The organism is Bradyrhizobium sp. CB2312, assembly GCF_029714425.1.
Lineage (GTDB): Bacteria > Pseudomonadota > Alphaproteobacteria > Rhizobiales > Xanthobacteraceae > Bradyrhizobium.
Genome location: NZ_CP121668.1, coordinates 4,406,448 through 4,859,495 on the forward strand (window position 1 = coordinate 4,406,448; position 453,048 = coordinate 4,859,495).

General features: G+C 63.9%; 430 protein-coding genes, 5 tRNA genes and 16 pseudogenes (2 of these 451 running past the window's edge). 260 read left to right on the plus strand and 191 right to left on the minus strand.

Translation table 11 applies throughout. From position 1 onward, the window contains the following. The 3 genes from QA642_RS21595 to QA642_RS21605 all read right to left on the minus strand — a co-directional run. Window positions 1–1,185, minus strand: partial view of an ATPase domain-containing protein gene (locus QA642_RS21595; protein WP_283086407.1) — the 5' portion only. 291 nt of this gene lie to the left of the window's left edge; the window shows 1,185 of its 1,476 coding nt (coding positions 1–1,185); its start codon is at window positions 1,183–1,185; its stop codon lies off the left edge, out of view. Between the two features lie 386 nt (window positions 1,186–1,571). Then, window positions 1,572–2,963, minus strand: a complete 1,392-nt coding sequence (locus QA642_RS21600) for a site-specific integrase (protein WP_283086408.1) — start codon at window positions 2,961–2,963, stop codon at window positions 1,572–1,574. A 709-nt stretch (window positions 2,964–3,672) separates the two neighbouring features. After that, the gene (locus tag QA642_RS21605) at window positions 3,673–4,389 is read right to left on the minus strand and encodes a DUF599 domain-containing protein (RefSeq protein WP_283086409.1); all 717 of its coding nucleotides are present in this window, start codon (window positions 4,387–4,389) and stop codon (window positions 3,673–3,675) included. A gap of 124 nt (window positions 4,390–4,513) precedes the next feature. On the opposite strand from QA642_RS21605, the gene QA642_RS21610 reads away from it, so the two are divergent. The 5 genes from QA642_RS21610 (at window position 4,514) to QA642_RS21630 (ending at window position 7,711) form a co-directional block, all read left to right on the plus strand. Then, window positions 4,514–5,176 (plus strand): glutathione S-transferase family protein, encoded by a 663-nt coding sequence (locus tag QA642_RS21610; protein WP_283086410.1) that lies wholly within the window; start codon window positions 4,514–4,516, stop codon window positions 5,174–5,176. A 137-nt stretch (window positions 5,177–5,313) separates the two neighbouring features. Continuing rightward, entirely contained in the window at window positions 5,314–5,682 is a 369-nt protein-coding gene (locus tag QA642_RS21615; RefSeq protein WP_167381161.1) for a YidB family protein, read from the plus strand. A gap of 203 nt (window positions 5,683–5,885) precedes the next feature. Next, on the plus strand, window positions 5,886–6,077 hold the full coding sequence (locus QA642_RS21620; protein WP_027559703.1) for a hypothetical protein: 192 nt from the start codon (window positions 5,886–5,888) through the stop codon (window positions 6,075–6,077). A gap of 152 nt (window positions 6,078–6,229) precedes the next feature. Then, complete coding sequence (locus QA642_RS21625; protein WP_283086411.1) at window positions 6,230–7,228, plus strand: hypothetical protein; 999 nt, start codon at window positions 6,230–6,232, stop codon at window positions 7,226–7,228. Between the two features lie 42 nt (window positions 7,229–7,270). Continuing rightward, the gene (locus tag QA642_RS21630) at window positions 7,271–7,711 is read left to right on the plus strand and encodes a DUF1489 domain-containing protein (RefSeq protein WP_283086412.1); all 441 of its coding nucleotides are present in this window, start codon (window positions 7,271–7,273) and stop codon (window positions 7,709–7,711) included. Window positions 7,712–7,720: 9 nt separating this feature from the next. Here the strand turns inward: QA642_RS21630 and QA642_RS21635 are convergent, their stop codons facing one another. Together QA642_RS21635 and panC are read right to left on the minus strand one after the other, a co-directional pair. Beyond that, the gene (locus tag QA642_RS21635; RefSeq protein WP_349253860.1) at window positions 7,721–8,497 is read right to left on the minus strand and encodes a hypothetical protein; all 777 of its coding nucleotides are present in this window, start codon (window positions 8,495–8,497) and stop codon (window positions 7,721–7,723) included. 47 nt (window positions 8,498–8,544) lie between these two features. Beyond that, entirely contained in the window at window positions 8,545–9,396 is an 852-nt protein-coding gene (gene panC, locus QA642_RS21640; RefSeq protein ID WP_283086413.1) for a pantoate--beta-alanine ligase, read from the minus strand. A gap of 296 nt (window positions 9,397–9,692) precedes the next feature. Between panC and QA642_RS21645 the strand changes: the two genes are divergently transcribed. From QA642_RS21645 to QA642_RS21660, 4 genes are all read left to right on the plus strand, one after another. Beyond that, the gene (locus QA642_RS21645) at window positions 9,693–10,616 is read left to right on the plus strand and encodes a division plane positioning ATPase MipZ (protein ID WP_027559698.1); all 924 of its coding nucleotides are present in this window, start codon (window positions 9,693–9,695) and stop codon (window positions 10,614–10,616) included. A gap of 344 nt (window positions 10,617–10,960) precedes the next feature. After that, the gene (locus QA642_RS21650; protein WP_283086414.1) at window positions 10,961–11,821 is read left to right on the plus strand and encodes an alpha/beta fold hydrolase; all 861 of its coding nucleotides are present in this window, start codon (window positions 10,961–10,963) and stop codon (window positions 11,819–11,821) included. A 123-nt stretch (window positions 11,822–11,944) separates the two neighbouring features. Beyond that, window positions 11,945–12,694 (plus strand): VWA domain-containing protein, encoded by a 750-nt coding sequence (locus QA642_RS21655; protein WP_283086415.1) that lies wholly within the window; start codon window positions 11,945–11,947, stop codon window positions 12,692–12,694. A 152-nt stretch (window positions 12,695–12,846) separates the two neighbouring features. Further along, window positions 12,847–13,572 (plus strand): DnaJ domain-containing protein, encoded by a 726-nt coding sequence (locus QA642_RS21660; protein ID WP_283086416.1) that lies wholly within the window; start codon window positions 12,847–12,849, stop codon window positions 13,570–13,572. A 223-nt stretch (window positions 13,573–13,795) separates the two neighbouring features. Here QA642_RS21660 and QA642_RS21665 read toward each other — a convergent pair whose 3' ends face one another. Beyond that, entirely contained in the window at window positions 13,796–15,625 is a 1,830-nt protein-coding gene (locus QA642_RS21665) for a D-alanyl-D-alanine carboxypeptidase (protein WP_283086417.1), read from the minus strand. Between the two features lie 400 nt (window positions 15,626–16,025). Between QA642_RS21665 and QA642_RS21670 the strand changes: the two genes are divergently transcribed. Next, window positions 16,026–16,364, plus strand: a complete 339-nt coding sequence (locus tag QA642_RS21670; protein ID WP_024341049.1) for a phasin family protein — start codon at window positions 16,026–16,028, stop codon at window positions 16,362–16,364. Window positions 16,365–16,439: 75 nt separating this feature from the next. Here QA642_RS21670 and QA642_RS21675 read toward each other — a convergent pair whose 3' ends face one another. Continuing rightward, window positions 16,440–17,789 (minus strand): pilus assembly protein, encoded by a 1,350-nt coding sequence (locus QA642_RS21675; protein WP_283086418.1) that lies wholly within the window; start codon window positions 17,787–17,789, stop codon window positions 16,440–16,442. Window positions 17,790–18,273: 484 nt separating this feature from the next. Here QA642_RS21675 and clpS point away from each other — a divergent pair, with 484 nt between their 5' ends. Together clpS and clpA are read left to right on the plus strand one after the other, a co-directional pair. After that, window positions 18,274–18,606, plus strand: coding sequence for an ATP-dependent Clp protease adapter ClpS (gene clpS, locus QA642_RS21680; RefSeq protein WP_283086419.1), 333 nt, complete (start codon window positions 18,274–18,276; stop codon window positions 18,604–18,606). 282 nt (window positions 18,607–18,888) lie between these two features. Next, a complete protein-coding gene (clpA, locus tag QA642_RS21685; protein WP_283086420.1) occupies window positions 18,889–21,297 on the plus strand; it encodes an ATP-dependent Clp protease ATP-binding subunit ClpA in 2,409 nt (802 codons plus the stop codon). A 97-nt stretch (window positions 21,298–21,394) separates the two neighbouring features. On the opposite strand, the gene QA642_RS21690 is transcribed toward clpA, so the two are convergent. From QA642_RS21690 to QA642_RS21710, 5 genes are all read right to left on the minus strand, one after another. After that, complete coding sequence (locus tag QA642_RS21690; RefSeq protein ID WP_283086421.1) at window positions 21,395–22,816, minus strand: MFS transporter; 1,422 nt, start codon at window positions 22,814–22,816, stop codon at window positions 21,395–21,397. Between the two features lie 92 nt (window positions 22,817–22,908). Beyond that, complete coding sequence (locus QA642_RS21695; RefSeq protein ID WP_283086422.1) at window positions 22,909–23,070, minus strand: hypothetical protein; 162 nt, start codon at window positions 23,068–23,070, stop codon at window positions 22,909–22,911. A 194-nt stretch (window positions 23,071–23,264) separates the two neighbouring features. Then, entirely contained in the window at window positions 23,265–24,290 is a 1,026-nt protein-coding gene (locus QA642_RS21700) for an aldo/keto reductase (RefSeq protein ID WP_283086423.1), read from the minus strand. A 116-nt stretch (window positions 24,291–24,406) separates the two neighbouring features. Next, complete coding sequence (locus QA642_RS21705; RefSeq protein ID WP_283086424.1) at window positions 24,407–24,643, minus strand: hypothetical protein; 237 nt, start codon at window positions 24,641–24,643, stop codon at window positions 24,407–24,409. Window positions 24,644–24,735: 92 nt separating this feature from the next. After that, window positions 24,736–25,692: a helix-turn-helix domain-containing protein gene (locus QA642_RS21710; protein ID WP_283086425.1), complete on the minus strand. Its 957-nt coding sequence runs from the start codon at window positions 25,690–25,692 to the stop codon at window positions 24,736–24,738. Between the two features lie 197 nt (window positions 25,693–25,889). On the opposite strand from QA642_RS21710, the gene QA642_RS21715 reads away from it, so the two are divergent. After that, window positions 25,890–26,906: a carbon-nitrogen hydrolase family protein gene (locus tag QA642_RS21715; RefSeq protein WP_283086426.1), complete on the plus strand. Its 1,017-nt coding sequence runs from the start codon at window positions 25,890–25,892 to the stop codon at window positions 26,904–26,906. A 28-nt stretch (window positions 26,907–26,934) separates the two neighbouring features. Then, on the plus strand, window positions 26,935–27,975 hold the full coding sequence (locus QA642_RS21720) for a phenylacetaldoxime dehydratase family protein (RefSeq protein ID WP_283086427.1): 1,041 nt from the start codon (window positions 26,935–26,937) through the stop codon (window positions 27,973–27,975). On the opposite strand, the gene QA642_RS21725 is transcribed toward QA642_RS21720, so the two are convergent. Next, window positions 27,972–28,610 carry an HAD family hydrolase gene (locus tag QA642_RS21725; protein WP_283086428.1) on the minus strand — a complete coding sequence of 213 codons (639 nt, stop codon included), beginning with the start codon at window positions 28,608–28,610 and terminating at the stop codon, window positions 27,972–27,974. The genes QA642_RS21720 and QA642_RS21725 overlap by 4 nt on opposite strands. Before the next feature lie 89 nt (window positions 28,611–28,699). Between QA642_RS21725 and QA642_RS21730 the strand changes: the two genes are divergently transcribed. From QA642_RS21730 to tsaA, 4 genes are all read left to right on the plus strand, one after another. Further along, window positions 28,700–29,650 carry a lytic transglycosylase domain-containing protein gene (locus QA642_RS21730; RefSeq protein WP_283086429.1) on the plus strand — a complete coding sequence of 317 codons (951 nt, stop codon included), beginning with the start codon at window positions 28,700–28,702 and terminating at the stop codon, window positions 29,648–29,650. Window positions 29,651–29,757: 107 nt separating this feature from the next. After that, a complete protein-coding gene (locus QA642_RS21735; RefSeq protein WP_283086430.1) occupies window positions 29,758–30,498 on the plus strand; it encodes an AzlC family ABC transporter permease in 741 nt (246 codons plus the stop codon). Further along, window positions 30,495–30,845, plus strand: coding sequence for an AzlD domain-containing protein (locus tag QA642_RS21740; protein WP_283086431.1), 351 nt, complete (start codon window positions 30,495–30,497; stop codon window positions 30,843–30,845). Before QA642_RS21735 ends, QA642_RS21740 begins: the two co-directional genes overlap by 4 nt. 32 nt (window positions 30,846–30,877) lie before the next feature. Continuing rightward, the gene (gene tsaA, locus QA642_RS21745; protein WP_235545880.1) at window positions 30,878–31,369 is read left to right on the plus strand and encodes a tRNA (N6-threonylcarbamoyladenosine(37)-N6)-methyltransferase TrmO; all 492 of its coding nucleotides are present in this window, start codon (window positions 30,878–30,880) and stop codon (window positions 31,367–31,369) included. 117 nt (window positions 31,370–31,486) lie between these two features. Here the strand turns inward: tsaA and QA642_RS21750 are convergent, their stop codons facing one another. The 4 genes from QA642_RS21750 to QA642_RS21765 are packed head-to-tail and all read right to left on the minus strand — an operon-like array spanning window position 31,487 to window position 34,480. After that, a complete protein-coding gene (locus QA642_RS21750; RefSeq protein WP_283086432.1) occupies window positions 31,487–31,915 on the minus strand; it encodes an HIT family protein in 429 nt (142 codons plus the stop codon). Between the two features lie 50 nt (window positions 31,916–31,965). Further along, on the minus strand, window positions 31,966–33,207 hold the full coding sequence (locus QA642_RS21755) for a GNAT family N-acetyltransferase (RefSeq protein ID WP_283086433.1): 1,242 nt from the start codon (window positions 33,205–33,207) through the stop codon (window positions 31,966–31,968). Window positions 33,208–33,260: 53 nt separating this feature from the next. Next, window positions 33,261–34,007, minus strand: a complete 747-nt coding sequence (locus tag QA642_RS21760; protein ID WP_283086434.1) for a glycerophosphodiester phosphodiesterase — start codon at window positions 34,005–34,007, stop codon at window positions 33,261–33,263. 5 nt (window positions 34,008–34,012) lie between these two features. After that, window positions 34,013–34,480: a RidA family protein gene (locus QA642_RS21765; RefSeq protein ID WP_283086435.1), complete on the minus strand. Its 468-nt coding sequence runs from the start codon at window positions 34,478–34,480 to the stop codon at window positions 34,013–34,015. A 254-nt stretch (window positions 34,481–34,734) separates the two neighbouring features. Between QA642_RS21765 and QA642_RS21770 the strand changes: the two genes are divergently transcribed. Then, window positions 34,735–35,580: a cell envelope integrity EipB family protein gene (locus QA642_RS21770; RefSeq protein WP_283086436.1), complete on the plus strand. Its 846-nt coding sequence runs from the start codon at window positions 34,735–34,737 to the stop codon at window positions 35,578–35,580. 122 nt (window positions 35,581–35,702) lie between these two features. Here QA642_RS21770 and QA642_RS21775 read toward each other — a convergent pair whose 3' ends face one another. Both QA642_RS21775 and QA642_RS21780 read right to left on the minus strand, forming a co-directional pair. Continuing rightward, window positions 35,703–37,442 (minus strand): hypothetical protein, encoded by a 1,740-nt coding sequence (locus QA642_RS21775; protein WP_283086437.1) that lies wholly within the window; start codon window positions 37,440–37,442, stop codon window positions 35,703–35,705. A gap of 20 nt (window positions 37,443–37,462) precedes the next feature. Beyond that, window positions 37,463–38,776: an autotransporter strand-loop-strand O-heptosyltransferase gene (locus tag QA642_RS21780; protein ID WP_283086438.1), complete on the minus strand. Its 1,314-nt coding sequence runs from the start codon at window positions 38,774–38,776 to the stop codon at window positions 37,463–37,465. Window positions 38,777–39,302: 526 nt separating this feature from the next. Between QA642_RS21780 and QA642_RS21785 the strand changes: the two genes are divergently transcribed. The 5 genes from QA642_RS21785 (at window position 39,303) to QA642_RS21805 (ending at window position 44,466) form a co-directional block, all read left to right on the plus strand. Beyond that, complete coding sequence (locus tag QA642_RS21785) at window positions 39,303–41,441, plus strand: type I secretion system permease/ATPase (RefSeq protein WP_283086439.1); 2,139 nt, start codon at window positions 39,303–39,305, stop codon at window positions 41,439–41,441. Continuing rightward, on the plus strand, window positions 41,428–42,858 hold the full coding sequence (locus tag QA642_RS21790; protein WP_283086440.1) for an HlyD family type I secretion periplasmic adaptor subunit: 1,431 nt from the start codon (window positions 41,428–41,430) through the stop codon (window positions 42,856–42,858). Before QA642_RS21785 ends, QA642_RS21790 begins: the two co-directional genes overlap by 14 nt. Before the next feature lie 88 nt (window positions 42,859–42,946). Further along, window positions 42,947–43,348 carry a RidA family protein gene (locus tag QA642_RS21795; protein ID WP_283086441.1) on the plus strand — a complete coding sequence of 134 codons (402 nt, stop codon included), beginning with the start codon at window positions 42,947–42,949 and terminating at the stop codon, window positions 43,346–43,348. Between the two features lie 10 nt (window positions 43,349–43,358). Further along, window positions 43,359–43,769, plus strand: coding sequence for an NUDIX domain-containing protein (locus QA642_RS21800; RefSeq protein WP_283086442.1), 411 nt, complete (start codon window positions 43,359–43,361; stop codon window positions 43,767–43,769). Window positions 43,770–44,025: 256 nt separating this feature from the next. After that, window positions 44,026–44,466, plus strand: a complete 441-nt coding sequence (locus tag QA642_RS21805; protein ID WP_283086443.1) for a MerR family transcriptional regulator — start codon at window positions 44,026–44,028, stop codon at window positions 44,464–44,466. 522 nt (window positions 44,467–44,988) lie between these two features. Here the strand turns inward: QA642_RS21805 and QA642_RS21810 are convergent. Next, window positions 44,989–45,072, minus strand: a pseudogene (locus QA642_RS21810) (IS5/IS1182 family transposase); the annotation flags it as partial. Between the two features lie 329 nt (window positions 45,073–45,401). After that, the gene (locus tag QA642_RS21815; RefSeq protein WP_283086444.1) at window positions 45,402–45,803 is read right to left on the minus strand and encodes an ACT domain-containing protein; all 402 of its coding nucleotides are present in this window, start codon (window positions 45,801–45,803) and stop codon (window positions 45,402–45,404) included. 199 nt (window positions 45,804–46,002) lie between these two features. Between QA642_RS21815 and QA642_RS21820 the strand changes: the two genes are divergently transcribed. Next, window positions 46,003–46,158 (plus strand): hypothetical protein, encoded by a 156-nt coding sequence (locus QA642_RS21820; protein WP_283086445.1) that lies wholly within the window; start codon window positions 46,003–46,005, stop codon window positions 46,156–46,158. Between the two features lie 16 nt (window positions 46,159–46,174). Here the strand turns inward: QA642_RS21820 and QA642_RS21825 are convergent, their stop codons facing one another. Together QA642_RS21825 and QA642_RS21830 are read right to left on the minus strand one after the other, a co-directional pair. Continuing rightward, window positions 46,175–47,464, minus strand: a complete 1,290-nt coding sequence (locus QA642_RS21825; RefSeq protein WP_283086446.1) for a DNA polymerase IV — start codon at window positions 47,462–47,464, stop codon at window positions 46,175–46,177. Further along, window positions 47,461–47,772: a DUF3572 domain-containing protein gene (locus tag QA642_RS21830; protein WP_283086447.1), complete on the minus strand. Its 312-nt coding sequence runs from the start codon at window positions 47,770–47,772 to the stop codon at window positions 47,461–47,463. Before QA642_RS21830 ends, QA642_RS21825 begins: the two co-directional genes overlap by 4 nt. A gap of 252 nt (window positions 47,773–48,024) precedes the next feature. Between QA642_RS21830 and QA642_RS21835 the strand changes: the two genes are divergently transcribed. Both QA642_RS21835 and QA642_RS21840 read left to right on the plus strand, forming a co-directional pair. Further along, window positions 48,025–48,390, plus strand: coding sequence for a response regulator (locus QA642_RS21835; RefSeq protein WP_008566616.1), 366 nt, complete (start codon window positions 48,025–48,027; stop codon window positions 48,388–48,390). Between the two features lie 14 nt (window positions 48,391–48,404). After that, the gene (locus QA642_RS21840) at window positions 48,405–49,778 is read left to right on the plus strand and encodes a PleD family two-component system response regulator (protein WP_283086448.1); all 1,374 of its coding nucleotides are present in this window, start codon (window positions 48,405–48,407) and stop codon (window positions 49,776–49,778) included. A 326-nt stretch (window positions 49,779–50,104) separates the two neighbouring features. On the opposite strand, the gene QA642_RS21845 is transcribed toward QA642_RS21840, so the two are convergent. Continuing rightward, complete coding sequence (locus QA642_RS21845; protein WP_349253861.1) at window positions 50,105–50,710, minus strand: TetR/AcrR family transcriptional regulator; 606 nt, start codon at window positions 50,708–50,710, stop codon at window positions 50,105–50,107. A 130-nt stretch (window positions 50,711–50,840) separates the two neighbouring features. On the opposite strand from QA642_RS21845, the gene QA642_RS21850 reads away from it, so the two are divergent. The 6 genes from QA642_RS21850 to QA642_RS21875 all read left to right on the plus strand — a co-directional run bounded on the left by QA642_RS21850 (window position 50,841) and on the right by QA642_RS21875 (window position 57,161). Then, window positions 50,841–52,079, plus strand: coding sequence for an MFS transporter (locus QA642_RS21850; RefSeq protein ID WP_283086450.1), 1,239 nt, complete (start codon window positions 50,841–50,843; stop codon window positions 52,077–52,079). A gap of 452 nt (window positions 52,080–52,531) precedes the next feature. Then, window positions 52,532–53,890, plus strand: coding sequence for an ABC transporter substrate-binding protein (locus tag QA642_RS21855; protein WP_283086451.1), 1,359 nt, complete (start codon window positions 52,532–52,534; stop codon window positions 53,888–53,890). A gap of 16 nt (window positions 53,891–53,906) precedes the next feature. Next, complete coding sequence (locus tag QA642_RS21860; RefSeq protein WP_283086452.1) at window positions 53,907–54,767, plus strand: branched-chain amino acid ABC transporter permease; 861 nt, start codon at window positions 53,907–53,909, stop codon at window positions 54,765–54,767. After that, a complete protein-coding gene (locus tag QA642_RS21865; protein WP_283086453.1) occupies window positions 54,764–55,720 on the plus strand; it encodes a branched-chain amino acid ABC transporter permease in 957 nt (318 codons plus the stop codon). Before QA642_RS21860 ends, QA642_RS21865 begins: the two co-directional genes overlap by 4 nt. Continuing rightward, window positions 55,717–56,442, plus strand: a complete 726-nt coding sequence (locus tag QA642_RS21870; protein WP_283086454.1) for an ABC transporter ATP-binding protein — start codon at window positions 55,717–55,719, stop codon at window positions 56,440–56,442. The genes QA642_RS21865 and QA642_RS21870 overlap by 4 nt, the downstream gene beginning before the upstream one ends. Continuing rightward, window positions 56,439–57,161, plus strand: a complete 723-nt coding sequence (locus tag QA642_RS21875) for an ABC transporter ATP-binding protein (RefSeq protein WP_283086455.1) — start codon at window positions 56,439–56,441, stop codon at window positions 57,159–57,161. The genes QA642_RS21870 and QA642_RS21875 overlap by 4 nt, the downstream gene beginning before the upstream one ends. Window positions 57,162–57,195: 34 nt before the next feature. Here QA642_RS21875 and QA642_RS21880 read toward each other — a convergent pair whose 3' ends face one another. The 3 genes from QA642_RS21880 to QA642_RS21890 form a co-directional block, all read right to left on the minus strand. Beyond that, window positions 57,196–58,809, minus strand: coding sequence for a glycosyl hydrolase family 17 protein (locus QA642_RS21880; protein ID WP_283086456.1), 1,614 nt, complete (start codon window positions 58,807–58,809; stop codon window positions 57,196–57,198). A gap of 265 nt (window positions 58,810–59,074) precedes the next feature. Beyond that, window positions 59,075–59,905, minus strand: coding sequence for a phosphotransferase (locus QA642_RS21885; RefSeq protein ID WP_283086457.1), 831 nt, complete (start codon window positions 59,903–59,905; stop codon window positions 59,075–59,077). 2 nt (window positions 59,906–59,907) lie between these two features. Then, a complete protein-coding gene (locus QA642_RS21890) occupies window positions 59,908–60,147 on the minus strand; it encodes a DUF1127 domain-containing protein (RefSeq protein ID WP_283086458.1) in 240 nt (79 codons plus the stop codon). A gap of 204 nt (window positions 60,148–60,351) precedes the next feature. On the opposite strand from QA642_RS21890, the gene QA642_RS21895 reads away from it, so the two are divergent. Both QA642_RS21895 and QA642_RS21900 read left to right on the plus strand, forming a co-directional pair. Continuing rightward, window positions 60,352–61,905: a winged helix-turn-helix domain-containing tetratricopeptide repeat protein gene (locus QA642_RS21895; RefSeq protein ID WP_283086459.1), complete on the plus strand. Its 1,554-nt coding sequence runs from the start codon at window positions 60,352–60,354 to the stop codon at window positions 61,903–61,905. Window positions 61,906–62,198: 293 nt separating this feature from the next. Further along, entirely contained in the window at window positions 62,199–63,251 is a 1,053-nt protein-coding gene (locus tag QA642_RS21900; protein WP_283086460.1) for a glycosyltransferase family 2 protein, read from the plus strand. A 91-nt stretch (window positions 63,252–63,342) separates the two neighbouring features. On the opposite strand, the gene QA642_RS21905 is transcribed toward QA642_RS21900, so the two are convergent. The 3 genes from QA642_RS21905 to QA642_RS21915 all read right to left on the minus strand — a co-directional run bounded on the left by QA642_RS21905 (window position 63,343) and on the right by QA642_RS21915 (window position 66,147). After that, complete coding sequence (locus QA642_RS21905; protein ID WP_283086461.1) at window positions 63,343–63,909, minus strand: hypothetical protein; 567 nt, start codon at window positions 63,907–63,909, stop codon at window positions 63,343–63,345. Window positions 63,910–63,947: 38 nt separating this feature from the next. Then, window positions 63,948–65,549, minus strand: a complete 1,602-nt coding sequence (locus tag QA642_RS21910) for a hypothetical protein (protein WP_283086462.1) — start codon at window positions 65,547–65,549, stop codon at window positions 63,948–63,950. Between the two features lie 262 nt (window positions 65,550–65,811). Beyond that, window positions 65,812–66,147 (minus strand): nuclear transport factor 2 family protein, encoded by a 336-nt coding sequence (locus QA642_RS21915; RefSeq protein ID WP_283086463.1) that lies wholly within the window; start codon window positions 66,145–66,147, stop codon window positions 65,812–65,814. A 153-nt stretch (window positions 66,148–66,300) separates the two neighbouring features. On the opposite strand from QA642_RS21915, the gene QA642_RS21920 reads away from it, so the two are divergent. Continuing rightward, complete coding sequence (locus QA642_RS21920) at window positions 66,301–70,725, plus strand: LuxR C-terminal-related transcriptional regulator (RefSeq protein WP_283086464.1); 4,425 nt, start codon at window positions 66,301–66,303, stop codon at window positions 70,723–70,725. An 87-nt stretch (window positions 70,726–70,812) separates the two neighbouring features. On the opposite strand, the gene QA642_RS21925 is transcribed toward QA642_RS21920, so the two are convergent. The 3 genes from QA642_RS21925 to QA642_RS21935 all read right to left on the minus strand — a co-directional run bounded on the left by QA642_RS21925 (window position 70,813) and on the right by QA642_RS21935 (window position 74,881). Further along, the gene (locus tag QA642_RS21925) at window positions 70,813–71,820 is read right to left on the minus strand and encodes a class I SAM-dependent methyltransferase (protein ID WP_283086465.1); all 1,008 of its coding nucleotides are present in this window, start codon (window positions 71,818–71,820) and stop codon (window positions 70,813–70,815) included. A gap of 119 nt (window positions 71,821–71,939) precedes the next feature. Then, window positions 71,940–73,175 (minus strand): acyltransferase, encoded by a 1,236-nt coding sequence (locus QA642_RS21930; RefSeq protein ID WP_283086466.1) that lies wholly within the window; start codon window positions 73,173–73,175, stop codon window positions 71,940–71,942. Between the two features lie 1,424 nt (window positions 73,176–74,599). Continuing rightward, window positions 74,600–74,881, minus strand: a complete 282-nt coding sequence (locus QA642_RS21935) for a hypothetical protein (RefSeq protein ID WP_283086467.1) — start codon at window positions 74,879–74,881, stop codon at window positions 74,600–74,602. 157 nt (window positions 74,882–75,038) lie between these two features. Between QA642_RS21935 and QA642_RS21940 the strand changes: the two genes are divergently transcribed. The 3 genes from QA642_RS21940 to QA642_RS21950 all read left to right on the plus strand — a co-directional run bounded on the left by QA642_RS21940 (window position 75,039) and on the right by QA642_RS21950 (window position 78,064). Next, a complete protein-coding gene (locus QA642_RS21940) occupies window positions 75,039–76,430 on the plus strand; it encodes an ammonium transporter (RefSeq protein ID WP_283086468.1) in 1,392 nt (463 codons plus the stop codon). 190 nt (window positions 76,431–76,620) lie between these two features. Next, the gene (locus QA642_RS21945) at window positions 76,621–76,965 is read left to right on the plus strand and encodes a hypothetical protein (protein ID WP_283086469.1); all 345 of its coding nucleotides are present in this window, start codon (window positions 76,621–76,623) and stop codon (window positions 76,963–76,965) included. 109 nt (window positions 76,966–77,074) lie between these two features. Continuing rightward, a complete protein-coding gene (locus QA642_RS21950) occupies window positions 77,075–78,064 on the plus strand; it encodes a DUF6745 domain-containing protein (RefSeq protein ID WP_283086470.1) in 990 nt (329 codons plus the stop codon). 3 nt (window positions 78,065–78,067) lie between these two features. On the opposite strand, the gene QA642_RS21955 is transcribed toward QA642_RS21950, so the two are convergent. The 4 genes from QA642_RS21955 to QA642_RS21970 all read right to left on the minus strand — a co-directional run bounded on the left by QA642_RS21955 (window position 78,068) and on the right by QA642_RS21970 (window position 81,858). Next, entirely contained in the window at window positions 78,068–78,598 is a 531-nt protein-coding gene (locus QA642_RS21955) for a hypothetical protein (RefSeq protein ID WP_283086471.1), read from the minus strand. Window positions 78,599–78,698: 100 nt separating this feature from the next. Beyond that, complete coding sequence (rpmG, locus tag QA642_RS21960; RefSeq protein WP_007603295.1) at window positions 78,699–78,866, minus strand: 50S ribosomal protein L33; 168 nt, start codon at window positions 78,864–78,866, stop codon at window positions 78,699–78,701. Window positions 78,867–78,990: 124 nt separating this feature from the next. Further along, window positions 78,991–80,316 (minus strand): LLM class flavin-dependent oxidoreductase, encoded by a 1,326-nt coding sequence (locus QA642_RS21965; RefSeq protein WP_283086472.1) that lies wholly within the window; start codon window positions 80,314–80,316, stop codon window positions 78,991–78,993. A gap of 204 nt (window positions 80,317–80,520) precedes the next feature. After that, window positions 80,521–81,858, minus strand: a complete 1,338-nt coding sequence (locus QA642_RS21970; RefSeq protein ID WP_283086473.1) for an amidohydrolase — start codon at window positions 81,856–81,858, stop codon at window positions 80,521–80,523. A 193-nt stretch (window positions 81,859–82,051) separates the two neighbouring features. Between QA642_RS21970 and QA642_RS21975 the strand changes: the two genes are divergently transcribed. Further along, window positions 82,052–82,594, plus strand: coding sequence for a hypothetical protein (locus QA642_RS21975; protein ID WP_283086474.1), 543 nt, complete (start codon window positions 82,052–82,054; stop codon window positions 82,592–82,594). 50 nt (window positions 82,595–82,644) lie between these two features. Here the strand turns inward: QA642_RS21975 and QA642_RS21980 are convergent, their stop codons facing one another. Genes QA642_RS21980 through topA form a run of 4 tightly spaced genes read right to left on the minus strand, consistent with a single transcriptional unit; the run spans window position 82,645 to window position 88,973 of the window. Next, window positions 82,645–83,394 carry an NUDIX domain-containing protein gene (locus QA642_RS21980; protein ID WP_283086475.1) on the minus strand — a complete coding sequence of 250 codons (750 nt, stop codon included), beginning with the start codon at window positions 83,392–83,394 and terminating at the stop codon, window positions 82,645–82,647. A 32-nt stretch (window positions 83,395–83,426) separates the two neighbouring features. Beyond that, entirely contained in the window at window positions 83,427–83,867 is a 441-nt protein-coding gene (locus QA642_RS21985) for a DUF983 domain-containing protein (protein WP_283086476.1), read from the minus strand. After that, window positions 83,861–86,218, minus strand: a complete 2,358-nt coding sequence (rnr, locus tag QA642_RS21990; RefSeq protein WP_283086477.1) for a ribonuclease R — start codon at window positions 86,216–86,218, stop codon at window positions 83,861–83,863. The genes QA642_RS21985 and rnr overlap by 7 nt, the downstream gene beginning before the upstream one ends. A gap of 19 nt (window positions 86,219–86,237) precedes the next feature. Next, on the minus strand, window positions 86,238–88,973 hold the full coding sequence (gene topA, locus QA642_RS21995; RefSeq protein ID WP_283086478.1) for a type I DNA topoisomerase: 2,736 nt from the start codon (window positions 88,971–88,973) through the stop codon (window positions 86,238–86,240). 226 nt (window positions 88,974–89,199) lie between these two features. On the opposite strand from topA, the gene QA642_RS22000 reads away from it, so the two are divergent. Then, window positions 89,200–89,439, plus strand: coding sequence for a hypothetical protein (locus QA642_RS22000; RefSeq protein WP_027559641.1), 240 nt, complete (start codon window positions 89,200–89,202; stop codon window positions 89,437–89,439). 246 nt (window positions 89,440–89,685) lie between these two features. Here QA642_RS22000 and QA642_RS22005 read toward each other — a convergent pair whose 3' ends face one another. Together QA642_RS22005 and QA642_RS22010 are read right to left on the minus strand one after the other, a co-directional pair. After that, the gene (locus QA642_RS22005) at window positions 89,686–90,240 is read right to left on the minus strand and encodes a flavodoxin family protein (protein ID WP_283086479.1); all 555 of its coding nucleotides are present in this window, start codon (window positions 90,238–90,240) and stop codon (window positions 89,686–89,688) included. 171 nt (window positions 90,241–90,411) lie between these two features. Beyond that, the gene (locus QA642_RS22010; protein WP_283086480.1) at window positions 90,412–90,879 is read right to left on the minus strand and encodes a helix-turn-helix domain-containing protein; all 468 of its coding nucleotides are present in this window, start codon (window positions 90,877–90,879) and stop codon (window positions 90,412–90,414) included. Between the two features lie 122 nt (window positions 90,880–91,001). On the opposite strand from QA642_RS22010, the gene QA642_RS22015 reads away from it, so the two are divergent. Continuing rightward, window positions 91,002–91,775: an SDR family oxidoreductase gene (locus tag QA642_RS22015; protein WP_283086481.1), complete on the plus strand. Its 774-nt coding sequence runs from the start codon at window positions 91,002–91,004 to the stop codon at window positions 91,773–91,775. 173 nt (window positions 91,776–91,948) lie between these two features. After that, window positions 91,949–92,131, plus strand: a complete 183-nt coding sequence (locus QA642_RS22020; protein ID WP_283086482.1) for a hypothetical protein — start codon at window positions 91,949–91,951, stop codon at window positions 92,129–92,131. A 60-nt stretch (window positions 92,132–92,191) separates the two neighbouring features. Here QA642_RS22020 and QA642_RS22025 read toward each other — a convergent pair whose 3' ends face one another. Next, the gene (locus QA642_RS22025) at window positions 92,192–92,800 is read right to left on the minus strand and encodes an NAD(P)H-dependent oxidoreductase (RefSeq protein WP_283086483.1); all 609 of its coding nucleotides are present in this window, start codon (window positions 92,798–92,800) and stop codon (window positions 92,192–92,194) included. Between the two features lie 83 nt (window positions 92,801–92,883). On the opposite strand from QA642_RS22025, the gene QA642_RS22030 reads away from it, so the two are divergent. Further along, a complete protein-coding gene (locus QA642_RS22030) occupies window positions 92,884–93,297 on the plus strand; it encodes a helix-turn-helix domain-containing protein (protein WP_283086484.1) in 414 nt (137 codons plus the stop codon). Here QA642_RS22030 and dprA read toward each other — a convergent pair. Continuing rightward, a complete protein-coding gene (dprA, locus tag QA642_RS22035; RefSeq protein WP_283086485.1) occupies window positions 93,294–94,436 on the minus strand; it encodes a DNA-processing protein DprA in 1,143 nt (380 codons plus the stop codon). The genes QA642_RS22030 and dprA overlap by 4 nt on opposite strands. A 91-nt stretch (window positions 94,437–94,527) precedes the next feature. Here dprA and QA642_RS22040 point away from each other — a divergent pair, with 91 nt between their 5' ends. Beyond that, window positions 94,528–95,772 carry an amidase gene (locus QA642_RS22040; RefSeq protein WP_283086486.1) on the plus strand — a complete coding sequence of 415 codons (1,245 nt, stop codon included), beginning with the start codon at window positions 94,528–94,530 and terminating at the stop codon, window positions 95,770–95,772. Here the strand turns inward: QA642_RS22040 and QA642_RS22045 are convergent. The 4 genes from QA642_RS22045 to QA642_RS22060 all read right to left on the minus strand — a co-directional run bounded on the left by QA642_RS22045 (window position 95,764) and on the right by QA642_RS22060 (window position 100,179). Further along, window positions 95,764–96,954 (minus strand): patatin-like phospholipase family protein, encoded by a 1,191-nt coding sequence (locus tag QA642_RS22045; RefSeq protein WP_283086487.1) that lies wholly within the window; start codon window positions 96,952–96,954, stop codon window positions 95,764–95,766. The two genes, QA642_RS22040 and QA642_RS22045, sit on opposite strands and share 9 nt — an antisense overlap. Window positions 96,955–97,265: 311 nt before the next feature. Then, window positions 97,266–97,862: a glycerol-3-phosphate 1-O-acyltransferase PlsY gene (gene plsY, locus QA642_RS22050; RefSeq protein ID WP_027559631.1), complete on the minus strand. Its 597-nt coding sequence runs from the start codon at window positions 97,860–97,862 to the stop codon at window positions 97,266–97,268. Window positions 97,863–97,924: 62 nt separating this feature from the next. Continuing rightward, window positions 97,925–99,226 (minus strand): dihydroorotase, encoded by a 1,302-nt coding sequence (locus tag QA642_RS22055; RefSeq protein WP_283086947.1) that lies wholly within the window; start codon window positions 99,224–99,226, stop codon window positions 97,925–97,927. A 5-nt stretch (window positions 99,227–99,231) separates the two neighbouring features. Further along, window positions 99,232–100,179, minus strand: a complete 948-nt coding sequence (locus QA642_RS22060) for an aspartate carbamoyltransferase catalytic subunit (RefSeq protein ID WP_283086488.1) — start codon at window positions 100,177–100,179, stop codon at window positions 99,232–99,234. A gap of 237 nt (window positions 100,180–100,416) precedes the next feature. Between QA642_RS22060 and QA642_RS22065 the strand changes: the two genes are divergently transcribed. From QA642_RS22065 to QA642_RS22075, 3 genes are all read left to right on the plus strand, one after another. Further along, on the plus strand, window positions 100,417–101,127 hold the full coding sequence (locus tag QA642_RS22065) for a M15 family metallopeptidase (protein WP_283086489.1): 711 nt from the start codon (window positions 100,417–100,419) through the stop codon (window positions 101,125–101,127). Between the two features lie 20 nt (window positions 101,128–101,147). Continuing rightward, the gene (locus QA642_RS22070) at window positions 101,148–102,791 is read left to right on the plus strand and encodes an acyl-CoA dehydrogenase family protein (RefSeq protein ID WP_283086490.1); all 1,644 of its coding nucleotides are present in this window, start codon (window positions 101,148–101,150) and stop codon (window positions 102,789–102,791) included. A gap of 145 nt (window positions 102,792–102,936) precedes the next feature. Continuing rightward, window positions 102,937–103,701 carry a type II CAAX endopeptidase family protein gene (locus QA642_RS22075; protein ID WP_283086491.1) on the plus strand — a complete coding sequence of 255 codons (765 nt, stop codon included), beginning with the start codon at window positions 102,937–102,939 and terminating at the stop codon, window positions 103,699–103,701. 138 nt (window positions 103,702–103,839) lie between these two features. Here QA642_RS22075 and QA642_RS22080 read toward each other — a convergent pair whose 3' ends face one another. Together QA642_RS22080 and ruvX are read right to left on the minus strand one after the other, a co-directional pair. After that, window positions 103,840–104,763: an AEC family transporter gene (locus QA642_RS22080; protein WP_283086492.1), complete on the minus strand. Its 924-nt coding sequence runs from the start codon at window positions 104,761–104,763 to the stop codon at window positions 103,840–103,842. A 4-nt stretch (window positions 104,764–104,767) separates the two neighbouring features. Then, the gene (gene ruvX, locus QA642_RS22085; RefSeq protein WP_283086493.1) at window positions 104,768–105,253 is read right to left on the minus strand and encodes a Holliday junction resolvase RuvX; all 486 of its coding nucleotides are present in this window, start codon (window positions 105,251–105,253) and stop codon (window positions 104,768–104,770) included. Window positions 105,254–105,300: 47 nt separating this feature from the next. Here ruvX and QA642_RS22090 point away from each other — a divergent pair. Beyond that, window positions 105,301–105,514: pseudogene (locus tag QA642_RS22090) on the plus strand (hypothetical protein). An 80-nt stretch (window positions 105,515–105,594) separates the two neighbouring features. Here the strand turns inward: QA642_RS22090 and QA642_RS22095 are convergent. Both QA642_RS22095 and QA642_RS22100 read right to left on the minus strand, forming a co-directional pair. Next, window positions 105,595–106,530, minus strand: coding sequence for a cyclase family protein (locus QA642_RS22095; protein WP_283086494.1), 936 nt, complete (start codon window positions 106,528–106,530; stop codon window positions 105,595–105,597). 200 nt (window positions 106,531–106,730) lie between these two features. Continuing rightward, entirely contained in the window at window positions 106,731–107,621 is an 891-nt protein-coding gene (locus QA642_RS22100) for a LysR family transcriptional regulator (protein WP_283086495.1), read from the minus strand. A 53-nt stretch (window positions 107,622–107,674) separates the two neighbouring features. Between QA642_RS22100 and QA642_RS22105 the strand changes: the two genes are divergently transcribed. From QA642_RS22105 to QA642_RS22150, 10 genes are all read left to right on the plus strand, one after another. Next, on the plus strand, window positions 107,675–108,745 hold the full coding sequence (locus QA642_RS22105; protein ID WP_283086496.1) for a nitronate monooxygenase: 1,071 nt from the start codon (window positions 107,675–107,677) through the stop codon (window positions 108,743–108,745). 141 nt (window positions 108,746–108,886) lie between these two features. Continuing rightward, window positions 108,887–109,963 (plus strand): nitronate monooxygenase family protein, encoded by a 1,077-nt coding sequence (locus QA642_RS22110; RefSeq protein ID WP_283086497.1) that lies wholly within the window; start codon window positions 108,887–108,889, stop codon window positions 109,961–109,963. A gap of 79 nt (window positions 109,964–110,042) precedes the next feature. Then, window positions 110,043–110,330, plus strand: coding sequence for an Asp-tRNA(Asn)/Glu-tRNA(Gln) amidotransferase subunit GatC (gene gatC / locus QA642_RS22115; RefSeq protein ID WP_283086498.1), 288 nt, complete (start codon window positions 110,043–110,045; stop codon window positions 110,328–110,330). 21 nt (window positions 110,331–110,351) lie between these two features. Further along, window positions 110,352–110,576, plus strand: a complete 225-nt coding sequence (locus QA642_RS22120) for a hypothetical protein (protein WP_025036737.1) — start codon at window positions 110,352–110,354, stop codon at window positions 110,574–110,576. Continuing rightward, entirely contained in the window at window positions 110,573–112,048 is a 1,476-nt protein-coding gene (gatA, locus tag QA642_RS22125) for an Asp-tRNA(Asn)/Glu-tRNA(Gln) amidotransferase subunit GatA (RefSeq protein ID WP_283086499.1), read from the plus strand. Before QA642_RS22120 ends, gatA begins: the two co-directional genes overlap by 4 nt. Continuing rightward, window positions 112,039–112,341, plus strand: a complete 303-nt coding sequence (locus QA642_RS22130; RefSeq protein WP_283086500.1) for a hypothetical protein — start codon at window positions 112,039–112,041, stop codon at window positions 112,339–112,341. Before gatA ends, QA642_RS22130 begins: the two co-directional genes overlap by 10 nt. Beyond that, window positions 112,338–113,816, plus strand: a complete 1,479-nt coding sequence (gatB, locus tag QA642_RS22135) for an Asp-tRNA(Asn)/Glu-tRNA(Gln) amidotransferase subunit GatB (protein ID WP_283086501.1) — start codon at window positions 112,338–112,340, stop codon at window positions 113,814–113,816. The genes QA642_RS22130 and gatB overlap by 4 nt, the downstream gene beginning before the upstream one ends. Before the next feature lie 1,509 nt (window positions 113,817–115,325). Continuing rightward, complete coding sequence (locus tag QA642_RS22140) at window positions 115,326–115,592, plus strand: hypothetical protein (RefSeq protein WP_212483257.1); 267 nt, start codon at window positions 115,326–115,328, stop codon at window positions 115,590–115,592. A 96-nt stretch (window positions 115,593–115,688) separates the two neighbouring features. Then, window positions 115,689–115,910 (plus strand): hypothetical protein, encoded by a 222-nt coding sequence (locus tag QA642_RS22145; RefSeq protein ID WP_283086502.1) that lies wholly within the window; start codon window positions 115,689–115,691, stop codon window positions 115,908–115,910. 204 nt (window positions 115,911–116,114) lie between these two features. Then, on the plus strand, window positions 116,115–117,299 hold the full coding sequence (locus tag QA642_RS22150; RefSeq protein ID WP_283084418.1) for an IS481 family transposase: 1,185 nt from the start codon (window positions 116,115–116,117) through the stop codon (window positions 117,297–117,299). Between the two features lie 45 nt (window positions 117,300–117,344). On the opposite strand, the gene QA642_RS22155 is transcribed toward QA642_RS22150, so the two are convergent. Next, window positions 117,345–117,437: transfer RNA gene (locus tag QA642_RS22155), tRNA-Ser, on the minus strand. 808 nt (window positions 117,438–118,245) lie between these two features. Here QA642_RS22155 and QA642_RS22160 point away from each other — a divergent pair. From QA642_RS22160 to QA642_RS22170, 3 genes and pseudogenes are all read left to right on the plus strand, one after another. Then, window positions 118,246–119,859: a porin gene (locus QA642_RS22160; protein ID WP_283086503.1), complete on the plus strand. Its 1,614-nt coding sequence runs from the start codon at window positions 118,246–118,248 to the stop codon at window positions 119,857–119,859. Window positions 119,860–120,248: 389 nt separating this feature from the next. Next, a pseudogene (locus tag QA642_RS22165) lies at window positions 120,249–120,469 on the plus strand (SUMF1/EgtB/PvdO family nonheme iron enzyme); the annotation flags it as partial. 29 nt (window positions 120,470–120,498) lie between these two features. Next, window positions 120,499–122,175 (plus strand): arylsulfatase, encoded by a 1,677-nt coding sequence (locus QA642_RS22170; RefSeq protein ID WP_283086948.1) that lies wholly within the window; start codon window positions 120,499–120,501, stop codon window positions 122,173–122,175. Between the two features lie 92 nt (window positions 122,176–122,267). Here QA642_RS22170 and QA642_RS22175 read toward each other — a convergent pair whose 3' ends face one another. After that, window positions 122,268–124,742 carry a lytic transglycosylase domain-containing protein gene (locus tag QA642_RS22175; protein WP_283086504.1) on the minus strand — a complete coding sequence of 825 codons (2,475 nt, stop codon included), beginning with the start codon at window positions 124,740–124,742 and terminating at the stop codon, window positions 122,268–122,270. A gap of 228 nt (window positions 124,743–124,970) precedes the next feature. Here QA642_RS22175 and dapA point away from each other — a divergent pair, with 228 nt between their 5' ends. The 4 genes from dapA to QA642_RS22195 all read left to right on the plus strand — a co-directional run bounded on the left by dapA (window position 124,971) and on the right by QA642_RS22195 (window position 127,483). Further along, the gene (gene dapA, locus QA642_RS22180; protein ID WP_283086505.1) at window positions 124,971–125,861 is read left to right on the plus strand and encodes a 4-hydroxy-tetrahydrodipicolinate synthase; all 891 of its coding nucleotides are present in this window, start codon (window positions 124,971–124,973) and stop codon (window positions 125,859–125,861) included. A gap of 54 nt (window positions 125,862–125,915) precedes the next feature. Further along, window positions 125,916–126,329: a large conductance mechanosensitive channel protein MscL gene (gene mscL, locus QA642_RS22185; protein ID WP_283086949.1), complete on the plus strand. Its 414-nt coding sequence runs from the start codon at window positions 125,916–125,918 to the stop codon at window positions 126,327–126,329. A 70-nt stretch (window positions 126,330–126,399) separates the two neighbouring features. Further along, window positions 126,400–126,873 carry an SsrA-binding protein SmpB gene (gene smpB, locus QA642_RS22190; RefSeq protein ID WP_024341117.1) on the plus strand — a complete coding sequence of 158 codons (474 nt, stop codon included), beginning with the start codon at window positions 126,400–126,402 and terminating at the stop codon, window positions 126,871–126,873. A gap of 28 nt (window positions 126,874–126,901) precedes the next feature. Next, entirely contained in the window at window positions 126,902–127,483 is a 582-nt protein-coding gene (locus QA642_RS22195) for a peroxiredoxin (protein ID WP_283086506.1), read from the plus strand. 3 nt (window positions 127,484–127,486) lie between these two features. Here the strand turns inward: QA642_RS22195 and QA642_RS22200 are convergent, their stop codons facing one another. Both QA642_RS22200 and QA642_RS22205 read right to left on the minus strand, forming a co-directional pair. After that, window positions 127,487–128,161 carry a uracil-DNA glycosylase gene (locus tag QA642_RS22200; protein WP_283086507.1) on the minus strand — a complete coding sequence of 225 codons (675 nt, stop codon included), beginning with the start codon at window positions 128,159–128,161 and terminating at the stop codon, window positions 127,487–127,489. After that, window positions 128,142–128,789 (minus strand): NYN domain-containing protein, encoded by a 648-nt coding sequence (locus tag QA642_RS22205; RefSeq protein ID WP_018644573.1) that lies wholly within the window; start codon window positions 128,787–128,789, stop codon window positions 128,142–128,144. The genes QA642_RS22200 and QA642_RS22205 overlap by 20 nt, the downstream gene beginning before the upstream one ends. Before the next feature lie 327 nt (window positions 128,790–129,116). Between QA642_RS22205 and rpoZ the strand changes: the two genes are divergently transcribed. From rpoZ to QA642_RS22275, 14 genes and pseudogenes are all read left to right on the plus strand, one after another. Next, complete coding sequence (rpoZ, locus tag QA642_RS22210) at window positions 129,117–129,509, plus strand: DNA-directed RNA polymerase subunit omega (RefSeq protein ID WP_008133017.1); 393 nt, start codon at window positions 129,117–129,119, stop codon at window positions 129,507–129,509. A gap of 209 nt (window positions 129,510–129,718) precedes the next feature. Then, window positions 129,719–132,004 carry a bifunctional (p)ppGpp synthetase/guanosine-3',5'-bis(diphosphate) 3'-pyrophosphohydrolase gene (locus QA642_RS22215; protein ID WP_283086508.1) on the plus strand — a complete coding sequence of 762 codons (2,286 nt, stop codon included), beginning with the start codon at window positions 129,719–129,721 and terminating at the stop codon, window positions 132,002–132,004. Between the two features lie 111 nt (window positions 132,005–132,115). After that, window positions 132,116–132,868, plus strand: a complete 753-nt coding sequence (locus tag QA642_RS22220) for a pyridoxine 5'-phosphate synthase (RefSeq protein WP_283086509.1) — start codon at window positions 132,116–132,118, stop codon at window positions 132,866–132,868. Continuing rightward, window positions 132,865–133,284 carry a holo-ACP synthase gene (gene acpS, locus QA642_RS22225; RefSeq protein WP_283086510.1) on the plus strand — a complete coding sequence of 140 codons (420 nt, stop codon included), beginning with the start codon at window positions 132,865–132,867 and terminating at the stop codon, window positions 133,282–133,284. The genes QA642_RS22220 and acpS overlap by 4 nt, the downstream gene beginning before the upstream one ends. A 248-nt stretch (window positions 133,285–133,532) precedes the next feature. Next, on the plus strand, window positions 133,533–134,306 hold the full coding sequence (gene lepB, locus QA642_RS22230; protein ID WP_027559600.1) for a signal peptidase I: 774 nt from the start codon (window positions 133,533–133,535) through the stop codon (window positions 134,304–134,306). Next, entirely contained in the window at window positions 134,303–135,133 is an 831-nt protein-coding gene (rnc, locus tag QA642_RS22235; protein WP_283086511.1) for a ribonuclease III, read from the plus strand. The genes lepB and rnc overlap by 4 nt, the downstream gene beginning before the upstream one ends. Further along, entirely contained in the window at window positions 135,123–136,049 is a 927-nt protein-coding gene (gene era / locus QA642_RS22240; RefSeq protein ID WP_283086512.1) for a GTPase Era, read from the plus strand. The genes rnc and era overlap by 11 nt, the downstream gene beginning before the upstream one ends. A 21-nt stretch (window positions 136,050–136,070) precedes the next feature. Beyond that, a complete protein-coding gene (locus QA642_RS22245; protein ID WP_283086513.1) occupies window positions 136,071–136,451 on the plus strand; it encodes a hypothetical protein in 381 nt (126 codons plus the stop codon). A 140-nt stretch (window positions 136,452–136,591) separates the two neighbouring features. Then, entirely contained in the window at window positions 136,592–137,344 is a 753-nt protein-coding gene (gene recO, locus QA642_RS22250) for a DNA repair protein RecO (RefSeq protein ID WP_283086514.1), read from the plus strand. A 101-nt stretch (window positions 137,345–137,445) separates the two neighbouring features. After that, a complete protein-coding gene (locus QA642_RS22255) occupies window positions 137,446–137,721 on the plus strand; it encodes a hypothetical protein (RefSeq protein ID WP_283086515.1) in 276 nt (91 codons plus the stop codon). Window positions 137,722–137,782: 61 nt separating this feature from the next. Beyond that, window positions 137,783–140,041: a DNA topoisomerase IV subunit A gene (parC, locus tag QA642_RS22260; RefSeq protein ID WP_283086516.1), complete on the plus strand. Its 2,259-nt coding sequence runs from the start codon at window positions 137,783–137,785 to the stop codon at window positions 140,039–140,041. A gap of 267 nt (window positions 140,042–140,308) precedes the next feature. Beyond that, on the plus strand, window positions 140,309–141,667 hold the full coding sequence (locus QA642_RS22265; RefSeq protein WP_283086517.1) for an ABC transporter substrate-binding protein: 1,359 nt from the start codon (window positions 140,309–140,311) through the stop codon (window positions 141,665–141,667). After that, window positions 141,667–141,855 (plus strand): hypothetical protein, encoded by a 189-nt coding sequence (locus tag QA642_RS22270; protein ID WP_283086518.1) that lies wholly within the window; start codon window positions 141,667–141,669, stop codon window positions 141,853–141,855. The genes QA642_RS22265 and QA642_RS22270 overlap by 1 nt, the downstream gene beginning before the upstream one ends. Before the next feature lie 4 nt (window positions 141,856–141,859). After that, window positions 141,860–143,402, plus strand: a pseudogene (locus tag QA642_RS22275) (GMC family oxidoreductase N-terminal domain-containing protein). 119 nt (window positions 143,403–143,521) lie between these two features. Here QA642_RS22275 and QA642_RS22280 read toward each other — a convergent pair. From QA642_RS22280 to QA642_RS22300, 4 genes are all read right to left on the minus strand, one after another. After that, window positions 143,522–143,827, minus strand: a complete 306-nt coding sequence (locus QA642_RS22280) for a hypothetical protein (protein WP_283086519.1) — start codon at window positions 143,825–143,827, stop codon at window positions 143,522–143,524. Window positions 143,828–144,532: 705 nt separating this feature from the next. Next, a complete protein-coding gene (locus QA642_RS22290; protein WP_283086521.1) occupies window positions 144,533–145,873 on the minus strand; it encodes a TAXI family TRAP transporter solute-binding subunit in 1,341 nt (446 codons plus the stop codon). A gap of 271 nt (window positions 145,874–146,144) precedes the next feature. Beyond that, on the minus strand, window positions 146,145–147,530 hold the full coding sequence (gene chrA / locus QA642_RS22295; RefSeq protein WP_283086522.1) for a chromate efflux transporter: 1,386 nt from the start codon (window positions 147,528–147,530) through the stop codon (window positions 146,145–146,147). Next, on the minus strand, window positions 147,530–148,348 hold the full coding sequence (locus QA642_RS22300; RefSeq protein ID WP_283086523.1) for a chromate resistance protein ChrB domain-containing protein: 819 nt from the start codon (window positions 148,346–148,348) through the stop codon (window positions 147,530–147,532). The genes chrA and QA642_RS22300 overlap by 1 nt, the downstream gene beginning before the upstream one ends. A gap of 199 nt (window positions 148,349–148,547) precedes the next feature. Here QA642_RS22300 and dmeF point away from each other — a divergent pair, with 199 nt between their 5' ends. The 3 genes from dmeF to QA642_RS22315 all read left to right on the plus strand — a co-directional run bounded on the left by dmeF (window position 148,548) and on the right by QA642_RS22315 (window position 151,385). Then, window positions 148,548–149,510, plus strand: coding sequence for a CDF family Co(II)/Ni(II) efflux transporter DmeF (gene dmeF / locus QA642_RS22305; RefSeq protein WP_283086524.1), 963 nt, complete (start codon window positions 148,548–148,550; stop codon window positions 149,508–149,510). Window positions 149,511–149,600: 90 nt separating this feature from the next. Further along, the gene (locus QA642_RS22310; protein WP_283086525.1) at window positions 149,601–150,422 is read left to right on the plus strand and encodes an N-acyl homoserine lactonase family protein; all 822 of its coding nucleotides are present in this window, start codon (window positions 149,601–149,603) and stop codon (window positions 150,420–150,422) included. Between the two features lie 84 nt (window positions 150,423–150,506). Then, on the plus strand, window positions 150,507–151,385 hold the full coding sequence (locus QA642_RS22315; protein WP_283086526.1) for a DMT family transporter: 879 nt from the start codon (window positions 150,507–150,509) through the stop codon (window positions 151,383–151,385). On the opposite strand, the gene QA642_RS22320 is transcribed toward QA642_RS22315, so the two are convergent. Next, entirely contained in the window at window positions 151,382–151,573 is a 192-nt protein-coding gene (locus QA642_RS22320) for a hypothetical protein (protein WP_283086527.1), read from the minus strand. The genes QA642_RS22315 and QA642_RS22320 overlap by 4 nt on opposite strands. A 31-nt stretch (window positions 151,574–151,604) precedes the next feature. Beyond that, window positions 151,605–152,762, minus strand: a complete 1,158-nt coding sequence (locus QA642_RS22325; RefSeq protein WP_283086528.1) for an MFS transporter — start codon at window positions 152,760–152,762, stop codon at window positions 151,605–151,607. A 177-nt stretch (window positions 152,763–152,939) separates the two neighbouring features. Here QA642_RS22325 and QA642_RS22330 point away from each other — a divergent pair, with 177 nt between their 5' ends. After that, window positions 152,940–154,199 carry an adenylate/guanylate cyclase domain-containing protein gene (locus QA642_RS22330; protein ID WP_283086529.1) on the plus strand — a complete coding sequence of 420 codons (1,260 nt, stop codon included), beginning with the start codon at window positions 152,940–152,942 and terminating at the stop codon, window positions 154,197–154,199. On the opposite strand, the gene QA642_RS22335 is transcribed toward QA642_RS22330, so the two are convergent. Then, a complete protein-coding gene (locus QA642_RS22335) occupies window positions 154,196–154,759 on the minus strand; it encodes a pyridoxamine 5'-phosphate oxidase family protein (RefSeq protein ID WP_283086530.1) in 564 nt (187 codons plus the stop codon). The two genes, QA642_RS22330 and QA642_RS22335, sit on opposite strands and share 4 nt — an antisense overlap. Before the next feature lie 593 nt (window positions 154,760–155,352). Between QA642_RS22335 and QA642_RS22340 the strand changes: the two genes are divergently transcribed. Further along, on the plus strand, window positions 155,353–156,390 hold the full coding sequence (locus tag QA642_RS22340) for a PLP-dependent aminotransferase family protein (RefSeq protein WP_283086531.1): 1,038 nt from the start codon (window positions 155,353–155,355) through the stop codon (window positions 156,388–156,390). Between the two features lie 8 nt (window positions 156,391–156,398). Here the strand turns inward: QA642_RS22340 and QA642_RS22345 are convergent, their stop codons facing one another. Further along, window positions 156,399–157,643 carry an MFS transporter gene (locus tag QA642_RS22345; protein WP_283086532.1) on the minus strand — a complete coding sequence of 415 codons (1,245 nt, stop codon included), beginning with the start codon at window positions 157,641–157,643 and terminating at the stop codon, window positions 156,399–156,401. A 167-nt stretch (window positions 157,644–157,810) separates the two neighbouring features. On the opposite strand from QA642_RS22345, the gene QA642_RS22350 reads away from it, so the two are divergent. Then, a complete protein-coding gene (locus tag QA642_RS22350) occupies window positions 157,811–159,163 on the plus strand; it encodes an Nramp family divalent metal transporter (protein WP_283086533.1) in 1,353 nt (450 codons plus the stop codon). Between the two features lie 65 nt (window positions 159,164–159,228). Here the strand turns inward: QA642_RS22350 and QA642_RS22355 are convergent, their stop codons facing one another. The 3 genes from QA642_RS22355 to hemB all read right to left on the minus strand — a co-directional run bounded on the left by QA642_RS22355 (window position 159,229) and on the right by hemB (window position 162,053). Continuing rightward, the gene (locus QA642_RS22355; protein ID WP_283086534.1) at window positions 159,229–160,005 is read right to left on the minus strand and encodes an arginyltransferase; all 777 of its coding nucleotides are present in this window, start codon (window positions 160,003–160,005) and stop codon (window positions 159,229–159,231) included. 130 nt (window positions 160,006–160,135) lie between these two features. After that, window positions 160,136–160,678 carry an RDD family protein gene (locus QA642_RS22360; protein WP_027559580.1) on the minus strand — a complete coding sequence of 181 codons (543 nt, stop codon included), beginning with the start codon at window positions 160,676–160,678 and terminating at the stop codon, window positions 160,136–160,138. A gap of 313 nt (window positions 160,679–160,991) precedes the next feature. Then, on the minus strand, window positions 160,992–162,053 hold the full coding sequence (gene hemB, locus QA642_RS22365) for a porphobilinogen synthase (RefSeq protein ID WP_283086535.1): 1,062 nt from the start codon (window positions 162,051–162,053) through the stop codon (window positions 160,992–160,994). 122 nt (window positions 162,054–162,175) lie between these two features. On the opposite strand from hemB, the gene QA642_RS22370 reads away from it, so the two are divergent. From QA642_RS22370 to QA642_RS22425, 12 genes are all read left to right on the plus strand, one after another. Continuing rightward, window positions 162,176–162,667 carry a DUF6163 family protein gene (locus QA642_RS22370; RefSeq protein WP_283086536.1) on the plus strand — a complete coding sequence of 164 codons (492 nt, stop codon included), beginning with the start codon at window positions 162,176–162,178 and terminating at the stop codon, window positions 162,665–162,667. A 495-nt stretch (window positions 162,668–163,162) separates the two neighbouring features. Further along, window positions 163,163–163,681, plus strand: coding sequence for a MarR family winged helix-turn-helix transcriptional regulator (locus QA642_RS22375; RefSeq protein ID WP_128966623.1), 519 nt, complete (start codon window positions 163,163–163,165; stop codon window positions 163,679–163,681). A 202-nt stretch (window positions 163,682–163,883) separates the two neighbouring features. Beyond that, window positions 163,884–164,120, plus strand: coding sequence for a hypothetical protein (locus QA642_RS22380; protein WP_283086950.1), 237 nt, complete (start codon window positions 163,884–163,886; stop codon window positions 164,118–164,120). Window positions 164,121–164,157: 37 nt separating this feature from the next. After that, on the plus strand, window positions 164,158–164,379 hold the full coding sequence (locus tag QA642_RS22385) for a hypothetical protein (protein WP_027559576.1): 222 nt from the start codon (window positions 164,158–164,160) through the stop codon (window positions 164,377–164,379). A gap of 271 nt (window positions 164,380–164,650) precedes the next feature. Continuing rightward, on the plus strand, window positions 164,651–165,949 hold the full coding sequence (gene glyA, locus QA642_RS22390; protein WP_092213863.1) for a serine hydroxymethyltransferase: 1,299 nt from the start codon (window positions 164,651–164,653) through the stop codon (window positions 165,947–165,949). Window positions 165,950–165,964: 15 nt separating this feature from the next. Further along, a complete protein-coding gene (nrdR, locus tag QA642_RS22395) occupies window positions 165,965–166,447 on the plus strand; it encodes a transcriptional regulator NrdR (RefSeq protein WP_028135990.1) in 483 nt (160 codons plus the stop codon). Then, a complete protein-coding gene (ribD, locus tag QA642_RS22400; RefSeq protein WP_283086537.1) occupies window positions 166,444–167,592 on the plus strand; it encodes a bifunctional diaminohydroxyphosphoribosylaminopyrimidine deaminase/5-amino-6-(5-phosphoribosylamino)uracil reductase RibD in 1,149 nt (382 codons plus the stop codon). Before nrdR ends, ribD begins: the two co-directional genes overlap by 4 nt. A gap of 1 nt (window position 167,593) precedes the next feature. Beyond that, a complete protein-coding gene (locus tag QA642_RS22405) occupies window positions 167,594–168,205 on the plus strand; it encodes a riboflavin synthase (protein ID WP_283086538.1) in 612 nt (203 codons plus the stop codon). A gap of 62 nt (window positions 168,206–168,267) precedes the next feature. Then, complete coding sequence (gene ribH / locus QA642_RS22410) at window positions 168,268–168,756, plus strand: 6,7-dimethyl-8-ribityllumazine synthase (RefSeq protein ID WP_283086539.1); 489 nt, start codon at window positions 168,268–168,270, stop codon at window positions 168,754–168,756. A gap of 3 nt (window positions 168,757–168,759) precedes the next feature. Then, a complete protein-coding gene (gene nusB, locus QA642_RS22415; RefSeq protein WP_283086540.1) occupies window positions 168,760–169,257 on the plus strand; it encodes a transcription antitermination factor NusB in 498 nt (165 codons plus the stop codon). A 177-nt stretch (window positions 169,258–169,434) separates the two neighbouring features. Next, entirely contained in the window at window positions 169,435–170,424 is a 990-nt protein-coding gene (gene thiL / locus QA642_RS22420; RefSeq protein ID WP_283086541.1) for a thiamine-phosphate kinase, read from the plus strand. Window positions 170,425–170,830: 406 nt separating this feature from the next. Further along, on the plus strand, window positions 170,831–172,951 hold the full coding sequence (locus QA642_RS22425) for a sodium-translocating pyrophosphatase (RefSeq protein WP_283086542.1): 2,121 nt from the start codon (window positions 170,831–170,833) through the stop codon (window positions 172,949–172,951). A gap of 171 nt (window positions 172,952–173,122) precedes the next feature. Here QA642_RS22425 and QA642_RS22430 read toward each other — a convergent pair whose 3' ends face one another. Beyond that, window positions 173,123–174,124, minus strand: a complete 1,002-nt coding sequence (locus QA642_RS22430) for a tripartite tricarboxylate transporter substrate binding protein (protein WP_283086543.1) — start codon at window positions 174,122–174,124, stop codon at window positions 173,123–173,125. Window positions 174,125–174,241: 117 nt separating this feature from the next. After that, window positions 174,242–174,727 carry an outer membrane protein assembly factor BamE gene (gene bamE / locus QA642_RS22435; protein ID WP_283086544.1) on the minus strand — a complete coding sequence of 162 codons (486 nt, stop codon included), beginning with the start codon at window positions 174,725–174,727 and terminating at the stop codon, window positions 174,242–174,244. A gap of 98 nt (window positions 174,728–174,825) precedes the next feature. Here bamE and QA642_RS22440 point away from each other — a divergent pair, with 98 nt between their 5' ends. The 8 genes from QA642_RS22440 (at window position 174,826) to QA642_RS22475 (ending at window position 181,344) form a co-directional block, all read left to right on the plus strand. Continuing rightward, window positions 174,826–175,377, plus strand: a complete 552-nt coding sequence (locus tag QA642_RS22440) for a ubiquinol-cytochrome C chaperone family protein (RefSeq protein ID WP_283086545.1) — start codon at window positions 174,826–174,828, stop codon at window positions 175,375–175,377. Next, complete coding sequence (locus QA642_RS22445; protein ID WP_283086546.1) at window positions 175,374–175,943, plus strand: DUF177 domain-containing protein; 570 nt, start codon at window positions 175,374–175,376, stop codon at window positions 175,941–175,943. The genes QA642_RS22440 and QA642_RS22445 overlap by 4 nt, the downstream gene beginning before the upstream one ends. Before the next feature lie 298 nt (window positions 175,944–176,241). Next, on the plus strand, window positions 176,242–177,303 hold the full coding sequence (gene plsX, locus QA642_RS22450; protein ID WP_283086547.1) for a phosphate acyltransferase PlsX: 1,062 nt from the start codon (window positions 176,242–176,244) through the stop codon (window positions 177,301–177,303). Continuing rightward, a complete protein-coding gene (locus QA642_RS22455; RefSeq protein WP_283086548.1) occupies window positions 177,300–178,280 on the plus strand; it encodes a beta-ketoacyl-ACP synthase III in 981 nt (326 codons plus the stop codon). The genes plsX and QA642_RS22455 overlap by 4 nt, the downstream gene beginning before the upstream one ends. Before the next feature lie 132 nt (window positions 178,281–178,412). Then, window positions 178,413–178,754, plus strand: coding sequence for an integration host factor subunit alpha (locus QA642_RS22460; protein WP_283086549.1), 342 nt, complete (start codon window positions 178,413–178,415; stop codon window positions 178,752–178,754). Between the two features lie 24 nt (window positions 178,755–178,778). Further along, complete coding sequence (locus tag QA642_RS22465; protein WP_283086550.1) at window positions 178,779–179,354, plus strand: MerR family transcriptional regulator; 576 nt, start codon at window positions 178,779–178,781, stop codon at window positions 179,352–179,354. 126 nt (window positions 179,355–179,480) lie between these two features. Beyond that, window positions 179,481–179,558: transfer RNA gene (locus QA642_RS22470), tRNA-Pro, on the plus strand. Window positions 179,559–179,739: 181 nt separating this feature from the next. Then, window positions 179,740–181,344: a DUF262 domain-containing protein gene (locus QA642_RS22475; protein WP_283086551.1), complete on the plus strand. Its 1,605-nt coding sequence runs from the start codon at window positions 179,740–179,742 to the stop codon at window positions 181,342–181,344. A gap of 54 nt (window positions 181,345–181,398) precedes the next feature. On the opposite strand, the gene QA642_RS22480 is transcribed toward QA642_RS22475, so the two are convergent. Both QA642_RS22480 and QA642_RS22485 read right to left on the minus strand, forming a co-directional pair. Next, window positions 181,399–182,448 carry a tyrosine-type recombinase/integrase gene (locus QA642_RS22480; protein WP_283086552.1) on the minus strand — a complete coding sequence of 350 codons (1,050 nt, stop codon included), beginning with the start codon at window positions 182,446–182,448 and terminating at the stop codon, window positions 181,399–181,401. Continuing rightward, window positions 182,423–182,656, minus strand: coding sequence for a hypothetical protein (locus QA642_RS22485; RefSeq protein WP_283086553.1), 234 nt, complete (start codon window positions 182,654–182,656; stop codon window positions 182,423–182,425). Before QA642_RS22485 ends, QA642_RS22480 begins: the two co-directional genes overlap by 26 nt. A gap of 145 nt (window positions 182,657–182,801) precedes the next feature. On the opposite strand from QA642_RS22485, the gene QA642_RS22490 reads away from it, so the two are divergent. After that, a complete protein-coding gene (locus QA642_RS22490) occupies window positions 182,802–183,566 on the plus strand; it encodes an FRG domain-containing protein (RefSeq protein WP_283086554.1) in 765 nt (254 codons plus the stop codon). A 36-nt stretch (window positions 183,567–183,602) separates the two neighbouring features. Here QA642_RS22490 and QA642_RS22495 read toward each other — a convergent pair whose 3' ends face one another. Further along, on the minus strand, window positions 183,603–183,788 hold the full coding sequence (locus QA642_RS22495; protein ID WP_283086555.1) for a hypothetical protein: 186 nt from the start codon (window positions 183,786–183,788) through the stop codon (window positions 183,603–183,605). Further along, window positions 183,785–183,964 (minus strand): hypothetical protein, encoded by a 180-nt coding sequence (locus QA642_RS22500; protein WP_283086556.1) that lies wholly within the window; start codon window positions 183,962–183,964, stop codon window positions 183,785–183,787. Before QA642_RS22500 ends, QA642_RS22495 begins: the two co-directional genes overlap by 4 nt. A 188-nt stretch (window positions 183,965–184,152) precedes the next feature. Here QA642_RS22500 and QA642_RS22505 point away from each other — a divergent pair, with 188 nt between their 5' ends. Beyond that, window positions 184,153–184,437 (plus strand): hypothetical protein, encoded by a 285-nt coding sequence (locus QA642_RS22505; protein ID WP_283086557.1) that lies wholly within the window; start codon window positions 184,153–184,155, stop codon window positions 184,435–184,437. Window positions 184,438–184,465: 28 nt separating this feature from the next. Further along, window positions 184,466–184,735, plus strand: coding sequence for a hypothetical protein (locus QA642_RS22510; protein WP_283086558.1), 270 nt, complete (start codon window positions 184,466–184,468; stop codon window positions 184,733–184,735). A gap of 685 nt (window positions 184,736–185,420) precedes the next feature. Here QA642_RS22510 and QA642_RS22515 read toward each other — a convergent pair. The 4 genes from QA642_RS22515 to QA642_RS22530 form a co-directional block, all read right to left on the minus strand. Further along, window positions 185,421–187,592 carry a hypothetical protein gene (locus QA642_RS22515; RefSeq protein ID WP_283086559.1) on the minus strand — a complete coding sequence of 724 codons (2,172 nt, stop codon included), beginning with the start codon at window positions 187,590–187,592 and terminating at the stop codon, window positions 185,421–185,423. A gap of 109 nt (window positions 187,593–187,701) precedes the next feature. Next, the gene (locus QA642_RS22520) at window positions 187,702–188,046 is read right to left on the minus strand and encodes a gene transfer agent family protein (protein WP_283086560.1); all 345 of its coding nucleotides are present in this window, start codon (window positions 188,044–188,046) and stop codon (window positions 187,702–187,704) included. Then, window positions 188,039–188,446 (minus strand): hypothetical protein, encoded by a 408-nt coding sequence (locus QA642_RS22525; RefSeq protein ID WP_283086561.1) that lies wholly within the window; start codon window positions 188,444–188,446, stop codon window positions 188,039–188,041. The genes QA642_RS22520 and QA642_RS22525 overlap by 8 nt, the downstream gene beginning before the upstream one ends. 3 nt (window positions 188,447–188,449) lie before the next feature. Next, window positions 188,450–189,445: a terminase TerL endonuclease subunit gene (locus tag QA642_RS22530; RefSeq protein ID WP_349253862.1), complete on the minus strand. Its 996-nt coding sequence runs from the start codon at window positions 189,443–189,445 to the stop codon at window positions 188,450–188,452. Window positions 189,446–189,664: 219 nt separating this feature from the next. On the opposite strand from QA642_RS22530, the gene QA642_RS22535 reads away from it, so the two are divergent. Then, on the plus strand, window positions 189,665–190,774 hold the full coding sequence (locus QA642_RS22535; protein WP_080137402.1) for an IS630 family transposase: 1,110 nt from the start codon (window positions 189,665–189,667) through the stop codon (window positions 190,772–190,774). 23 nt (window positions 190,775–190,797) lie between these two features. On the opposite strand, the pseudogene QA642_RS22540 reads toward QA642_RS22535, so the two are convergent. Both QA642_RS22540 and QA642_RS22545 read right to left on the minus strand, forming a co-directional pair. Continuing rightward, window positions 190,798–191,247 (minus strand): annotated as a pseudogene (locus QA642_RS22540) (terminase large subunit); the annotation flags it as partial. Then, window positions 191,222–191,491: a P27 family phage terminase small subunit gene (locus QA642_RS22545; RefSeq protein WP_283086562.1), complete on the minus strand. Its 270-nt coding sequence runs from the start codon at window positions 191,489–191,491 to the stop codon at window positions 191,222–191,224. The gene QA642_RS22545 and the pseudogene QA642_RS22540, both read right to left, overlap by 26 nt. Window positions 191,492–191,648: 157 nt before the next feature. Between QA642_RS22545 and QA642_RS22550 the strand changes: the two genes are divergently transcribed. Beyond that, a complete protein-coding gene (locus QA642_RS22550; RefSeq protein ID WP_283086563.1) occupies window positions 191,649–192,365 on the plus strand; it encodes a hypothetical protein in 717 nt (238 codons plus the stop codon). A 2-nt stretch (window positions 192,366–192,367) separates the two neighbouring features. On the opposite strand, the gene QA642_RS22555 is transcribed toward QA642_RS22550, so the two are convergent. From QA642_RS22555 to QA642_RS22610, 11 genes are all read right to left on the minus strand, one after another. Continuing rightward, complete coding sequence (locus QA642_RS22555; protein WP_283086564.1) at window positions 192,368–192,688, minus strand: phage head closure protein; 321 nt, start codon at window positions 192,686–192,688, stop codon at window positions 192,368–192,370. A gap of 1 nt (window position 192,689) precedes the next feature. Further along, on the minus strand, window positions 192,690–193,034 hold the full coding sequence (locus QA642_RS22560; RefSeq protein ID WP_283086565.1) for a DUF3168 domain-containing protein: 345 nt from the start codon (window positions 193,032–193,034) through the stop codon (window positions 192,690–192,692). A gap of 73 nt (window positions 193,035–193,107) precedes the next feature. Then, on the minus strand, window positions 193,108–193,395 hold the full coding sequence (locus QA642_RS22565) for a head-tail connector protein (protein WP_283086566.1): 288 nt from the start codon (window positions 193,393–193,395) through the stop codon (window positions 193,108–193,110). 16 nt (window positions 193,396–193,411) lie between these two features. Further along, window positions 193,412–193,846, minus strand: a complete 435-nt coding sequence (locus tag QA642_RS22570) for a hypothetical protein (RefSeq protein ID WP_283086567.1) — start codon at window positions 193,844–193,846, stop codon at window positions 193,412–193,414. Between the two features lie 333 nt (window positions 193,847–194,179). Beyond that, the gene (locus QA642_RS22580; RefSeq protein ID WP_283086569.1) at window positions 194,180–194,722 is read right to left on the minus strand and encodes a hypothetical protein; all 543 of its coding nucleotides are present in this window, start codon (window positions 194,720–194,722) and stop codon (window positions 194,180–194,182) included. A gap of 6 nt (window positions 194,723–194,728) precedes the next feature. Continuing rightward, complete coding sequence (locus tag QA642_RS22585) at window positions 194,729–195,892, minus strand: phage major capsid protein (protein ID WP_283086570.1); 1,164 nt, start codon at window positions 195,890–195,892, stop codon at window positions 194,729–194,731. Window positions 195,893–195,908: 16 nt separating this feature from the next. Further along, the gene (locus tag QA642_RS22590) at window positions 195,909–196,406 is read right to left on the minus strand and encodes an HK97 family phage prohead protease (RefSeq protein ID WP_283086571.1); all 498 of its coding nucleotides are present in this window, start codon (window positions 196,404–196,406) and stop codon (window positions 195,909–195,911) included. A gap of 2 nt (window positions 196,407–196,408) precedes the next feature. Continuing rightward, entirely contained in the window at window positions 196,409–196,954 is a 546-nt protein-coding gene (locus QA642_RS22595; protein WP_283086572.1) for a hypothetical protein, read from the minus strand. Between the two features lie 5 nt (window positions 196,955–196,959). Then, a complete protein-coding gene (locus QA642_RS22600; RefSeq protein WP_283086573.1) occupies window positions 196,960–197,286 on the minus strand; it encodes a gene transfer agent family protein in 327 nt (108 codons plus the stop codon). Continuing rightward, window positions 197,283–197,948, minus strand: coding sequence for a hypothetical protein (locus QA642_RS22605; protein ID WP_283086574.1), 666 nt, complete (start codon window positions 197,946–197,948; stop codon window positions 197,283–197,285). Before QA642_RS22605 ends, QA642_RS22600 begins: the two co-directional genes overlap by 4 nt. Continuing rightward, window positions 197,948–199,189, minus strand: coding sequence for a phage portal protein (locus QA642_RS22610; protein WP_283086575.1), 1,242 nt, complete (start codon window positions 199,187–199,189; stop codon window positions 197,948–197,950). Before QA642_RS22610 ends, QA642_RS22605 begins: the two co-directional genes overlap by 1 nt. Window positions 199,190–199,718: 529 nt before the next feature. On the opposite strand from QA642_RS22610, the gene QA642_RS22615 reads away from it, so the two are divergent. The 5 genes from QA642_RS22615 (at window position 199,719) to QA642_RS22635 (ending at window position 202,931) form a co-directional block, all read left to right on the plus strand. After that, window positions 199,719–199,916, plus strand: coding sequence for a helix-turn-helix domain-containing protein (locus QA642_RS22615; protein ID WP_283086576.1), 198 nt, complete (start codon window positions 199,719–199,721; stop codon window positions 199,914–199,916). Window positions 199,917–200,215: 299 nt separating this feature from the next. Next, window positions 200,216–200,395 (plus strand): hypothetical protein, encoded by a 180-nt coding sequence (locus tag QA642_RS22620; protein WP_283086577.1) that lies wholly within the window; start codon window positions 200,216–200,218, stop codon window positions 200,393–200,395. After that, on the plus strand, window positions 200,392–201,750 hold the full coding sequence (locus tag QA642_RS22625; RefSeq protein ID WP_283086578.1) for an AAA family ATPase: 1,359 nt from the start codon (window positions 200,392–200,394) through the stop codon (window positions 201,748–201,750). Before QA642_RS22620 ends, QA642_RS22625 begins: the two co-directional genes overlap by 4 nt. Window positions 201,751–201,943: 193 nt before the next feature. Further along, the gene (locus QA642_RS22630) at window positions 201,944–202,303 is read left to right on the plus strand and encodes a hypothetical protein (protein ID WP_283086579.1); all 360 of its coding nucleotides are present in this window, start codon (window positions 201,944–201,946) and stop codon (window positions 202,301–202,303) included. Window positions 202,304–202,676: 373 nt separating this feature from the next. Further along, window positions 202,677–202,931 (plus strand): hypothetical protein, encoded by a 255-nt coding sequence (locus QA642_RS22635; protein ID WP_283086580.1) that lies wholly within the window; start codon window positions 202,677–202,679, stop codon window positions 202,929–202,931. Window positions 202,932–204,382: 1,451 nt separating this feature from the next. Here QA642_RS22635 and QA642_RS22640 read toward each other — a convergent pair. The 3 genes from QA642_RS22640 to QA642_RS22650 all read right to left on the minus strand — a co-directional run bounded on the left by QA642_RS22640 (window position 204,383) and on the right by QA642_RS22650 (window position 205,359). Next, complete coding sequence (locus QA642_RS22640; RefSeq protein WP_283086581.1) at window positions 204,383–204,676, minus strand: hypothetical protein; 294 nt, start codon at window positions 204,674–204,676, stop codon at window positions 204,383–204,385. Between the two features lie 176 nt (window positions 204,677–204,852). Further along, window positions 204,853–205,062 (minus strand): cold-shock protein, encoded by a 210-nt coding sequence (locus QA642_RS22645; protein ID WP_283086582.1) that lies wholly within the window; start codon window positions 205,060–205,062, stop codon window positions 204,853–204,855. 159 nt (window positions 205,063–205,221) lie between these two features. Continuing rightward, the gene (locus QA642_RS22650; RefSeq protein ID WP_283086583.1) at window positions 205,222–205,359 is read right to left on the minus strand and encodes a hypothetical protein; all 138 of its coding nucleotides are present in this window, start codon (window positions 205,357–205,359) and stop codon (window positions 205,222–205,224) included. 700 nt (window positions 205,360–206,059) lie between these two features. Here QA642_RS22650 and QA642_RS22655 point away from each other — a divergent pair. The 9 genes and pseudogenes from QA642_RS22655 (at window position 206,060) to QA642_RS22695 (ending at window position 210,882) form a co-directional block, all read left to right on the plus strand. Then, entirely contained in the window at window positions 206,060–206,260 is a 201-nt protein-coding gene (locus tag QA642_RS22655) for a hypothetical protein (RefSeq protein WP_283086584.1), read from the plus strand. A gap of 875 nt (window positions 206,261–207,135) precedes the next feature. Then, complete coding sequence (locus QA642_RS22660; RefSeq protein ID WP_283086585.1) at window positions 207,136–207,405, plus strand: hypothetical protein; 270 nt, start codon at window positions 207,136–207,138, stop codon at window positions 207,403–207,405. A gap of 72 nt (window positions 207,406–207,477) precedes the next feature. Beyond that, window positions 207,478–207,657, plus strand: coding sequence for a hypothetical protein (locus QA642_RS22665; RefSeq protein ID WP_283086586.1), 180 nt, complete (start codon window positions 207,478–207,480; stop codon window positions 207,655–207,657). A 165-nt stretch (window positions 207,658–207,822) separates the two neighbouring features. After that, entirely contained in the window at window positions 207,823–208,329 is a 507-nt protein-coding gene (locus QA642_RS22670) for a hypothetical protein (protein WP_283086587.1), read from the plus strand. Further along, window positions 208,286–208,969 carry a hypothetical protein gene (locus QA642_RS22675; RefSeq protein WP_283086588.1) on the plus strand — a complete coding sequence of 228 codons (684 nt, stop codon included), beginning with the start codon at window positions 208,286–208,288 and terminating at the stop codon, window positions 208,967–208,969. The genes QA642_RS22670 and QA642_RS22675 overlap by 44 nt, the downstream gene beginning before the upstream one ends. 2 nt (window positions 208,970–208,971) lie before the next feature. Continuing rightward, window positions 208,972–210,084: a hypothetical protein gene (locus tag QA642_RS22680; protein WP_283086589.1), complete on the plus strand. Its 1,113-nt coding sequence runs from the start codon at window positions 208,972–208,974 to the stop codon at window positions 210,082–210,084. Further along, window positions 210,072–210,247, plus strand: a pseudogene (locus QA642_RS22685) (DUF2934 domain-containing protein). The gene QA642_RS22680 and the pseudogene QA642_RS22685 overlap by 13 nt, the downstream one beginning before the upstream one ends. 177 nt (window positions 210,248–210,424) lie before the next feature. After that, window positions 210,425–210,658 carry a hypothetical protein gene (locus QA642_RS22690; protein ID WP_283086590.1) on the plus strand — a complete coding sequence of 78 codons (234 nt, stop codon included), beginning with the start codon at window positions 210,425–210,427 and terminating at the stop codon, window positions 210,656–210,658. Next, entirely contained in the window at window positions 210,652–210,882 is a 231-nt protein-coding gene (locus QA642_RS22695; RefSeq protein ID WP_092216305.1) for a hypothetical protein, read from the plus strand. The genes QA642_RS22690 and QA642_RS22695 overlap by 7 nt, the downstream gene beginning before the upstream one ends. A 114-nt stretch (window positions 210,883–210,996) precedes the next feature. Here the strand turns inward: QA642_RS22695 and QA642_RS22700 are convergent, their stop codons facing one another. Together QA642_RS22700 and QA642_RS22705 are read right to left on the minus strand one after the other, a co-directional pair. Next, window positions 210,997–212,625: an IS66 family transposase gene (locus QA642_RS22700; protein WP_283086591.1), complete on the minus strand. Its 1,629-nt coding sequence runs from the start codon at window positions 212,623–212,625 to the stop codon at window positions 210,997–210,999. Between the two features lie 70 nt (window positions 212,626–212,695). Continuing rightward, on the minus strand, window positions 212,696–212,845 hold the full coding sequence (locus QA642_RS22705) for a hypothetical protein (RefSeq protein ID WP_194483008.1): 150 nt from the start codon (window positions 212,843–212,845) through the stop codon (window positions 212,696–212,698). A 45-nt stretch (window positions 212,846–212,890) separates the two neighbouring features. Here QA642_RS22705 and QA642_RS22710 point away from each other — a divergent pair, with 45 nt between their 5' ends. Further along, entirely contained in the window at window positions 212,891–213,997 is a 1,107-nt protein-coding gene (locus tag QA642_RS22710; protein ID WP_283086592.1) for an IS110 family transposase, read from the plus strand. Window positions 213,998–214,251: 254 nt separating this feature from the next. On the opposite strand, the gene tnpB (QA642_RS22715) is transcribed toward QA642_RS22710, so the two are convergent. Both tnpB (QA642_RS22715) and QA642_RS22720 read right to left on the minus strand, forming a co-directional pair. Beyond that, window positions 214,252–214,509 (minus strand): IS66 family insertion sequence element accessory protein TnpB, encoded by a 258-nt coding sequence (gene tnpB, locus QA642_RS22715; protein ID WP_283086593.1) that lies wholly within the window; start codon window positions 214,507–214,509, stop codon window positions 214,252–214,254. Then, complete coding sequence (locus QA642_RS22720; RefSeq protein ID WP_283079846.1) at window positions 214,506–214,904, minus strand: transposase; 399 nt, start codon at window positions 214,902–214,904, stop codon at window positions 214,506–214,508. The genes tnpB (QA642_RS22715) and QA642_RS22720 overlap by 4 nt, the downstream gene beginning before the upstream one ends. 377 nt (window positions 214,905–215,281) lie before the next feature. Between QA642_RS22720 and QA642_RS22725 the strand changes: the two genes are divergently transcribed. From QA642_RS22725 to QA642_RS22735, 3 genes are read left to right on the plus strand one after another with little or no spacing between them, the layout of a single operon-like run. Beyond that, on the plus strand, window positions 215,282–215,437 hold the full coding sequence (locus QA642_RS22725) for a hypothetical protein (RefSeq protein WP_283086594.1): 156 nt from the start codon (window positions 215,282–215,284) through the stop codon (window positions 215,435–215,437). A gap of 45 nt (window positions 215,438–215,482) precedes the next feature. Next, complete coding sequence (locus tag QA642_RS22730; RefSeq protein ID WP_283086595.1) at window positions 215,483–215,719, plus strand: hypothetical protein; 237 nt, start codon at window positions 215,483–215,485, stop codon at window positions 215,717–215,719. A 14-nt stretch (window positions 215,720–215,733) separates the two neighbouring features. Beyond that, on the plus strand, window positions 215,734–216,003 hold the full coding sequence (locus QA642_RS22735) for a DUF1488 family protein (protein ID WP_283086596.1): 270 nt from the start codon (window positions 215,734–215,736) through the stop codon (window positions 216,001–216,003). Window positions 216,004–216,820: 817 nt separating this feature from the next. Here the strand turns inward: QA642_RS22735 and QA642_RS22740 are convergent. Continuing rightward, window positions 216,821–217,783: a LysR family transcriptional regulator gene (locus tag QA642_RS22740; RefSeq protein ID WP_283086597.1), complete on the minus strand. Its 963-nt coding sequence runs from the start codon at window positions 217,781–217,783 to the stop codon at window positions 216,821–216,823. A gap of 76 nt (window positions 217,784–217,859) precedes the next feature. Between QA642_RS22740 and QA642_RS22745 the strand changes: the two genes are divergently transcribed. Together QA642_RS22745 and QA642_RS22750 are read left to right on the plus strand one after the other, a co-directional pair. Continuing rightward, entirely contained in the window at window positions 217,860–218,420 is a 561-nt protein-coding gene (locus QA642_RS22745; protein ID WP_283086598.1) for a nuclear transport factor 2 family protein, read from the plus strand. A 431-nt stretch (window positions 218,421–218,851) separates the two neighbouring features. Further along, window positions 218,852–219,121 (plus strand): hypothetical protein, encoded by a 270-nt coding sequence (locus QA642_RS22750; protein ID WP_283086599.1) that lies wholly within the window; start codon window positions 218,852–218,854, stop codon window positions 219,119–219,121. Window positions 219,122–219,395: 274 nt separating this feature from the next. Here the strand turns inward: QA642_RS22750 and QA642_RS22755 are convergent, their stop codons facing one another. Further along, window positions 219,396–220,118 carry a helix-turn-helix domain-containing protein gene (locus QA642_RS22755; RefSeq protein WP_283086600.1) on the minus strand — a complete coding sequence of 241 codons (723 nt, stop codon included), beginning with the start codon at window positions 220,116–220,118 and terminating at the stop codon, window positions 219,396–219,398. Window positions 220,119–220,325: 207 nt separating this feature from the next. On the opposite strand from QA642_RS22755, the gene QA642_RS22760 reads away from it, so the two are divergent. Continuing rightward, on the plus strand, window positions 220,326–220,541 hold the full coding sequence (locus QA642_RS22760) for a hypothetical protein (RefSeq protein WP_283086601.1): 216 nt from the start codon (window positions 220,326–220,328) through the stop codon (window positions 220,539–220,541). A 582-nt stretch (window positions 220,542–221,123) separates the two neighbouring features. Here the strand turns inward: QA642_RS22760 and QA642_RS22765 are convergent. From QA642_RS22765 to QA642_RS22780, 4 genes are read right to left on the minus strand one after another with little or no spacing between them, the layout of a single operon-like run. Next, window positions 221,124–221,726, minus strand: coding sequence for a plasmid pRiA4b ORF-3 family protein (locus tag QA642_RS22765; protein ID WP_283084040.1), 603 nt, complete (start codon window positions 221,724–221,726; stop codon window positions 221,124–221,126). Further along, window positions 221,723–223,288, minus strand: a complete 1,566-nt coding sequence (locus tag QA642_RS22770) for an IS66 family transposase (protein ID WP_283084039.1) — start codon at window positions 223,286–223,288, stop codon at window positions 221,723–221,725. Before QA642_RS22770 ends, QA642_RS22765 begins: the two co-directional genes overlap by 4 nt. Before the next feature lie 50 nt (window positions 223,289–223,338). Continuing rightward, on the minus strand, window positions 223,339–223,683 hold the full coding sequence (gene tnpB / locus QA642_RS22775; protein WP_271597244.1) for an IS66 family insertion sequence element accessory protein TnpB: 345 nt from the start codon (window positions 223,681–223,683) through the stop codon (window positions 223,339–223,341). A gap of 2 nt (window positions 223,684–223,685) precedes the next feature. Then, window positions 223,686–224,108, minus strand: coding sequence for a transposase (locus QA642_RS22780; RefSeq protein WP_283079831.1), 423 nt, complete (start codon window positions 224,106–224,108; stop codon window positions 223,686–223,688). 20 nt (window positions 224,109–224,128) lie between these two features. Here QA642_RS22780 and QA642_RS22785 point away from each other — a divergent pair, with 20 nt between their 5' ends. Then, the gene (locus QA642_RS22785) at window positions 224,129–224,932 is read left to right on the plus strand and encodes an ABC transporter substrate-binding protein (protein ID WP_283086952.1); all 804 of its coding nucleotides are present in this window, start codon (window positions 224,129–224,131) and stop codon (window positions 224,930–224,932) included. A gap of 115 nt (window positions 224,933–225,047) precedes the next feature. On the opposite strand, the gene QA642_RS22790 is transcribed toward QA642_RS22785, so the two are convergent. Further along, entirely contained in the window at window positions 225,048–225,284 is a 237-nt protein-coding gene (locus QA642_RS22790) for a hypothetical protein (protein ID WP_349253863.1), read from the minus strand. 81 nt (window positions 225,285–225,365) lie between these two features. Between QA642_RS22790 and istA (QA642_RS22795) the strand changes: the two genes are divergently transcribed. Both istA (QA642_RS22795) and istB (QA642_RS22800) read left to right on the plus strand, forming a co-directional pair. Then, window positions 225,366–226,664: an IS21 family transposase gene (gene istA, locus QA642_RS22795; RefSeq protein ID WP_283085078.1), complete on the plus strand. Its 1,299-nt coding sequence runs from the start codon at window positions 225,366–225,368 to the stop codon at window positions 226,662–226,664. Then, window positions 226,664–227,462 (plus strand): annotated as a pseudogene (gene istB, locus QA642_RS22800) (IS21-like element helper ATPase IstB). The gene istA (QA642_RS22795) and the pseudogene istB (QA642_RS22800) overlap by 1 nt, the downstream one beginning before the upstream one ends. Window positions 227,463–227,590: 128 nt before the next feature. Here istB (QA642_RS22800) and QA642_RS22805 read toward each other — a convergent pair. Next, a pseudogene (locus QA642_RS22805) lies at window positions 227,591–227,956 on the minus strand (DNA ligase); the annotation flags it as partial. Window positions 227,957–228,945: 989 nt separating this feature from the next. Between QA642_RS22805 and QA642_RS22810 the strand changes: the two are divergent. After that, complete coding sequence (locus tag QA642_RS22810) at window positions 228,946–229,125, plus strand: hypothetical protein (protein WP_283086602.1); 180 nt, start codon at window positions 228,946–228,948, stop codon at window positions 229,123–229,125. A gap of 514 nt (window positions 229,126–229,639) precedes the next feature. Beyond that, entirely contained in the window at window positions 229,640–229,843 is a 204-nt protein-coding gene (locus QA642_RS22815; protein ID WP_349253864.1) for a hypothetical protein, read from the plus strand. A gap of 448 nt (window positions 229,844–230,291) precedes the next feature. Here QA642_RS22815 and QA642_RS22820 read toward each other — a convergent pair whose 3' ends face one another. Beyond that, window positions 230,292–230,504: a hypothetical protein gene (locus QA642_RS22820; protein ID WP_283086603.1), complete on the minus strand. Its 213-nt coding sequence runs from the start codon at window positions 230,502–230,504 to the stop codon at window positions 230,292–230,294. Between the two features lie 263 nt (window positions 230,505–230,767). Between QA642_RS22820 and QA642_RS22825 the strand changes: the two genes are divergently transcribed. The 3 genes from QA642_RS22825 to QA642_RS22835 all read left to right on the plus strand — a co-directional run bounded on the left by QA642_RS22825 (window position 230,768) and on the right by QA642_RS22835 (window position 233,013). Next, window positions 230,768–231,967, plus strand: coding sequence for an IS256 family transposase (locus tag QA642_RS22825; RefSeq protein WP_283086604.1), 1,200 nt, complete (start codon window positions 230,768–230,770; stop codon window positions 231,965–231,967). Between the two features lie 508 nt (window positions 231,968–232,475). Next, window positions 232,476–232,712, plus strand: coding sequence for a hypothetical protein (locus QA642_RS22830; RefSeq protein WP_283086954.1), 237 nt, complete (start codon window positions 232,476–232,478; stop codon window positions 232,710–232,712). Between the two features lie 46 nt (window positions 232,713–232,758). After that, the gene (locus QA642_RS22835; RefSeq protein ID WP_283086605.1) at window positions 232,759–233,013 is read left to right on the plus strand and encodes a hypothetical protein; all 255 of its coding nucleotides are present in this window, start codon (window positions 232,759–232,761) and stop codon (window positions 233,011–233,013) included. Window positions 233,014–233,298: 285 nt separating this feature from the next. Here QA642_RS22835 and QA642_RS22840 read toward each other — a convergent pair whose 3' ends face one another. From QA642_RS22840 to QA642_RS22870, 7 genes and pseudogenes are all read right to left on the minus strand, one after another. After that, complete coding sequence (locus tag QA642_RS22840) at window positions 233,299–233,511, minus strand: hypothetical protein (RefSeq protein WP_283086606.1); 213 nt, start codon at window positions 233,509–233,511, stop codon at window positions 233,299–233,301. A 309-nt stretch (window positions 233,512–233,820) separates the two neighbouring features. Continuing rightward, window positions 233,821–234,106, minus strand: a pseudogene (locus QA642_RS22845) (hypothetical protein). 433 nt (window positions 234,107–234,539) lie between these two features. Next, window positions 234,540–234,686 carry a hypothetical protein gene (locus QA642_RS22850; protein WP_283086607.1) on the minus strand — a complete coding sequence of 49 codons (147 nt, stop codon included), beginning with the start codon at window positions 234,684–234,686 and terminating at the stop codon, window positions 234,540–234,542. Window positions 234,687–235,048: 362 nt separating this feature from the next. Beyond that, the gene (ligD, locus tag QA642_RS22855; RefSeq protein WP_349253865.1) at window positions 235,049–235,957 is read right to left on the minus strand and encodes a non-homologous end-joining DNA ligase; all 909 of its coding nucleotides are present in this window, start codon (window positions 235,955–235,957) and stop codon (window positions 235,049–235,051) included. A gap of 1,205 nt (window positions 235,958–237,162) precedes the next feature. Next, window positions 237,163–237,312, minus strand: coding sequence for a hypothetical protein (locus QA642_RS46575; RefSeq protein WP_349253866.1), 150 nt, complete (start codon window positions 237,310–237,312; stop codon window positions 237,163–237,165). An 877-nt stretch (window positions 237,313–238,189) separates the two neighbouring features. Then, window positions 238,190–238,447: a hypothetical protein gene (locus QA642_RS22865; protein WP_283086608.1), complete on the minus strand. Its 258-nt coding sequence runs from the start codon at window positions 238,445–238,447 to the stop codon at window positions 238,190–238,192. Window positions 238,448–238,601: 154 nt separating this feature from the next. After that, complete coding sequence (locus QA642_RS22870; protein WP_283086609.1) at window positions 238,602–238,811, minus strand: hypothetical protein; 210 nt, start codon at window positions 238,809–238,811, stop codon at window positions 238,602–238,604. A 457-nt stretch (window positions 238,812–239,268) separates the two neighbouring features. Here QA642_RS22870 and QA642_RS22875 point away from each other — a divergent pair, with 457 nt between their 5' ends. Next, entirely contained in the window at window positions 239,269–240,033 is a 765-nt protein-coding gene (locus tag QA642_RS22875) for a carbonic anhydrase (RefSeq protein ID WP_283086610.1), read from the plus strand. A gap of 793 nt (window positions 240,034–240,826) precedes the next feature. Here the strand turns inward: QA642_RS22875 and QA642_RS22880 are convergent. Next, window positions 240,827–241,429 (minus strand): annotated as a pseudogene (locus QA642_RS22880) (transposase); the annotation flags it as partial. A 163-nt stretch (window positions 241,430–241,592) separates the two neighbouring features. Here QA642_RS22880 and istA (QA642_RS22885) point away from each other — a divergent pair. Both istA (QA642_RS22885) and istB (QA642_RS22890) read left to right on the plus strand, forming a co-directional pair. Next, window positions 241,593–243,143, plus strand: a complete 1,551-nt coding sequence (gene istA / locus QA642_RS22885; protein WP_283084030.1) for an IS21 family transposase — start codon at window positions 241,593–241,595, stop codon at window positions 243,141–243,143. Further along, window positions 243,140–243,950 (plus strand): annotated as a pseudogene (istB, locus tag QA642_RS22890) (IS21-like element helper ATPase IstB). Before istA (QA642_RS22885) ends, istB (QA642_RS22890) begins: the two are co-directional and overlap by 4 nt. 128 nt (window positions 243,951–244,078) lie before the next feature. Here istB (QA642_RS22890) and QA642_RS22895 read toward each other — a convergent pair. After that, window positions 244,079–244,809 (minus strand): annotated as a pseudogene (locus QA642_RS22895) (transposase); the annotation flags it as partial. A gap of 338 nt (window positions 244,810–245,147) precedes the next feature. Here QA642_RS22895 and QA642_RS22900 point away from each other — a divergent pair. Beyond that, entirely contained in the window at window positions 245,148–245,573 is a 426-nt protein-coding gene (locus tag QA642_RS22900; RefSeq protein WP_283086611.1) for a hypothetical protein, read from the plus strand. A 26-nt stretch (window positions 245,574–245,599) separates the two neighbouring features. Next, the gene (locus QA642_RS22905) at window positions 245,600–245,734 is read left to right on the plus strand and encodes a hypothetical protein (protein WP_283086612.1); all 135 of its coding nucleotides are present in this window, start codon (window positions 245,600–245,602) and stop codon (window positions 245,732–245,734) included. A gap of 381 nt (window positions 245,735–246,115) precedes the next feature. Here the strand turns inward: QA642_RS22905 and QA642_RS22910 are convergent, their stop codons facing one another. Further along, window positions 246,116–246,841: a Crp/Fnr family transcriptional regulator gene (locus QA642_RS22910; RefSeq protein WP_283086613.1), complete on the minus strand. Its 726-nt coding sequence runs from the start codon at window positions 246,839–246,841 to the stop codon at window positions 246,116–246,118. A 711-nt stretch (window positions 246,842–247,552) separates the two neighbouring features. Here QA642_RS22910 and QA642_RS22915 point away from each other — a divergent pair. Further along, window positions 247,553–249,310 (plus strand): radical SAM protein, encoded by a 1,758-nt coding sequence (locus tag QA642_RS22915; protein ID WP_283086614.1) that lies wholly within the window; start codon window positions 247,553–247,555, stop codon window positions 249,308–249,310. Window positions 249,311–249,324: 14 nt separating this feature from the next. Further along, a complete protein-coding gene (locus QA642_RS22920; protein ID WP_283086615.1) occupies window positions 249,325–249,678 on the plus strand; it encodes a hypothetical protein in 354 nt (117 codons plus the stop codon). A gap of 190 nt (window positions 249,679–249,868) precedes the next feature. Here QA642_RS22920 and QA642_RS22925 read toward each other — a convergent pair whose 3' ends face one another. From QA642_RS22925 to QA642_RS22950, 6 genes and pseudogenes are all read right to left on the minus strand, one after another. Then, the gene (locus QA642_RS22925; protein WP_283086616.1) at window positions 249,869–251,131 is read right to left on the minus strand and encodes a site-specific integrase; all 1,263 of its coding nucleotides are present in this window, start codon (window positions 251,129–251,131) and stop codon (window positions 249,869–249,871) included. Between the two features lie 56 nt (window positions 251,132–251,187). Further along, window positions 251,188–251,931, minus strand: coding sequence for an IS21-like element helper ATPase IstB (gene istB / locus QA642_RS22930; RefSeq protein WP_271597274.1), 744 nt, complete (start codon window positions 251,929–251,931; stop codon window positions 251,188–251,190). An 11-nt stretch (window positions 251,932–251,942) separates the two neighbouring features. Further along, window positions 251,943–253,474 (minus strand): annotated as a pseudogene (gene istA / locus QA642_RS22935) (IS21 family transposase). Between the two features lie 140 nt (window positions 253,475–253,614). Beyond that, window positions 253,615–253,836, minus strand: coding sequence for a hypothetical protein (locus QA642_RS22940; RefSeq protein ID WP_283086617.1), 222 nt, complete (start codon window positions 253,834–253,836; stop codon window positions 253,615–253,617). Between the two features lie 166 nt (window positions 253,837–254,002). Then, a complete protein-coding gene (locus tag QA642_RS22945) occupies window positions 254,003–254,332 on the minus strand; it encodes a hypothetical protein (protein ID WP_283086618.1) in 330 nt (109 codons plus the stop codon). Between the two features lie 126 nt (window positions 254,333–254,458). Next, window positions 254,459–255,091, minus strand: coding sequence for a TetR/AcrR family transcriptional regulator (locus tag QA642_RS22950; protein WP_283086619.1), 633 nt, complete (start codon window positions 255,089–255,091; stop codon window positions 254,459–254,461). 122 nt (window positions 255,092–255,213) lie between these two features. Between QA642_RS22950 and QA642_RS22955 the strand changes: the two genes are divergently transcribed. Further along, window positions 255,214–256,188: an alpha/beta hydrolase fold domain-containing protein gene (locus QA642_RS22955; RefSeq protein WP_283086620.1), complete on the plus strand. Its 975-nt coding sequence runs from the start codon at window positions 255,214–255,216 to the stop codon at window positions 256,186–256,188. Between the two features lie 120 nt (window positions 256,189–256,308). On the opposite strand, the gene QA642_RS22960 is transcribed toward QA642_RS22955, so the two are convergent. After that, entirely contained in the window at window positions 256,309–256,548 is a 240-nt protein-coding gene (locus QA642_RS22960; protein ID WP_027559556.1) for a hypothetical protein, read from the minus strand. A 447-nt stretch (window positions 256,549–256,995) separates the two neighbouring features. Between QA642_RS22960 and QA642_RS22965 the strand changes: the two genes are divergently transcribed. Further along, entirely contained in the window at window positions 256,996–257,967 is a 972-nt protein-coding gene (locus tag QA642_RS22965) for an SDR family NAD(P)-dependent oxidoreductase (protein WP_283086621.1), read from the plus strand. Between the two features lie 275 nt (window positions 257,968–258,242). Continuing rightward, window positions 258,243–259,352, plus strand: a complete 1,110-nt coding sequence (locus QA642_RS22970; protein ID WP_283086622.1) for an alpha/beta hydrolase — start codon at window positions 258,243–258,245, stop codon at window positions 259,350–259,352. Window positions 259,353–259,367: 15 nt separating this feature from the next. Here the strand turns inward: QA642_RS22970 and QA642_RS22975 are convergent, their stop codons facing one another. Then, complete coding sequence (locus tag QA642_RS22975; protein WP_283086623.1) at window positions 259,368–259,874, minus strand: MarR family transcriptional regulator; 507 nt, start codon at window positions 259,872–259,874, stop codon at window positions 259,368–259,370. A 405-nt stretch (window positions 259,875–260,279) separates the two neighbouring features. Between QA642_RS22975 and QA642_RS22980 the strand changes: the two genes are divergently transcribed. Further along, window positions 260,280–261,836 carry a porin gene (locus QA642_RS22980; RefSeq protein ID WP_283086624.1) on the plus strand — a complete coding sequence of 519 codons (1,557 nt, stop codon included), beginning with the start codon at window positions 260,280–260,282 and terminating at the stop codon, window positions 261,834–261,836. Window positions 261,837–262,178: 342 nt separating this feature from the next. Here QA642_RS22980 and QA642_RS22985 read toward each other — a convergent pair whose 3' ends face one another. The 3 genes from QA642_RS22985 to QA642_RS22995 all read right to left on the minus strand — a co-directional run bounded on the left by QA642_RS22985 (window position 262,179) and on the right by QA642_RS22995 (window position 264,070). After that, complete coding sequence (locus QA642_RS22985) at window positions 262,179–262,658, minus strand: GcrA family cell cycle regulator (protein WP_283086625.1); 480 nt, start codon at window positions 262,656–262,658, stop codon at window positions 262,179–262,181. Window positions 262,659–262,730: 72 nt separating this feature from the next. After that, complete coding sequence (locus QA642_RS22990) at window positions 262,731–262,928, minus strand: hypothetical protein (RefSeq protein WP_007603456.1); 198 nt, start codon at window positions 262,926–262,928, stop codon at window positions 262,731–262,733. Window positions 262,929–263,128: 200 nt separating this feature from the next. Continuing rightward, window positions 263,129–264,070, minus strand: a complete 942-nt coding sequence (locus tag QA642_RS22995; RefSeq protein WP_283086626.1) for an acetamidase/formamidase family protein — start codon at window positions 264,068–264,070, stop codon at window positions 263,129–263,131. A gap of 232 nt (window positions 264,071–264,302) precedes the next feature. Here QA642_RS22995 and QA642_RS23000 point away from each other — a divergent pair, with 232 nt between their 5' ends. Genes QA642_RS23000 through QA642_RS23010 form a run of 3 tightly spaced genes read left to right on the plus strand, consistent with a single transcriptional unit; the run spans window position 264,303 to window position 267,050 of the window. Then, window positions 264,303–265,019, plus strand: coding sequence for a YdcF family protein (locus QA642_RS23000; RefSeq protein ID WP_283086627.1), 717 nt, complete (start codon window positions 264,303–264,305; stop codon window positions 265,017–265,019). Window positions 265,020–265,079: 60 nt separating this feature from the next. After that, a complete protein-coding gene (locus QA642_RS23005) occupies window positions 265,080–265,862 on the plus strand; it encodes a DUF169 domain-containing protein (protein ID WP_283086628.1) in 783 nt (260 codons plus the stop codon). Between the two features lie 9 nt (window positions 265,863–265,871). Continuing rightward, window positions 265,872–267,050, plus strand: coding sequence for a saccharopine dehydrogenase NADP-binding domain-containing protein (locus tag QA642_RS23010; protein ID WP_283086629.1), 1,179 nt, complete (start codon window positions 265,872–265,874; stop codon window positions 267,048–267,050). A 151-nt stretch (window positions 267,051–267,201) separates the two neighbouring features. On the opposite strand, the gene QA642_RS23015 is transcribed toward QA642_RS23010, so the two are convergent. Further along, window positions 267,202–268,398: an FAD-dependent monooxygenase gene (locus QA642_RS23015; RefSeq protein ID WP_283086630.1), complete on the minus strand. Its 1,197-nt coding sequence runs from the start codon at window positions 268,396–268,398 to the stop codon at window positions 267,202–267,204. 147 nt (window positions 268,399–268,545) lie between these two features. Here QA642_RS23015 and QA642_RS23020 point away from each other — a divergent pair, with 147 nt between their 5' ends. Beyond that, a complete protein-coding gene (locus tag QA642_RS23020) occupies window positions 268,546–269,019 on the plus strand; it encodes a MarR family transcriptional regulator (protein ID WP_283086956.1) in 474 nt (157 codons plus the stop codon). Here the strand turns inward: QA642_RS23020 and QA642_RS23025 are convergent. The 3 genes from QA642_RS23025 to QA642_RS23035 all read right to left on the minus strand — a co-directional run bounded on the left by QA642_RS23025 (window position 268,991) and on the right by QA642_RS23035 (window position 273,212). Next, window positions 268,991–270,244 carry an O-antigen ligase family protein gene (locus tag QA642_RS23025; RefSeq protein WP_283086631.1) on the minus strand — a complete coding sequence of 418 codons (1,254 nt, stop codon included), beginning with the start codon at window positions 270,242–270,244 and terminating at the stop codon, window positions 268,991–268,993. The genes QA642_RS23020 and QA642_RS23025 overlap by 29 nt on opposite strands. A gap of 167 nt (window positions 270,245–270,411) precedes the next feature. Further along, window positions 270,412–271,959: an undecaprenyl-phosphate glucose phosphotransferase gene (locus tag QA642_RS23030; RefSeq protein WP_283086632.1), complete on the minus strand. Its 1,548-nt coding sequence runs from the start codon at window positions 271,957–271,959 to the stop codon at window positions 270,412–270,414. Between the two features lie 119 nt (window positions 271,960–272,078). Beyond that, entirely contained in the window at window positions 272,079–273,212 is a 1,134-nt protein-coding gene (locus tag QA642_RS23035; RefSeq protein ID WP_283086633.1) for a glycosyltransferase family 4 protein, read from the minus strand. Window positions 273,213–273,413: 201 nt separating this feature from the next. Here QA642_RS23035 and QA642_RS23040 point away from each other — a divergent pair, with 201 nt between their 5' ends. Beyond that, window positions 273,414–275,702 carry an exopolysaccharide transport family protein gene (locus tag QA642_RS23040; protein ID WP_283086634.1) on the plus strand — a complete coding sequence of 763 codons (2,289 nt, stop codon included), beginning with the start codon at window positions 273,414–273,416 and terminating at the stop codon, window positions 275,700–275,702. A gap of 206 nt (window positions 275,703–275,908) precedes the next feature. Here QA642_RS23040 and QA642_RS23045 read toward each other — a convergent pair whose 3' ends face one another. Next, complete coding sequence (locus tag QA642_RS23045; protein WP_283086635.1) at window positions 275,909–277,090, minus strand: GNAT family N-acetyltransferase; 1,182 nt, start codon at window positions 277,088–277,090, stop codon at window positions 275,909–275,911. Window positions 277,091–277,219: 129 nt separating this feature from the next. On the opposite strand from QA642_RS23045, the gene QA642_RS23050 reads away from it, so the two are divergent. Then, window positions 277,220–278,269, plus strand: coding sequence for a polysaccharide deacetylase family protein (locus QA642_RS23050; RefSeq protein WP_283086636.1), 1,050 nt, complete (start codon window positions 277,220–277,222; stop codon window positions 278,267–278,269). Here QA642_RS23050 and QA642_RS23055 read toward each other — a convergent pair. Continuing rightward, window positions 278,253–278,474, minus strand: a complete 222-nt coding sequence (locus tag QA642_RS23055) for a DUF2842 domain-containing protein (RefSeq protein ID WP_283086637.1) — start codon at window positions 278,472–278,474, stop codon at window positions 278,253–278,255. The two genes, QA642_RS23050 and QA642_RS23055, sit on opposite strands and share 17 nt — an antisense overlap. A gap of 109 nt (window positions 278,475–278,583) precedes the next feature. Between QA642_RS23055 and QA642_RS23060 the strand changes: the two genes are divergently transcribed. Then, window positions 278,584–279,666, plus strand: a complete 1,083-nt coding sequence (locus QA642_RS23060; RefSeq protein ID WP_283086638.1) for a COX15/CtaA family protein — start codon at window positions 278,584–278,586, stop codon at window positions 279,664–279,666. Here QA642_RS23060 and QA642_RS23065 read toward each other — a convergent pair whose 3' ends face one another. The 4 genes from QA642_RS23065 to QA642_RS23080 all read right to left on the minus strand — a co-directional run bounded on the left by QA642_RS23065 (window position 279,667) and on the right by QA642_RS23080 (window position 283,154). Continuing rightward, the gene (locus tag QA642_RS23065) at window positions 279,667–280,011 is read right to left on the minus strand and encodes a hypothetical protein (protein WP_283086639.1); all 345 of its coding nucleotides are present in this window, start codon (window positions 280,009–280,011) and stop codon (window positions 279,667–279,669) included. 196 nt (window positions 280,012–280,207) lie between these two features. Continuing rightward, window positions 280,208–281,488 (minus strand): O-acetylhomoserine aminocarboxypropyltransferase, encoded by a 1,281-nt coding sequence (locus tag QA642_RS23070; protein ID WP_283086640.1) that lies wholly within the window; start codon window positions 281,486–281,488, stop codon window positions 280,208–280,210. A 149-nt stretch (window positions 281,489–281,637) separates the two neighbouring features. Then, window positions 281,638–282,222 carry a CoA-binding protein gene (locus QA642_RS23075; RefSeq protein WP_027559533.1) on the minus strand — a complete coding sequence of 195 codons (585 nt, stop codon included), beginning with the start codon at window positions 282,220–282,222 and terminating at the stop codon, window positions 281,638–281,640. A 107-nt stretch (window positions 282,223–282,329) separates the two neighbouring features. Beyond that, window positions 282,330–283,154 (minus strand): enoyl-CoA hydratase, encoded by an 825-nt coding sequence (locus QA642_RS23080; RefSeq protein WP_283086641.1) that lies wholly within the window; start codon window positions 283,152–283,154, stop codon window positions 282,330–282,332. An 86-nt stretch (window positions 283,155–283,240) separates the two neighbouring features. On the opposite strand from QA642_RS23080, the gene QA642_RS23085 reads away from it, so the two are divergent. The 6 genes from QA642_RS23085 to QA642_RS23110 all read left to right on the plus strand — a co-directional run bounded on the left by QA642_RS23085 (window position 283,241) and on the right by QA642_RS23110 (window position 286,915). Further along, window positions 283,241–283,669, plus strand: coding sequence for a PaaI family thioesterase (locus QA642_RS23085; RefSeq protein ID WP_283086642.1), 429 nt, complete (start codon window positions 283,241–283,243; stop codon window positions 283,667–283,669). A 158-nt stretch (window positions 283,670–283,827) separates the two neighbouring features. After that, window positions 283,828–284,292, plus strand: coding sequence for a 50S ribosomal protein L13 (gene rplM, locus QA642_RS23090; RefSeq protein ID WP_011087726.1), 465 nt, complete (start codon window positions 283,828–283,830; stop codon window positions 284,290–284,292). A 1-nt stretch (window position 284,293) separates the two neighbouring features. Continuing rightward, complete coding sequence (gene rpsI / locus QA642_RS23095) at window positions 284,294–284,773, plus strand: 30S ribosomal protein S9 (protein ID WP_211411555.1); 480 nt, start codon at window positions 284,294–284,296, stop codon at window positions 284,771–284,773. Window positions 284,774–285,002: 229 nt separating this feature from the next. After that, window positions 285,003–286,223: a GGDEF domain-containing protein gene (locus QA642_RS23100; protein WP_283086643.1), complete on the plus strand. Its 1,221-nt coding sequence runs from the start codon at window positions 285,003–285,005 to the stop codon at window positions 286,221–286,223. Window positions 286,224–286,281: 58 nt separating this feature from the next. Next, window positions 286,282–286,518 carry a hypothetical protein gene (locus tag QA642_RS23105; protein WP_283086644.1) on the plus strand — a complete coding sequence of 79 codons (237 nt, stop codon included), beginning with the start codon at window positions 286,282–286,284 and terminating at the stop codon, window positions 286,516–286,518. A 100-nt stretch (window positions 286,519–286,618) separates the two neighbouring features. Continuing rightward, window positions 286,619–286,915 carry an antibiotic biosynthesis monooxygenase family protein gene (locus QA642_RS23110; protein ID WP_063683124.1) on the plus strand — a complete coding sequence of 99 codons (297 nt, stop codon included), beginning with the start codon at window positions 286,619–286,621 and terminating at the stop codon, window positions 286,913–286,915. An 18-nt stretch (window positions 286,916–286,933) separates the two neighbouring features. Here the strand turns inward: QA642_RS23110 and QA642_RS23115 are convergent, their stop codons facing one another. Further along, complete coding sequence (locus tag QA642_RS23115; RefSeq protein WP_283086645.1) at window positions 286,934–288,067, minus strand: AI-2E family transporter; 1,134 nt, start codon at window positions 288,065–288,067, stop codon at window positions 286,934–286,936. A gap of 258 nt (window positions 288,068–288,325) precedes the next feature. Here QA642_RS23115 and QA642_RS23120 point away from each other — a divergent pair, with 258 nt between their 5' ends. Both QA642_RS23120 and QA642_RS23125 read left to right on the plus strand, forming a co-directional pair. Beyond that, complete coding sequence (locus QA642_RS23120) at window positions 288,326–289,099, plus strand: gamma-glutamyl-gamma-aminobutyrate hydrolase family protein (protein ID WP_283086646.1); 774 nt, start codon at window positions 288,326–288,328, stop codon at window positions 289,097–289,099. 97 nt (window positions 289,100–289,196) lie between these two features. Then, window positions 289,197–289,802, plus strand: a complete 606-nt coding sequence (locus QA642_RS23125; protein WP_283086957.1) for a hypothetical protein — start codon at window positions 289,197–289,199, stop codon at window positions 289,800–289,802. A gap of 31 nt (window positions 289,803–289,833) precedes the next feature. Here the strand turns inward: QA642_RS23125 and QA642_RS23130 are convergent, their stop codons facing one another. Further along, window positions 289,834–290,811: a helix-turn-helix domain-containing protein gene (locus QA642_RS23130; RefSeq protein ID WP_283086647.1), complete on the minus strand. Its 978-nt coding sequence runs from the start codon at window positions 290,809–290,811 to the stop codon at window positions 289,834–289,836. Window positions 290,812–290,962: 151 nt separating this feature from the next. Between QA642_RS23130 and QA642_RS23135 the strand changes: the two genes are divergently transcribed. The 4 genes from QA642_RS23135 to QA642_RS23150 all read left to right on the plus strand — a co-directional run bounded on the left by QA642_RS23135 (window position 290,963) and on the right by QA642_RS23150 (window position 294,308). After that, complete coding sequence (locus QA642_RS23135; protein ID WP_283086648.1) at window positions 290,963–291,220, plus strand: tautomerase family protein; 258 nt, start codon at window positions 290,963–290,965, stop codon at window positions 291,218–291,220. 159 nt (window positions 291,221–291,379) lie between these two features. Continuing rightward, window positions 291,380–292,750 (plus strand): nodulation protein NfeD, encoded by a 1,371-nt coding sequence (locus QA642_RS23140; protein ID WP_283086649.1) that lies wholly within the window; start codon window positions 291,380–291,382, stop codon window positions 292,748–292,750. Continuing rightward, window positions 292,747–293,514 (plus strand): slipin family protein, encoded by a 768-nt coding sequence (locus QA642_RS23145; RefSeq protein ID WP_283086650.1) that lies wholly within the window; start codon window positions 292,747–292,749, stop codon window positions 293,512–293,514. The genes QA642_RS23140 and QA642_RS23145 overlap by 4 nt, the downstream gene beginning before the upstream one ends. 182 nt (window positions 293,515–293,696) lie before the next feature. Further along, the gene (locus tag QA642_RS23150; RefSeq protein ID WP_283086651.1) at window positions 293,697–294,308 is read left to right on the plus strand and encodes an alpha/beta hydrolase; all 612 of its coding nucleotides are present in this window, start codon (window positions 293,697–293,699) and stop codon (window positions 294,306–294,308) included. A gap of 277 nt (window positions 294,309–294,585) precedes the next feature. On the opposite strand, the gene glnA is transcribed toward QA642_RS23150, so the two are convergent. Beyond that, the gene (gene glnA / locus QA642_RS23155; protein ID WP_014494828.1) at window positions 294,586–295,995 is read right to left on the minus strand and encodes a type I glutamate--ammonia ligase; all 1,410 of its coding nucleotides are present in this window, start codon (window positions 295,993–295,995) and stop codon (window positions 294,586–294,588) included. Between the two features lie 150 nt (window positions 295,996–296,145). Continuing rightward, the gene (locus QA642_RS23160; protein WP_007603495.1) at window positions 296,146–296,484 is read right to left on the minus strand and encodes a P-II family nitrogen regulator; all 339 of its coding nucleotides are present in this window, start codon (window positions 296,482–296,484) and stop codon (window positions 296,146–296,148) included. 381 nt (window positions 296,485–296,865) lie between these two features. Between QA642_RS23160 and QA642_RS23165 the strand changes: the two genes are divergently transcribed. Both QA642_RS23165 and QA642_RS23170 read left to right on the plus strand, forming a co-directional pair. Next, on the plus strand, window positions 296,866–298,365 hold the full coding sequence (locus QA642_RS23165; RefSeq protein ID WP_283086652.1) for an NAD(P)H-hydrate dehydratase: 1,500 nt from the start codon (window positions 296,866–296,868) through the stop codon (window positions 298,363–298,365). After that, complete coding sequence (locus QA642_RS23170) at window positions 298,365–298,817, plus strand: GNAT family N-acetyltransferase (protein WP_283086653.1); 453 nt, start codon at window positions 298,365–298,367, stop codon at window positions 298,815–298,817. The genes QA642_RS23165 and QA642_RS23170 overlap by 1 nt, the downstream gene beginning before the upstream one ends. 86 nt (window positions 298,818–298,903) lie before the next feature. Here the strand turns inward: QA642_RS23170 and QA642_RS23175 are convergent, their stop codons facing one another. After that, window positions 298,904–300,232, minus strand: coding sequence for a multicopper oxidase domain-containing protein (locus QA642_RS23175; protein WP_283086654.1), 1,329 nt, complete (start codon window positions 300,230–300,232; stop codon window positions 298,904–298,906). Window positions 300,233–300,385: 153 nt separating this feature from the next. Here QA642_RS23175 and QA642_RS23180 point away from each other — a divergent pair. The 9 genes and pseudogenes from QA642_RS23180 (at window position 300,386) to QA642_RS23220 (ending at window position 309,488) form a co-directional block, all read left to right on the plus strand. Continuing rightward, window positions 300,386–300,470 (plus strand) — tRNA-Leu (locus QA642_RS23180). Between the two features lie 174 nt (window positions 300,471–300,644). Beyond that, window positions 300,645–302,006 carry a trigger factor gene (tig, locus tag QA642_RS23185; protein WP_283086655.1) on the plus strand — a complete coding sequence of 454 codons (1,362 nt, stop codon included), beginning with the start codon at window positions 300,645–300,647 and terminating at the stop codon, window positions 302,004–302,006. 263 nt (window positions 302,007–302,269) lie between these two features. Further along, window positions 302,270–302,905, plus strand: coding sequence for an ATP-dependent Clp protease proteolytic subunit (locus QA642_RS23190; protein WP_197959283.1), 636 nt, complete (start codon window positions 302,270–302,272; stop codon window positions 302,903–302,905). A gap of 461 nt (window positions 302,906–303,366) precedes the next feature. After that, window positions 303,367–304,638, plus strand: coding sequence for an ATP-dependent Clp protease ATP-binding subunit ClpX (gene clpX, locus QA642_RS23195; RefSeq protein ID WP_008547851.1), 1,272 nt, complete (start codon window positions 303,367–303,369; stop codon window positions 304,636–304,638). Between the two features lie 323 nt (window positions 304,639–304,961). Then, entirely contained in the window at window positions 304,962–307,385 is a 2,424-nt protein-coding gene (gene lon, locus QA642_RS23200) for an endopeptidase La (RefSeq protein ID WP_027559513.1), read from the plus strand. 65 nt (window positions 307,386–307,450) lie between these two features. Beyond that, window positions 307,451–307,854 (plus strand): annotated as a pseudogene (locus QA642_RS23205) (GFA family protein). A gap of 63 nt (window positions 307,855–307,917) precedes the next feature. Next, window positions 307,918–307,994 (plus strand) — tRNA-Val (locus QA642_RS23210). 252 nt (window positions 307,995–308,246) lie between these two features. Next, complete coding sequence (locus QA642_RS23215; RefSeq protein ID WP_283086656.1) at window positions 308,247–308,438, plus strand: hypothetical protein; 192 nt, start codon at window positions 308,247–308,249, stop codon at window positions 308,436–308,438. Window positions 308,439–308,627: 189 nt separating this feature from the next. Continuing rightward, window positions 308,628–309,488, plus strand: a complete 861-nt coding sequence (locus tag QA642_RS23220) for a methyltransferase domain-containing protein (protein ID WP_283086657.1) — start codon at window positions 308,628–308,630, stop codon at window positions 309,486–309,488. A gap of 121 nt (window positions 309,489–309,609) precedes the next feature. On the opposite strand, the gene QA642_RS23225 is transcribed toward QA642_RS23220, so the two are convergent. The 6 genes from QA642_RS23225 to QA642_RS23250 all read right to left on the minus strand — a co-directional run bounded on the left by QA642_RS23225 (window position 309,610) and on the right by QA642_RS23250 (window position 316,836). Beyond that, the gene (locus tag QA642_RS23225; RefSeq protein WP_283086658.1) at window positions 309,610–310,596 is read right to left on the minus strand and encodes a cation diffusion facilitator family transporter; all 987 of its coding nucleotides are present in this window, start codon (window positions 310,594–310,596) and stop codon (window positions 309,610–309,612) included. 2 nt (window positions 310,597–310,598) lie between these two features. Next, window positions 310,599–313,817 carry a CusA/CzcA family heavy metal efflux RND transporter gene (locus QA642_RS23230; RefSeq protein ID WP_283086659.1) on the minus strand — a complete coding sequence of 1,073 codons (3,219 nt, stop codon included), beginning with the start codon at window positions 313,815–313,817 and terminating at the stop codon, window positions 310,599–310,601. Then, entirely contained in the window at window positions 313,810–314,787 is a 978-nt protein-coding gene (ihpB, locus tag QA642_RS23235; protein WP_283086660.1) for a divalent metal ion exporter adaptor subunit IhpB, read from the minus strand. The genes QA642_RS23230 and ihpB overlap by 8 nt, the downstream gene beginning before the upstream one ends. Beyond that, window positions 314,784–316,058: a divalent metal ion exporter subunit IhpA gene (gene ihpA, locus QA642_RS23240; protein WP_283086661.1), complete on the minus strand. Its 1,275-nt coding sequence runs from the start codon at window positions 316,056–316,058 to the stop codon at window positions 314,784–314,786. The genes ihpB and ihpA overlap by 4 nt, the downstream gene beginning before the upstream one ends. Window positions 316,059–316,115: 57 nt before the next feature. Further along, the gene (locus QA642_RS23245) at window positions 316,116–316,475 is read right to left on the minus strand and encodes a hypothetical protein (RefSeq protein ID WP_283086662.1); all 360 of its coding nucleotides are present in this window, start codon (window positions 316,473–316,475) and stop codon (window positions 316,116–316,118) included. Window positions 316,476–316,593: 118 nt separating this feature from the next. Further along, complete coding sequence (locus QA642_RS23250) at window positions 316,594–316,836, minus strand: hypothetical protein (protein ID WP_283086663.1); 243 nt, start codon at window positions 316,834–316,836, stop codon at window positions 316,594–316,596. Between the two features lie 370 nt (window positions 316,837–317,206). Here QA642_RS23250 and QA642_RS23255 point away from each other — a divergent pair, with 370 nt between their 5' ends. Further along, the gene (locus tag QA642_RS23255) at window positions 317,207–318,100 is read left to right on the plus strand and encodes a hypothetical protein (protein WP_283086664.1); all 894 of its coding nucleotides are present in this window, start codon (window positions 317,207–317,209) and stop codon (window positions 318,098–318,100) included. A gap of 54 nt (window positions 318,101–318,154) precedes the next feature. Here QA642_RS23255 and pepT read toward each other — a convergent pair whose 3' ends face one another. Both pepT and QA642_RS23265 read right to left on the minus strand, forming a co-directional pair. Next, window positions 318,155–319,405, minus strand: a complete 1,251-nt coding sequence (pepT, locus tag QA642_RS23260; protein ID WP_283086665.1) for a peptidase T — start codon at window positions 319,403–319,405, stop codon at window positions 318,155–318,157. 106 nt (window positions 319,406–319,511) lie between these two features. After that, window positions 319,512–319,811, minus strand: a complete 300-nt coding sequence (locus QA642_RS23265) for an HU family DNA-binding protein (protein ID WP_027559498.1) — start codon at window positions 319,809–319,811, stop codon at window positions 319,512–319,514. A 236-nt stretch (window positions 319,812–320,047) separates the two neighbouring features. On the opposite strand from QA642_RS23265, the gene QA642_RS23270 reads away from it, so the two are divergent. Together QA642_RS23270 and QA642_RS23275 are read left to right on the plus strand one after the other, a co-directional pair. Next, a tRNA-Asp gene (locus tag QA642_RS23270) sits at window positions 320,048–320,124 on the plus strand. Between the two features lie 163 nt (window positions 320,125–320,287). Then, on the plus strand, window positions 320,288–320,623 hold the full coding sequence (locus QA642_RS23275; RefSeq protein WP_283086666.1) for a hypothetical protein: 336 nt from the start codon (window positions 320,288–320,290) through the stop codon (window positions 320,621–320,623). A 57-nt stretch (window positions 320,624–320,680) separates the two neighbouring features. On the opposite strand, the gene QA642_RS23280 is transcribed toward QA642_RS23275, so the two are convergent. Then, window positions 320,681–320,884, minus strand: coding sequence for a hypothetical protein (locus QA642_RS23280; RefSeq protein WP_283086667.1), 204 nt, complete (start codon window positions 320,882–320,884; stop codon window positions 320,681–320,683). 356 nt (window positions 320,885–321,240) lie between these two features. Between QA642_RS23280 and QA642_RS23285 the strand changes: the two genes are divergently transcribed. Continuing rightward, window positions 321,241–322,143, plus strand: a complete 903-nt coding sequence (locus QA642_RS23285) for an alpha/beta hydrolase (RefSeq protein WP_283086668.1) — start codon at window positions 321,241–321,243, stop codon at window positions 322,141–322,143. 104 nt (window positions 322,144–322,247) lie between these two features. Here the strand turns inward: QA642_RS23285 and QA642_RS23290 are convergent, their stop codons facing one another. Both QA642_RS23290 and QA642_RS23295 read right to left on the minus strand, forming a co-directional pair. After that, complete coding sequence (locus QA642_RS23290) at window positions 322,248–323,540, minus strand: MFS transporter (protein WP_283086669.1); 1,293 nt, start codon at window positions 323,538–323,540, stop codon at window positions 322,248–322,250. Window positions 323,541–323,600: 60 nt separating this feature from the next. Then, the gene (locus QA642_RS23295) at window positions 323,601–324,791 is read right to left on the minus strand and encodes an aromatic ring-hydroxylating dioxygenase subunit alpha (protein ID WP_283086670.1); all 1,191 of its coding nucleotides are present in this window, start codon (window positions 324,789–324,791) and stop codon (window positions 323,601–323,603) included. A 191-nt stretch (window positions 324,792–324,982) separates the two neighbouring features. Between QA642_RS23295 and QA642_RS23300 the strand changes: the two genes are divergently transcribed. From QA642_RS23300 to mtnK, 26 genes are all read left to right on the plus strand, one after another. Next, complete coding sequence (locus tag QA642_RS23300) at window positions 324,983–325,498, plus strand: MarR family transcriptional regulator (protein WP_283086671.1); 516 nt, start codon at window positions 324,983–324,985, stop codon at window positions 325,496–325,498. Between the two features lie 175 nt (window positions 325,499–325,673). After that, entirely contained in the window at window positions 325,674–327,938 is a 2,265-nt protein-coding gene (locus QA642_RS23305; RefSeq protein WP_283086672.1) for a TonB-dependent siderophore receptor, read from the plus strand. Between the two features lie 16 nt (window positions 327,939–327,954). Further along, window positions 327,955–329,091, plus strand: a complete 1,137-nt coding sequence (locus QA642_RS23310; protein ID WP_283086673.1) for a PepSY-associated TM helix domain-containing protein — start codon at window positions 327,955–327,957, stop codon at window positions 329,089–329,091. Then, window positions 329,091–329,333: a hypothetical protein gene (locus QA642_RS23315; protein ID WP_283086674.1), complete on the plus strand. Its 243-nt coding sequence runs from the start codon at window positions 329,091–329,093 to the stop codon at window positions 329,331–329,333. The genes QA642_RS23310 and QA642_RS23315 overlap by 1 nt, the downstream gene beginning before the upstream one ends. A gap of 202 nt (window positions 329,334–329,535) precedes the next feature. Next, a complete protein-coding gene (locus QA642_RS23320) occupies window positions 329,536–329,901 on the plus strand; it encodes an NADH-quinone oxidoreductase subunit A (protein WP_008136158.1) in 366 nt (121 codons plus the stop codon). Continuing rightward, on the plus strand, window positions 329,892–330,479 hold the full coding sequence (locus tag QA642_RS23325; RefSeq protein ID WP_283086675.1) for an NADH-quinone oxidoreductase subunit B: 588 nt from the start codon (window positions 329,892–329,894) through the stop codon (window positions 330,477–330,479). Before QA642_RS23320 ends, QA642_RS23325 begins: the two co-directional genes overlap by 10 nt. 11 nt (window positions 330,480–330,490) lie before the next feature. Further along, window positions 330,491–331,102, plus strand: a complete 612-nt coding sequence (locus tag QA642_RS23330) for an NADH-quinone oxidoreductase subunit C (RefSeq protein ID WP_283086676.1) — start codon at window positions 330,491–330,493, stop codon at window positions 331,100–331,102. Between the two features lie 2 nt (window positions 331,103–331,104). Next, window positions 331,105–332,301, plus strand: coding sequence for an NADH-quinone oxidoreductase subunit D (locus tag QA642_RS23335; RefSeq protein ID WP_283086677.1), 1,197 nt, complete (start codon window positions 331,105–331,107; stop codon window positions 332,299–332,301). Continuing rightward, entirely contained in the window at window positions 332,301–333,263 is a 963-nt protein-coding gene (locus tag QA642_RS23340; RefSeq protein WP_283086678.1) for an FkbM family methyltransferase, read from the plus strand. Before QA642_RS23335 ends, QA642_RS23340 begins: the two co-directional genes overlap by 1 nt. 10 nt (window positions 333,264–333,273) lie before the next feature. Continuing rightward, complete coding sequence (nuoE, locus tag QA642_RS23345; protein WP_283086679.1) at window positions 333,274–333,885, plus strand: NADH-quinone oxidoreductase subunit NuoE; 612 nt, start codon at window positions 333,274–333,276, stop codon at window positions 333,883–333,885. Next, entirely contained in the window at window positions 333,885–334,091 is a 207-nt protein-coding gene (locus QA642_RS23350) for a hypothetical protein (protein WP_283086680.1), read from the plus strand. The genes nuoE and QA642_RS23350 overlap by 1 nt, the downstream gene beginning before the upstream one ends. A gap of 15 nt (window positions 334,092–334,106) precedes the next feature. Beyond that, window positions 334,107–335,432 (plus strand): NADH-quinone oxidoreductase subunit NuoF, encoded by a 1,326-nt coding sequence (gene nuoF / locus QA642_RS23355; protein ID WP_283086681.1) that lies wholly within the window; start codon window positions 334,107–334,109, stop codon window positions 335,430–335,432. A gap of 5 nt (window positions 335,433–335,437) precedes the next feature. Beyond that, window positions 335,438–337,513 carry an NADH-quinone oxidoreductase subunit NuoG gene (gene nuoG / locus QA642_RS23360; RefSeq protein WP_283086682.1) on the plus strand — a complete coding sequence of 692 codons (2,076 nt, stop codon included), beginning with the start codon at window positions 335,438–335,440 and terminating at the stop codon, window positions 337,511–337,513. A 10-nt stretch (window positions 337,514–337,523) separates the two neighbouring features. Beyond that, window positions 337,524–338,591 (plus strand): NADH-quinone oxidoreductase subunit NuoH, encoded by a 1,068-nt coding sequence (gene nuoH, locus QA642_RS23365; protein WP_092213972.1) that lies wholly within the window; start codon window positions 337,524–337,526, stop codon window positions 338,589–338,591. Between the two features lie 16 nt (window positions 338,592–338,607). After that, window positions 338,608–339,096 (plus strand): NADH-quinone oxidoreductase subunit NuoI, encoded by a 489-nt coding sequence (nuoI, locus tag QA642_RS23370; protein ID WP_026232873.1) that lies wholly within the window; start codon window positions 338,608–338,610, stop codon window positions 339,094–339,096. A gap of 9 nt (window positions 339,097–339,105) precedes the next feature. Next, window positions 339,106–339,744 (plus strand): NADH-quinone oxidoreductase subunit J, encoded by a 639-nt coding sequence (locus QA642_RS23375; RefSeq protein WP_283086683.1) that lies wholly within the window; start codon window positions 339,106–339,108, stop codon window positions 339,742–339,744. Further along, on the plus strand, window positions 339,741–340,049 hold the full coding sequence (gene nuoK, locus QA642_RS23380; RefSeq protein WP_008547737.1) for an NADH-quinone oxidoreductase subunit NuoK: 309 nt from the start codon (window positions 339,741–339,743) through the stop codon (window positions 340,047–340,049). The genes QA642_RS23375 and nuoK overlap by 4 nt, the downstream gene beginning before the upstream one ends. Before the next feature lie 8 nt (window positions 340,050–340,057). Continuing rightward, window positions 340,058–342,169, plus strand: a complete 2,112-nt coding sequence (gene nuoL / locus QA642_RS23385; RefSeq protein WP_283086684.1) for an NADH-quinone oxidoreductase subunit L — start codon at window positions 340,058–340,060, stop codon at window positions 342,167–342,169. Further along, a complete protein-coding gene (locus QA642_RS23390) occupies window positions 342,170–343,678 on the plus strand; it encodes an NADH-quinone oxidoreductase subunit M (RefSeq protein WP_283086685.1) in 1,509 nt (502 codons plus the stop codon). It abuts the gene before it with no gap. Window positions 343,679–343,700: 22 nt separating this feature from the next. Further along, window positions 343,701–345,137: an NADH-quinone oxidoreductase subunit NuoN gene (gene nuoN, locus QA642_RS23395; RefSeq protein ID WP_283086686.1), complete on the plus strand. Its 1,437-nt coding sequence runs from the start codon at window positions 343,701–343,703 to the stop codon at window positions 345,135–345,137. Between the two features lies 1 nt (window position 345,138). Beyond that, window positions 345,139–345,945, plus strand: coding sequence for a biotin--[acetyl-CoA-carboxylase] ligase (locus QA642_RS23400; protein ID WP_283086687.1), 807 nt, complete (start codon window positions 345,139–345,141; stop codon window positions 345,943–345,945). Continuing rightward, window positions 345,945–347,615, plus strand: coding sequence for a ribonuclease J (locus QA642_RS23405; protein WP_283086688.1), 1,671 nt, complete (start codon window positions 345,945–345,947; stop codon window positions 347,613–347,615). The genes QA642_RS23400 and QA642_RS23405 overlap by 1 nt, the downstream gene beginning before the upstream one ends. Window positions 347,616–347,657: 42 nt before the next feature. Then, a complete protein-coding gene (mce, locus tag QA642_RS23410) occupies window positions 347,658–348,062 on the plus strand; it encodes a methylmalonyl-CoA epimerase (protein WP_027559475.1) in 405 nt (134 codons plus the stop codon). A gap of 9 nt (window positions 348,063–348,071) precedes the next feature. Next, window positions 348,072–348,347, plus strand: coding sequence for a DUF1467 family protein (locus QA642_RS23415; RefSeq protein ID WP_283086689.1), 276 nt, complete (start codon window positions 348,072–348,074; stop codon window positions 348,345–348,347). Window positions 348,348–348,567: 220 nt separating this feature from the next. Continuing rightward, window positions 348,568–348,915: a hypothetical protein gene (locus QA642_RS23420; protein WP_283086690.1), complete on the plus strand. Its 348-nt coding sequence runs from the start codon at window positions 348,568–348,570 to the stop codon at window positions 348,913–348,915. 106 nt (window positions 348,916–349,021) lie between these two features. Continuing rightward, window positions 349,022–350,311: an S-methyl-5-thioribose kinase gene (gene mtnK / locus QA642_RS23425; RefSeq protein ID WP_283086958.1), complete on the plus strand. Its 1,290-nt coding sequence runs from the start codon at window positions 349,022–349,024 to the stop codon at window positions 350,309–350,311. A gap of 137 nt (window positions 350,312–350,448) precedes the next feature. Here the strand turns inward: mtnK and QA642_RS23430 are convergent, their stop codons facing one another. Then, window positions 350,449–351,333 (minus strand): hypothetical protein, encoded by an 885-nt coding sequence (locus QA642_RS23430; RefSeq protein ID WP_283086691.1) that lies wholly within the window; start codon window positions 351,331–351,333, stop codon window positions 350,449–350,451. A 254-nt stretch (window positions 351,334–351,587) separates the two neighbouring features. Between QA642_RS23430 and QA642_RS23435 the strand changes: the two genes are divergently transcribed. The 5 genes from QA642_RS23435 to QA642_RS23455 are packed head-to-tail and all read left to right on the plus strand — an operon-like array spanning window position 351,588 to window position 356,992. Next, window positions 351,588–353,177: an ABC transporter substrate-binding protein gene (locus tag QA642_RS23435; RefSeq protein WP_283086692.1), complete on the plus strand. Its 1,590-nt coding sequence runs from the start codon at window positions 351,588–351,590 to the stop codon at window positions 353,175–353,177. A gap of 60 nt (window positions 353,178–353,237) precedes the next feature. Continuing rightward, on the plus strand, window positions 353,238–354,161 hold the full coding sequence (locus QA642_RS23440; RefSeq protein WP_283086693.1) for an ABC transporter permease: 924 nt from the start codon (window positions 353,238–353,240) through the stop codon (window positions 354,159–354,161). Beyond that, complete coding sequence (locus tag QA642_RS23445; protein WP_283086694.1) at window positions 354,158–354,979, plus strand: ABC transporter permease; 822 nt, start codon at window positions 354,158–354,160, stop codon at window positions 354,977–354,979. The genes QA642_RS23440 and QA642_RS23445 overlap by 4 nt, the downstream gene beginning before the upstream one ends. Next, window positions 354,976–355,956, plus strand: a complete 981-nt coding sequence (locus tag QA642_RS23450; protein ID WP_283086695.1) for an ABC transporter ATP-binding protein — start codon at window positions 354,976–354,978, stop codon at window positions 355,954–355,956. Before QA642_RS23445 ends, QA642_RS23450 begins: the two co-directional genes overlap by 4 nt. Next, window positions 355,949–356,992, plus strand: coding sequence for an oligopeptide/dipeptide ABC transporter ATP-binding protein (locus QA642_RS23455; RefSeq protein ID WP_283086696.1), 1,044 nt, complete (start codon window positions 355,949–355,951; stop codon window positions 356,990–356,992). Before QA642_RS23450 ends, QA642_RS23455 begins: the two co-directional genes overlap by 8 nt. 13 nt (window positions 356,993–357,005) lie before the next feature. Here QA642_RS23455 and QA642_RS23460 read toward each other — a convergent pair whose 3' ends face one another. Next, complete coding sequence (locus tag QA642_RS23460; RefSeq protein WP_283086697.1) at window positions 357,006–358,037, minus strand: serine hydrolase; 1,032 nt, start codon at window positions 358,035–358,037, stop codon at window positions 357,006–357,008. Window positions 358,038–358,539: 502 nt separating this feature from the next. Here QA642_RS23460 and QA642_RS23465 point away from each other — a divergent pair. After that, entirely contained in the window at window positions 358,540–359,241 is a 702-nt protein-coding gene (locus tag QA642_RS23465) for a response regulator transcription factor (RefSeq protein ID WP_283086698.1), read from the plus strand. Here the strand turns inward: QA642_RS23465 and QA642_RS23470 are convergent. Both QA642_RS23470 and QA642_RS23475 read right to left on the minus strand, forming a co-directional pair. Next, the gene (locus QA642_RS23470) at window positions 359,214–362,057 is read right to left on the minus strand and encodes a hybrid sensor histidine kinase/response regulator (protein WP_283086699.1); all 2,844 of its coding nucleotides are present in this window, start codon (window positions 362,055–362,057) and stop codon (window positions 359,214–359,216) included. The two genes, QA642_RS23465 and QA642_RS23470, sit on opposite strands and share 28 nt — an antisense overlap. A gap of 449 nt (window positions 362,058–362,506) precedes the next feature. Then, window positions 362,507–362,980, minus strand: coding sequence for a hypothetical protein (locus QA642_RS23475; RefSeq protein WP_283086700.1), 474 nt, complete (start codon window positions 362,978–362,980; stop codon window positions 362,507–362,509). A 112-nt stretch (window positions 362,981–363,092) separates the two neighbouring features. On the opposite strand from QA642_RS23475, the gene QA642_RS23480 reads away from it, so the two are divergent. Beyond that, window positions 363,093–366,422: an autotransporter domain-containing protein gene (locus QA642_RS23480; protein ID WP_283086701.1), complete on the plus strand. Its 3,330-nt coding sequence runs from the start codon at window positions 363,093–363,095 to the stop codon at window positions 366,420–366,422. Between the two features lie 104 nt (window positions 366,423–366,526). Here the strand turns inward: QA642_RS23480 and QA642_RS23485 are convergent, their stop codons facing one another. The 5 genes from QA642_RS23485 to QA642_RS23505 form a co-directional block, all read right to left on the minus strand. Beyond that, the gene (locus QA642_RS23485; RefSeq protein ID WP_283086702.1) at window positions 366,527–367,780 is read right to left on the minus strand and encodes a threonine/serine exporter family protein; all 1,254 of its coding nucleotides are present in this window, start codon (window positions 367,778–367,780) and stop codon (window positions 366,527–366,529) included. A gap of 441 nt (window positions 367,781–368,221) precedes the next feature. Beyond that, window positions 368,222–369,247: an ABC transporter permease gene (locus QA642_RS23490; protein ID WP_283086703.1), complete on the minus strand. Its 1,026-nt coding sequence runs from the start codon at window positions 369,245–369,247 to the stop codon at window positions 368,222–368,224. An 11-nt stretch (window positions 369,248–369,258) separates the two neighbouring features. Continuing rightward, on the minus strand, window positions 369,259–370,761 hold the full coding sequence (locus QA642_RS23495) for a sugar ABC transporter ATP-binding protein (protein WP_283086704.1): 1,503 nt from the start codon (window positions 370,759–370,761) through the stop codon (window positions 369,259–369,261). A gap of 6 nt (window positions 370,762–370,767) precedes the next feature. Then, window positions 370,768–371,790 carry a sugar ABC transporter substrate-binding protein gene (locus tag QA642_RS23500; protein WP_235546116.1) on the minus strand — a complete coding sequence of 341 codons (1,023 nt, stop codon included), beginning with the start codon at window positions 371,788–371,790 and terminating at the stop codon, window positions 370,768–370,770. Window positions 371,791–371,930: 140 nt separating this feature from the next. Continuing rightward, window positions 371,931–372,230 (minus strand): globin, encoded by a 300-nt coding sequence (locus tag QA642_RS23505; protein WP_283086705.1) that lies wholly within the window; start codon window positions 372,228–372,230, stop codon window positions 371,931–371,933. A gap of 481 nt (window positions 372,231–372,711) precedes the next feature. Here QA642_RS23505 and QA642_RS23510 point away from each other — a divergent pair, with 481 nt between their 5' ends. The 11 genes from QA642_RS23510 (at window position 372,712) to QA642_RS23560 (ending at window position 383,915) form a co-directional block, all read left to right on the plus strand. After that, window positions 372,712–373,089, plus strand: a complete 378-nt coding sequence (locus QA642_RS23510) for a DUF2946 domain-containing protein (protein WP_283086706.1) — start codon at window positions 372,712–372,714, stop codon at window positions 373,087–373,089. 84 nt (window positions 373,090–373,173) lie between these two features. Continuing rightward, entirely contained in the window at window positions 373,174–375,573 is a 2,400-nt protein-coding gene (locus QA642_RS23515; protein WP_283086707.1) for a TonB-dependent receptor, read from the plus strand. A gap of 26 nt (window positions 375,574–375,599) precedes the next feature. After that, the gene (locus tag QA642_RS23520) at window positions 375,600–376,811 is read left to right on the plus strand and encodes a sialidase family protein (RefSeq protein ID WP_283086708.1); all 1,212 of its coding nucleotides are present in this window, start codon (window positions 375,600–375,602) and stop codon (window positions 376,809–376,811) included. Continuing rightward, window positions 376,808–377,305: a TlpA disulfide reductase family protein gene (locus tag QA642_RS23525; RefSeq protein ID WP_283086709.1), complete on the plus strand. Its 498-nt coding sequence runs from the start codon at window positions 376,808–376,810 to the stop codon at window positions 377,303–377,305. The genes QA642_RS23520 and QA642_RS23525 overlap by 4 nt, the downstream gene beginning before the upstream one ends. 28 nt (window positions 377,306–377,333) lie before the next feature. After that, window positions 377,334–377,855 carry a copper chaperone PCu(A)C gene (locus tag QA642_RS23530; protein ID WP_283086710.1) on the plus strand — a complete coding sequence of 174 codons (522 nt, stop codon included), beginning with the start codon at window positions 377,334–377,336 and terminating at the stop codon, window positions 377,853–377,855. Next, window positions 377,855–378,286, plus strand: coding sequence for a hypothetical protein (locus tag QA642_RS23535; protein WP_283086711.1), 432 nt, complete (start codon window positions 377,855–377,857; stop codon window positions 378,284–378,286). The genes QA642_RS23530 and QA642_RS23535 overlap by 1 nt, the downstream gene beginning before the upstream one ends. 20 nt (window positions 378,287–378,306) lie before the next feature. Further along, window positions 378,307–378,825, plus strand: coding sequence for a YcnI family protein (locus QA642_RS23540; RefSeq protein WP_283086712.1), 519 nt, complete (start codon window positions 378,307–378,309; stop codon window positions 378,823–378,825). Continuing rightward, window positions 378,825–380,387: a CopD family protein gene (locus tag QA642_RS23545; RefSeq protein WP_283086713.1), complete on the plus strand. Its 1,563-nt coding sequence runs from the start codon at window positions 378,825–378,827 to the stop codon at window positions 380,385–380,387. The genes QA642_RS23540 and QA642_RS23545 overlap by 1 nt, the downstream gene beginning before the upstream one ends. A 145-nt stretch (window positions 380,388–380,532) precedes the next feature. Beyond that, a complete protein-coding gene (gene proS / locus QA642_RS23550) occupies window positions 380,533–381,852 on the plus strand; it encodes a proline--tRNA ligase (protein WP_283086714.1) in 1,320 nt (439 codons plus the stop codon). A gap of 73 nt (window positions 381,853–381,925) precedes the next feature. After that, entirely contained in the window at window positions 381,926–383,206 is a 1,281-nt protein-coding gene (locus QA642_RS23555; protein WP_283086715.1) for a lipoprotein-releasing ABC transporter permease subunit, read from the plus strand. A 7-nt stretch (window positions 383,207–383,213) separates the two neighbouring features. Further along, window positions 383,214–383,915, plus strand: a complete 702-nt coding sequence (locus QA642_RS23560) for an ABC transporter ATP-binding protein (RefSeq protein ID WP_235546127.1) — start codon at window positions 383,214–383,216, stop codon at window positions 383,913–383,915. 209 nt (window positions 383,916–384,124) lie between these two features. On the opposite strand, the gene QA642_RS23565 is transcribed toward QA642_RS23560, so the two are convergent. Next, complete coding sequence (locus tag QA642_RS23565) at window positions 384,125–385,204, minus strand: zinc-binding alcohol dehydrogenase family protein (RefSeq protein WP_283086716.1); 1,080 nt, start codon at window positions 385,202–385,204, stop codon at window positions 384,125–384,127. A 108-nt stretch (window positions 385,205–385,312) separates the two neighbouring features. On the opposite strand from QA642_RS23565, the gene QA642_RS23570 reads away from it, so the two are divergent. After that, the gene (locus tag QA642_RS23570) at window positions 385,313–386,086 is read left to right on the plus strand and encodes a helix-turn-helix transcriptional regulator (protein WP_283086717.1); all 774 of its coding nucleotides are present in this window, start codon (window positions 385,313–385,315) and stop codon (window positions 386,084–386,086) included. A 199-nt stretch (window positions 386,087–386,285) separates the two neighbouring features. Then, a pseudogene (locus QA642_RS23575) lies at window positions 386,286–389,434 on the plus strand (GAF domain-containing protein). A 32-nt stretch (window positions 389,435–389,466) separates the two neighbouring features. Here QA642_RS23575 and QA642_RS23580 read toward each other — a convergent pair. Next, entirely contained in the window at window positions 389,467–390,723 is a 1,257-nt protein-coding gene (locus QA642_RS23580; protein ID WP_283086718.1) for a hypothetical protein, read from the minus strand. A gap of 217 nt (window positions 390,724–390,940) precedes the next feature. On the opposite strand from QA642_RS23580, the pseudogene map reads away from it, so the two are divergent. After that, window positions 390,941–391,691: pseudogene (map, locus tag QA642_RS23585) on the plus strand (type I methionyl aminopeptidase). Window positions 391,692–391,746: 55 nt separating this feature from the next. Here map and QA642_RS23590 read toward each other — a convergent pair. The 3 genes from QA642_RS23590 to QA642_RS23600 all read right to left on the minus strand — a co-directional run bounded on the left by QA642_RS23590 (window position 391,747) and on the right by QA642_RS23600 (window position 393,763). Next, complete coding sequence (locus QA642_RS23590) at window positions 391,747–393,045, minus strand: MFS transporter (protein WP_283086719.1); 1,299 nt, start codon at window positions 393,043–393,045, stop codon at window positions 391,747–391,749. 159 nt (window positions 393,046–393,204) lie between these two features. Beyond that, complete coding sequence (locus tag QA642_RS23595; RefSeq protein WP_283086720.1) at window positions 393,205–393,459, minus strand: DUF3551 domain-containing protein; 255 nt, start codon at window positions 393,457–393,459, stop codon at window positions 393,205–393,207. A gap of 1 nt (window position 393,460) precedes the next feature. Then, window positions 393,461–393,763, minus strand: a complete 303-nt coding sequence (locus QA642_RS23600; RefSeq protein WP_283086721.1) for a DUF3551 domain-containing protein — start codon at window positions 393,761–393,763, stop codon at window positions 393,461–393,463. Window positions 393,764–394,014: 251 nt separating this feature from the next. Here QA642_RS23600 and QA642_RS23605 point away from each other — a divergent pair, with 251 nt between their 5' ends. From QA642_RS23605 to lpxB, 18 genes are all read left to right on the plus strand, one after another. Further along, window positions 394,015–394,734 (plus strand): outer membrane beta-barrel protein, encoded by a 720-nt coding sequence (locus QA642_RS23605; protein WP_283086722.1) that lies wholly within the window; start codon window positions 394,015–394,017, stop codon window positions 394,732–394,734. A 466-nt stretch (window positions 394,735–395,200) separates the two neighbouring features. Next, window positions 395,201–398,704, plus strand: coding sequence for a DNA polymerase III subunit alpha (gene dnaE / locus QA642_RS23610; RefSeq protein ID WP_283086723.1), 3,504 nt, complete (start codon window positions 395,201–395,203; stop codon window positions 398,702–398,704). Window positions 398,705–398,841: 137 nt separating this feature from the next. Further along, the gene (locus QA642_RS23615) at window positions 398,842–399,582 is read left to right on the plus strand and encodes a carbonic anhydrase (RefSeq protein ID WP_283086724.1); all 741 of its coding nucleotides are present in this window, start codon (window positions 398,842–398,844) and stop codon (window positions 399,580–399,582) included. 164 nt (window positions 399,583–399,746) lie between these two features. Further along, window positions 399,747–402,206, plus strand: coding sequence for a caspase family protein (locus tag QA642_RS23620; protein WP_283086725.1), 2,460 nt, complete (start codon window positions 399,747–399,749; stop codon window positions 402,204–402,206). Window positions 402,207–402,518: 312 nt separating this feature from the next. Next, window positions 402,519–403,514 carry a 30S ribosomal protein S2 gene (locus QA642_RS23625; protein WP_027559432.1) on the plus strand — a complete coding sequence of 332 codons (996 nt, stop codon included), beginning with the start codon at window positions 402,519–402,521 and terminating at the stop codon, window positions 403,512–403,514. Between the two features lie 133 nt (window positions 403,515–403,647). Then, window positions 403,648–404,571 (plus strand): translation elongation factor Ts, encoded by a 924-nt coding sequence (gene tsf, locus QA642_RS23630; RefSeq protein WP_283086726.1) that lies wholly within the window; start codon window positions 403,648–403,650, stop codon window positions 404,569–404,571. Window positions 404,572–404,631: 60 nt separating this feature from the next. Then, window positions 404,632–405,348, plus strand: a complete 717-nt coding sequence (gene pyrH, locus QA642_RS23635) for a UMP kinase (protein ID WP_283086727.1) — start codon at window positions 404,632–404,634, stop codon at window positions 405,346–405,348. A 68-nt stretch (window positions 405,349–405,416) separates the two neighbouring features. Continuing rightward, the gene (gene frr, locus QA642_RS23640; protein WP_283086728.1) at window positions 405,417–405,980 is read left to right on the plus strand and encodes a ribosome recycling factor; all 564 of its coding nucleotides are present in this window, start codon (window positions 405,417–405,419) and stop codon (window positions 405,978–405,980) included. Between the two features lie 10 nt (window positions 405,981–405,990). Continuing rightward, a complete protein-coding gene (locus QA642_RS23645; RefSeq protein ID WP_283086729.1) occupies window positions 405,991–406,749 on the plus strand; it encodes an isoprenyl transferase in 759 nt (252 codons plus the stop codon). Next, window positions 406,746–407,588 carry a phosphatidate cytidylyltransferase gene (locus tag QA642_RS23650; protein WP_283086730.1) on the plus strand — a complete coding sequence of 281 codons (843 nt, stop codon included), beginning with the start codon at window positions 406,746–406,748 and terminating at the stop codon, window positions 407,586–407,588. Before QA642_RS23645 ends, QA642_RS23650 begins: the two co-directional genes overlap by 4 nt. A gap of 4 nt (window positions 407,589–407,592) precedes the next feature. Then, a complete protein-coding gene (dxr, locus tag QA642_RS23655; RefSeq protein ID WP_283086731.1) occupies window positions 407,593–408,816 on the plus strand; it encodes a 1-deoxy-D-xylulose-5-phosphate reductoisomerase in 1,224 nt (407 codons plus the stop codon). A 44-nt stretch (window positions 408,817–408,860) separates the two neighbouring features. Beyond that, the gene (gene rseP, locus QA642_RS23660; protein WP_283086732.1) at window positions 408,861–410,012 is read left to right on the plus strand and encodes an RIP metalloprotease RseP; all 1,152 of its coding nucleotides are present in this window, start codon (window positions 408,861–408,863) and stop codon (window positions 410,010–410,012) included. 189 nt (window positions 410,013–410,201) lie between these two features. Continuing rightward, the gene (gene bamA / locus QA642_RS23665) at window positions 410,202–412,757 is read left to right on the plus strand and encodes an outer membrane protein assembly factor BamA (RefSeq protein ID WP_283086733.1); all 2,556 of its coding nucleotides are present in this window, start codon (window positions 410,202–410,204) and stop codon (window positions 412,755–412,757) included. Between the two features lie 137 nt (window positions 412,758–412,894). Beyond that, window positions 412,895–413,962: a UDP-3-O-(3-hydroxymyristoyl)glucosamine N-acyltransferase gene (lpxD, locus tag QA642_RS23670; RefSeq protein ID WP_283086734.1), complete on the plus strand. Its 1,068-nt coding sequence runs from the start codon at window positions 412,895–412,897 to the stop codon at window positions 413,960–413,962. Beyond that, the gene (gene fabZ / locus QA642_RS23675) at window positions 413,959–414,420 is read left to right on the plus strand and encodes a 3-hydroxyacyl-ACP dehydratase FabZ (RefSeq protein WP_283086735.1); all 462 of its coding nucleotides are present in this window, start codon (window positions 413,959–413,961) and stop codon (window positions 414,418–414,420) included. Before lpxD ends, fabZ begins: the two co-directional genes overlap by 4 nt. A gap of 189 nt (window positions 414,421–414,609) precedes the next feature. Next, entirely contained in the window at window positions 414,610–415,401 is a 792-nt protein-coding gene (lpxA, locus tag QA642_RS23680) for an acyl-ACP--UDP-N-acetylglucosamine O-acyltransferase (RefSeq protein WP_283086736.1), read from the plus strand. Window positions 415,402–415,420: 19 nt separating this feature from the next. Continuing rightward, window positions 415,421–416,278 (plus strand): UDP-2,3-diacylglucosamine diphosphatase LpxI, encoded by an 858-nt coding sequence (gene lpxI, locus QA642_RS23685; RefSeq protein ID WP_283086959.1) that lies wholly within the window; start codon window positions 415,421–415,423, stop codon window positions 416,276–416,278. Next, window positions 416,275–417,453: a lipid-A-disaccharide synthase gene (gene lpxB, locus QA642_RS23690; protein ID WP_283086737.1), complete on the plus strand. Its 1,179-nt coding sequence runs from the start codon at window positions 416,275–416,277 to the stop codon at window positions 417,451–417,453. The genes lpxI and lpxB overlap by 4 nt, the downstream gene beginning before the upstream one ends. 135 nt (window positions 417,454–417,588) lie before the next feature. Here the strand turns inward: lpxB and QA642_RS23695 are convergent, their stop codons facing one another. The 8 genes from QA642_RS23695 to gltX all read right to left on the minus strand — a co-directional run bounded on the left by QA642_RS23695 (window position 417,589) and on the right by gltX (window position 426,923). Then, entirely contained in the window at window positions 417,589–418,359 is a 771-nt protein-coding gene (locus QA642_RS23695; protein WP_283086738.1) for an SDR family oxidoreductase, read from the minus strand. Further along, entirely contained in the window at window positions 418,356–419,465 is a 1,110-nt protein-coding gene (gene ugpC, locus QA642_RS23700; protein ID WP_283086739.1) for a sn-glycerol-3-phosphate ABC transporter ATP-binding protein UgpC, read from the minus strand. The genes QA642_RS23695 and ugpC overlap by 4 nt, the downstream gene beginning before the upstream one ends. A gap of 10 nt (window positions 419,466–419,475) precedes the next feature. Then, a complete protein-coding gene (locus QA642_RS23705) occupies window positions 419,476–420,333 on the minus strand; it encodes a carbohydrate ABC transporter permease (RefSeq protein ID WP_283086740.1) in 858 nt (285 codons plus the stop codon). Continuing rightward, window positions 420,326–421,255, minus strand: a complete 930-nt coding sequence (locus QA642_RS23710) for a sugar ABC transporter permease (protein WP_283086741.1) — start codon at window positions 421,253–421,255, stop codon at window positions 420,326–420,328. Before QA642_RS23710 ends, QA642_RS23705 begins: the two co-directional genes overlap by 8 nt. Beyond that, window positions 421,252–422,538, minus strand: coding sequence for an ABC transporter substrate-binding protein (locus QA642_RS23715; RefSeq protein WP_283086742.1), 1,287 nt, complete (start codon window positions 422,536–422,538; stop codon window positions 421,252–421,254). Before QA642_RS23715 ends, QA642_RS23710 begins: the two co-directional genes overlap by 4 nt. Before the next feature lie 59 nt (window positions 422,539–422,597). After that, on the minus strand, window positions 422,598–423,776 hold the full coding sequence (locus QA642_RS23720) for an ROK family transcriptional regulator (RefSeq protein ID WP_283086743.1): 1,179 nt from the start codon (window positions 423,774–423,776) through the stop codon (window positions 422,598–422,600). A 254-nt stretch (window positions 423,777–424,030) separates the two neighbouring features. Further along, on the minus strand, window positions 424,031–425,335 hold the full coding sequence (gene gltA, locus QA642_RS23725; RefSeq protein WP_283086744.1) for a citrate synthase: 1,305 nt from the start codon (window positions 425,333–425,335) through the stop codon (window positions 424,031–424,033). 157 nt (window positions 425,336–425,492) lie between these two features. After that, window positions 425,493–426,923 (minus strand): glutamate--tRNA ligase, encoded by a 1,431-nt coding sequence (gene gltX, locus QA642_RS23730; protein ID WP_283086745.1) that lies wholly within the window; start codon window positions 426,921–426,923, stop codon window positions 425,493–425,495. Window positions 426,924–426,990: 67 nt separating this feature from the next. Here gltX and QA642_RS23735 point away from each other — a divergent pair, with 67 nt between their 5' ends. The 5 genes from QA642_RS23735 to QA642_RS23755 all read left to right on the plus strand — a co-directional run bounded on the left by QA642_RS23735 (window position 426,991) and on the right by QA642_RS23755 (window position 432,457). Beyond that, window positions 426,991–427,578 (plus strand): NAD(P)H-dependent oxidoreductase, encoded by a 588-nt coding sequence (locus QA642_RS23735; protein ID WP_283086746.1) that lies wholly within the window; start codon window positions 426,991–426,993, stop codon window positions 427,576–427,578. Between the two features lie 79 nt (window positions 427,579–427,657). Further along, window positions 427,658–429,334, plus strand: a complete 1,677-nt coding sequence (locus QA642_RS23740; protein ID WP_283086747.1) for a glutamine--tRNA ligase/YqeY domain fusion protein — start codon at window positions 427,658–427,660, stop codon at window positions 429,332–429,334. Window positions 429,335–429,343: 9 nt separating this feature from the next. Beyond that, on the plus strand, window positions 429,344–429,730 hold the full coding sequence (locus QA642_RS23745) for a nuclear transport factor 2 family protein (RefSeq protein WP_283086748.1): 387 nt from the start codon (window positions 429,344–429,346) through the stop codon (window positions 429,728–429,730). Window positions 429,731–429,844: 114 nt separating this feature from the next. After that, the gene (locus QA642_RS23750) at window positions 429,845–430,078 is read left to right on the plus strand and encodes a DUF2171 domain-containing protein (protein ID WP_027559407.1); all 234 of its coding nucleotides are present in this window, start codon (window positions 429,845–429,847) and stop codon (window positions 430,076–430,078) included. A 96-nt stretch (window positions 430,079–430,174) separates the two neighbouring features. Then, on the plus strand, window positions 430,175–432,457 hold the full coding sequence (locus tag QA642_RS23755) for a ComEC/Rec2 family competence protein (protein ID WP_283086749.1): 2,283 nt from the start codon (window positions 430,175–430,177) through the stop codon (window positions 432,455–432,457). 8 nt (window positions 432,458–432,465) lie between these two features. On the opposite strand, the gene QA642_RS23760 is transcribed toward QA642_RS23755, so the two are convergent. The 7 genes from QA642_RS23760 to QA642_RS23790 form a co-directional block, all read right to left on the minus strand. Then, a complete protein-coding gene (locus QA642_RS23760) occupies window positions 432,466–432,900 on the minus strand; it encodes a hypothetical protein (RefSeq protein ID WP_283086750.1) in 435 nt (144 codons plus the stop codon). A 194-nt stretch (window positions 432,901–433,094) separates the two neighbouring features. Continuing rightward, window positions 433,095–433,307, minus strand: a complete 213-nt coding sequence (locus QA642_RS23765; protein WP_283086751.1) for a hypothetical protein — start codon at window positions 433,305–433,307, stop codon at window positions 433,095–433,097. A 196-nt stretch (window positions 433,308–433,503) separates the two neighbouring features. Then, a complete protein-coding gene (gene lexA, locus QA642_RS23770) occupies window positions 433,504–434,205 on the minus strand; it encodes a transcriptional repressor LexA (protein WP_027559402.1) in 702 nt (233 codons plus the stop codon). A gap of 176 nt (window positions 434,206–434,381) precedes the next feature. Continuing rightward, window positions 434,382–435,593: a gephyrin-like molybdotransferase Glp gene (gene glp, locus QA642_RS23775; RefSeq protein WP_283086752.1), complete on the minus strand. Its 1,212-nt coding sequence runs from the start codon at window positions 435,591–435,593 to the stop codon at window positions 434,382–434,384. A gap of 221 nt (window positions 435,594–435,814) precedes the next feature. After that, on the minus strand, window positions 435,815–436,009 hold the full coding sequence (locus QA642_RS23780; protein WP_283086753.1) for a hypothetical protein: 195 nt from the start codon (window positions 436,007–436,009) through the stop codon (window positions 435,815–435,817). A gap of 145 nt (window positions 436,010–436,154) precedes the next feature. After that, window positions 436,155–436,784, minus strand: coding sequence for an HAD family phosphatase (locus QA642_RS23785; protein WP_283086754.1), 630 nt, complete (start codon window positions 436,782–436,784; stop codon window positions 436,155–436,157). 8 nt (window positions 436,785–436,792) lie between these two features. Continuing rightward, window positions 436,793–437,926, minus strand: coding sequence for an alpha-hydroxy acid oxidase (locus QA642_RS23790; protein WP_283086755.1), 1,134 nt, complete (start codon window positions 437,924–437,926; stop codon window positions 436,793–436,795). Window positions 437,927–438,227: 301 nt separating this feature from the next. On the opposite strand from QA642_RS23790, the gene QA642_RS23795 reads away from it, so the two are divergent. After that, window positions 438,228–439,565 carry a S41 family peptidase gene (locus QA642_RS23795; RefSeq protein ID WP_283086756.1) on the plus strand — a complete coding sequence of 446 codons (1,338 nt, stop codon included), beginning with the start codon at window positions 438,228–438,230 and terminating at the stop codon, window positions 439,563–439,565. Window positions 439,566–439,638: 73 nt separating this feature from the next. Here the strand turns inward: QA642_RS23795 and QA642_RS23800 are convergent, their stop codons facing one another. Together QA642_RS23800 and QA642_RS23805 are read right to left on the minus strand one after the other, a co-directional pair. Next, entirely contained in the window at window positions 439,639–440,394 is a 756-nt protein-coding gene (locus QA642_RS23800; protein ID WP_283086757.1) for an SDR family NAD(P)-dependent oxidoreductase, read from the minus strand. 315 nt (window positions 440,395–440,709) lie between these two features. After that, on the minus strand, window positions 440,710–443,442 hold the full coding sequence (locus QA642_RS23805) for an EAL domain-containing protein (protein WP_283086758.1): 2,733 nt from the start codon (window positions 443,440–443,442) through the stop codon (window positions 440,710–440,712). A gap of 310 nt (window positions 443,443–443,752) precedes the next feature. Here QA642_RS23805 and QA642_RS23810 point away from each other — a divergent pair, with 310 nt between their 5' ends. After that, window positions 443,753–443,917 (plus strand): Flp family type IVb pilin, encoded by a 165-nt coding sequence (locus QA642_RS23810; RefSeq protein WP_283086759.1) that lies wholly within the window; start codon window positions 443,753–443,755, stop codon window positions 443,915–443,917. Here QA642_RS23810 and QA642_RS23815 read toward each other — a convergent pair. Together QA642_RS23815 and QA642_RS23820 are read right to left on the minus strand one after the other, a co-directional pair. Further along, a complete protein-coding gene (locus QA642_RS23815; RefSeq protein WP_283086760.1) occupies window positions 443,898–445,154 on the minus strand; it encodes an MFS transporter in 1,257 nt (418 codons plus the stop codon). The genes QA642_RS23810 and QA642_RS23815 overlap by 20 nt on opposite strands. Then, complete coding sequence (locus QA642_RS23820; RefSeq protein WP_283086761.1) at window positions 445,151–446,566, minus strand: amidase; 1,416 nt, start codon at window positions 446,564–446,566, stop codon at window positions 445,151–445,153. Before QA642_RS23820 ends, QA642_RS23815 begins: the two co-directional genes overlap by 4 nt. Window positions 446,567–446,670: 104 nt before the next feature. Here QA642_RS23820 and QA642_RS23825 point away from each other — a divergent pair, with 104 nt between their 5' ends. Next, window positions 446,671–447,264, plus strand: coding sequence for a CGNR zinc finger domain-containing protein (locus QA642_RS23825; RefSeq protein WP_283086762.1), 594 nt, complete (start codon window positions 446,671–446,673; stop codon window positions 447,262–447,264). A 3-nt stretch (window positions 447,265–447,267) separates the two neighbouring features. Here the strand turns inward: QA642_RS23825 and moaC are convergent, their stop codons facing one another. The 4 genes from moaC to QA642_RS23845 are packed head-to-tail and all read right to left on the minus strand — an operon-like array spanning window position 447,268 to window position 451,543. Continuing rightward, a complete protein-coding gene (moaC, locus tag QA642_RS23830; protein ID WP_283086763.1) occupies window positions 447,268–447,786 on the minus strand; it encodes a cyclic pyranopterin monophosphate synthase MoaC in 519 nt (172 codons plus the stop codon). A 1-nt stretch (window position 447,787) separates the two neighbouring features. Next, entirely contained in the window at window positions 447,788–448,609 is an 822-nt protein-coding gene (gene trpC, locus QA642_RS23835; RefSeq protein ID WP_283086764.1) for an indole-3-glycerol phosphate synthase TrpC, read from the minus strand. Between the two features lie 7 nt (window positions 448,610–448,616). Then, on the minus strand, window positions 448,617–449,630 hold the full coding sequence (gene trpD, locus QA642_RS23840; protein WP_027559388.1) for an anthranilate phosphoribosyltransferase: 1,014 nt from the start codon (window positions 449,628–449,630) through the stop codon (window positions 448,617–448,619). Between the two features lie 14 nt (window positions 449,631–449,644). Further along, a complete protein-coding gene (locus QA642_RS23845; RefSeq protein ID WP_283086765.1) occupies window positions 449,645–451,543 on the minus strand; it encodes a SurA N-terminal domain-containing protein in 1,899 nt (632 codons plus the stop codon). A 224-nt stretch (window positions 451,544–451,767) separates the two neighbouring features. Here QA642_RS23845 and tpiA point away from each other — a divergent pair, with 224 nt between their 5' ends. Both tpiA and secG read left to right on the plus strand, forming a co-directional pair. Further along, entirely contained in the window at window positions 451,768–452,523 is a 756-nt protein-coding gene (tpiA, locus tag QA642_RS23850; RefSeq protein ID WP_283086766.1) for a triose-phosphate isomerase, read from the plus strand. A 139-nt stretch (window positions 452,524–452,662) separates the two neighbouring features. Further along, window positions 452,663–453,048, plus strand: partial view of a preprotein translocase subunit SecG gene (gene secG, locus QA642_RS23855; RefSeq protein WP_283086767.1) — the 5' portion only. 1 nt of this gene lie beyond the right edge of the window; 386 of the gene's 387 nt are visible here — the first part of the coding sequence; its start codon is at window positions 452,663–452,665; only part of the stop codon is in view: it crosses the right edge, with 2 bases visible at window positions 453,047–453,048.

Here is a 453,048-nt window from a genome sequence, read left to right on the forward strand (position 1 = left end):
CAGGAAAGTCGTGGCACCTTGCCGGTTCAAGTATTGAAGGATCTCATGCATGTGGAGCACGAGCGCGTGTTCACCCGGCATGGCCGCTTGGTAGCCGTTTAGGCTGTCGATCACCACGGTTTGTGCGCCGTGCTTCTCGACGCAATGCCGCACGCGTGAAGAAAACTCGCCGGGGGCCAACTCAGCGGCATCCACCTGTTCGATGACGAGTTGCCCGCCGTCAACCATTGCCTGTAGATCGATATTCAGGCCCTTCGCGCGTTCGAACAGTAGGCCCAGTTCCTCATCAAAAATGAACATTGCTGCACGTTCACCGCGCTGTATGGCGCCTCGAACGAAGGTGAGCGCAAGAATTGACTTGCCCGTTCCAGCAGGGCCCAGAATGAGGACGCTTGAGCCGCGTTCGACGCCACCCCCGAGCAACGAGTCGAGCTCGCCGGATTCGGTCTTGAGAACCTCTCGCGAGTAGTTCGCTTTGTGCTCGGCCGATACAAGTCGCGGGAAGACCTGAAGGCCTCCGGGTGCAATCGTAAAGTCATGGAAACCGCCTCGGTACCGCCTCCCCCGGTACTTGATGATCCGTAGTCTTCGCCGCTCGCCACCGTATTCGGGCGCGATCTCTTCTAAACGGATCACGCCATGTGCGACCGAGTGGACCGTCTTATCATTTAGCTCGGCGGTGAGGTCGTCGAGCAGGAGTACGGTCGCGCCTGCCGTCGCGAAATAATGTTTGAGACTGAGAATTTGCCGGCGGTACCGCAGCGAGCTCTGTGCAAGCAATCTGATCTCCGAGAGACTGTCGAGCACCACGCGGTGCGGCTTGATCCTCTCGAACGCCTCGAAGATGCGCTTCGTCGTTTCGCCGAGTTCCAGGTCGGAGGAATAGAGCAGGCTCTGCTGCTGATCCTCATCGAGCAGGTTTTCCGGTGGGATAAGTTCGAAAATCTCGATCCCTGCTAGATCCCATTGGTGGGACGCAGCGCTCGCACGCAATTCCTGTTCAGTTTCAGAGAGAGTGATATACAGGCACCGCTCGCCGGCTTCAGCTCCCGCGATCAGGAATTGCGTCGCGAGCGTCGTCTTGCCGGTGCCGGGAGCGCCTTCAAGAAGGAAGACGCGCCCTCGCTCGAACCCTCCCCCAAGTACGTGATTTAGCCCTTCAATACCGGTCCCTGCCTGACCCATCACTGCTCGACCTTCGGTGCCCAGCCGATAATTTTCCGAAGCAATATCATGCGCTTATCGCCAGTTATAATCTTGGCACTCGGATGTAAGATTGGCTCTTTCCCGCCCCCTGTTCCAGCCGATAACTCAACCTAAGTCCTTCTGGTTCCGCAACCTGAAGAGGGCGTCGGAGCCTGAGGCGCAGTTCGGTCTTTAAGGCCCTTAATTGGCACCTCCGACCGCTGTCACTCTCGAACGACTGCTTCGCTGACCTTGTTTCCTTTCCACAGAGGTCGGATGCGTCCGGTTAACCGTCCGAACTTCCGCTTGTGGCCCACAGCGCACGTGCAAGAGATCGGTGTGATGTCCGCCTCTGGCAGTGAAGCGGACATCGCTACCGTCATCGGTCAGGCGACGAGAGGGAGCCCAGCGTCAGCGGACTTACCGATAATCCGCCGCAGCTCCGCCGCAATGCCATCGAGCACCGCGCGCTTCTCCCTCATTCGCTTGCTGTGATTGTAGACCTTGCCGGTGACAGTCGGCACGATCTGCCCGGCCTTTTTGCTGGCCGCATGATCGAGGCACTTCGCGATCCATGCATCGTCGAAGCCCAGGTCGCCGGCCAAAGTCGCCGCCGTCCGGCGCAGGTCGTGTGGCGTGAACGATTTGAGGCCGAGCAGCTCGCAAAGCCCGGCGGTCTTGGTCTTGTTCTTGTTCTTCTCGTTCTTGGTGCCGCGCAGCGCGTCGGCCATCGCCTTGCGGTGGATCGGTTGGCCCTTATACATGGGGCTCTCGAATACGAACTGCTGATGATCCGTGGCCAGCGCCTCCTTGATGATCTCGACGGCCAGATCGGACAACGGTTGCTGGATGACCCGCCGCTTCTTGACCCGCTTGAGGGGGACGTCGAAGCGCGGATGCTCGCCGTCGAGGGCAAACAGCTCGTCGCGGCGCGCCCCGAGCAGTTCACGCGAACGCAGCATGGTGACGAGTTCGAACTTAAGGGCGAGGCGGGTGCGACGATCCCAGGGCAGATCCTTTCGGTCGAGGCCGTACCAAAACCTCCTGATCTCGTCCTCGGAGAGGACGCGGGTGCGGGGATGCTCGGGATCCAGCTTCGGCAAGTTGACGCAGGGGCTGGCCGTCACGTAGTCGCGCCCGGCCTCCGCTGCCCAGTTGAACAGGCCCGAGGCCGCCTTGCGCATATGGCGCGCGTTGCTGACCGAGGGCTTGCCGAACTTGCCCGCAACGATGTCGTTCGAGAGCGTGGCGATGTCATGCTTGGTGACATCCATGGCCAGCTTCTTGCCGAGGCGGGGACGGATAAAGCGGTCGAGGTGGCTCGCGGTGTTCTCCCAGCTCTCCAGCCGAGGCCTCATCTCGCCGTCGGGCTTTTTGACCGGCGTCTTCATCCACTTGATGCGCTCATCGACGATCTCGGAGACGGTCTTGCCGCGCTTTACCTTCGCGGTCCTCTGGTCACGGAAGGTCTCGGCGAGGGCCTCGCCTCCCATAGCCTTGAGGCCGTAGACCTTGCTGCGGGCGTCCTCGACCGTGAAGGTCTCCGGGTTGTAGGCGCCGAGCCAGCCGGTACGCTGCTTACCGGTCTGCCTGTCGGTGAACTTGAAGGAGAAGGTTGCCACCCCCGCCGAGGTGATGCTGACATAGAGACCAGGGCATTTGCGGTCGTAGAGTTTCAGTCGCTTGGCAACACGCTTCTCGCACAGGCGGTCGGTCAGAATGACGCCGCTATTACGGCCCCGCTTGCCGGCGGGGGAGGGGGCGATGGTAGTATCCATGTGGTTTCGGCTCCTAAGGCTTGGGACCAAAGGGCTCGGCTTTGGGACTTTCAGTTTGTCGTGCGGACGCTGAAAGGCTTAGGGCCGGGCCCTTGTTTTGGTGAAGCCCGCTGAAACAGCCCGCATCAGGGTAATCGAAAATCCCTTGTTTTGAAGGGTTTTGTTAGTTTCGGCGTGTTTCACCGAATGCCAAAATATAGACGTGTGGTCCTGGCCGTCGTTGCTACGGTCAAGCCCTTGCGGATGCGGCAGTCGCGTCAACCGGCGCGCTGCCGGCGACTTTCGCTGGGGCGAGGGAGGCCAGAACGAACTCGGCTCCCGGGAGAGCACGGCATAAGCCGTCCGACCATCGCGCAGGGAAGGCCGTGTGTTGGGCTTCACCTGTATGCTGCTGTGCGGTCTCCTTGCGCTACCTTTCGCGCAGCGGACCGCGGGTGCGAGCTGGCACCCGGCCTTCCCTGCGCCCTCTTGGCTTAGAGGGTGAAGTGACCAGGCAAAGCTCGGGCGAAATGAGCCGCGAGGACGAGAAGGTGTGTCTGCGATCTGAACTGCCTACCAAACACTCGGAGATCGTAGGGTGGGCAAAGCGAAGCATGCCCACGCATTTTGCGTTTCATTGCGGAAACGTGGGCACGGCGCTTTGCGCCTTTGCCCACCCTACGGCGCTGCGCCGCGTCGCTCGCACGTCCAGCGTGTCCAGGAGAGATCATCAACGACCGCGCTTCAACCCCTCGTCACCCGCCACCACCTCCGGCGCCATCGCAGCCCAAGCGCTGGACGCGAATTGCCGCCGCCAGGTCACGACCACCACCGCCGCGGTGCTGACGAACAGCACCCAGGGGCTGACGAACCAGCCGAGATAGCCGAGCGCAAAGAAGAAGGCGCGCTGGCCGCGGTTGAAATGGCGGCCGGCGGATTCGAATACGCGCGAGGTGCGGATGACATGGGCCTCGGCTTCGGGCGTGTCGCGCTGCGAGGCCGGCGGCATGCCCCCGAACAGGATGGCGACGTAGTTGAACAGACGGTAGGCCCAGGCGAACTTGAAAAAGGCGTAGACGCAGATCAGCACGAGGCCGACGCATTTCAATTCCCACATGGCGGGCGAGGTGCTGAGATCGACCGGCAGCTTGCCCAAAATGGTGATGGCGTCGTTGGTGGCGTGCAGCAGCGCCAGCGCGCCGCCGAGCGCGAACGGGCTGGTGGACGCGAAGAAGGCGGTGCCGTTCTGGAGCGAGGCCATGATCTGCATGTCGACCATGCGCGTCTCGCGGTCGAGCAGCCGGCGCACCCAGACCTCGCGATAGCGGTTCATCCGCGCCGACAGGCTGTCGCGGCCATAGGCCGAATGCTCCAGCGTCAGCGCATAGACCAGCCATTCGATGATGAAGAAGCCGACGGCGGTGATGTCGACCCAGTGCCTGCTCATGTCGTTCTCCTCGCGAGGATCGCAACGATTGCCATGCATGGCCGGGCGCACCAACGATTGATTGGCGGCAGGCGATGGCGTTAAAAGCAGCTCGCTTCAGACGGACTTACGGAAGGACCAGCACATGGCAGCACTCAAGCTCGCGATCGGTAACAAGAACTACTCGTCATGGTCGATGCGGCCCTGGATCGCACTGCGCGCCAACGACATTCCTTTCGTGGAGACCGTGATCCCGCTCTACACCGACAATCCCGCGGACAAGGAGCAGATTCTCTCCTTCAGCCGCGCCGGCAAGGTGCCGGTGCTGGTCGACGGAGACATCACGGTGTGGGATTCGCTCGCCATCATCGAATACATCGCCGAGCGCTATCCGGAGAAGAAGCTGTGGCCCGACGATACCGCGGCCCGCGCCCATGCCCGTTCGGTCTGCGCCGAGATGCATTCCGGCTTCATGGCCCTGCGGAGCGAATGCGGCATGAATCTGCACCGCCCGGTGCGCCCCGTGACGCTGTCGGCGGACGCCAAGGCCAACATCGCGCGGGTGCAGGAGATCTGGCGCGAGTGCCGAACCCGCTATGGCGCCAACGGACCGTATCTGTTTGGCCGCTTCGGCGCGGCGGATGCGATGTATGCCCCGGTCGTGCACCGCTTCCGCACCTACGCCATCGAGGTCACACCGGAGACCAAGGCCTATATGGACACGATGATCGCAATGCCGGCGTTTCAGGAATGGACCCGTGACGGCATCGCCGAAACGCTTGTCATCGAAAAGTTCGAGACTGCGTGAGCATGATCCGGAAAAGAGAGGACCGGTTTTCCGATAAGATCATGCTCGCTTAACTCATGAATGTGACTGAGCGCCGCTTGACGGCCTGCGCGAGGGCGGCGCTCAATCGTCAGGGAATGCAAGGAGAGGGCATCGTCATGGGAATCCTGGACTCGCTGGAAAACAACCCCGCCTTGCGTAGCGCGCTCGGCCAGCTCGGCGCCGCCGTGCTCCCGGCCGTGCTGAACGAGGTGCTCGGCAGCAACAATCAGGGCGGCCTCAGTGCGATCGTCGCAAAGCTCCAGCAGTCCGGCTTCGGCGAGCAGGTCAAATCCTGGCTCGGCAACGGCCAGAACCTGCCGATCTCGGCCGATCAGCTCCGGGCCGTGCTTGGCAACGACACCGTCCGCCAGCTGGCCGCGCGCTACAACATTCCCGTCGATCAGCTGGGCGAGATCCTGGCCCAGGAGCTGCCCAAGGCGGTGGATCACGCTAGCCCCGACGGCCATTTGCCCCATACCGCCTGAAGCGGGCCTTTCCGGCGGCATCATCGGCCGCCCGGTTCCCCGGCCATCTTCCTGAAAACGCTGACAGATCGGCGTGTTTGGCATGCCGGTATACCACTGGCCAAAGCCGCCGGCCGCGTGCTATACAGCGGCCCGGGTTTAGCCGGTCCGTCGCAGTGGGACCCTGGGCACGGCCGGCGCTGTTTGAGTGATGGAGATGGGCGTTGAAGCATAAATTCCCCGTGGGAGCGCGCGTACTTTTCACGGCCAGCAACGTCGCGCGCCCGGCTGCGAGCGGCTCGTACGAGATCATCCGCCTGCTGCCGACGGAAGGCGACGACTGCCAGTACCGCATCAAGAGCTCGACCGAAGCCTTCGAACGCGTCGCCAAGGAAAGCCAGCTCGCGCTGTCCTGAAGGCCACCGGCGCCTTGTCGCGCCTCAAGGAATTTGTATCCTGCCGCCGTCAAAAGGCCCGCTTCACCTTCGCAAGGTGGGCCGGGGCCAGTTGCCGACTCGCGGTGCTCGCTTGATCATTCGCTCTCAGCTCGCGTGAGGGGACGTCGCGCATGGACTTGGCAGGGGCCACTTCGCTCGACCAAATCTGGCGCTTGTCGGCCTTCCCGATGTGGATGACGCTGGCCGCTGCCGGTTTATTCGGATTGATTCTGCTGATCACGCTGCTGCGCGCCGAGAGAACGATCGCCAACGGTGCACTGACCGTCATGTCGCTGCTCGCCATCGCCATCGCGGTCGCCGCCACCGTGCGCCTCTATGGGCCGCTCGGACACGAAACGCCGATTGCTGAAGGTCGCACGCAAGCCACGGTCGTCGCGAGCCTGCCGGCGCTGTCCTGCCTCGACGAGCTCGCCGGCGAGACCGTGGCCGCCGGCTGCGAGAAGGCGCTGTTCGGCGCGCCCGACGCGGCCGCCGCCGCCGTCGTCTATACCGCAAGCCGGATCGACCGGCTGACCGCACTCGGCGATGCCGCAACTGCCGAGAAGAGCCTGACACCGGACATGAAGCTGCTGCGCAAGACGCTGGAGCACGATCGCTATGGCCTGGTCGCCCAGGTGCTGGCCGCGCGCGACGGCTGCACGCAGTTCGATTGCCCCGCGTTCCGCTCGCTGACCGATCAGCAGCAGGTCGCAGCCAACATGGATTCCCATCTCTACGATCAGCTGGTCGCACGCTACGCGCCGACCTGGAACGCACCCGCGGGGCCGGGGGCGCTGCCGGCCAATGCTGCGCTCGCCGGGCTGCCGCCGTCGCTGCCGACTGGCAAGCCCACCAATGCGGAGTTCCCGAGCGCCTCGTCGACGCCGCCGGTCAGCATCATGACTCCCGAGCCGGCGACGGCATCGACGCGCCAGGCCGCGCCTGCCGCAAACGCCGCGCCAGCCCCCCGCGCACCCGCGGCGGCCTCGGCGCAAGCCGCTGCGCCTGCGGCACCCGCCGCGGCCGCAAAGAAGCAGCCGGCCGCCAAGCGCGCGCCAGCCGCCGCTCCAGTTCCGCTTGCGCCGCCGCCGGCCGCGACGCCGGCGCCTCCGGCTGCGGATAACGAGTAGATCGGCATTCCCAATGCGTGGCCGCCCGGCTAATGCTGGGGCATGCCACTCCATCTGATCAAGCTCGCCGTCGGCTGCGACTCCGTCAAGGAATTGAAGGAGTGGGTCGCCGAACGGATGCAGACCGCCAAGAAGAAGGGTCTGCCGCAACATCACATCCACGTCACGCGCATGGTCCCCAAGCGCGACGCCGAGATCCTGGCAGGCGGATCGCTCTATTGGGTGATCAAGGGCGAGATCGCCGCGCGCGAAAAGATCATCGGCATCGAGCCGTTCCGCGACAAGGACGGCATCGGCCGCTGCCGGATCGTGATGCAGCCGAAGGTGATCCCGCTGTCGCCGCGGCCGATGCGACCGTTCCAGGGCTGGCGCTATCTCACCGACGATTCCGTGCCGCCCGATCTCGGCAAATCCGCCGCCGGCTCGATCGCGGCCATGCCGGAGCCGATGCGGCGCGAGCTGCGCGATCTCGGGCTGCTGTGAGGCCGCTGCTCACTGCGGCGTGACGATATGCAGCCGCGCCCAGTCCGCGGGCGGCACCACGATCGGACGTCCGCCTTCGCCGACGCCGTCGACGATGTCGACCAGTGCGGGCTCGACGCCCATCTCGAGCAGGTATTTGCGGTATTGCTCGCCAAAGATCACGGTCAGGCTCTCGCGCTGCTCGGGCGCGACATTGGGCGCGCGGCGGTTGCGGATCGAGCGGCCCGTCAGCACCACCTTGGCGCCTTCTGGCAGGCTGCGATGCACGCCGCCGGCGAGCATGAGGATGCAGGCGAGATCACAGGCCGGATCCGGTACCGACACCTTGGCGTCGAGCGGGCCGCCCGGACGCTTCAGCGCAAAGCAATCGCCCTCGGACTTGCCGACACAGGCCTCGACCTCGGTCGCGCCTGCGGTGGCGTCGAGGCCGTGGTCGCGCAGGATGCGGCCCATGCTGACGGCAACGTTGAGATTGGACCCGCCCCAGCTATGGATGATGATCGGCAGCTTGCCTCCCGCCTGGCGATCGAGGATCGCGATCAGCCGCTTGTAGCTGTCCCATTGCACCGTGCCCTCGGCGGCGATCCAGTCGGAGCAGCCTGGTCCGCAGGCGCCAGCAGGGCCATGAGCGACATAGAAGATCATGGCATCGGTCGGCGAACCATACAGGCCGATCGGCGGCCGCTGCTGCGCCGGTGCGGCGGTCGCGGCGACGAGCGTCAACATGCCGCTCACGATCATCATGCGGATGGACGACATGCCTTGCCGCTCGGCTCGTTCCCTCACGCCAATCATCCATCCGGGCGAGGGCGCGTGCAAGTCGATCCCGCCGGTTACACCGCGATATTGTCGATCAGCCGTGTCGTGCCGAGCTTGGCCGCCACCAGGATCCGCAACGGGCCGTCCGCGCGCGAGATGACCGGTGCCAGCGTCTCGGCGTGGCGGGCCTCGAAATAGTCGAGCGCGAAACCGGCCGCCTCGATCGTCTCGGCGCCCCGCGTCATCGCGCTTCCGAGGGCTTCGCCGGCGCGGATGCGGCCGGCGCTGTCCTTCATGGCGCGGTAGAGCGTGGTCGCGGTCTGCCGCTCCTCCGCCGAGAGGTAGACGTTGCGCGAGGACATCGCGAGCCCGTCGCGCTCGCGCACCGTGCGGGAGCCGATCACCTTGATGCCGAGGTCGAGATCCCGCGCCATCTGCGTCACCACCCGCAATTGCTGAAAGTCCTTCTCGCCGAAAATCGCAACGTCTGGCCGGCACTGCGTGAACAGCTTGCCGACGACGGTGGCTACGCCACCGAAGAAGTGCGGCCGGAAGCGGTCCTCGAGGCCGGCCATCGCCGGTCCCTCCGGTACGATGCGGGTTGCAAAGCCGTCCGGATACATGGCCTCGACGCCGGGATGCCAGACGATGTCGACGTCCTCGGCCGCGAGCTTGGCGATGTCGGCCTTCCAGGTGCGCGGATAGGCGCCGAAATCCTCAGTCGGCGCGAACTGGGTCGGGTTGACGAAGATCGATACGACGACGCGGCTGGCGCGCCGCTTGGCGAGGCGCACCAGCGACACATGCCCGTCATGGAGTGCCCCCATGGTCGGGACCAGCGCGATCGTGGCCTTTCGCTTGCGTAGGTTGTCGACGGCGCGTCGCAGGGTGGGGACCGTGCGGGCGATCAAGGGGCTTCGTGACATCGGGACTCGAATTGGGACTCGACAGGGATGGGAATCGGCGCGGGCGCGGCCCGACGGCCGGCGGGCTAACCTTAACAAGCGGCGGTCGTCGACGCCATGCATCCGGATGCGGCACAGCAATTCGCGTCGAGCTGCGCGCGATGTTGCGCGTGTGTGGGCTGGATCACAGGCGCGCCGCCGCACTGCTATACATGATGAAGCACGGCGCGTTGCAATTTGCATTAACTGTCACGCATTTCACTTGACCGCAGACGCGGTCAACTCGAAGATATTCGTTAGGGGTGTTGAGGATCGCAATGCTTGTGCAAGCTAGCCAAGGCCAATCCGGCTCGGCGCATGTGGTCGTGCTCGGAAACGAAAAGGGCGGCTCCGGCAAGTCGACCACCGCCTTGCACATCGCCGTTGCGCTCCTGAAGGCCGGCCAGCGCGTCGCCACCATCGACCTCGATTGCCGGCAGCAAAGCTTTACCCGCTACATCAGCAACCGCTCCGCCTGGGCCCGCCGCACCGGGCTCGGCCTCGAGCTGCCGGTGCATCGCTGCATCAAGCTCGGCGAGACCATGCAGATCGCCGACAACGAGAACTCGGAGTTCCAGCAGTTCATGGAAGCGGTCTCGGCGGTCGAGCGCAGCTTCGACTTCATCGTCATCGATACGCCCGGCACCGACAGCTATCTGATGCGGCTTGCGCACTCGATGGCCGACACCCTGGTGACGCCGATCAACGACAGCTTCCTCGACTTCGACGTGCTCGGCACCGTCGATCCTGCCAACTACGCGGTGACGGGCGAGAGCCATTACGCCGAGATGGTGCGCGATGTCAGGCGCAAGCGCCGCCAACTCGACGGCGCGACCACCGACTGGATCGTCGTCCGCAACCGCCTGTCGATGCTCGGCTCCCGCAACAAGCAGCTCGTCGCCGACGGCTTGAAGGATCTGTCGCTGCGACTCGGCTTCCGCTACGTCGACGGCTTCGCCGAACGCGTCGTCTATCGCGAATTCTTCCCGCGCGGCCTGACCGCGCTGGACGAGATCGACGAGGCCACGCTCGGCATGCGGCCCAATCTCGGCCATCTCACCGCGCGGGAGGAGGTGACCAGCCTGCTCCGTCAGCTCAAGCTGCCGCTCGACGAGCGCGGCCGCCGTCGCGCCGCCAACCGGGCCGAGTGGTTCAGCCAGGTCGACAAGCCGCTCGAGGTCCACGACATCCTCGGCGCCTGACAGGGGCGGTATAAGACTACTTCCCTAGCGGTTCGTGCGATCGGTTCCCGCTGGAACTGAGCGGGCATTCGATCGTTTCACCCACGTTAACTGCGAAATTGAACCCGATCGAGACCGGTTGCGTCCGATAGTGACCTGCACGCTGACGTAGCCGTAGCAGTATGGGTTGCCCAAGAATCGTGTGCGGCGCACAATGAAAGGGCTGTCAGCTCACAATATTTACGCTTCCTGTCACGTGGCTGTGACATATATTAGGGAATAGGCGACAAGGGGCCAGAGAGCCCCGGAAGAACACGATTTTCAACAGGGATTCAGGCCGTAAGAGCCTGAGGCTGAGGACGAAAATGAAGCGTGGAATTGCCGTTCTGGTTTCGGTCAGTGCCCTCTGCGGCATCGCCTATTTCACGGCGAGCAAGTGGGCGATCAAGCATGAGACCATCACTTTCTACGACGCTTCGCGCGACAACCGTCCGGTGCCCGTCGACATCGCGATCCGCCGCGACAAGGAAATGCAGGCCAATGCCGGCATGATCACGCTGCCGGTCGCAGTGATCAATCACGGCAACACCGTCAAGAACACCGAGTACGGCTTCCTCGCCAACATCTTCGCTGCGCGTGGCTACATGGTCGTGAGCCCGCAGCACGACCTGCCGACCGATCCTCCGATGGTGACCAAGCCCGGCGAGCTCTATGTCGGCCGTCTGCCGCAGATCCTGCGCGGCGTTGCCAACATCCACCTCGCCATGCAGGAACTGAAGAAGGTTCAGCCCAACGCCGACTACGACAAGGTGACGATGGTCGGCCACTCCATGGGCGGCGACATCACGATGTACTTCGCCAAGCAGTATCCGGATGAGGTCAAGAAGGTCGTCACGCTCGACAATCTGCGCGTGCCCTTCGTCACCGCCGGCAAGTTCAAGATCCTGTCGTTCCGTTCGCAGGACCCGCAGTTCAAGACCGACGCGGGTGTGATCCCGACGGATGAGGAATGCGAGAAGGCCGGCATCCAGGTCGTGAAGACCGAATTCCAGCATAACGACATGCGCGATACCGGTCCGGATGCCGCCAAGAACTCGATCCAGAGCATGCTCGATAAATTCCTGAGCTCGACTGACAGCGAGGTGGCGCCGGTCGACACGCAATCGTCCCCGCCCAAGATCCTCGAGCCCGGTCCGGTCGCTCTGATGGCGCCTGCGAAGGGCTGACCTCTCGTTTCAGTCGATCCGATCTTCGAAGCCCCCGTCGGCGTCAGCCCGCGGGGGCTTTGCACATTGACCGGGCCGTCGTTGCTGACCACATTAGCTGCTCACGCAAGGCGAAAAGCAGAGATGTCGGGCGAACCGATCAAACCGCGTGGTGGCGATGCCGTCTCGGCGCAAGCGGACGGTGCGCCGTCGAAGGCGAGGACATCGACCTCGGAGGACATCACCGCCTTCGTCGCCAAGGCGCGCGCGCTGTCACCACATGCGCCCGGTGCGAAGGGGCGACTGATCTTCGCGCTGGATGCGACGATGAGCCGGCAGCCGACCTGGGACATGGCCTGCGCGCTCCAGGCTGACATGTTCCGCGAAGCCGCAGCGCTCGGCAGTCTCGACATCCGGCTGGTCTATTATCGCGGTTTCAACGAATGCCGCGCCACGGGCTGGATCTCCGACAGCAGCAAGCTCGCGACGCTGATGAGCAAGATCGATTGCCGCGGCGGCGACACCCAGATCGGCAAGGTGCTGAGCGAGGCTCGGCGCGAAGCGGTTGCCTCCGGCGTGCGCGCCGTCGTCTTCGTCGGCGATGCCATGGAGGAAAAGGTCGACGAGCTCTGCGCCAAGGCCGGCGAGCTCGGCATGCTCAAGGTCCCGGTGTTCCTGTTTCAGGAAGGCCATGACACCGTGGCCGAGCGGGCGTTTCGCGAGATCGCGCGGCTGACCGGCGGCGCCTGGTGCCGGTTCGATCCCGGCGCGGCGGCGCAACTGCGCGAGCTGCTGCGCGCCGCCGCGGCCTACGCCGTCGGCGGCCGCGAGGCGCTGTTGAAACTGGCGAAGGGCGAGAGCGGCGCGGCCAGGCTGATCGGCCAGTTGAAGTAGGCTAGGCCGGCGCGGCCTTCGTTACCGCTGGGCGTGCCGAAATGTTCGGACAGGGCGCTTATCGGCAAACGAACGTCTCGTGTCACCAGCCGATCGTGGACGTGGACGAAGGACGCCATGCTTTTTGACAACAGGGCGACTATATTCCGGCCATGACTCTGATCGCCGGCGCTGTCGCCGTTATCACGCTCTATCTGCTGCTCCAGATGTTCCGCTCCGCCAATCCGGCGGTGCTGGCGCGCACCATCAAGTTCGGCGGCGGCGTCGTGGCGCTGGCGGTTGCGGCCTTCACGGGTCTGCGGGGCGAGTTGGCGGTGGCGATCCCGCTCGGGCTCATGGGCGCTGGGCTGCTCGGCTGGACGCCGCTGGCAAACGCCGGCTTCGGCAATATCGGCGGGCTGTTCGGTGGCGGGGCGACGCGCCCGACCGGTCAGGCCTCACGCGTGCGCTCGCAGTTCCTGGACATGCAGCTCGACCACGATTCCGGCCAGCTCGCGGGCCGGATCGTCGCCGGGCCCAATGCCGGGCGTGATCTCGACGAGTTCGATCTTGCTGGCCTGCTGGCGATGGTCCCGGCGTTCGACGCCGAGAGCGTGGCCTTACTTGAAAGCTATCTGGACCGCCGGTTTCCCGCTTGGCGTCAGAACGCGCAAGGCGATGCGGCAGGGCGGCAGCGCGGCGCGGCGCCGGGCGGCAAAATGACGGCGGAGGAAGCCTATCAGATCCTTGGCCTGCAGCCGGGGGCGGGGCGCGACGACATCAGCCGGGCGCACAAGTCCCTGATGAAGAAACTCCATCCCGACCAGGGGGGCTCGACGTATCTCGCCGCCCGTGTAAACGAGGCCAAGGATACTCTGCTTCGTACGCATAACGGCTAACTCCGGCACCACGCCACAAACGCCCGTACCGCGTGAACTCCGCTTACTCCATTTGCCGTCGCCCTGATGCCCGCCATTGTCGGCGTGGTCGGTCCCTTGTGTAAAGTTTTAACCGTAAATTCTTGACGAGAGGTTGTCGTGGATCAGCCTTTGGCGTCACCGCATCGCAAACGAAAAATGCCCGCGCAGGGCGCGGGCATTTGCTTTGGAAAGGTCCGGTGGATCAGTTGCGGACGGTGATGCAGGAGATCTCGGCGCGCTTGAGGGCGCGGCAGACGGCCTCGGCCTGGTCGCGCTCGAGCCCGGCGAAGCGGGCGCGGTAGAGTTTGCGATTGTCCTTGGCGACCACAGGCTCGGTGAACGGATCGGCCTTGCTGAGCAGGCCGCGGGCCGAGTTCCGCGCCGCGTCGATGCGATGCTGGGCTTCGGTCTCGCTCTCGAGCGCGCCGACCTGGACGATCCAGCCGCTGTGGGTGACGACCGGCTTGGTGGTGGCGCTCATCTGGATCGGCTGCGGCGCCGGATCGGCGGACGCAAGCTTTGGAGCCGCCGGGGCAGGAGCGGCGGTGGTTGCGGCCGGCAGCACGCCGAGGATGCCGTTGCCGGTGCCAAAGCCCGCCGGCTGACGCGGCAGCTCGGTGCGGGCGACCTCGGCCTTCGGCGCTTCCGGTTGGCTCTGGGGCTCGGGCTTGTTGACCAGGTCGGCCCGGGCGACGACGGCGCCGGAGGTTTCCGCAACGTCGGGGCGGGCGGCAATCGTGCTCGTGACCTGCGGAGCCACCGGAGCCGGGGCGGCGGAGGCGACCTTCACGGCGCCGGCCTTGACCTGGACGGTCTTGACCCGGACCGGCTTCATCGGCTCGGACGAGCCGGGAATGATCGAGAGCGGCTGGCTCGAGATCACGCCATTGGTGAGCGGCGCGGGCTCGATCTTGGATTCAGTCGGCCGGACTTCAGGCTTGGCCTGCGCCGGCGGCATCGCCGCGGTCGCAGCGGCAAGGGTCGACAGGCGCGAGGCGAGACGCGATGGGGCGGCTTCCGGAGAGGGGGCGGCCTGAGCCTGCGGAGCGGCGCGGGCCGGGGTGTCCGAGGCATCGGCAACATCGTTGCTCGCGTCTGCGCCGTTGCGCTCGGTGACCGCGGCGACGGTATGGGTGGTCGCGCCCTTCTCGAGATTCTCCGCGAGCAGGTTGCGCATGATCGCGTCGCGCGAGCCGCCGCTGCGGCCGCCGAGCACCACGCCGATCAGGTGGCGGTTACCGCGGCGCATCGAGCTCACGAGGTTGAAGCCGGAGGCGCGGGTATAGCCGGTCTTGATGCCGTCCACGCCCTCGACGCTGCCGAGCAGGTGATTGTGGTTGCGGATCGACTGGCCGCGCCAGTTGAACGTCGAGGTCGCGAAATAGCGATAGTAGCGCGGGAAGCGCTCCTGGATGGCACGGCCGAGCGTTGCCTGGTCGCGTGCGGTGGTGACCTGCTCGTCGTTGGGAAGGCCGTTGGCGTTGCGGTAGACCGTCCTGGACATGCCGAGCGAGCGCGCCTTGCGCGTCATCATCTGGGCGAAGTCGTCCTCGTCGCCGGCGATCGCTTCGGCGATGACTACGGCGGCGTCGTTGGCGGAGCGGGTGACGAGACTCTTGATCGCGTCCTCGACGCGAATGGTCTGGCCGGCGCGCAGGTTCAGCTTGGTCGGATCCTGATCGGCGGCGTGCTGCGACACCGGCATCTCGGTGTCGAGCTTCATCTTGCCGGACTCCAGACGCTCGAACAGCAGATAGAGCGTCATGATCTTGGTCAGCGAGGCGGGGTGGCGGATTCCGTCCGGATTGTTCGACTGAAGCACAGCGCCGGAATTGCCGTCGACGATGATCGACGCGAATTTCGGGCTGGAGCTCTCGGACACATCGCGCTGCACCCGGTGGTGCGCGTAATGGCGGCGGTGGCGCCGCGCCTCGGCCGCGTCGGTGGTGAAGATGACTGCGGTGGTGACTGTAAGAAGCCCGAAAACGCCGACCCGCGCCAAGCGCGAGGAAGACAAGCTTTTACGAAGCATGGAACCCCGTCCCCGTTTCTGACTTGATCACCGGCTCGTGAGGCGAAATTGTGCCCACTCGACCCGGGATCATTACCTGCTCAGGCTGTCCCTCCGCGGGTGTTCGCCACGGGAGACGTTGGGCCTGAGCCGCTATTCTGGCTAAGGTGATGTTCTCGAACGGCTTTTGACCGCCTGCGGAAGCTGAACACGTCCAGGGAATCAGGGTAGGGGGCTGCGGTTTCCAAAAGCTTAAGGAACCATTGCGGGAAAACCCGGTAATTTCCGCGACTTGTATCTATTCTTGCATCCGCTTTTGTGCGTCGCACAAGATTCTTGACATTTTTGTGCGTTGCACTATTTGTGGGCAGAGTCAGGGAGCCGGGGCTTCCCGACGAGAGCCAGGGAAAAGGATTGCGAAATGTTCAAGGTTGAAGACTTTCAGAACTACGGGAAAGAGCAGTTCGAGCAGTGCGTCGCCTCCGCGACCTCGGTGCAGCACGGTCTCCAGGCGATCGCCAGCGCCTATGGCGACTACACCAAGAAGTCGTTCGAAGACACCAAGTCCTTCGTCGAGAAGCTTTCCGGCGTGAAGTCGCTGGACAAGGCCATGGAAGCCCAGACCGACTTCGCCCGTTCCGCCTACGAGACCTTCGTCGCGGAATCGCAGAAGATCGCCGGCCTCTACAGCGACCTCGCCAAGCAGGCGTTCAAGCCGGTCGAGACCATCGTCTCGAAGTTCACCCCGGCCGCCAACTAAGCCTTTCCGGTCATCCTGGAATCAAAAAGCCCGGCTGATCCAGCCGGGCTTTTTTTGTTGTTCTGGCGGGTGGTCTCAGCGCGCCACGCGCAGCTTGGACAGCGAAGTGCCGATGTCCTTGAACACCGACACGGTCTGGTCCGCCGACGTCACCAGATAGAACTTGTCGGTGCTGCTGGCGCAATATTGCAGCACGCTCGAGGTCGCATCGTGGCCGGTGTTGACCTGCACCGTGTAGATCGTGATGTTCGCGGCCTTGGCGTTGTCGCACAGCTTCTTCTGCCGCGCGTCGATCTGCGAGGCATTGCTGTACCAGCGGTTCTGCGTGTTCAGACCGTCGGAGAGCAGCACGATCGCGTCCTTGTAGGTGTAGTTGGTATCCTTGGGCGGCGCGTTCATGGGATCGCCGGTCGACAGCGTCATCCAGCCCCAGGCGAGCCCGATGCCCTGGTTGGTGTTGCCGGTCGGCTTCATGTTGTTGATCACGGTCTTGAGCGAGGACCAGTCGTAGCTCAGCGGCACGATCGGCTGCAAATAGGCCGAGCTTCCGGATTGGCAATATGAATACTGGTCCGCCGGGAAGAGCGTCCCGCTATTGCCGCTGGTCGGCGTGGTGTTCTTGGTGTCGTAGTCCTGGTCGCGGTCGACCACGCAACCGGTCCAGGTGTTGTGATTGGCCGGCGTCCACGTCCAGTTGTTGCAGCCGCCCCAGTTGGTGGGCGAGGAGCAGGTCCAGCTTCCGTGGGCGGCGTCCCAATCGGTGAAGTCGATCCAGTACTTGTTGTAGTTGCTGGCGCCGACATTGACGTCCTTGGCGAACGGCACGATCGAGATGTAGACGTCGCCATTGGTCTTGGCGAGGGCGCTGAGCTGATCGATGAGGTTCTTGGCGGCGGTCTGCATCGCCGGCATCTTGCCGTCATCGGCCATCGATCCGGTGTTGTCGAGCACCATGGCGACGCGCATGCGCACCAAGCCCCAGGCGCTGGTGGATGTCGTGCCGATGTCGAGCGTCGGGAAGCCGGCAATCTTCATGAAGCTGGTCGTGTAGGTGCCGCTTCCGGAGACCTGGATCGTCGAGCCCATGCTGGTGTTCGTGGTGTAGGTGGCCGCGACGCTGACCGTCGGGATCGAGTTGGTGGCGGTGAACAGCGCGTTGAAATACTGCTGCGCCTTGGTGCTCAGCTGCGACGTGTTGATGGTGCCGGACGACAGGTCCTTGGAGAGCATCAGTGCGGTGGAGTCGAGGGCCGCCTGCATCGAGGTGCGGGCCTGGACTGCGCGGCTGTAGTCGACCGCTGCACCGATGAATGTCAGCACCGGGACCAGCGCGATGGCAAAGATCACGGCGATATTGCCGTGCTCGGCCGCTGCAAAGCGGGCGAGCTGTCGACCAAGACGGCGGATAACGGGCAGGCGAAACATGACGATCCCCGAAATCTGTAAATTTTGCCCGATTTCGCGCCAAGCCCTTGAATGGCAGGTAAACGTGGCCGTAGAAAACCGGAGACATCCCGCGCGAAACCGTCGCGGCCGTGTTGCGGCCGGGTTCCTGGTCAACAGGCTCTAAACGGGCGGGCGGAAATTTTTGTCAAATCGATCCGGATTGATTAACCTTGGCCAGGATCGCCCGGACCGGAGTCGGGACCGCCGCGGCCGCATCGGCCAGACCTTTGCACGCTTGCGGCGAGCCGGGGGCAGGCCCATATTGCTAGCGAACGATCCGGCTTGGACCGGATCCGTCGGGAGCGGCGATCCAACAAGGCGGCGCGTCAGCGCGAAGCTCCGGAGGGCGGGGTTACGCGGCGAGCCGTCATTCGCTTCCGTTGGGAATTTGAACACCTGAGCCATGCCGCACCTGTCTTCCAGACTCGACCCGTCCGCGCCAGCCGCTGCCCACGCTCCGCGTATGAGCAATGACGAGAACCGCGCGGGCGGCCCGACCGGGCCGAGCACGTCGGTCATCACCAAGGTCAAGCCCAAGACCAAGCGGCCGAACCTGTATCGCGTGCTGATCCTGAACGACGACTACACGCCGATGGAATTCGTCGTCCACGTGCTGGAGAAGTTCTTCCAGAAGGACGTCGAGGCGGCGACCAAGATCATGCTGCACGTCCATCATCACGGGATAGGCGAGTGCGGCGTGTTCACCTACGAGATCGCCGAGACCAAGGTGACGCAGGTGATGGACTTCGCCCGCAAGCACCAGCATCCGCTGCAATGCGTGATGGAAAAGAAATAATCGCGCGTTCGAGTTCTTTAGAGTGGTTCTGTTCGTGTGGTGGGTGACGGAGCACGCCCTGCTGCGTGATCCGGCGAACATCGGCGCCAGCGTCAATCCTGCCCAGATGGGTAGTTCTGCCCAAATCGGAACGGGTTTTGCATCGAAAATACCGCAGGCGTGTCGCCGCCGAGTCGCGGAACCGGTCTTTCGCCGCGATCTTGTATAACTATATGTGACAAAGGTTGTTGTTGCCTGACCGGGCGATGGCGATCATGATGGTGGGGGCCATAGAGGACGCGAATGCCGACTTTTTCCCAAAGCCTTGAACAATCCCTGCATCGTGCACTGGCGATCGCAAACGAGCGTCATCACCAATACGCGACGCTCGAGCATCTTTTGCTCTCTTTGATCGACGATTCCGATGCAGCTGCGGTCATGCGCGCCTGCAGCGTCGATCTCGACAAGCTCCGTACGAGCCTCGTCAATTATCTTGAGACCGAATTCGAGAACCTTGTGACGGATGGTGCCGACGACGCCAAGCCGACCGCCGGTTTCCAGCGCGTGATCCAGCGCGCGGTGATCCACGTGCAGTCGTCCGGCCGCGAAGAGGTGACCGGAGCCAACGTGCTGATCGCGATCTTCGCCGAACGTGAAAGTCATGCAGCGTATTTCCTGCAAGAGCAGGACATGACGCGCTATGACGCCGTCAACTACATCAGCCATGGCATTGCCAAGCGGCCTGGTGTCTCCGAGGCGCGCCCCGTTCGCGGCGTCGACGAGGAGACCGAGACCAAGGGCACCGAGGACGCCAAGAAGAAGGGCGAGGCGCTCGAAACCTATTGCGTCAACCTCAACAAGAAGGCGCGCGACGGCAAGATCGATCCGGTGATCGGACGCAATTCCGAGATCAACCGCGCGATCCAGGTGCTGTGCCGCCGGCAGAAGAACAACCCGCTGTTCGTCGGCGAAGCCGGCGTCGGCAAGACCGCGATCGCGGAGGGCCTCGCCAAGCGCATCGTCGACAGCGAGGTGCCGGAGGTTCTGGCGGCTGCGACCGTGTTCTCGCTCGACATGGGCACGCTGCTCGCCGGCACGCGCTATCGCGGCGACTTCGAGGAACGCCTCAAGCAGGTGCTGAAGGAGCTCGAAGCCCATCCCAACGCCATCCTGTTCATCGACGAGATCCACACCGTGATCGGTGCGGGCGCGACGTCGGGCGGGGCGATGGACGCCTCGAACCTGCTCAAGCCGGCGCTCGCCTCGGGCACCATCCGCTGCATGGGCTCGACCACCTACAAGGAATACCGGCAGCACTTCGAGAAGGACCGCGCGCTGGTGCGGCGCTTCCAGAAGATCGACATCAATGAGCCGACGGTCGAGGACGCGATCGCGATCCTCAAGGGCCTCAAGCCTTACTTCGAGGACTACCACCGGCTGAAATATACCAATGAGGCGATCGAGGCTGCGGTGCAGCTGTCCTCGCGCTACATCCACGACCGCAAGCTGCCGGACAAGGCGATCGACGTGATCGACGAGTCCGGTGCGGCGCAGATGCTGGTGGCCGAGAACAAGCGCAAGAAGACCATCGGCATCAAGGAGATCGAGACCACGATCGCCTCGATGGCGCGGATCCCGCCGAAGAGCGTGTCCAAGGACGATGCCGAGGTGCTCAAGCATCTCGAGCAGACGCTGAAGCGCACCGTGTTCGGCCAGGACAAGGCGATCGAGTCGCTCGCGGCCTCGATCAAGCTGGCGCGTGCCGGCCTGCGCGAGCCGGAGAAGCCGATCGGCTGCTACCTGTTCTCAGGCCCCACCGGCGTCGGCAAGACCGAGGTTGCAAAGCAACTGGCGGCGTCGCTCGGCGTCGAGCTGTTGCGCTTCGACATGTCCGAATACATGGAGCGGCACACCGTGTCGCGCCTGATCGGCGCGCCTCCCGGCTATGTCGGCTTCGACCAGGGCGGCCTCCTCACCGACGGCGTCGACCAGCATCCGCATTGCGTGGTGCTGCTCGATGAGATCGAGAAGGCGCATCCCGACCTCTACAACGTGCTGCTCCAGATCATGGACCACGGCCGGCTCACCGATCACAACGGCAAGCAGGTCAACTTCCGCAACGTGATCCTGATCATGACCACGAATGCGGGCGCTTCGGACCTCGCCAAGCAGGCGTTTGGCTTCACGCGCTCGAAGCGGGAAGGCGACGACCACGAGGCGATCAACCGGCAGTTCGCGCCGGAATTCCGTAACCGTCTCGATGCCATTGTCTCGTTCGGCCATCTCAGCGTCGAGGTGATCGGTACCGTCGTCGAGAAGTTCGTGCTTCAGCTCGAGGCGCAGCTCGGCGACCGCGATGTCACCATCGAGCTGTCGGACCCCGCCAAGTCCTGGCTGGTCCAGCATGGTTACGACGAGCAGATGGGCGCACGGCCCATGGCCCGAGTGATCCAGGAGCACATCAAGAAGCCGCTCGCCGACGAGGTGCTGTTCGGCAAGCTCAAGGGCGGCGGCCACGTCCGCGTCGTCCTGGTCAAGGACGAAGCCGACGAGACCAAGGACAAGATCGGCTTCGAATTCGTCGAGGGCCCGGTCACGCCGAAGCAGGAGAAGCTGCCCGGCACCCGCAAGCGCCCGCCGGGCAAGTCCAAGCCGGGCGGTCCTGGTGGCTCGAAGGGGCCGACCTCGAAGGGCCCGCTGGTCAAGGCTTGATCGCGAGCGACATCATCGAAAAGGCCGGCTGTTCAGCCGGCCTTTTTGTTTTTGGCGAGAACTGGCCGCGCCGTCGCGTGAACGAACCGTCGCGGCCTCAATCCCCCTTCATCCGCTGCCCGTCCTGCACCCGCACATGCTCAGCGCCGCGCGCGGCGGTGGGCGACAGGCGCAACATGCTGAGCAGCGCGCCGCACAGCGCAAAGCCGACGCCGGCCAGCAGCGCGATCCTGGTTCCCTCCTGCGGGTAGCGGCCGAGGAACAGCGCGACCAGCGCGGCGCCGGTGGTCTGGCCGAGCAGCCGGGCGGTGCCGAGCATGCCGCTGGCGCCGCCGGTGCGCTCGCGCGGGGCGGCCGCGATCATGGTGCGGTTGTTCGGTGTCTGGAACAGGCCGAATCCGAAGCCGGCCAGCGCCATGCGCCAGGCGATGTCGAAGGCGCCGGGCTCGGCCGGTAGCATGGCGAGGGAGGCCAGCCCGCCCGCGAACAGCAAAAGTCCGATGCCGCCGAGCAGGCCGGCGGGATAGTGCTCGACCAAGCGACCGGCGAGCGGGGCGGCGAACGCCACCGTGATCGGCCAGGGCGTGATCAGCAGCCCCATATGCACGGCCGAATAGCCGAAGCGGCTTTGCAGGTAGAACGGGATTGCGACGAAGGCCAGCATCTGGGCGCAGAACGAGGCGATCGAGGTCGCGATCGACAGCGCGAAGATCGGGATGCGCAGCAGATCGACCGGCAGCAGCGGCGCGGCCATATGGGTCTCGCGCCAGATCAGCGCGGCGCCTGCGACCGCGGCGACGGCGAATTCGATCAGGCAGGTGAGAAGCGGCTCGCCATGGCCGACGCTGTCGACGGCAAAAATGCCGACGCCGAAGGTGACGGCGCTTAAGCCCGCGCTTTGCCAGTCGAACGAATGCGCCGCGAGATGCGTGTGCGGCAGGCAGCGCGCGCCGAGGACAACGGCGACCGCACCGATCGGCACGTTGATCGCGAACAGCCAGGGCCAGCTGCCGACGGCGAGGATGCCCGATGCCAGCGTCGGCCCGATCGCGGCCGACACCGCCACGACGAGCGCGTTGCGCGCGATGCCGCGCCCGAGCAGTGCGTGCGGATAGGTGAAGCGGACCAGCGCGGTATTGACGCTCATGATGCCGGCCGCGCCGAAGCCCTGGACGATACGCGCGACCGTCAGCAGCGGCAGCGAGTGCGCCACGGCGCAGAACGCGGAGGCGAGGGTGAACAGCGCAAGTCCCGCCAGATAGACGCGCCGGTAGCCCACGATCTCGCCGAGTGAGGCGAGCGGCAGCAGCGAGATGGTGATGGCGAGCTGGTAGCCGTTGACGATCCAGATCGAGAAGGCCGGGCTCGCCTTGAGGTCGGCGGCGATGGTCGGTAGTGCCACATTGGCGATGGCGCCGTCGATCACGGACATGGTGATGCCGAGCGCGATGGTGAGAATGGCCCATCGGCGCTGCGGCAGCGGCAGGCCGTCGGCCTGCTCGATCGTGACCGTCGACATCGTGAGCAGCGTCTGGTTTGGCGAATCGAACGCGCCAGCTGGCGGAGTATTGCGCCAACCGGACGGGACCGCGATAGTTCCGGAACCGGCCGCTACCAGCGCGCGGTCGTCTTGCCCCAAATGTAGAGCGCAACGAGCCCGAGCGTCACAGTCGTCGACGCGACAATGGCGGTGCGATCCCAGTCGATCCGCGTCCGCTCGACGCGGTTCAAGTTGAGCACCGTGAACAGGGCCTTCATGGCAAAGCGGCGCATCGGGGGCCTCGCGAACGCCATACGATGCCACGGCCGGCCCCTCACGGCTTGATGCAGCTCAAGCCGCCGGGGACGAAGCAGATCGACCGGCTGCTAAAGCATGATCCGGAAAAGTGCGAAGCGGTTTTCCGGAAAGATCATGCGTAACCAACAACCTAAAGCGCGATGACGATTCACCCAAATCTCATCGCGCTTTAGACCGCCGGCGGATTACGGTCCGTGAAGGTCCCACGCTGGTGCCAATAGGGATAGGGCAGCGTCACCTTGCTCGCTTCATCGAGCTTGGCGATCTGGTCCTTGGTCAATGACCAGCCGACAGCGCCGAGATTCTCGCGCAGCTGCGCCTCGTTGCGCGCGCCGATGATCAGCGTCGACACCGTCGGACGCTGGAGCAGCCAGTTCAGCGCGATCTGCGACACGCTCTTGCCGGTTTCCTTCGCGACCTCGTCGATCGCATCGACCACCCGATAGACGTGCTCGTCCGGCACGGGCGGGCCGAACTCGGCGGTCTTGGGCAGGCGGCTCACCTCGGGCTTCGGCTGGCCGCGCCGGATTTTTCCGGTGAGGCGTCCCCATCCGAGCGGCGACCAGACAACGGCGCCGAGCCCCTGGTCGAGACCAAGCGGCATCAGCTCCCATTCGTAGTCGCGTCCGATCAGCGAATAGTAGGTCTGGTTGGCGACGTAGCGCGGAAAACCGTGCTTGTCGGCGACGGAGAGCGACTTCATCAGGTGCCAGCCTGAAAAATTCGAGACGCCGACATAGCGGATCTTGCCGGCGCGCACGAGCACATCGAGGGTGCTGAGCACCTCCTCGGGCGGCGTGAAGGCGTCGAAGCCATGGAGCTGGAACAGGTCGATGTAATCGGTGCCGAGCCGGCTCAGCGAGGCGTCGATGGCGGTTAGCAGATGCTGCCGCGACGAGCCGATGTCGTTGGGGCCATCGCCGAAGCGGAACGTCGCCTTGGTCGAGACCAACACCTTGTCGCGGCGGCCCTTGATGGCTTCGCCGAGAACGCGCTCGGACTCGCCGAGCGAATAGACGTTCGCGGTGTCGAACATCGACACGCCGGCTTCGAGGCAGATATCGAGAAGACGCCGCGCTTCGGTCGCGTCGGTCGTGCCCCAAGCGGCAAGGCGGCCGACGCCGCCGAAGGTGCCGGTCCCAAGGCTCAAAGCGGGCACCATGAGGCCTGACCGGCCCAAGCGTCGGTATTCCATTGATCTGCTCCTCGGCTGGCCGCTGATTGATCAGTGCGGCCTTGGAGCGCAATGGTAATGCAAGTACGCGCGCTGTCCTACGCTAGGCTCACATACCGGCCTTGCTTGGAAACGACCTAGTCGTGCAGACGCATGTCATCGAATGCCGCATCGGCAATGCGCGGACCGGCTGTCTTCGCCGAAGACTGAGCCTCGCCCCGTGTCGCAGGCGAGGGGAAACAGGCGACCTCGCCGTCACGCGCCTGCCGCGGCAGCAGAGTCAGGCTCCAGCCCACCAGGACGAGGACTGCGAGCCGGATCGCGATCACACCCAGCAGCAGCTCCGATCCGCTTATCGTAGACTGAGTCCTCATGCCTGGCAGCCTGATCCACGCAGCAACACAACACAATCTGGAATTGGCGAGCATTGCCTTCGCCTGGAGCGAAGGCTCGCGCAGATGGCTGCTCAGTGCCGCAACTGGCTCTGCCGGAAGTCGCGCGGCGACATTCCGAAATGCTCGCGGAAGACGCGGCCGAAATGCGAGAGATCGTTAAAGCCCCAAGCGAACGCGATCTCGCTGATGTGGCGGTGCGCAAGCACGGGCGAGGCGAGGTCGCGCCTGCATTGCGCGAGACGCTCGGCAAGGACATAGCGCTGGAACGACATGTCTTCATCGGCGAGCAGATCATTGACGTAGCGCGGCGAGATGCCGATTGCGGCGGCGGTTTCCGCCGGCGAGAGGTCGGGATCGGCAAGGTGCGCGCGGATGTGCGCCTTCAGCCGGTAGAGCAGGGCGGAACGGTGGGTCGAGGACGGCAGCGATGCCTTGCCGAGCCGTTCGCTCAGCGCCATCGCCAACAGATCGACGGCCTGCTCCGACAAGGCCGCGGCATGATCCGGCGCAAGCAGGTCCGCGCTCTGGCAAAGCCGGAAGATGAAATCGTAGGCGAGCCGTTCGAGCGGTGCGTCAGCCCCGAACGACATCGCGGTGAGCGTCTCGGTGGCGCCGAGCCGCCGCTGCAGCATTTCCCGCGGCACCTTGAAGATGGTCTGTGTGAAGGCCTCGTTGAACTTCAGCTCATAGGGCCGCGTGGTGTCGTAGAGCGCGAACTCGCCGGGATGGATCACGGTCTCGCGGCCGTCCTGCACCAAGCCGCCGTGACCGCGATTGCCGAGTGCGATGAGAACGAAATCCTGATCCGAACGTGCAATGCGAGAGGGTGTGCGGAACACGTGCTGGCGGTCGGAGCAGACCTCTGAGCACACCGCCTTGCCGAGCGGGGCCTGTGTGACCGAGCCGCGAAAGGCGCTGCCGAGATCGGACTTGCAGTCGAGCCCGACGAAGACGTCACACACGATGTCCTGCCAAAGCGCCAGCCGCCGGTAGCCGGGGCTGCCGTCTGTCGTGAACTGGATTGGCATCGGCAAGCCTCCCTGTCACATCCTGCAAAACCGCATGCTGGCGCGGATCGAGCCTTGGCCGAGGCAAATTCCGTACCGGGGCGGCGCTTCCGTCCAGTCGAGTTTTTGTTCCGCCGCGGTCGAGCGCGCGGCCGCCCGGCTTGGCCAAATAGACTGCATCGGACGTGGCTTCCGATCAACCGGCAAGGGAGGCGGGAATGGGCATCGAACATCCGAAATACAAGGTGGCGGTGGTGCAGGCGGCCCCGGCCTGGCTCGATCTCGACGGCTCGATCGACAAGTCGGTCGCGCTGATCAGGGAGGCCGCCGAGAAGGGCGCGAAGCTGATCGCCTTTCCCGAGGCCTTCATCCCCGGTTACCCCTGGCATATCTGGATGGACTCGCCGGCCTGGGCGATCGGCCGCGGCTTCGTGCAGCGTTATTTCGACAATTCGCTGGCCTATGACAGCCAGCAGGCCGAGCGGCTGCGCGAGGCCGTTCGAAGAGCGAAGCTGACGGCCGTGATCGGCCTGTCCGAGCGCGACGGCGGCAGCCTCTATCTCGCGCAATGGCTGATCGGGCCCGATGGCGAGACCATCGCAAAGCGCCGCAAGCTGCGGCCGACCCATGCCGAGCGCACCGTCTATGGCGAGGGCGACGGCAGCGATCTGGCCGTCCACGCGCGGCCCGACATCGGCCGCCTGGGGGCGCTGTGCTGCTGGGAGCATCTCCAGCCGCTGTCGAAATACGCGATGTATGCCCAGAACGAGCAGGTGCACGTCGCGGCCTGGCCGAGCTTCTCGCTCTACGACCCCTTCGCGCCGGCGCTCGGCGCCGAGGTCAACAACGCGGCTTCGCGCGTCTATGCGGTGGAAGGCTCCTGCTTCGTGCTGGCGCCTTGCGCGACCGTCTCGCAGGCGATGATCGACGAGCTCTGCGACCGGCCCGACAAGCACGCGCTGCTGCATACCGGCGGCGGCTTTGCTGCGATCTACGGCCCCGACGGCAGTCAGATCGGGGACAAGCTGGCGCCGGATCAGGAGGGCCTTTTGATCGCCGAGATCGACCTCGGCGCCATCGGCGTGGCCAAGAACGCGGCCGATCCCGCCGGGCACTATTCGCGGCCGGACGTGACGCGGCTGTTGCTCAACAACAAGCCGTACAAGTGCGTCGAGCAGTTTGCGCTGCCGGTCGACACCGTCGAGCCCACGGACATCGGCGCGGCGGCGAGCTGATCGCCGAGAGCAAGGGGAGGGCACGATCATGGAATCCGCAATTCCTCTGCATCTCGAAACGGCGCGCACGCGCCACAAGCGCGTGCCTGATGACTACCAGCCGCCATATCCGTCCTTCGTGGCGCGCTACAAGCCGGCCGTGAGCCGGGTCGTGATGGCCTATTTCGGCGTGCAGTATCATCGGTCAGCTCCGGTGGCCGCGACCGAGGCGCTCGCGGAGATTGCCGGGCGGTTCGCGGGCGAGGGCGGTCCCTCGCACTGGGACCGCGCGCATTATGTCGACCAGGCCGGCTATGAGACCGTCGTCTCGGTGGCCTATTGGGACGACGTTGCGCGCTTCGATGCCTGGTTTGCGTCGGCGCGCGAAGTTTGGACCGGCAGGGCCTGGGATGGCATCGGTACCTTCATCGAAGTGCTGCGTCCTGCGCTGGCGCGGCATGAGACGCTGTTCTCCTCGCCCGACCGGCCCGAGGGCGTCGCCGTCATCGCAGGCGGCATGAGCGGCGAGGTGCACGAGCACGCTTATTGGGGCGGGATGCGCGATCGCATTCCGCTGTCGCAGACCGATCCGATGTCGCCGGCGGGTACTCCCGAGCTGATCCGCGACGGCGCGCGCCTGCGCGTCAAGGCACACGATAATCTCTGCCTGATCCGCTCGGGGCAGGACTGGAGCGATACCGAGGCGTCCGAGCGGAAGCTCTATCTCGACGACGTCGAGCCGGTGCTGCGTGAGGGCATGGATTTCTTGCGCGACGACGGCCTTGCGATCGGCTGCTACGCCAACCGCTACATGCGTGTGCTCGCGAATGACGGCAGCGCGAACGAGAAATCCTACGGCCAGAGCTGGTGGAAGAGCCTCGCCGCGCTCGAGCGCTGGGCGGAGTCGCATCCGACCCATGTCAGGATCTTCGGCGCGGCGATGAAATACCTCTCGACGCTCGGGCCGTCAGCCAAGCTGCGGCTTTATCACGAGGTCACGGTGGCAGCCGCGGACGAGCAGTTCTTCGAATACCTGAACTGTCACGCGAAGACCGGCATGCTTGCGGCGGTGGAGACCGTCAGCGCCTAATCCAGGCAATGGCCGAGCAGTTCGGGATGCGCGGCGCAGATGCGATGTGCACCGGCATCCCGCAGCTCGGCCTCGCTGCCGTAGCCATAGAGAACGCCGATCGCGGTCATGCCGTTGGTGCGGGCGCCGACCACGTCGTGGCTGCGGTCGCCGATCATGATCGCATCGGCGGGATCGACCTTGGCTTGGTCGAGCGCGTAGCGCAGCAGGTCGCGCTTGTCGACGCGCGTGCCATCGAGCTCGGAGCCGAACACGCGCTCGAAATACGGCTTGAGGCCGAAATGATCGACGATGCGGGTGGCATAGACTGCCGGCTTGCTGGTCGCCACGAACATGCGCTGATGCGTCGCGGCAATCGAGGACAATGTGTCCTTGATCCCGCCATAGGCCTCGTTCTCGAACAGGCCGACATCGCTGAAGCGCTCGCGATAGAGCAGCAGCGCGCGGTCAGCGAGTTCCGAGCTGCCGGTAAGCTTCTCCAGGCTGGCATGCAGTGGCGGGCCGATGCACCAGGTCAGTTCGTCCTCGCTCGGCACCGCGACGTTCAGCCGCTCCAGCGCGTACTGGATCGAGCGGGTGATCCCGGGTTTCGGGTTGGTCAGCGTGCCGTCAAGATCAAAATAGATTGTAGCCATCTGGGCGGGACCAGCGTTGATATCGTCGCCCGTTGCTAGTTGGCTGGGCCCTCAAGTCAAGGTCCGATTTGTCCGCTATCATGGACGCCATGCGTATAACCCAGGTTATTGCTGTGTTCTGTCTTGCCGTCGCGGTGTCGCCCGCGCCTGGCCAGGAGACACCGAACCGGTTCGTGCATCCGAGCGTCGAGGAGCTTGCACATCCGCCGGAGAAGCCTGACGCGCGCGAAAGCAATACGCGGGAATCTATCTGCCTGATTGTGGAGGCGGCCGCGCGCGACAATAACCTGCCGCTGGAGTTCTTCGCCCGCGTGATTTGGCAGGAAAGCCGCTTCCAGGCCGATGCGGTGGGGCCGATGACGCGGAGCGGCGAGCACGCCCAGGGGATCGCGCAGTTCATGCCGGGCACCGCGAGCGAGCGCGGGCTCCTCAATCCGTTCAATCCGGTGCAGGCGCTGCCGAAGTCGGCCGAATTCTTGAACGAGCTGCGAAACCAGTTCGGCAATCTCGGCCTCGCGGCGGCGGCCTACAATGCGGGACCGCGCCGGGTCCAGGAATGGCTCGCCGGCACCGGCGGCATGCCGGAGCAGACCCGTAACTATGTCTATGCCATCACCGGCGCGAGCGTCGATGCCTGGGCCAAGGCCGGCAGCACCGGCAAGGGGCCGCCGAGCTCGCCGCCGACGAGCTGCCGCGATCTGATGGCGCTGCTCAAGCGCGCGCCAAATCCGTTCGTCGCCGAGCTCGAGCAGCATGTGGAGCTCGCCGCCGCAAAGATCTGGGGCGTGCAGCTCGCGGCCGGCTTCGACCGCAACAAGGCGCTGGCGATGTATTCCCGGGCCGTCACGAAGCTGAGCGCCGTGATCGGCGAGCGTGATCCGAGCCTGCTGAGCTCCGTGATGCGCAGCCGCGGCACGCGCGCGTTCTATCAGGTGCGCATCGGCGCGGACACGCGCAACGAGGCGGATGATCTTTGCAATAAGATCCGCAAGGCTGGCGGCGCCTGCTTCGTGCTGAAGAACCGGGGCGTGACCGGGTAGGGCTTCTGTCTTCTCACGCATGCCAGCCCCGCCGCGCGCTTCCTTGACGCGGGCCGTCGCATTGCCCGTTATGCAGGCACGATTCCGCAACCTCGGCCGGCCCTCCCTTGGCGCTTCCTCCGCTCGATTCACCTCAATGGCAAAGCCCGTGGCGCGCCTTTGGCTGGGGGCTGCGCTCGATCACGCAGACGATCCTCACGCTCGTCCTGTTCGCGACCTATCTCGGCATCGGTGCGCTGGCCCATGACAGCCATTTCAGCCTGCTCTGGGCGCTCTGCTCGACGCTGTTCGTCTGGGCAGGCCCGGCGCAGATCATTTTGATCACCACGCTCGGCTCGGGCGCCACCATCATCCAGTCGGCGATCGCGGTCACTGTCAGCGCCATCCGTCTGTTTCCGATGGTGGTCTCGGTGCTGCCGCTGATGCGCACGCCGACGACCAAGCGGCGGGAGCTGTTCTTCGCGGCGCATCTCACCGCCGTGACGCTGTGGGTCGAATGCCATCGCTTCCTGCCGCAGGTGCCGCGCGAGCGGCGGATCGCCTTCGTCAATGGACTGGGCTTTGGTCTGGTCTCGGTGTGTCTCACCGCCAACACGGTCGGCTATTTCCTCGCCGCCAACCTGACGCAGACGCTGGGCGCGGCGATCCTGATGCTGACGCCGCTGTCGTTCCTGTTCTCGACCGCGCGCAACAGCCGGGAGGCCGCCGACGTCGTCGCGCTGGCGCTTGGCGTTCTGCTCTATCCGCTGGCCGCGAAGATGGATTCCGGCCTCGACATCCTCGTCAGCGGCCTTGTGGCCGGCACCATCGCCTATGGCGTGCACTGGTGGCGGGAGGTACGCGCATGAGCTACGCACAGCTCATCGGCGACTGGCATGCGCTCGTTGTGCTGTTCGTCACCGGCGTCGTTCCCAACCAGATCTGGCGCATGCTGGGCCTGTGGTTCGGCGGCGGCATCGACGAGGGCTCCGAGTTGCTGGTCTGGGTGAGGGCGGTCGCGACCGCGATCCTGGCCGGCGTCATCGCCCAGATCGTGGTCCAGCCGCCTGGCGCGCTGGCTAGCGTGCCGGATGCCCTGCGCTACGGTGCGGTCGGCGCCGGCCTCGTCGTCTTCCTGCTGACCCGCCGCTCGATTTTCGCGGGCGTGGTGACCGGCGAACTCTTCATGCTGGCCGGCAAATGGTGGTTGGGCTAAAACCGCCGGCGAACAGCTAAGGAACTGGAAATATGGTTCGCGAAAACGAGCTCCGCGAGGGCGAGGTCGCCATCGAGCTGCCGCCTGTGGAGGATGCCGGCCTGGTCTTCATCGGCCGCATTCGCACGCCCTGGACCTCGCGGCTGGAGACGCCGCGGCAGGGCCGCCACGACGGCCCGATCTGCCGGCTCGAGATCTTTGAGCCGTTCGTGCCGGCCATCAAGGGGGTCGACTTCTACAGCAATCTCGAAGTGCTGTACTGGCTCGACAAGTCGCGCCGCGACATCATCCTGCAAAGCCCGAAGAACAACGAGAAAACCCGCGGCACCTTCTCGCTGCGCTCGCCGGTGCGGCCCAATCCGATCGGGACCTCGATCGTGAAGCTGGTCGGCATCGAGGGAAATACGATTCTGGTGCGCGGCCTCGACTGTCTCGACAACACGCCGCTGATCGACATCAAGCCTGATCGCTGCGAGTTCACCCCGCTGGCCGCGCCGCAGCCGGGGGACTTTCAGACGGAGTGAGGGGGCACCGCTCCAACCCCGTCATTGCGAGGAGCTCTTGCGACGAAGCAATCCAGACTGTTTCTGCGGAGGCAGTCTGGATTGCTTCGCTTCGCTCGCAATGACGAGCGGAGAGACCTAGCCCGCCTTCAGGGCCACGATCAGCTTGGTCGCGTTCTCTTCCAGCACCTTGACGTCTTCCTTGCGGCTCGCGGGCGGCAGCATCGCGACGCCATCGTGGCGCGGCATCACGTGCATGTGGAGATGAAACACCACCTGTCCGCCGGCAGGCTCGTTGAACTGCTGCACGGTGATGCCGTCGGCCTCGAACGCCTTCATCGCTGCGGCCGCGATCTTGTGCGCGCCGCGCGCGACATGGGCGTAGTCGTCCGGCTGGATGTCGAGGATGTTGCGAGCAGGGGCCTTGGGGATCACCAGGGTGTGGCCAGGCACGCGCGGCATGATGTCGAGGAAGGCGAAGACATGCTCGTCCTCGTAGACCTTGTAGCAGGGAAACTCGCCGCGCAGGATCTTTGCGAAGATGTTATTGGGGTCGTAGGCGGTCATGGCGGGGCTCCCAAGATTTTGCGCTTACTGTCACCAGCGGCGGCACATCGTCAAGGCGCCTCGCCGATGCCTTTGCGGAACGGGCCGAGCTCGGCGAGCTCCCGTCCGGCTTCCGCGACATAGGCACGCTCGCGCTTGAGGTAATCGTCGATGGCGCGGCGCAGGCCGGGATCGGCGATGAAATGGGCGGAATGGGTCGTGCGCGGCAGGTAGCCGCGCGCGATCTTGTGCTCGCCTTGAGCGCCGGCCTCGACATGGGTGAGGCCGCGCTTGATGGCGAAATCGATCGCCTGGTAGTAGCAGACCTCGAAATGCAGGAAGGGATGATGCTCGACCGCGCCCCAGTTGCGGCCGAACAGCGTGTCGGAGCCGATGAAGTTGATCGCGCCCGCGATCCAGCGCTCGTTGCGGCGGGCCATCACCAGCAGCACGTCATCGCTCATGGTCTCGCCGACGAGCGAAAAGAATTCGCGCGTCAGGTAAGGCCGGCCCCACTTGCGCGAGCCCGTCTCCATGTAGAACGCGAAGAACGCGTCCCAGGCGTCCTCGGTGATGTCCTTGCCGGTGAGCCAGTGGATGGTGATGCCGGCCGCCAGCGCATCGCGCCGCTCGCGCTTGATCGATTTGCGGTGGCGCGAATTCAGTGTCGCCAGAAAATCGTCAAAACTCGCAAAGCCCTCGTTGCGCCAATGGAACTGCTGGTCGGTGCGCTGGAGGAAGCCGTGCTGGGCAAGCAGCTTCCACTCCGCCTCGCGGGCGAAAGTGACGTGCACCGAGGAGGCCTTGCTGACGCCGCACAGCGCCACCAACCCGCTCGCCAGCGCCTCGGTGATGCGCCCGCGATCGACACCGTCGCGCACCAGCAGGCGCGGGCCCGTGGCCGGCGTGAAGGGAACCGAGACCTGGAGCTTCGGATAATAGCGTCCGCCGGCGCGCTCATAGGCGTCCGCCCAGCCGCGGTCGAAGACGTATTCGCCCTGGCTGTGTGATTTCAGATAGCAGGGCACCACTCCGGCGACGCGGCCGTCGAGCTTGGCGACGAGATGCCGTGGACCCCAGCCGGTGCGGATCGTTGCCGAGCCCGATTTCTCGACGGCAGATAAAAATGCGTGTGAGACGAACGGGTTATAGGCCGGTTTTGAGAGGCCGAGGGAGCCGCCTGGAAGAGCGGATGAGGTTCCCGCGCTAACCCCGTTGCACTTGCCGCCGGGATTGGCGCAGGCGTCCCAATCCTCGGCAGACACCTCGCCAATAGAAGGGACCGCCTCGAGCGTGATTTCAGATGATGCCATCGAGCCCAAGATCGTGCATTGCAGCAGCGACTTCAAGGGTGGGACCATCATGCCTACGGCACGAATCCCTCAAAGATCATCTGATCGGCATACTGCCCGACCCGCGTCCGCTGCTCGGGTGTGCGCACGGTCCAGCCCAGCAGGGCGCAGCCGAACAGATTGCGGGCGATCCAGGGGGCGGGGGCTGGGAGGTGGTCGACCTTGAAGGCGACGAAATGCGGCTGGGTCTGAAAGCCGTGGCGCAGGTACAGCATGCTGTCGCGCTGCTCTTGCGTCAGGTAGGCCCAGTACTCGTCCTCATAGGTCCGCTGCGCGACGATGCCGCGCGGGCGGCTCGGCAACAGCTCGCGCAGCGCCAGCACCTGGTCGGGATCGAAGGACATGCCGACGGCGGGGCCGTCATAGGACGCCAGCACCTCGGCCATCCGCTTCACCAGCTTGCGGTCGCCGCCAAAATGGCTCTTCACCTCGATCACCAGCGGCACGCGGCCGGCGACCATGGCGCAGAGGTCGGACAGCGACATCATCCGCTCGTCGGTGTCCTTGAACTTGATCGCCCTCAGCTCCGCTGCGGTCTTCGAGACCACCTCGCTCGTCGCCTCGGTGAGGCGGCCGAGCGCGTGGTCGTGATGGATCATCGCCTCGCCGTCGGCTGAGAGCTGGATGTCGACCTCGATCGCGAAATTGCCCGCGATCGCAGCCTGCACCGCGCCCGGCATGTTCTCGACGATGCCGCGCGAAATGTCGTGCAGGCCGCGATGAGCGACCGGTCGGGCTGTCAGCCAATCCGGAGCGCGCATGCGCCTCAAGCGACCTCGAACACGCCTTCGACCTCGACCGCCGCATCCGCGGGCAGCGAGGCGACACCGACGGTGGTGCGAGCATGGCGGCCCTTGTCACCGAAGGCGGCGACCATCAGGTCGGAGGCGCCGTTCAGCACCTTCGGCCCGTCCAAAAAGTCCGGCGCAGAGTTGATGAAGCCGCCGAGGCGCACCACGCGCACGACCTTGTCGAGCTCGCCGAGCGCTGCCTTGACCTGGGCCAGCAGGTTGACCGCGCAGCCGCGCGCGGCCGCGGCACCGTCCTCGATCGAGACGCCGGCGCCGAGCTTACCCTTGGCGATCAGCTTGCCGGCGGGGTCGAAGCAGACCTGGCCGGAGACGAACAGCAGATTGCCGGTGCGCACGAACGGCACGTAATTGGCCACCGGGGTGGGGGCCTCATGCAGCTTGATGCCCTGTTCCGCCAGTTTCTGCTCGACCGTGCCCGCCATGTTCGACCTCGTTGTCCAAAAATTCGTCCAGGATTCCTCAGCCCGGGCGCTATCTGTTGGCCCGGCGCGTCCTGTTTCGCCCATCGTACCGCCACATGCAAGCAACCGGAGGCACCGCATTTTGTTGAGGCAGGGCAGGCGGTTCAACGCAAAGGCCGCAACTTTACGTGAAACGGCCTCAGTTGCGACGCAATGGAACAGTCATTAAAATGTCGAATCTGCGCTCGCCAAGGACGCGTCCCCAAGGAACAGACATGGTGCACCTTTTCCGGACTTCGCTCGGTGTGATGGCGCTCGCTGCGGCCAGTTTCGGCCCTGGCTGCGGGGCGCAGGCCGCCAACGGTCCGTTCCTCGCGCACCAGGCGCTGTACGATTTGAGCCTGGTGAAATCGCGCTCCAATTCGATCAACAGCGCGCGCGGCCGCATTCTCTACAACTTCACCGGGAGTGCCTGCGAGGGCTACACCTCGGAATTCCGCCAGGTCTCCGAGCTCGACAGCGGCGAGGGCAAGGTCACGCTCAGTGACCTCCGCTCCAATTCCTGGGAGGATGCCGCGGGAAAAAGCTACCGCTTCAAGATCGAGACGCGGATGAACGAGGCCGATGCCGGCCGGGTCGACGGCTCGGCGGAGCGCGACGGCGACCACATCAACGTCAAGCTGAAGCTGCCGGCACCCAAGACCTTCACCCTCGACGGCAAGATCGTGTTCCCGACCGAGCAGATCCAGCGCATCATCGCGGCGGCAAAGGACGGCAAGTCGCTGCTCGAGCTCTCCGTCTATGACGGCTCGGACGACGGCCAGAAAGTCTACAACACGCTGACCGTGATCGGCCAGCCGATCCCCGCCGACCGCACGATCTCGTCCGATCCGTCGACCTCCGACGAGCACATGAAGTCGCTCAAGCGCTGGCCCGTCACCGTCAGCTATTTCGACCGCGAGTCCCAGCAGAAGGAAGGCGAGCAGACCCCGGTTTACGCGATGGCGTTCGAGCTCTACGAGAACGGCGTCTCCCGCCAGCTCGTGCTCGACTACAATGATTTCGTCATTTCCGGCGCCATGGGCAAGTTCGACGTCAAGGACAGCAATCCCTGTAACTGAGCGTCGACTCCCGACGCACGTAGGCGAGCCAACAGCCCGAAGTAAAAGGGCGCAGCCTCGGAAAGGCTGCGCCCTCGATGTTTCAGGGCAGGCGGAGCCGGGCTCCGCCGCCCGTGTCGCGATCAGGCCGCAAGGGCGTTGGGCGCGAGGTTCGCCTGCGGCACGACGACGTGCTCGGTGATCATGGTGCCGCCATGTCCATCCGAAGCCAACGCGAAGTTCGCGGCCGAGTACTGGCCCAGCAGGGCCAGCGAGGCCGAATTGACGCCGTTGCTGATTGTCAGCGTGCCGCCGCCATTGCCGGGATCGGCCGCGTAGCCCAGCGTCGTCCCCGCGCCGAAAGCGATGTCGCGGAGGTCGATGATGTCGGTATCGCCGAAGCCGGAGATCTGACCCGAAAACAGGTCGGAGCTGTCGAGCTGAAGCGTGCCGCCTTCGCCCTCGAACGTGACGTCGACCGCAGCGCCGCCCACGGCAACATGCGCGAGACCACCGGAGATGATGGTGCCGTTGGCCACGCCGCTGTTCACGAGCTCGACGCCGCCGCTGTGGACGATCGTTCCGTTGGTGATGCCGCCGGACACGGTCTGGAGGCCGCCGCTGTTCACCACCGTGTCGTTGGCGACGCCCATGACGTTCTCCTTGCCGTGATTTCCGATCACGGTATCGTCGACGACGCCATAGACGTATTCGATGCCACCGAGGTTGGTGGTGTTATCCGCAGTGCCGTAGACGAACTGGTATCCGCCGCTGATGACCATGTTCGTCGCAAGGCCGCCGACCTGGATCATGGCGTAGCCGCCGGTCAGCACCGTGGCATTCTTCGAGATGCCGCCGGTGTCGATCACCGCGTAGCCGCCGGAATTGACGGTCGTGTTTGTCGAGGTACCACCGGCGCTGACGATCTCGTAGCCGCCGCGGTTGACCGTAGTCGCGAACGAGCTTCCGCCTGCGCTGACGAACTCGTAGCCGCCGCTATTGGCGATCGTGCCGCTGGTCACGCCGCCCGAGGTGACGATTTCGTAGCCGCCGCGGTTGACCACGGTGGCGAGCGCCGTGCCGTAGATCTGCACCAGCTGTGTTGCGCTCGTCAGGGTCGTGCCGCTCACCACGCCGCCGCCGAGCACGGTCTGCGTGCCGCCGGTCATCACCGTGTTGTTGGCGACGCCATCCCAGACGATCTGGGAGCCGCCGCTCATATGCGTGCCGTTGGCGGTGCCGCCGGCCAGCACATATGCGAAGCCGCCGCTCATGGTGGTGTTGTTCGCGACACCGCCGCTTCCGATGAACTGCCACCCGCTGGTCATCGTCGTGTTGATCGCAAGGCCGATGATGTCCTGCTGGCCCCCGGCAATGGTGGTGCCGCTCGCGGTCGCACCGCCATAGACGGCCTGGTAGATGGCGTTGCCGAGCGTCGAGCCGCTGGCCACGCCACCGGAATAGACCCATTGCGCGCCGGCGCTCAGGTTGGTTCCGGTCGCGATGCCGCCGTCATAGATGGCCTGAACGCCGCCGCCGGTCGTGTCGCTCGCCGTGCCGCCGGAGTAGACGTTCTGCGTGGCGCCGTCCAAGGTGGTGTCGATCGCCTTGCCACCGTTGAAGATGTTCATGACGGCGCCGCCGGCGATCGTCGCATTGATGTCGGTGCCGAATACGTTCTCGACGGCAAGCCCGCCGAGGAAAGAGTCGACAGCCGTTCCGCCGGCGTCCACCACCAGCACGCCGCCGCCATTGACGACCGTCCCGTTGGCGGTGCCGCCGGCGTGGATCTCGAGCGTGCCGTTCCACAGGACCAAGGTCCCGTCGACGGTCGCCCCGGAGCCGACCTCCAGAGTGTCGCCCGGCTGTACTGTGTCAGTCATCGCATTTCTCCTGGTAAAATTCACTGTGTCCTATGTCCGTTTCGCGTCCCGAAGCCCGGGATGGTCTCGATTGTGCGTCTCACTTGGTCGAAGGTGATCAACCGCGTGCACTCGAATTGTCGCGGCGTATCCTTGTGGCGTGGACACCACAGGAAATCTTTGTGGTCGAACCTGTGAACAGGATCGTTCCAGCAGGAATTGCAGGCGTGATAGTTGACGACGCGGTAGGGCGTCGTGAACTCGTTGGTCGGATGGGTGAAGCCGCTGATGAGCACGACCGGCGTTCCGGTCGCCCAGGCGAGCCATGACAGCCCGCTCGACAGGCCGATGAAGAAGTCCGCGTGCTTGAGCCAGCGCGCGCGCTCCTGCAGCGGGCGGTCGCCGGTCTCGTCCTCGGCGCCGTGCGGAATCTGCGTCCACACCACGCCGGAGCCGTGAACGGGCTTCTGGTCGATGCAGATCACGCGATAGCCCGCCTGCTTCAGGAAGCGGACGGTCTCGCGCCAGCCGTGCGGATTATTCCAGTATTTGCACTGCGTCGTGCTCTGCACGGCGATGCAGACATAAGGCTCGGATATCGGAGGGGTGTCATCGGCCACCGCAATGCGTGGTGGCTGCTCGGCCGGATCCACGCCGAGGATGTAGCCGGCGGTGCGATGCAGACCGATATGGCGGAAGTCGCAGGGCTGAAACACATGGTCCTGATCGTCGAAGAACAGCCCGATATTGTACGTCGCGTAGTAGCGGCGTGGATCGACCTCGCCGTGACCGAGCAGCGTAATGTCCGGATAGGCCGTGCGGAACAGCGGGATGACCTTTTCGGACATCGTGCAGGTCAGGCGGCAGCCGTGGAGGGCGCGAAATCTGTCCGCGTAGGGAAACCACCCGATCGTATCGCCGAGTGTCATCTCGGGAAGCTGGATCAGGACGTCGCGACCTGTGGCTGAATAGTCGTGCTGGAGGACGACCTCGCCTTTGATCCATATTTCGAGACGGATGCGCACGAAGTAGCGCTTGGTCGAATTGATGCGGCCCGACTTGATCTCGGTTTCGAACAGCACATTGCCGCTGTCGATGTCGCTGAGCCTGACCCGGTAGGGGCCGTTGCCGTCGGGGAGCAACACCCGGCAGCCGTCGTTGAAGTCGAAGCGGATGCCGAGCGGGCCGGACTGGGTCGGGACGTCGGCTGGCGGACGGAATGGCAGCTTGTCCGGCCCCGCCGACGGCGCCCGCGCGCTCTGCGGCGATGGCGCGCCAGAGCCCGGTCCCGGCGCCGGGGGCCGAGGTGAGCCGTTCGCGCCCGGAGCGGGTGATGGGGCGTGCGCAATATTCATAGGTGAGCGGTCGGCTAAATGGACTTCATCTGACGGTTTTGGTGCGGAATGGCTGGCTGTCGCTATCGCAAAGACCGGGCCGTCGGTGTCGCGGCGACGGGTAGGCAATTACGATATACGCATCAATTTTGTTATCATAACACAGTGAGTGATGGTTTATTCCTATCCATTGTTATGTGATGTTGCGTCGCGTTGACGCGTCGGTTCGCGCCGAACGACGCCGCCAAAGATGACGAGCCGATCTTGACGAGCTGATCGGTGCATTTTCGATGACGAGGGCCAAACGGGGCCTATTTTTGTTGATGCAGAGAGCGATGCGGGCCTGAAGATAGGGTTCACCCAAATGTCGTCGGCGTTGAGTAAGACCCCTGATCGCAGGCGTCGGGATCGCCGTTCAATTGAATTTACGTTCGTATGTGAGTCGCGTTTGCATTATATAACATATATCGTCGGAATATCATATGAGTTTCCGCGCGGCCGCCGAGGTGTGCGCGCGTGACCGGGTTGAGACATGACGGGGCGGCACATGGCTGAAGACGTGGCCCGAGAGCCGTCCGGAGACCCGGGCCTTCACGCGATCGTCGCCTTGTTGCGTTTGAACGGCGTGGGGGCGAGCCCGGACCAGGTCCGGCATCAATTCGGCAACACGATCGGTGTCACCGAGATCCTGCGTTGCGCAAAGGGCTTCGGCCTGAAAGCCAAGTCCGTCTCCACGAGATGGGAGCGGCTTGGCGGATTGCCGATGCCGTGCATTGCAGTCTTGCGCGACGGCGGGTTTCTGCTGCTCGGCAAGGCCGGGGAGGACAAGATCATCGTCCAGGTGCCGGATGCCGCGAAGCCGGACCTGATGACCCGGGCCAAGTTCGAGGCCGTATGGGACGGCCGGGCGATCCTGGTCGCCAAGCGTTCGCTGCTGACCGATCTCTCGCGGCGCTTCGACATCACCTGGTTCCTGGGGGCGATCCACAAATACCGGCGGCTGCTCGGCGAGGTGCTGGTCGGCTCGCTCTTCCTCCAGCTGTTCGCGCTGGTCTCCCCGTTGCTGTTCCAGGTCGTGATCGACAAGGTGCTGGTCCATCGCAGCATGACCACCCTGGACGTCGTCGTGACCGGGCTGGTCGCGATCGCGATCTTCGAGACGATCCTCGGCGCGCTCCGCACCTATCTGTTTTCGCACACGACCAATCGCATCGACGTCGAATTGGGCGCGCGGCTGTTTCGGCATCTCTTGGCGCTGCCCATCGGCTATTTCCGGGCGCGCCGGGTGGGGGACTCGGTCGCGCGGGTGCGGGAGCTGGAGAACATCCGCAATTTCCTCACCAGCTCGGCGCTGACCATCGCGATCGATCTCTTCTTCGCCATCGTCTTCATCGCGGTGATGTGGTTCTATTCGCCGCTGCTCACGCTGATCACGTTGGCCTCGTTTCCGTTCTACATCGCGGTCTCGGCCGGCGTCAGTCCAGCCTTCCGCGGGCGCCTCGACGAGAAATTCCAGCGTGGTGCGGAGAACCAGGCCTTCCTGGTGGAATGCGTCACGGGCGTCGAGACGCTGAAGGCGATGGCGCTGGAGCCGCAGATGCAGCGGCGCTGGGAGGAGCAGCTCGCTGCTTACGTGGCGGCGAGCTTTCGCGTCATCAGCCTCGGCAATACCGCGAGCCAGGCCATCCAGTTCGTCAGCAAGGTCGCGACCGCCGCGATCCTGTATTTCGGCGCGAGGCTCGTCATCGGCGGCGATCTGACCGTCGGCGAGCTGGTCGCCTTCAATCTCCTGGCGGGGCGCGTCAGCACGCCGGTGCTTCGCCTGGCGCAGATCTGGCAGGATTTCCACCAGGCGCGGTTGTCGGTGCAGCGGCTGGGCGACATCCTGAACACGCCGGCAGAGCCCGTCTACACGCCGGGGCGCGCGGCGCTGCCTGCGATCCGCGGCGACATCAAGTTCGAGCACGTCACCTTTCGCTACCGCATCGACGGTCCCGAGATTCTCAGCGATGTGAGCCTGAGCGTGCCGGCGGGGCAATTCGTTGGGGTCGTCGGCACCTCGGGATCGGGCAAGAGCACGCTCGCCAAGCTGATCCAGAGGCTCTATGTGCCCGAGAGCGGGCGTGTGCTGGTGGACGGCACTGACCTCGCGATGGTCGATCCGGCCTGGCTGCGCCGGCAGATCGGCATCGTGCTCCAGGAGAACATCCTGTTCAATCGCACCGTCCGCGACAACATCGCGCTCGCCGATCCCTCCATGCCGATCGAGCGCGTCATCGAAGCCGCGAGGCTCGCCGGGGCGCACGACTTCATCCTCGAGCTTCCGGAAGGGTACGACACGGTCGTCGGCGAGCAGGGGAGCACGCTGTCCGGCGGCCAGCGGCAGCGGATCGCCATCGCGCGGGCGCTGATGACCAATCCGCGCATCCTGATCCTCGACGAGGCGACGAGCGCGCTCGACTACGAGAGCGAGCGGATCGTCCAGCAGAACATGGCGCAGATCGCCAAGGGACGCACCGTCTTCGTGATCGCCCATCGGCTGTCGACCCTGCGGATGGCCCACCGCATCATCACGATGGATCGCTGCCGCCTGATCGAGGACGGGACTCATGACGAGTTGATCAAGACGGGCGGCCGCTACGCCACGCTGTTCCGGCTTCAGGCGGGCTTGCATGAAATCAGCTAGCAAGGTCGTGCCGTTTCCGGCCAGCAGGGCTCCGGCGCGGAGCAAGGACGAGATCGCCTTTCTGCCGGCCGCACTGGAGATCGTCGAGGCGCCGCCCAATCCGGTCGGCCGCGCCGTCGGTGCCGTGATCGTTGCCGCCTTCGCGGTGGCGATCGTCTGGGCCTGCCTTGGCACCGTCGATATCGTCGCGGTGGCACCGGGCAAGGTGATCCCGAGCGGCCGGACCAAGGTGATCCAGCCGTTCGAGACCAGCGTGGTGCGCGCGATCCAGGTCGCCGATGGCCAGACGGTGCAGGCAGGGGATGTGCTGGTCGATCTCGACTCCACGATGAACGAGGCCGAGCTCGGGCACCTCAAGAGCGATCTCGTCAGCCCGCAGCTCGAGGCGGCGCGGCTGCGCGCGGCCCTCGCCGGCGGCGATCCAGCCGCCAGTTTCCATCCGCCGGAAGGCGCTCCCGCCGAGCTCGTGAAGGTTCAGCAGCGATTCCTGGCGAGCCAGGCCGCCGAGCAGGCGGCCAAGCTGGCCTCGATCGAGCATCAGGTCGCGCAGAAGGAGGCCGAGCGGGCCACGATCACGGCGATGATCGGCAAGCTCGAAGCGACCATCCCGCTGCTCCAGCAACGCGTCGACATGCGCAAGCAGCTGTTCGACAAGGAATTGGGATCGAAGATCTTCTATCTCCAGGAGCTGCAGGATCTGGTGGGCCAGCAGCAGGAGCTCGTGGTTCAAAGGAGCCGGTCCAGGGAGGTCGACGCGGCCCTCGCTGCACTGGTCGAGACCGGGACGAAGACGACGGCCGAATATCAGCGCTCGCTGTCGGACGATCTTGCCAAGGCCGAGCAGAAGGCCGCGGGCCTGATGCAGGACGTGGTCAAGGCCGAGCAGAGGAGGAGCTTCCAGCGCCTGACCGCGCCGGTCGACGGCGTCGTGCAGCAGCTTGCCATCCACACGGTCGGCGGCGTCGTCACGCCCGCGCAGTCGCTGATGGTGATCGTGCCGCTGGAGAGCCGGCTGGAGATCGAGGCGATGGCGTCGAACCGCGACATCGGCTTCATCGAGGTCGGCCAGGACGTCGCGATCAAGATCGATACCTTCAATTTCACCCGGTATGGGCTGGTGGACGGCAAGGTCACGAGCGTGTCACACGATGCCATCACCCGCGACAAGCCTGCGGACAAGAATGGCGACAAATCCTTGGGCACCGAACAGGACAGCAGCGAGCCCAAGGGGCAGGAGCTGGTTTATTCGGCCCGGATCGCTCCCGCGAAGGACCGGATGCTGATCGAGGACAAATCCGTCAATCTCTCACCTGGCATGGCCGTGACGGTCGAGATCAAGACCGGGACGCGCTCGATCATCAGCTATCTGTTGTCGCCGCTTGCGCGCTATCGGCATGAAAGCATGCGGGAGAGATAGCGGAGCATCGCGCGCCGCATCTTTCCCGCTGGCTCCGATCTCGCGATCCGGATAGGCTGTTCGACGAACAAAACGCCAGGGAGCCCCCATGCCCAAGCTCGATCATCTCCGCCCCAGCGGCCTTCATCACAATCCGGCCTATTCCCACGTCGTCACCGCCTCCGGCGCCCGCACCATCTACATCTCCGGGCAGGTGTCGGTGGATGAGGAGGGCCGCATTGTCGGCGAGGGCGATCTCGCCGCGCAGACCACGCAGGTGATGCAGAATCTGGGACATGCGCTGAAGGCGGCGGGCGCGAGCTATGCCAACATCGTGAAGATCACGACCTTCGTCGTCGGTTACAAGCCGGAGCTGCGCCCGATCATCGGCAAGGCCCGCTCGGCTTTCTTCGAGGGCATGGACCCGCCGGCCTCGACCCTCGTCGGCGTCTCCGCGCTCGCCGCGCCGGAATGGCTGATCGAGATCGAAGCGATCGCTGTTGCGGATTGAGTGTGCAGCAATGACCTCGAATGATTCCATCCGGATCGCGGCTGCGCTGATGAGCCGGAGCGATGGGCATGTCCTGCTGGTCAGGAAACGGGCCACCGAGGCTTTCATGCAACCGGGCGGCAAGATCGAAGCGGGCGAGCATCCACAGGCCGCGCTGAGGCGGGAATTGGCCGAAGAGCTCGGGATCGAGGTCGACCCGAGCGAGATGACGTATCTCGGCCGATACACCGCGCCGGCTGCACACGAGCCGGGGCGGCTGGTTGATGCCGAAATCTTCCGTATCGCCATCGCGCGGTCGGTCCATCCCGGTGCGGAGATCGAGGAGTTCCTATGGCTGGACCCGAATGCGCCTGGATCGGTGAAGCTTGCGCCGCTGACACGCGACAAAGTGCTGCCGCTGTGTTCGCGTCCGGTCCGATAGCCGTACCTCCGCTCCAGCAAAAACTGAAAAACAACCCCATGCACAGTAGAAGCGCAATCTCGGAACCGCCCATAATTTCGTATTTTGCGAAATTACTTTGACGCGTCGGGCAAAACAGTGGCACTATGGCATCGTGGCCGTCCGAATATAGCAACGGCCAATCGAGGTAGGTGACGCGCGCAATCCGTGCGCGATGTCCTGTCTCCGGGCAAACCGCGTTACAGTCGCCAGGCGGTTTCGAACGAAGGGAAAGGCCATGTCGCGAGGGCTTCGCATCGGAGAGGTCGCCGGCCGAACGGGCCGCAGTATTCACACTATCCGTTGGTATGAAGCTCAGGGCTTGATCCCCGGCGTTATCAGGGATCGCGGCGGACGACGGGTCTACAGCGATTTTCACGTTGGCTGGTTGGATCTGATGGAGCGCCTGCGCGGCACCGGCATGTCGGTCAAACAGATGCGCGAATATGCGGCGCTTGCGAAACGCGGCGAAGCAACGCTGACCGAGCGTCACGCGCTGCTCGCAGCCCATCAGCAGTGCGTGCAGGACAACATCCATCGTTGGACGCAGGCTTTGGCGCTCATCGAAGCCAAGGTCGAATTCTATGAGGAGTGGATCGTCAGCGGGGAAAGACCCGCCGTGTCGCCGCATGGACGCCTCAAGGCCGCACCGGCCTCCTTGGCTGCCGGGCGGCCTTAGCACCCTCTCGACCAATGCGGTGTCCATGTACTCGGTCAGCTCGCGCAGTTTTCCGTCCGCCATGCGAATGACGAAGCAGTACGTGTTGGCGTAGAGCTCGCCGGCCAGCGTCGTCGCATTGCCCCGGCATTCGGCGACGACGTAATCGCCTTCAGCAATGATGCGGGATACCGTGAGGCTGGTGGGAGCGGTGAATTGTCGGTGGAGAGGCTTCATCAGGCACTCTAGCACGTCGGCCTTGCCGACGTACTCGCCGGACCAGGCCGTCGAGCCGGTGATGCGCCAGACGAAATCATCTGCCATCGCGGCGATGAACGGGCCGGGGTCGCGACGTGCGCGCGCATCCATGATGCCCTGAATGAGTGCCTTGTTGTTGTCGGTCACTGTCATGGGCTGTCTCCTGAAATCGAGGCCAGCCGTCTCTCTACAGGCTAGAGCGTGCTCTAGATCAAGCCGAATTTAGGATGTGGACTCATTAGCGCCGAGCCGTAGCCTGATTGACGCGAAATGGACGAAGGCAAGCTAATTGGCGCCAAGATTGTCGTACCGCGTCGCTACCCGACGACATTGCTTGATCCTGTTGAAGAGCAGCTCAACTCGATTGCGAGCGTGATATGGGCACTGGTGTGGTAAGGTATGCGCCCACCTTGTCGATTTTGCACTTCCGGCGAGAGTTCGGTCTGCGCAGAACTCTTTTCGGGTTGAAGCAACTGCTCGGCGAGGCACAGCAGTGCAACCTTCAGGCGTCGTCGCGACACAATCATTGATTGCTTCCTATGTCCAGCTATCGCCAACATAGTTCGACCGTGCGGACTAGAGGTGAGTCCGCAAGTGGCCCTTCCGCGACCTCGGGAGACGTCCACTTTCCCGCCGTTGTCAGGGGTTGAGCAGACATCGGGCGGCCAGCCGCTTATGAGTACATAGCCTAGCTAGGCTCAGTTCGTCCCGCTCATGTTTTGCAACAGAGCCATCGCCTCGTCAGCCCGGTCCACGGCCACGAAGAGATGGTCGTGGTGGAAGGCCGAAACGGCATTCACGCTGATCCCGGCCGCGGCGAGACGCGCGGTGATTGCTGCCAAAAAGCCCACCGCATCGAGCGCGGAGTGAACCGCGAGGGTGATCAGGCGCGATGGGAATGCGCACCGTAGTCCCGCACGTTCGGCCTCCTCGTGCCGTATCACCAGCGTAGTTCCTTCGCGTTCGCGGAAGGTCAGCACCGGGTTGATGGTGGCTGGAATGCTCGCGCTTGGTGCAAGCGTGCAGAACACGAAGATGCCGTCCATGATCTCCGGCTTCATGTTGCTCAGCAGCGCGTCGAGATCGCGTTCGCCTGTCACGGTGCCAGCCTCCGAACCGGTAAGATCGTTTCAGCCCCTGCGAAGCCATTGGCGCCAGCGGCTGTTGAAGCCGGAAGCAACATACCTTTGTATATCCCCTCTAATCCTTCTCATACGCTGATCTTACGCTGGTACAATTGAGCGACGGCGGGAGATTCTTACAATTTGAGTCCACTCGGGTCACTGCGAGGAAGCTCAAATGAACGTCGTCATCCGGAAGCTCAACGGCTTATGGCACCTCATCGTCGGGTCTGGCCAGATCCGAACGCCGTTCCTGGAAACGCAGGATCGGCAGTTGGTCGTTCGATATGCCAGGCGCGCCTATCCGGGTGCACGGATCTTCGAATGCGACTGAGTTGAACAGGACGCGATCACTCCTGCGCCTTCTCCGGCCCGTCATAGGCGATGCCCCGGATCACGGCGGCGCTGCCGAACTTCTTGCGCAGACTGTCGACGGCGCGCTCGGCATGGGCGGCGCGACGGTCCAGCATGTCGGTGTCGTCGGCGGGCGAGCCTTCGCGCAGCGCGCTGACGCCGGCGCCCATCAGGCGGAAGGCTGTGCCGTCGATCTCTTTCGCCAGCATCTCGCGGCAGATCGAAAAAATCTTTGCGGCGAGCTGCGTCGGGGCTGCGATCGACTGCGAGCGGGTGCGCTGGCGGAAATCGGCGGTCTTCAGCTTCAGCGTCACCGTCGAGCCGGCGAGCTCGCTGCTCTTGAGGCGCGACGATGTCTTCTCGCAGAGTCGCCACAGGATTTTTTCCAGCGTCGCGAAATCGCGGATGTCGGTCTCGAAGGTGGTCTCGCTGGAGATCGTCTTGGCGCCGCGGTCAGGCTCGACGCGGCGGTCGTCGATGCCGCGCGCGAGCCGCCACAGCCTGCGGCCATCGCTCGGAAATTGCCGCATCATCTCGATCTCGTCGGCCTTCTGCAGATCGGCGATGATGCGGAAGCCGCGCTGCACGAGGCGCTCCTGGGTGGCGGGTCCGACGCCGAAGATGAAGCCGACCGGCTTTTCCGCCAGCATCACGCGCGCCTCTTCCAGGTCCAGTGCCGCAAAGCCGCGCGGCTTGTCGAGGTCGGAGGCGATCTTGGCCAAAAACTTGTTGCAGGACAGCCCGACCGAGACGGTGATGCCGACGTCGCGCTCGACGTTGCGGGCAAAGCGCGCCAGCACCTTGGCCGGGATCATGCCGTGCACCCGCTCGGTGCCGGAGAGATCGAGGAAGGCCTCGTCGATCGAGAGCGGCTCCACCAGCGGCGTCAGCGCCTGCATGGCCTGCCGCACCTCGCGCCCGACGCGGACGTATTTCGCCATGTCGGGCGGAATCACGGTCGCATGGGGACAGGCCTCGAGGGCCTTGAACATCGGCATCGCCGAGCGCACGCCGTAGGTGCGCGCGATGTAGCAGGCGGCCGACACCACGCCGCGCTTGCCCCCGCCGATGATGACGGGCTTGTCGGCGATGTCGGGATTGTCGCGCTTCTCGACCGTCGCATAGAAGGCGTCGCAGTCGATATGGGCGATGGTCAGGCTCGACAGTGCTCGGTGGCGGACGAGACGGGGGGAGCCGCAGGCGGAACAGCGCCGCACGCCCATATCCAGATCGGCCAGACAATCCCGGCAGAAGCAGCGGGGCCCGGCCGTATCAGGACCGGTCACGGCACGTCGCGCTCCCAATTGGGGTCGCCGAGCGCATCACCGAGGACCTGCCGCGCCGCGGCAACGTTGGTCGGGTGCAGTTCCGCGGCCTTGGCGAAGGCCTTCACGGTGTCGTCATCACGCAGCACGAAATCGAGCACGCTGAGGAGGAAATTGGGGTCCGAGGCGGCGTTGCGCAGGGTCTCCGGACCGACCCCTGTCTCGGCCAGGAACAGGCCCAGCCGCTCGGGCTCGCTCGCGACGAAGGACAGCGCCTGAATCGCAACGATTTCAGCAACTTCCCGGGGGTTGTGAACAGGCTTTTTCAATGGCGCAGTTTGCCTTTCCGTTAACTTTCGGTGTCTACTTTGGATCATGCCCGAGTCTTGGGATTGAGTCTCGGCCCTGAGTCTTGCCGGCCCGCGACAAGCAACTGGAAACCACATCGCAGAAAGTGGGCCCTCGGGTTTAACGAAACTAGAGCGAATCTGGGGCTAGTTTGAATCCAGTTTTCGAAGCGCCGGGAAGAGGCGCCTGAGGCGTTACATGTATCGGTCTTTCGGACCAAACAGGAGGGCGGGATGGCTAAGACCGTCCTGATCGTGGAAGACAACGAGCTCAACATGAAGCTCTTCCGCGACCTGTTGGAGGCGCACGGCTATCAGACCTCCGGCACCAGCAACGGCTACGAGGCGCTCGACCTCGTGCGCAAGATGCGGCCCGACCTCGTGCTGATGGATATCCAATTGCCGCAGGTCTCCGGCCTCGAGGTGACGCGCTGGATCAAGGACGATCCGGAGCTGCGTGCCATTCCCGTCGTCGCGGTCACGGCGTTCGCGATGAAGGGCGACGAAGAGCGCATCCGCGAGGGCGGCTGCGAGGCCTATTTGTCCAAGCCGATCTCGGTCGGCAAATTCATTGAGACGGTCCGGCGTTTTATCGGATAGGAAGTGAGTTCACAGTGTCCGCGCGTATCCTGGTTGTCGATGACGTTCCTGCCAACGTCAAGCTGCTGGAGGCCCGACTCTCGGCCGAATATTTCGACGTGATGACTGCCTCGAACGGCACGGAGGCCCTGGCGATCTGCCGGAGAGCCGAATGCGACATCATCCTGCTCGACGTCATGATGCCTGATATGGATGGCTTCGAAGTCTGCCGCCGCCTCAAGACCGATCCGGCCACGCACCACATCCCCGTCGTGATGGTCACCGCACTCGACAGCCCCGCCGACCGCAACCGCGGCTTGGAGGCCGGCGCCGACGATTTCCTCACAAAGCCCGTCTCCGACGTCGTGCTGATCGCGCGCGTGCGCTCGCTGACGCGGCTGAAGATGATGACCGATGAGCTGCGCATGCGCGCCATCACCTCGCTCGAGATCGGCATGCAGGCGCCCGAGCGCAGCGCCGTCGCCGACACCGGCAAGGGCGGCCGCATCCTTCTGGTCGACGACCGCCAGTCCTCCTATGAGCGGCTGGCGACGACCCTCGCTGCCGAGCACACCATCGACGTCGAGCCGAATCCGACGGAGGCGCTGTTCCACGCCGCCGAGGGCAATTACGACCTCCTGATCGTCTCGCTCGACCTCAACAATTTCGATGGCCTCAGGCTGTGCAGCCAGGCGCGCTCGCTGGAGCGCACGCGCCACGTGCCGATCCTCGCCATTGCCGACCCCGAGAACTCGACGCGGCTGCTCCGCGGCCTCGAGATCGGCGTCAACGATTATCTGCTGCGTCCGATCGACAAGACCGAGCTCCTGGCGCGCGCCCGCACCCAGATCCGCCGCCGGCGCTACACCGATCATCTGCGCGACAACGTGCAGAACTCGATCGAGATGGCGATCACCGACGCGCTCACCGGCCTGCACAATCGCCGCTACATGGAGAGCCATCTGGCGACGCTCGCCGAGCAGGCCTCGATGCGCGGCAAGCCGCTCGCGCTGATGATCCTCGACATCGATTACTTCAAATCCATCAACGACAATTACGGCCATGATGCCGGCGACGACGTCCTGCGCGAATTTGCCGTGCGCGTGCGCAAATCGATCCGCGGCATTGATCTCGCCTGCCGCTATGGCGGCGAGGAGTTCGTCATCGTGATGCCGGAGACCGATCTGCACGTCGCCGGCATGGTCGCCGAGCGCCTGCGCCGCTCGATTGCGGGGGAGCCGTTCGCCGTCCACAAGGGCACCAAGCGCATCGAGGTCACGATCTCGATTGGCCTCACCACGCTGGAGCAGAAGGGCGAGGCGGTCGCCGACGTCCTCAAGCGCGCCGACACCGCGCTCTATCGCGCCAAGCACGACGGCCGCAATCGCGTGGTGTCGCAGGCGGCGTGAGGCTGCCTGCGCATAAAAATGCGAAAACAACCCCATGCACAGTAGCCGGCGCTAGCCGGATCAAGGACTTGCGCGGATCGCGGAATGATCGGCGCCGGTTGCACCGCAATTTGACACGTCGGGCAAAACAGGGGCATGTTGGTAGGGTCGAGCGACGCGTGAATAGTTGCTGTCGCCACATCCTCAGCTGTCGTCCCCGCGCAGGCGGGGACCCATAACCCCAGGGAGGGGTTATAGCGCGAGCTGGTAACTCCGAGTCTTCGCCAAACGTCTTCCTGTGGTTATGGGTCCCGGATCTGCGCTTCGCTTGTCCGGGACGACAGCTGTTATTGTGGCGGGGGCTTGCCTCGCTTCACCGCCTTGGCATCCCCACCCACATCAACCCCCGCGTTCCGCAGCAACACCTTCGCCGCCTCCTTCGCGGCGCGTGCCATCGCGGGGTCGTCGCGGACGAGGTCCTGCGCGATGGAGCCATCGACCAGCAGCACGAGCTGCGTCGCCAGCGCATCCGCATCCGCAACACCGAGCTCGGTCAAGCGATCACGAAACCAGATCCGGCGGCTTTCCTTGAAGGCGATCGCGATCTTCTTCACCGCGCGATCCGCAGGCCCAAGCTCCGCCACCGCATTCACGAACGGGCAGCCGCGAAAATCCTTCGCCGCAAACCGCCGCTCCAGCGAATCGAAGGTGGCGAGGATCTGCTCGGCCGGCGGCTTGTCGGAGGGGCGCTGAGCCACAAAGCGGCGCTCGAGATAGGCCGCGATCAGCGCGTCCTTGGACGGGAAATGGTTGTAGAGCGTGCGCTTGCTGATGCCGACCTCGGCCGCGATGGTGTCGACGCCGATGGCGCGAATGCCTTGCAGATAGAACAGCTTGTCGGCGGTCTGAAGGATCCGCTCTTTCATCGTCTGTGGAGGGGGCAGGGGAGCCATGCGGCGTCGGGTGTCCTGTTCGCTTGACAGCAACGGCCTTCTATAGCCTAAGTACACAGGTCTGTGTAACCAAAATCAACTGATATTGCAGACGGCGGCGGTTGCGCTGCGCCCAGATGGGAGAACAAAAATGCCCCTGTTGCAGGTCCTGCGTCCGACATTGCCCATCCTGATCGGCGCCTCGATCATGCTGACGCTGAGCATGGGGCTGCGGCAGAGCCTGGGCATCTTCATGCAGCCGCTGACGCACGACATCCACATCTCGATCTCGGATTTCACGCTGGCGCTCGCCGTGCAGAATCTCGCCTGGGGCTTCCTCCAGCCGCTCGCCGGCGCGATGACGGTGCGCTACGGCTTCCGGCCCATCATGATCGTTGGCGCGCTGATGTACATCGTCGGCCTCGCGCTGATGGCAATCGCGAACGGCCCCGTCAGCATCATGATCGGCGCCGGTGTGCTGATCGGCACCTCGCTCGCCTGCACCGCCGCGGCGATCGCGATGTCGGTGGCGGCGCGCGCGGTGCCCGAAACGGTGCGCTCCACCGTGCTCGGCATCGTCTCCGGCGCGGGCTCGCTCGGCGCCTTGCTGTCGGCGCCGATCGGCCAGATGCTCAACGAGGGCTTTGGCTGGCGCATCGGGCTTGCCGGCTTCGTCGTCATGTCGGTGCTGATGATCCCCGCGGCATGGTATGCCGGCCGCGTCGACGCCATCCCGCTGCCGAAGCCGGCCGCCGACGACATCGGTGATGCCACGGCCGCGTCGGTGACGAAGGCGGCGTTCGGAAATGCTCCCTTCGTGGTGATGACCTGCGCCTATCTCGTGTGTGGCATGCAACTCGTCTTCCTCACCACGCATCTGCCGTCCTATCTCGCCATCTGCGGCCTCGATCCGATGCTCAGCGCGCAGACGCTCGGCATGATCGGCGGCTTCAACGTGCTGGGCTCGCTGTTCTTCGGCTGGGCCGGCCAGCGCTGGAACAAGCTGGCGCTGCTCGGCGGCATCTACATCCTGCGCTCGCTCGCGCTTGCCTGGTATTTCATGCTGCCGGCGACGTCGTTCTCGACGCTGCTGTTCGGCGCGATCATGGGCTTCCTCTGGATGGGCGTCGGCCCGCTGGTCGCGGGCGCCGTCGCCGAGATGTTCGGCCTGCGCTGGCAGGCGATGATCCAGGGCCTCGCCTTCATGAGCCACCAGATCGGCAGCTTCCTCGGCGCTTACGGGGGAGGGCTGCTCTACGACGCGCTCGGCTCCTACACCATGGCCTGGCGCATCGGCGTGGCGCTCGGTCTTGCAGGCGGCATCATCCAGGTCGCCTTCGCGCTGATCCGGCCGTCGCAGCCGCCGGCACCGGTGCTGCGGACGGCGTAGGCGCGGGTGGGCTCATGTAGGTCCGCTCACGCGAGTGGAGCCGAAAAGCAAGGCGCGGTCTGACCGGTCGCTCGCGATCCCGGAGCGATCGGCGATCGTGATTGCGATGACTTTCCCTGCAAGTTGCGCTCGGACGCGCTTCGCATGAAGCGCAGATCACATTGCATGACACGTAAGAGGCGTTGACACACAAAACACCCGACGCGACGTGAACCTGTGCTCCAACTTCTAGACGAAAATTGATGGAGGCTCACACCATACAATTTCAAATCACGTGTCATCAGCAAAGGAGTAGCCCATGTTTGTTCAGCGACACCTGCTTTCATGTTCCGTCAGTGTCTTCGCTGCGCCACAACAGACGTGGCATATGGACACGCCGGTCGATCATTGATGTTTGGCGGTGGGCTTCCACTCGCAAAGTGTTAGGGTCCGGGCATCGGATTATGCGTGCCTTGGCAGGCGCTGCGACGCCGGGCTCTGCTGCGTCGCAACAGAAGACTCCGGCAAAGTGTAGAGCCCGCTGCGGCACACATTCGCACAATCGTGTCCGGAATACCGAAGGGAGAAGAAAGAGGGAGGGAGGGATGTCGAAAAACGTCCAATCGCAGGTCAAGGGATTGAACCGGCGGACCCTTTTTGCAGGCACTGTATCGCTGTTGGCGATGCCGAGTGTTTTGCACTCGGCGCACGCGGCGACGCCAGTGATCAACGTCGGCGTCATTATGCCGCTATCGGGAGCGAACGCTCAGTTCGGAATCAACTCGCGCAATGGAATCGAACTTGTCGCTGACGAGATCAATGCGGCGGGCGGAATTAAGGAGCTCGGCGGCGCAAAGATCAATCTTATAGTCGCAGATTCCACGTCGACGCCCACGACGGCGGGCACCGTCGCACAAAGATTGATCACGCAAAACGATGTCGTTGCCATTCTCGGCGCGTTCGCCTCGTCGCTGACCATCGCGATCTCGGAAGTTACCGAGCGGCAGGACGTTCCGTTACTGACCATGTCGTTCGCCGATCAGATCACTGGCCGCGGCTACAAGAATATTTTCCAGGTGGTTGCGAAAGCATCCGTCATCGGCAAGGCACAGCTCGACTACACTGCGGCGATCGCGCAGGCCGCCGGCGCCAAGATCGACAAGATCGCCATCATGTACGAAGACACGGCTTACGGCACCGCGCAAGCCGGTGGTCTGCGCGCCGGCGCCAAGGCAGCGAACATCGAGATCGTAATGGACGATGCCTATCCGCTCGGCATCACCGACGCGACGCCGCTGATCAACAAGCTGCGCACGTCCGGCGCCCAGGCAGTCTTCCCGGTGTCGTATCTGAACGACAGCCTTCTGATCATCCGGACCATGCGGCAGCAGCGCATCACCATTCCCGCTGTCGGTGGCGCGGCCGGCTATGTGATTCCGGATTTTGAGAAGGGGCTCGGCGAGTTCGCGGAAAACGTGCTGTCAATCGCGCCGGCCAATTACGATCTCGCGCCGGGTCTGACTGAACGCTTCCGCAAGCGCTTCGGCTATTTCATGGTGCATGAGGCGCTTGAGCATGCGGTTTGCCTCGAGGTGTTGGTGCAGGCGATCGAAAAGGCGAAGTCGGCGAAAGCCCAGGATGTCGTGGCAACACTCCATGGCGCGAAATTCACACACGGCTGGACCAGAGCCATGCCCGGCGGCACTGTCGAGTTCGATCAGACCGGGCTGAATACGCTGTCGGTCCCCCTGATGGTGCAATGGCGCAACAAGGAACTCGTCACGGTCTGGCCAAAGGACATCGCGAAGAGCGAGGCGAAATGGCAATCCTAGACCGCTGACGTACGCTGTGTCCGTCCTCCAGGCCATTCTCGACGGACTGTTGGTCGGCGGCGTTTACGCGGTAATTTCGATTGGCCTCACGCTAGTGTACGGCGTGATGGGCATAGTTAACTTTGCACAGGGTGAATTCCTGACCATCGGAATGTTCGTCGCCTGGTTTGCTTGGGCTTTTCTGGGGCTCGACCCCGTTCTGGCGGCGCCGCTGTCGTTTGGGGTTGCTTTTGCCATCGGCTGGATTGTGCAAGGGCAGCTGATCGCGCGGGTCCTCAAGGCACCGTCCGTCGCGCAAATCTTTCTCACCGTCGGGATCTTGATTGTGATCGAAAACGGATCGCTACTGCTCTTCGGCTCGCAGTTCCGCTCGGTCACGACGGTCTATCAGACTATGTCGCTACGGTTGGGGCCGCTCTTCATCAGCGTTCCCTACCTGATCGCCTTCGCAATGTCGCTTGCTTGCGGCACTGCGCTGTGGTGGTTCATGCAATCGAGCTGGTTCGGGCGAGCGATGCGCGCGACCGCGCAGAACCCGGTGGCCGCGCAATTGGTAGGGATCGATACGGCGCGGATGTACAAGATTGCCTACGCGCTCGGGGTCGGACTCACCGCGTTCGGGGGGGCTATCATCCTTCCCTACGTGACGGTATTTCCAAGCGTTGGCGGCCAGTTCGTCGTACTGATGTTCACCGTAGTCGTGCTCGGGGGGTTGGGCAGCGTCGCGGGCGCGGTCGCGGGCGGATTGGCCGTAGGCGTGATCCAATCGCTGTCGTCGTTGGTCTTTCCGATCCAACTGCAGAACCTCGTCTTGTTTATTGTATTCATTCTCGTGCTCGCGATCCGTCCGCAAGGACTCGTGGGGGCAAGCCGGTGAAGCGCTGGATCGTCATTGCGATCGTCATCGCGATCTCATCACTGCTGCCACTGGCCCTTGATGCGCGCGGCTACTGGATTCGCGTTCTTGCCTTAACGCTGCTGTTCGCCGCCATGGCACAGGCGTGGAATATCGTCGGCGGCCTCGCCAACCAGCTGTCGCTGGGGCACGCTGCTTTCTTCGGAATCGGCGCGTACACCTCCACCATATTGCTAGTGAAGTTCGGCATCACGCCGTGGCTCGGCATGCTAGCCGGCGGTGCGCTCGGCGCGCTCGCGGCGCTCGCGATAGCGATTCCGACGATGCCGCTGCGGGGACACTATTTCGCCCTGGCGACGCTTGCGTTTAGCGAGGTGATGCGCGTGATCGCGAATGTGTGGACGTCACTGACAGGCGGGCCCGGTGGCCTCTCGGTGCCGTTCTTGCCGCCGAGCTTGAGCGCCTATTCGTTCAAGCTGCTGAGGCCTCACGCCTACATCGCACTGATCGCCTTGATCGTGGTCACCCTGATCTTCGAGATAATCCGTCGTAGCGCGATGGGATATCGACTGCGTGCGATCAAGGAGGATTCGGCCGCCGCCGAGGTCATCGGCATCAACACGACCAAGGTGAAGATGCAAGCCGCGGTGCTATCGGGCGCGCTGATGGCGATGCTCGGAACACTCTATGCGCAGATCGCGGTGTTTTTTGATCCTGATACGGTCTTCGGAGTGGCGTCGATTTCGATCCGAGTCGCCTTGATCACCATTATCGGCGGCGTCGGCACCGCGATTGGACCAATTCTTGGCGCCTTCTTCATCATTCCGCTAGAGGAGGTGATGAACGAACTGCTGTCATCGCGCGCGGCCGGCCTGTCGCAACTTGTCTTCGGCATTATCCTGATCGCCGTAATCCTGTGGCGGCCGCGCGGTTTCGTCACCGTTATCAAGCCAACTGGGAGGGCTTCGCTATGACGATCCTCGATGTGCGCGGTATCTCGCGGCGATTCGGCGGGCTACAGGCGCTGTCTGAAGTGACATTTTCCGTGCCAAAGGGGCAGATCGTCGGCCTGATCGGACCGAACGGTGCTGGCAAGACGACGTTGTTCAGCACGTTGGTGGGGCTGATCCGGCCCGACAGCGGCACTGTGATCCTCGATGGCGAAAGCCTTATCGGGCTGAAGCCGCATCGCATTGCCGCGCGCGGCATGACCAAAACGTTCCAGAACCTCGCATTGTTCGCCGAAAGCACAGTTCTAGACAACGTGCTAACCGCTGCCCTGCTACGCCACAACGTCCAGGCGGCGCGACGCGAAGCTCTGATATGCCTCGATCGGGTGGGCTTGAGGGCTGCTTCACACAAGCAGGCGGGCACTTTATCGTTCCCAGAGCGGGCCCGGGTCGAGCTGGCGCGCGCGCTGTGCACCGGTCCCAAAGTACTGCTGCTCGATGAAGTGATGGCAGCGCTCAATCCAGTGGAGATGAGGGAGATCATGCAGCTCATTCGGTCGCTGCGGGACGAGGGCATCACGCCGTTGTTGGTTGAACATCATATGCGCGCCATCATGGCTGTGTGCGACCGGATCCTGGTGTTTAATTTCGGCCGGCTTCTCGCCGACGGCACGCCGGAGCAGATTGCGGCGGACCCGCATGTTATCGACGCCTATCTCGGACGCTCGCTCGAGACCCGGCGATGACCTCCACAGCACCGCTGCTCGAGATCGAAGGGCTGCGGGCCAGTTACGGCGAGGCCGAGGTGCTGCATGGCATCGACCTGTCCATGCTGACGGGCGAGTTCGTTTGCATCATGGGCGCCAACACCGCCGGCAAGAGCACAATTCTGCGCTCGATCTCCGGGCAGGTTCCGCACGTCGGCGGAACGCTACGATTCGATGGCACCGACCTGGCGGCCCGCGCAGCGCACGATATCCCTTCACTCGGCATTGCGCACGTTCCAGAGGGCCGTCAGATATTCCCGGACATGACAGTCGAGGAGAATCTCCTGCTTGGGGCCTTTACGTTGCGCACGGTCGGTGACCTGCCGGAACGCATGGACGACGTGCTGGTGTTGTTCCCGCGCCTGCGCGAGCGGCGCCAACAACTGGCCGGAACATTGTCGGGCGGCGAACAGCAGATGGTAGCGGTCGGACGCGCCCTGATGCTGCGGCCGAAGCTTCTGCTGCTTGACGAGCCTAGCCACGGTCTCGCCCCGAAGGTGGTGGAGGAAATGCACCAAGCGTTTGTGGCCATTCACGGCCGTGGCACGAGTATTCTTCTCGTCGAGCAGAATGTCGCTCTGGCGCTCGACGTCGCGACCCGTGGCTATGTGCTGGAAAGCGGCCGGATCGTGCTGCAAGGATCGGCGGCCGAACTCAATGCCAATCCCGCGGTGCGTACCGCCTATCTCGGACTATAAGGGAAGGGCATCGCTCCGCGCTGACCAGGTTTTCTCAAGCGCGCGCGCGCCACAGCGTAACTGCAAGCAGGATATAGGCAGCACAAGTCCACAGCGACTGCCAATTATCCGGCCCTTCGCTAAGCGCTGCATAGATGGCCGCCACCAAGAATACGCCGGCAAATATCGCTTCCGCCATGGGGCGGCTTCCTTTCTTGGGGCGATTGAGCAGAGTCATAGCCGCAAAAGGGACCGCCGCCATAGTGAGGGCCGCAAAAGGAAAATCCTTCTCGCGCGGGTCAAATATAAAGCCCAGCGCGGTCTGCGTGCCGATCACGATGGTGACGATCAAGATCAATCCGTGCAAGATCGCTAGCCCGGATGGGGTCCGGAAGTCCTCCGGACCCAGCAATTCCAGAAATGTAGGCGGTGCGCGCCCGGAGATCAGGGCATTAGCGCCAAATAGCGGCGAGGCAGTTGCCGCCACCAGAAGTGCGCCCCACAGAAGCCAGCTGCCCGCGTCGTAGCTTTCATAGAACATCTTTTGAGCGGCCACCCCAAACAGGGCTCCGGCGGTGGTTGCCGATATTCCGACCGCAAACCATGAGACGAGCCGAGGCTGCGAGGGCTTCCGGCGCGAGGTCAACCACGCAGTGCCGAACACCAGGATCGCCAGCGCCATTCCGCTGCTCATTTGCAGTTTCCAGAGCGGATAATTGCTGACGGGGATGCCGGGCGGATATTTCAACGTGCGCTGCGCGGAATCGAATAAGCCCCACGATCCGCCGACGGTGCCCTCGAACTCATGCTTCCACAATTCATCATACGCCTCGAACAGGTTGACGCGGAAATTCTCGCGCCGGGCAAGATCGAGGATCTCCGAGATCACCCGCGCCTGATTGGTGCGCGACGGTAGCGCCGAGTCGCGCATCCGCCCTTCGCTCGGCCAACCTGTTTCTCCGATCAGGATTTCCTTGCCCGGAAACGCCAACGCCACCTGCTTTCGGACGGCGTCGACGTGAGCAGCGGCAGATTTCGCAGGGACCGGGACATTTTCCCAATATGGCAGGATATGAATGGTGACGAAATCGACGGCGTCATCGAGTTCCCGATAGCGCAGCCAGTATTCCCAGACGTCGGAATAGGTGACGGGGACCGGCACCTGTGCCTTGACCGAGCGGATCAAGGCAGCAAGGTCGGAAGGCGTCATCTTCCGATGCAACAAAACCTCGTTGCCAACCACGAGTGCGGTGATGGTTTCGGGATATTGCTGGGCGAGGCGTATGCCCGTGGATATCTGCTTCGCGTTCTTCTGTCGGTCCCTATCGAGCCAAATTCCCTGAATGACTTTCAGGCCTACCTTGGACGCGAGTTCGGGGATCTGATCGAGGCCAAGATCAGTCGCATAGGTACGGATACAGTCGGTTATTTTGGCAAGCTGCGCGAGATCTTCCGCGATCTGGTCTCGCGGCACTGGCGTCGGCGACTCTGACGTTTGGTTGTTGCGGAAGGGCGCGTAGGATATGCATTGCAGTTTGGCATTCGGATCGATCGGTGCGCGCGCCAAGTTGATCGGTATGGCCAGCCACCACCACACCGCGGCGATCGCACCCAGGGATATGATGAGAAGCGCCAGAGGCGTGCGAAGCGAGATAGTTCGACCCTCCAACGTAGAGATCGTCGGTCAACCGGCATGCTGTTGTGACCCGACGACAAACAGAAATCATCGTCCGCCGCTACCTACTTGACCTGTGAAAGCTGCCGCCAGATCGTCCGTGCCGCAAGTCAATATCCAGCGATGGCCACGAGATTGTCTCACTCCGAGTTCTTCGCATTATGCCCAAAAGAGACATCGGAGCGAAACCAACCGACGGCACCTTGGACGGCTACCAATTACCGCCGGACCCCAGCATCATCGACTGCGGTTGCAGATATCAACCAGTACCGTCGTGCGGGCGCAGGGCCGCTTCGGCGCGCTGCATCATCCGCCGCCATCGCTCGCTTGTCGGCCCGCCCATAAGCAGGAAGTAGCGGACGATCGCGACCGGCAGCCAGGTCTCCATCGCTTGCCTCAGCGCCGCTACCGGCTTGCCGGACAGCCGCGCGTATTCGGACAGCGCGGCCGCATTGACCGCAAGCGGTCGCTGCGGATTGTCGGTGACGTCGAGGGCAAACTCGGTCAGGCTGATGTGAGTGAACCCATGATCGAGGGCCGCGGGTGCGCGGATCGAATAGGTCCAGTCGATCAGCCGCGGACCGTCCGCGGTCATGATCACATTGTCGGGATGGATGTCGCCATGGCACAGCCCGTCGCCCGGTTGCTGCAGGCGGTCGATCAGCGCGAGAATGCCGGAGGCGATGTGCTTGGGCACGATGTCGCCCGAGAGCCTGAAGGCGTTGTCCATCCATGTGCGCAAATTGAAGGCCTCCAACGGCGGCGACATTCTGTGCACGGACAGGCCGAGCGACGCCAGGATCGCACCCGCCTCAGCGAACGTCACGGCGCCACTGCGCGTGGCCTGCAGCAATGTCGGTCCGTCGAGGCGGCCGAGCACGATGCCGAAGCGTCCGTCGAGCGTCACATCGCCCAACACCTCCGGCGCGGGCACGCCGGCGGTGAAGACTGCCTGTATCATCCGCGCCTCTTGCTGGCCGACCCGCGGCGGGAAGCCTTGCCTGAACAGTTTTACGACCTGACCTGGCGCCCAGGCGTGGATGTCCGCCGTGCCGCCCTGGTTGATCTTCTCCCCGAGGGATCCCCGCATCTTCATTCGCCGGATAGGGCGCCCCGCGCATCGCAACCTCGATGCGAGGCGAGGTAGTCGATTTCGCCGCGCGCAATACCGATATCCATCAGCTCCCTGTCACCCAGGTCGGACAAATCGGCCAGTAGTCTCCGGCGTTTGCGCCACTCCTGAAATGCATCCCAATATGGTTCGAGAGGGCTGTAGACCTGCCGCCTTGCGGTTACCACTCCCAGCTCAGTGGTCTCGCGTATCGTGCTCATGGGGGGTGTGTCCCGTCTGGACTGTCAGGTTATTGTTTGAGCATGATCGTTTCGGAAAACCGCTGCGCACTTTTCCGGACCATGCTCTAGGCAGAAGTTGCCGCAAGATGCGCGGGCGCGCTTAACTGGCGGGTTACATTTCTCTTACCGGCGGCATATTCTTCATGCGCTGGTACAGAGGCGACCCCGAGAAGGAACGGCAGCTTGCGCTATCTTTTCGAGGAATACGCATTCGACACCGACCGGCGCGAGCTGCATCGGGGGACCGATACGGTGTCGATCACACCGCAGGTTTTTGACCTGCTCGATTACCTGATCCGCAACAGGGAGCGGGTTGTCAGCAAGGACGAGCTCATCAAAGCCATTTGGAATGGGCGCAGCGTATCTGACGCGGCGCTGACAACCCGCCTGAATGCCGTCCGGGGCGCAATCGGCGATTCCGGCGAGGAACAACGCTTCGTCAAGACACTGCCGCGCAAGGGCTTCCGCTTCGTCGGACAGGTGCGGGAGGCGCGAGAAGTCGCGACCCCAAATCCGGGCGATGCGCCCGAGAGTGCTCCTGCGCTTCCCGACCGCCCCTCAATCGCCGTGCTGCCATTCACGAACATGTCTGGCGATCCCGAGCAGGAATACTTCGCGGACGGGATGGTTGAGGAAATCACGACCGCGCTGTCGCGGTTCCGATGGTTGTTCGTGATCGCTCGCAATTCGAGTTTCACCTTCAAGGGCAAAGCCGTCGATCTCAAGGAGGTCGGGCGCAGGCTTGGTGTGCGCTATGTCCTTCAGGGAGCGGTGCGCAAGGCGTCTGGGAAAGTTCGCATCACGTCCCAGTTGATTGAAGCGGCCACGGGCGCGCACATTTGGGCGGATAGGTTCGAGCGTGACATGACAGATATTTTCGCGTTGCAGGACGAAGTCACGCTCGCCGTTGTCTCAGCTATTCAGCCGAAGTTGTTTCAAGCAGAAATTGCACTGGCGACGCGGCGGCGACCGGAAGACCTCACCGCGTATGATCTTTATCTCCAGGCTGTACAGCAAGCCGACCGATCGTCCCGCGAAAGTTTGGTCGAGGCACTCCGACTGGTCCAGCGCGCCCTGGAGCTTGACCCGGGGTTTGCGGCTGCGGCAGCTTTGGCAGGTGCCTGTCATATGGAAAACGTTCTTAGGAGCTACGCGACTGACCCACAATTCGAACGCAAGGAAGCCGTTCGGCTTATGCGCCTGGCACTGAGCCTCGACGATCATGACCCAAACACGTTAGCAACGGCTGCATTAATCACCGCTTTGTTGGTCGGCGATTTTGAAACTGAAATTGAGCTGGCCGATCGAGCGGTCGCGCTCAACTCAAATTCATCTCACACATGGAACTGCAGAAGCTGGGTCTACAAGATTGCGGGGCAGCCGGAGGAAGCGATCCGGAGCTTTGAACGCGCCATGCGAATGAGCCCGGTGGACCCGCAACAATTCACAGCGTTAACCGGGATGGGGTATGCCTTTATTGAGCTTCGTCGCTTTGACGAGGCCATTGTTGCAGGAAAGAAAGCCCTGCGTCAGAATCCGTCCTATCCAGGACCATATCGCTGTCTCGCCTCCGCTTTCGCCCATCTCGGGCGTGACGCTGAGGCCCGTGAGGCGGCGGCCGGTATGCTTGAGGTCGATCCCGCTTTTACAATATCGGCGTGGATCGCTCGGAGCCGGCTACCAATAAATGCGAAGCTGATGATTGAGGGTTTTCGCAAAGCGGGGTTGCCCGAGTAGGGGCGGACAGCGCCGGGAAGCCCCGCTTGTAAACCTGCTGCGACATCGGCCACATCCGCTCGTTCGCCGTCACTAAGGCGCGAGCGGACATCAACAATTCGTGTGCCATGACGACACGCCTCGCGCCGGCTTTCCGCCGGACGTTCCTTCGAAAAATCGCGGGCTGCGGTCTAAGGTCACATGCGAATGGACGATGACTGTCGTCGTCCCCTCAGTCCATCTTTCGGGCGGCTCGGCGGGGTCAGTGCGAGAACGTCCATCATGCCTGCGGACAGGCAAAGCGGGAGGCGAGGATGAGTGTTTCAGCAGCCGCTTCGATGAATGAGGTACCGTTCAATGGATCACTGCAGGCCGATCGATACGGAAGCCGCCCGGGTTCGGAACTCCGCCCCTTCATTTCGATCGCGCTACCAACGTTCCGCCGCCCAGACACGCTGCGCCGTGCGGTCGAAAGTGTGCTGCAGCAGGATTTCGCCAATTGGGAGTTGGTGATCAGCGATGACGAAGGGCTGGGCGGCGAAAGTTCGCACGTCTTGTCGAAATATGCGCGCAGGGAACCCCGCATCAGACCGATCGAGAACCGCCGAGGCCGTGGTCAGGTCGAGAACACGAACAACGCGATGCTTGCGTGCCGCGGTCAGTGGATCAAACCGCTGCATGACGACGACTGGCTCGCGCCAGGGGCGCTCCGGACTTTCGTGAGACTTGCGACAGCTTACCCGGCGGTGGCATTCATGACCTCCACAAGCCATCTGGTTCAGGACGAGGGCATCAGGTACCGGCGAGGAACCCAGATTTTCCACTATTCGGGTCAGGAGTGCCTGGCGGACCTCTATTTGGCGGGCAAGACGCGGATACTTGGGATCGTCCCGTCGACACTGTTGGTCAACAGCAAGGTCGTCAAAGCCGGCTGCCTGATGCGAAACTATCGGTCGATAAGTTGGGGGGTGGACCAACTGTTCTTCATCGATCTGGCCTGTCACGGCGATATGGTGGCGATCGACGATGGTCTTATCTTCTACGACATGACCGACCATGCCAGCATCACGGCGACCGGATCGTTCGCCCAGATCGACCAGGAGACGATCGATCTCAAGCACCTCATCTGGAGCCTTTTGCAAGATAAGAGGGGACTGCCGGATCCCGAAACGATGGTGCGCGCGCTGCGGGTTGCTCGACTGCGCGGACGGATCGGTCGTCAGCCGATCAGCGCAACGATCCGCGATGCATTTCAAATCCTGCGCCCGTCGGTTCTGCGGGCTGCCAACAAGGCCAGACGAGCATGGGCGCGCGCGCCCGCTGCGACCACCTTCGTCCTTTCCTGCGGCAACGCCATGATGATCTGAGGCGTGCGGACTTCGGCGCGGGTAAAACGCGATCGAACGCGGCTGGCTCGTCGGGCGGCGCGTGACCGGCACCATTCCGAATGGCTCCGGGTTATAACCCCAGCGCGACCTCGGCCCATTTCAACATGCGCTCGCTATTGAGGAACGCCAGCACCGCCGGCTCCAGTGACGCCGGCGCGCCCGGCCCAACCAGGGCCGTCGCGGACACCATGTCGCAGCGCTGATTGAAGGCGAGCGAGAGCGCGGTGTTACGATTTCCGTCGATGCGATAGGCTCGGCTGCGGCCGCGCATCGGGCCGACGATGATCTCTCGGCCGGCCCCGGTCGGCGTTGCCTTGCCGATCAGCACCAGGTCGCCCATCTGCTCGAGGTCGCCATCGTCGGCGACGCCGGTGGTGCAGTTGCAAAAGCCGAGCTTGGCGCGAACGTAGAGCTGGACCTCTCCGCCGCAATTATCGGCCTTGCAGCGGAACGCCTTGCCTTTGCCCCAGGGATCTGCGGCGAAAGGCCAGTCGGTTTCCGTCCACACCGGGCGGATCTCACCCGATGCTGCCGTTGCGCGTGCCGGTTCGCCGGATCGCGAGATCCAGACCGCCGCGGCTGCGCAGAGCAGTAGGGTGGCTGCGCTGATCGCGACGAATTTGCTTGTCAGGCGCATGGAAGCTGCCGAGGCACTCTTGCTAATTGCGACCCGTGCTAATTCTGGGCCATGAACTTTCGAGCGGCCGCGAGGTCCTCCCGCGAGGAGTCGCCATTTTGCGCCATGTCGACGACTTTCGCGTAGTACTGGCGTGCCTTCACGGAATCACCCGCTTTCTCGGCGGCGTGAGCGGCGCCGATCGTCGCGCCAAAGCGGTTCGGCTCCTTGCGCATGGTGCTTTCGAACGCGGCCAATGCCTCCATCGCCATGCCGCGCTCGAGCAGCATGGTTCCGTAGAGCTCGCGTGCCGGGGCGAGCGGTCCCGGGGTCACGATGGATTTTTCGGTCTTGTCTTCGGCATCGGCGGCAAGCCGCATCGCCTCCAACGCGTCCGCCTGTTTTCCCTGGGCGTTGAGCTGCCAGGCCGTGGCGACCTGCCGCTGAATGTCGACGATCTCGGCCCAATAGGCGTCCTTGTCCTGCTGCAGCTTGTCCCGCAGCTCAGTCAGCTTGGCGATGTCCGCCGTCGCTGCGTCAGCATTGCCGGAGCGCGCCGCGCCAAGGGCGCGGGCGAAATAGGTGATCGCATCGACATAGGCAAACCGGCTCGGCTCGACCTTCAGCGCGGCAGCGCCCTGCCAATCGCCGCGCTCGACCATGTAGCGCGCCTGGCTCGCCGCTATCGCGTAGGGACCGGCGCGGACCGCCGGCGCATAGCCCGTGGTCGCAACCATGTCTGCGATGACGTCGCGGGCTCGGCTGTCCTGCGCAAGCTGGAGCAGGGCGTAGACCATGTAGTCGTCGGCATGCAGCTGCTCGCTGGGATCCTTGCCCTCCTTGGCGGCCTTGGCTGAACGGCTATTGGCGTCGATGGACTCGTTCCAGTAGCCGACGCGCGTGAAGATGTGCGAGGGCATATGCAAAGCGTGCGGCGCCGCCGGCGCAATCTCGGAATAGCGCTTGGCAGCGTCGAGACCTTGCGCTGCTATCGCCGGATAGTCGTAGAGGTGGATCAGGTAATGCGCGACGCCGGGGTGCCGCGGCTGCCGCTTGAAGATCGGCTCCAGGATGGCGGCGCCCTTGAGCTGGTTGGCATAGGTCTTGTCGTTTGGTGAGGCCGTGACATTCAGCGTGATGGCGTAGGCGATCTGCGCCTCGTCATCATCGGGATAGCGCGCGGCGACGGCTTCGGTGGCCTTGAGATAGGCCTGCGCGCGCTGGCCAAACGTCGTCTTGTCGTCGCCCGAATAGAAGGCCAGCAGCGCATCGATATAGTCCCGCTCGCGGTCGCTCTTGGCGCCGATCGCCTTAGCCTTCTGCAGCGCGGCGAGGCCCTCGGTGAGGTTTTCCTTCGGCGCGGGAAAATGCGGATTGTACAGCAGGCTGAGGGCAATGCCCCAATAGGCGATCGCGCAGTCCGGATCGGCCTGCAACGTCTCCTCGAAGATCTCTTTCGCGGGCCGGTACCAGAACGAGTGCTGATAGCGCATCCCGCGGTCAAAGCGGCGCTGCGCCACCTCGTTGCATGACGTCTGGAAATGAACCTTGCCAAACTGCTCGTCGGTCCCGTCCTCCGCGCGTGCGGCAGGCGAGGCGGCGATCGAGGAGAGGGTAGCGAGAGCGAGAAGAGAGACGGTATTCAAGGCGAGCGCGCGCATCGGCCCCTCCGTTTCAGTTCCGAAAAAATTTGGTCAGATGGCGCCGATAAAGGTCGGGGCGCCGAATTAGGTAACTCTGAGATTGGCAATGGCAAATTGCGTGGTTGGAAGGATTTGCCCATTCGCGATGCGTGTCAATAGGAGGCGGGCGGATTGCGTTAGGGAAGCACGCCTGTCGGGCTCTCCGCCAGCGCGCGAAATCGCAGCCGTCGATCCGTTACGTAAGGCGGATAGCGAAGCGGGCCTGGATCACGCTGCAAGTCTAGTGCGAGGGATTGCAGCTCAGTTCCTTGATCCGACCGGCGGCGTCAAAGGCAAAAAGCGCGCTCATGACACCAGCGTTGGTGAGGTACGAGATAATGGTGCCGTCGTTGTGCGAGGGATTGAGATCGTCCAACTTGCCTGCCGGATGCTCCCGGAGGCGATCGACCCAATAGGCACGAAGTACCTCGCGGCTCGTAATGGTTCTGATGCCGCCGCAGCCGCAGCGACAATGAACCACGGCATCGTCGGCATACATGTCCAGGATCGCCTCGATATCGCCTGCGCGGTAGGCATCGAGCCAGTCAATGGCAGCCGCCATCGGGTCAAATGACATATTTTCTCGCCCAAACGCCCCCAAAGCTCGCGGTTCCAATTTAACCTTAACGCCGCTAAGCCTCTTTCTTCATTCGATTAATTGTATTTTAATATCTTGCCCGGTCTCGGCCATATGCCGAAGTACATAGATGGCCGGGCCGAGGCAGTGTCCATGTTAGACGTGTCTGCGAACCAAGGCATATTTCAGCGCAACCGTATTGTGATCGTCGATCGACAACCGATCGTTCTACAGGGGCTGAAGTCGATACTCGGAGCACAGCAGGACTTCGACGTTGTCGCATCATGCCGCGATGCGACAAGCGGTCTCGAAGCCATCAGGAATTTGACACCCGACGTCGCGCTGATTTCCGACACCCTGCCGGACCGGACGGTCACCGAGATACTGGCGATTGCGAAAGCCGAGAATGTTCCCACGCGCCTGGTGTTCTTCACCGAGGCCGAAGCCAACCACGAACTAACCGCTGCGATTGCCGCTGGTGCCTGCAGCGCAATTTCGAAATACGTCTCCCCCGACACCATGCTGCGACTGCTGCGGCTGCTGACGAGGCAAAGTGTATCGCCCGAGCATTTCGATCTCTCGCCGATCGGCAGGGAGGCTGACGGCGCCGGCAAAATTGAAACGAAGCTGGAGCTATTGACGCACCGCGAACGTCAAATCGTTCGACTGGTGTCAGAGGGAATGTCGAACAAGGAGATCGCGCGCCGGCTAAAGGTTTCACCAGGGACAGTCAAAGTACACCTGTACAATATATTTCAGAAGCTCGAGGTCACCAACAGGACGGTGCTCGCAACCCTCGCGTTGTTGAAGCATCCCTCCGGTTTCGGCACGCTCGCGCTGGCCTTTCTGGCGATCGCCATTGCGGACGAACTCAAGGCGTCGGAAGCGAACGACACGCGTCCGGATGACGACAGCATCGGCCACGCCGGGCATGAGCCCTGGAAATATGAGGCTTGGAAATATGAGCCTTGGAAAAAAGCCATTCTCCGGCACCTCGTCGTCTGGGAAGCCGGCGAGACGCACCTGCTCAGCCAGAGCGACTTTTTGGCCAAGCTGGGCCAGGTCGCGAACGCGCCGGCGGCAATGGAAGCGCTGCGCGCAGCTGAGCAATCTGCAGACTCGAAGCCGTTGAAAATCTACGGTCCTGTTGGATCGGCCACGCCTAATCTTCCTGCGCCGCTGCTGCGAGCAACCAGCGACACACAGATGGGAGGTGACCTAGGCGCGGACCATCAATTCCCCCGGCTTGCTTCCAATCCGATGTCGGTTCAGGGAGGGTATGGCACCTTCGCCACTGTCGCCGGCGCGTTGATCTACGCACTGCACGATCCACATCTCGCCGTGCAGGCGCATGAGCTGGGTCAGGCGTCGATCGACAGCGTCGTGACCGTCGCCGGAGAGAATGCGGCCACGAAACTCGCCGCGATCCCTCATGCCAACGCCAATCACGACAACGCGGCTGCGGGCCTGCCGTCGCACGATTCCCGCCTGTCTTCCGCGCATGTGACCACTGGAAACGAAAGCGTCGCTGGAGAAGGCGCTCGGATCCAAGTGAGTCACGGCGTGAGCCACGGCGCCGAGGGTGACACACTCCAGAAACCTGTTGGCCTGGCCGACGCCGGTCACGATGCCAGTGTTGGCGGATATAGCCGCGATCAACTGATGGGCGGCGGCAACGGTGACGGAAACGTTGTTCATCGCTCCCCAACCGATTCCAATTCTACATCGTCCCAATCCGCCTTCGATTTCGCTTCTGGGCCGGGCAGGATCAATCTTGCCGCTTTCGGAGCGCTTGCGTGGCTGCATATGACCGCAGCAAGCAAGTCCATACCGCCACATACCCTCGCCTGGATTTACGACGCCGCAAGCAATGAAACGATCGTCTATGTGAATCCGACCGATCGTGTCCTTGATATCGGGGATCGCAGCCTGCTGGAAATCCATCTGCAGGGGATTGTGTCCGTCGCGGAATCGGATGTCGTCGACCAGCGAGAAGGTGCACCTGTCGCCATCACCTTGGAGAAGCTCGAAGAAGCGCTGACATCGGCGAGCGCCATCGATGGGGCTGTTCTGAGCAAGGACGGTGCTGGGGCCAGCATCGAGGCGAGCGGGAGCACGCTCGGGACGGCCGGGGTTTGGGCCGTTCTTGCCGACCACGGCTTGGGGTTCCAGTTCGGGCAGACTCGGACCGGGGTGGGAGGGATGGCAAGGTCCAGAACCACCACCGGCGAGTCGGCGGACGCAAGAGAAGAGAGCCATGGTGCGTCCGGCGAACCGGTTCGCGTATCATCGATCGTGTCGGCCCATAGCGCGGCGGCTCCGGCCGTTGGAAATGTCACATCGAACAGTGGTCCGATCAATGCCGACACTGGCGTTTCGTCGGGGCCGAACGTGACCGTCCAACCGAGCGTCGCAATGGCCGACAGCGCGGACCGCGGCAACTCGCAGCACACTTCGGAGCCGGAGCCTGCAAAGGCGGCGGCCACGGAACCGACTGAAGCTGACTCCAAACCGGGCAATGGCGTCGACAATGATGCCGAACGGCATGCTGCGGATTCGGATGTTCCGACAAAGTTAGCGAAGAAGGTCAAACACGGCGACTCGGGGCACTCAAACTCTGAAAACGCGCCGGGCGCGGCCGAGAACGATCCGGGCGTCGCGAAGACCGAGAGCGCGGGCCATGGCAATTCGCTGCACGCTTCGGAGAAGGGATCTGCAAAGGCGGCGGCCACGGAATCGACTGAGGCTGGCGTCAAGCCGGGTAAGGGCGCCGAGCATCACGCTGCGGCTTCGAACGTTCCGCGAGGGTTAGCGAAGAAGGCAGACTCAAGCGGAGCCGAACACGACAAGTCGGAGCACTCAAACTCTGAAAACGCGCCGGGCGCGGCCGAGAACGATCCGGGCGTCGCGAAGACCGAGAGCGCGGGCCATGGCAATTCGCCGCACGCTTCGGAGAAGGGATCTGCAAAGGCGGCAGCCACGGAATCGACGGAGGCTGGCGTCGAGCCGGGCAAGGGCGCCGAGCATCACGCTGCGGCTTCGGACGTTCCGCGAGGGGCGGCGAAAAAGGCAGACTCAAGCGGAGCCGAACACGGCAAGTCGGGGCACTCAAATTCTGAAAACGCGCCGGGCGCGGCCGAGAACGATCCGGGCGTCGCGAAGACCGAGAGCGCGGGCCATGGCAATTCGCTGCACGCTTCGGAGAAGGGATCTGCAAAGGCGGCCGCCACGGAATCGACTGAAGCTGAATCCAAGCCGCACAACGGCGTTGGCAATGGGGCCGAGCATCACGCTGCGGCTTCGGACGTTCCGCGAGGGTTAGCGAAGAAGGCAGACTCGAGCGCTGTCGAACACGGCAACTCGGGGCACTCAAACTCCGCAAGCGCGCCGGACGCAGGCGAGAACGTCGAATTGAGCGTCGTAGCGGCCGCCAGCGCGGGCCAGGGCAACTCTGAGCACACGTCGGAGCCAGGGTCTGCAAAGGCGGCAGCGACGGAATTGCCTGAAGCTGACTTCAAGCCGGGCAACGGTGTCGGCAATGGGGCGGAGCATCCCGCTGCGGCTTCGGACGCTGCGCGAGGGGCCGCGAAGACGACAGAGCCAAGCGGAGCGGAACACGGCAACTCGGGGCACTCAAACTCCGCAAACGCGCCTGACGCAGGCGAGGTCGATCCGACCGTCGTGACGGCCGCCAGTGAGGGCCACGGCAACTCGCAGCACACGTCGGAGCCAGGGTCTGCAAACGCGCCAGCGACGGAGTCGACTGAAGCTGATTCCAAGCCGGGCAACGGCATCGGCAATGGCGCGGAGCATCACGCTGCGGCCTTGGACGCCGCGGCGACGTCAGCGGCAGTGAAGACGGCAGAACCGGTCGCCGTGGAGCACGGCAACGCGGAGCACGATCTGCACCCAACCTCCGCAAACGCACCGGAAGTAGCCGAAATCGTCGATCCGAGCGTCGCAACCGGCGGCAACGCCGGATGCGGTAACTCGCAGCACGCTTCGGAGCCTGGGCCTGCAAAGGCGGTAGCAACGGAGCCGACCGAATCCGACTTCACACCGGGGGCCGGCGTCGGCGATGAGGCCGAGCAACACGCCCCGGCTTCCGACCCTGCGAGTGCGGCAGCGGCAGTGAAGACGGAAGAACCGGTCGCCGTGGACCACGGCAATTCGGGGCACTCAACCGCCGCGAACACGCCGGAAGCAGCCGAAGTCGCCGATCCGAGCGTTGCAACCAACGGTAACGCCGAACGCGGCAACTCGCAGCACGCTGCGCAATCTGCTGCAATCGCATCTGACGACGCGCAGCCGGCCAAAGTTGCGTCCGCGACAGGCGGTGCAGATCAAGAACAGGTGTTCCGCTTCGATAGCGAGGCCGCTCCTTCCGCTCTCGTCGCGATCGTCGCGCCCAGCAAGCTTGATGACCCGCTCGATCGACACGTTCCGCCCGGTCAGCAAGCGGACCTCGAGGTGATCGCCAAAATGGTCCCTATCGCAACGGACGAACATGCGAACAACCACGGCAATAGTGGTTCGCATCACGCCATCGTACCTGCGCATCATGACCTTCTGGTTTGAATCCGGAAGATCTCTTTGAAATCAGGATCCAGTATTTCATGCGCTCAGCGCAGGTCGGTCAACGGGATGTGAAGGGGGCGGCTCACATTACGAGCCTTTATCAATCTTCACCCAGAGTGCGCTCCCCAGCTTCGATGAATTCCTGGCGGCGTATGCCCATGCCGGTAAGCGTGTTGGTGACTGCGCAAGTGCAACCAAAGCCTGCGTAATCCGCTGCGCTTTGCTCCGCGGCAGGCCACGGACGAATTCGCCCACGCTACCCGGCTTCTCCGCCTTGCATAGAAAGCTGTCTACGATGTCTTGCTGCAGGAATGTCGCGAGATTGAATGGTTCGTGCTCGCACTTGCTCAATTGCAGGCCGTGTCGTCGACAGAGGGCTTCGAACGCCGCCGTCGTCCACCGGCCGATGTGGTTTGGTGGCACGTCCAGGAGCGAGCCGTGGCGCTCCATATAGCAGGTCCGGATGTCATTGGGGACGGCGATGAAGACCGAGCCTTGCGGCTTTAGAAGATATTTCAATCGAGCGAAAACGTCATCCACTCGGTCCATGTGCTCGAAGACTTGAAACATGAAGATCATGTCGAAGGCTCCCTTCAGGGAGTCGAAAGCAGCGTCTCGCAGATCGACCGAAAAGGTCTTGTAGCCTTTCGACTGCAATGCGAGGAGTGCTGTCTGGTTGTAGTCCAGGGCATGGATGTCGGGCGTGTGGAACAACCTGTCCCTGACGAGATCGAGAAAATACCCAAACCCGGCACCGACATCGATGATGGTTTTTCCGGCAGTCGTCATGCCGTTGAGCTCTTCGATCGTCCTTGCATACTCCCATTTCGTGGTTGGATAGGAGGGATGCGGCGCGGCCAGATTATAGAAGTCAGCGCCACCCGCGACGAACGGATCTGCAAAGCCGAATCCACAATCGCTGCATCTACGGACATCGCATGTGCTACGACCCCAGAGACTTGACAGGTAATGCGTCAATTCCCGGGAGCGAGCTGGATACTGGCGCGGATTGACGAAGGATCGAGAGGCCTGATCTGCAGTCACTTCGAACAATTTCGCAGTTGATGCATGACCACATGCGGGGCAGGTGCTCATCTGCTGGTCTCTCTTAGGTGTTTGGCCTAGATTGGTCCGGTCCCACTTGTTCCGTCATCATTCAAATGAAGGCCGCCAAGGGGGTGATCAATCCCGCACGGGCGGTGTGGGGCGGACGCTTATCGCGGCCACGACGCCATCACGTTCGCCTTCACGGGGACGGGCAGGGGAAGGCGCAGCCCGCGGGCCAACGTCGGGCGGCTGGAGGCGGGTTGCCTTTGGGGCAGCCTGCCGAAATGCGCGAGCGTTTGCATCAGCGCGCCTCTGACGGCCGGCTCGATCTTCGCGCAGATGAACCAGCAAACCAGGACCAGCATGCCCAGCGCGATCCATACGGCCGTAGTGGCATCCAGGCCGGCCGCGACCAAGGCGCGAATGATCGCCGAGCCTATGACGTTATGGGTGAGATAGAGCGGATAGGTGATCAGTCCGAGCGTTCTCAGATAAGCCGGTGCTTCCGGGGAAGTGGTGCCCGCAAAGCGCCTGCTCCGGTTCGCGGCTCGGGCAATCAGGAGCACCGCGGCCGCCCAGACCATGATCGGCACAAGGGCTGATTGATCCGCGATGGCGGGGATGGACGTCAGGAAGAAGGAGGCGAAGAAGTAGATTTCCACGGCGCCCGACAGACAGGTGACTGCAACGGCGATCTGTTCGTGCGCCGTCAATTGCCTGTTCGCGGACATGAACAGCCAGATCCCCAGCGCAAAGAAGCAGCCGTGGGTCAACAGGAATGCTGCGCACGGCACCCGAAACATCAGAATGACCAGATAGGGCAGCTCGGACGGTGTCGTGCATGACAGCACGAGCAGCGCGACGGCGTTGAACACTGCGCTGTAGATGGTGAGACCGAAGGCGAGGTGCCGCAGGGTGATCCTCTTCGTGAGCATCGCGCAAAACACGAGGCCATAAAACGCCGTCTCGGCGGCCAGCGTCCAATAGACCTCGTCAAGCCATTGACCCGTGACGCCCTTCGGTACCATCAGCATGGCATGGATGTAACGCAGGATGAATTCGGACGCCGGTCCGCTCCCGAACAGAAGCAGGACGAGGAAGGTCGCGGTGGCGCAGACCCAGACCGCCGGATAAAGCCGGAGCGCGCGACCAAGCAGAAACGCGCCCGGCGTAGACTGGCTCGCGGAATTCGCGATGACGAAGCCGGAGATGACGAAGAAGATCTCGACACCGACCCAGCCGAACCATGTGAAGGGCGCGGCAGACGGGTACAACACATCGGCGGCGACGGTACGCTCGAAACCGGGGACGCCGATCGAAGCCCAGGCCCAGGACCAGAACATCTGGTGAAAAATAGCAACTCCGAGCGCGGCTGCGAAGCGCAGCGGATCCAGCAGGGGCAAATGGCTTTTCACGGGAATGGACCAGGTTCATGCAACAATCCCGCTGGAGATATTGAATCCCCTCACGACGCTCTTTGAGGTGGGTCACACTTGGTCGGCCGGCGCTGCTGTTGCTGAACCGACCGTCGCAGTCACTCGCTCCAGTATCAGAGCCGGCACGGGGGCGCACGGCCGCAAGCGTCCGCTGAGGATGTTCGGCGGACGCCGGGCTGCCTTGTCGTGATCAAGCCTGCGAGAGGCTTGGACTAGCGACGTCCCGGACGCTTGAGGTCGGCGACCTTGAACCTGTTGCCGGCCTGCAGGCTGCTGCAAAACCAGTGGGCTCTGTTGCGAAACTCGCCCAGGAACACCTTCGTCTCGACGCAATTCTCGTAGGATGTATGAGTGATGGTGTCTCGGCACGTTGGCGAGAAAGGCCCATAGTTCAGACCGCCGCCCGACTCGCTGCATCCAATCCAGGGCTCTTTGCCGTGTGGGAAGCTTGATGCACAGCCACCGTTGCAGCTGCTGGCGCGTGCCTCGAGGCCGGCAATCCTCCCCATCACCGAACCCGGCGCATAGGAAGGCGTCCGTGTGCCTGAAGACGACGTTTGAGCGGTCGACGCAGTCCGGCGCGATGATGCCCCGGTCGTTGCCGCTCGCTCCTGTCTATGCGGCCTTGCCGTCTGCTTCGGCGCATCGACCGTCACAGAAGGAAGAGTGGCGGCGGAGCCTGTTGGGATTTGCGATGCTGCCGGAGCGCACAGCAAGACGGTTGACAAGGCAGCGACGGTTGAAGGCACGACAAGGCTTGATGAAAATCTCATGACCATGTCCTTCCAAATCCGGGACGGAATGCCCTCCCGGTAAGTGCACGGTAACATACATTTGAGGCTGAGCAATCAGGGGTTGAGGAGATGCCTGGTGATAAACGCGCCATCGGCACAGCCGAGAGAAACGCTGACGCACTCAAAGCAGCCGCGAAGTTTGCGTTCGGCGAAAGGTCTCTGCAGGCCTTCATTGCGAAGAGCGCTTGCGACGAAGCGATCCAGAGTCGTTCCGCAGGAGGCACCCCGGATTGCTTTGCGGAGCCTGTCATCGGGCCGCGCTTTGCGTGGGCCCGGTGGCTCGCAATGACGGCGCGGAGAAAGGGTGGCGGATGAATTCAGTCTCGCGTGCTCCGGACGAAGCGCAGCGCTTCTTCAGCGGTGCGTTGCAGAGCCAGAGAGAGGCAAAATAAAACGGGGCCCGAAGGGGCCCCGCAAAAAGTCTTCAGCGTCCGCGATCTTACTTGATCTTGGCTTCGCGGAATTCGACGTGCTTGCGCGCGACCATCGGCTGCCAGGGCCAGCGTTGGCCGACACCAGGGCCCAAGTTCAACTGAAAGAGAGCCTGGGGGAGGTGGGGGCGCACGGCCGGCATCGTGCAGATCGCATCTGCGCTGATCAGGCCGACAGCGCCGCCGCTGTTGCGAACGATGTAGGCATCGTCAGCATCTGCTCATTCATTGGGCGAGACGCTGCTGTATGAAGCAGCACGCATCGGGCTTGTGGCAAAGCGGCAAATGGAAATCGCAGCGCGTTCAGCGGGGTGATTGAAATCGCGTCGATGGCGCAAATCTTGCATGTTTTTGACCAGGAATTGGAATCGTCTTTGACGCTTTCCGATCTGGTGACAAGGGAAAGGCCGATAAGCCATGAGGCTGGTCGCCGCCAGTCTCCAGCCATCGACGCTCGACGACCTCATCGCGCCGAGTCCTGATCATTGTGTCCCAAAAATCCGAGCTGATCACGCTAGCGCGTCGCGCCGGCGCAAACGTTCATCTCGACGGTTCCAGTCAAAGCCACGGCCGGAAGACATCTCTTGCGACTTGGGAGGATGGTGATGGAATCAAAAGCATCGACGCGCCAAAGGCTGCTGACGCTGGCGGTCGCGTTGCTCGGAATGGCACTTTTCTACCTCGTCCTCAGCGACGTTGCCTTGGCGGAGGATGCGGGCCCGCCGGCCTGCGGCGGCAAGATCCTCGAGAAGTGCACGCCCAATCCCGGCGACACCGCCTGGATGCTCACCTCCGTCGCGCTGGTGCTGATGATGACGGTGCCGGGGCTCGGGTTGTTCTATGGCGGCATGGTGCGCAAGAAGAACGTCGGCGACACCGTGATGACGAGCTTTGCGGTGACCTGCCTGGTCACGATCCTGTTCGCGATCCTGACCTACAGCCTGGCATTCCGCGCCGGCACGCCGTTCGTCGGGGGGCTGGACCGCATGTTCCTGAGGGACATTCTTAGCGACATCGGCAAGGGTGGGATCGGCAATCCCAATCCGCTTGCGGCGACGATTCCCGAAAGCGTCTACATCTGCTTCCAGATGACGTTTGCGATCATCACGCCGGCGCTGATCGCAGGCGCCTTCGCCGAGCGGATGAAGTTCTCCGCGATGCTCTGGTTCATCGGCCTGTGGGCGATCTTCGTCTATGCGCCGGTCGCGCATTGGGTCTGGGGCCCCGACGGAATCTTCGCTTCCGGCAATGACGCCGCCTGGGTCAAGGTGCTGGATTTCGCGGGCGGGACCGTCGTGCATATCAATGCCGGCGTGGCGGGCCTGATGTGCGCCATCATGCTCGGCAGGCGCAAGGAGACGGGACCGGCCCACAACATGGTGCTGACCTTCATCGGCGCCTCGCTGCTCTGGGTCGGCTGGTTCGGCTTCAACGCAGGCTCCGCGGTGACGGCAGGCATGCAGGCCGGCATGGCGATGCTGGTGACGCAGATCGCAACGGCGGTCGCCGGCTTCACGTGGATGCTCGTGGAGTGGTCGCTCAAGGGCAAGCCGACGGTCGTCGGCATCTGCTCGGGTGCGGTCGCGGGCCTCGTCGCCATCACGCCGGCGTCCGGTTTCGTCAGCCCGGTGGGGGCCTTCGTGATCGGGATCGCGGCCGGTGTCCTCTGCTACTGGGGATGCACCGGGCTGAAGGCCATGTTCAGCTATGACGATGCGCTCGACTGCTTCGGTGTGCACGCCGTCGGCGGCATCGTCGGCGCATTGCTTACCGGCATCTTCGCCGTCGAGCAATATGGCGGCACCGCGGGCGCGCTGGAGGGAAACCCGATCCAGTTCGTCAACCAGTGCATCGGCGTCGCCACGGTCTTTGTCTATGACGCCGTCGTCAGCCTGATCATCCTGTACGTGGTCAAGCTGTTCGTCGGCTTGCGGGTATCGGAGGATATGGAGCGCGACGGTCTGGACCTCGCACTGCATGGCGAGGTCGTGCACTAGAGCATGATCCGGAAAAGTGTGCAGCGGTTTTCCCTCGCGACAAACGCGGAACGCGTTTGCTCGGAGATCATGCTCAAAGCGCGATGACGATTCATCCCAATCTCATCGCGCTTTAGACCGTCGATAACGATGTTGAACCAACCCGGCCATCCGCGGTTCGCACGGATGCGCCGGCAAGGGAGAAGGCACGATGACCGAGATCTTTGCGCAAGGTGACCTGCTGATCGAGCGGGTGTCCGATGTCGCGCCATCGGGAACGCTCACGGAGACCGCCGAAGGTGTGCCGCTGGTCCTGCTGGAGGGCGAGGCCACCGGACATTGTCATGCCATCCGCGAGCGCGTGACACTGTTTCGCGACGACGATCTGGCGCGTGACATTCCGGCCGGGCTCTATCTCGGGCATCTCCTGATCGCCTCGGCCTATGCGCGGGTGACGCATCAGGAGCATGCGCCGTTGACGCTGCTGCGCGGGACCTATCGGGTGCGCCGCCAGCGTGAGCTCGGGCCGCGAGATGCGCGCGTCCTCGCCGACTGAGCAGGCGCTGTCTGTCGGGCAGACGGCGGCGTTGGGCGATTACCGTGCGCGGTGGAGAGCGGTCCGACGCTCGACCGCGCCTGCCGATCGCGACGCCGCGGAGCAGGGCGTGCGGCTGGCCTATCGTGCCGCGGGGCTGGCGTCGCCGGCCCGCATCGTCTGGTGCGACGGTCCGCAGGCGCTGGCCGGGCTTGCCGTGTCGCGCGATGACGGCCGCAATGTGCGCTTTCAGCTCGTCGATCGGCTTCGCCGTCAAATCGTTTCGCAAATCGAGGCGCGGATTCACCGGAAGGTGCTTGCCGCGGTCGACAGCGCAGTCAATCCCGCCGACACGCTGGTCACTGCTGCGGCCGAGGCGGTGATACGGAACGTGCCGGAGCAGAACCTGTCCGTGCTGGGCCAGCTGCGCCGAACCGGTCTGTCGCTCGCCGGCGTGCTGCAGGCGCTCACCGCCCCGCGGAGCTTTTCGAGCTGCGCGGCGGGGTCGCACGATCTGTCGTGGCTGGGTGCGTACGACTATCTCCGCGAGGTCCTCGGTTTGCACGCCGAGGCCGAGCCGCTGCGCGGCCTGATGCAACTCGCGACGAGCGCGGGCTGGCTGCTGCCGCACGAGCACAGCTGCTGGCTCGCGGAGCGACCGAACATGCTATGCGCTGATGCACGCGATCGGCTACATCACGCCAGCGGTCCGGCGCTGCGTTATCCCGACGGCTGGTCGATCTGGGCCTGGCGCGGGGTCGAGGTGCCCCGCTGGATCATCGAGCAGCAGGACCGGATCACGCTCGCTGCGATCGACGACCAGATCGACGTCCAGGTCCGCCGCTGCATGATCGAGATCATGACGCCGGCGCGATACGTCGCGCTCGGCGGCGCCACGCGCGTGGCCGAGGACGAGACCGGAATCCTGTGGCGCCGCAACTGGCTCGCTGCGGACGCCTGGGCCGCCGTGGAGGTCGTCAACGCCACGCCCGAGCCGGACGGCGCGCGCAGGCATTTCTTCCTCCAGGTGCCGGCCAATCTGCACACGCCGCGCGAAGCGGTCGCATGGACTTACGGCATGAGGGCAGAGGCCTATACGCACCTCGTGCAGCGGACGTGAGGCTCAGCTGCGGTAGTAGCGCCACATCCGCAGGAAGGTGCGATGGATCGTGTCCGGCGGCTGATCGAACGGCTCGACATTGATCCGCACCATGTTGGTGTGGCTCATTCGCCAGGGCAGGCGCATCAGCCAGCGCCAAGACGGCTGCTTGCGCCAGTCGGCCACGAGCGCGCTGGTGAGCGGCGCGTTCAGCACGATCTGGAGTTCATGCACCGTCATGGCGCGCTCGGCGATCTCGACAAGATCGATGCGCTCGATGGCGCGCCACCGGATCAGGCCGAAGGCCTGGACGAAGATGCCGTACTGGTTCGCGCCGATCGTGGGCCGGCCGGTCTCGAGCAGTGGAATGTTGTAGTAGGTGAACCCGGCCGCGAGCGCCGCGAGCACAAGCCAGTAGAATGCACCGGTGAGAAACGCGGCCGTGCAGAAGATCGCGGCCAGCGCCGCCGTGACGTAGACCGGGAAATAGACATCGTCGCGGCCATAAGCGACCGAGTAGCCACCGACATGTTCCTCGTTCAGGGCTGCGATCATGGACGCGAAGGCTACGACCATCGACCGCAAATAAAAACGGCCGCAAATAAAAACGGGGCCGTGAGGCCCCGTCAAAAGTCTTTCAGCTTATTCCGCGATCTTACTTGATCTTGGCTTCGCGGAATTCGACGTGCTTGCGCGCGACCGGGTCGTACTTCTTCTTGACCAGCTTGTCGGTCATGGTGCGCGAATTCTTCTTGGCGACGTAGTAGAAGCCGGTGTCAGCCGAAGACACGAGCTTGACCTTGATGGTGACCGCTTTGGCCATGTTCTGAACCTCAGAAAATTGGGGAATCTGGAGCCGGCCAAACGGCCCGCGTTGGCCGGCAACGTAGCCAGAAACCGCCTGATGTCAAGGTTTTACACCTGGAAAACCACTCAAATCGGGCCCATTAAGCCTCGAAGAAGCGGTTTTTCGGCCGGGGCAGGCCCAGATTCTCCCTCAAAGTGGCCCCTTCATACTCTTTCCGGAAAATCCCGCGGCGCTGGAGCTCCGGGACCACCTTGTCGACGAAATCGTCGAGGCCGGCGGGCAGGAACGGGAACATGATGTTGAAGCCGTCGGAGCCGCGCCCGACCAGCCATTCCTCCATCTGGTCGGCAATGGTTTTCGCCGTGCCGACGAACGACAGCCCGCCATAGCCGCCGACGCGCTGGGCGAGCTGGCGCACGGTGAGCTTGTCGCGAGCGGCGAGATCGACCATGCGCTGACGGCCGCTCTTGCTGGCATTGGTCTCGGGGATCTCGGGGAGGGGGCCATCGGGATCGAAGCCGGAGGCGTCGGTGCCGAGGATGACCGAGAGCGAAGCGATGGCGCTGTCGTAATGCACGCGGCTGTCGAGCAGCGCGCGCTTCTCCTTGGCTTCATCGACGCTGTCGCCGACCACGACGAAGGCGCCGGGCAGGATCTTGAGGTGCTCGGGGTCGCGGCCGACCTTCTCCATGCGGCCCTTGATGTCCGCATAGAGCTTCTGTCCGTCGGCGAGGCTGCTGCCGCCGGTGAACACGGCTTCGGCGGTTTCGGCCGCGAGCTGCTTGCCGTCTTCCGACGCGCCGGCCTGCACGATCACCGGCCAGCCCTGCACGGGGCGGGCGATGTTGAGGGGACCACGGACCTTCAGATATTTGCCGTTGTGGTCGAGCGTGTGCATCTTTGCGGGATCGAAGAACAGGCCGGATTCCACATCGCGCACGAAGGCATCGTCGGCGAAGGAATCCCAGAGGCCCGTGACGACGTCGTAGAACTCGCGGGCGCGCTTGTAGCGCTCGGCGTGCTCCATGTGGTCGTCGAGGCCGAAATTCAGCGCCGCGTCCGGGTTCGAGGTGGTGACGATGTTCCAGCCGGCGCGGCCGCCGCTGAGATGGTCGAGCGAGGCGAAGCGGCGCGCGACATGATAGGGCTCGTCAAACGTGGTCGAGCCGGTCGCGATCAGGCCGATCCGCTCGGTGACGGCAGAGAGCGCCGACAGCAGCGTGAACGGCTCGAACGAGGTCACGGTGTGGCTGCGCTTGAGCGCGTTGATCGGCATGTTCAAGACGGCCAAGTGATCGGCCATGAAAAAGGCGTCGAACTTGCCGGCCTCGAGCTTTTGGATCAGCGTCTTGATGTGGCCGAAATTGAAATTGGCGTCGGGCCAGGCTCCGGGATAGCGCCAGGCGCCGGTGTGGATGCTGATCGGGCGCATGAACGCGCCAAGCTTGAGTTGCCGTTGTGCCATCGCCCCGTATCCGTTCTGGGTGTCGTTCGCAAAGACATAGGGACGCGGCGGAACTCTGCCATTGGGAAGGCTGGGAAGAATTTTTCGTTTTTCGATCAACTCTCAGCACGTTCGCGTCATTCCGGGGCGCTGCGTAGTGGCAAGCTATGATGCGCGATTGCGCATCTGAGAAGCCATCAAGCCGCAGGCGCCGAGCGAGGGGGATTACTGCCCCCGCGCCCTTTGATCGAAGGCGCTCAGCACGGCGAGCGTCATCGCGGTGACGCCGGTCTGGATGGTCGGTTTCGGCACCGGGGCGAATTGCGGCGAGTGGTTGCCGGGAAGCGGCGGTCCGCTGCCGTTACGCGCGGCGGCAACGCGGTCGGGCTCATAGACGCCGATGTTGAAGAACATCGAAGGCACGCCGGCGTTGACATATTCCGAATAGTCCTCGCTGGTCGTGTTCGCAGGACTGACGTTGAACTTGTCGCCGAAGGCCGCTTTCAGCACCCGCTCGGCCTGGCCGACCACGGCGGCATCGTTGACCACCGCCTTGGTCCCCTCGTCGAGATGGATTTCGGGCGCAGGCGCATCCGCCATCGCAGCCACCGCCTTCGCCGTCCGCTCGATCCCCGCCAGCATCCTGGCGCGCACCTGCGGCTTGAAGCTGCGGATCGTGCCGATCACCCTGGCCTCGTCGGGAATGATGTTGCCGGCGGTGCCGGCGTGGATCGCGCCGATGGTGACGAGGCCGAATTCGGTCGGGTCCTTCTCGCGGCTGATCACGCTCTGCACGTCGACGACGAAGCGGGATGCCATCATGACGGGATCGATGGTCACCTGCGGTATCGCGCCATGGCCGCCGCGGCCAAGGAATCTGATGAAGAGACCGTCGACATTCGACGATCCGACCCCGACCCTGTAGGTCACCGAGCCATAGGCTCCACTGCCATCGTGCAGGGCAAATCCCACATCGGGCTTCGGAAAGCGGGTGAACAGGCCATCGTCGATCATCGCCCTTGCGCCCGCGACCTCTTCCTCGGCGGGCTGCGCGATGAACATCAGCGTACCGTGCCACTGGTCCTTGATGCCGACCAGGGTCTTGGCCGTGCCGACCCAGCTCGCCATGTGGATGTCATGGCCGCAGCTATGGGCGACGAATGTCTCGCGGCCCTGCCAGATCTGCTTGTCGCGGCTGGCATAGGGCAGGCCGGTCTTCTCCTCCATCGGCAGCGCATCGAGCTCGGTGCGAACCATGATGGTGGGACCGTCGCCGTTCCTGTAGATGGCAACAACACCTGTCTTGCCGACGTGCTCGGTGACCTCAAAGCCGATCGTGCGCATCTCGGCGGCGAGTTTCGCCGCGGTCTTCTCTTCCTGGAAGGCGATCTCGGGATGGGCGTGGATGTCCTTGTAGAGCGCGTCGAGCTTCGGATAGTCGCTCTCGAAGGAAGTCTCGATCGTTTGCTTCAATCTGGCGACGTCGAGCTCCGCATGGGCAGGCAGCGAGAGCAGGCTGCACAACGCGACGGAAGCGAGCAGAGGCCTTGCGAACCGCGTCATCCGACCCTCCAGTCGTTTAAGCGCCTTTTCCCTCACCTAGCACATCTCGTTGCATCTTGCCGCCATGGAAATGCAACAACGGCACCGGCGCATCGTGACGAAAGGGAGGCCGGTCGCAACGCGGCGGGCGCGCCTGTTCGAACCAATCCGCTTCTAGTCCCGACCAAGCCATAACCTCGCAAGGAGACCCGACATGGCCGGCGCAATGACAGTGGATGGCGGCATGGTCCGCATAGATCGGCCCATGCCCTGGGTCGGCCGGCTGCTGTCGTTGCCGCTGCTGGCGGCGAGCGGCTATCTCCTGTGGAATGTCGCGCTCGGCCTGCGCCAGGATTTTTCCGGCTTCGGCCGACTCGCCGACGATCTCGTGCCGGTGCTGGTGTTCACCGGTCTCGGCCTGCTCGTCGGCATTCCAGGACTGATCCTGCTGACCTTCCGCACCTTCGTCGTGCTCAACGAGACGCTGCGCCAGATCGTCATCACCAGCCAGTTCGGCCCGTTGAATTTTCGCAAGCACCGCGATCTCGCCGACTACCATTTCATCAGCATCACGGAAGACTACGATCCGGAGCTGACGGCCTATGACGTCAATCAGTGCGGCAACAAGGGTACCGAACCGATCAACCTGATGAGCTTCACGAAGCGTGACGACGCCGACAGGCTGGCCGGCGAAATCGGCCGCGTGCTCAAGCTGCCGGCGCGTGACTATGTCGGCACCGAGCCGGACGCCGACTAAGTCGGTCTGTCATTCCGGGGCGCGCGCCCCGGAATGACACGGAACAGCCCCTAGCTTAAAATATCCTTCTGCATCTTGCCGCCGTAGAAATGGAAGAACGGCACAGGCGCGTCGTGGCGCAGCGGGCCGATGGCAAGGCGGGTGTCGAGCTCGTTGAGCACGTTGCGCGTCATCGGATGCAGTTCGGCGAGCGGCTTCGAGCCGAGCTCGACCCAGACCAGCTCGACCAGCTCCGCATCGGCGTGGATGACGCCCTCGACGCGGTGGCTGATGGCGGAGGCATCGGCGGTGAAGAAGCGCGTATCGAAGCGCTTGACGCGGCCGGGCGGGGTGATCGCGCGTGCGATCAAGAACAGGCTGGAGGGATCAGGCAGGAGGCCTGCATCCGCGAACGGCTTCCACGGACCCTCGAGCCTGGCCTTGCCCTCGACCTTGCGCCCGAGGCAGAGGCCGGTCTCCTCACAGGCTTCGCGGATCGCGGCGATCGCCAGCGATTTCGCGCGCGAGGCCGGCGTCTTCGGGCTGCCCTTGGCGAGGTTGGCTTCCAGCTCCGCGGTGATGGGGGCCGCACACGGCACGCGATGATCGTCCTTGTCGACGCGGCCGCCGGGGAAGACGAATTTTCCGGGCATGAACACCACCTTGTCGTGGCGCTTGCCGACCAGCACCTTCGGAATGGTGCCGCTGCGATCGACCAGGATCAGCGTCGCCGCATCGCGCGGGCGGAAATAGGGATGGTGGTCGGCTTCCTTCTCGTCGTGAACCTTTGCCTTCTCGGCCGCCTGCGCCGTATCGGTCATGTCCTCACCCAAACTGCTTCTTGCTTATTTGCTTACACCGGCGGAATACCATCCGGAGGGTTCTCGTCAAACCCGTGCATGCGCAGAGCCCATTGCAAGCCGACCACAGCTCCCTTCACCGGCTGGAGCAGCCCGAGCGAGGCAAAGAACGTGAAGGGCAGATAGGCCACGAAGGTCAGCCAGATCGGCGTCGTGTAATTGGTCTCGATCCAGAGAATCGCCGGCACGGTAACGTGGCCGACGATGACGATGACGAGATAGGCGGGCAGGTCGTCGGCGCGGTGCGGCGTGAAATCGAGGCCGCATGCGCTGCAATTGTCAGCTGTCTTCAGGAAGGCGCGGAACAGCTTGCCTTGGCCGCAGCGCGGGCAGCGGCTGCGAAAGCTGCGCTTCATTGCGGTCCAGACGTCGCGCTTCTCGACGAGACCGGTCTCGCGCGTCCAGATCTTCGGGGCCGTGCTCATCGTCACCACGCCTTGCCCTTCTTGCTCTTACCCTGGTTCTTGCCCTTGTTCTTTCTCGGCGTCCTGCCCTTGCCGGATTTTTGCTTCTCCGGCTTGCGTTTTCTCTCCGGGCTGCGGCCGGGATGCGCCTTGGACGATTTTCGCGCGGCGCGGAACGGACGGCGCTCGCGCGGGCCGCTCTCGCTGTCCGAGGACAGCAGCTCGAAACGTAGCGCACCGGCGATGGGCGCCGCTTCGATCAGGCGGACGTCGACGACGTCGCCGAGCTGATACATGGTGCCGCTGCGGGTGCCGACCAGCGCGTGGCGGCTCTCGTCATAGTTGAAATATTCCGTGCCGAGGGATCGGATCGGGATCAGGCCGTCGGCGCCGGTCTCGGAGAGCTTCACGAACAGGCCGGCGCGGGTGACGCCGGAGACGCGGCCCTGGAAGCTCGCGCCGATGCGGTCGGCGAGGTGATGGGCGATCAGCCGGTCGACGGTCTCGCGCTCGGCCTTCATCGCGCGCCGCTCGGTCAGCGAAATATGCGCGGCGACCTCGCCGAGGCTCTCCGGCGTCTCGCTGTCGGGCAGGGCGCCTTCGCCGAGCCCGAGCGCGCGGACCAGCGCGCGGTGCACGACGAGGTCGGCGTAGCGGCGGATCGGCGAGGTGAAATGCGCGTAGCGGCGCAAATTCAGGCCGAAATGACCGTAATTCTCCGAGGAGTATTCCGCCTGCGCCTGCGCGCGCAGCACCACCTCGCTGACCAGCGGGTAATAGTCGTGGCCTTCGAGCTGGGCCAGCACGCGGTTGAACAGGGTGGGGCGCAGCGCGCCTGATTTGGTGAACGGGACGTCGAGCGTCTCCAGGAACTCCGCCAGCGCATGGACCTTCTCCAGCGTCGGCTCGTCATGCACGCGGTAGATCAGCGGGAGCGATTTCTTCTCCAGCATCTCGGCCGCGGCGACGTTGGCGAGGATCATGAACTCCTCGATCAGCTTGTGCGCATCGAGACGCTCGGGCACGACGACGCGGTCGACCGTGCCGTCGCTCTTGAGCAGGATCTTGCGCTCGGGCAGATCGAGGTTGAGCGGATCGCGCTCGTCACGGGCCCGCTTGACGCAGGCGTAGGCGGCGTAGAGCGGCCTCAGGATCGGATCGAGCAGGGGACCGGTGGTGTCATCGGTGCGGCCGTCGATCGCGGCCTGCGCCTGCGCGTAGTTCAGCTTCGCCGCCGAGCGCATCAGGATGCGATGAAAACTGTGCGAGCGCTTGCGACCATCGGGGCCGATCACCATGCGCACCGCGAGCGCGCCGCGCGGCTCGCCTGGCACCAGCGAGCAGAGATTGTTGGAGATGCGCTCGGGCAGCATCGGCACGACGCGGTCGGGGAAATAGACCGAGTTGCCGCGATCGAGCGCGTCGCGGTCGAGCGCGGTGCCCGGCCGGACGTAGAAGCTGACATCGGCGATGGCGACGTTGACGATGAAGCCGCCTTTGTTGTTGGGATCATCGTCTGCCTGCGCATGCACCGCGTCGTCGTGATCCTTGGCGTCAGGCGGATCGATGGTGACGAGCGGGACGTCGCGCCAGTCCTCGCGTCCCCTAAGGTTCGCAGGTTCTGCCGCTTCCGCCTCGCGCTCGGCGGCGGCGGAGAACTGCAGCGGGATCTCGTGGGCGTAGATCGCGATCAGGCTGATCGCTTTCTCCGATTTGACCGAGCCGAGCTTCTCCTTGACCCGGCCTGAGGCAAGGCCAAAGCCGCGGGTGCGGACGATGTCGACGCTGACGAGATCGCCATCCTGCGCGCCAGATGTATCGGTCCTGGCGATATTCAGCTCGCGGTCGGCGAACTTCTTGTCGACGGGGACGAGCCGTCCGCCGCCTTCGGGCAGGCTGCGAAACACGCCGAGGATGCGGCTTTTGGCCTTGTCGATGACCTTGATGATGCGGCCGCGATAGGCCGGGCCTTCGTCCTCGTCGGTGCGTTCGACGCGCAGCAGCGCGCGGTCGCCGACGCCGGCGGCGGTGCCGGGCTTGGCCCGGCGCGGCATCTCAATGAGAATTTTTGGCGGCTCGCCGCTCTCGACCTCGTCCCATTCGGCGGGGGAGGCGATCAATTCCCCGTCGCTGTCGCGGCCGGTGATGTCGGCGAGCAGCGTCGGCGGGAGCGCGTCCGGCTCGGACACCGTGTGGCGTTTTTTCTTGATGATCCCGTCGTCTGCGAGCTCGCGCAGCATGCGCTTGAGCTCGACGCGATCGGCGTTCTTCAGGCCGAACTCGCGCGCAATTTCGCGGGTTCCGACCTTTCCGTGATTTGCCTTGATGAAGGCGACGATGGCTTGCCTGTCGGGAAAGCCATGGTCATGCTTGCGTTTCACTTAACCTCTAATTCTTGATCTAATTCTTGCCGGCACTCTTCTTGGCCGGAGCCTTGGCGGCGGCTGTCTTGGTCGGCGACGTTTTGGCGGTCGACGACACGGCAGCGCGCGCCTTGCTGGTGGATTCGGTTTTGGATTTGGCCGCGGCTTTCTTCGCGGCCGGTTTCTTCTTCGGCGTTGCGTCCTCGCCGTCGGCGGATTTGGCTGACTTGGCCGGCTTCGCCTTCTTGGCGGCCTTGGCCTTGCCGCCGCCCTTGGCGGCGCGTTCATCGAGCAGCGCAATCGCCTGCGGCAGCGTGATGGCGTCCTTCTCGATCTCGGCAGGAATCGTCGCGTTGACACCGCCCGCGCTGACATAGGGGCCATAGCGGCCGGCCTTCACCGTGACGGTGCCGAGCGAGGGGTGATCGCCGATCGCCTTGCCGGGATCGGCGCCGAAGCGCCGGCTCGGGCCCTTGGCGGCCTTTTCCGCGATCAGCGTCACGGCGCGGTTGAGGCCGATGTCGAAGACTTCGTCGCCGGCCTCCAGGCTCGCATAGGTCTTCTCGTGCTTCACGAACGGCCCGAAGCGGCCGAGGCCTGCCGTGATCGGCTGGCCGGTCTCCGGATGCTTGCCGATCTCGCGCGGCAGCGACAACAGCTTCAGCGCGAGCTCGAGGTCGACATCCCCGGGCGAGGTGCCCTTCGGGATGCCCGCGCGCTTCGGCTTCTCGCCTTCCTCATAATCCTTTTGCTCGCCGAGCTGGATATAGGGGCCGAAGCGGCCGGCCTTGACCCAGACATCGCGACCCGTATCGGGATCCTGGCCGAGCGAACGGTCGGCGGTGGTCTCGCTGTCGGCGGCGAGCTGACGGGTGTAGCGGCATTCCGGATAGTTCGAGCAGCCGACGAAGGCGCCGAACTTGCCGGCCTTCAGGTTCAGCCGGCCGTTGCCGCAGCTCGGGCACTGCCTGATATCGCCACCGTCGGCGCGAGGCGGATAGATGTGCTGGCCCAGCATGTCGTCGAGCACGTCGAGCACCTGCGCGACACGCAGGTCCTTGATGTCGTCGACGGCGCCGATGAAGCCGGTCCAGAAATCCTTCAGCACCTGCTGCCAGGAGATCTCGTTGTTGGAGATGCGGTCGAGCTGCTCTTCGAGGCTGGCCGTGAAGTCGTATTCGACGTAGCGGGCGAAGAAGCTTTCGAGGAACGCGACCACGACGCGGCCCTTGTCCTCGCCGTGCAGGCGCTTCTTCTCCAGCTTGACGTAGCCGCGGTCCTTGAGGACCTGAAGGATCGAGGCGTAGGTCGAGGGACGGCCGATGCCAAGCTCTTCCATGCGCTTGACGAGGGATGCTTCCGAGAAGCGCGGCGGCGGCTCGGTGAAATGCTGCGTGACGGCGAGCGACTGCCGCTTCAGCGCGTCGTTCGGGCTCATCGCGGGCAGACGGCGGGAGTCTTCGTCCTCCTCGTCGTCGCGGCCTTCCTGATAGAGGGCGAGGAAGCCGTCGAACTTGACGACCTGGCCGGTGGCACGCAGTTCCAGCGTGCGGGCGCCGGCCTTCGCGGTGATGTCGACGGTGGTGCGCTCCAGCTCGGCCGATTCCATCTGGCTCGCGATGGTGCGCTTCCAGATCAGCTCATAGAGCCTGGCCTGGTCGGCATCGAGCTTGCGGCTCATGCTGTCGGGGCGGCGGGAGAGGTCGGTCGGACGGATCGCCTCGTGCGCTTCCTGGGCGTTCTTGGCCTTGGCCTGGTACTGGCGGGGGGCGTCCGGCACATAGGCGTTGCCGTAATCCTCGCCGATCACCGTGCGCGCCTGGGTGATCGCCTCGGGGGCGATCTGGACGCCGTCGGTACGCATATAAGTAATGAGTCCGGTGGTCTCGCCGCCGATGTCGATGCCTTCATAGAGGCGCTGGGCGATGCGCATGGTGTGCGCCGGCGCAAAGCCGTATTTGCGGCTGGCTTCCTGCTGCAGCGTCGAGGTGGTGAAGGGCGCCTGCGGATTGCGGCGGGCCGGCTTGGCGTCCACCGCGGTGACGGCGTAGCTCGCCAGTTCCAGCGCCTTCTTGAAGTCCTCGGCTTCCGCACCGGTGCCGATGTCCAGACGCTGGATCTTCTTGCCGTCGGCGCCGACGAGGCGCGCCTCGAAGGCATCGCCGCGCGGCGTGAGCAGGGTCGCGATCAGCGACCAGTATTCGCGCGGCACGAACTTCTCGATCTCGAGCTCGCGGTCGCAGACGAGGCGCAGCGCCACCGACTGCACGCGGCCGGCCGAGCGGGCGCCCGGCAGCTTGCGCCACAGCACGGGGGAGAGGGTGAAGCCGACGAGATAGTCCAGCGCGCGGCGCGCCATATAGGCGTCAACCAGCGCACCGTCGATCTCGCGCGGATTCTTCATCGCCTCCGAGACCGCCTGCTTGGTGATGGCGTTGAATACCACGCGCTCGATCTTCTGATCCTTCAGCGCGCGCTTCTCCTTCATCACCTCCAGCACGTGCCAGGAGATGGCCTCGCCCTCGCGATCAGGGTCGGTGGCGAGAATCAGGCGGTCGGCGCCCTTCAGGGATTTGGCGATATCGTTGAGCCGGCCGGCCGCCTTGGGGTCGACCTCCCAGATCATCTTGAAGTTGGCGTCGGGATCGACGGAGCCGTTCTTCGCGGGGAGATCGCGGACATGGCCGAACGAGGCCAGAACCTCGTAGGACGAGCCCAGATATTTGTTGATCGTCTTGGCTTTCGCCGGCGACTCCACAATGACGATATTCATGTAGTTCCAGTGACTTACGGGAAAATCTTAGGCCGAAGACGAAAGGACTCGGGTCGGCCGTTTCGATCCGAACATGGGTGGTGAGGCGGTCCCTGTCAAATCGAGGGGTGTTGAGAGCGTTCCGAATGGGAAAAGTTTCATATCGAGAAAGTTGCAAAATACCACCTTGGAGTTGCGCAGGATCGGCGTAAAGTTCCTCCGGGGCAGGGATTCGGGGTGGGGTCGGGTGACGAAGCCGGGAAGGAAACGGGCGCGCGCCGCATCACGCGCGCCGACACGCACGCGCAACGAGGAACCGGGGGAAGGCGGGGCCGATGAGGCGGTCGCCTTCATCTCCGAGCAGGCCGGCGCTTTGCGCAAACTCGCCGAGCGTCACAAGCTCGACGTACTGCATTATCTCCTGGGGATGACCAAGCTGGAGGCAGACGAGCATTTGCGCCTGCGGAGCAAGCGCAAGCTGTCCTAGCCGCTTCCCGGTTGCGATCAGTCCCGTCATCCCCGCGCGAGCGCAGAGCGCTCGTCGCTGGAGGTGCGAGCGGCACGATGCGGAGCATCGCGCCGGGAGCCTCGAAGGATGAACGGCCGGGCCGTCGCCCTTCGAGGCTCGCCGAAGAGGCGAGCACCTCAGCGTGACGGTGAGAGATTGTGGCGCTCTGCATCAACGTCGTCAAAGACTCGGGATTGCTGCGCTACGCTCGCAATGACGGGGTGGTCAGCCGTTGCGGCCAACCATCCGAGCCAATCGCTGCCCGAGATATTCGGCCGTGCTGAGGTCGCCCCGAGGCAGCGCGCCGTCGACCTGATGCGTCGCAAGGCCGAGCTGGCTGCCCAAGCGATTACGGCCGCCCGGATCCTCTCCGCCCGGAATATCCAGTCCGCACCAGAGCATGCCGTGCTGCGCAGCCAGAATGGAAAAGTAAGTCAGCGTGTGCAGTTGATCGCCGCTCGCGCAGGCGCCCGTCGTGAATCCGGCGGCGATCTTGTTGGCCCAACGCTGTTGGCTCCAGCGGTCACTTGACGCGTCTGCGAATGCTTTGAATTGAGCCGCGGGCCCGCCCATGTAGGTCGGGCTGCCAAATGCGACTGCGCTGGCGCGGTCGATCGCTTCGAATAGGCTCTCATTCTGGAAGCGGCCAGACACGATGTCATCGCCCGTGATGCGACAGAGTGCGATGTCCGCCACGCCATCCGCTCCACGCGCTACTGCATGCGCGAGCTTCTCGATGGTGCCGGTAATGGAGAAATAGACGATGGCGAGCAGGGGCATGGCGGTGCCACGTTGCGGTATTCAGGCATCTTTGACGCTGACTGTATTTTGTACAAGCCCCTCCACGTGGTCATTGCGAGCGCGGCGAAGCAATCCAGACTGCCTCTGCGGAAAGATTCTGGATTGCTTCGCTCCGCTCGCAATGACGGTGTCGTAGCAGACTTGCCGTCATCACGCCGAGCGCCGTCGCGGCGCAGGCCGCGGCTTCAGCGTGGTGTCTGCGGGGCTGAGCAGGCGGCCGTCCTCGGCGCGCATTTCGAGCTTCTTCACCGGGCGGCCTTTCTCGCGGTCGACCAGGATGGTTGCGATCTCTTCGGGATGGTCGTCGAACTCCTCGCTCCATTGGCGCAGCGCGACGAGGACCGGGAAGACGCCGCGGCCCTTCGGCGTCAGCACATATTCCTGATAGGCACTGCCGTCCGACGCGGGGGCTGTTTCCAGAATGCCGTGGTCGACCAGCGACCGCAGCCGCACGGACAAGATGTTCTTGGCCATGCCGAGCTTGCTCTGAAATTCGCCGAAGCGGCGGACGCCGAACAGCGCCTCGCGGACGATCAGCAGCGACCACCAGTCGCCGATCGCTTCCAGCGACCGCGCGATCGGGCAGGAATCTCCTTCGAAGCTCGTTCGTTTCACCATCGTCTGTCGTCCTGTCGCATTCGCACGATTTCGGCGTCGATCACGCGCTTGTGTGGTTGCATCATAAAACCATGCGCTCTAGATGGCAACTTAGTTTCATTATGCAACCACTGGAGACGAGCGTGAGACTGAAGAACAAGACGGCCCTGATCACCGGCGGCAATAGCGGCATTGGACTGGCGACGGCAAAGCTGTTCGTGGCGGAGGGCGCCAAGGTGGTCATCACCGGGCGCAACAAGGAGACGTTGGAGGCTGCGGCGAAGGAACTCGGGCCGAACGCGCTCGCGCTCGTCGCTGATGCCACCGACATCGCGGCGACGGAAGCTGCGATCAGGAAGGGCGCCGACAAGTTCGGCAAGCTCGACATCGTGTTCGCCAATGCCGGGATTCCCGGCGGCACGCCGCTGGGGTCGGCGACGCTCGAGGTTTTCGAGAAGGTCATCAGCACCAACCTCACCGGCGTGTTCTTCACGGTGCAGTCGGCGCTGCCTTATCTCAACGACAACGCCTCGATCATCCTCAATGGCTCGGTGATCTCCGTGCTTGGCATTCCCGGCTACTCTGCCTATGGCGCGGCCAAGGCCGGCGTGCGCGCGATGGCGCGCATCATGGCTTCGGAACTGTCGCCGCGCGGCATTCGCGTCAACGTCGTTGCGCCCGGCGCGATCCGCACGCCGATCTGGGGCGCGGCAATCGCAACGCCTGAAGCGGAGAAAGCATTCGAAAAGCGCATTGCGCTGTCGACGCCGCTGGGGCGCATTGGTGAACCAGATCACATTTCGAAGACGGTGCTGTTCCTTGCCTCCGATGATGCCGCGCACATCCAGGGCCAGGAGATATTCGTCGACGGCGGCGCAGTGGCCTCGCCGAGCGGCGCGCCGATTTACCGTGGTTGATCAAGTGAAGTGAAAATTGAATCTGTCGGCCGGCCTCGCGCGGTTGTGCCGACAGGTTCCCGCATCCTGCGGGATATATTTGTTGAACCTTGTGTGAGGCGTTGAACCTTGGCGCATGCTGCCAAGACCTTTTTACGGGCGGGGGTCAAAAGACTCATTTAAAGGAGCCCGTGATGCCAAAGGCAGCTCGCATTTTTTCGTCGATTTCAGCACCGCGTATTTACACCGAACGGTCCGCCACATCAGCCAAACGCTCCGACACGTCCGAGTTCATCGGGGTGGCTCTGTTCTCCGGCATCGGGCTATTCATCTCGCTCGTCGCCGTGATCCTGGGAATTCAGGGCTCCTGGTTTTAGGTCCGTTCGATCGGTCAGCCGCCGCCGAAAGGCCGGCAGCGGCTGTTTTCAGTGTGAGCCTTACGCCGCGCGCAGGCTGGTGGCGGCCGCAAGAGCGCCGGCCAGGGCCTTCTCGCGATGCTCGGGGCCAACCTGGATGCCGTCGGCAACGATGAATTCGGGGCTGGTGATGCCCATGAAGGCGAACACACCCCGCAAGTAAGTTTCGAGATGCTCCAGTGAGGCGGCCGGCGTGCCCGGGCCGTAATAGCCGCCGCGCGAGATCGCCACGATCACGCGCTTGCTGCCGGCAAGGCCCTGCGGGCCCCTCGCGTCATATTTGAAGGTCTTCCCCGCCACGAGGACGCGGTCGATCCAGGCCTTGAGCTGGCTCGGGATGGTGAAATTGTACATGGGCGCGCCGATCACGACGATGTCGGCATCGAGGAACTCGTTCAGAACGGCCGCGCTCGCGGCAAGGTCGGGTCCGAGTTCCGCAGGCGCGGGCGCGCCTTGCGCGGCCGCGAGGTGCGAGCCGGAAAGGTGGGCGAGCGGGGTCTGGGTCAGATCGCGATAGGCGATGTCGAGGGAAGGCGTCGCCTGCCTGAGCCGGTCGACGATGGCGGCGGAAACCTGCCTGGAGACGGAGTGGGGGCCGAGGACGCTGGAGTCGATATGGAGGAGTTTCATTGGGGTCACCCATGGTATAGATTTGTAACCCGGACTACATGAGTGACTGTCGAAATCCCCGCAAGAACGCACTTTTTTGAGCCATGGGCACATCATTGAAACCTGCACACATCGATTTGCCTGCGCCGCCGCTGCCGCATCCCGACCATGCCGACTGCCGCGGCGTGGCGTCGGTCCTGTCGCGGGTCGGCGACAAATGGAGCGTGTTCGTCATCATGAACCTGAGCGACGGGCCCAAGCGCTTCAATGAACTGAAGCGCATGATCAGCGGCATCTCGCAGCGGATGCTGACATTGACCTTGCGTGGCCTCGAGCGCGACGGCCTCGTCACGCGCACGATCTTTCCGACCATTCCGCCGCGCGTCGATTACGAGCTGACCGATCTCGGCCGCGGGCTGCAGCAGCCGGTGAAGGCGCTCGGGCAGTGGGCCATGGACCATCTGATGCAGATCGAGGCTGCGCGTAGGCAGTTCGATCGGCGCAACGACGGCGATTAAAGAAGCGAAACGAGACCACCCCCGTGGCGCTCGAGGCGGCCGGCGAGCTCGAGCTCCAGCAGCACGGTGCGCACGATCGCGGGCGAGGCACCGGACATCCGCACGAGATCGTCGATCGAGATCGGCGCAGGGCCGAGCAGGCCGGTGATCTGGTCGCGGTCATGGCCTTGCGGATCGCTCTCGAACGGCTCGCTGTCGGGCTCGCTCGCAGGACTCATCAGCGGGCGCTCCATGATCGGCTCAACCTCGTTGATGATGTCGGCAGCTTCGGTGACGAGGGTTGCGCCCTGCTTGATCAGATCGTTGGTGCCGGCGGCGCGCGGATCGAGCGGCGAGCCGGGCACCGCGAACACCTCGCGGCCCTGTTCGGCTGCCATGCGCGCAGTGATCAGCGAGCCAGAGCGGTGCGCGGCTTCCACCACGACGACGCCGAGCGCTGCGCCCGAGATCAGCCGGTTGCGGCGGGGAAAGTCGCGGGCGCGCGGCTCGTGGCCGAGCGGCATCTCCGAGATCGCCGCGCCCGCGTGATCGAGGATCGCCGTGAGCAGGTCGCCATGCTCGGGCGGATAGATGCAATCGTGTCCGCCGGCGAGCACGGCGATCGTGCCGCTCTCGACGCTCGCGCGGTGCGCGGCCTGGTCGACACCGCGCGCCAGGCCCGAGATGATGATGAAGCCGGCCTCGCCAAGCTCGCGCGCAAGCTGGCCGGCGAATTTCAGGCCTGCACCGGACGAATTGCGCGAGCCGACGATCGCGATCATCGGACGCATCAAGCTTGCGTTATCGCCGCGCACGGCGAGCAGAGGCGGCGCATCGTCAATCATCGCGAGGCGCGCCGGATAGCCGTCCTCGCCGGGCGCGAGCCAGGCGATGCCGAACTTGCGGCTCGCGGCGAGCTCGGCCTTGGCCTCGTCCGCGCTGCAGATGCGCCCCGACCGCTGGGCCCCGCCGCGGCGCGCCAGGTCAGGCAGCCGCTCCAGCGCGGCGCGGGCGCTACCGAAATGATCGACCAGCGAGCGGAAGGTGCGCGGCCCGACATTGTCGGAGCGGATCAGCCGCAGGCGGTCGATCCGCTCTTGCTCGGTCAGCTCCACGCTTGGATTGATGGCGTCCACGGCGTCTCCTTGCAGAGACAGCATGGAACAACCTGAGGGCGTTGCGCAACAGCGACGTGCGCTTGCGCGACCTTGCCCCGATGCTAAAAGCGATCCCAATAAGAAGGATTTTGCCATGATCTCACTCGCCGACCTCCAGCGCCGCATCGAAGCGGCGGAGCTTTCGCCCGATGCCGCCATCGCCCAGTCGCTTGCAGCGATCGAGAGCAAGGAGAAGGATGTCCGCGCCTTCGTCCGCTACGACAAGGGTGCCAAGGCGCAAGCCGCCGGCCCGCTGCGCGGCATTGCGGTCGGGATCAAGGACATCATCGACACCGCCAATTTTCCGACCGAGATGGGCTCGGAGATCTATCGCGGCTGGCAGCCGCGCAGCGATGCGCCCGTGGTGATGATGCTGAAGCGGGCAGGTGCCACCATCATCGGCAAGACCACGACGACCGCGTTTGCCTCGCGCGATCCGACGCCGACGCTCAACCCGCATAATCTCGGCCATTCGCCGGGCGGCTCGTCCTCGGGCTCGGCGGCGGCCGTCGGCGCCGGCATGATCCCGCTGGCGCTGGGCACCCAGACCGGCGGCTCGGTGATCCGGCCCGCGGCCTATTGCGGGACGGCCGCGATCAAGCCGTCGTTCCGGATGCTGCCGACGGTCGGCGTGAAGTGCTATTCGTGGGCGCTCGACACGGTCGGCCTGTTCGGTGCGCGCGCGGAGGATCTCGCGCGCGGACTGCTCGCCATGACGGGGCGCATCGAGTTCTCAGATATCGCGCCGGCGAAGTCGCCGCGCATCGGGGTGGTCAGGCAGGAGTTCGCGGGCGCGGTCGAGCCGGCTGCGGAAGAGGGGCTGCAGGCCGCCATCAAGGCGGCGGAGAAGGCCGGCGCCAGCGTGCAGGTCATCGATCTGCCTGAAGCGGTGCAGGAGGCCTGGCGCATCCATCCGGTGATCCAGGAGTTCGAGGCGCATCGCGCGCTCGCCTGGGAGTTTTCCGAGCGTCACGACGAGATCGCGCCGATGCTGCGCGCCAGCCTTGATGCGTCGGTCGGGCTGACGCCGAAGGACTATGACGAGGCACGGCGGATCAGTCGCCGCGGCCGCCGCGAGCTCGGCGAATTGTTCGAGGGCGTCGATGTGCTGCTGACCTATTCGGCGCCGGGCACGCCGCCGGCCAAGGAGCTCGCGACCACGGGCGATCCCCGCTACAACCGGCTCTGGACGCTGATGGGCAATCCTTGCGTCAACGTGCCGGTGCTGAAGGCGGGTGGCCTGCCGATCGGCGTGCAGGTGATCGCGCGCTTCGGCAATGATCCGGGCGCACTTGCCGCGGCGTGGTTCCTGGAGAACGCGCTGGCGAAATCAGGCTAGCGCAGGTTCTGCGACGGAAAGGGCGCGTTGGGCCGCTGCGGCTGCGTCCTGTCCGAGCCAGCGCTCGGCGGCTTCGCGGCCGCTCCGGTGCAGCGTGCGGATGAAGCCGCGACCGAGATCGGTGGATGAGCGCTGCGCGAGGCCCTCAACGGAGTCCTCGGCCGCGATCCGGGAGAGCCGCAGCGCAGGCGCTGCGTGCGATTGCGCCCATGCGATCGCAGCGATCTCGGCATTGAGCGCAGCGTTGGCGGCGATCTGGTCGAGCCGGCGGTCGATCGCGGCGAGCGTGATCGGCACATAGCTGTCGCGCGCCGGCGTGACCTGGATGAGCAGGAGGTCTGCGGTTGCAGATTCCTGCACCAGCCGCACCAGCGGCGGGTTGCCGCCAAAACCGCCGTCCCAATAGGCCTCGCCGTCGATCTCGACGGCACAATGAACCAGGGGCGGGCAGGTCGAGGCCAGCGCGACGTCGGCGGTGATTGCCTCGTTGCGGAAGACCTGCTGCTGACCGTCGCGGATCCGAGTCGCTGCGATCAGCAGCTTTGGGCAGGCCGCATCGCGCAAAACGGCAAAATTGATGTCGCGGGACAGCGCCTGCCGCAGCGGATCGAGGTCGAACGGGTCGAACTGCCCGGAGCGCAGCGTCGGGCCGAACGCGACCGAGCTTCCCGCCGGCGAGAAGCCGCCGAGCAGCATCAGCGAGCGGAACGAGGCCTCGTGCATCAGGCGGACCCAGAACCGGTTCAGCCGCGACCGGGCGCCTTCGCGTCCGCCTTCTGCAAGACCGGAGGCGAGGAGGAGCGCGTTGATGGCGCCGGCACTGGCGCCGCTGATGGTGTCGAATGCGATGGACGGCTCTTCCAAGAGCCGCTCCAGCACGCCCCAGGTGAAGGCGGCGAAAGTGCCGCCGCCCTGGAGCGCCAGCGAGAGTTTTCGCGGCGGCCATTGGGCGGCGCGGACCTGATCGCGCACGACGGGTGCGGCCGCGGTCATGACTTCGACCGGAGCGACGGCTTTCGCGACGGGAGCAGGCGGCGGTGGTGGAGGGACAGGTGCGGGCACAGGAGGCGGCAAGGGCGCATCGGACCAGATATTGGTCATCGAGAGCAGCCGGCTTGCCGCGGTGCTGGAAGCACCTTGCAAACCGCCACCGTCATGCGTGCCGACAATCTTCTCGCTCATTCTGAGCAACCGCGTAACGCCATCTTCTCTGTCAGGATGACAGGCATGGAACTCGTTCGCCACTCCGGCCGCGAGCAGCTTCGGAGTTGCGAACAGAATTTGGCATATAATGCGGAGGTGGTGCGGCGCTATCCGTACTTTTTCCGGACTTGGATTTCTCTTGACGCGTTTTCTTGACGCGAACCGGTATCCACTTCGCTCGAAAACGCTCTAAAGCGCGATGAGATCAGGATGAATCGTCATCGCGCTTTAGGTTGTTGTTTGAGCATGATCTTTTCGGAAAACCGCTGCGCACTTTTCCGGATCATGCTTTAGGCCTTCTCGCCGATCCGGCTTTCCTTGCCGGCTTGCAACCGCTTGATGTTCTCGCGGTGCGCGTAGAACAGCAGCAAGGTCAGCACCGCGAACAGCGAGGCAAGTGCCAGGTGGCCGAACCACCACAGGAATATCGGCGTGATGAAGGATGCCACCAGGGCCGAGAGCGAGGAGTAGCGGGTGGTGAAGGCGGTTGCGAGCCAGAGCAGGCAGAACACCAGTGCGGCCGGCCAGAACAGGCCGAGCAGGATGCCGATATAGACGGCGACACCCTTGCCGCCCTTAAACTTGAGCCAGACCGGGAAGAGATGGCCGAGGAAGGCGCCGAGCCCGGCCACCATCGCGGCGTTGGGCCCTGCGATGTAGCCGGCGATCACGACCGCCACGGTGCCCTTGAGCGCGTCGAACAGCAGGGTGCCCGCGGCAAGGCTCTTGCGTCCCGTGCGCAGCACGTTGGTGGCGCCGATGCTGCCGGAGCCGATCGAGCGGATATCCTGCGTGCCGGCGAGCCTGGTCAGGATCAGTCCGAACGGAATCGAGCCGAGGAGGTAGCCGATGACGAAAGCCACCGGCAGGAAGGCTTCAAGCCCCATGGCTGCATCTCCAAAGGCCGCATCCGCATGTCGAACCGAGGCGCCACGCATGATCCTGCTCGTCAGACATGTTCGTACACCGTCCGTCCGCCGACAATGGTGCGCACCACGCGGCCTGTAAAGCGGGCCTCGTCGAACGGGGTGTTCTTGCAGGGCGATTTGAGATCGGCGGGATCGACGATCCAGGGCGTATCGGGATCGATCACGATGACGTCGGCCGGGGCGCCCGTGCGGAGGGTTCCGCCTGGCAGGCCAAGCAGCTCGGCCGGCCGGGTCGACATCGCCCGGATCAGCGTCGCCAGTTCCATCTCGCCATTGTGCACGAGCCTAAGACCTGCGGGCAGCATGGTTTCGAGGCCCACGGCGCCGGGAGCGGCTTCCGCGAACGGCAGGCGCTTGACCTCGACGTCCTGCGGATTGTGGTCGGACATGATGACGTCGAGGAGGCCGGAGGCCATCGCCTCCACCAGCGCGCGGCGGTCGTCCTCGGTGCGCAGCGGCGGCGACAGTTTCAGGAAGGAGCGGTAGGGGCCGATGTCGTTCTCGTTCAGTGCGAGATGGTTGATCGAGACCGAGGCGCTGACGGCGAGCCCGGCGTCGCGGGCGCGCTTGAGGATCTCAAGCGAGTCGATGCAGGTCAGCGCGGCCGCATGGTAGCGGCCGCCGGTGAGCGCGACGAGGCGCATGTCGCGCTCCAGCATCACCGCTTCGGCGGCCTTCGGGATGCCCATCAGACCGAGGCGGGAGGCGAACTCGCCCTCGTTCATGACGCCTTCGCCGACGAGATCAGGGTCCTCGGTGTGGTGCACGATCAGCGCGTCGAAATCCCGCGCGTAGGTCAGCGCGCGGCGCATCACCTGCGCATTGGTCACGCTCCTGTCGCCGTCGCTGAAGGCGACCGCGCCGGCGGCCTTGAGCAGGCCGAACTCGGTCATCTCCTCGCCGCGCATGCCCTTGGTCAGCGCAGCCATCGGCTGGATGTTGACGATCGCGGTGTCGCGGGCGCGGCGCATCACGAAGTCGACGGTGGCCGAATTGTCGATCACCGGCGAGGTGTCGGGCTGGCAGATGATGGTGGTGATGCCGCCGGTCGCCGCGGCCTGGCTTGCGGACGCAAAAGTCTCGCGGTGGCTGAAGCCGGGCTCGCCGACGAAGGCGCGCATGTCGATCAGGCCGGGCGCGACGATCTTGCCGGAGCAATTGACGATGTCGGTGCCCTCGGGGACGCCGGCCGCGCCAATGCCGCGGCGGGTCTCGCGGATGGTGCCGTCGGCGATGAGGACGTCGCCGACGCCGTCGAAATCGCGGCTGGGGTCGACGACGCGGGCGTTGGCGAGCAGGACGGGGCGGCGGTCGGTCAGCATCGGCATCACGCGTTCGGCAGGTTGCGGGCGAGTGCTTCCAGCACCGCCATGCGTACGGCGACGCCCATCTCGACCTGTTCACGGATCAGGGACTGCGCGCCGTCGGCAACCGCGGTGTCGATCTCGACGCCGCGGTTCATGGGACCTGGATGCATCACGAGCGCGTCGGGCTTGGCGTAGGCCAGCTTCTTCTGGTCGAGCCCAAAATAGTGGAAATATTCGGACGTCGACGGCACGAAGGAGCCGTTCATGCGCTCGCGCTGGAGCCGCAGCATCATCACGATGTCGGCGCCGTTGAGACCCTCGCGCATGTCGCGCGCGACCTCGACGCCCATCCGTTCGATGCCGGGCGGCAAGAGCGTGGAGGGGCCGACGACGCGGACGCGGGCGCCCATGGCGTTGAGCAGGATGATGTTGGAGCGGGCGACGCGCGAATGCAGCACGTCGCCGCAGATGGCGATGACGAGGCCCTCGATCCGGCCCTTGTTGCGGCGGATGGTGAGCGCGTCGAGCAGCGCCTGGGTCGGATGCTCGTGCGCGCCGTCGCCGGCATTGATCACGGAACCGTCGACCTTGCGCGCCAGCAGTTCCACCGCGCCGGAGGCGTGATGGCGCACCACCAGGATATCCGGGTGCATCGCGTTCAGCGTCATCGCGGTGTCGACCAGCGTCTCGCCCTTCTTGATGGACGAGGAGGACACCGACATGTTCATGACGTCGGCGCCGAGCCGCTTGCCCGCGAGCTCGAACGAGGACTGGGTTCGGGTGGAGGCCTCGAAGAAGAGGTTTACTTGCGTCCGTCCACGCAGGACGGTGCGCTTCTTGTCAACCTGGCGGTTGAGCTCGACATATTCTTCGGACAGGTCGAGCAGGCCGGTGATGTCGGCCGCGGAAAGGCCCTCGATGCCCAGCAAATGCCGGTGGCCGAGGACGAAGGTCGATTTCGATGTCATTAAAAGCAGAGCTATAGGCGGGGATTGGGGGGTGGGCAAGGGCCAATCGGTGGGATGGGAGTTATCCCCTGATCTGTCGGTCGCACGCGCTCCGTCATGCCCGGGCTTGTCCCGGGCATCCACGATCTTCTATCGCATTTGACGCAAAAGGACGTGGATGGCCGGGATAAACCCGGCCATGACGATGTGGGGCATTCCGTGAAAACAATTCTGACAGCGCTATTGGCAACAGTCACAATGGGTGCAGCTCACGCCCAATCGCTCCCCGGCGGCTTCGTCTATCTGCGCGACGTCGACCCCAGCATCATCCAGGACATCCGCTACGCCACTTCCAACAATTTCGTCGGCCGTCCGCTTGCCGGCTATGGCGCCGGCGAATGCGTGGTGAAGCGCGAGGTCGGGCTGCGGCTGAAGGCGGTTCAGGCGGAGCTGGCGGCGCAAAACCTGTCGCTGAAAATGTTCGACTGCTACCGGCCGGCGCGGGCCTCGCTCGCCATGGTCAAGTGGTCGCAGAACGGACATGAGACGGCCGCCGAGCGGCGCTACAATCCGAAGATCCCGAAGAGCGAGCTGTTCCGGCTCGGTTACATCGCAAGCCGCTCGCAGCATTCCACCGGCGCCGCGCTCGACCTCACTTTGGTCGATCTCAAGGCCGACAATTCCGCAAAAATCGATCCGTCGAAGACCTATGCCGAATGCACGGCGCCGGTCGCGGCGCGGCTGCCGGAGGGCAGCGTCGACATGGGCACCGGCTATGACTGCACCGACACGAAAGGCCATACCGCGGCACCGTTGATTACGGCCGAGCAGCGCGCCTGGCGCAAGCGGCTGGTGGCTGCGATGGCGAGGCAAGGCTTTGTGAACTATTCGAAGGAGTGGTGGCATTTTTCCCTGCCGGGGGCGGGCGGGGCGGCCTATGATTTCCCGATCCAGCCGCGGCGGAACTGATTCCGCGCCGAGGAAACGTGATGACCCAGCCCAGCTTCGCGACCCACGAGGTCTTCAACCAGTCGCCGCCGTTCGAGGACGTCGATCTGTTCGCGGTCGACCGGCCGCTGGTGGAAGCCGTGAAGGCCAATGGCGGCGCTGTGGCGGAACGGGAGCTGTCCGAGTTCGGCAAGCATTGGGGCTCGGCGGCGATGGCCGATCGCGGGCGCGTGGCGAACGAGAACACGCCGAAGCTGCGGACCTTCGATGCGAAGGGTAATCGGCGCGACCAGGTCGAGTTTCATCCTGTTTATCACGAGCTGATGGCGCACAGTGCGCATGCCGGCGTGCACAATTCGACGTGGACGGGCGACGGCAAGCCCGCAGGCGATGCCGCCGAGGTCATCCGCGCGGCTAAATTCTACATGGCCGCGCAAGTGGAGACTGGCCATCTCTGCCCGATCACGATGACGCGCGCCTCCGTCGCGGCGCTGGCGATGCAGCCGGATCTGCTCGCCCGCGTGATGCCGGTGCTGTCGACCAAGAGCTATGATCCGAGCTTCGCGCCGTGGTGGGAGAAGCGCGGCATGACGCTCGGCATGGGCATGACCGAGAAGCAGGGCGGCACCGACGTGCGCGCCAACATGACGCGCGCGGTGCGCGACGGCGACGCCTATCGCATCACCGGCCACAAATGGTTCATGTCGGCGCCGATGTGCGATGCGTTCCTGGTGCTGGCGCAGGCAGATAGCGGGCTGACCTGTTTCTTCATGCCGCGCTTTGCGCCGGATGGCTCGGTCAACGCGATCCAGTTTCAGCGGCTGAAGGACAAGCTCGGCAACCGCTCCAATGCGTCGTCGGAGGTCGAGTTCGTCGGTGCTTATGCGGAAGCCGTCGGCGAGGAGGGCAAGGGCATCCGCACCATCATCCAGATGGTGCAGCTGACGCGGCAGGATTGCGCAATCGCGTCCGTCGGCCTGATGCGCTCGGGGCTCGCACATGCGCTGCATCACGCCCGTCACCGCAGCGTGTTCCAGAAGCATCTGGCCGACCAGCCGCTGATGCAGGCCGTGCTCTCGGACATGGCGCTGCATGTCGAGGCGAGCACGGCGCTGGTGATGCGGCTCTGCCGCGCCTTCGACCGCACGCCGGACGATGCGGCGGAGGCCGCCTACATGCGGCTGCTGACGCCCGCGATCAAATACTGGACCTGCAAGAGCGCGCCGAGCTTCCTCTACGAGGCGATGGAATGCCTCGGCGGCAACGGCTATGTCGAGGACGGCATCTTGGCGCGGCATTACCGGGAGTCGCCGGTCAACGCGATCTGGGAAGGTTCCGGCAACGTGATGTGTCTCGACGTGCTCCGCGCGCTCTCGCGCGAGCCGGAGGCGGCCATGGCGGTGCTGCAATCGCTCGCCGCCGAGACGAAGGGGCTGCCCGGGGCAGCCGAGGCGGCCACCTTCATCGGCAAGACGTTCCGCCGCGCCGACGGCGAGCGCGTTGCGCGGCTCGCGGTCGAGAAGCTGGCGCTGCTCGCCGCGGCCGCCGCCCTCAACGGCGTCTCGCCGCGCCACGCCGAACTCTTCGCCGCCACGCGTCTCGCCGCCAATCACGCCAGCATGTACGGCGCGGTCGAGCTGGACGGCGGCGACGTCCGCGCGCTGCTGGAGCGGGCACTGCCGTGAGCGGGCACGGTTTCCCCACAACGTCATGGCTGGGCCTGACCCGGCCATCCACGTCTTGCTGCGCGGCACGAAGACGTGGATGCCCGGGACAGGCCCGGGCATGACGATCTCTCGATAGCTTGCGCTACCCAACGAAAGCCCTCCGATGGACTCTCTCAATCCCGACCATCCGCCGCTGATCGAGACGCCAGCGCCGCCGCGCGTCTGGAAGTTCTGGGGCACGGCGCTGTGGGGCATCCTCATCTTCGTCGCAATGTTCGTCGGGCAGATCGGCGCCATCGTTCTGCTGGTGGTGCTGCGTGGCCTGCCGATGGATCTCGCCTCGCTCCAGTCGATCGGTCACGAGCCCCAGGCGCTGGCGCTTTCGGTGATCATGGGGCTGCCGGCGACGCTGGCGGCGGTGTGGCTTGCCATCCGCATCAAGAAGGCGTCGTTCACCGACTACATCGCGCTCTATTGGCCGTCCTGGAGGCAGCTGCTGTTCGGCGCGGTCGGTCTCGTCCTGATCGTGCTGGCCTGGGAGGTCGTGTCGCGATCGCTCGGCCGCGAGGCGACGCCGGGCTTCATGACCGATCTGTTGAAATCCGGCCGCGACAAGGGCGCGGCGCTCATGTTGCTGATCGCCTTCAGCGTGGCGGCGCCGATGTCGGAGGAAGTGCTGGCGCGCGGCTTCCTCTTCCGCGGCTGGTCGGCGAGCTTCCTGCGCGTATCAGGCGCGATCATCCTGTCGTCGCTGGTGTGGACGATCGTCCACCTGCAATACGACATCTATTTCCTCGCCGAGGTCTTCACCATCGGCCTGTGGTTCGGCTACATGCGCTATCGCGCGAATTCGCTCTGGCTCACGATCATCCTGCACGCACTGAACAATCTGACCGCGGTGGTGCTGACGATGTGGCTGGGGAACTGAGGCGGTTGCTCCACGTTCCGTCATTGCGAGCGAAGCGAAGCAATCCAGACTACCTCCGCGGTGACGGTCTGGATTGCTTCGTCGCAAGGGCTCCTCGCAATGACGATGGCGAGAGAGGTGCGCTCGCAATGACAAGCGCTAGGCCACCAGCGCGATCGTGACCGGCATCGTGATCGCCGCCAAGATCGTCTGCAGCGTGATGATCTGGGCCAGGAGCGGCGCATCGCCGCCCATCTGGCGGGCCAGCACATAGGCGCTGGGCGAGGTCGGCACCGCCGCGCAGATGGCGACGATGGCGAGGCTGTTGCCGGAAAGGCCGAACCAGGCTGCGAGCACCAGCGCAAGCACGGGCATCAGCACCAGCTTGAATGCCACGCCGATGGTCGCGCCCATGCTCGGGCGGAGCAGGCCCTTGAGCTGGAGGCCCGCGCCGGTGACGAGCAGGCCGATCGCGAGCGAGGAGCGGCCGAGCGCATCGGCGACCTCGTGCCAGATCTTCGGCAGCGGCAGGTGGATGACGTTGATGACGAGGCCGATGACGCAGGCCCAGATCAGGGGATTGCGGATCACCGTCATGACGATCGCGCGCGCGGACTGCTTTTCCGGCGCGGCGTAATGCGCGAGCACGGCGACGCTGAACACGTTGACCAGCGGAATGATCGCGACCATCGCCACCGACGCCAGCGCCAGCCCGACATCGCCGAACATGTTGGCGGAGACCGAGAGCGCGACATAGGTCTGCCAGCGCGTTGCGCCCTGGAAGATCGAGGTGAAGGCGGGGCCGTCAATGTCGAGCCGCAACAGGGCCGGGCGGAGCGCGAGGCACAACAGCGACATCGCGAGCGCGGACAGCAGCAGCGCGCCGCCGACGCCGGCGACCGGCACCTTGGAGAGATCCGCTCTTACCAGCGTCTGGATCAGCAGCATCGGAAACAGCACGAAATAGGTCAGCCGCTCCAGCCCGTGCCATTGGGTGTCGAGCCGCATCAGCGTGCGTTTCAGCACGACGCCCAGCACGATGAGGATGAAGACCGGCAGCAGCGCCGCGATCACGACGGCCATGGGATCAGCCGGGTCCGCTGCGCAGGTTTGCGAGGCGGTCGAGCGCGCCTTGCAGGATGAAGATCGCGGCGTGCTCGTCGATCACCTCGGCTCGCTTGGCGCGGCTGACGTCCATGCCGATCAGCTCGCGCTCCACTGCCGCGGTCGAGAGGCGCTCGTCCCAGAGGCCGATAGGAAGGGCGGTCAGGCCGGCGAGATTGCGGGCGAAGGCGCGGGTCGATTGCGCGCGCGGGCCCTCGCTGCCGTCCATGTTGATGGGCAGGCCGAGCACGAAGCCGGCCGCCTTGCGCTCGGCCGCGATCGCGAGCAGCCGGGCGGCGTCCTGCTTGAACTGCTTGCGCTGGATGGTCTCGACGCCGGTCGCCAGCCGCCGGTCCGGATCGGACACGGCAACGCCGATGGTCTTGGTGCCCAAGTCGAGCCCGACCAGCGCACCGCGTTCGGGCCAGTGGGTTGCAGCATCGATGAGAGGCAGGATAAGAGCCGGCATGGCTTTAGCGCATATCACGCGCGATGCTTCCGAGTGAACCCTCGACGATGGACGCACTGACACTATTCGGCCTGTTTGCCGTGACGGCGATGCGTCTGCTATGCCCTGGAGGATCGCAGCCACTGGTTCGTGCTGCTGTTCGCCGCCTCCTGCGCGCTCGGCTCGGCCTACGGCTTCCTCCAGGGTGCCTGGCCGTTCGGCCTGGTCGAGGCGATCTGGGCCGTTGTCGCGCTGCGGCGCTGGAATCTCAGGCCACGATGACGGAGGGATCGGGCGAGGGCGCCTGCCGGGCGGCAGGCGGATCCTCGCCCGGGTCTTGGATCAGAGCATCGCGATCGAGATCAGCGGATCGCGATCGGGTTGATCATCGCCTGCACGCCGCCGGTCCAGCGCGGCTGGCCCAGCACGAACAGGAATTCATAGCCCTTGTCCCGCGCGAGCGCCGCGGTGTCCATGTTCTCGAGGATGTAGGTTCCGTTCATCGCGAGCAGGATCTGGTGCACCTCGAACACGTTCTTGGACTCGAACGGCAGCACCTCCAGCGCCCAGGTGTCGGCGCCGATGGCGACGACGCCCTTGCCGGTGAGGTACTTCGCGCCTTCGACGCCGAGACCTGGCTCGCCCGCCGAGTAGCGCTTGTCGTCCTTGCCGATCAGGCTGAGCCAGCCGGTGTGGAAGATGACGACGTCGCCCTGGCGGATCTCGACGTTCTGCTGCTTGGCGGCTTCCTCGATCTCCTTGACGTTGAAGGCGGTGCCTTCCTTCACCACGTCGGTCTTGAAGTAGGCGGCCATGTCGAGCAGCACGCCGCGGGTGACCATCGGCGGCACCTTCTCGATGCCGAGCTTCTTCAAGCCGGTCGGATCGGCGAAATCGGCGAGCTTGTTGCCGTTGTAGTAGACATGCTCGACGCCGAGATGGCCGAGACCGTCGAGCTGGCTGCCGATGCCGACCCACGTATCGAGGATGTCGTCATTGTAGGTCGCCTTGTTGGGACCGAGGCCCGGGCTGCCGGCCTGTCCCGGCTGCACGATGGTGAGCTTGAAGGTGCGCGGCGGATAGGCGGGCGTCTGCGACGTGACGGGGATGCCTAGGGCGTAGGTCTTGCCGGTCTTCACCAGCGATGCCGCCTTCACCACGAGCTCAGGCGTCATGTAGTTGGCGGCGCCGATCTCGTCGTTCGGCCCCCATTTCGATTTGGTCCCGTCCTGAGCGCTTGCAGTCCCTGATATCGCCGACAACGCGACGACGCAGCACAACACGAGCGTATTGCGCATCGATAGTCCTCCCAGTGTTTCTTGCCGATGTTTGGCTTCGTTTTTGGTTTCGCGCTGGCCAGTCACTCATCCTAACGTAGAACGATCGCGCGCTTCAAAGCTTTTCGATGTGCTGCGCTGCGGCGGCTGAACGCAGCGCGCATTGATTCAAACGCGATGGATTTGTGACGAATTTCGTCGCGTGGAACGCTCGCGCGGCGTCAGGCCGCGATGACGTCGTCGTCCGACTTCAGGCAGGCGATGAAACCTTGAAGCGCGCTGTATTGATGTCCGGCGCGGCGCTGGATGAAGAGCGTCTCGACTCGTGCATGCGCGGCACCCAGCGCGTGGATCGACACGCTGCCGTTCATCGCGCTGCGCTCGACGACCGCCCGCGGCAACAGCGTCACGCCCATGTCGGCGGCGACACAGCCGATCATGCCGTCGAGCGTGCCGAGCTCGAAGCGTGTGGCCGATGGCCAGCCGAACTCGACGAACACCTGCTCGAGCCGCTGGCGGTAGGTGCAGCCGGTGCGGAACACCAGCGCGGTCGGCCCGGACTCCGGCGTGCCGGCGCGCAGTTCGGCAAGCGAGGCCCAGCGCCGGGCGCTGACCAGCACCAGCTCTTCGCGAAACGCGCTGGTCGCGGTGAGGTCGGCATGTGCGATGGGGCCTGCGACGAAGGCGCCGTCGAGCGCTCCTTCGAGCACGCCGGCGACCAGGTCGGCCGTGGTCGCGGTGCGCAGGGAGAGACGCACGGCGGGAAAGCGGCGGTGGAAATCGGCGAGCAGCGGCGGCAATCGCACGGCTGCCGTCGTCTCCATCGAGCCGATCGCCAGCGGCCCCTTCGGCTCGCCGTCGTCGCGCGCGGCGAGCAGGGCTTCGCGCGAGAGCGCCGCCATCCGTTGGGCATAGGGCAGCAGGCGCTTGCCGGCGCCGGTCAGTGTCATGCCGCGGCTGTGGCGCTCGAACAGCGGCGTGCCGATCTCCGCCTCGAGCGCCTTCACGCGCTGGGTGACGTTGGACTGCACGGTGTTCAGCTCCTCCGCGGCACGGGTGATGCCGCCGGCGCGGGCGACCGCGGCGAAGGTCTGGATGTCGCTGAGTTCCATGGCGCCGTTTCGCTTTCGAGATGGCTACGTTCGTAACAATTCATTTTTCGAGAATGCTAGTCGGCCCTAGTCTTGCTGTCCAGATCGGAGGAAGCGCCGTGCCAATGACGACCTCGCTGACCACGTTGCTGGAGATCAGGCATCCCATCCTGCTGGCGCCGATGGACATCGTCGCCGGCAGTCGTCTGGTGACGGCCGTGAGCCGTGCCGGCGGTTTCGGCATTCTCGGCGGCGGCTATGGCGAGCGGACGTGGCTGGAGCAGGAGACGGCGAAGCTCGCCGAACTGCGTGCGCCGTTCGGCATCGGCTTCATCACCTGGAGTCTCGCCAGGCGGCCGGAGCTTCTCGATATCGCGCTTGCCGCAAAGCCGTCCGCGATCATGCTGTCGTTCGGCGATCCCGCTCCGTTCGCGCGCAGGATCAAGTCATCAGGCGCGCACCTGATCTGTCAGGTGCAGGACGAAGCGATGGCGCGGCAAGCGCTCGATGCCGGCGCCGACATCCTGATCGCACAGGGGACGGAGGCCGGCGGTCACGGCGCCTCCCGCACCACCGTCGATCTCGTGCCCGCAATCGTCGATCTCGCTGCGGGCCGCGTGCCCGTGGTCGCGGCCGGTGGCATCGCCGACGGGCGCGGGCTCGCCGCGATGATGATGCTGGGGGCAAGCGGCGTGCTGCTCGGCACACGCTTCTATGCCAGCCGCGAGGCCGATGGCGCCGAGGAAGCCAAGCGGCGCATTTGCGCGGCGAACAGCGGTTCGACGGTGCGCGGTATCATCTTCGATCTCTCCCGCAACAATGTCTGGCCGGCGCCTTTCACGGGAAGGTGTCTGGTCAACGATCACGCCAGGCGCTGGATCGGGCGCGAGGTCGAGCTGATGCAGAATGTCGCCGCAGTCGCGGCGGACTATGCTGCGGCGAAAGCCGCCGGCAATTTCGACGTCGCGGCCGTGATCGCGGGCGAGGCGGTCGGCCTGATCCATGATATTCCCCCAGCGGCCGAGATCGTCGAACGGATTGTGGTGGAGGCGGGGCAGCTGCTTGCTGGGCGGCGCAACTCCGTTGCTTCTTTCCCTTCTCCCCTTGTGGGAGAAGGTGGCGCGGATGCAATCCGCGCCGGATGAGGGGTTCTATCCGCGGAGAACAAAGTCAAATCTGAGAGGTCTGTCTCCGCGGATGCAAACCCCTCACCCGTCTCGCCGCTCCGCGGCGATCCACCCTCTCCCACAAGGGGAGAGGGGAAGAGCGAATACGAGGCATGAACCATGTGGCCTGACCGTCGACTGATCGACCTCTTCAAGACCGAATTCCCGATCGTGCTGGCGCCGATGGCGGGCGTGATGGATGCGGAGCTGGTGATTGCCGTGGGACAAGGCGGCGGGCTGGGGTCGCTGCCTTGCGCGATGATCTCGGCGGAGAAGATCCGCGAGCAGCTCAACATCATTCGCCAGCGCGTGACGGCGCCGGTCAATGTGAACTTCTTCTGCCACACGCCGGTCGAGCTTACGGCCGAGGCCGAGGCGCGCTGGAAGCGGCGCCTGGCGAGCTATTACACGGAGCATGGTCTCGATCCGGCGGCTCCGGTCAACGCTGCAAACCGGGCGCCATTCGATGCGGCGGCGTGCGCGGTGGTGGAAGAGCTGAAGCCCGAGGTCGTAAGCTTTCATTTCGGCCTGCCGGAGCAGGCGCTGCTCGATCGTATCAGGGCGGCCGGCTGCCTCGTGATCGCCTCGGCGACCACCGTGAAGGAAGCCGTCTGGCTCGAGCAGCGCGGCGTCAACGCCGTGATTGCGCAAGGCGCCGAGGCCGGCGGTCATCGCGGCATGTTTTTGACCGACAAGATCGCCGAGCAGCCCGGGCTGTTCGCGCTGCTGCCGCAGATCGTCGACGCCGTGAAGGTGCCGGTCATCGCGGCGGGCGGCATCGGCGACGGACGTGGCATCGCGGCAGCGTTCGCACTGGGCGCATCTGGCGTGCAAATCGGCACCGCTTACCTGCGCTGTCCGGAATCCACGCACACGGCTGCGGGACGCGCCGCGCTCGCGGAGGGACGTGACGATTCCACCGTCATCACCAACGTCATGACCGGGCGTCCGGCGCGCGGAGTCCAGAACCGTGTGATGCGCGAGGTCGGCCCGATTTCGCCCGATGCCCCGCCATTTCCCCACGCCGCAACGGCCTTGGCGCCGCTGAAAGCGGCTGCCGATAAGCAGGGGAAGGTCGACTTCACCAACCTCTGGGCGGGGCAGGCGGTTGCGATGGGACGGGAGCTTCCCGCGGCCGAATTGACCCGGGATCTCGCCAAATCGGCCTTGGCTCGCCTGAAAGCGCTGGCTGGATAGGGCGCCAGGGCCGGTTGCGGCGCAAAAGCGGCCTCTGCTATACGGCAGACCTGATTTCTGCCGTTCGAGGCCTTATATAATGTCAGTCGACGCCACTACCGTCCGCCGCATCGCGCATCTGGCGCGCATTGCCGTCGGGGACGACGAGGTTCCGCACTTGCAGGGTGAGCTCAACGCGATGCTCGCCTTTGTCGAGCAGCTCTCGGAGGTCAATGTCGAGGGCGTGGAGCCCATGACCTCGGTCACCCCGATGCAGATGAAGAAGCGTCAAGACGTGGTCAATGACGGCGAGATCGCCGACGATATCGTCGCCAATGCGCCTGCGACCGAAGGTCACTTCTTCCTGGTGCCCAAGGTTGTCGAGTAATTCAATTCGGGACGTGGTCCGATGTGCCTGCTTTGCGACGACGAGAAGGCCTATCAGGCCTACATGAACTATCTCGACAAGATGGAGCGGCAGGGCAAGGCTGCCGATCCCAATGTCGCCGTCAATGCCGTGCTCGACGAGATCGAGGCCGCCGCGAAAGCGGCAGCCAAGAAAAACGTCATGCAAGACGACCCGGCCAACGACAAGACCCTGTCTCCGTTCTTCTGCAGCCCGATCAATAAATGACCGATTTGACATCGCTGACGCTCGCCGAAGCCCGCAAGGGTCTCACGGCCAAGACTTTCACGTCGCTCGAACTGACCGACGCGCATCTGAGCGCGATCGAAGCCGCGCGCGTGCTCAACGCCTTCGTGATGGAGACGCCGGACCAGGCGCGCAGCATGGCGCGCGAGGCGGACAGCAAGATCGCCAAGGGTGATGCAGGTCCGCTCGCGGGCATCCCGCTCGGCATCAAGGACCTGTTCGCGACCAAGGGCGTGCGCACCACGGCGTGCTCAAAGATCCTCGGCAATTTCGTGCCGACCTATGAGTCCACCGTCACCTCGCAGCTCTGGCGCGATGGCGCCGTGATGCTCGGCAAGCTCAACAATGACGAGTTCGCGATGGGCTCGGCGAACGAGACCTCGTGCTTCGGTCCGGTCGGCAATCCATGGCGGCACGAGGGAAGCAACACGACGCTGGTGCCGGGCGGCTCGTCCGGCGGCTCGGCCTCGGCCGTTGCGGCGCTGCTCTGCATGGGCGCGACCGCGACCGACACCGGCGGCTCGATCCGCCAGCCGGCGGCGTTCACCGCGACCGTCGGCATCAAGCCGACCTATGGCCGTTGCTCGCGCTGGGGCATCGTCGCCTTTGCCTCCTCGCTCGACCAGGCAGGTCCGATCGCGCGCACAACGCGCGATGCCGCGATGCTGCTGCGCTCGATGGCCGGCCACGATCCGAAGGACACGACCTCGGTCGACATCCCGGTGCCGGACTACGAGGCCGCGATCGGCAAGTCCGTGAAGGGCATGAAGATCGGCATCCCCAGGGAGTATCGTCTCGACGGCATGCCGGCCGAGATCGAGAAACTTTGGGAAGAGGGCGCGGCGTGGCTGAAGGCCGCGGGCGCCGAGCTCGTCGAGATATCGCTGCCGCACACCAAATACGCGCTGCCGGCCTATTACATCGTGGCCCCCGCGGAGGCATCCTCCAACCTCGCGCGCTATGACGGCGTCCGCTACGGCCTGCGCGAGCAGGGTAAGAACATCATCGAGCTCTACGAGAACACCCGCGCCGAAGGTTTTGGCGCGGAGGTACGCCGCCGCGTCATGATCGGCACCTATGTGCTCTCCGCCGGCTATTACGACGCCTATTATCTGCGCGCCCAGAAAGTGCGCACGCTGATCAAGAAGGATTTTGAGGATTGCTTCGCGAGGGGCGTCGACGCGATCCTGACGCCGGCGACGCCGTCGGCCGCCTTCGGCATCGGCGAGAAAGGCGGTGCCGATCCCGTCGAGATGTATCTCAACGACATCTTCACCGTGACCGTGAACATGGCGGGCCTGCCCGGCATCGCCGTGCCCGCCGGCAAGGACTCGCAGGGTCTGCCGCTCGGGCTGCAGCTGATCGGCCGTCCATTCGACGAGGAGACGCTGTTCTCGCTCGGCGAGGTGATCGAGCAGGCCGCCGGCCGCTTCACGCCCGCGAGGTGGTGGTGAATGTCGCGGCATTCATCGCGAGCGTCGACGGCGCGGCGCCCGCGCCTGACCTGAGCGCGCCGCTCGCAGGTCTCTGGTGGGCCGCCAAGGGCAACTGGGACCAGGCGCACAAGATCGTTCAGGACGACAGCGGCCGCGACGCCGCCTGGGTGCATGCATACTTGCACCGGGTCGAAGGCGATCTCGGCAATGCCGGCTACTGGTACCGTCAGGCCGGTAAGCCGGCGGCAAAGGATTCATTGGAAGCGGAGTGGCAGCGGATCGCTGCCACGCTGCTCGGGAGCACGACATGAGCACGGCCACGCACAAGATTCTCAAAGGCGCCACCGGCGATTGGGAGATGGTCATCGGCATGGAGATCCATGCCCAGGTGACCTCGAACGCGAAGCTGTTCTCGGGCGCGTCCACCGCGTTCGGCGGCGAGCCGAACAGCCACGTGTCGCTGGTCGACGCCGCGATGCCGGGCATGCTGCCCGTCATCAACGAGGAATGCGTCAAGCAGGCTGTCCGGACCGGGCTTGGTCTCAACGCAAAGATCAATCTGCGTTCGGTGTTCGACCGCAAGAACTATTTCTATCCTGACCTGCCGCAGGGCTACCAGATCAGCCAGTACAAGTCGCCTGTCGTGGGCGAGGGCGAGGTGCTGGTCGAGCTCGAAGGCGGCCGCAGCGTCTCGATCGGCATCGAGCGCCTGCACCTGGAGCAGGATCCCGGCAAAATGCTGCACGACCAGTCGCCGTCGCTGTCCTTCATCGATTTCAACCGCTGCGGCGTGGCGCTGATGGAGATTGTCTCAAAGCCGGACATCCGCGACGCCGAGCAGGCCAAGGCCTATGTGACCAAGCTGCGCTCAATCATGCGCTATCTCGGCACCTGTGACGGTGACATGGAGAAGGGAAGCCTGCGCGCCGATGTGAACGTTTCCGTGCGTAAGCCTGGCGGACCGCTCGGCACCCGTTGCGAAATCAAGAACATGAACTCGATCGCCTTTATCGGCCAGGCGATCGAATATGAAGCGAGGCGACAGATCGAGATCATCGAGGACGGTGGGCAGATCGAGCAGGAGACGCGTCGGTTCGACCCCAACAAGGGCGAGACGCGCTCGATGCGCTCGAAGGAAGAGGCGCACGACTATCGCTACTTTCCCGATCCGGATTTGCTGCCGCTGGAGTTCTCGCAGGCCTTCGTCGACGAGCTGAAAGCGAAGCTGCCGGAGTTGCCGGACCAGAAGAAGACGCGCTTCGTCGCGGACTTCGGCCTGTCGGCCTATGACGCGAGCGTGCTGGTCGCCGAGCGCGAGAGCGCGGTCTTCTACGAGACCGTGCTCGATAAGCTCGCCAACCGCGCCCGCGACGGCAAGATGGCGGCGAACTGGGTGATCAACGAGCTGTTCGGCCGTCTCAACAAGGAAGGCCGGGATATTGCGGGCGCTCCGGTCAACGCCGAACAGCTTGCGGCCATCATCGACCTGATCGGCGAGGGCACGATCTCGGGCAAGATCGCCAAGGATCTGTTCGAGATCGTCTGGCAGGAGGGCGGCGATCCCCGCGCGCTGGTCGAAAGCCGCGGCATGAAGCAGGTGACGGATCTTTCGGCGATCGAAAAGGTTGTCGACGACATCATCGCGGCCAATCCCGACAAGGCGGCGCAGGTCAAGGACAAGCCGCAGTCGCTCGGCTGGTTCGTCGGCCAGGTGATGAAGGCGTCCGGCGGCAAGGCCAACCCGCAGAGCGTCAACGACCTGCTCAAGTCCAAGCTCGGCGTCTAGCCTCACGCGTTCGAACGAGGTGACGACATGCGTCGTCGCCTCGCTTCACCTTGCGATGCACGCTCGCGCGCGTCGTCGACGGCAATCGTCATCCGCTCAAGGGCGCGCAGCGCCACCGAATCGCGGCCCGCGCGATTCGCGCGAAACGGCGACTTGCAGACGCTCTGACGAGCGCTTCCGCCGTTAAGCATGAAAATAATTTCGTTGCCAAAATTCGCGACTCAGAGTCCGCGACTCTGCCCCGCGACGCGATCGCGCGCGTTGCAGCGCGCGTCATCGCGTCGATCACGCATGATGTGCATGCGCAGAATATTACTTGCTGCATAGGGTTTTCTTGCAATCGCTGTGCTCGTCGACGTCGATACTGCGCGAAGCATTTGCAATCGCGGACGCGTGTCGCCGCGTGTCGGCAAATCAGGCGCGGCTGGCGCACGCGCGCTGCGTCGTCAACACTTCCTTAAGTGAGAAGATGTTTTTTTCGTCGTGTTGGTGTATTCGGGGTGAGTGCATTCGATCCCCGAATGCGCGCAGCGATTAAAGCCATCTCACACATCGGAGGGCAACATGGCCAAGAAAGCGAAGAAGGCGAAGAAGGCGAAGAGCGCAGTGAAGAAGACTGCGAAGAAGACCCGCAAGGTCGCGAAGAAGAAGAAGTAACTTCGCTTCTGAAGTTGCCGGCTCCTGAAGCCGGCACGTCATCAGCGCCTCCCAGAGGTTCTGGTCGACGATAGAGGGTGTCGGCGAGACATCAGGTCAACGGTCGGATCGTTCTCTTTGACGGTCCGGCAGAAGAAACGAGTTTTCTTCGTTCGGTGCGGTTCTCTTTCCAAAGGGCTCCGCAATTTCACAAACGGCCTTTGGCCAACGTGAAATCTGGTCCTGACGTGTTCGCCGACGCCCTCGTTCTCCCTGAGGCCGGGGTATTGCCGGCATTCCCTTTTCCGACATTGCTGATCTGACCGCGACGTCGTCGCGCCGCCTTGGCTGTACCGTTTCGAGACGGGACAGGGCTGCGGCGAACTGTCGTTGGCTGCGACGGCCGTTGCCTGGGCGCTGTGCAAAGCCGTTTACGATCCATTCTCCCGTTTCGATCGTTGCGCGAGGCGGCATGATGTCCGCGGGTGGGGCCGCACGAGGCGGCCACTTGCGCTTTGCCGACGATCCGCTTCCCAAAATTGCAGCCGCAGAAGACGCGCCAGTGTGCGCGATGGTTATCGATGTCCCAAAATGCTGGGGTAAACGGAATCTAACGAATCTCAGAAGTGCCTGCAAAACGAAGACTTCTTGCATTCGTCGCGCGGATGCCGCGCGCTCGCGTTTACGTCTGCTTCATTGCGATACTTAAACTGCCATTCAAATTTGCCCGCCATCATCGCCTTCAACAAGCCGGCAAACGGCATTGGGGATGAGTTGAACAGTGCATGATCCCGGGAAGGGGCATGCACATCAGAGTTGGACGGGAGCCGCGCTCGGGGGAACGAGGCGGCACAAGAAAAAAGGGGATGCGTTATGTTTCAGGGTACTTTCGATCTCGAGACGGCGACGCCGATCGATGCGAGCGCGCTGTCGGACGTGCTGTTCGAGCGCGGGATCTACTGGGCGAGCGGCCGCTCCGGCCTCGTCGATCTCGTCGCCGCGCACAAATGGTTCAATCTCGCCGCGCTGAAGGGCCGCAAGGACGCCGTGGCGCTGCGCCAGGAAGTCGCGGGCCAGATGTCGGATGCCGAGATCGCTGCCGCCCAGCGCGATGCGAGGGCGTGGGTTTCGGCTCACTGAACCCGAGCATCGCATCCGGCCCCGTGTTTTCACCGGGTGATTTGGTTGCGCTGAATCAAGCCCAGCATCGTGCCTCCGCTTCAGAACCCGCGCGGCATGAGCAACCCCGACAAGAATGACTCCGTCCCGGGTCACTGGCTGCCGATTCAGATAGCGCCCGACGATTGCGATCTGGAACTCGGACGGCCGCACAAGACCGGCATTTTGCCGCTCACCTTTCCCTGTCGGCGCAGGGCTGGCGTCTGGTTCAATGTCTGGACCGGCGAGGCGGTGCTGATCTCGCCCTCGCATTGGCGGATCTGGCGATCCCGCACCTAGGTGTGGGCGCACATATATAAGAGAGCGCGAATCGGCTGAACTCAGCCGCGCTCATCCTTGCGCCAGGCTTTCGCGCCGGGGGCACGAGCGCATTCAGGTGAAAGAACAGAGTCGGGCTGATTCTTGAGCGACCCGAGAGATAGGTAACGGTCCGTACCGGACACATGGGTTACACTTTCCGCTTTTGTTCTGCGGGAGGTGTGGATGCCGTGGAAAGCGAGTTCGGTGATGGAAGAGCGCCTTCGCTTTGTCGCCCGTCTGCTGGACGGGGAGGCCATGACGGACGTCTGCCGGGAGTTCGGCATATCACGCAAGACCGGCTACAAGATTTTCGATCGCTACAAGGAACAGGGGTTGGCGGCCCTGAGCGATCGCTCGCGGCGGCCGGTGCACTATGCCAATCAGCTCCCGGAGCAAGTCGAGGGCCTGATCGTCCGCCTCAAAGCCGAGAAGCCGCACTGGGGCGCGCGCAAGATCCGTGAATTGCTGGTCCGGCGGCTCGACGGCGATGTCAGGCTTCCCGCCAAAAGCACCATTCATGCGGTGCTCGATCGCCATGGTTTGGTCAAACGCGGCGGCGTGCCGCGCCACCGCGCGCGCGGCACGCCGCTGTCCGCGGGCGCTGTACCCAATGATCTGTGGTGCACCGACTTCAAAGGCGAGTTCAAGCTCGGCAATGGCCGCTACTGCTATCCACTGACCGTCACGGACCATGCCTCGCGCTTCCTGTTGCTGTGCGACGCGCTCGATTCCACCCGCGAGGAGCCGGCCATTGCCGCCTTCGAGCGGCTGTTTCGCGAGCGCGGGCTGCCGCTGGCCATCCGCTCCGACAACGGCGTGCCCTTCGCCAGCCCCAACGCCTTGTTCAATCTCTCAAAGCTCTCGGTGTGGTGGCTGCGGCTCGGGATTGCGATCGAGCGCATCAAGCCGGGCCATCCGCAGCAGAACGGACGCCACGAGCGCATGCACCTCACCCTCAAGAAGGAAACCACTCGGCCGCCGGGCGCCAATAGCTTGCAGCAGCAGGAGCGCTTCGACGCGTTCCTCCGCGAGTTCAACGCCGAGCGTCCCCACGAGGCCCTCGACATGAACTGCCCTGCCGAGCGCTACCTGGCCTCAACGCGCTGCTATGCCGGCCTGCCGGAACTGACCTATCCGTTCCACGATCACGAGCTACTCGTCACCGCCTGCGGACGGCTTTGCCTGCATCGCAAGCGGATCAATCTCTCCACCGTGCTGGCCGGACAAAAGCTCGGCATCAAGGAGGTCGACGACGGCATTTGGCTCGTCAGCTTCATGCACTATGATTTGGGATATTTCGACCTGGAGCAGAAAACCCTGCAACCCCTCGACAACCCGTTCGGCACGAGGTTGTCACCCATCTCTTAGGTACGATCCGTGACCTATGTCTCCGGGCCGGACACATCTGTTGGATGGCGGAGAGGGAGGGATTCGAACCCTCGATACAGCTTGAGACCGTATGACGCTTTAGCAAAGCGTTGCCTTCAGCCACTCGGCCACCTCTCCGGTGCGAGCCTTATGCATCTAATTGCTTGGGCTGGTCAATTTGGAAGCGCGTGTTTTCGTTCGAATATTCCCAGCGATCTTCGGGACGTGAGCGGAATTTCGCGAGAGCCGGGCGCGGAGCTGAGCCCTCTGGCTTCCGCCGCAAGGATCGTTGCCTGCACGAAGGCCGCCTTTTCTCGAACAAGCGGCTGAACTTCTTGCCGAATCCAGCGTGGTCGCGCACGGGAGAGGGCGGCTTCCACCGGTCTCGATCCGAATAATCCCCGCTATTCATTCCCCGCTATTCATAAAGGGTGCTTGCAGCAGCGCGGCGGGCCCGACCGTGACTGTGCCTGCAGAGCAACAGCGTCGCGAAGGGGGGCCGTGGCTTCTCCTTGAGTCTCCTCTCGATTCCACGATTCGAGTGCGTCAAAGCCGTTTCGGGCCGGACTCTCGCCTCGCCTGCCTCATGTGCGGAATTTTGAGGGCAAATGGAACCTTCTCGAAAACGATAGCATAAACAATGTGTTGCGAGGGGCGCTTCGATCACATCTGCGTGTTATTTGTGCAACACCCGTCGGAAAACAGGTTTCATATGCCCGTTACGAGGCGTTCTCTTGTTGTGTGTGCAAGGACGTTCGGTAATTGTGACCACGCGACGTAGGGGGGCATCCCGAGGTCGTCCCGTTTAGGTCATTCGCTTAAGTCCCTCGCGTTCATGCGGGTGTGTCCGAAGGCGCGAAGGAACCGAAAGCGGTGATTTAGAGGGGTTTGGGGCATTGGCCGTCCGGTCAGTGACCTCCCCTGAAGAGCAACTTGGAGGTTTAACATGAAGTTGGTTAAGAGCCTTTTGCTCGGCTCAGCGGCGGGTCTGATCGCCGTGGGCGGAGCGCAGGCGGCTGATCTGCCCGTGAAGGCCAAGGCGGTCGAATACGTGAAGATCTGCTCCCTGTACGGTGCGGGATTCTACTACATCCCGGGCACTGACACCTGCATCAAGCTGGGTGGTTATCTGCGCGCTGAAGTCGCGCTGAACACCAACTCGGACTACAGCGGCCAGTTCAACACCGGCTCGCAGGGTGCAAACGGTGCACGTAACCGTCTGACGAACTACTACACCATGCGCGCTCGTGAGGACCTCAACATCGACACGCGCACCGCGACCGAGTACGGCGTGGTCCGCACGTTCTTCGATGGCGTCTTCTCCTGGACGACCGGCAACTACGTCGGCACCAACAGCGGCACTGGTGCGACCCAGTATAGCGGCACGCTCGGCGTGGGCCCCAACCCGGTTGGCACGGCTGCCAGCCCCGTGTCGCTGTTCGGCTCGGGCTCGGGCTCGGTCAACGGCACGGACGGCAACACCTCGGGCGGTTCGCTCGGCGTGTACTACGCCTTCATCCAGTTCGCCGGCTTCACGATGGGTAAGGCAGTGTCGCAGTTCGACGCTCCCTGGACCAACTATCCGGGCAACAACTTCGACGGTCTGGTCGGCGGCAGCGGCACGGTCACTGGTGTCAACCAGTTCACCTACACCGCTGACTTCGGTCAGGGCATCACGGCGGCGTTCTCGGCTGAAGACGTCACCCAGTACTATCAGGCTGGTAACATCAACATCACCCCTGGTGCGACTGGCGGCTTCGGCTTGTTCGGCGGTGCGGTCGGCAACACCGGCAGCATCGGCGGCACGCGTTCGCCGAACCTCGTCGGTATGATCCGTGTCGACCAGGCTTGGGGTCTGTTCCAGGCGTCGGTGGCTGCGCATGATAACCACGTTGCCTACTACCAACAGACCGAGGTGAGCGGTCACCCCGACGACAAGTGGGGTTGGGCGGTCCAGCTCGCTCTGTCGATCAAGAACATCCCGACTGGTGCGGGTGACGTGATCAACATCTCGGGCGTCTACACCGACGGCGCGACCCGCTACAACTTCCAGAACCTCGCGGGCAGCACCTTCGCGATGTTCGGCAGCTCGAACACCGCCTATCAGAGCGTCGGCTTTGCGTCGGCCCCTGACACGGTGTTCATCAACGGCAGCTCTCAGGAGACCGTCAAGACCTGGGGCTTCCGTGGTGCTTACACCCACAACTGGGATCCGTACTGGAACACTGCGGTCTACGGTGCTTACGCCGGGGCTCAGTTTGGTTCGCTGGCCAAGTCGACGATTTGCAGCGCTGCTGTCTTCGGGACGATCGCCGCGGTTGGTTCGACCTGCAACCCGGACTTCAACATCGGCCAGGCTGGTATCATCACCCGCTGGACTCCTGTGAAGAATCTGACCTTCTCGGCAGACTTCACCTGGACCCATCTGGACCAGAAGTATTCTGGTTTCGTGACCCCGCAGGCGACTCTCGCGGTGCCGGCCAAGCCGGGTAACGTGGCCTACGAGCTCAAGGATCAGGACACGTTCACCCTGCTCCTCCGCGCTCAGCGCAACTGGTAAGTCTGGTCTAACGACCTGACAGAAGCCCCGGCGGGAAACCGCCGGGGCTTTTCTTTTTTGCGAACGGGGCTTGCGACCCGGCAATGTCAGCCGAGCCAGGCCCCGCTTCTGTGACCGGTCGCTCGCCACGGCTCAGGTCGCGGCCTCTTCGCGCTGTCTGCTTGACTCGAAACGGACCTTTGATCTGGATCAACCTGGAGGAGTGCCGCTTCGTTTCTGTACGCCTCACCATCGGTAAGATCCGACTATCGAAAAGCCCATATCAAGCGAAGCAACTCTTCGCGTCGGTGTGAAGCAACGCAGGCCGCTGATGCACGCGCCCGGGGGCGTCATGAATCTGGCTGATACGAAGTCGTTGTCTGGCTCCGGACAATCGTCTGAGCATCCAGTGCATCCCGAAAAATCCTCGGGGTGGGCCCGAGGGCGCGAGCTACGATTCTTGTCACCGACCCTCAGGATTCAGCGCAAGGTGCTTAAAGGCGGCTCGCATCTTTGCGCTCCCAACTACTGCCGCCGTTATCGTCCGGCCGCGCGTCATGCCAAGCCGATCGACACCTCAGCAAGCCATCTCGGCTTCAGGTGCATCGTCAGGAAGAGGATCACGTCATGAGTACAGATAGGATTCTGGAAAAGCCTGAGATGAGCACGGGATCAATCGGCGGAGGATTGAAACGCCGCGATCTCTTGTTGAGTGGTAGTTCTCTCGTCGCTGCTTCGGCGCTCTCGGCCGTCGGATTGACGAGCCCGGCGCAAGCGCAGCAGCCGGCACCGTCGCCCGCAGCGGCCGGCCAGCGACCGAACATAGTCGTCATCATGGGAGACGACATCGGCATCTGGAATATCGGCGCGTACCACCGCGGGATGATGGCCGGGCGGACGCCAAACCTCGACAAGATCGCCGCCGAAGGCATGCTGTTCACCGATTACTACGCCGAGGCGAGTTGCACGGCGGGGCGCGCCAACTTCATCACCGGTGAGTTGCCGATCCGGACCGGCATGACCACAGTCGGCCAGGCCGGCGCTCCCACCGGCTTGCCGGCGGAGGCCGTGACCATTGCCACGGCGCTGAAAGGAATGGGCTATGCCACCGGCCAATTCGGCAAGAATCACCTTGGCGACAAGAACGAGTTTTTGCCGACGGTGCATGGCTTCGACGAGTTCTTCGGCTACCTGTATCACCTCGACGCAATGGAAGATCCGGCCCACCCCGGCTATCCGCAGGACCTGTTGAACGTCGTCGGTCCGCGCAACATGCTCCATACGTGGGCGACCGATGTCGACGATGCCACCGTGGACCCGCGCTGGGGCAAGGTGGGCAAGCAAAGGATCGAGGACGCCGGCACGCTCTATCCCAAGCGGATGGAAACCGTGGACGACGAAATCCGGGACCTTGCTTTGAAGTTCATTGAGAAGGCCAAGGCCGACAACAAGCCGTTCTTCCTGTGGCTCAATCCAACCCGCATGCACATCGTCACGCACTTGTCGCCAAGATACCAGGCGATGCGCAATTCCAAGAACGGCTGGACGATTCATGAAGCCGGCATGGCGCAGCTCGACGACGATGTCGGCATCGTTATGCAAAAGCTCAAGGACATGGGCGTGGATGACAACACCATTGTAATCTTCACTACCGACAACGGCACAGAGGTCTTCACCTGGCCGGATGGCGGACAGACGCCATTCGCGCAAAGCAAAGGCACCGTCATGGAAGGCGGTTTCCGTGTGCCGGCAATGATCCGCTGGCCTGGCAAGGTGCCGGCCGGCAAGGTCGAGAACGGCATCATCTCCGGGCTGGACTGGTTCCCGACCTTACTAGCCGCAGCCGGCAAACCGAACATTGTCGAGGAGTTGAAGAAGGGCAAACACATCGGGGACCGCACCTACAAGTGCCATCTGGACGGTTACAATCAGATGGACATGATCACCGGCAAAGGGCCGTCGAGCCGGCGCGAAATCTGGTACTTCGGCGAGAGCGAGCTGGGAGCCGTGCGCATCGACGACTTCAAGTATCGTTTCATCGACCAGCCTGGAGGCTGGCTGGGCGAAAAAAGCAAGGTTGACGTGCCCTATTTGACCAACCTTCGCCTCGATCCGTTCGAGCGGACGGGCTGGCCCGATAGCGGGACCAAATTTGGCGCGCAGCAATACTTCGACTGGTTCAAATATGAATTCTGGCGCTTCGTGTTCGTTCAGCAGGAGGTCGAGAAACTGGCCATGACGGCGATCGAGTTTCCGCCGATGCAGAGGGGGGCAAGCTTCAATCTAGACGCGGTGAAGGCCAAGATCGAAGCGGCGCGGGCGGCGGTAGCGAAATAAGCGTGCAGTTCTGACCACTTGCGGGTGGCCTCCTATGGGTCGCCCGCTCCGGTTGCCCGTTGTTGGCACTTTGCGTCGGAGTAGGGCCGTCTCTATTCCACGCTGCCGGTGCCGCGGCGCAGATCGGCCTCGATCTGCAATCGCGTGCCGCCGCCGAAGCGGGCGCGGTAGACCTGAAGGTTCTCCATGATCCGCTGCACGTAGTTGCGCGTCTCGGAGAACGGAATCAGCTCGACCCAGTCGACCGCATCGACCTTGGGGTCACGCGGGTCGCCGTAGCGGTCGATCCACTTCTTCACGCTGCCGCGGCCGGCATTGTAGGCGGCAAAGGTCATGATGTAGGAGCCGCGATAATCCTCGAGCAGCCCGCCGAGCTCGGCCGAGCCGAGCGTGGCGTTGTAGACCGAATCGTTCTTCAACCGCGCCAGATCGTAGGTGGCGCCGTGCCGCTTGCAGACATAGCGCGCCGCGTCCGGCGTCACCTGCATCAGCCCATAGGCCTGCGCCGGCGAGACCACCGAGGGGTTGAACGCGCTCTCCTGCCGCGCAATCGCGTAGACGATGCTGCGCTCGACCTCGGGGCCGATCGGCGTGAAGTGCGGAATGCCGTTGACGGGATAGGCGTAGAAATCGAAAGGCAGGCCGCGGTTGAGCGCGGCCTTGCCGAGCAGCAGCATGCCGCGCGCGTCGCTGTAGCGCTGGGTGAGCTCGCCGAGGCCCGCGAGCGCTTCCGGATCGCCGTTCTCGCCCATGTCGGCGAGCAGAGGCACGGCGAGCTCGCGCTCGTCGAGCTCGTAGAGCAGCTGCGCGGCGCGCACGATCTCCAGCCGCTCGGCGCCGCGGCCGCGCGGCTGGCTGTTGAGCTCGATCTGCGGCAGGCCAAGCTTGGCGCGCGCGAGCTGGCCGTAATAGCTGGTCGATTGCTCGGCTGCGCGGGCATAGGCGTTGCGCGCCTCCTGCTGACGGCCTGCGGCCTCCGCGGCGCGGCCCTGCCAATAGCCGGCGCGCGCCAGCGTGGTCGGATTGACGCTACCGACGCCAATGCGGGCGAAATGCTGGGCGGCGGTGGTGGGATCGTTGAGGAAGCGCAGCGCGATCCAGCCCGCGGTGAATTCCTGCTCGGTCTTGTAGATGTCGCGCGAGGGCAGGGCTGCGTCGCGCGCGATCAGATAGGCGCTGCGGAACTCCTCGGTGTCGATCATCTTGCGCGCCAGGAGGCGCCGCTCGATCCACCATTCGTCGAGATTGTAGAGCCGGCCTGGGTCCTTCGGCGCCGACAGCATCAGCTGGGCGGCTTCGGCAAACTTCTCCTCGCGGCGCAAGAGCTGGATCCTGCTGAAGGTGAAGCCGGGATCATTGTGCAGCTCGCGCGGCACAGCTTCCAGCAACGCGCGCGTGTTCGGCGCCTTCTTGACGGCGGCGATGCGGGCCTTGGCGAGCGCGACATAGCCGGCGCCGAGGCGCTTGGCCGCGCGCATCGCGGCCTCGTTCTCGCTGCCGTAGAGCAGGGTGTCCATCCGCGCCTTCTGATCGCCCGGCGTCACCAGCGCGCCGAACTGGTCGAGCGCGTTGTTCTCGGTCTCCTCCGACATCGGATCGCTGCGCCAGGCCTCGCGCACCAGCCGCTCGGCATTGGCGCGGTCGCCGCGCGCCAGCATCGCCTTGGCGAGCGTGAAGCGGCCCTTGGCGGAGATCGGCGACTCGTTCTCGAACCAGGACCAGGCAACGGAATCATCGCGCCTGTCGTCCCACATCGCAGCCTCTAGGCGGCGGCGCAGGAAGGTCTGCGACGGCCAACTCGGATTGGCGGAGAGGAAGGCGCGGTAGCGCTCGACGGTGGCGCCATTATCCTCGCTGCGCAGGATGACCCATTCGGCGAGTTTTCGCGCGACAGGATCGGAGATGGAGGCGGCGTAATTGCTGGCATCGCCCGCCTTGCGCTTGCGCACGAGCTCGATGACGGTCCCCAGCGTGTCCTTGTCCGCCTGCGACGTCGAGGAGGTCGCGGCGACCGCGGCCGGCGTCACCGGCTTGCGTGGTGCGGCATGCTGGCGCGTCGCAGGAGCCAGCACGGGCGCAGCGACGGGTTTGGCGGGCGCCGGGGCGGTCGGTTTGATCGTGGCCGTCACGGCCGGCGCGGGGGCGGCTTTGGGGGGCGAGGTGCCGGCAGTCGGCGTTGATTTTGGCGCGGGGGCGGCTGCGGCAGGCTTGGGCTTGTCCTTGGGCTTGTCCTTCGCGGGGTCCTTGCCGGCGGTCTTGCCTGCGTCCTTGGTCGGCTTCTTCGCGGCGTCCTTGGCAAGGTCCTTGGCAAGTTCCTTGGCCGGGGTGCTCGCCGCACCCTTGCTCGCGCCCTTTGTGTCCTTGCCGGTTCCCTTGTCTGTTCCTTTGGCAGGTGCCTTCGGGGTGTTCTTGGCGGTATCCTTGGCCACGGGCTTGGCGGTGTCCTTGGTTCCTTCCGCCGTCGTCTCGTTGGACTTGGCGAGAGCGGCGCAGCCGATCGACAGCCCTGCTGTCAGGCACAGAACCAGACCAATGGATCGCCACGTGGCGCGCGGAAAGGAGATCACGGCGTTTCGTCGCCCCGAATCAGTCAGTTGGCTCAAGATCTAGCTGTATTTGATTGAATATGCGGACAAAATACCAACAGCGGCTTACCTCCGCCCGATTTGCACCAGCACCGCGGCAAAATCGCGGCCTAAACGGTGCGTCACGTGGAGGCGGGCCTTTTACCGGCGGGATAGACCCGATATGTATGGGGCTTGCTCTCAAGAGATCGCCGCGTACGGAGGAAGTCCATGGCAGCCAAGACGAAATTCCGGGGGTCGTTCACCGCCTTGGTCACGCCGTTCAAGAACGGCTCGCTGGACGAGGCGGCGTTCCGCTCCCTGGTCAACTGGCAGATCGCCGAGGGCACCAATGGCCTCGTCCCGGTCGGCACCACCGGCGAGAGCCCGACGCTGAGCCATGACGAGCACAAGAAGGTGGTCGAATGGTGCATCGCTGAAGCCAAGGGCCGGGTACCCGTCGTTGCCGGCGCCGGCTCCAACTCGACCAAGGAGGCGATCGAGCTCGCCCAGCACGCCGAGAAGGCGGGCGCGGATGCCGTGCTGGTCGTCACGCCCTACTACAACAAGCCGACTCAGGAAGGCCTCTACCAGCACTTCAAGGCGATCAACGACGCGATCGGAATTCCGATCATCATCTACAACATCCCGCCGCGCTCGGTGATCGACATGTCGGTCGACACCATGAAGCGGCTGTGGGAGCTGAAGAACATCGCCGGCGTCAAGGACGCCACCGCCAGCATGGTGCGCGTGTCGCAGCAGCGCGCGGCGATGGGCGAGGATTTCAACCAGCTCTCCGGCGAGGATGCCACCATCCTCGGCTACATGGCCCATGGCGGCCACGGCTGCATCTCGGTGACCTCGAACGTCGCGCCGCGCCTGTGTGCGGAGTTCCACACCGCCTGGCAGAAGGGCGACGCCAAGGCGGCGCTCGCGATCCACGACAAGCTGATGCCGCTGCACAACAACCTCTTCATCGAGAGCAATCCGGCGCCGATCAAGTACGCGATGTCGCTGCTCGGCAAGTTCGACGAGACGCTGCGGCTGCCGATGGTCCCGGTCTCAGAGCCGACCCGCGCCGCGGTGCGCAGCGCCATGGTACATGCCGGCCTGATCAACTGACGCGGTGACAAATCGGGGGAGCCGTCCATGAGCGCCGACGAAAGGGGCAGGCAGATGCTCAAGGAGTTCCGCGAGTTCGCCATGAAGGGCAACGTCGTCGATCTCGCGGTCGGCGTCATCATCGGTGCGGCCTTCGGCGCCATCGTCACGTCGCTGGTCGGTGACATCATCATGCCGATCATTGGCGCGGCGACCGGCGGCCTCGACTTCTCGAACTACTTCGTCCCCTTGTCGAAGTCGGTCACCGCCACCAATTTAGCGGATGCGAAAAAGCAAGGCGCAGTCCTTGCTTACGGTAGCTTCCTGACGCTGACGATCAACTTCATCATCATCGCCTTCGTGCTGTTCCTGGTGATCCGCGCCATGAACACGTTAAAGCGCAAGGAAGAGACCAAGCCTGCGGAGCCGCCGAAGCCGTCGGAAGAGGTCGTTCTGCTGACCGAGATCCGCGATCTCCTCAAGAAGTGACGCGCGCGCTTCACCCAAACTGTTAGCTTTGCAGCGCATCTCGATCAGGTTTGACTCAGGTTTCACTTGCATGGCCGATAAGAACGAACGTCCGATCAAGGTCATGGCGGAAAATCGCAAGGCCCGCTTCAACTATGCGATCGAGGACACGATCGAAGCGGGCATTGCGCTGACCGGCACCGAGGTGAAGTCGATCCGCAACGGCAAGAGCACGATTGCCGAATCCTACGCGGACTCGAAGAACGGCGAGATCTGGCTGATCAACGCCACCATTCCCGAATATCTCCAGGGCAACCGCTTCAACCACGAGCCGAAGCGGCCGCGAAAGCTGCTGCTGCATCGCCGCCAGATCAACAAATTGATGGGCGCGGTCGATCGCGAGGGCATGACGCTGATCCCGCTCAAGCTTTACTTCAACGAGCGCGGACGGGCCAAGCTGCAGCTTGCGGTTGCAAAGGGCAAGAAGCTGCACGACAAGCGCGAGAGCGAGAAGAAGCGCGACTGGAGCCGCGAGAAGGGCCGCCTGATGCGGGCGAGGGGATAGCGCAAGAGGATAGCGGCAAGAGGACGGGATGTCTCAGAAGAACCTGCTCGAGGTCGATTGGAGCCAGATTCCCGCGCCGGCCGATGACGGCGGCGCTGCGCACCTCAAGGGCATGACGCTGCCGGCGATCACCCTACTCGCGACCGACGATACGTCAGTGACATTGTCGGCGCTGTCAGGCCGAACCGTGGTGTTCGCCTATCCGCGCACCGGCGAGCCCGGCAAGATCGCGCTGGTGGACGATTGGGACATGATCCCGGGCGCGCGCGGCTGCACGCCGCAGACCTGCGCCTTCCGTGATTTGTTCGCCGAGCTGAAGGCGGCCGGTGCCTCGCAGGTGTTCGGGCTCTCGACCCAGAGCAACGAATACCAGACCGAGATGGCCTCGCGGCTGCATCTGCCGTTCCCCGTGCTGTCGGACGAGAAGCTGGCGCTCACACGCGCCCTGAAGCTGCCGACCATGGAGGTCGCAGGGCTGACGCTGATCAAGCGCCTCGCGCTGATCATCGACGATGCCAGCATCACGCATGTGTTCTATCCGGTGTTCCCGCCCGACCGGAATGCCGGCGACGTGCTCGACTGGCTGAAGGCGAATCCCGCCAAGGGATAGTCGTTAGTCGAGATCCGCCTTCACCTTTGCGAACACGGACCGGAACATGTCAGGCGTCAGCACGCCGGTGTTCGTGTTGTAGCGCGAGCAGTGATAGCTGTCGTAGAGCCTGACCGCGCCGGCCTGATGCACGGCGCCGTGGCCGAAGGGAGCTTGCGAGCCCTTCAGATTCAGCGGCTTGAGCACGGTGTCGTGCGCAATCCGTCCGAGCGCGACGATCGCGCGCAGGTTCGGCATGGTCGCGAGGTTGGCGGCGAGAAACTGGCGGCAGGTGTTGATCTCGACCGGCAGCGGCTTGTTCTGCGGCGGAACGCAGTGCACGGCATTGGCGATGCGGCAGTCGATCAGTTTGAGGCCGTCATCGGGACGGGCCTGATAGTTGCCCTTGGCAAAGCCGTATTCGAGCAGCGTGGCGTAGAGCAGGTCGCCGGCATAGTCGCCCGTGAAGGGGCGGCCGGTGCGGTTGGCGCCCTGCATCCCCGGCGCGAGGCCAACGATCAGGAGCCGCGCCTTGATGTCGCCGAAGGGAGCGACCGGCGCGTTGTGCCATAACGGCTCGCGCGCCCGATTCGCCTCGCGAAAGGCGACCAGGCGCGGACAGAGCGGACAATCACGGTCGGGGACGACGGTAAGAGGCTGGCGGCTCGACCGGGCCGCCTCACTCCTCAAAGTCGTCATCGCCCCTCGGCGCCATCGTGGTTGCGCGCTGGAGGAATTGCGGGGCGTGGTGGCGTCCCTCGCCACGCTCGCCGCGATCACGCGGGGCGGGGCGTTCGGACGGGTCGCGGCCGAGCTTGGACTGCAGCTCGACGAGGTCGGTGAAGACGTCGGCCTGGCGGCGCAGCTCGTCGGCGATCATCGGCGGCTGGCTGGCGATGGTGGAGACTACGGTGACCCGCACGCCTCGGCGCTGGACGGCCTCGACCAGGGAGCGGAAATCGCCGTCACCCGAGAACAGCACCATCTGGTCGATGTGCTCGGCGAGCTCCATGGCATCCACGGCGAGCTCGATGTCCATGTTGCCCTTGACCTTGCGGCGGCCGGAAGCGTCGATGAATTCCTTGGTCGCCTTGGTGACGACGGTGTAGCCGTTGTAGTCCAGCCAGTCGATCAGCGGGCGGATCGAGGAGTATTCCTGATCCTCGATGATCGCGGTGTAGTAGAACGCCCGCAGCAAGGTTCCGCGGCTCTGAAACTCCTTCAGCAGGCGCTTGTAGTCGATGTCGAAGCCCAGGGTTTTCGCCGTGGCGTAGAGATTGGCCCCATCGATGAAGAGCGCGATCTTGTTGGTAGGGGAAGGTGACATTCAGTTGCTCGCGTAGTGCTTGTGATTGATCGTTTATTGTTGGCGCGGCGGCAGCACGCCGCGCACTTCAAAGTGCTGCCGAAGCCCGTCGAAACCGCAAATCCGGAGAAGTCGGGGCAATCAAGGTATAGTTATGGCGGTCGCGCATACACCCGGCGCTGCCCCGTCCGACAGCCCGGAAAATCACTCGACCCAGCCCCAATGTGGGGGTAGCAGAGCCGTTTGGCGAGGCCAAATCACAATTTGGCCTTGCGAAACCGCCCCGGCCCCTATAACTAGCCCCGATCATCCACATATTTCGTCCCACCCACAACGGAGCGACAGTCCATGGCTCGCGTCACCGTAGAAGATTGTATCGACAAGGTCGACAACCGGTTTGACCTGGTCCTGCTGGCCGCCCACCGTGCCCGCATGATTTCGTCCGGTTCACAACTAACGGTTGACCGTGATAACGACAAGAACCCTGTTGTGTCTTTGCGCGAAATTGCCGACACGACAATCTCGCCGGAGGACCTCCGCGAGGAGCTGGTGCATTCGCTCCAGAAGTTCGTCGAGGTCGACGAGCCCGAGCCGGACACCGTGCCGCTGATCGGTTCCGCCGGCGCCAGCGTCGATGCGGACGATACCGAAGTTGCCGTCGAGCGCATGACCGAAGAGGAGCTCCTGAAGGGTCTCGAAGGCCTCGCGCCGCCCGAGGAGCAGCCCGAGGAAGACGAGTAAATCGTCCCATCGCAGTCATCGACTTCTTGTGATCTTATCAAGGGCCCGAACCGTTGTTCGGGCCTTTGCTTTTGTTGGCGTTTTCGTGGTTACCATAGCGTTGCCGGTTCGCGCTGGGCCCTGTCACTGAATTGATCGGGACGCGCGCGGGATCGGAGCTAGGATGTATACAACGGGCTCTCTCGTGGTCCGTTCGAAGGCAGGATGGCATGGTGTATCGGCGCCGCAGACCAATGCAGATGCTGGCCGCAACCGAATCGGTTGCCATGGCCCCGTCTGCGCCGGTGGCCCGGCCGGCCAAGCCCCGCGCGCGCATGATGCGTCAATATGACCTCGTCGAACGCGTCCGGTCCTACAATCCCAACACCAACGAAGACCTGCTGAACCGCGCCTATGTCTACGCCATGAAGGCGCATGGCTCGCAGACCCGCGCCTCGGGCGATCCGTACTTCTCGCACCCGCTCGAAGTGGCGGCGATCCTCACCGACCTCAAGCTCGACGACGCCACCATCGTCGCTGCGCTGCTGCACGACACGATCGAGGACACCGAGGCGACGCGGGCCGAGATCGACCAGATCTTCGGCCCCGAGATCGGCGCGCTGGTCGAGGGCCTGACCAAGCTGAAGCGGCTGGAGCTGGTCTCGCGCGAGGCCAAGCAGGCCGAGAACCTGCGCAAATTGCTGCTGGCGATTGCCGACGATGTCCGCGTGCTGCTGGTTAAGCTCGCCGACCGCCTGCACAACATGCGGACGCTGGACTTCGTGCCGACGGAATCGCGCCGCCGTATCGCCGAGGAGACGCTCGACATCTATGCGCCGCTCGCCGGGCGCATGGGCATGCAGGAGATGCGCGAGGAGCTGGAGGACCTGTCCTTCCGCACTCTCGATCCCGAGGCCTATTCGGTGGTGATGCAGCGGCTCGACGCGCTCGCCGAGCGCAACCGCAATCTGATCGGCGAGATCGAGGACCAGCTCTCCAACAATCTGCGCCACCGCGGCTTGGGCGCGCGCGTCTACGGCCGCCGCAAGAAGCCATTCTCGATCTGGACCAAGATGGAGCGCAAGTCGGTCGGCTTCGAGCAATTGTCCGACATCTTCGGCTTTCGCCTCGTCGTCAACGACATCGAGTCCTGCTATCGCGCGCTCGGCATCGTCCACACCACCTGGCCGGTCGTGCCGGGACGCTTCAAGGACTACATCTCGACGCCGAAGCAGAACGACTACCGCTCGATCCACACCACAGTGATCGGGCCCGGCAACCAGCGCGTCGAGCTCCAGATCCGCACCGAGGCGATGGACCAGATCGCCGAGCGCGGCATCGCCGCGCACGTGTTCTACAAGGAGGGCGTCGGCTCGCCGACCGAATTCCTCAAGCGCGAGTCCAACGCGTTCGCCTGGCTGCGCCACACCATCGGCATCCTCTCGGAGAGCGCCAACCCCGAGGAATTCCTCGAGCATACAAAGCTCGAGCTGTTCCACGACCAGGTGTTCTGCTTCACCCCGAAGGGCAAGCTGATCGCGCTGCCGCGCCATGCCAACGTGATCGACTTCGCCTATGCGGTACATACCGACGTTGGCAACAGCGCGGTCGGCTGCAAGATCAACGGCAAGTTCGCGCCTTTGTCCTCGGAGCTCCAGAACGGCGACGAGGTCGAGGTGCTGACCTCGGAAGCACAATCGGCGCCGCCCTCGGCCTGGGAGACGCTCGCGGTCACCGGCAAGGCGCGCGCCGCGATCCGCCGCGCCACGCGCACCGCGGTGCGCGATCAATATGCCGGCCTCGGCCGCCGCATCGTCGAGCGCCTGTTCGAGCGCGCCAAGATCGAATATGCCGACGACAAGCTCAAGGGCGCGCTGCCGCGGCTGGCGCGCACCTCGATCGAGGACGTCATGGCGGCCGTCGGCCGGGGCGAGATCAAGGCCTCCAACGTCGCGCGTGCGATGTACCCCGACTACAAGGAGGAGCGCGTCGCGCGCTATGGCATCAAGAAGGGCCTTGCCGCCAAGCTCAAGGACAAATCGTCCGAGCCGCCGCGCAGCGCGGTCGCGATCCCGATCCGCGGCATCAATTCCGACCTGCCGGTGAAGTTCGCGCCGAACGGCGGCGCCGTGCCGGGTGACCGCATCGTCGGCATCGTGACGCCGGGCGAGGGCATCACGATCTATCCGATCCAGGCGCCGGCCCTGAAGGATTTCGAGGAGGAGCCGGAGCGCTGGCTCGACGTCCGCTGGGACATCGAGGACACCGCGCCGCAGCGCTTCCCGGCCCGCATCAAGGTCGAGAACGTCAACGAGCCCGGCGCGCTGGCGCAGATCGCGACCGTGATCGCCGAGCACGACGGCAACATCGACAATATCAGCATGCAGCGCCGCTCGCCCGACTTCACGGAGACGACGATCGATCTCGAAGTCTACGACCTCAAGCATTTGAGCGCGATCCTGGCCCAGCTGCGCGCGAAGGCGGTCGTCGCCAAAGTCGAACGTGTTAATGGATGAAGCTCGTCGTTGCCGGGCTTGACCCGGCAACCCATCTTTTCAAAGAAGATGGATGCGCGGGTCGAGCCCGCGCATGACGAGCTGAGTAATGTCGCACAAGTGAGTCCTGAAATGCCCGCATCCCCGCTCCGCCTCGGCGTCAATATCGACCACGTCGCGACCGTCCGTAACGCGCGCGGCGGCCGCCATCCCGATCCGGTGCGCGCCGCGCTGCTGGCGATCGAGGCCGGCGCCGACGGCATCACCGCGCACTTACGCGAAGACCGCCGGCACATCCGCGACGAGGACATGGCGCGGCTGAAGGCCGGGATCTCCAAGCCGCTGAATTTCGAAATGGCGGCGACCGACGACATGATGCGCATCTCGCTCGCCACCAAGCCGCACGCGGTGTGCCTGGTGCCCGAGCGCCGGCAGGAGGTGACGACCGAAGGCGGGCTCGATGTGGTTGGCCAGCACAATGCGCTCGCGCCCTATATCGCGCGGCTGAACGATGCCGGCATCCGCGTCTCGCTGTTCATCGCCGCCGACCCCGCGCAGATCGAGATGGCGGCGCGGCTGCGCGCGCCCGTGATCGAGATCCACACCGGCGCCTGGTGCGATGCCGTCGTTGACGGCCACGCCGACAAGGCGGAAGCCGAATGGCAGCGGATCGTGGCGGGGGCGAAGCTGGCAAAACAAGCCGGGCTCGAGGTTCACGCCGGCCATGGCCTCGACTATGCGACGGCGGAGAAGATTGCGGCGCTGCCGGAGATCATGGAGCTCAACATCGGCTACTACATGATCGGCGAGGCGCTGTTCGTCGGCCTCGCCGAGACGGTGCGCAGCATGCGCGCCGCGATGGACCGCGGCCGGAGCCGGGCATGATCATCGGCATCGGCTCCGACCTGATCGACATCACCCGCGTGGCCAAGGTGATCGAGCGCCATGGCGAGCGCTTCCTCGACCGCATCTTCACCGCGGCCGAGCGGGCCAAGGCGGAGCGGCGCGCCAAGAGCGAGAGGATGGTGGTGGCGACCTACGCCAAGCGCTTCGCCGCCAAGGAGGCCTGCTCCAAGGCGCTCGGCACCGGCATCAGGCGCGGCGTGTGGTGGCGCGACATGGGCGTGGTCAACCTGCCGGGCGGGCGGCCGACCATGCAGCTGACCGGCGGCGCCCGGGCCCGGCTCGAGGCCCTGACTCCGGAGGGATTCGAGGCAAGAATCGACCTGTCGATCACCGACGACTGGCCGCTCGCCCAGGCCTTCGTCGTCATTTCGGCTGTCCCGCTGGCCAAGCCCTGACCTTTCCGCGTTCATTTTATAATTCATATTAAAAATCAATATCTTATGCGATTTTGATGCGATCCTTGATTGCGTGGCCTCCGACAACCGTCTAAAAGTCCGCGGACGCAAATCAGGCTGGGCGAATTCGGCTTTACGTCGGAATTGGCCCTCATTATCAGAATCAGGACAATCTCCTCGGGCTGCGAGCGATGGACTGCTCGCGGGAGGAGGGCGCTCTGTGACCGCCGGCCGGAATTGAGAGAGCAATGAGCGTGACTTCGGGAACGAAAACTGAGAGCGGCGTCGGCGAAACGATCCGGGTCGTGATCCATGCTCTCCTGATCGCGCTGGTGATCCGCACCTTTCTGTTCCAGCCCTTCAACATCCCGTCGGGCTCGATGAAGGCGACGCTGCTGGTCGGCGATTATCTGTTCGTCTCGAAATATTCCTACGGCTACAGCCACTACTCGATCCCGTTCTCGCCGCCGCTGTTCTCGGGGCGAATCTGGGGCGCGGACCCGAACCGCGGCGACGTCGTCGTGTTTCGCCTGCCGAGGGAAGACTCCACCGACTACATCAAGCGCGTGATCGGTCTTCCTGGCGACCGCATCCAGATGAAAGACGGGCTGCTCTACATCAACGACGTGCCGGTGCAGCGCGAACGGCTGAGCGACTTCGTCGGCGAAGACCCTTGCAGTTCGTCCGACACGGAGCGGGTCACGACGGCGCGGGTGAAGCGCTGGAAGGAGGTGCTGCCGAACGGCGTCTCCTACGAGACCCTCGATTGCGTCGATAACGGCTTCTACGACAGCACCAGTGTCTACACCGTGCCGCCCGGCCATTTCTTCATGATGGGCGACAATCGCGACAACTCGACCGACAGCCGCGTCCAGTCGGCGGTGGGTTACGTGCCGCAGGAGAACCTGATCGGCCGCGCCCAGATGATCTTCTTCTCGATCGGCCAGGGCGAGCATGCCTGGATGTTCTGGCGCTGGCCGTGGTCGGTGCGCTGGAATCGTTTCTTCAAAATCGTCCGATGAAAGACGAAGCCAAGGACATCGCGACCCAATCAATCGAGGCGCAAGCCGCTCCTGAGGGCGAAGCTGCGACGAAGACGCCTGCCAAGAAGAAGCGGGCGCGGAGCAGCAAGAAGGACAAGGCGAAGGCGGCGGATGCCAATGCGGCGCTCGAGGCGCGCATCGGACACGGCTTCACTGACCCGAACCTGTTGATGCAGGCGATCACGCATGTCTCGGCGCTGAAGTCGGGGCGCAAGCGCGGCGACAGCTATCAGCGGCTGGAATTCCTAGGCGACCACGTGCTCGGCCTCGTCGTCTCCGACATGCTCTATCACGCCTTCCCGAACGCCGACGAAGGCGAGCTGTCGAAGCGGCTTGCCGAACTGGTGCGCAAGGAGAGCTGCGCCGATGTCGCAAAATCGCTCGGGCTGCTCGACGACATCAAGCTGGGGTCGGTCGGGTCCAGCGCCGATGCGCGCCTGCGCAAATCCATCCTCGGTGACATCTGCGAAGCCGTGATCGGCGCCATCTTCCTCGACGGTGGCCATGCGGCTGCGGCCGAGTTCGTCAAGCGCAACTGGACCGAGCGCATGCACAAGCCGCGGCGTCCGTTGCGCGATCCCAAGACTGTGCTGCAGGAATGGGCGCAGGGCAAGGGACTGCCGACGCCGGTTTACCGCGAGGTCGAGCGCACCGGCCCGCATCATGATCCGCAGTTTCGCGTTGCCGTGGACCTGCCGGGGCTGGCGCCGGCCGAAGGCGTCGGGGGCAGCAAGCGTGCGGCAGAGAAGGTGGCGGCCTCGGTCATGATCGAACGCGAAGGTGTTGGCGGCGGCAATGACGGCTGAAGCAAGCGGAGAGGCGCCGACCGCGACGCGCTGCGGCTTCGTCGCGCTGATCGGTGCGCCCAATGTCGGCAAGTCCACGCTGGTCAATGCGCTGGTCGGGGCCAAGGTGACGATCGTCTCGCGCAAGGTGCAGACCACGCGCGCGCTGATCCGCGGCATCGTCATCGACAACAACGCGCAGATCATCCTGGTCGACACGCCCGGCATCTTCTCGCCCAAGCGCCGGCTCGACCGCGCCATGGTCTCGACCGCCTGGAGCGGGGCGCATGATGCCGACCTCGTCTGCGTGCTGCTCGACGCCAAGACCGGCATCGACGAGGAGGCCGAGGCGATCCTCGCCAAGGCCGCCAGCGTCAACCACGACAAGATCCTCGTCATCAACAAGGTCGACCTGGTCCAGCGCGAGAAGCTGCTGGCGCTGGCGCAGGCCGCCAACGAGCGCATGACGTTCGCAAAGACCTTCATGATCGCGGCGATCTCGGGTGACGGCGTCGACGACATCCGCACGACTCTCGCCGCGATGGTGCCGCCGGGCCCGTTCCTCTACCCCGAGGACCAGATGTCCGACGCGCCGATGCGGCAGCTGGCGGCCGAGATCACGCGCGAAAAGATCTATCAGAAGCTGCACCAGGAATTGCCCTACCAGTCCACGGTCGAGACCGACAAGTGGGAGGAGCGCAAGGACCATTCGGTGCGGATCGAGCAGACGATCTTCGTCGAGCGCGAGAGCCAGCGCAAGATCGTGCTCGGCAAGGGCGGTGCCACCATCAAGTCGATCGGTGCGGACTCGCGCAAAGAGCTGATGCAGATCCTGGACGTGCCGGTGCATCTGTTCCTGTTCGTCAAGGTGCGCGAGAACTGGGGCGATGATCCCGATCGCTACCGCGAGATGGGCCTGGACTTTCCCAAAGAATAACCAAGAAAAGATCGGTATCCGATGAGCGTGCCCAGCAACGTCCGGCGCTTCGAAGCGCTGCTCTATGCGTCACTGATGCTGGATGCCTTGTCGGTCGCGGTGCAGGACCGCACCCCAAATGCCGAGATGACCGAGCAGATGATCATGACGGCGACCCTGCTCGCCGGCGGCATGATTTTGCTGCTGGTCTATTTCGTCTGGCTGGCCGCGCGTTGGCGCAAGAACTGGCCGCGCTGGGTGCTGGCGGCAGCGCTCGTGCTGTCGGTGATCTCGCTCGGCCAGATCATCGGCGAGAAGGGCATGGAGCTCGACAGCGCCATCGAGATCGTCTCCTGCGCGCTGACGGCGATCGGCCTGTATTTCTCCTTCACCGGCGACGCGCAGGGCTGGTTCAACGCCTAGCGCCTGGCTGCGCTGCGGTAGGGTGGGCAAAGGCGCGCCCTCGCGCGCCATGCCCACCACAATCGCGGCATGATCAAATTGGTGGGCACGCTTTGCTTTGCCCATCCTACGGCCTCTCGAAATGCGCTAGACTTCCTCCCATGGAATGGACCGACGAAGGCATCGTGCTGGGCGTGCGGCGGCATGGCGAGTCCAGCGCCATTGTCGAGCTCCTGACCCGCGCGCACGGCCGGCATCTCGGACTCGTGCGCGGTGGCGCCAGCTCGCGGCTGCGGCCGCTCTTGCAGCCCGGCAACAGCGTCAGTGCGGTGTGGCGGGCGCGGCTTGACGAGCATCTCGGCACCTATGCGATCGAGGGATTGAAGCTGCGCGCCGCGACGCTGCTCGGATCGTCCCACGGGGTCTACGGCGTCACCCATCTCGCCTCGATCGCGCGGCTCCTGCCGGAGCGCGATCCGCATGAAGACATCTTTGCGCTGCTGGAGCATTCGCTCGACGATTTCGACGATATCGGCAGCGCCGCCGTGCATCTCATTCATTTCGAGCTGGCGATGCTCGCCGAGCTGGGTTTCGGGCTCGCGCTGGAGAATTGCGCGGTGACCGGCGAGACCACGGACCTGATCTATGTCTCGCCCAAATCCGGCGGGGCGGTGTCGCGCGGCGCGGGCGAGCCATGGCGGGACCGGCTGCTGCGCCTGCCGCCATTCCTCCGCCACGGCGAAACCGCGAGCGAACTGACCGAACAGGATCTCCAGGATGGGTTCCGCCTGACCGGCCTGTTCCTGCTGCGCCATGTGCTGGAGCCGCGCGGACAGGGTCATTCCGACGCGCGCGCGGGCTTCATCAATGCCCTGATGCGGCAGCAGGCGAGGGCGGCAATCCCTGCGCCATGAGCCAAGCGGGAGGCAGGCTTACCCTTCTTCTTGGTTCCCACGGAACCAAATCGGCCCGGTCGAGTTCGCTCCCGCAGGGTTCCACAACGGGGACAGCCCAAATGTTGATCAGGGGATTTGCCTTGTCTGCGGCGCTGGTTGCGCTCGCGCCTGACGCTACGGCCGGCGAACCGCAACCGGGCGTGTTTCGACGCGCCTCCTGCACCGTCGTCCGGTACTATGTGGCCAAATATTCCGCTGCAGCCGCAGAGACATGGGCGCGATCCCATGGTGCTACGGAGGCCGAGATCGAGGCCGCCCGCCGCTGTCTGACAAGCGTGCCAACCCCGGCGCAGGCCAAGACTCCGCCCGTGACAGCCGGCTGGGCAGGCCAATAGGCTGCCCACAGGGAACCATTCGATCCTTGCCCGATTCGCTTCCACGGTTTAACCGGGCGGCATGGGAAAGCGAATCGTTCCGCCGGAAGAGCCGGCCGAAATTCACGAGGTGCCGCTGCGTGAGGCGCTCGAAGAGCGCTATCTCGCCTATGCGCTCTCCACCATTATGCACCGCGCGCTGCCGGACGCGCGCGACGGCCTGAAGCCGGTGCACCGGCGCATCCTCTACGGCATGCGCCTGCTCCGCCTCGACCCCGGCACGGCCTTCAAGAAGTCCGCAAAAATCGTCGGCGACGTGATGGGCTCGTTCCATCCGCACGGCGACCAGGCGATCTACGACGCCATGGTCCGCCTCGCGCAGGATTTCTCCTCGCGCTACCCGCTGGTCGACGGCCAGGGCAATTTCGGCAATATCGACGGCGATAACCCCGCCGCCTACCGCTACACCGAAGCGCGCATGACCGACGTCGCGCGGCTCCTGCTCGAGGGCATCGACGAGGACGGCGTTGAATTCCGCGCCAATTACGACGGCCAGTCGAAAGAGCCGGTCGTGCTGCCGGGCGGCTTCCCGAACCTGCTTGCCAACGGCGCGCAAGGCATCGCGGTCGGCATGGCGACCTCGATCCCGCCCCACAACGCCGCCGAGCTTTGCGATGCAGCGCTGCATCTGATCGAGAAGCCCGACGCGAAGTCCAAGGCGCTCTTGAAGTGGGTGAAGGGCCCGGATTTCCCGACCGGCGGCATCATCGTCGATTCCAAGCAGGCCATCGCTGAGGCCTACACGACCGGCCGCGGCTCGTTCCGCGTCCGCGCCAGGTGGTCGCACGAAGAGGGCGCGCGCGGCACCTGGGTCGTCGTCGTCACCGAGATCCCGTTCCTGGTCCAGAAGTCGCGCCTGATCGAGAAGGTCGCCGAACTGCTGGACCAGAAGAAGCTGCCGCTGGTCGGCGACATCAGGGACGAGTCGGCCGAAGACGTCCGCATCGTGATCGAGCCGAAATCGAAGAACGTCGATCCCGCCCTGATGATGGAATCGCTGTTCCGGCTGACCGAGCTCGAAAACAAGATTCCGCTGAATCTGAACGTCCTGATCAAGGGCAAAATCCCGAAGGTGGTGGGACTCGCCGAGTGCTTGCGCGAATGGCTCGACCATTTGCGGGACGTGCTGATCCGCCGCAGCAACTACCGCAAGGAGCAGATCGAGCACCGCCTGGAGGTTCTCGGCGGCTTCCTGATCGCCTATCTGAACATCGACAAGGTGATCAAGATCATCCGCACAGAGGATGAACCGAAGCCGGCGTTGATCAAGGCATTCAAGCTCACCGAGGTGCAGGCCGAAGCCATCCTCAACATGCGCCTGCGCTCCTTGCGCAAGCTCGAAGAGATGGAGATCCGCACCGAGGACAAGAACCTCCGCGCCGAGCTCAAGGGCATCAACGCGGTGCTCGCCTCCGAAGCCGAGCAATGGAAGAAGGTCGGCGAGCAAGTCGGCAAGGTCCGCGACATGTTCGGACCCAAGACGCCGCTCGGCAAGCGCCGCACCACCTTCGCTGATGCGCCCGAGCACGATCTCGCCGCGATCGAGGAGGCCTTCGTCGAGCGCGAGCCGGTGACGGTCGTTGTCTCCGACAAGGGCTGGATCCGCACCATGAAGGGCCATGTCGAGGATCTCTCAGGGCTCGCCTTCAAGCAGGACGACAAGCTCGGCTTCGCCTTCTTCGCGGAGACGACCTCGAAGCTGCTGCTGTTTGCGACCAACGGCAAGTTCTACTCGCTCGACGTCGCGAAACTGCCGGGCGGCCGCGGACACGGCGAGCCGATCCGCCTGTTCATCGACCTCGAACAGGAGGCCGCACCCGTCGCGCTGTTCGTCCACAAGGGTGGTCGCAAATTCCTGGTGGCGAGCCACGAGGGGCAGGGCTTTGTCGTCAACGAGGACGATTGCGTCGGCACCACCAAGAAGGGCAAGCAGGTTCTCAACGTCGACATGCCGAACGAGGCCCGCGCGATCACCGAAGTGCTCGGCGACACCGTCGCGGTCATCGGCGACAACCGCAAGATGCTCATCTTCCCGCTCGACCAGGTGCCGGAGATGGCCCGCGGCCGCGGCGTGCGCTTGCAGAAGTACAAGGATGGCGGCCTGTCCGACGTCGCCGTGTTCGACGCCAAGGCGGGCCTGACCTGGAAGGACTCCGCGGGGCGCGAGTTCAGCGCGAGCATGAAAGAGCTCGCCGAATGGCAGGGCACCCGCGCCGACGCCGGCCGTTTGCCGCCGAAGGGCTTCCCGAAGTCGAACAAGTTCGGCAGGGGGATCGGGTAGGGTCGGGGGCACGACGACCGTCGCCACACATCGGTGTCATGCCCCGCGAAGTCGGGGCATCCAGTATGCCGCGGCCCATCGGTTCAATCACAACCGTCTCTGGAATACTGGATCGCCCGCCCCAGTGCGCAATTGCGCACAAGGCGGGCGATGACAGTGAGTATGGCGCAAACGCGTGGCAGATAGCCACGAGAGCATACGTGCGGGCACGAACATTGCTTTTCCTGGCGACTGCAAACGTTTCAGTCAAAAGGCAAGAAAACACCAATGTTCGAACTGAGAGCTTTCATTTTGGCGTTGCTCGGACTTGCACTGGCGGCGCCGGCGCATGCGGCGGGCAATCTCGTCGCGGTGCTCGAGGCGGAGATCGTCACGCTCGATCCGCATTTCTCCACGGCCTATATTTCGCGCACGTTCGGCTACATGGTGTTCGATACGCTGTTCGCGAAGGATTCCAAGGGCGAGATCAAGCCGCAGATGGTGCAGGACTGGAAGGTCTCGCCCGATGGTTTGACCTATAGCTTCACGCTGCGCGACGGCCTGAAATGGCACGACGGCCAGCCGGTGACGGCGGCCGATTGCGTGGCGTCGTTACGCCGCTGGGGCACCCGCAGTGCGCTCGGCCGCCGCATCTTCGCGATCACGGCCTCGCTTGAGCCGGCCGATGCGAAAACCTTCGTGCTCACGCTGAAGGAGCCATCCGGGCTTGTCATCGACGCGCTCGGCAATCCCGTGAGCCCGGTCGCCTTCATGATGCCCGAGCGCATTGCGAAGACGCCCGGCGACCAGCGCATCACCGAGATCATCGGCTCCGGCCCGTTCGTCTACAGCAAGGCCGATCACCGCACCGGCGATCGTATGATCCTGAAGAAGTTCGCTGACTATGTGCCGCGTCCCGAGCCCGCCGACTTCCTCGCCGGCGGCAAGCGCGTCAACGTCGATGCGCTCGAGATCCGAGTCATCCCTGACGGTGCGACCGCCGCGTCCGCGCTGCAGGCCGGCGAGATCGACTTCATGCAATATGCGCCGTTCGATCTCTTGCCGACGCTCGAGAAGAACACTCGCGTCAAGCTCATCAATTTCACCGGCGGCAACATGTTCGCCGGAGCCTATCGCCTCAACGCTGCCTCCAAGCCGTTCGACGATCCCGCCATCCGGCGCGTGCTGTGGAAGCTGGTTGATCAGCGCGAGGTGCTGGATGCGCTCGGGCTCGACTCCAAATATGCGACGCCTTGCGCGACCTACTTCACCTGCGGCACCACATACGAGAGCAAGGCCGGCATTGAAGCCGCCGCCAAGCCGTCGATCGAAGCGGCGAAGGCTGCGCTGAAAGCGACCAAATATGCCGGCGAGCCCGTCGTCGTCATGGAAGCCAACGACCTCGAAGCCCCGCGCGTCTCGGCGCAGGTTCTGGCCGAGCGGCTCAAGCAGGCGGGGTTCAATGTCGACCTGCAGGTGATGGACTGGGCCAGCGTGCTTGCGCGCCGCGCAAAGAAGGAGGGCTGGAGCGTCTATGGCGTTCACGCCGGGGGCTACGACCTGGGCTCGCCGCTCACCAATGTCATGGTCGCTTTCAATTGCGCCGACTTCACTGGCTGGCAATGCGATGCGCGCATCACCCTCTGATGGAAGCCTTCGCCAAGGCGCCGGCCGAGGAGGACCGCAAGAAGATCGCTTCCGAGATCCAGTCCGTCATGTACGATCAGGCGCCGGCGATTCCGTGGGGCCAGTTTGCCCAGCCGGCGGCCTATCGTGCCGAGTGGCGCAACCTGATCCCGTCCGCCATCCCAGTGTTCTGGAACGTTGAGAAGTAATGCGATGTACGATGTCATTGTTGTCGGCGGCGGCTCCGCTGGCGCCGCCGTAGCGGCCAGGCTCTCCGAGGATCCGGCACGGCGCGTCCTGCTGTTAGAGGCGGGGCTCGACTGGCGTGCTGATGAAGCACCCTGGGAGGTCAGGACACCAAATCCGATCCCGATCATCCACAAGCGCGAGTACCAGGAGAAATGGCAATGGCCCGATCTCCTGACGCGCCGCGTGGCGGGGCAGGAGCCGCGCTTCTACTGGCGCGGCAAGGGGCTCGGCGGCTCCTCGATGATGAACGGGCAGATCGCGATCCGCGGCGTTGCCGATGCCTTCGACGAATGGGCTGCCAATGGCTGCACCGGCTGGTCGGCCAAGGACGTGATGCCGCTGTTCTCGGTGATCGAGGACGATTTCGAATTCGGCGACATCGCAGGTTGGTCGCGGCGGACCGCTTCCGGTCTATCGCGCGCCGCCCGAAGAATGGGGGCCCATCGATCGCGGCCTGCGCGACGCGGCGCTGGCGAGCGGCTATCCCTGGTGCGCCGATCTCAATGGCCCGGACGGTGAGGGCGTTGCCTGCTATCCCATCAACAGCCGCGACAGCCGCCGCATCACCACCAATGAGGGTTATCTCGAGCCCGCGCGCGGCCGCGCCAATCTGGAGATCCGCGGCCACGCGCTAGTCGATCGCGTGCGGATCAGTGACGGCCGGGCGACCGGCGTCCGCGTTCATATCGAGGGGCAGGGCACCCACGAGATCAGCGCGCGTCAGATCGTGCTGTGTGCCGGCGCGATCCACAGTCCGACGATCCTGCTGCGTTCCGGCATCGGCCCGGCCGATGAGCTGAGGTCGATGGGGATTACGGTCGAGCGCGACCTGCCGGTCGGCCGGCATTTTTTCGACCATCCGCTGTTTCGCGCCACGATCCAGCTCCGCGAGAATCTGCGGCCGACCGATCCGGACACTCGCCACACCAATTGCTGCGTGACCTATTCCTCGGGCCTCGCCGATGGCGGCAAGCGCGACATGATCCTGATCGCGTTCAACCATCGCGGTATCGGCGTGCCCGGGGCGATCGGCGCCGGGTTGTTCAACGCCTATTCGCGCGGAACGCTGAAGCTGGCTTCAACCGACCCATCCATCGATCCCGTCGTCGAGGAGAACATGCTCGCCGATCCCCGCGACATGCTGCGGATGATGGACGCGGTGAAACGGCTGGCGGTGATCACGTCGCAGCCGGCGCTATCAGGCATCGCCGACTGGATCAGGCTGACCGACACCGATCTGACGCTGCCGCAGGCAGCTAGCCTGCCGGATCACGACCTCGACGCGTTGCTGCGCCGAGAGACCGGCGACATCCAGCATGCCGCCGGCAGCTGCCGCATGAGCGGTGTCAACGACCCCGATGGCGTGGTCAATCCTGATGGCACCGTGAAAGGGATCAGCGGCCTGCGCGTCGCCGACGCCTCGATCATGCCATCCGACTGCCGCGCCAACACGCATTTCACGACGGTGGTGATCGGGGAGGCGATCGCGCAGATGATGATGCGGTAGCTTCTACTGCCTCCGCTCGCAATGTATTGCCCCCGTCGCGCTCCAACGCATCGAAACCGCAAGTTAGGTCAATGCTCCTGAGCGACCATCGATCGCGTAATGCATGCAAGGATGCTGATCTAGATCAAGCCGCAGCGCCCAGTTTGGAGTGAAGAAATCAAAAGGGCAGAGCTATTGCAGAGGAGGGTCAGATGATTTCTCGGCGAAATGCTCTTTCTTCGCTTGGATGGGCGACAGCGTTTGGGCTGATCGCGCTTCCTTCGACATTGACGGCGACGGACGCAGAAGCCCAGACGGCCGGCATGGACCGGCGTCAGGATCGGCGTGAAGGTCGACGCGAGCGCCGGGAAGACCGGCGCGATGCCCGGCAGGATCGCCGTGAAGATCGGCGCGACGCACGCGAGGATCGCCGTGAGAACCGTCATGGCGGCACCACGACGGGAAGCACCGGCAGCTCAACCGGCACGGTTGGAGCCGCTACGAAGTAACTTGCCGGGCAGTGCAGACATCACTCTCATCAGGAGGGCAACGATGGATGTCTTGAACATGGGTGGGCCCACTATGCGGCTCGCAATGGCATCGGTTGCTCGCCTGGAACCTTGGTCAAGGGCGGGGACGGCATCATCTACGTCTGCCAGTGAGTCCATGCGGAGAAGATGACATGACGAGAAACGCCAAGCTACTTGGTCTGATCGTAACCACCGCACTCTTCGCGGCAGCTCCGGTGTCGCTCCGTTACTCGGTGGCGGAAGGGCCGTCCGTTACCGTTGACGGTGTGGAAGCGCGAGTCGGAAGACCTCTTACGCCGATGAGCGTAGCTGGGGTCAACCGCAGAGTGCACCGCCGTGCCTATTATGGTGCGGCAGCCGCAGGGGCTGCGGCTTATGGTGCCTATAACTATCGCCGGGCATGCGGATACGCGCCGTATCCGCCCTGCTATTAGCGGGCTCTTGCGAGGCTCGTCGCGTCTGACGTGACGGCGAGCCTCGGGTGGCGCGAATGCTGCCGGGCTCTTGCGCGCCATCGGACGGCGCCATCGATCTTTGCTGACTTGCGTCTTTGCCAAGCTCGTGGCGTAAAGCCTTCATCCGCGGCGCTGGTTTGGATTCCAAGCCAGCCAAGCGTTCCTTTCAGCGGTCCCCGGGATTTGGCGCTGCGAGCGCGATCCGGCGATCATGTATCAGATTTTCGAGGCGATGGGCCGCTACATTCAGGGTGGCCGTATCGAGGCCAGCCTCGTCTTCGCTGACTTGGGTGCGCTGGGCAGAAAGAACCTTGTCGATCTCGTTCTCGATCTCCAATAATTCCGTTTCGTTTCCGGCGAGTCTTATGCGGCGCGCCAATGCATATAGCGAATCCAGCGCCGGCTCTTTCGGTTTGAGGTCGCCAGATCGCAAGAAGTGCCAGGCCGCCGTGAGCACGGTAGCAAGCGCTCCAAGCCCCATTGGCGCAAGAAAGATGGCGTTGCTCCATCTGTCCAGGAAAGTTTGCTGGCTCCCATTGTAGAACTCGGCGGCGCCGGGATGAACGGGAAGATAGGCGCCTGCGTCGGTATCCGGCGCCTTGAACTGCGCGAGGATCGGTAATTCGGGCAAGACGTCTCTGCGAGCGGTCGTTATCGCTTGAGTGAAGTTGGCAATCAAATCGGTCCCAAGGCTCTTCCTGCCGATCAAATAAAAGGAAACCTGCAACGTGGTGACGTCGTCGTCGGGAACAGGAGGTGATCCGCGCAAAGTCCCCTTCGGGATGTCGAAGCTTTCGTAAGCGCGCTCTTTCTCAGCGATCGCCCCCGCATTGTCGATCGGGATCAGGACCGGAGCGGTCTTCGCGCTTTGTGGGAATAGCCCGCGGACCAGAGACAGATACTTGTCGCTAAGCGGTATCACGAACAGTGCGGCGCGTATCTCTTTGGTTTCAAAGGCCCGGCGGACCTCATCGAGTGCAACGCTCTTGAATACAACATTGGCGCGATCGAGGTCATATGCCTTTCTCAGCACGCTGACGATCTTCTGATTGGTGTCGCCCGCGACGACCCCCACTGTCATGCGCTTGAGGCCGGCCATGTCCGTGAGCGGAGAGCCAGGCGGGGCGACGAGCATGGCCACGGCCTGCGCCAGCACGACGATCGCCTGTGCCTGGGAAAGGTCGCCGACATCTCCTCGGACGACTGCAAGGTCTGTCCTTCCAGACGAAAACGCGTCCGCCGACTCGATTGGGCCGGTGGTCTCAACCACCTTCAGCCGCACCGGCGCGTTGTTGACCGCGAGCCTGCTCGCGAGCGCCGATACGATTTTGGTGGCATCGCCGTCGAACGACCCGACTGCGATCGAAAGTGTCACGGGCCGGACGTACCAGCGGTAAGCATACAGGCTCGCACCCCCGACCAGCAACGCCAGCATCAGCACAATGAGGATCCGGAGCCACGTCGGCAGATTGGCACCGGCTATGCGGATTGGCGATGAGTGATCCATGGTGCCTGCGGCCTTTTGCGCTCGACGCAAGACCTTATTGCCTGAAACGCGCCTGATTGTCGGGCGCGTCCCCTGGCCGCGAACACAGGCGCGCGAGAGCCGTATCGATCGCGCCCGCTCCGAGTAAATCTTGTCCCGGCTCGCTTGGTGCTTTTGATCTAGATCAAAAGCCAAGCTGCGAGCGCGAAGTGCGGACAGAGCAGCCAATGGTCTCCGGCCGGGCGGCGCCTTTCGATAGCAATCGGATGCGAAGAACCCGATGAGTATCCGCCTAGATCACTCCGGCCAGCCGCAGCGCCACGCCCGCGGCGCAACTGCCGGCCAGCACCGTCAGCATCCCGAGCTTGAAGCGGAAGATCGCGGTGGCGGCCGCGATCGCCAGCACCAGCGCGGGAATGTCGACGCTCTTCAGCACCGGCATGTCGAAATCCAACGGGAAGGCGTGCACCGGCACGGTCTCGCGGAACAGCGTGTGCAGCGCGAACCAGATCGAGAGGTTGAGGATCACGCCGACGACGGCGGCGGTGATCGCACTGAGCGCGCCGGCGAGCCCTGTGTTGCCGCGCAAGCGCTCGATATAGGGAGCGCCGACGAAGATCCAGAGGAAGCAGGGCGTGAAGGTGACCCAGGTCGCGAGCAATCCGCCGAGGGTCGCAGCAAGCATCGGCGACAGCCCGCTCGGATCGCGATAGGCAGCCATGAAGCCGACGAACTGGAGCACCATGATCAACGGGCCGGGCGTGGTCTCGGCCATGCCGAGACCGTCGAGCATCTCATGCGGCTTCAGCCAGTGATAATGCTCGACCGCCTGCTGGGCGACGTAAGCCAGCACCGCATAGGCGCCGCCGAAGGTGACCAGCGCCATCTTGGAGAAGAACAGCGCGATCTGGCTGAATACGTTCGCCTCGCCGAGCACCAGAAGTAGCGCGATCACCGGCACCAGCCAGAGCGCCAGCCACACCGCGCCGGTCCGGATCGCGCGTCCGGTGTCGGGCCGCACATGCTCGGGCACGGCTTCGCCAAGCATGCTGTCGATCGCGGCGGCGCTGCCGCCATGGCCGTGCGCGGCCGGGGCGAATTCCGGCCGGCCGGCTCGTGCACCGACATAGCCGATCAGGCCGGCGGCGATGATGATGATCGGAAAGGGGACCGCGAAGAAGAAGATCGCTATGAAGGCGGCGGCCGCCAGCGCGATCATGATGCGGTTCTTCAGCGCGCGCTTGCCAACGCGCACCACGGCTTCGACGACGATGGCGAGGACGGCGGCCTTCAGCCCGAAGAACAGCGCCTCGACGAAGCTGACATTGCCGTAGGCGGCATAGATGTAGCTGAGGCCCATGATGGCGATGATGCCGGGCAGGATGAACAGCCCGCCTGCCATCAGCCCGCCGGCGGTGCGATGCAAGAGCCAGCCGACATAGGTTGCGAGCTGCTGCGCCTCGGGGCCCGGCAGCAGCATGCAGTAGTTCAGCGCATGCAGGAAACGTCCCTCGGAGATCCAGTTTTTCTCCTCGACCAGGATGCGGTGCATCACCGCGATCTGGCCCGCGGGGCCGCCAAAACTCAAGGACGCGACGCGCAGCCAGACGCGGAAGGCCTCGTTGAAGCTGATGCCGTGACCGGCATCAGCTCCCGTTTGATTGGCGCGGGTGTCCATTACGCCTTCACCTTGTTGGTCGGCCAGTTGTGGGTCTCGGCCGTGGCGTCGCGGCACCAGCGGTAGAAGGCGTCGTAGAGCAGCAGGCCGGCCTCGAGCTGTTCGAGGTCGTCGTCATACATCCGCGACAGCCCGAGCGAGGCCGCGAGCAGGCCGGGCGCCTCCGGCGCCAGATCCGGCCGTGCGGTGTCGGCGCCGCGCACCAGCGTCGCGAGGTGGAGCAGGGCCGGCGTGGCAATGCCGAACTCCTCGATCATGACGTCGAAGGTGCAGAGCTCGCCGCGGTGGCTCCAGAACACGTTCTCGATGTCGAAGGGCGCAGCGCCAAAGCGCTCGCCGACGGCGACCACCTCGGACGGCGCCACATAGAGGAACACCGCGTTGGGATCGACGAAGCGCCGGATCAGCCAGGGGCAGGCGATGCGATCGACCTTCGGCCGCGCCCGCGTCACCCAGACGGTGCGTCCCTTGGCATCGCGCGGCGGCAGCTTGCGGGTGTCGAGCAGGGGTAGCTTGGCCGCCTTCCAGCCCTCGAAGCCGCCTTCGAGCGTCTCGGCCTGCACCCCGAGCTGGCGGAGCCAGGCGGCCGTGCCCTGGGCGAGCTTTTCACCGCGCAGGCAGGAGACGATGACCCGGCGGTGGGCGAATGCGCCGCCCCAGTCTTGCACCTTGTCGTGGCTGAGTTTGATCGAGCCCGGAATCAGCCGCCGGTCGGCGGCAAAATCCTCCTCCGTCCGCACGTCGATCAGGGCAGGGGCGTTGGCCGTGCCGATCAGCCGGGCCAATTTGTCAGATGATATAGTCGTGAAAGTAGACATGTTGATGCGTCCTCGTAGGAACCGAACGGGACGCGATACTTGGGCATGTCGCCTCGTGGGGAGATCGCTCAAATCCCCATACACCAATTACAGCGAAACTAAACTGAACTGTCAATCCGCGAGGCGATTGGGCCTTAGAAAATTGCTGTCTGCCGGTCTATATTGCGGACTGACAGAGCTGAATTGTCTGGAGAATTCGATGCATTCCCACTCCATTGAACAGTGGACCCACGACCACGCCTTCCTCGGAGAAAAACACGACGAGAACGAGCGGCGCACCTGGTTCGTGGTCGTCCTGACGCTGGTCATGATGGTCGGCGAGATCGTCGCCGGCTCGCTGTTCGGCTCGATGGCGCTGCTCGCCGACGGCTGGCACATGGGGACGCATGCGGCCGCGCTCGGCATTGCGGCCTTCGCCTACCGCTTCGCGCGCCGGCACCTCGGCAATGCGCATTTCACCTTCGGCACCGGCAAGTTCGGCGATCTCGCCGCCTTCGCCAGCGCGATCATCCTTGGCCTGATCGCGGTCGAGATCGCCTATGAGAGCGTGCTGCGGCTGATCACGCCGGTGCCGATCGTCTATGGCGAGGCGATCGCGGTCGCCGCGCTCGGTCTCTGCGTCAACCTCGCCAGCGCGTGGCTCTTGCGCGACAGTCACGATCACCATCATCACGGCCATGATCATGGGCACAGCCATGCGCATCATGATCATGACCACGATCATGATCACCACCACCATCACGACAACAACCTTCGCGCCGCCTATGTCCACGTCATGGCGGACGCCGCAACGTCCGTGCTGGCGATTGCCGCGCTCATGGTCGCGATGTATTCGGGATGGGTCTGGGCCGACCCGGCCGTCGGGCTGATCGGCAGCGTCGTGATCGCGAGCTGGGCCTTCGGCCTGATCAAGTCATCAGGGGCGGTGCTGCTCGACGTGCGCGCCGATGAGAAGCTGGAGCGGGTGATCCGCGCGCGCATGGAGGTCGGCGAGGATCGCGTCACCGACCTGCATCTCTGGCAGGTCGGCCCCGGCCATTGCGCCGTGCTGGTGTCGCTGGTGTCGGACAAGCCGAAGCAGCCGGCCGTCTACAAGAAGCGCCTCGCCGGGTTGAAGAGGCTCAGCCACATCACGGTCGAGGTCGAGACCTGCCCTCATTGACGTGATCCACGCGAGGGGAATTCAGCGGCGCGGTCGGGGTTGATCCTCGGTCGCAGCCCATACAGGGCGCTTGCCAAGGAGGGATTAAGGATGACGTCCAGGATCAAGCTCGCTCTCGTCGTTGTCGCGCTCGCCTTGTCAAGCCAAGTGGCTGTCGCGCAGACCGGCGTCGAAAGGCTCTACGTCCTCAATTGCGGCGAGGGCACCGCCGGTGACATCTCGCGCTGGACGCCCGGCCTGAACGAGGGCAAGACCATGGACTTCGTCGACAGCTGCTATCTGATCAAGCACGCCAAGGGCTGGTTCCTGTGGGACACCGGCATTGCAGACTCCGTTGCGGCCATGCCGAATGGCCTTGCGCCCGCCGATCCCAAGGCCGTGACCTGGCGGCGGCCGAAGACGCTTGCTGCCCAGCTCGAACAGCTCGGCGTCAAGCCTGACGACATCAAGGCGATGGCGGTCTCGCACACGCATCCCGACCATATCGGCAATGTCGAGCTGTTCCCGCAGGCGACGCTCTACGTCCAGAAGGCCGAATATGACTGGCCCGGCGCCAATAACGAGCCGCGCTTCAAGCCCTCGCATCCCGTCGAGCTGCTGACGGGCGACAAGGACGTCTTCGGCGACGGCAGTGTGACTATCCTGTCGACACCCGGCCATACGCCGGGACACCAGTCGCTGCTGGTGAAGCTGCCGAAGACCGGAGCGGTGGTGCTGTCCGGCGATGCCGTCCATTTCAGGGATAATTGGGACAACCGCCGCGTCCCCAGCATGAACGCCAACAAGGAGATGAGCGCGGCCTCGATGCAGAAGATCGCCGACACGCTCGAAAAGGAGAAGGCGCAGCTCTGGATCAACCACGACAAGGTCCAGCGCGACGGTCAGAAGATGGCGCCCGAGTTTTACGACTGACGTGTGAACCGCCCCTGCTGCCATGACGATGGCAGCAGGGATGTGCTAGCCGCCTCCGCGAAGCTCCGAAACAGGAGACGAAGCGTGGGCGAGTGGTTCGGGGTTGCGATCGCGCTTGTCTCGAGCAGCATCGGCGGCACGGCCGCGGCGATCACCCGCTATCTCGTCGGCGGGGCCGATCCCATCCTGCTTGCGATCCTGCGCTGGGGCGTCGGCTTTCTCTGCCTGCTGCCATGTGCGCTTGTGCTTGGTGCGCGCTGGCCGCAGCGCGCCGACTGGCCCGCCGTGGTGCTGCTCGGCATCTGCTTCTTCGGCCTGTTCTTCATCCTCTACAACATCGCGGTGTCCTACACGACCGCCGCCCGCGCCAGCCTGGCGCTGGCGACGCTGCCGCTCCACACCATGGTGGTCGGCGCGATCCTGGGCGCGGAGCGGTTGACGGCGCGCAAGATCACCGGCGTTGCCATCGCCGTGCTCGGCGTGACCGCAGCCTTGGCCGCGGGCTTGGCGCAGAGCCCGCCCGGCGCGTGGCGGGGCGAACTGATCATGACCGGGGCGGTGTTCTGCATGGCATTCTACAACGTGCTGTCGCGCCCGCTGATGCAACGCTCCAGCGCGCTCGGCTTCCTCACGGTCGGCATGGGCGCGGGCGCCCTCGTACTGGTGCTGGCAGGTCTGGTGAAGGGCAGTTTTGCAGCACTCGACCACTTCACGACGGGGCAGTGGATTGCCGGCATCTATCTCGGGATCGGCGGCGGCGCGCTCGCCTTCATCCTCTGGGTCATGGCGCTGGCGCGGGCGACGCCGACCCGGGTCGCCAATACGATGACGGTCAATCCGATCGCCGCTGCGCTGCTGGCGGCGCTGCTGATCGGCGAGCCGATCACGGCAAACCTTCTGATCGGGCTCGTCGCGGTCTTCGCAGGCATCTGGATCGCGACCAGCGAGGCGAAGACGGCTTAGTTCCGCGGCGCGGTCGCCGCGGGCGGAGTTGGTTCGGGCGTCTTCTTCGGCTTCAGCGTGCCGGCATAAAACGAAAGCAGCCACACCAAGAGGACGGCGAGCAGATAGACGCCCCAGGCCTGGGGCGGCGTGGTCGCCCAGCGCAAAAGGCCCTTGAAGGTGCGGGGCGGGCTGTTGTCGTCGGTCATGGCCCGCTTGTGGGCGAAAGCGGCTCCGCGGTCAATCCGGCTGCCGTTCGATGCGGATCAGGAACAACGCCGCCAGCGCCGAGAGGCTGAGCGCGGAGGAGACGATCAGCACCTTGGCGCCCATCACATCGATGAGCAGGCCGAAGGCCAGCGGCGCCGCCGCTTGCGCCATCCGCGCCGGGGCCCCGATGATGCCAAGGCGGTAGCCAAAGTCCTTGGGGCCGAAGATCGCAAGCGGCAACGTTCCGCGGGCGATCGTCAGGATGCCGTTGCCCGAGCCGTGGAGCAGCGCGAAGGCGCTTGCGGCGGCGCCCCCGAAGATGGCCACCACGGCAGCTCCGATCGGATGGGTGAGGCAGGCAAGCCGCGTCGACCACAGCGGATGGAAGCGGCTGAGGAAGCCGGCTTCGAGGACGCGCGCGGCCACCTGGGCCGGGCCGATCAGCGCACCGGCCGCGATCGCCTCGACATGCGTCGCGCCGGTTGCTTCCACGATGCGCGGGAAATGCACGGCCATCGCACCGGTAACGGTCCAGGCCGCGGCGAAGACGAAGGCGAGCAGGATCATGGTGCGGTCGAGCGGCACGTGCGGCTTTTCGGCCGTCGCGGCCGCCTGCCTCGCGCCCTTGATCGACGGCAGCATGAAGAAGTTGAGGGGAAGGCCGATCAGGATGTTGGCGGCGGCCCAGGCAAAGCAGGTCTCGCGCCAGCCGATATGAGACAGGCCCCAGGCGGTGAGAGGCCAGCCAACGGTGGAGGCGAAGCCCGCCATCAGCGTGATGCCGGTGATCGAGCCGCGGGCTTCCGTGCCGTAGATGCGGCCGAGCGCGGCGAAGGCGGCGTCGTAGAGTCCCATCGCCATGCCGATGCCGAGCACGAGCCAGGCGAACGCCATCACCGCGACCGAATGCGAGAGGCCAAGCAGGACGAGGCCGGCGGCGATGGTCAGGTTGGAGGCCGACAGCACCTGCCGTCCGCCGACGAGATCGATTTGCCGCCCGATGCGTGGGCCGAGCATCGCCGAGATCACCAGCGAGGCCGAGAAGGCGCCAAAGACCCAGTTGGAGGAGACGCCGAGGTCGCGCGCCATGGGATCGGCGAGCAGCGCCGGCAGATAGTAGCTGGAAGCCCAGGCCAGGGTCTGCGTGGTGCCGAGCGCCAGGATGATCGGAAGCTGGCGCTGACTCATCCGCGCGCGCCTCCGATTCTGCCCGACAAGTTCATCATGGCAGGCATTTGCCGCCCACCCGGCGAGGGCGTCAACCACGGCCGCGGCATGTTCGACCTGCAAGGGATGGGAGCCTTGTGCACGGTTCGCGCGTGGCTTGCGCCTTTCGCTCGTCACGAATGCACGCCATAATGACGTATGCAACTGACCTCCCGCCTTGCGCTGATGAACTGGCTGACCGGCCAGGGGCTCACCGGCCTGCCCGAAATCGACCTGCTCCGCGGCTTCTGCGAGCGCTGCCGCGCGGAAGGCCTGGAACTGTCGCGCGGGATGGTCGTCATCGACACGCTGCATCCGATCTACGAGGGCCGCGGCTTCCGCTGGAGCGACCGCCCCAGCAACGAGAGCGACGCCTTCGAATACGGCTCGACCGCCGAGGGCGACGCCGCCAGGAGCTGGCGCCGCTCGGTGTTCTTCCACATGCTCGAGCAGGGCCACGACGAGATGGTGATCGATCTCGCCGATGCCCCCTCGATGGATTTCTCGCAGATCGGCGAGCTCGCCGAGAAGGGCCACAAGCACTATCTCGCCTTCGTGCATCGCTTCGGCGAGAACGGCGCGCTCGGGCTGATGGATTGCCTGTACTCCTGCTGGACCACGCGCCGCGCGGAAGGCTTTGGCGAACAGGGGCTGGAGGCCCTGCGCGATCTCGTGCCGGTGCTCGGGCTCGCGATCAAGTCGGCGCAGCAGGTCGACATCGCGCGCACGCTCGGGCGGGTCTATCTCGGCCGCGATGCCTCCGAGCAGGTGCTGCGCGGGCGCATCTCGCGCGGCGTCACCGAGCGCATCAACGCCGTGCTGTGGTATTCGGATTTGCGCGGCTCGACCGGGATCAGCGAGAGCATCGGCCCCGACGAGATCATCCCGTTCCTCAACGACTACGCCCAGGCCGTGATCGACGCGATCCATGATGCCGGCGGCGACGTCCTGAAGCTGATCGGTGACGGCGTGCTCGCGATGTTCACCGGCGAGGACATGGCGGACGCCCGCCGCGCGGCGCTGCGGGCCGAGCACCTCTTTCGCAAGAATGTCGCGGCGCTGAACGTGCGTCGCACCGCCGACGGCCGCCCGACCACGTCGGCCTATATCGGCTTGCATGTCGGCGAGGTCTTCTACGGCAATATCGGCAGCGAGGACCGGCTCGACTTCACCGTGGTCGGCCCGACCGTCAACGAGGTCAGCCGCATCGCCTCGATGAGCCGCTCGGTCGACCGCGAGCTGCTGGCTTCAGCAGAATTCTACAAGGGCCTAGACGCCGCCGGCCGGCGCTACCTCGTCTCCACCGGCCGATACGCCCTGCGCGGCATCGGCCGCGCCCAGGATCTCTACACGCTCGATCCGGAAGTCGACGCCAGCGAGCCGGTGACCGGGAGCTACGAGCGCTATCTGGCGAACTAACGCTGGACCGCTGGTGCCGAAACATGCGGTGTTTTCGTTCGATCCTTTGCGGGCCATTGTTCGGACAGCGGTGGCATCGGGGTCTCCTTGCCGGTCATGCGCTCGACGGCGACGGCGTAGACGGTGATGATGTCGAGCCTCGGGAAGAATCTCTTCGGTCGCGTCATATCCGGCTTGCCGTATTTGACCATCAAATTTTCGCAGAACCGCTGCTTGATCTCGCGGTCGTCCACGACCCGGATGCGGCCGAACAGGCATATGCTTCGATAGGCGAGACCGGAATCGCATTCGAACCGGCCATAGTCGAAGACCCCGTTGTGCTCGTCGATCTCGATGCAGACGCGCGAATCCCGCTCGATGTTTGCGCGCAAATGTCCTCTAGCCGCGGTCGTGTGCAGATACACCTCGCCATCGAGCCAGAGATACAGCAGCGGGATGCAATAGGGGAAACCGTCCTCGCTGACTGTCGCGAGATGGCCGGCATATCCACGTGACAGCATCTCCAGGATCCGCTCCTGCGGCATCGCGCGGTCCTCGCGACGGATTTGCGGTGAACTCATGGTGCCAGGCGCTCCACGCCGCCATTCGAACGAGCGGGCATTTCCGGGTTTCCTAGTTATCCGAAGCAGGATAGAAAAATAGTGGTCTTGAGCAAAGGTCCACTTGATCCCATCGAGGCATACCACTTTCCTCGTGCGGCTCACCCTGTGAGAAGAGGCCCCGTGAACAGCAGGCAGAGCTGGGCAGAACTCTATCCCTTCAGCGTCGACCGCACGGCGGACGCGCCCGTATTCCGCCAGATCTATCTCGAACTGCGATCAGCCATCCTGTCCGGAGCGCTTCGTCCTGCGACGAAGCTCCCCTCGACACGCGACCTTGCAGCACAACTCGGCGTCTCGCGGACCGCAGTCGTTTCAGCTTTCGAGCAGCTTCTTGCGAAGGCTATGCCTTCGGCAAGAAGGGGGCGGGGACTTATGTTGCGTCCGATCTGCCTGAGCCCTTTGCCGCGCCTCACGGTCCCAAGGCGCGGGCGGCGCCGGCCGCGGCAAAGGCGTCCTTTCGCGGCCTCGGCGATTTCGTTGACGTAACAGCGCAGAATGACGAGCGCCCCTTCAACTTGGGGCGTACCCTGCTGGACGCTCGTAGCGCGGAATTGTGGCGCAAGCTCACCGCGCGCACGCTGCGATCCTTTGAGAGCTATCATCTCGGCTACGGCGATCCGCGCGGCCTGCCGGAGCTGCGCAAGTCGGTTTGCGACTATCTTCGCGCCGCACGCGGCGTGCACTGCGAGGCCGACCAAATCGTGATTACCGCCGGCACCCAGCAAGCCATCGACATCGTCGCGCGCGTCATGCCGGGGCCGGACAAGGAGGTCTGGATCGAAGACCCCGGCTATAGCTTGACCCGTCTGACGCTCGCCGCGTCAGGCGCGAAGATTTGCCCTATTCCGGTTGACCGGCATGGTGTGAACGTCACGGAAGGGATCAACCGCGCCCCGAAGGCGCGTGCAGCTTTCATCACGGCCTCGCACCAGTTTCCGACCGGCGTTCCCCTGTCGATGGCGCGTCGTCTCGAACTTCTCGCCTGGGCCCGCGAGTCCGGTGCCTGGATCATTGAGGACGACTACGCCAGCGAATTCCGTTACGGTGGCCGGCCACTCGCTTCGCTTCAGGGCCTGGACGAGGCCGGGCGTGTCATTTACGTCGGAACGCTCAACAAGGCGCTCTTTCCGGGACTGCGACTTGGCTACGCCGTGCTACCATATCCGGCGCTGCAGGATTTCGTTGCCGCGCGGTATCTGATCGACCGTCAGCCGTCGAGCCTCTGTCAGTCCGTCGCTGCTGCCTTCATGGAGGAGGGGCATTTCGCGGCTCACGTCCGCAGAATGCGGGAAGTCTACCGCCGCCAGCGCGACGCGCTGGTTGCAGCACTGAGGCGGCGCCTGGGCGACCATTTGTCGGTCGAGCCGCCGGATCAGGGCATGCACCTGGTTGCCTACACGCGACGGGGACTTTCCGACGTAAAGATCGAACGGGCCGCTCGTGACCAGGGCGTCGTCATTCGGGCGATGAGCCGCCTCTATATCGAGGCGCCGGCACAGTCAGCGCTGATGCTGGGTTTCAGCGGCTACCCGCAGCAGACAATTGCGCCGGCGGTCGCCCGGCTGGCGCGGGCGATCGCCGCGGGTTAGATCCCGGACTAGCACCGCGCAGCCACTTCGTCCCCCACCATGCTGGGCTGCCGATCCAGCGCCACCGCGGGCGAGAGCCAAATGATCAGCGCCTGCACGCCGAACACGGCCGCCGCGAGATACAGGCACGCCTCCGCGCTCCAGAGGCCGCCGACGATCGCGCCGAGCGCCGAGCCTAGCGGGCGGGCGCCGTAGCTCATGATGTTGATGGCGGAGACGCGCCCGAGCAGGCGCGGCGGCGTCACCGACTGGCGCAGCGTCGTGGTCGAGATCACCCACAGGATCGGCCCGACGCCGAGCAGGAAGAAGCTCACGGCGGCGAGCCAGGGCGAGGGGACCAGCACGGTCAGCGCCATCACGACAGCGGCGACGAAGCCGGTGACCGGGCCGAGGCCAACCACGGTGCCGAACGCGATGCGCTGCATCACGCGCGTAGCAAACAGCGCGCCGATCACCATGCCGACGCCGTACATGGTCAGCACGGTGCCGACGCCGGCGGCGGTCAGGCCGAGATGGCGCACGGCGTAGGGCACGAACACGGCGATCTGCAGGAACCAGCCGGTGTTGAAGATGAACTGGGTGACGAACACCGGCCGCAGCAGCGGATGGTGAAACACGAAGGCGGCGCCTTCGCGGATGTCCTGGAACGGATGCCGCCGCGGGGCGGGCGTACGCGCCGGCTCGTAGATGCCGGAGAGCAGCACGACCGCGATCGCCGAGAGCGCCGCAGCGAAGCCGAAGGCCGGACTCGCGCCCCACCAGCCCACCAGCGTGCCGCCGAGCGCAGGTCCGCTGGCGAAGGCGATGGTGCGAGCAAGCTCGATGCGTGCATTGGCCGCCGGCAGGAGCTCCGCGCTCACAAGCGAGGGCACCAGGGCCGGCGCAGCCACGCTGTAGACGACGGTGCCGCACACGGCGGCAAAGCCGAGCAGCGCCAGCAGCGGCAGATTGAGCGCGCCGAGTGCGAGCAGCAGCACGATCGCTGCGAGCGCGGCGGCCCGCAGCGCCTCGGCGCCGGCCATCAGCGAGCGGCGGGAGATGCGGTCGGCGAGCAGGCCGGCCGGGATGGCGAACAGGACGAAGGGGAGGGTGAGGGCGGTCTGGAGCAGTCCGGTCTGGCCCTCGGCGACGCCCAGCGTCAGCACCGCGACAATGGGGGCTGCGGCCAGTGCGATCTGCTCGGCCGACTGCGCCGCGAGATTGGACCAGGCGAGGCGGTTGAAGGTGTCGGGGAGGCGGGGCGGATTTGACATGGCTCGTTTCCTGCAAAGTCGGATTGGCGCCAGTATCGGCCCCCGCAGCCGGCCAAACCCACCCGCTTCCCGACAAGTCCGGGCAAACAGGGGCCTGCCGGAACCGACCCGGCTAGATGCAGTTGCAAATGAGTTGCAATAAGATTCGAGTTCGGTATTCTCGCCCTATGGATGCCCGATCCCCCGACCTGACCTCCGACACCGCCGGCTGGCGCGCTGATGCGCCCACCACCAAGAGCCTCGCCGAGGTGAATGGCACGGTCGCCATCCCGGCGGCGGCGGCGTGGTGGCGGCGGCTGCTCGCCTTCGTCGGTCCGGGCTATCTGGTCTCAGTCGGCTACATGGACCCCGGCAATTGGGCGACCGACCTCGCCGGTGGCTCCAAGTTCGGCTACACGCTGCTCTCGGTCATCCTGCTCTCGAACTTGATGGCGATCCTGCTGCAGTCGCTGGCGGCGCGGCTCGGTATCGTCACCGACCGCGACCTCGCGCAGGCCTGCCGCGCGACCTATTCGCCGGCGGTGAATTTCCTGCTCTGGCTCGCCTGCGAAGCCGCGATCATCGCCTGCGATCTCGCCGAGGTCATCGGCACCGCGATCGCGCTGAAACTGCTGTTCGGCATTCCCCTGATCGGCGGCGCGCTGCTCGCCGCGCTCGATGCCTTCCTGCTGCTGCTCCTGATGAACCGCGGCTTTCGTTTCCTCGAAGCTTTCGTCATGGCCTTGCTCGCGGTGATCGCGGTCTGCTTCGCGGTCCAGATCGTCGCCGCTGCCCCGCCGGTCGCGGACGTGCTGCACGGCTTCGTGCCGAAGACCGAGATCTTCACCAATTCGGAGATGCTCTACATCGCAATCGGCATCATCGGCGCGACCGTGATGCCGCATAATCTCTACCTGCACTCCTCGATCGTGCAGACGCGCGCCTATGAGCGCAACGACACGGGCCGCCGCGAAGCGATCAAATGGGCGACGACCGACTCCACGATCGCCCTGATGCTGGCGCTGTTCATCAACGCCGCGATCCTCGTCGTGGCAGCTGCGACCTTTCACAAGAGCGGTCATTCGGATGTGGCCGAGATCGGCCAGGCCTTCGAGCTGCTGTCGCCCCTGCTCGGTCTTGGCATCGCCTCGACGCTGTTTGCGGTGGCGCTGCTCGCCTCCGGCCTCAACTCGACGGTGACGGCGACGCTCGCCGGCCAGATCGTGATGGAAGGCTTTCTCGACCTGCGCCTGCCGAGCTGGGCGCGCCGCCTCCTGACGCGCGGCATCGCCATCGTTCCGGTGATCATCGTCACCGCGATCTATGGCGAGCGCGGCACGGCGGATCTGCTGGTATTCAGCCAGGTCGTGCTGTCGATGCAGCTGCCCTTCGCCGTCATCCCGCTGGTCCGCTTCGTCTCCGACCGCCGCAAGATGGGCAAGTTCGCGATACCGATGTCAGTCGCCGCGATCGCATGGATCGTCGCGGGCGTCATCGTGGTTTTGAATGTGAAGCTGCTGGCGGATACGCTGTTCGGGTGAAAAGCGCGAATGGCGAGTGGCGAATGGGGTTCTAATCGCTATTCGCCACTCACCATTCGCCCTTTTCAATCCTGCGGCTCGGACGCCGTGTCGCCCTGCGCGTCGATGCGCAGCCAGCCTGAGGGGGCGAGGCGTTGCTGCGGCAGGAAGCGGGCCTTGTAGTCCATCTTCTTGGAGCCCTCGATCCAGTAGCCGAGATAGACGTAAGGCAACCCTTGCCGACGGGCGCGGGCGATGTGGTCGAGGATCATGAAGGTGCCCATCGAACGGCTGACCTGGCTGGGGTCGAAGAACGAATAGACCATCGACAGGCCGTCACTGAGCACGTCGGTGAGCGCGACCGCGATCAGCTCCTCGCCGCGGCCGGTGATGCCACTGTCGGGGCCGCGCCTGCGGTATTCGATGATGCGGGTCTCGACATGGCTGTCCTCGACCATCATGGCGTAGTCGAGCACGGTCATGTCGGCCATGCCGCCATGGCGGTGGCGGGCATCGAGATAGGCGCGGAACACCGAATATTGCTCGGAGGTCGGCACTGCGCTGCGCTGCTCGCCGATGATGTCGGCGTTGCGCGCGAGCACCTTGCGGAAGTTGCGGGAGGGACGGAACTCGTTGGCGACCACCCGGACCGAGACGCAGGCGCGACACTGGTCGCAGGCCGGGCGGTAGGCGATCGACTGGCTGCGGCGGAACCCGCCATGGGTCAGGAGGTCGTTGAGGTCGCCGGCGCGGTCACCCACGAGGTGCGTGAACACCTTGCGCTCATGCCGGCCCGGCAGATAGGGGCAGGGCGAAGGGGCCGTGAGGTAGAATTGCGGGGTATCGCGCGAGTGCTGGGTCAAGGGACGTCGTGGGCCTCCGAAATGAACATCAGCATCGCGCTACGGAAGTCCCCGGTCAATTGGCCAGCTCGGCAGATCAGATCAGACAGCTTAATGGATCCGGGTTGATAGGTTCTTGATCACCGGGCTCTCAGTAGGTTCTGGCCGCCTGCGGCAGAGGGGCGCGGACGGAATTGTTGATCACGACCGTTCCCAGCACGAAATCGTGCAGCAGGCGCCGGCGGCCGTTGAACAGGCCGACCAGCACCACGAAGGGCGTCAGGAACGAGACCGTCACCCAGAACAGCACGGCATGGGTGGCGCCGAGCACGAAATAGCCCGGCGCGCCGTACCAGGTGCGCAGCTCCAGATCCATCAGGCGCATGCCGATCGTTGCGGACGAGGGGCCGCCGATGCAGGCGCCATAATAGACAATGGCCCAGACCACGGAGGCCGGCCAGGCGATCCCGAACAGCAGGAAGCCGACGCCGAGCGTGACCACGCCGAACACGAAAATGAAGATGTAGCCGAGGATCACCGGCACCGAGATGATGACGAGGTCGATCAGGAAGGCGAACGCCCGCCGCGTCGCAACGCCGCGGAACAGTTCCGGATGCAGGTCAGGGTCGTAGGCGTGCGGCTGCATCGCGCCGTCATTGCGCCAGGCGCCTGAACTACCCGAGTCATACGACATGATCCGTCCTCCGGAGCAAAACCCTCGAGGCAGGACATGGGAACAGGCCATCCCCGTGCCAAGGGCGCGCGGGTGTCAACAAGCCGAAATATTCCGGCGATTCGGGGGCGGTTCTCTTACCGCTGTCATTACGGGGCGGTCCGTCGCATCGCCCCGGAATGACATGGGCAGTGCCGTAGGGTGGGTAAAGGCGCGCAGCGCCGTGCCCCACCATTGCTCGCTGTCGTGCACGATGGATGGATTGGTGGGCACGCTTTCCGCCTTCGCTCTTCGAGCTACGGCGGACAAGTCGCTTTGCCCACCCTACGAGAGCTTATCCTTGGCTGCGCAGCTTCTCCGCCACCTTCGGCGCAAAATAGCTGAGCACGCCATCGGCGCCGGCGCGCTTGAACGCCAAGAGGCTCTCCATCATCGCGCGCTCGCCGTCGAGCCAGCCGTTGCCGCTTGCTGCCGCGATCATCGCGTATTCGCCGGAGACCTGGTAGGCGAAGGTCGGCATCGCAAACGTGTCCTTCACGCGGCGGACGACGTCGAGATAGGGCATGCCGGGCTTCACCATCACCATGTCGGCGCCCTCGGCGATGTCGAGCTCAACCTCGCGCAGCGCCTCGTCGGTGTTGGCGCTGTCCATCTGATAGGTGCGCTTGTCGCCGGTGAGTGTCTTGGCTGAGCCGATGGCGTCGCGGAACGGGCCGTAGAAGGCGGAGGCGTATTTTGCGGCATAGGCCATGATCTGCACGTCGAGCAGCCCGGCGCGATCGAGCCCCTCTCGGATCGCAGCGACACGGCCGTCCATCATGTCAGAGGGCGCGATGATGTCGCAGCCGGCTTCGGCCTGCACCAGCGCCTGGCGCACCAGCACGGCGACCGTCTCGTCATTGAGGATCTTGCCGTCGGAGATCAGGCCGTCATGGCCGTGGCTGGTGAAGGGATCGAGCGCAACATCGCAGAGAATGCCGATCTCAGGGAATTCCTTCTTGATCGCGCGCACCGCCTGGCAGACCAGATTGTCCGGGTTGGTCGCTTCCGAGCCCTCTTCGTCGCGCAAGGAAGGGTCGGTGTAGGGAAACAGCGCGATGCACGGGATGGTCAGCTTCATCGCCCGCTCGGCCTCGCGCACGGCCTGGTCGACGCTGAGGCGGTCGACGCCCGGCATCGAGGCGACCTGCTCGCGCTTGTTGTCGCCGTCGATCAGGAATAGCGGCCAGATCAGATCGTCCGTGGTGAGCACGTTCTCGCGCACCATCCGCCGGGCCCATTCGGCCTTGCGGTTGCGGCGCGGGCGGACCGTCAGATCGAGGGCATGGGGCATCGCGGTACCGGTCCCGCGCGACACCTCGCGCAATTCGATCGGACGTCCGTATTTGATCGCCATCACTCTTCCTCCGGCTGGAATTATTCTTATACCAGCTCGCATGGTTCCCGCCACCGCGGCTTGACCTGCCGCAAGAGATGGCGGCCGATTGATTTTGCGGGGCAAAGCAGCCAGAAGGGGGCATGTCCGAGATCTCCACCCGCGATGCGGCCCGCGACAGCGCCCTTGCCAGGGACGCTACGCGCGACCATGCGATATCTGTCGCGGCGATCTCGTCGGAGCGGGCCGAGTCCGACGACAGTATCTGGACGCGCCGGCTCGTGCTGTTCCTGCGGGTGATGGCGCTGCTCTCGATCCTGAAAGGCCTCTATCACTGGGCGCAGGTGACTGGCTTCGTCGGCGGCGAGGACGAGGCGTTCGAGAACCAGCCGATGGCTTGGCAGGCCGCGACCGTCTACTTCGCCGTGATCGAGCTCGTCGCTGCCGTCGGCCTGTGGCTGGCGACGCCGTGGGGCGCGGTGGTGTGGCTCACCACCGTGGTGTCGATGGCGGTGATCGAGCTGATGTTTCCGGGCATCTACGGCGGCAGCTTGATCGTGGTCGGGGTCGAGGCCTTCATGCTCGCCGCCTATCTCGCGCTCGCCTGGATGGCCGCGCGCGAGCGGCCGCCGTAGCGGTTGGGCGTGCGGGCATGTTGTAGGATGGGTAGAGCGAAGCGAAACCCATCAGCGACTTGCGCCTCCGTCGATGGGTTTCGCTTCGCTCTACCCATCCTACGATCTGTTCAACTCCGGGACATGAGAGTGTGAAGCTCGCGAAGTCGTGCGCGATTGGTTGACCGCTGGTTGCCTAAAATTCGCGGTAAGTTTTCATTGACCAGTCCTTTCCGCCACAGCTGTTACGCGGCCGTTTCGAAACGGGGCGGGGCTGTTCTGGAATGCGACAGATGCGGCGGACGGAGGGTGAACAGGACCTTGCGAAGGTCAACAGAGGGTTGCGAAAAGTCCTTCTGGCACAGGCTTAATCCGCAATTCACTGTCTTAAATTCATGATCTCTTTATTCTCTTATTTAAGCCGATCTTCAAACGCCCCCCTTAAGTTGCACCTATCAGGCGGGACACAAGTTTCGTCGAATAAGTGTCGATAAAAACGACAACAGGGGAAGTGTCATGATGAAAGCCGTCGCAACTGCGGCAGATACCGCAGAGCGCGTATCCGGCCCCCAGGGTTCGGTGCAGTCGCTCTATCTGGAAGCTTTGACTCTGGTGGAGCGGCTGCATCGCCGTCTCCTCGACGTCATCAAGGACGAGTTCGATCGCCGCGGCCGCGCGGACATCAATTCGGTGCAGGCGCTCTTGCTCTACAATATCGGCGACAAGGAGCTGACCGCGGGCGAGCTGCGCACGCGCGGTTACTATCTCGGCTCCAACGTCTCCTACAATCTGAAGAAGCTCGTCGAGCTCGGCTTCCTCGATCATCAGCGTTCGCGCGTTGATCGCCGCTCGGTGCGCATCCGCCTGACCCCGCAGGGCCAGGAAGTCCGCCGCATCGTCGACGCGCTCTATCAGAAGCACGTCAAGACGGTCGAGCAGGTCGGCGGCATCTCGGGCGAGGAGTTCTCCACGCTCAACAAGTCGCTGCACCGTCTCGAGCGGTTCTGGACCGACCAGATCCTGTACCGGCTCTGAGCTTTTACGAGGGATCAAGGCCAAGCCGGCCCCGCAACAAGACCGGCAAGCCTCCCGAACGTGCCTAACTTCCCCAAGCGCGCCGGCCCGGCTTTGCCCGGACCGGTGCGTTTTGCATTTGTGCGGTTGCGAAAAAAATAGCCGGCACCGCGGAACCAGTCTTGGGCTCGGCGCTTATCTCCTTCGGATCGGAGAAATGTCGATGCTGGTCGAGCGCGGGCTTCAGGCGATGAACGTGGAACTCGTGAGCGAGGCCTACGCCATCGCCGCGAATTACCTCCGCCGTTCCGGCGCGATCCCCGACTCCCTCGTCACCGACGAACGCCTGCTCGGGATCATCATCAAGCTGCTCCAGCAGGGCGAATTCAACAAGATCAGGCTCGCCAACAAGGCCATCGTCCGCTTCGAGGCTGAGGCCGAGGCCCGCGCGGTTGCCTGATCAAGACTCCCCGAAATTGGAAGAACCAGAGGGTGCCATGGAAGCCGCCATTGATCGCATCATGCAGACCTATGACCTGCTCGCCAACCGCACCGCTGCGGCCAGCGAGGAGGCGCGCATGAAGGTGACGAACTACCTCAATATTCTGGTAGAAGCTGGCGAGAAGGACACCCACAGGTTGACGGTGTGCGGCCTGACCTATCTGCGCCAGCTCGACGGCAGCGTGGATCCGGTGAAGGCGGGGTATACGGGGCTCTAGGGGCGACTGGCCCTTATCGGTTTGGGCCCGGCATGGGGGATTTGAGGTCCAAAGCGGCCTCATCAGACGGATCGGCAAGGGAGCGGTTTCATACAACCCGCGTTGGGGCCGAAAACCTTCAATCCCCACCATATCTTGCATAAATATCAGGCCCGACCCGCAAATGCTTGGCCGGGGGCGGCCGATGTGGTAGATCGCGCGTGCTTCCGATCGCCACACCAGACCCGCCCGTAGCCTGCCAAAAGGCTGCGGCGGTGGAGATATTCGCAAGATGACCCTCGCAAAGACCGCCTCTGCGCCCGATTCGTTTTTCACCGCCTCGCTCGAGCAGGCCGACCCGGAAATCGCCGCCGCCATCAAGGGCGAGCTCGGCCGGCAGCGCCACGAGGTCGAACTGATCGCGTCCGAGAACATCGTCAGCCGGGCCGTGCTGGAAGCGCAGGGTTCGGTGATGACCAACAAGTACGCAGAGGGTTATCCGGGCGCGCGGTATTACGGCGGTTGTGAGTGGGTCGACGTCGCCGAGAACCTCGCGATCGATCGCGCCAAGAAGCTGTTCGGCGCCAACTTCGCCAACGTGCAGCCGAACTCCGGCAGCCAGATGAACCAGGCTGTGTTCCTGGCACTGCTCCAGCCCGGCGACACCTTCATGGGTCTCGACCTTGCGGCCGGCGGCCATCTCACCCATGGCTCGCCCGTCAACATGAGCGGCAAATGGTTCAAGGCCGCGCACTACACCGTGCGCCGCGAGGACCAGATCATCGACATGGACGCGGTCCAGAAGCAGGCTGAAGAGGTCAAGCCGAAGCTGATCGTCGCTGGCGGCTCGGCCTATTCGCGTGCCTGGGACTTCAAGCGCTTCCGCGAGATCGCGGACAGCGTCGGCGCGTATCTGCTGGTCGACATGGCCCACTTCGCCGGCCTCGTCGCCGGCGGCGTGCATGCCTCCCCCGTGCCCTATGCCCACGTCACCACCACGACGACGCACAAGTCGCTGCGCGGTCCGCGCGGCGGCCTGATCCTCTCCAACGATGAGGTGCTCGCCAAGAAGCTCAACTCGGCGATCTTCCCGGGTCTGCAGGGCGGTCCGCTGATGCATGTGATCGCGGCGAAGGCGGTCGCCTTCGGCGAGGCGCTGCGTCCGGACTTCAAGGTCTACGCGAAGAACGTCGTCGAGAACGCCAAGGCGCTGGCCGAGGCGATGAAGAGCCATGGCTTCGACATTGTCTCGGGCGGCACCGATAACCATCTGATGCTGGTTGACCTCCGGCCGAAGGGCCTGAAGGGCAACGTCTCGGAGAAGGCGCTGGTTCGCGCCGCCATCACCTGCAACAAGAACGGCATTCCGTTCGACCCCGAAAAGCCCTTTGTCACCTCGGGCCTGCGTCTCGGCACGCCCGCGGCGACGACCCGCGGCTTCGGCGTCGCTGAATTCCAGCAGGTCGGCGGCATGATCGCCGAGGTCCTGAACGCGATCGCACAGTCCGACGACGGCAAGGCGCCGCTGGTCGAGGCCGCGATCAAGGAACGGGTCAAGGCGCTCACCGACCGGTTCCCGATCTACCAGTAAGGTCAAGGCAAACGGATGCGCTGCCCGAACTGCAACAGTCTCGATACGCAGGTAAAGGACTCGCGTCCGACCGAGGATTCTTCCGTCATCCGCAGGCGGCGCGTGTGCGTCGCCTGCAATTTCCGCTTCACCACCTTCGAGCGCGTGCAGCTGCGCGAGCTCACGGTGATCAAGCGCAACGGCCGCCGCGTGCCGTTCGACCGCGACAAGCTGATGCGCTCGGTGCAGATTTCCTTGCGCAAGCGGCAGGTCGAGCCGGAGCGGGTGGAGAAGATGGTCTCCACCATCGTGCGCGAGCTCGAGACCGGCGGTGAGGCCGAGATCTCCTCCGAGGTGATCGGCGAGACCGTGATGGAGCATCTGCGCACGCTCGACGACGTCGCCTATGTGCGCTTCGCCTCCGTCTACCGCAATTTCCGCGAGGCCAAGGATTTCGCCGAGGTGCTCGGCGAGCTCTCCGGTGAGGAGGAAGCGCGGCTCGCCGCGATCCGCAAATGATCTTCCGCATCCTGGAAGATCAGTTCGCGCAGAAGGCCCGCGAGGCCAAAGACGCCGATCGACGCTTCATGGAGCTGGCACTCTCGCTCGGCCGGCGCGGGCAGGGGCGTACCTGGCCGAACCCGGCCGTGGGCGCCGTCATCGTGAAAGACGGGGTGATCGTCGGCCGCGGCTGGACCCAGCCGGGTGGACGGCCGCATGGCGAGCCTGAAGCGCTGCGGCGCGCGGGCGGGGCTGCGCACGGCGCGACGCTCTACGTCACGCTGGAGCCGTGCTCGCATTTCGGCAAGTCGCCGCCGTGTGCGGATGCGGTGATCGCGGCCGGCATCAAGCGGGTGGTTGCGGCGATCGAAGATCCCAATCCGGAGGTCGCAGGGCAGGGCCATGCGCGCCTGCGCGCGGCCGGCATCACGGTGGATGTGGGCCTGTGCGCGGCGGACGCCGCCTTCGACCACGCCGGTCATTTCCGCCGTATCCGCGACAAGCGCCCACATGTCATCCTGAAGCTTGCGGTCTCGCCCGACGGCAAGATCGGCGCGGCCGGCGGCAAGCCGGTTGCGATCACCGGCGAGGCCGTGCGCAACCGCGTGCATCTCTTGCGCGCGCAGAGTGACGCCATCCTCGTCGGCATCGGCACGGTGCTGGCGGACGATCCGCAGCTCAACTGCCGCCTGCCGGGCATGGAAGCACGTTCTCCGGTACGGGTGGTGCTCGACCGGAGCCTGCGCATTCCCGCATCGAGCCTGCTCATGCGCTCCGCGCGCGAGACGCCGCTCTGGGTGCTCGCTTCCGAGCTTGCCGAAGCGGCCGCCGTGACCCGCCTCGGTGCGGCCGGTGCACAGATCATGCGCATGCCTCCGGGCGGTGCATCCGGCCTGGATCTTCCGGCGGCGCTGCATGCGCTGGCCGAGAAGGGCATCACGCGGCTGATGGTTGAAGGCGGTAGCCGTGTTGCGGCATCGTTCGTGACTGCCGATCTCGTTGACGAAATCTGGCTGTTCCGCGGGACGGAAGCGGTCGGCGCCGACGGGGTGGATGCGCTCGATGCAATGCCCCTGTCGAAAATCACGCAGTCGCAGGCCTACAAGGTTCATGCTAGCGAGACCTTCGACAAGGATACTCTCACCGTCTACGAGCGCGCCTAGCATGTTCACCGGCATTGTCACCGATATCGGCGAGATCGTCAGCTTCACGCCTGTGGCGCAGGGCCAGCTGCACCGCCTGCGCATCGCCTGCAGCTACGATCAGGCCACCATTGCCGATGGCGCCTCGATCGCCAGCAACGGCGTGTGCCTGACAGTGGTTGGTTCCGGCGTCGCAGGCGGCAAGACCTGGTATGACGTCGATGCCGCGGCGGAGACGCTGGCGCTGACGACGGCAAAGCACTGGAAGCTGGGCACGAAGCTCAATCTCGAACGCGCGCTGAAGATCGGCGACGAGCTCGGCGGCCATATCGTCGCCGGCCACGCCGACGGCGTTGCAACCCTGGTCAGCCGCGAGGACTTGCCCGATATGGCACGGTTCGAGCTCTCGACCACGCGGGAGCTGGCGCGCTTCATCGCCACCAAGGGCTCGATCACGCTCGACGGCGTCTCGCTGACGGTCAATACGGTGAAGGACGTGACCTTTTCGGTGCTGATCATCCCGCACACGCTGACGGTCACGACGATCGGCGGCTGGAAGGCGGGCGACGAGGTCAATATCGAGGTCGATCTGATGGCCCGCTACGCGGCGCGGCTGACGGAAATGACAGTTTAAAACTTGGCTTACATGCTTCCGGCGACTACATAGCGCCGACCCCTTTCGAAACGGATTGAACGATGGCAGACGCGCGGCGCGCACCCCTGAAGGACCAGACCGACATTTCCGGCGCACGGGCGCTGATTGTCGAGGCACGGTTCTATGACGATCTCCAGGATGCGCTGCTGGACGGCGCGGTCGCCGAGCTGAAGGCGGCCGGCCTGACGCATGACGTGATCACGGTTCCCGGCGCGCTGGAGATCCCGGCGGCGGTGGCCATCGCGGTCGATGCGGCGGCGGCGAGCAAGCCATACGACGCCGTGATCGCGCTCGGCTGCGTGATCCGCGGCGACACCATCCATTTCGAGATCGTCTCGCAGGAATCCTCGCGCGCGCTGATGGACCTCGCGGTTTCGCGCAAGCTGCCGCTCGGCAACGGCATCCTCACCGTCAATAATGAGGACCAGGCCTGGGCGCGGGCGCGCGCCAGCGAACTGAACAAGGGCGGCGATGCCGCGCGCGCCGCGCTCGCGATGCTGCGCATCAAACGCCGCCTGGCGCGGGCTTGAGCAATGGCTGAGAACACGAAAAAGCCGGCGTCTGCCACCGAGAAGAAAGCGAACCGGCGCGGTGCCGCGCGGCTCGCCGCCGTGCAGGCGCTGTACCAGATGGACATCGCCGGCGCCGGCATCAACGACATCTTCGCCGAGTTCGAGAGCCACTGGCTCGGCAACGAGGTCGAGGGCGACACCTACCTGCCGGCGGAAGCCGCTTTCTTCCGCGACGTCGTCTCTGGCGTCGTGCGCGACCAGAAGAGGCTCGATCCCCTGATCGACGAGGCGCTGTCCAAGGGCTGGCCGCTGAAGCGGATCGAGGCGATCCTGCGCGCGGTGTTGCGGGCAGGGGCGTACGAATTGGAGCACCGCAAGGACGTGCCGGGCCGCGTCGTCGTGTCAGAATATGTCGACGTCGCGAATGCCTTCGTCGATCGTGAGGAGACCGGCATGGTCAATGCCGTGCTCGATCAGATCGGCCGCCAGTTTCGCGGTGACGAGTTCGGGCGGGGGTAGTTTCCCGCAAGGGCGGTGAATTGATGCGAGACGGCTGCACCATACTCCGCTGTCATCACCCGCGAAGGCGGGTGATCCAGTACGCCGCGGCCTATCGATTTAACACGACCGCCTCTGGAATACCGGATGATCGCCCGGTCAAGCCGGGCGATGACAGCGGAGAGTGGGGTTAGGCAAGTGGCAAACCCGCACAATCCCTCCGCCGAAGACTCCCTCATCGCCCGTTATTTCAAGCCGCTGGCGACCGATCCCGGTGCGTTCGGGCTGGTCGACGATGCCGCGGTCCTGTCCTCGTCCGGCGACGACATCGTCGTCACCACCGACGCCATTGTTGAAGGCGTGCATTATCTTGCCACCGACCCGCCCCACACGATCGCGCGAAAGGCGCTGCGGGTGAACCTGTCGGACCTCGCCGCCAAGGGGGCTGTGCCCGCCGGCTTCGTGCTGACGCTGGCGCTGCGTATCCAGGACGATGCATGGCTTCGGCCATTCGCGGATGCGCTCGGCGAGGACGCAAAAACCTTCGCATGCCAGCTGCTCGGCGGCGACACGGTGTCGACGCCGGGGCCGCAGATGATCTCGATCACGGCGTTCGGGCGCGTGCCGAAGGGCCGGATGGTCGGCCGCACCGGCGCAAAGCCGGGCGACCGCATTCTGGTGACGGGAACGATCGGAGATGCCGCGCTCGGCCTCGGCGTGCTCACGGGTGGGGCGGTCGCGGCTGTGCTGAAGGACCACGCCGCGCAGGAGTACCTGATCGACCGCTATCGCGTTCCGCGGCCGCGCAATGCATTGGCGGGGGCGGTGCTTGCCCATGCGAGCGCATCGATGGATGTGTCCGATGGCTTGGCAGGTGATCTCGCCAAGCTCTGCGCCGCTTCCGGCGTCAGCGCCTTGATCGAGGCTGACCGCATTCCGAAATCACCTGCCGCCTCTCTCGCCATCTCCGCCGTCGGCCTCGAGAAGCTGGTGTCGGGCGGCGACGATTATGAAGTCCTGTGCACGGTTCCGGACGCGCGCTGCGCCGATTTCATGCGCGAGGCCGAACAGGCGGGAGTTCCCGTCTCGGCGATCGGCACCGTCGTCGTCGGCCGCGCCGCGCCGCGCTGGACGGACGCGCACGGCAACGAGATCGCGCTGCAGCGGCTCTCCTACAGCCATTTCTAGATTCGGGTGTGACCTTGCGTCCGCAGCGAACGCTGTCCCTCTGCATTTCCGCGATAACCGGGAAACATCGGCAATCGCAACTGACCTTCGAGATCGCGTCCTCATCCCGGCACCCCGTGAAGTCGGCGGCCTGAGCATGGCCGCGGCCGAGCTGAGCCCCGGTTCAAAGGTCTCCCGCATGCAATGGGCAAGGCGGCGGCCAAGTGCTGCTCAGTATTTGGCCTAAATACTTGCCGAGATCGGCTTTTTCGGCCTCATCCGGCGTTGCACCCTCAATTTGATTTTGGCAAGCTCGCAACCGACTAAAGCCGCCTGGGGGCGGCTTTGTTCAAAATCAAGGCGCCATACCGCACGACGGACAACAAAAGGCGCCGGGGGTACATCAAGGATCTGAGGCAAAAATCACATGACAGCATTATGGTTGATAGTGCTCTGCGGAGTGCTTTCCGTCGTCTACGCGATTTGGGCGACGTCTTCGGTATTGAGCGCGGATGCGGGGTCGCCGCGCATGCAGGAGATCGCAGGCGCCGTGCGTGAAGGCGCACAGGCGTATCTCCGGCGCCAGTACACCACGATCGGTATCGTCGGCATCGTCATCTTCGTGCTGCTTGCCTATTTCCTTGGGCTCTATGTCGCGATCGGTTTTGCCATCGGCGCCATCCTGTCCGGCGCCGCAGGCTTCATCGGCATGAACGTCTCGGTGCGCGCCAATGTGCGCACCGCCCAGGCCGCGACGACGTCGCTCGCCGGCGGTCTCGAGCTCGCCTTCAAGGCGGGCGCCATCACGGGCCTTCTGGTGGCCGGTCTCGCACTGCTCGGCGTCACCCTCTATTTCGGCTTCCTGGTCCACTCGCTGAAGCTCGCGCCCGATAGCCGCACCGTGGTCGACGCCATGGTGGCGCTCGGCTTCGGCGCCTCGTTGATCTCGATCTTCGCCCGTCTCGGCGGCGGCATCTTCACCAAGGGTGCGGACGTCGGCGGCGATCTCGTCGGCAAGGTCGAGGCTGGCATCCCCGAGGACGATCCGCGCAATCCCGCGACCATCGCCGACAATGTCGGCGACAATGTCGGCGACTGCGCCGGCATGGCCGCCGACCTGTTCGAGACCTATGCGGTGACCGCGGTCGCCACCATGGTGCTGGCAGCGATCTTCTTCGCCAAGACGCCGATTCTCGCCAACATGATGACGCTGCCGCTCGCGATCGGCGGCATCTGCATCATCACCTCGATCATCGGCACCTTCTTCGTCAAGCTCGGGCCGAGCCAGTCGATCATGGGCGCGCTCTACAAGGGCCTGATCGCAACCGGCATCCTGTCGTTGATCGGCATTGCCGTGGTGATCTATTCCCTGATCGGCTTCGGCAAGCTCGACGGTGTCGACTACACCGGCATGGCGCTGTTCGAATGCGGCGTGGTCGGCCTCGTTGTTACCGCGCTGATCATCTGGATCACCGAATACTACACCGGCACCGACTATCGTCCGGTGAAGTCGATCGCCCAGGCTTCGGTGACCGGTCACGGCACCAACGTGATCCAGGGCCTCGCCGTCTCGATGGAGGCGACCGCGCTGCCCGCGATCGTGATCATCGCCGGCATCCTGGTCACCTACAGCCTCGCCGGCCTGTTCGGCATCGCGATCGCGACCGCCACCATGCTGGCGCTCGCCGGCATGGTCGTCGCGCTCGACGCCTTCGGCCCGGTCACCGACAACGCCGGCGGCATCGCCGAGATGGCGGGCCTGCCCAAGGAGGTGCGCAAGTCGACCGACGCGCTCGATGCGGTCGGCAACACCACCAAGGCGGTGACAAAGGGCTACGCAATCGGCTCCGCCGGTCTCGGCGCCCTCGTGCTGTTCGCGGCCTACAACCAGGACCTCAAGTTCTTCGTTGCGGACTCTGCGCAGCATCCTTACTTCGCCGGCGTCAATCCGGACTTCTCGCTCAACAACCCCTACGTGGTTGTCGGCCTGCTGTTCGGCGGTCTGTTGCCGTATCTGTTCGGCGCGATGGGCATGACGGCGGTCGGCCGTGCAGCCGGCGCGATCGTGGAGGAGGTGCGGCGTCAGTTCCGCGAGAAACCGGGCATCATGCAGGGCACCGACAAGCCTGATTACGGCAAGGCGGTCGACCTGCTGACCCGCGCGGCGATCAAGGAGATGATCATCCCCTCGTTGCTTCCGGTGCTGTCGCCGATCGTCGTCTATTTCGTGATCTACGCGATCGCGGGCGGCGGCGCGGCCGGCAAGTCGGCGGCGTTCTCGGCGGTGGGCGCGATGCTGCTCGGCGTGATCGTGACGGGTCTGTTCGTCGCGATCTCCATGACCTCGGGCGGCGGCGCCTGGGACAACGCCAAGAAGTACATCGAGGACGGTCATTTCGGCGGCAAGGGCTCTGATGCCCACAAGTCCGCGGTGACCGGCGACACCGTCGGCGATCCCTACAAGGACACGGCCGGCCCCGCGGTGAACCCGATGATCAAGATCACCAACATCGTGGCCCTGCTGCTGCTGGCGATCCTGGCGCACTGAGCGGTGCAGGCGAGAAAAGACAAAACCCCGCGGCGCGAGCCGCGGGGTTTTTGTTTTCCGTCGTCATTCCGGGGCGGTCCGCAGGACCGAACGATGGTGCGCAATTGCGCACCTGAGAATCTCGAGATTCCGGGTTCGGCTCTTCGAGCCGCCCCGGAATGACGCTGCGCATCACTGCACGTCCATCTGCAGCCCTTCCTTCTGGATGATGCCGGCGAACTTCTTCGTCTCGGCGTCCACGAAGGCGGCGAACTGCTCCGGCGTGCCGTAGTCGGCGCGAGCGCCCATGGCGGCGATCTGCTTCTTGATGTCGTCGCGCTCCAGCATCGCCTTGACCTGGAGATTGACCGCGTCGAGCACGGGCGCGGGGACGCCCTTCGGCAGGAAGACGGAGAACCACGACGACACGTCGAAATTGGCGAGCTCCGGCGCGCTCTCGCGCATGGTCGGCAGGTCCTTCGCGAGGTCGCTGCGCTCCGGCGTGGTCACGCAAAGGCCGGTCAGGGTGCCGTTCTGCACCTGCGGCAGGCTCGGATAGAGATTGTCGAACAGGATCTGGATGTCGCCGGCAAGCGCGGCCTGGAGCGCGGGACCGGCGCCGCGGAACGGGATGTGTGTCATCCTCAAGCCGGTGAGCTGGAGGAACCAGGCGCCGGTGAGGTGAGGGCTCTGGCCGACGCCGGAGGAGGCGTAGCTGAGCTTGTCCGGATTGGCCTTCAGATACGCGATCAGCTCGGCAATCGACTTGATGCCGGTCTTCGGATGCGCCGAGACGATGTTCGGTATCCGGATCATGTTGGAGACCGGCTGGAGCTGGTCCGGCTTGTAGGTGAGGTTCTTGAAGATGCTGTAGGCGATGGCGTTCGGACCAGGATTGCCGATCAGGATGGTGTGTCCGTCAGGCTTGGCGCGGACCGCCTCGGCCGTGCCGATCGTGCCGCCGCCGCCAGAGCGGTTTTCCACGACGGCCGACTGGCCCCAGGCGGTTTGCAGATGCGCGGCCAAGAGCCGGCCCATCACGTCGGTCGAGCCGCCGGCCGCGGCCGGCACGATGATGCGGACGTTCTCGGTGGGCTTCCAGTCGGCCAGGCTCGATCGCGGCAGGATCGCCGCGGCCGAGAGGCCGGCAGCGGCGGTCAGCACGCGACGGCGAGACAACAAACGATTGGGCACGAATCCACTCCCTGCTTCTTGTTTTGAAGGGAGCGTAGGGAAGGCCGCGCGCAACGGCAAGTCGCACGCGCCTGCAAGCGCCGCGCGCGCAGCGGCAGGACGCCGCAGGCTGAAGGATCAGTTAAAGCTCAGCAGCTTGAACAGCGGCGTGAGGTAGTTCATCTCCTGGCCCGACGTCGTCGTGGTGCGGCTGATGAAGTCGAAGATCTTGCCGTCCTGGAGGCCGTAATTCGCAAGGCGGCGCACGCGCCGGTTCTTGTCGAAATAGATCGCGATCACGCGTTGATCGACCACCTTCTGATTCATGAAGGCGACGGGACGCTCCGAGCGCTGCGAGATATAGTAGAACACTTCGCCGTCGAGGGTCGCGACCGTGGAGGGCGTGCCCATCACGATCAGCACCTGGTCCTGGCTCGCGCCGATCGGAATCTGCTCCAGCGCGCCGGGCGGAAGGATGTAGCCCTTCTGGAATTGCTCGCCGGTGCAGCCCGCGAGCGCTACGCCGACCAGGGCCGCGGCGGCGGCCATGCGCAAGCCGCGCCAGCGTGCATGAAGGCCGCGCGGCTGGCTGGCGCGCAGGCTGGTCTGGTTCGTTATCGTCATAGCGGAACTGATTCCGTCCCCTTGCGTCGCGCGAGGCGCTGAAGTACCGGGCGGAGGCTCTGAATGCAACACGCGCGCGCCCGCTTGCGGAAACCACAATGCTTTGGCCGTTCAATCACTTCAGGAAACCCCGGCTAACCCCGGCCGGCACCATTGAAGCCATCTATGGCATGATCGTGACGCAGGCGCGAGAACCCATATTTTACCGCGACTTGGGCGTGTCCGATACGGTTAACGGGCGTTTCGACCTGTTGCTGCTGCATCTCTGGCTGGTGCTGCGCCGCCTGCGCACGGTCCAGGGCGCCACCGAGCTGTCGCAGGCGCTGTTCGACCGCTTCTGCGAGGACATGGACGACAATCTGCGCGAGATGGGGGTCGGCGACCAGATCGTGCCGAAGCGGATGCGGGCCTTTGGCGAGGCGTTTTACGGCCGGGTGCAAGCCTACGACCAGGCGATCGAAGCTGGCGGTGAGGCACTGGCGGCGGCGATCTGCAAGAATATCTTGAATGGGTCCGGTCTGGACCACGCACGGCGGCTCGCGGCTTACGCCCGGGCAACGGAGGCCGATCTCGCCCGGACCGGCGAGGCCGCGCTGCTGCGCGCGTCCTTCAAGTTTCCCCCGGCGCTTTCCGAGGATGTCACGCCATGAGCCGACCGCACACCGGAGCCCAGCCCGATCCCTGGCGGGCCCCCGTCATCGTCGCACAGATTCCAGACACTGGCCTCTATCGCGAACTCGAGGCGTCGACCGCCGAGCGGCAGGCCATGGCGGAGCTCGCTGGCCTTCGCGAGATCCTGTCTGCCAAGGCCAGCTTCGACGTCGTGCCGAAAAGCGGCGGCCGCTACCATGTCACGGGCCAGGTCCGCGCGCGGATCGGCCAGACCTGCGTGGTGACGCTCGATCCGATCGAGAACGAGATCGAGGAGGAGGTGGACCTGATGTTCGCCCCCGAGGCCGAGGCGCGGCGCCTTGCCGACCTGATCGAGGAGGGCCAGGACGACGAGGAGCCTCCGGAGGTCGCCGATCCGCCAGAAGCGATCGTTGGCGGCATCATCGATCTCGGCCGGCTCGCCACCGACGCGCTGTTCCTGGCGATCGACCCCTATCCCCGCAAGCAGGGGGCCGTGTTCGAGGCGGAGGTCACCGCTCCCGATCCGGAGGATCATCCGTTCGCGGCGCTGAAGGCGCTTCAGGATGAGAAGAAAGGCCGATAGATCGGCGTTTCCACGTGAGCGCCTTGCGAGGGGACGCGAGGCGGTTGCCGGGATGGTTTGAAGAGCGGTCTCATCTATTTGATTTTATTGTGTTTTATCTCGAATTTGACCGCCCGCCAGCCGATCGTCCTGAATGCAAAAGGCTGGGGGCAAGAGGTTGTTTCGGGATAACAAAACGCTATTGTCGCGCCGCGGTCCGGGTGCGGCGGGGCGCTTGGCCGGTCGCCAAATCGATGGCGAACCCATTTCGCGGCCCCGCTCGTTCAAGACCGCACCAGACCAGGTTTCCAGGACTTTCATGCTAAGCAAGGTTCGCATCGCGCTGGACGCCATGGGGGGCGACGCCGGCGCCGCCGTGGTCATTCCAGGCGCTGCCATTTCGCTTGGCAGGCATCGCAACACCGAATTCCTGCTGGTCGGGGACCGCGCCAGGATCGAGCCCGAACTCGAGAAGCATCCCGCCCTCAAGGCCGCTTCGAAGACCATCCATACCGACGTCGCCGTGAGCGGTTCGGACAAGCCGAGCCAGGCGCTGCGGCGCGGCCGCAGGACCTCCTCGATGTGGCTTGCCATCGACGCGGTGAAGAAGGGCGAGGCGGATGTCGCGGTTTCTGCCGGCAATACCGGCGCGCTGATGGCGATGTCGCGTTTCCACCTGCGCACGCTGCCGGGCATCGACCGCCCGGCCATCACCGCGATATGGCCGACCAGGCGCGGTGAATCCGTCGTGCTCGACCTCGGCGCCACCATCGGCGGCGACGCGCGGCATCTGGTGGCGCTTGCGGTGATGGGCGCGGCCATGGCGAGCGTGCAGTTCAACAAGCCGCGCCCGACGGTCGGCCTGCTCAACATCGGGACCGAGGAAATCAAGGGGCATGAGGAGATCCGCGAGGCCGGTGAAATCCTGCGTGCGCGGAACCTGCCGGAACTCGACTATATCGGCTTCATCGAGGGCGATGGCATTGGCAAAGGGCTGGCCGACGTCATCGTGACCGAAGGCTACAGCGGCAATATCGCGCTCAAGGCCGCCGAGGGAACCGCGCGGCAGATGGCGGAATTACTCCGCAACGAGATGCAACGGAGCTGGCTGTCCAAGCTCGGCTATCTCTTTGCCCGCAGCGCTTTCCAGGCCCTGCGCAACAAGATGGACCCCAACAAGTCCAACGGCGGGGTGTTGCTGGGGCTCAACGGACTGGTGGTCAAAAGCCATGGCGGAATCAACGCCGAAGGCTTTGCCTATGCGATCGATGTTGGCTATGAGATGGCTCACTACGATCTCCTGAACAAGATCAATCAGATGCTCAACCGCGAGGGTGGTGCACTCAATTCCGTGCAGTCCGCGCAGGAGGCTGTTTCGTGACTCAAATTCGTTCGGTCGTGCTCGGCTGCGGCTCCTACCTGCCGGAGCAGGTGGTGACCAACGCCCAACTGGCGGCGCGTATCGACACGTCCGACGAGTGGATCGTGCAGCGCACCGGCATTCGGGAGCGGCACATCGCGGCCGAGGGCGAGTTCACCTCGCATTTGGCGATCAAGGCGGCGCAGGCCGCGCTCACCGATGCCGGCATCGACGCGCAGTCGATCGACCTGATCGTGCTGGCGACCTCGACGCCCGACAACACTTTTCCCGCGACCGCCGTCGCCGTGCAGCATGGACTCGGCATCAACCATGGCGCCGCGTTCGATCTCCAGGCTGTGTGCTCGGGCTTCGTGTTCGCGCTCGCCACCGCGGACAATTTCCTGCGCACCGGCGCCTTCAAGCGCGCGCTGGTGATCGGCGCGGAGACCTTCTCGCGCATCCTCGACTGGAACGATCGCGGTACCTGCGTGCTGTTCGGCGACGGCGCCGGCGCGGTGGTGCTGGAGGCGCAGGAGCAACCGGGCAAGGCCGCGACCGACCGCGGCGTGGTGACCACGCATCTGCGCTCCGACGGCCGCCACAAGGCAAAGCTGTTCGTCGACGGCGGACCGTCCTCGACCCAGACCGTCGGCCATCTGCGCATGGAGGGCCGCGAGGTCTTCAAGCATGCGGTCGGCATGATCACCGACGTGATCGTCGATGCCTTCGAGGCGACCGGGCTCAATGCCGACAGCATCGACTGGTTCGTGCCGCACCAGGCCAACAAGCGAATCATCGACGCCTCCGCGCACAAGCTTCATATCGCACCGCAGAAGGTGGTGCTGACGGTGGACCGTCACGGCAACACCTCGGCGGCTTCTATCCCGCTGGCGCTGTCGGTGGCGCGCAAGGACGGCCGCATCAAGCGCGGCGACCTGGTGCTGCTGGAAGCGATGGGCGGCGGCTTCACCTGGGGCTCCGCGCTGGTGCGCTGGTAGCGACAGTCAATAAAATTTTGCCCGAATCAGCGCCGATTATCGATGCGTCTGCATTGATGAGCGCTGTTGACCGCCGTGCCGTAAGCTCATAATTTCAGACAACAATTGTTCGCCGTGATGTGGGGCAGGGCGATGACTGATCAAAGTAAAACCGTAACGCGTGTCGATCTCTGCGAAGCCGTCTACCAGAAGGTGGGGCTGTCGCGCACGGAATCGTCCGCCTTCGTGGAACTCGTGCTGAAGGAGATCACCGATTGCCTCGAGAAGGGCGAGACGGTGAAGCTGTCCTCGTTCGGTTCCTTCATGGTGCGCAAGAAGGGTCAGCGTATCGGCCGTAACCCGAAGACCGGCACCGAAGTGCCGATCTCGCCGCGGCGGGTGATGGTGTTCAAGCCGTCGGCGATTCTGAAGCAGCGAATCAACTCCCAACACCGTACCAACGGCGATGGCAGCAAGGTTCAACCGGAGGCGTAATCGCCCGCGGAAAGGATTTGGCATTTGGACAAGGCGCCGGATGCGTTCCGAACCATCAGCGAAGTAGCGCAGGAACTCGACATTCCGCAGCACGTGCTGCGATTCTGGGAGACCCGTTTCTCCCAGATCAAGCCGATGAAGCGCAGCGGCGGCCGCCGCTACTATCGCCCCGACGACGTCGACCTGCTCAAGGGCATCCGCCGTCTGCTCTACGGCGAGGGCTACACCATCCGCGGCGTGCAGCGGATCCTCAAGGAGCATGGCGTCAAGTCGGTGCAGGGCCTCGCAGATGGGGCAGCCGCCGTCTCGTTCGGGGCGATCGAGGATGCCATCGGCCAGAGCCTGATGGAGCCGGACGACGAGGCGCCCATCAAGGGCATCACTGACGCCGACGATGACGACTACCAGGGGGATGAGGAGGAAGGCATCGACTTCCGCTTCACGGAGGTCGACGACGAGGAAATTCTCACCACCTTCCGCAAGGGCGGCGCCGCTGTGCCGGCCGGCCCCAGTGCGCTGGACCGCGAGCGGCTGGGCCGGGCGCTCGCCGACCTCGTCGCCTGCCGGGAGATGCTTGACCAGGCGCTGAAGGACGGGTGAGGGCGCCTTTCGCCGGCTTTGCGGGCAGTTCCGGGGGCATCGGCCTTAGGCCTATTGGAGAGAGCCGCCAAAATGGTGCGACCTCGCCTTGCGCAACGCGGCGATCCTAGCTAATGGAACGGCATTCGGAGCGTGGCGCAGCCCGGTTAGCGCACTAGTCTGGGAGACTAGGGGTCGGAGGTTCAAATCCTCTCGCTCCGACCAAATTCTCAAATAGTTTCAATGTCATTTCGGGCGGTCGGTTTGCACCGAGCCGCCCGTTTGCAGATGGTTTGCAATTTTTGTTCGTCGGACGTTCCGGCGCCGCCCCCCGAATCGGCGTTTGCAAGCGCTTGAATTCTTGTCTCCGTCCTGCAACTTGCGGTAAGTCAATGGGGGGAGATTCGTGGCCGAGCCGCTGAACATTCGTAAGATCATTCAAGAACTGCTGGCCGGGCGCATGCGTGTGCCGAACTTCCAGCGGGGCTTCGTCTGGGATCCGGAGCGCGTCGCCTACCTAATGGACAGCATCTACAAAGGCTATCCGTTCGGCTCAATTTTGCTCTGGCGCACGAAACAAGAGTTGACCCACGAGCGCGACCTCGGACCCTTCCATCTCCCTCAGAATGACCCCGAATATCCGACGGACTACATCCTCGACGGCCAGCAGCGCATCACGTCCATCTTTGGTGTTTTCCAGACGGAGATTGAGCTGGAAGACAAGCCGCTCTGGGCGAAAATTTACTACGACATGAAGGCCAGCGAGAACGCGCAGGAGTCATCGTTCACCGCACTGGAGGACGAAGAAGTCATTAAGCATCAGCATTTCCCGATCGGCTGTCTGTTCGACCCAGTTCTCTACCGAAAGGAAACCACCGACTACGACGACCCCACCATTGCGCGGCTCGACAAAATCCAGGCGCGCTTCAAGGAAGCCCTTATCCCGGTCCAAACCATTACGACCGAGGACAAGACCGCCGTCGCCATCGTTTTCGAACGCGTCAATCAAAGGGGCGTTGAGCTTGATACTGTCCAGCTCCTGAGCGCTTGGACGTGGAGTGGTGACTTCGACCTCAACCAGCGTTTCGAAGAGCTGGCCGCCGACCTGACCCCGTTCGGCTTCAAGGACGTGGGCGGCGACAAGGACCTCCTGTTAAGGTGTTGTAGTGCGGTTATGCTGCGCGACCCTTCGCCGGATTCGCTGATTTCGCTAAATGGCACGAAGGTTCGCGAGACGTTCGACCACGTCGTTACAGGCATAAAGGGCGCCATCGACTTTTTACGCAAGAACCTGCACGTCGAGAGCCTCGACAATCTTCCCTATGTCAATCTTCTTGTTCCTCTCAGCGTGTTTTTCGCCGGTGAGCCAGACAAGCAGAAGAGGGTCACGAACAACCAGCGCAAGGAGATTCTCCGTTGGTTCTGGCACACCTGCATTCACAGGAAATATAACAGCCAGCCCATCAAGAGTCTGCGTGAGGATGTCATCGAGTTCGCCAAGCTCGCCGACGGCTCGATTACAAAACTAACTCATCCGGAAGCCGGTCTCAGCAACCTGTTTTTCCTTAAAAACACCTTCCGTTTGAATTCCGTTGTCTCCCGAACATTCATCCTACTCCTCGCGCAGAAAGGGCCGCGCTCATTCCTGAGCGGAAACAAGATCGATCTTCGCAAAGCGCTGAAAGAATACAATCGCAACGAATTTCACCATATCCATCCCCGAAACTTCCTAAAGACCGCTAAGAATTCTGAGATCGACGATTCATGTTTGGCGAATATGTGCTTCCTCTCGCGCTCCGATAACAACAGCATCTCCGGCAGCGCCCCTAGCGATTACCGCAAGAGGATGGGCGAAGACATTGAGGATATTGAAGAGGCAAACTTCCTCCCGCCTTCAACGTGGAAGGACAATTTTGAAACCTTCGTCGAGGAACGCTCGGTTCTTCTCACCACCTACGCCGCGCAACTACTCGGCGGCGGGACGCCGCCCAAAAGGAAGAAAGGCGCGTGATCGCTCGCCGCTCCTTAGTGCCTCCCTCAGCAAGGGCGGAGAAAGTTTCCAGGTTCATGTAGTCGCGACCTTGTCCCGGTAATCCTCGAGCTTCTGGATCGCATTCGCCGCTAACACGCCCCGCCGGGCAAGATAGGCGTCAATGACGCGCTGAGCCTTGTCGACAGTCCAGGTTAGGGCTTCAGCTATCTCCGGGGCCGTGGCGCCCGACTCAGCCAGCAACGTCGCGGCCGTGCCCCGGTTGTCGTGAAAATTCAGATCGCCAGCTCCAACCGCGTCGGAGTCCTCGCGCCAATGGTCGTTGAAGTAGCGCTTGGTGTAGGCCTTCCCCGTCGGTGTCAGCATGACCAACGCGCCGGCGCGGGGTAGGACGTCCAGGCGGGCCTTCAGCTCGCGGGTGGCAGGTATCCAGAGCATCTTGCCGGTCTTGCTGGACCGGATTTGAACGCGCTGCCCGTCGTAACGCGTCCAGGCGAACTTGCGAACGTCGCTGGCGCGCATCGCTGTATTTCGGACCAGGATCATGGCCGTCGCCATCGCGGGGCGCGCGCTCTTGATGAACTGCTGCTGTAGCTCTTCAGACCACGTCTTGTCGGCCCGGTCGCTTTTGTAGAGCCGGTGAAAGGTCCGGATAGGGTGGTGCTTGATGCGGCGCTGCTCTTTCGCGAATGAGAGAACGCGGCACAGCGCCGACATGAGATTGTCGGCCGATCGGAGCGAGGTCTTGCCTAGCTCCTGATGCCATGCGAGGGCGTCCGCCGCGAATGCGTCGGCGTCGTCGGCATTGTTGAAAGTGTCCTCAGGCACAGTGCCCCACTTCTGCTCAATGCGCTTGAGCTTCCAGGGATACTGTTTGCGCGACTCTTCGCTCAGCGCGGCGTAAGTGCTGGACGTATCGAATAGACGAATGAGATCGATGAGCGTTTTTTCGCTCTTCCGGCGGGTGCGCTTCTCCGCCTCGGCGTAGGTCTCGGCAAGCCGGTCGGCGTCCAGGCGAATGCCGGTGGCTCGGTGGTAGAGATAGATTTTGACCGTGCCATCCGCTTGCCGCTTGGGAACGCGGTTGATGCCCTTGAGCTTAAGCGGCTTCGGTCTTACGCGCATTCTCGGCCTTCCAGCGCTGGTAGGGGGTCAACTCTGGTTCGGATTCTGTCACAAGGCCGGATGCCCGGTCTAGGGCCGCGTCAAGGGCTTTCAGGTCCCAACGATTGGTCCCCCGCATTGCCCTGGGGATAAGTCCTTTTTGAACCCAGCGATCAAACGCGGCCAGGGTCTTGCAGCCGCAATACTCGGCTGCTTCCTGTTTGGTCATTCCGCGTCTTGCCTGCACGTCGCAAAATCCCGATCGCTTTCGACAATGTGCCTATAGCGTTGAGATCGAGGACTTCGTGTGGAAAATGGCGATCAGATGAGTTACGGCACGCTAGATCGCGCGTAAGGCGAATTTGAGGGGCGGAATGATACAGGACACCTTACAAAAGGCTTCGCTTGCCGAGCTATTTAGCTTGATCGAGAAACTGCCGGGGCCCCAAGGACATCTCTTCAGAGGTCAACGTAATGCCGCATGGTCTCTCATACCAACCTTGTATCGGCTAACTCCAAACATTCACGGCGGCAGCATAGCCGAGAGCTTCAACGTTTTTGAAGCCGAACTGATCGACCGATTTTTTCGGGAAGGACTTCCCTACCTACCGCCAATCTCAAGGAGCTACTCCAACGACAGAGCTCTAGCACAGCACTTTGGTGCACCAACGCGATTGTTGGACTGGAGCGAAGATCCCTTAGTGGCGACGTTCTTTGCGGTCGAACAGTGGGAAACGACGACAGACGCTGCAGTCTTCATGATAATCCCCGAGGCTCGTTTCAGGCCGGAGGATGTCAAAGACTTCAAGGCCCTTCAATCGATCGCTTTTCGGCCGCCAGCAATTGATCGCAGGATACCTGCACAACGCTCGATGTTTACGTTTCACCCGCATGAACCAAAGGATCAGCCGTTCGTTCCGCTTGAGCAACGGCCCAACATCGGCATAAACGTATCCAACCCCCACGGTGCCGGCGGCTCTGCTCGTGCCTTTGCAAAGATAGTGATTCCTCAGCCTCTCAAAGAGCAGCTCTTTTTGCGCCTGTCACGGATCGGCATCGACCGGAGAAATCTCTTCCCAGGATTGGATGGTGTTGGGGCGGACACAGCAGCACGTGCGCTCAGCGGTCAATGGATGTAGGGGATAAGGGGCGCGGATCACACCGCGCCCCTTATCTCACTTGAGCTTCGCCGCCTGCATCAGCTCGCGGGCCAACATGCGGGCGATAACTAACGGAGGCGATCCGCCAACCTGCGTCGCTTTGGTCCCGAATTCCGTAGTAACGTGAATCATCCCGGATTTCGTCTCATAGCTTCCCTTCCGGCGACCATCGTCATACGTGAACGAAACAGAGCTGCTCACGCCGCGCTCTCCAAGATGTTCTCGCTGCTGGCCGGGTAGATGCCCCACTCACAGAGCGCGACCTGAACCTTGTTCTCGACCCAGGCCGGCCCCAGCACGACGTAGTCGTCGGTGTCGCCCTGCATGTCGGTAATGGTTTTGAGGAGTGCGAAGTAACTGGCGTCGGAGATCGTCATTGATCAGCCCCATGGTTGGCGTGATGATGCGCCGCCATAAGACTCATATTCGCGAGGCGGCGTCAAGGCATTGATTCAATTGAAGATTGTAAGTCAGGACTGACTTACAATTTCGGTTCGACTCAAGTAGCAGTTGTGAGCGCAACCTACGGCGCGCATATTGCGGGACGGTTTGGGGGAAGTGATTCATGCGCGGCAACTTGTTGACTTTGATAATTTTCACCGTGGGTCTCATAGCAGTCGATTACGGCTGGGGTCCCATCCTTCCCGACCCGGTCTACTGTCTTGTCAATGCCGGGCAGGAAATTCACCTCGCAAGCAACACGCGCGCGACATCCTGGTCGGCCAATGACGGCTGCACAGCCTACAACCCGCGCTGTGCGACCGAATACACAACTACGCCGGCCCAAAACATCTGCAAGCACAAGACGCTGTGGGAGGGCTGGAGAGAGCACCTCGCCACCAAGTCCTGACTCGGATTTACTAGGAGTGGGCTGACCTATGGCCTTGCTGGAGGTAGTCAAGGCTCTTGTAGCAGGCTGGGTCGCCTACGGCCTGTCGACTCGCTTCGGCAGCCGATGGGCGAAGGCGGCGATCTTCACCGTGGCCGCGATTTTAGGCCAAGTCGCAGCGTTCGAGACCGGCTATCTCTTGGTGTTGTTCGAGTTGCCAGTGTTGAAGGCTACGGATGTAGCAAAGAGCATGATCATTCCGTGGTCCTCTCTCGCGACCGCTGGAGTTGGTTTATATCTTGGTCGGCCGCGCGCATGATCCGCTAGATTCCACAACCTAAATGCCCACAACCCAAGGCCCCATTCCAAGGGAAACTTTCTCCCTCCAGAGACAAGCAGAGAACATAGGCTCTGGTGCTTATCCCGAAGGGAGAGAGGTTCGAGGTTCATTCCATCGAAGGTTAATCTGGAGCGTAGCGTTGGTGATGACCAATGCGGCGAGGCGGCGTCCCGTGACCTCGCCATAAGCTCCGCATCTCGATCGCAAGCGATCACGCGGTTACCCGGCCGGAGCCGGATGCCCAACCACCTGCTCGATATCCATCAACAGAGAGGTTGGAGAAGGTTGCCGCAAGGCAGAGCCTTCATCTTTTTGGCGCGTTCGACAATCTGGTGATTGTCCGGTGCAACCCTATCAAGGCGTCCTATACAGGGGAGCGCTTGATCCGATATCCGTGCGCCTGCGGCTGGCTCATAGGTGGCGTCATGTTCCGCCACACCGTTCGTTCAAAGCCGCTATACTGCCGCGCAAGGCGCGCAACAGGGTCTCATCAACGAATGCATATAGCGCTCGCTTTGAGGTTTGCTCGATGTTTTTCGCAACCCTCATCGAAAAAACTTCGCGAGAAAGTTGATGCGATTGCTATAATAGAGCCCGACACCGATAGCCGGGTGTCTCATCAGGGAAAGCCTCCGGTGTGCAACTCCACCGGGGGCTTTTCTCTTCATCGGCGGAGAACGCCTCCCGGTCGCATCTGCGTCCGAAATTCCTGCCCCACGATCGCGCGGACCTGATGTGTCACCTGCTCGGCGATGTGCTGGGCAAGCTCCTGGTTCTGGGCGGGCGTGCCATTGGAAACGCCGCCATGGACGTGGATATCGCCCATCGTGACGCGGGCGCCAGGTTGACCGGCGACCAGCGGCGCGGCCGGCGATCCGGCGCCGACTAGACCCCCATCCGCGAACCTGGAAATGCGATCGGAATTGATCGCTTCCAGCACGGCGCGGTGCTTCGCTACGGCGGAGGCGCGCACCACGAATTCGCCATTGCTGAGCCGCGCCGGGATGCTGTCTGAGGTGCCCGTTCCTGGTCCGCTGATGTAGCCACCATCCGCCTTGGCTACCGGTCCAATGAAGGCACCATCGCCGGGCTTAGGTAGCGATCCGACCAGGCCGCCGTCGCTGAAGCCGAACATACCGGACAGGCCGCGCATGATCGGCGCGACGACCAGGGCCTTAATCACGGCCTCCTCAAGAGCGCGGACGATCGCCTTGGACATATCAGCGAAGCCCGCCGACACGCTCTTGGTGCCGTCCAGGACGTCCGCGAGGCCAGAGGTCAAGCTGCTGCTCATGGTGCTGCCGACCGACCGCATGGCCTCATTGGTTCGCAAGGCCGACGCTTCAACCGAATTCAGGGCCGTCCCGACGTCCGGATAGAGGCCCTTCAGTTGTTCGGCGATCTGCACGTCGCCTGGGTCTAGGAGCGAGGTTTGCCGGCCGCGCCGGATCGATTGGGCAACGGTGGCCTGTTCGATCGCCTGGGTGGCCTCACCGTAGGCCTGGGTGACTTCCTCGATACGCTTGCGCTGTTCCTCGGTAACGACGCCTTCGCCCTTTCCAGCGGCCGCGTTGGCCTGCATGGCGACGACTTGGAGCTGAGCCGCGATCTTGTTTTTCTCGCGGGCCGCGGTCGAGAGGTCCAGGCCGGCGGCTTCCTCGCGAAGCGCTGCGGTGCGCTTCTCAATGCTATCGGCGGCCGTGTCGAGTTTGTCCACGTTGCTGCCGGTGCTGATCTTGGTCGGCGCCGGGCCGGTGCCGCGCGTCTGGCTGGGCGCCGGCGGGCCATACTGCTCGCCGTTCGCCCTCAGTGCCGCGATCTCCTTTTGCAGCCGATCGCGGTGCGCCTCCAGGTCGGCCGTCGTGCCCGCGTAAACCTGCCCAATCCCGGGGATTGAGAGCGGTGGCAGGTTGACGCTGCCGAGCAGCCCGCCGCCAGTCCCATTCAAACGCGCGTTGACCTGGGCGAGCGCGTCCCGCTTGGCCTCCAGGTCAGTGGAGCTCGCCGGCATGCCGGGAATGCGCGGAAGCTTGTTCGTCAACTCCACGGCCTTGGCGATATAGCCGATCACGTCTGCCCAAGCGGACTTGATATTCATCATGACGCTGGCGAGATCGTCCCAGGACGGCTTCAGCGCGGTCGAGAGGCGTTGATGCGCGAGCTTGAGCTGGTCGTCGACTTCCTTGGCACGCTCTACCTGGACGTTGCTGAAAATGCCGTCCGAATTCGCGCTGGCCTCCCTGATCGTCTGCAACATACTTTCGGCAGAGGTCTTGCCCTGTCGCATGCGATCGACGATCTGCGAGCCGAACATTTTCTCGCCAAGGTCCAGGCTCGCAGCATGCTGCCCGATCTGGTCGAGCTGGATCATGGCCGCGAGCACGGCCTTGATCTTGTCCTCTTGGCTTTGGGCGTCCCGGAAGAGAACCAAGCCTTGAAGCCGTCCAGCGTCCTTGGCAAGCGTCTCATTGTAGACGCGCAAGGCCTTCTCAACGGCGGTGATCTTCTCTTCGCCGACCGTCCACTCGCCAATGTCGATCGGGGAGCGGTCCTTGGTCGCCTGGAAGGCATGGTCGAGGGCAGATTCAAGCTCGCCGGCCTCCACTTTGAGCTTCCGCGCCTCGCTGGTGAAGGCCTGGAGGAACGCGGGCGAGACGCCAAGGTTTTGGGCTTTGTCGGCGATCTCCACCATCTGCTGCATCTGCTCGCGGGCGCCGCTGATTGCGGCTGTCATGAGCTTGTATGCCCCGACCGCGATTGCGACCTTGCCGGCAAGATCAACGGCGCCGCGCGCCATGGTCGCGAAGATCGCGTCCTTGGCGAGGTCCTTGTTCATGTCCAGGAACTGCTTCGCAATCTGGCGCGTAGCGTTGCCAGCCAGTGAGCTAGTCTGCTTCATCTGGTCGCGGAATTTCTCTAGATCCACGCTGATGGGGATCCTGAGACTAGGTGCTGGCACTGGCATCTCCGAAGTAACAGGCTGCCAAAACTTCGCTGGCGATCAGGACATTCGGCGCGAGCGGCTTGCCGCGCACATGCGCGTCGAGCAGTCGCTTCACCTCGCGCTCGGGGGTGCCGCCTCCAAGTAGGCCGAACTCCATCACGCGCTCTACGTCGTTGGCCGAATAGTTGTTTGCCTCAAAGCGCCCCCAGATTGCCGAGATCGAGCTACCGCCTGGCCCGGGAATGCCCCGCCAAGACAAGACGCGCCTGACCCAGGGGTGATTGAGATTGAAGGTGTGCGTTCCGCCGATCCATGTGATTGTGCGTGCGCATTTGTCGTCAGCCATTGGAAAGCTCCTCGTTTACAGCCTTGTCGATCACCCCCTGCATTTCGTCGCGCATGGTGTTGTAGGTCGGATAAAAGAATGGTCGCGCCGGTTGGCGGCTGGTCCCGTATTCGAAGCCCAGGCTGTAATCATACGCCACATTTGATCCTTCTCGGACTTCTTTTGTGGTCAGCTCGCCGCCGGCCTGGACAAGCCATTCCAGCTCATGGGCGCCGGGCACCACAACGCACGACTCCTCAAGGCGGCCAGTTTCGTCCGGCGACTGCTCCAAAGCCTGCAAAGCCTCGCGCTGGGCCTGGGACAAGCGTTCGGCTTGCTGGCGAATGACCGGCGATAGCTGCTCGGTCAGCTTGTCCGGCAGAGATTGAAGGAATGCGTCTAGGTCGTCATTATCGGCCATGCGTCACCATGAGAGAAGTTCCACAGCGTTAGGGAGATCATAGAGCGAGCGCGAATTCTCGCCTGCCGCCGCGCGCGATACGGCCATCCAGCTCGCCGCGACGCCGTCAATGCGATCGGTCGACTTGCTCTTGTGGATGATCCGGTTGTCATTGGCGTCCTTGTGGATGGCGACGTTTGCAAAGTTCCAGCGCAACACCGGGTGGCCGCCATGGCGGAAGTTGCCGCTGATGATTGCGCGCTCCAGGACGTTGAGCGCGGGCGATTGCGTCACCCAGCCTTGGCGGATCGTTACGACCGGAAACCCTTCGTCGACCAGCGGCGCCATGACACCTTGGGCGAACGCCACGTCAAAACCAATCTCTTGGACCTGGAAACGCTCCGCGAGTGATCGGATGTAATCCGCGACCGCAGCGTTATCGATCACGTTGCCGGGCGTGGCCGTAATGAAGCCGCCCTTGGCCCATGACGCGTAATCGACGCCGTCCAGGTCGCCGCGTTTGCGGATATCGGCCTCGGGACAAAAGAAGTGCGGCAACACCGTGTAGGTATCGCCGTCGCGGAAGCACGCGACGACGGACGAAAGGTCGGTTGTCTTGCTCATGTCGACGCCAACCCAGCACGGCGCACCGCGCAGGGCATCATAGTCGACCGGTGCGGCGCCCCGGTCATAGGTCGCCATGTCGACAAAGGGCGAGGTCGAATGGTCAAGCCAGACATTCAAATTATACTGGCGAAACGTTTCCCTCGCGGTGACGCTGGTTGCGCCCTCACGCGCGAGTTGTCTTAGACCGTCGATGTCCTGATAGCCGAGCACTAATCCCGGATTGGCTCGATACCAGAGGCTTTCATCGGTCCAATCCGCATCAGCCGGCGTTTCTAGCAAAATGGGAAGTAGGCTCGGGTCTTCGATCTCGCCGCTGGCGACCTTGCGCGCGCGTTCAACGATCTCATGGGCAATGTTTTCTTGGCCGCGCCCCGCCGTAGTGGCGACGACCATAAGAGATCCTTGCGTCTTCGGAAGCGCCGAAGTTAGCGCCTTCCAGAGCTCAGCATTTTTCCAGATGTGGAGCTCGTCAACGAAGACGAAAGCCGGCGTGCGACCATGTGCAGGTGCACCCTCGCCAGAAATTGCCTCAAGAAAAGAGCCATCTAGTCATCTGGAACGCAAGTTCGTCACATTAGTTGATAGCTCGAATCTCTACAGAGGAGAGAGCTTGTGGCGAATGCAGGTGAGCGAGGCCGGCCGATCGCGCCGTTGGTGCTTAGTCCGCCGGAGCGGGCGTACTTGGAGAGACAAGTTCGTCGTCATCGCGTTGCCCGATCGCTATCTGAGCGCTGCCGCGCGATCCTGCGGTGTGCGGATGGCTTGCCAAGCAAGTCTGTGGCTGTCGAACTCGGCCTCCACGAACACACCGTCGGCAAGTGGCGCCGCCGATTTTTGAAGGATCGCTGTGATGGCCTGCTTGACGAGGCCCGCCCGGGCCGCCCTCGAACCATCAACGACGATCAGGTTGCTGAGGTAATTGAGCGGACATTGCGTACAACGCCACCCGACGCGACGCACTGGTCGATCCGCTCAATGGCTGCGGAAACTGGCTTTTCCCACACCACGATCCGCCGAATGTGGACGGCGTTCGGCCTGCAGCCGCACCGCAGCCAGACATTCAAGCTGTCGAGCGACCCGCTGTTCGTCGACAAGGTCCGCGATATCGTCGGCCTTTACCTTTCCCCACCGAACCGAGCCCTTGTCCTCAGTGTCGATGAGAAAAGCCAGATCCAGGCCCTGGATCGCGAGCAGCCGGTCCTGCCGATGATGCCGGGCGTACCGGAACGGCGCACGCACAGCTATGTGCGGCATGGTACGACCTCGCTGTTTGCCGCGCTCGATGTCGCCTCTGGATTCGTCATCGGCAAATGCTACAAGCGCCACCGGGCAGTCGAGTTCTTGAAGTTCCTCAAAGAGATCGACGCTCAAGTCCCTGAAGGGATCGATGTCCATATCGTCATGGACAACTACGCCACTCACAAAACACCCAAGATCAAAGCGTGGCTCGCCCGTCGGCCGCATTATCATGTCCACTTCACGCCGACTTCCGCGTCATGGATCAATCAGGTCGAACGCTGGTTCGCTGAGCTCACCCGAAAGCAGATCCAGCGAGGTGTTCACACCTCCGTCAGGCAGCTCGAGGCCGACATCCGTACCTTCATCGACCTGCACAACAAAAATCCCAAGCCCTTCAAATGGACCAAGTCCGCAGACCAGATTTTGGCTTCCGTCAAACGCTTCTGCCACAAAGCCCAGCAGACTTTATGTGGCGAACTTTAGATTCACGTGACTAGCTTAAATTCGATCTTTTTAACACTGTTGTGAGCGTCATAGATGCGTGTGGCTTTAACAAGGCGCGCGTCCTGCCGAATGATACCGGCGGCTTCGCGGAACCCGAACCCAGCTTGCTGGCGATCGGACGCGGCAAAGATCGCCTCGCCGCCGGGTCTCCGCTCTGGGCCGATCGTGTGCAACAGCGACAGCGCGCCGGCCAGCGAGGTCTTGCGATTGCCGCGAGGCAGAAGCAGCACCACAGTCTTGACAGTCCGATTGCTGTTCGCGTGTCGCGGCTCATAAATGCGGCGGACGATCCGTTCTTGCCATTTGTCGAGTTGGAGCGCGTGACACGGAGCGGTGCTCTTTGGATGCCGGAGGCGACGTAGGAACGTCACCGCGCGTTCGCCGTAGCCGAGCGGATCGTCGATCGGGCTATCGTCAAACAGCCAGTCAGGATATGGCGAGCGGGTTGTCATCGTCACTCTCAACATTGTCTTCACGCACGGCCGGCCGGGAGCGCGAAACTGGGGTAAGCCCTAGCTCAGCGGCAAGCTGGCGAGCCGTCACCATCGCTTTGTCCTGCATGCGGCAAAGCTTGGGATCGATGCCGGCGCGTAGAAGAATCTCAAGCTCGCGGACGCGGCCGATGGCAATGCAGTAGCTTTCCAAACAACCGCAATCGGCTGGCGAGAGAATGCGACGTTTGATCAGCTCCGGCATGACACGGCGCCATTCGGCTTTCGCGTGCTTGCCAAGCCATGTCGGGACTCGACTAAAGTCATGTTGGGTCGGATCTTCGGACGCAAGTTGTGGTTTTCGGCCTTTCACAGCTCAACCCCTATCGACAAACGCGGCGAGTGGCTGCATTTTGAGCCGCATGAATCAACGATTTGATCTTTTTGCTTTCTCGCTTTTGCTCTTTGCGGTCATCCTTACTGTATGGCTGATTGTATTGCCGGTGAGCTTGGACGGCATTGCACGGTGGCAGACTCTCATAAGTGGAGCAGCCACATTTCTGGGCATCATCGTAGCATCTTGGAATGTTACAAGACAGATGCGGTTGGCCGCGCGAGGCCGGGAGCAAGACAGAATAGAGAGAGAGTTGCCCGGCCTCCGAGAGGCAGCCTATTTCCTCGGTCGGTTCGAGATGGCGTTCGGGAACGATGCTAAAGCATCTCCAGTAAGAGATGAGTTTAAGGCATTGCAGTTGGACGAAGCGCAAATTTCCGATTTCCTTGCTCAGGTGATCAAAGCACTGCCCATGACGCCAGATGTAATCAAAAGGAGGCTTGCGTTGGAGCTCTTCCAGCTTCGAGGCGCCGCGCAGCGAGTCGTTGAAAATGAAGATAGGTTGAAACGTGCCAAGGGTGCTTTGGACCGTGCCGAACGAACGACAGGCCTGAGTGTAAGCGAAGCGAAGACCGCATTGGAGCGAACGGAACTGGTTCTGCAAGCAGCAATCGAGCGTTTTGAAAAGGCGGTTCGAGAAGTTAAGAACTTCCGCATAGAAGTCACTACTCGTATAAAAGGGGAGAGAGCCCGCGGCGAAGCATTGCGTCGAGAACTTGAGCGTTCCCTTGCTCTCAGAGAGTGAACTTAACAAAACCCAACTCGCTGGCATTTCACGTCCATACTGACGCGCCGGCCGATCTCGCTAATGCCGGTGATTTCGTATTGCTGGCCCTCATAGAGCAGCCGGTCATTGAGGCTGAGGCTGGCGAAGTAATACATGCGGAAGGTCAATACCGCGTCGGTAGTGTGGCCGCGCTCGCCCTCTCGATCGTCGGTGGTGTTCTTGAGCAGTTGCGCCCGCATGGTGGCGTAGGTGTTCCAGGTCTCTACAGGCGTGCCGTAGAGGTCCAGGCCGGTGGTGCGGCGCTGAATTTCAATGATGCGGTCGAGGTTGCCGGCTCGCATGTCAGTTCGGCTTCACGACCGCCGCCACATTGATCACGCCATGGCTGAAAGAGCCGTGCGGATCGCGGAGGTAGCGGGTTTGGGTGGTCTGCATGTCGTGCACGATGAAACCGTCTATTGGCAGCACGCCATCGGCCTGGGCGTCGATCCGCAGCGCCGCGACGATGGCGGAGACGGCTTCCTTGCACTGGATCAAGCCGGGCTCTGCGAACCACACATGAAGGGTCGCATGGCTGGTCGCGTCCCAGCGCCGGAAGATGGTCTGGCCCTCGCCGAGATACACGGCCGGCATGATCTCGGGGCGCCCGTTGGCGTCGATCACGTGGTCAGCCTGGACCAGGGCCATCAGCTCCGGGCTCGCGATCAGGCGCGATCGGATAGCCTTCTGGAGGGCGAGAGACGGGTCGGAAGCGGTCATTTCAGAAGGCAAACGCGCGATAAGGGGCCAGCAAATCGAGAAAACCAAACGGCAGCGCCATGGCGGTGATGCCAATCAAGCTTGCTTCGCGGTTCTGATAGAGGTGCGCCGTCAATTGCAGCACGGCTTCCCGGATCGGTGCCGGCGCCGTGTCGGCATCGGGATCGCCGGCCGTGTAAGCCGAAACCCACGCCTTTGCCGCCGCCAACTTGTCGGTAAGCAGCGCGTCGTCAGCGTCCAGGGTGACGTTCAGGTGGGCCTTGGCTTGGTCCAGGGTGATGCCGGGCATAGTTGAAAAACTCCAATTAGACGCTCTCTTGCGTGACCCGGGGGCACCGGTCGTCCGCGCTTTTTGGGATGTTTGAACTCACCCCCGGGGTAGCGGCGGCGTTGCGGTGTGCTTCGTCGCGTTGCGCGGCGAGGTGTTGGTCGAGGCCATGGCGCAGCTCAGCCATCTGCTCTTCCATCTGGCGAACGAACGAGCGGACCGAACGCGTCATCTGTCGGTGTGCGGCGTGCATGTCGCGCTGCCAGCCGTAAAGAGCAGGCAATTCATGGGCAAACGACGGTGCGAGAGCCGGCTTAGGCTTTCGGCCCTGCTTGCCAACAGGTGTCGTCAAAGCTTCCTCGGCGGACCAGCCCAGGTTCAGCCGCTTCGTGATTGTGTCGGAGCTTATGCCGGTGAGCTTTGCCCACTCGCATACAGGGCGCGACATACCTTTGAATTCGATCGGGCGCATGGGTCTACTTGGACCTTTCGAGACGTTGTTTAGTGCTGTTGTGGTGATGGGTGCAGAGCGGCTGCCAGTTACCCTTGTCCCAGAACAAGGCGCGGTCGCCACGGTGCGGCTTAATATGATCGACCACGACGGCGGGCTTGCCGCACATGACGCAATCAGGATGTTTATCCAGGAAGGCGCGGCGGGCCTTGGACCACTTGCTGTCATAGCCGCGATCATTGGCGTTGGGTCGGCGCCTGTCCTCTTCCCTGCGGCGGTGGCTTTGGCATACGCATCGAGTGTCGCCGGTAACGATCCGTCCGCACGCGCACACTCGACCACACTTGTAGGGCATCAGCGCGGCCTCACGTGGTTCGTAAGGTCGCCGATGGCGTTGAGGTCACCTTTGGACGGCGGCTCAGTGCTGGTTTGATCGTCCTTGCCGCTGCCGAATATCGTCTTGAGCACAGCCCCGATCATATCGAGACGGCCGACGTGGGCGTTTATGATCTCAGCGGGCGTCGCTTCCCAGGTGTCATCAGCGGTCCAGCCCAGCCAACCGGTGCCGATCTGATAAAGCTTGGTGAAGTATTCATCGAACGTCATGGATTCGCCCGATGACTTGTCTCCGGAAGTATCTTCACCTCTCAAAATCAGGACGAATTCGAGAAGCTGTTCGCGCGCGTCCAGGATGTCGCGGAGCGACGCAATCGGTGTGACTGCGCTGGTCGCCGTGATCAGGTCCATGATGGCGCTAAAACTGCCGTCTAAGATGGCTTGGTATAGCTGCGGAAAGCCATACTTGTGATGGAGGTGGAATGCGGCCCGCAGCGACGGCTTCAGGTCAAACGACCTGTCGCCAACCTGGAGGCTGAAGGTATTCGCTGCGAGCCGCATAGCTGCTTACGGCTTGGTCGATTTAATGAGGACCGCGGCCTCATTGAGCAACGGCGCACCGCCGACGCGACGGCGCCAGCGAACCTTGACGACGCCATTGTCGGCGCCGGTGAGGTCATCCACGCGAATAGCGAGGCCGACGCGATCGACGATCTGATAAGCGCTCTCCATGTCGCCGAACACAACCGGATAAGTCGTGCCCGACGCGGTCGGCAACAGGCTCATGTCCACGGACTCATAGACGGGCCGACCCAGGAGCGTTGCGGGCGTTCCGTTGGCGAGACCATCGGACCAGATCGGACCGGAGTAGCCGATCGAACCAACGGCAGCGTCCGCGACCTTGCGAATGAGACCCATGGTCTCGCGGCGCATGATCCAGGAGCCGTTCGCCGCATACTCGCCCGGGAGAGCATAGAATGCATCAATCAACTTGCCGACGATGTCCGAACCATCGGGCGCAGCGGTGATCGAAGCGTAATTCGTGGGCGTGTTGAGCAGGCCGGTCGGCTTACCGTTGCCGTCGCCGATCATGAAGGACTTGGCCTCCACCTTGCCGGTGATCTTGGCAATATGGCCGGCGACGAACGAAAGCAGGTCGATATCCGCGTCTTCCAGCAACTGCTGGCTGATCGGGATGTAGCGTGCGTTCTCGAACGTCTTGATGTTGAGCTGGCCGAACACCGGCTCCGTCGAGGTCCGGTTGCCGGTCTCCGTAACCCAGCCTTCGCCATCGGCGTCGGTTTCGAGGGTCGGAATATAGACCTCGGTGGTGCCGATGGTCATTGCGCTAGCGAGACCACGAAGCGGCGAGTATCGACGCAGCTTCTCAAGAACGGTCTTGCCGTATTCGGGAGTGACGACGTAGCCGCCGGCCGTGTTGGTGCCGAGGTTGAGCGTCTTGCGCTCCAGATCATCGAGCGCGCCGACGCCGTTGCGCAGGAACTTGTTCAGCGCCTTGGTTTCGAGGCCCGGTTCGTTGTCGTTCGCCGGCCGATTGTTCGGCCGGTTCAGCTTGGCTTCCAGTCGATCCAGGCGCTCGGTGAGCTTGCTGTTGTCGTTGGCGGCCTTCGTTTCGAGGGCCACCTTCAGTTCCGCCAGTTCCTTGGCGACGTCGGCAATCGGATCGCCTTCGCCGCTATCCTTGAATTCCAGTGCGTTCGCAGTCTTCATTGGGTCGTCAAAGCTCCTAGGAGTTCAGCGTTGCCGTGAAACGCTTGATGAGGTCGGCCACGGCACGCGCCGCGTCGTCGGATTTCGTGCCGGTGATGCGGGCACGGGAATGAGCTGGGTCGCGAACCAAGCTGATCTCAGCGAGATCAAGCGCGTCGATAATGCGACCGCGGGCGAGCTTACGGGCCGCCTTGGTGTAGAAGCCGATGGACAAGCCGGTGACCAAACGAGTCTTGAGCATCGCGCGAATTGAACGCGCGCGCGGCTGGTCGAGGTGAAGTTGGCCTTTGACGGTCAGTCCGTCCTCGGTTTCCTTCACTTCGTTCCAGGTGCCGACCAGATCATCCGGCCGATGCTGATACAAAATCGGCAAGTCGGGCAGGATCGCGCCGAACGCGCCCTTTGTGATCAGGTCGCCATAGCTGTCAGGCCCTGCGTTGAAGGGCCAGGCGATGCCGGTGATCTCACCTTCATCGCTGACGCTCAGCGTTGCCTTGACTTCAAGCCGGTCCATGATCAGTCCCGGAACACTTCGAACGCCACGGTCAATGTCTTGGCCGAGCCGGGCGTCAGAGCCGTCTTCGTCTCAAGAACAAAGAAGATGTTCTTGGTGCCGCTGGACGGATCGAAAATGACCTCGCTACCGCTGACGGGCGCGCCGATGCCCTTCACGACTGAGCCGGAGAACTTCTGATCGAGCGTGACGCTGAACGCGCCCAGATAGTTGCTTTCGGTGAGTGCAGCCGCAAACGCCGCATTGTCGCCAGACGCGAAGGTGGGCGCGTCTTTGAACACATGGACGTAAAGGTTTGCATTGAACCAGGCGATGTCATCCACCTTCACGCGGCAGCGACGCAGCACGCCTTTGGTATCGACGTCGCGCGATGCCGCGACGGGCACCGGGGAGCACGAGGCTGCCGTCGTCGATTGCGCAACGATGTCGCCGGCGGCATAGGCGGCCGTATCTGCGGGACGCTGCACTGAGCCGCCGACCACGGCAGTGTTGCCGGTAATCGGGATAGGATTGTTGTCACTGACGGGCGCGTTAATCGTGAAGGTCATTTCGATCAGGTTCCTTTGGTTTCGCTGGGGTTGCCGAACAAAACGCGTTCCAGGATTTTGGCGGCGAGTTCGTAGGTTTCGATCAGGGGGCGGCCGTCGACGTAGGCCACGATGAATTCATGGGCGCGCTTGGGCGGGGTGCCGGCGCCGATGAGCGCGAGCCGAATGGTCTCGGTTACGTCTGCCTGGGCGAAGTTGCGCGAGAACAGCCGGTTCGCAATCATGCCGATGCCGGAGCCGCATTTGGTCTCAAGCTCGCCGATCACTGCAGGCGTAAGCTTGAATGCGTGCTCGCCATCGCCAAAAAAGATTGTGTAAGCGGTCATGGTCATTGTCCGAACGCGGTCTCAATTGAGCCGGCGTTGTCGGCATAGACGCTGATGTCTTCCACGTCGGACCAGACCTCGACCGGCGTGGTGCCGACCATCACCTCGCCGTAGATCAGCGGGATCGCATCGCCTTGACGACCGGAGTTGCCGATGTTGCCGCCGTTGACGCTGAGCGCATTGGAGGCCTGCGTTTCTTGACCGGCCGGCTTGGTGAGCAGCGTTGCAGCACCGGATAGCGCAAGGCCAAGGCCGATCGCGGCAACGGCGCCGTAAGAGGTGCCGGAGAGAATGCCGGAAGCCGCAAGCGGGGTCGCGAGAACGCCTCCGGACAGGAAGATGGCGCTGCCGACCAGGGCAGCACCGAGCACGACCTTCGTGGTGCCCTTGGCCGTTCGGCTTGTAGCCGCACCTCTTACGATCGGGAAGATGTGCAGGTCCGCGGCGCCCAGGTTGAATTGGTTCACAAGCTCCAAGTCGAGCTGCATGCCGGAGCGCTTGTCGCCTCGCACGATCTTGTAATAGCCCTCCTCAATCGCCTTGATGAACCGACCGGGGAAGGCGCAGTTGAGCGCGCGCAATGCTTCGCCGGCGGTGGCAACGTCAAAGCGATGGGACTTGCCGAATTCCTTGCCGAGCCGGCCGTGCAGGTGAACTGTGCGAAGCATCAGGGAACTTCCTTCTGATTGTCGTTGGCGCTGCCGGAATTGAGCGCGCCACCGGCATGTGCGGATGATGTGTTGAAGTTCTCGAACACGTCGCCACCCTCATAAGCCGGCAATCCGAAACCGATCTGTCGGGCTTCGTTCGGATTGAGGATGCGCGCGGAGACGGTTGCGCTCAGAGCCTGGGCACGCGCGAGCAGATCGGCACGCGCGAAGCCATCGATATTGAATTCGATGGCATACTGAGCGCGCTCTTCCGGCGTCAGAAGCTTCAACTCAAGCTCTTGCTCGAAGGACTTCAGGCGGGGCAATAGAGCTTGCGAGAGGAATTCTTGGCCGATCGATTCAATGGAGCGGGGCGTCGCGCGATCGACCTGCATCAGCATGTGGAGCGGCACTCGGAACAGCCGGGCGATCTCCGCCACGGCATACGTTCGCATTTCGAGGAACTGACTATCGACGCTGTTGAAGGCTCGCGGTTCCCAGGAAGCGTCGGACGGGATGACCGCCGTGCCGCCGCCATTGTCGCCACCTTGCGATGCCTGCCACGCGGCTTTTGCAGCCTTGAGCGTGGCTTCCGTTACGTTACCCTTGAGGGACAGCACTCCGCTGGGGCGTGCCATGTTGCCGAAGAGGCGCGATGCATGACGCTCCAGGACCAGGGCAAGCGCGATGGCGTTGCGGCCCTCGCCGACAAGGCCCTTGCGAGCATCATAAGCCGGCGTCGGGATATGGATCAGGTCCGCGCCGTTGATCTCGCGGCCGTTCAGTTTGTAGGTCGGCTCAACGTCGCTCGTATCGACGGCCACAGATTGGGTTTGTGGATCGAGCCGGAGCAGTTCGGCAGGCTTGCCACCGTCAACGCGATTGATCAGCGCAAAGCTACCGTGCGGCTGCAAGAGCGCGTCGGCCATGAGCTGGGTGCGAAACAGTGCTGCCGGCGCCCAGGTGTTCGGAGCGTCGTGCAACAGTTTGTAGAGGGGGTGGTCGGTGGCCTTCTCTTTGCCGCCGTCCGGAAGCTTCTTGTAAACGTGAAGGGGGAGCGAGCCGGCCGCCTCGGAGATGGAGCGGACTGCGCACGCGACGGGCGCGCACGTCATGGCGCTGTGCGGGGTCACAACCACGCCGGCCAGGGTCGGGGTCGCGCCGAACAGATCGAACAGCCAAGCCTCAGGCGAGGAGACGCCTGACGAAGACTTGGTCTCGATACCGAGAAGGGATTTGAGGCGGGAGGCGATGGACAAAACGGCACAATCAGAGCTGGCCCGCTGCTCAGGCGGGCGAGGGGACAGTTCTCTGCTGTGCTGTGATCGAGCGCTCAGCGATCGCTGAGCGCACTTCTACGATGGAAATATTATTTCGTGGAAATTCGCTGCCGTCAAGCCGATTGAAATAAAATTGCGCGTGTCACCTGCGACGTAGCCCGAAGCAGTTTGCACGCGCAATCAAAAGCGATGCAAATTCAATACCGGCAGAATCTGGCAGTTTGCAGAAAAAATCAACGATATCAAAGCTCAACGCTAATCTGGGAGACTAGGGGTCGGAGGTTCAAATCCTCTCGCTCCGACCAACACAATCAAAGACTTAGCCGGAAGTCTGAAGAGCTGGCTATAAAATTTGTAGCCACTATGTAGCCAGCGCATCCACTACAAGCTTTTACAGGTTTTGAGTAACGTTCTGTTACATTTCAATTACATTTACGGTTTCGGGCCCTTTTTGCGCTACTCGATTTGATAGCAATGGACCTCCAACACCAACCGCATGGAGGATACATTGGCGAACATACGAGTGCGTGAGGCGGCCGAATATCTCGGCGTCTCGAAATCGTTTCTGGACAAGGCACGCTGCTATCGGACTAACGGTCCCGCGTTTATGCGATTCGGCAAAGCCGTAGTCTATTCCACCGAAGCCCTCGACGAATGGGCGCGGGCCTGCACCGTCGCCAACGACAACAAGCAGAGCGGGAAATAAAAAAGCAATTTTACGGCTTTCGAGTTGTCGACAGCGAAGCTGTCGGCCATATTGGCGACACCTACGCGGCTCAGCCGCAAGCGTGATTGGCCCCCACCGCCGAGCGCTATTGGTCACTGGCGACGCCCGCTATTTGCACTGTCCCGGGCCACCTCGTCCACCGCCCTATCAATGGCTACTCTGAATCCGTCCGTTGACGAGCCTTGCCTCGTCAGCATCAAACGCGCCTGCGAACTTACGTCGTCGTCGCACACCATGATCAATCACTAGTTGGCGTGGGCCAACCAAACGGGAGGAAGATGATGACGCTCGGACAGCAAATCGTTTTCGACTGGAAGCGGCGCTATCAACCGTACGACCAACCGCAGGACCGCATCGTCATCCGAGAGGAGCGAGCGTTCTACGCGGTTGATGGCGAGCGAGTGATTTATGGAATCGCGCGGCGCAGTGAAGCGAGGATGGGGGCTTCAGACCAGTGACCGCCGTAGTTAAGGCCGACAATCCTTTCAAAGTCGGCGATCGTGTTGAGCATCAGCAGTTCGGCTTGGCGACGGTGCGCGAGGTTATAGGGGCGCGGGTCTGCGCAGACTATGACGATGGCGAGCACCACAGTCCGGTGCTGCACACTTTCTTGTTGCCTGCGAACGTTAATGCGATTGGAGATAACGGCCCCAAGACCACTATCTTGAAACTGAAGGGGGCAAACACTCTTCCGCAACTCGAATTCGTGTATGGGAGAACAAGAGTTCGGAAGTACATCTCAACACTGTTTGCTCCGGGTGGTGGTGGAAAATCATCGTTGCTCGTTGCGGAAGCTCTCGACATGGTGACCGGACGAGATCTGCTTGGCGTCGGGCACAAGAAGAAAATTCGAGTCTGGTACATAAACACAGAGGATCCACCAGAGCTTATCCAGCGCCAGTTTGAAACCGCCGCCGCATTGCACCGCATCATCAACGATGACATCGATGACCGATTGATGTGGTCCAGCGGACGCGAATCCAACTTTGTGGTGGCAACAGAAGACAAGAGGACCGGCTTCCGGATTAACCATCCAGTGGTTGAGGGGATCGCACACGTCGGTGGTGAATTTAGACCGGACGCAATTATAATTGACCCGTTTGTATCCACCCATGGCGTGAGCGAGAATGACAACGGCGCAATTCAGCAGGTTGCGACCCTATGGGTTACGATCGCCGATAGACTAAATTGTGCGATCGATCTCGCGCACCATGTCGTCAAGTCTGACGGCCCCGTCACAGCAAACTCGGGCCGCGGGGGCAGCGCCTTGAAAGACAAAGCGCGCATCGTGCGAGTCATCAATCCGCTGAGCGAAGAACAAGCAAAGAAGTGGAACATCCCGGAGGGGTTGCGTCGCGAGTATTTCAACGCGGTAATCGACAAGGGTAATCTTTCTCGCGTCGGAACTGGGGCGTGGTACCACATCGAGAACGTTCCTCTAGGAAACGGCGATGGACTTACCAGGCCGCAGGAATTCGCGCCTGCTGTCAGGCGGTGGATGGCTCCAGACGCATCGCCGGAAGAGCGCGCGGAAATGACTCTTGCCAGGGTCGAGCAGGAACAGATCGCCGCCGTTCTGGTAGGCATTAAGAATCGCGACGTCAGGTATAACTATCAATCCTCTAATTGGGCTGGCAATGAGATCGCAAGCGTTCTTGGGATCGAGCTAGACGATAGCAAGAAGCTGACCCCAGCGAAGGAGCGCGTACAGGCGATTCTCGACGCCATGATCACGCTTGGCCTGCTGATCAAGGTTTCGCGCGTAGATCCAATAAAGCGCAAGTCTTTTGATCACGTTGAGGTTGCAGCTTAGAAATGAAGCGCCTTGCTATCTTTGATTTGCGCAACCCTGCGCAACCTTGCGCAACCCCCCGGTTAAGTAGTTGCGCGCGCTACGTGCTCAACCTCCACCACCCCACCCTTTTAGGGGGTGGGTGGGGAGGTACGTAGCAAAAGGGTGGTGTAGCGAAAGACAACCTGATTTTACAATCTGAGAAGGTATTGAAATGACCTACGCTGATTTGCACCGCACCAGCGCGGACGACGACGCATCGACCGTCGCGTATCATCGAAATCTCGGCTTGGAGCCGCCGCCTGCACCTGCGAGGCGCGTGTCGTTGGCCGATCAGTTTGGTGAGGTCGATGCCGCGCTGCGCCGATTAAAGGTACGCCGTGAAGAGCTGAGGCAGCAAATCCTCGATATGGGCCGCGTTGAGTTGGTGGGCCACACATGGGCCGTGGTGTTGGAGGACCGCACCAGCAGAAGGCTGGACCAGGACATGCTCATAGAGCGTTTCGGTGCCGAGGCGGTGGACGCCTGCCGCGCCGAGAGAAACGGGGTCTATCTCCGGACCGATAGGCTCTGAAGCACAAAGTTATAATTCACTCACAAAGACCCCTGATTTCCTTCGGACCCATTTTCGAATGTAAGTGCCTGATCTCATTGGCCCTGGGGCCGATTTCCTGAATGTGTGCAGCCGGAAGCCGGCCACACCAAGAGCCGGGACAGCGGCCCCAAAAGAAACCCATCAAGGGTGCACTCACGTGAATAAACCAGCAAACGAGAATAAGCGACGTGCCACGGCCGCGCTCCCACTCGCAATTCACCTAGCGCGCGCCGACCGGCATGAGGACCTTAAGCGCCTCATCGACCACGGCACCGTTGCGGTCGTGCCGTCATGGCTCTCTGCGGACGGCAACCTCCCAGAGGTAGGCGGGAAGCCGATGCCGGATCGCGTCATGGAGACCAGGCCGTCGCCCGATGAGATGGTGCAGCTGGCGGTGCATGATGCTATCGCCGCGCGCATCGGATGCGGCCCGATCACGGCCGCCGAAATGGATGCACCTATGCGAGCGCGGCTCCGTTTCGACGCCACGGGGCAGATCACCAAATGGCGCGGTAGCGACGAGCGTTGGCACGATGCCGCTGAGCTATTTCGGCAACCCAAGGGCAGTAGACGCAAGAGCGAGCAAGAGCGGCAGGATGAGCTTTGACTGCTCGGTTTGCGGCGCGACGATGGAATCGTGGAACACCGCTTGGGTACCCACATATCGGTTGATAGCCGGCCCGGTTCGACTGCCTCCAAACAGCAACTAGGGACACGCTGTCGCATTAGCCAGCGATGGCGGAGTCGTTCGGCAATTCGTTCAATATCGTTGAGGTGGCCTCAGACGACGCGCCGCCGAAGAAGCAGATGTGGCTAGCCTTAGCTAAGCCTAGGTAGGCGTTGACGCTGGTCCTTGCCGCCGTCCCCGAGGGCTGGACTGCGGAAGTTGTGCCAGCGGTCCTTACGGAGAGGCAGCAAAGGTATTTCGAGGAACTAAACCTTGATCCGGGCGACGTTTATAGGATCGATTCAGAGTAAAGCATCCTCGGTGGGGCGGGGCGGCGTCTGCTATTTACTCGGGCCGAACGTGGCTCAATCGGGGTTTCCTTTTCGGCCGCCTTCCTACATAGTTCGGCATGGCAAAAATAAAAGTGAGCTTCAAACCAGTTCGTAAATCCGAGGGCGACTGGGCTATCATCGCCGAGTACCCGGGCGCAGAAGAGCGAGAGATTACGGGCTTCACGAGCAAAGCCGAAATTGACGAATGGATGAATGGAGAGCGTCGGATCGCTTGGCTCCGATCACAGGGTTACGCGAAGTGACTCGATGACCCCTTCATCTAGCTATCGTGCGTCCGTCGCTTCGTACGCTGAAGGTTCAATTCACTTTTTCGCGGGCGGCCGAGGCTCTCGCGCGGCAAGCAGGGTGCTGGACGTTTGTGGCCCGTCGATAATTCGCCCGGCCGGTAAGCCAACGTGCCGGAACTACAAGAAGTACTAAACTCGCGTTCGAGCGAGCAGCAGCCTTAAAGTGGGCCATCAGCATTATGAGGCGAGTTGGCCATGATCGACGAGTGTAACGATCCTACGCAAACGGCGGGACCTCGACCAGCGTTCCGATCAATCGCAACAATGCTTGCTGTTCGGGTCCGTTCCCATCACGCAAGAACTCGCCCAGCTCGACGTGAGATAGCCGGCCACCAGAGGGCGCATGGGGCTGGTGGATGATGAAAGCATAACCGTTCGTGGGCTCGCGTGCGGTGAACCATGCGTCCCCATTTGGACTCCGATGGAGCTCTCGCCGGTCTGACATTTTTCTTCCCTGCTGCCTCCGGGCACTGTCTGATGAACGCTTGAGGGAAAAGATATGGAGATCAGTGAAAATACGAAAGCTGATCTTCCGTAACCACGCGCTCAATGTTCTCGGACCTGCACCTGATGCGGTATCTTACTCGTCCATCGGATTCGATCGGCATGCACTGTACGATCGTGTAGATCTTTGGCGCTTCAGCTGCGGCGCGTCCTTGGGGACCTTGAGCTTGGTGCCGAACCTCTTCATTTAGCTTATAAGCGTATGACATATTTGCTTTCTCGACGTTTGCGGGTATCGGCGCTCTCGCTAATCTTCAAGAATGGATTTTGTAGCCTCGAATATCTGTTCAGCGGTGCCCTTGATCGTGCCCTTCGCCCAGGCTTGAAACACCGTGACGTATGCGTTCTTGTAAGCCGCTTCGTCCGCGGAGAAGTAGACTTCGTCTGTGGCAGTGTCCAAGACAAGCGCTCCTGTATCGATACAAATTTCCTCGATAAGGACTAGGCGTTCTTCTTGCTCGGCTAGATGACGTTTAACTATGCTCATTGAGTCTCCTGCATGGCACTGAGGGATCACGTTCCCGATGCGGCTGGTGAACATGCTGACGTAGCCACCGGGCAGAGGCGCAACAGTCAAGGAAACCGCAGCGGCGCCCGCCTTTCGATCTTTTTACCCCTTGAATGTAAAGCCCCGCCCCGATAACTCGGGAGCGGGGCAGGACCACAAGCTCTACCAGTACATCCGTGGCTAGAGCGACAGGTCTGTCGTGATCTTAACTAAGCAGCACGGAGATTTTCGGCAGCGGACTTGCCAGTACGGCGGTCTGCGACGACATCGTAAGATACCGTCTGACCTTCGCTCAGAGTTCCCATACCGGCGCGTTCGACCGCGCTGATGTGAACAAAGACGTCGTTGGTGCCGTTTGATGGTTGGATAAAGCCGAAGCCCTTTTGGGTATTAAACCACTTCACTGTACCGGTGTTCATCAGGTTTTCCTTCTTATGCGCGCAGGACCTGGCGCGCGGAGTTGCGGCCAGCCGTCCGATTAGTCGATGATGGAGAATGTCTGAAACGTGCGCGCCGTCAGGATCTGAGGGCGAAAGCGGAACAGTTGTTCGGCCAGTATCGATACGTGAGACAATACACTAGGGGTTGACAGACTTCAAGAAGAAAGCCAGCGGCGCGTCAGCGTGGTAGGTGCTTCGCTGATCCATTTCGACTAAGAATGCCGCGACGCGCTCGACGGCATCCTTGCCCCAGAAGAAGCATGTGATCTTCAGCACGTTGCAGATCTTTCGTGGCTACTCCTCTACTGGATAACGCTTTCCCGATTCATCATCAGTCGCCCGCCGCGGCTACGCTCCGCCAGCAGACGACACCGTCGCCGGTCGCGCTGTGGCCGGCCATTGGTTCATTAGGGAAGAGGTGCAGGCGATGCTAACTTCAATGGCGCCGGTCACCTCGGGAGTCCATATCGCACCTCATGACACCGCTATTGCAGCCGGTGACATATGCGCCGAACTTTAGCCACCACAACAGTTCTACAAGGCAACACGATCATGCCGGACTCCATCCAATAGTTCGCGGAACAGCAATTCCGGGCGATTACCGTCAACCACGTTGACAAATGGGAGCGACGGAACACGCATTGCCTAGGCCGGAATTCTCGGCACTGCGCACGGTAATTCGCTTTTTGGTCTGTACTGACTCTCAACCGAGAAGGGGCAAATGGTTCGCTTCAAACCAGGAGCGGACCGAGACCGCGGTGAACCCCGACTTCCGATTTGACTCCGAATGGACGGCCTCTTCTGATTTCAGGGCGCACGAAATGAAGGATGAGAGCAGCGGCAATGACCGAGTGGCCGATTAGCCCGTGACCACTCGTTCAATAGACGGAACCATCGGATCCTTCAAAAGAAACGCGAAACAATATCCAACCCTGTTGCTTGAGATAATCGTGGGGCCTAATCGGGATATCGCCAAATGGCCACGCCCAACCGAATATCGGACCACATCGACCATAAGACTGCCCGGTCAATCTGTGACGAGGTGGGTGACAGGTTGCAACAAGACTTAGCTCTCGAAGTCTCACCGCTGCCGCCCTACCTCGCACGTCTAGTGGATGAATTGCGTAACCAGGAGCGTCATCTAATTGATGGCGTCGAAAACTGGCGCTACCGCTGACTGTTTCTTCCCCATGCGGCGATAGTCGCGGCCATGTGAGTGCGTAAAGAAAAGCCGTCTCTCAGCCCGGCGCCGGCTTGTTTCTACTAACATCGTCGCTGAGTACGGTTCTTGGTTGCGCGGGCAAATCTGTTCGTAAGACCGATTGATTGCTTCGGTGCATGAGTCTCTTCCTGGCCTTAGCGGTCGTCGGTCTTCGACGCCGTGATGTCTGCTTGCAGAGGTGGAACAGACTCGTGCTGAAACGCCCTCGGCCGCCTTGCGTGAACATGCAGCTAATTCGGGACACTTTATCACACCGCGTTCTCTTGCCGTTAATGCGGTTGTATGTGAGAACGCGCCCGGGAACTCCGACGGGCGAATTAGCGTTCGTCATTGATCGAGGTAGGTAAACTGCCCGCCGTTGGCCCCACCTGACGGCGGGCTTTTTGTGAGTTGCGTAGTGGCAAGGCGTACCAAAGCACCGGTCAAACAGCCGGAAGCCCGTCCGATGCCGGGGTTTATTGCACCCCAGCTCGCGACCCTGAAAGTAAAAGCGCCTTCGGGTGCGCAGTGGATTCACGAAGTCAAATACGACGGCTATCGCATTCAGCTCCGCATCGGATCGCGATGCTTGATGAAAAGATCAAGAGCCGTGCCGAGCTGATGTCTGGCAACGTTTAGCTTCGAAAGCGCCTCGCCCGGCCGACCCTCAACTGGTGGGGCAAATAGCCTCATGGCCACCACAGCGATGGCGCCTCTTTCTGCTATGGGCGCTAATTTCCTCATAAAAAAGATGCTTAGGCCGCAGCCATGGAAGGTGATCCGGCTGAATTGTGCGAGGAACGTTCAGCTGGAGACTGAGTTTCAAGCGAACTTCAACAGGAGACTGCAACATGAAGATTGCAAGGATTGCCTTGGCTGCGGCACTGGTGTTCGGCTCGATCGCGGCGGCGTCCGCTCAAGGCGGAGGCGGTGCGGGTGGTGGCGCTGGCGGCGGAGCGGGTGCGGGAGCTGGCGCGGGCGGAGGCTCCGGCTCCGGCGGAGGTGGCGGCGATTCTCCGGCGGCTACCACCGGCCAGGGCGCCTCGAGCAACCCAACGTCCGCGAACCCCTCGGCGACGATGAACGACACCAAGTCGAAAGGGCGTGACACTAAGAAGTAAGAACAGCCCGCCGGAGAACCTGCGCCGGCGGGCTTTTTCCGGAGATGGCATATGCATCGTGGGGATCAACAGATGACCAAGGATGAACCGCTAAGGGCGGACGATTTCCCCATCCAGACTGACGAAGAAAAGCTCAAAACGCGTGGCGGCCGGCCGATCGCCTCCACGGAGTCGAAGGAGCTGGCTGAACAAGTCGCGGAGCGGCTCAACGAACACGCTTACCAAGAAGAACAGGATCGCTGGTCGGCATAGTGTAGCGGAACTATAGCGCGGGGTCACTTTGGCGTGGTGAGCACCTCACCGTAACCTTCCGCTTACTCCTCCAGAGTCATAATCAATCTCACGGACGCAACGCCGCTTCGCCGACGGCACCCACCGCGCAATCCCGCGCACTTCCTCTCACCCCGTCGGCGAGCAATGTCATCAACGCCCTACAACCGTCAGACTTCTTTTGCGCTTCAGAGCGCCGAGAATCCCAAAGATCAGATTCCTGGAAATCTCTTCGACGGCGAGTTCAACGCCGTCAAGCTGGCGATGGACGACACCCAGCAGAACCTGGCCAAGATTCAGGACGACGACGGTGCGCTGAAGCGCGGCTCGGTCGGTAAGGCACAATTCGACAGCAGCGTTTCGATCGGCTTCGCGGCGCCGGCGCAGTGGGAGAGCGGAGTTCTCTACACCGCGAACGTCAACACCGTTTTCTACAACTCGATCTTCTACATCGCGAACACGACGCACACGTCTGGCGTCAGCTTCGACGCGAGCAAGTGGGACGAGATCGCCGATTTCACCGCCGCGGCCGCCATTTCCGACGGATCGATCACCTCGGTGAAATTGGCCGACGGCGCGGTGGGCCGGAAACAAGCTGGCCGATGGCGTCGTGGCGAATTCGAAGCTGGCCACCGGGTCCGTGACGACCAATAAGCTCGCTGATCAGAACGTCACGACTGCCAAGGTGGCCGACGCGGCGATCACTTTCGCTAAGCTTGGGTCCGATGCGAACCAAGTTATTCCGGCCGGCCTCGGTCCGGTACGGTGGTCGGGGGCGACGCTTCCGTTGGGATGGGATTGGGCTGATGGTGGCGTCTTGCTGTCAGACACTCCGTACCCAACGCTGCGCGCTCGATACATTGCTGACGGATTTCCCTTCGGTCAGTACGGCTCTGGCAACCCCAAGAAACCAGATGCGCGTGGGGCTGTTATTGCGGGAGTCGATGGCGGCGCTGGTAGGCTCACCTCCGCAACCATTCTTGGTGGTGCACTGCTCGGTAAGCGCGGTGGCGCGGAAACAGTACCGTTGAGTCTCGCTCAGCTGCCAACCGGTATTACGTCGAACGGGTCAAATGCCATTTCGGTGACGACCAACCGGAGTGATCTCGATCTCGGCTTGACACCCTCGTCGACCGGCGGCGGTCAGTTCGGCTTCAATTCTGCATCGGGGTCAGGAGCGGTTACGTCCACCGGCTCGAATTCAATCAGCGTGACATCAAACAACACTGGCGGTCAAGCCCACAACAACGTGCAACCGACGTTGGTGTGCAACATGATTATCAAGGCGCACTGAGGATGCCACAGCTCATTGAATTCGAAGGGCGTCCCCACGAGTTTCCTGATGACTTCACACAAGCAGACATCCAGCGCGCGTTGAGCTCGCTTTCGCGCGCACCGTTATTGCGAGACATGTCGTCTTCTGATCGTCACTTACCGATGCTGAGTGACAGAGGCTCTGTGCCGGCGCCGCAGCCGATTCCGCCGCTTCCGCCTGGCTACTCACTCGACCCGCCCGCCGCGCTGCCGCCACTCCCGCCTGGCTTCACGCTCGATCGCAAACCAACGCTCGTGCCGGTCGACCACGATCCCTGGGCTCAGTTTCCCGATGCAAAGCCGCCATTCGATCCGACTCAGCCCTTTCAGGTGGTCGGCGAAAAGCCGAAGTTCGATCCAGCGCAACCGTTTGAGGCGGTACCTCCGGCGGCAAACGCCCGGCCCAATCCATTCGATCGGTTCGATACGCCCCAGCTGGCCCAACCGAGACTCGTCCCCGTGGATCGTGATCCGTTCGCTGCGCAGCCACCGCGCACAGGGATGTTTGACGATCTAATCCCGCCGGCCCCCGCAGCGCCCGCGCTCGGCGCGACGAACGCCGCGGCCAACGGCCGTCTCTATGTCACGCCCGAGCCGCCCAAGCCGGTTGAGCGCCCCGCGTCGATCCTGCCGAGCAGCGTCGGCGGCGCGGTGCGCGACTTTACAGTCGGTGCCCAAGGCGTCGGCAAGGGCCTCACCGATATCGTCACCGGACCGTTCGATCTCGCGGCCGGCGCGCAGAACCTTGTTACCGGCGGCATCAACAAGCTGTTCGGGACGAACATCGCGCCCGCGATCCCCGCGTCCAAGCTGGTCGAGAAGGCCACTTCGGTGCTGCCCGGCATCGATCCGGCCACGATGTCGCCCAGCGAGAAGCTCGCCTACGACGTCGACCGGTTCGGCGCCCAGCTGCGTCGCACGTGTGTCAAAAGTCACGCGCGAAAAGGCGAGGCCGGCGGGCTCGCGAAAGAAGCGCCGTGCAGCCTGATCTTCCGGCCCCTCGAGGTGGAGAGAGCGCTCTCATTGCCGCATGACAGGAACTCGGGCGTTCCAGCTCGTTTGTCTTCAAAAGGGAGGATGTCATGGCTGGTCTAAGCGAAGAAGAAATCCGCGTTCGGGCGTACCATCTTTGGACACAGGCCGGAGAGCCCGCGGGACAGATGGATACATTTTGGTACGAGGCCGAGAAGCAGCTTCTTGCCGAACGCAGGGAGTTGGGCGAGGTGCCCCTGGAATGACGGACAATCTGCCGGTCTGAGCGGTCACAAAGCTTCGGTACAGATCGTGCTTACCTCCAGCCTGCCGAGATTTTGCAAGATACCCTCTCGGGGCTGGAAAGCCGCCGCCTGCGGTCATTTAAGCGGGCGGCGTTTTTGCGTGGACCTTGACTCTGAGTTCTTGTTTCGTTCTATTGGGCAAAATCCCAGGTTAGACCATGCCCACACTCGAATTCATCCGCTCGGAGATCGAGCGCATGCGCGCGCAGATCAGCCGTCAGCGTAAGGAAATTCTCCAGCTCCAGCGGGCCGGGATAGGAACGGCATCGGCCGAAGCCCTCCTTGCGCGGATGCAAGCGAAGGTGGATGAACTCTGTGCCCAACGGGATGAGAAGAAGAAGGCTGAACTGCGCGAGATCAAGCCGCGGGTACTCGGGGGGCGGAAATGGTGAGGGTTCACCCGCAGTATTTCTCGGACTGGGAAAACCCACCCGAATACATCAAGGCATTGGAGCTTGTTCGAAGGCTCGGTACCCGTGAGGGCTGGTGTCGCGACCACGTCCTCGCCATCCAGGTCGCGATCGATCAATACGCCGAGGCCGCGCTGGGCAACCGTGAGTTCTTCCTCAACAAGCCGTACGGCATCGGGCCTCGGAGCCAGACTGATATTCCGTGATTACTTTCTTCTCGGCCTGACCGTGGATTGTGCCGCTTTTCGGTCCGATGTAGATGCCGGTACGCATGCACTACTTTTAAAGTAAGCATCCGGTGAGGACCGCGTAGCGGTCACTCAGGCAGCCTGATTGGTATGCTTGTTCCGGTCGCGCCAATTCCAGGGCAGAAGTTCGTCGAGCCGTTGGACCGGATGTGCAGCGATGCGCGCCAGGACATCGGCGAGCCAGGCTTGTGGATCCACATCGTTCATTTTGGCTGTGACGATCAGGCTGTACATCATCGCGGCACGGTCGCCGCCGCGGTCGGAGCCACAGAACAGCCAAGACTTCCGCCCCAGGGCGATGCCGCGCAGGGCTCGTTCGGCGGCGTTGTTCGACAGGCAGATCCGGCCATCTTTGAGGAAGCGGGTGAACGCGCTCCAGCGCTTGAGCATGTAGTCCATTGCCTTGGCGACATCGTTGCGCCGTGAGAGCTTGGCGCGTTGCTCACGCATCCAGGTTTGCAAATCAGCGACCAGTGGGGCGCTGAGCTCCTGGCGTACGGCCCGGCGCCCCTGGGGCGTCTCGCCGTTGATGCCGCGCTCGATCTCGAACAGGGCATCGATCCGGCGCACTGCTTCCAGCGCCAGAGGCGAGATCACCGCCGGCTTTTTGCCCTGCACTTTGCGGCGCGCATTCTCTGCCAGATCAGCCATCACGAAGAACGGCCGTCGGGCATGGACCCAGCACGCGGCTTCCAGGATCGGACCTGCGTTGCGGCCCGCCTCGTAAAGCTTGCCGTAGCCACCATAGGCATCGGCCTGGAAGATGCCGCTATAGCCGGCCAGATGGGCCTGGGGATGCTCGCCGGCGCGATCGCGTGAGTAATAAAACACTGCCCCCGGCGGGGCCTGCCCACCAAAAGGCTTGTCGTCGCGCACATAGACCCAGATGCGGCCGGTGTCGGTCTTGCCTTTGGCCAGGACTGGCACCGTCGTGTCATCCCCGTGCAATCGCTCGGCCCTCAGCACATGGGCCTCGAGGCGCCGGAACAAGGGCGTCAGCGCAACTGTGCAGCCACCAACCTGGTCCGCGAGGGTCGACAGACTGATCGGCACGCCTTCCTTGGCATAGCGTTCGGCCTGCCGGTTCAGCGGCTGGTGCTGGCCGAACTTCTCGAACAGTACCATCGCCAGCAAGCTGGGGCCGGCCCAACCACGGGCGATGACGTGGAAGGGCGCGGGGGCCTGGCTGATCTTCTCGCAATCACGGCAGCTGAACTTTTCCCGGACGTGCTGGATCACCTTCCAGGATTTCGGGATCACCTCCAGCGTCTCGGTGATGTCCTCGCCAAGCTTGGACAGCCGCAAACCGCCGCAGCAGATGCACGACGTCGGTCCCGGCACAAGCACCCGCTCGCGAGAGAGATGGTCCGGGAACGGCTGGCGCGACGGCCGCTTGCGCGTGAACGAGGCCACCTTCGTCGTCTTGGCCGCGGCCATTTCGGCAGCGAGTTCGTCCTCAGTCGCAGAAGCCTCGAGCTCCTCCAACGTCAGTTCGAGCTGATCCAGCAGCCTTGCGGTACGCTCCGAGCGAGGGCCATGACGATCGCGGTTCAGCTTTTGGATCTGCAGCTTCAGGTGCACGTTCAGCGCCTGGTCGTCGGACTGCTGGGCGCGAACGCTGGCAAGTTCGGCCCGCGTGGCCAGTAACGCCGCCTGCAGCGCCTTTATATCTTCCGGCAGATTTTCGGGACCATCACCCATGCACCGATGGAATCACAAAAGCCGCGATTTGGCGCGACCTTTTTGCAATCTCACGGGACTATTGCGCTGCTTATCCTGCGCTCTGCGGCCGCCAACTATGTTGGGGGTTGCGCCAGTCGATCGCCTCCAGCAAATAGCCCATCTGAGCTGCCGTCAGCGACACCACGCCGTCCACCGTCGCCGGCCAGATGACATGGCCTTTTCCTGCTCGGGATCGCATCCTGCGCGTCCCCCGGGGATGGACCCGGCAAGGAAGGAGAATGCAATGCAAGGGGTTTGTGCCTTCGTTGGTCTCGACGTACACAAGGAGACAATTTCTGTCGCGGTGGCGGACGCTGGACGAGCCGGTGAGGTTCGGCATGTCGGCACGATCATGAACGAACCGGCAGCAATCGGAAAGCTCGCTCGGAGTCTGGCGCGGCGACACGGTGTCATCGAATTCGTCTACGAGGCTGGGTCTTGCGGCTACAACGTTCAACGTCAACTCTCGGCGATGGGGATGATCTGCAGAGTGTGCGCCCCTTCGTTGACGCCACGAAAGCCGGGCGATCGGATCAAGAATGACCGGCGCGACGCTATCGCTCTCGCTCGTCTGCACCGGGCCGGTGAGCTCAGCTATGTCTGGGTGCCGGACGCGCTTCATGAAGCGCTCCGCGACCTGATACGGGCGCGACACGCAGCCGGTCAAGATGTCCGCCGGGACCGCATCCGCATCCAGTCGTTCATGCTCCGTTGCGACTTGCGCTTCGAAGGTAAGGCCTGGAGTCGCCGACACCGGATGTGGCTCTGCAACAGAACGTTCGCTCATCCGGCACAACAGATTGCGTTCCAGACCTACCTCAACGCGCTCGAGCATAATGAGGCCCGCAAGGCAGGAATCGAGCAGCAAATCCGAGAAGTGATCACCGACTCTCCGTGGGCCAAGCAGATGCAGGCTCTGCAAGCATTGAAAGGCGTCGGTCCAATCGTCGCTGCCACTGTGCTCGCTGAGGTCGGAGACTTCTCCCGGTTCGCTCATCCGCGCCAGCTCGTTGCCTACTTCGGCCTCGCTCCCGGTGAGCACAGCAGCGGCGGGACGGTAAGGCCGCGCGGTATTACCAAGGCCGGCAGCTCGATTGCACGGGCGGTGCTATGTGAAGCCGCCTGGAGTTATCGAACGACGCCGAAGGTCGGGCAGTGGATGAAAGAGCGTTGCCCGCCGGTTTCACAAGATATCGCTGCTCTGGCCTGGAAGGCCCAGCTACGTCTACACAAGACCTATCGGAAGTTAACCGCGCGCGGGAAACGCTCAGTTGTCGCGACCGCTGCAGTTGCGCGGGAGCTGCTCGGCTTCATTTGGTCAATCGGCCAGCGCGTCCCGCTAGGCGTGTGATCGACCAGCATCCTACGATCCGCATCAGCGAGGACGCCGAGCGCGGAGAGGGAATCCTCGAGTTCATCTTGGACAGCCGTGTCGCCTACGTCCGTGGCCAGAGCGAGGCAGCCCTCCGACGCACCGTCATCATGGGGTAACCAATCCCCGCATAGGAGTTTGAGCGATCGTCGAGAACACTCGGCGTCCTCACCTATGCGGATCGTATGCATCAAAATATCCCCGTCCCCAAAGGAGCGGTCGGAAAGCTGTGTTCAAAACGGTTGACAAAGGCCATAGGAGATAAAGCGGCCACGGTCCAGTCGCTTGGCGTAGAGCGATAGCCCGACCCCGTCGTGCCAAAGCGCCTTGATCAGTGTGCCGGCACGACCACGGAACACAAAGACGTCGCCGGCAAAAGGATCTCGCCCGAGGCCCTCCTGCACCAGCAATGCCAGACCCTGCATGCCCTTGCGCATGTCCGTGTGACCGGTTGCGATCCAGATCCTCGCCCCTGCTGCGATCGGGATCATCGCCGCTCCAGCAGATCCAACACGCGAGACAACGCGGTCATATCAACGCCGGCGTCCACGATCACGCGACAGGCCTTGCCGACGACAATCTCCATGCGTCCGCCCGCTGGCCCCGCCAAAGCTACTGACGGCGCCGACGGTGGGTCCGGCATCACCATCGCCGGCACAAAGGCTGGCTGAGTTTGTTCGCTCGTCCGCGTCCCGAAGGATCGTCGCCAAGTCAACAGGAGCGAGCGCGAGATGCCGTATCGACGTGCTGTCGACGAGACCGCGCGCGGAGCCTGCAAACTCTCCAAAACAATCTTGAGTTTCTCATCATCGGTCCAGCGACGGCGACGGCCAGTCTCGACAACCTCGAACCGTTCAACCTGAGCACTGAACTTATTGCTGTCCATAAGAGCTGTTACACAGCACCCGTCTTAACCCGGCAAGATGGCCCTCACCGGAGGGAGACCTTTTAAACGCCGTCCCAAAGGCTCTTGTCACGCACAATAGCGAGGGCTTGGGCAGGGCGCGGGGGGACAAAGCTAATCAAAAATCCTAAAGGCCACGAAAACTGATTCTGTTGTCCTCCGGTTCAAAGCACGGCACTGGTAGCCCCGAGTACGGGCGTGCACTCAATAAAATCCGAGCGCCCGCTTTTGGGCTATGAGGAGGCCAAGCTCCGGTAAGTCCGGGATCCCGATCGTGACCCATTGTGGAAAAGCCGCCGTTCGGTAGATGCACTGTCACTGAGGGAGTGAATAGAACCTAGTGAGAGGTGACGGGTTCTGTGACTAAGGTGGTGCGCCTCATGTGGGACTTCGATCTTTTCTCAAAACGAGAGTGGTTGTTGATGGGTATCGGGCTTCTTCTGCTGCTCGGTGCCAGCCTCTACGGGACTTTTTGGTTCATCAACTACTATCTCGCGAGCGCCTCGCTGGGGTAGGTAGCGCGAGAGGAACGAGCGGCATCTTTCAGCGTTCTGACGGGCATGCCGCGCTACTTTTTCGATTTCCACGACGACCTCGGTCTCACCATTGATGATGCCGGCGAGGATCTACCAAACCTGGCCGCCGCCCGTGGCGCTGCCCTGAGAGCACTCGCTGAAGCCATCCGGACCAAAAGCGAAATCCACGCAGAGATGGGGCCGATGTCGGTCATCGTGAGGACGCAGAGTGCTCGCGTCCTGACGGTCTCGGCCTCGATCGAAATCAGCCTGACGTCGTGAGCGCGAGTTCCGAGTTGCCCCTTTCACCCGACCCCTCCGGCGAGTTCGAGCAGGCAGCACCTGAAGCCATCCTGTTCGCGATGTTCAACGGCGACGACCGCATCGCCTGCAGGGTCGACTGGTCCGCTTTGCGTGATCGCGCGATCGCGGACGGTACCGATCCAAACGACTTAGCCGGCACGTTTAAGAGGCACCGAGCGACAATCGAGCAGATAGCAAGCGAACAGTTCGACGCGGGCACGGAGATGCCCACTGTTTGGAGCGCGAAGCCGGCGGCCCCCTGAGACGAGCATGTCCCTGAGAGAGCGGACGGCTAGGAACCAACGTTTCTCCCCAGCGGTTGGCCATTTCACATGGAGAAGGTCATGAATCGCATATCTATTTTTGCCCTCACTCTGATCCTCGCGGCCTCCCCGGTCATGGCACAAGGCGGTGGTGGAGGGGGCGGCGGTGGCGCCGGAGGCGGTGGGGGCGGAGCCGCGTCCGGCGGCGCTTCTGGAAGCGGCGGGGCAAGCTCGGGCGCAGCAGGAACCTCGAGCGCTGGAACTGCTGCTGGCATGACCGGAGGAAATACAGCTACGCCCACCAATCCGGGCAGCGCACCTTTCTCTAATCCGATCGGGCAAGGCACCGCACCAGCGGCTTCAAATGGTAACCAGAATAACGGTCAGAGCTCTTCTTCGACGCAAGCTCCGCAATCGCCCACACCGACGGCCAAGCAGGCTTCGCCGGGTGGCACAGTCGCTGCGGAGCAAAAGGCAGCGACACACGGAACCAACACCGCCGCGCCGGACAGCGCCGCAGGCGCTGGCGCTGTGGGTGCGCCCGGGGTTGGCGTGGGCCACACAGCGAACGGCAAGCCAATCGGCACCACAGGATCAGGGGCGGGCTCGCCGGAGCAACCCATTGGCTCAGGCAACCGGTAATCAGACAGAAGCTCAAGCCTGCGCCTCCTGCGGGCTTTTTGCTGCCCTGAAGTTGCAGCGATGCAAGATGACCTCCTCGAACCCGCCGCCCGCGTGATTGCCGAGAGAAAGAAGCTCAAAGAGTGGACCGAGCAGATCCGGTAGCAGATCGAGCGAAGAGACGCGTCTTTAGATATCAGCGAGATATTTTAAGTGTGACTCCGCCGCCTTCGCCGATTTGCTGCATCAACCACCCAATGCCGGCATCCATTATTGCGGCCTTGGTCGCGACGGCCTGGATCAGATCGGACTTGCGCTTGAGAGGAAGTTCGACGGCAGCCAGGGCGAAGCGGGGTGCGTGTCGCTCCACGAGCCGGCGCGGCAACGCCGCGATCAGATCGGAGCTTGAAAGGTGGGAAAGCGCCATCATGAACGTCGGTACGGTCAGGGCAATGCGGCGTTGCAGCCCGCGCTTTGCCAACAGTTCATCGACGAAGCCGTGTGGACTGCCGTCGAGCGATACGAGGAGGTGATGAGCGCTGCAGAATGCTGGGAGCGTCGGTGTGCGGGCGAACACGTGGCCCTTGCGCATCGCGACCACGAAATCCTCCTCATAGAGCTTCCGCGCCTCGAAGCGGGCCGGCACCACACGCAAGGGCAGCATCGCGATGTCGATCTCGCGCCTTTCCAGCTTCTGGAGGCTCGCCTGCCAGGGATGCTCCTCGGAGCCGACGTGCCGCACGGGCATCAGGTGGATGAGGCTTATGTCGACGCGGGGGGCCTTCCTGCTGAGGCGCTCCAGTAATGGGACCATCAGCGACGCCAAGATCGCGTCAGGTGCGCCAATCACGAAACGGCGACTGCTCGTTGCCGCGTCGAAGGGGACAGCCGACGCGATCACGCGTCCCACGCGCGCCAGGATGTCAGCCACTGGCTCCCCAAGTTCCAGCGCGCGTGCTGTCGGTACGACGCCCTTCGGCGTCCGCAAGAACAGCGGGTCATTCAAAAGATGTCGCAGCCGTCCGAGCGAGTGGCTCACGGCGGATGGCGTAAGGTTCAGCCGGCCCGCTGCGCGCCCGACATGACCCTCCTCCAGGACAGTCTGGAAGAGCACGAGCAGATTCAGATCCATCCTCGATAGAGAAATATGGTTCAGCATATCGGTGAAATCATATCACTGGCTTCAGGTACGACAAGGCGTCATTGCTAAAGTAGCTCAACAGGGAGACGCGCAAATGCCTCAACGAAACAGCGAGGCGCCAAGCACACTATCGCGGCGGGCGGCAATCACGGCAGTCGCTGCCGTACCGCTGTCGGCGGCCGAGCTTTCGCTCGGGCCGGCGGCCGCCGGCGACGAGGTGACCCAACTTATAAAACGCGCCGCCGAGAAGAACGCGGCCTTCATGCGCGGCGACATGGATCGCTGGTTCAGTCTTGCCCGTCTCGCGCCGGACTTCACGCTGATGCAGCCGTTTGGTGGCGAGGCCAGCCACGGGTTCGATGCCAGCCCTTCGCGATTGGCGGAGTTAGCTCGGTTTTTCAGGAGCGGCGAAACCAGCCTGGAAGTCGCGCAGACTTACGCGTCGGGTAGGTTCATCGTTCTCGTCATGGTGGAGCGACAACAAGCCGAGGTTGGCGGCTTGCCCAATCAGGATTGGTCGCTACGCGTCACCGAAGTCTATCGCAATGACGGTTCTGAATGGCAGCTGTTGCATCGTCATGCCGACCCGCTCGTCCGTCGCATTGCCTTGCAGCAGGCGGCGACACTTGCTCGCGGCGGCCGCGAAAACGAATGATGGTAATAGCGGTGCGGTCAGGCGAATCCGCTGCGGGAGATCGCTGTGGCCACCGCACGCTGATTTGCCGATGTTGTGCTAGCCAGCGCCCCGCCGTCGAGTGCACGTCATTCCGAAATGGCCCTTCGCGGACCTCGGTCTTCGTCGCCGCGATGTCTGCTTGCAAAGGTAGAACAGACTGGTGCTGCAATTGAGATACGTCCGAGGTCCCTTGCGTGAACATCCAAATAATTGGACACTCTATCACACCGCGTTCTCTTGCCGTTCGTCTGGCGTTCTCGTTGACCTCGAAGATACAACCGGAAAACGCGATTGCGGTTGTATCTGAGAACGCGCAGGAACTCCGGCTGCGATTTTGCGTTCGTGACTCATTGATTGAGGTAGGTAGACTGCCCGCCGTTGGCCCCAATTGACGGTGGGCTTTTTGTGAGTTGCGTGAGTGGCAAAAGCGTACCAAGGCACCGGTAAAAGAGCAGGGGATTCCTCCGATGCCGGGGTTTATTGCGCCTCAGCTCGCAACCCTGAAGATGAAGGCGCCTTCGGGGGCACAGTGGATTCATGAAGTCAAATACGATGGCTCCCGCATCCAGCTCCGCATCAATGGAGATGACCGCCGCGCCTACACGCGAAACGGCTACAACTGGGTTCGCAAATTCTCGGTCATCGCCGGCGCATTCGATTGTCACGGACTCGATTTGTGAGGTGGTCTTCATCCGCAGCGATCCGCGCGACGCGGCTGCTGATGCTCGCTATCGCCTGCGCGATCGCCGAGCTGCGCAAGCGAGATCCGCCGGGCGCTCGGCGCGCGATGGTGCGAGCGTGCCCGGGTTCATTGTCTAGGGCGTGGCCTCATAAACGTCGGCTATCGGCCATAAAGCAGAAATTGCCCGTTCGGTCCCATCGTCAGCTTAGGACCCTAGACGGACGTCGCTACTTGAGCACAACGCATCATTGGCGCGGTTCGTGGTAAAGCGCTTAGGCGACGGAAGGGGTATGTTTCCGTTTTAACCGCCTGTGCTTGCGCGGGGCGTCTAGTTTTGCCAGGTCATCGGCATTCAGGATGACGATTTGGCGTTGCCTTGGGTCATCCAAGAACTTCAGGTAACCCTTCCGCTTCAATGCACCAAACATACGTGACACCGTCTCCAAGGTGAGGCCAAGATAGTCCGCAATATCACGGCGGCTCATTGGAAGGCCGATGACACCTGCTGATGTCAGGCGGCCATTCATCTCGAGAAGAAACGCTGCCACGCGTTCTCGCGCAGTGGTGCACCCCAAAAGGAGTATGTGATTCTCGACGTGCCGAAGATTGGCCGTTGTCATGGTCAGGAGGCTCCGAATCAGTCCAGGGTCGGTCTTGGCCACGCGTTCCAGGCTTTGGCGTTTAACAAGGCGAACCGTGGTGTCGACGATGGCTTCGGCTGTGAACCGATGGAAATCGCCGTTGTCGAGACCGAAGATATCGCCAGGCAAGTGAAACGCCCCAATCAGGCGGCGACCGTCAGATAACAGCTTGTGGGTCCGAACCGCGCCTTCAATCACCTGATAGATATAGTCCGCAGGCTCCGCTTCTCCGAAAATCTCGGTGCCCTTGTTATATTTGAACTCGCCTGAACTGACTTTTGCATGAGACAGGTCACCGAGCTCGCCAACAAGTCGAGGCTTTTTATTCGGGTCGGTACTGAGGTTTGCAAACATAGAGATCCCCAATCCCATACTGGTGCGGTATGAACCTCAAGTAGATGCGATTGTGACACTCTACCTTAGTCTGGTGAAGGACACTAGCCTTGACCGCTGTCGACATCTGCCCCTGGGTGGACCATGGCAATGCCACACCGTTCGCCTGCCGCGTGAATGTTATTCAAGTGGCTCCCGCGCGGCGGCTCTTGGCACCGATCTAAGCAATTGACCTCCCTTAGGCGCATCATTTCCCTTGATTTAAATCAAGAGTGCCCGACCGGCTCGTTGATGTTCTGCGCCATGATTGACGAAGAGCCCCGCCAGCCTAAGAAAGAAACGGAAACCAAGCCGCCGCGTCTCCAAGAGATTCGGCAGAACCTTGAGGACTACGTGAACGACCTGAAGGCGATAATCGAGAGACTTGGCAAGAAGCTCAATTGAGCCAAATTGCGGATCGAAATTCTGCGCAACTCCTCGTCGGATGCGCACCAAAAAGGCGTGGTGTTTCCGCTTCGCCCGTTAATTGTAGGCAAGATCAAATCACGTCTGCAGTTGGCCCTGAGCTGAAGGAGGCTGAGCCGGTTCGGACCGTCTGCTGTTAGCAGAAGACCAAACGCGGGGCGGGACCTGCCCCGACCGCCGCTTTTGACCCGGAACGGACAATGGGCCGCTAGCTGGCCGATGTCCCGTGTGTTAACCTGCGATGCCCCTTTTTGCGATCTCGGTGGGGAGATGCGGCGGCGCGATTTCATCGGTTTGCCCGGGGTGCTTGTCTGCTCGCTCACGACCTCGGGAGAGGCACGTGTGTCGCGTCCCCTGATCGCTGTTTTGGCTGGGACATCACCAATATTCGTTTCGTCCCTCCTCAAAGCCTTTACGAAGCAAATGGAGGTGCTCGGGCACGTTGAAGGCCGGGATTACGAACTTTCGGTCCGTTTCGCAGACGGAGACTTGTCGCGCTTACCAGCGCTGGCGATAGAACGTAAGCGTAGCTCTGCGGCCCTTTTGATTGATGCTTGACGCCTACTTTGTCCGCGTAGCGCGTCGTCGCGGCTTCCATATGTCGGACAATGCGTTGACCGCCGCCTCAAGCGCCTTGCGGTCGATGACGTTGGGATCGAACTGCTCGGGGCCCCAGAGGCGCATTTGTTCGTGCTCCGGATGGGTGGGCTCGCTGATGGCGTCGAGGTATTCGGCATAGCCTGACGCACCACCGACATCTTCCGGAGGACAACGGCCGGCGGCCTCGAGCAAGAGGGGAAGTCCTTCCGTTGTCGTGTTGTCGAACCACTTTTCAAGCTTGATCACGTGATCCCAGCTGTCGCCGAAGTCGTAGAGATAATGGATCGTCTTGGCGCCGGTCTCTTGAACGATATTGGAGAGCCGCGTCTTGCGGGCATCGATGGGCTGAGGGTCAAAATCTCCATCGGGATCAGGGATACCCCAACGGCCGCCGCCGGCTAGGAACTCGAAGAGATGGCTATTCGTCCAGCCAAACGCCGCCTGAAGCGTCAGATGCAGCCGGTCAAGACGTAAAGTGATCGGTACGACAAGACACCGCATCACCTCCGGTTTCACGTCCTTGAGGGTTACCCTGATCCGGACGACGGTCGTGTTAAGGCTCATGCTGCCAGTCTCGGATCGAGCGCATGCATCGTATAGGTCGATGCCCAGGGAAGCAGTTCGTCCAGTCGCGCCGCAGGCCAGCCATTAACGAGCTTCGCGAGAACATCAGCGAGCCAGTGCTCGGCACTGACGCCATTGAGCTTACAGGTCTCGATTAACGAAGCCAGAACTGCCCAATTCTCGGCGCCCTCGTCGCAGCCGGCAAAAAGGGAGTTCTTGGCGTTGAGCTTGATCGGCCGCATCGCTCGCTCGACCGCATTGGTATCCATCTCGATGCGCCCGTCATCAAGGTATAGCGTCAGGCCGTTCCAATGCCGCAGCGCATAGCGCAAAGCCTTCGCCGTGTCGCTCTTCTGTGCAAGGTGATCAAGCTTGGCCTCAAACCACTGCTTCAAGGCTGCAGCCAGAGGCCTGGCATGCGCCTGCCTGCCGGCGTGGCGCTCGTCCGCAGATCGGCCGCGGAGAGCCTTCTCGATCGCATAAAGCTGGGCGATACGCTCGAGAGCCTCGCGGGCAACCGGAGCTGGCGCTGGCGCCACCTCCCGTTCGATCTTCACAAACTGCCGCCGCAGATGCGACCAGCAGAAGGCGAGCGTCCCGGACAGGGCGTCCGCACGCGTCTCTCGGGTCATGGTCTTGTAGGCCTGATAGCCGTCGCAATGGATGATGCCGCGATAGCCCTCAAGCAGCCGCAAGCCATGAACGGCGCCGCGGCCCGGTGCATAGGCATAGACCACTCCAGGTGGATCAGGCCCGGCCCAGGGCCTGTCGTCGCGCGACAGCGCCCAGAAGTAGCCGGTTTTCGTTCTGCCGCGGCCCGGGTCCAACACCGGCGCCGGGGTCTCATCGACGCAGAGTTTCGAGGAGGCGAGCAGAAGCTGGCGCAGCCGATGCCACAACGGCTTCAGTTCCTGGGCGGCATAGCCGACCCAGAAGGCGAGCGTGGAACGGTCCAGCGCTATTCCGTGCGTCGCCAGCATCTGCGCCTGGCGGTAAAGCGGCAAATGCCAATGATACTTCGCGTCGATCACATGCGCGACCAGCCGCTCGGTGGGCAATCCTCCCCTGATCAGTCGCTCGGGAGCAGCATACTGGAGGACGACGCCGTGACAGGCGCGGCAGGCGAGCTTAGGCCGGCGGGTGACGATGACGCGATACTGCGCCGGAACGACGTCCAGCCTCTGGCTCTCATCCCGACCAATCTCAAAGAGGTCGCCCGCGCAAGACGGGCAACAGGTCTCGGCCGGCATCAGGGTTTCCACGATGCGCGGCAAATGCTCCGGCAGCTGACCACGGTTGGTTCTGCGCTCGGCCGTCCTCTTCTCGCAAACTCTGGGATTGGCGCGATCCTCGGTGGCTTCGAGGGCCGCGACGGCCTCTTCGATGTCCTCCAGAACAAGCTGCAGCTGATCAGCGTCCAGCTTTTCCGAGGATCGACCGAACTGCGCATCTTTCGCAAGCTTGAGTAACCGCTCGAGCCTGGCGCAGCGATCCAGCAGAGCCGCGGCAAAGACACGCAACTCGGCTGGATCGCTCGGCAGCTCATCGGGCAAATCACTCATGGCCCGAGCTTGCCATGCTTCGCGCCGTGATGCAGCGAAGATTTGTATTTTTACGCAAGCGCTTTCGGCTGCGGGATTCGAGGCGCGTGCATGCGTGTCCAATCCATGCCGGCCAGAAGCGCCGACAACTGGGCGGCATTCATCCGCATCACGCCGGCCACGATGGGAGGCCATTTGAAGCCGCTGCCATCGAGCCGCTTCCAATACATCACAAGGCCGCTGCCATCCCAGACGACAATCTTCACCCGATCGGCGCGCTTCGCACGGAACACCACCGCTACGCCCTTCATCGGGTCATGGCCCAGCGTCTCCTTCGCCAACAGCGCCAAGCCCTCCGCACCTTTTCTGAAGTCCACAGGTTGCGTCGCCACGTAAATCATGAGGCTCGCGGGCATTGTCAGCATGGACGTGTCCGTCGGAGCGCTAGGAACACATCACTCAGCACAGCAAGGCCAGGCGTCCCGCGCACCTCTACGCGCGCCCCTTGGAACTCGACCGTCACAACGGCGGCTTCCGGCGACCCGGACGGTTCTGCGGTCGCCGGCAACGCCGATTCCGATACCACCGGCACGAACGACAGCGTGTCCGCCGACGCCGGAAGCACCAACTGGCCCAACCGCGCCCGGCGCCGCCAGTCATGCACCTGCTGGGGCCGGCAGCCATGACGACGGGCGACATCCGTGACAACCGCACCCGGCTCGAGGCTTTCGGCGGCAATCTGCGCCTTCAAATCGTCCGGCCAGCGCTTGCGACCTGCACCAGCATACACTTCGATACGTGGTGACAACGGTCGTCTTATGTCGTCAGATTGGTCGTCCATTATGAGCACCCTTGCAGAAGATGACTCTTCTAGCGGTGCTCTCAAGACTCCGTACAAACAATCCAAAGGGCCTCGGCGCTACGCTTACGATAGAACTGGTTGGACTCAAGCCAAACATCCTCGTGGCTGCTAACACCACCGCCGCCGTCGCCGCCAAAAATGCGACGACGACTGTCCCGATCGTTGCAGTGGCGTTGATTGAACCCGTGCAGAAAGGGCTCGTTGCGAGTTACGCCCGTCCCGGTGGGAACTTGACTGGAATATTGATCTCGCTCGACACGCTATTGGGCAAACAGCTTCAAATTGCCACCGAGCTACTTCCCAGAATCAAGAAGGCTGGGGTGCTCATCAACGCGCATTCGGCCTCCAGTCCAGTGCAACTGCCCGACATAGAAAAGGTCGCCGCCGCTTTGCACGTAGAGCTTGTGATCAGTGAGGCCGCCACAATCGATCAAATCAACCCGACGCTTCAGCAGCTCGCCAACGATAAAATCGATATCGCGATTATACCTACCGATCCGCTGTTTGTGAACCAACGGCTCCAGATTGCCGAGGTTTTAGCAGAGTTACGATTGCCCGCTGTGTATGGTCTGCGCCAACACACCGAAGCAGGAGGCTTGATCAGCTACGGCATCGATTTGCTTGCCAATTGGCGCCACACCGCTGATTTTGTGGATAGGATACTCAAGGGAAAGATGCCAGCCGAGCTCCCGGTCGAGTTGCCTCACAAGCTGGAGCTGGTGATCAATCTCAAAACTGCGAAAGCGCTTGGCGTCGGGGTGCCGCCGGGGCTGCTCGCCCGCGCTGACGAGGTGATCGAGTGAGCGGCTAATGTCCGCCTTTGGCCCGAGGCCGACCTCCGCCCCGTGCGCTGCAGTGTCGGCTTCCGAGCGGAGAGCTGACACGAGATGGGGTACTTGCGCCTGTTTGGCGCAGGCATCAGAACGACTCCATCACCCGCGTCATCGCCGGATGGATACGGTTCTTCACCTTCACCCACTCCTTGGTGCGGCCCGCGGCATAGCGCCGATCGCGTCGCTTCGAGACGATGCCTTCGAGACCCATCCGCACCGCCGCACGAAAAAGCTCTGGCCCGATCGCACCGGTCTCAAACGGCGCGACAAACATACCGTCCGGCCGGCCGCGCAACAGCCGCGACAAATTGGTCTTGCGCATCGTGTCGGGCGACGTGGAAAATTGACCCCCTGACGACACGAGGAATTGCCCCCCTCGCAACACGGTCAGAACGGGGGTTTTATGCAGCGACTCAGTTCAGGTCCTCTGCGGTTCAAAGATCCGCGGAGGGAGGCCATGCTGGAGCCGGACGAGGTTTCGGCGATACTCCGGCTCAACGAGCTGGGGTGGGGTAGTAAACGGATTGCCCGGGAGCTCGGGATTAGCCGCAACACGGTGAAGGACTACGTGGCGGCCGGCGGCTGGACGCCGTATCGGCAGCCGCACCGCAAAAAGGCACTCGATGGCCAGGAGATCTGGCTCAAGGAGCGCCTACGGCAGCACCACGGCAATGCCGACGTGATCCGCCAGGAGCTGGCAGCCGAGAAAGGCATCATCGTCAGCCTGCGCACGGTCGAGCGGGCCGTCCAGCGCTATCGCCAGGAGCTTGCGGCCGAGGCGCGTGCGACGGTGCGGTTCGAGACACCGCCCGGCAAACAGCTGCAGATCGATTTTGGCGAGCGGCTGGTCGAGATCGGCGGTAGCAAGGTTCGCGCCTACCTGTTCGTCGCCACGTTGGGCTACTCGCGCCGGCACCATGTCAGGGCATTCCGCAACGAACGGCAAGAGAGCTGGTTCGATGGCTTGGAAAGCTCCTTCGTGAAGTTTGGCGGCGTGCCCGAGGAGGTGCTGTTCGACAATGCGCGTGCGCTGGTCGTGGAACACGATGCCGCGACGCGCACCGTCGTGTTTAATGACAAGCTGACCGCGTTTGCCAAGCACTGGGGCTTCCGGCCACGGGCCTGCGCGCCATATCGAGCCCGCACCAAGGGCAAGACCGAGAATGGCGTCGGCTACGTCAAGCGGAATGCGGTCGCCGGCCGCACCTTCCCGAGCTGGGAGGCCTTTGAGGCGCACCTTGAGGCTTGGACGCGGGAGATCGCCGACCTACGCCAGCATGGCACGACGGGCGAAGTACCGATTGAGCGCTTCAGGCGCGCTGAGGCGCCTGCGCTGAAGCCCATCGCCGGGAGGCCGCCCTTCCAGGTCGCACGTGAACTGATCCGTCGCGTGCAGGCCGACTGCGCGGTCGAGATCGATGGCAATGCCTACTCTGTGCCATGGCGGCTGATCGGCGAGACGGTGAGAGCGACGATCGCCGATGGCGTGGTGTGCATCCACCACGGGATCCATGAGGTGGCCGCTCATCCGATCTGTGTCGGCCGTCGCCGTCGCGTCGTCGACCCTAAACACTTTGAGGGCCTGACTGGCTTTAAACCGAGTCGTGCTGGCGATCTCGCGTTATCGCCTGTCGCGCCGCCGTCGCCGACGCTGCTGCGGCCGCTCGGCGAGTACGAAGCGATTGTGGGAGGGGGCTTCTGATGCGAGCCATTGTCCCCGACCGCCTTAGCGATATGCTGACGCGCCTGAAGCTGACGGCTGTCCGCGACCAGCTGGATGGGCTGTTGGATGAGGCCGGCCGGCAAGAGCTGAGCCTACGCGAGACCCTGGTGCTGCTGTGCGAGCGCGAGATCGCCCGCAAGGATGAGCGGCGCGTCGAGATGACGTTCAAACTTGCTCGCTTCCCGTTCGTTCGCGATCTGTCGGGCTTCGACTTCTCGGCCCAGCCCTCGCTGGACCCCAAGCAGATACGCGAGCTTGCGAGCGCCCGCTGGATTGCCAATGGCGAGAACGTGCTGCTGCTTGGGCCACCTGGCGTTGGCAAGACGCATCTTGCGGTCGCTCTTGGTCGCGAAGCGATCCTGGCTGGGCATTCCGTTCAGTTCGTCGCAGCCACGACTGTCGTTGCGCAGCTTGCTAAAGGTCACGGCGAAGGGCGGCTCGAGGAGCGACTCGCGCAATTTGCCAAGCCAAAGCTCTTGATCATCGACGAGCTCGGGTATTTTGCCCTTTGAACCCAATGCCGCGCATCTGTTCTTCCAGCTCGTTAGCCGTCGCTATGAGAGAGGCGCGATCCTGCTGACCAGCAACCGCAGTGTCGGCGAGTGGGGCTCGGTCTTCAGCGACCCCGTGGTTGCCACCGCGATCCTTGATCGTCTGCTGCACCACAGTCACGTCATCACGATCCGCGGCGACAGCTATCGCTTGAAGGAGAAGCGCCGCAGCGGACTGCTGCAGAAGCCCGCTGCACCAGAAGCCAAATCGGAGAAGAAGTCGTGAAGCAAGCCGCTCGCTCGCTACAGCGCTATGACGGGCGCGCTTCGCGAGCGGCTTGCTACAGTCCTGCAAACAACAAGGGGGTCACTTCCTCATGTCGCTGCGGGGTCAAATCCGGACGTCGCTTGACACATCGACAGCGGCAGCTTCCTTAGATCCTCGCCGCCCATGGCTAAGAGGTCGAAGGCGTAGAGCTGCACCTCCTCGTCGTGTTGTCGTGAGTGCAGCGCGTTGAAGTCGGACACGCCGTCGACGCCGAGCAGAACGGCCTCGCCGTCGATGACGAAGTGCTGCTCACGGTTCTTCAGCGCGGCCTGGACGATCCAGGGATAGCGCCTGGTCCAGTCGTGGCCGTTGCGGGTGAGCAGGCGTACCGTCTTGCCCTGGCGCTCGACGCGCAGGCGATAGCCGTCATATTTGACTTCGTGGATCCACTCGGGGCCGTCGGGCACGGCCTTGGCGGCCGTGGGCAGGCAGAATTCAAACGATTGAAACATGGCCGAGAGATAGTCACCGGCCTGGCCGATTGCGAACCCGAAAGCGTCAGTGCCGCCATCCGTCCTTGTCGACGTCGACCCGGAACCCTTCCGGCATCTGCGGCACTTCGCCTTCCGCGGGGACGTTGCAGGCCGGGCAGGGTGCGCCGGCGCCGCCGCGGTTGCACGCCCGCGGCCCCTCCCATGGGCGGTCGGGGTGGTTTTCGCAGACCCAGCGGAAACCGTCACAAGTGGTGCATGTCATCGTCAATGCGCCGTGGATCAATTCACTTGCTTTAATGACCGTCTAAGCACCCCGTGTGCAGAGTACCATTCCGCCTACTAGGCGGAAGGCGGCCCCGGTTCGCCTCCCTTCAAGAAAGACCCAGGCCGGGGCCGCTACTTTAGTTTCTTGAGGAAGCGGTTTCCAAGTTTTCAGCGACGCGACGATAAACCACCCTTATAGATATGGCTTTATCATCGGTAGTGTGCTCGAAATTCTCTATTAACGATTGTCTATTTTGGAGCTCTCATGATTACTGCTGCCCAATGCAAGGACATCGCACGGTATTACAAGACACGGTCCGCGGCCCCCAACATTTCTGAAGACGAAGCTTTTCTATTGAGGAATATCGCCAGAAGCTTCGCGGGCGTCGCGGGTCAACTAGATCGCTTGGAAGCTCTGACTAGAGGCGACACGAAATGAGCATGCGGTCCCGCACGTTCCGTTAGCTTATGTGATTTCAGCTTTGTACACTTTTGCACGTAACGAGGGGGGTACTCAGAATGGTGGTGAGTCCTGGAAGACCCAAGCAGTGTTGCTCGACCTATGCGGCCTTCCTCCCGGGCTTGCTCCGTGACTCCGCGCCTGATGGCCTCCATGCTCGATCCCAAGAAAGGGGGACTATTCGGGTTTATAAATGCCAGTGCGGCAGGATTATCTGGGGCGACTCGGAACCGGCGGGCTGAACTTGAGTTCCTCTCCTGGGTTAGCGCCTGGGAGAGGCCGCATGTTGCCGCCCGACCGTTGGCTGCGCGATTACATCAAAGCCCGCATTGAAAGGCACCGCGTCAAAGAGGACATGACGCAGGACATGCTGCGCCGATCACGCGATGCGCTGGCGCGCTCCGAGGAATTGTTGAGAGCGCCGGCGCCGGTCGTCTGGCGTCCCGAGCCGCCTGAAGAGTAAGTCCCTCGGTTGGGTGCTCCTCCTTGATCTATCTCAAGCAGCGTACGCTGCACCTGCGTTCCGTTCCCTGTGGGCGCGAGGGAACGAGCGAGGCGGGTCATGCGGCCCTGGATGATACTCACGCTGACTTGGGGTGTGACGGCCGTCGCGCTCGTCACCCTCCTGATGATGGCGATGCAATAATTCCGGTTGGGCTTCGTCGGCATCCAGGACGAAAGACGGAAAGGCGGCCCCGGCTCGCAAGGCTTGGGGGGCATGGCCGGGGCCGCTCCGCCGGCTCGGCGGCGAGCCAGCGGATACCAAATGGCGTCGCCTGCCGCCGGTTCCTGACCAGCGCCGGAGAGTGCGGAGGCTGAGCGCTGATCGGCCTTTGGCATCCCGGCGGCCTAAAGAGTACGCCGCCTCAGTCGGCGGACCGTTCAGATTGAAAGGCATTCTCCCCTGGTTCATTCTCGGAACTGTTTGTACGTCGCTCTGTTAGGAGTGTCATCGATAACGGTCCAAGAGGCTCGCGATGATCCTGCACCGCCGTCGAGTGAAGCAAACACGTTCCCTTGAAGAGAGGATGGCCGAACAGGCCGCTCGGCTCAAAGAGCAGGCCAGCCAGTTGCCCGCCGGGCCAGAGCGGGAAGCTCTTCTCAAAAGAGCCAGCATTGCGGAAACCGGCGCGCACATTAGCGATTCGCTGAAGTCGCCCGGCCTTCAGCCTCCGGAATAAGCTCAGCTCTAGAAACGTACGCCCGGTTTGTTACTTATACGGGATGCAACGGGTTTATTTGGTTCGGGTCACAACCGACAGTGGAAAATGCCAGCTCTGGCTAGCAGCGACGCAGCGAGGCGCCGCTGTGGATCGAGTGCTCGACGCCATTCCCGAAGGCTGGGCAGCGAGCCTCGTTGAACGGGAGTTGGATGCGGACCTGACAGCTTCATTGAACATGCAGGTGGGCGAAGTCCGGCGACATCTCGTGTCCTAATTCCCCTGCGCCGGTACGAACGACCCCGGGCATCTCCGGGGCTGGACCGAGACGCACCGAGACCGCCCGACGCACCATACTCAACGCGGCGCGCCGATTGACAGCGTCTCGCTCGGGATTCAGTCCGGTAGTCTCAAATGATCGAGTTTCCTAAATTTAATCTGTGGGTGTCCTAATTAGAACAAGCACCCGCTAGCTGTCCCGGCAGGCAATGCCGAGGCTGTCGCAGGTGATTGCGAATCTCTCTTTCGATTTAGAATCTTCGAAGCAGAACTTCGTGCCGATGTCGGCGCGCTCGGTCCACCAACCGACCTTAGCGCCTTGCGCGATGCGGAAGGCTTCACCCCGTAACAGGTCAAGTTGTTTTCCAGCGGCACGAACAATCAGGCAATTCCCCTTGGACATAAAACGCTCTCCCATGGCAATTTCGGATACTGCAAAATCATCGGAATGAAAGCGGGTATTTGTAGCTGAAAACAGGCAGCCGCGACAGCATGAAGCGGAGTTTCGTCGATCGTGTCCCAAGGAGTGGTGTAGCTGATTAGCAAAGCCGCACGCGAAGCGCGCCCGATAAGCGCCGTAGCGAGCGAGCGGCTTTGCGGGTGGTCATCGATGATTCGTCGGTAAGGTTTGGATTGCGACAGCCAACCTGATTCGAGGAACCACCGATGACCGACGACATGATGAACCTGCGCGCGCTCGTAGAGAAGTCCCCCGATGCCGATCTGTTGCGCGAGATGATCGGCTTTGCCGCCCAGCGCCTGATGGAGCTGGAGGTCGAGGGCCAGACCGGGGCGGCCTACGGCGAGAAGAGCCCCGAACGTCTGGTTCAGCGCAACGGCTACCGCGACCGGGTCTGGGAGACCCGGGCCGGCGCGGTCGAGCTGCGGATTCCCAAGTTGCGCAAAGGCACCTACTTCCCCGGCTTCCTGGAGCCGCGCCGCATGGCCGAGAAGGCGCTCACCGCCGTGGTGCAGGAAGCCTACGTGCAGGGCGTCTCGACCCGCTCGGTGGACGACCTCGTGCACGCCATGGGCATGAGCGGCATCTCGAAGAGCCAAGTGAGCCGGCTGTGCGGCGAGATCGACGACAAGGTGAAGGCCTTCCTCACCCGTCCGATCGAGGGCGACTGGCCTTATCTGTGGATCGACGCCACCTACGTGAAGGTGCGCCAGAACGGGCGCATCGTCTCGGTCGCGGTGATCGTCGCGGTCGGCGTCAACAGCGATGGCCGACGCGAAGTTCTCGGCATGGACGTCGGTCCCTCCGAGGCCGAGACATTCTGGACCGCGTTCCTGCGCAAGCTGGCACGGCGCGGCCTGCGCGGCGTCAAGCTGGTGGTCTCCGACGCCCACGAGGGCATCAAGGCCACCGTTGCCAAGGTGCTCAACGCCACCTGGCAGCGCTGCCGCGTGCACTTCATGCGCAATGCGCTGGCGCATGCCGGCAAGAGCGGCCGGCGCGTCGTCTCCGCCTTCATCGCCACCGCGTTCGCCCAGGACGATGCCGAAGCCGCGAGGGCGCAGTGGCGCAAGGTTGCCGACCAGCTCCGCCCCAAGCTGCCCAAGCTTGCCGGCTTCCTGGACGAGGCCGAGACCGACGTGCTCGCCTACATGACGTTCCCGCCGCAGCATCGCGCCAAGCTGCACTCGACCAACCCGATCGAGCGTCTCAACGGCGAGATCAAGCGCCGGACCGAGGTCGTCGGCATCTTCCCCAACGAGGATGCCGTCGTCCGCCTCATCGGTGCGATCCTGCTCGAGCAGAACGATGAATGGGCCGTCCAGCGCGCCCGCTACATGACGCTGGAAACCATCGCGCCGTTGAGCAATGATCCAACCGTCAGCCTCCCGGCAATCGCCAGCTGACCGATCCGGCCCATGCCGGCGAACGCGGTCACCCACCGCCAGCTACACCACGCCCGGGGACACGATCGTTTCGTCTCGGAACAGTGCTCAAGCGAACAGAGGAACGCGCCTCCTTATGGAAGGCTCCTCCTTGCTTGACCTCGCTGGACCGAGGATCAGGCGCCCTCCAGCGGCCCCGGCCTCACGACTCCTCTCTACCCGGCCGGGGCCGTCCACACCCCTCATTGGTCTGCTCGCCAGAGTTATTCTTCAGATGCTTGAGTGTCCTGCCTGACTTAGGAGCGTTCGCGAGCTCGGAACAGCACGGCTAAGTGCTGAACTGAACGGAGGCAGGCATCAAATGCGGGTAAGGTGACAACGCTTGGCGATCCCATTACCGCCAAGTACCTCCAGCGGCCCCGGCAGCACACGCCCCAAGCAACTCACGGCCAGGGCCGTTTTTTGCTTTCGATTTAGGAACGGTTGCACAGCATGCCTGTTGGCGCCTGATATGGCTGCGGAGCTGGCCATGGTGCGGTACTCTTTCGACATCCGGGATGACACTGGTCTTTACCCCGACGAAGAAGGACTGGAATTTAAGACCCAGCAGGAGGCGGAGATTGAAGCCGCCCATACCCTGGCTGGCTTAGCGCGAGATCTTGCCGTCCAAGATGAACGTCCGGACGTTGCGATAGAAGTTCGCAATAATGTCGGGCGCCTGTTCCAAGCCGCCTTGATCTATGACTCCAACATGAAGAAGCAGTAAGTCGCTCAGTTGGCGGCGCTCGTTCGGCCTTTGAGCCAAGTGCCCTATGTTCATTTTTGAACTGTTCAAATTCGTCGTTAGCAGTACTTCGGTATTCAGTTCCATCCACATAGGCCTTGGAATGCGGACTGCCGAAGAATGCCGGAAACTAGCGGCGGCCTACCGGAGCAAGGCCGGGGCCGCTGGCGTTGGTCCAAGAACCGCCTCCGTGCTCAAGAATATCGCCAAGAGCCTCACAGGGCTCGCCAAGCAGTACGATCTGCTCTCTGCCATCGAGGAGGAAGAGCGCCGGGCGAATTGAGGCCGACTCTATTGGCGGCCAATCACTGGCTGTTGCATGGACCCACGATCGCCCGCCGCAGATCGCCTCGCTCGAAGTCTGACGTCGGCGCCGCGATATGCGCACCGCGTATATCAGCCACTGGGGCAACGTCGGCATTGCGACCAGCGATAGCCATGCAGTCGCCACCAAGATCTCTACTCCCTGGCCCGCCGGTTCACGCTAGCGGGCCTGTACTCCGTTGATCACCTGTACCGAAAAGAATACACGCCCGAGTTTCACTGCCTGTTGGCCTGCTGCCGGAATTCAGTCCGGCGCTTCACGCCCCTGGGCACTCAGCTCGTATCGATCGCCGTTCTTCGTCAGCCAGCCGCCCTCGACCATGCGGAGTGCAAACGCTTTCGTGCAAATTGGATGAAAGGTGGCCAGCTGGTAGATCTTGTCGTTCCGCTCGATCAGGTAGCCGTAGAGCCGCGCCCGCCGCACAATCCTACGTACCTCTGGCGAAAGAACCAACATGATAATCGCTCAAGCATCGGTTTGAGAGAGTGTTCCTAAGAATGGCGAGCCACTGTGGGGTGCTTATTGCCGCGCGCCGGTCGCGCTGAACGCGCCTTTGTGCTGCGTACCGCGCCGGAAAGCTGGAGTACGACATGGCTGCGCGAAAGCGCACGAGAGAATAAGACCACCTAAGTTGGTTTTGCGGCGTCCCAGACCAAGGATGAAAGGCGGCCCCGGCTTCGGGGGCTTGGGGCGGTAAGGCCGGGGCCGCTTCACCAGCCCGTGGCGAGCTGGCGAGACTCAAGCTCATGTCGCGCCTTTCGTTCCTCACTGCTCCGCACGATGGGGCACAATCGCACGCCGCAGATTCCCACGCTCGAAGTCCGGCCGAACGTCGGCGCCGCGATATCCGCAGGCCCGGCAGACAAGCCGCGGCTCGAGATCCGATAGGCGAACATCATCAGCCCAGCGGTCAGCCCAGCGCGACGTGGTGGCCGCAATGGCAGTAGACCAGCACGCCGCGCAAGCCCATCTCGCGCATCTCGCCGAACGTGATCTTGAGCGGACGTCCGTCAGGGTGCGTAGGCGTTTGGCGTCGGACAGAGAGAGGCATGCCGCCATCGAAACGCGGCGCAGCCGAGAGTCAAATTGTCCATTTGTAGAGGCGCCTGACGCACGCGAGCTACTGTCTGTCGTGGGTGTGGACAAAACCCGCGCCAGCAGCAGGCGCGGGCCTCCCAGCATCCCTGAGGATGCGCGACCGCTCCCTTCAAGAGGTCATACTGATCTCAATCGAGGCCGAGACGGTCAGGACGCGAGCAGTCGGCGTCCTCACGATGACCGATCGCTCCATGTCCGCGTGGAGTTCGCTCTTACTCCGGATGGTTCAGCCAAGGCTCTCAGCGCGGCGTCTGGGGCGACGGCGAGGTTTGGCAGATCCTCGCCGGCATCATCAATGGTAAAGCCGAGGTCGTCGTGAAAATCGAAAACGTAGCGCGCATGCCCTCGAAACGTTCAAAGATGCCGCTCCTTCCTCCCGCGGGATATTACCACAGCGAGGCGCTGCCGAGGTAGCGGTCGAGGATCCAAAAGGTGCCGTAAAGGCCGACGACAAGCACCAGCAGGAAGCCAATGCCCATCAGCAGCCATTCTCGTCTGGAGAAAAGATCGAAATCCCACACAGGGCGAACCATTTTGGAATAAACCCGTCACCTTAGATCAGGTTCCACTGCGCCTCAGGGGTGCCTCGCTACGCCGCTTTCAGCTCGCGGTCTTGGCAGATGCCTATGCGGTACGTGGCGTACGCGTTCGATTTGTCCGGCGTTGCTTGCGCAGTTTATGAAATCGATTGCTCGACGGACAAAGACGCGCGGGCTTATGGCCTCGACTAGGTCTTCGTCGTCGAGGACGCCCATAAGGTCGTTGATGGTTTTCTGGCAGTCTTGGGGGCCGGACTCGACATAGCGCGCAAGAATGCCCTGGGCTTCCTTAACCGCTTTGGTAACGCGATCCGGGGGCATGCCGGTACTCCACACTTACTGCCGAGAAAACGCAGCTAGGAACGGCCCGTTCCTTTGCTCAGCCCTTTGAAAGAGCTGGCGCGAAGCAATCCCTCAGAGGTGATGTCCCTGTACTCGACCTCCGCATAGAACGCCGGTTCGACCCAGGTAGCCTTGGGCTTCTTGATCGGCTTCGTCAGCTTCGCCTTCGGGCTGACTACGGTTTCCAGCGCCTTCCGGATCTTGCCGGAGGTCGTTCGGTCCCAGCCCGTACCGACCTTACCCAGGTAAATCAGGTTCTTTCCTTCCTTCTTGCCTAGGTACAGGGCTGCGACGCCGGCGGGGTCTTTGATGAACCCGACCACGGGGAATTTCTCGCGCCGGACAGTTTTAATTTTCTGCCAGGTATCGACGCGGTCAGACCGGTACGTCGCATCGACGCGCTTCGATATGATTCCCTCATAGTTCAGCCGGCCGGCGGCCTCGAACAGCGCTTGTCCGTCTCCTTCGTGGTGCTCGCTGTAGAGAACCGGCGGGTCGAGCATGTCGATCAGCTCTTTCAGACGCTCCTTGCGGTAGATCTGAGGTTTGTTCCGAAAGTCCTCTCCATTGTGGAAGAGGAGGTCGAAGGCATAGAACAGCATCCGGTCCTGACGGCCCTTGGCGAGGTCGGCTTGCAGCTCGGAGAAGTTGGTACGGTCGTAATGGATGACGACAATCTCACCGTCGAAGATGCTCTGGCTGCGGAGCTTGAAGGAGGCGGCGATGCCGGAGAACCGCTTGGTCCAGTCGTGGCCGTTCCGGGTGAAGATCTTGGCCGCGTCCCGGTCTACATGAACTTGAGCCCGGTAGCCGTCGTATTTGATTTCGTGGATCCAGTCGCCGCCCGTCGGTGCCTTCATCTTCAGTGTTGCGAGCTGGGGTTTAATGAACCCCGGCATCGCCGACTTGATACGCTTCGCCACTTACGCAACTCACAAGAAAGCCGCCGCTGGGTTCAAACGGCGGGCAGGTGTACTTAACTATCCACGTGTCTTTAACTTCCAAAAGCGCGTCAGCGTTCCTAGTAGGCCATCGACGCGGTGCACGTCTAGATTCGTAGTCTCACGCCAACCTGACACTGATTATTCGCGTTTCGGAGGGGAAGCCCGATGCGCCTAGCGTGGCGCGTCGCTGGCTACGTGGATGTCGGTGATGCTGCTTCACTGACGCAGCAGCAGATCCGCGCTCGGTGTTAGCAGCCGCACAATAAGTCCCGCTTTCGTGCAGTTCTAGCCAACCCTTTTCCGCAGCATATCTGAATCGGAGCACCGAACTCGCTGCAGCTGGTCTCCAGCGTGAACAGGAAGGGTGCGTTGTCATAGATAAGAATTGGTACCCACAAATGCGAATCAATTCATCTGCTTTAATGGCTGCTCGCCCTGGTTCGTGCAGGATGCCTGTCCGCGCTCAGGTGGAACGCGGCTCCGGCTCGCATCCCTTCATGTGAGCCTCCAGGCGGGGGCCGCCAACGCATGTGCAGGCAGGCGGCCGATTTCTCTTCGCAGGGTCAAGGCGACCTGATAGGCTTGCTGTCATCACCGCACGGCCCTAGGCAACGATCGGTGACTGAGAGCTCTTCAGGCTCCCGCCAGACTGCGGGAGTTCGTGTTGATAGAGCAACCCAAGCCGCCCCCTGAAGCCCCGGCCCATTGTCCGAAATGCGACGGGCTGCCCATCCCATACCTGCAGCTGCCCGACCCCCGCACCGGCATCTTGGCTTACGTCTACCGATGTAACCGCTGCGCCGGCCTCATCTGGCTCCATTAAGCCGCCGCAGTGAGAGCGCCTCCTCCATCCCATTTCAAGGGGATGCCCATGTGGTCCGCAGAACAATGCCGTAAGTTATCTCGGCAATATAAGGATCAGGCCAGCGAGCCGGGAGTCACACTAAGGATGGCAACGGTGCTCAAAAATATTTCGCACAGCTTTGCGGGCCTCGCCAGCCAATTTGAAGTACTCAAGGGGATCGCCTCGGAGGAACGCAACGAGCCGAGCGGGTCGAGCTAGGTCGTAAGCAGCTCTTTTCCTTGCGGCAGCACCCGCACGTAAGTTCCACTCTCGTGCATCTCGAGCCAGCCGTGCTCGATGGTGTACCTGATGCCGGCTCCAAACTCCGGGCCGCTGGCCTTCAGGATGGGAGGAAGGGAGCGTTGACCTTCTCGATATGGATGCGGCCGTCTTGGACTGGCTCGATGGTGGCCGCGAGTTCGAGCAGCTCGCGGGCCGCCGCCTCTGGATCGGCGTAAGGGCGCTCGTTTGCGCATGTCGTTTGTGCCATGGTCTACTCCGGTCCGCATGGTTCGCGCGTGCTTGTTCGATCTGGGCATCGTTTAGCCGCGCGCGGAGTTCGTTCCAAGCGGTTCGAAAGAGCGCCTTTGCTTCCAAGTTAGCAGCCCGCCCTCGATGCGAGCTCGGCTGCGGAACATTATCTAGGAAGCAGCTCCAAGGACCAAGCATCATGCCCGCCTACCGCAACGGATCTGAAGATGCGGCCGACCGCCCGTTCATCCCAGATCACGGTTTAGTCGTCGGGAGCGATGTCGTCGCGAATTGCGGTTCTGCGCAGGAATAGATCGTCGGACATGTCTTGCGCACGCTTAATGACGAGTAGGATGCGTTTTCTGGGGTCATCGCAAGATGCCAATCCCATGAGCCAAGAGCCGTTCCATCACTCAGGGATACTGGGTCGTCTCATTTCAGGAGAAGAGCCAACTTGCGCTCAGCCACACCAGCCAACCAAGACCGGAAAGCCAACCGCCCATGGCGACGAGGACCGTAGATGCGAATAGTACCGCGATGAAATTCTGCTTCATCAGGACTTAGGGCCGGCCGCCGTCGGTGAATCTACTTGCCAGCGGCGCTTGCCGTCGCGGTTTCGATCCCAAGGGCGTTCGGAATGGTCGACCTTTTCTTCGGCCTTATCCTTCGCACGGGCAGCCTTGATCTGATCCCGGACAGAGGGATCGGCCGGCTCTGTCTGCGAAGCCGGCGTTTGCGCCGCTCCGGTCGGTGACCAAAGGGCGAGCAGTACAACGATGAGGGATACTTTCATCCCTGCCGTTAACACATTCCGCGATGGCTGTCCGATTTAGTTCTGGTTAGTTTCGGTTCTAATCACTCCCTTCAAGAGCTTGATGGATGCTTCTGCGCTCTCCTCAGGAGAGATGGCTGCTCTGGCTATGGGAGGGCGCGGCGACTACCTCAATCGTTGCGGACACGATCATAATCAGCGATTCTTTCGTTCTGACGCTGACGGAAAGTTTGTCGGTCAATCCCGAAGGACTATGGTCCCGTATTGCCTCTGCCAGGTATCTCATCGCGGCGTCACGTGCGGCAGTGATACCAGGAAGCTCCTCACCGTCGTCGTCGAGGATGGTGCCGGCCAGGTCTTGATAATCGAAATAGAAGCGCATGCCGGCCAACGCTGCCGCGGTCCGGCCGTTCCTTAGTACCGAGCACTGAGCGGGCGGCGTAGTTTGAGCCGGTTACTCAAGGTTAGCGGCTACACCGTCCACTCCCTCAGGTTCTTTTGCCGCTTCACGAACGGCTTTACATAGGCGGGCGGGATCAGTCGAACGTCATGCCAAGCTGGGTCAGCTGACGAGCCCAGTGATGTGCGCCATCACATGCCTCCAGCGCTACCGTGCAACTCGGCTGGGCCGCGAAGAATCCAGCAGCTTTCCTCGGCTGATCCGCTTGCTGAATATTGCTCGACGCTCCGTGCGCGTGAAAAACATGCGTGGCGATATCCAGAGCGATTACGATAACCTCTGACACGGACGCCTCCCTTAAGTGGTGCTCAACACCTCCACTTTGGCACATCGATGCCGTCGGGCAGGGCGTCCACCCCATCATAAAACCTCCTGATAGGAGCAGGCGCACCCGATGTCCGCTTGTCCCCCAATAGCGGCGGGAAAGCCGGCGTTGTCGGACTTCCGAGAAGGGCCAATTCCGGACCAGCGCCTGGGAGGCCAAACCGTGACCCAGATAGTTCGGTCATCGGCTGCGCCAAGCCAGATCGCTCAATATTCCTCGCGGAGTCGGAGGGAATAAATCAGAATATGTATGGCCCGAAGGGGGCGTTGCGCTAAACTATGCCGCCCGTTCTGTATCGCGATGTGGGCAAGGAACTCGCGTGCCATGAGCATGAGGAGAACCTTTCAAGGCCGGGACGATACATCAGCAGTCCTAACTGACGTGACTCGATGCGAACGTGAGACACAAGGAGGCACAGATGAAACCTACGGACATTTCCGCCCAAGCCGTTGGTATGGCCTGCCGCTGTGATTGCGGCTCTATCGAGCCAAGGGGCCATGAGAAGCATGCCGATCTGGCGCGTCGCAGCTTTCTGCGCAACGCCATCGCCGGCACGGCTGTAGCGCTGGCAGGCGCGACGGTCATTCACGCTCTGCCCGCATTGGCGCAGAGCACATTGACGCCCGAGGCTGCACTCAAGGCGTTAATGGACGGCAACCAACGCTATGTCGCCGGACAACTCCAGTCCCTCAATGACGACCTTTCGATTCTCAAGGCCAAAACAGTCGAGAAGCAGGAGCCGTTTGCCGCGGTTCTATCCTGCGCGGACTCACGGGTGCCGGTGGAGTTTGTCTTCGACCAGAGCATCGGCCAAATCTTCGTCGTCCGTGTAGCCGGGAACGTAACTACGCCCGAGATCACGGCGAGTCTCGAATATGGCGTCGCCGTTCTGGGCACCAGAGTCATCGTCGTGCTAGGGCACGGCAATTGCGGTGCGGTCAAGGCAACCATTGAAGGCAAGGCTGTGCCTGGCCAGATCAGCGTCCTTTACGCCCCCATCCAGCCGGCGGTGGTCGCCGCGGGCGGCAACCTCGACGCTGCCATCGACGCCAACGCCAGGGTGCAGGCGACCCTGCTCAGCGAGGCATCCCCCGTCATCGCCGCAGCGATCAAGGAGGGAAAGCTGATGGTCGTAGCGGCCCGCTACGACATCATGAGCGGAAACGTCTTGCTGCTCACCTAAGCTTCGAATCTAGGCCACGTGCGATGCGCCCCTATGCTCGTCCTCGTCGTCGGGGGCACGTCAAGCGCCTACATGTTTCTGGGCCTCAGCCTTGTCGCGGTACTGATAACGATGGGCCTAGCCTGCCTTGTGTACGTTCCGTTCGCTAAGCGCTACGGACGGGGCAATGAGGGGCGTCTCACGAGACATCTCAGTCGTCCGCCATTCGAAGATGAAAGCCGCAGAGCCAGTTAGGCATGAGAGCGAACGTACCCTGAAGGAACAGGGATGATTGTTTCAGAGCAGATCCGAGTTTGGCGGTTTCGAGTGCGAGGCTTTGCGGTTGCTGGAGCTGTATGTCTCGCCCTGATTTTCTTGCTGAAGACTCTCGATCCAAGCGAGTTCGTGACAAGCTTCATTCGTCCGCTTGTTCTGCTTCTGGTCTTCCTTTGGCTGTGCGGGCTATATTGCACCTACCGATATTGGAAAGATTTTAGAGAAGATGAAGTACGGCGCGGCGGATCAGAGGAAACCGCTCGCGCAAAATGGCATAAACTGCACCCGCCCCCTGGCTAGATGCTGGGTGGGACGCTTTGGGTCACAAGCGGCTGTCGGAGCAAAAGCGGCCCTGCTTCCGGTTTCACCCCCAATACCCCGACATCACAATGGTCTCAGCCTTGTTCACAATGATCTCAGCCTTGTTCGGCTCAGGGCCGATTCTGTTGAAAAAGGCCAGCAGTATTTCGTTGCAATAGCTCAGTCGCGACGTGGGCCGAACTGCTCTACCGACCCTATGCGAGCCTCGGGTGGGCATTGGGATCAGCTTGGCCATCTTTCGAAGGTTCTGGGCAGTGGCTGCGAGGGTGAACTCGTCACGCGCACCGTTTGGACCTCGTAAACGCAAACGATCGAGCTTGAGAATGCGCTCGAGGTGAGCGAACAACATCTCGATTTTCTTGCGGCACCGGCGCGAGGTGCCTCCCTCCCACGATCTCGCGATCTGGCGCGCCATGTCGCGAGCGCCTTCGTAGATCGAGCGCGGCACCCTCCGTGATGCCTGCTTGGGACAACACTGAGCCTTCAATGCGCATCGATCACAATCGTGCTTGCTGGCGAGGTAGAGCATGGTGGCACCGTCATTCACCAACGTTCCGGTCGTGGTAAGAACTTTGCCACCAGGGCAACGATAGATGTCGCCAGCATGGTCATAGGTGAAGTCGTCGCGCGAGAAGATACCGTCTGTGCGTGCCGACTTGTCGAAGACTGTAACGTGCGGCTCGATGCCGTGCTCATAGACCAGCCAAGCGAGCATCTCGGCCGAGCCATAGCCGCTGTCACCGAGGAGCCGGCCCGGATAGAGATCAAACTGCTCCAGCGAGCGCTCAATCATGCGCTTAGCGGCCAATACCTCGGCCTGGCTGTCGCGCGGCGATCAGGATGGAAGGCAGCGTCAATCAAGGTGAGAGAGTTTCGCTGGGCTCGTGACGTAGGGAGGGCGTAGCCCGACCGGAGTTACGAGCCCGGCGTCGGCGCGATCCCGAGGAGGACCGCGCCGACTGGTGATCGCGGCCGGCGGGGTTATGCAAGTGGTTCTTCCGCCAAGAGGAATCACTCGCGTGCCCGGCCGACACATCACAGATCACCAGATGAGGCTCTACATGAAGTACCGTCAGACCGATAGCCCGCCAGTGGCGGCGGCCAAGGCATCATTCAGTGCGTCGACCGCCTATCGGATCGAGAGAGACCCCCGATTTCCATCGCAAAGGAAGGCGCCCCGCGGCCGGCGACGGCCGGACCCGCTGAGCGACGTGTTCGAGACCGAGATCGTCCCGATCTTGAAGGCGGCACCTGGCTTACGGCCGGTGGCGGTGTTCGAGGAGATGCTACGGCGTCATCCGGATCTCGGCAGCGGTATCCGTCGTACCCTGGAACGTCGGATCCGTGCATGGCGGGCGATCCACGGCGAGGAGCAGGAGGTGATCTTCCGCCAAACCCACGAGCCTGGCCAACTCGGCCTCTCCGACTTCACAGACATGGACGAGTTGGGTGTTACGATTGCGGGTGCACCGCTCGATCATCGTCTCTATCACTTCCGTTTGGCCTATTGCGGGTTCGAGCACGCCCATGTCGTGCTTGGCGGCGAGAGCTTTGTTGCCTTGGCCGAAGGCCTGCAGAATGCCCTCTGGTCGCTCGGTGGGGCGCCGCGGGAGCATCGGACCGACAGTCTGTCGGCCGCATTCTGCAATCTCGATCGTGATGCACGGGACGATCTGACGCAGCGATACGAGGCCCTTTGTGCCCATTACGGCATGCGGCCTTCCCGCAACAATCGAGGTGTTGCTCACGAGAATGGTTCGATCGAAGGGCCCCACGGTCATCTCAAGCGAGCAATCGCGGATGCCTTGCTGCTGCGCGGAACTGTCGACTTCGATGATCTTGCCACCTATCGCGGCTTCATCGACGAGATCGTCAGCCGCCGTAATGCCCGCAACGCCAAGCGGATCGATAGCGAGCGCGTGGTGTTGCAGGAGCTGCCCGATCGGCGCACCTCCGACTACGAAGAGGTGATCGTCCGCGTGACATCGTCCGGCGGCTTCACCCTGCGCAAGGTGTTCTACACGGTGCCATCGCGCCTGATCGGTCACCGGCTGCGGGTGCGCCTTTACGATGATCGTCTCGACGTGTTCGTCGGCGGCACCCATCTCGTCACCCTGCCGCGTGGGCGGCCGCATCCCAATGGCAAGTACGACCAGGTCGTCGATTATCGGCACGTGATCCATTCCCTGCGGCGCAAGCCGATGGCGCTTCTCAATCTGGTCTACCGAGATCGGCTGTTCCCGCGCGATGCCTATCGGAAGACCTTCGATCGCTTGCGCGAACGCTTGCCGGACAAAAAAGCCTGCCGGATCATGGTCGATCTCCTCGCGCTCGCTCATGAACGCGGCTGCGAGACCGAACTCGCCGATCAGCTCACCGCCGACCTCGAGGCCGGCCGACTGCCCGACCTCAACCGGCTACGTGCTCACTTCGCCCCCGATCCCGCCAACCTGCCGAACGTCGTGGTGCAGCTCGTGCCGCTTGCGACCTACGAATGCCTCATCGGTACCGCCGAGACCGGAGGTGCCGCATGAGCGTAACGAACACGGTGGATGCCGCGCGCCTCAATCTGTTGCTCAATGAGCTCCGGCTGCCTGCCATCAAGGTGCTGTGGGCGCAATTTGCCGAACAGTCCGAAGGAAGGCTGGCCGGCCGGCCGCTTCCTCGCGACCATCGCCGAGCACGAGATCGCCGAACGCGGCCGCCGTCGGATCGAACGACACCTTGTCGAAGCACGTTTGCCCGCCGGAAAGACCTTCGACAGCTTCGACTTCGAAGCCGTGCCGATGATCTCGAAGGCGCAGGTGATGGCGCTCGCCGCCGGTGACAGCTGGCTGGGCAAGGGCGCCAATTTGCTGTTGTTCGGCCCGCCCGGCGGCGGAAAGAGCCACTTGGCGGCAGCGATTGGCCTGGCCCTCATCGAGAACGGATGGCGCGTCCTCTTCACCCGGACCACCGATCTCGTGCAGAAGCTCCAGCTAGCGCGACGCGAGCTTAACCTCGAGGCGGCCATCAATCGTCTCGATCGCTTCGATCTCCTGATTCTTGATGATCTCGCTTACGTCACCAAGGATCAGGCCGAGACCAGCGTGCTGTTCGAGCTCATCAGTGCACGCTACGAGCGCCGCTCGATGCTGATCACCGCCAATCAGCCATTCGGCGAATGGAACAGGGTCTTCCCGGATCCCGCCATGACCCTCGCCGCTATCGATCGCCTCGTTCACCACGCCACCATCGTCGAGATGAACGTCGAGAGCTATCGCAGACGGACCGCCCTCGAACGAAAACGCGGTCCAGGACGGCCGCCATCGCACGCGACACCTAAAACCGTGGCTGATTGACGCTGCGCGACAATCAGAGTTCAACAAAACTCTTGCGCGCGACAATCATCGCGGCAATCATCATCAGGCCGCGACACTGCCTCGCCATCCTGATCGCCGCGCACTTCCTACCCAGATTGCCGCGCTACAGCCTGGCGGATTGCCGTCGTTGCCTCAACATCGACGATGATCGCGTTCTCGATGTCGATCAGGTAGTTCGTCGAATAGGCGAAAAAGGCTTGGCCGCCGTGCGCCCCCGTCCAGCGCGTCGCCGGATCAGAGGGCGATACGAACTTCGGGGTAACCTCGGTCGCGGCTCCGAACGCGGCATCATCCAGGACAGCCAGATACTCATCGATTGCTCGGCCAGCAGCATCCGGCGGAAGTCCCTTATCGCCTTCGAGTCCCTTCTGCCGATTGGCGTCGGCCTTGATGAGGCTCGCATCGACTGCAAATCCTTCACCGCCGACCAGTCGCTCCTCGATGCAGCGGCGCAACGCTCTCGAACACGCGACGGAAGAGATCGCTCTGCCGAAAGCGGCCATGCCTGTTCTTGGAGAATGCCGAATGATCCGGCACCGTCCCTTCCAGACCGAGCCGGCAGAACCACCGGTACGCCAAATTGAGGTGAACCTCATCGCACAGGCGTCGCTCTGACCGGATGCCGAAGCAGTAGCCGATCAGGAGCATCCGGATCATCAGCTCGGGATCACTCGAAGGCCGGCCGATGCTGCTGTAGAACGGCGCCAAGTCTTGCCTGATCCTCTTGCAGATCGACAAACCTGTCGACCGATCTCAAGAGATGGTCGGAGGGAATATGCTTCTCCAGCGAGAACTCATAGAACAACGCAGCCTGTTCGACTTGCTGATGCCCCATCATGATCTTCAGTCCTGCCAATTAGACAGACTGAATCACTGCTATCCTTGAGTCGCAACCGCCGCCTTTTTCAACAAAATCGGCCAAGAGGCGACATTAAGGAGTCTGCTTGGACACCGCAGGGACGCATTCGGCCATGTCAGGACTAGAGGCGGAGATGTCAAGGCGCTCCATGCCAGCCGATCAGATCCGGCTAAAAGGGCTTCACGTCCGCCGACGGTGATGCGATGGCTTGTACGAGCGATAGATTGGTGGAAATATCCCTGCCATACCTGGGAGGATGCGCCCACTTGGTTTCGGTGTACAGTTCGTGCGATCGCCTACTTTGCAGGAGGTAAGCCATGAACAGGTTCTATGCTCTCGCATCCGTTGGGTTCTGCGTAGCTTCGGCAGCGCTCATCACGTCGGCATCGGCTCTTCCAACGGAGGAAGTCCCGAAGATCGAACCAGAGTACATCGCCAAGGTGAAGACCGCCGCCCCGCAGTCGGTCGTGAATAACGCGACGATCACCATGACGCAGCCGGATGGGTCTTCTAAGACCGTCCAAACCGGATCGAACGATTTTACGTGCTTTATCGGAAATGACGGAACGCCCGAATGCGATGATCAGAACGCCATGGAATGGCGCAAAGCTCTACAGGCCAAACAGGAGCCGCCGAACAAGATCGGTCTGATTTCATGCTGGCCGGGGACACCGGCACGAGCAATCATGATCATGCCGAACGGCACACGCACAAGCACTGGGTCCAGACCGGCCCGCACGTGATGATTGTCGGGGGCGCAGCACGTGAGATGCTCAGTCCCTATCCGCGCGATCTGGACGTCAAGGACGCGACCCAGCCTTACGTCATGTTCCCCGGCAAACCCAATGAGCACCTGATGATCCCGGTGCACTCGCAAGAGCTAACCACGGGCAGCGCGCGGTGACGCGCGTGGACGCCGCCGTGCCTTCGAGACCAGCGGCACGGCGGCGAACGTCAGCTTGAAGCTCCGATGGCCTAAAGTCGAGTTGATCGGCTGCACGGCGACACACGTTGCTATGTCGGAGTCGGGTCAAAATGCGAAGAACTCAGGCTAGCAAATCTGATCCGCTCTGCCGCCATGAGCGACCTCCGCCAAGCGAGGCGCAACTTCGCCGATGGGCCAGAAGGCGACATGTCTGCCCCAAAAAGGTCAGTAGCTGAGTCGGCCCTGCGCCGCGCCGCCCTCTCAGCCCCCCTTGCGTGCCTTGGCCGGCGATGCGTGCACTAGAAGTCGCTGGTACTGTGCGAAGTTGCCACGGCCTAGTTAGTACGTGCCAGAGTCGGACTAAATTCTGCGTGTGTCATCATCAATGTGCAAATAATCGGCATTGAACTCTGCAAGGGTTTCGAGTTCACCACGATTGAGCAGCAACACTTCGCCCTTTTTCCACTCGATCAAACCACGAGATCGAAGCTCTTGGACCATCCGGTTGACATGCACAACCGATAGGCCGCAAGCGTCCGCCATGTTCTGCTGGGTGAATGGGAACTCGAAACTGTTGTTTCGCAAGAGACCGACCACTTCAAGGCGGAATGCAAGCTCACAGAAAAGGTGAGCGATCCTCGACAAGGCTGAAAGCGTTCCAAGGACTGCAACCCACTCCCGGAATACAGCACCATCTGTCAAAGTATCTCGCCAAAAAACATGAGTAAGCGGCGCGGATGATGTCAGCAGGCTGTGCAGATCCGAGTGCGGAATAAACGCCACTGTCGAAGGCCCCACGCTGCAAAGATCATGGTCCATGCGCGGGAGGTGCAGAGTGTGCAAATCGGGAATATCGCCTGGAACGTACAGTGCGAGAATTTGCGATCGGCTGCCAACTATCTTTTGGCGAAAAACATACCCGCTTACGACCGCGCCGCAGTGAGTGGCCGTATCTCCCTCGCGTAATATGTATTCGCCGTCAGCGAACTGCTTCAACTTAATGGGTAGTCCCAACAGTTGATCGCGCTCCATTGGGGACAAGTCATTAACAGCCTGTAAGCGGCCGATCAGCCTTTCGAGTGACATCTTGTAGCCCCGCCTGAAGTTCAGGGAATTACCGTCTTCCTCCACTGAAGCAAGGTAGCACTAGCAGCCCCGCGAGACCAAGTGCGCCCAAAATTGTTCCGACCTCCACAACAGAATCAAGACCCTGGAAGAAACGCAGGCACCCTGGACTAAGTGGCTGCCAGCTCCAGAACGTCCCTCAGGGTCACGAGCGGCGGCGGGTGCCAACGTGGCCCCGCGTCCGTTCTGCCGCCGATAACTGTCGTGGCAACGGCCCCCGACCTTGTTCGGCTAAGGGGATATCCGGCTGATGCAGCGCAGCAAACATTGTCGCCTAACATTTGAAGATTGAGCGGGGTCGAGGCGCCAAAGGTCAATACTTCTCCTACAATGCCAAGTCGCCATGTGGTAGAGATCGGCATAACTTGCGCGCAAGAGCGACATGCTCAAACGTTCTTAATGTGTGATTCCGAACACCTGACATATGCGCGCAAAATAACGGAAGCCGTTCCATTTATTAGAGCACATAACTGCACAACATTTCACGTCGTTGCTGGTGGGATGTGTCATGCGCGCCATTTTTTGGATTGCGGCACAGGTATTGGCGGCGGTCTGCGCGGTCGCGATAGTGCTGTCGGTTATAGGCGCGGACAGCGATAGCATAGCGCACGGCGCTTCTGTTGCTGGGTTAATTGTTGCGGCCAGATCTTTGGTGAGACGACTGAGGGCTTCATGATGAGTGGCCCCGCCCTGGATGCGATCTTTATCCGATTGGACCGACGGTCCGTCTACATTCCACGACCGCCGCCGAGCGAGCAGCTTGGTCTGCTTTACGTGGCGACCGCAGCGGCGACTGCGGGATTCAATGTCGAAGTTTTTGATTCGCCGGCGCTAACCCTCGACGGTCTCATCGAACAGATTGGGATCGCAAGACCTAACCTCGTCGGATTTTACGTTGACCACGAGAACGTTCACGCGACAATTTCACTGGGACAGCGAATAAAGGAGCATTGCTCAACGACAAAGCTGGTCGCCGGCGGCCCACAAGCTAGGGAGTGGGATGAGCGAATTGTGGATGCGGGTTTCGATGTAGCCGTACGATGCGAAGGCGAGCAGGTGATCGAATCTTTGATCCGCTGGAGTCGCGGAGACCGCGAAGATCTGTCAGACATGCGTGGAGTGACGTGGGCATCAAACGGACGAACTCTCCGCAACCTCGACGCACCGGCGATTGACCTTGACCAGCTTCCTATCCCCGACCGGCTTCTCAATCTCGAACATAAGACGCCGAGCGGCACTGAAAGCATCATTACGGGGCGCGGCTGTCCTTTCCGATGCACCTTCTGCTATGAGGGACGCCCCGAGGCGAAATATCGAGCGCGTTCGCTCGACAACGTTCTCGCGGAACTCGAGTTTCTCGTCACGAAAAGGGCAGCGCGCTACATATCAGTGCTGGACGATGTGTTTACGCTGAATGCGAAGCGAGTGATTGCATTTGCCGAAGGCGTAAAGGATATAAAGAGGCGAACGGGCGCTGATTTTGTTTGGTTTTGCGAGGCGCGCGCAGACATCATCGTGAAACGGCCGGACATGGTCCATGCTTGTGTGGATGCTGGTTTGGTCAGGATGCAGATAGGTATGGAGACTGGCAGCCAGGTTGTCCTGGACGCGTACAACAAGCAATTGCAAGTTGAAGATACCGCGCGGGCCGTCGAGATCTGCCGCGATGCGGATGTTCTTTCGATGATCGGTAATTTCATCGTCGGTGGTGCGTGGGAAACTCATGAAACTGCGGAAATTACCCGCGACTTCGCCGCAAATTTGATCGAGCTGGCACCGGGCCGCGTCGACATAACGTCCACACTCTTTACACCGTATCCGGGTACGCCAATGCATGATCATCCCGATCGATTTGGTTTAGAGGTTCTCGACCCGGATTGCGTAACCGGTCCCGGCGACAATTATCCATTTGCGCGCACAGAGGCGCTGTCACAGTGGGATATTGTGGAACTGCGACAAAAACTTATTCATAGAGTGGACGAGAGCATGAAGAAGCATGGCCGATCCGTGCCGACAGAGTTGGGGGACCGGCACTTTCGTGCCTACCACTACTATGGCCTGCGCACAAACTGGTTCGATCATTTCTGTCAAAATTTTGCTTCGTACAATTATTTCGGAATGCCAGCGGCAAGTGTCGATATTCTACGTATGCACGATGTGACGAGCGACAAGCTACTGGATCTAAAGCCCATTCGAACTGTGGTGCTGGGGACAACGATTGATGGAAGTTTCATAGTTGATACAGGTTACGAGCGCCTGCAACTCGGGCGGGTTAGTGGGGCACTCTATGAATTGTGCGCAGGAAAGCTTCGCCTTCGAGAGATCGTGAGAACTCTCAAGAAGCGGAGTCTTCTTGAGACGGCAAGCGAAGCGGTCGACTTGTTGGCGACTTTTGACGCCAACCGACTGGTCGTTTTCAGTAAATACTAATGGCGAGGAGAACGATGGTGTCAGGTTCAACCGCGCAGACAGAACTCCGCGTCCTTTCTGAAGAAGAATGGAGCGCTGCAATCGCCGCAAATCGCGTGCGCGGCAGCGACCAGCGTTCACTCATGACGCATATTATCCCTAGCGTCGGCCCCGGTAGTACCGAAAAGATCGATGTCGTCTTTTTCTTCGCGATCCCCGCGACGCTGGCGTATGAGGTCATTGCGGTCGTCGCGGGCGTGGTCGCTGGCGACATCGTCGGCAACAAATCGAAGGAACGATTCCTTCCGTCTAATGGTTTCAGCGTAGTTACGCTCCCGCCTATCCCGGTAACGAAGTCGCTAGCACCACACCGTGGGACTCCCGGTTGAATAGTAGTGCCTCGGCGTTTCTGAGAGTCGGCGGCCGACTGTCGAACTTCTGACATGGTGACCGCCGCGCGAATCAGCGCAAGCAGGTTGCATTGACGTATACCCTGCAACCGGTCGGTGCCGTAGCGGCCGTGCTGCGTTATCCTACCTTTCCAACATGAATTTGCGGAGCTTCCGACGTCAGGACTCGCTATTTCCCGTTCAGCGCAGCAGCGATCTTGCCGCCGATTGCCTCAACGGCACGGCGGGCCGCCTCGTCCGCGAGGTGGGCATATCGCTGTGTCGTGCTCGGATCGGCGTGCCCGAGCAGGGTACCAATAACAGGCAGGCCCATCTGGTCACCAATCCCAACGCTGGCAAAGCTGTGCCGCAGGTCGTGGATCCTGACGCCGGTCACGCCGGCCCGCTTGCAAATGGCTGTCCATGGGCGCTTCAGGTCTGCGCGCGGCTTCTCATTCTTGGTCCCCGCCGATTCTCCCGCAATCACAAACGCGCCCAGCTTGGTAAGGGATCTGATGATATCGACAGCGGCAGTCGGTAGGTAAATCGTCTTCTTGCCGGTCTTAGAGTCGGGCAGGCGTAGGACGCCGCGCTCCAGGTCAACTTCATCCCAGCGCAGGTGCAGAATTTCCCGCAATCGACCGCCCGTGAGCATGAGCAGTCTGACAGCGGCGGTTGCGTAAGGTGACATCTTTACAAGCTGCCCAACAGGCGCGTGCTTGGCGTCGCCGGCATCTACCGGAAGGCCAACAGTCTCGGCCTCTATCATCGCGTTGCCAATTGCCAGCAGCTCGGCGGTGGTCAGATAGCGCTCACGGCCTTCCTCTTCATTCAGTTTCGCGCCAGATGCCGGATTCATGCCTTCAGGCACATGACCATGGCGCGAGCCCCAGCCGTAGGCCGCAGATACGAGCTTGATGGCCCGATTAGCCGATACGCGGGCCTCGCGCGTCATCAGGGCGTGTGCGCGCTGTACATCTACCCTTGTCAGGACCGCCGCTTTTGTTGTGCCCAGCCGAGGCTCAACGTGCTTCTTGAGCAACATGCGATAGAGGTTGGCGGTCGACGCCTTCTTGTGCTCCTGGACGTACTCGTCGATGTATTTCGAGACCAGCGCTTTAACGGTCAGGCTTGCCCGCTCGTCGCTCCGATTTTGAGCAAGGTCTTTTCCCAGCGCGGCGTTGGCAATCGCCTTGCGGGCCGCCTCGCGGGCCTCATTGGCCTTCAGGGTGCCAACCCGCCCTAGCTTCTGCGGATTCCGACGAAGTCGCCCGGGTGTACCGATATGAAGTCGCCCGGGGATTCCGAGACGATGTCGCCCACCTTTCCGATTTGATCTCGCCCGGGAGCGAGGCATTCTGGCCGATAGATTTTCTGGCATTGGGCGAGCCGGGCGGTCAACCCGGAATCGCGGCTTGAACTCTTCTGTTTCTGTTGCGGTTGCTGTGGGCATGTGGGCAACGCCTTGGCGTTGTCCAAGCGCAGCGGCATGTCCACAGGGCGACGGGCTCAGGTCTTTCGGGCGGGTTGCCGGCTTCGGCGCAGGCTCTCACCGGTGAGGTCGAGCCGATGGGCATTGTGGACGAGGCGATCGAGCACGGCGTCGGCATAGGTGGGATCTCCAATGAGCAGATGCCACTGGTCCACGGGGAGCTGGCTGGTGACGATGGTGGAGCGATGACCGTAGCGATCTTCGAGGATTTCCAGGAGGTCGTGACGGGCGCCGGCATCGAGCGGCTCGAGCCCCCAATCATCGAGGATCAGCAGATCGACACGGCCAAGGCCGCGCAACAGGCGTGGATGGCGACCGTCGCCGCGGGCGAGCGCCAGATCGTCGAACAGGCGCGGGACGCGCTGATAGAGCACGGAGCGATTGTCGCGACAGGCCTTGTGGCCGAGCGCCGAGGCGAGCCAACTCTTGCCGACGCCGGCCGGGCCGCAGATCAGGAGATTGACGTGGTCGTCGATCCAGCGGCCCTCGACAAGCTTGGCGAACAGCGGACGGTCGAGACCGCGCGGGGTGCGGTAGTCGATGTCCTCGACGCACGCCTGCTGGCGCAGCTTGGCGTAGCGCAGGCGGGTGGCGAGCCGTTTGTCGTGCCGCAGCGAGGCTTCACGTTCGAGCAGCAGAGCAAGCCATTCGGCGTGACCGAGGCTTGCGGCCTCACCGGTGGCTTCGATGTCGGCGAAGGCCTTGGCCATGCCGTGGAGGCCGAGGGCGTTGAGGCGGTCGAGGGTCGGATGGGTGAGCAAGGGATGATCTCCTAATTGTAGTAGCGCGGTCCGCGGATGTTGGCATGCAGGATCGGCGCATCGTCCGCGGAGCGCTGGTGAGCAGGACGCCGATCGAGATTATTGGCGAGGATCGACTTGACCGAGCCATAGGTGCGCGCGCCGATGTCGATCGCCCGCGCAGCCGCGGCGTCCAGCCGTTCGCGCCCATAGGAGGCGGCGAGCCTGAGGATGCCGAGGCAGGCGCGGAAGCCTTGCTCGGGGTGCGAGCGCTCGTCGAGAATGAGGTCGCACAACGCGCTGGTCGCCGGCCCGATCGCGGCGGCGTCCTGGCGGATACGCGCGATGGTCCAGCCGGCGTAGCGCCGATGGCTGGAGGCCATGTGCTCCGGCACGGTGGTGTGTTTGTGATTGCCGCTCATGCGCTGATGCGCGGCGATCCGCTCGCCCTTGTGGAAGATCTCGACGGTGCGGGCCGTGAACCGCACCTCGACCTCGGCGCGGGCGAAGCGATGCGGAACGCTGTAGTAATGCTTCTCCACCTCGACGTGGTAATCGAGACTGACGCGGCGGATTCGCCACTCGGCGAGGACGTAGGGGACACCGGCAATGGCTTGAGCGCCGGCCGGTCGACCTCCTCGAGCAACCGGCGGCGTGTCACGCCGAGCCGTCGGATCGGCCGTTCCTCGTTCAGCCTCGTGAGCAGTTCGCCGATCGCCGCATTGACCTCGGCCAGGCTGTAGAAGGTGCGATGACGCAGGCGACCGAGCAGCCAGCGCTCGACGATGAGGACGGCCTGCTCGACCTTGGCCTTGTCGCGCGGCTTGCGCGGCCGCGCCGGCAAGATGGCGGTGCCGTAATGCGCCGCCATCTCCGCATAGGTACGATTGATCTGCGGGTCGTACAGGCTCGCCTTGATGACCGCGACCTTGGTGTTGTCGGGCACCAGCAGCGCCGGTATGCCGCCGATCGCCGCGAAGGCGCCAACATGGGCGCTGATCCAGTCGGCGAGCCCCTGCGTCCACGTCGCCTGCGCGTAGGTGAAGCTCGATGCGCCGAGCACGGCGACGAAGATCTGCGCCGTTCTGCGCTCACCGGTCAGGCGGTCGACCACCACCGGCACGCCATCGCCGGCGTAGTCGACAAACAGCTTGTCGCCAGCCACATGGGCCTGGCGCATCGTCACCGACAGACGGCCCTCCCAGGCGCGGTAGAGCTCACAGAAGCGCGAGTACCGGTATCCGCCGGGCTCGGTGGCGATATATTCCTCCCACAGGATCGACAGCGTCACGTGCTTGCGTTTGAGCTCGCGGTGCACCGTCGCCCAGTCGGGCTCGGCGATGCGGCGGTGACCCTGACGGTTGCCATTGCCGGTCTTAGCGAACAGGCGAAGTTCCAGAACCGTGTCGGTGACGTCGTCTGGCAACGGCCAGCTCAAGCCCGCGGCCTCGAACCGCCGGAGCGCCAGCCGCACCGTCGAGGGTGCCGCCCCCACCCGTCGCGCAATCTCGCGGCTCGGCAGCCCGGCCGCCTTCATTCTGATCACATCGCGCACACGGCGCATCGCAAGCCTCTCCGTCGGCATCCAGGTCCCCTTCGCAAAGCCGAAAGGGTTGACCCTATGGGAGCCAGAAGAGGTCTCGTCACCCGGGCGACATCATCCCGGAATGGTGGGCGACATCATCTCGGAACGGGCGGGCGACTTCAAATCGGAATGGTGGGCGAGATCATCTCGGAATGGTGGGCGACATCGAGCGGAATCCGCACTAGCTTCAGCCGCTTCTTGGATCCTCCGGCCACAGGGCGGAACTCCGCGAAGTAGGTGCCGGTGCCTGTAGTCGTCCTGTAGAAACCGAAACCGGCTAGGTCGTCGTCGAAATAGTAGGTCGTCTTGTTCGGAACGGCCGCCTTCATCAGCGCCGCCACGCTGTCGCTCGAAATTCTGATCGTTGCCATGCCCCACCAAATTATAGCCAGTATGTAGCCAGTAGTCTGGCTGTAGACTTGCAAAAGGCAAGTGGTCATTGGTTGGATGGTGTTTGATTTGCCAAGCTTTTTTGTGCTCTATCCAACGCCAGAAATGGCTATAAAACTAGTCGTTTATAACTGGGAGACTAGGGGTCGGAGGTTCAAATCCTCTCGCTCCGACCATTTTCTTCTCAAATGGACCAAAGCTTTGCGCGATCGCAGCGCTGTGCGGGCACTGCTGCTCGGGCAGAGGCTTGCCACGGGTCCAGGTCCGGACGGCAAAGGCGAGCTGGCGCGGTCCCATCGCATCCACGATCGAGGCCTGTGCGCTTTCGAGTCGCCTGGCGAACCCGCTGGCGCTCAGGTCCAGCGTTGCGTCGGCGGCCAGCAGGGCCACCGACAGGAACGCAATCGATCCGGCAACGGCTATCGCCTTCCATTCTGGTGACTGCATTAGCTGACTTTCTCAGGTATTTTGCCGCTCGCCGGATAGGTGGGGCTTTTTCGCCAAGTTCAAGCCCTCGACCAGGCTCGCGCACGCGTTCTTGAAGTGCGACAAATCTGTAACAGGTGGCTCGTGCTACCCGGACGGACGCAAGTAGCCCACCACCATCCTTGTCGTCTCGTCCACCAGCGTCTTCACCGTCTTGTCGGACTGCATCTCGGCCTGGTGCAGCACCGTGTTGTGCGCCACCGCCTCGATCGCGCTGACGCAGATGAAGGTCGCCATATCGAGGTCGATCTTGCGCATCTCCTTGCGACGGCTTTCGAAATAGGCGCGCACGAGGGCGTGGACCTCGTGATTGAAGGCCTCGACTTCGGCAAGCCGCCCCGAGCGCGGGATCTGCTCGGCGAGGACGCGATGCAGGTTCGGATCGATGTGATGGGCCTCGATCGCGACGGTGACGAGCCGACGCACCGCCTTCTCGACCGGCATGTCCGCGACCTCGACGAAGGCGGCGCGGACGATTTGCATGATCTCGTCGTTGTGACGGTCGATCACGGCGGCGACCAGCGCCTCCTTGCTCGGAAAGTACTGGTAGAGCGAGCCGACACTGACGCCGGCGATTTCGGCGATGCGGTTGGTGCTGGCCTTCTCAAAGCCTTCACGGACCAGAATGCGAGCAGTCGCCTCGACCAATGCGTCGACGGTGGCGCGGGATCGCTCCTGCGAGGCATTTTTCCGGGGTTTTGTGGGCGGTTTGCGGGCCACGGCCTTGTGATCCGAATGCGAGTAGGAAAAGCGAGTGAATGCTCGCATTATAGCGGCAAGTGGCGGCGGGTCGGCAAGCCCCTTTGTCGCCGTTTCGAAAAGAGCCAGATGGGGATATGGCCATGAGCGTTGCCAGAATCGTGTCGGCCTTGCAGTTTTGCCCGGGCGGTTGCGTGTTCAGTCCACCGCCCCGGCGCGATCCCGCACCAAGTCTGCGAAGCCGCGTCTTCAACATGCTGCTGCGGCAGCTTCCCTACAAGAAGCAGCTCGCATCAGCCGAAGCCGTGCAGGCACAAGTGCAGAAGCTGGCATTGGAGCCGGCATCGTTCGAGCCGACGGGACTTGGCCGCGGCGTCGAGGCGACACTGACCAAGATGGGCGGCTGGCCGGTCTATTACACCGCGCCGTCTTCGGGGCATGAGGGCTGCAACTTCGTCATGTTCCTGCACGGCGGCGGCTACATCAACGAGATCGTGCCGGCGCATTGGCGCTTCATCGGCCAGATGACGCGCAAGGCGCGCGTCGTCTGCGTCGTGCCGATCTATCCGCTGGCGCCACGCGCCACCGCCAAGGACGTCGTGCCGGCGACGGCCGAGCTGCTGCGGATGCTGCTGGAGGATGCCGGACCGGCAAAGGTCACGGTCGTCGGCAATTCGGCCGGCGCGGGGCTCGCGCTCGCCGCGTGCCAATGGCTGCGCGATCGCGGCCATAGGCAGCCGAACCGGCTGATGCTGATCTCACCTGCGGCCGAGGCCTCGGTGAGGCGTCCCGAGCAGATCGAGATCGCGGCGCGCGATCCGATCCAGGACATTCCGGGGATCGTCGAAGCCGCGCGCCTCTATGCCGGCGAGCTCGATGTCGGCCATCCCTTCGTCAGCCCGCTGAACGGCGCCTTTCGCGCGCTTGCGCCGATGACGATCTTCTCGGGGACGCGCGATCTGCTCTATCCCGACAGCGTTGATCTCGCGGAGCGGGCGCGTGCGGTGGGCGTGCCGGTCGAACTGCATCTGCTCCGTGACCAGCCGCATAATTATGCGCTGATGCCGACGCCCGAAGGGCGGCGAGCGCGTGCGGTCATTTTGCGGGCTGTCGGTTGAGGGGAGGCGTGACCATTGTCACGCGAGGCGCCGTCTCGATCGGTCTGGCGCTGGCGGTGTCCGGGCGGAGGGCAAGGCAGCCCCCGGGCGTTTCCTCGATGGACGTAGTTTTGCGGGGCCTTAGGCGTGGCCCTTGATCTCGTAATGGCCCGGCACGCATTTGTAGCGCTCGAGACGCCAATTGGCATGATAGATCGGATGCTCGCCCATCCATTTCGCCAAGGGGGCCTGTGCGCCGACCGCGCACTGCATCATCGACATCTCGGGCGTCATGTTGCTGTCGGTCACGATTTCTTCGACGCAGCCGCCTGTGGCGGATGCACCAAGCCGGCAGAGCACGGCAACGACGGTCACGAACATTCCTGTCACCTCATCGGTAGTTTCTGACCACGAAGAGGATGCAAGCGGAGTGCCAGAGCCTGTGACACAAACAACACGCTGGCCTGGACGACTCGACCCAGCGTCCTGATTCCATTTGACGATTCGGATTGTAAAAAAATTGCCCCTAAACCGAAGCCGGACAAATACGGGGAACCGGCGGGAGCAATCGCCTGTGGCGGCCGCGCCACAGCGGGGCCAGTGGTCTCGATGCGTGCTCAGCCGGCAGCTTGCGGGTCGTGCCGAGATCGTGACGTCTCGGATTCGCGCGGAATAGTCCGCGCGTCGAAATAAAAGGCAATGTTTGCACGGCGCGCCGTGTCGATCCGCTTTTGCGCGCGGAAGCGGCGCTGCTACATTTTGCGCGCGCCGCGGTCAGTGGCGCTAGCTCTGAAGAAACAGACCGACAAAGGGAGGGGCCGAAGTCCCATGAAGGATTTTGCAGGAAAGATCGCCGTCATCACCGGCGGCGGGACGGGGATGGGACGCGAGCTTGCCAGGCAGCTCGTTGCCGAGGGCTGCAATGTCGCGATGTGCGACGTCTCGGAAGCGGCGATGGCCGAGACCAGGCGGCTCTGCGAGGTCGAGAAGCTGCCGCAGGGACTGCGCATCACGACGCATGTCGCTGACGTCGCGATCGAGGATCATCTGAAGCGGTTTCGCGACGAGCTCGCCGAGCAGCAGCAGACGGACCGTATCCATCTTCTGTTCAACAATGCCGGCATCGGTGGCGGCGGCAGCTTGTTCACCAACACGCGCGAGCAGTGGGAGCGCACCTTCAACATCTGCTGGGGCGGCGTCTATCTCGGCGTGCGCACATTCCTGCCGATGCTGGTCGCGGCGGACGAGGCCCACATCGTCAACACCGCGAGCGTCAACGGCTTCTGGGCCTCGATCGGCATGAACCAGGCCCACACCGCCTACAGCTCGGCCAAGTTCGCAGTGAAGGGATTTACCGAAGCGCTGATCAACGACCTGCGCCTGCATGCGCCGCACGTCAAATGCTCGGTGGTGATGCCCGGCCACATCGGCACCTCGATCGTCTCCAATTCGCGCAAGGTGCAGAGCAATGACGGCTCCGACCGCCTCAACGCCGACGAAGTCGCGCTGACCCGCAAGCGCATGGTCGCGGCCGGCGTGCCGGATGCCGACAAGATGTCGGACGAGGATATCCAGGCCGTGTTCGCCGAGCGCGCCCGCAGCTTCCTCGAGGACGCGCCGACGACCGCCGCGCAGGCCGCGAAGATCATCCTCGACGGGGTGAAGAGGGAGCAATGGCGTATTCTTGTGGGCGAGGATGCAAAGCGCCTTGACGAGCGCGTCCGCGCTACGCCGGAGCAAGCGTATGACCGTGCCTTCTACGAAAGTCTCACGCAGGAGGTCGGCTGGCGTCTCGGCTGAAGCTGCCCGGCTGACATCGTCAACGATGGCGCGCGGATGTATGTATGATGCGCGTCATGGCAAGAGGTGGACCGGTGATTTCATGTGCCACCTCCTGCCAATGTTTGCCGCCTTATGACGAATGGGAATGTCACGCATGCGACACCGCTGGCCATCAAGCATCGTTCAAGCGATGGTGATGTTAAACGGGTCTCATTCGGCGCACGGCGGCTTGGTCAGGGAACCAAAATAGTTTAGTGAATGAGGGGTAACGCGACGATAGAGCGTAGCTCCCGATGATACCCGCATGCCTCTCCGACGACTGGACCCTTTGCCCGGAGCGAGAGGACATCTCCGCTGAATTCACGCGGCTCCTCACCGCGGCCCAGGAGGGCGGCGCCACGATCGCAGAGTGTCTGATGATCGCACGGCAGCTCAAGCGGGGCGACGAGCAATCCTGGCATCGCGAGTGGAAGAAGCTCGCGCAAGTGAACCGTCAACGTGCCGAAGCCGCGTTCGCGGAAGGCCACATGGCGACGGCGCAGCGCAACTGGCTGCGTGCGATGAATTACTATGGTGCAGCGGCGATGCCGCTGGACCAGGCCGACGAGCGCCGCTGGGTCGCGGTGCTGGCGATGCAGGAATGCGCCCGTCGCTATCTCACGGCGCGCCGCCCGACGGGCGAGGTCGTGACGATTCCCTGGGTCGAGGATCATCCGTTGCAGGGGTACTTCCTGCCCGCGACGGCGGCAGGCGGGCGGGCTCCGACCGTGATCTGCATCGGCGAGCCCGGCCACCGCAAGGAAGAGTTCCTGTTCAAGCTCGCGCCGCATGCGCGCGAGCGCGGTTTCTCGATGCTGGCGCTCGATCTGTTCGGCGACCAGCGCGACGATTATCTCGACGTGCTGTTGCGGCGGCGGGATCTCGAGAGTGCGATTCCGGGCGTCATGGACTATCTGGAGACCCGCCGCGACGTCGATTTCGATCGCGTTGCGATCGTCGCCGATGGCTGGGGCTCTTCCTTCGTTGCGCGCGCGGTGTTGCAGGAGCCGCGGCTTGCCGCCGCCGTCTGCGACGGCGGCCTGTGGGACCTGCACGAGCGGGCCTTCTTCGCCAGCCGGTTTGCGATGAGCGACGTCAGCATCGTCCCGGTGCCGCATGCGCCGCTGATGGCCTCCAGCGCCGATTGTCCGGTGCTGATCACGCTGGGCGAGGACGGCTGGCTCAAAGCCGATCGGGCCCGTCAGATCGTGCAGACCTCCCGGCTCGGCAGCTCGGATGTCATGCTCAAGGTGTTCACCGCGGCGGAGACCGGCGCAGCGCAGGCGCATGCGGACAATCCGAGTCTTGCCAACGAATACATCTTCGACTGGCTCGAATCGCGGCTCGGCGCCGCGCGCATCTAGCGGCGGCAGTTCGCCTCAGAAGTCGAGGCTGAGACGGACGCAGGCCTTCTCCAGGCGGGTCTTCAGCGTGGCGAGCTTGGCGGTGAATTCGGTCAGCTCGTTCTCGTCGAACTCCTGGAAGACGAATTCCTTGATGGTCTTGTACTGGTCGTTGAGGCTCGCCAGGTGCTTCTGAGTCTTCTCGGTCAGGGAGAGGCGGACCACCCTCGCGTCGGTCGGGGAGGGACGACGGCGCAGCAGGCCCTTCTTCTCGAGCAGCTTGGACTGGGTGGTGACGAAGGACGGATCGACGTGGAGCAGCTTGGAGACCACGTTGACCGGGATGCCATCGTCCTTGTCGAGGTCGGAGATCGCCATCAGGATCAGCCATTGCGGGCCGCTGATGCCGAGCGTTCTGGCCCAGAACTGACGCAGCTCCTCCAGATACATGTTGATCGACGATATCTCCCAGGTGAAGCGCCGGATGATATCGAGATTTCCGATGGAGCGCAGGCGCGCTCCTTCCTTCCTCGTTGCGGACACAGCGTCACTCCCGTGATCTGATTCTTCTGGCTGGTGTCGTGGAAGGCCATAGTCCACGCAAGCCTGCTCTGACGCAAGTGCAGAGCAGGGTAATTTTGTCACTAAAATTACAAAGATGATCGACTCAGCAGATCGGCCGACCCTGGTGTTGCCCGCGGGGCACAGGTTTAGTGAAACAACTAAGCTGAGCAGATAAACTATTTTGATTAGCGGAACGGCGCAGGCATATTGCTCGTGACGGTGGGGGGTACTCGATCGTCCCGTTGCAGGTGGTTCGCTCACGTCCCTCGCGTCGAATGCGGGTGTGTCCGAAAGCGCGAAGCGGCCGAGCGGATTTGAAGAGATGGGGATCTGGGGGGCCTCACGGTCCGGTCTCCGTAAAATGAGCAACTTGGAGGTTTTTAAATGAAAGTGGTGAAGAGCCTTTTGCTCGGCACTGCGGCGGGTCTGATCGCCGTTGGTGGAGCTCAGGCGGCTGATCTTCCGCTCAAGGCCAAGGCGGTCGAGTACGTGAAGGTCTGCTCGCTCTACGGCGCGGGTTTCTACTACATCCCGGGCAGCGACACCTGCATCAAGCTGGGCGGCTATCTGCGTGCCGAAGTGGCGCTCAACGCCGGCGGCAACTACAACGCTTCCTACAACAACGTCTTCGCGGCCAACAACCGCCTGACGAACTACTACTCGATGCGCGCTCGTGAAGATCTCAACATCGACACGCGCACCGCGACCGAGTACGGCGTGGTCCGCACCTATTTCGACGCGGTGTTCACCTGGACGACCGGCAACTATGTCGGCACCGGCAGCGCCACCGGCGGCACGCAGTACAGCGGCACGCTCGGCCTCAACGCTGCGGGCACGGGTCTCGTTGGCTCGACCAGCGGCGCGGTCAACGGCACCGACGGCGGGATCTCGGGCGGTGCGCTCGGCGTCTACTACGCCTTCATCCAGTTCGCCGGCTTCACCTTGGGTAAGGCGGTCTCGCAGTTCGACGCGCCCTGGATCAACTATCCCGGCAACAACTTCGACCAGCTCGTCGGCGGCAGCGGCACCACCAACGGCGTCGTTCAGGCCACCTACACGGCCGATTTCGGCCAGGGCGTGACGGCTGCGTTCTCCTTGCAGGACCAGACGCAGGTCTTCCAGACCAACATCTGGAACACTGCCGGCATGAGCACCACCGGTGTCCTCGGCGGCGCCTATGGCTCGAACAACCTCGGCGGCACCAGGGCGCCCGACATCGTCGGCATGGTCCGCGTCGACCAGGCCTGGGGTCTGTTCCAGGCGTCGGTCGCCGCGCACGACAACCACGCCGCCTACTACGGTGCGACCGAAATCACCGGTCACCCCGAAGACAAGTGGGGCTGGGCCGTTCAGCTCGCCTTGCAGATCAAGAACATCCCGACTGGCGCCGGCGACGTGATCAACATCTCGGGCGTCTACACCGACGGTGCGAGCCGCTACAACTTCCAGGAGCTGGCCGCGACCAGCTACTCGATGTTCGGCAGCTCGAACGCGGCCTTTCAGAGCATCGGCTTTGCCGGCGTCTCTGACGCCGTGTTCGCCCCCGGTGGCGGCATGGAACTGACCAAGACTTACGGCTTCCGTGGTGCCTACACCCACAACTGGAGCCCGTTCTGGAACACGGCGCTGTACGGCGCCTGGGCTGCGGTCAACTACACCGGCACGGCCAAGGGCCTGATCTGCGGCAGCGCCGCGTTCGCAACCCTGACCGGCACCTGCAACCCGGACTTCAACATCGGCCAGGTGGGTGTCATCACCCGCTGGACGCCGGTGAAGAACCTGACCTTCTCGGCCGACTTCACCTACAGCCATCTCGACCAGAAGTACTCGGGCACGATCACGACCGGTGCTCTGACGAACGTCGCCAAGCCGGCGGCCACCTACGAGCTGAAGGACCAGGACACCTACAGCCTGCTGCTGCGCGCCCAGCGCAACTGGTAAGCTCGAGATCTGTCTGATCTGACCTTAGCCCCGGCGGGAAACCGCCGGGGCTTTTTGCGAGAGGAGCCTTCCGCCAGGGACGGCTTTCGGAAAATCCGGCAGCCTCTGCAAGCCACGAAGACGAGCCATGCGATTCGATCGTCTTCAAACTTATTTACTTACCTGAGTTAATCAGCTATATTCTCTTTAGCCGATTACGAAAGTCACGGCTCTTAGCTTCACGCTAAGCCTCCAGAGACCTCCGGTGATGCCCCGCCGGAGGTTTTTCGTTTTTGGGGAAAGCGTTTTCGAGCGAAATCGATACCGGTTCGCGCCAGGAAAACGCGCCAACCAACCAACTAGCTAGCCGCGCATTATGCGGGCACGCGAATTCGGCCGGTAGGCGAGGCGGCTGTGGCCGGCGCAATAGGGCTGGCCGTCTGGCGCGGCGTTGCCGCAGAAGCAGAAATCCTCTTCGCCCGGCGTCGAGATCGGCCAGCGGCAGCGGTTCTCGGACAGCTCCAGCAGCGAGCAACGATTGGCGTCGTCGATCGGTCCGGCGACCACGGACGCGTCGGTCTCGCCGTAGATCGTGGCGAGCATCTCGTATTGCAGGCGTGGTACGGCGCGTGTCGCGCGGGCCGGCGGCGCAAGGCTGCGCTCGAGCCTGCGGTCTTCGACCGCGCGGCTGCGCGTCAGATTGAGTCGGGACAGCTTGCCGATGACGGCATTGCGGCTGACGCCGATATCGGCCGCGATCTCGCGGCAGGAGAGGCCGGCCTCGAAATGCTGCTTCAGAAGTTCAATTCGTTCGTCAGTCCAAGTTGGTGAGAGAACAGGCATTGTAACGGTCCCAGGTTGCAGATGTCGGCCATCCGCATCGCAAGATCCGTCCGCATCACGTCCGGCGCGCGCTCACGTCCTGCCATTGTCGCGAATCGACAAAAGCCCGTCCTTGATGGCGAGACGGATGCCTTCCTCGATCAAGGTACGTGCGACGCCGGGAACGCTGGTGCCATGGGTGCCCTGTCTCACCAGTTTCTCCAGGTAGGTGATGGTCGAGAGCGCCAAGGTTACGGGAATGCGGTCAGTCTCGGCTTTTTCGGTGGCCATGGCCGAACGCTAGCCTCTTACTCGGGTACATAAAAGTAACGATTAAGACTCTATTTAGGTTCGGGGGTGGAAGTCAAATGCGCGTTGAGTTCGTTGATCAGCCCGTTGGAATCGCACATGAAATTAGGTGCGACTCAGCGTGCCGCCCCGGAAGGGCGGGCGCGGAGTGGCATTGGCAGGTCAGGGAAGGCGGGCTCGGCTCAGCCGCGCACGATCGCCTTTTCGATCATGCAATGGATGCCTTTGGCGCCGTTGACGGTCTGGGTCACCCTGAGATCGGCCGCCAGGCTGCACAGCGTGTAGGCATCCTCGCGCGACAGGTTTCGCACCTCGCCGAGCAGCACGATCATGTCGCGCAGCGCGCGCACCGCGCACTGGTCGAGGTCGGGGTCCATCGCCATGGTGATGTAGTGCGTCGCCGTCTCGGCGCGGGGATAGTCGAACCTGAGATCCTTGCGCAGCGTCAGCCGAAAGCGGCCCTGGAGCCCGGTCTCGATCGCGGTGACGCAGACCTCGCCGTCGCCCTGCACGCCATGGCCGTCGCCGCAGGAGAACAGCGCGCCCGGCACGAACACCGGCAGGTAGAGTGTCGCTCCCGCCCCCAGCTCCTTGTTGTCGAGATTGCCGCCCATCGCACGCGGGACCAGCGAGGAGATGCGGCCCCAGGCCGGCGGCGGCGATACGCCCATCACGCCGAAGAACGGTTTGAGGGGCAGGTCGAGGCCCCACGGCATGCGGCCGACCATCCGCGTCTGGTCCAGCGGGATGTTGAGGAGGCGCGTTTCGTGGAAATCGTCGGGCAGGGTGCCCGACAGCGGCTTGATCATGTTCCAGCCCCAGTCCTGTCGGAGCCGGACGTCGAGGATCTCGACCGCGAGCACGTCGCCGGGCTCGGCGCCCTCGACCGCGATCGGGCCGGTGAGGATGTGGCCGGGCAGCATGCGCTCGTTCTTGGCATGAACCTCGTGCATCTCCGGCGGAATGTGAAACTTGTTGCGGTCGGGCAGCACGTCGGGGCCGCCGCTGATGGTGTCGACCGTCACCTCGTCGCCGCTCGCGATGGTGAGGACGGGCCTGAGGGCGGCTTCGAAGAAGCCCCAATGGCAGGTCTCGGGGCTTGAATGCAGGTGATGATGGGTCATTTGCCGCGTCCGTCCGGTTTCATCAGGTCTCGTCATGAGAACCTGCTGTGCCCGGGCTTGACCCGGCGATCGATCCTCTTTCAAGAAGATTTCTGAAGAAGGATGGGCCGGTCAAGCCCGGCATGATCATTCCAGCGAGGCTCCCCTGTATTTCGTTCTTTCCAAGACGCTCGGCACCGCGCTGCTGCCTGTCAATCTGCTGCTCGAGCTCGGAATCCTGTCTCTGCTGCTGATGGTGACGCGCTTTGCATCGCTCGGCCGCAAGTTGGCCGCGACCACGCTGGTCCTGTTGGCCGTGGTTGCGTTTTCGCCGTTCGGCAATTTCTTGCTGTATCCGCTGGAATCGCGGTTTCCGGCGTGGGACTCCTCGCGCGGCGCGCCGGATGGCATCATCGTGCTCGGCGGCTCCGTCGATACCGATTTGTCGGAGGCGCACCGCACGCCGGTGGTCTCGCACGCGGCCGATCGCTTCTTTGCGCCGGCCGAGCTCGCTCGCCGTTATCCGAATGCGCGCGTCGTCTTCACCGGAGGCTCGGCGAACCTGATCTCGACCGAGGCCAAGGAGGCCGACTATTCCGTGCCGATCCTGGAGAGCATCGGCATAGCGAAGGAGCGGCTGATCGTCGAGCGCGAGTCCCGCAACACCTGGGAGAACGCGATCCTCACGAAGCAGCTGGTGATGCCGAAGCCGGGCGAGCGGTGGCTCCTGGTAACGTCGGCCTTCCACATGCCGCGCGCGATGGGGGTGTTCCGCAAAGCCGGATTTGACGTCGAGGCCTACCCTGTCGACTGGCGGATGGGCGGGCGCGACGCGCTTTTCGCCTTCACCCGCAACGGAGCGGAAGGCCTCAGCAAGACCGACGTTGCCATGCGCGAATGGATCGGCCTTTTGGCGTACCGCGTCACGGGACGGACCGGCGAGTTGCTTCCGGGACCGGCCACGGACTAGAACGGGGGCTGCAAAACAAGAACACAGCACCGGCGCGCGATCGCCGGCCCGGAGGATGCCATGCCGCAGCAGAGCGCAGACAGGATCGATCTTGCCGGCCTCGTCGCCGATCTCAACAGCCTGTTGCGGCTGAAGACGACGGTGATCGGCATGAAGCTATTCGCGCATGTCGCGGAGATGGAGGCGATCCCGAAAATCCGGCGGCCGAACGCGATCCACACCACCGACCAGATCGTCAGCATGGCTGCGCGTCTGGGCTGGACCGTCGGCATCACGGGCGAAGATCTGGTCGGCGAGCAGTGCCGCGCGGTGATCGGCCTCGCGCCCCAGGACGAAAAATGGCTCGCCGGCGAAAACTATGTCGGCGTCTGGCACGGCACGGCGGAAGATGCGCGCAAGCGCCAGGAGGCGCTCGACGTCGTGCCGTTTGGGCGCTACCAGGCGCTCGCGGTCAGTCCGCTCCAGAGCGGCCGGCTCGATCCGCCCGACATCTGCCTCGTCTACGCGACACCCGGGCAGATGATCATCCTGATCAACGGGCTGCAATATACCGGCTACAGGAAATTCGAATGGGGCGTGGTCGGCGAAACCGCTTGCGCGGATTCCTGGGGGCGGGCGCTCAAGACCGGCGAGCCCAGCCTGTCCTTGCCATGCTATGCCGAACGGCGCTATGGCGGCGTGCCGGACGAGGAGATGCTGATGGCGCTGAAGCCAGCGCATCTTGCCAAGGCAATCGAGGGCATGAAGGCGCTGGCCAAGAACGGCCTGCGCTATCCGATCCCGCCCTATGGTATTCAAAGCGACGTCCGTGCCGGCATGGGCGTGAGTTACGCGAAAAAGTGAGGGACGACCATGAGCACAGCGAAATTCGACATCGTCGTCTACGGTGCGACCGGTTTCACCGGCCAACTCGTCGCCGAATATCTGACTCAGCATTACAAGGGCGACCACACGCTCAAATGGGCGATGGCAGGCCGTAGCCTCGGCAAGCTCAAGTCGGTGCGCGACGCGATCGGCGCGCCCGGGAATACGCCGCTGATTGTCGCGGATGCGTCGGACGCGGCCTCGCTGAAGGCGATGGCGGAGCAGACGATGTCGGTGATCACCACCGTCGGCCCGTATCAGCTCTATGGCGAGGAACTGCTCGCGGCCTGCGTCGCCACCGGCACCGACTATTTCGATCTCTGCGGCGAACCGATCTGGATGCGGCAGATGATCGACAAGTACGAGGCGGCGGCCAAAGAGAGCGGCGCGCGCATCGTATTCTCCTGCGGTTTCGATTCCGTGCCGTTCGAGCTCGGCACGTTCTTCGTGCAGGAAGAGGCGAGGCGCGTGTTCGGCGCTCCGGCCTCGCGTGTGAAGGGCCGCGTGCGCGACATGCGCGGCACGCTCTCGGGCGGCACCGCGGCGAGCGCGAAGGCGACCTTCGATGCGGTCGCAAAGGACATCAGCCTGATCGCGATCCTGAACGATCCGTTCGCGTTGACGCCTGATTTCACCGGCCCGAAGCAGCCGAAGGGCAACAGGTCGCTGCTCGAGGAGGACCTGCAATCCTGGGCCGCGCCGTTCATGATGGCGCTGATCAACACGCGCAACGTCCACCGCTCCAACATGCTGATGGGCTTCCCCTACGGCCAGGACTTCGTCTACGACGAGATGGTCCTGACCGGTCCTGGCGAGAAAGGCGAGGCCAACGCCAAACGCGTGATGGCGGCCAACGCCGAGAAGACCGGCCCGAACGCGCCGAAGCCGGGCGAGGGACCATCGAAGGAAGAGCGCGAGAACGGGCTCTTCAATCTGCTCTATGTCGCGATCGCGCCGGACGGCCGTCAGGTCCGTGCCGGCGTCACCGGCGACCGCGATCCCGGCTATGGCTCGACCTCGAAGATGATCTCGGAATGCGCGATCTGCATGCTGCGCGATGCGACTGATGTCGCCGCCGGTTTCTGGACGCCGGGCGCAGCGATGCAGCACAAGCTGATCAAGCGACTGGTCGATCACGCCGGTCTGAGGTTTGAGGTGGAAGAGTAGGCGCTTTCTTCGCCTTCCCCGCTTGCGGGGAGAGGCCGACGCGCGGCGGGTGAGGGGGACTCTCCGCGAGTCCAATTCTCACCGTTTTTGCGGAAGCAGCCCCTCACCCCAGCCCTCTCCCCGTAAGAACGGGGAGAGGGGGAAGAGGAAGCTACACCGCCCGCGCGTCATATGCATACATGAAGTCCATGCTCTTGGCGCCGAGCGGCAGCAGCCACTTCATCATCTGATTGCGCATCCACGCGCCGGTGGCGCTGAACTCGCGCTTGCTGTTGCCGTTGCGGCGGGCCATGGCAACGATCTTCTCCGCGCGGGGGCGGCGCTCGGCCTCGAAGGCCTGGAAGGTGGCGCCGAGCTCCTGGCCGTCCTGCATCAGGCGTGCGAGCCTCATCGCATCCTCGAGCGCGAGCGAGGCGCCCTGGCCGGCATGGGGGCTGGTCGCATGCGCGGCGTCGCCGATCAGCAGCGAGCGCTTGCGCGACCAGGTCGGCAGGGTCGCGACGTCAAGCGTATCGGTGACCACGATAGTCTCGGCCGCTTCGATGATGTCGGGGATCGGATCGTGCCAGCCGCCGTGGAAGCCGCGCAGATGCTGCTTCAGCGTCGCCTGGTCGAGCGCGCGGAACATCGCGGCGTCCATGCCGTGGGCGGGCTGCGTGCTCCACCACATCACGCCGTCATTCGGATCCGGACTGCAATAGCCGTAGCCGAAGAACCCGCTCTGGCCGAACGTCGTCTCGACGTGCCGGCCGATCCGCCGGCCGTCGAGCACGGCGTGCGGCACGAAGCCGCCAAAGCCGATCAGGCCGGTGTTGAATGGTTGCGGCCCGTCCGGCACCACCTGGCGCCGGGTGATGGAATGCACGCCGTCGGCGCCGATCAGGAAGTCGGCCTCGGCGGTGGTGCCGTCGGCGAAATAGGCGATAACAGGCTGGTCGCCGCGATCCTCGATCTTGATCAGACGCTTCTCGAAATAAAGCGAGACGCAAGAGCACCAGGCCTTGTCGATCAGCATCTCGTTCAGCGTGGCGCGGCAGACATTGACCGCCGGCTGGCCGAAGCGCCGTTCCATGTCGCGATTGATCGAGCCGAGCCGCTCGCCGCCTTGCGAGTAGAAGTCGAAGGACTCCGCGACCGAGCCGCGGCTGACCAGCTCGTTCGCAAGGCCGATCTCGTCCATGACGTGCATGCCGTTCGGCGCGATCTGAAGACCGCCGCCGATGCCTTTCGAATAGGGCCAGGCCTCGTAGATCGAGGATTCGATGCCGGCGCGGCGGAGCAGGATCGCGGCGACGGGCCCGGCGATGCCGGCGCCGATGATCAGGGCCTTGCGTGGACGGCTGGACATGGCTTGCTCCCGACGTTGCCGTGGTGCTAGGAGAAATTAAGGTCACTAAATCTCTTAGTGACTAAGATATATATCGACTAAGATACGAGGCCGGCCTTGTCAAGGACGAAAGCGCGCGCGGCATTGTTGCAGGAGCTCGAGGAGATGATGCGCAGATCGTCCGCGCAGGGCGTGCTCTATGGCCAGACCGTTGCGAACGTTGCCGGAATTGCCAATTCCGACCTCGAATGCATGGACATTCTGTATCTGGAGGGCCGCGTCACCGCAGGGCGGCTTGCCGAGGTGACGGGCCTGACCACGGGCGCGATCACCGGCGTGGTCGACCGACTCGAGAAGGCTGGCCTTGTGCGCCGCGAGCGGGACGAGAACGACCGGCGCAAGGTCTTCATTTCGGTCGTGCCGGAGACCGGGGCGAAGATCGGCGAGCTCTATGTGCCGTTGCAGCAGGCCATGGAGAAAGTCTTCAGCGCCTATTCCGATGAGGAGCTGCGTCTGCTGCTGCGCTTTGCAAATGAGGGCTACAAGGGTGTGCTCGCGGCGACCGCTGCATTGAAAGGCCTGCTCGACACGCCGCCGGAAAAGCGGCCCGAGCTCAAGCTGAAGAAGGGTCCTCGTCCCTAGTCTTGTACGCCTGCGCGGCCGCGATCATGCCCCACATCGCGCCCAGCATCATCCAGAAATGCCGCCAGTGGTCGGTGTCGATGACGAAGCTCTCGCCGACAGTGCCGACGAAGGCGGAGAAGATCGCAAGATAAGCGCGCTGCCAGGGCACGCGGACGAAGATGTGGCGGAAGCCCATGATGACGGTGGTGAAGACCAGGGCGGGATAGCACACGCCGGAGAGCCAGCCGCCCGACATGAAGGCGTTGAGATAGGAGTTGTGGGTGTCCTCGGGAAAGAAGCGGTGGAATTGCAGCGGGCCGATGCCGAGCGGCAGGTCGAGTGCCATCTCCGCGCCGAGGATGTGCCGGCCGAACCTGCCGAAGCGGCCTTCGTCATAGCTCTGGTCGAAGCTGGCGCGCTGCTTGAACATCTCGGCGATGGGGTCGAATGACAAGAGCACCGCGATCAGCGCGAGGCCCAGCACCGCGGCGACGATCGCCATGACGACGATGCGCGAGCGCTGCGCGTTGGTGCGGCTGGTCAGGACCATCAGCGCCAGCATGAAGGCGGAGGTCAGCACCAGCCCGCCCCAGGCGGCGCGGGAGAAGGCAAGCAGGATCGCCAGCGACATGATGCCGAAGGCGATGACGTTCCGGAGCGCCTTGGCCAGCTTGTCGGAGACCACGCACTGGAGCGCGAACAGTGCCGGCAAGATCAGGAACGCGCCGAGCACATTCGGGTCCTTGAACGTGCCGCGCGCGCGTCCGTAGAGCGTGAGGAGATCGTCGCCGCCCGGAACCAGGTGGAAATAGCCGGCGATCGCCGCGAGCGAGGCGACCATCGCGCCGACCACGAGGCCGCGCCGCAACATGTCGAGCCGGGCCGCGGTGTCCTCCGAGGTGACCATCGCAAAGAACACCACGGTGACCGCCATGTACCAGGAGGTGGCGATCCAGCTCACCACCTCGCTCTGCTCGAACAGCGGGATTGCGCTGATGGTGTAGCCGACATTGAGCAGGACGAGCATCAGCGCCAGCGGCATCAGGACGAGCTTCAGCCGCAAGCCGGTGGCGAAGAAGGTGACGGTGGCGAGCAGCGTCGCGATCTCGTAGGGGCTCGGCTCGATGAAGACGATCGCGCCGGAGGCGCCGACCAGCCACACCAGCGCGCGCTGGAGCGCCAGCACGCCGGGCGCAGCCGGCGCGGCTGCGTTCACTCCACCGGCTGTCGCCGCATACGCCATCACACGCTCAGGCTACTTGTACGCCACAAATACCGCTGTCATCGCCCGGCTTGACCGGGCGATCCAGTACTCAGAGGCAGCGAGGTTCAGCCCCGGCGTCTCGGCGTACTGGATGCCCCGCCCCAGTGCGCAACTGCGCACAAGGCGGGCATGACGAGAAACTCAACTCAATACGCGTTCTCGTTCTTGGTCAGCAGCGAGATCGGCGTCTTCAGCAGAATGTAGAGGTCGAGCAGCACCGACCAGTTCTCGATGTAATAAAGGTCGAACTCGACGCGCTTCTGGATCTTCTCTTCGTTGTCGATCTCGCCGCGCCAGCCGTTGATCTGGGCCCAGCCGGTGATGCCGGGCTTGACGCGGTGACGGGCGAAATAGCCGTCGACGGCTTCGTCGAACAGGCGGCTCTGGAGCTTGCCCTGGACCGCATGCGGGCGCGGACCGACCAGCGAGAGGTTGCCGGAGAACACCACGTTGAAGAGCTGCGGCAGCTCGTCGAGGCTGGTCTTGCGGATGAAGCGGCCGACGCGGGTGACGCGCGGGTCGTTCTTGGTCACGACCTTCGAGGCGGTCGGGTCGGCCTGATGGTGGTACATCGAGCGGAACTTGTAGACGTCGATGCGCTCGTTGTTGAAGCCGAAGCGCTTCTGGCGGAATAGCACCGGGCCGGGACTGTCGAGCTTCACCGCCAGCGCCACCAGTCCCATCACCGGCAGGGCCGCGAGCAGCGCAAGGCCGCCGACAACGCGGTCGAACAGCCATTTCATCACCAGATCCCAGTCGGTGATCGGCGCCTCGAACACGTCCAGCGTCGGCACCTCGCCGAGATAGGAATAGGAGCGGGGCCGGAAACGCAGCTTGTTGGTGTGCGCGGAGAGGCGGATGTCGACCGGCAGAACCCAGAGCTTCTTCAGCATCTCCAGGATGCGGGTCTCGGCCGAGATCGGCAGCGCGAACAGCACGAGATCGACGCGGGTGCGGCGCGCGAACTCGACGATGTCGTCGACCTTGCCGAGCTTGCGGGCGCCGGCGCAGGTGTCGAGCGCACGGCTGTCGTTGCGGTCGTCGAACACGCCGAGCACGTGGATGTCGGAGTCGTCCTGCGCGTTCAGCGCCTCGACCAGCTCCTCGCCGTTGCGGTCGGAGCCGACGATGATGGTGCGGCGGTCGAGGCGACCCTGACGGGCCCAGTTGCGCACCAGCGAGCGCAGCACGAGGCGTTCGCCGATCAGCACGCCAAGACCGAGAAAGAAGAAGGCGGCGAGCCAGAGCCGCGACGTGTCGCTGCCGAATTTGGCGAAGAAGGAGACGCCGATGAACAGCAGGAAGACGAACGACCAGGACGAGATCATCCGCGTCATCTGCCGCAGATGGCCGCGGAACAGCTGCACCTGGTACATGTCGGCGGCCTGGAAGCAGACCACGGCGGCCACTGCGACGGCGACGATCTGCGCAGGATAGACCCAGCTGAAGCCGGACAGCGGCATGACATAGCCGACATAGAGTGCGGCGCCGACGAGGCTCAGCAGCGTGAAGTCGGCCGCGCGCACGAAGCCTGTGATCACGATCGGCGAATAGGCGCGTGCGACCTTCTGGTTGACGACATCGAGCGCGGCTGGCGAGAGCCGGCGGCGTCGTTCGACGAAGGGCTTGTCAACCGGGCCGGCCGCAGCGCTGGTCGCGGCATCGAGCATCGAGCGTGCGTTGAGCGGTTCCACGGGCGTCCACGTCCATTCCAAAACCCCGCGGGCAGCGACTTTGCGCCCCGGGTCAGCATCCCCTGGCACGTCGATTATCGAACAAATCGGAAGATTTTCTAAAGCGACCCGAACAGTGGTTAATGATTGGCAAATGCGTCGCGATAGCCCGCGAGCACGCCATCGACCATCGCCTGCTGCGAGAAATGCGCGGAGATGCGCTCGCGCAAAGAGGACGAACGCCGCGCTGTGCCTTGCGGATCGTCGAGCGCGGCAGCAATTGCTTCCGCCATCGCTTCGGCGTTGCTCGGCGCGAACAGCGCCGGACTGTCGGCACCAAAGATCTCGGGGATGCCGCCGACCCGGGCGGCGATCATGGGAATGCCGGCCGCTCCCGCTTCGATCACGACATAAGGCATGGAATCGCCGCGCGAAGGCACTATCAGCAGCCGGCCCTTGGAGAAGCCGTAGCGCGCTTTGACGTGGCCGATGAAGCGGATGGCACCGGCGAGGCCGAGCTTCTCGACCTGCGCTTTCAAGGCCGCCGTTTCCTCGCCATCGCCGCCGAGCGTCAGTGTGACCTTCCTGCCGTTTGCGTGAAGGCGCGCCACCGCATCGACCAGCAGATCCGCGCCCTTGATGCGCCTGAACTCGCCGACATAGGCGAGATCGGTGGCATCCTCCGCGGTGATAACAGGCTCGAACTCCTCCGGAGTCACGCCGTTGAAGACGCAGTGCACCACGCCCTTCGGCGTGCCGACGATGCGCTGATAGGTGTTGCGGGCAAAGGCGCTCTCGAACAGGAACAGGTCCGTCGCATCCATCAGCGTGCGTTCCAGCCGTGCGTAGAATTCGCCCTTGAACGTGTGGAGAGGGTAATGCAGCGAGCCGCCATGCGGGGTGTAGATGCGAATGGTGTCGTCGGAGCGTCGCCGCATGCGGACAAAGGCGCCGGCCTTGGCGCCGTGGCCATGCATGACGTCGGGCTTGAGCGTGGCGATCAGGCGGCGCATCTGAAGCCACACCAAGAAATCATCCGGCGAGGGTTCGCGGCGAATCGCAAGGCGGTGCACGCCGAGCTTCAGTCGCGGCGCGAGTTCGACGAGTGCCTTGTCGGCGCGCTCGCCGCCGGTGAGGCTGTCGGCGAGAATGCCGACATGATGGCCGCGGTCGACCTGGCCGTTGGCGAGGTCGAGGATATGGCGGAAGATGCCGCCGACGGGCGCGCGTACGGCGTGCAGGATGCGGAGCGGCCGGTCGGGAGAGGGGGGCATGATCAGAACCAGCGCTCGAAGGCGATGCTCGAACAATTCTCGAAATATCGAGATGGATTAAGAGCCCTCGTGGTTAACAAACGGTGTCGGGCGCAAGTCCGCCCGATCGCAGCGTCGCGCGATTAACCCAGCGGCAACCTTAATGGAGTGTAATCGCCATGGTTGAGGTGGAGTCGCAGCATTGCCCTGCGGGAGTGTTCGATGCGTTTAGCGTTCTGGCGTGCCGGCAAGGACAAGGCTGTGGTCGCGCGGGCTGTCTCGAAGTCCAAGGCTGAATCTAAGGCTGAAGCCAAGGTGGTCGAAGCCGCACCCGAGGTTGATGCCACCAGGATCGAAGCAAAGCCTGCACCCGTCGCCCCGAAGCAGGTCCCGGTCGAATCCGGTGACATCGATCTGCACGCGCTTGGCGCGGCGCTGGCGCGCAAGCGCGGCTGGATCATCGTGCCGACGGTGCTCGCGCTCGTCGCCTCCATCGCCGCCGTCAATCTCGTCACGCCGCGCTACAAGTCCGAGGCGCGCATCCTGATCGATGGCCGCGAGAACGTATTCCTGCGGCCGAACAGCGACCGCACCGAGGAGCGGCAGGCGCTCGACGCCGAAGCCGTCACCAGCCAGGTGCAGCTGGTGCTGTCGCGCGATCTCGCGCGTGAGATCATCAAGAAGAACAAGCTTGCCGAACGGCCCGAATTCGATCCGGTGCTGCAAGGCATTTCGCCGCTGAAGTCGCTGGCGGCGCTGGTCGGCATCGGCCGCGATCCGTTCTCGATGACGCCGGAAGAGCGCGTGCTCGACGCCTATTACGAGCGCCTCCAGGCCTACGCCGTCGACAAGTCGCGCGTGATCGTGGTCGAATTCCAGTCCGCCGATCCGGATCTTGCCGCGCGCGTCGCCAACTCGATCGCCGACGGCTATCTCGTGCTGCAGCAGGATGCGCGCCAGGATCAAGCCAAGAACGCCAGCCAGTGGTACGCCGGCAGGATCGACGAGCTCAGGCGGAACGTCTCCGAGGCCGAAGCCAAGGCCGAGGATTTTCGCTCCAAGTCGAGCCTGTTCGTCGGCACCAACAACACCACACTGTCGAACCAGCAGATGGGCGAGGTCAACACCCAGCTCAACAATGCGCGCGCCTTGAAGGCCGATGCCGAAGCCAAGGCGCGCCTGATCCGCGAGATGCTCCAGAGCGGCAAGCCGATCGAGGCCTCCGAGGTGCTGAACTCGGAATCGATTCGTGGGCCATCCCAGCAGCGGGTGCAGCTGCGGGCGCAATTGGCCGAGCAATCCTCGACGCTGCTCGGCAATCATCCGCGCATCAAGGAGCTGAAGGCGCAGCTTGCCGATCTCGACAACCAGATCCGCGACGAGGCCGCCAAGATCGCCCGCTCGCTGGAAAACGATGCGCGCTTCGCCAGCGGCCGCGTGCAGGAACTGTCGGCGAGCCTCGAGCAGCTCAAGAAGCAGGCGACCTCGACCAACGGTCAGGACGTGCAGCTGCGTGCGCTCGAGCGCGAGGCCAAGGCGCAGCGCGACCTGCTCGAGACCTATCTCGCCAAATACCGCGAGGCCAACACCCGCGAAACCATCGACACCGCGCCGACCGACGGCCGCATCATCTCGCGGGCCATCGTGTCGAACACGCCGGCCTATCCGAAGAAGCTGCCGATCGTGCTGATCGCGACGATCGCGACCTTGCTGCTCTCGTCCGGCGTCGTCGTCACCGGCGAGCTGTTGCGCCAGACCGCGCCCCGCGCAGTGGCGGCGATCGTCTCGGCACCGGCGCCGGTGCGCCAGGAGCGGGTGGTCGAGCCGGTCGTCGAACCGCTCGTCGATCCGGTCATGACGGAGCCCGCGCCGCTCCAGCCGGAGATGACCGCCAATGCCGACGTCAGCGAGTTCGCCGAGATCGAGCATCTGGCGGACCGCCTGCGTGCCGCTGGCGCAGCGGCCAGGAAGATCACGGTGCTCGGCACTGCGCCGGGCGAAGTCATCACGCTGTCGACGTTGACGCTCGCCCGGCATCTGGCGCGCGACGCGCGCGTCGTCGTGGTCGATCTCGCCGGGTCGTCGTTGACCATCGCAGCCGTGTCCGTCGATACCACAGCGCCTGGCCTTGCCGAGCTGATACAGGGCGAGGCTTCGTTCGCGCAAGTCATCACCCGCGACAAGCTCTCGCGGCTGCACCTGGTCATGGCCGGCCGCCCTGGCTTCGACCGCAGCCTGCTGCAATCGCCGCGGGTGACACTCGCGGTCGACGCGCTGCTCCGTGCCTACGACCACGTGCTGCTGGACGCGGGCAGCGCTTCGGACTTGCCTGCCGAACTGCTGACGGCGCATGCCCGCGCCGTCGTGGTGCCCGATGCCGCGATGGCGCAGGATGCCCGCATGTCGATGTGCGAGCAGCTCAGAGCCGTCGGCTTCAGCGAGGTGACGATGCTGAGCAGGCCGGTGCAGCCGTCAAACGCACTGGAAGCCCCGCGCGTCGTGGCGGCGTGACGTTCTTACCCTCTCGCCTTGTGGGAGAGGGTGGCTTCGCGAAAGCGAAGCCGGGTGAGGGGTCTCTCTCCTCACGAACAGTCTAGCGAGTGGAGAGATACCCCTCATCCGGCGCCATAGCCGAAGCTCCGCTTCGGCGTTCTTAAGAACGGCGGCCGAAGGCCGCCTATGCCACCTTCTCTCCACAAGGGGAGAAGGGAAGAGAACTACCCGAACGCCTGCCGCAGCCGCCGGGCCAGATCGAACAGCATCTGGTTCTGCTTCACCAGCCGCTTGCCGCGGCTGAGCGACGACATCGCCATCGCCGCGAGCTTGCCGCGCGAGGTCAGGGGGATGAAACTGTCAAAGATGTCCTCGTCGTCCTTGCAGAACATCCGCTTGTAGTCGTCCGAGCCGATGCCGAGATCGAGCGAACGGAAGCCGCGCTCGGCTGAGCGGTCGATGATGTAACGCATCAGGATCAGCCCGGGGCTGTAGCGGGCGTGCTCGGACATGGTGTAGGTGTTGAACATCATCGAGAAGCGCTGGCCATCGGCGACACCGGCGAAGATCGCGATCACCTCGTCGTCGCATTCGAGCGCGTGGATGTCGATGACGCGGCCGTCGCCGCGCGGGGCGAGGCACGCGCTGCGGATGAAGGCTTCGACGCCGGGCTCGGCGAAGACGTTCGGCAGCTTCTGCTCGGCCATCCGCGCCGGCTTGACGCGGAAGAACCAGTCGAGCAGGCGGGTGACGTCCGCATCCGTGGTGGCGAGATGATAGCGGTAGCCGGCGAGCGTCTGGAGCTTCTTCTCCTTGCTCTTGAGGCGGCGGCGGAAGGAGTTGCTGATCCGCGATGCGGGCGGTCCGCCGGGCTCCATCACCAGCAGCGGGCAGCCGTTGATCGCGCTCTGCCGCGGCAGAGCCGCAAACGGGTTCTGCTGGTCGTTCCAGCGCAGCGGCTGCTGCGTCAGCGAGAGCACGTCGACATGATTGCGCAGCGACGCAAGCAGCGTGTCGAGATCGGCGCTGGTGGTCTGCGCAGCGAACTCGGCGTTCCACAGGCCCATGTTGAAGGTCGTATGCTTGCCGCCCATGAAGCAGGCTGTGCGCACGCCGTGCCCCTGACGCAGTGAAAGCGGCAACAGCAGAAGCGGCTGGCGCTCGGCGTCGCGGGCAATGACGATGAACGGGTGGGCGCCGTCGCAGCCGCCGACCAGCCGCTGCCAGGGGCCGAGCAGGTCGAAGCGCTGGTAGGGCGTGAAGAGGTGGTCGCTCTCCTCGAACGCGCGCCAAGCTGTTTCGGCCTCGGCCAGATCCGTGACGATATCGACATGCGCGATACGGCTCGCTTTCGACCGCGCTGGCGCTTCTGCCGTCCGGCTTTGCATCGCCGCAGCCATGGTCATTCGCGAAACCTGTCGAGAAACGAAAAAATGCGTAATTCGGCCTGTGGCCGACCTTTACAAAGAAACGTCAACAAAGGGTAATGACAATGGGCGAGGGAACGGGGCGCCGGCGAACGCGAAGGTGGGATATTGGCATCGGACGACAGATGGCTGGAGCGGCTGCGCCTCGAGCTGGCCTGGTTCACCGGCCAGGCTGCGCTGCGCAGCCGCGGCGCCGGCGCCATCCTGCGTTTTTCGCGCGTGCGGCCGCGGCGGCGCGGCGGATTCCAGCCGCTGAGACATGACGAGATCACGCCGCAATTCCTCGACCGCGCCATTGGCGCGCTGAAGCGGTGGCGATATGACTTCCTCGGCATGGACGAGGTTTGCCGCCGCGCGGTGACGTTGCGGGAGAAGCATCGCTTCGTGGCGCTCACCTTCGACGGCGCGCCTAAGGACCTCATCAGCTTCGCCTATCCGGTGCTGGCGCGCCACGCCGTCCCGTTCACCGTCTACGTTCCCACCGCCCTTCCCGACGGCGTCGGAGAAGCCTGGTGGCTCGGCCTCGAGCAGGTGATCGCGCGCGAAAGCCGCATCAGCCTGATGATGGGCGAGAAGGAGCAGCGTTTCACCGTCACGGGAAATGCCGAGAAGCGGGCACTGTTTTCGCATCTCGAAGGCTGGCTGCGTTCGCTGCCGCCGGCGGAGCTGTCTGTGGCGATGGCCGATCTCTGCATGCGCTACCGGATCGATCTTGCCGCGCTCTCGCGCGAAGCGTCGATGGACTGGGCGGATCTGGCGAAGCTGGCTGCCGATCCGCTGGTGACGATCGGCAGCGCGACCGTGAACTATCCCGTTCTCGCCAACATGAAGGATGCGGCCGCGCTGCGCGAGATGACGATGGGCAAGGCCGTCGCGGAAGCCGCCTTCCACCGCGACGTCAGGCATCTCGCTTTTCCGTTCGGCGACCGCACGTCGTTCCGGCGCAGTCACGTCGTGATGGCGGAGCAGGCCGGCTTTGCCAGCGCAGTATCGACGATCCCGGGCATCGTCGATGCGGAGGGCCGCACCAATCTGCGCGCGCTGCCACGGATTTCCTGGGACGGGCGCGTGCGCTCGCTGCGCATGTTGCGCGTGCTGATGTCGGGTGTCGCCTTTGCGCCGGTGAAGCCGACGGGCAGCGTCACGAGCTCGGCTTGACCCGGTCGGGCCGCTGCATCCAGCTCACGATCGGCATTGCCGGCAGCACCCAGCCCATGCCGACCACCACGTAGTAGATGGCCTGCCGCCAGCCGGATTCGGCGATCCACGGCATCTGCGCGAAGGCCATGCCGAGCAGGGCCCAGACGGTGGCCAGCACCAGGAGCAGGATGGCGCCGAGGAACTTGCGGGTGCGGATCGTCATGGCGGAATGCTGCGGCTTTCGCGTAACTTGCGCTGCGGGAGCGGGGGACTATAAGGGGCACGCAGTCCGGTTCAAGTCTCTTAGCTTTAGACCTGGTTTAGCCCCTGAAATGACGCCGATTTCCGCCCCGTCCGAGCCGCATCGCGCCGTGCGCTGGTGGCTGATCTCCGTGGCCGCGCTGATCGCGCTGATGGTGCTGGTCGGCGGTGCGACGCGGCTGACGGAATCCGGGCTCTCGATCGTCGAGTGGAAACCGGTCACGGGCAGCGTCCCGCCGCTGTCGGAAGCGCAGTGGACCGAGGCCTTCGAGGCCTACAAGAAGATCCCGCAATATCGCGAGCTCAACGCGGGCATGAGCCTGTCCGAGTTCAAGGAGATCTTTTGGTGGGAATGGAGCCACCGGTTGCTCGGCCGCTTCATCGGTGTCGCCTATCTCCTGCCGTTCCTGTTCTTTCTGTGGCGGGGTGGCCTCTCGGGTGAGCTCAAGCGGCGGCTGTGGCTGCTGTTTGCGCTCGGCGGATTGCAGGGCGCGGTCGGCTGGTGGATGGTGGCCTCGGGCCTCATCGAGCGCGTCGAGGTCTCGCAATATCGGCTGGCGACGCATCTGGTGCTGGCGCTCTTGATTTTCGCCGGCATCGTCTGGACGGTCCGGCGGCTCAAGGAGCGGCCGCAGATCGCAGCGCCCGCGCGGCTGCGCTTCACCAGCGCGCTGCTTCTCGTCGTGACCTTCGTGCAGATCTATTTCGGCGCGCTGGTTGCGGGCCTGCGCGCGGGCCGCGCCTACAACACCTGGCCTGAGATCGACGGCGCGTTCATTCCGTCGGGCGAGCGGCTGTGGTTCGAGACGCCGTGGTGGCGGAACATGTTCGACAACGTGCTCACCGTGCAGTTCGAGCACCGCATGACCGCCTATGCGCTGTTCGCGCTGGCTCTGCTGCACGCCTTCGATGCGGTGCGTTCGCGCGCAGGTTCGGCTACCAGCGGTGCGCTCTGGCTGTTCGCGGCGGTGAGCCTGCAAGCGGTGCTGGGTATCCTGACACTGCTCAACCAGGTGCCGATCGGACTCGCCCTGATGCATCAGGCCGTTGCGATCGTGGTGCTCACCCTTGCGGTGATGCAGGTGGAGCGGCTTGCCTCGCGGCAGTCGACTGCGACGCAGCCGCGCGCAGTCCCGGTCAGCCAGGCCGGCTGATCAGCAATAGCCGTAGACACCGCACGCATAGGGCAGCCGCCAGAAATAGCCGACCTGCGGTCCGCCGTAGTATGGGCCCTGATAATCGTAGCTCCAGGGGCGACCGTAATAGCCCGGCAGCGTGTTGGAGCCGGGCAATAGCGGCGTACCCGGCAAATTGCGGACGTAGCTGCCGATGCCGTAGGCCGGCGAGATCAGCGCATCCGGATCGGTCTCGACATAGACCGTTGGCGGCTCCGGCGGCGGAGCGGCGGCGCGCCGCTTCGGCGTCGCTGCCAGATCGGCGGCGAAGGCGGTTGAGACCGTCAGCATGGCCGCAAGGGCAGGCACCATCCAGCGCAGCATCGTCGGCTCCGAATCAAAGGGGCGATCCAAAGTCGATGTATGGGGCAGATATGGTTAATGCGGATTAACCGGCAGCGGCCAAAACCACTGTCGTCATTCCGGGGCGGTGCGAAGCACCGAGCCCGGAATCTCGAGCTGACTAGACAAGATCGAGGTTCCGGGTTCGCGCTACGCGCGCCCCGGAACGACGGGCGAACTACGCCCCCAGCGCCTGCTCCAGATCGGCGATCAGATCTTCCTTGTCCTCGATGCCGATCGAGAGCCGCACCACGTCGGGACCGGCGCCGGACTTAACCTTGGCGGCGTCGTCGAGCTGGCTATGCGTGGTCGAGGCCGGATGGATGACGAGCGAGCGGGTGTCGCCGACATTGGCGAGGTGCGAGAACAGCTGCAGCTTCGAGACCAGGTTGACGCCGGCGTCATAGCCGCCCTTCAGGCTGAAGGTGAACACCGCGCCCGCGCCCCGCGGCGCATATTTGCGCGCGAGCTGGTTGTACTTGTCGCTCGGAAGGCCCGCATAGCTCACTGACGCCACCGCCGGATGGCCGGCGAGGAATTCGGCGACCGCCTTGGCGTTGTCGCAGTGCTTCTGCATGCGCAGCGGCAGCGTCTCGATGCCGGTGAGGATCATGAAGGCATTGAAGGGCGAGAGCGCCGGCCCGAGATCGCGCAGACCCAGCACCCGGCAGGCGATCGCGAAGGCGAAATTGCCGAAGGTCTCCTGAAGGCGGATGCCGTGATATTCCGGCCGCGGCTCCGACAGCATCGGATATTTGCCGCCGGTCGACCAGTCGAACGTGCCGGCATCGACGATGATGCCGCCGAGCGAGTTGCCGTGGCCGCCCAGGAATTTCGTCAGCGAGTGCACGACGATGTCGGCGCCGTGGTCGATCGGGCGGATCAGATAGGGCGAGGCCAGCGTGTTGTCGACGATCAGCGGCACGCCCGCCTTGCGCGCCACCGTGGAGATCGCCTCGATGTCGGTGATGCTGCCGGCCGGGTTGGCAATGGACTCGATGAAGATCGCCTTGGTGCGCGGCGTCACCGCGCGCTCGAAGCTTGCGATGTCATCCGGATCGGCCCACACCACGTTCCAGCCAAAGCTCTTGAACGCATGCGTGAACTGGTTGATCGAGCCGCCATAGAGTTTTCGCGCAGCGATGAACTCGTCGCCGGGCTGGAGCAGCTGCTGGAGCACCACGACCTGCGCGGCATGGCCCGAGGCGACCGCGAGCGCGGCGGTGCCGCCTTCGAGCGCGGCGACGCGCTCTTCCAGGACCGCGTTGGTGGGGTTGCCGATGCGGGTGTAGATGTTGCCGAATGCCTGCAAGCCGAACAGCGAGGCAGCATGGTCGGCGTCATTGAAGACGAAAGACGTGGTTTGATAAATCGGAGTCGCGCGCGCACCGGTGGTCGGATCGGGCTGTGCACCGGCATGCACGGCGAGGGTCGAAAATCCCGGAAGGCGATCGCTCATTGAGGGCGTCCTGTTCTTGTGGTCTGAAATCGCGCGGCATGCTGATGGCCGCCGTGGCTGCCGTCAAGCTGCCGCTTCACACCAGAATGATTTGGGCATGATCTTGCTACGCAATGTCGCGTTCGCGAAAGGAATCCTCCGCGATTGTCTCAGCTTTGCTCGGTCTTGTTTTTGGCCGCGCGATCGGAGGCCGCGGTATCGCCGCCGCCGACACTCATCCGATTGAGGGAGAGTCGCATGCCCTGCGTCGGCGCCGGCGGGCGCTTGGAGCTGAGCGTGCGCGAATTCACGCCCATCCAGGAAATCTCCGATGACAAACGGCCATATTCGATCTTGGGGCAGCGGTTCATCACGACTTTGATCCCGGCCGCCTCCGCCTTTTCCGCCGCGGCGTCATCCCGCGCGCCAAGCTGCATCCAGATCACCTTCGGCAGCGGATCGAGCGTCAGCGCCTCGTCGACGACAGGCATGATGTGGCTGGAATTGCGGAAAATGTCGATCATGTCGACGGGACGGCCGATGTCGGAGAGCGAGGCAACGAAGGGTTTTCCGAGCAGCTCCTTGCCGACATGCCCGGGATTGATCGGGATCATGTCGTAGCCACGTTGCGCCAGATATTTGAATGCGAAATAGCTCGGCCGCACATTGACCGGCGAAGCACCGACCATCGCGATCGACTTCACGCTGTTGAGGATGCTGCGGATGTAATTGTCGGGATAGGCGTCGTGGTTCATTGGGTCTTCTTTGTTGTTGTCATTGCGAGGAGCGAAGCGACGAAGCAATCCAGACTGTTTCCATGGAGCGATTTCTGGATTGCTTCGCTTCGCTCGCAATGACGGAGTTATTCATCCCGCCATATCGGCTGACGCTTCTCGATGAACGCGCCGATGCCTTCCTCGGCATCACGCGCCATCATGTTCTCGGTCATCACCTCTGCGGCATAGCGATAGGCATCGGCGAGGCTCATCTCGGCCTGGCGGTAGAATGCTTCCTTGCCGAGCTTGACGGTGTAGGCGGACTTCAGCGCGACCTGTTGCGCGAGCTCGATCGCGGCGCCGAGCTCGGTACCGGCGGGCACCACGCGGTTGACGAGGCCGATCTCGCGGGCGCGGTCGGCCGTAACAGGCTCGCCCGTGAGCAGCATCTCCATGGCCTGCTTGCGCGGGACGTTGCGCGAGAGCGCGACCATCGGCGTCGAGCAGAACAGGCCGATGTCGACGCCGGGCGTCGCGAATTTCGCGTCTTCCGAGGCGATCGCGAGATCGCAACTCGCAACCAGCTGGCAGCCCGCCGCGGTCGCGATGCCCTGGACGGACGCGATCACGGGCTTGGGCAGATGCACGACCGCCTGCATCATCGCGCTGCAGGCGTTCATCATCTCGGCGAAGAAGGCGCGGCCGCGATCCGGGTCGGTGCGACGCGCTGTCAGCTCCTTCAAGTCGTGGCCGGCGGAGAAGGCCGGACCGTTGGCGGCGATCACCACGCCGCGGATGGCCTTCTCGTCGCGGATCTCGTTGAGCTCGGCATGCAGAGTGGCGATCATCGCCGCCGACAGGCTGTTGCGGGCGGCCGGACGGTTCAGCGTCAGGACCGCGATCGGGCCGACGGTCTCGCGCAGCAGGATCGGCGGGTGCGGGGAGGGGGCGCGGGCGGCCTGAACGGACATTGACGCGGTTTCCGTTGGATGATTGCAATGGGATGACGCAGATAACTTAATGTACCAGGGCAAGTGAAGCGAGGGTGGGGAACAGCATGGCGGCAGCGAAAATGACCGTGGCGGAGGTCGAGCAGTTTCTCCGCGACGAATTTCCCCAGGCCTTCAGCGGCGACGACATCACCATCGAGAGCGCGGACGGCCAGACCTGCCTTCTGCGCCAGCGTTTCAGCGAAAGGATGCTGCGGCCCGGCGGAACCGTGTCCGGCCCGACGCTGATGGCACTGGCCGATTTCGCCATGTATGTGGTGCTGTTGTCCGCAATCGGGCCTATCGGGCTCGCGGTCACCACCAATCTCAACATCAATTTCCTGCGTAAGGGCCAGCCGGGGCAGGACGTGCTGGCGGAAGCCCGGCTGCTCAAGCTCGGCAAGCGCCTCGCGGTCGGGGAGGTGAACCTGTTGTCCGGGACCTCACCCGATCCGATTGCCCATGTCACCTCGACCTATTCCATTCCAAATGTTTGAGCTTTTCGCAGGTAATATAGTACCATATTTTTAAGATATTGATTTCATGCAGGGAATTTCCGTCTTCTGGCATTGACCGTCGCGCGTCTCTTCTCTAGAAAACCGCGCAGTCCGGTGCGGTATTCGCGCCGATGCTCCCCGTCCACGGAAACTCTGACATGAAAACCTTTTCGGCAAAGCCGGCTGAGGTGACGAAGAAGTGGGTGCTGATCGACGCCAAGGGTCTGGTCGTCGGCCGTCTCGCCACCATCGTTGCCATGCGCCTGCGCGGCAAGCACCTCCCGACCTACACCCCCCACGTTGATTGCGGCGACAACGTCATCATCATCAACGCGCAGCATGCGGTCCTCACCGGTCGCAAGCGCGAGCAGAAGACCTACTACAAGCACACCGGCTATGTCGGCCACGTCAAGGAGCGCACTGCGCGCCAGATCCTCGAGGGCAAGCATCCCGAGCGCGTGCTCGAAAAGGCCGTCGAGCGCATGATCCCGCGTGGTCCGCTCGGTCGCGTGCAGATGGGCAACCTCCGTGTTTACGGCGGCGCCGATCATCCGCACGAGGCGCAGCAGCCCGAGAAGATCGATATCGCCAAGTTGAACCGCAAGAACACGAGGGCCGCATAACATGGCCGAATCCATCCAGTCGCTCGACCAGCTCTCGCAGCTCAAGACGGCGGCGGCGCCCGAGGCGCCCAAGCACGAGAAGAAGGTCGACAAGTTCAACCGCGCCTACGCCACCGGCAAGCGCAAGGACGCGGTCGCCCGCGTCTGGATCAAGCCGGGCGCCGGCAAGGTCACCGTCAATTCGCGCGAGGTCGAGGTCTATTTCGCCCGTCCCGTGCTGCGCATGATGATCGAGCAGCCGTTCTCGGTGGCCCAGCGTTCCGGCCAGTACGACGTGATCTGCACCGTCGCCGGCGGCGGTCTGTCGGGCCAGGCCGGTGCGGTCCGTCACGGCATCTCCAAGGCGCTCACCTATTTCGAGCCGGAGCTGCGCACCGTGCTCAAGAAGGGCGGCTTCCTCACCCGCGACTCGCGCGTGGTCGAGCGTAAGAAGTACGGCAAGGCCAAGGCCCGCCGGTCCTTCCAGTTCTCGAAGCGTTAATCGCTTCGGTCACATTCGCCGCGAAAGCGGCTTCAATGAGATGCAAAAGGGCGCTGATTTCAGCGCCCTTTTTGTTGTTCGTTTGTACGCAAATTGATGGCGTGTTTCCCGAAAACTTGGGCTCGCACGAAAACCTGAATGGAACTCGCGGGACATAGCGTCGCATTCGGAAGGGCGCGCAAATCGGATGTGCCGATCGCGTAACTGCTATGTTTTCAAGGGGGCCGACATGATGTCGCTCGATAGCATCACGCTCTATTTGGTTGCCACCATGGTTGCCGCACTGCTCGGCGCCATGATGGTATTCTTTGGCAGGCAGGAGAACAGTCCTGCGCTGAAATGGTGGGGCACCGCCTATCTGCTCGGCGCCGCCTCCGTCGCGCTGTGGACGGCGGCCGGCGACAAGCTCGGGCCGCATCTCTATCTGGCGTTAAACGCGGTCGGATTCGTCGCCTGCGGCATGGTGTGGAATGCCGCGCGCGTCTTCCATGGCCGCAAGCCGAACTGGCCGGGCCTCCTCCTTGGCGCGCTCGCCTGGGTCGCCGCCGTCTCGCTGCTCGATCCCTCAGCGTCCATGCTGCGCATGATCATCGGCGCCGGCATCGTCTCGGTCTATGCGGCGCTGACTGCGAGCGAGCTGTGGGTCGAGCGCCGCAAGAGCCTGCAACGGCGCTGGCCGGCTTTCGTGGTGCCGGTGATGCACGGCTGCGTCTTGATCCTGCCGATCCTGCTCGGCAGCTTTTTGCGCCCGCACGATGCCGGCTTCTCGTCGAGCATCTGGGTCACCGTGTTCGCGGTCGAGCTGATCCTCTACGCCGTCGGCACCGTGTTCGTGATCTTCATGCTGGTGTCCGAGCGCACGGTGACGGCGCACCGGACGGCCGCGTCCACCGATCCGCTCACCGGCATGCTCAACCGCCGCGGCTTCTCGGAAGCCTGCGGACGCGTGATCGAGCGCGAGGCCAAGGCCGGCCGTCCCGTGACCGTGATGATCTTCGACATCGACCACTTCAAGTCGATCAACGACCGCTTTGGCCATCCCGCCGGCGACGAGATGCTGAAACTGTTCTCGACCGTGGTCATCAGCAACTTGCGCATCTCCGACCTCTCGGGCCGCATCGGCGGCGAGGAATTTGCGGCGTTGCTGCCGTGCTCGCTCGAGGAGGGCGTGCTGGTGGCCGAGCGCGTCCGCGAAGCGTTCGAGACCTCCGGAGTCGTCGTCGATGAAGGTCCGGTCGACACCACCGTCAGCATCGGGGTTGCCGGCGGTCCGGCCGGCACCGAGCTCGAAGTATTGCTGGCCTCGGCCGACACCGCGCTTTATCAGGCCAAGCGCGGCGGCCGTAACCGCGTCGAGGCCGCAGAGGAGCTGCCGCTCTCGCTGGAGAACTGGCGCCGCCAGAGCGCCGCGCGGACCGGTGCGCAGCAGGCGCGGCCGGCCACTGCCTGACGCGCGGAAGGAGCTGCGGTAAGTCTCTGTTTACCATTCGATCCCTACCATCGCGGTCATGGAATCGATCCGTCGACAGAACCCGCAAGCTGCCCTGATGTCGCTCGAAGCCGCCGCAAGCTTGGCACGCGGCGGCTTCGCCTGCCTGTTCTCCACTGCAGACGAATATGAGAGCGCGCTGATCACCGAGCGGCGTGCGCAGGGGCGCTATACGCAGGGCCGCAGCTACTGGCCGCTTGCGCTGTTTATCGGTTGCACGCTGATCGTGGCAGGCACCGCGCTGCTGTTCGCCTGAGAGCGACGCATTTCTGACGGGCAGGGCGCCGTTTCGGCGCCTTTTTCTTTGTCTCGGTCTGCGGTAGACAACGCCCATCAAACACGAAGGGTGGAAACCGATGGTCACCGAGATCGCGCAAATTGACGTCAAGCCGGGCAGCGAGAAAGACTTTGAGGCCGCTGTCGCCAAGGCCAAGGCCGCCTTCGGCCGTTCCAAGGGCTTTCACGGTTTTGAGCTGCACAAGTCGATCGAGAAGCCTCAGCGCTACCGGCTGATGGTGAAGTGGGCGACGCTGGAAAATCACACCGTCGATTTCCGGGGCTCGGAGAATTTCACCGAGTGGCGCGGCCTCGTCGGCCAGTATTTTGCCGCACCTCCGGAAGTCGAGCACACCGAGACCGTGCTGACGACCTGATCGACTTCAAGACGCGCCTTACGCCGCCTCCGCCAGAGGCGGCGCCTCATACGTCTTGAAATGGTCGATCATGACCTTGGCGATGGCGACGAGAGGCAGCGCCAGCGCGAGGCCCCAGAGGCCGAACACAACGCCGAGCAGGATCTGGAACGCGAACAGCGTGGCCGGCGGGATGTCCAGCGCCTGACGCTGCAGGATCGGCGTCAGCACGTAGCTCTCCATGGCGTGCACGCCCATGAAGAGCAGAAAGGCGGACAGCGCCGGGATCCAGCCCGAGGCGAGGCTCGCAAGCACCACGACGACGCCGGCGATGATGGCGCCAACGGTCGGGATGAAGGCAAGCAGGCCGGCCTGGATTCCCAGGATGAACGAGCCGGGGATGCCGATGACGGCAAGCCCGATCCAGGTCACCGCGCCGACCGCAATCATCACGACGATCTGCGCGATCAGCCAGCGCTCCAGTGTCTCGCTGATGCCGTCGATGATCAGGGCGGCGCGGCTGCGATGTTTCGCCGGTGCCAGGAACAGCAGGCCATCGTGATAGACGCTCGGCTGGGCGGCGAAGGCGAGGCCAAGAAACAGCACAATGAAGATGTTGCCGACAGCGCTGATGGCGCCGAACAGCAGCTTGAAGGTCTGGCTGACGATCGCCCCGCCGCTCGAGGCCAGCGCGCCTGCGCCCGGCAATCCGCCGTGCGCGGCCGGGCTCGGGGCGGGCGTCGGCGTTGCATCGCCGGTGGCGGCGGGCGCGGCATTGCCGAGATCGAACACGCTGGTGTCGATGCCGTGGTTCTCGAGGAAGGAACGGACGTTGCCGATCTGCGACTTGATGGTCTTGCTCAGCACGGAGGCCTGCTCGGCGATGGTGGCACCGCCGAGATAGGCGACGCCGGCGAGCATCAAGGCCAGCACGATGCAGACGATCGCGAGCCGGACCGGATGGGGCAGCTGGACGCGGCGGCCGAGCGCGCCCGTCAGCGCGTTGAGACCGACGCCGAGCAGCATGCCGGTGAAGATCAGGAGCAGGGTGGCCGCAAAATACCAGGCGAAGGCGAGGAGAGCCGTGAACAGCACGACCCCGATGCCGCCGACCGAGATCGACCAGGCCAGATCGGTGCGGGTCCGGGGCCGTTCATCTCTGGAAATGGTCACATCGGCTCCTTCTTGGCGGCTGCGCGCGGGCACTCTTTCGCAAAATTCCACCGGGGATCAAGCCGGGCCAAGCGCCGATTTGACGTGTCCGCGGCCCAGGAGCCAACGCTGCCCCGGCGAAACGGTGCGACATGGGACCCTCTGCCAGCGCATTTGCGCGAAAATAGCATTGCCGTCCCGCGATCCCCTCTGTTGAATTTGTTCCATCCCGAGGGCATCTTTGGAGAATCTTTTCTCGGCGGGAGGTCGGAACGGGAGATGAGAAAGCCGGTCGTCGGCGTGATCGGGAATGCCCATCGCGTCGAAAATCGATTTCAGGTCCAGATGGTCGGCGAGCGGAATTTGCGCGCCGTGGCCGAGGTCTCCGGCGGTCTGCCGGTGATGTTCGCGGGAGCGCCAGACATCACGGACATCGCTGCGCTGCTCGACACCGTCGACGGCATCGTCCTCACCGGTGCCCGCGCCAACGTCCACCCGACCCGCTTCAACGTCGACCCCTGCGAGAAGCACGAGCCCTACGACATCCACCGCGACGAGGTCGCGCTGGCGCTCTCGGTCGCCTGCGTGTCCCGCGGCATTCCGCTGTTCGGCATCTGCCGCGGCCTCCAGGAGATGAACGTCGCCTTTGGCGGCTCGCTGCATCCGGAGATCCGCGAGATCCCCGGCCGCATGAACCACCGCATGCCCCGGCTCGAGAACGGCGAGATCCATCCCGATCCGACCGTGGTGTTCGCCGACCGCCACGACGTCGACCTCACTCCGGGCGGGGCGTTCGCAAAACTGCTCGGCTGCGAGAAGATCAGGGTCAATTCGCTGCACGGCCAGGGCATCCTCGACCCCGGCAAGCGCGTGCTGATCGAGGGCGTCGCCGAGGACGGCACCATCGAGGCGATCCGCATCGCGGAAGCCCCGACCTTCGCGCTCGGCGTGCAATGGCACGCCGAATACGATCCGCAGCGCAATCCGATCAACCGGAAACTGTTCGAGGCTTTCGGAGAGGCGCTGGTGGCGAGGCAGAAGGCGGCGGCGTAGACGCGGGCTGCGCTCGCAATGACGGGGAGTTGTGTCGAGTTGATCTCGCGCGCTACCTTGCTGACCGGATTTTTAGGTCTGGAATTGCACCCCGATGATGCGCCACACGGCCACCGCCCTTGTCCTGCTCGCGTCCCCTGCATTCGCCCAAACCGCACCGCCGCAGGAAGGCCCGATCACCTGCGCTTCGCCCGTGGCGCCTGACGATACCGAGCGAACCCTGAAGCAGCGCTTCGGCAAGGATGCGGTGGTGCAGGACCTGCCGGGCGCCGAGGGCGAGAAGTACAAAGGCCTCGTGCTGTTTCCGAAGGCGAGGGACCGCCGCATCGAAATCGCCTTCACCGACGACAAGGCCATGCGCGCCTCCGGCCTGACCTTGCGCGACGCAGTCAAGACCAGCCTCTGGAGCGTCAATGGCGTCACGATCGGATTGAGCCTTGCAGAAGTGCAGAAGGCCAACGGCAAGCCGTTCCTCGTCAGCGGTTTCGAATGGGATTACGGCGGCTTCGTCACCGACTGGAGGGGTGGCGCGCTCGCTCGTCCGCTGCAGGGCGGCTGCACCGTCACGATCCGCTTCGGCAAGAAATCCGCCGCGCCCAAATCGCTCTTGGGCGACGGCGTGAAGGTGGCCTCCGACAACGCGACGCTGGTGAAATGGGCGCCTGTGGTGACCGAGATCGGCGTGAATTTTCCGGACAAGTGAGACCGTCAACCGGACATGCCGCGGGAAGCCGTCAAGCCGCTCGCTCCATCCGCCGCGCGCGATACGCCTGCGGTGACATCAAAGTCAGCTTGCGGAAGGCCTTGCGAAAACTGCTTTCGTCCTCATAGCCGGCAGCACGCGCGATAGTCTTGACCGGCTGCATCGTCGTCTCCAGCAGCGTGCGCGCGTGCTCGACGCGGCGGCGCGTGATGAACGCCTGTGGCGGCTCGCGCGTGAGCGCCTGGAACTTCCGGTTCAGCGTGCGCTCGCTGAGGCCGAGCGCCTCGGCGAGGCGCCTGACCGTCATCGGGCTCTTGCCGCTGCGGCGAACCAGCAGGTCCGCCTTGGTCAGCAGCGGGTCCTGCGACAGCAGGTAGCCGACGGGCATGAAGAGCGATTGGGTCCGCTGCGCGGTGTCGATGACGACGTAGTCCGCGCATAGTTTTGCGACCTCCTTGCCCTCGATCATCTCGATCAGCCTGAGCAGGAGATCGACCCACGACATCGGTCCGGCCGCACAGACGATGCGGTCGGCAACGGTGATGACGGCGTCGGGTGCGAGGTCGATCGCGGGATGGCGCTGCCGCAGCTCGCTTTGCAGCCACCAAGTGATGGTGGCGCGACGATTATCGAGCAGGCCGGCACCGGCCAGCAGGAACACGCCGCTGCAAAAGGCGCCGATCAGCCGGCCGCTTGCATGCTGCTGCCGCAGCCAGGCTCCTGCACGGGCATATTGCGGCTGGAGCCGCTCGGCCGTGACGTGATCGACGAGGTTGCCGGGGACGAGGATCGCGTCGAAGCGGCCGCGTTTGCCGACCGCGCCATCGACCGCGACCATCTGTCCGCCGCCGGCGCGCACCGGTTTGCCATCGAGCGAGAGCGTCTGAAGGGCGAAGCGCGATCTTGCGCCGCTCTGCTGCATCACGTGATTGGCGAGCGCGAGGATGTCGGCGACGCCGGCAATCGCCGAATGCATGCAGCCTTCCAGTGCGAGAACCGCGAGCTTCATGACGTCTCCAGGCAAGTGCGCGCACCTTATCCGACCGGAACGGTGGGCGTGTGGCGGAAATTGCCCGATCTCTGGCTTGTCCGCCACTGCCGTGTTGGCGGCGTCGGGTCCAATCTCGCGCCGTCGTCACACCACATGATTGGAGAGAGACATGCCATACATCACGGTTTCCACTGTCCGCGGCATCCTGGACGCCGCGCAGAAGAAGGCGCTGCTCGAGCGCATCACCGACCTGATGGTCGAGGTCGAAGGGCAGGGCAGTCCGGACTTCCGCCGCAACGTCTGGGTCAGGATCGAGGAGCAGGAGCCCTCGCACTGGTCGCTCGGCGGCATGCAGCCGACGAGCGAGATCATCGCTGGCACGTTCGGTGCGATCGGGGCGGACGGGGTGCGGGTCCGGCGGCCGTAGCAGTGCAGAGTGCACCGGCGGATCAGCCCAAGGCATGGTCCGCCACCGCCCTATGCTCAGGGCAATTCCATTGCATCGCACAATCACGACAAGGGTCTGCACGCGGCCACATTGAGGTTCGCAAGACGCGCACCATATGCTCTGCAAGGGAGCACTGCCGTGCAGACCATGAAGGCGGCCCTCGTTGCGGCGATTGGCGTCGCGGCTTTGATGTGCGGCCTCCGTCCCAGCCCAGCGGAGGAGAACAGCCGCCTTGCACTGATAGTTTCGATCGACGGGGCCATTGGCCCTGCGTCGGCCAGCTACGTGAAGGAGGCTTTGGCCAAGGCAAGCGAGCGTCGCGCCGAAATCGTGCTTCTGAGAATGAACACGCCCGGCGGTCTCAATTCCAGCATGCGCGAGATCATCGCCGATGTGCTGGCCTCGCCGATCCCCGTCGTCGGTTACGTCGCTCCCTCCGGCGCCCACGCGGCGAGCGCGGGGACCTACATCCTTTATGCGGCCCACATCGCGGCGATGGCGCCGGGCACCAATATTGGTGCCGCGACGCCGGTGCAGATTGGCGGCCCGCTGGGCGGCACGCCGGACAAGGACGGCAAGGACAAGAAGGACGAGCCGAAGGACGCAATGACGGCGAAGGTGACGAACGATGCCGTCGCCTTCATCCGCAGCCTTGCCGAACTGCGTGGCCGCAATACGGAGTGGGCGGAGAAGGCGGTCCGTGAGGCCGCCACACTCTCCGCCAACGCCGCGCTGGAAGCTCACGCCATCGATCTCGTCGCGCGCGATCAGGCTGAGTTGCTGAGGCAGATCGATGGCCGCGTGGTGGAGGTTGCAGGCGGCAAGACGCAGCGCCTGGTGACAAAGGATGCCGTCGTCGAAGCCATCGACCCCGGACGGATATCCCGCTTCCTGGCTGTTATCACCGATCCGAACGTGGCGTTCATTCTCCTGATGGTCGGCATCTACGGCGTGATCTTCGAGTTCATATCTCCCGGTGCGGTCGCCCCAGGAGTCGTCGGCGCGATCTGCCTGCTGATCGGCCTCTATGCGCTCAATCTGCTGCCGGTCAATTATGCCGGCCTTGCCCTGATGTTGGTTGGACTCGTGCTTCTCACCATCGAAGCCTTCAACCCGACCGTGGTGATCGGTTTGGGAGGGATCATCGCTTTCGTGCTGGGAGCCCTGATGCTTTTCAGGGGCGAGGCGCCTGGCTACCAGCTGTCATGGTGGGTGATCGGCATCACTGCGTCAGTGTTCGTCGGCTTTGCGCTCGTCGTGCTTGGTTCGCTTCGGCGCGTCGGCAAGGCTCCTGCACTGGTCGGCGCGAAGGCCATGCGAGGCTTGCCCGCCGAGGTTCTCGACTGGAACGGGAACGAAGGACATGTCTTCGCCCATGGTGAGCGCTGGCGGGCGCGCGGCGCCGAAACGTTCAAGCCCGGAGAGACCGTCGAAGTCGCCAACGTCGTCGACCTGACGCTGCTGATACGGCGCGCACCAGCCCGAACCGGCGAGGGAGGTCCATCATGATGCTGGAATACCTGACCTATGCGGCCCTTGCGCTGCTGGTCATCATGTTTCTGTCCCAGGCCATTCGAATCCTGCGCGAATACGAGCGTGGCGTCATCTTTACGCTCGGCCGCTTTACCGGCGTGAAGGGCCCGGGCCTCATCCTCCTCGTTCCGATCGTGCAGCAACTCGTCAAGGTCGATCTACGGGTGATGGTGCAGGTCGTGCCACCGCAGGACGTGATTTCGCGCGACAACGTATCCGTCAAGGTCAACGCCGTTCTTTACTTCCGCATCGTCGACCCCGAACGGGCCATCATCAAGGTCGGCGATTACATGGCCGCCACTAGCCAGCTCGCCCAGACCACGTTGCGCTCGGTGCTTGGCAAGCACGAGCTCGACGAGATGCTTGCGGAGCGCGACAGGTTGAATGCCGACATCCAGGAGATCCTCGACAAGCAGACCGACGTCTGGGGCATCAAGGTGACCGGCATCGAGATCAAGGACGTCGATATCAACGAAACCATGGTTCGCGCGATTGCCAAACAGGCTGAGGCGGAGCGCCTGCGGCGCGCCAAGGTGATCAACGCGATGGGTGAGCAGCAGGCTGCCGAAAAGCTGGTCGAGGCCGGCCGGATTCTCGCGCAGGAGCCTCAGGCGATGCAGCTGCGCTACTTCGCGGCGCTGCACGACATCGCCGGCGAGCGGTCGTCGACCGTCGTCTTTCCGCTACCGACGGGCCTGCTCGACCATTTCATGCCGCGGCGTGACACCCCGTCGCCATAAGCGCGACGTGGTGATCATGGTCAGTAGGATGGGTAGAGCGTAGCGAAACCCATCGTTGTCACGAGCCCTGAGGCGATGGGCTTCGCAAAGGCTCAACCCATCCTACGAAACTGTTACAATCGACGGATAGATATTGTTTCGCGGCACTTGGGCCACGCAATTGGGTGTTGCGGGAGCAGTGGATGCCCTCACATGATCACTATCTCCTGAAGGGGGCAGGGCCGGATCACACCCCGCTGCTGATGCTTCATGGCTCTGGCGGGACCGAGCGGGACATGGTGCCGCTCGCCAGCCAACTTGCGCCATCCGCGATGGCGGTCGCGGTTCGAGGCGCCGTCCCTTGGGAAGGTGGCTTTGCATTCTTTCGTCGGTTTGAGGATCGCTCGATCGATGAACGCGATCTCGTAGCCCGGGCCGGTCGGCTCGCCGACGACGTGGCTCAAACCGGCCTAGACTATCGCTTCCCGAAACCTCCGATTGCCATTGGTTTTTCGAACGGTGCAATCATGGCGGCTGCACTGCTCATGCTCTACCCCCAGTGTCTCTCCGCTGCAGTTCTTCTCAGGCCGCTGTCGCCATTCGCCACCGATCCAGCCACGCGCCTTCCGCGGACACCAGTCCTCATCATCGACGGCCATCACGACGAGCGGCGATCGCCTGGCGATGGCGCCCGCTTGGCAAGACGTCTGGCTCACATGGGTGCAGAGGCGACGCACCACCAGTTGCCAGCGGGTCATTCGATCACGGAGGATGACATTCGCCTAGCGCGAGAATGGCTGAGGCCGCTGCTTTAGCAAGTCGGATGGGTAGAGGGCAGCGAAACCCATCGTTGTCGCGAGCCTTGAGGCGACGGGTTTCGCCAGCGCTCTACCGATCCCGAGTTGCTGCTCCATCGTCCATCTCGGATTGAATAAACCAATTGGCAGGAATTGGTGTGTGCCGCTTTTCGCGATTCTGATTCGTTCTTTGAGAACGAAGTGGAGTCAGATGCAGAACGAAAGTTGAGTTTCGATCGTTCAAAACAAAAGGCGCCCAAAGGGGCGCCTTTCGCGTGTCGGGATATCGAGCCGCTCAGCCCGAATAGTACATGTCGAACTCGACCGGGTGCGGGGTCATCTCGAAGCGCTCGACTTCGGTCATCTTCAGCTCGATGTAAGCGTCGATGAAGTCGTCGTCGAACACGCCGCCGTTCTTGAGGAAGCCGCGGTCCTTGTCGAGGTTTTCCAGCGCCTCGCGGAGCGAGCCGCAGACGGTCGGGATCTGCTTCAGCTCTTCCTTCGGCAGATCGTAGAGGTCCTTGTCCATCGCCGGACCCGGATCGATCTTGTTCTTGATGCCGTCGAGGCCGGCCATCAGCATCGCGGCGAAGCCGAGATAGGGATTGGCAAGCGGATCGGGGAAGCGCACCTCGACACGCTTGGCCTTCGGCGAAGCGGTGTAGGGGATGCGGCAGGAGGCCGAGCGGTTGCGTGCGGAATAGGCCAGCAGCACCGGGGCCTCATAGCCCGGGACCAGACGCTTGTAGGAGTTGGTCGACGGGTTGGTGAAGGCGTTGATCGCCTTGGCGTGCTTGATGATGCCGCCGATGTAGTGGAGGCAGGTCTCCGACAGGTCGGCGTACTTGTTGCCGGCGAACACCGGCTTGCCGTCCTTCCAGATCGACTGGTGCACGTGCATGCCCGAGCCGTTGTCGCCATAGACCGGCTTCGGCATGAAGGTGGCGGTCTTGCCGTAGATATGCGCGACCTGGTGGATGCAGTACTTGTAGATCTGCAGGTGGTCGGCCATCAGCGTCAGCGTGTCGAACTTCATGCCGAGCTCGTGCTGGGCGGAAGCGACCTCGTGGTGATGCTTCTCGACCTTGACGCCCATCTTGGCCATGGCACCGAGCATTTCCGAGCGCATGTCCTGCACGGAGTCCTGCGGCGGCACCGGGAAGTAGCCGGCCTTGGTGCGGATGCGGTGGCCGAGGTTGCCGCCCTCATATTCCGTGTCGGTGTTGGTCGGCAGCTCCGAGGAGTCGAGGCGGAAACCGGTGTTGTAGGGGGAGGAGGAGAAGCGCACGTCGTCGAACACGAAGAACTCGGCTTCCGGGCCGACGAATACGCTATCGCCCACGCCCATCGACTTCACCATGGCTTCCGCCTTCTTGGCGATGCCGCGGGGGTCGCGGTTGTAGGGCTCGCCGGTGGTCGGCTCGAGCACGTCGCAGGTGATGACCATCGTGGTCTCGGCGAAGAACGGATCGATCGTCGCGGTCACCGGATCGGGCATCAGGCACATGTCGGACTCGTTGATCGCCTTCCAGCCGGCGATCGAGGAGCCGTCGAACATCGTCCCTTCGGCGAAAATGTCCTCATCGATCATGCTGACGTCGAACGTCACATGCTGCCACTTGCCGCGCGGATCGGTGAAGCGCAGGTCGACGTATTTGACGTCGTTGTCCTTGATCGATTTCAGGACGTCTTTGGCGGTCTTCATGCATACCCCTTTTGGCTCTGCGGGTCGGTTTCCAGGTGAGCAGATTTGTTCTCGCTTTCGGCGAGTTCGAGCAACCGCACAAACGAAATCAGGCCGCCGAAGCAGCCTTTTTTCTTTCAGAGTGTCGCAAAATTCGGGATAGCACCCGGCTCAGATAGCGTCCAGCCCGGATTCGCCGGTCCGGATGCGGATCGCCTCTTCGATGTTGGAGACGAAGATCTTGCCGTCGCCGATGCGGCCGGTCTGCGCGGCGCGGCGGATCGCGTCGATCGCGCGCTCGACCAGGTCGTCGCCGATCACGATCTCGATCTTCACCTTGGGCAGGAAGTCGACGATGTATTCTGCGCCGCGGTAAAGCTCGGCATGCCCCTTCTGCCGGCCGAAGCCCTTGGCTTCGGTGACGGTGATGCCTTGAAGGCCGACTTCCTGAAGCGCTTCCTTCACCTCGTCGAGCTTGAATGGCTTGATGATGGCTTCGATTTTCTTCACTGCGCGCCTCCCGGCCTTTCGATCAAATAGCAACGTCTTCGTCAGGATGCGCTTTTCTCACGCACGATCGTGTCTTCGCTATGCCGGCATCCCTGACCAGTCCGGCAACAACGGCCGGCCACACCCTGATAAATGCCAGTGAGCACGACAAACCGAAGCGGCTTCCTCGAAAGCAGGGTCTATGCCAAGTTGCAAATGCCCTGATTATTGGAGCGTTATCAGCCTTTTAACGAGCATCTCTGATAGGTGGCGCCGACCGGCCCAAAATACCGCAGACTACGAAATAGGCAAACGGTTCAATATGTGTGCAGTCGGGTGTTCCCGGTGGCGGATCGGCACGGAAGATGCCTGTTCAAGAGGCGTTTGTACCAGGGAAGTGGCATGGAGATACTGACCAACGCCGAAATGCAGCGCGCTGACCAGCTCAGCATCGCCGCAGGCACGCCCGGCTTCAAGCTGATGCTGAGCGCGGGCCAGGCGGTCGCCGAGGCCGCCAATGCGCTGTTGGAGGAGGGGCCGATCCTGATCGTGGCCGGCCCCGGCAACAATGGCGGTGACGGATTTGTCGCAGCCGCCGAGCTCGCCGCGCAGGGCCGCGAGGTCTCGGTGATCCTGATGTGTGAGCGCGACCAGCTCCAGGGCGATGCGGCGTCCGCTGCGCGCGGCTGGAAGCATCCGGTGCTGCCGTTCAATCCGCAGGCGATCGGACGACCCGCGCTGATCATCGATGCGCTGTTTGGCGCCGGCCTCAGCCGGCCTGTCGAGGGCGAGGCGCGCGAGATGATCGAGGCGATCAACGCCAACGGCGCCCCGGTGCTCGCCGTCGATCTGCCGAGCGGCATCAACGGCACCAGCGCCGCCGTGCTCGGCGTGGCGGTCAACGCCACCGAGACCGTCACCTTCTTCCGCAAGAAGCCGGCGCATCTGTTGCTGCCCGGCCGGATGCATTGCGGCCACGTGCGCGTCGCCGACATCGGCATCGAAGCGCCGGTGCTGGACGAGATCAGGCCGCAACTCTTCGAGAACGATCCGGACGTCTGGGGCGCAGCCTTTCCGGTGCCGCGCATCGACGGCCACAAATACGCACGCGGCCATGTGCTGGCGGTCTCGGGCGATGCCGCCGCAACGGGCGCCGCACGGCTCGCCGCGCGTGGGGCGCTGCGCGCCGGTGCGGGCCTGGTGACACTGGCAACGCCGCGCGACGCGCTCGCGATCAATGCTGCCGCGCTGACGGCGGTGATGGTCCGCCCCGTCGACACCGCGATCGAGTTCGGCGAACTGCTCGGCGACCAGCGCTACAACACCTGCATGATCGGTCCTGGCGCGGGCATCGGCGAACGCACCTGCGACATGGTCCACACGGCGCTTGATGCGCAACGGCATCTCGTCCTGGACGCGGACGCGCTGACCAGCTTTGCGGCAAATCCCGAGCGCCTGTTTGAGTCGATCAAGTCCTCGCAGGACAGTGCGGTTGTGCTGACGCCGCACGAGGGCGAGTTTCCGCGCCTGTTCTCCGATCTCAGCAACAAGCATCCGGGCCGCTCCAAGCTCGAACGCGTGCGCGCCGCCGCCGAGCGCTCCGGCGCAGTCGTGCTCCTGAAGGGCCCCGACACGACAATCGCCGCCCCCGATGGCCGCGCCACCATCGCCGCCAACGCGCCGCCCTGGCTTGCGACCGCCGGCGCCGGCGACGTGCTCGCCGGCATCATCGCCGGGCTTTTGGCGCAGGGCGTGCCGGCCTTCGAAGCCGCCAGCATCGGGGTCTGGATGCATGGCGAGGCGGCCAGCGAGGCGGGGCCCGGCCTGATCGCGGAGGATCTGACCGAGACGCTGCCGGCCGTGCACCGGCGGATCTATGATGCGGTGGGGATCGAGTACTAGTGCTCAGGCAACTTGCGCTCACCGACATGGGCGCCGCGGCGCAGGTTCATCGGATCGCGTTCGACCGGGCGATGCCGTGGCTCGTAGGCCTGCACACGCCGGACGAAGATCGCTGGTTCTACCGCGAGCGCGTTTTTCCGACATGCCAGATCTGGGGCCGCTTCGACGATGACGCGCTGATCGGGATCATCGCCTTCAGCGACGGTTGGATCGAGCAGCTCTACGTGGTTCCCGCGGTCCAGGGCCGCGGCATCGGCACCGAACTCCTCGTCGTCGCCAAAGGCGTCTGCGAACGCTTGGAGCTCTGGACCTTTCAGCGCAACGCGCCGGCGCGGCGCTTCTATGAGGCGCGCGGATTCACGCTGGTCGAGGAAACTGAAGGCGCGCGGAACGAGGAGAAGGAGCCCGACGCCCGGTACCTCTGGACGCGGCCCGGCCGACAAGCCGGGTAGGATGAGTAGAGCGCAGCGAAACCCATCATCTCAGGCCTTGCGCGATCTCGACGGGCTTCGCTTCGCTCTACCCATCCTACGAGGTCTCACTCCACCGCGTACCACCGCACCAGGCGCGGCGCGGCCCAGTCGGTCGCGACGGATTCGAGCAGCCATCGTCCGGGGGAGGTCGCCGCGAAGGCAATGCGCTGGATCTGGCCGGGCTCGATCGCGAGCGTGTCGAGCCAGTAAGGCTTCCAGCCGTCGTCGAGCTTGTCGAGCAGGCGGAAGGGATGGCCGTGCAGGTGGAAGACGGTGGTGAGAGGGGCGGGATTCTTCAGGGCCAGCACGACGGTGCGGCCGGTCTTGGCGCGGAAGGCGGGGGCCGAGGCGGTGGAGAAGTTTGCAGGCTTTATCCAGCCGGCTTCGGACGCGCCGAGCGCGACATCGAACCGCGGGGCGCCCTTCAGGTCGAGCTTCTCGGGGAGATCGTTCGACGGGAGGGGCTGTGCCGGCAACAGCGGCGCTCGCCGGTCCAGTTCGCCTGAAATCTTGAGGCGGCCAACCTGATGTGCCTCTTTGCCGTCATGCAGCAGGAACGCGGCCGATGTGGCCGTATCCACAAACGCGTCGGCACGTGCACCGGGGGCCAGCACGAGGGCGCCGTTGCGCGCTGGAAATGGCTCGGCCGGCTGCCCGTCCAGGGCCATGACCCGAACCTCATGGCTTTCCAATTTGATCGCCAGAACAGAACGTTGTGAGCCGTTGATGAAGCGTAGCCGTAGCCGCTCATTGGCCGCGGCTGAGAGTTCGAATGAAGTCGTTCCATTGATCGTATAGAGGGGCGTCGTGCCGTCCGCCTCTCGGCCCGGCGGAAGCGCGGTCCCGTCCGGCCGCAGGCGCCATTCCTCGATCAGGAGGACCACGTCACGATCGACGGCGACCCGGCCCGACTCGGCGGCGATGATCGGAAGCGGCCGCGCAGGCTGCTTCTGGGCATCCTCGAAGAGCCGAAAGTCGGCCAACAGGGTCCCTGCATTAGGTATTGAAATAACTGACGTTTCCGTCGTGTCCGGGGCTGCCGGCGCGCGGCCCCGGAGCGGATCGGCCGCCGCCGGGGCATTGAGGCCGTACCAGACTGGCGCAAGCGGCACGGGCAGGTCGTTCCGGAACACCAATTGGCAGTTGTCGAAACGCTTGAGACGCACGTCCCCAAGGTGGCTTACGGCGGTCAGCTCCCAGATTGGTATAGGCGGCTGTCCCGGCCTGAGAGCCAGCGTTGCCGCCCTGGCCTGAAGGGCGAGCTGGGCGGTCATGAGCGGGCCCGCGCCGCCCGCGATCAACCCGGCCGCCGCGGCGCCAAGGGAGACGCTGATGGAGGCACCAAGCCCGGCCAAAACGTCGCGCCGATCAGGGGCAGATATCTGCGTTTTCATGCTCGATCCGGACCATGCCGCGCTGGATAAGTCCAGCCATCGTGCCTACGTAAAGCTTGCCTCCATCAGGCCATTTTTTTGCTGCGAACAGTCAGGCACATGCTATAAGCCCGGCCGCCCGCGGCATCGCGGCCGGTCTTGATGCAAATTCACGCGGGCGTGGCGGAACTGGTAGACGCGCTGGATTTAGGTTCCAGTGACGAAAGTTGTGGGGGTTCGAGTCCCTCCGCCCGCACCAAGCGCTTCTCGCGTTTGCACGGATTACGAGGACCTGCTTCTCGTGGACGTTTGTCCGCCTGAGGCCGGTCCGATGAACCACCGGCGCTGAGGCATTAGCCTTGCGCCGGATCGATTAATGACAGCGTCCCGACGCGCAATGTGCCGGGACCGAGCGAAAAGAAGATTGGACGCCATGCAGGTCACAGAAACCCTCTCGGAAGGTTTGAAGCACGAGTTCAAGATCAGCGTTCCCGCGTCTGATCTCGACGCCAAGGCCGGCGCCAAGCTCGTCGATCTCAAGGACAAGGTCCGCATCAACGGCTTCCGTCCCGGCAAGGTGCCGGTCACGCACCTGAAGAAGGTCTATGGCCGTTCGGTGATGGCCGAGACCATCGACCAGACCATCCGCGACACCAACACGCAGCTGTTCTCCGAGCGCGGCTTCCGCCTTGCGACCGAGCCGAAGATCACCATGCCGACCGAACAGGCCGAGGTCGAGGAGCTGCTGAACGGCAAGACCGATCTGACCTACACGGTTGCGATCGAGGTGGTGCCGTCGATCGCGCTCGCCGACTTCAAGAGCTTCCAGGTCGAGAAGCCTGTCGCCGAAGTCTCCGATACCGACGTCGACGAGGCGATCAAGCGCATCGCCGATTCCAACCGCACCTATGTCGCCAAGGGCGAGGGCGCCAAGGCCGCCTCGGGCGACCGCGTCACCATCAACTTCAAGGGCACCATCAACGGCGAAGCCTTCGAGGGCGGCACCGGCGAGGGCATCCAGGTCCTGATCGGCTCCAACACCTTCATCCCCGGCTTCGAGGAGCAGCTCATCGGCATTGGTGCCAATGAGACCCGCACGCTGAAGGTGTCGTTCCCGAAGAACTACATGAACGACAAGCTCGCCGGCCAGCCGGCCGAGTTCGAGACCACCGCGACCCTGATCGAGTCGCCGCAGGATCTCGCGATCGACGACGAGTTCGCCAAGACGCTCGGCCTTGAATCGCTCGACAAGCTGAAGGAAGCCGCGCGCGAGCGTCTGGCTGCCGAATTCGCGACCGCGACGCGCCAGCGCGTCAAGCGCGCGCTGCTCGATCGCCTCGACGAGGCGCATCGCTTCGAGGCTCCCCCCTCGCTCGTCGAGGAGGAGTTCAATCTGATGTGGAACTCGGTCAAGGCCGAGATGGACTCCGCCGGCAAGACCTTTGCCGACGAGGACACCACCGAGGAGAAGGCGAAGGAAGAGTACCACAAGATCGCCGACCGCCGCGTGCGCCTCGGCCTCGTGCTCTCCGAGATCGGCGAGAAGAACAAGATCACCGTGACCGACGACGAGGTCGGCCGCGCCGTGATCGAGCGCGCCCGCCAGATGCCCGGCCGCGAAAAGGAGGTCTGGGACTTCTACCGCAACAACGCCCAGGCCTTGGCCCAGCTTCGTGCACCGATCTATGAGGACAAGGTCGTCGACTTCATCCTCGAGCTCGCCAGCGTCACCGAGAAGAAGGTCTCGCGCGAGGACCTCTACAAGGACGACGAGGCGGAAAAGACCGCTGCCTGAAAGCTTTGAAACAGCCTTCTATTAAGGATGATCGGCGAAGGGGCCCAGCTAGCCAGATGGCCTGCTGGGCCTCTTTGCGCGAATCAGCTTCAACTCCCTGATCGATTAAGCCTTAATTCGTTCAGGACTTGTCTGGCACGAATTGGGCTATATCTGTCGCTAGCTCTTCTACGAAAGTTCCTGCATCACGGGACGTCCATCGGCCTTCCGGCACATCCAGCCAAGACTGGCGATGTCCGCCTCTCAAAACCCCTAGGTGACTCATGCGCGATCCGGTTGAAACCTACATGAACCTCGTGCCCATGGTGGTCGAGCAGACCAACCGTGGCGAGCGCGCCTACGACATTTTCTCGCGCCTTCTGAAGGAGCGCATCATCTTCGTGACCGGTCCGGTCGAGGACGGCATGTCGACGCTGATCGTCGCGCAGCTGTTGTTCCTCGAGGCGGAAAATCCGAAGAAGGAAATCTCGATGTACATCAACTCGCCGGGCGGCGTGGTGACGTCGGGCCTTGCGATCTACGACACCATGCAGTTCATCCGCCCGCCGGTCTCCACGCTCTGCACCGGCCAGGCGGCCTCGATGGGCTCGCTGCTGCTCGCCGCCGGCGAGAAGGACATGCGCTTCTCGCTGCCGAACGCGCGCATCATGGTGCATCAGCCCTCTGGCGGCTTCCAGGGGCAGGCCACCGACATCATGCTGCACGCCCAGGAGATCCTGAACCTGAAGAAGCGGCTCAACGAGATCTACGTGAAGCATACCGGCCAGACCTACAAGTCGATCGAGGACGCGCTGGAGCGCGACAAGTTCCTGACCGCGAACGACGCCAAGGAATTCGGCCTCGTCGACAAGGTCATCGACAAGCGCGCCGAGGAGCCGGCGCCGGCCAAGGTCCCGTAACACTACTGGGCTCTGGCGGCGATCCACCGGTGGATACCCTGGGGATCGCGCGGCACCGTCAAGGCGGTGTTGACGGTAAGGACGTCTGTGCGCGTCGCACAAAGCGCCGTTTGCGCGCTGCGATGGGCACAAAGTTCCGCTTTCGTGCTTGTTTTTCGTGGCAATCCAGCAACGCCGGGGTGATTTCCATCACTTCGCCCGTGCCAAGACCGGAAATCACGGTATTGTCACGGGTAGCCGGCGACCCCCGATTAGCGAATTCTTGATAGTCGGGTGACAGCATGGTTGGCTATGCATGATCGGCTATGATCGCGGGAGAATCGAGTGACCGTGATTCGCACGGGATGTAAGGCATAGGGTCTTTTTTGGTACGGAATTTGCTCTATTTGAACTTCATACCGGTCTTTCGTGCCGGGATGGAGCGATCGAGCGAGACGATCGAACCGCGGACGGAGACATGAATGAGTAAGGTTGGCACGAGCGACTCCAAGAACACGCTATATTGCTCGTTCTGCGGCAAGAGCCAGCACGAAGTCCGCAAACTGATCGCGGGTCCCACGGTCTTCATCTGCGACGAGTGCGTCGAGCTCTGCATGGACATCATCCGCGAGGAGAACAAGTCCTCGCTCGTGAAGTCGCGCGACGGCATTCCGACGCCGAAGGAAATCTGCAAGGTGCTGGACGATTACGTGATCGGCCAGAGCCACGCGAAGAAGGTCCTGTCGGTCGCGGTGCACAATCACTACAAGCGCCTCAACCACCAGACCAAGCACAACGACGTCGAGCTCGCGAAGTCGAACATCCTGCTGATCGGTCCGACCGGCTCGGGCAAGACGCTGCTCGCGCAGACGCTCGCCCGCATCCTGGACGTGCCGTTCACGATGGCGGATGCGACCACGCTGACCGAGGCCGGCTATGTCGGTGAGGACGTCGAGAACATCATCCTGAAGCTGCTCCAGGCCGCCGACTACAATGTCGAGCGCGCCCAGCGCGGCATCGTCTACATCGACGAAATCGACAAGATCAGCCGCAAGTCCGACAATCCCTCGATCACGCGTGACGTGTCGGGTGAGGGCGTGCAGCAGGCGCTGCTCAAGATCATGGAAGGCACGGTGGCCTCGGTCCCGCCGCAGGGCGGCCGCAAGCATCCGCAGCAGGAATTCCTGCAGGTGGATACCACCAACATCCTGTTCATCTGCGGCGGCGCGTTCGCCGGCCTCGAGAAGATCATCTCGGCGCGCGGCCGGTCGACCTCGATCGGCTTCGGTGCCCAGGTGCTCGCGCCGGAGGACCGCCGGACCGGCGAGATCTTCCGTCACGTCGAGCCTGAGGACCTCCTGAAGTACGGCCTCATCCCTGAATTCGTCGGCCGTCTGCCCGTCGTGGCGACGCTCGAGGACCTGGACGAGACCTCGCTGAAGAAGATCCTGACCGAGCCGAAGAACGCGCTGGTGAAACAGTACCAGCGGCTGTTCGAGATGGAGAACATCGAGCTGACCTTCGCCGACGAGGCGCTTGGCGCGGTTGCCCGCAAGGCGATCGAGCGCAAGACCGGCGCGCGCGGCCTGCGCTCGATCCTCGAGGCGATCCTGCTCGAGACCATGTTCGACCTGCCGGGCCTGGAAGGTGTGGAAGAAGTCGTGATTTCGCGCGAAGTCGTGGAAGGCACGGCCCGTCCGCTCTACATCTACGCCGATCGCTCCGATCGCGCGGTCGAGAACGCCAGCGCCTAAATTGCGGCGTTGGAACGCTCCAAACGTCTTATCGGTTGAGGGCTGCGGAATGCTTCTCCGCAGCCCATGTTGCGTCGCTTACCTGTGTGCGTAAGCGCCTGATGGCGCGCGTATTTCAATGACTTGACACCCCCCGGGTCGATAGCCACCTAATGTCGGCGGCGAGCGAGAATTCCGTTCAAGATTCGCCGCTGTTCCGATCCGGCAAGCCTGGGCCAACCTGCGAATGATAGACCGGTTCTGCCGATCACCTCGGCACCTTGTGGCGGTTGCGCATAAGACAGCGGGCTGCGTGCAAGGGGGCAAAGCAAAAGGAAAAGGCCATGACTAATCCAAAACCCCGGCCAACCATCGTCCATGGCGAGGCGCACGCTTATCCCGTGCTGCCGCTGCGCGATATCGTCGTCTTCCCGCACATGATCGTTCCGCTGTTCGTCGGTCGCGAGAAGTCGATCCGCGCGCTCGAAGAGGTGATGAAGAACGATGCGCTGATCATGCTCGCGACGCAAAAGAACGCGTCCGACGATGATCCGGCGCCCGATGCCATCTACGAGACCGGTACGCTGGCCAGCGTGCTCCAGCTCTTGAAGCTTCCCGACGGCACCGTGAAGGTGCTGGTCGAAGGGCTCGAGCGTGCGCGCGTGCAGAAATACACCGATCGCGCCGATTACTACGAAGCCACCGCCGTTGCGCTTGCCGACACCGATGCGAAGTCGGTCGAGGCCGAGGCGCTGGCGCGCTCGGTCGTGTCCGACTTCGAGAGCTATGTGAAGCTCAACAAGAAGATCTCGGCCGAGGTCGTCGGCGTGGTGCAGGCGATCACCGATTTCGCCAAGCTCGCCGACACCGTTGCCTCGCATCTCGCCGTCAAGATCGCGGACCGCCAGGGCATCCTGGAGACGCTGTCGGTCACCACGCGCCTCGAGAAGGTGCTGGGCCTGATGGAGAGCGAGATCTCGGTGCTGCAGGTCGAGAAGCGCATCCGCTCGCGCGTCAAGCGCCAGATGGAGAAGACCCAGCGCGAGTATTATCTCAACGAGCAGATGAAGGCGATCCAGAAGGAACTCGGCGACGACGACGGTCGCGACGAGCTCGCCGATCTCGAAGAGAAGATCTCCAAGACCAAGCTCTCCAAGGAAGCGCGCGAGAAGGCGCAGCATGAATTGAAGAAGCTGCGCCAGATGTCGCCGATGTCCGCGGAAGCGACCGTCGTGCGCAACTATCTGGACTGGCTGCTGTCGATCCCGTGGAACAAGAAGTCCAAGGTGAAGAAGGATCTGGAGGCGGCGCAAGCCATCTTGGATTCCGATCACTACGGTCTGGAGAAGGTCAAGGAGCGCATCGTCGAGTATCTCGCCGTGCAGTCGCGCGCCAACAAGCTGACCGGACCGATCCTGTGCCTCGTCGGGCCTCCCGGCGTCGGCAAGACCTCGCTCGGCAAGTCGATCGCGAAGGCGACCGGACGTGAGTTCGTGCGCGTCTCGCTCGGCGGCGTGCGCGACGAGGCCGAGATCCGCGGTCACCGCCGCACCTATATCGGCTCGATGCCTGGCAAGATCATCCAGTCGATGCGCAAGGCCAAGTCGTCCAATCCGCTGTTCCTGTTGGACGAGATCGACAAGATGGGCGCCGATTTTCGCGGCGATCCGTCCTCGGCTCTGCTCGAGGTCCTCGACCCCGAGCAGAACGGGACCTTCAACGATCACTATCTCGAGGTCGACTACGATCTCTCCAACGTGATGTTCATCACGACCGCGAATACGCTCAATATTCCCGGGCCGCTGATGGACCGCATGGAGATCATCCGGATCGCGGGTTACACCGAGAACGAGAAGGTCGAGATCGCGCGCAAGCATCTGATCCCGAACGCGGTGTCCAAGCATGGCCTGGACTCCAAGGAGTTCTCGATCGACGACGACGCGCTGCTGCTTCTGATCCGCCGCTACACCCGCGAAGCGGGCGTGCGGAACCTGGAGCGTGAGCTTTCGACACTCGCCCGCAAGGCGGTGAAGGAGCTGATGATCTCCAAGAAGAAGTCGGTCAAGGTCACCGAGAAGACTCTGGAAGAGCTTCTGGGCGTGCCGAAGTACCGCTTCGGCGAGATCGAGAGCGAGCCGCAGGTCGGCATCGTCACCGGCCTTGCCTGGACCGATGTCGGCGGCGAGCTGCTGACCATCGAAGGCGTCATGATGCCCGGCAAGGGCAAGATGACGGTCACGGGCAATCTGCGTGACGTGATGAAGGAGTCGATCTCGGCGGCGGCGTCCTACGTCCGTTCCCGCGCGATCAACTACGGCGTCGAGCCGCCGCTGTTCGATCGGCGTGACATCCACGTGCACGTGCCGGAGGGCGCGACGCCGAAGGACGGTCCGTCCGCTGGCGTGGCGATGGCCACCGCGATCATCTCGGTCATGACCGGCATCCCGGTCCGCCACGATGTCGCGATGACCGGCGAGATCACGCTGCGCGGCCGCGTGCTGCCGATCGGCGGCCTGAAGGAGAAGCTGCTGGCTGCTGCCCGCGGCGGCATCAAGACGGTGCTGATCCCCGAGGACAATGCCAAGGATCTCACGGAGATTTCCGATGCGATCAAGGGTGGCATGGAGATCATCCCGGTCTCGCGTCTCGACGACGTCGTCGCCAAGGCGCTGGTCAAGAAGCCGGTGCCGATCGTCTGGGAAGAGGACACCAAGGTGACGGTGAAGCCGGACGGTGATGAAGCGGCCGGCGGCCTGACCGCTCACTGAGAACGCAGTTCAAAAAGATGATAAAACGGCGCCTTCGGGCGCCGTTTTTGTTTTGAGGACTGGTCATGCAGGTCGACGGACAATGCCATTGCGGCAAGATCACCTTTGAGGCCGAAGTCGACCCTGAGGCGGTCTCGGTGTGTCACTGCACCGACTGCCAGACGCTGACCGGCTCGCCGTTCCGGGTCACCGCGATCTGCACCCAGGCTGAGGTCAAGCTCACCGGCGGCACGCCAAAAATCTACGGCAAGCGCGGCGACAACGGCCGGATGCGCTTCCAGCACTTCTGCGCGGACTGCGGTTCCCCCCTGTTCACCAGCGGTGAGGGCGACCAGGCCGACGATTGGGGCATCCGCTGGGGCAGCATCCGCCAGCGCGATGCGCTGCGGCCGGTGAGGCAGATCTGGTGCAGTCGGCGGCGGTCTGGATCGACGCGGTGCCGCTGCTGCCGGGACGGCCGCAGGATTGAGGTCCCGGAAATGGAGTTCCGCGCTTGCCCGTCCGGGGCCTGTGAGGCTAAAGAGGCGGCGAGGGGCGGTTAGCTCAGCTGGTTAGAGCATCTCGTTTACACCGAGAGGGTCCGCGGTTCGAATCCGTGACCGCCCACCAGCCTTCACTCGCTTCGCGAGTTTCGGCTGGGTAAGCCGGCTTAGACCTCCAAGCCAGCTCAAACGTCATTGACGCGATGCGGGCGAAGGCCGCCGCGCCGGAGCCCAACGGACCAAGGCGGGCTTTTGCCAGGCACCCGGCGCCGTGAAAGAGACCCGTAGCGGGTCCAAAATTGCCTTCGTTCGGTCATCTTTTCGATCGCACCGCGAACCACCGTTCCAGTTCCCCTAATGAGCGTGGAGTATCGCCGTGATGAGTGATCTTCGCACGAAGTTGGAAAGGTACGAGGCCAAAGCCGCTCACTGCATGAAAGCAGCTCAGGAAGCGAGCGACGAAGCCGGCAAGGCTTTTTATCAGGAGCTTGCCCGCTATTACGACGAGCTGGCAACGGACTTCCGCCGGGTTCTTGCGAAGCGAACTGGAGCCTCGCTGGCGGCCGAATGACTTTGCGTAGCGCATTGGCGTAGCGCAGCTCGGCAGTAAGTGCTCTCACCGTCCGTCGATCTCTGACGCCGTGCAACGCGGCGCGAACGGAGGCATGCCTCGCCGACAGGTGGACAGAGCAGCCCCGGTTGACGGCGTCATTGCTTTTCGGCATCGGGGTCTTTCGACCGAGTTGCCAGAGGGGCACCCATGGAACAGCCAAGCGGACACGCAGAGAACGCCGACCAGATCGCCTATTGGAACGGCCCGAGCGGGCAGCGCTGGGCGGACCGCCATGCGGCGCAGGAGAAGCTGCTCGGGCCGATCGCCGACGTCCTGATCGACCGTGCCAAACCAAAGCCGGGCGAGCGGGTGATCGATGTTGGCTGCGGTTCCGGCGCGACGACGTTTGCGTTCGCGAAGGCCGTCGCGTCCGATGGCTTTGCGCTCGGCCTCGACGTCTCCGAGCCAATGCTGTCGCAGGCGCGGGCGCTGGCGCCAAAGGGCCTGCCGCTGGATTTCGTGCTGGCGGATGCGACGGTGCATCCATTCGAGCCGGCGAGCTTTGATCTCCTCGCCTCGCGCTTCGGCGTGATGTTCTTTGCCGATCCCGTCGCGTCTTTCTCCAATCTCCGCCGCGCACTGAAGCCCACCGGGCGGCTCGCTTTCGTCTGCTGGCGTGAGCCGAAGGAAAACCCGTGGATGATGGCGCCGCTGATGGCGGTCTACAAACACGTCCCGAAGATGCCGCCGGTCGGGCCGGAGGAGCCGGGCCCGTTCGCCTTCGCCTCCGAAGAGCGCGTGATGCGCATCCTGAAAGGTGCCGGCTTCGCGGACGTCGCGATGGAGCCGCACAATCTCGCCATGGATATCGCCATCGGCGGCGGTCTCGACGCCGCCGTCGACGGCTCACTCCAGATCGGCCCCGCCAGCCGCGCGCTGCAAGGGCATCCGCCGGAGACCTATGAGGCCGCCAAAGCCTCGATCCGCGAGACGCTCGCGCCGTTCCTGAAGGGGCAGAGCGTGGCGCTGCAGGGCGCGATCTGGATCGTCACGGCGACGGTGGGGTAGGCGCGGCTCTCTCTACGACCGTCATTGCGAGCGCAGCGAAGCAATCCAGAATCCCTCCGCGGACACAGTCTGGATTGCTTCGCTTCGCTCGCAATGACGATGTGGATAGGTCTGTCGTCCCTCACACCACATCATCCGGCGCCAGCGCGCAGCCATTGTCGGGATGCGTCTCGACCTGGAGCGTGGTGTGGCCGATGCGGAACGATGCTTTCAGCTGCTGCGCCGTCTCCATCAGGAATGCGTCGCCGGAGCCGCCGGGCATGACGAGGTGACACGTGAGCGCCGTCTCGGTGGTCGAGATCGGCCAGACGTGGAGATCGTGGATTCCTGTTACGCCCGGCCGCGCCAGCAGGAATGCCTTGATCGCGGCGAGGTCGGTGCCCTTCGGCGCGGCCGCCATCGACATGTCGATGGAGCCGCGCAAGAGGCTCGTCGTGCTCCAGAGGATGGTGGCGCAGATCACGAGGCTGGTGACGGGATCGAGCCAGAGCCAGCCGGTCCAGATGATCAGCGCTGCCGAGACCACGACGCCGAGCGAGACCGCGGCGTCGGCCGCCATGTGCAGATAGGCGCCTTCGATGTTGATGTCGTCCTTGCGGCCGCTTGCGAACAGCATGGCGGTAAAGCCGTTGACGAGGATGCCGATGCCGGCAACCACCATCACGGTGACGCCCGCGATTGGCTCCGGCTCGCGCAGCCGCAGGATCGCCTCCCAGCCGATCGCGCCGGTCGCGACCAATAGGAATACCGCGTTCGCCAGCGCCGCCAGGATGGTGGAGGCGCGCAAGCCGTAGGTGAAGCGGCCGCTCGGCGCGCGCTTTGCCGCGACCGAGGCGCCCCAGGCCACGACCAGGCCGAGCACGTCGGACAGGTTGTGGCCGGCGTCCGCGAGCAGCGCGGTGGAGTTGCCGATATAGCCATAGACCGCCTCGGCCACGACCAGCGCGGTGTTGAGGGTAATGCCGATCGCGAACGCCTTGCCGAAACTGGCGGGCGCGTGAACATGCGCAGCACCATGATCATGGCCATGCGCGTGGTCATGGCCGTGACCATGATTATGCGAATGGCCCGCATGATCATCATCGTGATGATGGTCGTGGCTGCCCAATCCTAGCGCTCCCCGGAAGCCGCCAAATCGGGCGCCATTGTAGGCGTTTCGTTTGCCACGTCACGGCGGAACAGCACATAGAGCGCCGGCAGCACCAAGAGCGTCAGCACCGTCGAGGAGATGATGCCGCCGATTACCACGGTCGCGAGCGGCCGCTGCACCTCGGCGCCGGCGCCGGTTGCGAGCGCCATCGGCACGAAGCCGAGCGAAGCCACGAGCGCCGTCATCAGCACCGGGCGCAGACGGGTCAGCGCGCCCTCGCGCACGGCTTCCGCGATGGGCCGCCCCTCGCTGCGCAGCCGCTCGATGAAGGCGATGATGACGAGCCCGTTGAGCACGGCGACGCCCGACAGCGCGATGAAGCCGACGCCGGCGCTGATCGACAGCGGGATGCCGCGCAGCAGCAGAGCCGCAACGCCGCCGGTCAGCGCCAGCGGCACGCCGGAAAACACCAGCGCCGCATCCGCCGCCGATCCCATGCCCATGAACAGCAGCAGGAACACCAGCAGCAGCGCCACCGGCACGACGATCGTCAGCCGCTTGGTGGCGGAGACCAGCTGCTCGAACTGTCCGCCCCAGCCGATCCAGTAGCCCGGCGGCAGCTTGACCTTTTCGGCGACGGCGGCTTCCGCCTCGCTCACGAAGGAGCCGAGGTCGCGCGCGCGGACGTTGGCGGTGACGACGATGCGCCGCTTGCCGTTCTCGCGGCTGATCTGGTTGGGGCCGGGCGTCGTATCGACGGTTGCGACCGACGACAGTGGCACGTAGCGCATCTGGGCGAGGGGAGAGCCGGTGAGCGCTGTGCGGATCGGCGCGCTGGCCGCGGCGTCCTCGCCCGGCGGCAGCGGGATCGGGATGGCGCGGATCGCCTCGAGATTGCCGCGCAGCCGCTCGGGCAGGCGCACGACGATGTCGAAGCGGCGGTCGCCCTCGAACAGCTTTCCGGCCGACTTGCCGCCCACCGCGATCTCGACGATGCCCTGCACCTCACTGATGCTGAGCCCATAGCGGGCGAGCGCCTGGCGATCGAGGCGGACAGTGAGGATCGGCAGGCCCGAGACCTGCTCGATCTTGACGTCGCTGGCGCCGCGGATGCCGCGGATCGCCGCCTCGACCTGCTTTGCCGCACCTTGCAGGATGTCGAGGTCGTCGCCGAAAACCTTGATGCCGACGTCGCTGCGCACGCCGGAGATCAGCTCGTTGACACGAAACTGGACCGGCTGGGAGAGCTCGTAGGCGCTGCCAGGAATGTCGTCGGCGGCCTTGTCGATGGCTTCGATCACTTCCGATTTCGGCTTGTCCGGGTCGGGCCATTCGGCGCGCGGCTTCAACATGATGTAGCCGTCTGTCTGCGCCGGCGACATCGGGTCGGTGGCGACCTCCGCGGTGCCGATGCGGGTGAAGAACTCCTTCACCTCCGGAATCTGCGTGATGCGCTTTTCCAGCGCCTTCTGGAGGTCCAGCGACTGGGTGAGGCTGGTCCCGGGAATCCGGATCGAGGCCAGCGCGACATCGCCCTCGTCCAGGCTCGGAATGAACTCGCCGCCCATTCGCGAAGCGGCGATGCCGCTCGCGACCACGATGACGACAGCCATGATCGCGACGGCGGCACGGTTGTCGATGGCAAAGCGGAGCAGGGGGAGATAGGCACGCGTTGCCATCCGCATGAACAGGTTTTCGTGCTCGGAAACCTTGCCCGTAACGAAGATGGCAACCGCCGCCGGCACGAAGGTGATGGAGAACAAGACGGCCGCGCCCAGCGCCATCAGCACGGTCAGCGCCATCGGCGTGAACATCTTGCCCTCGACGCCCGTCAGCGTCAGCACGGGCAGATAGACCACTGCGATAATCAGCGTTCCGAACAGGCTCGGCTTGATGACTTCGCTCGACCCGCGCTGGATCGCGCGCAACCGTTCGGCGGTCGTGAGCAGGCCGCCTTTCTCGCGCTGGGCCACCGCCAGCATGCGCAGGCAATTCTCGACGATGATCACGGCGCCATCGACGATGATGCCGAAGTCGATCGCACCGAGACTCATCAGGTTGGCGCTGACCCTGGTCTCGACCATTCCGGTGATGGTCATGGCCATCGACAGCGGAATGACGCAGGCCACCACCAGCGCGGCGCGGATGTTGCCGAGGATCAGGAACAGCACGGCCACGACCAGTGCCGCGCCTTCCACAAGGTTGTTCTGGACCGTGCGGACCGTGGCCTCGACCAGATGGGTGCGATCGTAGACGGTTCGCGTCACGACGCCCTCGGGCAGCGATTTGGCGATGTCCTCGAGACGGGCCGCGACACGGCGCGCCACCGTGCGGCTGTTCTCGCCGATCAGCAGCATGGCGGTGCCGAGCACGGTCTCCTCACCGTCACGCGTCGCCGCTCCCGTGCGCAAATCGCGGCCTTCGGTGACGGTGGCGATGTCCCGGATCCTGACGGGATTGCCACCACGCGAGCCGATCACGACATCCTGGATCTCGCCGATACTGCCGACCTGGCCCGGCGACCGCACCAGATATTGCTCGCCGTTGCGCTCGATATAGCCGGCGCCGACATTGGCGTTGTTGGCGGCCAGCGCCGTCATGACGTCGCGAAAGCCGAGCCGGTAGGCCATCAGCTTGCCGGGGTCCGGCAGCACGTGGAATTGCCGCTCGAAGCCGCCGATGGTGTTGACCTCGATCACCCCCGGCACGTTGCGAAGCTGCGGCCGGATGATCCAGTCCTGCACGGTGCGCAAGTCGGTCAGCGAATAGTCATGGCCGCCTGGTGCCTTCGCGCCCGCCTTGGCCTCGACGGTGTACATGAAGATTTCGCCAAGCCCGCTCGAGATCGGGCCCATTGCGACCTCGACGCCGGCCGGCAGCTGGTCCTTCACCTGCTGGATGCGCTCGCCCACGAGCTGGCGGGCGAAATAGATGTCGGTGCCGTCCTTGAAGACCACCGTCACGTGGCTGAGGCCGTAGCGCGACAGCGAGCGCGTGTAGTCGAGCTTGGGCAGCCCGCCCATCACGGTCTCGACCGGGAAGGTGATGCGCTGCTCGGTTTCGAGTGGCGAGTAGCCGGGCGCGCGAGTGTTGATCTGCACCTGCACGTTGGTGATGTCGGGTACGGCGTCGATCGGCAGGCGCTGGAAATTCCAGCCGCCGAATGCGACGGCGCCGAGCGCGAGCAGGAGGACCAGCCAGCGCTGCTTCAGCGAGGCGGCAATGAGGCGCTCAATCATGCTCGGCCTCCCCCTTGCCCATCTCGGCCTTCACCACAAAACTGTTCTCCGCGACGTAGTGCTCGCCGGCGGAAAGGCCCGCCTTGATCTCGACATGGCGCGGGTCGGAGTCGCCAAGCTCGACCGGCCGCGCCTCGATCTTGTCGCCGTCCTCGCGGACGAACACGATGGTCTTGTTCTCCAGTGTCTGGATCGCGCTGCGGCGCACGGCGACGGCGACGTTGCGGGCGGCGAGGATCAGCCGCGCCGTGACGAACAGGCCGGGACGCAGGCGTCCGTCCGGATTGGGCAGCACCACGCGCGCCAGCGCGGTCTGGGTCTCGCTCGAGCCGATCGGCGCCATGTAGGAGATCGTGCCTTTGATCTCGCCGCGGCCGTCGTCGGGGTCGATCAGCACCTCGTCGTTGATGCGCACGCGTCTGAGATCCTGCCGGTAGATCGACAGATCGACCCAGATGGTGGAGAGATCGGCGACGACGAAGGCCGGCTTCTGCTCGGAGGCATATTCGCCGAGCGAGATCTGCCGCTCGATAATGGTGCCGGCAATCGGCGCCTTAAGCTCGTAGACTGTCAGGCTCTGGTTGCTCTCGATCGCGGCGAGGAGGTCGTCCTTGCCGACCTTGTCGCCAATGCGCTTCTGGATCGATTTTGCAAGTCCGGGAAAGCGGGGTGTGACCTGAACCACTGCCTCCTGGTTGGCGCGCAAGATGCCGTTGAAGGACAGCGTGTCGGTCAGCGTCGCGCTCGCGGCCTCGGCCAGCGTGACGCCGGCCGCGGCCAGCTTGACGTCGGAGATGCGGATGCGGTCGGCGCCGTGCTCGTCCTGCTCGACATGGTCGTTCGGCTTCTTCTGCTCGGAATGTTCGGCATGGTCGGTATGCGCGACCTTGGCTGGTGCAAGCATCGAATAGCCGTAAGCGCCGAGCGCGGCGGCCACGACGGCAACGAGGATGGTGGAGACTGTCTTCATCGTGCGCTCTCCCGCGCGAGCGTGAAGGGATTGCCGACGAGGCCTTCGATGGTGGCAACGCCGACATGGAAGTTTTGCAATGCCTCCTGCTCGCGCAGGCGCGCCTGCGTCACGCTCGCCTGGGCGTCGAGCACTTCGAGCAGGGTGAAGCGGCCTTGGCCATAGCCTTGCGAGATCGCTTCGGAGGCTTCGGTCGCCTTGGGGATCGCGGTCTCGCGCAGCACGGCGAGCTCGCGCAGCGAGCCCTGAAGCGAGTCGTAGGCGCGGCCGGCGACCACGATCAGCGTGTTGCGGCTCGCCTCGCGCTCGGCCCTGGTCTTGGCGAGGCTCTCCTGCGCCGAGAGGATGTTGCCCTGGTTCTGGTCGAACACGGGGATCGGTACCGAGACGGTGAGGCGCACCGCGTCGTCATTGGTCTCGTTGAAATGGCGCCAGCCGGCGGCGATGCGCACGTCGGGGTAGGGCCGCAGGCGCGCCATCAGCAGCTCGGCATTGCGCTGGGCATAGACCGCGGTCCAGCGGACCAGCTGCGGATTGGCGTCGATGGCGGCGACCACCGACTGGAACGGCGGCGGCTTGCCCATGGTGTCGAGCCGGCCGGAGACCTCGCCGAATTTCGCGGCGGGATCGCCCATCAGCACGGCAAGCTCGCGCCGCACGCTCGCCAGCGTCGCCTTGAAGCGCTCGCGGTCGGCCTTCACCAGCGCCGAGGCGACCTCGGCGCGGCCGGTCTCGGCCGGCGAGGAGGCGCCGGCCTCGACGCGGCGGCGCAGCAGCGGCGTCAGCCGGTCGATCGCGGCGATCTGCTCGTCGAGGATCTGGATGCGCCGCTGCGCGCCGAGCACGCTGAGGAAGGCGATCGCGGTCTCCGACAGCACCTCCAGCCTGACCGCCTTGCGCTGGATCGCGGCGACCTCGATGCCGGCCGCGCCGGCGGCGATCCGCGCCTCGCGCTTGCCGAACAGCTCGAAGGCCTGGCTGATCTGAAGCGTGGTCTCGGCCGATCTCGTGCCGCGATAGATGCCGGAGCCGAACGAGTTGTCCTGCTCATAGGACAGTTCCGGGTTGAGCAGTGCGCCCGCCTGGATGCGCTGGCCGGTGGCGATGCCGACATCGCGCTCCGCCGCCGTCAGGCGCGGGCTCGAGGCCAGCGCGCGCGAGAGCGCCGCGCGCATCGTCAGCGTCTGCGCGTGTGAGGTCAGCACCAGCGGTGGGCTGACGAGAAGAGCCATCGCGCATGCCATGCGCGCGGCCGTTCGCCTGGAAAGCATGAATAGGACCTGTGAAGGAGACGAGATGGGCGCATAGCCAGCGCCCGGCTGATCCGCTCAGGTCAGATGCTTGGGGGGCGGGGAGTCGGTATCGGGGACGATGCCGGTGCGATGGGGCTCGGGCTCCGGATGCGGAGCCGCCACAAGCGGGATCGACGTGCTCGATGGTGCCGGCTGAACGACCGCGACCGAGAAGCAGCCATGGCAATGATGCCCCCCGATCGCCTTGTGATCGCTGTGTCCGGCAGTATCGAGCACCGCCGCAATTTCCAAGCCGCCGGCAGGCGTAGTCACGTCGATGTCATGGAGGCCGTGCAGCGCGCCGGCGAGCAGATAGACCACCGCAATCAACACGGACAGCAGGCCGCGCCAGTTGCGCGGTCGGCGGGATGCTGAGGGCTGGCGGGTCGCGAGCACGATGTAACCCTGGTTGCGGTCTGCGCCCGGCCTAGCATGGCGGTGGGAACAGTGTCGACCCGCAACATTGTTACGTCCCAGGAACATTTGCCGCAGCAGCGCGAGCTGCGAGCACTTCTCACGGGCGGGCGATCACACGCGGGTCCAAGGCGAGCGTGTCGATCGCGGCCGCGCGCGTCGGCTCCGGAGCATGGCTGATGTCGTCAGCCTCGACCGTGATGACGGCGTGACAGCTCGCCTCCATCGCCCGCTCCAGCCATTTGATGGCTTCATCGATCCATTGATCATGGTGCTCGGGATCGGCGAGGGCCTTCTCCCGGAATATATCCGCCTGATGCAGGCACGCCGTTCTGCGGTCCACGCGCCTCTCCCGATTTGCAGGTCCCGCCCCGACCGCATCTTTGATGATCCCGCCGCCGGCGTCGTTAACATAGGACAGGCAGCGGGCAGGTCAGCCGGTCAATACACACGGAAAGGCCCCAGCTCCGGGGCTGCCCGGCTGGGGCCTTTTGTGCTCACAATCTTCATCCTTGGGACTTGGACAGACAATTCGCGTCTCGCCGGTTCGTTCCACGGGGCCGTGCCGAATTAGGAACGTTCCTCGTTCCTCCCGATTAGCGATTGGGAATGTTGAGGAGGACGGACCATGGACGGACTGATTTATCTGATCGGCTTGATCGTCGTGATCATGGCGATCCTGTCGTTCTTCGGCTTGCGCTGAGAGAGCCGTGATGACAATCGAAACTCTCGTGCAGGAAGACGTGATGGAGGGCGGCGCGGCGATCGTCGAGGATCGCCGGACCATCCAATGGGGCTCGGTGCTGGCGGGCGCCTTCGCCGCCGGAGCGATGTCGTTCATCCTTGTCGGCTTTGGCGTTGCCATCGGCCTCGGGGTCAGCTCGGCCTCGCCGACATGGCGCGATGCGTCGGCGGCGCTGGCGCTGCTGTCCGGGCTGTATCTGATCATCCAGGCGATCGTCAGCTTCGGCTTCGGCGGCTACATCGCCGGACGGACCACGCGACCGGCGCCGGCGCTGGCGACGATCGAGGATGATGGCGAGCGGCGGGACGGGCTGCATGGCCTGACGTCCTGGGCGCTTGCCGTGCTGATCGGCGCAGCGCTGCTGGCGATCCTCGGTGCGGCCGCACTCGACCGTTCGCCGCTGCGCAGCGGAGCCGGCAATGTCACCTCCGCCGAGCCGCTGCTCAGCTACGAGCTGGACAAGCTGTTCCGCGCGCCGCGCAGGCCTCCCAACACCGACATGCGGGAAGCCCGCGCCGAGGCCGGACGCATCCTGATGACGTCTTCGAGCCATAGCGGTGTCAGCACCGATGACCGAGCCTATCTCGTGCAGCAGGTTGCCGCTGCCACGGGATTGGCAGCACCTGATTCCGAGCGGCGGGTCGACGCGATGATCGCGGAATCCCACACGGCGATCAACCGCGCGCGGCGCAACTCGATCATCGTGGCCTTCTCGGTTGCGGCGGCGGCCCTGATCGGCGCCGCAGTCGCCTGGGGTGCCGCCGTTGCCGGCGGACGCCACCGCGATGGCGAGCCGTTGCCGAACTGGATGGCAAGCTCGAACCGCTTCCATCGCAATCCGCGGGCGATGCCGGTGCCGTAGATAACCTGCAACATGATGGCCGGGACCAGCCCGGCCATCCCTGTCCTCGAGAGGCTAGGCCTTCTCCTCCCAGATCATCGCCAGATGCACGATGGTCTGCACCGCCTTCTCCATGTCCTGCCGGCTCACCCATTCCAGCCGCGAGTGGAACGCGTGCTCGCCGGCGAAGATGTTGGGGCAGGGCAGGCCCATGAAGGACAGGCGCGAGCCGTCGGTGCCGCCGCGGATCGCGGTGTGCATCGGACGCAGGCCGGCGCGGCGAATCGCCTCGATGGCGTATTCGAGCACGTGCGGGTGACGGTCGATCACCTGCTTCATGTTGCGGTACTGCTCGCGCACCTCGAACGTGTAGGTCGAGCGCGGATAGTCCTTCATCACGTCCTTGACGATGCCCTTGAGCAGGGCCTCCTTCTCCTTCAGCCCTTCCTCGGTGAAGTCGCGCACGATGAAGGACAGCGTCGCCTGCTCCAGCGCGCCGTCGATTCCGACCGGATGCAGGAAGCCCTGCTTGCCTGAAGTCGTCTCCGGCGAGCAGCCTTCCCTCGGCAAGCGCTCGACGATGGCGGCCGCGATCTTGATCGCGTGCTCCATCTTGCCCTTGGCGTAGCCGGGATGGGCGCTGACGCCGTTGATGGTGATGGTGGCGCCGTCGGCCGAGAAGGTCTCGTCCTCGACGGTGCCGGCGCTCTCGCCGTCCATGGTGTAGCCGAAATCGGCGCCGAGCTTCTTCAGGTCGACATTGTCGACGCCGCGGCCGATCTCTTCATCCGGCGTGAACAGGATCTTGATGGTGCCGTGCTTCACGTCGGGATTGTTGATGAAGAAATGCGCGGCATCCATGATCTCGGCGACGCCGGCCTTGTTGTCGGCGCCCAACAGCGTGGTGCCGTCGGTGGTGATGATGTCGTTGCCGATCTGGTTCTTCAGCGCGGGGTGCTCATTGAAGCGGATCACCTGGCTGGGATCGCCCGGCAGCGTGATGTCGCCGCCGCGATAGTTCTTCACCATTTGCGGCTTGACGTCCTTGCCGGTGACGTCGGGCGAGGTGTCCATGTGCGAGCAGAAGCAGATCACCGGCACCTTCTTGTCGGTGTTGGCCGGGATCGTTCCGTAGACGTAACCATACTCGTCGAGATGCGCGTCCACGACGCCCATCGCCTTCAGCTCGGCGGCGAGCACGCGGCCGAGGTCCTTCTGTTTCTCGGTCGAGGGCGAGTGAGGGGATTCCGGATCGGACTGGGTGTCGATGGTGACGTAGCGCAGGAAGCGCTCGGTCACGGTGTGCGAAAAGGAGAGGGAGGACATTTTCTGGTCAACCGCCGGGTCTTTGGGGAAGCAGGCGGTATATCAGAAAAGCGGGCCGTGATGCGGCCGGATCAGATGGGATCAGGCTTAACGAGACGTAAGCCGCTCAGATCGCCTCTTTCAGTTCCTTGACCGGGCGGAACGCGACCTTCTTGCTGGCCTTGATGTGGATGGCCTCGCCGGTGGCGGGATTGCGGCCGGTGCGGGCGGCGCGCTTGCGGACCTGGAGGATACCGAGGCCGACGATGCGGACGCGGTCGCCCTTCTTCAGGTGCTTGGTGATCAGCTCGACCATGTCGGTGAGGACGGCCTCGGCGTGCTTTTTCGACAGGTCCTGGCTCTCCGCGATGTCGGCGGCGAGGTGCTTGAGCGTGATGGTGGCGGGAGCTGCAGCCTTCTTCGCCATGTCTGACCTCCTCGATTCCTCGCGAGGTCTCGGGGAGTGCCTCGGAACCACGCAAGTGACGGAAGGCGTAGACGATTCGGGGCTGAACTGACTACGTCGCGAGAGGTGGAGGAGCCTCTCCACGCACGTAATCGGCGGGGGACGGGACTATTCCGGCTTTAGGTACCAACGTCCTTGACTTCACTTGGTCCGGCCTTTAATTCCCCCCTCGTTCCGCGCGGACACATACGCGTCACGCGGGAGTAGCTCAGTTGGTTAGAGCGCCGGCCTGTCACGCCGGAGGTCGCGGGTTCGAGCCCCGTCTCTCGCGCCATTTTTGGCGGAATCTCAATAGCTTACATGCCGGCCTGAGCCTTCCTGACACCTGGTCGGGGTGAAATCCCTCTGTTTCTGATTTTGCCCGTGGCGGGCGATGTGCGCAAACACGCCGACACGGCGACGACTGGCCAAAACGGGGGCTTGGCGGAAGCGATCTCATGCAGGCAGCCGATTTCAGCGCAACGCTGCAAAATTTGTTCGCGAAGGGCGTGCGCTACGGGACCGTGGTCGATCTCGGCTGTGCCGATGGACACTTCGTGCTCAACCACCTGTCCTGTCTTGGCGGTGCGGTGCCGTTCAACATCGATGCCAACGGGATCTACGAAGACTCCCTCCGGGCCATCAAGGAGGCGCTTGGCGGGGACTATCGCATCTGCGCCATCACCGACCACGAGGGTGAGATCCAAATTGCAGAGTGGGTGGCCACCTCGGATTTCGCCCGTTCGGGTTGCGCCCGGCGAGCCGGCGCGGTCCTCCGGCATACACGTCCATAAAACGAAACGGCCACCCGAGGCAGCCGTTTGGTATCAAACCGGACCTTCTTCGGTCGATCAGCGGATCTCGGACTGGCCCGCGCTCGTGACCGCCACCGGCTTGCCGGCCTTGATCACGTGGGTGGACTGGGCGGTCTGGTTGTAATCGGCACTCGTGCGGGCTGCGATCCCGAAGCCGGCCACTGCAATGCCGGCAATCAGCGCCACCACCACGATTTTCAGGTGGGTCGCACGATCCGCAGAGTGAATTGAGTGGTTCATCTGAGCCTCCCGACGGGCTTTGCCGCCGTCTATGGGCCCATCTTCTAAGGACCATCTGTTTCTGGATGGTTTCGCGGGATCCTCAAAATGGTTTCATGATTACGCCCGGTTGGTTTCGCCGGGCTTGCGCCATGCAGGGCCGGTGTACACCGCTGCATCAGAGCGCCTGAGGCGGAAAATCATCACGAAAACAACGGGTCGCCCGCGGAGGGAGCCGCAAGGTCAGCCTGCGGTCGTCGTTCCCTGGAGTCAGTGATGTCTTACCTGGCGCGTAATCGCAGACGCGATCGGCCTTCGCGATGATCGTGTCTGTCGGCCGCAAACGACGTGCCGACCGATCTTGAGGGAGACACGCGATGAATCGTCGGACCGTCCTCGAAGCCACCCTGTGTGGGACCGCCCTTGCGGCAGCGTCGGCCGCGAGCGCTCCAGCGGCCCAGCAGACTGCGCGATCGCCCTATGTGACGGCCAGGGACGGCACAAAGCTGTTCGTGCAGGATTGGGGAAGCGGGAAACCGGTGCTGCTGCTGTCAGCCTGGACCTTCGATGCCGGCACCTGGGGCAGTCATATCGCTGCGCTCACTGAGAAGGGTTTCCGCTGCGTCGCGCCCGACAGGCGCGGGCATGGCCGCTCCGAGTTGCCGTCGGCGGGCTACGACCTCGACACACTGACCGATGATGTTGCGGCCGTGATCGAGCAGCGCGACCTGCGCGACGTGACGCTGGTCGGCTTCTCGATGGGAACGGCGGAAGCTGTGAACTATCTCGCGCGCTACGGATCGGAACGGATCGCAAGGCTTGTGCTGGTCGCACCGACGACGCCGTTCCTGGTCAGGACCGAGGACAATCCGGACGCGATCCCGAAGGCGATGATCGAGGCCGACAACGCCGCGATCGCGCGCGACTTCGCCAAATGGATCGCGGCGAACGAGGTCCCGTTCTTCACCGCCGAGACGCCGGAGATCACGCGGACCTGGATCCGGCAGATGATGCTGAGCGTGCCGCTGCCGGTGGCGCTGGCGTGCCGCAAGACGATTGCGTTCGCCGACCTCCGTAAGGCTGCCGCCGGGATCGATCGCCCGACGCTGATCATCCATGGCGACAAGGATGCCAGCGCGCCGCTGCCGTTGACGGGCGCCAAGACCGCCAAGCTGATCAAAGGCAGCAAGCTCATCGTCTATGAGGGGGCGCCGCATCCGCTGCCGCTCACGCATGGCGAGCGCCTGCTTGCGGACATGCTCGCGTTCATGAGCACCTGAAGCATGATCCGGAAAAGTGCGAAGCGGTTTTCCGAAAAGATCATGCTCAACAACAACCTAAAGCGCGATGACGATTCATCCCAATCTCGTCGCGCTTTAGGCGTTCAACTCGCCCGTGCGATGTCGGTGCGGATACTCCGCGCTGCCCAGATGAAGAGCAGGGCGCCGAGCGTGGTCGTGACCGCCGCCGAGAGCAGGGAATAGCGCACGGCGTCGGCGCCATAGCTGCCCTTGAGGGCGTCGTTGACCATGCCCACGGCGAGCGGGCCGACGCCTTGGCCGAAGCAGGTCGCGGTGAGCGCGATCAGCGCTGAGGCCAGCGCCCGCATACTTGGCTTGGCCACCGTCTGCGCGATCGCGAAGATCGGGCCGAGATGGAATCCAACAAGGAACGAAGTCAGCGCCAGCATGGCCACCATCATCGAAAAATCCTGCGTCAGCATGCAGAGCGCGAACACAGGGCCGGCGAGCCCTGAGGTGATCGCGGGCGCCCACAGCTTCCAGCGATCGTCGCGGCGGCTCACTTGCGCCACCACGAAGCCGCCGAGCAGGGTGCCGGCCATGCCCGCGAGCCCCTTGAACGTGCCGGCATAGGTGCCGATCTCGGCGCTCGACAGGTGATGCACGCGCGCAAGGAACGGCGGGATCCAGGCCGCGGTGGCGTAGTTCGTGTAAGTGGTCAGGCAGAAGCCGATCAGCACGATCACAAAACTCTTCTGCGAAGCCAGGAAGCGGAGCGTCGGCCCGAGCGGCTCGGGCACAAAATTCTCCTGCATCGCGCCGCGCTTCGGCTCGGAGATCGTCAGCCACAGGATGGCAGCGAGCAGGATGCCAGGCAGGCCCGCGACATAGAACGCCATCCGCCAACCATAGTGCTGGTTGACGTAGCCGCCGACGAAATAGCCGAGGAACACGCCGAGATAGGTGCCGATGGCGTAGATGCCGAGCGCGCGCGGGCGCTCGTTCTTGGCGAAGAGATCGGCGACGATCGATTGCGAGGCGGGGGAGCCCGCGGATTCGCCGATGCCGACGCCGATGCGGGCGAACGCCAGCGAGGTCACGCTGGTGGCCGCGCCGCACAGCGCCGTCATCGCGCTCCAGAACGCGAAGGCGACGGCGACGATGTTGCGCCGGTTGAGCCGGTCGGCGACGCGCGCGATGGGGATGCCGAGCAGGGAATAGAACAGCGCGAAGCCGAAGCCGGCGAGCAGGCCCATCATGGTGTCGCTGAGGGCAAACTCCTTCTTGATCGGCTCGATCAGGACGTTGAAGATCGTGCGGTCGAGGAAGTTCAGCGCGTAGATGATGGTGAGCAGCCCGAGCACGTAATAGCGACGTGCCGAGGGCTTGGCCGCGGCGTCTGTTTGCACCGACACCTGTGACGTCACATCGACCATCGCTTCCCCCAATTTGTCTTTGTTGTCGTTGTCGGTCCAGCTCTTGTTGGAACTGGTTGGTCAGCCTTCGCGGATGTAATTCCCCGCTTCGAATTCGACTGGCGCCGCGCTCGCATCGAAAGAGACGCCGATCGGGTCGCGGCCTGCTTCCATCGCCTCCAACTGTTCGGTCAGCATGCGCCGGATCATCAGGATGCCGCGGTCGCTCTGGCCGAAATGCTCCTCGGAGTGAACGGTCACGGGGCCTTGGCCGACCTGCGCCTCGTAATCGCCGGGGAATTTCTGGTGCTCGGCTTCCGTCATGTCCCACCAGAACTTGCCGTTGAACTTCGAGCGCATGCGGCCGATGTCGCCGGAGTTTTTCACGCGGCCGGCGACGTAGATGCGGAAGGAGGTGTCGTCGATCGGCAGCGTCCAGCCGATCGACTCGACGCGGGCGAATTGCGCCACGCGCGGGTTCGGCACGACGCGCAGGGTGGGCAGCGCAGCTTCGGTGACGCGATAGAATACCTTGCCGTCGTCCTGGTTGCGGATCGAGCGCACGGCGATGCCGCGCGGTGTCTTGTCGAATTTCACCTCCGGCATCGAGGCCATCATGTTGGTGAATTGCGGCCCCGAGAACGATCCGTGCAGCACCGGCACATGATAGGGATCGACCACGTTCTCGAAATGCTGCAGCCAGTTGCAGGGGATGATGGCAGGTCCGCCGCCGCCGATCGATGAGTCATCCGCCTCGAGGAACTCGCCGTCGTCCATGTTCTCGAGGCACTCGTAAGCCGGCAGCACAGGGCGCTTCTCGGCCGGGCCCATATAGGCGAAGATCAGCCCGTAGCGCTCCTCGACAGGGTACCAGGGTTGGCGCACCTTGTCCTTGAACTGGCCGCCGTCGGGCTCGCAGGGCTGCTCCAGGCAATGGCCTTCGGTGTCGAACTTCCAGCCGTGATAGCAGCAGCGGATACCGTCTTCCTCGACCTTGCCGTAGTAGAGCGTGGTGCCGCGGTGGCAGCAGCGGGCGTGCAAGAGGCCGGCACGGCCATGCTTGTCGCGGAACAGCACCAGATCCTCACCTAGCGCGCGCACCTTCTTCGGCGTGTCGGTTGCGTCACCGATCAGCCCGACCGGATGCCAGTAGCGGCGCAAAAGCTCGCCCATCGGGGTGCCGCGCATGACCGAGGTGAGCTCGGTGCGCGTGTGCGCCGGCTTCATCGCATAGGCCGTGCCGAGATCGCGATCCCGCTGGGTGATGATCATGCTGATCCTCCCGCCGCGGCCTTGATGGCCCGGTCTATTTCGTCTGTTGACCCAGTGAAAGATCATTCGATGACAATGTCAACGATCTTCTGGAACGCCTCTTAATCGCATTCGAATGGGGTTGGGGAGGTTGCGCTACCAAGGCTTAGCCGAGACTTGGCACGCCCTGGCTTTCTTGGCAGAGGTGGACCATGAGTCAGACAACGAGCAGGGCCGGGCGTGCGTCGTCCGATGCGGACGAAAGTCACTTGGAGGCGCCGATCACCGCGATGCTGTCGTCGCGGCTGATGGTGCTCGCCAACCTGCTCAAGCGCGGCGCCATCCTGCGCTATAAGCGCCTCACCGGATTGTCCTCGGTCGAGTTCGGACTCGTCGCCTCGCTCGGCCGCCGGCCGCCGATGAGCGTGGCGCGGCTCGCCGAGGCCGTCGGCCAGGACAAGGGGCAGATCAGCCGCGCGCTCGCCAATCTGTTGTCGCGCAAGCTGATCGCGAAATCGGCAAACCCGAAAGACAGCCGCGAGGTGCTGATCTCGCTGACCGCGGCAGGCCTCGCCGCGCATGATGCGATCGTCGAAGGCGCGCAGGAGCGCAATCGCCAATTGTTGGACCAGTTGAGCCCCAAGGAGCTCGAGACGCTGCTGGAGCAGATCGATCGCCTCACGGCCGCCGCCGAGAAAATGCTCGAAGCCGAAAAAGGAGCGCGCTGAGCGCGCGGAAACATCCGGAAACGCTGGATCCGGATTGGACTCCTTCTAAGAGCCTTTCAATTAGGGAATTCGCGCGCGCTCACATAAGCGTCGCCGCAAGCGCATGCCGCGCGGGGATCGGCGGCATGACGCATCAAACATGCAGCTTCGGGGTGGCGCGTTGAACAGTGTTGGAATGCTGCGGTCGGCCGTGCTGGCGACCGCATCCGCTTGGGTTTTGGTACCGCATGCATCGCTTGCGCAATCGTCCACGCAGAATGGGGCGCAGAACCTGCCGCCCGTGACCGTTGCAGCACCGGAACAGCGCCGCCGCGCGGCCGCGGCCCCCCAGCGCCGCGCGCCGCGATCGGTGCAGACCGCCAATCGAACCAATCAGCAACCGCAGCGCGATGTCGGCGTCGTCGAGACTCCGTTTGGTCCGGTGCATGGTTATGTCGCGCGTCGCAGCTCGTCCGGCACCAAGACCAACACGCCGATCATGGAGACGCCGCAGTCGGTGTCGGTGATCGGCGCGGAGCAGATCCGCGACCAGAAGCCGAACAAGCTCGACGAGGTCCTGCGCTACACCGCCGGCGTGCGCGCCGGCACTTTCGGCGCGGACACGCGTAACGACTGGTGGCTGATCCGCGGCTTCAAGTCGGACGACGTCGGGCTGTTCCTCGACGGCATGCAGCTGTTCTACACCTCGTATGCGAGCTGGAAGCTCCAGACGCCCAACATGGAGCGCGTCGAAGTGCTGCGCGGCCCGTCGGCAGTGCTCTACGGCGGATCGAGCCCGAGCGGCATCGTCAACGTCATCAGCAAGATGCCGCCGGCTGAGCCGATCCGCTATGTCGAGACCGGCGTGAACAATTTCGGCAACGCCTATGTCGGCTTCGATTTCGGCGGGCCGGCGGCGACGCAGTCCCAAGATGGCAAACAGGACGGCAAGCTGTTCTACCGCGTCGTCGGCCAGGTGCAGAACGGCCCGACACAAGTCAATTTCACGCCCGACAACAATTACTTCATCGCGCCGTCCTTCACCTGGAAGCCGGACGCCGACACCACGTTCACGGTGCTGGCCTCGGCCTCGCGGCAGGATACGCGCGGCATCAACTTCCTGCCTTATGTCGGCACCGTCACCAATGCCTCGTTCGGCAAGATTCCGACCAGCTTCTTCGCCGGGGATCCCAGCGTCGACAAGTTCACGCGCGAGCAGGAGATGCTCGGCTACCGGTTCGAGCGCAATCTCACCGATGACCTGACGTTCCGGCAGAACGCGCGCTTTGCCCATGTCGACGTGACTTATCGCGGTTATGTCGGCAATGACTATGGCAACCAGGCAGCGGCCACTCTCAATCGCTACAATTGGTATGCAAAGAATACGGCCAACCAGGCCGATCTCGACAACCAGATGGAGTATCGCTTCGACACCGGCCCGGTGAAGCACACGATGCTGTTCGGCGTGGACCTCAAGGGCTACCAGATCGACGACTACCAGCTTTTTGGGGGCGGCGTGCCCCCGATCAGCATCTTCAACCCTGCCTACGGGTTGAGCGATATTCCGTTTGCGGGCGATCCGTTCCGAAACTTCCGGATCACGCAGAAGCAGGCTGGTACCTACCTTCAGGATCAGATGAAGCTCGGCAATTTCACGCTGGTGCTGAGCGGCCGCAACGATTGGGTCGAGACCACCCAGGACAACCGCTTTACCGGTGCCACTGTCGACAGCCGCGACGACAGCAGGTTCAGCGGCCGCGCCGGCCTGATCTACAATTTGGACAACGGCATCGCGCCCTACGTCTCCTACTCGACGAGCTACAATCCGATCATCGGCCTTAATGCGCAAAATCGGCTGTTCCTGCCGGAAACAGGCAAGCAGGCTGAAATCGGTGTGAAGGTCGCGCCAACGGGGTTCGATGGCTATTTCACGGCTTCCGCCTTCGATCTGGTCCGCCAAAATGTGGCGACGACAGCGCCGGGCATCATCCCGATCCTGCAGAACCAGACCGGCGAGGTGACCTCGCGCGGCATCGAGCTCGAGGCGGTGGCCAACGCCACCAGGGAGCTGAAGCTGATCGGCGCGTTCACCGCCTATCATCTCTTCAACAACAGGGATCTCGATCCGTCGTTGGTGGGGAAGACGCCGACCAACACGCCAGAGCTGCTGGTCTCGGGCTGGGCGGACTACACCTTCAAGGATGGTCCGCTTGCCGGATTCGGTTTCGGCGGCGGCGTCCGCTATATCGGCTCCTCCTGGGCCGACGCCGCTAATACGCTTGAGGTTCCCGCTGTCGTGCTCGGCGATCTCGCGCTCCACTACGAGTGGCAGAACTGGCGCACGGCTCTCAACGTGATCAACCTGACCGACAAGATCTACGTCGCGAGCTGCGCGTCGCCGACGTCCTGCTTCTACGGCGACCGCCGACGCGTCACCGCCAGCGTCTCCTACCAATGGTAGGCGAGGGGAGGGTCTCGTGAAGGCACGCACGGTCAGGCTCTGGTCTGTGGTCCACACCTGGACCAGCCTGATCTCGACCGTGTTCCTGCTGCTGCTCTGCCTGACCGGCCTGCCGCTGATCTTCCATCACGAGATCGATGAGCTCCTGGGCTACGCCCCCCAGCCCGAAGCTCATGCGGGCGCAGCGCGCGCGACGGGTCAAGCCGTCGCCGACGCTGCGCTCGCCGCCGATCCCGGCCGCGTGCTGCAATATATCTCCTGGGACAAGGACGAGCCCGGGATCGTCACCGCCTTCACCAACAGCGCCGTCGACGGGCTGCCTGACAACGCGACGGTGCGCGCCTTCGATGCGGTCTCGACAAAACTGCTTGGGCCGGTCGGCGTCGGACCGATGCTGATCATGCTCAAGCTGCACACCGACATGTTTGCCGGCCAGCCCGGCAAGCTGTTCCTCGGCGGGATGGGCCTGCTGTTCGCCATCGCCATCGTCTCCGGCGTGGTGCTGTACTGGCCGTTCACCCGCCGCCTGCGCTTTGCCACCATCCGTGACAGCGCCTCGCGCCGCGTGCGGTGGCTCGACTGGCACAATCTGATCGGGGTCGTGACCGTCGCTTGGGCGCTGGTGGTGGGCTTGACCGGCGTCATCAACACCTGGGCCGAGCTGATGCTGGGCCAGTGGAAGGCGAACGAGCTCGCCAGCATGGTCGCGCCCTATGCCGGCAAGCCGCCGCCGACGCATCTGGCCTCGCTCGATGACGTCATTGCGCGCGCCAGACATACCGCGCCCAGTATGGAGATCGCCTTCATCGCGTTTCCGGGCACGCCGTTCACATCCTCGCATCATTTCGCCGCCTTCATGCGCGGCGACACCGCGCTGACGGCGCGGCTGCTCAAGCCGGTGCTGCTCGATGGCGAGACCGGGGAGGTGGCCGACAGCCGGGCGCTGCCGCTCTATCTCCAGGCGCTCCTGATCTCGCAGCCGCTACATTTCGGCGATTATGGCGGAATGCCGCTCAAGGCGGTCTGGGCCGCGCTCGACTTGCTCATTATCGTTGTAATCGGCAGCGGCCTCTATCTCTGGCTGGCGCGCCGGCGCAAGCGCGTGTCTGCCAAGTCCGACGCATTCGCCAGACGAGCCCCGGTCCCGTCGTGATGCATGGCTCCTCTGACCATTCGCGCCTGTGGATACGTGTCTTTGCTGCACCTATCCTGCTCGCGGCTGCGACCATCACCGGCCTCTTGGCCGCGCTGCTCTGGGGCGAGCTCGGCCAATATGTCGCCTGGGTGACGGTGGGGGCGCCTGTCGCCGTTGTCAGCTGGATTTTGCTGCGTCGCGGCCTAAATAAAGTGAGCCTCTCCAGCGGCGGACGTCACCGCCGAGCGCGCGTGAACTGAGCGGGATCGCCCTTGCTGGGGCGGTCGATCTGCTCCATACCAGCCGCGGGGTGATTCCGGGGTTTCCACGGTTCAGGGGGCGGCAAAAGGGCCTAAATAGAGCGTGTCTTGCGCCCATTGGTGCACTGCGCTAAGGCTCAGAATAATTCCAAATCGGACGAATCCGTGGCTGTCCCGAGGCTGCGGGAAAAAGGGCTCGTCAATGAGCGGCATCTTACAGAACTATCTTCCACTCGTCGTTTTTATAGGGGTAGCAGGCCTCATCGGCCTGGTGCTGCTGATCGCGCCCTTCATCGTGGCGTTCCAGCAACCGGACCCGGAAAAGCTGTCGGCGTATGAGTGCGGTTTCAACGCCTTCGACGACGCCCGCATGAAGTTCGACGTCCGCTTCTATCTGGTCGCCATCCTCTTCATCATCTTCGACCTCGAGGTGGCGTTCCTGTTTCCCTGGGCGGTGGCGTTCGGCAAGCTTGGCGCGACCGGCTTCTGGTCCATGGTGGTGTTCCTTGCCGTGCTGACGGTCGGGTTCGCCTATGAATGGAAGAAAGGGGCACTCGAATGGGATTGAACCCTGCATCGTCCGCCGGTCCGGTCGTCGCGCCGGCCCCCAAGGGCATTCTGGATCCGTCGACCGGCAAGCCGGTCGGGGCCAATGATCCGTTCTTCCTCGAGGTCAATCACGAGCTGTCCGACAAGGGCTTCTTCGTGGCCGCGACCGACGACCTCATCACCTGGGCCCGCACCGGCTCCTTGATGTGGATGACCTTCGGCCTCGCCTGCTGCGCCGTCGAGATGATGCAGGTGTCGATGCCGCGCTACGACGTCGAGCGCTTCGGCTTCGCCCCGCGTGCCTCGCCGCGCCAGTCCGACGTGATGATCGTCGCGGGCACGCTGACCAACAAGATGGCGCCGGCGCTGCGCAAGGTTTACGACCAGATGCCCGAGCCGCGCTACGTCATCTCGATGGGCTCCTGCGCCAATGGCGGCGGCTACTATCACTATTCCTACTCGGTCGTGCGCGGCTGCGACCGCATCGTGCCGATCGACATCTACGTGCCGGGCTGCCCGCCCACGGCGGAAGCGCTGCTCTACGGCGTGCTGCTGCTCCAGAAGAAGATCCGGCGCACCGGCACCATCGAACGCTAAGGTTTTACGTCATGGACGACGGCAAGCTCGACGCCCTTGGGCAAACGATCGTTAGCGCGCTTCCGGGCGCCGCCACCGGTCACACGGTGGCCTTCAACCAGCTCACGGTTGATGTCGAGGCCAGCAAGATCGTCGAGGTGGTCAAGCACCTCCGCGACGATCCGAACTGCCGTTTCGTCAACGTCACCGACATCACGGCGGTCGATTATCCCTCGCGCGAGAAGCGCTTCGACGTGATCTATCACTTCCTGTCACCGACCCTGAACACGCGGATCCGGCTGCGCGTTGCCGCCGACGAGACCACGCAGGTTCCGTCGCTGATCGACGAATTCCCCGGCGCCGACTGGTTCGAGCGCGAGGCCTACGACCTCTACGGCGTGTTCTTCGTCGGCCATCCCGACATGCGCCGCATCCTCACCGATTACGGTTTCGAGGGCCATCCGCTGCGCAAGGACTTTCCGCTCACCGGCTTCCTCGAGGTCCGCTACGACGACCAGGAGAAGCGCGTGGTGTACGAGCCCGTCCGGCTCAACCAGGAATTCCGCAAGTTCGATTTCCTCTCGCCGTGGGAAGGGGCGGACTATCCGCTTCCTGGTGACGAGAAGGCAGGACCGAAGGCCTGATCATGAACGAGCAACCTGAACAGCTTCGCAACTTTACGATCAACTTTGGACCGCAGCATCCGGCGGCGCATGGCGTTTTGCGTCTTGTGCTCGAATTGGATGGCGAAATCGTCGCCCGCGTCGACCCCCATATTGGCCTGCTTCACCGCGGCACCGAAAAGCTGATCGAGCAGAAGACCTATCTGCAGGCGATCCCGTATTTCGACCGGCTCGACTACGTCGCGCCGATGAACCAGGAGCACGCCTTCTGCCTCGCCGCCGAAAAGCTGCTCGGCATCGAGGTGCCGCGCCGCGGCCAGCTGATCCGCGTGCTCTATTGCGAGATCGGTCGCATCCTTTCTCACCTTCTCAATGTCACCACGCAGGCGATGGACGTCGGCGCGCTGACCCCGCCGCTGTGGGGCTTTGAAGAGCGCGAGAAGCTGATGGTGTTCTACGAGCGCGCCTCGGGCAGCCGCATGCACGCAGCGTTCTTCCGCGTCGGCGGCGTGCATCAGGATTTGCCGCAGAAGCTGGTCGACGACATCGAGGCCTGGTGCGATCCGTTCCTGAAAGTGGTCGACGATCTCGACCGGCTGCTCACCGCCAACCGCATCTTCAAGCAGCGCAACGTCGACATCGGCGTGGTGCCGCTGAAGGAAGCCTGGGCGTGGGGTTTCTCGGGCGTGATGGTCCGCGGCTCCGGCGCGGCCTGGGACCTGCGCAAGTCGCAGCCCTATGAGTGCTACGCCGAGATGGATTTCGACATTCCGATCGGCAAGAACGGCGACTGTTACGACCGCTACCTGATCCGCATGGAAGAGATGCGCCAGTCCGTGCGCATCATGAAGCAGTGCATCCAGAAGTTGAACGCAGCCGACGGGAAGGGGCCCGTTGTCGTCGCCGACAACAAGGTTGCGCCGCCGCGCCGTGGCGAGATGAAGCGCTCGATGGAAGCGCTGATCCACCACTTCAAGCTCTACACCGAAGGCGTTCACGTGCCGGCCGGCGAGGTCTACGCCGCGGTCGAGGCGCCCAAGGGCGAGTTCGGCGTCTATCTCGTCTCCGACGGCACCAACAAGCCCTACAAGTGCAAGATCCGCGCGCCGGGCTTTGCCCATCTGCAGGCGATGGACCACATCTGCCGCGGCCATCTGCTCGCCGACGTCTCGGCGATCCTCGGTTCGCTCGACATCGTGTTCGGAGAGGTCGATCGGTGATGGCGCAGGCGCCAATCCAGTTTGACCGTGCCTCGGGGGCCCTTGAAGGGGCCAACCTGTGGGAGCGGACGGCTGCCTTGGCGCTGGTGACGGGATCGAAGATCTCCTCGCACTTCTCGCACATGGGTTACATCGCCTGCGCCAATCTGCTGCGCAAGACGCTGCCGGAGCGCAACATCGCGATCAGGCTCAACCCCGACGCCGTGTTCGAGTTTCCCTATGGCGACGGCTATTGGAGCAAGTTGCTCAACCGCTCGTACAACTATGAGGACGAACTCGAGCTGCTGTTCGCCGATAGCGTCGACGTCGACTACACGCTGCTCGATTGCGGCGCGAATTACGGCTATTGGTCGGTGCTGGTGTCGAGCAAGTCGTTCGGTTCGCACAAGGCGATCGCGATCGAGCCGTCGGGCCAGAATTATCCGAAGCTCGCCAACAATGCCCGCGTCAACGGCAATCGCTTCGAGACCATGAAGTGCGCGATCGGCGCAACGCGCGGCACCGCGCGCCTGTCAGGCACCAAGCACGAAGCCTTCAGCATCGCCGGCGATCCATCTGATGGCGGCGAGGAAGTGCCGGTTCTCGCGCTCGACAACCTGATCGACGACGGCAGGGTCGCTGGCACCGGCAAATACCTGATCAAGCTCGACGTCGAGGGCGTCGAGATCGAGGCGATCAAGGGCGGCGCCCGGCTGCTAGAGGCCGACAGCGTCATCATGTGCGAGGAGCACGGCAGCGACCGCTCCCATGCGGTGTCGCGCTACATCCTCGAGCAGACCCCGCTGAAGCTGATCGTGTTCGATCCGCGCAGCAACCGGATGGAGACCGTGACCGAGCTGTCGATCCTCGACCGCATCAAGGTCTCGACCCACGTCGGCTACAACGTTTTCGGCACCGCAAGCGCGTTCTGGCAGGACAGGATCGATGCCCTGAATGCCAAAACCGTGCGCCGTATGCAGTGAGAGATAAGAGATGTCCGTTCGCCGATTAGCACCGAAGGAAGTCCAACCCGCGAGCTTTGCGTTCACGGAGGAGAACCTCGCATTCGCCAAGCAGCAGATCGCGAAATATCCGGCCGGCCGCCAGGCTTCCGCGGTGATTGCGATCCTCTGGCGCGTCCAGGAGCAGAACGAAGGCTGGGTGTCGGAAGCCGCCATCCGCGTGGTCGCCGACCTGCTCGACATGCCCTATATCCGCGTGCTGGAGGTTGCGACCTTCTACACGATGTTCCAGCTCGCGCCCGTCGGCAAGAAGGCCCACGTCCAGGTCTGCGGCACCACGCCGTGCCGCCTGCGCGGCGCCGAGGACCTCATCCACGTCTGCGAGCATCGCATCCATCACGAGCCCTTCCATCTCTCCAAGGACGGCAATTTCAGCTGGGAAGAGGTTGAGTGCCTGGGCGCCTGCGTGAACGCGCCGATGGTGCTGATCGGCAAGGACACCTATGAGGACCTGACCAAGGAAAGCTTCGGCAAGGTGCTCGACGGTTTCGCGTCGGGCAATCCGCCCAAGCCCGGTCCGCAGAACGGCCGCCAGTTCTCGGCGCCGATCACCGGGCCGACCACGCTGAAGGAGATCACCTGATGCGTGATCTCTCGCAGCCTTCGGTCGAGGGGAGCGGTGCCATGAAGAAGTGGGGCTTCATCGCAATGCATGCCGCCGTGGCGGCCGCCTTCATCTTCCTGCTTCAGCGTTTCAGCCTGAACGCGTCGCTGGAATCCAGCCTGCTCTGGGCGCTGACGTTTGGCGTCTGCGCCGCCGGGCTTGCCTACAAGCAAGCCAACCGTTGATCGGAAAGCACTGAAATGCTCGAGGACAAGGATCGCATCTTCAAGAACCTTTACGGCCTCCACGATTGGGGGCTCGAGGGCGCGCGGCGTCGCGGCGCCTGGGATGGTACGAAGAATATCATCGACAAGGGCCGCGACTGGATCATCAACGAGATGAAGGCCTCGGGCCTGCGCGGCCGCGGTGGCGCCGGCTTCCCGACCGGTCTGAAATGGTCCTTCATGCCGAAGGAATCGACCGACGGCCGGCCGAGCTATCTCGTCGTCAACGCCGACGAGTCCGAGCCCGGCACCTGCAAGGATCGCGAGATCATGCGGCACGATCCGCATCTGTTGATCGAGGGCTGCCTGATCGCGAGCTGCGCGATGAACGCGCACACCTGCTACATCTATGTCCGCGGCGAGTTCATCCGCGAGCGCGAGCATCTTCAGGCCGCGATCGACCAGGCCTATGACGCCAAGCTGGTCGGCAAGGACAACGTCAACGGCTGGCCGTTCGACATCTATGTCGCCCACGGCGCCGGCGCCTATATCTGCGGCGAGGAAACCGCGCTGCTCGAAAGCCTCGAGGGCAAGAAGGGCCAGCCGCGCCTGAAGCCGCCGTTCCCGGCCAACGTCGGCCTGTTCGGCTGCCCGACCACCGTCAACAACGTCGAGTCGATCGCGGTTGCGCCGGACATCCTGCGCCGCGGCGCGGCCTGGTTTGCCGGCATCGGCCGTCCGAACAATGTCGGCACGAAGCTGTTCTGCATCTCCGGCCATGTCGAGCGGCCCTGTAACGTCGAAGAGGCCATGGGCATTCCGTTCCGTGAGCTGATCGAGAAGCATTGCGGCGGCATCCGTGGCGGCTGGGACAACCTCAAGGCCGTGATCCCCGGCGGCTCGTCGGTGCGCATGGTGCCGGCCGAGCAGATCATCGACACGCCGATGGATTTCGACAGCTTGAGCAAGCTGCGCTCAGGCCTCGGCACCGCGGCCGTGATCGTGATGGACAAGTCCACCGACCTGATCCGCGCCATCGCCCGCATCTCCTATTTCTACAAGCATGAGAGCTGCGGCCAGTGCACGCCGTGCCGCGAAGGCACGGGGTGGATGTGGCGCGTCCTCACCCGCATGGCCGAAGGCCGCGCCCACAAGCGCGAAATCGACATGCTGCTGGAAGTGACAAAACAGGTTGAAGGCCACACCATCTGTGCGCTCGGCGACGCAGCCGCCTGGCCGATCCAGGGCCTGATCGCGCATTTCCGTCATGAGATCGAAGCGCGCATCGACCAGTATTCGCACAAGGCCGACATCGACGATATCGGCGTCCGCGATCCCGTGAACATGGTCGCGGCGGAGTAAGAGACATGACCAAGCTCATCATCGACGGCAAAGAGATCGATGTCCCCGCCGAGTTCACGCTGCTTCAGGCGTGCGAGGCGGCCGGCGCAGAGATTCCGCGCTTCTGCTATCACGAGCGCCTGTCGATCGCCGGCAACTGCCGCATGTGCCTCGTCGAGGTGAAGGGCGGCCCGAAGCCGGTCGCGAGCTGCGCCTGGGGCGTGCGCGACTGCCGTCCGGGTCCGAAGGGCGAGCCGCCGGAAATCTCCACGCGTTCGCCGATGGTGAAGAAGGCGCGCGAAGGCGTGATGGAATTCCTTCTGATCAACCATCCGCTGGACTGCCCGATCTGCGACCAGGGCGGCGAGTGCGATCTTCAGGACCAGGCGATGGGCTATGGTGTCGACACCAGCCGCTTCGCCGAGAACAAGCGCGCGGTCGAGGACAAATATCTCGGCGCGCTGGTCAAGACCTCGATGAACCGCTGCATCCAGTGCACGCGTTGCGTGCGCTTCTCGGCGGAAGTCGCCGGCGCGCCCGAGATGGGCGCCACCGGTCGCGGCGAGGACATGGAGATCACGACCTATCTCGAGCACGCGCTGACGTCGGAATTGCAGGGCAATCTCGTCGACATCTGCCCGGTTGGTGCGCTGACCTCGAAGCCCTATGCCTTTGCCGCGCGCCCGTGGGAACTCGGCAAGACCCAGTCGATCGACGTCATGGACGGTCTGGGATCGGCGATCCGCATCGACACCCGCGGCCGCGAGGTGATGCGCGTGTTGCCGCGCATCAACGAGGCCGTGAACGAGGAGTGGATCTCCGACAAGACCCGCCACATCGTCGACGGCCTGCGCACCCAACGCCTCGACCGGCCCTATATCCGTGAGGCCGGCAAGCTGCGCGCGGCGAGCTGGCAGGAGGCCTTCGCCGCGATCGCTTCCAAGGCGGGCCGCACCGACGGCAAGCGCATCGGCGCGATCGCCGGCGATCTCGCCGGTGTCGAGGAGATGTTCGCGCTCAAGGACCTGCTCGCCAAGTTCGGCTCGAGCAATCTGGCGGTGCAGGGCGGCGACGCCTTCGATCCCGCGCTCGGCCGCGGCTCCTATATCTTCAACCCGACACTGGCCGGCGTCGAGAAGGCCGATGCGCTGCTCATCATCGGCGCCAATCCGCGCAAAGAGGCGGCCGTGTTCAACGCCCGCATCCGCAAGCGCTGGCGCGCCGGCGGCTTCAAGGTCGGCGTGATCGGCGCCAAGGCCGACCTGACCTACGATTATGACCACCTTGGTGCGGGCACCGAGACGCTCGGTGAGCTCGCGGCGGGCAGGCACTCCTTCATGGACGTGCTGAAGAACGCCAAGAACCCGATCATCCTGGTCGGCGCGGGCGCGGCCTCGCGTCACGACGGTGCCGCCATTCTGGCCGCCGCCGCCAAGCTCGCGCTCGACGTCGGCGCGGTGAAGGAGGGCTGGAACGGCTTTGGCGTGCTGCACGAGACCGCCTCGCGCGTCGGCGCGCTCGATATCGGCTTTGTCGCCGGTAAGGGCGGCCTCAACGCCGCACAGATGACGACGTTCGGCACGCTCGACCTCTTGTTCCTGCTCGGGGCCGACGAGATCAAGGCGCCGGACGGCACCTTCGTCGTCTATATCGGCACCCATGGCGATCGCGGCGCGCATCGCGCCGATGTGATCCTGCCGGCCGCCGCCTACACCGAGAAGTCCGCGATCTACGTCAACACCGAAGGCCGCGTGCAGATGACGGGCCGCGCCGCGTTCCCGCCGGGCGAAGCCCGCGAGGAATGGGCGATCATCCGCGCCCTGTCGGAGGCACTCGGCAAGAAGCTGGGTTACGACTCGCTTGCCGCGCTGCGCCAGGCGATCTTCAAGGCCGTGCCGCATCTGATCCGGCTCGATCAGATCGAGGCCGGCTCCGCCGACCAGATCAAGAAGCTGGCGGGGAAGGGCGGCTCGCCCGAGAAGGCGCCGTTCAAGCCGGCGATCGAGGACTTCTATTTGACCAACCCAATCGCGCGTGCGTCCGCCGTGATGGCGGAATGCTCGCGGCTTGCCTCCGGGCAGATGCTGACCGCAGCGGAGTGAGCGTGATCTGATGGAATTCTTTGAAAGCGCATTCTGGACCGGTTTCCTCTGGCCGCTGATCATCATGGTCGCGGAGAGCGTGCTGGTGCTCGTCGTCCTCCTGGTGGCGATCGCCTACATCCTGCTCGCCGACCGCAAGATCTGGGCGGCGGTGCAGATCCGCCGCGGCCCGAACGTGGTCGGCCCCTGGGGCCTGCTGCAATCCTTCGCGGACCTTCTGAAGTTCGTGCTGAAGGAGCCGATCATCCCGGCCGGCGCCAACAAGGGCGTGTTCCTGCTGGCGCCGCTGGTGTCGTGCGTGCTCGCGCTCGCAGCCTGGGCGGTGATCCCGACCAATCTCGGCTGGGTGATCTCCGACATCAATGTCGGCATCCTCTTCATCTTCGCGATCTCGTCGCTGTCGATCTACGGCATCATCATGGCCGGCTGGTCGTCGAACTCGAAATATCCCTTCCTCGCCGCGCTGCGCTCGGCGGCGCAGATGGTGTCGTATGAAGTCTCGATCGGCTTCGTCATCATCACGGTGCTGCTCTGCGCCGGCACGCTGAACCTCTCGGCGGTGGTCGAGGCCCAGCATGCCCGCGGCCTTGCCAGCCTGATCGGTCTGCCGCAGCTCACGATCCTGAACTGGTATGTCTGGCCGCTGTTCCCGATGTTCGTGGTGTTCTACGTCTCGGCGCTGGCGGAAACCAACCGTCCGCCCTTCGACCTCGTCGAGGCGGAATCCGAGCTCGTCGCCGGCTTCATGGTCGAGTACGGCTCGACGCCGTACCTGCTGTTCATGCTCGGCGAATACGTCGCGATCGTCACGATGTGCGCGATGGCGACCATCCTGTTCCTCGGAGGCTGGCTGCCGCCGGTCGACCTGCCGCCCTTCAACTGGGTGCCGGGGATCATCTGGTTTGCGCTGAAACTGTTCTTCATGTTCTTCCTGTTCGCGATGGCGAAGGCGATCGTGCCGCGCTACCGCTACGATCAACTGATGCGTCTCGGCTGGAAGGTGTTCCTGCCGATCTCGCTGGCAATGGTGATCGTGGTGGCCGGTGTGCTGCACTTCGCCGGCATCGCGCCGAAGTGAGGGCCCCGCCATGGGTATCAACATCAACGCCACTGCACGCTCGCTTCTGCTGTCGGAATTCGTCTCGGCGTTCTTCCTCGCCATGCGCTATTTCTTCCAGCCGAAGCCGACGCTGAACTATCCGTTCGAGAAGGGCCCGATCTCGCCGCGCTTCCGCGGCGAGCATGCGCTGCGCCGCTATCCGAACGGCGAAGAGCGCTGCATCGCCTGCAAGCTGTGCGAAGCGGTCTGCCCGGCGCAGGCCATCACCATCGAGGCCGGCCCGCGCCGCAACGACGGCACGCGCCGCACCGTGCGCTACGACATCGACATGGTGAAGTGCATCTATTGCGGCCTCTGCCAGGAGGCCTGTCCGGTCGACGCCATCGTCGAAGGTCCGAACTTCGAGTTCGCGACCGAGACCCGCGAGGAACTGTTCTATGACAAGGCCAAGCTGCTCGCCAACGGCGACCGCTGGGAACGCGAGATCGCGAAAGCGATCGAGCTCGATGCGCCGTACCGGTGAGGTCAGGGCATGATCCTTCCCGCGCTGTTCTTCTATCTGTTCGCCGGCGTCTGCGTCGCCTCGGCGGTGATGGTGATTGTTTCGCGCAATCCCGTGCACTCCGTGCTGTACCTGATCCTGGCCTTCGTCAACGCCTCCGGCCTGTTCGTGCTGATGGGCGCCGAATTCCTCGCGATGATCCTGATCGTCGTCTATGTCGGCGCCGTCGCGGTGCTGTTCCTGTTCGTGATCATGATGCTCGACGTCGACTTCCTCGAGCTGCGCGAAGGCTTCATCCAGTACCTGCCGGTCGGCCTCGTGATCGGCGGCATCTTCATGTTCGAGCTGCTGCTCACCGTCGGCTTCTGGGTCATCAATCCCGGCGTCTCCAAGACGATCACGGCGGCGATCCCGGCCAACGTCTCCAACACCGAGGCGCTCGGGCTCGTGCTCTATACGAAGTACATCCACTACTTCCAGCTCGCGGGCATGGTGCTCCTGGTCGCCATGATCGGCGCCATCGTGCTGACCTTGCGCCACAAGGCGAGCGTTAAGCGGCAGGACATCAATGTTCAGAACGCACGCACGCCCGAAATGGCGATGGCGATGCGCAAGGTGGCGTCAGGGCAGGGGCTCTCGGACGCCGATGCGGCGGAGTGGGTGAAATGACGATCGGGCTTGGACACTATCTGGCGGTCGGCGCGATCCTGTTCACGCTCGGGATCCTCGGCATCTTTCTGAACCGCAAGAATATCATCGTCATCCTGATGTCGATCGAGCTGATCCTGCTCTCGGTCAACATCAACCTCGTGGCGTTCTCGACCTTCCTCGGCGACATCGTCGGCCAGGTCTTCGCGCTGCTGGTCTTGACCGTGGCCGCGGCGGAAGCCGCGATCGGTCTCGCCATCCTGGTGGTCTATTTCCGCAACCGCGGCTCGATCGCGGTTGAGGACGTCAATCTGATGAAGGGCTGAGCTCTCAAATGGTTCAGGCAATCGTTTTCCTGCCCCTGCTGGGCGCCATTCTGGCCGGGCTCATCTCCCTGGTCGGCGCGCATGCCCGCAACCCCTCGGGTGACGAGGTCGAGCATCACGGTGATCACGGCCATGATCACGGTCCTGGCGCGCACGCCCATGCGTCCGACACGATCGGCGAGGATGCGTCCGTCATTCACGAGAGCCATCACGATGACGCCCACGACGACCACGGCCACGGCCCGGTCGAGCCGGCGGCGGCGGGCTCGCGCGCTGCCGAGCTGATCACCACCGGACTGCTGTTCGTCGCGGCCGCGCTGTCCTGGATGACGCTGGTCGATGTCGGCTTCATGCACCACGACGGCCGGGTCCAGCTGCTGCCCTTCATCTTCTCCGGCGACCTCCAGGTCTGGTGGACGCTCCGCGTCGACACGCTCACCGCCGTGATGCTTGTGGTCGTCACGACCGTGTCCTCGCTCGTGCACCTCTATTCCATCGGCTACATGGACGAGGACCCGTACCGGCCACGCTTCTTCGGCTATCTCAGCCTGTTCACCTTCGCCATGCTCATGCTGGTGACCGCGGACAATTTGGTCCAGCTGTTCTTCGGCTGGGAGGGCGTGGGTCTCGCCAGCTACCTGCTGATCGGCTTCTGGTACCAGAAGCCCTCCGCGAACGCGGCGGCCATCAAGGCCTTCGTGGTCAACCGCGTCGGCGACTTCGGTTTCGCGCTCGGCATCTTCGCGATCTTCATGCTGGTCGGCTCGACCGATTTCGAGACCATCTTCCACGCTGCGCCGGGCCTGACCGGCAAGACCATCAACTTCCTCGGCTGGCACGCCGACGCGCTGACCCTGACCTGCCTCTTGCTGTTCATGGGCGCGATGGGCAAGTCCGCGCAGTTCCTGCTGCACACCTGGTTGCCGGACGCGATGGAAGGCCCGACCCCGGTCTCGGCGCTGATCCACGCCGCGACCATGGTCACCGCGGGCGTGTTCATGGTGGCGCGCCTGTCGCCGCTGTTCGAGCTCGCCCCGACCGCGCAGGCCGTCGTGATGTTCTTCGGCGCCACCACCGCGTTCTTCGCGGCGACCATCGGCCTCGTGCAGAACGACATCAAGCGCATCGTCGCCTATTCGACCTGTTCGCAGCTCGGCTACATGTTCGTGGCGATGGGAGCAGGGGCCTATTCGGTCGGCATGTTCCACCTGTTCACGCACGCCTTCTTCAAGGCGCTGTTGTTCTTAGGCTCCGGCTCGGTGATCTACGCGATGCACCATGAGCAGGACATCCGCAACATGGGCGGCCTCTGGCGCAAGATCCCCTACACCTACGCAGTGATGGTGGTCGGCACGCTGGCGCTGACCGGCTTCCCGCTCACCGCCGGCTACTTCTCCAAGGACGCGATCATCGAGTCCGCCTACGCCTCGCACAATCCGTTCGCGGTGTACGGCTTCCTGATGACGGTCGTCGCCGCCGGCCTGACCTCGTTCTACTCCTGGCGCCTGATCTTCAAGACCTTCCACGGCGAGCCGCATGACGAGCATCATTACGAAGCCGCGCATGAGGCCCCGCTCTGGATACTGATCCCGATCGGCGTGCTCGCGGTCGGCTCGATCGTCGCGGGCTTCCCGTTCAAGGAGCTGTTCGCCGGTCACGGCGTCGAGGAGTTCTTCCGCGAGTCCGTGAAGATGAACCCGCACATCATCGAGGAGATGCACCACATCCCCGAGACCATCGCCTTCCTGCCGACGGTGATGATGGTGCTGGGCTTCCTGGTGTCGTACCTGTTCTACATCCGCAGGCCCTACATCCCCGTTCGGCTCGCCGCAGAGCAGCCGATGCTGTACCAGTTCCTGCTCAACAAATGGTACTTCGACGAGCTCTACGACCTCATCTTCGTCCGTCCGGCGAAGTGGATCGGCTACCAGCTCTGGAAGAAGGGCGATGGCTTCATCATCGACGGCCTCGGTCCCGATGGCGTCTCCGCCCGCGTGCTGGACGTCACCCGCAACGTCGTGAAGCTCCAGACCGGCTATCTCTATCACTATGCGTTCGCCATGCTGATCGGCGCCGCCGGCCTGATCACCTGGTTCATGTTCGGCTTTGGAGGCCAGTAAATGACAACCTGGCCCATCCTTTCGGTCACCACCTTCCTGCCGCTGGTCGGCGCGCTGATCGTCTATCTCAGCCGCGGCGACGACGAGGCGGCCAAGCGCAACTCGCGCTGGATCGCGCTGTGGACCACGCTGATCACCTTCGCGGTGTCGGTGATCCTGGTGATGCGCTTCGATCCCTCCAGCGCCGACTTCCAGTTCGTCGAGAAGGCGAGCTGGCTCGCCACCGGCATCACCTACCACATGGGCGTCGACGGCATCTCGCTGCCGCTGCTGATCCTGACCACCGCCGTGATGCCGTTCTGCATCATCGCGAGCTGGAAGGCGATCACGAACCGGGTGCGCGAATACATGATGGCGTTCCTGATTCTGGAAACGCTGATGATCGGCACCTTCTCGGCGCTTGATCTCGTGCTGTTCTACCTGTTCTTCGAGGGCGGCCTGATCCCGATGTTCCTGATCATCGGCATCTGGGGCGGTCCGCGCCGGGTCTACGCCTCGTTCAAGTTCTTCCTCTACACCTTCCTCGGCTCGGTCCTGATGCTGCTCGCCATCATGGCGCTGTACTGGAACGGCGGCACCACCGACATCCCGACCTTAATGCACACCGCCGTGCCGCGGTCGTTGCAGACCTGGGCCTGGCTCGCCTTCTTCGCCTCGTTCGCGGTGAAGATGCCGATGTGGCCGGTGCACACCTGGCTGCCTGACGCGCACGTCGAGGCACCGACCGCGGGCTCGGTGGTCCTCGCCGCGATCCTGCTGAAGATGGGCGGCTACGGCTTCCTACGCTTCTCGCTGCCGATGTTCCCGCTGGCCTCGCACGACTTCGCGCCGCTGATCTTCACGCTCTCGGCCATCGCCATCATCTACACCTCGCTGGTGGCCCTGATGCAGGAGGACATGAAGAAGCTGATCGCGTACTCCTCGGTCGCGCATATGGGCTTCGTCACCATGGGCATCTTCGCCGGCACCATGCAGGGCGTCGCCGGCGGCGTGTTCCAGATGATCTCGCACGGCATCGTCTCCGGCGCGCTGTTCCTCTGCGTCGGCATCGTCTACGACCGCATGCACACCCGCGAGATTGCGGCCTATGGCGGCCTCGTCAACCGGATGCCGCTCTATGCCATGACCTTCATGGTCTTCACCATGGCCAATGTCGGTCTGCCCGGCACGAGCGGCTTCGTCGGCGAGTTCATGACGCTGCTTGGCACCTTCAAGGTCTCGATCCCGACCGCGTTCTTCGCCACCTTCGGCGTCATCCTGTCGGCAGCCTACGCGCTGTGGCTCTACCGCAAGGTCGTGTTCGGTGCGCTGGTGAAGCCGTCGCTGATGAGCATGAAGGATCTCACCTTGCGCGAATGCGTGACGCTGTTCCCGATGATCGCGCTGACGATCCTGTTCGGCGTCTATCCGAAGCCGGTGCTCGACATGTCGGCCGCCTCGGTCCAGCAACTCGTCAACAACTACAACACCGCTGTGACGGCCGTGAAGGCCGCCGCACTGCTCCAGTGATCGGGCAGGTCAGGATATCGCCATGAGCTTTGAGACTGCAGGTTATCAACTGGCGCCGGTGCTGCCCGAGATCGTGCTCGCGGTCGGTGCGATGGCGCTTCTGATGCTCGGAGCCTATCGCGGGCAGGGGACGACCAGCGCCGTCACCTCGCTGGCGGTGGTGCTCTTGGTCGTGGTCGGCGTGCTCGTCTACGCCCAGCCTGCCGGCAAGCAGGTGACCTTCGGCGGCAGCATCATCGTCGACGACTTCGCCCGCTTCATGAAGATCATGGCGCTGATCGGCTCGGCGGCGACGCTGATCCTGTCGGCAGAGTTCCTATCCAATCCGTCTCGCCGCATCTTCGAGTACGCCATCCTCGTGCTGCTCTCGACGCTCGGCATGATGGTGCTGATCTCGGCTGGCGACCTGATCTCGCTCTATCTCGGCCTCGAGCTGATGTCGCTCGCACTCTACGTCGTGGCTGCCTCGAACCGCGACAACGCCAAGTCGACCGAGGCCGGCCTGAAGTATTTCGTGCTGGGCGCGCTGTCCTCGGGCATGCTGCTCTATGGTGCATCGCTGGTCTATGGCTTCACCGGCACCGTCAGCTTCGCCGGCATCGCCCAGGCCGCGACCATCGCGAATGTCGGCCTGGTGTTCGGCCTGGTCTTCCTGCTCGCCGGCCTCTGCTTCAAGGTCTCGGCCGTGCCGTTCCACATGTGGACGCCTGACGTCTACGAAGGCGCGCCGACCCCGGTCACCGCCTTCTTCGCTTCGGCCCCGAAGGTGGCCGCGCTCGCCGTCTTCACCCGTGTCACGCTGACCGCATTCCCGGGCATCGTCTCGCAGTGGCAGCAGATCCTGGTGTTCGTGGCGATCGCCTCGATGGCGCTCGGCTCCTTTGCCGCGATCGGGCAGACCAACATCAAGCGCCTGATGGCCTACTCCTCGATCGGCCATATGGGCTTCGCGCTGGTGGGCCTTGCCTCCGGCACGGTCGAAGGGGCGCAGGGCGTCCTGATGTACATCGTGATCTACGTCGCGATGACGCTCGGCTCGTTCTCGATCATCCTCGCCATGAAGCGCAACGGCCAGGCGGTGGAGCAGATCAGCGATTTCGCCGGCCTGTCGCGGACAAATCCGATGCTCGCCTTCCTGTTCGCGATGCTGCTGTTCTCGCTTGCAGGCGTGCCGCCGCTCGCCGGCTTCTTCGGCAAGTGGTACGTCTTCGTCGCCGCCATCAAGGCCAATCTGTTCACGCTCGCCGTCATCGGCGTGCTGACCAGCGTCGTCGGCGCCTACTACTATCTCTCCATCGTCAAGACGATGTATTTCGACGAGCCGGCCGGCCAGGTCGATCCGGTCAGGATCGAGGTGAAGACGGTGATGGCGGTCACGGGCGTGTTCAACCTGCTGTTCGCACTGTTTGCGGGTCCGGTGGTGAGCGTTGCCTCCGCCGCGGCAAAGTCGCTGTTCTAGGATGGTGTTCGCGCTCGGTCCTCGCGCACAGTCCGCGGGCTACAAGCTCGCGGCGTTCGAACGGACCGGCTCGACCAACACCGATGCGATCGAGCACGCGCGCTCCGGTGAACGCGGCCCAATGTGGTTCGTCACCGATGAGCAGACCGCCGGCCGCGGCCGCCGCCAGCGCGCCTGGATCGCACCCAAGGGTAATCTCGCCGCCAGCATCCTCGAAGTCATGGACGTCGCCCCGGCCGTCGCCGCCACCCTCGGCTTTGCGGCCGGGCTGGCGCAGGAGGCGGCGCTGGAGAAGGTCAGCCTGGAAGCCGCCCTGCGTCTCGGCGAGGGCCGTCCCCGTTACGCCCTGAAATGGCCGAATGACGTGCTCGCGGACGGCAAGAAGCTCGTCGGCATCGCGCTCGAGGCCGAGACCGTCGGCGACCGGCTCGCCGTCGTCGCCGGCATGGGCACCAACGTCGTCGCAGCGCCCGAGGGCACCCCGACGCCCGCGGTGTCGCTGGCCGCGCTCGGGGTCCAGATCAGCGCGGAGGAGCTGTTCACGGCCCTGTCGGACGCCTGGGTCGAGTTCCGCGGCATCTGGGACAATGGCCGCGGCTTTGCCAAAATCCGACAACTCTGGCTGGAGCGCGCCGCCGGCCTCGGCGAGCGGGTTGCGATCAACACGGGAACCATGACGCTGGAAGGCACTTTCGACACCATCGACGACACCGGCTGCCTGATCGTCCGCACCGCGGACAGCCGCCTTGTGCCGATCGCCGCAGGCGAGGTGTTCTTCGGCCCGGTGCGCTCGGTGGGAGCTGCATGATGGCGAGGCCCGACGAACTGGTGTTTGCGCCGCTCGGCGGCGTCGGCGAGATCGGCATGAACCTGTCGATCTACGGCCTCGGCAACCGCCACCAGCGTTCTTGGCTGGCGGTCGATCTCGGCGTCTCCTTCGGCGACGAGGAGCATCTGCCCGGCATCGACCTGATCATGCCCGACATCAGCTTCCTGGAGAAGGAACGCAAGAACCTGATGGGCCTGGTGCTGACCCATGCCCATGAGGATCATTTCGGCGCGATCATCGACCTCTGGCCGCGACTGAAATGCCCGATCTACGCGACGCAGTTCAGCGCGGCGCTGTTCGAGGCCAAATGCGCCGCCGAGCGCAACGCCCCGGAGATTCCCGTCACCGTGATCCCCTCCGGCGGCCGCATCGATGTCGGACCGTTCAACGTCGAGTTCATCCCCGTTGCGCATTCGATTCCCGAAGCGCACGCGCTGGCGATCCACACCGAAGCCGGCACGGTGCTGCACACCGGCGACTGGAAGATCGACCCGACCCCGACGCTGGGACGTCCCACCGACGAGAAGCGGCTGCGGGAGCTCGGCGAAGAGGGCGTTCTCGCCCTGATCGGCGATTCCACCAATGCCGTGCGCGACGGCCGTTCGCCGTCGGAAGCCGAGGTCGCCAAAACCATCATCGACTTGGTCAAGGCCGCCAAGGGCCGCGTCGCGGTGACGACCTTTGCCTCCAACGTCGCCCGCATCAAGGCCGTGGCCGATGCTGCGAAAGCCGCCGACCGCGAGGTCGTCGTGGTCGGTCGCGCCATGGAGCGCGTGGTGCAGGTCGCGCGCGAGACCGGCTATCTCGACGGCGTGCAGAATTTCCGCTCGCCCGAGGTCTACGGCCATCTGCCGCAGGACAAGGTGCTGGCGCTGTGCACCGGCAGCCAGGGCGAGCCGCGCGCCGCGCTGGCGCGCATCGCCAATGACGACCATCCCGAGATCACGCTCAACCGCGGCGACAGCGTGATCTTCTCCTCGCGCACCATTCCCGGCAACGAGAAGGCCGTCGGCTCGATCATCAACAATCTGGTGCTTCAGGGCGTCGAGGTCCTGACCGACCGCGATCATCTGGTCCACGTCTCCGGCCACCCCCGCCGCGACGAGCTGCGCGACATGATCTCCTGGGTGAAGCCGCAGCTGCTGATCCCCGTCCATGGCGAGGCCCTGCATCTGAACGAGCACGCAAAACTTGCGCGCGCCGCCGGCGTGCCGCGCGTGCTGGTCTGCCGCAACGGCGACCTCGTCAAGCTCGGCCCCGGCGATCCCGGCATCGTCGGCGAGGTGCCCTCGGGCCGGCTCTACAAGGACGGCACGATCCTGGAGGATTCCAAATCCCGCGCCGTGGTCGAGCGCCGCCGCATGGCGTTCTCCGGCTGCGCCTTCGTCGCGATCGCCATGACCGAGCAGGGCGAGCTCGCCGACGATCCCGAGGTCGATCTCGTCGGCATCCCCGAGAAGAACAGGGCCGGCGAGGCCTTCGACGACATCGTCTTCGACGCCGTGATGTCCACCATCGAGGGCCTGCCGCGGGCGCGCCGCCGCGATCCGGACGCTTTGGGAGAATCGGTGCGGCGCGCCGTCCGTGCCGTGATCAACGAACATTGGGGCAAAAAGCCCCCCTGTCTGGTACATGTCCTGACGGTGTAGATTGGGCGTGGTCTCCGGATCATGCCTTGAGGGAGAAGAAACATGCTGGGTCGCCTCAACCACGTCGCGATCGCGACCAGGGACGCCGTCAAGGCCGCGAAGATCTACGGCGCGGCATTCGGAGCGCAGATCTCGGAAGCCGTTCCGCTGCCCGAGCATGGCGTCACCACGGTGTTCGCGACGCTTCCCAACACCAAGATCGAGTTCATCGAGCCGCTTGGCGAAGCCTCGCCGATCGCAAAATTCCTCGAGCGCAACGCCGATGGCGGCATCCACCATGTCTGCTACGAGGTCGTCGATATCATCGCCTCGCGCGACACGCTGGTGAAGGAGGGGGCCAGGGTGCTCGGCGACGGCGTGCCGAAGATCGGCGCCCACGGCAAGCCGGTGCTGTTCTTGCACCCCAAGGATTTTTCCGGCGCGCTGGTCGAGATCGAGCAGGCATAAGGCCGTCCCATGGCCATCCAGATATCGACCGCCATCGCGATCTATTTCGTCATCTGGTGGATCGCACTGTTCCTGACGCTGCCGTTCGGGGTGCGCAGCCAGCACGAAGACGGCGTCGGCGTGCCCGGCACCGATCCCGGCGCACCGATCCTGACACGGATGGGCCGCAAGCTGATCTGGACCACGATCATCTCGGCGATCGTCTACGGCCTCGGCATGGCCGCCTACCACGCCGGCTATCTCTCGATCGAACGCCTGTCGAAACTGATGGGCATGCCGTTCTAGTTTCACCTCTCCCGAAGGGAGAGGTCGGATCGCATCGTAAGATGCGATCCGGGTGAGGGGTTATGGTCTCACCGGATGCCGCGGGATTGCTCAGGCGCGCAATTGCGCGCCATAGCAATCCGACCTCTCCCCGCTGGGGAGAGGTGAGGTACTTCGGCGATAGTCTTTGCTTCGTTTCGTCACTCGCTTAGAATTTGCGCTTGTTTTATCGGGGGCATGAATGACATTTCAGCGGATCGTCGTCGCACTGCTGGTGCTGATCGTCGCGGGGCTCGGGGCCATCGGCTATTTCGAATGGAGGATGGCGGCGCAGGTGCGGACGCTGAAGGCGTTCGTCGAGGGCTATGTCTTCAACGAGGCGGTGATGGCCTGCGAGCAGGCCAAGAGCTCGACGCCGTTCAAATGGAACGGCGGCAAGAGCACCTCGGTGATCGGACTGAACTCGGTCAAGCTCGACAAATACACGGTCAGCGCCAGCTACACGCTGGTGGCGGACGGCGTCTATTGCGATTACGATCCCATCAAAAGAAAGGCCGAGATCGGCTCGAGCTTCTTGGAGCGGGAGTAACGATCCGGCCCGTATCAGCATGATCCGGACCCGAAGGGCCGCGTTAGCGCAAAGTGCGAAGCGGTTTTCCGAGAAGATCATGCCAAATGAGCGGGATGGAATCGTCATGACGCAAGGGCAGGCGGGGGACTATCGGATTCTGCATGAGGCGGCTTTGCGGGACTATCTCGCGGGCCTGCCGGAGCTGAAAGTGCTCCTCGGCGGCGAGCCGGCCGCCTGGGCCATCACCGAGGTCGGCGACGGCAATCTCAACCTCGTCTTCATCGTCAAGGGCGCGCGCGGCGGCGTCGCCGTGAAGCAGGCGCTGCCTTACGTCCGCCTCGTCGGCGAGAGCTGGCCGCTGCCGCTGTCGCGGGCCCACTACGAATTTTTGGCCTTGTCCCGGCAGGCCGAGCTCGCGCCGGGGCTCGTGCCGGCGCTGTTGCACCATAACGAGATGCTGGCGCTGACGGTGATGGAGCTGCTCGAGCCGCACATCATCATGCGCAAGGGCCTCGTCGCGGCAACGCACTATCCGCGCTTCGTCGATGACATCACCACCTTCATGGCGCGCACCATGTTCTTCACCTCCGACCTTGCGCTGTCGGCGGCCGAGAAGAAGGAAGGCATCGCGGCCTTCGCCGGCAACCACGCGCTGTGCAAGATCACCGAGGATCTGATCTTCACCGATCCCTACCGCATCGCCGAGCAGAACCGCTGGACCACGCCTTACCTCGATGGCCTCGCCGCATCCTTGCGCGATGACATGGAGCTGCATGTCGCGATCTCCCGGCTGAAGCTGAAGTTCATGGCAAGCCCCGAGGCGCTGCTGCACGGTGATCTCCACACCGGCTCGATCATGGTGACGGACGGCGAGACGCGCGTGATCGATCCCGAATTCGCGTTCTACGGCCCGATGGGGTTCGACGTCGGCGCGGTGCTGGCGAACCTCCTGATGGCCTGTTTCGCCTCCGCAGGCCACGAGCGGACGCCCGGCGAGCGGGCTGCGTTCGAGGCCTGGGTGCTGGAGACGGTCGAGCAGGTCTGGAACGAGTTCGCGCGAAAGTTCCTTCATCTCTGGCGGTCGGAGGCCAGCGGCGATGCCTATCCGGTCTCACTCTTTACCGGCGAGAAGGGCGCGATGCGCCTCGAGGCCGAGCGGCAGGCCTACATGCAGCGCCTGTTCACCGACACGGTCGGCTTCGCCGCCGCCAAAACCATCCGCCGCATCTTCGGCCTCGCCCACAACATCGATTTCGAGCTGATCGAGGATCCGAAGAGGCGGGCGGTGAGTGAGGCGCGCGCCGTGCGGCTGGCGCGCGGGATGATGGTGGAAGCGCCAGCGTTCCGGACGATCACTGATGTCACCGGCGCCGCGCGAAAGCTGCGGGACTGGCAGCCGGAATTGTCAGGCTGACTGAACCTCATGATGGGGGCGCATCTGTCGCTCCGTCATTGCGAGGAGCTCTTGCGACGAAGCAATCCAGAGTCTCTCCGCGGCGGCAGTCTGGATTGCTTCGCTTCGCTCGCAATGACGGCGGAGGGAGCAGGGCCTCAATACAGCCGGATCGGCAGCGGGACGCCGTCCGGGCCGACCAGCAGGCCCCAGGTCTCGTTGGCTGCAACCTCGAACTCGCGCTTCTGCGCCGCGCTGCCGTCCGGCTTGACGGTGACCTTGTACTTGCCCGGCGGCAGATCGATCTTCTGGCTATCAGGCAGTTCGCCCGAAGCAGCGTCGGAGTCCGCCAGGTCTTCTCCGGCGCGCGCCGCCAGCTTGATGGTTCGCTCATTGACGGTGATCTCGGCCGCTTGATCGGTCTTGTTGCCGAGCAACAGCCTCACTTGCCCCGGCTTGGGCAGAATGCCTGACGTTGCGACCGCCGGCTTGCGCAGCGAAAGGTCGGCGATGGTCCTGCCGTCCTGACGGATGAGCCGGAGCAGCGCCGGCCCATCGGTTGTCGTGAAGGCGACAATGGCCCGACCGGGCTCGACCGTCGCTCCGTCATTCTCCGTCCAGCCGCGCCCGCCGAGTGCGGCGCGATAGAAGCCGAGCACGGCCATCACATCGAGCGGCGTCTCGGCGTGAGCCGACCGGATGAAGGGCGAGTTCTTCGCGGTCATCAGGCCCCAACCGTCGGGGAGCGGCAGGCCCACGCCTTCGGACATCTTGTCCTCGAAGGTCCGGCTTGTGGCCCGTGTCAGCACGCCAAAGGCGTTGCAGAGCAGGCGCTCACCGAGATAGTCGGGGGCGCAACGGTCCCTCGCCGCCCACCAGGTGTCGTCGACATACCCGTCTGGCCCCGAGGTGTGGGACCGCCCAGCGTGGATGGTCTCAGTCGGATTGTCCCGGGCAGGGTCCGGTGTGATGGGGATCGCCATCGCCGCTGTCGCAGCGACGAGGCTGCCCGCGAGCAAGATACCTAACGTTCGGCGCTTCATTTTTTCCGCGATCCCTGGGGCTCAGATAACGATCCTGAGCTTGGTCGCGTCGATCACGAAAAATGTTCACTGATCCCGGTCGCTCGATGACGTACCGCGTCAATCGGCGGCTTGCATCGCTGGGGGATGCAACCTGACCGAGGTCTCCGTGGCCTTCTGGAACCGGCATCGGTCGCCATCAAAACGAAGCTTGCGTTCGACAGCCGACGAATGATCAAATCCCTGATCGGAATGCCTGCGTTGTTGGGGGACACATGATGTTCAGGATGATTGCGATTGTCGCGGGTTTGGGACTGGCGCTCACCGGATCCGTTGAGGCCCAGACCCAGCGCAAGGGCGGAACCATCCGCATGACCGCGCCTTACGGCTCGAGCTTCACCAGCCTCGACATTCACACCACGCAGCGCGCCCAGGACGAGATCTACGCCAAGGCCCTGCATCGCTCGCTCTACATCTGGGATTCCGCGGAAGGAAAGCCGGTTCCGGAGCTTGCCAAGGAGGTCGTCGTCTCGGGCGGCGGCCTCGTCTACACCTTCAAGCTCCGCGACGACGCCTATTTCCACAATGGCCGCAAGATGACGGCCGACGACGTCATCTGGTCCTATAAACGGATCATGGACGGCACCAAGGCCTTTCCCGGTGCGCGCTTCGTCCGCGTCATCGAGGGCGCGGCTGCGGTCGAGAAAGGCCAGGCCAAAGAAATATCTGGCCTGAAGAAGATCGACGACTTCACCCTCGAGATGAAGCTGACCGAGAAGGTCGATCCGGGCTTCTACTTCTTCACCGCGCTGACCTCGATCTATCCCGCCGACGAGGCCGCCAAGGACAGCTTCATCCAGCATCCGATCGGTCTCGGACCGTTCAAATTCGTCGAGCACGTGCCGGGATCGCGCATCGTGCTGGAGCGCTGGGACCGGTTCTACAAGCCCGGCAAGCCCTACGCCGACAAGATCGTCGTGTCGATCATGGCCGAGGCCGCGGCGCGCGACGTCGCCTTCCGCAACAAGGAGATCGACACCTCGGTGCTGGGACCTGCGCAATACGTCGCCTACCAGTCCGACGCCAATCTCAAGGGCACCATCGTCGAGGTCGCCGAGGTCTTCACGCGCTACATGGGGATGAATCCCGCCTTCAAGCCGTTCACCGACAAGCGCGTCCGGCAGGCGATCAACTACGCGATCGACACCGACCTGATCATCAACAAGCTGGTCAAGGGCAAGGCCTATCGCGCCACCAGCTGGCTGCCGCTGACCTCGCCCGCCTACGACAAGGCGATGAAGCCGTATCCCTATGATCCCGCCAAGGCCAAGCAGCTGCTCGCCGAGGCCGGCTATCCCTCCGGCTTCGAGTTCGAATGGACCACCAGCCAGAACGAAAGCTGGGGCCTGCCGATCGTCTCGGCCGTGATACCGATGCTCGACAAGGTCGGCATCAAGGCGAAGGTCAAGCAGGTCGAGACCGCGGTACTGGCGGAGGTGGTTCGCACCGGCGACTACCAGGCCTTCATCTACTCCCAGCAGAGCGGCCCGGATCCCCAGGCCGCGCTCAAATGCTTCCACTCCTCGACGCCGCAGCCGGCCTGCAATTACATGAACTACAGGAATGCCGACTTCGACAAGCTGATCGATGCCGCAGGGCAGGCCGACGATGCCGCAAAGCGCACCGAGCTGCTGCAAAAGGCCAATGCGCTGCTCTACGAGGAGGCGCCGGTCTGGTTCTTCAACTACAACAAGGCGGTCATGGCGGTGCAGCCATGGCTCAAGGGCGTTCAGCTGAACGCGACGGAGCTGACCCATCAGAACGTCGAGGACCTCTGGGTCGACGAGACCTCGCCCGCGAAGTGACACGCGCTCTCGCGCTCCCTCCATCGCGCCGAACGATGGAGGGAGAGAGGAAAGCTTGAGATGCTCTCGTTCCTGCTCCGTCGCCTGCTGCAAACCATTCCGACCGTGCTCGCCGTCGTGCTACTGGTCTTCGTGCTGTTCAGCGTCGTTCCCGGCAGTATCGTCTCCTCCATGAGTGACGATAGCGATCCCCAAGTCGAGCTGCGCATGAAGAAGCAGCTCGGTCTCGACGATCCCGTCTATGTGCGGTTCGGCGCCTACATCGCCAAGCTCGCGACGGGCGATTTCGGCACCTCGTTCCGGACCCGCGAGCCTGTTACGAGCATGATCGCCAAACGGGCATGGCCGACGCTGCAGCTGATCTTCGCGGCCATGGCGTTTGCGATTCTGATCGGTGTGCCGCTTGGCTTCATTGCAGCGCTGAGGCCCGGCGGCATCGTCGATACGCTTGCCATGGTGGTGGCGGTGTCGGGCCTTTCGATCGCCAAGTTCTGGCTCGGCCTGGTGCTGATGTACCTGTTCGCGCTGAAGCTCGGCTGGCTGCCGAGTTTCGGCTATGGCGACGGGGGACTGCAATATCTGCTGCTACCGGCCGTGACGCTCGGCGTCTCGCCGATGGCGCTGTTTGCCCGCACGACGCGCGCCGCGGTCCTCGAGATCATGACCGCGGATTTCGTCCGCACCGCGCGCTCAAAGGGCATGAGCGAGACGCGGGTCGTGAAGTGGCACGTGATGCGCAATGCGCTCGTCATCATTCTCACCACCGTCGGGCTTCAGTTCGGCGGGCTGATGGGGCAGGCGGTCGTCGTCGAGAAACTGTTCTCCTGGCCGGGCATCGGCTCGCTGCTTGTCGACAGCGTGCTCCAGCGCGACATTCCAGCCGTCCAGGGCTCGATTCTCGTGGTGGTGCTGGCCTTTCTGGCGATCAATCTGCTGATCGACGTGCTCTACGGCGTGATCGATCCGAGGATCAGATACGCATGAAGCTCCGCGCCAATCTCATCATCGGCGGCGCGCTGTTCGCGCTCGCGATCCTGGTTGGGCTTCTTGCACCGTGGCTGGCGCACACCGATCCGGTCCTCGACGCCAATCTGGTGAACGCGGAGGAGCCTCCGAGCTGGACCTGGTGGTTCGGAACCGACGACCAGGGCCGCGACATCTATTCCCGCGTCGTCTACGGCGCCCGCGTCTCGCTGACGGTCGGCATCGTCTCGCAGCTCATCAACAGCGTGATCGGCGTCGCCCTCGGCCTCAGCGCCGGCTATTGGGGCGGCTGGTGGGACGATTTTGTCAATGCGCTCACCAACCTCATGCTCGCGATCCCCTCGCTGATCTTCGCGCTCGCCATCATGGCGGTGCTCGGACCCGGCCTGACCAGCCTCCTGATCGCGCTCGGGCTGACCAACTGGTCCTTCACCTGCCGGATCGCGCGGGCCTCGGCGCTGTCGCTGCGGAGCCAGGGCTATGTGCAGGCGGCGACCGTGCTCGGCTATGGCGATCTGCGCATCATGGTCACGCAGCTGCTGCCCAACATGTTAGGGCCGATCGTCGTCATCGGCACGCTCGGCATGGGCAGCGCGGTCCTGTCCGAAGCCGCCTTGTCGTTCCTCGGCCTCGGCGTCCGCCCGCCGTTTCCGAGCTGGGGCAGCATGTTGTCGGAGGCGCGCGAGCAGATCACGACGGCGCCGTGGCTCTCGATCTTTCCCGGCCTTGCCATCTTCCTGACCGTGCTTGGCCTGAACCTGCTCGGCGACGGCCTGCGCGACATTCTCGATCCCCAGTCGCGGAGCCGGCGGACATGACTGGCGCGCCGCTGATCGAAGTCAGGGATTTGCGCATCGATCTCGACGATGGATCGCGGCGGGTTGCGGCGGCCGAGGGCATTTCCTTTCGCATCGATCGCGGCGAAACGTTCGGCCTGGTCGGCGAATCCGGCTGCGGCAAGAGCATCACGGCGCTCGCCTTGATCGGCCTGCTGCGGCCGCCGCTGTCGATCGGCGGCGGCGTCATCCGGTTCGACGGGCAGGAAATCCAGCACCTTTCGACGGCCAGGCAGCGTGAGCTGCGCGGCAACCGCATCGCCATGATCTTCCAGGAGCCGATGACGGCGCTGAACCCGGTCTCGCCGGTGGGACGGCAGATCGCCGAGATGTTCGTGCTGCACAAGGGCAAGAGCTGGCGGGAGGCCAATCGGCTGGCAGTCGAGGCCTTGGCGAGCGTCCGCGTCCCCGCGCCCGAGCGGCGCGTCAACGACTATCCGCACCAGCTCTCCGGCGGCATGCGCCAGCGCGTCATGATCGCCATTGCGCTGGCCTGCGGTCCGGATCTCCTGATCGCGGACGAGCCGACCACCGCGCTCGACGTGACCGTGCAGGCCGAGATCATCGAGCTGATGCGCAATTTGTGCGCCGAGCGGGGCACGGCGATCCTGATGATCAGCCACGATCTCGGTCTCGTCGCCAATGTCTGCCGCCGCGTCGCCGTCATGTATGCCGGCCGCATCGTCGAGGAGCGCGGCTCGGCCGATATTTTCCGGACGCCCTCACATCCCTACACGCAAGGCCTGGTCGCCTCGCTGCCGCGGCTGGGCAGCCGCGCAGCGCTTGGCCGCACGCGGCTGAAGGAGATCGCGGGCGTCGTCCCCGCCATCACGAATTTCCCCAGCGGCTGCCGGTTCAATCCGCGCTGCGCGCAGGCGACCGAGATCTGCCGCACAGTCGCGCCGGAGACGGATTTGCTGGAAGCCGGCGGTCTGGTGAGGTGTCACCACCATGCATGAGCCCAAGAACAAATCGGGTGAGGGCAGGGTGGACGATGATCTCATCCTCAGCGTCGAGGACCTCGCGGTTCATTTCCCGCTGGGCGGTGGGCTGTTCGGCCGCGGCCGGCGGCTGCTCCGCGCCGTTGACGGTGTCGATCTCAAGCTGAAGCGGGGCGAATGCCTCGGCCTCGTCGGCGAGTCCGGCTCGGGCAAGTCGACGGTCGCCCTGTCGATCCTGGGCCTGCTGACGCCGACGCGCGGCCGCATCGTGCTGGACGGGCAGGTCGTGACGAACCGGCAGTCCGGCGACCGCAAGGCGCTAGCCCGCATCGTGCAAATCGTCTTTCAGGATCCCTACGCCTCGCTCAATCCGCGCCAGACCGTCCGCCGCACGCTCGAGGATCCCCTGCGCGTGCATGGCGTGACCGCAAAGAGCGAGATCGAGGACCGCGTCGCGACCATGCTGCGGCATGTGGGCCTGCGGCCCGAGCAGGCCGACCGCTACCCGCACGAATTCTCCGGCGGCCAGCGCCAGCGCATCGGCATTGCGCGCGCCCTGATCCTCAATCCCAAGATCGTCATCTGCGACGAGCCGGTCTCGGCGCTCGACGTCTCGATCCGCGCCCAGATCATCAATCTGCTGCTGGAATTGAAGGAGACGCTCGGCCTTTCCTACATCATGATCAGCCACGACCTCGGCGTCGTCGAGCACATGAGCGACCGCGTCGCCGTGATGTATCTCGGCCGCATCGTCGAAAACGGCGACTGGCGCGAGATCTTCGAGCGTCCCGCGCACCCCTATACGCGGGCCCTGATATCAGCCATCCCCGATCCCCTACGCCACGCACCGCTGGCGACGACCGGCGGCGACCTTCCCAACCCCCTCAATCCGCCAAACGGATGCGCGTTCAGCCCGCGCTGTCGTTATGCCGAGGCGGTGTGCCGGAGCGAGCCGGGGCCGGTGCTGGAAGCGCGAGGCGATGGGCACGCGGTGAGGTGCTGGCGGAGTGAGGAGATCGCGGCAGCGAGCGTCGCCCTATCACCGTCACCCTGAGGTGGCCGCTCCTTCAGCGGCCCTCGAAGGGCGACGGCCCGGCTGTATCCTGGCTGACCTGCCGAACGAGTTCGAGAAAAGTCGCGGAATGAATTCCCTGCTGGCGTTCATTCAATTCAACGACCTGAACGGCGACCAGACGCTTCTCCGGCACGATCACGATCAACTGTCCTCCGTAGCCGGACGCAAAGATTGCGTCGCCTCGCCAAGCACCGGAACCGAGGGTCCACCATAAATAGCCGTACCCCCGGTCTTTTCGATCGGTCTCCGAATAGGCCTTCGTTGACTCTGCCGTCCAGTGGGATGGAACGACGGAAACGTCGTTCCATCGCCCCTTGTTGAGAAACAGCAATCCAAAACGTGCAAGATCACGCGCGCTCATGCTGAACACGTAGGCGGGAAAAAGAGAGGAATGATCTCCAATGAATGTCCCGTCACGGGTCGTGAAATCCTGCATCCGCAGGGGACGCGCAATCAGCTTCTCGAAGCTGTCGAACACGTTCGAGCCCGTCGCCCTCTCATAGATCGCACCAAGCGCATTGAAATCCCAGTTGTTGTAGTACCAGAACGTGCCAGGCGGATGAGCGCCGCGCGGCGGGCGCGTCGATTTCTGTTCGCTCGTCTCGTAAGCCGCCGGATGATAGACTCCGGAGCGGGCCATGAGCAGCTGGCGAACCGTTGCAAGCTTCTCGTCAGCCGTCAGCGACGGGGCGGTGTCGTCAATGCCCAGTTGCCCGAGTGTGCTTTCAAGTTTGATCTGACCGCGTTCGATGGCGACGCCGAAGAGAGCGCTCAAAAAGCTCTTTCGAACAGAGCGAACATTGACCCTGCGGCTGATGTCGCCGGATGTCGCGACCACGAGGCCGTCCTGCACGACCATGACCGCGGTCGGCTTATATTTTCGGGCGTAGCTCTCGACGGCGCCTTGAATGGGCGAGCGCTGCGTGGGTCCATTGGCAGCGAGAAACTGCCATTCGATCCCGGGCTCGGCACTTGCCCACCCCGACCAGACCAGCAAGATCGCGACCAGTGCTGAATACCGCATGACAATGATTGGTTCGGAGATCTGGTAGGTTTTTGGAGAGGGGTGAAGGAGACGACCGAGGGCCGTGTCACGAAACTCGGGGCGCGGCTCATGCTCAGCGCGGCGCCACGCCCGGTCGTTGCGATGGTGACATCCTGCCCCTGTTTTGCCCGACGTGTCAAAACGCCGTCGCGGCAGGCGCTCAAGTCGCCCCGCGCCAAATTCCTCAATGATTTGTACTGTGCATGGGGTTGTTCTCGAACGATGGTGTTGCCGACGCCTTCGCGGCCGCCGAACAGGCTGGTGCCGCCGGCGACGACCGCGGCGCTGGTCTCGAGCGAAGGCGGGCGTCTCTAAAGCGCGATGAGAGCAGGTGTTGGCTCGGTCCACCTTTCCCCAGCGGCATGAGCCCGGACAGGTCCTGCCTCCTTGCCTTTTTGCGCGGCGCCTGATCCTTGTTCGGTGGCGCAGATCGTGCGCGAAAGATCGCGCTCGATCCGACGAGGAATGGATCAACCAGGCCATGACAGAACGTCGTCCGTCGGTCCTTCTCGTGGAGGACGAGGTCTTTGTCCAGACGCTTCTAGCGGCCTATCTGGAGAGGGAAGGCATCGTGGTGACCGTCGCGTCGACGGCCGCGGAAATGCGTGCTGCCCTGCGCATGCCGGCACAGCCCTTCGATGCCATCGCCCTCGACCTCGGCCTTCCCGACGAAGAGGGTCTCGCCCTCGTCCGGCAGCTGCGAACGCGGTTGGACGTGCCGATCTGCATCACGACGCGGGATGACTCCGCCGTCAGCCGGAGCGTCGCGGCGGAGCTCGGTGTCAACGACTATCTGGTCAAGCCGTTTCACCCGCAGCAGCTCATCGCAAGCCTGATGGCTCTGCTCGGCCGCCGGCCCAGCGGGAAAGATACGACGGTGCAATTCGAGGGATGGTCGTTCGATTCCGTCGGTCGCCTTCTGACGAACAGGCAAGGGGAGGCCATTGCGCTGACCCCGTCTGAACTCGACGTGCTCGCGGCCCTGGTCGCCGCCGCCGGACGCTCGGTGTCGCGCGCGCATCTGCTGGACGCCATCGCGTCAGACAGCATCGGTACGTCGTCGCGCGTAGTGGATGTCATTGTCAGCAGCTTGCGCCGCAAGCTGGGCGATCCTGCGCGCATGCCGCGATTGATCGTCACGGTGCCCGGCGTCGGCTACCGGTTCTCTGCAAGGCCGGAATAGATCCGTTTCAGGTCTTCTGCGGAGCTTGCCGCCAGCACAAGCATGGCGTTGAGATCCGCCTCGAGCCCGTCGGCCCACGACTGGGCGAGGCGATGCTCCAGCGTGGTCGCCGCCGAGCTCAACGCCGTCAGTCCGGCAAGCCCCGCAGAGCCGGCCAGGCGGTGTGCGGCCTGGCGCGCGCGCGCCCGGTCGCCGCGCTGCAGGGACTCCTCGATCTCTGCCGCGCCCCGCTTGACGGTCGCCAGGGCCTGTCCGACCAACCGGCCGACGGTCTCCGTGCCGAGCTGTTGCTTCAGCGAGGCCAGAAAGTCCTCCCCGGGCGCCTGTCCGCCGGTTCGCACGAACGGCCCGCCGGCGCAGATGGCATCGATCGTGCGATGCAGGTCGTCGGGCATCACCGGCTTGGACAGATAGCCATCCATGCCCGCCTGCAGGCACCGTTCGACCACACCGGCCGTGACATCGGCGGTCACGGCCACGACCGGAACGGTTCGGCGATCGGCCGGCAGAGCGCGAATGCGGCGAACCAATTCCGTCCCATTCATGCCGGGCATCTGGAGATCGGCCAGCACCAGGTCCACCGGCTGTGCAGCCAGCAATGCCAGTGCCTGCGCACCGTCCGTTGCTTCGATCACGCGATGCCCCATCACGTCGAGCGAGCCGGAGAGGACAAAGCGGTTGTTCTCGTCGTCATCGACAATGAGAATGCAGCGCGACGTCTGCACGGCATTGTTGCGTCCGGCAGGGGACGGGATTTCGATGTCGGCGATTTCAGCCGCCGGCAACGGCAATCGGACCAGAAAGGTGCATCCCTGTCCCGGCTCACTCTCCGCCGTGATGTCGCCCCCCATGGCCTCAGTCAGCCGCCGGCAGATCGCAAGGCCGAGGCCGGTGCCACCGAACCGCCGTGCGATCGAGGCGTCGGCCTGCGTAAAGGGCTCGAACAGCCGGTCGATCCTGTCCGGCGGGATGCCGATGCCGGTGTCCGTCACCTGCAGCCGGATCCAGTCGGCTCGGTTGGGGTCGGGAGCCGCGGACAGGCGAATCTCGCCGCTCGCCGTGAACTTCACCGCATTGCCGACGAGGTTCAGCAGGACCTGACGGAGCCGGTCGACGTCGCCCATCACCGCGATCGGCAATGCCGGGTCGGTAGTGACCACGAGCGACAGATTCTTCTGCTCTGCGCGCAAGCTCATGATCGCCTGGACATCTGCAAGCAACGCATGCACGTCGAAGGGCGCGTACTCCGTTTCCAGCCTGCGATCGGAGATCCTTGCAAAATCCAGGATATCGCCGATCGTTGCCAGCATCGCTGCGCCCGTCCGTTCGGCGACGTCGACCGCGGTGCGCACCTTGTCTGCCAGCGGCATGGACTTGAGCAGATGGATGGCGCCAAGCATGCCGTTCATCGGCGTGCGGATCTCGTGGCTCATCACCGTCAGAAAATCCGACTTGGCGCGATTGGCTTCGTCCGCCGCGAGGAGCGCGGCTTGAAGCTCGCGTGTTCGCTCCTCGACCGCCCGCTGCAGATTCTCTCGCGTGTGCTCCTTGACCGCCATCAATTCCTCGCGGGCTTGTTCTCGCGCGCGTCGCACTTCGCGCCCGCGCGCGATCACGATCAGGATGAGCAGCAGCATGAGGCTGAGATTGTTCCAGGTGATCGCCGAGCCCACGAACCATGGCAAGGACCAAAGGCCGAGAATTTCGCCGAGATTGAGCAGGAGCCGGATGGCTCCGGGACCGCCGGCGATCAGAACGAGCCGCGCATTGCCGAAGCCGCGGCGCCAGCTATCCAGCACGGCGACGATCCAGACAACCTCGAAGACCAGCTGCAAGGTCGTCAGATTGGAGACCGCGGTTCTATAATCGCCGAACGCAGCCCATACCGATCCCGCCAGCAGCAGAACGCTGCACAAGCAGAGAATTCGCCACCAGGTCGCGATGCGGTCGATGCCAATGAACATCGCTGCCATCATGTACAGAAGCACGTGTGCAATCAGGCCGGAGACACCGGGCGTTCGCACAACGACGTCCCCGCCGTCTGTCAGGACGTAGCGGTACAGAAGCCCCTGGAAAGCGAGGTCGTAGATGATTTCGGCGATGGCTCCGGTGCCGAGAGCCAGGAAAATTCGATCGCGCTGGGCGAAGCTCAGGGCCAGCGTGAAGATGGCCATGGTCGCCACCGATCCGATCAACAGGAACTCGAACAGTGCGGCGGGCGCCTCCGACTCCTGGAAGGTGGCGGGATTCCAAGCACTGACCTGGATATTGACTGTAGAGCGGCTTTGCACCCGCAGCGCGAAGACGATCTTCTCGCCGGGCGCAAGTGTGACGGGAAACACGGACCGCACCGCCGTGATCGGACGGCTTCTGACAGGAATGCGCGTGCCGGCGAGCACCGTTTCGGAAGGCTTGTCCGCTCCGGGGACAAAGCGGAAATAGCGCACGTCTTCCAGCCGCTCGTTGCCGACGGAGAGCCATCGCGTCACTGGCTGATCACCACTGTTATAGAGCGTGCCACGCAGCCAGAAGGCCGAGCTTGTGAATCCCCGCGTCATCGCTCGCGGCGAAGCCCGCATCCATCCTGAATGCGAAAGCGCCTCGTCGGCAGAGAGACGGCCCTCGCGGTCATCGAGAAAGGACAGCGACGGAATCAGCGACGTTCCGTCCGTGATCCGCGCCAGATCCACTCCATCTTCGCCGGCCTGCGCGAAAGCGCAGGTGAACGCCAATCCCACGGCGAATGAGACGAGCGTCAGCAGATAGACCGCTGCAAGCCGCGGCGCGGCGGCGAAGTTTGTTGGCTGGCCGGTCATCACGCACGCATAGGCAGTCGTATTCAAGTCGGTGCAAATGCACGCAAATTCCGTGGTGTGTGCGAACGGTCTGCGAAAATATCGACATCGAATGAAGACCAGAGCGTGCGTTACCGGTCATGGTCTTTAGCATTAGCTGCGTTCGCGCAGCAAAATGAAATGATCCGAGAGCAGCGTTGATCACGCGGCTGTTGGCATTGATCGGCGCGTTCGGAAATGTCCCTGCGCTGATGCGCGTCGTCTTTACATCCATTTACAACGCGCGGGCACATTGCCCGACACATTCAGCAACGCGGACGATAAAGATTCAGTCGAGCCGCAATCGGGGATTCGGCTCCAAGGGGGCCGCCTCGATGCGGCGGGCGTAACGGGGCGGGTACGGAATGTTGGAAGTGAAATCGGCGATCGGTCGGAGCAGCACGCTGGCCCCCGCCAAACCGAATAGAACTTCATATCGATTGCTTCTCAGAGGAACGGCTCTGACGGGCGCTCTTGTCCTGTCGGCGCTGCAGCCGCTCACCGCCCCGGCGCTTGCCGGCAGCGGCGGTGACGGCGGTGCCACGAGGAACATCGATACCACCATAACCCTTGGCGGTGCCGGCGGCACCGACGGCACCGCCGGCGGCGACGGCAGCACTGATAGTAGCGATCCGAAGAATGGCGGCTCGGGCGGTGGCGGTGGCGGTGCCGGCGGCGGGGCTGGCGGCACCGGTGGTCGGCCCAGCATCGGTGTCGGCTGGGGTGGTGCCGGTGGCGACGGCGGCGATAACGGCAGTGCGTTCTCCTCTACCAGAACAGTTAGTGCGTCCGGTCTTGGCGGCAGTGGTCACGCCGGCAGTGCCGGCAGTAATTCGTTCGTAGCAGCAGGGGGCCCCGCGGCCGGCCCGGCCGGCGGCGGTGGCGGTGGCGGCGCTGGCGGTCATGCATTCGTGATAGGGGCTGGCGACTTGACGTTGACGGCGTCGGGTACTGCGAACGGCGGCGTCGGTGGTGCCGGTGGTGCCGGCGGCAGTTCAATCGCTAGCAATGGTGGCAATGGCGGCAATGGTGGCGATGGCGGCTCCGGCGCGTACTTCACCGGCAGCGGCCAGACCCAATGCCGGCGTGGTCCAGGGCGGCAATGGCGGCGCTGGTGGCGCCGCTGGCCTCGCCCTCGGCTCAGGGGTCAGCGGCACCGGCGGCATCGTCGGCGCCGGCGGCGTCGGCGTGGTCGGAAGCAACCTCACCGTCATCAACGCCGGCAGTATCAGCGGCGGCATGTCCGGCGGCGGATCCGCGCAGGCCAACGCCATCACCTTCAGCTCCGGCAGCAACAGCCTCACCAATAGCGGCACGCTCACCGGCAATATCGCTATCGTCTCCGGCATGCTGACGCTGTTGCAGACCGGCGGAAGCACCAGCTACGCCAACGTCATCACTGGCGCCGGTTCCGTCAAGGTGACGACCAGCGGCGGCAATTCGGTCACGCTCTCGGCCAACAACTTCTACAGCGGTGGCACCACCGTGACCGAGGGCAGTACCCTCGTGATCGCCAATCGCCACGCGCTTGGCAACGGCGCCGTCACGCTCACCGGCGGCACCACCGGCGTGACGCTGAACGTCACCGGCAGCTTCGCCCTCGCCAATGCCATCGCCGCCACGGGCGATGCGACCTACAACGTCCAGACCGGCAATACGGTGATACTGTCGGGTGTGGTGTCCGGGACCGGCGGCGTCGTCGTCAATGGCGGCACCGGCTATGCCGGCACGCTGGTGCTATCAGGCACCAACACCTATAGCGGCCCCACCACCGTGGCCGCCGGCACGCTGAAGGCGGGCTCGATCACAGCCTTCGGCAACAGTTCGGCGATGACGGTCGCCAGCGGCGCGACGCTCGACCTCGGAGGATTCAACAATGTCGTCGGCTCGCTGGCCGGCGCCGGCACCGTCACCAATAGCAGCGGCAGCGCGGCGCTGACTACCGGCGGCGACAACAGCACGACCACGTTCTCCGGCGTGATCAAGGACGGGACCGGCACGATCCGACTGCTCAAGGTAGGAACCGGCACGCTGGTGCTGTCCGGCGCCAATACCTATAGCGGCGGCACCTTCGTGAGCTCCGGCACGCTGAAGGCGGGTTCGACCAACGCCTTCAGCAGCAATTCGGCGGTGACGGTCGCCAGCGGCGCGACGCTCGACCTCGGAGGATTCAGCAATGCCGTCGGCTGGCTGGCCGGCACCGGTACCGTCACCAACAGCGGCGCCGGCAGCGCGACGCTGACTGCCGGCAGCAACAACAGCTCGACCACGTTCGCCGGCGTGATCCAGGACGGCGCCGGCAAAACCGGGCTGACCAAGACGGGGACCGGCATACTGATGCTGGGCGGCACCATCGCCAACACCTATAGCGGCCCCACCACCGTGGCTGCCGGCACGCTGCAGGCGGGCAACAACAACGTCTTCGGCAACAATTCAGCGATGACGGTCGCGAGCGGCGCGACGCTCGACCTCAGAGCATACAGCAATGCTGTCGGCTCGCTGGCTGGCGCCGGCACCGTCACCAACAGCTTCCGCAACAGGAGCGCGACGCTGACCGCCGGCGGCGACAACAGCTCGACCGCATTCTCCGGTGTGATCGAGGACGGCTCCGGCACGATCGCGCTGACCAAGACGGGGACCGGCAAGCTTACGCTCTCCGGCACCAACTCCTATACCGGCGCGACCACGGTCAGCGCCGGCACGCTGGAAGTCGAGGGCAGCATCGCCAACTCCGGCCTCACCACCGTCGCCAGCGGCGCCACCCTGACTGGCAGCGGCACCCTCGGCAACACCACCATCGCCAGCGGCGGCACCTTCGCCGCCGGCTCCGGGACCGCCGGCACGTCGACCACGGTCGTCGGCAACCTGACCCTGCAGAGCGGCTCGACCTACGCGGTGCAGATCAGCCCGAGCAGCGCCAGTTCGGCCACCGTCAGCGGCACCGCGACCCTCGCCGGCACCGCGTCCGCCACGTTCTCCGCCGGCAGTTATGTCAGCAAGAGCTACGACCTTCTGCATGCGACGAGCGTCAGCGGCAGCTTCGCCTCGCTGACCACCGTGAGCCTGCCGGCCGGCTTCTCGTCCAGCCTGCGCTACACGGCGACCGACGTCTATCTCGATCTTCAGGCGCAGATGTCGATGGCCAGCATGAACGACAACCAGACCCAAGTCGGCACGTCGCTGAAGCGCCTCTTCGACAATGGCGGCACGCTGCCCCCCGGCTTCGCTGCCGTGGTCGGCCTCAGCGGCGCGAGCCAGACCGCCGCGCTGAGCCAGCTCTCCGGTGAGACCGCGACCGGCAACCAGCGCACCACCAACGACGTCATGAACCGCTTCATCAACCGCCTGTCCGATCCGTCGATCGAAGGCCGCGGCGGCCTGTCGGGCGGCGGTGCGATCGGCTACGGCGAGGAGGACGAGGACGCCAGCGCGCGGCCGCGCGCGGAGCGCGACGCCTATGCCATGATGACCAAGGCGGCCAAGACGAGCTTGAAGCCGAGCTTCGAAGCGCGCTGGAGCGCCTGGGCGTCCGGCTACGGCGGCACCCAGACCACGGACGGCAATGCCACGACCGGCTCCGGCACCACCACGAGCCAGATCTATGGCGTGGTTGCCGGCGCCGACATCGCGCTGTCGCCGAGCACCACCGCCGGCTTTGCGCTCGGCGGCGGCGGCACCAATTACAGCATCGCCGCCAGCGGCACCGGCCGTTCCGACCTGTTCCAGGCGGGCGGCTTCGTGCGCCACAACATTGGGCCGGCCTACCTCGCCGGCACGCTCGCCTATGGCTGGCAGGACATCACCACCGATCGCACTGTCACCGTCGCCGGCGTCGACCACCTACAGGCTCGCTTCAACGCCAATGCCTATTCCGGGCGGGCCGAGGCCGGCTACCGGATTGCCACCCCCTGGTTCGGCGTCACGCCCTATGCGGCGGCGCAGGTCACCATGTTCCAGCTGCCGGCCTATGCCGAGCAGGCGGTGTCGGGCACCAACACCTTTGCGCTGAGATACGACGCCCGGACCAGCACCGCGACCCGCAGCGAGCTCGGCCTGCGCGGCGACAAGGCGTTCCTGCTCGACCGCGCGGTTCTGACGCTGCGCGGCCGTGCGGCGTGGGCCCACGACTACAATACCGATGGCGGCATCAGCGCGACCTTCCAGGCGTTGCAGGGCGTGAGCTTCGTCGTCAATGGTGCCATTCCGGCCCGTGATGGTGCCCTGACCACCGCCTCGGCGGAGATCGCCTGGCCAAACGGCGTCTCCGTCATCGGCACCTTTGACGGCGAGTTCTCAAGCAACACGCGCAGCTATGTCGGCAAGGGCGCCGTGCGCTATGCATGGTGAGGAGGTGTTCCGCCCCTCAATCCGGATCGCATCTCTGGATGCGATCCGGAAGGAGGTGCGTCCAAGGATGCACCTTCGCTGCGCGCGCTGGGCCCCTATCGTCGTCAGCTCCTCTGAACTGGATCGGGGCGATCACCGAAGCGGTCGATGACCATCTTCGGCACGATCAGGCCGAGACTCATGGCGAGCACAATCGCAATGGCGGTCACCCCGTCGGCAATCGTGGCTCCGACCAGGACGGACGTCGCTTGTGCCGTGTCTGCGATTTGCAGCAGCCCGCTCGCCATCCTGAAGAGGTAGACCCCTGGAATCATCGATACGACCGAGGCAAAGCCGATCGCGGCGAATGGCAAGTGGCGGCGGCGCGCGACTGGGGTGAGAAGCAACCCGACGACAAGGCAGGCCACCAATGCTCCCGTCGCCATGCCGAAGCCCAGCTCCGAGATCGCGACCCAGCGCAAGGCATGGGCCAGCATGCCGACTGCGACCGGCCAAGGCAGCATGGTCCCTGGGGTCGAGAAGAATACACTGTAACAGGCGACCGCGACGCCCGCCGCGATCACATCGAGCCAAAGCGGCACCGTCTGGCCCGGCGGGTCAATCGGGAGTGACTGATGCAACAGCGCGAGCCCGAGCAACAGCCCGGTTGAGATCGCGAAAACCACAAGGCCGGCATAAGTCAGGCGGGCCGCGCCCAGATGAATGCGTCCGCTCACGAGATCGAGTACGCCGTTGAGGATATGCGGTCCCGGCACCAGCACCATGCACGGACACACCACGACCAGCCGGAGCGTGGTGCTGAGCTGGTAGCGCGCGGCAAGGCCGCCGACGATACCGGCGAGCAGCGCGGCGCAAAACGGCTGGATAAAGATATTCGTGCTGACTTTTGCGATCGAGCGCCGAAGCAGCCCACCCAGGCCGGCGCTCGCGAAGATCAACACTGCGGTAAGCCAGTGCTGAATGCCGAAAATGATCGCGAGCGCGACCGCGCCGCTTGCCGCTGCCAACGCGAAGAGCCAGGTCGGCGCCGGTGGCGCGGCGGCAATGGCCTCGATCCGGTTGCGCGCATCCTCGATCGACAATCGACCGGCCTCGATGTCCGCAATCGCGTGCATTGCGGACGCAACGCGGCTCATGTCGACCCCGGTCGGATCGGCCGGCTCATCGGTGATCGACGTCGCGCCGTCGGCTTCCTCGCGCAAACGCAGCTCGCCCCAGCGCGGCAACAGCCGGGCACGGACGCCGAGCCTGCGTCCGAGCAGCCTGGTTGCGGCGCCGACCTGATCAGTCGCCTGGCCGTTGACAAAAAGCGTCCTCGCGAACGCCAGGATCAGCCCGGAGCTTTCTTGACTGGTCATGATCTCATCTCTCAACTTTGTCGTCCGGGAGCCGGAAGACCAGCCCGGGATGGGGCGGTCCTCGCGGTGGTCGGAACACGTCGCTGTCAGGCGGCGGAAGCCGCAAGAGCCGCAGCGATGTCAGGCTTCACCGCCGTGCCAGTGGCGATTGTCCTCCATGGTCGGCGGCACTGGCTTTCAGCTCCGAACGAAAGCGAGCAGATCGGCGTCGATGACATGCGCATGGGTGGTGCGCATTTCATGCGATTACCGGGGATAGATCTTCAGGGCCGCGCCCTTGATAGCCTGGCCGAGCGAGGTCTGGTCGTCATCGCCACGCAGATGTGTTGCCCGACGTGTCAAGCGGCCGTAAAGCGGCAGCTCAATCCGTTCCGCGCCAAATTCCCCAGTGATTTGTACTGTGCATGGGGTTGTTTTCGCAGTTTTTGTTTTGAGCGCCGTCTATTCCGCCGCTTTTTCTCGCAAGCGCTGCGCATAGACGTTGATGACCAGCGCCGCCAGCAGGATCAGGCCGCGGATCAGGATCTTCAGGAAGCTGTCGATGTTGACGTGGTCGAGGCCGTTATTCAGGACACCGAGAACGAAAAGTCCGACGATGGTGTTGCCGATGCCGCCGCGGCCGCCGAACAGGCTGGTGCCGCCGACGACGACCGCAGCGATGGAGTCGAGCAGGTACGTGTCGAACTCGTTCTGCTGCGCGCTACCGAAATGGGCGACCCCGAGCATGCCGCCGATGCCGGAGCACACCGCCGAGATCACCATGACGGCGCCGAGGATGAGCTTGACGTTGAGGCCGGCATATTCGGCCGCCTCGCGGTTTCCCCCGACCATGTAGACGTAGCGGCCGAAGCGCGTGTAGGTCAGCACGAGGTGGCCGCCGAGCAGCATGATGGCGGCGACGATGACGATCCAGGGGATGCCGCCGACCGAGCCCGAGCCAAGCGTCGTGATCAGGCTGGGCACCTTGTAGGCGATCTGTCCGCGCACCAGCAGCGCCGAGATGCCGGCCGCGATCTGCATCATCGCCAGCGTCATGATGAAGGAGGGGATGCCGATCACGGTCAGCCCCAGCGCATTGACGAGACCGAGCAATCCGCAGAGCAGGATCGAGAGAATGATCGCGACCGCGCCGGGCAGGGGGATGTTGGCGATGTTGACGTAGGACTCCTGCAGCGTGAAGTAGGCGACCGCGATGCCGGTGACGTTGGCGATGCTGGCGATCGACAGGTCGATCTCCGCGCACAGGATCACGAAGGTGAGGCCGACGGCGATGATGCCCGTCACCGACACCTGCGTCAGGATGTTGCCGAGATTGTCGAGCGTGGCGAAGGAGGGGCTGGCGAAGGCGAAGAAGGCGGACAGGAAGATCAGCGTCAGGAACGGCGCGATGTTGCGCATCTGCGAGCGCAGGAACGGCGCAACGCCCCGTGCCCGCTGCCCCGCCGCCAAAGCCGTCTCACTGCTCATGTGCTTCTCCGTCACGCCGCTTCCAGCAGGCGGTCCTTGCTGACCGGCTCGTTCCTGAACTCCCGCACCACCGCGCCGCGCTTCAGCACAAGGATGCGGTCGGCCAGCGACAGCACCGTCTCCGGCTCGGTCGACAGCACGATGATCGCAAGCCCCCTGGCGCGGAGGTCGCGGACGATGTTGATGACGTCGTTCTTGGCGCCGACATCCATGCCGCGGGTCGGCTCGCAGAGGACGAGGAGCTTGGGCGGGTAGGTCAGCCATTTGGCCAGCGCAACCTTCTGCTGGTTGCCGCCGGAGAGCATGCCGAGGTCGAGGCCGACCACCGGCGGCCTGATCTGCAGCTGCTCGACCTGGCGCTTGGCGATATCGCGTTCCTGCGCCGGCTTGAGCAGCAGGGACGAGATGCGGTCCAAAATGCTGATCGAGATGTTCTTGTAGACCGGCTCCTGGTGGAACAGCATGTCGCGGCGGCTCTCCGGCACCAGCGCGACCCCGGCGCGCCGTGCCGCCGCCGTGCTGGCAAAGGTCTTGGGCGTGCCGTCGACGACAAGCGTACCGCTGTCCGGCTTCAGTTTGCCGAACAGGATGCGCGACAGCTCCTGCTGGCCGCAGCCCATGAAGCCGTAGATGCCGAGCACCTCGCCGGCGCGGGCCTCGAAGGAGATATCCTTCAGGCTGCGCGCCAGCGAGAGCTGGTCGACCTTCAGCACCACCGGGCTGCCGCTCGGCCGCGGCAGCATCAAATCGTCGGTGTAGCTGTGCTCGAGCGCCTCGCCGCCGCGCCCGATCATGGCCTCGATCAGCGCGCCCTTGCTGGTCGCGGCGCTCGCTGTCTCCGCGACCTTCCGTCCGTTGCGGAACACGGTGACCGTGTCGGACACGCGAAGGATGTCCTCTATGAAATGCGAGATGAAGACGATTGCAGTGCCTTCCTCGCGCAGGCGCCTGAGGGTTGCGAACAGGCGCTCGACCTCGGGCGGGGAGAGGGCGGAGGTCGGCTCGTCCAGGATGACGATGCGGGCGCCGGAGAACAGCACGCGCGCGATCTCGATCAGCTGTTGCAGCCCGATCGGGAGATCGCCGAGCCTCGTCATCGGATCGACGTCGATGCCGAAGCGGGCGAGCTGCTCGCCGGCCTCGCGCGCCATCCGCCGCCATTGCACGAGGCCAAGGGCGTTGGTCGGCTGGTTGCCGAGGAAGACGTTCTCGGCAACCGTGAGGTCGGGCGCGACCGAGAGCTCCTGATGCACCATGGCGATGCCGGCGGCATGCGCATCGCGGGCCGAGCGGAAATGAGCCTCGGTCCCGTCGATCAGGAAGCGGCCGGAGAACTCGCTGTGCACGCCGGCGATGATCTTCATCAGCGTGCTTTTCCCCGCGCCGTTCTCGCCGACGAGACCGTGGATCTCGCCGGGAAGAAGCGCGAAATCGACACCACGAAGTGCCTCGACGCCGCCGAAGCTCTTCGTGATGCCCTGCAGTTCCAGGATGGGCGAACGACCCGCTGACATGGAAGTTCAGATCAGGAAGTGATCCTGCATCCACTGCATCCCCGCGGCGTTGGCCTTGGTCACCACAGGGCCGTCGGTGACGACGTTCTTGGGAATGCCCTGGCCGCTCTTCTCGCCGCCGACCACGGCGGAGACGCCCGCGATGATGGCGCCGCCATGGATGCGGCAGGACGGATTGCGGACGGTCGCGAACATGCGGCCCTCGCTCACCGCCTGGATCGCCGGCGGCATGGCATCGACGCCGCCGATCAGGATGTTGGTGCGATTGCGGGCCTTCATGATGTTGGCCGCCGCCAGCGCCATGTCGTCATTGTGGAAGAACGCCGCGTCGATCTGCGGGTACTTGGTGAGGTAGGTTTCCCAGAGGCGCGCGGTCTTGGAGACGTCCCAGTCGGCCGGCTGGGTGTCGAGCACCTCGATGTTCGGGAACTGCTTGACGACAGAGTTGAAGCCTTTCGCGCGTCCCTGCGCCCCGGTGTGACCGAGCGCGCCTTGCGTCATGATGATCTTGCCCTTGCCGCCCATGGCGTTGCACAGCGCCTGCGTCACCGAGGCGCCCATGAACTCGTTGTCGGGGGCGAGGAAGGAGTGGACGTTGATCTGGTCGAGCGGCGCAATCAGCGTGTCCATGTCGATCACGGGCGTGCCGGCGTCGATCATCTTCTGCACGGGCTGGGTGAGGGTGCCGATGCCGAAGGCCTGGATCGCGACGAAGTCCCATTTCTGCGAGGCCATGTTGTCGATCGCGGCGCGCTGCTTCACCGCGTCGAGCTGGCCGTCGAACCAGGTGACCTCGACATTGAACAGCTTGCCCCAGAATTCCGCGGCCTGCTTTCCTTGCGCGCACCAGGTGGCCTGAAGCCCCGCGTTGGAGAACGCCGCCTTCAGCGGCTTCTCGCTGCGTCCGACCTCGGCTGCCAGTGCGGGGTTTATGCCCATGCTGCCGAAGAGGGCAGCCCCGGCGCCGGCGGCCGCTGCCGCCTGAAGAAGATCGCGCCTCGTCGTCGAGAAATCTTTCGTCCCGGACATCGCTCGCTCCCATGTATTTATCGTCGGCGCGTCATTGCCTGCGCGACCGATGTCCGAAAGTCTCTCACAAGAGTTCTTGCCACTCAATCTGCAATCAGCTGCGGGATCGCGGGCTGCTCGCGTTGGTGCAGCGCAAAGCGTCAGGCGGGAGCGGTGGCGAATGTGTCGATATCTGGGAGCAGCCGGTCCCACGCCTGCGCCATGTCGGCCGACCATTCGTCGCCGAGCAGACCTCGCAGCGTGTCCCTGATGATGGTGAAGAAGGCGATCGTCAGCGCGAGCATCGATTCCATCACCAGCGCGCGGCCTTGCGCGCGGAACATCGTCCGCGTTTCCGGGTGCTGTTCGAACAGACGTTGATAGACGAGCGGCGTGAGATCGGCGCAGCGCGATGCCGCAATCTCAAAACTCCGTTCGATCGGATCAGAGGAAGTGCTCATCAGCCTTGAGGCCACGCAGACAAAAAAAGAGCGGGGCCCTGGCCCCGCTCAAAAATTGTGTCGACCCTATTATCCCCGATCTTAAGATTTGATCTTGATTGACGGGGCGACGCTGCGTTCTGCGCGCCAGGGGCTCCTCCCGAGACTTGGACCACCAGACGTCGACCTCGCGGTCAGGCCTGAGCAAGAGGATGCTAGATCAACTTTTCTCACTTGTCATCATTTTCAGCAACGAATGTTCAAAATTCGAGCAATGAACGAAACGATCGGGCTGTTTACTTCGTAAGCATATGACAAATATAAGAAATCTGTGGATAGGGCAGGGGTTGGCCGCTGGCTCAAAAGCCGGGCGTACGGTGCCGTGGGGCGGCCGGATCACAGTTTCCGGCAAATTTGCGCTGGACCAAGAAGGCGGCGGAACTGACCTCGACTCGGCCCCCGGCCGGGTGTTTAGTTAGCGCACGAACGAACGGTTCGGTGGATGCGCGCGCGGCTGCAAAAATTCCTGCCTCTCGTCCTGCTCGCCCTGGCGATGCAGGTGCTGGCGCCGATCGCCGCGTGCTGGTCGGCCGGCCAGGCCGTGGCCGATCCCTTGTCGGCCGCCGTCATCTGCCACAGCGCAGGCGAGCAGGGCGGTGGTCTGGACGATCGGACCGGCACACCGACCGCGCATGGCGCGGCCTGCGCGCTGTGTTGCCTGGCACAGGCGGGCGCCTCGCTCGATTCGCCGCCTCAGCTCGCGCTCTCCATTCCCCTCCGCCACGCCGAGCGCGTGTCGTGGCATGCCGCCGAAGTGACCCTCGTCGCGGCCGATAAGGGCTCGAACGCCCAGGCACGGGCGCCTCCTCATCTTTCCTGACGACCCTCGTAGTCGCCGCGGTCCGTCCGCCGGCGATTGATGTTGTCGATTGGCCGGAGAGAAAGCCGGCATCAGGAATGTCCCATGTTAGTTTGTCATGCCCGTCGCGGCGTGAGCCTCGTTGCCATTCAGGCCGCGATGCTTGCGTCGTCGTGCGGGGCCTTCGCCCAGAGCCGCAACACTGAGCTTCCCGCTGTGACTGTCGAGGCGCCGCAGGCGGCTCGCGCCAAACCCGTCGTCCGGGCCTCGAAGCCGCGATCCGCTTCCGTGAGCCGCGCGACGAGACCCATTGCGCCGAGCGCGAGCGTCAGTGCACCGACTCAAAACAGGACTGTGACTGCCAGCGCAGCGCGCGATGAACTCAATCAGGCACCGGCCGGCCAGACCGCGACGACCATCGATCGCAGCCAGTTCGACAATCGTCCCGCATTCTCGGTCAACGACGTCCTGCGCGACAGCCCGGGCATTTCGATCAAGCAGGGGAATGGCCCGCGCGATTTCGGCATCTCGATTCGCGGATCCAACGCGAGGAACGGTTTTGCCATTCGCAACCTCGTGATCTTCGACGACGGCTTTCCGGTAACGCAGCCGGACGGCCTGTCGCGGAGCGACCTGATCGACCCGCGCGCCTATAGCGCGATCGACGTCGTCCGAGGTCCCTCATCGGCGCTCTACGGCAACTACGCGACTGGCGGAGCACTCAATTTTCGGACGCGGCCGGGCGGCACGATCGACGGCGTCGAATATGGCGTCGACGGCGGCAGCTACGGCTATCTCAACAATTACCTTGCCGCAGGCAAGAAGGTCGGGAATTTCGAGGGCTCGCTGTTCGCGAGCGACACGCGGGGCGACGGCTATATCGGCAACAGCTGGTTCAACACGCAGACCGTCAACTTCCTCGGCACGCTCAAGGCGACGCCTGACGATCGCTTCACGGTCAAGATCATCAACAACGACCTCAGCGCGCGGCTGCCGATCCGGCAGTCGCTGAACCAGTACTATCAAAACCCCTTCCAGCAGGGCTGCGCGACTGGCCTCACGGCCGCGGCCGGATGCGGCACGGTCACGCTCTTCAACAACGGTTTTAATACGGCGGCAGGCACCGACAAGGAAACGGCAGTGCAGGCCGGGCTCGGCCGTAATGATCGCCGCACCATCGTGGGCGGTCGCTGGGAGCACGATTTCGACAACACCACGACCTGGCGCAATCAGTTCGTCTTTGACGACAGGAACATCAACCAGCCGACCGGCGCGACCAGCGCCATCGGAGATTTTCCCTCGTACAATTTCATGAGCGACGTCACCAGGCGAGGCGAGATTGTCGGCCTCGAATCCACAACGTTCTTCGGTGCCTTTTACAACACCCTGACGGCCTCAAGCGATACGTGGAACGTGATGCCGGGAGGGAATGCGACGCTCGGCAGATTGTCGAGCAATCTCTACAGCGAGACCACCAACTATGGTGTTCGTGCCAGGGAAGAGCTCAAGCTCACTGCGGCACTGACGGCGGTCGCGGGCATCGGTTGGGAGACGACCCTCTTGAAGGGTATCAATACGGCATACACATATGCCGGCCCCACGGGAGTTACCACCACAACCCTCACGACGGCGGATCGGCAGTTTCAGAATGCCGCGCCGGAGTTGGCGCTCCTCTACAACCTCAACAACGCGTGGCTGTTTCGCGGACGGGTCGCCACGGGATACGGCACCCCGCAGGTCTCCAATCTGTTTGTTCTTCCGACGGGCTTGTCGGGCAACAATACCCAGCTTCAAACTCAGAAGAATCTTGGCTACGACCTCGGGTTCGATTGGACGCCCAACAATACGCTCAAGCTCAGCGCGACCGGCTTCTACGAATTCTTCCGCAACGAGATCGTCAGTCAGGCGACTCCGATCAACGGCATATCGTATACGTTCAACGCCCCGCGATCGGAGCATCGCGGCATCGAGCTTGCTGCCGATTGGAAGTTCTATCCGGGTTGGCGGTTCATAGCGGCATACACCTATCTCGACGAAATCTACACCGAGTATGTCGAGAATATCACCAATGGCGCGGTGTTCAGCTTCAACCGGGCGGGCAACAAGATCCCCGGCATCTCGCCCAACGAGCTGACGGCCAGGGTCGGTTACGACGAGTTCGCGGGGCCGTTGGCGGGACTTGGAGGGTTCGTCGAGGTCCAGTGGAAGGACTCCTTCTACATGGACAATGCAAATCTATTGAAAGCGCCGGGCTATGAGCTGGTCAATGTGAACGTTCACTACAAGACCGACCTTGTGTCGGACACGTTCAGGTCGATGAACCTGTTCCTCGAAGTCAGGAACGTGTTCGACCGGATCTACGTTGCGTCAGCCAACAATATCGCCAACACCGTGACCGCGGCGGGCCTTCAAAATCCTGCGAGCGTCCTGGCAAATACGACCGGTTCGATCTACGCCGGCTCGCCGCGCACGTTCGTTGCAGGTATGAAGGTGGCATTCAAATGAGCCGGGCTCTCGAAGGGACCAGGAGCATGATCCGAAGTGGATTGCTTGGGTTGGCTGTCCTCGCATTCATGCAGGGTACGGCGCTCGCACAGATGCATGGTCAGCATGCGTCCGAAGCTGCTTGCGACGAGCCGGCACTGCGCTGTGCAACCAAGGTGACGCCTGCATTCGCTCCAGATGGAACGCTGTGGCTGGTCTGGATGGCGGGCGGACAGGTCTCGGTTGCCAGCTCGCAGGATGCAGGGCGGAGTTTCACGGCTCCCGTCCAGGTCACGACGAAACGGCTGAACCTCGACTGGGGCCCGGACGCGCGGCCGAAGATCGTGGTCGATCGCAAGGGTGGCATCGCGCTGGCGTTCTCGATCTTCAGGGATGAGGCCTTCAACGGCCAGGTGCTCTACACGCGCTCGGCCGATGGCGGGAAGAGCTTTGCCGAGCCGAAGCCCATCACCGCCAGCAACGAAAGCCAGCGTTTTGAGGCGCTGGCGCTCGATCAGGACGGAACGGTCTTCGCGGCATGGTTCGACAAGCGCAATCGCGTTCTCGCGAAGGACGCGGGACAGAAGTACGAGGGGGCGGGGCTGTTCTTTGCTTCGTCCAGCGACGGCGGCACCACCTACGCAGAGGCCCGATTGGCGCGCGAAGGCACTTGCGAATGCTGTCGGTTGGGGCTGGCATTCGCGGCGCCTGGGCGACCGGCCGTGATCTTCAGGAACATTTTTGACGGCGGCGTGCGGGATCACGCGGTCATGACCTTCACCGACGTCGCGACTCCAGGCGAAATCCGCCGGGTCAGCAATGACGATTGGCAGATCAATGCCTGCCCGCATCACGGGCCGAGCCTCACGGTTGCGCCGAACGGGACCTATCACGTCGCCTGGTACACGAACGGCAGGGCGCGCAAGGGACTGTTCTACGCGCATTCGCGCGACGAAGGCCGCACGTTCTCCACGCCAATGGTGCTCGGACAGCCCGGTCGCAATCCGACGCGCCCCTACGTGCTCGCAGGTACGGCGGGAACGGTGATGGTCTGGAAGGAGTTCGATGGCGAGAAGACCTCAGTCCAGATGACGATCTCCCGAGATGACGGAGAGAGCTGGTCGCCGCCGAAGACGATATCGGATACGACAGACACCTCCGACCACCCCTTGCTGGTGTCCAATGGCCGGCAGGTCTACCTGTCATGGATGACGAAGGCGGAAGGCTATCGGCTTACAGCGATCGAGGATCAACCATGACATATCGATTTGCCGGCATTCTGGGCCTGGGGATCCTGGTCGCGTCAGCCGCTACGCTCGTGGCGGCGCCGGCCCTCAAACCGTTCGAGCGCGGTACCTGGCAAAGCGTGCTCAAGGGCCATGCCGGGCGCCCGACGCTGGTGCATTTCTGGGGCGTGACTTGCGGGCCCTGCAAGGTCGAGCTGCCGGAGCTCGGGCGATTTGCAAAGGACCATCCCGGGATCGACGTGGTCACGATCAGCGCCGATCTCGTACCGAATCTGCCGGCGGCGACACAGTCGATGCTCGACAAAGCGGGGCTATCGTCGACCGAGAATTTCATCTTCAGCGACGGCTTCGTCGAGCGCTTGCGGTTCGAGATTGATCCTGCCTGGCAGGGCGATATCCCTCGGACAATGCTCATCTCGCGGGACGGGACCATCACGACGATCGAGGGCTCGGCCGAGATGGCCGATCTCGAAAAATGGTCGGGCCAACAGCTCGGCACACACTGAAATTCAATCTGCAAACGGGAAGACCAATATGAAGACGATGTTGAAAGATGTGATGCTCGCGGCGTTCGCACTCGTTCTTTGCGCGGCGCCTGCGGCGGCCGAGGACGTCAAGGCCGGTGATCTCGTCATCTCGCAGGCGTGGAGCCGGGCGACGCCGGGCGGTGCCAAGGTCGCGGGCGGCTACCTGACGATCGAGAACAAGGGAACGACGGCCGACAAGCTGGTCAGCGTGTCCGCCGATATCGCAGGCAAGGCTGAGGTCCATGAGATGGCGATGGACAATGGCGTGATGAAGATGCGTCCGCTCGACAAGGGGCTCGTGATCGATGCCGGCAAGACGGTGAAGCTCGCCCCCGGGGGCTATCATTTGATGCTTCAGGAGCTGAAAGGGCCGTTCAAGCAGGGCGACAAGGTGCCGCTGACGCTGGAGTTCGAGAAGGCGGGCAAGGTCGCGGTCTCGCTCGAGGTGCAGGGCGTCGGCGCGCAGGCGCCCGGCGATGCCGGCCATGAGATGAAGAAAATGCCGGATCATTCGGGAATGAAGATGTGATGAGACTGATCATGCTTCCCATGACCTCGCGTCGGAAGCTTGCGGGCCTTGGGCTCGCGATGGCTGCGTTGTTGTGGGTCGCCACGCCTCTTGCGGCGGCGACCGACGACGACAACTTCTTCACCCATCTGCACACCGAGAAGGCCATGGCCAATGTCACGGTCTCGCCAGGCCGCGCCGGGCCGGTCGAGATCGCGATCCAGCTCGAAACGACGGACGAGACGCCGCTCTCGGCGAAGGCCGTGTCGGTGACGCTCGTGGATACGCAGTCCGGCCGGAAGCTCGCGCCGGTCGAGGCGTCGCGCGACGGTGAAGACAGCTGGCATGTGAAGCTGGCGCAGTTGACGCCCGGACGCTGGATGCTGGGTCTCGGAATCTCGATTTCCGACGCGGACCATGTCAGCGTTGAATCGCCGATCCTGATCAAATGACCACGCCGAAGGGACCGAACATGTCGAAGCGATCCTGTCTGATCCTGATGGCCGCGCTCACGGCGACACCCGCGGCGGCGCATATCACGCTTGAAACCAAGCAGGCCACGGTCGGCGCATCCTACAAAGCCGTGTTCGCCGTGCCACACGGCTGCGCGGGCTCGCCGACGGTGAAGATCCGCGTGCAGATCCCGGAAGGGGTAATTGCGGTGAAGCCGATGCCGAAGGCGGGCTGGAGTGTCGATGTCGTCGAGGGCAAATATGCCGGGGAGTACGACTATCACGGCAGCAAGCTCTCCTCAGGCGTCAAGGAGGTGGCGTGGTCCGGCGGCAAGCTGCCGGACAAGCACTATGACGAGTTCGTCATGCATACGGTCCTGACCGATACGCTCAAGCCGAACACGACACTGTATTTCCCGGTCGTCCAGGAATGCGAGACCGGCGTCAGCCGCTGGATCGAGATCCCCGCGGAGGGAGCAGGGCATTCGCACGAAGGCAATTCGCCGGCGCCTGGCGTGAAGCTGCTGCTAAAGCCCTGATGCGCGTTATCGCCGCGCTCGCGACGCTGCTTCTCATTGTCGGCTTCGCGACCGGGGCGTCGGCGCATGCGGCGCTCGTCTCGGTCGAGCCGGCGAGCGGCAGCATGCTTGCGAGCGCGCCGAAAGCGGTGGAGCTGCGCTTCAACGAGGCGGTGACGCCGGGCGCGATCCGGCTGATCGACGGCGCGGGCAGGGCGCGGGACGGTGCGCGCGTCAATGCATCAGGCGAGACCGTCTCGGTCGCGATGCCGCCGGACCTGCCGCAGGGAACGGCCGTGGTGAGCTATCGCGTGATCTCGCAGGACGGCCACCCGGTCTCGGGATCGGTGATCTTTTCGGTCGGCATGCCGACGGCGACAAAGCCTCCGGTCACCGTGGATGGCGCCTTGAACGCGCTGATCTGGCTGGCGCGGGTCGGTCTTTACCTTGGGCTGTTCGTCGGTGTCGGCGGCGTGTTCTTCGCGCGCTGGATTGCGTTGTCGATGATCGGCATGACCGTTCCGCGCGTCGCGCTCGCCATCGGCCTTGCTAGCGCGATTGCGTCCCTTGGCGCGTTGGGCCTCGATCTGCTCGCCCTGCCGCTGGCAGCGCTTGCGACGGCCGCTCCCTGGAAGGTCGCATTCGCGACCAGCGCCGGCCCCGCGTTACTGGTTGCCTTCGCAGCGATGCTGCTCGCGATGACCGCGCTGCGCCGCGCATGGCATGCGCGCGCTCTTGCGATCATCGCGTTCATCGGCGTCGGTCTGTCGCTCGCCATGACCGGGCACGCTGCAACGGCGCCACCGGAGGCGTTGACCCGGCCGGCGATCTTTCTCCATGGCCTCGGCGTCACCATCTGGATCGGTGCTCTCGTGCCGCTCGTCGCGCTGATGTCGAAGCCGGCGACTGCGTCGCTCCCCGTCGTGAACCGCTTCTCACGCCTTGCTGCGCTGGCGGCCGGCGTGCTGGCCTTGACCGGCCTCGCGCTTGCGATCGTTCAGCTTGAAAAGCCGGCAGCGCTGGTCGAGACCCGCTACGGACTCATCCTCTCGATCAAGCTTGTATTCGTCACGGGATTGCTGGCGCTCGCCGCGCTCAATCGGTTCCGGCTGACGCCGGCCCTGGCCCAGGACGAGACATCGACGCCTGCGCTCAAGCGCTCGATCCTGCTCGAATGCAGCATCGCGGTCGCTATTTTTGCCACCGTCGCCGGTTGGCGCTTCACGCCGCCGCCGCGGACCATCGTTCCGGACACGCCGCTGGCGATCCACATCCACAGCGGCAAGGCGATGTTCCAGGTGCTGGTCTCGCCAGGCAAGGCAGGTCTCGACGATTTCGTGCTTCAGCTCATGACCGGCGAGGCGACGCCGCTGGCGGCCAAGGAGGCGACCTTGACCCTGAGCCTGCCGGAGCGCGGCATCGAGCCGATGGAACGCAATGCCGAGCTCGGACCGGATGGCTATTGGCACGTGCGCAAGGTCGAGCTGCCCTTCGCCGGCCGCTGGCATGTGCGGATCGACGCGCTGGTGACCGATTTCGAGAAGATCACGCTCGAGGACGATATCGAGGTGGCGCCGCCCTAGGCGGGGAAGTTCAAGTCGAACCTGAAGGCAACGGAAAAATGACAGGAATTTCGCCGCGTTAGCGGCTTTTCCTCATTCCCGGCCTTGTGTTTTCGCTCCCAATCCGCTTTCACTGCAAGCCCTTACTGATTCCTCGAGTATTGCCATGCGGTTGTCGCGGTTCTTTCTGCCCATCCTGAAGGAAAATCCGAAAGAGGCGGAAATCGTCTCGCATCGGCTGATGCTGCGCGCCGGCATGATCCGGCAGGAAGCGGCCGGCATCTATGCCTGGCTGCCGCTCGGCTTCCGCGTGCTGAAGAAGATCGAGCAGATCGTGCGCGAGGAGCAGGACCGCTCCGGCGCGCTGGAACTGCTGATGCCGACGCTCCAGCTCGCCGATCTCTGGCGCGAGAGCGGCCGCTACGACGCCTATGGCCCGGAGATGCTGCGCATCGCCGATCGCCACAAGCGCGAGCTCTTGTACGGGCCGACCAACGAGGAAATGATCACCGAGATCTTCCGGGCCTATGTGAAGTCGTACAAGAACCTGCCGCTGAATCTCTATCATATTCAATGGAAATTCCGCGACGAGCAGCGTCCGCGCTTCGGCGTGATGCGCGGCCGCGAGTTCCTGATGAAGGACGCCTATTCGTTCGATCTCAACGAGGCCGCTGCGCGCGTCGCCTACAACAAGATGTTCGTCGCCTATTTGCGCACCTTCGCGCGGATGGGACTGAAGGCGATCCCGATGCGCGCCGAGACCGGCCCGATCGGCGGTGATCTCAGTCACGAATTCATCGTGCTTGCGGAGACCGGCGAATCCGGCGTGTTCATCAATCGCGACGTGCTGGACCTGCCGGTGCCGGGCGAGGACGTCGACTATGACAGCGATCTGACCCCGATCATCAAGCAGTGGACTTCGGTCTACGCCGCGACGGAGGATGTCCACGATGCCGCGCGGTTCGAGCAGGAAGTGCCCGCGGAGAAGCGGGTGAACACTCGCGGCATCGAGGTTGGCCAGATCTTCTATTTCGGCACGAAGTACTCCGAGCCGATGAAGGCGCTGGTGGCCGGCCCCGACGGCGTCGACGTGCCGATCCATGGTGGCTCCTACGGCGTCGGCGTCTCGCGCCTGTTAGGTGCCATCATCGAGGCCTGCCATGACGAGGCCGGCATCAAATGGCCGGAGGCGGTGGCGCCGTTCCGCGTGGCGATCCTCAACCTCAAGCAGGGCGATGCCGCGGTCGATGCGGCCTGCGAGAAGCTCTATGCGGAGTTCACCGCCAAGAGCGTCGACGTGCTCTACGACGACACCGACCAGCGCGCCGGCGCCAAATTCGCCGCCGCGGACCTGATCGGCATCCCTTGGCAGATCATGATCGGGCCGAAGGGCCTCGCCGACGGCAAGGTCGAGATCAAGAAGCGCAGTGACGGCTCCCGCGAGACGATGTCGCCTGCGGACGCGGTCGCGCGCCTGGTCGGCTGAATATTGTTCATCGCCCGAGATCGCGGCCGCCAATCCGGCCACAATTGACCCCGAATCATGGGATTATCGAGCGATGGATGAGACCATGACCGAAACCGTTCAAACCGCGCCTTTCGCGCCATTCGAGTGGATGCTGTCGGCGCGCTATTTGCGGGCGCGCCGCAAGGAGGGATTCATCTCGGTCATCGCCGGGTTCTCCTTCCTCGGCATCATGCTCGGCGTGGCGACGCTGATCATCGTCATGGCCGTGATGAACGGCTTCCGCAAGGAGCTGCTCGACAAGATCCTCGGCCTCAACGGCCACATCCTGGTGCAGCCGCTGGAATCGCCGCTCACGGACTGGAAGGACGTCGCCGACCGCATCAGCCAGGTCCAGGGCATCCGGCTCGCCGCGCCTGTGGTCGACGGCCAGGCGCTCGCGTCATCGCCGTGGAACGCCTCCGGCGTGCTGGTGCGCGGCATCCGATCCGACGACCTCAACAACCTCACCTCGATCGCCAAGAACATCAAGCAGGGCTCGCTCGAGGGCTTTGACGAAGGGCAGGGCGTTGCGATCGGCCGGCGGCTCGCAGACCAGCTGTCGCTGCACGCCGGCGACAGCGTGACGCTGGTGGCGCCGAAGGGCGCGGTCACGCCGATGGGCACGACGCCGCGCATCAAGCCATACAAGATCGTCGCCGTGTTCGAGATCGGCATGTCCGAATACGATCTCGGCTTCGTGTTCATGCCGCTGGCGGAAGCGCAGGCCTATTTCAACCGCAGCAGCGACGTCACCTCGATCGAGGTGTTCACCACCAACCCCGACAAGATCGACGCCTTCCGCACGGCGGTGACGGAAGCCGCGGGCCGCCCGGTGTTCCTGGTCGACTGGCGGCAACGCAACTCAACCTTCTTCAATGCGCTCCAGGTCGAGCGCAACGTGATGTTCCTGATCCTGACCATGATCGTGCTGGTCGCAGCGCTGAACATCGTCTCCGGCCTGATCATGCTGGTGAAGGACAAGGGCAGCGACATCGCGATCCTGCGCACCATGGGCGCCTCGCAAGGCTCGATCATGCGCATCTTCCTGATCACGGGCGCCTCGATCGGCGTGGTCGGCACGCTGGTCGGCTTCTTCGTCGGCCTCGTGATCTGCCTCAACATCGAATCGATCAGGCAATTCCTGTCGTGGCTGACCTCGACCGAGCTGTTCTCGCCGGAGCTCTACTTCCTGTCGAAGCTGCCCGCCGAGATCGACATCGGCGAGACCACGGCGGTCGTCATCATGGCGCTGACGCTGTCGTTTCTGGCGACGCTCTACCCGTCCTGGCGCGCCGCGCGCCTCGATCCCGTCGAAGCGCTCCGGTACGAGTGAGGGGCTGATGGAGCAGCAGGGGGCGGAAGATGTACCGGTCATTTATCTCCACGAGATAAAGCGGCAGTACTTGCAGGGCGAGGTGCCGCTGACGATCCTCGACGGCGCCAAGCTCGCGCTGTGGCCGGGCCAGTCGGTTGCGCTGGTGGCGCCGTCGGGCTCGGGCAAGTCGACGCTGCTGCACATCGCGGGGCTGCTCGAAGCCCCGGATTCCGGCGAGGTCTATGTCAACGGCGCGCCGACCTCGCAACTGCCCGACATCGAGCGCACCCAGCTGCGCCGCACCGACATCGGCTTCGTCTACCAGTCGCACCGCCTCCTGCCGGAGTTCTCCGCGCTGGAGAACGTGATGCTGCCGCAGATGATCCGCGGCCTGAAGAAATCCGAGAGCGTCAAGCGCGCCAAGGAGATCCTCGGCTATCTCGGCCTCGGCGACCGCATCACCCATCGCCCGGCCGAGCTGTCGGGCGGCGAGCAGCAGCGCGTTGCGATCGCGCGCGCGGTCGCGAACGCGCCGCGCGTGCTGTTTGCGGACGAGCCGACCGGCAATCTCGACCCCGGCACCGCTGAGCACGTGTTCCAGGCTCTGATGCAGCTGGTGAAGGCGACCCGGGTCTCGATGCTGATCGCGACCCATAACATGGAGCTCGCCGGCCGCATGGACCGGCGCGTCTCGCTGTCGAACGGCCAGGTCGTCGAGCTCGAATAACCAAGCGTCAGCCGCGGGCTTGGTTCACCGCTCCCAAGGGAGAGCTGAATTCCGACGCGGCGCTCGTTCGTCCTCAAACTAAAACTGCGAAAACAACCCCATGCACAGTAGCCGGACACCGCCGGCTAGACGCGGGGTGACGCATCCCAATTCCTTGACATGTCATGGAAACCCGCTGCGACGGCGCATCGCCGCAGCGGGCAGGCCGATTACGGCCTGATCACCGTCAATCTGAACGGTCCGCCGTTGGCCGCGGCATGGGCCACCGCCTCGTTGGCGTGGTCGAGGTCGAACGTCGTCGTCTGGTATTCGTCGAGGCGCAGCAGTCCGGACCGCACCAGCGCGATCAGGCGGCTCGCCGCATCCGGAGGATACATCCAGACGCCGTGAATGCTGATGCAGTTGCGCATGAGCCAGGGGTAGGGCAGCTCGAGGCCCGGGCCGCCCGCCATGCCGACGCCGCCCATCAGCACGACGCGGCCATAGGCGCGCACCGTCATCATTGCCGCACGTACGACGATCGGGCTCACCGAGGGCGGCATGATGTCGAACACGCAGTCGATCGGCCCCGGCGCGGCGCGCTTCATCGCTTCGCGATCGTCGTCCTCGTTGCCGGTGAGCCTGACCGGCTTCACGCGGCTGCCGAAGCGGCGGACGAGGTCGGCGAGGATCTTTTCGTTGCGGCCCGGCGTCACCACGCAGGCCGCGCCCATTGCGAGCGCGACCGAGACGGCGGCGCTGCCGAAATTGCCGGTGGCCCCGCTCACCAGCACGGTCTCGCCCGGTTGGAGGTTGGCGGCAAGGAAGCCGCCATAGGGCACCAGCAGCGTCCCCAGCGCGCACCATTGCGTGGCTTCCTCCGACGTGATCGCGCCGAGGCGTTTGACGTTCTCGGTCGGCACCCGCATCTGCTCGGCGAACGAGCCGTGGCGAAAATGCCGTTGCAGGTGCATGCCGCCGGGGCCGGCGGCCGTGAGCCCCTGCAGCGCGATGTCGGGCGCGACGGCATCATCGCGCGAGCGCACCGTCGGATCGCAGAACACCCAGTCGCCGACGGCAAGCTTGGTTGCGTCCGGACCGATCGCGCGCACCCGGCCGATGCCGCCGGGGCCCGGGATGATCGGCAGGTCGAGCGCGTAGTTGCGTGTCCCGTCGAAGACCTCGTTCATGTAGGACAGGACGCGCGTGGCGACGACGTCGACGATGACTTCGCCGGTGCCGAGCATCGGATCGGGGGCAGTCTCGATCACCAGCGGCGATCCCAGGGATTTGAGTACGGCAGCTTTCATGTGTTCACCTCAAGGTCGGGTGAAGCGGATATGCGCTGCCTTGGAACGGCCAGGAAGGCCTGGTATTATCCTAGTATTCCAAAAACCCTCCATCGCGGGAGCGACATCATGGCCGATCCACGCCGCGTCGAATTCGGCGACTTCCTGAGGTCCCGCCGCGAGAAGCTGTCGCCGAAGACCGTCGGGCTTCCGGCCGGCCGCCGGCGGCGCACCGCGGGGCTACGCCGTGAGGAGGTCGCCCAGCTCGCTGGCATCGGCGTCGACTGGTACATCCGCCTCGAGCAGGGCCGCACCGTCAGTCCCTCCGTCACCACCATCGACGCGCTCGCCCGTGCGCTGCGCCTCTCGAAGACCGAGCATGCGCACCTCAAGGCGCTGGCACGCGACGGCGACAAGCGCGCGTTCACACGCGAGGTCGTGCCGGCGCCCATTCGGCGGATGATCGAGAGCCTGCCACATCCGGCCTACATCACCGGGCGGCGCTGGGACGTATTGGCCTGGAACGAGGCCGCCGAGGAGGTCTTCGCCTTCGGGCAGCTGCCCGAGCAGGACCGCAATACGCTGCTGCTGGTGCTGACCAACAAGCAGACGCGAAAGATTTACGGCGCGGGCTGGAGCGACGTCGCCAAGAGCATGGTCGCGATGTTTCGCGCCACGCACGACGTCTGGGCCGGCGATCCGGCTTTCGCCGAATTGCTGACGCGGCTGCGCCAGGGCAGTCCGGAATTCGTCAAATGGTGGGAGGCGCACGAGATCCGCAGCACCTCGTCGGGACTCAAGACCATGAACCATCCGACCAGGGGCCTGCTCCGCTTTGAGCACACGAGCTTCCAGGCCAATGACGATCCTGCGCTGAAGCTGGTGATCTATACGCCGGTGTAGGGGCATCGAGCACAGCGACGACGACGTCCCGACCCGGGCGCGAGGCAAGCACGCCGGCGGTCTCTCAACGCAAGGGAACCTAAATGCCCTCAGGTGGTTAGACGGCAGTCGGGTGGGCCATCTCCTGAAGCGGAGAGCGGCGCGAATGGTCGCTTCCATCCAGATTTGGCCGGGAGAGGGAATTGTCGGGGGCGGAGCGATGACGATGGCGGCCGGGGCGCATTTGACCGATCGCAACTCCGTTCTTGCCGCCCTTGGCGACTACATCCGAGAGATCAGCAATCCCGACGATCTCGCCTATGCCGCGGCGGAGCTGCTCGGCCGCAGCCTCGATGTAAGCCGGGCGGGCTACGGCACGGTCGACACCTCGGCCGAAACCATCACGATCAACCGCGATTGGAACGCGCCTGGCATTTTGAGCCTAGCCGGCGTGCTGCACTTCCGCGACTATGGCAGTTACATCGACGACCTCAAGCGCGGCGAGACCGTGGTTTGTGCCGACGCAGAGCAGGACCCGCGCGTCGGTGATCGTGCGCGAGCGCTCGAGGCGATCTCTGCCCGTGCACTCGTCAATATGCCGATCTCGGAGCCCGATGGGGTTGTGGCTCTGCTCTACCTCAACAATGCAAAGCCCCGAAAATGGACTTCGGAAGAGCTCGAGCTCATCCGCGAAGTTGCCGAGCGCACGCGCACTGCCGTCGAGCGTCGCCGCGCGGAGACGTCCGTCCGCGAGAACGAGGCGCGCCTGCTTTTCCTGGATGCCCTCAACAAGGCGACTGCCAAGACCCGCGATGCGGACGGTGTCCTTGCAGTGACGACCAGGATGCTTGGTGAGCATCTCGGCGTATCGAACTGCGCCTATGCCGATATGGACCCTGACGAGGATGGCTTCACCATCCGTGGGGATTGGGCGGGGCCAGGGGCGATCCATATCGTGGGTCACTACAGCCTCGCCAATTTCGGCAAGAAGGCGGTTCAGGAGCTCAGCGCCGGCAGGCCGCTCATCATCAATGACAATCTGAAGGAGATCGCGCCGGAGGAAGCGGCCACCTTCCAGAGGATCGGCATCGGCTCGACGATCTGCATGCCCTTCGTGAAGGAGGGGCGCCTGACCGCCTTGATGGCAATTCATCACCGCAGTCCGCACCTTTGGACCCGGCGCGAACTCGCTCTGCTCACCGAGGTGACCGAGCGATCATGGGCGCACATCGAGCGCGTTCGATCGGAAGAGGCTGCGCGGGAGGCTGCCGAACGGCTCAGTCTTGCGAACACCGCGGCCGGGATCGGCATCTGGGATTATGACCCGGTCAACGACGTCTTGCGATGGGACAACCGCTGCAAAGCGTTGTTCGGTTTGTCCCCCGATGCCGACGTCAGCTATGAAGGGGCCTTCCTGAAGGGCCTGCATCCCGAGGACAGGGACCGCGCACACGGGGCGGTCTCGAAGGCCCTGTCGCCGGAGTCCCCGGCAGCCTACAACATCGAGTATCGGACGGTCGGCATCGAGGACGGTGTCGAACGCTGGGTCGCCGCCACCGGTGATGCCCTCTTTTCCAACGGCCGCGCCGTGCGGTTCATTGGCACGGTTCTCGATATCACCGACAAGAAAAAGTCCGAGCGCCATCTGAGAATCCTGAACGACACGGGCGCTTCGGTCGCCCGCGAACGAGATCTCGAGACGATCGTTCAGGTCGTCACGGATGCCGGCGTCGAACTGTCGGGCGCCCAGTTCGGGGCGTTTTTCTACAACGTGCTGACGCCCGACGGCGGCAGCTACATGCTCTATGCATTGTCGGGCGCACCTCGATCGGCGTTTGAAAACTTTCCGATGCCGCGCAACACCGCCGTATTCGAGCCGACCTTCAAGGGGACGGCGGTGGTCAGGTCCGACGACATCCTGCGGGACCCTCGTTATGGCAGGAACACGCCGCGGAAGGGCATGCCCGAGGCCATCTTCCGGTCCGATCCTATCTGGCAGTCCCCGTGGCCTCGCGAAGCGGTGAAGTCCTCGGCGGACTGTTCTTCGGTCATCGTGAAACGGGAAAATTTCAGGCCGAACACGAGACTGCCTTGCTCGGCATCGCCGGCCATGCCGCGACGGCCATCGACAATGCGCGGCTTCTGACGCGACTCCAGACGCTCAATGCCGAACTGGAGCAGCGGGTTGCCGACGAGATCGGTGAACGCATGAAAGCCGAGGAGCAGCTGCGGCAGGCTCAAAAAATGGAAGCCGTCGGGCAGTTGACCGGAGGCATCGCCCACGACTTCAACAATATGCTGGCCGTCATTCTCGGCAGCTTGAACCTCGCCAAGCGGCGGCTCGGAAAGGGAGAGGTCAACATCGATCGCTTCATCGACGGGGCCATTGACGGCGCGAACCGCGCAGCCACCTTGACGCAGAGGCTGCTGGCCTTCTCTCGCCAGCAGCCGCTGGCGCCCGAAATCGTGGACATCAACAAGATGATCGGCGGCATGAGCGAACTGCTCGACAGGTCGCTCGGCGAGCTCATTCGCCTCGAAACGGTTCTGGCGGCCGGTCTCTGGCGCGTCAGAGCAGACACTGCGCAACTGGAAAGCACGGTTTTGAATTTGGCGGTCAATGCCCGCGATGCCATGCCCAAGGGCGGCAAGCTGACCATCGAAACAAGCAACGCGTCGATCGATCAAAGATATGCTCGCGAATACGCACTGGCGCCCGGGCAATATGTCCTCATTGCCGTAACGGACAACGGCATCGGAATAGCGAACGACGTGCTGGGCAGGGTGTTCGACCCCTTCTTCACGACCAAGGAAGTGGGCAAGGGGACCGGCCTTGGACTGAGCCAGGTCTATGGTTTCGTGAGGCAGTCAGGCGGCCACGTGAAAATCTACTCGGAGGTCGGCGTTGGCACGACCGTAAAGGTCTACCTGCCGCGCTTCGTCGGCGATGACAAAATTCGGGAGGCCTCGGAAAGCGTGGCGCATCCCGGCGCAGACTTCCAGAAGGAGACCATTCTCGTCGTCGAGGATGATGAGCGTGTTCGCAACATCTCGTCGGAAAGTCTGCGCGAACTCGGTTACACCGTTTTCGAAGCGGCAGGCGCGAAAGAGGCGATCAGGAAGATCGAAGAGGGGCCCGTTCCGGATCTGCTGTTTACGGATGTCGTGATGCCCGAAATGACAGGCGCCGAGTTGGCAACCGAGCTGTTGAAACGGCACCCTGGACTGAAAGTGCTGTTCACGACCGGCTATACGCGCAATGCAATTGTTCACAACGGCATGCTCGATGCCGGCAAGCATCTGCTCTCCAAGCCCTTCGCGATCGAAGATCTGGCAGCCAAGGTCCGCAGTCTGCTCGACGAGATTTGATCATCCGGCTCCATCCAAACCCCGCCTTCCACCTATTGTGCCGGCACGGCCGTCGGCTTTGCGCCAGCCCCCGGCGGAATTGCCGGCCAGGGGCTCTTCGGCTTGGCCGCCACTGACGAACACGCCGTCGCAAGCCGTGGCCACATGGACGCCAGGCCTGTCAGGTCGATGTCCAGTCCTGTCGTATCCGTCTTTTCGTCCGGCATGGTCGTGGTTTGCCGGACATGCAGCGAGCGAGACGCCAGCATCGTGAAGACCATATCGCGGTCGACGTTGCCACTCCACATTTCGTACTTCCCGGCGTTCACAGGAGAGCCTCCGGCCTCCTTGCTCGTGTCGGCATCCGCCGTCATCGATATCGTGCTTTTGCCGGCGCTCGCCTTGTCGATGTCACCCGCGAACATCAGCGGCACGCGATTCCTGCTTTCGCAATACATGCGCCACTCCATCGTCCGGAATGACGCGCCGTTTTCCGTCTTCGTCACGGCGATCTTGCTGACGAAGGGCCGTGCTCCCGTCTCCAGCCTCCATGTCCCCTCGGCAAAGGGCCGCATGTCGATCCCGAAACGATAGAGCTCGGCGCGCGTCAGCACGTGCAGGTTTTCGTAGGTCACGGTCCGGATGAGGTCATCGAGCTCGCGGCTGATCCCCATCGCCGCGATGAACGCGGCGCGGACGCGTTCGGCTGTCACCATCCGGCGCTGCCTGATCTCTGCGAGCACCTCCGGAGGCGGTTCCCTGCGCATGTTGAGGACGAGCCGGGAGTTATGCACCGCCAGCACTGCATCGGGGGCCACCGCGCGCGATGTTGCTCCGAGAAACAGGTAAGCGCAGGCCGAGTTGCACATCGCATGGTAGGTGGTGAGCTGGGCCTCGACCTCGCCGCCTGCAGTCTTCAGCTTCAGGCATTCGGCGTCCACCTGCGTCTCCGCGGCGCACGCGGCCACGATGGTCCGGCCGACCCGGGCGACCGCCTTGCGGCTGCGCAAGAGCCGCCCGATGACATAGGATTGCTCCACGTTGCCGCCGGGTGAATGAAGGTAGATCGGACGCTGCGTGTCCGTGACGCCCGCCAAGAAGTGGCGAACGCGCGCCGCGGCATTCTCGTCGATCTTGCCCTCGATGGCGATCCAGCGGTCGCAGCCCGGCCCGCACGCGTCCGGCGCTCCCCTGGCAAGATAGATCGTCAGCCCCGGAGCAAATCCGGTCTTTTCGGCCGGTGTTTCTTCGGCATGCATTGCGCCGGGAAGCAACAGGGCGGCGGCGACAAGCAGGATACGGGTGAGCATGAAATTGATGGGACCGGAGGCTTTAAAAAGACGAATGAAGGCTACTCGAAGATCAGACCGTGCATAACTTTCGGTGGCATGGCGAAGCTCAGCTTATTCCTCATCGTCGAACGCGACTACATCCCTTCACGAATGCGCATTGTAAATTTTCGCCCGCGCTGCCGCGTTTGCAGTTTGAGGCCACAGGCGCTATGTCCGGTTTCGGAATGATCTGAACATGACAATCTCTGACGACAATGAGCTCTCCCGCCTGAAGGAGATCGGCCGTATCGTCGCCAACACCCTCGAGGCGATGGGGAAGGCGCTCGAACCGGGCATGACCACCGGCGAGCTGGACCAGATCGGACGAAAGCTCCTGGAAGCCGCCGGGGCACGTTCGGCGCCGGAGCTGGCCTACGACTTTCCCGGGGCGACCTGCATCAGCGTGAACGAGGAGATCGCGCATGGCATCCCGGGGCAGCGACGGATCGCGCGCGGCGATCTCGTCAACATAGACGTTTCAGCCGAGAAGAACGGACTCTTTGCAGACACGGGCGCCTCGTTCGCCGTTCCGCCCGTGAGCCGCGCGATCGAGCGCCTTTGCAGGGATGGCCGGCGGGCGATGTGGACCGGCCTGCGGCAGGTCGGCGCCGGCAAGCCGATGGCCGGCATCGGCCAGGCTATCGGGACCTTCGCGCGGAAGAACGGCTATAGCCTTGTCAGGAATCTCGCCAGTCACGGCGTCGGCCTGTCGCTCCATGAGCAGCCGACGGAAATCGCGACATGGCCCGACCGCTCCGAGCGCCGCATCATGCGTGACGGCCTGGTGTTCACGGTCGAGCCGTTCCTGTCCCTGGGCGCCGAGTGGGCCCAGGACGGCGATGATCCGTGGACGCTGTACAGCAGCCCCGAAGCTCCGACCGTTCAATAGCGAACACACGGTGATTGCCACCCGAAACGGACCCTTGATCGTCACGCTCGCGGGTTAAGGTTGCCGGGGTTGTAGCCCAAGACGGTGCAGCCGCTCGCCGGGCGCGGATGGCGTCAGGCCACGGGATCCCTGTGAACCGCCGAACGGCTTCGATGATCCGGCGCCAGCGACGGCGCGAGCGGAGCAGCGTCGCGTCGCGCGGTGAGTTCGACCGGCGCAGACTTGGCGCCTCGCCAGGCCACTATCCAGATCAGGAAACCGAGCAACGCAAGCGCGGCGCCGACGGGGCCGGTGGAGGTCCAGCCCAACCCCTCGCGAATGGCGAGGCCGCCGAGGAAGGGACCGAGCGCGTTGGCGGTGTTGAACGCGGAATGGTTCAGCGCGGCAGCCAGCGCCTGCGCATCGCCGGCGACGTCCATCAGCCGGGTCTGGAGGATGGCGCCGAGCGAGACGCTGGCACCGATCGCGAAGATGTCGATCGCGAGCAGCCAGGGATTGCCGGCCGCCAGCGGAAACAGCAGCAGCGCGACAGCAGCAAACAGCAGGATCACGCCCGCGGTCGGCATCAACGCGCGGTCGGCAAAGCGCGGCACGAACAGATTGCCGAGCGTGGCGCCGATGCCGAACACCGCCAGGAAGAACGGGATGACCGTTGTGCTGACCTTGGTGACCTCGATCAGTGTCGTCGCAAGATAAGTATAGACGGCAAACATGCCGCCGAAGCCGATGGCGCCGATCGCGAGCGTAATCCAGACGCGTCCGCTTCGGAGCGCACCGAGCTCGCGCAGCGGGTCCGACTTGCCGGCCCGGTCGCGCGGCGCGAACAGCGCGCAAAGCAGCACCGTCAGCAGCGCCAGCATAGACACGAGGCCAAAACTCGCGCGCCAGCCGACCGCCTGGCCGATCAGATTGGCCAGCGGCACGCCGATGATCGTGGCTATGGTCAGGCCGAGCATGACCTGGCCGATCGCCTGGGAGCGGCGATGCTGCGGAACGAGCGAGGCCGCGACCAGCGCGGCGATGCCGAAATAGGCGCCATGCGGCAGCCCCGAGAGGAAGCGTGCCGCGATCATCCAGCCGAAGCCAGGCGCAAGCGCCGTGAGCGCGTTGCCGAGCGCGAACACGGCCATCAGCACCAAGAGCTGCGTGCGCCGCGCGAAGCGCGCGCCAGCTACGGCGATCAGCGGCGCGCCCAGCACCACGCCGAGCGCATAGGCGCTGATCGCGTGTCCCGCGGCCGGCTCGTCGACATGGAGGTCGGCGGCGAAGAACGGCAGCAGGCTCATCGATGCGAATTCGGTGGTTCCGATCGCAAAGCCGCCCATTGCGAGCGAGAACAGGACGATGGCGAGGTGAGGGGGCGCGGAAGCAGATTGCGCTCCGCGCGCGGTCGCTTGGGACGAAGCTGTCATGTGTCCTGCATTGGTGGCGTCAACGGGAACCAGCCCAGTGAACGTCGCCACCCCTGCAAGATTTGTCCGTCGAACTTAAACCTGGATCAGCCCGCGTCAACACCACGGCCGCAATGCAGAGCCGGCCGCATATCAGCATCCCGATTGGCACGTGCCAAACTAGTCGATCCGCTTTGACCGCCGCGCAGCCTTCGGCTTGCTCTGCGCAAAGTACGGGTTCACGACGCAACTCGCTGAACGCCCCACGGCGAGAAACTTGCATTGTTCGAGCGAGGTGTAGCGGCAATCGAAATAGCCCACCTGACCGTAGATCTGCATGCAGACGGGATAGCTGGGATCATAGGTCTGCGCCCGCGCGTGCGCGCTGACGAGCAGCGTGCCGATCGCGGCGAGCGCGAGAGCGGCGCAGCGCATCTCAGCGCAGCGGGAGATAGCCCGGCCCAAATGTGCGCGGGCGGTTCTGATACGCATAGGGATCATCGCTCTGGCCTGCGAAATACGGATTGGCGATGCAGGTCAGCGCGCGGCCCGATGCGCTTGCCTGACACTGCGCGTAGCTGTCGAACCTGCAATTGCTCAGTCCCGGCCATTCGTCGCCCGTCAGGCAGAACGCATGATTGGTGCCGAACGCGCGTGCGGGCGTGCTTGCGTCGAACGCGAATGTGGCGAGAGCGAGCAAAAATGTGGCGACAATGGGGAGAGTAATTCGTCCACGCATTTCAATTCTCCATCACGCGTTTGTGCGCGCGGCGATGTTACGCGCGCACGCGATGAATGTCGTGTAGTCGACATGGAACTCGTGAAAACACTTGTTTCAAAGGGTTTCCCGCGCGCGCTGCTAAACATGCATTAACGTAGCGAGGGCCTTTGGCTCTGACTGTGGCGTCGGAGTTACAGCAATTCTGTCGATCGCTGCTAAGACGACGCCACGGCCCGGGGGCCTACTGAAGAAACTGGAACGGGAATCAAATGAAGAAGAATCTGTTGCTCGCCGCTGTGAGCCTCGTCGCGCTCAGCGCGACTGCGCCGGCGCTGGCTGCTGATCTCGCTGCGCGTCCTTACACCAAGGCGCCTGCGATGGTCGCGACGATCTACGACTGGAGCGGCTTCTACATCGGTATCAACGGCGGCGGCGGTTCCTCGCACGCGACCTGGGATTTCGTCGGCATCGGCCGCGAAGGCTCGCACGATGCGACCGGCGGCACGGTCGGTGGCCAGGTCGGCTATCGCTGGCAGTCCGGCCAGTGGGTGTTCGGCGTGGAAGGCCAGGGCAACTGGGCCGACTTCTCCGGCGACAACGCCAGCGCGCTGTTCGCCACCCGCAACCGCACCAAGATCGACGCGTTCGGTCTGATCACCGGCCAGGTCGGCTACGCCTGGAACAACGTGCTCGTCTACGTCAAGGGCGGTGCGGCCGTGGTCAGCGACAAGTACGAGATCTTCGGGCTCGGTGGTCCGCTGCTCGCTTCGACCAGCGACACCCGCTGGGGCGGCACGGTCGGCGCCGGCCTCGAGTACGGCTTCGCTCCGAACTGGTCGGTCGGCGTCGAGTACAACCACATCTTCCTGTCGGACAAGGATGTCACCTTCGCTGGCTTCGCCGGCTCGGAGCGCATCAAGCAGGACGTCGACATGGGTCTCGTCCGCCTGAACTACAAGTTCGGCGGCCCGATCATCGGCCGTTACTGAGCAAAGTACTGAGATCGATCGCTCTGCAAGGAGCGATCGTCGAAAGCCCCGGCCTCGCGCCGGGGCTTTTTGTTGTTGAAATTCAGATAGTTAACCATCCCGCTTCTCGGCGGCTGAGATCGCTTGACTCCCAAGAACGAAATGAGAACAATGTTCTTCATACGTTCTAGCAAGGGAGCGAGACCATGTTCAGGATTTTCGTGGAAGAGGCGGCTGCACTGGCGTCCATCACGCTGTTCGTCGGGATGATCGCAATCTGGGCGCAGGTCATTCCGCAGCTCTGATTCCCCACTCTTGGCAGGCCCGGTTGGGGAAAAGCGGGACGACGCGACGGATCGGCCGGTCCGGCGTGGACTCTCGCGGCGCGACACCCCACCATTGTGAGGCGAGTCGGCCGGGCGAGTGCATGATGCCTTGAGGAGCCGGCGACCGCTCCATCTCATCTGCAAGAGGCCGTCACGCGACCATGCCGAGCGCCGGATTTGTCCACCTTCACGTTCACTCGGCCTATTCGCTGCTCAAGGGCTCGATCAAGATCGCCAAGCTCGCCGAGCTTGCGAAGAAGGACCACCAGCCGGCGCTGGCGCTGACCGACACCGACAATCTGTTCGGCGCGCTGGAGTTCTCCGACAAGATGGCGGGCTCCGGCATCCAGCCGATCGTCGGCCTGGAACTGGCGATCGATTTCGGCGACCAGGACCCGACCGCGCGCAACGCGATGGGGCCCTCGCGCGTGGTGCTGCTGGCGGCGCAGGAGCGCGGCTATCGCAGCCTGATGCGGCTGAACTCGCGCGCGTTCCTCGAATCGCCCGACAGCCATGCCCCGTTCATCAAGTTCGACTGGTTCGACGGCGAGACCGAGGGCCTGATCGCGCTGACGGGCGGACCGGACGGGCCGATCTCGCTGGCGCTGGCCGGCGGCATGGCCGAGCTCGCCGCGACGCGCTGCGAGCGTCTGGCCAATCTGTTCGGCGACCGCCTCTACATCGAATTGCAGCGCCACAACCTCGACAAGGAGCGGCGCATCGAGGGCGGCTTGATCGACATCGCCTATGCGAAAGGCCTGCCGCTGGTCGCAACCAACGAGCCGTATTTCGCCGCGACCGACGACTACGAGGCGCATGACGCGCTGCTCTGCATCGCCGGCGGCCGGCTGATAGCCGAGACCGATCGCGTGCAGCTCACGCCGGATCATCGCTTCAAGACCCGCGCCGAGATGGCGGTGCTGTTCGCCGACATTCCGGAGGCGCTGGCCTCGACCGTGGAGATCGCCGAGCGCTGCTCGTTCCGCCCGATGACGCGCAAGCCGATCCTGCCGTTCTTCACCGTCGGCGCCGCCGCCAGCTCCGATGCCGCCGCGGTCGAGGCCGCCGAATTGAAGCGACAGGCGGAGGAGGGGCTCGCCAACCGCCTGCGCGTCCATGGCCTGTCGCAGGGCATGACGGAAGAGGACTACAACAAGCGCCTGGCGTTCGAGCTCGACGTCATCATGCGCATGAAGTACGCGGGCTACTTCCTGATCGTGTCCGACTTCATCAAATGGGCCAAGGCGCACGGCATTCCGGTCGGGCCTGGCCGTGGCTCCGGCGCAGGCTCGCTGGTGGCGTGGGCGCTGACCATCACCGACCTCGACCCGATCAAGTTCGGCCTGCTGTTCGAGCGCTTCCTCAATCCGGAACGCGTCTCGATGCCGGACTTCGACATCGACTTCTGCCAGGACCGCCGCGGCGAGGTGATCAAGTACGTGCAGGAGCGCTACGGCCGCGATCAGGTCGCGCAGATCATCACCTTCGGTACGCTGCAGGCGCGCGGCGTGCTGCGCGATGTCGGCCGCGTCTTGCAGATGCCCTATGGCCAGGTCGACAAGCTGACGAAGCTCGTGCCGCAGAATCCGGCGGCGCCCGTCACGCTGGCGGCAGCGATCGAGAGCGAGCCAAAACTCCAGGCGTTCCGCGACGAAGACCCGGTGGTGGCGCGCGCCTTCGACATCGCCCAGCGCCTCGAAGGCCTGACCCGGCATGCTTCGACCCACGCGGCCGGCATCGTGATCGGCGATCGCCCCCTGAGCGAGCTCGTGCCGATGTACCGCGATCCGAAGTCGGATATGCCGGTGACCCAGTTCAACATGAAATGGGTCGAGCCTGCGGGCCTCGTCAAGTTCGACTTCCTCGGCCTGAAGACGCTGACCGTGCTCGACGTCGCGTGCAAGCTGCTCAAGCCGCGCGACATCCATGTCGATCTCGCCACGCTGCCGATCGACGATGCCGAGAGCTACCAGATGCTGGCACGTGGCGAGGTGGTCGGCGTGTTCCAGGTTGAAAGCCAGGGCATGCGCCGCGCGCTGGTCGACATGCGCCCCGACCGTTTCGAGGACATCATCGCGCTGGTCGCGCTCTACCGCCCAGGCCCGATGGCGAACATCCCGACCTATTGCGCGCGCAAACACGGCGACGAGGAGCCGGAATATCTGCATCCCGTGCTGGAGCCGATCCTGAAGGAGACCTTCGGCGTCATCATTTACCAGGAACAGGTGATGCAGATCGCGCAGGTGATGTCGGGCTATTCGCTCGGCGACGCCGACCTCCTGCGCCGCGCCATGGGCAAGAAGATCCGCGCCGAGATGGACAAGCAGCGCGACATCTTCGTCGCCGGCGCGGTGAAGAACGGCGTGCCGAAAGCGCAGGCCGAGACCATCTTCGAACTGCTCGCCAAATTCGCCGATTACGGCTTCAACAAGAGCCACGCGGCCGCCTACGCGCTGGTGTCCTACCACACCGCCTACATGAAGGCGCATTATCCCGTGGAGTTCATCGCGGCGTCGATGACGCTCGATCTGAACAACACTGACAAGCTCTCCGAATTCCGCTCCGAGGCGCAGCGCCTCGGCATCAAGGTCGAGCCGCCGAACATCAACCGCTCCGGCGCGACCTTCGAGGTCGGCGAGAAGGTCATCTATTACGCGCTGGCCGCGCTCAAGGGCGTCGGCATCCAGGCCATCGAGCAGATCATCGAGGAACGCACCAGGCGGGGACTGTTCACCTCGCTCGCCGACTTCGCTGCGCGGGTCAATCCGCGCGCGATCAACAAGCGCATCATCGAGAGTTTAGCTGCCGCCGGCGCCTTCGACACGCTGGAGCCGAACCGGGCCCGCGTCTTCGCCGGCGCGGACGCGATCCTGGCCGCCTGCCAGCGTTCGCATCAGGCCGAGACGATCGGCCAGAACGACATGTTCGGCATGTCGGCGGACGCGCCGACCATCATGCTGCCGCAGATCGAGCCCTGGCTGCCGGCCGAGCGGCTGCGCCGCGAGTACGACGCGATCGGCTTCTTCCTGTCGGGACATCCGCTCGACGATTACGCGACCGTGCTCAAGCGCCTGCGGGTGCAGTCATGGGCCGAGTTCTCGCGCGCGGTGAAGACCGGCGCCACCGCCGGCAAGGTCGCCGCGACCGTCGTGTCGCGCATGGAGCGGCGCACCAAGACCGGCAACAAGATGGGCATCATGGGACTGTCCGACCCCACCGGCCATTTCGAGGCGGTGCTGTTCTCCGAGGGCCTCGCGCAATATCGCGACGTGCTGGAGCCGGGCGCCGCGGTGCTGCTTCAGCTCGGCGCGGAATTGCAGGGCGAGGACGTTCGCGCCCGCGTGCTGCATGCCGAGCCGCTCGATGACGCCGCGGCCAAGACGCAGAAGGGCCTGCGCATCTTCCTGCGCGACACCAAGCCGCTGGAGTCGATCGCCAAGCGCCTCGCCGGCCCCGAGATGGCGGCCACCAACGGCGCCGCGCCGAAAATCGGCAGCCCCGGCATCGCGCCGCGCTCCAATGGCGACGGCGAGGTCTCGCTGGTGATGATGCTCGACCTCGAGACCGAGGTCGAGATGAAGCTGCCGGGCCGCTTCAAGGTCTCGCCGCAGATCGCCGGCGCGATCAAGGCGGTGGCGGGCGTCGTGGACGTGCAGCAGCTCTAGCCGGCCGTCCCGGACGGACGCCGTCCGGGCCTGCGGAGCGGCGGACATTGTGGTCTCGCCAGATCATTGCGGCTATGATCGCGACGATGCAGCTCGTTTGCGCGGACGTTTTCGGCCGCACCGGGAGGAAGCGAGACATGTGCGAGCAATGCCCACAATCCCTACATGACGAGATCACGCCGTCGCGGCGATCCGCGATGCTGTTTGCCGCCTCCGCGCTCGGCGTTGCCCTGAGCGGGGCCGCCTTCGCCAAGGAGACCAAAGCGCCACCCAAGCCGCAGAACGTGCTGGCGCCCGATGCGGCGCTGAAGCGGCTGATGGACGGCAATGCGCGCTATGTCCAGGGCGTTGCGCGGCGACATGATTTCAAGCACGAGCGTGAAGCGCTGGCGGGCGGCCAGAACCCGTTTGCCGCCGTGCTGAGCTGCGCCGATTCGCGCATCGCACCGGAATATGCCTTCGACACCGGCCGCGGCGATCTCTTCGTCTGCCGCATCGCCGGAAATTTCGCCGGCAACGAGATGATCGCCAGCATGGAATATGCGGTCGGGGTGCTCAATACGCCGCTGATCCTCGTTCTCGGCCATGACAGTTGCGGCGCGATCGATGCGACGCTGAAGGCGATCAAGGACAACACGTCGCCGCCGGGCCACATCCCCTCGCTCGTCGATGCGATCGCGCCTGCCGCCAAGGCTGCGATGCAGCAGGGCGGCGACGTGCTCGACCAGGCGATCCGGCAGAACGTGATCGACAATGTCGCCAAGCTGAAATCGGCGGCACCGATCCTCAATGCGGCCGTGGAGCAGGGCAAGCTGAAGGTCGTGGGCGGCATCTACCGGCTCACGACGGGAACGGTCGACCTGATCGCGCAGGGCTGAACGAGCTGATCGCTTTCAGCGTCGTCACGCTGGCGCAGACAGCTATCGTCGGCGCCGGGCGCCATGCCACCGCCTCAATCCGAGCCTTTCGTTCAAGCGCCATTCAGCCAGCCGCGCGTCTGATGCGCGCTGGCACCTCAACCACAAAGCTGGGCAAGCAAGCCATGCGTGGGACGCTCAAAGCCTTCATCTGCCTTCTCCTGCCGCTCGCGGTCCTTGCCGCGGGCGCACCGGAGCAGGCACGCGCGCAGCAGCCGGAAAAGCGCATCGCGCTCGTGGTCGGCAACGGCGCCTATGCCAAGTCGCCGCTGGCGACGACCGCGAACGATGCCGGCCTGATCGCGCAGACGCTGCAGGCGGCGGGCTTCGACGTTGTCGGGGCGCGCGATCTCGATGGCGACACGCTGCGCAAGAGCTTTCGCGATTTCATCCAGAAGGCCCAGGCCTCCGGCCCCGGCACCGTCGCGATGATCTATCTGGCCGGTTACGGCGTGCAGCTTGCGGGCGAGAACTATTTCATCCCGGTCGATTCCAACATCAGCCGCGACACCGACATTCCGACCGAAGCCTTGCGCATCAGCGACTATGTGCGCCAGCTCGCGTCGATCCAGCTCAAGGCCAACATCGTCGTGCTCGATGCGGCCCGCGCCCAGCCCTTCATCGAAGGCGGGCAGCCGATCGCCAGCGGCCTCGCGCTGGTCGAGCCCGAGGCGAACATGCTGATCGCCTTCAACGCCGCACCCGGCACTGTCGCGCCGGAAGAGCCGGGACCCTACGGCATCTACGCGCAGTCGCTGGCCGAGATGATCCGCACCGGCGGGCTGGCGCTGCCTGACGTGTTCGACCGCGTCCGCCTGCGTGTCAACGAATCCGCCAAGGGCGCGCAGGTGCCCTGGAACGAGCAGAAGATCTCGGCGCAGTTCTCGTTCTTCGAGCGCGGGCCCGATGCGCCGCCGCCGGAGGTTGCGCCCGACCAGATCGCCGCGATCCGGAGCAAGCCGATCCGCGATCTCGGCGTGCAGGATGCCTATGCCGCCGCGCTCGCGCGTGACACGCTGCCGGCCTACGAGGAGTTTCTCGCGGCCTATCCCGGCGATCCCTTGTCGAAGCGCGTGATGGTGATCGTGGCGGCGCGCCGCGAGGCGATCACCTGGCGGCGGACCTATCGCGCCGACACGCCGGACGCCTATTGGTCCTATCTGCGCCGCTATTCGCGCGGGCCTCATGCCGGCGACGCGCGGCGTAGGCTTGCGATCCTGACCGCACCGCTCGAGCCGCCGCCGAGCTTCGCCATGCTGGATTACGACGTGCCGCCACCGCCGCCGGAGGAGGTGGTCTATGTCGACCGTCCCGTGCTGTACTTCAGCGACCCTGATTTCGGCTTCGCGCCGCCACCGCCGCCGCCGATCTATTATCTGCCGCCACCGCCGCCGGATTTCGTCGTGTTGCCGCCGCCGCTGCCGGTGGTCGGGCTGTTCGTGCTGCCGCAGCCGGTGTTCGTGCCGATTCCGGTGTTCGTCCGCCCGCCGATCTATGTCGCGCCGCCGCCGAACAACATCATCTACCAGAACATCCACAACACGACCGTCATCAACACCGTGATCAATCGCCCGCTGGCGCCGCCGCCGGGTTTCAGCACCGGAGCGGCCAGTCTGGCACCGGCGGTGGCCGGTCGCGCCAACCCCGCAGGCCCGGCGGTGCCGCAGGCCGTCGCCCAGCGCGCCGCCTTGATCCAGCAGGGCAAGGCGCCGATGCCGCAGAGCGCGACGATCCAGCCGACGGCGAGGCCGGGAACACCCCCGGTGACACCGGCGAATGTTGCCCCGACCGCAGCGCCACCTGCCGCGCCGCCGCCCAGATTGCCCCAGGCCAACACGTTGCCGGTTCCCGGAGCCCAGGGTGGCCCGCCCGCGCCACCGGCGGGGGCCGGGCCTCTGCCCGGCGGCAAGCCCGCGCCGACCGCGACGGCTCCCGGCACGATAGCGCCGGTGCATCCGGGTGCGCCAACCGCGACGGCTCCCGGCACAACGCCGCCGGCCCATCCCGGTCCGCCAACGACGACCGCTCCGGCCGCTGCACTCGCGCCGACCAACCCGACTGCTGCGCCTGGCCAGCCGCCCAAGCCGCCGGTTGCGGGAGTGCCGCCCGGAACCGGGCCAGCGGATCGCGCCAAATCCGCAATCCGCGAGCCGGCCGGCTCGCCGCCGCCCGCTGCCGACACATCTGCGCGCCCCGCGGGACGACCGGCCGCGCCGCCACCCGCCGCTGCGCGCGAGCCGGCTAGGCCGCAGCATCTTCCGTCGGCTGCGCCGGCGCAGGTGACCCGGCCCTCGACCCCACCACCGCGGCCCCAGGCCGTGGCGAGGCCGACGCCTCCGGCGCCAGCCGCCGTCGCGCGCCCGGCGCCACCGCCTCCGCCGCGCGTCGCATCGCCTCCACCGGCACGGGTGGCTCCCCCGGTCGCAGCCGCACGGCCTGCACCGCCACCGCCCGCAGCCCGGCCGGCGCCCCCGCCGCCACCCCGGGTGGCGGTTGCCCCGCCAGCCCGGCCGGCCGCACCGCCGCGTCCTGCGGCACCGCCGGCCGCCGCGAAGAAGTGCCCGCCCAACCAGCCGAAGTGCTAAAGCGCGATGAAATTAGGATGGATCGTCATCGCGCTTTAGGTTGTTGTTTGAGCATGATCTTTTCGGAAAACCGCTGGGCACTTTTCCGGATCATGCTTTAGGGCAGGGCGGAGGCCCTACGGGAAACGGCCTTCGGCTGGCGAAAACCGCCCCCGAATGGCCCTTATTTCCTTGCTTCTGGCCGAAATGGCGCTATATAGCGCGCCATCTCACACGGAAACATGGCTCACAAGGCCGTCCGGTGGCAACCGGGGCGAGAACGCTCCGTTTTGCTCACACGTTTCCGGAGGAACCAACCGGAGAATTAGAACGATGGCACTGCCCGATTTCACTATGCGTCAGCTGCTCGAAGCTGGCGTGCACTTTGGTCACCAGTCTCACCGCTGGAATCCGAAAATGGCTCCCTTCATTTTCGGCACCCGCAACAACATCCACATCGTCGATCTCGCCCAGACCGTGCCGATGCTGCATCAGGCCCTCCAGGCCGTCAGCGACACGGTTGCCAAGGGCGGCCGCATCCTGTTCGTCGGCACCAAGCGCCAGGCGCAGGACGGCGTCGCCGACGCGGCCAAGCGCTGCGCGCAGTATTTCGTCAATTCGCGCTGGCTCGGCGGCACGCTGACCAACTGGAAGACGATCTCGGCATCGATCAAGCGCCTGCGTCATCTCGACGACGTGCTCTCGGGCGGTGAAGCCAATTCCTACACGAAGAAGGAGCGCCTGACGCTTCAGCGCGAGCGCGACAAGCTCGACCGCTCGCTCGGTGGCATCAAGGACATGGGCGGTCTGCCCGACCTGATCTTCGTGATCGACACCAACAAGGAAGACATCGCGATCCAGGAGGCCCAGCGCCTCAACATCCCGGTCGCCGCGATCGTCGACACCAATTCGGATCCGAAGGGCATCACCTATGTGGTGCCGGGCAATGACGACGCCGGCCGCGCCATCTCGCTCTATTGCGACCTGATCGCCCGTGCGGCGATCGACGGCATCTCGCGCGCGCAGGGCGATTCGGGCATCGACATCGGCGCCTCCGCCCGTCCGCTCGCCGAAGAGCTGCCGGCCCCGTCCTCGAGCGGCTTCCAGGGCCTTGCCGGTCCGCGCGGCACCGCCGACGACCTCAAGAAGCTCCCGGGCGTGTCGGGTGCGATCGAGAAGAAGTTCAACGACCTCGGCATCTTCCACTACTGGCAGCTCGCCGAGCTCGACCACGACACCGCGCACACGATCGGCGAAGAAGTCGGTCTGCCGAGCCGCGCGGATGCCTGGGTGGCCAAGGCCAAGGCGCTGACCGCGGAAGCGGAATAGTCAGAGCGACCGGGTGGCCGGATCGGATCCGGCCACCATTTCATTCAGTTGACGCGAATTCCTGAGATGGACCGCGGCGGGGCAAGTGGATGCCGCGCCGCGGCAAACCGGCAGGCAAGAAGGATATTCAACGATGGCAACGATCACAGCTGCGATGGTCAAGGACCTGCGCGAGTCGACCGGCGCGGGCATGATGGACTGCAAGGCCGCGCTCACCGAGACCAATGGCGACATGGAAGCGGCGCAGGACTGGTTGCGCAAGAAGGGCCTGTCGAAGGCCGCCAAGAAGTCGGGCCGCGTCGCCGCCGAGGGTCTGATCGGCGCGCTCACCAAGGGCAACAAGGGCGTCGTGGTCGAGGTCAACTCCGAGACCGACTTCGTCGCGCGCAACGGCCAGTTCCAGGGCCTCGTCAAGATGATCGCCCAGGTTGCCTTCGACGCCGGTGCCGATGTCGAGAAGATCAAGGCCGCCAAGGTCGGCGATGTCACGATCGAAGCCGCGATCAATGATGCGATCGCGACCATCGGCGAGAACATGACGCTGCGCCGTGCTGCTTCGCTCGAAGTGAGCCAGGGCGTGGTGTCGCATTACGTCCACGGCGCCGTTATCGACGGCGCCGGCAAGATGGGCGTGATCGTGGCGCTGGAATCGCCCGGCAAGGCCGACGAGCTCGCAGCTCTCGGCCGCCAGATCGCGATGCATGTCGCCGCCGCCAACCCGCTGGCGCTCGATCCGTCCGGCCTCGATCCGGCGGTCGTCAAGCGCGAGAAGGACGTGCTCGCCGACAAATATCGCCAGCAGGGCAAGCCCGAGAACGTGATCGAGAAGATCGTCGAGTCCGGCCTCAAGACCTACTACAAGGAAGTCTGCCTGCTCGAGCAGGCCTTCATCCACGACACCGGCAAGTCGGTGGCGCAGGCGGTGAAGGAAGCCGAAGGCAAGGTCGGCGGCGCTGTGAAGATCGCCGGCTTTGTGCGCTATGCTCTCGGTGAGGGAATCGAGAAGCAGGAAAGCGACTTCGCGGCCGAGGTCGCAGCGGCCAGCGGCAAGAAGTAAGCGCCGGAACGTTCCTTCCGGCGTGCCGCCGGAAGCGGCGCCCGGACAAGGAAAGTGCACATGACTGATCCGGTCTATCGTCGCGTCGTGATCAAGCTGTCCGGCGAGTATCTCGCGGGACAGCAGGGCTTTGGCATCGATCAGCCGACCGTGGACCGGGTTGCGGACGATCTGATCGCCGCCCGCAAGCTCGGCACCGAGGTCGCGGTGGTGATCGGCGGCGGCAACATCGTGCGCGGCGTCGAGGTCTCCTCGCGCGGCGTGTCGCGCACGACCGGCGACACCATGGGCATGCTCGCCACCATGATGAACTGCCTCGCGCTGGAGGCGACGATCGAGCGCAAGGGCATGCCGGCGCGCGCGCTGTCGGCCTTCGTCATGCCCGAGATTTCCGAGCTGTTCACCCGCACCGCGGCGCACAAATACCTCGCCGAGGGGCGGATCGTGCTGCTCGGCGGCGGAACCGGCAATCCGTTCTTCACCACCGACACCACGGCGGTGCTGCGCGCCGCAGAGATCGGCGCCGAAGCGGTGCTGAAGGCGACCAATGTCGACGGCGTCTACTCGGCCGACCCGAAGAAGGATCCGTCTGCCACGCGTTTCGACCGGCTGACGCATTCCCAGGCCATCGAGGGCGGCTACAAGGTGATGGATTCGACCGCCTTCGCGCTTGCCCGCGAGACGTCACTGCCTATCATCGTGTTCTCGATCGCGGAGCCGGGGTCGATCGGCGCGATTCTGCGCGGCACCGGCCACGGAACCATCGTCGCCGGCTGACGGCTCATCTGGTGCGCCCCAAAGGCGGGGTCGCGGAGAGGTCGCCGGGATTTTGAAGGAGAAACGTGATGGCCACGGGTAATTTCGACCTCAACGAAGTGAAGCGCCGCATGCAGGGCGCCGTCCAGTCGCTCAAGCACGAGCTCGGCGGCCTGCGCACGGGGCGCGCCTCCGCCTCGATGCTCGATCCGGTGCAGGTCGATGCCTATGGCAGCCACATGCCGCTCAACCAGCTCGCCACCGTCAGCGTGCCGGAGCCGCGCCTGATCTCGGTGCAGGTCTGGGACAAGTCGATGGTCAAGGCGGTGGAGAAGGCGATCGTCGATTCCAACCTCGGCCTGTCGCCGGCGACCGAAGGCCAGGTGCTGCGCCTGCGCATCCCCGAGCTCAACGAGGAGCGCCGCAAGGAGCTGGTCAAGGTCGCGCACAAATACGCCGAAGCCGCCAAGGTCGCCGCGCGACACGTCCGCCGCGACGGTCTCGACGTTCTGAAGAAGCTCGAGAAGAATCACGAGATGTCGGAGGACGATCAGAAGCGTCACGCCGACGAGGTGCAGAAGGCGACCGACGGTACCATCACCGAGATCGACCAGCTGCTGGCCGCCAAGGAAAAAGAAATCCTGACTGTTTAAGGCTGCCTCCATGTCCAACGCCGCCGCGCCCGCAACGGAAGGACCCGACCGGTCCGATGCGCCTGCGCATGTCGCCATCATCATGGATGGCAACGGGCGTTGGGCCGCTGCGCGCGGCCTGCCGCGTGCGGAAGGCCATCGCCGCGGCGTCGAGGCGTTGCGCCGCGTGGTGCGTGCCTCGCACGAGCTCGGCATCCGCTATCTCACCATTTTCTCGTTCTCCTCGGAGAACTGGTCGCGGCCGGCGAGCGAGATCGGCGATCTGTTCGGCCTGCTGCGCCGCTTCATCCGCAACGATCTGACAAGCCTGCATCGTGATGGCGTCAAGGTGCGCATCATCGGCGAGCGGGAAGGACTCGAGAGCGACATCTGCGCGCTTCTGAACGAGGCCGAGGAGCTGACGCGCGACAACACGCGCCTGACACTCGTCGTCGCCTTCAATTACGGCTCGCGGCAGGAGATCGCGAAGGCGGCGCAGAAGCTCGCGCGCGAAGTTGCGGAGGGCAAGCGCGATCCCAACACGATCGACGCCGAGACGCTGGGCGCGCATCTCGATGCGCCCGACATTCCCGATCCCGATCTGATCATCCGCACCAGCGGCGAGCAGCGCCTGTCCAACTTCCTGATGTGGCAGGCCGCCTACAGCGAGCTGGTGTTCGTGCCGATTCACTGGCCCGATTTCGACAAGGCGGCGCTGGAAGGCGCGATCGCCGAATTTGCCAGGCGCGAGCGCCGTTTCGGCGGTCTGGTCGCGAGAACCGCCTCGTGAGCGAACCCGACGCCGTATCGGCGGGCGAAAAGCCAGCCCCGAGCAATCTCGTGATGCGGGTTCTCGCAGCGCTGGTGCTGGCGCCGCTCGCCATTGCGCTCGCCTATGCCGGCGGCTGGCTGTGGGCGCTGCTCGTCACCCTGGTGTCGATCGGACTGTTCGCGGAATGGCTGATGGTGGTGGGCGCGGGCTCGACCGCGCTGACCGGGGCAGGGACGATCGCCATCGCCATGATGGGCTTGTGCATGGCCGCCGGCGCGCTCAAGACCGCAATCATCGTTGGCTGCGTCGGCGGCGTGATCGTGATGCTGATCGCGCGCGGCAAGTTCGTTTGGGCGGCGACCGGATTCGCTTATGCGTCTGCGGCGCTGTTGGCCTCGATTTTGGTGCGGAAGGATCTGGTCAACGGCTTTTCCGCGCTGATGTTCGTGCTGCTCGTGGTGTGGGCGACCGATATCGGCGGCTATTTCGCCGGACGCAGCATTGGCGGGCCGAAGCTGTGGCCGCGCGTCAGCCCGAAGAAGACCTGGTCCGGCGCGCTCGGCGGCTTCATGGCGAGCCTTGCGGTGGCGGGCGGCTTTGCGGCCTTTGGGATCGGCAAGGCTGTTCCGCTGCTGCTCGTCGGCGCCATCCTGTCGGTGGTATCGCAGGCCGGCGATCTGTTCGAATCCGCGGTGAAGCGGCGCTTCGGGGTCAAGGATTCCAGTCACTTAATTCCCGGCCATGGCGGCCTTATGGACCGCCTGGACGGCTTTGTTGCCGCCATCCTGATGGCGTGGATTATCGGCTTTGTTCGCCATGGTGTGCATAGCGCCGGAAGCGGTCTTATGGTTTGGTGAGGATATGAGCGCAGTCCCATTGCGTAACAACAGGCTTGCTGCGTCCGACGTCCGCAGCGTCACGGTTCTCGGCGCCACCGGCTCGATCGGCGACAGCACGATGGATTTGCTGCGCGCCTCGCCCGAGCGCTACCGCGTCGAAGCCTTGACCGCGAACGGCAATGTCGCGGCGCTGGCCAAGCTCGCGAAGGAATTCTCCGCGCGCTACGTCGCGATCGCCGACACCTCCAAGCTCGCCGAGCTCAAGGCCGCGCTCGCCGGCACCAGCACCGAATGCGGCGCCGGCGAAAGCGCGGTGATCGAGGCCGGCGCGCGTCCGGCTGATTGGGTCATGGCCGCCGTCAGCGGCGCGGCCGGACTGAAGCCGGCGCTGGCCGCGGTCGATCGCGGCGCTCATGTCGCGCTCGCCAACAAGGAATGCCTGGTTTGCGCCGGCGATTTCTTCATGCAGCGCGCGGCGAAAGCGGGCGCCTGCATCCTGCCGGCCGATTCCGAGCACAACGCGCTGTTTCAGGCCCTGGCATCGGGCAATCGCGACGAGCTTGTCCGCGTCATCATCACGGCCTCGGGCGGCCCGTTCCGCACCTGGAAGGCCGCTGACATCGAGCAGGCGACGCTCGAGCAGGCGCTCAAGCATCCGAACTGGAGCATGGGCCAGAAGATCACGATCGATTCGGCCTCGATGATGAACAAGGGCCTCGAGGTGATCGAGGCGTCCTACCTGTTCGCGCTCTCGCCCGACGAGATCGACGTGCTCGTTCATCCGCAGTCGATCATCCACGGCATGGTCGAATTCTCTGACCGCTCGGTGATGGCCCAGCTCGGCGCGCCCGACATGCGCACCCCGATCGCGCACTGCCTCGGCTGGCCGGATCGCATCAAGGGACCCGCGGCCAAGCTCGATCTGGCCAAGATTGGCCAGCTGACCTTCGAGGCGCCGGACTTCGAGCGCTTCCCCGGACTGCGGCTGGCCTTCGATTCGCTCCGGACCGGGAAGGGGGCGACCACCGTTTACAACGCCGCCAACGAGGTCGCGGTCGCCGCCTTCATCGCCGGCAAGATCCGGTTCGGCGCGATTGCGCGGCTGGTCGAGGCGACGCTCGATGACTGGATCCGCGGCGGCAACCAGGCGCCGATGACCTCCGCGGATGATGCAATCTCCGTTGACTATGTTGCCCGAAATAGAGCTGCCGCCCTATTGCCTCAAATTGCCTTAAAGGCATCCTAGATGGCTTCGGGCCAGGGCCTTGCGGCGCTGGATAAGAGGAATCGATGATCGACTTTTTCGTCCATAGTTTCAATGCCTTGAGCCATGGGCTTCTCGGTTACGTGGTTCCCTTCCTGTTCGTCCTGACCATCGTGGTGTTCTTCCACGAGCTCGGCCATTTCCTGGTCGCGCGCTGGGCAGGCGTGCGCGTGCTGACCTTTTCGCTCGGTTTCGGACCCGAGCTGGTCGGTTTCAACGATCGCCACGGCACCCGCTGGAAGATCTCGGCCATCCCGCTCGGCGGCTACGTCAAGTTCTTCGGCGACGAGAGCGAAGCCTCGACCCCGTCGGCCGAGATGCTCGCGGCCATGACCGCGGAGGAGCGCGCCGGCAGCTTCCACCACAAGAAGGTCGGCCCGCGTGCCGCCATTGTCGCGGCCGGCCCGATCGCGAATTTCATCCTGGGTGCGCTGATCTTCGCCGGCATGGCGCTTTATTACGGCAAGCCGAGCACGATCGCGCGCGTTGACGGCGTCGTCGCCGAAGGCGCTGCGGCCGCAGCCGGCTTCAAGATCGGCGACGTCGTCGTCCAGATCGACGGCAAGCCGATCGAGAGCTTCGCCGACATGCAGCGAATCGTCGCGATGAATGCTGGTTCGGCGCTTGCCTTCCAGGTGAAGCGGGACGGCGCCATCGTGTCGCTGACCGCAACCCCGGCATTGCTCGAGCGCAAGGATCCCTTCGGCAACAGCCACAGAGTCGGCGTGCTCGGCGTCGAGCACAAATCGCAGGCCGGCGAGGCCTCGACCGCGCCGGTCGGTATCGGTGAAGCGCTCAAGATCGGCGTCGAGCAGGTCTGGTTCATCATCACCAGCACCTTCAAGTTCCTGGGCTCGCTATTCGTCGGACAGGGCAATCCGAACGAGGTCAGCGGCGTCCTGGGAATCGCGAAGATGTCGGGGCAGGCGGCCAGCGCCGGGTTCCAGTTCGTGATCAACCTGTGCGCGGTGCTGTCAGTGTCGATCGGTCTGCTGAACCTGTTCCCGATTCCGCTGCTCGATGGCGGTCACCTTATGTTCTACGCAGCGGAAGTGGTGCGCGGCCGGCCTCTATCCGAGCGAACTCAGGAAATGGGGTTCCGAATCGGACTCGGTTTGGTGCTGATGCTGATGGTGTTTGCGACCTACAACGACATCCTTCGGATGGCGGCTTCCTGATAGGGGCTTTTTTGTGGCGTGATGGAGGGCGTTGCTGTTGAGCAACGTCTTGGAATGAAATTGAAATTGCGGCGCGCTCGGCCGTTTGCGGCGTCGGTGAAATTGGCTACAAGCGGCTCTGAACTTGGGGAATCTTCCAGATCGGCGTTGGGGTTGGGTCTGGTACGGAATGATAAGGGCGCGTTGCGCATGAAGTTTGGACTGCGACTCCGGGGGGGCTTGCTCGCAACCCTGATCATGTTCGGCGCGCCGGTGGTTGCCCCGGTCGGGGCTGTTTTCGTGTCTTCGTCTGCGCTCGCGCAGACCGTCCAGTCGATTTCCGTCGAAGGGAATCGTCGTGTCGAGGTGGAGACGATCCGATCCTATTTCAAGCCGGGTCCGGGCGGCCGCCTGGATCAAGGCGCCATCGACGACGGCCTCAAGGCCCTGATCGAGACCGGCCTGTTCCAGGACGTCAGGATCAACCGCGGCGCCGGCGGCCAGATCATCGTCTCCGTGGTGGAAAACCCGGTGATCGGTCGCATCGCCTTCGAGGGCAACAAGAAGATCAAGGACGAGCAGCTCACCTCCGAAGTCCAATCCAAGGCGCGCGGCACCTTCTCCCGCGCCATGGTGCAGTCCGACACGCTGCGAATCGCCGAGATCTACCGGCGCTCGGGCCGCTACGACGTGCGCGTCACGCCTGAAATCATCGAGCAGCCGAACAACCGCGTCGATCTGATCTTCACGATCGATGAGGGCGCCAAGACCGGCGTCAAGTCGATCGAATTCGTCGGCAACAACGCGTTCTCGTCCTACCGCCTGCGCGACGTCATCAAGACCCGCGAATCGAATCTGCTGAGCTTCCTCGCCAGCGGCGACATCTACGATCCAGATCGCGTCGAAGCCGACCGCGACCTGATCCGCCGCTTCTATCTCAAGAACGGCTTTGCCGACGTGCAGGTCGTGGCCGCGCTCACCGAATACGATCCGGAGAAGAAGGGCTTCAACGTCACCTTCAAGATCGAGGAAGGCGCCCAGTACCGCGTCGGCGCGGTCGATCTCCGCTCCAGCATCCCGAACTTCGATCCCAGCTCGATGCGCTCTTATTCGCGCGTCAATGTCGGCTCGCTCTACAACGTCGAATCGGTCGAGAAGTCGGTCGAGGAGATGCAGATCGAGGCCTCGCGCCGCGGCTATGCCTTCGCCGTGGTCCGTCCCGGCGGCGACCGCAATTTCGAGGCGCATACCGTCTCCGTCGTGTTCAACATCGACGAGGGCCCGCGTACCTATATCGAGCGCATCAACCTGCGCGGCAACACCCGCACGCGCGACTACGTCATCCGCCGCGAGTTCGACATCTCCGAGGGCGATGCCTACAACCGCGCCCTGGTCGATCGTGCCGAGCGGCGCCTGAAGAACCTCGACTACTTCAAGACCGTGAAGATCACGACGGAGCCCGGCTCGTCGAGCGATCGCGTGATCCTGATCGTGGACATGGAAGAGAAATCGACCGGCGACTTCTCGGTCTCGGGCGGTTACTCCACCACCGATGGTGCGCTCGCCGAAGTCTCGGTCTCCGAGCGCAACCTGCTCGGCCGCGGCCTGTTCGCCAAGGCGTCGGTGACCTATGGCCAGTATGCCCGCGGCTACTCGCTGTCGTTCGTCGAGCCGTATCTGCTCGACTACCGCGTCGCGCTCGGCCTCGACCTCTATCAGCGCCAGCAACTGTCCAACAGCTTCATCTCCTACGGCACCAAGACGCTCGGCTTCTCGCCGCGTCTCGGCTTCTCCTTGCGTGAAGACCTGGCGCTCCAGCTGCGCTACTCGATCTACCAGCAGGAAATCTCGCTGCCGGGCTACCTTGCGAACTGTAACAACGTCCAGTTCCTGCCGGATGGGACGCCGAATCCGGCCTTCAACCCGAGCCCGGCCTTTTCCAACGCAACTGGTATCCCCCTTGCCGCTTCGACCAACGGCTTGGGCTGCTACAGCGACGGCGAAGCCTCGCTGCCGGTGCGCAAGGAGCTTGCTGGCGGCAAGACCCTGACGTCGGCGCTCGGCTACTCGCTGAGCTACAACACGCTGGACAACAACAAGAACCCGACCGACGGTCTGCTCATCGACTTCCGTCAGGACTTCGCCGGCGTCGGCGGCGACGTCTCCTACCTGAAGTCCGTGATCGATGCGAAGTACTACGCTCCGCTGGTGTCCGACCTCGTCGGCCTCGTCCACCTTCAGGGCGGCATGCTGAACAAGATCGGCAACAACGAACTGCGCATGCTCGATCACTTCCAGATGGGCCCGAACCTCGTCCGCGGCTTCGCCCCGAACGGCATCGGTCCGCGCGACATCAATCCGTTCGACACGCAGGACGCGCTCGGCGGCACCAAGTACTGGGGCGCTTCGTTCGAATTGCAGATGCCGTTCTGGTTCCTGCCGAAGGAAGTGGGTCTGAAGGGTGCGGTCTATGCCGATGCCGGCGGTCTGTATGACTACAAGGGACCGACGACGTGGAGCGTGACCGGCGAAACGACCACGCCAGCCAACTCGAACTGCATCCCCTCGACCACCAATCCGGTGTCCGCGGGAACCTGTACCGGCCTGATCTATGACGACAGCAAGGTGATCCGCTCATCGGTCGGCGTCGGCCTGATCTGGCAGTCGCCGTTCGGACCGCTGCGCTTCGACTACGCCGTGCCGCTCAGCAAGGGCAAGTACGACCGCACGCAGGAGTTCCGGTTCGGCGGCGGTACCTCGTTCTAATTCGATCAGCAGGGCATGATCCGGCCCCTCGGGTTTTCCTTGGGGGTCGGTCGCCAAAAAGATCGTGCTCAATCCATGAGATAAGGCATGATGCGGCCTGGCCGCTTCATGCCGAAGCCGGACCGCGACGGGGTGGAATGGCGCAGCCGACCTTCTTCACGAAACCGCCTGCCACAGCGCTGGCTGATATTGCCACGCTGACCAAGGCGCAGCTTGTCGACCCCGGCCGGGGCGGCCAGATCATCACGGGCCTCGCTTCGCTGGACGAGGCCGGCCCGATGCATCTGGCGTTCTTCGACAACCTCAAATACGCCGACCAGCTCAAGGCGACCAAGGCCGGCGCCTGCCTCGTCAGCCCGCGTTTCGAAGCCCAGGTGCCCGCACATGTGGCCGTGCTGCGGGCGGCGCAGCCGTTCCGCGCCTTCGTCAGGATCGCACGGGAATGGCACGGTGACGCGCTACGGCCGCAATCCTGGGTCGGCAATGACGGCATTGCGCCCTCCGCCATCATCGACCCCACGGCGCGACTCGAGGACGGCGTGATCGTCGATCCCCTGGCGGTGATCGGCCCGGACGTGGAGATCGGCAGCGGCACGGTGGTCGGCGTCGGCGCCGTGATCGGCCCCGGCGTCAAGATCGGCCGGGACTGCAATGTCGGCGCCCGCACCGCAATCCAGTGCGCCCTGATCGGCAACAACGTGCTGATCCACCCGGGCTGCTCGATCGGCCAGGACGGCTACGGCTTCATCTTCTTCGGCCCGGAAGGCCATCTGAAGGTGCCGCAGACCGGTCGGGTGTTGATCCAGAACGACGTCGAGGTCGGGGCGGGCACCACGATCGACCGCGGCAGCTTGCGGGATACCGTGATTGGCGAGGGGACCAAAATCGACAATCAGGTCCAGATCGGCCACAATGTGACGATCGGCCGGCACTGCCTGCTGGCAGCCCAGATCGGGCTCGCCGGCAGCCTGACCATCGGCGACAACGTGGCGCTGGGAGCGAAGGTTGGCATCAACAACCACCTCAAGATCGGCGACGGGGCGCAGGTGACCGCCATGAGCGCCGTCAAGGACGACATCCCACCGGGCGGGCGTTGGGGCGGGCATTTCGCCAAGCCGACCAAACAGTGGTTCAAGGAGATCATCGCGGTGGAGCGCCTGGTACGCGACAGCAAGGCCGATCCGAAGGACGAGGGACGGGAATGATGGAGGAATCACCTGTTAAGTTCGAGCTGGTGGACATCAACGCGATCCTCCAGACGTTGCCGCACCGTTTTCCGATGCTGCTGATCGACCGCGTCATCAACATCCGCGCCGATTACAGCGGCATCGGCATCAAGAACGTCACGTTCAACGAGCCGGCCTTCCAGGGACACTTTCCCGAGCGTCCGGTCTATCCTGGCGTCATGATGATCGAGGCGATGGCGCAGACCGCGGGCGTGATCGGCATCAAGTCGGTCGAAGGCACCGAGAAGCCGCGGGCGGTGTATTTCCTCACCATCGACAAGTGCAAATTCCGCAAGCCGGTGCTGCCCGGCGACACCATCGAATATCACATGCGCTCGCTCGGCCGCCGCAAGACGATGTGGTGGTTTCACGGCGATGCCAAGGTCAACGGCCAGGTCGTGGCCGAAGCCGACGTCGGCGCCATGCTGACGGATTGAGGCCGCTTCCGGCGCGCTTCTTCATGCGGAGGATGAAGTCGTTCACGTGCCGAGGCGGCTGCCTCGACCGGCGATGAAACGCGCCGATATGATACGTCACTGGACAGATCGGGGCTGGTCGCGCTAACCACCGGAAAAACGAGCGACTTCAACACACAAGCAGACCTTCTTGATGAGTAAGATTGCCTGATGAGCAAGATTGATCCCACCGCACGCGTCGCGGACGGCGCCGTGATCGGCGCGGGCACCGAGATCGGGCCCTATTGCATCATCGGCCCGCATGCCGTGATCGGCGCCAATTGCAAGCTGATCGGACAGGTCACCGTCATTGGCCACACCTCGGTCGGCGACAATTGCGTGATCTCGCCGTTCGCGGTGCTGGGCGGCGCGCCGCAGGACCTCAGCTACAAGGGCGAGCCGACCACGCTCGAGATCGGCTCCGGCAACACCATCCGCGAAGGCGCGACGATGAATGTCGGCACCGTCAAGGGCGGCGGGAAGACGCGCGTCGGCAACGACGGCTATTTCATGAACAACAGCCATGTCGGCCATGATTGCATCGTCGGCAACAACGCGATCTTCGCGACCTCGGCGACGCTCGGCGGCCACTGCGAGATCGGCGACGCCGTCTATATCGGCGGCCTCTCGGCGGTGCATCAGTTCACCCGCATCGGCTCCTATGTGATGGTGGGCGGCCTCTCGGGCGTTCGCGACGACATCATCCCGTACGGATTGGTCAACGGGCAGTATGCGGTGCTGGAGAGCCTCAACCTGATCGGCATGAAGCGGCGCAAGTTCACCAAGCAGCGGCTTACCGCCGTGCGCGCGTTCTACCAAAAACTCTTCCATGGGCCCGGCACGTTCGCCGCGCGGCTGGAGGCGGCGCGGCCACTCGCGAGCGAAGATCCGGCCATCGCCGAAATCCTCGACTTCATCGGCAAGGGCAAGCGCCCGCTCTGCCTTCCTGCCATCGCGAAGTGATCCTGGCATGGCCGCGGGCATGACATCGGCGGCTTCGGAGGTTTCATCGCCGGTCGGAATCGTCGCCGGCGGCGGCGCCATGCCCTTCGCGGTCGCCGACTCGCTTGCCGCGCGCGGTATCACGCCGGTGCTGTTTCCGCTGCGCGGGGCCTGCGATCCGGCGCGGGTGGAGAAATTCCGCCATCGCTGGATTTCGGTCGGCCAGCTCGGCCGCGCCATGCGGTTGTTCCGCGAGGAAGGCTGCCGCGACCTGATCTTCATTGGCACCTTGGTGCGCCCCTCGCTCTCCGAGATCAGGTTCGACGTCAAGACGTTGCGCCTGCTCGGCAACGTCATCCGTGCCTTCCGCGGCGGGGACGATCATCTATTGTCCGGCGTCGGCCGCATCCTCGAGCAGGACGGCTTTCGCATGGTCGGCATCAGGGATGTCGCGCCCGATCTGCTGATGCCCGAGGGTTGCATCACCCGCACGTGGCCGGCCGACAATGCCAAGGCCGACATCGAGCGCGGCCGCGCGGTGCTGACCGCGCTCGGTCCGTTCGACATCGGTCAGGCTGCGGTGGTGATCGACGGCCATGTGGTGGCGGTCGAGGACATCGAGGGCACCGACGCGCTGCTTGCGCGCGTGGCGCGGCTGCGCGAGGAGGGGCGGATCCGCGCCGCCACGGGCCGCGGCGTGCTGGTGAAGGCGCCGAAGAGCGGCCAGGATCTGCGCTTCGACCTGCCGACGATCGGTCCGCGCACGATCGAGGGTGTCGCCAAGGCCGGCCTTGGCGGCATCGCGGTCATCGCCGGCAACACGATCGCCGCCGAGCCGCAGGCGATGATCGCGCTTGCCGACGCGAAGTATCTCTTCATCATCGGGCTGACGGCGTGATGCAGGGCCGCGATCCCAAACGCAGGATCTTCCTGATCGCGACGGAGGAATCCGGCGACAGGCTCGGCAGCGCCCTGATGAAGGTGCTGCGCCAGCGCCTCGGCGACGGCGTGCAGTTCGTGGGCGTTGGCGGCCGCACCATGGCGCGCGAGGGGCTGGAGACGCTGTTTCCGATCGAGGAGCTGTCGATCGTTGGCCTGATCGCGCCGCTAATGCAATTGCCGAAGATGCTGCGGTTGATCCGCGAGACCGCGGATGCCGTGATCGAGGCCGCGCCCGATATGCTCGTCATCATCGACAGCCCCGACTTCACCCATCGCGTCGCCCGCCGCGTGCGCGCGAAGAATCCGGCGATCCCAGTCGTCGATTACGTCTCGCCCTCGGTCTGGGCCTGGCGTCCGGGCCGGGCGCGGACCATGCTCGGCTATGTCGACCATGTGCTCGGCCTGCTGCCGTTCGAGCCGGAGGAATACCGCAAACTCGGCGGGCCGCCCTGCAGCTATGTCGGCCATCCCCTGATCGAGCAATTGACCTCGCTGCGCCCGAATGCCGAGGAGCAGCGCCGCCGCGACGCCGAGCCGCCGGTGCTGCTGGTGCTGCCCGGCAGCCGCCGCAGCGAGATCCGGCATCATCTCGAGGTGTTTGGCGCAACCCTCGGGCGGCTTCAGGCGGAAGGGCTTGCGTTCGAATTGATGCTGCCGACCATGCCGCATCTCGAAGCCACCGTGCGCGAGGGCACCGCGAGCTGGCCGGTCAAGCCGCGGATCGTGGTCGGCGAGAACGAGAGGCGCGCAGTCTTCCGTCTGGCGCGTGCGGCGCTGGCAAAGTCGGGCACGGTAACGCTGGAGCTCGCGCTATCTGGCATCCCGATGGTGACGGCCTATCGTGTGGGCGCGATCGAGGCCTTCATCCTGCGCCGCGCGATCCGCGTCTCCTCGGTGATCCTCGCCAATCTCGTGATCGGGGAGGACGTCATTCCGGAGTATCTCCAGGAGGAGTGCACGCCGGAGAAGCTCGCGCCGGCGCTGATGGAGATTCTTACCGACACGCCGCTGCGCAAGCGTCAGGTCGAGGCCTTTGCGCGGCTCGATCAGATCATGTCAACCGGCAACAAATCGCCGAGCGTGCTCGCCGCCGACATCGTGCTGGCGACGATGCGGAAGGGGCGGCGATAAGAGACGGTCTTGTAGGGTGGGCAAAGCGCAAGCGTGCCCACGATTTCTTTTTTGGTTGCGGAAAGGTGGTGGGCACGCTGCGCTTTGCCCACCCTACGGTACCGCGCACGTTGCGCCAGCCTGGTCGGATCATGCCTAAGCCAAGCCGCCATCGACCCGAAAACACTGGCTGGTGATCCGCTGGCTCTCGTCGGATGCGAGGAACAGCGCCATGCTGGCGATGTCCTCGGGCGTCACCGCATCCGGGATGGCCTGGCGTGTACTACGCAGCTCGGCAATCTGCTTCTCGTCCGGATACCATAGCCGGCGCTGGCGCTCGGTGATCACCATGCCCGGCGCGATCGCGTTGACGCGGATGCGGTCGGGGCCAACGGACCGCGCCAGCGAATTGGTGAAGCCGACGATCGCGGCCTTCGCTCCGGCGTAGACCGGCAGCGCCGGCGCGCCGCGGATCCAGGCCACCGACGACATGTTGATGATCGAGCCGCCGCCACGCGCCTGCATCTGCGGCACTACGGCCTGTGCGGCAAAGAAGACGTGCTTGAGGTTGACGCCGATCGTCCAGTCGAAGTCGGCGGGCGTCACGTCCGCGAGCACCTGGCGCTGGTCGTTGGCGGCGTTGTTGACGAGGACCGCGGCATCGCCGAGCGAGCGACGGACCTGTGCCATCGCGGCGCGCAAGGCGTCGATGTCGAGGAGGTCGCAGGGCACGAACAGCGGCGCCGTGCCGGACGCGGCCGCGACCTCCGCGACCAGCGTTCCGCCGGCCGCTTCATCGATGTCGAGGAAGGCGACACGGGCGCCCTGGGCGGCGAAGGCACGCACGAAGGCGGCGCCGATGCCGCTCGCGCCTCCGGTGATCAGCACCACGCTGTCCGCGAGGCCGGCATAGCTCGTCTTTGTCATGCGATTAGTCGCTCCGTCTCGGGGTCGAACAGGCAAATGCGGCGGGTGTCGAGTGCGAAGGGGGCAACGGCACCCGGTGATGGGCGGACGTCCGGGGAGATGCGCGCCTGCGCGGGCTCGCCGCCGAGCCGCAGCAGCACGATGGTCTCGGCCCCGGTGGGCTCGACCATCTCTACCGGAGCATTGACGACCATGGGCACCTCGGCGGAAAACACGCGGCCGCCCTCGGCGATGCATTCCGGCCTGATGCCGAGCACCACGGCGCGGCCGATATAGGGGGCAGCCGTATCATATCCGTGGAGGCGCAGACGAACTTCGTCCGGTCGTCCCGCGCCGATCACGGCCACCGGCCCGCCGGAATCGGCCTCGAGCCGGGCCGGCATCGTGTTCATCGGCGGCGAGCCCATGAAGCGGGCGACGAACAGATTGGCGGGATAACGGTAGACGGTGTCGGGGTCGGCGAATTGCTGCACGCTGCCCTGATGCATCACGGCGATCCGCGTCGCCATCGTCATCGCCTCGATCTGGTCGTGCGTGACATAGATGATGGTGGCGCCGATGCGCTGGTGTAGCCGCTTGATCTCCATCCGCATCTCCACGCGCAGCTTGGCGTCGAGGTTGGAGAGCGGCTCGTCGAACAGAAAGAGCAGGGGATCGCGCACCAGTGCCCGGCCCATCGCCACGCGCTGGCGCTGGCCGCCGGACAGCTGCGACGGCTTGCGGCCGAGCAGCGGCTCGATCTGGAGCAGCTTTGCGACATTCGCGACCGCCTTCTCCTGCTCCGCCTTCGGGACGTGACGGCATTCCATGCCGAAGGTGATGTTCTGACGCACCGTCATCGACGGATAGAGCGCGTAGGACTGGAACACCATAGCGATGTCGCGGTCCTTGGGAGGGACGTCGTTGACGACGCGCCCGCCGATTTCGACGGTGCCTGCGCTGGCCCGGTCGAGCCCGGCGACGATGTTGAGCAGCGTGGACTTGCCGCAGCCGGAGGGTCCGACCAGCACGGTGAACTCGCCGCTGTCGATGTCGAGGTCGATGCCCTTCAGCACCTCCAGATTGGCGTAGCGCTTCGACAGGGCGCGAATGCTCAGTGCTGTCATGACAAACCCATCATTTCACTGCGCCTGCGGTGAGGCCGCGTACGAAGTATTTGCCGCCGATCAGATAGATCAGCAGCGTCGGCAGAGCGGCGATCATCACTGCGGCGCTTTGCACGCCATGCTGCGGGATGTCGGCAACCGCGGCGGAGAGCGCGATCAGCGCGGCGGTGACCGGCTGCTGCTGACCGGTCGTGAATGTCACGCCATAGAGGAACTCGTTCCAGATATGCGTGAACTGCCAGATCACGGTGACGACCAGGATCGGCGGCGAGAGCGGCAGGATGATGCGCCAGAAAATGCGAAAGAACCCCGCGCCATCGATGCGCGCGGCTCTGATCAACTCCTGCGGAATGGCAACGTAGTAGTTTCGGCAGAACAGGGTGGTGAAGGAGAGCCCCTGGATCGTGTGGATCACGACGAGGCCCGTGAGCGTATTCATCAGGCCCGTATCGCGCAGCACGATGGTCCAGGGCAGCAAGCGCATCTGCTGCGGCAGGAAGATGCCGAGCGTGACGATACCGTAAATCCAGCTATCACCGCGAAAGCGCCAGAGCGAGACCGCGTAACCGGCAATCGCGCCAAGCAGGGTCGAGAAGATCGTCGCCGGGATGGTCACGAGCGCGGAGTTCAGCATGTAAGGCCGGATGCCGGCACAGGTCTCGGCGACGCAGAAGCCGCTCCAGGCGGCGGCGTAATTGCTCCAGGCCAGGTGCTGCGGCCAGCCGATCATCGAACCCTGTGCGATCTCTTCGTTGGACCGGAGTGAGTTCAGCACGACGACAGCCAATGGCGCGAGCCATGCGACGGCGATCAGCGACACGATGAGATAGATCAGAATCCGGCTTGGTGCGAAGGTTCGCTCACGCATGGATCGCCCGCCGCCGCTGGATATAGCGCCACGCTGCGTAAGGCAGCAAAACCGCGAGAAGAATGAGCAGCATGAGGACCGCCGCCGCCGCGCCCCGTCCGAGCAGGCTGCGCTGGAACATCAGGTCATAGACGACGAGCGCCGGCAGCTGGGTCGCGATCCCGGGCCCGCCATTGGTGAGCGCGCGAACGAGGTCGAAGGTCGAAATCGCGAACTGGAGCTGGATGACGATGACGGTGATGGTGATCGGCCAAAGCGTCGGCAGGATGACGCGCCGGTACATCCTGACAGGGCCGGCGCCGTCGATCTGCGCGGCCTTGATCAGGTCGGCATCGACGGAGCGGAGGCCGGCGAGGAAGAGCGCCATGGCGAAGCCGGAGGATTGCCAGATCGCAGCGACGACAATGGTCCAGATCGCCATGTCGCGGTCGATCAGCCAGTCGAACCGGAAGGATGTCCAGCCGAGGTCGTGAACCAGCTTCTGGATTCCAAGGCCAGGATTGAGCAGCCAGCTCCAGACCGTGCCGGTGACCACGAACGACACCGCCAGGGGGTAGAGAAAGATGGAGCGCAGCAGGTTCTCGCCGCGAATGCGCTGATCGAGCAGGATGGCAAGGATGAGGCCGGTCGCCAGACTGAGCAGCACGAAAGCGCTGCCGAAGAGCAGCAGATTGTCCAGGGCGATCTGCCAGTTCCGCGATGCCGCAACCGCGGAATAGTTGCGCAAACCCACCCAGCCCGAAACCGGGACCAGCGTGGAAGGTGTGAGCGAGATCCAGATCGTCCACAGCGAAAACGCAATGAGGTGGGCCGCTGACAGCAGCAGCGGCACCCAGATCATCAGAACTTCGGGCAGCCGGCGGACCATTTCGGAGGTCGCCGGCCGGCCCGGTCGCATTGCTGTCGATGCGGCGTTGGTCAACGTGCGCTCTCGACGGCGTCCGCGAGGCGTGTGGCCGCTTGCTCCGGCTTGATCGTCTTGTTCTTCACGAACTCCGTGATCACGTCGATCATCGCTGCGGTCATGCCGTTTTCCTGCGCCATGTTGTGCGCAAGGCTGAGGACGGCCTGATTGCTGGCGATCGCATCTTTCAGAGCTGCCGCGGTCCGCCGTTGCCCGTCCGACCAGCCTTCACCGGAGAGATCGACATCGGTGCGCACGGGGATCGATCCCGTGATTTGCGAATACATCGTCTGGATCGCCGGATCCATGACGAGCTGGGCCATCAGCGTCTGGCCGGCCTGCAGGTCCGCCTCCTTGCGCTGCCAGAAGATGAACGCGTCGGCATTCAGCAGGAAGACCGGCTTGCCATTGTCGCTCGGCCCCGGGGCGATGGTGAAGTCTTCGAACTTGAAACCGGCGTTGCGCAGCACGCCTTGCGCCCAACCGCCGATGATCATCATGCCCATGTCGCCGTCGACGAAGCGCCTCAGATTGGTCGAAAAGTGCTGGGCGCCGACGTTGGGGTCCATCCAGTCGGCGATCTTGCGGACCTGCGCGAACGCAGCCTTGATCTCGGGGCCCTTCAGGGCCTTCTCGTCGAGGTTCATGATCGCCGTGCGATAGACGGCGGGACTGATGCCCGCCAAAGCGGCCTCGAACTTCTGGCCATCATCGGGGCGGGTGCCGCCGTTGGCAACGGGATATGCGACGCCGCCCGCTTTCATCTTCTCGGCGAGATCGTTGAAGTCGGCCCAGGTGACCGGAATCTTGTCGGCCTTGGCCTTGTCCATCGCGCGCTTGGAGAGGAACAGCATGTTGGTGCTGTAGATCTGCAGCGGCAGCGCGATCCATTTGCCCGCCGGCTTGTGCAGTTTCGCAAGGTCTGGAGCGACGACCTTCTCGTAGCCGGCGGCAGCGACGAGCGCGTCGAGATCGACGGTCGGAGCAATCTTCGACCACGCCGCAATCTCCGGGCCCTTGAGCTGCGAGCAGGCCGGCGGATCGCCGGCGATGATTTGGGCGCGCAGCTTGTTCATCATCTCGGTGGTGAAGCCGGGGACCGGCGAGTGCTGCCAGACGCCGCCTTTTTCCTCGAACTTCTTCCCGAGCGCGGTGATCGCAGCGCCATCGCTGCCTGCGGACCATTGCGAGATCGCGGTGAGGCGCGGCTTGACCGCGCCTTGCGCGCGGGCAAAGGCCGGCAGTGCGAGCGCGGCCGCGGATCCAGCGAGCAGACGGCGCCTTGTTGTCGTGATCGGCATGGCAAGTTCCTCCCGGGTGTGGACTTCTTTGCGCGGACAGCCGCGCGGCATCAGCTATGTCAAGCGGCCTCCGTCGATGCGGCCGGCATGCCGCCGCGGCAAGCGAGGCGGAAGGCCGCAAAGGCCAGCGCGGCCTGTGGATCATTGCCATTCGACGGCGGCGCGAAAGCGAGCGATGCTTGCGCATGCTGACGGCCGCCGAGCAGGCTGGCGTCGACCCCTTCAATCACCGCCTGGCGATCGGTCTCCGCAAGGAGCGACGGCCAGCCGCTGACGATAACGCCGCGGGATGGCTTCACGTTCAGCGTGTTGCCGATCGCAAGGCCGAGCCGGAACAGCCGCCGGCGCAACTCCTGCCGTACGCGCGACGAGATCGGGATCGCGGTCGTCCATTCGCTGCCGACCCGGAGCAATTCGGCTTCGGTCATGCCAAGCAGCTCGGCGAGGGCCGGAAGCGACGTGTAGGCCTCGACACAGCCATGATGGCCGCAGCGGCAACGCGGTCCCTCGGGCCCGAACACCATATGGCCGAGTTCGACCGGCTGAAGCGCGTCGTCCTCAATCGGATCGTCCATCCAGGCGCCCGCGACGCCCTGGCCGACGAAGACGAACAGATGCGCCCCGCTGAACGGATAGTCTTCGGTGCGGCAGCGATGGAAAATGGCGTGTGCCACCACCGAATTGGTGAACTCGACCGGGACGTCCGCGAACATCTCCCCGAGCATGCCGCTGATACGTTCGATGTCGCAGGGAATGATCGGGTTGCCCGCGACGCTGAGGCGGCCGAGGCCCGGAATGGTGATGCCGATCTGCGCGAGCGTGATGCGGCGGCGGCGCGTCCAGTCGCGCAGCAAGCTCAGTGCCTCGCGGAACACGCGGCCGACGCTCTCGACGGTCGGCTTCTTCGGCAGCGGAACACGCTCGGTGTAGTGCATGACGCCGGTCATGCCGCCGACGCCGACGCTGAGCCACTGGCCGGTCAGCTCAAGGGCTGCAAGCGCGACGGTGCTGTCGAGTGAGACAAGACCCGTCGGGCCGCCGACATAAGGGGCAGGGCGCCGCGCTTCCTCGATCAGGCCTTCGGCCTTCAGGTCGAACAGGATGCGCGACAGGCTCGCTTCCGACAGGCGCACGGCCTTGGCCAGCGGCGGCCGGAACGAGCCGCCAGACTGAAGCAGGTGAGTCAAAATGGCAGCGCGCGTCTGCCGCCGACTTCTCGGCTGCTCCGGCATTTCCATCCCTATTGTCATTCTTACTTAGTGTAAGAATTTGCGCGTGGACCGTTTCGGCTGTCAAGCGTTTGCCGGCGCGCTGCCCCGACTTGTTGTTGTGCGCGGCAGCAAGAACGCGATCGATCTCGTAGGGTGGGCAAAGCGAAGCGTGCCCGCGGAGAGGTGGTGGGCACGCTTCGCTTTGTCCACCCTACAAGGGCGCAAAACAAAACGGCGCCATCTTGCGATGGCGCCGTTTCGAAAGCCGTTTCGGCTAAGACTTACTTGCGATCCTTGATCGCGACGTAGTCGCGGCGGGTGACGCCGGTGTAGAGCTGGCGCGGACGGCCGATCTTCTGCTGCGGGTCCTCGATCATCTCGCTCCACTGGCTGATCCAGCCGACGGTGCGGGCGACCGCGAACAGCACGGTGAACATCGAGACCGGGAAGCCCATCGCCTTCAGCGTGATGCCCGAATAGAAGTCGACGTTCGGGTACAGCTTGCGGTCGATGAAGTACTGGTCGCTGAGCGCGATCTTCTCGAGCTCCATCGCCACCTTCAGCATCGGATCATCGCCATGGCCGGTCTCCTTGAGCACGGCGTGACACATCTTCTGCATGATCTTGGCGCGCGGATCGTAGTTCTTGTACACGCGGTGACCGAAGCCCATCAGGCGGACTTCGGAGTTCTTGTCCTTCACCTTGGCGATGAACTCGGGGATCTTGTCCACGGTGCCGATCTCGGCGAGCATCGCGAGCGCGGCTTCGTTGGCGCCGCCATGCGCCGGGCCCCAGAGGCAGGCGATGCCGGCGGCGATGCAGGCGAACGGGTTGGCGCCCGACGAGCCGGCAATGCGCACGGTCGAGGTCGAGGCGTTCTGCTCGTGGTCGGCGTGCAGGATGAAGATCTTGTCCAGCGCGTCAGCGAGCACCGGGTTGATCTTGTACTCCTCGCACGGCACGGCGAAGCACATGTGCAGGAAGTTCTCGGCGAACTTCAGCGAGTTCTTCGGATACACGAAGGGCTGGCCGATCGTGTACTTGTAGGCCATCGCCGCCAGCGTCGGGATCTTCGCGATCATGCGCATGGAAGCGATCATGCGCTGCTTCGGATCGTTGATGTCGGTGCTATCGTGGTAGAACGCGGCGAGCGCGCCGACGGAGGCGACCATCACGGCCATCGGATGGGCGTCGCGGCGGAAGCCCTGGAAGAAGCGGGCCATCTGCTCGTGCACCATCGTGTGATGGATCACGCGGTCGTCGAAATCTTTCTTCTGGGCGGCGGTCGGGAGATTCCCGTAGAGCAGCAGATAGCAGGTCTCGAGGAAGTCGCCGTTCTCGGCGAGCTGCTCGATCGGGTAGCCGCGGTATTCGAGGACGCCCGCGTCGCCGTCGATATAGGTGATCTTGGACTGGCAGCTCGCGGTCGAGGTGAAGCCCGGATCGTAGGTGAACAGGCCGGACTGGCCGTAGAGCTTGCCGATATCGATGACATCAGGCCCGACGCTGCCGCTGTGAATCGGAAGATCGTAATTCTTGTTTCCGACCGTCAGCGTGGCGGTCTTATTGCTTGGTTTTGCGTCCATCAGAGGTCCCCGATGTATGGTGAAACGGGCCGGACCCGGAAGGCCCCGATGACATGGTGGGGCAGGCCGGATATTCCAGAAGGTACGGGGGAGATGGGTATATTATTGCTGTGTGCGCTGCAAGATCATGGCAGCCATGGCCTACTTACGTCTTAGGCTAGTCCTTGGACTGATCCTTAAGCCGGCCAAGGCTCTCCTGGCGTCCCAGCACGTCCAAAACCTCAAATATACCAGGCGACGTGGTGCGGCCGGTCAGCGCCGCACGCAGCGGTTGGGCGACCGCGCCGAGCTTGAGACTTTTTTCCTCGGCAAAAGCGCGCAGCGCGGCTTCGGTGGTGGCGCCGCTCCAAGCGTCGACTTTCTCCAGCGCGGAATGAAGCTGGCCGATCAGCTTGCGGTTCTCGTCCGTCAGCAGGGCTGCCGCCTTGGGATCGAGCTGTAGCGGCCGGTCGGCGAAGATGAAATAGGCGCCGTCGATCAGCTCGATCAGCGTCTTGGCGCGCTCCTTCAGCGCCGGCATGGCCTTGAGCAGCTGCGAGCGCGTGGTGTCGTTCAACTTGGCCTTGATATCGTCGCGGGCCGGCACGACGTGGTCGAGCACGTCCTCGAACATCTTCACGAGCGATTGATCGTCGGCGTTCCGGATGTAATGGCCGTTGAGGTTTTCCAGCTTGGCGAAATCGAAGCGGGCGGCGGCGCGGCCGACGTTGGCGAGGTCGAACGCGGCGATCATCTCCTCGGTCGAGAAGATCTCCTGGTCACCATGGCTCCAGCCGAGGCGGACGAGGTAGTTGCGGAGCGCGGCCGGGAGGTACCCCATCGCGCGGTAGGCATCGACGCCGAGCGCGCCGTGGCGCTTGGACAGCTTCGAGCCGTCCGGTCCGTGGATCAGCGGGATATGGGACATGCTCGGCAGCGCCCAGCCCATCGCGTCGTAGATCTGCTTCTGGCGGGCGGCGTTGATCAGATGGTCGTCGCCGCGGATCACATGGGTGACGCCCATGTCGTGGTCGTCCACCACCACCGCGAGCATGTAGGTCGGGTTGCCATCGCCGCGCAGCAGGACGAGGTCGTCGAGGTTCTCATTCTGCCAGACCACGCGGCCCTGGACCTGATCCTCGATTACGGTCTCGCCGGTCTGCGGGGCGCGCAGGCGGATCGTCGGCTTGACGTCGGACGGAGCCGTGGCCGGATCGCGGTCGCGCCACATGCCGTCGTAGAGGCGGGTGCGGCCTTCCGCGCGCGCCTTCTCGCGCATGGCGGTGAGCTCCTCGGCGGTGGCGTAGCAGCGGTAGGCCTTGCCGTCGGCGAGCAGCTGCTCGGCGACCTCGCGGTGGCGGGCGGCGCGGCTGAACTGGTAGATGACCTCGCCATCCCAGCCGAGCTCGAGCCACCTCAAGCCGTCGAGGATCGCGCCGATCGCAGCTTCCGTGGAGCGCTCCCGGTCGGTGTCCTCGATCCGGAGCAGCATCTTGCCGCCATGCTTCTTCGCATAGAGCCAGTTGAACAGCGCCGTGCGGGCACCACCGATGTGGAGGAAACCAGTCGGTGAGGGAGCGAAGCGCGTGACGATTGGGGATGTGGTCATTCGATAGCGAGCAAGGAGGGTAAAGCTGTGGGGCGACCGTGTATCATAGGGATGGGAGATTTTGCCAATGCTAATCCAGGTCGTTCATAGCCACCCGCTTGTGGACAGCTACAATCATGCGTTGTTCCAGACAATTGTGGAGACGCTCAGGCGCCGGCATGAGGTCATCGCGACCGACCTCTACCGCGAGGACTTTTCCCCGGCGATGACCGGAGCGGAGCGGCGCAGCTACTACCAGAGCCCCTACGCCGCCGAGGCCGTGGCAGGCCTCGTAGGGCATTTGCAGCGTGCCGACGGCATCATCTTCTGCTTCCCACATTGGTGGTTCTCGATGCCCGCCATGCTGAAGGGCTATTTCGACAGGGTCTGGGCACCCGGAACGGCATTTGCCCACGATCTGGAAGGCGGGCGCATCAGGCCGCTGCTGACCAATATCCGCCTGTTTGGCGTCGTGACGAGCTACGGCTCGCCGTGGTGGCTGACCCGGATCGTCATGCAGGACCCCGGCCGCAAGGTGCTGTTTCGGGCGCTGAAACCGATGTGCGGGCCTCACGTTCGCTCGTTCTATTTGGCTCATTACGACATGGATCGCTCAACGCCGGCATCCAGGACTGCCTTCGTCGAGCGCGTCCGTGCCAGGATCGCCGAAGTTTGATCGGGGGGCGGGCATGGGGCTTGGCCTGGAAGCGCGAATTTGGCAGAAGGACCGCTGATTTCCCTACAGGATTTTCGTAATGACAGAACCGGTGGCAGCTGAGGTTGGGCGCGATTTCATTCGTGACATCATCCAGGCCGACCTCGATCAGGGCAAGTACAAGGAGATCGTGACCCGGTTCCCGCCGGAGCCGAACGGCTACCTGCATATCGGCCACGCCAAGTCGATCGCGCTCAATTTCGGCATCGCCCAGGAGTTTCCGGGCCGCTGCCATCTGCGCTTCGACGACACCAATCCGGTCAAGGAAGAGCAGGAATATATCGATTCCATCCAGGCCGACGTGCGCTGGCTCGGCTTCGACTGGGGCAAGAACCTGTTCTTCGCCTCGGATTATTTCGAGCGCCTCTATGAATGGGCGGAACAGCTGATCCGCGACGGGCTCGCCTATGTCGACGACCAGACCCAGGAGGAGATCCGCCTGTCGCGCGGCACGCTGACCGAGCCCGGCAAGAACTCGCCGTTCCGCGACCGCTCGGTCGAGGAGAATCTCGACCTGTTCCGTCGCATGAAGGCGGGCGAATTCCCGAACGGTGCGCGCGTTTTGCGGGCCAAGATCGACATGTCCTCGGGCAATATCAACCTGCGCGATCCCGTGCTCTACCGCATCCTGCATGCACACCATCCGCGCACCGGAACCAAGTGGAGCATTTATCCGAGCTACGACTATGCCCACGGCCAGTCGGACGCGATTGAAGGCATCACGCATTCGATCTGCACGCTGGAGTTCGAGGACCATCGGCCGCTCTATGACTGGTTCATCGAGAAGCTGCCGGTGCCGTCCGAGCCGCACCAGTACGAAATGGCGCGGCTGAACCTGACCTACACGCTGCTGTCCAAGCGCGTGCTGACCCAGCTCGTCCGCGACGGTCATGTCGCAGGCTGGGACGATCCGCGCATGCCGACCGTGGCGGGCATGCGCCGCCGTGGCGTGCCGCCAGCCGCGCTGCGCGAATTCGTCAAGCGCATCGGCGTGGCCAAGGCCAACAGCGTGGTTGATGTCGGCATGCTCGAGTTCTGCATCCGCGAGGAGCTGAACCGCACCGCGCAGCGCCGCATGGCGGTCTTGAGGCCGCTCAAGGTCGTGATCGAGAACTATCCGGAAGGGCAGACCGAGGAACTCGAGGCGATCAATCATCCTGACGATCCCTCGGCCGGCACGCGCAAGATCACCTTCGGCCGCGAGCTCTATATCGAGCAGGACGACTTCATGGAGAACCCGCCAAAGAAGTTCTTCCGCCTGTCGCCGGGCAACGAGGTGCGGCTGCGCTATGCCTATTTCGTCAAGTGCACCGGCGTGATCAAGAACGACGCCGGCGAGGTCGTGGAGCTGCGCTGCACCTACGACCCGGCGACCAAGGGCGGCAACGCGCCCGATGGCCGCAAGGTCAAGGCGACCATGCACTGGCTGCCGGCAGCGGCGTCGAAGCCGGCGGAGATCCGCATCTACAACCAGCTGTTCGCCAACCCGAGCCCGGACGCCTCGAACTTCGCGGCCGATCTCAATCCGAACTCGCTGGAGATCCTCTCCGATGCGCGGGTCGAGGCATCGGTTGCCGAAAGCAATTCGATGGAGCCGATGCAGTTCGAGCGCCAGGGCTATTTCGTGCGCGACAAGGATTCGACGCCGGGCAAGCCGGTGTTCTCCCGCACCATCGGGCTGCGCGATACGTTCGCGAAGGAAGTCGCCAAGGGCTGAGGATCCGAGATGAGCAGCGAAGCCGACGCCATCGTTTCCGCCATCATCGCGAAATGGTGCGCCGGCTTCGCAAAGCTCGATGCCGTCGCGCTGTCGTCGCTCTATGCGAGGAACGCGTTCTTCTTCGGCTCGAATCCAAGACTCTATCGGGGCAGGGACGGCGTTGCCGATTACTTCGCCGGCCTGCCGCGCTGGCGTAAGCCATCTGCGGCCTTTTCCGAGGTGAACGCAGCGCAGGCCGGCCCTGACCTGATCAACGTGGCGGCAACCATCACGTTCGACCTCGCGGGCGAGCGGGACGATCTCATCGTCAAGATGAGCTGGGTCATCATGCGCGAGGATGGCGACTGGAAGATCGTCAATCACCACGCCTCGTCGCAGGTGCCGCTGATCTAGCGGACGCTCCATCAGTCTCGTCATTCCGGGCTCGCGACTTCGTCGCGCCCCGGAATGACGATTGAACGAACGTAGGCTCGCCGCGTTTACACGGATCCCAACCAAGGATCCGCCATGCAGAACATCGCAGAGCATATGGAAGTCATCGGCGCCGACGGCGTCCACATCGGCACCGTCGACCGGGTCGAGGGCAATCGCATCAAGCTGACCAAGAAGGACAGCGGCGAGGGCAGCCACAAGGGGCACCATCACTTCATCGACAAGGGTCTCGTTGCCGACGTCGAGGGCAACAAGGTCCGCCTGTCGGCGAAAGCGGATGTCGCCGTGACGATGGAAGAGGAAAAGTAGGGCGGGCGTCCGTCCGTTCCTGATCCGTACCGCTATTCGTCCGCCTGCACGTTCCGGTAGCCTTGGCACCCGTCGCGTATCGCAGGGTGCTAGGGAATGGCGGAGCCGGGCCGACCGCGGCGTGTCTCGCAAGGGATCGCGGGAACTTGGCCGACGGGCCGAACCGCCTCGGCCGGCGGCTTTGCGCCGGTGGGCTCCGGCCTCTGGCCCGCGACCGTCGAGACGCTGCGCGTATGGGCGCGCGCTGAAACCGGCGCCGGGCGGCTGTTGCCGTGGGTGCCTGTCGCGTTCGGCGGCGGCATCGCGCTGTACTTCGCGGCCGATCATGAGCCGGTGCTGTGGGTCGTTGCAGCCACCGCGGTCGCGCTCATGTGTGGTGCGGTCCTGTTGCGGCGGAGCCGGTGGTTTGCGCCTGCGCTTCTGATCGCGGCGGTCGCGGCCGGCCTTGCCATGGCGACCTGGAAGACGGCGCGTATCGCGCACACGGTGCTGGCAAAACCGCTCTATTCGGTATCGTTGTCGGGCTTTGTCGAGGCCCGCGACATCCGCGAGCGCACCGACCGTTTTGTCCTTCGCGTCACCGCGATGGAGGCGCAGCGCAGCGACGTCAAGCTCGAGCGCGTGCGCCTGTCGGTGCGCAAGGGGACCGCGCCCGAGGTCGGTAGCTTCGTGCAGCTGAAGGCGCGGCTATTGCCGCCGATTTCGCCGGTTCGTCCCGGCAGCTACGATTTCTCGCGTGACATGTTCTTCCAGGGCATTGGCGCCTCCGGTTTCGTGATGGGCGCGATCACCGCGTCCGTGCCGCCGGATGCCGGCGGCCTGCGGCTGCGCTATGCCGCGTTCATGCAAGGCCTCCGCGATGCGATCGACGCGCGCATCCGTGCGACGCTCGAGGGCGACAATCGCGCCATCGCGACGGCGCTGCTCACTGGTCGGCGCGATGCGATCACGACGCCCGTCAACGATGCCATGTTCATCTCGGGGCTCGGTCATGTGCTGTCGATCTCCGGCTACCACATGGCGGTCGTCGCCGGCGTCGTGTTCTTCGCGGTGCGCGCGCTGCTGGCCTTGATTCCGGCGCTTGCGGCCGGTTTCGCCATCAAGAAGTGGTCGGCGGCCGCGGCATTGGTTGCGGCAGCGTTCTATCTGCTGCTGTCGGGCGCGGAAGTCGCGACGCAAAGGTCGTTCTTCATGACGGCGGAGGTGCTGATCGCGGTGATGGTCGACCGCCGCGCCATCACCTTCCGCACGCTGGCCGTGGCGGCGCTGATCGTGCTTGCGGTCGCGCCGGAGGCGCTGGTGCACCCGAGTTTCCAGATGTCGTTCGCGGCGACGCTCGGGCTGGTGGCGCTGGTGCAGATCGGCATGCCGAACCTGTTTGCCTCGCCCGATCATTCCACGACCGCGCGCATCGCGCTGTGGGGCGGGCGCGAGATCGCGATGCTGTTCCTGGCCTCGCTAATCGCGGGGCTTGCGACCACGCCCTACGCCGCCTTCCACTTCCACCGCGTCACGCCGTTCGGCGTGCTCGCCAATCTTGGCGCGATGCCGGTGGTCTCGGCGCTGGTCATGCCGGCCGGGCTGTTGGGTCTGCTTGCGGCACCGTTCGGGCTCGACGGCGTGTTCTGGTGGCTGATGGGGATCGGCATCGACTGGATGATTGCGGTCTCGCGCTGGGTAGCGGGACTGCCGGGCGCTGTCGGCCGCATCCCCGCCTTCGGCATAGGCCCGCTGATTGCGGCGAGCCTCGGGGTCATCGTGATGGGTCTGTTGCGCACGCCGCTGCGCTGGTCCGGCGCCGTGGTGCTGCTGGCGGCGATCCTCTGGGGCCTGTCGGCGCGCCAACCGGACATTTTAATTGCCGGGGACGGCCAGAGCGTCGCGGTGCGGGGGCGGGACGGGCACCTGCACCTGATCAGGGCCAGCAAGGACGGTTTTCTGCTCAAGGAGTGGTTGGCTGCCGACGCCGATGTGCGTGACGCCGGCAGTGCCGCGCTGGCTGACGGCGTGTCATGCGACGAGGCCGGCTGCGTCACGCCGCTCGCCGACGGGCGGCTGGTGGCGCTGTCCCTGCGGATTGACGCGCTGGCGGATGATTGCAGTCGCGCTGCATTGGTGGTGACGGTAAGGCCCGCGCCGCCGGATTGCGCGGCGATGGTGGTCGACCGGCAGCGTCTGACGAGGCAGGGCGCGCTGGCGCTGACACAAGCTGGTGAGGGATTTGCGGTGCTGGCGGTGAAAGCGAGGGGCGCAAATCGCCCCTGGTCGCCGGCTGCTGCCGGCGAGGGCGTTTCCGAACTGACCCTCATGCCACCGTCTGGAGCTCCGCGCGTCCGGGACGCAACACCGTCGGAGGCCGACCTTGCGGCGGAGGACTAGGATCTATTTCAACCGATCGGCAGACGCGGCGTTGTCGGCCGGCTGTCGACACCGACCTGCGGCTTGTGCTCGCGCTCGCCCAGCGGCTGGGTCACGGGCAGTTGCAGCACGGTTGCCTGCTGGCCTTCGACGAGCTGTGTCACCAGCACGTATTTGCCGTCGGGGAATTCGATCGCGTCATGATGGCGATCGGGAATGTGCGGATCGATCTTGCCGAACTTGCCGACGCGCGAGTTGACGGTGCGCGTCCAGATCCAGCGATTGTCGTAGCGGACGTTGTCGGCGAAGGCGAGCTCCGTTCCCGGCAGCAGGCAGACCGCGACGGTCGGATCGGCCGCGGAGGCAAAGCCGCGCGTCGAGGTGCCGCGGAACGTTGTCGTCACGATCGTCTCGCCGACCTCGGCAGGGCGCGATGCGACGGCATGCAGGCTGTAGTCACACATCGTGGGTGCTCCTCATGCGGAGATAGCAACCCGTGCCTCTGTCTTACGAGGCGCAGGCCTCTATCAGAGTGGAAGCATAATAGCGTCTGCGCGGTTGTAGGCAAATCTGCGGCTCGCTGCCGCAGCGTGCGATCACATTATCTTTCCCGAATCCGCTGGGAACAAAGTCTGCTTTCGTGCATTCGGTGGGGGTGTCAGCGGCCAGCCGGCGCCGACCAGCCGGAATATGGCCAGACCGCTTGTGACGGTTGCGTCAGCGCATTGCGCGCGTTTCGGACTTGCTCGCTCATTGCAGTCTCCTTGGCCACGTCCTTGCGGACATGGCGGTGCGATGGTGCGGCAACGGCTTGCGACGCTGATGCTGCGACCAGCACCGCGGCTACTGTGCTCAGGATGATCTTGCGCATGAGGTCTCCTCGAACCTTCGCAGCCGAAGCCGTGCTGCTTCGTGCGGCGTGGCGAGGATGTAGCGCCGGGGGAGGGGCCGGATAATCTGCGCGAAACCAGAAAGACTATCCAGCGCGAGCGGACAATCATCCGCTCCGATCTCTGGTCGGCGATGCCGATCGAAGCGCGCGGACAGCGCGCTCAGTACTTCCGGTATCAGTACTTCCGATAAAGCCCGATCAGCTTGCCCTGAATCTTGACCCGGTTCGGCGGCAGGATGCGTACCTCATAGGCCGCATTGGCGGGCTCGAGCGCGATCGAGGCGCCGCGGCGGCGGAAGCGCTTCAAGGTCGCTTCCTCGTCGTCGATCAGCGCCACCACGATGTCGCCGGTGTCGGCGCTCTCGTTGCGCTGGATCAGCGCCATGTCGCCGTCGAGTATGCCGGCTTCCACCATGGAATCGCCGCGCACTTCGAGCGCGTAGTGCTCGCCAGAGCCGAGCATGTCGGGCGGGACGCTAATGGTGTGGCTGCGGGTCTGCAACGCCTCGATCGGCGTGCCGGCCGCGATACGGCCCATCACGGGCACCGCGACGGGACGCTCGCCCTCGTCCGCGGGCGGGCTGGAGGTCGTGCGGACCTTGCCGAGGTTGCCCTCGATGACGCTCGGCGTGAAGCCGCGACGATTGCCGGCGGCGGCCTGCAGCTCAGGCAGCTTGATCACCTCGATGGCGCGGGCGCGGTTGGGCAGGCGGCGGATGAAGCCGCGCTCCTCGAGCGCGGTGATCAGGCGATGGATGCCTGATTTCGAGCGCAGGTCGAGCGCGTCCTTCATCTCGTCGAAGGATGGCGGCACGCCGCTTTCCTTCAGTCGCTCGCTGATGAACCGCAGGAGCTCGTACTGTTTGCGCGTTAACATCTCGACCAAAATCCCCCGGTTGATGTCGTTCGATTCCGAGACGATGAATTCAGCGATAAGTCGCTGCATGCTCGAAACAAATCATGAACGGACACTATATGTTCGATACATGTTCCGCAACTGCTTAATTTACCGTGAACGCGACAAAGTTCGCGCCACGCGTGTGGCCTGCGCGTTCAGACCGGCAGGCGCAGCACCTCGCAAGGTGTGCCGGCTTCGGCCTTCGGCGCGAACGGCGCGCGCACGAGAAGTGCCTGTGCCGCAGCGAGATTCGCAAGCAGCGAGGAATCCTGGTGATTGACGGGAAGGGCGATCAACGTGCCGTCGTCGCGCGTCTCCAGGCGGGCGCGCAGATAATCCTCGCGCTGGTCGTTGGCGCCGACATCGCGGCCGAGCACCGCGCGCTCGCGGCGATGGTGAATCACGGAACGGCCCGACAGCGCGCGAATCAGAGGCACCATGAACAGGAAGGCACACACATAGGATGACACGGGGTTGCCGGGCAGGCCGATCACGCGCATCGCCGCCAGGTGTCCATGCATCATCGGCTTGCCGGGCCGCATCGCGATCTTCCAGAACGTCATCGCGATGCCCTCGGCCTTCAGCGCTTGCTGGACCAGATCGTGGTCGCCGACCGAGGCGCCGCCGGTGGTGATCAGGATGTCGGCGCCGCTCTCGCGGGCGCGGCGGATGCCCGCGGTGGTGGCGTCCAGGGTATCAGCGGCAACACCGAGATCGACGGTATCGGCGCCCTCACTGCGGGCGAGCGCGTGCAGGGCGTAACCGTTGGAATAGACGATCTGGCCGGGGCCAGGCGTGGTGCCCGGCATCACCAGCTCGTCGCCGGTGGCGAGAATCGCGACTTTCGGGCGGCGGCGGACGGGCAGAAGCGGGTGATTCATGCCGGCGGCGAGCGCGAGGTCGCGCTCGGTCAGCCGGATACCCTTGCGCAGCAGCACGTCGCCCGCGCGGAAATCGACGCCGGCCGGGCGGATGTGTCGCCCCGTCACGGCCGTTTCCTTGATCGTGATGCGCCTCCCATCCGCAACCGTGTCCTCCTGGATCACGACTGCGTCGGCCCCGTCGGGAACGACGCCGCCGGTGAAGATCCGCACGGCTTCGCCGGCGCCGACCGATCCCGCAAACGGCCGGCCCGCCGCGACCTCGCCGATCACGGTGAGCTGGGAATCGATTGTCGCGGCATCGGCCGCACGCACCGCATAGCCATCCATCGCCGACATCGCCTGCGGCGGCTGCGTGCGCCGCGCCGCGACGTCGCGGGCGAGCACGCGGTGGAAGGCTTGGTCGAGCGCGACCGTTTCTTCAGGCAGCGGCTCTGCGCCGGCAAGCACCGCGGCAAGCGCGTCAGAAACCGGCATCAGGGCCACGTGTGAGAACTCCAGCTGCGCCCGTTCGGGCAAATCGGCGGCGAGAGTTCTAGCCGAGTGCAGGCGCTGAGGCAAAAAGGCGCTCACGCAGGAGGATTCATCCGCTCTGCAGTGAAGGACAGACGTCAAATCCGCCGCGGCATGATCCAGAAGGCCAGACAGACGGGTACGAGGATGGCCATGGCGAGGATGAGAAGGACGAGAGCCACGGCCAGCATCGGTCAACTCCCCGGCGGCTCGTCCGGACTGACGTCCGGCGCTTTGGGACTCTGATCCTTGTCGGGCAGCGGATCGGCCTGCGATTTCAGGTCGGCGGCCTTGCTGATCAGCTTGGCGGAGAGCTCAGAATCCGAGGTGGTTCTGGCGTATTTCATCAGCAGCGAGGCCTGCTTGGTGAGGTAGGTTTTGCCCAACACGACGATAAGCCCGATGTAGAATTCCCAACGGACTCATGAGTCCGGAAGCCCGTATTCGTTCCGGGAACTCTTTACAAAATTGCACAAAATGATTTGGTTCCTCATTTTGCGTCAGATTAGTTCCAGGCCCCCTGGGCACCGGACGTTAAACCCCGAGCGCCTTCAAGGCGTTCCCGACGGCGGTTGGCGAGGTCACATGCACCGCGGTCAGGCCGCGGGCGCGGGCTCCCTCGATGTTCTCGGCAAGATCGTCGAAAAATACGATCCGGTTGGCTGGCACGCCGATAGCGGCGACGACATGGTCGAAAGCTTCCGCATCGGGTTTGCGCAGGCCGATGCTGGAGGACAGGTAGACCTCGCGGAAATGGCCGAGCAGATCGGCGTATTCCTTCGAGAAATAGTCCACATGCGGCCGGTTGGTGTTGGAGAAGGCGTAGAGCGGCATTTGCCTCGCCGCGCGCGGCAGCAACTCGGCTATGTCAGGCATCTCGCCGGCGAAGATCGCGTTCCAGCCTTCCAGGAACTGGGCGTCGGAAATGCCGATCCCGAGTGAGTTGCGCAGCGAGGCGAAATAGTCCTCGTCGGTGATCTTGCCGACCTCGTGCAGCCGGTAGGCCTCGTCGCGCACATAGCGCGCGACGATGGCTTCGGGCTTGCAGCCGGCGTGCCCCGCCCAGCAATCGATCGCCTTGGAGAAATCGATGTCGAGCACCACGCGCCCGAGATCGAACAAAAGCGCATCGGCGCTGCCGGGAGAGAGCGAGGTCACCTGCATCCTTATCCTCAGTATCGGTACGGGTCGTGGTCGAACAGCGGGAATGCGCTGAACACGCTTGGCGCATTGGTCGCGGTCGCCGGATGCAGGCAGGATTTGTTGACCTCGGCGAAGGAGGTGGCGCCCAGCAGGCCGAGGCAGCGCAGCACCTCGTCCTCCAGCAGTTCCAGCATGCGCGTGACGCCGGCCTCGCCGGCTGCCGCCAGCGCCCAGCATTGCAGCCGGCCGATGCCGACCATGTCCGCGCCCGCCGCGATCGCCTTGACGATGTCGGTGCCCCGGCAGAAGCCGCCGTCGACCATGATCTTGGCGCGGCCCTTCACGGCATCGACGATCTCAGGGAGCACATGCATGGCGCCACGGCCATGATCGAGCTGGCGCCCGCCATGGTTGGAGACGTAGATCCACTCGACGCCATGGTCGAGCGCGATCAGCGCATCCTCGGCGGTGGCGATGCCCTTCAGGATCAGCGGTATCTTGAACCTGTCCTTGATCATCTTCACGGTCCGCCACTCCAGCCCCTTCTGGAAATCGCCGCCGGTGGCGCGCAGGCGGCTCTCGCGAACATAGCGCTTGGCGATGTCACGTTCGCGACGGCTGTAATGGGCGGTGTCGACGGTCAGGCAGAACGCGGCGTAGCCGTTCTTCTCGCTCCTGCCGACAACATCGGCGACAAAGGCGTCGTCGCCGCGGACATAGAGCTGGTAGAGGCGCAGCGCATCGGGGGCGGCCTCGGCGGTCTTCTCCAGGCCAGGGTCCGACACCGAGCTCAGCATGTGCGCCGCACCGAAGGTGCCGGCCGCGCGTGCAACGCTTGCCGCACCGTCGGGGTCGAAGATTTCGAGCGCGCCGACGGGGGCCAGAACCACCGGCAGGCGCATCCTGCGACCGAACTGCTCGACCGAGCCGTCCACCTTGCGGACGTCACGCAGCACACGCGGGCGGAAGGCGATCTCGTCCAGCGCCATGCGGTTGCGGCGCATCGTGGTCTCCGTCTCGGCGGCGCCGACGATGTAGTCCCAGGCATTCTGGTTGAGGTTGGCACGCGCCTTCCGGACGAATTCGTGCAGATTCTGGAACGGCTCGTTGCTGGCGCCGAGCTCGACGTTCCGTTCCGGCCGGATGCGGGGTGCTTCATTCATTGTTATCCTCCCGAGAATTTGAAGCCTTGTCTCATCGCCTTAGCCCGTCCGGACCTGCAAAACCATCCTAAGATCGCATAGCTGCGAGGCATGGCCCGGCCAACCGATTCCGCTTTGCGTGAAGCCATTTCGGAACGTTGCCAAAAGTTTAGCTCAGGGCGAAGGGATTTTTACCCTGTACCCGCTGGCGTGGCGGCCCGGCCATCAAGAAACCTGAATGGTATTGTGAGAAGCTGGCTGGATCGCCATTTGCATGGCGGCTTCCAGCCTCCAAGAGAACCGCCAGCTAAGAAGGCCTTCCATGCGGAAATCCCTGCTGTTCCCCCTGGGCGCGCTCACCGGAGCGTGTCTGACCCTTCTGGTAGCCAGCCCCCAGGCTGGCGTATGGGCGGCGCGGGCCGCAGCGGGCGCGGATGATGCCTATTCGCAGCTCAATCTGTTCGGCGAGGTCTTCGAGCGCGTGAAGGCGAGCTATGTCGAGAAGCCCGACAATTCCAAGCTGATCGAAGGCGCGATCACCGGCATGGTGACATCGCTCGATCCGCATTCACGCTACATGAACGACAAGGCCTGGACCGAAATGCAGGAGACCACCTCCGGCGAGTTCGGCGGCCTCGGCATCGAGGTCACGATGGAGGAGGGCCTCGTCAAGGTGGTCTCGCCGATCGACGACACCCCGGCGTCGAAGGCCGGCATCATGTCCGGCGACCTCATCAGCAAGATCGACGGCGAGGCCGTGCAGGGCATGACGCTCGAGCAGGCCGTCAACAAGATGAAGGGGCCGGTCGACACCAAGACCAAGCTCACGATCGTACGCAAGGGCGCGGATGCGCCGCTCGACGTCGCGATCACGCGCGAGATCATCCATGTGCGCCCGGTGCGCTTCCATGTCGAGAACGGCGACATCGGCTATATCCGCGTCACCTCGTTCAACGAGCAGACCACCGACGGGCTGAAGAAGGCGATCGCCGCGATCTCCAAGCAGGTCCCGCAGGAGAAGCTGGTGGGCTATGTGATGGACCTGCGTAACAATCCGGGCGGCCTGCTCGACCAGGCGGTGTCGGTGTCGAGCGCGTTCCTGCAGCGTGGCGAGGTCGTCTCGACCCGCGGCCGCAATCCGGAAGAGACCCAGCGCTTCACCGCGCATGGCGGCGACCTCACCAAGGGCAAGCCGCTCGTGATCCTGGTCAATGGCGGTTCGGCTTCGGCCTCGGAGATCGTGGCCGGTGCGCTGCATGATCACAAGCGCGCGACGATCATCGGCACGCGCTCGTTCGGCAAGGGCTCGGTGCAGACCATCATCCCGCTCGGCGCCGGCAATGGCGCGCTGGCGCTGACCACGGCGCGCTACTACACGCCGTCGGGCCGCTCGATCCAGGCCCAGGGCATCGCGCCCGACATCGAGATTCTCCAGGACGTGCCGGCGGAGCTGAAGGGCCGGATGGACACCATGGCGGAGTCGCAGATGCGCGGTCATCTGTCGGCTGCCGACGGCAGCGAGCAGACCGGATCGCAGTCCTACGTTCCTCCGAAGGAGGAGGACGACAAGGCGCTGCACGCGGCCTATGATTTCCTCCACGGTGTTACCGCAAACGCCGTCGCCGCCAAGCCCGCGCCGAAGGCTGCGGTGCCGAACTAAGCCCTACAACGTCAAGACATCGATCGCCCGGGAGTGGATACCGCTCCCGGGCGATTTTATTTTGGGCGCCGTCTCAGCTCGGATTTATGGCCGCGAAGGTCACCTCATAGCGGCCGTCGCGCTCGGCCCAGCGGCGGGCGCGGTCGCGTTCAACCAGCACCTCATCGCGGGGATGCACCCGCAGCTCCAGCAGTTGCATCACTTCCGCGATGTAGACGGCAAGCGGCATCGCGCGCGCATCGCTGGCCTGTTGCGTGCCGGTGAGCTCGGTCTGCACATAGGGCGGCGCGAGCTCCAGCACCTCGACCGGGATCTTGCGGAGCTGGTGCCGCAATGATTGCAGCCAGGAGTGCAGGAACGCCTTGCTGGCGCAGTAGGTCGGGAAGTCGGCGCGGGGCACGAAGGCGAGGTTCGAGCTGGTCGCGATGATCGTCGCATTCCGTTGCGTCTTCAGGAGTGGGAGGAGCGCGGCCGTGACGCGCAGCACGCCGAGAATGTTGGTTGCGACGATCGCTTCCGCGTCAGAGGCATCCCAGCCGTCCGCCGTCATGTCCTCCGGCCGCGAGATGCCGGCGTTGGCGATCAGCACGTTGAGTTCAGGAAAGCGTGTCCGGACCTCGGCCGCCAAGTCCGGCAATGCCGAGGCATCGTCGAGGTCGAGCGGCAGGCCGATCAGGTCAGGGCGTTCAGCCATGATCTGATCGAGCAGGGCCTGCCGCCTGCCGGTGACGATGACGCGATTGCCGCGGTCGTGGAAAGCTTCGGCCAGTGTGCGGCCGATGCCGCTGGTGCCGCCGGTGATGAGGATCGTGTTGCCAGTCATCTTCATGGTTGCTGCCTTTCGATGGAGGGAAAGCCACGGCAACCCAGGAAACCTCGGCAGCGAGCAGCCCGAGAAAACGGCAAACATCGGCGCGGGGAGAGCCGCGCCGAAATCGACGTCTTGAGCGGGTGATCGTCTGCACGCAGGAGAGTGATGGCATCACCGTGGCGTCTCGTGAATCGAGATCTCCCAGCCGGGATCCTCTCGACAAAGGACGCGTTGGATGACGGTAACGCCTACGGCAGCGGCGTTTCGGCAGCTGCAAGTGCTGAAATACTTTGGCCTGATGTCACCGTCAAGCGCGGCGGGCAGGCCGAAAGGCTAGCTCGCCTCGCGCCGGCGGCCCTCGCTACCTTCGCGCCGGGCGAGCCGGCTGCGATGCAGCGCGAACAGCTCCAGAATCTTGTCGGCAGGCTTGGCGGCGCTGAACAAATAACCTTGCATCTCGGAGCAGCCGAGGGTGCGGAGCAGGCGCTGCTGCTCCTCGGTCTCGACACCCTCGGCCGTGGTGGTCATGCGACGGGCGGCCGCCAGGTTGACGACGGCCTGGACAATACTGGCGGAGCCATCGGGGCCGGCGATATCGTCGACGAAGCAGCGGTCGATCTTGATCTTGTCGAACGGGAATCGGTGGAGATAGCTCAGCGAGGAATAGCCGGTGCCGAAATCGTCGAGCGCGATACGCACGCCGATGGCGCGGAGCTGGTGCAGGATCGCAAGCGCCGCATCGTCGTCGCGGATCAGCACGGCCTCGGTGATCTCGAGCTCGAGCCGACTCGCCGGCAGATTGGAAGCGGCGAGCGCCGCCATGATCTTCAGCGCCAGCGTGCCGCTCTTGAACTGCACCGGCGAGACGTTGACGGCGAGGCGGATGTCGTCGGGCCAGTTTGCGGCGTCCCGGCAGGCGGTTGCCAGCACCCATTCGCCGATCTCGTTGATCAGGCCGGTATCCTCGGCGATCGGGATGAACTCGGCCGGAGAGACCATGCCGCGCTCGGGATGGCGCCAGCGCACCAGCGCCTCGCAGCCGGTGATGCGGTCGTCCTTCAGGCCGAGGCAGGGCTGGTAATAGACCTCGAGGCCGCCTTCGCGCCCCCCTTGGGCGATGGCGCGGCGCAGGTCGATCTCGAGCTGCCGCCGCTCGTGCACCTTGGCGTCCATCTCCGGCTCGAAGAAGCGATAGGTGCGGCGTCCGGCGGATTTGGCGGCATACATCGCCATATCAGCGTTCTTCAGGATCTGGTCGAGCGCGGTGCCGTGCTCCGGCGCGAGCGCAATGCCGATGCTGGCGTCGGTGGTGAGATGATGGCCCATGCAGTCGAACGGAGCGCGGATGGCTTGAAAGACGCTCGCGACGAGCTCGTTGACCTGGTCCGGCGACGTCACCGCGCTCTGCACGATGGCGAATTCGTCGCCGCCGAGCCGCGCCACGAAATCCGACGGGCCGATGCACCGGCTCAGAGTGGCAGCCACCGACTTCAGGAGCTCGTCGCCGACGAGGTGGCCGAGCGCGTCGTTGACGCCCTTGAACTCGTCGATGTCGATGTAGTGCACCGCGAGTTGTTGGCCGCCCGTGACGCCAGCCAGCTCCGCGCGCAGATGCTCGTGGAACATGGCGCGGTTGGGCAGGTCGGTGAGCGCGTCGTAATGGGCGAGATGGGTGATGCGTTCCTCGATGCGCCGGCGCTCGGTGATGTCCTCGTGCGTCACCACCCAGCCGCCGTCGGCGAGCGGTTCGTTGAGAACGTGGATCGAGCGGCCGTCGGCGGTGTCGACCACCATGGAGTTGCGGACATGGATGTCGCGCAGCACGCGCGCGACATAGTCGTGGACGTTGCCGGTGAAGGAGCCGGTCGCCTTGCGATGGGCGATGATGTCGTGGAAGCTGGAGCCGGGCTTCACCACGTCCGGCGACAGTCCGTACATCTCGATGTAGCGCTGGTTGCAGACCACGAGCCGCCGCTCGGCGTCGAACAGCAGCAAGCCCTGACTCATGTTGTTGATGGCTCGGTCGAGACGCTGCTTCTCCAGCGTCAGCAGTTCGCGGGAGGCGCGGTGCTGTTCCAGCAGCTTGCGCACGATGGCGATCAGAACGCCGGCGATGGCGAGCGCGGAGGCGCCGGCGACCGAGATCAGGATGCCGATCTGCTCGCGCCAGTCGGTCAGGGCCGCGGCGCGCGTCGTGGTGGCCATGATCAGGATCGGGAAGTGTGGCAGGGCCCGCGCCGACACCAGCCGGTCTTCGCCGTCGACCGGGCTCATGAAGCGGCCGGCGAAATGATCGAGGCCGAAAATCCTCTGCTGTTCGAACGCGCCGGTCTTGAAATTCCGTCCCATCAGCTCGCTGGAATGGGGATAGCGGGCAAGCAGCGTGCCGTCCCGGTGCAGCATCGATATCGTCGCGCCGTCGCCGAGCACGACGGAGGCGAAGAACTTCTCGAAATTGGCAGGCTCGATGCCGCGCCCGACTACCCCCATGAACTCGCCGTTCGGTCCCACGATCCTGCGGACGATCAGGATGGTCCAGGCGCCGGAGACGCGGCTGTGCAGCGGCTCGATCAGGACATCAGGCGAATGCGGGTCGTATTTGAAGGTGCGGAAGTAGGCGCGGTCGGCGACGTTCACTTTCGGGCCAGGCCACGCCGTCGACGAATTGATCAAGTTGCCGTCGGCATCGATGACGTTGACGCCGCCGATGTAGGGCAGCGCCTCGATCTTCGAGCGCAGCATGCGGTGGACGTCCTGTCCGGAGAGGCGCTTGCGATAGTCCTCCACGGTGTTGATTCCGGTCGCGCGGACGTGATCGACGAAATCCTTCTGGATGACCGCGAAATCCTGCAGCTGCTGATCGAAATGGTGGGCGAGCAGCAGCGCGGTGTTTTCCAGCTCGCGGCCGGCGTTGCGCAAAGCGCGCTCGCGGAAGTTCTGCGCCATCAGCGTCGCGCCAACGGCGATCGCCGCGATCAAAAGCATGCCGCCCACCACCAGCCAGCGGATCGGTCCGCTGCGCACGAAGGCCTGGTCAAAAAGGCGGCTGCCAAATCTCGTCATCATGCTGGATCATTGCCGTGCACACGTCAGGGTCAATTCTTGAGCCCGAAAACATCCGTTGGTTTACGGGAACGGTGTGGAGGCGAAGTTAGGAAGGCTGGTTAATGCGACATGAAGGAACGCGCGCAAAAGCAATCGATATGCGCGAGACAAGCGATGCAGGAATTGCCGGATGCCCCGGCCATGCCGGTCAATTTCTGCCGCACACGCCGCGATCAACCAAGGCTTAACCATCTAAGTTGCTGGCGATCCTCACGGCGACATTGGCACGTGATTTGCGAAAAGCCAGCGAACGAGACAGAGAGGATCGATCGTGAAAAACCTTTTGAAGAACTTCATTGCCGACGAATCCGGTGCGACCGCCATCGAATACGGCCTGATCGCCGCCGGCATCGCGCTTGCGATCATCACCGTCATCAACGGGATGGGCAGCAAGCTCAGTGCAAAATTCGGATCGATCAGCTCGTCGCTGAAGTGACCGTGCGGGTTTCGCCGCGCGCCGATATCGCCATCACGACGAGCGCCGCGATGACGTTCGCCGCGGCGCTGAGCAGGATCGGCAGTGCGTAGCTGTGGCTTGAGTCATAGGCAAAGCCGGCGGCGCTCGGGCCGACCAGTGTACCGAAGGCGACGCTGGTGTAGAGAACGCCAATGATGCCGCTGACATTGCGTCCGCCAAAATAGTCCATCACGACCGACGGCAGGACCGCAACCCAGCCGCCGTAGAACACGCCATAGACGAAGGCGAAGGCGGCGAGTGCCCAGACATTTGCCGCAACGGCCCAGATCACCATCGCGAACGCCATTCCGATCAGCACCATGATCAGCGAGCGGTCGCGGCCCATCCGGTCGGCAAGCGCGCCGAGGAAGAACCGGCCTGCGGTGCTGCCGGCCCCGATCATCCCGAGCAACAGCACGGCCGAGGATGCCGCGACCCCGTGGTCGCGCGCGTAGGGTACGAGGTGGACGAACGGAACGAAGGCGCCGAAAGAACACACGAGGCACGACACATAGAGACCGACAAAACGCGTCGATCGGACGGCCTCACGCACCGAGGTGCCGCCTGCATTGGTGGTGGCACCGGCGGCTTCGCGAGGCGGATCACCGTCCGGGTTGAGGCCCCGGTCCTTCGGATCGTTCTCGATCAACAGCGCGAGTCCACCGCCGAGCAGTGCGATCGCGCCCAGCGCCAGATAAGCGCCGCGCCAGCCGACCGATGCGATCAGCAGCGAGGCGAGCGGCGGCATCGCCAGCGTGCCGAGCCCGATGCCGCTGACCGCGAGCCCGGAGGCAAAGCCGCGCCGCCTCACGAACCAGCGCTGGACCGCGCCGATCGCGGGAACATAGGCGCAGCCGACCCCAATGCCGACGCCCAGCCCATAGGCGAGATAGACTTCGACGAGCGAGCGCGCGAGACTTGCGGCCGCAAGCCCGACCGCGACCAGGATCATGCCGACGACCGCAAGCGGCCGCGAGCCGAGCCGATCGGCAAGGGGACCACTGACGACGCCGAGTGCGAAGTAGAGAAAGCCCGCGATCGAAAACACCAGCGAGATCGAGCCGCGCGAGGCGCCGAAGTCGCGCTGGAGCGGCTCGAGGAAGGTGCTGAACGTGTAGGCGGAGCCGAAGCCGACGAACATGACGGCGAATGCCGCTGCGACGACGAACCAGCCATGGAAAATGCTCTGATGAGCCCGCGTGGAATGATTGGTCAATGTTGCCTCCGCGAGATGAGGGAAGGATGGTGACGATGCCAGGACGTCGCGCGCTGGAATGCGGCGCCGGAACGGACCAGCACGGCTTCGTCGAGATGGGCGGCGACGAGTTGGAACGCGATCGGCATTCCGTCCGCCGATGCGCCGCCCGGCAGCGTGATCGTGGGATGTCCGGTCATGTCGAACGGGCAGGTGTAGCGCTGCAGCTTTGCGATCAGGTCCGGCCGCTCTCCGAGCGTGCTGATCATGGCGAGCGTCACAGGCGGCAACGGGTGCACCGGGATCAGCAGCAGGTCGATGGTCTCGAACAGTGCAACCACGCGTCCGCGCAGCGCGAGTCGTCGCAAAAGGATCTTCTGGTAATCGCGCGCGGACAGCGCGCGACCGGCCTCGATCACCGCGGCGAGGATCGGGCCATACTCGTCCTTGCGGACGGGATAAGTCGCCTCGTGCGCGACCGCAGCCTCGATCGCGCAATTCGGCGCCCAATCGGCGATGGCCTGCGTCACGTCGGGAAATTTGACATCGACGGTGTCAGCGCCGAGCGAGCGGAAGGCGTCGATAGCGTCCGCCAGCACACGCTGCGTCGTGACCTCCACGTCGTCATTGTTCCAAGCCGCGTCGACACCGATCCGCAAGCCGCGCAGGTCCTGTGCAGCCGCGGCCAGAAAGTCGGGCACCGGATCGCACAGCGACGTGGGATCGTTCGGGTCGTGTCCCGCGATCACGCCGAGCAGCGCGCCGGCATCGGTCGCGCTGCGAGCGATCGGGCCGACATGGTCGAGCGTCGCGGCCAGCTCGAACGCACCGTGGCGGCTGACCCGCCCCCAGCTGGGCTTCAGTCCGGTCAGGCCGTTGGCGGCCGCCGGCCAGCGGATCGACCCGCCGGTGTCGGAGCCGAGCGAGGCGAAGCAGAGCCCGGCGGCCGTCGCGACTGCCGGGCCGCTGGATGAAATGCCCGGCCAGTAAGCCGCATTCCACGGATTCTTCGGCGGCGTCACCAGCGGATGGTGATCGGAATAGGCGCCTTCCGTGAGCTGCACCTTGCCGAGCACCACCGCGCCGGCGTCCCTGAGCCGCCGCACCACGGTCGCATCTTCAAGGGGACGAAAGTCGCGATGAAGTGTGGTGCCAGCCGCTGTCGGAATACCCTTGGTCCAGAACAGATCCTTCAGCGCTATCGGCACGCCGTGCAGCGGGCCCCGATATCGGCCATGTGCGATTTCGGCGTCCGCGGCTTTCGCCGCGGCGATTGCCGTTTCCGCCATCACGTGGACATAGCTGCAGAGCTCACGGTCCACAGCGTCGATACGGCCGAGTTGCGCGCGAGTCACTTCCAGCGCGGAGATGTCGCGCGCCTTGATGCGCGCCGCGAGCTCGGTGAGTTCGAGATAGTGAAGGGCTTCGGTCACGGTTCGCGTTCTCCATCATCGACACGTGTAAAAAGATTATACCGGTGTTGGTTGCTGTCAACCGGTAAATCTGTTTTACTGGTGTTCCAATCCCTGGTGGTCCGATGTCGAAAGAGTCCCGCAAATTCAAGGTTCCCGATGTGTTGGCGAACGTCTACGACTTCGCCAACACGCTCGATGTCCGCCATTTCACGCATTTCGGCGTGGCGCACCCGCAAGGCGACGAACTCGGCGGACCGAAGCAACTGGCGGACTGGATGCGGGAACGCGGTCTTGGGGGGGAGGTCGGACGTGTCACGCCCGCAATGCTCGAGACTGCGCTACAGCTGCGCGGCGCCTTGCGCGATTATCTGCAGTGCGAGCCGGCTGAGCGGCGCCGCAACAAGGACGTTCTCGACGCGCTTGGCCACGCTCTCGCGCCGTTTCCATTGCGGGTGGAGGCGCGTGCCGGGCGCGGCGCAATATTGTCGGCGGTGCGTGAGGATGCGCTTGGCGGCCTCTCCATGATTGCGATCGAGCTTCACGATGCCACGCTGCTGGGAACGCTCGACCGATTGAAGATGTGCGCGTCCGAGGAGTGCCGCCGGGTGTTCTTCGACCGCTCGAAACCATCGACGCGGCGCTGGTGCATGTCGACGCTGTGCGGAAACCGCGTGAAGACGCGTGCCTATCGCGAACGGCAGCGCGAGGCGAAATAGATATCAGGCGCGGTAATGGCCCGACTTGCCGCCGAGCTTCTCGACGAGATGGATGCCGTCGATGCGCACGCCGCGCTCCACCGCCTTGATCATGTCGTAGATGGTCAGGCACGCGACCGAAACGGCCGTGAGCGCCTCCATCTCGACGCCGGTCGGTCCCGTCACTTTCACGCTGGCGCGGACGAGGCAGCCGGGCAGCTTCGTGTCAGGCTCGATGTCGACCGTGACCTTCGACAGCGCGAGCGGATGACAGAGCGGGATCAGTTCCGAGGTGCGTTTCGCGGCCATGATGCCGGCGATGCGCGCGGTGCCGAGCACGTCGCCCTTCTTGGCATTGCCCGAGACGATCAGGTCGAGCGTCGCCCTGGTCATGACGACGCGGCCTTCGGCGACGGCGAGCCGCTCGGTCGCGGGCTTCTCCGAGACGTCGACCATCCGCGCCTCGCCGGAGGCGCCGATGTGGGTCAGGGCAGGGCGGGCCTTCGCTCTAGACGGCTTGGATGCAGACGGCTTGCGCGCCATGTCAGCGCGCGCCCGTGGCGCGTGCCGCGGTCTCACGCGTGAGCAGCGCGCGCGTGGCGGCCGTCACGTCGGACTGCCGCATCAGGCTCTCGCCGACCAGGAAGGTCGACATGCCGACGCGCTCGAGCCGCGCGAGGTCTGCGGGCGTGAAGATGCCGCTCTCGCCGACCATCAGCCGCTCGCCGGGGATCAGCGGCGCCAGCGTCTCGCTGGTCGCGAGCGTGGTCTCGAAGGTACGAAGATTGCGATTGTTGACGCCGATCATCGGCGAGCGGAGTTTCAGCGCGCGGTCGAGTTCGGCGCGGTCGTGGATCTCGATCAGCACGTCCATGCCGTAGGCGATTGCCGCGTCTTCGAGATCTTTTGCCGTGGCATCGTCGAGCGCCGCCATGATGATCAGGATGCAGTCGGCGCCGTGCGCGCGGGCCTCCGCCACCTGATAGGTGTCGAACATGAAATCCTTGCGCAGCACCGGCAGCGACGTCGCCGCGCGCGCCGCCGCCATGAAATCGAGATGGCCCTGGAACGAGGGCGTGTCGGTCAGCACCGACAGGCAGGCCGCGCCGCCGGCCTCATAGGCCTTGGCGAGCACGGGCGGATCGAAGTCGGCGCGGATCAGCCCCTTGGAGGGCGAGGCCTTCTTCACCTCCGCGATCAGTGCGAAGTCGCCATTGGCGTGCTTGGCCTTGAGGGCGCGCACGAAGCCGCGGGGAGCGGCTTGCGCCTTGGCCCTGGCCTCGACGTCCGAGAGCGACTGCGCGCGCTTGGCCGCGGCGATCTCCCCGCGCTTGTAGGCTTCGATCTTGGTCAGGATATCCGACATGGGAAACTCAGCCGTTCGAGACCGCGATCAGGTGCTTCAGCCGCGCGCTTGCCGCGCCGCTGTCGAGCGATTTTGCGCCGATCGCGACGCCTTCCTTCAGATCCTTGGCGCGGCCGGCCACCACCAGCGCAGCGGCGGCATTCATCAGGGCAACGTCGCGGTACGGGCTCGGCTTGCCGTCGAGCACGTTTTGCAGCGCGACCGCATTGGCGTCGGCGTCACCGCCCTTGAGTGCGCCGGGCTCGCAGCGCGACAGGCCGGCCTCTTCCGGCGTCACCTCGAAATTCCGGATCTCGCCCTTGTGGAGCGCGGAGACGAAGGTCGGGCCGGTGAGAGTGATCTCGTCGAGACCGTCGGAGCCATGCACGACCCAGGCGGATTCCGAGCCGAGGTTTTTCAGCACCTGCGCCAGCGGCTGCACCCATTGCCTGGAGAATACGCCGACCATCTGCCGCTTCACCCCGGCCGGGTTGGACAGGGGCCCAAGCAGGTTGAAGATCGTGCGCGTCGCCAGCTCGACCCGGGTCGGGCCGACGTTCTTCATGGCGGGATGATGGGCAGGTGCGAACATGAAGCCGATGCCGCATTCGCGCACGCAGCGGCCGACCTGCTCCGGCCTGAGGTCGATCTTCACCCCGAGCGAAGCCAGCACGTCGGCGGCGCCCGAGCGCGACGACAGCGCGCGGTTGCCATGCTTGGCCACGGGCAGGCCGGTGCCCGAGACGATGAAGGAGGCGCAGGTCGAGACGTTGACCGAGCCGGAGCCGTCGCCGCCGGTGCCGACGATGTCGACGGCATCTGCCGGCGCATCGACAGTGAGCATCTTGGAGCGCATCGCCGACACCGCGCCGGTGATCTCGTCCACGGTCTCGCCACGGACCCTGAGCGCCATCAAGAGGCCGCCCATCTGCGAGGGCGTGGCCTCGCCGGACATCATGGCGTCGAAGGCGGAAGCTGCTTCCTCACGCGACAGGCTGGCGCCGGTCGCCACTTTTCCAATGATCGATTTCAGGTCGTCCATCGCGTGCTTTCAACTCACTGGTTCGCGCCGGTCACCTGCGCGAAGGCGGCCTGATTAATGGTGGTCCCGATGTCGGTTTCAAGCTTGTTGACGTAGGCGGCGACCTGCTCCTCGGTGAGCGCGCGGTCGAGGCTGTCCTTCAGCTTCTTGACTGCATCCGAGGCGGCATCGACCGCAGGATCGATGACGTCGGTGACGCGGAAGACGATCACCTCGCTGCCGCCGCTCACGGGCGTTTGCCCGACGCCGTCCTTGGCCGTGCGGAAGGCGGCCGCCACGACGGCCGCAGGCACGCCGGCGGGCGAGTCGTCGCGCTTGAAGCCCGAGGCGGTCTCGACCTTGACGCCGATCGCGGCGGCTTCATCTGCGAGCTTGCCGCCCGCTTCGAGCTTCTGCACCATCTCGGTCGCCTTGGCCTTCAGCTTGGCCGCGATCTGGTCCTGGTGCCAGCGCGCCTCGACCTGGTCACGGACCTCGTCGAGATTGCGGTCGCGCGAGGGCGTGATGGCGAGCACGTCGTACCAGACATAGCCGCCCTTGAACGAGATCGAGTCGTTGTCGACGCCGACATCGGTGTTGAAGGCCTGCGACACCACGTCGAGGCCTTGCGGGATGTTGGCGACCGGCTGGCCGTTGGGCGCGCGGCCGGAACGGTCGACGGCGTCGATGGTCACGGCGGTGAGGCCGAGCTTCTGCGCCGCCTCGATCACGCTGGAGCCGCCGCCGCGCTCGTCTTCCATCTTGTCGCGGAGATCGGCGACCTTGACGCGCGCGCGCTCGGTCGCGATCTCGCGCTTGATGTCGGCTGCGACCTTTGCAAAGTCCGGCTCGACGCCGGGCTCGATCTTGTCGACCCTGACGAGGGAGACGCCGAGAGCGCCCTGGATCGGCTGGCTGATCTCACCGGCGGGCAGCGCGAAGGCGGCATTGCCGACCGCGGAGTCGAGTGAGGATTTGGTCACGAGCCCAAGGTCGACGTCCGAGGCGCTCAGCCCGCGCTCCTTGCCGAGGTCCTCGAACGACGCGCCGCCGACGAGGCGCTCGCGAGCGGCCTGCGCCTCGGCGGCGTTCGGGAATACGAGTTGCTGGATCTGGCGCTTCTCGGGCGTGCCGAACCGGTCCTTGCGCTGGTCGAACACCTTCCTGGCGTCCTCGTCCGACACTTCGGTCCACTTGCCGATCTCCTCCGGCGAGACCATGACGAAGGCGATCTTGCGATATTCGGGGGCGCGGAACTGGACCTTGTGATCCTCGAAATAGGCGGCGAGCGCCTCGGGCGAGGGCGCGTCGATCTGACCCGCCTGCGCTGCGTCGAGCCTGACGAACTCGATGGCGCGCTGCTCGTTCTGGAATCGCGTCAGTACGTCGATCATCGCCTTCGGCGGCTCGAGGCCGGCGCCGATCGTGCCGGTGATCTGCCGGCGCAGCGACACCTTGCGCTGTTCGGAGACGTAGCGCTGCTCGGTGTAGCCGAAATTGCGGATGACGGCCTGGAAGCGGTTCGCGTCGAACTTGCCGTCGACGCCCTTGAAGTTGGGCTCGTTCATGATGACCTGGCGGATCTGCTCGTCGGACTGGCCGAGCCCGAGGCGGCGCGCCTCTTCGTCGAGCGCGGCTTCCGCGATGGTCTGCTGCAACACCTGCCGGTCGAGGCCGAAGGCGCGCGCCTGGTCGGGCGTCAGCGGACGACCGAACTGGCGGCCGATCTGCTGCAGGCGGTCGGTGTAGATCTGGCGGAACTCGTTCAGCGAAATCTCGGTGTGGCCGACCTTTGCCACCGTGGACTGACCGAAGCCGCGGAAGATGTCGGCGATGCCCCAAATGCCGAAACTGATGATCAGCACGCCCATCACGATCGCCATAATGGTCTTGCCGACCCAGTTTGATGAGGCCTTGCGCATTCCTCGAAGCATTTGGTCCAACTTGTTTTGGTCAGGAGGGGAACGGGAGCGCGTCTTAATGCAGATTCCGCAAAAGCGCCTCACCAAATTGATCAATCATCATAAAGTGGCGGCTTTGCCCCCGCAACCTCAGGTCAGGCGGTCTCCGAGAGCTGCGGTTAAAGGCCTCTGGTCTCTGGAACTGCCGCGACAGCTCTGCTAGCGCATGCGCAAACCTCATTTTGCTGGAAATTGACATGACCGACGCCATCCGCCCCCTGATCGCCGGCAACTGGAAAATGAACGGCCTGAAAGGTTCGGCTGCCGAATTCGACGCCATGCTCAACGGCGCGGCAGACGTCGCCGCTAAAGCTGACCTGCTGGTCTGCCCGCCGGCGACGCTGATAGCGGCCTTTGCCGACAAGGCACGCGGCAAGAAGGTCGCGGTCGGGGCCCAGGATTGTCATCCCAAGGCCTCCGGCGCCCATACCGGCGATATCGCCGCCGAAATGCTGGCCGATGCAGGGGCGAGCGCCATCATCGTCGGCCATTCAGAGCGCCGCGCCGACCACGGCGAGGGCGACGCCCTTGTCAGGCAGAAGGCGGAAGCCGCCTGGCGGGCCGGGTTGGTCGCGATCGTCTGCATCGGCGAGACGCAAGGCCAGCGCGATGCCGGCCAGACCCTGGATATCCTGCGCGGCCAGCTGGATGGCTCGCTGCCGGACGCCTCTACCGCCGCCAACTTGGTGGTGGCGTATGAGCCGGTCTGGGCCATCGGCACCGGTCTCACCCCCACGGCCCAGGATGTCGAGCAGATTCATGGCTTTATCCGGGAACTCCTGACCTCCCGGTTCAAGGCCGAAGGAACCAAGATGCGCATCCTCTATGGCGGCTCGGTCAAGCCGTCCAATGCGGCCGAGCTGATGGCGGTCAAGAACGTCAACGGCGCCTTGGTCGGCGGTGCCAGCCTGAAGGCGGCCGATTTCCTTGCGATTGCCAAGGGCTGCCCCTAGCTATTCCAAACCATTGGTATGAGCCCGATCGGGGGTGGCAATGCCCCTCCCGATCGTGTAACACCGCGCAACTTCAGGAAAACCCGCGAAGCGCGACCGGCCGCCGTCAGGCGCTGCCCGCTTGTGACGGAAGGACATTATGCAGACCATTGTCATCGTCATCCACCTCATGATCGTCGCCGTCATGATCGGCGCCGTCCTGCTCCAGAAGTCGGAAGGCGGCGGCCTCGGTATGGGGGGCGGCGCCGGCTTCATGTCGAGCCGGGGCACCGCGAACCTGTTGACGCGGACCACCGCGATCCTCGCCGCCGGGTTCTTCATCACCAGCCTGTTCCTGTCCTGGCATGCTGGATATAGCCGCGCGCCCTCGTCGATCATCGGCCAGCCGGCCTCGCAGAGCCAGCCGGCCGGCGGCGCGCCGATCTCGGCACCGACCTCGGGCGGCATCCTCGACACGCTGAAGAAGGCCGACGAGCAGCAGCAGAACCAGGCGCCGTCGGGCCCGCAGGTGCCGCGCTCGCAATA

Coding starts and splice junctions, on each gene's coding strand:
- dprA (WP_283086485.1), bottom strand. CDS start 94,436: ATGCTGTCTCTGCAAGGAGACGCCGTGGACGCCATCAATCCAAGCGTG.
- trpD (WP_027559388.1), bottom strand. CDS start 449,630: ATGGACGACCTGAAATCGATCATTGGAAAAGTGGCGACCGGCGCCAGC.
- QA642_RS23525 (WP_283086709.1), top strand. CDS start 376,808: ATGACATATCGATTTGCCGGCATTCTGGGCCTGGGGATCCTGGTCGCG.
- QA642_RS22755 (WP_283086600.1), bottom strand. CDS start 220,118: ATGTTTGCAAACCTCAGTACCGACCCGAATAAAAAGCCTCGACTTGTT.
- nuoE (WP_283086679.1), top strand. CDS start 333,274: ATGTCCGTTCGCCGATTAGCACCGAAGGAAGTCCAACCCGCGAGCTTT.
- QA642_RS22945 (WP_283086618.1), bottom strand. CDS start 254,332: ATGCAGTCACCAGAATGGAAGGCGATAGCCGTTGCCGGATCGATTGCG.
- panC (WP_283086413.1), bottom strand. CDS start 9,396: ATGTCACGAAGCCCCTTGATCGCCCGCACGGTCCCCACCCTGCGACGC.
- QA642_RS22550 (WP_283086563.1), top strand. CDS start 191,649: ATGAATCAACGATTTGATCTTTTTGCTTTCTCGCTTTTGCTCTTTGCG.
- QA642_RS22905 (WP_283086612.1), top strand. CDS start 245,600: ATGCTCAGTCCCTATCCGCGCGATCTGGACGTCAAGGACGCGACCCAG.
- tpiA (WP_283086766.1), top strand. CDS start 451,768: ATGACCGACGCCATCCGCCCCCTGATCGCCGGCAACTGGAAAATGAAC.
- QA642_RS22920 (WP_283086615.1), top strand. CDS start 249,325: ATGGTGTCAGGTTCAACCGCGCAGACAGAACTCCGCGTCCTTTCTGAA.
- QA642_RS22345 (WP_283086532.1), bottom strand. CDS start 157,643: ATGTCAAATCCGCCCCGCCTCCCCGACACCTTCAACCGCCTCGCCTGG.
- QA642_RS21710 (WP_283086425.1), bottom strand. CDS start 25,692: ATGCCAATCCAGTTCACGACAGACGGCAGCCCCGGCTACCGGCGGCTG.
- QA642_RS23010 (WP_283086629.1), top strand. CDS start 265,872: ATGAGCACAGCGAAATTCGACATCGTCGTCTACGGTGCGACCGGTTTC.
- QA642_RS22245 (WP_283086513.1), top strand. CDS start 136,071: ATGAGCGTGCCCAGCAACGTCCGGCGCTTCGAAGCGCTGCTCTATGCG.
- QA642_RS21800 (WP_283086442.1), top strand. CDS start 43,359: ATGACCTCGAATGATTCCATCCGGATCGCGGCTGCGCTGATGAGCCGG.
- QA642_RS23760 (WP_283086750.1), bottom strand. CDS start 432,900: ATGTGTGACTACAGCCTGCATGCCGTCGCATCGCGCCCTGCCGAGGTC.
- QA642_RS22020 (WP_283086482.1), top strand. CDS start 91,949: ATGCCAAAGGCAGCTCGCATTTTTTCGTCGATTTCAGCACCGCGTATT.
- QA642_RS23510 (WP_283086706.1), top strand. CDS start 372,712: ATGCGCGCGCGGCTGCAAAAATTCCTGCCTCTCGTCCTGCTCGCCCTG.
- QA642_RS21615 (WP_167381161.1), top strand. CDS start 5,314: ATGGGAATCCTGGACTCGCTGGAAAACAACCCCGCCTTGCGTAGCGCG.
- QA642_RS21675 (WP_283086418.1), bottom strand. CDS start 17,789: ATGTTTCGCCTGCCCGTTATCCGCCGTCTTGGTCGACAGCTCGCCCGC.
- glyA (WP_092213863.1), top strand. CDS start 164,651: ATGACCCTCGCAAAGACCGCCTCTGCGCCCGATTCGTTTTTCACCGCC.
- QA642_RS21805 (WP_283086443.1), top strand. CDS start 44,026: ATGTCGCGAGGGCTTCGCATCGGAGAGGTCGCCGGCCGAACGGGCCGC.
- dxr (WP_283086731.1), top strand. CDS start 407,593: ATGAGCGCAGTCCCATTGCGTAACAACAGGCTTGCTGCGTCCGACGTC.
- QA642_RS21605 (WP_283086409.1), bottom strand. CDS start 4,389: ATGAGCAGGCACTGGGTCGACATCACCGCCGTCGGCTTCTTCATCATC.
- QA642_RS22520 (WP_283086560.1), bottom strand. CDS start 188,046: ATGGCTGACGACAAATGCGCACGCACAATCACATGGATCGGCGGAACG.
- QA642_RS22485 (WP_283086553.1), bottom strand. CDS start 182,656: ATGACCAAACAGGAAGCAGCCGAGTATTGCGGCTGCAAGACCCTGGCC.
- QA642_RS22730 (WP_283086595.1), top strand. CDS start 215,483: ATGCCGCGCTACTTTTTCGATTTCCACGACGACCTCGGTCTCACCATT.
- QA642_RS23125 (WP_283086957.1), top strand. CDS start 289,197: ATGCGCCACACGGCCACCGCCCTTGTCCTGCTCGCGTCCCCTGCATTC.
- QA642_RS21740 (WP_283086431.1), top strand. CDS start 30,495: ATGAGCTACGCACAGCTCATCGGCGACTGGCATGCGCTCGTTGTGCTG.
- QA642_RS22530 (WP_349253862.1), bottom strand. CDS start 189,445: ATGGTCGTCGCCACTACGGCGGGGCGCGGCCAAGAAAACATTGCCCAT.
- QA642_RS22605 (WP_283086574.1), bottom strand. CDS start 197,948: ATGCTTCGCACAGTTCACCTGCACGGCCGGCTCGGCAAGGAATTCGGC.
- QA642_RS23040 (WP_283086634.1), top strand. CDS start 273,414: ATGCGTTTAGCGTTCTGGCGTGCCGGCAAGGACAAGGCTGTGGTCGCG.
- QA642_RS23175 (WP_283086654.1), bottom strand. CDS start 300,232: ATGAAAACGCAGATATCTGCCCCTGATCGGCGCGACGTTTTGGCCGGG.
- QA642_RS22105 (WP_283086496.1), top strand. CDS start 107,675: ATGCTAGTCGGCCCTAGTCTTGCTGTCCAGATCGGAGGAAGCGCCGTG.
- QA642_RS22380 (WP_283086950.1), top strand. CDS start 163,884: ATGCTGGTCGAGCGCGGGCTTCAGGCGATGAACGTGGAACTCGTGAGC.
- QA642_RS23755 (WP_283086749.1), top strand. CDS start 430,175: ATGGCGGAGCCGGGCCGACCGCGGCGTGTCTCGCAAGGGATCGCGGGA.
- QA642_RS23455 (WP_283086696.1), top strand. CDS start 355,949: ATGCATGAGCCCAAGAACAAATCGGGTGAGGGCAGGGTGGACGATGAT.
- QA642_RS21910 (WP_283086462.1), bottom strand. CDS start 65,549: ATGCGCGCGCTCGCCTTGAATACCGTCTCTCTTCTCGCTCTCGCTACC.
- QA642_RS22695 (WP_092216305.1), top strand. CDS start 210,652: ATGGTGAGGGTTCACCCGCAGTATTTCTCGGACTGGGAAAACCCACCC.
- QA642_RS22500 (WP_283086556.1), bottom strand. CDS start 183,964: ATGACGATCTCCGACGCCAGTTACTTCGCACTCCTCAAAACCATTACC.
- QA642_RS23805 (WP_283086758.1), bottom strand. CDS start 443,442: ATGATGACGAGATTTGGCAGCCGCCTTTTTGACCAGGCCTTCGTGCGC.
- QA642_RS22740 (WP_283086597.1), bottom strand. CDS start 217,783: ATGCTGAACCATATTTCTCTATCGAGGATGGATCTGAATCTGCTCGTG.
- QA642_RS21900 (WP_283086460.1), top strand. CDS start 62,199: ATGAGTGTTTCAGCAGCCGCTTCGATGAATGAGGTACCGTTCAATGGA.
- QA642_RS23490 (WP_283086703.1), bottom strand. CDS start 369,247: ATGAGCAGTGAGACGGCTTTGGCGGCGGGGCAGCGGGCACGGGGCGTT.
- QA642_RS23150 (WP_283086651.1), top strand. CDS start 293,697: ATGCCCTCACATGATCACTATCTCCTGAAGGGGGCAGGGCCGGATCAC.
- QA642_RS21780 (WP_283086438.1), bottom strand. CDS start 38,776: ATGAATATTGCGCACGCCCCATCACCCGCTCCGGGCGCGAACGGCTCA.
- QA642_RS21770 (WP_283086436.1), top strand. CDS start 34,735: ATGGTGCACCTTTTCCGGACTTCGCTCGGTGTGATGGCGCTCGCTGCG.
- QA642_RS22670 (WP_283086587.1), top strand. CDS start 207,823: ATGTCATCAACGCCCTACAACCGTCAGACTTCTTTTGCGCTTCAGAGC.
- QA642_RS21965 (WP_283086472.1), bottom strand. CDS start 80,316: ATGGCACAACGGCAACTCAAGCTTGGCGCGTTCATGCGCCCGATCAGC.
- nuoK (WP_008547737.1), top strand. CDS start 339,741: ATGACGATCGGGCTTGGACACTATCTGGCGGTCGGCGCGATCCTGTTC.
- QA642_RS22335 (WP_283086530.1), bottom strand. CDS start 154,759: ATGAGTTCACCGCAAATCCGTCGCGAGGACCGCGCGATGCCGCAGGAG.
- QA642_RS23255 (WP_283086664.1), top strand. CDS start 317,207: ATGACAATCGAAACTCTCGTGCAGGAAGACGTGATGGAGGGCGGCGCG.
- QA642_RS23015 (WP_283086630.1), bottom strand. CDS start 268,398: ATGTCCAGCCGTCCACGCAAGGCCCTGATCATCGGCGCCGGCATCGCC.
- QA642_RS23130 (WP_283086647.1), bottom strand. CDS start 290,811: ATGAAGCTCGCGGTTCTCGCACTGGAAGGCTGCATGCATTCGGCGATT.
- QA642_RS22815 (WP_349253864.1), top strand. CDS start 229,640: ATGATCCTGCACCGCCGTCGAGTGAAGCAAACACGTTCCCTTGAAGAG.
- QA642_RS21765 (WP_283086435.1), bottom strand. CDS start 34,480: ATGGCGGGCACGGTCGAGCAGAAACTGGCGGAACAGGGCATCAAGCTG.
- QA642_RS21890 (WP_283086458.1), bottom strand. CDS start 60,147: ATGAGCACGATACGCGAGACCACTGAGCTGGGAGTGGTAACCGCAAGG.
- QA642_RS21665 (WP_283086417.1), bottom strand. CDS start 15,625: ATGCTTCGTAAAAGCTTGTCTTCCTCGCGCTTGGCGCGGGTCGGCGTT.
- QA642_RS22585 (WP_283086570.1), bottom strand. CDS start 195,892: ATGAAGACTGCGAACGCACTGGAATTCAAGGATAGCGGCGAAGGCGAT.
- QA642_RS23570 (WP_283086717.1), top strand. CDS start 385,313: ATGGCCGATCCACGCCGCGTCGAATTCGGCGACTTCCTGAGGTCCCGC.
- QA642_RS22160 (WP_283086503.1), top strand. CDS start 118,246: ATGAAGTTGGTTAAGAGCCTTTTGCTCGGCTCAGCGGCGGGTCTGATC.
- QA642_RS22955 (WP_283086620.1), top strand. CDS start 255,214: ATGAGCGTTGCCAGAATCGTGTCGGCCTTGCAGTTTTGCCCGGGCGGT.
- QA642_RS22205 (WP_018644573.1), bottom strand. CDS start 128,789: ATGTCACCTTCCCCTACCAACAAGATCGCGCTCTTCATCGATGGGGCC.
- QA642_RS21905 (WP_283086461.1), bottom strand. CDS start 63,909: ATGCGCCTGACAAGCAAATTCGTCGCGATCAGCGCAGCCACCCTACTG.
- rnc (WP_283086511.1), top strand. CDS start 134,303: ATGAAAGACGAAGCCAAGGACATCGCGACCCAATCAATCGAGGCGCAA.
- istA (WP_283085078.1), top strand. CDS start 225,366: ATGCAGCGACTCAGTTCAGGTCCTCTGCGGTTCAAAGATCCGCGGAGG.
- frr (WP_283086728.1), top strand. CDS start 405,417: ATGGCCACGGGTAATTTCGACCTCAACGAAGTGAAGCGCCGCATGCAG.
- QA642_RS23505 (WP_283086705.1), bottom strand. CDS start 372,230: ATGAGCACTTCCTCTGATCCGATCGAACGGAGTTTTGAGATTGCGGCA.
- QA642_RS23305 (WP_283086672.1), top strand. CDS start 325,674: ATGCTGCGGTCGGCCGTGCTGGCGACCGCATCCGCTTGGGTTTTGGTA.
- QA642_RS23065 (WP_283086639.1), bottom strand. CDS start 280,011: ATGCTGCGCTGGATGGTGCCTGCCCTTGCGGCCATGCTGACGGTCTCA.
- topA (WP_283086478.1), bottom strand. CDS start 88,973: ATGAATATCGTCATTGTGGAGTCGCCGGCGAAAGCCAAGACGATCAAC.
- QA642_RS22110 (WP_283086497.1), top strand. CDS start 108,887: ATGTGGCCTGACCGTCGACTGATCGACCTCTTCAAGACCGAATTCCCG.
- lpxD (WP_283086734.1), top strand. CDS start 412,895: ATGGCGCAGCCGACCTTCTTCACGAAACCGCCTGCCACAGCGCTGGCT.
- QA642_RS22555 (WP_283086564.1), bottom strand. CDS start 192,688: ATGCGAGCCGGCAACCTCGACCGCATCATTGAAATTCAGCGCCGCACC.
- QA642_RS21730 (WP_283086429.1), top strand. CDS start 28,700: ATGCGTATAACCCAGGTTATTGCTGTGTTCTGTCTTGCCGTCGCGGTG.
- mce (WP_027559475.1), top strand. CDS start 347,658: ATGCTGGGTCGCCTCAACCACGTCGCGATCGCGACCAGGGACGCCGTC.
- istA (WP_283084030.1), top strand. CDS start 241,593: ATGCAAGTGGTTCTTCCGCCAAGAGGAATCACTCGCGTGCCCGGCCGA.
- QA642_RS22330 (WP_283086529.1), top strand. CDS start 152,940: ATGCAACTGACCTCCCGCCTTGCGCTGATGAACTGGCTGACCGGCCAG.
- QA642_RS22680 (WP_283086589.1), top strand. CDS start 208,972: ATGCCACAGCTCATTGAATTCGAAGGGCGTCCCCACGAGTTTCCTGAT.
- QA642_RS23430 (WP_283086691.1), bottom strand. CDS start 351,333: ATGAAGCGCCGAACGTTAGGTATCTTGCTCGCGGGCAGCCTCGTCGCT.
- QA642_RS23190 (WP_197959283.1), top strand. CDS start 302,270: ATGCGCGATCCGGTTGAAACCTACATGAACCTCGTGCCCATGGTGGTC.
- nuoG (WP_283086682.1), top strand. CDS start 335,438: ATGACCAAGCTCATCATCGACGGCAAAGAGATCGATGTCCCCGCCGAG.
- lpxA (WP_283086736.1), top strand. CDS start 414,610: ATGAGCAAGATTGATCCCACCGCACGCGTCGCGGACGGCGCCGTGATC.
- rpoZ (WP_008133017.1), top strand. CDS start 129,117: ATGGCTCGCGTCACCGTAGAAGATTGTATCGACAAGGTCGACAACCGG.
- QA642_RS23785 (WP_283086754.1), bottom strand. CDS start 436,784: ATGCAGGTGACCTCGCTCTCTCCCGGCAGCGCCGATGCGCTTTTGTTC.
- QA642_RS23580 (WP_283086718.1), bottom strand. CDS start 390,723: ATGCTCACCCGTATCCTGCTTGTCGCCGCCGCCCTGTTGCTTCCCGGC.
- clpA (WP_283086420.1), top strand. CDS start 18,889: ATGCCGACTTTTTCCCAAAGCCTTGAACAATCCCTGCATCGTGCACTG.
- QA642_RS23595 (WP_283086720.1), bottom strand. CDS start 393,459: ATGCGCTGCGCCGCTCTCGCGCTCGCCGCGATCGGCACGCTGCTCGTC.
- QA642_RS22150 (WP_283084418.1), top strand. CDS start 116,115: ATGCCGTGGAAAGCGAGTTCGGTGATGGAAGAGCGCCTTCGCTTTGTC.
- QA642_RS22255 (WP_283086515.1), top strand. CDS start 137,446: ATGTTGATCAGGGGATTTGCCTTGTCTGCGGCGCTGGTTGCGCTCGCG.
- QA642_RS22995 (WP_283086626.1), bottom strand. CDS start 264,070: ATGACCCATCATCACCTGCATTCAAGCCCCGAGACCTGCCATTGGGGC.
- QA642_RS22780 (WP_283079831.1), bottom strand. CDS start 224,108: ATGGACGACCAATCTGACGACATAAGACGACCGTTGTCACCACGTATC.
- QA642_RS23035 (WP_283086633.1), bottom strand. CDS start 273,212: ATGCCCCCCTCTCCCGACCGGCCGCTCCGCATCCTGCACGCCGTACGC.
- hemB (WP_283086535.1), bottom strand. CDS start 162,053: ATGGCGATCAAATACGGACGTCCGATCGAATTGCGCGAGGTGTCGCGC.
- parC (WP_283086516.1), top strand. CDS start 137,783: ATGGGAAAGCGAATCGTTCCGCCGGAAGAGCCGGCCGAAATTCACGAG.
- QA642_RS21760 (WP_283086434.1), bottom strand. CDS start 34,007: ATGCGCGCTCCGGATTGGCTGACAGCCCGACCGGTCGCTCATCGCGGC.
- QA642_RS21725 (WP_283086428.1), bottom strand. CDS start 28,610: ATGGCTACAATCTATTTTGATCTTGACGGCACGCTGACCAACCCGAAA.
- QA642_RS22505 (WP_283086557.1), top strand. CDS start 184,153: ATGCGCGGCAACTTGTTGACTTTGATAATTTTCACCGTGGGTCTCATA.
- QA642_RS22040 (WP_283086486.1), top strand. CDS start 94,528: ATGATCTCACTCGCCGACCTCCAGCGCCGCATCGAAGCGGCGGAGCTT.
- QA642_RS22170 (WP_283086948.1), top strand. CDS start 120,499: ATGAGCACGGGATCAATCGGCGGAGGATTGAAACGCCGCGATCTCTTG.
- QA642_RS23315 (WP_283086674.1), top strand. CDS start 329,091: ATGCATGGCTCCTCTGACCATTCGCGCCTGTGGATACGTGTCTTTGCT.
- gatB (WP_283086501.1), top strand. CDS start 112,338: ATGAGCACGGCCACGCACAAGATTCTCAAAGGCGCCACCGGCGATTGG.
- QA642_RS22310 (WP_283086525.1), top strand. CDS start 149,601: ATGACGTCCAGGATCAAGCTCGCTCTCGTCGTTGTCGCGCTCGCCTTG.
- QA642_RS23825 (WP_283086762.1), top strand. CDS start 446,671: ATGTCGAAAGAGTCCCGCAAATTCAAGGTTCCCGATGTGTTGGCGAAC.
- rplM (WP_011087726.1), top strand. CDS start 283,828: ATGAAAACCTTTTCGGCAAAGCCGGCTGAGGTGACGAAGAAGTGGGTG.
- clpX (WP_008547851.1), top strand. CDS start 303,367: ATGAGTAAGGTTGGCACGAGCGACTCCAAGAACACGCTATATTGCTCG.
- QA642_RS22645 (WP_283086582.1), bottom strand. CDS start 205,062: ATGAACACCGGTACAGTGAAGTGGTTTAATACCCAAAAGGGCTTCGGC.
- QA642_RS22720 (WP_283079846.1), bottom strand. CDS start 214,904: ATGGACAGCAATAAGTTCAGTGCTCAGGTTGAACGGTTCGAGGTTGTC.
- QA642_RS22635 (WP_283086580.1), top strand. CDS start 202,677: ATGGAGACCAGGCCGTCGCCCGATGAGATGGTGCAGCTGGCGGTGCAT.
- QA642_RS21600 (WP_283086408.1), bottom strand. CDS start 2,963: ATGGATACTACCATCGCCCCCTCCCCCGCCGGCAAGCGGGGCCGTAAT.
- QA642_RS21795 (WP_283086441.1), top strand. CDS start 42,947: ATGCCCAAGCTCGATCATCTCCGCCCCAGCGGCCTTCATCACAATCCG.
- QA642_RS23445 (WP_283086694.1), top strand. CDS start 354,158: ATGAAGCTCCGCGCCAATCTCATCATCGGCGGCGCGCTGTTCGCGCTC.
- tsf (WP_283086726.1), top strand. CDS start 403,648: ATGGCAACGATCACAGCTGCGATGGTCAAGGACCTGCGCGAGTCGACC.
- QA642_RS21775 (WP_283086437.1), bottom strand. CDS start 37,442: ATGACTGACACAGTACAGCCGGGCGACACTCTGGAGGTCGGCTCCGGG.
- QA642_RS23590 (WP_283086719.1), bottom strand. CDS start 393,045: ATGACAGCTTCGTCCCAAGCGACCGCGCGCGGAGCGCAATCTGCTTCC.
- QA642_RS22070 (WP_283086490.1), top strand. CDS start 101,148: ATGACCCAGCCCAGCTTCGCGACCCACGAGGTCTTCAACCAGTCGCCG.
- QA642_RS23005 (WP_283086628.1), top strand. CDS start 265,080: ATGCCGCAGCAGAGCGCAGACAGGATCGATCTTGCCGGCCTCGTCGCC.
- QA642_RS23295 (WP_283086670.1), bottom strand. CDS start 324,791: ATGATCATCACCCAGCGGGATCGCGATCTCGGCACGGCCTATGCGATG.
- QA642_RS23060 (WP_283086638.1), top strand. CDS start 278,584: ATGACGCCGATTTCCGCCCCGTCCGAGCCGCATCGCGCCGTGCGCTGG.
- QA642_RS21850 (WP_283086450.1), top strand. CDS start 50,841: ATGCCCCTGTTGCAGGTCCTGCGTCCGACATTGCCCATCCTGATCGGC.
- QA642_RS23790 (WP_283086755.1), bottom strand. CDS start 437,926: ATGAATGAAGCACCCCGCATCCGGCCGGAACGGAACGTCGAGCTCGGC.
- smpB (WP_024341117.1), top strand. CDS start 126,400: ATGGCCGATAAGAACGAACGTCCGATCAAGGTCATGGCGGAAAATCGC.
- ribD (WP_283086537.1), top strand. CDS start 166,444: ATGATCTTCCGCATCCTGGAAGATCAGTTCGCGCAGAAGGCCCGCGAG.
- QA642_RS22200 (WP_283086507.1), bottom strand. CDS start 128,161: ATGACGACTTTGAGGAGTGAGGCGGCCCGGTCGAGCCGCCAGCCTCTT.
- QA642_RS23330 (WP_283086676.1), top strand. CDS start 330,491: ATGGACGACGGCAAGCTCGACGCCCTTGGGCAAACGATCGTTAGCGCG.
- QA642_RS23615 (WP_283086724.1), top strand. CDS start 398,842: ATGTGCGAGCAATGCCCACAATCCCTACATGACGAGATCACGCCGTCG.
- QA642_RS23745 (WP_283086748.1), top strand. CDS start 429,344: ATGAGCAGCGAAGCCGACGCCATCGTTTCCGCCATCATCGCGAAATGG.
- QA642_RS22100 (WP_283086495.1), bottom strand. CDS start 107,621: ATGGAACTCAGCGACATCCAGACCTTCGCCGCGGTCGCCCGCGCCGGC.
- QA642_RS23275 (WP_283086666.1), top strand. CDS start 320,288: ATGCAGGCAGCCGATTTCAGCGCAACGCTGCAAAATTTGTTCGCGAAG.
- QA642_RS23540 (WP_283086712.1), top strand. CDS start 378,307: ATGTCGAAGCGATCCTGTCTGATCCTGATGGCCGCGCTCACGGCGACA.
- rpmG (WP_007603295.1), bottom strand. CDS start 78,866: ATGGCCAAAGCGGTCACCATCAAGGTCAAGCTCGTGTCTTCGGCTGAC.
- QA642_RS22055 (WP_283086947.1), bottom strand. CDS start 99,226: ATGCTGACCGACCGCCGCCCCGTCCTGCTCGCCAACGCCCGCGTCGTC.
- QA642_RS21975 (WP_283086474.1), top strand. CDS start 82,052: ATGGCCGGCGCAATGACAGTGGATGGCGGCATGGTCCGCATAGATCGG.
- QA642_RS23535 (WP_283086711.1), top strand. CDS start 377,855: ATGAGACTGATCATGCTTCCCATGACCTCGCGTCGGAAGCTTGCGGGC.
- ihpA (WP_283086661.1), bottom strand. CDS start 316,058: ATGCTTTCCAGGCGAACGGCCGCGCGCATGGCATGCGCGATGGCTCTT.
- QA642_RS22075 (WP_283086491.1), top strand. CDS start 102,937: ATGGACTCTCTCAATCCCGACCATCCGCCGCTGATCGAGACGCCAGCG.
- QA642_RS22350 (WP_283086533.1), top strand. CDS start 157,811: ATGGATGCCCGATCCCCCGACCTGACCTCCGACACCGCCGGCTGGCGC.
- QA642_RS23110 (WP_063683124.1), top strand. CDS start 286,619: ATGGTCACCGAGATCGCGCAAATTGACGTCAAGCCGGGCAGCGAGAAA.
- dapA (WP_283086505.1), top strand. CDS start 124,971: ATGGCAGCCAAGACGAAATTCCGGGGGTCGTTCACCGCCTTGGTCACG.
- QA642_RS22630 (WP_283086579.1), top strand. CDS start 201,944: ATGACCTACGCTGATTTGCACCGCACCAGCGCGGACGACGACGCATCG.
- QA642_RS22830 (WP_283086954.1), top strand. CDS start 232,476: ATGGTGCGGTACTCTTTCGACATCCGGGATGACACTGGTCTTTACCCC.
- QA642_RS22590 (WP_283086571.1), bottom strand. CDS start 196,406: ATGGACCGGCTTGAAGTCAAGGCAACGCTGAGCGTCAGCGATGAAGGT.
- QA642_RS21690 (WP_283086421.1), bottom strand. CDS start 22,816: ATGTCGACGGTCACGATCGAGCAGGCCGACGGCCTGCCGCTGCCGCAG.
- QA642_RS22080 (WP_283086492.1), bottom strand. CDS start 104,763: ATGGCCGTCGTGATCGCGGCGCTGCTGCCGGTCTTCATCCTCATCGTG.
- QA642_RS22915 (WP_283086614.1), top strand. CDS start 247,553: ATGATGAGTGGCCCCGCCCTGGATGCGATCTTTATCCGATTGGACCGA.
- QA642_RS22745 (WP_283086598.1), top strand. CDS start 217,860: ATGCCTCAACGAAACAGCGAGGCGCCAAGCACACTATCGCGGCGGGCG.
- QA642_RS23350 (WP_283086680.1), top strand. CDS start 333,885: ATGCGTGATCTCTCGCAGCCTTCGGTCGAGGGGAGCGGTGCCATGAAG.
- QA642_RS22425 (WP_283086542.1), top strand. CDS start 170,831: ATGACAGCATTATGGTTGATAGTGCTCTGCGGAGTGCTTTCCGTCGTC.
- QA642_RS23555 (WP_283086715.1), top strand. CDS start 381,926: ATGGATGAGACCATGACCGAAACCGTTCAAACCGCGCCTTTCGCGCCA.
- gatA (WP_283086499.1), top strand. CDS start 110,573: ATGACCGATTTGACATCGCTGACGCTCGCCGAAGCCCGCAAGGGTCTC.
- QA642_RS22360 (WP_027559580.1), bottom strand. CDS start 160,678: ATGTCGTATGACTCGGGTAGTTCAGGCGCCTGGCGCAATGACGGCGCG.
- QA642_RS21670 (WP_024341049.1), top strand. CDS start 16,026: ATGTTCAAGGTTGAAGACTTTCAGAACTACGGGAAAGAGCAGTTCGAG.
- QA642_RS21970 (WP_283086473.1), bottom strand. CDS start 81,858: ATGACGCGGTTCGCAAGGCCTCTGCTCGCTTCCGTCGCGTTGTGCAGC.
- QA642_RS46575 (WP_349253866.1), bottom strand. CDS start 237,312: ATGGCACAAACGACATGCGCAAACGAGCGCCCTTACGCCGATCCAGAG.
- QA642_RS23135 (WP_283086648.1), top strand. CDS start 290,963: ATGCCATACATCACGGTTTCCACTGTCCGCGGCATCCTGGACGCCGCG.
- lpxI (WP_283086959.1), top strand. CDS start 415,421: ATGACATCGGCGGCTTCGGAGGTTTCATCGCCGGTCGGAATCGTCGCC.
- QA642_RS22270 (WP_283086518.1), top strand. CDS start 141,667: ATGGAAGCCTTCGCCAAGGCGCCGGCCGAGGAGGACCGCAAGAAGATC.
- QA642_RS21720 (WP_283086427.1), top strand. CDS start 26,935: ATGGAATCCGCAATTCCTCTGCATCTCGAAACGGCGCGCACGCGCCAC.
- QA642_RS23530 (WP_283086710.1), top strand. CDS start 377,334: ATGAAGACGATGTTGAAAGATGTGATGCTCGCGGCGTTCGCACTCGTT.
- QA642_RS22865 (WP_283086608.1), bottom strand. CDS start 238,447: ATGCGCTTCTATTTCGATTATCAAGACCTGGCCGGCACCATCCTCGAC.
- QA642_RS23105 (WP_283086644.1), top strand. CDS start 286,282: ATGGAATCGATCCGTCGACAGAACCCGCAAGCTGCCCTGATGTCGCTC.
- ugpC (WP_283086739.1), bottom strand. CDS start 419,465: ATGACAGCACTGAGCATTCGCGCCCTGTCGAAGCGCTACGCCAATCTG.
- QA642_RS22480 (WP_283086552.1), bottom strand. CDS start 182,448: ATGCGCGTAAGACCGAAGCCGCTTAAGCTCAAGGGCATCAACCGCGTT.
- QA642_RS23450 (WP_283086695.1), top strand. CDS start 354,976: ATGACTGGCGCGCCGCTGATCGAAGTCAGGGATTTGCGCATCGATCTC.
- QA642_RS23565 (WP_283086716.1), bottom strand. CDS start 385,204: ATGAAAGCTGCCGTACTCAAATCCCTGGGATCGCCGCTGGTGATCGAG.
- QA642_RS23495 (WP_283086704.1), bottom strand. CDS start 370,761: ATGTCAGCGGGTCGTTCGCCCATCCTGGAACTGCAGGGCATCACGAAG.
- acpS (WP_283086510.1), top strand. CDS start 132,865: ATGATCATCGGCATCGGCTCCGACCTGATCGACATCACCCGCGTGGCC.
- QA642_RS22095 (WP_283086494.1), bottom strand. CDS start 106,530: ATGCGCAATACGCTCGTGTTGTGCTGCGTCGTCGCGTTGTCGGCGATA.
- QA642_RS23415 (WP_283086689.1), top strand. CDS start 348,072: ATGGCCATCCAGATATCGACCGCCATCGCGATCTATTTCGTCATCTGG.
- QA642_RS23645 (WP_283086729.1), top strand. CDS start 405,991: ATGTCCAACGCCGCCGCGCCCGCAACGGAAGGACCCGACCGGTCCGAT.
- QA642_RS23215 (WP_283086656.1), top strand. CDS start 308,247: ATGAGTGATCTTCGCACGAAGTTGGAAAGGTACGAGGCCAAAGCCGCT.
- QA642_RS22510 (WP_283086558.1), top strand. CDS start 184,466: ATGGCCTTGCTGGAGGTAGTCAAGGCTCTTGTAGCAGGCTGGGTCGCC.
- QA642_RS22620 (WP_283086577.1), top strand. CDS start 200,216: ATGATGACGCTCGGACAGCAAATCGTTTTCGACTGGAAGCGGCGCTAT.
- QA642_RS22560 (WP_283086565.1), bottom strand. CDS start 193,034: ATGGCCCTGGTCCAGGCTGACCACGTGATCGACGCCAACGGGCGCCCC.
- QA642_RS23300 (WP_283086671.1), top strand. CDS start 324,983: ATGAGTCAGACAACGAGCAGGGCCGGGCGTGCGTCGTCCGATGCGGAC.
- QA642_RS22515 (WP_283086559.1), bottom strand. CDS start 187,592: ATGAACAAGGACCTCGCCAAGGACGCGATCTTCGCGACCATGGCGCGC.
- tig (WP_283086655.1), top strand. CDS start 300,645: ATGCAGGTCACAGAAACCCTCTCGGAAGGTTTGAAGCACGAGTTCAAG.
- bamE (WP_283086544.1), bottom strand. CDS start 174,727: ATGACGATAACGAACCAGACCAGCCTGCGCGCCAGCCAGCCGCGCGGC.
- QA642_RS22665 (WP_283086586.1), top strand. CDS start 207,478: ATGACCAAGGATGAACCGCTAAGGGCGGACGATTTCCCCATCCAGACT.
- QA642_RS23280 (WP_283086667.1), bottom strand. CDS start 320,884: ATGAACCACTCAATTCACTCTGCGGATCGTGCGACCCACCTGAAAATC.
- QA642_RS23000 (WP_283086627.1), top strand. CDS start 264,303: ATGGTGACGCGCTTTGCATCGCTCGGCCGCAAGTTGGCCGCGACCACG.
- nuoF (WP_283086681.1), top strand. CDS start 334,107: ATGCTCGAGGACAAGGATCGCATCTTCAAGAACCTTTACGGCCTCCAC.
- QA642_RS22700 (WP_283086591.1), bottom strand. CDS start 212,625: ATGGGTGATGGTCCCGAAAATCTGCCGGAAGATATAAAGGCGCTGCAG.
- QA642_RS23020 (WP_283086956.1), top strand. CDS start 268,546: ATGCGCAGATCGTCCGCGCAGGGCGTGCTCTATGGCCAGACCGTTGCG.
- QA642_RS23735 (WP_283086746.1), top strand. CDS start 426,991: ATGCTAATCCAGGTCGTTCATAGCCACCCGCTTGTGGACAGCTACAAT.
- QA642_RS22990 (WP_007603456.1), bottom strand. CDS start 262,928: ATGGCCACCGAAAAAGCCGAGACTGACCGCATTCCCGTAACCTTGGCG.
- nuoH (WP_092213972.1), top strand. CDS start 337,524: ATGGAATTCTTTGAAAGCGCATTCTGGACCGGTTTCCTCTGGCCGCTG.
- QA642_RS23335 (WP_283086677.1), top strand. CDS start 331,105: ATGAACGAGCAACCTGAACAGCTTCGCAACTTTACGATCAACTTTGGA.
- QA642_RS23740 (WP_283086747.1), top strand. CDS start 427,658: ATGACAGAACCGGTGGCAGCTGAGGTTGGGCGCGATTTCATTCGTGAC.
- QA642_RS23440 (WP_283086693.1), top strand. CDS start 353,238: ATGCTCTCGTTCCTGCTCCGTCGCCTGCTGCAAACCATTCCGACCGTG.
- QA642_RS22440 (WP_283086545.1), top strand. CDS start 174,826: ATGCTTTGGCCGTTCAATCACTTCAGGAAACCCCGGCTAACCCCGGCC.
- QA642_RS22220 (WP_283086509.1), top strand. CDS start 132,116: ATGCCCGCATCCCCGCTCCGCCTCGGCGTCAATATCGACCACGTCGCG.
- QA642_RS22660 (WP_283086585.1), top strand. CDS start 207,136: ATGAAGATTGCAAGGATTGCCTTGGCTGCGGCACTGGTGTTCGGCTCG.
- proS (WP_283086714.1), top strand. CDS start 380,533: ATGCGGTTGTCGCGGTTCTTTCTGCCCATCCTGAAGGAAAATCCGAAA.
- QA642_RS22025 (WP_283086483.1), bottom strand. CDS start 92,800: ATGAAACTCCTCCATATCGACTCCAGCGTCCTCGGCCCCCACTCCGTC.
- QA642_RS23070 (WP_283086640.1), bottom strand. CDS start 281,488: ATGAGCGATCGCCTTCCGGGATTTTCGACCCTCGCCGTGCATGCCGGT.
- QA642_RS21945 (WP_283086469.1), top strand. CDS start 76,621: ATGACCGAGATCTTTGCGCAAGGTGACCTGCTGATCGAGCGGGTGTCC.
- QA642_RS23390 (WP_283086685.1), top strand. CDS start 342,170: ATGACAACCTGGCCCATCCTTTCGGTCACCACCTTCCTGCCGCTGGTC.
- QA642_RS23545 (WP_283086713.1), top strand. CDS start 378,825: ATGCGCGTTATCGCCGCGCTCGCGACGCTGCTTCTCATTGTCGGCTTC.
- gltX (WP_283086745.1), bottom strand. CDS start 426,923: ATGACCACATCCCCAATCGTCACGCGCTTCGCTCCCTCACCGACTGGT.
- QA642_RS22140 (WP_212483257.1), top strand. CDS start 115,326: ATGTTTCAGGGTACTTTCGATCTCGAGACGGCGACGCCGATCGATGCG.
- QA642_RS22570 (WP_283086567.1), bottom strand. CDS start 193,846: ATGCGCCCGATCGAATTCAAAGGTATGTCGCGCCCTGTATGCGAGTGG.
- QA642_RS22525 (WP_283086561.1), bottom strand. CDS start 188,446: ATGGCCGATAATGACGACCTAGACGCATTCCTTCAATCTCTGCCGGAC.
- QA642_RS21715 (WP_283086426.1), top strand. CDS start 25,890: ATGGGCATCGAACATCCGAAATACAAGGTGGCGGTGGTGCAGGCGGCC.
- gatC (WP_283086498.1), top strand. CDS start 110,043: ATGTCAGTCGACGCCACTACCGTCCGCCGCATCGCGCATCTGGCGCGC.
- QA642_RS22300 (WP_283086523.1), bottom strand. CDS start 148,348: ATGTCTACTTTCACGACTATATCATCTGACAAATTGGCCCGGCTGATC.
- QA642_RS22030 (WP_283086484.1), top strand. CDS start 92,884: ATGGGCACATCATTGAAACCTGCACACATCGATTTGCCTGCGCCGCCG.
- QA642_RS23605 (WP_283086722.1), top strand. CDS start 394,015: ATGAAGAAGAATCTGTTGCTCGCCGCTGTGAGCCTCGTCGCGCTCAGC.
- QA642_RS22215 (WP_283086508.1), top strand. CDS start 129,719: ATGGTGTATCGGCGCCGCAGACCAATGCAGATGCTGGCCGCAACCGAA.
- QA642_RS23120 (WP_283086646.1), top strand. CDS start 288,326: ATGAGAAAGCCGGTCGTCGGCGTGATCGGGAATGCCCATCGCGTCGAA.
- glnA (WP_014494828.1), bottom strand. CDS start 295,995: ATGAAGACCGCCAAAGACGTCCTGAAATCGATCAAGGACAACGACGTC.
- QA642_RS23720 (WP_283086743.1), bottom strand. CDS start 423,776: ATGGAAATGCCGGAGCAGCCGAGAAGTCGGCGGCAGACGCGCGCTGCC.
- QA642_RS23695 (WP_283086738.1), bottom strand. CDS start 418,359: ATGACAAAGACGAGCTATGCCGGCCTCGCGGACAGCGTGGTGCTGATC.
- QA642_RS22045 (WP_283086487.1), bottom strand. CDS start 96,954: ATGAGCGAGAAGATTGTCGGCACGCATGACGGTGGCGGTTTGCAAGGT.
- QA642_RS21870 (WP_283086454.1), top strand. CDS start 55,717: ATGACGATCCTCGATGTGCGCGGTATCTCGCGGCGATTCGGCGGGCTA.
- QA642_RS21645 (WP_027559698.1), top strand. CDS start 9,693: ATGCTTGTGCAAGCTAGCCAAGGCCAATCCGGCTCGGCGCATGTGGTC.
- plsX (WP_283086547.1), top strand. CDS start 176,242: ATGCTAAGCAAGGTTCGCATCGCGCTGGACGCCATGGGGGGCGACGCC.
- bamA (WP_283086733.1), top strand. CDS start 410,202: ATGAAGTTTGGACTGCGACTCCGGGGGGGCTTGCTCGCAACCCTGATC.
- QA642_RS22835 (WP_283086605.1), top strand. CDS start 232,759: ATGTTCATTTTTGAACTGTTCAAATTCGTCGTTAGCAGTACTTCGGTA.
- QA642_RS22600 (WP_283086573.1), bottom strand. CDS start 197,286: ATGACCATGACCGCTTACACAATCTTTTTTGGCGATGGCGAGCACGCA.
- QA642_RS23230 (WP_283086659.1), bottom strand. CDS start 313,817: ATGATTGAGCGCCTCATTGCCGCCTCGCTGAAGCAGCGCTGGCTGGTC.
- QA642_RS23750 (WP_027559407.1), top strand. CDS start 429,845: ATGCAGAACATCGCAGAGCATATGGAAGTCATCGGCGCCGACGGCGTC.
- pyrH (WP_283086727.1), top strand. CDS start 404,632: ATGACTGATCCGGTCTATCGTCGCGTCGTGATCAAGCTGTCCGGCGAG.
- QA642_RS22280 (WP_283086519.1), bottom strand. CDS start 143,827: ATGACGGTTCTCACGGCGATCCTCGCGTGCGTCGCGCCGATCTTCACG.
- QA642_RS23480 (WP_283086701.1), top strand. CDS start 363,093: ATGGCGGCAATGGTGGCGATGGCGGCTCCGGCGCGTACTTCACCGGCA.
- QA642_RS22405 (WP_283086538.1), top strand. CDS start 167,594: ATGTTCACCGGCATTGTCACCGATATCGGCGAGATCGTCAGCTTCACG.
- gltA (WP_283086744.1), bottom strand. CDS start 425,335: ATGGACGCAAAACCAAGCAATAAGACCGCCACGCTGACGGTCGGAAAC.
- mscL (WP_283086949.1), top strand. CDS start 125,916: ATGCTCAAGGAGTTCCGCGAGTTCGCCATGAAGGGCAACGTCGTCGAT.
- QA642_RS22145 (WP_283086502.1), top strand. CDS start 115,689: ATGAGCAACCCCGACAAGAATGACTCCGTCCCGGGTCACTGGCTGCCG.
- QA642_RS23435 (WP_283086692.1), top strand. CDS start 351,588: ATGATGTTCAGGATGATTGCGATTGTCGCGGGTTTGGGACTGGCGCTC.
- QA642_RS22120 (WP_025036737.1), top strand. CDS start 110,352: ATGTGCCTGCTTTGCGACGACGAGAAGGCCTATCAGGCCTACATGAAC.
- QA642_RS22580 (WP_283086569.1), bottom strand. CDS start 194,722: ATGCGGCTCGCAGCGAATACCTTCAGCCTCCAGGTTGGCGACAGGTCG.
- QA642_RS23465 (WP_283086698.1), top strand. CDS start 358,540: ATGACAGAACGTCGTCCGTCGGTCCTTCTCGTGGAGGACGAGGTCTTT.
- QA642_RS22785 (WP_283086952.1), top strand. CDS start 224,129: ATGACTCTTCTAGCGGTGCTCTCAAGACTCCGTACAAACAATCCAAAG.
- QA642_RS21700 (WP_283086423.1), bottom strand. CDS start 24,290: ATGGAATACCGACGCTTGGGCCGGTCAGGCCTCATGGTGCCCGCTTTG.
- QA642_RS22710 (WP_283086592.1), top strand. CDS start 212,891: ATGCAAGGGGTTTGTGCCTTCGTTGGTCTCGACGTACACAAGGAGACA.
- clpS (WP_283086419.1), top strand. CDS start 18,274: ATGAGCAATGACGAGAACCGCGCGGGCGGCCCGACCGGGCCGAGCACG.
- QA642_RS22065 (WP_283086489.1), top strand. CDS start 100,417: ATGGGTGCAGCTCACGCCCAATCGCTCCCCGGCGGCTTCGTCTATCTG.
- QA642_RS22985 (WP_283086625.1), bottom strand. CDS start 262,658: ATGCCTGTTCTCTCACCAACTTGGACTGACGAACGAATTGAACTTCTG.
- QA642_RS23100 (WP_283086643.1), top strand. CDS start 285,003: ATGATGTCGCTCGATAGCATCACGCTCTATTTGGTTGCCACCATGGTT.
- QA642_RS22325 (WP_283086528.1), bottom strand. CDS start 152,762: ATGAGTCAGCGCCAGCTTCCGATCATCCTGGCGCTCGGCACCACGCAG.
- QA642_RS22790 (WP_349253863.1), bottom strand. CDS start 225,284: ATGCGCAAGACCAATTTGTCGCGGCTGTTGCGCGGCCGGCCGGACGGT.
- QA642_RS23290 (WP_283086669.1), bottom strand. CDS start 323,540: ATGGTCGATGTGACGTCACAGGTGTCGGTGCAAACAGACGCCGCGGCC.
- QA642_RS21955 (WP_283086471.1), bottom strand. CDS start 78,598: ATGATCGCAGCCCTGAACGAGGAACATGTCGGTGGCTACTCGGTCGCT.
- QA642_RS21695 (WP_283086422.1), bottom strand. CDS start 23,070: ATGCGCCGCTTTGCCATGAAGGCCCTGTTCACGGTGCTCAACTTGAAC.
- dmeF (WP_283086524.1), top strand. CDS start 148,548: ATGCATTCCCACTCCATTGAACAGTGGACCCACGACCACGCCTTCCTC.
- QA642_RS23375 (WP_283086683.1), top strand. CDS start 339,106: ATGATCCTTCCCGCGCTGTTCTTCTATCTGTTCGCCGGCGTCTGCGTC.
- QA642_RS23485 (WP_283086702.1), bottom strand. CDS start 367,780: ATGACCAGTCAAGAAAGCTCCGGGCTGATCCTGGCGTTCGCGAGGACG.
- QA642_RS23625 (WP_027559432.1), top strand. CDS start 402,519: ATGGCACTGCCCGATTTCACTATGCGTCAGCTGCTCGAAGCTGGCGTG.
- QA642_RS21925 (WP_283086465.1), bottom strand. CDS start 71,820: ATGAGCACCTGCCCCGCATGTGGTCATGCATCAACTGCGAAATTGTTC.
- QA642_RS23340 (WP_283086678.1), top strand. CDS start 332,301: ATGGCGCAGGCGCCAATCCAGTTTGACCGTGCCTCGGGGGCCCTTGAA.
- QA642_RS22850 (WP_283086607.1), bottom strand. CDS start 234,686: ATGGTTCGCCCTGTGTGGGATTTCGATCTTTTCTCCAGACGAGAATGG.
- QA642_RS22900 (WP_283086611.1), top strand. CDS start 245,148: ATGAACAGGTTCTATGCTCTCGCATCCGTTGGGTTCTGCGTAGCTTCG.
- QA642_RS22705 (WP_194483008.1), bottom strand. CDS start 212,845: ATGCGATCCCGAGCAGGAAAAGGCCATGTCATCTGGCCGGCGACGGTG.
- QA642_RS21940 (WP_283086468.1), top strand. CDS start 75,039: ATGGAATCAAAAGCATCGACGCGCCAAAGGCTGCTGACGCTGGCGGTC.
- QA642_RS22490 (WP_283086554.1), top strand. CDS start 182,802: ATGATACAGGACACCTTACAAAAGGCTTCGCTTGCCGAGCTATTTAGC.
- QA642_RS21755 (WP_283086433.1), bottom strand. CDS start 33,207: ATGGCATCATCTGAAATCACGCTCGAGGCGGTCCCTTCTATTGGCGAG.
- QA642_RS23515 (WP_283086707.1), top strand. CDS start 373,174: ATGTTAGTTTGTCATGCCCGTCGCGGCGTGAGCCTCGTTGCCATTCAG.
- ihpB (WP_283086660.1), bottom strand. CDS start 314,787: ATGAAGACAGTCTCCACCATCCTCGTTGCCGTCGTGGCCGCCGCGCTC.
- QA642_RS21915 (WP_283086463.1), bottom strand. CDS start 66,147: ATGTCATTTGACCCGATGGCGGCTGCCATTGACTGGCTCGATGCCTAC.
- era (WP_283086512.1), top strand. CDS start 135,123: ATGACGGCTGAAGCAAGCGGAGAGGCGCCGACCGCGACGCGCTGCGGC.
- QA642_RS21655 (WP_283086415.1), top strand. CDS start 11,945: ATGTCGGGCGAACCGATCAAACCGCGTGGTGGCGATGCCGTCTCGGCG.
- QA642_RS23075 (WP_027559533.1), bottom strand. CDS start 282,222: ATGAACCACGACGCCTATCCCGACAATTACATCCGCAGCATCCTCAAC.
- QA642_RS23520 (WP_283086708.1), top strand. CDS start 375,600: ATGATCCGAAGTGGATTGCTTGGGTTGGCTGTCCTCGCATTCATGCAG.
- QA642_RS23045 (WP_283086635.1), bottom strand. CDS start 277,090: ATGACCATGGCTGCGGCGATGCAAAGCCGGACGGCAGAAGCGCCAGCG.
- QA642_RS22545 (WP_283086562.1), bottom strand. CDS start 191,491: ATGCCGGAGCTGATCAAACGTCGCATTCTCTCGCCAGCCGATTGCGGT.
- QA642_RS22770 (WP_283084039.1), bottom strand. CDS start 223,288: ATGAGTGATTTGCCCGATGAGCTGCCGAGCGATCCAGCCGAGTTGCGT.
- QA642_RS22320 (WP_283086527.1), bottom strand. CDS start 151,573: ATGACCGACGACAACAGCCCGCCCCGCACCTTCAAGGGCCTTTTGCGC.
- QA642_RS21935 (WP_283086467.1), bottom strand. CDS start 74,881: ATGGCTGGAGACTGGCGGCGACCAGCCTCATGGCTTATCGGCCTTTCC.
- tnpB (WP_283086593.1), bottom strand. CDS start 214,509: ATGATCCCGATCGCAGCAGGGGCGAGGATCTGGATCGCAACCGGTCAC.
- QA642_RS21660 (WP_283086416.1), top strand. CDS start 12,847: ATGACTCTGATCGCCGGCGCTGTCGCCGTTATCACGCTCTATCTGCTG.
- fabZ (WP_283086735.1), top strand. CDS start 413,959: ATGATGGAGGAATCACCTGTTAAGTTCGAGCTGGTGGACATCAACGCG.
- nusB (WP_283086540.1), top strand. CDS start 168,760: ATGGCTGAGAACACGAAAAAGCCGGCGTCTGCCACCGAGAAGAAAGCG.
- nuoL (WP_283086684.1), top strand. CDS start 340,058: ATGGTTCAGGCAATCGTTTTCCTGCCCCTGCTGGGCGCCATTCTGGCC.
- QA642_RS22060 (WP_283086488.1), bottom strand. CDS start 100,179: ATGACATCGAAATCGACCTTCGTCCTCGGCCACCGGCATTTGCTGGGC.
- QA642_RS21630 (WP_283086412.1), top strand. CDS start 7,271: ATGCCACTCCATCTGATCAAGCTCGCCGTCGGCTGCGACTCCGTCAAG.
- QA642_RS23600 (WP_283086721.1), bottom strand. CDS start 393,763: ATGCGTGGACGAATTACTCTCCCCATTGTCGCCACATTTTTGCTCGCT.
- QA642_RS22925 (WP_283086616.1), bottom strand. CDS start 251,131: ATGCCCACAGCAACCGCAACAGAAACAGAAGAGTTCAAGCCGCGATTC.
- QA642_RS23145 (WP_283086650.1), top strand. CDS start 292,747: ATGATGCTGGAATACCTGACCTATGCGGCCCTTGCGCTGCTGGTCATC.
- tnpB (WP_271597244.1), bottom strand. CDS start 223,683: ATGCCCGCGAGCCTCATGATTTACGTGGCGACGCAACCTGTGGACTTC.
- QA642_RS22655 (WP_283086584.1), top strand. CDS start 206,060: ATGGCCACGCCCAACCGAATATCGGACCACATCGACCATAAGACTGCC.
- QA642_RS23470 (WP_283086699.1), bottom strand. CDS start 362,057: ATGACCGGCCAGCCAACAAACTTCGCCGCCGCGCCGCGGCTTGCAGCG.
- QA642_RS23165 (WP_283086652.1), top strand. CDS start 296,866: ATGGAGATACTGACCAACGCCGAAATGCAGCGCGCTGACCAGCTCAGC.
- QA642_RS22265 (WP_283086517.1), top strand. CDS start 140,309: ATGTTCGAACTGAGAGCTTTCATTTTGGCGTTGCTCGGACTTGCACTG.
- QA642_RS23320 (WP_008136158.1), top strand. CDS start 329,536: ATGAGCGGCATCTTACAGAACTATCTTCCACTCGTCGTTTTTATAGGG.
- QA642_RS23420 (WP_283086690.1), top strand. CDS start 348,568: ATGACATTTCAGCGGATCGTCGTCGCACTGCTGGTGCTGATCGTCGCG.
- rpsI (WP_211411555.1), top strand. CDS start 284,294: ATGGCCGAATCCATCCAGTCGCTCGACCAGCTCTCGCAGCTCAAGACG.
- QA642_RS22595 (WP_283086572.1), bottom strand. CDS start 196,954: ATGACCTTCACGATTAACGCGCCCGTCAGTGACAACAATCCTATCCCG.
- QA642_RS23800 (WP_283086757.1), bottom strand. CDS start 440,394: ATGAAGATGACTGGCAACACGATCCTCATCACCGGCGGCACCAGCGGC.
- moaC (WP_283086763.1), bottom strand. CDS start 447,786: ATGGCGCGCAAGCCGTCTGCATCCAAGCCGTCTAGAGCGAAGGCCCGC.
- QA642_RS23325 (WP_283086675.1), top strand. CDS start 329,892: ATGGGATTGAACCCTGCATCGTCCGCCGGTCCGGTCGTCGCGCCGGCC.
- QA642_RS23460 (WP_283086697.1), bottom strand. CDS start 358,037: ATGCGGTATTCAGCACTGGTCGCGATCTTGCTGGTCTGGTCGGGGTGG.
- QA642_RS22820 (WP_283086603.1), bottom strand. CDS start 230,504: ATGTCCAAGGGGAATTGCCTGATTGTTCGTGCCGCTGGAAAACAACTT.
- QA642_RS21790 (WP_283086440.1), top strand. CDS start 41,428: ATGAAATCAGCTAGCAAGGTCGTGCCGTTTCCGGCCAGCAGGGCTCCG.
- trpC (WP_283086764.1), bottom strand. CDS start 448,609: ATGTCGGATATCCTGACCAAGATCGAAGCCTACAAGCGCGGGGAGATC.
- QA642_RS23705 (WP_283086740.1), bottom strand. CDS start 420,333: ATGCGTGAGCGAACCTTCGCACCAAGCCGGATTCTGATCTATCTCATC.
- QA642_RS23080 (WP_283086641.1), bottom strand. CDS start 283,154: ATGTCCGTTCAGGCCGCCCGCGCCCCCTCCCCGCACCCGCCGATCCTG.
- QA642_RS21750 (WP_283086432.1), bottom strand. CDS start 31,915: ATGACCGCCTACGACCCCAATAACATCTTCGCAAAGATCCTGCGCGGC.
- lepB (WP_027559600.1), top strand. CDS start 133,533: ATGAGCGTGACTTCGGGAACGAAAACTGAGAGCGGCGTCGGCGAAACG.
- QA642_RS23500 (WP_235546116.1), bottom strand. CDS start 371,790: ATGTCCGGGACGAAAGATTTCTCGACGACGAGGCGCGATCTTCTTCAG.
- QA642_RS21650 (WP_283086414.1), top strand. CDS start 10,961: ATGAAGCGTGGAATTGCCGTTCTGGTTTCGGTCAGTGCCCTCTGCGGC.
- pepT (WP_283086665.1), bottom strand. CDS start 319,405: ATGTCCTCCCTCTCCTTTTCGCACACCGTGACCGAGCGCTTCCTGCGC.
- QA642_RS23285 (WP_283086668.1), top strand. CDS start 321,241: ATGAATCGTCGGACCGTCCTCGAAGCCACCCTGTGTGGGACCGCCCTT.
- QA642_RS21845 (WP_349253861.1), bottom strand. CDS start 50,710: ATGGCTCCCCTGCCCCCTCCACAGACGATGAAAGAGCGGATCCTTCAG.
- QA642_RS22875 (WP_283086610.1), top strand. CDS start 239,269: ATGAAACCTACGGACATTTCCGCCCAAGCCGTTGGTATGGCCTGCCGC.
- QA642_RS21625 (WP_283086411.1), top strand. CDS start 6,230: ATGGACTTGGCAGGGGCCACTTCGCTCGACCAAATCTGGCGCTTGTCG.
- QA642_RS22375 (WP_128966623.1), top strand. CDS start 163,163: ATGATGAAAGCCGTCGCAACTGCGGCAGATACCGCAGAGCGCGTATCC.
- QA642_RS23845 (WP_283086765.1), bottom strand. CDS start 451,543: ATGCTTCGAGGAATGCGCAAGGCCTCATCAAACTGGGTCGGCAAGACC.
- ribH (WP_283086539.1), top strand. CDS start 168,268: ATGGCAGACGCGCGGCGCGCACCCCTGAAGGACCAGACCGACATTTCC.
- QA642_RS23265 (WP_027559498.1), bottom strand. CDS start 319,811: ATGGCGAAGAAGGCTGCAGCTCCCGCCACCATCACGCTCAAGCACCTC.
- QA642_RS21835 (WP_008566616.1), top strand. CDS start 48,025: ATGGCTAAGACCGTCCTGATCGTGGAAGACAACGAGCTCAACATGAAG.
- plsY (WP_027559631.1), bottom strand. CDS start 97,862: ATGGGGCTTGAAGCCTTCCTGCCGGTGGCTTTCGTCATCGGCTACCTC.
- QA642_RS21820 (WP_283086445.1), top strand. CDS start 46,003: ATGAACGTCGTCATCCGGAAGCTCAACGGCTTATGGCACCTCATCGTC.
- QA642_RS23560 (WP_235546127.1), top strand. CDS start 383,214: ATGGAGCAGCAGGGGGCGGAAGATGTACCGGTCATTTATCTCCACGAG.
- QA642_RS22640 (WP_283086581.1), bottom strand. CDS start 204,676: ATGTTCACCAGCCGCATCGGGAACGTGATCCCTCAGTGCCATGCAGGA.
- QA642_RS22840 (WP_283086606.1), bottom strand. CDS start 233,511: ATGTTGGTTCTTTCGCCAGAGGTACGTAGGATTGTGCGGCGGGCGCGG.
- QA642_RS22565 (WP_283086566.1), bottom strand. CDS start 193,395: ATGCCCGGCATCACCCTGGACCAAGCCAAGGCCCACCTGAACGTCACC.
- QA642_RS22910 (WP_283086613.1), bottom strand. CDS start 246,841: ATGTCACTCGAAAGGCTGATCGGCCGCTTACAGGCTGTTAATGACTTG.
- QA642_RS23620 (WP_283086725.1), top strand. CDS start 399,747: ATGCGTGGGACGCTCAAAGCCTTCATCTGCCTTCTCCTGCCGCTCGCG.
- mtnK (WP_283086958.1), top strand. CDS start 349,022: ATGACGCAAGGGCAGGCGGGGGACTATCGGATTCTGCATGAGGCGGCT.
- QA642_RS23405 (WP_283086688.1), top strand. CDS start 345,945: ATGGCGAGGCCCGACGAACTGGTGTTTGCGCCGCTCGGCGGCGTCGGC.
- QA642_RS21885 (WP_283086457.1), bottom strand. CDS start 59,905: ATGCGGGGATCCCTCGGGGAGAAGATCAACCAGGGCGGCACGGCGGAC.
- QA642_RS22690 (WP_283086590.1), top strand. CDS start 210,425: ATGCCCACACTCGAATTCATCCGCTCGGAGATCGAGCGCATGCGCGCG.
- rseP (WP_283086732.1), top strand. CDS start 408,861: ATGATCGACTTTTTCGTCCATAGTTTCAATGCCTTGAGCCATGGGCTT.
- QA642_RS21875 (WP_283086455.1), top strand. CDS start 56,439: ATGACCTCCACAGCACCGCTGCTCGAGATCGAAGGGCTGCGGGCCAGT.
- QA642_RS22965 (WP_283086621.1), top strand. CDS start 256,996: ATGAAGGATTTTGCAGGAAAGATCGCCGTCATCACCGGCGGCGGGACG.
- QA642_RS22195 (WP_283086506.1), top strand. CDS start 126,902: ATGTCTCAGAAGAACCTGCTCGAGGTCGATTGGAGCCAGATTCCCGCG.
- recO (WP_283086514.1), top strand. CDS start 136,592: ATGGAATGGACCGACGAAGGCATCGTGCTGGGCGTGCGGCGGCATGGC.
- lexA (WP_027559402.1), bottom strand. CDS start 434,205: ATGTTAACGCGCAAACAGTACGAGCTCCTGCGGTTCATCAGCGAGCGA.
- QA642_RS23085 (WP_283086642.1), top strand. CDS start 283,241: ATGGCGGCAGCGAAAATGACCGTGGCGGAGGTCGAGCAGTTTCTCCGC.
- QA642_RS22460 (WP_283086549.1), top strand. CDS start 178,413: ATGACTGATCAAAGTAAAACCGTAACGCGTGTCGATCTCTGCGAAGCC.
- QA642_RS22980 (WP_283086624.1), top strand. CDS start 260,280: ATGAAAGTGGTGAAGAGCCTTTTGCTCGGCACTGCGGCGGGTCTGATC.
- QA642_RS22810 (WP_283086602.1), top strand. CDS start 228,946: ATGTTGCCGCCCGACCGTTGGCTGCGCGATTACATCAAAGCCCGCATT.
- QA642_RS21920 (WP_283086464.1), top strand. CDS start 66,301: ATGTTAGACGTGTCTGCGAACCAAGGCATATTTCAGCGCAACCGTATT.
- QA642_RS22370 (WP_283086536.1), top strand. CDS start 162,176: ATGTCCGAGATCTCCACCCGCGATGCGGCCCGCGACAGCGCCCTTGCC.
- QA642_RS23400 (WP_283086687.1), top strand. CDS start 345,139: ATGGTGTTCGCGCTCGGTCCTCGCGCACAGTCCGCGGGCTACAAGCTC.
- tsaA (WP_235545880.1), top strand. CDS start 30,878: ATGGTTCGCGAAAACGAGCTCCGCGAGGGCGAGGTCGCCATCGAGCTG.
- ruvX (WP_283086493.1), bottom strand. CDS start 105,253: ATGCCGGCTCTTATCCTGCCTCTCATCGATGCTGCAACCCACTGGCCC.
- QA642_RS22385 (WP_027559576.1), top strand. CDS start 164,158: ATGGAAGCCGCCATTGATCGCATCATGCAGACCTATGACCTGCTCGCC.
- dnaE (WP_283086723.1), top strand. CDS start 395,201: ATGCCGAGCGCCGGATTTGTCCACCTTCACGTTCACTCGGCCTATTCG.
- QA642_RS22005 (WP_283086479.1), bottom strand. CDS start 90,240: ATGCCCCTGCTCGCCATCGTCTATTTCTCCATTACCGGCACCATCGAG.
- QA642_RS23715 (WP_283086742.1), bottom strand. CDS start 422,538: ATGCCGATCACGACAACAAGGCGCCGTCTGCTCGCTGGATCCGCGGCC.
- QA642_RS22445 (WP_283086546.1), top strand. CDS start 175,374: ATGAGCCGACCGCACACCGGAGCCCAGCCCGATCCCTGGCGGGCCCCC.
- QA642_RS22960 (WP_027559556.1), bottom strand. CDS start 256,548: ATGTTCGTGACCGTCGTTGCCGTGCTCTGCCGGCTTGGTGCATCCGCC.
- QA642_RS22010 (WP_283086480.1), bottom strand. CDS start 90,879: ATGGTGAAACGAACGAGCTTCGAAGGAGATTCCTGCCCGATCGCGCGG.
- lon (WP_027559513.1), top strand. CDS start 304,962: ATGACTAATCCAAAACCCCGGCCAACCATCGTCCATGGCGAGGCGCAC.
- nuoN (WP_283086686.1), top strand. CDS start 343,701: ATGAGCTTTGAGACTGCAGGTTATCAACTGGCGCCGGTGCTGCCCGAG.
- QA642_RS21785 (WP_283086439.1), top strand. CDS start 39,303: ATGGCTGAAGACGTGGCCCGAGAGCCGTCCGGAGACCCGGGCCTTCAC.
- QA642_RS22970 (WP_283086622.1), top strand. CDS start 258,243: ATGATACCCGCATGCCTCTCCGACGACTGGACCCTTTGCCCGGAGCGA.
- QA642_RS23025 (WP_283086631.1), bottom strand. CDS start 270,244: ATGGCGTATGCGGCGACAGCCGGTGGAGTGAACGCAGCCGCGCCGGCT.
- QA642_RS21705 (WP_283086424.1), bottom strand. CDS start 24,643: ATGAGGACTCAGTCTACGATAAGCGGATCGGAGCTGCTGCTGGGTGTG.
- QA642_RS23795 (WP_283086756.1), top strand. CDS start 438,228: ATGCGGAAATCCCTGCTGTTCCCCCTGGGCGCGCTCACCGGAGCGTGT.
- QA642_RS22290 (WP_283086521.1), bottom strand. CDS start 145,873: ATGGATCACTCATCGCCAATCCGCATAGCCGGTGCCAATCTGCCGACG.
- QA642_RS23220 (WP_283086657.1), top strand. CDS start 308,628: ATGGAACAGCCAAGCGGACACGCAGAGAACGCCGACCAGATCGCCTAT.
- QA642_RS21610 (WP_283086410.1), top strand. CDS start 4,514: ATGGCAGCACTCAAGCTCGCGATCGGTAACAAGAACTACTCGTCATGG.
- chrA (WP_283086522.1), bottom strand. CDS start 147,530: ATGGACACCCGCGCCAATCAAACGGGAGCTGATGCCGGTCACGGCATC.
- QA642_RS23765 (WP_283086751.1), bottom strand. CDS start 433,307: ATGCGCAAGATCATCCTGAGCACAGTAGCCGCGGTGCTGGTCGCAGCA.
- QA642_RS23475 (WP_283086700.1), bottom strand. CDS start 362,980: ATGACCGCCAGCGCCGCCACCGCCACCGCCGCCGGCCGGGCCGGCCGC.
- QA642_RS22825 (WP_283086604.1), top strand. CDS start 230,768: ATGACCGACGACATGATGAACCTGCGCGCGCTCGTAGAGAAGTCCCCC.
- QA642_RS22765 (WP_283084040.1), bottom strand. CDS start 221,726: ATGAGCCTTAACACGACCGTCGTCCGGATCAGGGTAACCCTCAAGGAC.
- nrdR (WP_028135990.1), top strand. CDS start 165,965: ATGCGCTGCCCGAACTGCAACAGTCTCGATACGCAGGTAAAGGACTCG.
- QA642_RS21980 (WP_283086475.1), bottom strand. CDS start 83,394: ATGACCGATACGGCGCAGGCGGCCGAGAAGGCAAAGGTTCACGACGAG.
- QA642_RS23055 (WP_283086637.1), bottom strand. CDS start 278,474: ATGACGATCCGCACCCGCAAGTTCCTCGGCGCCATCCTGCTCCTGGTG.